Below are 324,897 nucleotides of genomic sequence, written 5' to 3' on the forward strand. Positions count from 1 at the left end.
TCGTAGTAATCGGCTCCCATCACCAGGGTGTTTTCGATGATGGTGTTGGCCTCCAAGCGGCTGCGAATGCCGATGATGGAGTTGCGAATTTGGGCGTTTTTGATGATGCAGCCATCGGCGATCATGGAGTTGACAATCTGGGAGTCGAGGATTTTGTTGGGGGGCAAAAAGCGCGGGCGGGTGTAGATGGGCATTTCGCTGTCGAAGAAGCTGAAGGGCGGGTTGGGCTGCTGCACCAGTGCTAGGTTGGCCCGGTAAAAAGCCTCGATGGTGCCGATGTCTTCCCAGTAACCCTTGAAGAGGTAGGCTTGCAGATGGTACTTGCCGATGGCTGCCGGCAGCACCTCTTTGCCAAAGTCGGTGTGCTCCTTGACTTTGAGCATCTCGATCAGAGCTTCTCGCTTGAATACATAGATGCCCATGGAGGCGATGTAGGGCTTGGCTTTGGCTTCTTCCGGGCTGAGGCCGAGGGCTTGGGTGTCCACCTGACAGGCTTTCAGCAGATCTCCTGTTGGCTTTTCCTTGAAATCCACAATGCGACCGTTCTCGCCAAGCTTGAGCAAGCCAAAACCCGAGGCCACTTTTTCTTCACAGGGGAGCACCGCCAGCGTCACATCGGCCCCAACCTGCCGGTGATGCTGGATGAAGGGGCGGTAGTCCATGCGGTAGAGGTGATCCCCAGATAGGATGAGGAAGTCCCGCGGCTTCCAGGAGTCCATCAGCCAGAGGTATTGGCGGACAGCATCGGCGGTGCCTTGGAACCAATCGGGATTGTCAGGGGTTTGTTGGGCCGCCAAAACGTCCACAAAGCCGCCTGTAAAGGGAGACAAGCGGTAGGTGTTGACGATGTGGCGGTTTAGAGAGGCCGAGTTGAACTGGGTGAGGACGTAGATTTTTTCGATGTCGGAGTTGATGCAGTTGCTGACCGGGATGTCGATGAGGCGGTATTTGCCGGCCAGGGGCACAGCGGGTTTGGCGCGGCGCTTGGTCAGGGGATAAAGTCGGGTGCCACGCCCACCTCCCAAGATGATCGCCAGTACATCGCGCATGGTTGTCCTCCACCAGGCTACACCCAATAGCATAGACTGCTGCGGGGCCACCTCAACGACTGTCCTGTCGGATCTGGCCGGGCTGCTCGGAAAGGGGAACAAGTTGGCAAGACAGAATGCAGGGAGAGCTGATGGCGCGTATCCTGGCCTTTACCAACAACAAAGGGGGCACCGGCAAGTCCACCCTCTGCGTCCACGCGGCTCAGTTGACGGCCCAGCGGGGATACCGAGTTTTGCTCATCGATCTCACGTCCCAGGCCACCGCCAGCAACCTTTACCTGGAAGGGGCCGGATCCTTGCCGGCACCGGAAACGGCTTGGGCCAGCTTACACCCGCAACACCAACGTCCTCTGGAAGAGGTGATCTACTGCACGGACAAGGGAGTGGATGTGGCGCCCTCCCACAGCACCATGGCGGAAGTGGCGGCCCAACTGGCTGCTGCCGGAGAGATGGGGCAGAATCTATTGCAGCGCCAACTGGATCCCTTGCTGCCGGACTACGACTTCATCTTTCTCGATACGCCGGGAGAACTGAATGCCCTCACCGCCAATGCCCTGCGGGTGGCCCAGCGGGTGTTGATCCCGACACGGCTCAACCGCGCCGATTTCTCCTGCACGGAAGTAACCTTGCGCTACATTGAGGCCCTGAAAGGCCAGCTAAGCCAAGCCCGCGCCATTTTGACAATGCTGGATGACCGCTATCTGCCGGGGGGCATTTGGTCGGGATCCCACACCGGGCAATTGTACGTGCAAGCGCAACAGATTTTTGCGGATGTGCTTTCACCCGTTACCATTCCAGATAGCAGCGATTTGCGCATCGCCTTTGACTACGGCTTGACGGTGATGGACTATCGGCCTGGGTCGGCGGTGTGTCAGCGGCTGCTGCAGTTTGTTGAACGCGAGGTGCTCTTGTGACTGGATCTGACCGCAGCCTCTTTCCTTCGTCGGGGGAAACTTCCCGCCGCTCCGGCGGAATTCGGCGCAAGGCCGGTGCTAAAACCAGTTCAGAGCCCACCTCCGCAGAGTCTACTCCCACAGGCGAGGAGCCGACAACGATGTCTTCTCAGTCTCCCCCAGAACCAACCCCAGAATTGCCGGAAATTGCAGCCCTCAAAAGCCAACTGGCCGAAGCTCAACAACTCTTGCAGGACTACCAAAACAAAGTCTCTGCCCTGCAAGCTCAATTGCAGCAGGTTACTGCCCATCGGGACGAATTGCAAAAGGCGCTGGCGCAGTTGCAAGCGGTTGCGGACGAGCGGGCCAAAACCATCCAGGAGTTACGGAAACCCAAAGAGCAAGCCCCCATTCAGCCCAAACCCCAATCCTCGCCTCTGCACGCGCAAAAGAAGATCATGAATCGGCCCATCTTCGACAATGTATCAGCCACCGATGAAAGCATGCCCCCCTATTTGTTGGATTGACCGGGATGGAGGGGATCCCTAAGGGCGTGATTTGGATGGGGTCTCCACCTGTTCTGCTCCCTCCTGTTTTCAGCCCGACCTGTGCTTTTTTCCCTGCTTCCTGGAGATCCGGGATCCGATAGTTGGATATTGGATTGGATAACCTTTGTTCTCAGTGCCCTTCTCATGAGCCAATCTCCATCGACTCTCCCTGCTGGTGATGCCATTCCGCCCCACGGGGGCACCCTGATCAACCGCATTGCCCCGCCTGAGCAGGCGCAGGAGCTGCGTTCCAAAGCCGAACATTGCCCCATCCTCTATCTCGACGAGCGGGCCCAATCGGATCTGGAGATGATCGCTATCGGGGGCTTCAGCCCGCTAACGGGGTTTATGGGGCGGGAAGATTACCAGGCCGTTCTGGAAACGATGCACCTGGCCAATGGCTTGGCTTGGTCGCTGCCGGTCACCCTGCCGGTCTCCTCAGAAGTGGCAGCGGGTCTGAAAGAGGGGCAAATGATTGCCTTGGCCAGTGCCGAGGGCAAGATCCTGGGCTTACTGGAGCTGACCGAGAAGTTCACCTACGATAAAACATACGAAGCCCGGCAAGTTTATCGCACCACCGATGAGCAACATCCAGGGGTAAAGGTGCTCTACGAGCAGGGATCCGTCTATTTGGCCGGCCCCGTCACCCTCCTGCAGCGGGATCCCCACCCTCTTTTTCCGGCCTACCAGATTGACCCGGCCCAATCGCGGCAACTGTTTCGGGAAAGAGGCTGGAGAACCATTGTAGGCTTCCAAACCCGCAACCCCATCCACCGCGCCCATGAATACATCCAAAAATGTGCCTTGGAGATTGTGGACGGGCTATTTTTGCACCCGCTGGTGGGGGCTACCAAAAGCGACGACATTCCCGCCGATGTGCGTATGCGCTGCTACGAGGTGTTGATCGAAAAGTACTACCCCAAGGAGCGGGTGATCTTGGCCATCAACCCTGCGTCGATGCGCTACGCCGGCCCCCGCGAGGCTATTTTCCATGCTCTCATTCGCAAAAACTATGGCTGTACCCATTTCATTGTGGGGCGGGATCACGCCGGGGTGGGGAACTACTACGGTACCTACGATGCCCAACACATTTTCGATGAGTTCCAGCCGGGGGAGCTGGGCATCATTCCCTTGAAGTTTGAACATGCTTTCTATTGCACCGTCACCGGCACCATGGCCACGGCCAAGACCAGCCCCAGCCAGCCTCACCAGCGCATTCACCTCTCAGGTACCAAGGTGCGGGAAATGCTGCGCCGCGGTGAAGTGCCCCCGCCGGAGTTTTCTCGACCAGAAGTGGCCCGGCTGCTGGCCGAAGCCATGCGAGAGCGGGGTTAACCCTGGGAATCTCCCTAAGTGGCAGTCAAAAAGGGCCTGGGACAGACCAGACCCTCTGTATTGAAAGTTGTATTGAAAGTTGAACTTGAACCAGATTCCAGTCGAGTATCAGGCCAGCTCCGCTAGATTGATTGTCGGGTTGCGGTCGAAGAAGCCCCAAGGTACCAGCCTAAAGCCCGTTCTGTGCACAGGCATGACGGGCCAATCCTCATCCTATGAAAAAACCCCTGCCCAACGGCATGGGGAGAATGTATGATGGGGAGCCCGCGTTTCTACAGAACTCCCTCGAAGTCAAGCAGCCCTGAATAGGCAGCAACAGTTCTCATCCCGCCTCAAACCAGAGTTGTTCGGGATCCACATAATAGCAGCGGGCATTGTCCGCACAGATCAGCGCCCAGCCGTTTTGGTCGGCCTCGACCAAAGTATACTCACACTGGGGAATGAAATAGCCTTGGTGGTTTCGGGTATCGCTCTTAACCCAAACGGTCTGACGGTTCATCTTAAAGTTCCTCCCATCTGCAGTCAAAGGGGTCAAAAAAGTGAGGTTGGAAAACGGGACTCGATTCAGTGGCTATGGAAGCGGCGGCAGTGCAACACCACTGCAATATAATGAAGTGCAGCCACCGCCGAGCTAAGCATCTCGCGCCAGCCCGGAGTTCAATCTCATCAATCAACTGAGGCCGGGGAAGAGAAGCGACGAGAGCTAACCCCTATCGATAAATGGATCCCATATTGCTATTGGGTACAAGAAGTTTAGCACCAACTCCATGAGAACATCGCTAAGAGTTGTAGATTAAAATAAAAAGCTCTAGATTTTCCTAAAGTCTTGTTGCAAAACAAGGAATAGGGTCACTTAATCTTCTTCAAAAAGCCAGTTGTAAATCTTGCTCAAGTGGGGCCAAGCAGGACGGCGGTTCCCTCCCTCTTGCAGGTTGGATTTGACACCCTCAATCTGCTCGGGATCCCGTGCCAAGATTTGCTTAATGGCCTCCACCTGCTGGCGTACCCCGGTTTTTTTCAGCTCCAGCATGGCTAGGGTCAGATTCACACGGGGCTGGGCATCCACCGGATCCAACTTCACAGCAGTCTGGGCGGCCTTCAGGGCTTTTTCCGCCTGCCCCTCCAGAAGGTAGAGCCAGGACAAGCACGTCCAAGCCGCCGCCGCCTTTGGGGATCCCTTACAGATTGACTCAAAAGAGGGAATTAACGTCTTGGCTGCTTCCCCGGATTCATAGCGCCGAATCCCTTCCTGAAATAATTCTTCAATTTTTTGGCTCATCTCCCCCAACCCAGCACATCAACCTATTGACAAAATCGACAAGCTACCCGTGTAGGGTCGCTCTTGCCTGCTCGCTCATCTGTTGTAGCGCACTGCCGCTGGGGAGAGGGATCCCTTCTCCTTCAGCCAGCCAGAGCCAATACTCGATATTGCCGGCAGGGCCAGTGATGGGCGACCACGTGTAGCCTTGCACCTGCCAGCCCTGGGCCACGGCCGAGCGCATCACCGTCTCCAGCACGCGGGCATGGACAACCGGATCCCGTACCACCCCCTTTTTGCCCACCTGATCCCGGCCCGCCTCAAACTGAGGCTTCACCAGCAACAGCGCCTCCCGTGGGAAACGCAACAGGTTCCACAGCGGAGCTAGCACCTTAGTCAGGGAAATAAAAGACAGGTCTACCACCGCCAAATCCGGCCAGCTCTGGGGAGGTGCCTCGCTTCCGTACAGATCCTCCGGCTGCAGATGGCGCAAGTTGGCCCGCTCCTTTAGGATCACCCGCGCATCCGTTCGCAAAGACCAGGCCAGTTGCCCATAGCCCACATCCACTCCGTAGACCCGCTGGGCTCCCCGTTTCAACAAGCAGTCTGTAAAACCTCCTGTGGAAATGCCCGCATCCAAACAAATACGACCCTGCACCTGAACAGGAAAAGTTTGCAGCGCCCCCTGTAGCTTTTCTCCCCCCCGTGAGACAAAAGCAGGCCCAGACTGGACTTGCACCGCTGGATCCCCGCTCACCCAGGTTCCAGGCTTTTCCGCCCGCACCCCATTTAGAAAGACTTCTCCTGCCAAAATGGAGCGTTGCGCTTGCTGGCGTGAGGAAAAATATCCGCGCTCCACCAACCAGCTATCCAGACGCACCCGCTTGGCCATCTCGCCGGTGCCTCACCTTGCATAGATCTTCCCGCCCATTAGAATAGGCGAGCGGGATCCCAACTGACCAGAATTGAGGGATCGCCAACAGCAGATTAGCCGAACCGTCCGCTCACGTACTCTTCCGTTTCCCGATGGGCGGGAGAGTTAAAGATTTTCTCAGTGCGGTTAAACTCTACCAGCCGTCCGTAGCGAAACCCCTCTTCGTCGACTTCAGTGTTGAAGAAGGCGGTAAAGTCGGAGACCCGCGCTGCCTGCTGCATGTTGTGGGTAACGATAATGATCGTGTAGCGACGGCCCAGTTCCTTGAGCAACTCCTCAATGCGCAACGTGGAGATTGGATCCAACGAGGCACAGGGCTCGTCCATCAGGATCACCTCCGGTTGGATGGCCAAGGTGCGGGCAATGCAAAGACGCTGCTGCTGTCCCCCCGAAAGGGAGAGGCCGCTCGTCTTCAACTTGTCTTTAACCTCGTCCCAGAGGACGGCCTGACGCAATGTGCGCTCTACCAGCTCATCCAAGTCTCCTTGGTAGCCGTTGACCCGTGGCCCAAAGGCAATGTTGTCGTAGATGGACTTCGGGAAGGGGTTGGGCTTTTGGAACACCAGGCCAACTCGCCGCCGCACTTCAGCAGGATCTACATCGGGATCGTAGATGTTTTTCCCGTGAAAAATTACGGATCCCTCTACTCTCGCCCCCGGGATCAGATCGTTCATGCGGTTAAAGCAGCGCAGCAAAGTACTCTTGCCGCAGCCGGAAGGGCCAATAAAAGCAGTGATGTGATTCTTGGGAATCTTCAGAGAAACCTGCTTCACCGCCAAATGAGAGCCGTAGTAAACACTGACTGCTTGCGTTTCCAGCTCAACAGTTAAGTTGGCAGACTTCTTAGAGGAATCAGGAGTGCCGGGAAATGGAGGGCGCATAGGAATACCAGAGGTAGACGTTGCTTCAGAACCCAAACTCAAAATCGAAGAATAGTGAGGCAAAAATCTCAGAAGAACCAGATCAGATAGTAATGATTTCCTGACGACGACTCAGCAGCAGCCGGAAACTGGTCGTGGTGATCAAAACCAGAATCACCAAAGCCAAGGCTCCTCCCCAAGCAATTTTCTGCTGGTTCTCGAAGGGAACAATGGCAAAGTTGTAGATCAGCACCGCCAGCGAAGCTACTGGCTTCAGCAAACCATCGGGCCATAGGAAACTGAACAGAGCGGTGAAGATTAGAGGCGCTGTTTCCCCAGCTGCTCGGGCAATGGCCAAAGTCACCCCCGTTAGGATCACCGGCAAGGCAGCCGGCAAGACAACTCGAAACACGGTCTGCACCCGGGAAGCGCCCAGAGCATAGGCAGCAGCCCGAGTGTCCGCCGGCACCAAGCGCAGAGCCTCCTCGCAGGAGAGGATGATGATCGGCAAAGTCAATACCGATAGAGCTACTCCGCCAGAAAGGGCAGAAAAGGTCTTGGTGGAAAGCACCAGCACCCCATAGGCGAACACGCCAGCGATGATGGAAGGAACCCCCGTCAGCACTTTGATAATGAAACGCAGAGATGATGCTGTAGAACTGTTCTGGCCGAACTCCGAGAGATAGATCGCAGCAAATAGACCAATAGGGAAAGTGATTGTAATGGCAATCGATACCACAATGATCGTTCCCAGCACAGCGTTGCCAAAGCCGCCTACCTGATCGCCAGGAGGAGGAGGAAGCTGGGTTAAGGTCTGCCAATTGAAGCGCTCAATGCCATTGACGAAAACATAGTAAAGGATGGAAGCGAGCACAACAATCGCAAAAATGCTGGAAGCAAAGGTCAGGCCTGTCATCACCCAGTCCAGCACGACGCGCTTGGATCTGACTTTGCGTTTGAACAAATTGGCCTGTGCTGCCACTTGTGTCGCCATGTTCCTCTACTCCCGAGAAGCCGTCAAAGCAAACTTGACCCGACGAACCATCAGCTCAGCGATGATGTTGACCACCAGCGTAATGACCAGCAAGATCAAAGCCGCATACATCAGAGCCGAGATCTGCTCGTCGGCTGCTTCTGCAAACTCGCTGGCCAGCAATGCAGGGATGTTGCTGGCAGGGGCCAAAAGCGAGACTCTAATCCCCCGCGCATTGCCAATCAGCATTGCCACCGCCATGGTCTCGCCCAGGGCGCGTCCCAAACCCAGCACCACAGCCCCCAACATACCCCCAATCGCAGCCGGTAGTACCACTCCAAAAATGGCTTCCCATCGCGTAGCCCCCATCGCATAGGCAGCCGCGCGCAGCTCAGGAGGAACAGCCACCAAAACCTCTCTGGCGATGGCCGTGATGATGGGGATGATCATGATCCCCAAGACAACCCCTGCCGTCAGCATCCCCGGCCCAATCGGTGGTGTGCTGAAAATGGGAAGCCAATTGAAGTTCTCGTACAGGAACATCTGAACGGGGCGGAAGAAGGGGATGAAGACAAACAATCCCCAAATGCCGAACACCACACTGGGAATAGCCGCCAACAGCTCAACCACAATGATCAGAGCCAGACGCAAGGACTTCGGAAGAAAATCCTCGCTCAGAAAAATAGAGATGCCAAAGCTAAAAGGAACCCCCACAATCAGAGCGATGAGAGAAGTCACTAGCGTGCCGTAGATCTGTGGCCAGGCCCCATAGATATCCTCGACCGGATCCCAGGTGGTGTTCCAGAAAAAGCTTAGTCCAAACCTGTCTATAGCAGGTAAAGACTGAATGCCGATCTCCAGAGCAATCCAGAGCAGCAGGAAGGCCGAGAAAAACACGGCAATCCGCGTAGCCCAGATAAAAACCTGGTCGCGCCGGCGCTGGAAAACCGGCCGAGGCCGAAACATAGAACTGCTGTCAGAAAAAAAGGTATTCATCCGCCTGAAGCCAGAAGTGGTTGGTAAGAGTTTTTACGGGGTAATGCCTTCCAGCGCAGCCAGAGCTTTTTGCCGCGTTTCTTCCGGCAGAGGGACATATCCCAACTGCTCAGCGAAAGCCTGCCCCTCAGTGAGGCCGTAGCGGAGAAACTCTCTAACGGCCTTGGAAGTCTCGGCTTTGGGGTAAACCTTGTAGGCAAGGATCCAGGTGTAGCCCGCAATAGGGTAAGAGTCTTCCCCACTAGGATCCGGATCGACCCCCAGCAAACGCTCGTCGAGCTGAATTCTGGCCAGCGCCGCTTTCTCCGTCTCGACGTTGGGAGTTACAAACTTGCCTGCCCGGTTTTCCAGACGGGCAATGTTCAGGTTGTTGAGCTTGGCAAAGCCGAATTCCACGTAGCCAATCGAGCCAGGAATTTGCTTGATCTGCTCGGAAACCCCTTCGTTCCCACGCGCCCCTACGCCGGTTGGCCAGTTTACCGAAGAGCCGCGACCCACCTTTTGCTTCCACTCTGGGCTAATAGCGTTGAGGTGAGTGGTGAAGATATCGGTGGTACCACTTCCATCAGAGCGATGCACGACGGTAATCGGCAAATTCGGGAAAGTCACCTGTGGGTTAAGGCCAGCCAGCAGGGGATCGTTCCAGTTCTTGATCTTGCCCAGGAAGATATTCGCCAGTGCCAGGCGGGAAAGGCGGATTTCGGGGCCCACCCCAGGAATGTTGTACGCTGCAACTAACGCTCCGCCCACCATGGGTACAGAAACCATCCCTTTGGGAGGGTTAGCCTCATTATCAATTTGGTTGATCTCTTCAGGACGGGGCACGCTGTCACTGGCACCGAAATCGACCGTGCGGGCTACAAACTGCCGACGACCCGCACCGCTTCCTACAGACTGATAGTTGACCTGGATGTTAGGGTTTTTCTTGCCAAACTCTTGGGCCCAAGTTTGATAGATGGGGGCCGGGAAGGTCGCCCCAGCGCCATTGATGGTGATGGTCTGCCGAGCAAACACTCGCTGCCAATTCGTCTGACTGGCCGCAAAGCCGGCAACAGTGGCAGATAGAAACTTCAGGAAAGAACGACGCTCCAAGGGGTGCAACGTCACCATACAGATCTCCTCTCCCAGATGAAGATAAAATCCTAGCCCAGATCTAAAAAAGGCTACTTCACTCGAGAACCTTACCCAACCCAATCAAAACTCGTCGGGCTGGGTATGCCACTACCGCCTGGAAGCTTGGAGGCAACCCTCAAGCTAACCCTGCGATCCTCAACAAGCCTTCAACCGATCGCAGCGCCCCAAGGCTCCCTCCGAGCACGCAAGGTTTCCCACGGAACGCTCCATCGAAGACTTCACTAATTCGCCCAGCTACTATAACGTAAAGGTCAGTTGTTTTTGGTTAAATCGAGGTTAAGCCCAGGTTATCCTTGGGGATATCCGCCAAATGTTGCAAACCCCTCAAGGGATCCCCTTTGGTGTCAGCCACTCTATACCCTCTGCTAAGTATTTCCTGAAACAAATAACCTTCCGCATTTTTGGTTTAGAAACAAGGTGGCTTCTTGTCTTCCTACCGGGGTTGCGAGCGGCAAGAGAGCTTCATCGGCAATGAGCTCCGAGAAGGGATCCCTCATGCCAAAGGGCTGAGGCGTAGGGGGCAGCTTGCTTTGGAGTTTATAGTCGTTTCAGGCTAGGGTGAGACGCCTGGGCTATTGAGAAAAGCCTTCTTCCCCCGTACATTATTGCTCCGTAACGCTGACGCGACGGCGCGACCAACGTTCTAGGTGGGGGTGCAGTGTCCTGGTTTGAATCGAAATGACCATAAGCTGACAATGGCTCTACTGAGCCTCTAGAATGGAGGGCTGTCGAGAAAAGAAGTGTCTTCCCAATGTCGAAACGTAACATGCAGGTTGTGCTGCGCCAGGCGATCCCAGGGCTGGGCAAGCCCGGAGAGATTGTCAACGTCAAGCCCGGCTATGCTCGCAACTACCTCTTCCCACGGCAGATGGCGGTGCGGGTTACCCCTGGCATATTGAAAGAGCAGCAGATGCGTCTGGAGCAGGAAGCGGCTCGTAAACTGGCAGAAAAACAACGGGCGGAAAACTACAAGACCGCTCTGGAGACCATCGGTCGCTTCGTCATCCGTAAGAAAGTGGGAGAACACGACCTCCTATTTGGGCAGGTTACCACCAGCGATATTGCCGAGGTGGTGCTGGCTACCAGCGGCCTGGATATCGACCGCCGCAACATTCTCCTCAATGAGGAGATCAAGAAAACCGGGGTTTATCCTGTGCAGGTAAAGTTACACCCCGAAGTTACCGCTACGCTGCGCATTCAGGTTACTCCCGAATGAGGACTCACCTTCGAGGATCCCTGAATTCCTGTGAGGGATCCCGGGGTGAGTAGGGTTTTTGCCTTAGGCAACAAGCGGGTATGCTCAGCCTAGAGCTTGACCCGCCTGACGATTGGAGCTGACTGGCTGAGAGGCCGGTTGCCCTAGGGCTGGGTTGATTTTCCTATCCTGGCTTGTGGTGATCAGCGATTACGACTTAACGGGTGGGGATCGGCTTCCTCCTCAAAACATTGAAGCCGAGGAGGAAATCCTGGGGGGCATCCTCCTCGATCCGGATGCATTGATGCGGGTCGCGGAGTTTCTGCGACCAGAGATGTTTTACATCTCTGCCCACCAAGAGATTTACCGGGCTGCTCTCCAACTGCACAGCCAAGGGCAGCCCACCGACCTGATGACTGTGTCTGCTTGGTTGGCGGATCATCATCTTCTGGAGCGGGTGGGGGGAACAGGGGCGATCCGTCGTCTGCTGGAGCAAACCGTCAGCAGCGTCAACATCGACCAGTATGCTCGCCTGGTGATGGATAAATACATGCGCCGCCAGTTGATCCAGGTGAGCAATACCTTGGCTCGTTTGGCCTACGATACCAGCCAACCCCTATCTCAGGTAATGGATCAAGCCGAGCAGCAAGTGTTTGGCCTCACCCAAGAGCGGGTGCAGCGCAGTCTTATCCCGGCCTCCGAGGTTTTGGTCAATATCTTCTCGGATTTGGAAGAGAAGTTCCAAAGCGGGGCACAGCTTCCGGGGATCCCGACCAAATTCATCGACCTGGATAACTTGACCCAGGGCTTGCAGCGATCCGACTTGTTGATCCTGGCCGGTCGTCCCTCGATGGGGAAAACCAGTCTTGCCCTCAACATTGCCCAAAATGTGGCTGCCTACGCCAAGCAGCCGGTCGCCATCTTTAGCTTGGAAATGTCACGAGAGCAACTGGTGCAGCGGCTTTTGGCCAGCGAAGCCCGCATCGACAGCAGCCGTCTGCGTTCTGGGCGCATCAGCGAACACGAGTGGCAGCGCCTGGGACAAGCCATTGGTTTTTTGTCGCAATTGCCCCTGTTCATCGACGATACCCCCGACTGTACCGTTACCGAAATTCGCTCCAAAGCGCGGCGTTTGCAGGCGGAACAGGGGGGAACGTTGGGGATGGTGTTGATCGATTACCTACAACTGATGCAGGGATCCGCTGCTGACAACCGGGTGCAGGAGCTGTCGCGCATTACTCGTGGCCTCAAGGCCATGGCCAAGGAGCTGATGGTGCCGGTGCTGGTGCTGTCTCAGCTCAGTCGGGCTGTCGAGTCTCGCTCCGACAAACGTCCACAGCTGGCGGATCTGCGGGAATCGGGCTGTCTGGCCGGGGATACGCAGGTGATGGATGCGGATCGCGGCAAGATCTGGCGGCTGGATCAACTGGCGGCCCTGCCGGCTGCGGCGGAACTGCCCCGCCTGCTCAGCTTGAACGGGCGCGGGCGCTTGGTGCCCCAACAGCCTGTGAAAGTGTTTTGCAGTGGTCGGCAGCCCACCTGTGTTCTGAAGACCCGCCTCAACTTTTCCATTCGCGCCACCGGCAACCATCCCTTCTTGACCCCAGACGGCTGGAAAACCCTCGACGAGCTGCAATTGGAGGAAGAGGTGGCGGTGGTAGTGCAGGAGGGGCTGATCTGGGATCCGGTGGTGCTCATCAGCGAGCCGGGGGAGCCTCAGCCGGTTTACGACGTCGAGATGCCCCGCCACCACAACTTCGTGGCCAACGGTCTGCTGGTTCACAACAGCATCGAGCAGGATGCCGATCTCGTGATGATGATCTATCGCCCGGAGTACTACGATCCCAACACCAGCGATCGCGGCATTGCCGAGGTCATCATCGCCAAACATCGCAACGGCCCCACCGGTACCGTGCGCCTGCTGTTCGAAAGCCAGTACACCCAGTTTCGCAACCTGGCCGATCCCAACCGCTGAGCAACCGATGCCGAAGAGGGATCCGGAGCTGCTGCCTTGGGAACAACCCCGCAAGGTGTTAGCTTAGGATCGCTGCGGGCCAAAGCAATGCTCTTGAGCCGGCTACCCTCTCTCCTAATGCTCAAAACGATATGTTTAAAAACGTGTTAATTGCCACCGACCGCCGAGATGGCCTGCAGCGTTTTGGCAAGTGTTTGGAAGATCTGCACAGCAACGGCATTGAGCGCGTCACCTTCGTCCGCAGCGTAGATTGGCAAGAGGACGACATCGGCATTCCCGACGACATTACCCCCGAAGTCCAGGCGGAGCAGGCCCAGTTGCAGAAGCTGCTGAACCCGATCCCAGCAGGGTTGGAAGTCAAGGCTCTGGTGCAGGTGGGCAGGCCAGCCGATCTAATCCTAAAAGGCATCCAAACCTATGGCTCCGATCTGCTGATTACAGGCATGGGTACCCACAACCTGCTCGCCGAAAAATTGTTCGGCAGCACCACCATGACGCTGTTGCCGAAGCTGAAAATCCCCCTACTGGTGATGCGCCCCCAGCTGCTGGCTACCTTTACCCTGGAAGAATTGCGCTTGCGCAGCCGCCACCTGTTTCGCTGCCTCTTGGTGCCCTTTGACTTTGAGCAGCCGCGTCAGCAGTTGCTCAACCATCTCGGCCACCTGCTGCCCGGTACTTCCCAGTGCCAGACGGTTACCCTGCTCTACGTGGTGGATCCCAGCGCCCGCCGCAACCAAGGAACTCCGGTGGAGGTGCTCCAACGCAAAGCCGAGGCTGACCTGGCCCAGGTGCTTGAACCCCTGAGCGAGCAGGTGAAGCCCGTACAGCTGCGCACCCTGGTGCGGGTGGGATCCCCTCTCAAAGAGATCCTGGCTACTGCTGCCGATGAAGACATGACGGCCATCGCCACTGCCTCCCCCCACGTGGGCAGCTTCTGGGAGTGGTCGGTTCGCAGCCTCACCGGCGAGATTTTGCGGCAAAGTTGGCATCCGGTGTTGTTTTTCCCGCGCGGGTCTTTGGCCCAGTAGATCCAGGCAAGATCCAAGCCGAGTGTTGCAGATTAACTCACCTTCCATGAACCCCCCTTCCACGACAGCGCTGCAGGATCTGTTTCGGGCGGTGGCCCAAGGGGAGCTCACCCCAGAGCAAGCCCTGCAAGCCTATCGCTTTCTGCCCTTCGAGCCGGTGGGAGATTTCGCCCATGTGGATCACCACCGTCCCTTGCGCACGGGCTTTCCCGAAGCCGTGTGGGGGCCGGGCAAGACCCCAGATCAGATTGCCCAGATCCTGGAGCAACTCCACCAGCGGGGATCCCTGGCCTTGGCCACCCGCATCGAAGCCCAGGTGTATGCCGAGATCCGCAGCCGCTTACCCCAGGTGCAGTATTCCCAGGTGGCCCGCTTGTGTTGGATCCCGCCCCGGCAGGTGGTCAGCCATCCTGGACAGGTCAGCGTGATCTCCGCCGGCACTGCCGACTTACCGGTGGCAGAAGAAGCCGCCCTCACGCTGGAGCTTTCCGGATTTCAGGTGAAGCGCCTCTGGGATGTGGGGGTGGCCGGGATCCATCGGCTGCTGCACAACCGGGCGGCCCTGCAAGCGGACGTGCTGATCGTGGTGGCGGGCATGGAGGGGGCCTTGGCCAGCGTGGTGGCGGGTCTGGCGGATTGTCCGGTGATCGCTGTGCCCACCAGCATTGGCTACGGGGCCAGCTTCCAGGGCTTGGCTGCCCTGCTCACTATGCTCAACTCCTGCGCAGCGGGGGTGGGAGTGCTGAACATTGATAACGGTTTTGGGGCGGCGATTCTGGCAGGCCAGATCCTGCGTTGCGGACAACGGCTGGCAGCTCGATTGAGTTCATGCGGCCCCACTGGAGATCCAACAGGGAATCGACAGATTTCGGAAGGTTAAGAATTGTAAATAGATCCTGAGCCAAACAGGCTATACTCAGGCCATAGTTTAGGCTTGGGCTTTCTCTTTCCCATCCTTCGGGAGTTTGAGGGTGTTGCCTCTGGTCACCTAACTGGGTTCATGCCTTTTTCTGGGGTACCTTTATCCGAAGATGGGGAGGGTTCCTACGCTGGTTAACTGCTGTGTTGGACTGACTGGGGCGGACAAAACGCGCGAATATGCTAATTGATGCAACACTTGTCAAAAATGCAACAGATGCGATGGGAGCGACCTTGATCCTGGCGCAAGGGATGACTCAGTCCTTCACCTGGACAGATATTTTCTTGGTGGTGGCTTTGGTGTTTTTGGAGGCCGCCCTCTCTGCGGACAACGCCGTTGCCCTAGCAGCTCTGGTGAAGCATCTGCCCACCCCTCAGCAACAAAATCGGGCCTTGCGCTGGGGCATCATCGGCGCTTACAGCTTTCGCATTGCCATTGTCTTCGCGGCAGTTTGGTTGGTGGAGTATCCACCCGCTCAGTTTTTCGGGGCCTGTTATCTGCTCTGGCTGGCCTGGCAGCATTTTCGGGGCGGGGAAGAAGGCCCAGAACAGGACATCACCCGCCACGCCAATTTTTGGCAGACCCTGGTGATGGTGGAACTGACGGATCTGGTCTTTTCTTTCGACAGCATCGCCGCTTCGGTGGGCGTCTCCCGCAAGGCTTGGGTCATTATCCTCGGCGGCATTCTCGGCATTACCCTGATGCGCTACATGGCTTCTCTGTTTTTGCGTTGGTTGGACGAGTTCTCTCACCTGGAAGACGCCGCTTTTGCCATCATCGCCTTGGTGGGGAGCACCATGTTGTTGGAGGTGTTTTTCCCCCAAATCGAGATCCCGGAGTGGGGGATGGTGGTGGCTGTGATCCCCTTATTTGTCTGGGGCTTCTCGCGGCGCGTGAAACTCCATTCAGAACAGGATAAGCAGCCGGAGCTGGCCGACGGAGAGCAGAGAGAAGAGAGAAGGGCAGCGCCTACAGATAAAACAGATAAAAAAGTAGAGATCATCCCCTCTGGGTGGGCGGCTGCCCTCGAGGAAGACCTCGCCCCTGAGCTGCAGAGCAAGGAGGATGGGGAAGAGAGGTACGGCTTGGGCTTATCGCCAGGGATCCCTGATCTGCCTTGATAGGGCTGTTGGCTGCTTCATTGCCTTGGCCCCCACCGACTCCTAAACTAGCAGTGAAGCCGACTCAAGGAGGGAAGCATCCTGAGCCCCCAGTTTTGCTTGAAATCATTGGTCAAGTGCTTCAGAAGCAGCATAGACAGCCCAAAGGAGCAGCAGGCCGCGGAAAATAGGCTCCAGCCTTTGGCGAGGGCGGAGGTTCTGAGCATGCCAGCAGTGCAGAGCACTGCCCCCTTGGTGGAGCTGCGCCAAGTTTCCAAGCGCTTCGGCTCGACGGTGGTGCTTGACCACGTGGATCTGAAGGTGTACCGGGGTGAGGCCCTGGGCCTGGTGGGGCCTTCGGGCACCGGGAAATCGACGCTGCTGCGCATCATCGCCGGCCTAACGGAGCCAGACGCTGGAGAAGTGCTCTGGTGCGGGATCCCGCTCTCGGAGATTCAAGCCCATCATGCAACTCCCCCTTTGCGAGTAGGGATGGTGTTTCAGCAGGCCGCCCTCTTCGACTCCCTGACGGTGGAAGAAAACGTGGGGTTTTTGCTCTACGAGCACTCGCAGTTGCCCCGCTCCCGCATTCGGGAATTGGTGGCCGCCAAGCTGGAGGCGGTGGGGCTGGCGGGCAAAGAGCACAACCTGCCAGAAGAACTCTCGGGGGGGATGCGCAAACGGGCCAGCTTCGCCCGCGCCATTATGGAGGATCCTTCTCTGCCCCAGGATGAGCCCCAATTGCTGCTGTACGACGAGCCCACTGCGGGTTTAGATCCCATTGCTTCGACGGTGATTGAAGATCTCATTCGGGAGCTGCAGCAGGTGAAAAAAGCCTGTGAGAGCTACATTGTGGTGACCCACCAGCACAGCACCATTTACCGCGCCACCGACCGCATTGTCCTGTTGGCTCAGGGGCGGGTGCAGTGGGAGGGATCCGTGCAGCAGATTGAAACGTGCGATAACCCCTTTGTGCGGCAGTTTTTCAGCGGTAGCGTAGAAGGGCCAATTCAAGTGGCGGGGCAGGTGTGATGCGTTCGCGAGCAGTGCGAGAAGGGGCAGTGGGCCTGTTGATCCTGGCGGGGGCGCTGGGCTTTGCCGGCCTGTTTTTGTGGATCTACAACCTGCGCTTTGGCAGTCGCGGCTTTCAATTTACCGTCACCTATACCAACGTGGTCGGCCTGACAGAGGGATCCAGCGTGCGGCTGCGGGGGGTAACCGTAGGTCGGGTGGAGCGTATCACGCCTCAACCCAATCAAGTGGAGGTGCAGGTGGCCATTGACCAGCCTTTGGCTATTCCCCGCAACGCCCTGTTTGTAACCAAACAGACGGGGTTGGTGGGGGAAACGGTGATGGATATCCTGCCCCGACTGAACGTCCAGTTGACAGGATCCCCCCTGGCGCCAGACTGCGACAGCAGCCAAATGGTTTGCAATGGAGATGTGGTGGAGGGAACCCCTGGAGTGGATTTTGGCCAGCTATTGATTAGGCTGGATCGATTGCTCACACGGGTCAACGAGGACGAGCTCTTCGATACCCTTAACACCACTCTGGAGGGGATCACCCGCGTCGCCAATAGCGTAGCCAGTCTTTCAGAAACCGTGGAAGAGCGAGTAGCTGCCCTGCGCACCGAAGATCTGGACTTGTTGCAATTCACGACCGCTGCCACAGCCATCCAAGACGCGGCTGGGGCTGTGAGGGGAACTGCCCGCAGTTTGCAAGCGGCTGCCGATCAATTCACCGCCCTGGTGGATCAAAACCGCACTTCCCTTAACGCCGCCCTGGAGAACATTCAGCAGGTGAGCGCCGATCTACAGGCCATGTCGAGCGCGGTGCGCCCGCTGGTTACCGATCCACAACTCCAGGCCGATGTGCGCCAGATCCTGGCCGAGGTGCGAGCGGCTGCGGAGAACGTGGCCCAAGCTACCGAAGATCTGCAGCAGATTGCCGCCAGCCTCAACGATCCGGGCACTTTAGCTACTCTGCGCCAAACCCTCGATTCCGCCCGCATCACCTTTCAGAATATGCAAAAAATTACCGCCGACATCGACGAGCTGACCGGGGATCCCCAGTTTCGCCGCGGCATTCGAGAGTTGGTATTGGGGCTGAGCAACTTGGTCTCCAGCGTCCCTGGGGAAGATGGGATCCAGCCCGCGGTGGCCGAAGGGTATCACTTTCGTTTTGCGCCCGTCTCTTTTGCCCAGGGGATTGTCTCTGGATCCCAAGGATGGCAGCCGCAGACTTCCCCATAAGTTGGCTGCCTTTCCCCTCTCTCTAGCGGGAGTCTGGGATCCCTGAGATGACCCGCTGAGGTAACAACGGCGGCCAAAGCCGTTGAAGGGATCCCCAACCTGGGGTAGGCTTTGCGGATAAGGTGTTGCCTGTATTGCTACGCAACGCTGGCGCGACTGAGGTTGAGGTGTGAGGAATGTGTGGCATTGTCGGCTACGTGGGTTTTCAGTGGGCTGCCCCCATCCTGTTGGAGGGCCTGCGCACCTTGGAGTATCGGGGCTATGATTCTGCCGGCATCGCCACGGTGGATCCCGAAGAGGGATTGAGGATTGTTCGCGCCACCGGCAAGCTGCACAACCTGCTGGTGAAGCTCACCGCCAACATGCCCACCGCCAAGGTAGGGATCGGACATACCCGCTGGGCCACCCACGGCGGCGTGACCGAAGAAAATGCCCACCCCCAGTGCGACGAGCGCGGGCGCATTGTGGTGATCCAAAACGGCATTGTGGAAAACTACCTGGAGCTGAAGGAGCGCCTCTTGGAGCGGGGGATCCCATTTCGCTCCCAAACCGATACGGAAGTGATCGCCCAACTGCTGGGCCTCTATACAGAAGAGCTGGGCTCCTTTGAGGCGGCCTTTGGCCAGGTCATGGGGCAACTGCGGGGAGGAAACGCCGTAGTGGCTCTGGATCGGGAGGCGCCGGATCGGCTGATCGCAGCCCGTTTGGGCAATGCCGGAGCCGTGGTGGTGGGAGAGGGAGAAGGAGAAAACTTCGTCGCCTCCGATCTGCCTGCCATTGTCCGCCATACCCGCAAGGTGGTGTTCTTAGAAGATGGGGAAATGGCGGTTCTCACGGAGTCTCAAGTGCGCTACTTGCGCATTACCGGCGAGGAGCTGCGCAAATCCAGCATCACCGTGGCCTGGGATCCCGTCTCAGCCGCCAAGGGAGGCTACAAGCACTTCATGCAGAAGGAGATCTTTGAGCAGCCCCGCACCACCACCGATACGCTGCGGGGGCGGGTGGATCTGGAACAGGGCCGGGTGACGCTGGAGGGGCTAGCGCTTTCTGAGGGGCAACTGGCCCACATCGAGCACATCCACGCTGTAGCCTGTGGTACTGCCTGGCACGCCTGCTGGGTGCTCAAGTACTTCATCGAGAGCTTGGCCCGTACCCCTGTAGAGGTGGACTATGCCTCTGAGTTTCGCTACCGCCAGCCGGTGTTGCGCCCCAACCACCTGTTGCTGGCCTTAACCCAGTCGGGAGAAACCGTCGATACGCTGGCAGCCATGAGCGAGGCCCGCACCCAAGGGATCCCGACCCTGGCGATTGTCAACACCATCGGATCCCAGGCCAGCCGCCTGGCGGATGCTGGAGTCCTCTACATCCATGCCGGGCCGGAGATTGCCGTGGCTTCCACCAAAGTGTTTACTGGCATGTTGGTGGCGGGGTATTTGCTGGCCCTGCAACTGGCCCAAGCCAAAGGGATCCTCAGCCCGGCCCAGATCCAAGCCCACCTGCAAGCCTTGATTGAGCTGCCGGGCAAGATCAGCCTGATGCTGAAGGACGCCGCCCTCTACGACCAACTGGCGGAGCAGTACCATCATGTTGCCAACATGCTCTATCTGGGCCGCTGGGTTAACGCCCCAATTGCCCTGGAAGGAGCTTTGAAGATGAAAGAGGTGAGCTACATCCACGCCGAAGGCTACCCGGCAGGGGAGATGAAGCATGGCCCTATCGCCCTCATCGACGAGCGGGTGCCGGTGGTGTGCATTGCCACCCGGGATCCCGTCTACGAAAAAATGCTCTCCAACATCGAACAGGTGCGGGCGCGGGGGGGACGGGTGATCGCCCTCATCAACCCCGAAGACACCCAGGTGCGGGAGAAAGCCGACCACATCATCGAGGTGCCCAGCACGACACCCCTGTTGTCGGCGGTTCTGAACGTGATCCCCCTGCAGTTGTTCGCCTACGCCATGGCTTTGCGCCGCGGAGCCGATGTGGATCAGCCGCGCAACTTGGCCAAGTCGGTAACGGTGGAGTAACGGCTGTTGCCCTTGCCGCCCCTGGCCTCTGGTTTTTGCAAAATCGGGCAGATCACCTCTTTTTCATCAGCAGCCGCAGGGGTGATCTGCCAATCGGAGAGCAGACCTTGAATTTGGCTTTTCAGAGCTTGCAGTTCGGCAATTCGCCGTTCGATCTCTTGCAGCTTGTCTTGCAGGTGCTGGCGAATTTCTGGGCAAGGCTGCTCCCCTCGGTCGTGGATGTCCAGGATGTGGCGAATTTCCTCCAAGCTCAGGCCCAGGCTCTGGCAGCGGCGGATAAAGGCCAGACGAACCAAAACCGAAGGGTCGAACAGCCGATAGCTGGACTCCGCCCGTTCCACCGTTGGCTTCAGCAGGCCTATCGATTCGTAGTAACGCACCGTGCGCACGGACAAGCCGGCTGCTAGAGCCACCTGGCCGATCTTCAGGCTGGCAGACAAGTCTCGGACAGCAGCAGGATTCGACATGTCCCCAACTGGATCCCTGTAGATTTCTTCAGCGTGACATACTCCCACACTCATGCTGACGCAAAGCGCTCCGCGCCGCCAAAGCGAGAGAGTGCGGGCTTCAAGGACTCCGTCCCGCTGACGCGAACAGTGACTCCGGTTAGCGCTCCGCGCCGCTAACGCGAAAAGGACATTTCCTGCGCTTGAGGACTACGTCCCGCTGACGCGAAAAGAACGGGATGCCCCACCGCCCTGTGCTTGATGTTGATGGCCGCATGGTGGTCGCGCTCTAGTTCTAGCCCACAATGGGAACAAGAATGCCACCTGTCTTGAATCGCTTTCGGTACTCTTTGACCACACCGAGAGCAGTTTTGACTGCTGCCGTTGGGAGTCACTGCAATCGCCCTCAGCCCAGCTCTTTCAGCCTTGACTGCCAGAATTCGCAGAAATTGTCCCCAACCAGCATCATAGGTAGATTTTGCTAGTCGGGTTCTAGCAACACCTTTGATATTCAGGGCTTCGTACCCAATATGCTTGCCCTTGCTTACCAGCCAGTTCGCTGTTTTGTCATGAAAATCTTTGCGCTGAGATAGTGGTTAGTGGATAGTCACTATTCACTATCCACTGGTCACTATCCACTAGTCACTAGCCATAGGCGGTTTGACCCTTTCTTCTTGCGAGACACTGCCTGCTGCAGTCTCTTTAACCGCTTTTGGGCTCTGCGGTAATACTGGGGAACTGGGACAGACTCCCCCGCATCGGTCACCAAAAAGGAGTCCAGTCCCATGTCGATCCCCATCGTGTTCTCCAGTGTTGGCAGGTCAGGGGTAAATACGGGGACAGATGAATCTTGCAGGCTCAAGGTCACATACCACCCGTCTGCCTTGCGGGTGATGGTAGCAGTCTTGATGACAAAACCGTCAGGCAAAGGACGGTGCTGAATTATGCGAACAGCACCGATTTTGGGCAGATGGATAAACTGCCCGCAAATGCAGTCCTGTTGCATCGGGGGGAAACTGAAGGAGCGATACCGCCCAACTCCCTTGAATCTGGGTTTCCCTGCCCGCTTGCCGTTACCGTCCCCCTTCAGCCAGCGGTCGAATGCTTTGTGCACTCGCTCTATGCAGTTCTGGAGGACTTGCGAATGGATGGCTCTGTACTGCGGAAACAGGGCTTTCGTCTTCACCAAGTCCCGTTTCTGGGAGTAGAAATCGGGCTTGTCTTTCAGCTCAGGCAAGTGACAGATTAAGGGACAAGCATTGATATCACAGCGATTGTGTTCCCACCACGCAAAGCGCTCTGCCAAGCGGTAGTTGTACTGCTTCCGTAACAAGTCTAGCCACTCGCTCATCAAAGCAATCTGGCTGGGCGTAGGTCGCAAACGGTACTGGTAAGCAGTTCTCATTGAGGCAAGGGTAATCTACTGGAATGAATCCTACCCTATTGCTTCATGCGGTGGGGTTACCGTCTTGGTTTTAGGCCAGTCCATTGAAAACCAAAGTGTCCCCGCCTCTCATCCCGACCTTCACCCTGGATAGTGGTGAGTGGATAGTGACTAGCCACTAGTCACTAACAGAGGGCAGGGCTTCCCGGCGGTCTAGCTAACGCTACGCATCGCCAACAGGAGCGATGAGCAGGGGAAACGCTACAAAAAACAAACCGTGAAAAATCCCCCGGCCTCAAGGGTGAGGAGAACGTCAAACTGCCCAAAATTCCCCTGCAATTTGCAATGGCCACAAAAGGGGATCCCTAGAGCTTGCGGGAATAGAACTCAACCACCAAAAGCTCGTTGACCGGGGCGCAAATTTGCTCGCGGGGGGGCAATTCCTTGATGCGTCCGCGCAGCTTTTCTTTGTCAAACTCCAGGTAGTCCGGCAAAAACAACCCCGGATACTCCGCGTAGGCGGCCACCAGCTTGCGGGAAGATTCCTTGTTTTTTACTGTAATCACATCCCCCACTTTGCAGCCATAGCTGGGAATGGTTACCTTTTGGCCGTTAACCTCTATGTGGCCGTGGCTCACGAGCTGCCGAGCTGCCGGAATGGTTGGAGCCATGCCCAGACGAAACACGATGCAATCCAACCGCATTTCCAGCATTTGCAGCAAGGCCAAACCGGTGGATCCCTTGGAGCGCCGTGCCTTGCGCATGTAGCGGATCATCTGCCGCTCGCTCAGCCCGTAGTTGAAGCGCACCTTCTGCTTTTCTTCTAAGCGAATGGCATATTCGGATTTTTTCTTGCGCTCGGCGCCATGCATACCGGGCGGGTTGGTATTTTTGGGGCGCTTGCGCGTCAAGCCGGGCAGATCAAGTCCCCCGAAGCGACGAATAATTTTTAGGCGGGGGCCTGTGTAGCGGGACATGCGGGCATTTCTCCGAAATCAGCAAACAAAGTCAGCAAGAGATGGTCAGCTGGGGAGCAAGAGTACAAACCACCAAAAGAATCGGCGATCTACTATATTAAGCGTTTGATCCCTACTTTGGGCAAGGGGGCAAGGCTGTCTTTTGGGATCCCGTCTCCACCGTTGTATTCACCCTGTCAGTCGTAGTGAACCCCCAGCTGGGTGCGGATGAAAGCGCGATCTTCGCTGAGCAGGCCGTTGAGGGTGCGCCGTTCCCCCAAGATGGGATCCGGATCCAGGCCGATGGCTTCCAAGTCGGCCAGCACCATCAGCTCCACCAACTGCGGGAAGCTCACCTTGGGCTCCCATCCTAGGACTCGCTTGGCTTTTGAAGCATCCCCCAACAGCAGATCCACCTCGGTTGGGCGGTAGTAGCGGGGATCGATCTCGATCAACACTTGGTCTTTGTACAACCCCTGTTCGGCTTGGCCGGAGCCTTTCCAGGTAATCGGCAGGCCCACCAGCGCGAAGGCCCGTTCCACAAACTCGCGCACAGTGTGGGTTTCCCCGGTAGCCAGCACATAGTCATCCGGCTGGGGTTGTTGGAGCATCATCCACATCCCCTCGACGTAGTCTTTGGCGTAGCCCCAGTCCCGCTTGGCATCCAGGTTGCCCAGGTAGAGCTTGTCCTGTTTGCCGGCCACAATGCGGCTGACGGCGCGGGTGATCTTGCGGGTTACAAAGGTTTCCCCTCGCCGTGGGCTTTCGTGGTTGAACAAGATACCGTTGCAGGCGAAGAGGTTGTAGGCTTCGCGGTAGTTGACCGTCTGCCAGTAGCCGTACACCTTGGCACAGGCATAGGGGCTGCGCGGGTAGAAGGGGGTGGTTTCCTTTTGCGGGATCTCTTGCACTAGGCCGAACATCTCCGAGGAGCCTGCCTGGTAAAACTTCACCCGGATCCCGGTGCGCTGCTGATAGTCGCGGATGGCCTCTAGGAGACGCAGGGTACCCATGGCCACTGCATCGACGGTGTATTCCGGCGCATCAAAGCTCACCCGCACGTGGGATTGGGCCCCCAGGTTGTACACTTCCGTCGGCTGCACCTGTTCCAGGATCCTGCGCAGGGTGGTGCCATCCGTGAGATCCCCGTAGTGAAGGAATAGCCTAGCCTGGGGGTCATGGGCATCCACGTAGATGTGGTCGATGCGGTCGGTGTTGAAGGTGCTGGCGCGGCGGATGATGCCGTGAACTTCGTAGTTTTTCTTCAACAACAGCTCGGCCAGATAGGAGCCATCCTGTCCGGTGATGCCGGTAATTAGGGCACGTTGGGTCATAGAGCTGGGGGCAAAGACTAGGAAAACACCAAAAATCAAAATGGCCTGAGGCTCAAGTCCAATGGCAAAACTCAAACCTCAAAGCGGAGACCTTGAAGCTAGAACATTATAGTGCAGCGGGACTCCTTCTCCTCAGGCAGGGCCCGCCGAGGCACATTCCTGGCCAAGGGTGTGGTCTTTCAACCGTTGCAAAGCGGCAGTCAGGGCTGTGGGCCAGGGATCCGGCTGGCGCAGTTGTCGCACTCCCTGGGGCAGGCACAGCACAGAGGCGCGGCTGGTGCGGGCAATGGCTTCCAGATCCGGCAAGGGATCCAGCAGCAGCCCTTTTTCCATAACTTTGCGCAAGAGCGGTTCGTAGCCAGGAGGCGGGGGCTCGTCAGCATGGCCCAACAAGTCTCCTTCAGGGCCGCGAAAGATCTGCTTGCGACCGGGAAGGGTGGCTTTGGCAAAGGAAGCTTTGGCCACCGGGATCCCATTGATTTCCACCAATTTGTACACCCCGTTTACGCCTTCTCCAGTTACCAGGCGGGTGCCCACCCCATAACCGCTGATGGGGGCTTGGGAGCGATGCAGGCGCTCGATCTCGTATTCGTCCAAATCCCCACTGACGAACACCGGGGCGCCTTGAGGCAAAATTTGTTTCACCCGGCGAGAGAGATCTTCCAAATCTCCTGAGTCGATGCGCACCCCGCCGATTTCCCCGCGGGATCCCAGTTGATCTGGGCTTCTGGCCGCAAAGAGCTGGGCTGCTGTGCGCGCCCCTTGGATGGGATCGTAGGTATCGATTAGAAGCGCAGCTTGGGGAAAGTAGCGCCGAAAGGATTGAAAGGCGCGGGTTTCGTCTCCCGAGAGAGCAGCAATGGCCATCACTAGGGAATGGGCCATGGTTCCTGCCGGCTTGCGCCCCAATTTCAGGGCTGCCAAGACGTTGGAGGTGGCATTGAACCCTGCCGCCAGAGCCGCCCGGGCTGCCCACAGCCCCGCCTGGGGACCAAAAGCTCGCCGGGTGCCGAACTCCAACAAAATGGCCTCATCCCCTGCTGCATCTCGCATACGGGCCGCCTTGGTGGCGATCAGGGTCTGGTAGTTAAAGGTGGACAGCAAGTAAGTTTCCACCAGTTGGGCTTGCCAGAGGGGGGCTTCCACCCGCAACAGGGGCTGGTTGGCGAAAATGGCGGTTCCTTCCGGCACCGCCCACACATCCCCCTCAAACCGGCAGCGGGCCAGCAGATCCCAAAAGCGCTCCGGCGCATCGGCGAAAATGCCCGTTTCCCGCAGCGCTCGCAAAGCCTCGGGGGCGAAGCTCAGTTGCTGCAGATAGTCCACTGCCTGGGTGAGCCCCATGGCGATTAGGTAGCCATAGTCGGTGGGCAGCCGCCGCACAAACAGCTCAAAGGCAGCGGGCTGAGACTCTAGCCCTTCCCCCACGTAGCAGGCGGCCATGGTGAACTGGTACAGGTCGGTTAGCAGGCCATAGTCTTGGGGCCGCAACGACGAGAAATCAGGGCTCAACATGAAAAACCTCGGGGCAGAAGCCAGTGGGGAACGGCGGGATCGAGCAGAGGGCTGTTGCGAAGGTTATAGTGAAACTTACCATAAGTAAGGCTGCTTGTAGGGATCCACCAGAAGCATCACAACCCCAAAAAACCCTAAAAATCGGCCTCGACAAGACACCAAACCCAAACTCAGCCAGAAATACAGGCGGCCATCTGGACAAAATCTTGCCCCCAACTTATAGTGAAACCAACCATAAGTGTTACCCGTCCAACTCTATCGAGCGGGTGCAAGCCTGGTCAATCCAGCCCCCACCGGAAGAACGCCATGAATACCACTCTACAGGAGCTAACTGTTAAGGCTCCAGCGGGCCTTCCCCCCCACTTTGATCCGGAGCGGGTGGGAGAGATTTGGCGCGTGCCCTACCAACAGCGGGCAGCAGAAGCCGAGCTCTGGGCCAAGGAGCAAGGGATCCCGCCGGCAGAGGCGGATCGGGTGCGGGTGGGCTTGCTGCTCATTGATGTGCAGAACACCTTTTGCATTCCCGGCTTTGAGCTGTTTGTGGCCGGTTCCGGCGGATTGGGAGCGGTGGAAGACAATCGACGGCTTTGTCAGTTCATCTACCGCAATTTGGCCTGCATCACCCAGATTGTTGCCACCCTCGACACCCACACGGCCATGCAGATCTTCCACCCCGTCTTTTGGGTGGACGCGCAGGGAGCCCATCCTGAGCCGGCCACGGCCATTTCGGCAGCCGATATCCGCTGCGGGCGGTGGCGGGTGAACCCGGCTGTAGCCGCCAGCCTGACCCAAGGGGATCTAACCCGGTTGCAGGTCTACGCTCTGCACTACGCCGAGCAGTTGGAGCAGGGGGGGAAATATCCCCTCATCGTCTGGCCCTACCACTCCATGCTGGGGGGGATCGGCCATGCCTTGGTGCCGGCGGTGGAGGAGGCGATTTTCTTTCACGGCATGGCCCGCCTTAGCCAGCCCAGCCTGCAGCTCAAGGGAGCCAATCCCTTGACGGAAAATTATTCCGTGCTTAGCCCGGAGGTTTTGACTGGGCCGGAAGGGGATCCCATCGACGAGAAAAATGAGCTCCTCATCCGCCACCTGCTGCAGTTTGACGCCCTGATCGTGGCTGGCCAAGCCAAAAGCCACTGCGTGGCCTGGACGGTGAGCGACCTGCTGCAAGAGATCCAGGCCACGGATCCCAGCTTGGCCAAGAAAGTCTACCTTCTGGAGGACTGCACCTCGGCGGTGGTGATCCCCGGCGTTGTGGATTTCAGCGAACAGGCGGAGGCCGCCTTCGCCCGCTTTGCGGAAGCAGGAATGCACCGAGTGCGCTCCACGGATCCCATCTGGGAGTGGCCTGAGTTTCCCCGGGATCCCAGCTGACCTCCAACATCCGGTATGATGCAGCAGGATCCTCTGCTGGAGCAGCCCTGTGTACGGTCGCGGTAGCGGTGCGGAGCACTCTCGCGGTAGCGGTGCGGAGCACTTTTGGGATCCCCGCCCTGAGGCCAGTTCCACCGTCTCCAGCAGTCTGCGCCCCCCCAGCGGTGCCCGGGATCTCCTGCCGCGGGAAGTACAACGGCGGGAGAAGCTGGAGGCTCAGCTGACCCGGGTTTTCCGGCGCCATGGCTACCAGCGCATCATCACTCCCACCCTAGAGCGGCTGGAAACGCTGCTGGCGGGCGGATCCATCCGCGCTGAGTCGGTGCTGCAACTGCGGGATGGCGAAGGGACGATGCTGGGGCTGCGCCCCGAGTTCACTGCTTCCATTGTGCGGGCGGCAGCCACCCGTCTAGCCGGTGGGCCTTTGCCGTTGCGGCTCTACTACCACGGCAGCGTTTTTCGCAACAGCCGGCGGGAGGAGGGATCCTACAGTAGCCAGGAGTTTTTTCAGTCCGGAGTGGAGCTGATCGGGGCAGGGGGATGGCTGGCAGATGCCGAGATTCTGCTGCTGCTGGCCGATTGCATTCGCTCGATCGGCATCTCTTCTTGTGTAAACGGGACGGAGGCCGCCTGGACGCTGCTGCTGGGAGATGTCAGCCTCACCGAGAGTTTGCTCAGCGCCGTTGCCCCCACGGCTCAAGCGGCAGTGCGCCGTGCCATTGCCCAGCTCGACTACGTTTACCTGGAATCGGCCCCTCTGCCGGAAGCCGCCCGCCAGATTGGCTTGCAGATTCTGGGGCTGCGGGGCCAGCCCGGCTCAGTTCTTTCTGACCTGGCTCAGTTGCCTGTGCCGCCTGAGCGGCTGCGGGATCTGCGGCAGCTCTGCCAGGTGCTGGAGGAACACGGGGTGCGGGTGGTGCTGGATCTGAGCTTGTTGCAAACCCTGGCCTACTACACCGGCATCGTTTTTCAGGCAGTGGCAGGCGGGGAGATCATTGCTCTGGGGGGACGCTACGACCGGCTGTACGCCCTCTACAGCCCTCAGCAGGTCGAACAGCCGGGGATCGGCTTTACCCTTCTGCCGGATACGCTGCTGCGGCTCTTGCCCCCCGATCCCCAAACCGAGGAGATGGGCTGCAAACGGTTGGTGGTGCCCCTGGTGCCGGCAGGGATCCCGGCGGCGCTGGCCTTGGCCGCCCGCTGGCGAGAAGAGTGCTCAACCGCACCGCTGACGCGAACGGAGGCGGTGGAGCTGGAATTGCTGGATCGGGCCCCTGAAGAGATCGAAGCCTATGCCCGCCAATGTCGGATCCCGGAGATCGCCTGGGTACAAGCCGACGGCAGCTACCACATCACCCACCCGGGCTAATGCTGGCAAGGTTGACCTCCCAACAGAGACGGGGCTGCACCAGTTGCAACAGGTGTTGGCGAATGCGTTCCAACTGCCGGATGGCGCTCTGCACCCCTGGCGCAAACGGCTGACGGGATCCCTGCGCCCAAAAATGCTGCTGCAAATAATCGATCAGCCACAGTTGTGCCGGCAGCTCCAAACTGGCCACCGCTCTGCCCAATTCCAATGCCTGCTGGAGAGAAGAGTGCCAGGGCCAACGTTTGAGTTCCTCAAGGAGCGACGGCGGGATCTGCTGCAGGTGCTGGTGGGCCAGCAAGGCCAAGCCGGGGCTGCCCTGGGCCAAGGCAATCAGCTCGGATCGAGGGATCCCTGCCAGATCTGGGCAACCCAACCCACTCAGCACCCGGTCGACCTCTTCTGGGCTGAGGCGGCGAAAAGGCACCATCTGGCAGCGGGACAACAGCGTCGGCAACAGCGAGGCCGCCTGGGGGGCGATGAGTATAATATGGGCTGGGCCTGGCTCCTCCAGGGTTTTCAACAAAGCATTGGCAGCGCTTTCCGCCAAGGTTTCGGCTCCCTCCAGCACCACCACCGCTCCCGATCGCGTAAGCGGGACGGAGTCCTTTCGCGTAAGCGGGACGGAGTCCTTTAGCGGGGCGGAGCCCTTTCGCTGGGCTCGAATCGGCTTGCGGGCACAGAAGCGGGATACCCCCTGCACCTGCTCCAGGCGAATTTGGGGCGGCGAGCGCCGTTGCAAGGTTTGCGCCTCCGGGGAGTCTGCCGCAATTAGGCGGCCTTGGTGCAGGTAGGTGGGGCTGACCCAGTGGAGATTGGGATGGTTGCCCGCCAGCAGCCAACGGCAGTGGGAGCACTTGCCGCAAGGGATCCCGGAGCTGGATTCGCACAAGAGGGCCTGGGCAAACCAACGGGCCATCAGCTTCCGCCCCACCCCTTGGGGGCCCAAGAAGCAGTAGCTGGAAGTCACCCGCCCCTTCTCCAGGGCCGCCACAAGCAGTCGTGCCGCCATCTCCTGCCCGACAATGTGCTGTGGAGGCAAGACCTTCATCCGCTTGACGGTCTCGGCGCTCGGACGGAGTTCTGGCATATCTCAGCATCCGCTGGCAGAAGCTGGCAGGAAATGTTTGCGAAAATACTGCAGCGTCTCCGGTCGCAATAACCCCCGCTCCACCAAGGGATCCCCCCAGTGGGGCGAAGATTCATCCATCGGCGGCAAGGACTCCAGCACTTCAGCAGCCAACAAGTCGGCAGCCTTGAGGAACTCTCCCACCGTGCGGCACCCCGACAAACGGGCAGAATACCCCCCATCCGCAAAGAACTTGAAAGTGCTCCGCACCGCTACCGCGACCGTGGTTGCCTTCAGGCCGGTACACTCGCCAATGACCGCAGTCAGCTTGCCCCCCGACTGTTGCCAGCGGCTGAGGATGTCTTGGATCTGGGGCCGATCCAGCAAGCCCGCTGCCTGCAAGTTTTGGAACAGATGCCTGGCCCAGGGGGTGAGTTCCGCCAGCAAAGGATCCGTCGGCGTGTCCTCAGGATTGGCGGGAAGCTCCCCGGCATCGGTCGCAGGTTCCTCCAGTCTCCTCGTAAGGACTGTGTTTCGCTCACGCGAACGTGCTGGCTCATCTTTGGCGGTTGAGCCAGAGAAGTTGGCTGCTCTCAACTGAGCCTGCGCTGCCTCGGCGATCAGCTTTTGCTGTTCGTAACTCACCTGCAGCAGACGGTTGCGATTCTGCTCAATCTTGAGGTTCTCCTGTAAAGTCTCCAAGCTCTGTCGGTAGGCCGCTAGCAGCTCTCGCGCATCTCGCAGTTCCACCGTCAAGTTGGCCTGCTGCTGTTGAAGGGCGCTGAGGCGGGATCCCGTGGTTTTCAGTTGTTGTTGAGCTTGCTCCAAGGCTTCTTGGCGGGCTTGCAGGGATCCCTCCAGTTGGACAATGCGCTGGTCGGCCTCGGCCCGTTCTGCCCTGAGCTGGTGGATCAGGGCTTGGCTCTGCTGCAGTTGCTCCTCCAGTTGGGCAAGGTGCGCTTCGTAGTCACGGTTGGCTGCCATCAGCTGTGCTATTTCCGCTTGCAGTTGTTGTAGCTGCGCCTGTAAGCTTTCCACCTGCTCTGGGGGAACATAGCCGGAAAGCCGCGCCATTTGGGCCTCGTGCTCTTGCTGTAGCTGGGCGTAGCGCTCTTGCCACATCTGCAAAGCGGCCCTCAGCTCCGCAATCTGTTGCTCCAAGGCGGCAACCTGCTCTGGCCAGAAGGAATCCAGATGCCGGGATGGGGCAGCTTCTGGCTCTGCAGCTTGCTGGGCAAGTTGGGCCTGCAGCTGATCCCGCCCCGACCGGAGCTGCTGGAGCTGCTGGAGCGCCGCTTCCAATTGAGCGCGTAGGTCAGCCACAACGCTGCTGGGCACCGAGTCCAACTGGCGTTTCTGCAGAATCTGGATTTGCTCTTGCAACTGCTCCAATTCCGACTGATAGCAATCTTGCTGGGTTTGCAACTGCCGCTGCGCCCTTTGCTCAGCAGCGCGGGCAAGAGCCAGCTCCGTTTCCAGCCTTTGCAGTTGTTCCCGCCAAACCCGCAAATCCTGCTGCAACGTTGCCTGGTGCTGGAGCTCTGCTTGTTGGAGACGGATGGTGGCTTCCAGTTTTTGAATGCGCTGCTGATACTGGTTTTGAAAATCGGCAATCTGCTGGTTCATGTTGGCCAGGATCCGATCCCATTCCTGTTCCTGGAGCTCGATTTGTAGCTGCAAGGCTTCCACTTGCTTGCGGTAGTCGGCCAAGGTGGCCGGTTGAGGCTCATCGGCAAAGGGATCCGAGGCCGCCGCAGCCAATGTTCCAGGGATGGGATCTCCCCCAACTGCGGATTCGAGACTCGATGGCTGAATTGTTCCCTCGCAAGGGATCTTGGCCTCTTCGGGTACAGCCAAATCCTGGGCCAGAGCTTCTCGGCCAGGAGTTGCCGCTCTTTGGGGGGTAAGCTGAACCTCGGGTTTGGGATCCTTAGCCAAAAAAGGCTGCAGTGCTTCCCACGCATTGGGGGAAGCCATCCGTTGCAGTTGCACCTGAACATCCAAGGCGCGATCCAAAATGGCTGGCTGTACCCAGCCTTTCCAGGTGAGAATCTCCCCCAATTTCCGCCCGTAGCGACGCTGTTGGGCCAGAGCAACCCGCAACTGCTCAAAATCCAAGTGGCCCAGTGCCACCAAAATCTCTTCCAGAGAAAGAGACTGGCTGGGCAGGAAGCGGTAGAGAGCGGCTGGGGTGAGCCAGCCGTGCTCGAGACACACTTCTCCCAACTTGAGGTGGTTTTGCTGTTGCTCTCGCAGGGCCTGAGCCAACTGGGATTGGGAAATTAGCCCTGCCCGCAGCAGACGCTGTCCCAGCGGCAAGCTCGACTCAGCCTCACCGTCAGCAGCACCCCGCCCCTCCAGAAAGGGGAATGGGGTAGAGCCACTCTGGGAGGAAGAGGAGCGCGGAGGCATCAATAAAGTTCCCAGTTTAGGACTGTGTTGTTGCTGTACTTTAGCTTATCGCCCCTCAGGATAAAGCACAAAGAGATGCCAACGCCACATTGACCAGAAAACTGGGTTACAAGCCCCGCCCTTTATGACGGCTTCTTGATACAGTAACTGCGAACTCCGCCAGCTTGTTCGCCTGCGGCGGCACTGAGTGCTTCGTGGTGCAGTACCTCTTACTAGAGGGACATTAGAGGGACAAAGTATCTGGGAGTCTCTTCCCAGTAATTAGGGCGGCGGCATCCCTCTTCGTGCATAGGGATGGAGCAGTACAGCCTGTTAAGGAATCAAGGGGCACAGTAGCAACACCTAGCAAACCAACTTCGGAAGCAGAATGGATTGATGAGTAGTCAAGAGGTCTCTGCTATCTGCTCCATCCCATACTTCCCGGCTCTGGAAAACTGCCGGATAAAAGGCTTCAATACCGACCACATCCTCTCAATCGGATTCAACTCTGGTGCATACACAGGCAGGTCTATGATCCGCGCACCTGTTCCTTGAATCAAACCCTCCACTTCCGAACTCTAATCACCACCTTCCGCGCATCCAGTTCCGGACATGAGTCACTTTGCAAAAACTCCAGAAAATTGCTCTTCCGCATTCCACCCTTGATAACACAACAGCCTACTGCCTCTCTCCAGGAAATAGATTCAATAATCTTATGTTTTTTCCCCTTGCATCTCTGACGGTAACTGTAAGCTCTTTGACTGCGTAAACTCCGAGATACCCCTCCGTTCCATTGCCTCTCACACCCTTGTCTGGTCTAGAATAGCTATATCTTCCACTGGTATATTCTTGACTTCTTAACTACAGGCTAATTGTTGCCTTTGCACCTCCTCTTCTCTGATTTTTACACTGCGGTAATTCTTTTTTAGCGTCATTCCTCGCTTTTTTAAAAAGTTGTCTATCGTAACAGCACTCACATCAGTATCCAGTTGCTCTCGTAGCAGTTCTTGATACTACCACGGATAATAGTTCAGGCGCCTTTCAATGACCGTCATAACTTCTTGCCGGTGTTGTTCCAGAATACCTACTCGCTTTGTGCCGACTTTCTTGGGGGATAAATCCTGAGTTTGTTGATACTGATGCACCCAGTGGTGCAGTGTTCTTTGGGTTACCATGAACTGTTCCGCTACCTGGCGAGTGGAGGTCTTGCCTGCCTGATAAGCTGCCACAACTCTTTGGGATAAATCTAACAAATAGATTGGTATATATCTCTCTTTTCTCTTGGATACTTGTATCCTAATTCATAGGCTGTAATCGGTGAAGTGCCAAAAATGATTCTGATTCTTGTTTCAGCATCGTTGCCGAGTAACCGCTAGGGTGTAGAGACGCGGATCTTCGACAAGAGGATCCCTAGGAAAAAACGAGAAAGAAGGAGAGAAAATCATGTCTGCCAGCACCCTTGTCCGTTGCGCCTGTGAACACTGCAACTGCAGCTTCGAGAGCAGCCAAGGCTATCGCTACGAAGGTCAACTCTACTGCAGCGAAGCCTGTGCCACCCACAATCACGAGCACCCCTCCGCCTGCTGTGTGGCTTCTCACTGCTGCCAGTAGGGTTCAAGGTAGCCCATCATCCCCAGCCCTTTCCTCTGGGATCCATTTCCCCCCTGGGCCGTTTTTGATAGGCTCCTGAGAAGTTCTACTCTTGTCGGCCAAGGGGTCGGCCTAGCTTGCATGGATTACGGCTGGCGCGAAGATACTCCGCACCGCTGGGATCTGCTGCCCACCCCGCCTCAATTTGATCCGGAGCTGAGCCGAGAGTACGGCAAGTATGCGGCCAAGGTGCTGGCTCTGCGGGGGTTGCACAGCCGAGAACAGGCGCGGGCTTTTGTCGATCCTAATCAGTATTCTCCCACGCCAGCGGGATCCCTGCCGGATCTGGAGCGGGCGGTGGCGCGGCTGTTGCAGGCAAGAAAAAGAGGAGAAACCCTCTGCATTTGGGGAGACTTCGACTGCGATGGCGTTACCGCCACCAGCCTCTTGCTCTCGGCGCTACAAACCTTGGGCTTCCGAGTCCAGTTCACTCTACCGCTGCGCAGCACCGAAGGGCATGGCTTGAACCCTCAGCGGCTGCAGCAGGTGCTGGATCAAGGCTGCCAAGTGATCCTGACGGTGGATTGCGGGGTGGGCAATGCTGCCGAAATTGCCATGGCCCAAGCCCAAGGGATGGACGTGATCGTGACGGATCACCACGCCCTGCCGGATCCCTTGCCCCCTGCCTATGCGGTGGTCAACCCGCTGCGCCTGCCAGAGGAACACCCGCTGCGCTTTCTGCCGGGGGTGGGGGTGGCCTACAAGCTGGCGGAGGCCCTCTACCAAGCGCTGGGGATCCCTGGTGTAGAAGAGTACCTGGATCTGGTGGCGGTGGGGATCGTGGCCGATGTGGCGGTGTTGCAGCGGGAGTGCCGCTACCTGGTGCAGCGGGGCCTGCCCGTGCTGGCCAACACCCAGCGTCCGGGGCTGCGGGCTCTTTTGGATTGGGTGAGCAACAGCCAATCCTCAGGAACGCCGACAGCCCAGGACATCGCCTTTCGCCTTGCCCCCAAGCTGAACGCCATTGGTCGCTGGGACGATGCCAGCCTAGCGGTGGAGCTGTTGACCACCTCGGATCCGCAGCGGGCCCAGACGCTGGTGGAGCATTTCGTTGCCCTCAATGAGGAGTGTCGGCAACTCACCCAACAGGTTCTGCAAGAGGCCAGCCAACAGGTGGAGAGCTTGGATCTGGCGCGGGAGCGGGCAATTGTTTTGGCCGGAAGCGGCTGGAATCCGGGGGTTTTGGGGATCGCCGCGGCGCGCTTGGCGGAGCAGTACGGTTGCCCGACGGTGTTGATTGCCAAAGACGAGAGGACGGGACGGGGCTATGGTTCGGGCCGCTCGATTCCGGGGGTGAACCTGGTGGAGGCCATCGAGGCTGTGCGTCCCCTCTTGCTGGGGGGAGGCGGCCACCCCATGGCCGCTGGGATCCAAGTGGATCTGTCCTGCCTGGCCGCCGTACAACTGGCTTTGCGGCGGGAGCTGGCCGCGCGGGTCGGCCCGGATCGCCAAGCTCGCGCCTTGGCGGTGGAGATTGTTATCGATTGGGAGCGGTTGGCCTCTCAGGGCCGGGATGGGGTGGCAGAGCTGGTCGAGGTGTATCGGCAGTTGCAGCTTCTGCAGCCCTTTGGCCACGGCAACCCCAACCCTGTCGTAGCCTTGATGAACGTTCGCCGCGGCAGCGTCAGGCTGAGGGCTTCCCAGAATGGCCGCCACCTGAAGTTTGAGCTGGGATCCCGTGCCCTCTGGTTTTGGGAAGCCGGCGAAGAGCTGGAGCGGTGGCAAGCATGCCAAGCTTTGGACATCGCCCTCCAGTTGGAAGCGGATGACCGGGGCAAACAGCCTTGGCAGGGCAAAGTGCTGGCGGTGCGCCCTGCGGGAGAGTGGCAGGCACCCACCATTTCCGCCCCTCGCCTACAGATCCAAGATTTTCGGCAGAAACCCCTGCCGGATTCGCTGAAAGGGGCCATCTGTTACGACGGGCAGGAGGCCGAGAACTTTGTTCCACCACCAAAAGGGGCAAAGCTGGTGCTGGCCCGCTGGCCCTGGCTACCGGCGGACTTGGCACAACTGCTGCAACAGGTACAGCCCCGAACCCTGATCCTGGCCGCTTCTGCCTCCCCCTGGGAGCAGATCCCCCAGCAGATTGCCCAACTGCAAGCGCTGTGGCAAGCAGGCCGACGGGATCCCGAGGATCTGGCTGCGGCAACCGGCTTTCCCCGGCAATGGCTGGCGGAACTGGACGGCCCGGAGCAGATCCCCACCTTGCTGATGGGCCGCCTTCAGGAATCCCAAGCCTTTCACCGCTGGCTGGACGAGGCCAGCCCCACCCAGATTGCCCAACTGTGTCAGCGGCTAATGCAATCGGATCCCCTCTCAAGAGAGACAAGAGAGAAAAGAGAAAAGAACGGAGAGTAGTGAGAAGGGAGCATGCCTCTAACCCCCAAAACCCTGAACTTTGCTGAATTTACTGAGCTTTAGGCGATTTGGCAAAAGTCATTGAGAGGGATATAGTAGACCAAGTTTCCCCCTGATCCTTGAGTCCACCGCAACGGTTGCCGGGAAGTGAAGGGGGAAAGCGCTCGGGGGGTATTCCTCAGGGCTTTGCGGGATACCGCCTTCCTGCTCAGAGATAGGCAGGATGCGATCGCTTCTTTCCTGAACCATGTTCAGGAGAGTTCAGCGTGAATGTATCAGTATCCTCACTCCTCTCCCCTCACTTCTCACTCCTCATTGTTGCTCCCCACCGCTGACGCGATACTCTGGATCAAATGGCTCAACCTCATTTTTTCCAGCAACCAGAGCCCCTCAGAGTTTTCCGTGATCCCGGTTCGCCTAACCTTGCACAATTTTCTCTGTTACGCTCACGCCGTTTTGGATCTGCGCGGGATCCACACCGCCTGTATCTGTGGCCCCAATGGGGCAGGCAAGTCCGCCCTGCTCGATGCCCTCACCTGGGGCCTTTGGGGGCAAAGCCGGGCCAGCAACGATAGCGATCTCATCCGCAAGGGGGCCAGCGAAGCCTGGGTAGAGGTGATCTACCGCTCCCGAGGACAAACCTACCGTGTCCTGCGCAGCCGTCATCTATCGGGCGAGGGATCCCTGGAGTGGCAAATTCAAACCGGAGAAACCGACGGCCAACCTCGCTGGCGCAGCCTAACCCGCCGCGGCATGCGCGCCACCCAACAGGCCATTCAAAGTCAGCTCAGCCTCGACTACGAGACCTTTATTCACTCTGCCTATCTGCGACAAGGACAAGCGGATGCCTTCACCCTGAAGCGTCCTGGCGAGCGCAAGCAAATTTTGGCCGACATGCTCAAGCTGGGGCAGTACGATCTGCTGGCCGAGCGCTGTCGGGAACGGGCACGCAGCGCCAAGCTCAAAGCCGATCTGCTCCAAGAGCGCCTGCAGCAGCTTGACCAACAACAGGCCCACCTTGGCCAAATTCAAGCCGAACTGGAGCAACTCCAACAACGGCAAACCCATCTGCAGCAGCTCCTAGCCCAGCAACAGCAGGAATTGCAAGCCCTAGAGCGCCTCTACGAACATCACCGCACCTTGCAGGAACGCCATCACCACCTCACCCAACACTTACGGAAGCTCGGCGCCGACCTACAGCACACCGAGCAACAGTGGCGTGCCCAGCGACAGCACCTGCTCCAGTTGGAAGAGCTGATTGCCCAGAGTGAGGAGGTCCTGGCGGGCTACGAACGTTACCAAGCCCTGATGACCCAAGATCGCCATCTCCACCATCTCTTCGAGCAGCAGCAACACCTGCTCCAAGAACACCAAAAGCTCCAGGCCCAGCAAGCCGAGCAGCAACAGCAGCAACTGCGCAAGATGCAACGGCTGCAACAGGAGTTGGCCACCTGCCAAGCCCAGGCCCAAGCCGATGCCCAATTGCTGGCAGAACAGGAACGCATCGAAACCGGCCTGCGCCACTACCAGCAAGCTCAAGAGCGTCTCCAGGCCCTGAACCAAGCCCAAGCTCAAGCCGCCGTCCTTCTCCAGCAGCAACAGCATTGGCAAGAGCAAATCCGCCGCGAGCGGGAACGTCTGCAAGCCCGCCTCCAGCTTCTCAGCCAGCAACTGCAAAGCCAGGAAACTCTAGCCCAGCAGCAGCAGCACCTGGAGCAGAGAATTGCCGAAGGAGAGGCCGCCTTGGCAGAGCTGGAGCGACGGCGTCTCTACCAGCAGCGGGTGTTGGAAAAAGTCCAAGAACGACGGCTGTTCGTGCAAAAGCTCCAGGAACGCCAGCGGGTTCTCCAGCAACAGTGGCAACAGGAGGAAGAACGCTGCCGCCTGTTGGTGACCACCTGGGATGAAGGTCAAGAGGCGTTTTCCGCTCAAAGCGCTCCGCGAGGCGAACAAGATCAGGGAGAGCGCCGCCCCATCCCCACTTTGGCGAGAGTGACGGCCCTTGTCGAGGAGACAGCCGAACAAGAGAAGGGATCCCTGGCCCTATCTTCCGCCGGTCAACCTGCCGAGTCATCCCCCGCAACGCCAACACCAGAGCCGCAGGGATCCAGCCTTATGGCTCCGCAGCGCCGTCGCCACTGGACTTGCCCCCTCTGTAGCCGTCCCCTCAGCCTGCGCCTGCGGGATGTGGTGCTGAAAAAACACCGCGAGCGTCAAGAAGAAATTGCCGGCCAACTGTTTGTTATCCGCGAACAACTGGCGGTGGCCGACCGGGAGATTGAACTCTTGCAAGCAGAATACCGCCGTCTCAGCCAAGAACTGGCCACCTGGGATGAGCGCCTGCATCTGCAAGGGCGATTGCAACAGCAGTGGGAAGCCGAGCAGGAACGCCGCCGGCAAATCCAGCTCTGGCAAGCAGAAGCGGCAGAGTTGAGGGAAATCCTCGACCGGGAAGCTTACGCTCAAGAAGCTCGGCAACAGCTCCAGCAGATCCAGCAGGCCCTGCAACAACTGGGCTATGACGAGCGCGAGCACGCCTTACAACGAGGAGAACTGGAGCGCTGGCGCTGGGCACTGGGCCGCTCTCAGGAACTCCGCAAGGCCCAGGAGCGCCGCTCTCACCTATGGGAGCAAATCGCCTCCCTACAGGCACAACTGGAAACCCTGCAACAGGTGGGATCCAAGGACTCCGTCCCGCCAGTGGGATCGGATTCTCCCCTGGCGGAGCGGTTGGCTCAGGTGGAACAGGCGTTAAACCACCTGGGCTACGATGGATCCCTGCACCAGCAGGTGAAAGCCGAACTGGCCCAAGCGCAACTCTGGCCGGTGCGCCTGCAAGCCCTACAGGTGGCCCGCCAGGAACTGCCGGAGGTGGCAGCCCGCACCCAAGCCTTATCCCAACGCCTACAGGAAAGCCGCCAGCACTTTGCCCAGGCCACCCAAGAGTTGGAACGGCTTCAGCAACAACTGGCGGAGCATCCCGAGGTTTTGCCTGCTCAGCTGGAAGGGATCCGCCAAACCCTGCGGGAGCACCGCCGGCGGCTGGATGAGGTGCTGTCTCAGATAGGGGCCGCCCAACAACGGCTACAACAGGCGGTTCAACAGCAAGCGGAACAGGCCGAGCTGGAACAGCAACTGCAACAGGCCCGCCGCCAGCAGCAGGTGTACCAAGAGCTGGCCAATGCCTACGGCCGCAACGGCATCCCCGCCCTGATCGTCGAAAATGTCCTGCCCGAGCTGGAAGCCCAGGCCAACCAGATCCTGGCCCGCCTTACCCAACACCGCCTGCACCTGCAATTGGTTACCCAGCGCTCCGGGCGACGCTATTGCTCACCGGCCAAGCTGTCCTCCGTAGCGGGACGGAGTCCCTATGACACCCTCGACATTCTCATTGCCGATCCCCACGGCACCCGCCCCTACGAGACTTACTCCGGTGGAGAAGCCTTCCGCATCAACTTCGCCATTCGCCTGGCCTTGTCCCGCCTGCTCACCCAGCGCTCGGGATCCGACCTGCAAACCTTAATCATCGACGAGGGGTTTGGATCCCAGGATGCCACCGGGCGCGCCCAACTGCTGGCTGCCATCAACGCCATCGCCCCGGACTTTGCCTGCATCTTGGTGATTACCCACATCCCCAGCCTGCAGGATGCTTTCCCCCGCCGCATTGAGGTACAACCCTCTCCCCAGGGATCCCGCCTCTCCATTCGCGGCTAGTCCCTTCAGGAGTTGCCGGCACGATTTTGCAGCCACTGCTGCAACAGGGGCACCAGAGTCTCGCTGAGTTGGTTCCACTGGTCGGGCTTCTGGACGGTGGTCAGCAGCTCCACTCGCTCGCCTCGGATCACCAGAAAGCCAACTGGCTCGATGCGCACCCCACCCCCCGCTCCCCCGAACAGACTGGCCGGATCCCCGCCGTTGCCGCGACAGCCAGGAGCAGTCTTTCCAAAGTTACCCCCTCCCCCACCCAAGCCAAAATGCAAGGACATGTAAGGGACAATAATCGTCTCACCAATAGTGATCGGCTGACCAAAGGTTTGTCCCGTTTCCGCCAAAACCTTCAGCTTGCCGAGCACCGCCTCCAGCACCGATTCCACGTTGAAGTCGGATCCCATCTCCGTTGACTCGCCCACCAGACGCTCGGGCAAATGGCGCGCAGTACCTTCCCAGGCTAGTGCAGCCACGCCCAAGAGAGAAAGCCCAAGAAACTCCCCTAATCTTCGTCCGGCGAGCCGGAATAGAGATCTTCCAAACGGCTGCGAGCTTCTTCCAAGCTGGCCGAGCGAATCACCAGTAGAGGCTCCTCGGTGAGGTTGCCATCTTCATCCAGCAGCTCTGGGTGAGGGATCCGCTTGCGGGCACGACGAGGAGAGGCCTTGCGCTCTTCCACGCCCAGTGTGATGACATTGGTAACCAAGTTGCGCAGGGCCAAAAAGGCAATGGCCACAAAAGCGATGAGGTAGAGAATCTGCAGCATTACAGGTCGGGGGAGGGGTGAATCTGGCGAAATTGACGGCCCAATTCGGCACATTTCATCAGCAGGCGATGCCATTTTGCCATCAGCCCAGGGTCGATGCCAACCTCTTGATCAGAGGCCTGATAAAGCGCTTTGGCTACCTGTAGCTCCGCCTGGGCAGCCAAAACCTCTTCCAGCAAGGACTGCTGCTCTTCTGGGCTGATCAATTCCAGGGTCTCTTCCTGCAAAAAGCGGCGAGAACGCTCAAACCAGTAGCGGTAGTCCTCCAACAGTGGCCCCAGAATCTCTCGCAACAGCTCAGATTTGCTCATGGCCTGGGATCCCTCCACAACTGGTTTGGATGAAAAAATCTTAGCAGAACTTAACCTTCTCTCGCCACGGGAGAGCGGGATTCCAGGTAGGCTTCCATCTCCAGCATCAGGGCTTCGATCTGAGGCAGCAATTCCAGGGCCTGCTCTTGCCAGTAGCCCCGCTGGTGGGCTTCCAGCAGCCGCTCGCTCATGTCCCGCAGCGCCCAGGGGTTGCGGGATCGCAGGAACTGCTGGACTTGGGGATCCAATAGGTAGGCGCGGGCCAGGCCGGCGTACATGAAATCCGGCACAGCATGGGTGGTGACGTCGTAGGCAAAGAGGTAGTCCAGGGTGGCAGCCATCTCGAAGGCGCCCTTGTAGCCGTGGCGCATCACGCCGGCAATCCACTTGGGGTTGATCACGCGGGCGCGATAGACGCGGTCAATTTCTTCGGCCAGGGTGCGGATCTTAGGGTTGTGGGGACGGGCGTGATCCCCGAAGTAAATCCGCGGGTTGCGGCCCTGGAGCGTTCGCACTGCCGCCACCATCCCCCCTTGAAACTGGTAGTAGTCATCGGAGTCCAGCAGGTCGTGCTCGCGGTTGTCTTGGTTGTGGAGCACAATTTGCAGGTGGGCCAATTGCCGCCGCAGGGCTTCGGGGGCCGGCTCTCCCTCGCCATCGGCCCGGTAGGCGTAGCTGCTCCAGTTGAGGTAGGCGCGGGCCAGATCCGCTTCTGTTTCCCAGTTTTGCGCCTCGATCAGCCCCTGTAGGCCGGCCCCGTAGGCCCCTGGCTTGGAACCGAAGATGCGCAGCCGCGCCCGCTCCGCCGCTGCTTGCGTTGGGATCCCTTGCTCCTGCCAGTACTGGGTATCGGCCAGCACGTGGGCCCGCAGGGGATTGTCGGCTTCTGGCTCCTCCAGGTCAGCCACGGCCTGCACGGCCCGGTCAAACAGGGCAATCAGATTGGGAAAGGCATCGCGAAAGAAGCCAGAAATGCGCAAGGTTACATCCACACGGGGGCGGCCCAAAACCGCTACAGGCAGGATCTCGATGTCCACCACCCGTCCTCCATCCCAGCGGGGTTTGACCCCCAAGAGCGCCAGGGCCTCGGCCCAATCGTCGCCGCCAGTTCTTAGAGTTGAAGTGCCCCAAACGGATAGGCCCAGGCGACGGGGATATTCCCCCTGCTCTTGCACGTAGCGCTCCACCAGCCGCTCGGCGGCCAGTGAGCCGACCTGCCAGGCGGTGGGGGTGGGGATGGCGCGAATGTCCACCGAGTAAAAGTTGCGCCCCGTGGGCAACACGTCCACTCGGCCTCGGGTGGGGGCGCCGGAAGGGCCGCTGGGCACATAGCCGCCCCCTAGCCCATGCAGCAGGTTCTCCAGCTCCTGGGGGGTTTGCTGCAGGCGCGGCAGCAGATCCGTCTCGATCCAATGCAGCACCTGCCTGGCTGCTGGCCCCGGCGGCGGATCGTAAGGGATCCCTTGCAGCCGCTGGGCAATCCAGCGGCGGGCTTGCGCTTCCAGGGCGGCCACCCCGTCTCCGATGTGGCGAAAGTTCTCGCCCATAGACCTTGAGGTTTTCCCAGGCCGGCTGCCAGCGGCTAATTCTTCAGATAGACCGCCGCCCCTAGGCCGACCAACATTTCCTCAGGGGTAATTTTGCCATCTTGGTTGGTATCCAGGGCATCGAAAACGCGATCTGCCCCCATCCACTCCTCGCGGGTGATGAAGCCATCCCCATCCAGGTCGTAGAGGCGGAAGACATCCTGGGCGGCGTGGGTAATGGTTTCCTTGGCACCCTCCAGCTTCTGCAGCCGCTCGGTGAGCAGTTTTTCCAGCACCTCCAGCGCTTTGGAGAAGCCCTGGATCCCTTCTTCCAGCTTTTCTGAGGCCATGCGGTTTTCCCGGTGCATCTGGTCGAAGGTAGCTCGATCCATCACCAGGCGCGGGATGTCCATTTTCTTGGCTTTTTCCGGATCCAGTTTGCGCTCCAGGTAACCCTCGGTGTTCTGCAGCTCCGCCAGCAAGGCGGGCGAGATGGTCAGGAGATCACAGCCGGCCAACTCGATGATCTCCCCGATGTTGCGGAAGCTGGCCCCCATCACCTCGGTCGGATAGTCGTATTTGCGTAGATAGTTGTAAATCTGGGTTACCGATTGCACCCCCGGATCTTCGGCAGGGGGATAGCTCTCCCGGCCCGTGTGTTTCTTATACCAATCCAAGATGCGGCCCACAAAGGGCGAGATCAGCTTCACCCCCGCTTCGGCGCAGGCTATGGCTTGGTGCAAGCCAAACAACAGGGTAAGGTTGCAGTGGATCCCTTCTTTTTCCAGGATCTCGGCAGCCCGGATCCCTTCCCAAGTCGAGGCAATTTTAATCAGCACCCGCTTGGGATCCGCTCCTGCCGCCTTGTAGAGCTCGATCAAATGGCGGGCTTTGGCAACTGTGGCTTCTGTGTCGTAAGAGAGGCGGGCATCCACCTCCGTCGAGACCCGGCCAGGAATGATGGACAAAATGCGCACGCCAAAGGCCACGGCCAGTTGATCGATGGCGTGGGCCACCACGGTTTTGATGTCGGCTTTGGATCCCAGTTCTTGGCGGGCCTTGAGCAAGGTTTCATCGACAATGCCCTGGTACTGGGGCATTTGGGCAGCCGCTGTGATCAAAGAGGGATTGGTGGTGGCATCCTGCGGCTTAAAGCTCTCGATGGCGTTGATATCCCCCGTATCGGCGACCACGACAGTCATCTGTCGCAATTGCTCCAGCAAGCTCTTGCTCATGTTCGGCTCCTTGAGATTGCGCTACGCGCCGCTTCTGCGACCTAGTTTCAGTGTTACCCATCCCATTCAGGGATCCCGGTAGACATGAGATTGTCTTAATTCTCTTCTCTGGCCGGGTTCACCCCCACGGGTGTGGGGACAACTGGGCATACTCGTTTCAAACAAGATGAAGACCCTTCGCCGCTGACCCTCACCCCTTGCGGGCGAGGGGAGCTGGGGATCAACCAACCAGCTGTTCCACAGCCGTTTGCAATGACCAGGCAAAGCAAGGGGGAAACCCCAGAGGCTGCCTAGCCCGCCTGGCTGCGCAACTGCCGCAAGAGCCGCTCAAACTCCTCCGGCAGGGGAGCGGTAAACTGCAGCGGCTGGCCTGTGCGCGGGTGAACAAAGGAGAGCTTCCAGGCATGGAGAGCTTGGCCGCCCAGCTTAACAGGGCTGGTTTTGCTCTGGGTGTAGAGGGGATCCCCGACAATGGGTAGGCGCATGTGGGCAGCATGCACCCGAATTTGATGGGTGCGCCCGGTCTCCAGCTCAAACTGCATCAGGGTGTAGTTGCCCAGCCGCTCCAACACTTGCCAGTGGGTTACCGCCACTCGCCCTTGGCCAGGGGTCAGGACGGCCATTTTCTGCCGATCCACCGGGTGCCTCCCAATGGGGGCAGAGACGGTGCCTTGGCTTTGGGCCGGCCGGCCAAACACCACCCCCAAGTAGATGCGCCGGGCGGTTTTGGCCTGGATCTGGGCTTGTAGGTGCTGGTGGGCCTGATCGTGTTTGGCAATCACCAGGGCACCAGTGGTGTCTTTGTCAAGGCGATGGACAATACCTGGACGCAGCTCGCCGTTGATGCCTGAAAGATGGGGGCAGTGGGCCAGCAGGGCGTGCACCAGGGTGCCACTGGCGTGGCCGGGGGCGGGGTGCACCACCAAACCGCGGGGCTTGTTGATCACAAGCAAATCGTCATCTTCGTAAAGAATGTCCAAGGGGATCGGCTCCGGCTGCAGGGCAGTCGGGGTGGCTGGCGGGATCCGCACCTCGACTTCATCCCCAGCTTGCAGGGGGCGATCCTTATCCCGGCAGGGCTGCCCATTGAGCCAAACCTGGCCCTGGCGGATAAGCTGCTGCAGGCGCGACCGCGACAGCTCCGGCAGTTGCTCTGCCAATCCTCGATCCAGCCGCAAGCCCTGCTGTTTTTCCGTCACCCTGATCTGGCGAATGTCTGCTGCAGCCTCCTTGTGGCCCTCCATGCCGTTGTTGCCCAAATTGCCTTCTTTGACCATTGTGGCAGCCCGGCTACTTTTGCACTGAGTAAAAAAGGTCGAAGATTTGCAGCAACTTCCGCAGGCAGGTGGTGGGGGGATCTGCCTTGTCTCATCGCCTTCTAAGCCTTCTTGGGGGGATCCCTGGGCAATTTTAAGGGGCAGAAAATCCTGACTAGAGTGAGGCTATGGCCCACCAAGAATGAGTTGGGCCGAGTGTTGGCATAGGAGAGCCGGGAGCGATCCCAAGCCGACAACACAGCACACCCCAGCAATTGGCGTTGGCTCAATGGATCGCTCAATGGATCTAAGAAGGAGGTAAGGCATGTCGGATGGAGCAACCAGGGGATCCCAGCTTCAGCAACCCTCTCAACCCCAGCTTGGCTCAGAGCCGCCTTTGGTCTTGCCCCTGACGGAGGTGGGGCTGCGGGACGTTGCCCAGGTGGGCGGGAAAAACGCCTCCTTGGGAGAAATGCTGCAGCAGCTCACCTCAAAGGGGATCCAGGTGCCGACAGGATTTGCCACCACCGCCCATGCGTATCGCCAGTTCATCGCCTCTGCGGGCCTAGAGGAGAAGTTGCAGGAGATTTTCAAAGACTTAGACATTGAGAATGTCCAAAATTTGCGCGAGCGGGGCAAGGCTGCCCGCACCTTGATCTTGCAAACTCCCTTCCCCCCTCAGCTAGAGCAGGCCATCGCCGAAGCCTACCAAAAGCTGTGCGAGCGCTACGGCCCCGACACCGATGTGGCGGTGCGCTCCAGTGCCACGGCAGAAGACTTGCCGGATGCCAGCTTTGCCGGCCAGCAGGAGACCTACCTGAACGTGCGTGGAGTGCGGGCAGTGCTCAATGCCTGTCACCACTGTTTTGCCAGCTTGTTTACCGACCGGGCCATCTCCTACCGCCAGATCAAGGGCTTTGACCATTTTCAAGTAGCCCTCTCGGTGGGGGTGCAGAAGATGGTGCGCTCGGATCTGGCTTGCTCGGGGGTGATGTTCTCCATCGACCCAGAAACCGGCTTTAAAGATGCGGTGCTGATCACCGCCGCCTACGGCCTGGGGGAAAACGTGGTGCAAGGGATCGTCAACCCCGACGAATACGTGGTGTTCAAACCTACCCTCAAGCAGGGACTGCGCCCCATCCTCTCCCGCAAGCTGGGCAGCAAGGCCCTGAAGCTGGTCTACGACGAGGGGGGATCCCGTTCCACCAAAAACGTGGCCGTCCCCGAAAGCCTGCGCCGGCAATATGCCCTCAAGGACGAGGAAGTCCTGGAGCTGGCTCGCTGGGCCTGCCTGATCGAAGAGCACTACTCGGCGCTGCGGGGCCGCTTCACCCCCATGGACATCGAGTGGGCCAAAGATGGGATCACCGGCGAGCTGTTTATCGTCCAGGCCCGCCCCGAAACGGTGCAGTCGCAAAAAGGGGCCAACCAGCTGACCACCTATCGCTTCACCCAGCCTGGGGCGCAGCCCGAGCCTCTAGTGCGGGGACGGGCCGTAGGCGAGGCCATTGGCCAGGGCACAGCCCGCGTCATTTTGGATGTGCGCCGCTCGGATCAGTTTCAGGCCGGCGAGGTGCTGGTGACCGAAAAAACGGATCCCGACTGGGAGCCAATCATGAAAAAGGCCAGCGCCATCGTCACCAACCAGGGGGGCAGAACTTGCCATGCGGCCATCATCGCCCGCGAGCTGGGGATCCCGGCCATTGTGGGCTGCGGCAACGCCACGCAGGTGCTCCGTTCCGGCGAGCCCATCACCGTCTCCTGCGCCGAAGGGGAAGAAGGGCGGGTCTACCCGGGCCTGTTGCCCTATGAGGTGACGGAGATCCCGCTGGAGGAGCTGCCCCGTCCCCGCACCCAGCTGATGATGAATGTGGGCAACCCAGAAAAAGCCTTCGGCCTCAGCGGGATCCCTTGCGATGGCGTGGGGCTGGCGCGGCTGGAGTTCATCATTGCCAACCACATTCAGGTCCACCCGCTGGCTTTGCTCAACTACGAGCAGGCGGTGAAAGAGGAGCCGCGCCTGGCAGAGCTCACCGCCCAGTATGCCGACAAGCCGGAGTACTTTGTGGACAAGCTGGCCCAGGGGGTGGCCACCATTGCTGCCGCCTTTTACCCCAAGCCGGTGATCGTGCGGCTGTCGGATTTCAAGAGCAACGAGTATGCCCACCTGTTGGGGGGATCCCGCTACGAGCCCCACGAGGAAAACCCGATGATCGGCTGGCGGGGGGCTTCCCGCTACACGGATCCCCGCTACCGTGAGGGCTTTGCCTTGGAGTGTCGGGCCATGAAACGGGTGCGGGATGAGATGGGCCTGACCAACGTGATCTTGATGATCCCCTTCTGCCGCACGCCGGAAGAGGGGCACAAGGTGCTGGAAGAGATGGCCCGCCACGGCCTGGTGCGGGAAGAAAACGGCCTGCAGGTGTACGTGATGTGCGAATTGCCCAGCAATGTTATCCTGGCCGACGAGTTCTGCCAGATCTTCGACGGCTTCTCCATCGGCTCCAACGACCTCACCCAGCTCACCCTGGGGTTAGACCGCGACTCAGCCCTGGTGGCCCATCTTTTTGACGAGCGCCACGAGGCCGTCAGGCGGATGATCGCCCAGGTAATCCAGACGGTGAAAAGCCACGGGCGCAAGATCGGCATCTGCGGGCAGGCTCCCAGCGACTACCCCGACTTCGCCCGCTTCCTGGTGCAGGCGGGGATCGATTCCATCAGCCTCAACCCCGATTCCCTGCTGAAAACCCTGCTGGTGGTGGCCGAAGCAGAAGCGGCTGGCGCCCGGTGAGCCCAAAGCCGGCCCAGGGACGTGCGCGGGGATCCCGTCTCCTGAGTTACAATCTCTTCTGCTGTGTTCCCATCCCCATCGATGATCCACGAACTCTCCATGCCGGCCCTCAGCTCCACCATGGAAACGGGCAAGATCGTCGCCTGGCTGAAAAACCCCGGCGACCGGGTGGAGAAGGGAGAAAACATCCTGGTGGTGGAGTCGGACAAAGCGGACATGGATGTGGAGTCCTTCCACAGCGGCATCCTGGCCAGCATCCTCATTCCGGCAGGAGCATCGGCCCCGGTGGGCGCGCCCATCGCCCTGATTGCCGAAAGCGAAGCGGAAGTGGCCCAAGCTCAGGAAAAAGCCAAGGCCCTCTCTGCCGGAGCTGCCCCTGTGGCTCCACCTAGCGCAGACCGCGCCTCTGCAGCTCAGCCGACAAGTCCTGCCCCTGCGGCAACCCCCACCTCTACACTGCCAAATGGATCGGATGGCGCCGGATCCCAGCGGATCGTGGCTTCCCCGCGGGCGAAAAAATTGGCGGAAAGCCTGGGGATCGATCTGCGCACCGTGCGCGGCTCCGGCCCCAATGGTCGCATCGTCGCTGAAGACGTGGAGCGAGCTGCGGCCCTTTCCGCTCCTGCAGTGGCTGCCCCCTCTGCTCCAGCCCCCGCGCCTCCAACTCCTGTGGCTGTCCCCTTGGGAGAGACAGTTCCCCTCAGCACCCTACAAGCGGCGGTGGTGCGCAACATGAACGCCAGCCTTGGCGTGCCGGTGTTCCACGTCGGCTACACCATCACCACCGACAACTTGGATCAGCTGTACCAACAGGTAAAGCCTAAGGGGGTGACCCTGACGGCCCTTTTGGTCAAAGCGGTGGCCCTGACCCTGGAGAAGCATCCCCTTTTGAATGCCAGCTACACAGAAAACGGCATCCATTACAAATCGGATATCAACATCGCCGTGGCCGTGGCCATGGAGGATGGCGGGCTGATCACCCCTGTCCTAAAGCAAGCCAATCGGATTGATCTCTACGAGATCTCCCGCCGCTGGAAGGATCTGGTGGAGCGGGCGCGGCGTAAGCAACTGCAGCCAGAGGAGTACACCAGCGGCACCTTCACCCTCTCCAACCTGGGCATGTTCGGGGTGGATCGCTTCGATGCCATTTTGCCGCCTGGCCAAGGGGCCATTTTGGCCGTTGGCGCTTCTCGCCCCACGGTAGTAGCGACACCGGAAAAAGCGATTGCCATCCGCTCCCAGATGCAAGTGAACCTTACCTGTGATCACCGCGTCATCTACGGGGCTCATGCGGCGGCTTTCCTGCAGGATCTGGCCCAGTTGTTAGAACAAAATGTGGGATCCCTGACGTTGTAGCAAGCCCACCCGGCGATTCAGTAGGGGGGAATAATCCCCCTCGGTCGTGGGGAAAGAGTTGCCTCTGTAGGGTTAACCTCGGGATCCGACTCAGGCTCTTCTGGGGCAGGCATTTCTCGGCGCACCTCTTGGTCTTGTACCACCCGAAAAATCAGGGTAAAGGGGCGACCTACCTCCGCCGCCACAAATTCCTCCAGCAAAGTCACCTGCCTGGGGGTAATCGGCTCGTCTGCTCGTACCGACAGCACTACTTCTGGGGGATTGACCAACCAGTTAAACTCGCTGCGCAATAGGGTTACCCGTTGGAAGGTGATGGTTCTGTTTAGCAAGGCGGTTCGTAGCGCCCGTTCCAACCGAGATTGATACAGCAGTTGAGTCGTACTGGCTGCCAGCGGCACCAGCAACACCATCACCAAACCGAACATCCACACCAATCCAGAACGGGCCTTGTGCAAGGGGGCGTAGCCCATCAGCAAAAACGTAACCATGCAAGCCAGGGCAATCCCCAACAGGTTGGTGGAATAGAGCAGGGTTGCTCCTAGGCTGATCTCCCAGTCGGCACGGGCCAGTCCCAAACCAATCACACACACCGGCGGCATTAAGGCCACAGCAATCGCAACCCCTGCCAAACTGTCGGCGATCTCTTTACGCACCCTAGCAAAAGCGCCAATTCCCCCTGCTGCTAGCGCCACTCCCAAATCCAACAGGTTGGGTTGAGTGCGGGCCAAAATTTCGCTGCCCCAATTGGGAAGACCTACCCACCACCCCAGCAGGAAAGACACCCCCACCCCAATACCAGTTCCCACGGTCAAAGACAGGATGCCTGTACGAAACAAGACCACATTCCCATCTAAAGCCCCCATGGCCATGCCGCGAATCGGCAGCATCAAAGGAGCCACGATCATCGCCCCAATGATCACGGCCGGGCTATTGGCCAGTAACCCCAACGTGGCAATCACACAGGAGCCGAGCACCAACATCAAGTAGTTCAGGCTGAGGCGAGACTCCCGCATCAATCCCACCATCAACTCGGCATATTCTTCTGGAGTGACCAGTGGTGGCCGCCAGCGGAGAGGCTGTGGCCAACCCTGGGGTGAGGGAACCAAGCCGGTTTCTGAGCTGCTGCTAGTAGAAGGAGGGATCCTGTTCATATCCATGATTGGGTTCCCGGTCTTGGGTCTCCTTGGCGGTGTCAGGAACACACCAGCCTCGGGCTTTCAGCAGTCTAACTTGGTGGAGAGCCGCTACTCAGGATCCCCCTTTGGGAGAGTGGCGCATCAAATCTTGTACGGCCTCGGCATGGTAAGAGCTGCGGGTGAGAGGGGAGGACACCACCTGCAAAAAGCCCAGCTCTTCCCCCACCCGTCGCCAATGGTCGAACTCTTCGGGGGGAACGTAGCGCTCCACCGGCAGGTGTTTGGGGCTGGGCGCCAGGTATTGGCCGAGCGTGAGGATGTCACAACCCACCCGGCGCAGATCCCGCATCACCTGCAAGATCTCCTCGGCTGTCTCTCCCAGACCCAACATCACCCCTGACTTGGTGTACAGGCCGGGATCCCATTGCCGTGCCAACTCCAACAGTTTGAGGGAGCGCTCGTAGTTCCCTTGCGGGCGTACACGGCGATAGAGGCGGGGCACCGTTTCGGTATTGTGGTTGAGCACCGTCGGTCGGGCGGCCAAGATCTGCTGCAGCGCCTGCCAGTTACCACATAGGTCTGGGATCAAGACCTCGATGGTGGTCTGGGGCATGCGGCGGCGGATTTCCGCAATGCAGGCCACAAACTGGCTGGCTCCCCCATCGGGCAGGTCGTCCCGATTCACCGACGTAATCACCGCATGGCGCAATCCCAAGCGCTCCACTGCTTCCGCCACCCGCAGGGGTTCAGTGGCATCCAGGGGCAGAGGGCGTTTGGTGAAGTCGATATCGCAGTAGGGGCAGGCGCGGGTACAGGCCGGGCCCATGATCAAAAAGGTGGCGGTGCCGTTGGCAAAACACTCCCCCAGGTTGGGACAGGAAGCCTCTTCGCAAACCGTGTTTAGGCCCAAGTCCCGCAGCAGTTGTTTGACGGATCCCACCCGTTGAGGGGCCTTGGCCCGCAGCCAGGAGGGTTTGCTACCAGAAGAAACAACAGTCAAAGAAGCGCTCCAGCACGAAACAGCAGCGACGGTATCACTCAGCTTAGCCTGCCATTTGGCCCCGTTGGAATTTGGACAAAGCCAATTTCCCGGCCCAATTGATCCCTAGCGCCTCGGAAGCAAGACCCAAAACACGGCATACTGGAAAGCAAATGTCGAGCGATAGGGATCCCACATGGTTGTTGCTGCTCCTCCCTCTCTGGAACAACTTGCCATCAACACGATTCGCTTTTTGGCGGTGGATGCTGTTCAGAAGGCCAACTCCGGCCACCCTGGCCTGCCGATGGGAGCAGCACCCATGGCCTATGTGCTGTGGCAGCAGTTCATGAAGTTCAACCCCCGCAACCCCAAGTGGGTGGATCGGGATCGCTTTGTGCTCTCGGCGGGGCATGGCTGCATGCTGCAGTACGCGCTGCTGCACCTAACCGGCTTCGATGTAAGCCTGGAGGACATTAAGCAGTTCCGCCAGTGGGGCTCCAAAACCCCCGGCCACCCGGAAAACTTTGAAACTCCGGGGGTGGAGGTGACCACCGGCCCGCTGGGGCAAGGGGTGGGCAATGCGGTAGGGTTGGCCATTGCCGAGGCCCATCTGGCCGCCCGCTTCAACAAGCCCGGCCACACCATTGTGGATCACTACACTTACGTGATCTTGGGGGATGGCTGCAACATGGAAGGGGTGGCTTCTGAAGCAGCTTCTCTGGCCGGCCACCTGCAACTGGGCAAGCTGATCATGCTTTACGACAGCAACCACATCTCCATCGACGGCAGAACGGAAATCGCCTTTACGGAAGATGTGGGCAAACGCTATGAAGCCTACGGCTGGCATGTGCAAAAAGTAGAGGATGGCAACCACGACTTGAAAGGGATCGCCGAGGCCATCCAAAAAGCCAAGGAAGTCACCAACAAGCCGTCCTTGATTATTGTCGAGACCACCATCGGCTACGGATCCCCCAACAAGGCCGGCAGCGAGAGCGTCCATGGGGCACCCCTGGGGCCGGAAGAGGTGAAGCTCACCAAACAAAACCTGGGTTGGCCTCTGGAGCCGGAGTTTTACATCCCCGACGAGGTGCTGGCCCACTTCCGCCAGGCCATCGAAAAAGGGGCCAAGGCCGAGGCGGAGTGGAACGAGCGCTTCGCCGCCTACGAGAAGGCTTACCCCGAAGAGGCCGCCGAGTTCAAGCGCATCATGGCCGGGGAGCTGCCGGTGGGCTGGAAAGAAGCGCTGGCCCCCATTGCCGAAACCGGCAGAGAATCCACCCGCAACCTCTCCAAGTTTTGTCTGAATGCCTTGGCCAAAGCGGTGCCGGAACTGCTGGGGGGATCCGCAGATCTCGCCCACTCCAACATGACTTATCTAAAGGGGATCCCAGAGTTTCAGGCTGGATCTTACGAGGGGCGTAACTTCCGCTTTGGGGTGCGGGAACACGGCATGGGAGCCATTGCCAACGGCATGGCGCTTCATGGAGGTCTCATCCCTTACGACGCCACCTTTTTGATCTTCACCGACTACATGCGGCCTGCCATCCGCCTGTCCGCCCTCTCGCAGGTGCGAGTGCTGCACGTCATGACCCACGACTCCGTCGCCTTGGGGGAAGATGGCCCCACTCACCAGCCGGTGGAAACTTTGGCCTCCCTGCGGGCCATTCCCAATCTCTATGTGCTGCGCCCGGCAGATGCCCGCGAAACGGTGGGATCTTACCAGGTGGCCCTAGAAGCCAAGACCACCCCTTCTGTGCTGGTGTTCACCCGGCAGGCGGTCAACCCGGTGGAAGGCACCTCTGTTGAAGGCGTAGCCAAAGGGGCCTATGTGGTGGTGGATGCCCCCAATCCAGAGCTGATCTTGATCGCCACCGGCTCTGAACTGGAGCTGGCAGTGAAAGCTGCCGCCCAACTAAAGCAGGAAGGCCGGGCGGTGCGGGTGGTCTCTATGCCCTGCATGGAGCTGTTTGAGGCCCAGCCCCAGAGCTACCGAGACTCGGTTCTGCCCCCCAACGTCACCAAGCGCGTCTCCGTCGAGGCAGGCTGCACCTTCGGCTGGCACAAGTACCTGGGGTTTGAGGGGGTGGCCATTGGCATCGATCGCTTTGGCGCTTCCGCCCCCGGCCCGGTGTGTATGGAGAAGTTCGGCTTCACGGTGGAGAACGTGCTCAACACTGCCCGCCGGTTGCTGGGCTGAGGGCACTTTACCCCTTCCTCGGCGCTTTCAAGGGGCTCAGCAGGGATCCCTTCTCTGCTGGGCTTTTTTCCCTGTTGAGCCTGCTGCCCAGCGGCGTGACCCGGACAGGCGTAGCGAACCTCGCATCAACCAATCAGCAGGACTTCCAAAGCATCCGGATCTGCTTCTTTCTGTAGGGCAGCCATGGCGGAGAACGCAGTCGAGGGCGGCTTCCTGCCCCGCAGACAACACCTTTGCCTTGAGGACATCTTCAACCATGGCGGGGATGATCCTTGAAGGCAAGTTGGAAGTCGAGCAGGCTGCCACCATCGCCTTGAAATCGCCTTGAAGAAGAAACTTTGGCTTCCGCCGCCGTGCTGAGGTGCTTGTGCCGGCTGCAGACACAAACAGCTTTGCCTACTGTTTGCCTACTGTAGGAACCCCGCCAGTAAAATCACCGCGGCTCCCACGACAGCCAAAATCGTCAGCGCCCGGCCCGCGTCGGCACTGCCCTTCCACGAGAAGTTTTTCTCCGACTTTTTCGGTTCTGCTGGCATGGCCATGCCTCCCTTTGCATTGCCAACTCTAACTTAACTTCCCCCCCACGGGATCTTAGCTGGTTGGGGCATACCCTGGAAAAAACAGCAGCCATCTGGCCCGGCCAGCCGTTTTTGGGAACAATACAAGCAGGCAAGGGATCCAACTCCCACCAGTCTGGAAGCACATCCTGAGGCGAAAGCCATGAGCTATGCAGAACGGAGCAAAAGAATGGTTTTGACGTTGGCGACTCTGCTGGGCGGCTGGGTTGGCGGAGGGTTGTTGCAGGGATCCCTCTGGGTTGCCGCTCAGCCTACCTTTCAGACAGTGCCGTTGCCGCGCCTGCCTGTGGGTGTCGATCAATCGGTCTTCGATCGCCCAGTGGCCCGCTTCAACCCCGACCTGCCGGCAGAGCTGGTGATCCGCAATCGCACCGGTCTGCCTTTGGAATACGGCTTTACCGATCCCCGCCAGAAAGTCTCGGAACTGCCTGCAGGCGAAACGTTGCGCCTGAGCAACCTGTTGATCCCCAATTGCATGGCCATCAACACGCCGATGTTGGCTCCTGTGGGCTACCAGGTGAGCGTGGATCCCTTGAATGTGATCACCGTAGAGGTGCGGCTGGTCAACGATGTCTCCGGCGATCATTGCCTCGATCTGCAAGAGACAGGGGCTATTTTTGTGAATTGATATCAATAAACTGACATAAATCGATCGGCGATCGGCGGTCACGACACAAGTTAGTTGATCAAAGGGATCCCTTACATCCTCACCTACAGTCATCTTCTGGATTTTGCCAGGATGGACGTGGGATCCGGCACGGCAGATGGCAGTTGACTTTGCCCGGTTTTGACGCTGGGATTGAGTCTATTGGAGAGCCAATCAGAGGTTTAGGCGTATCGACAGGGGCCATCCCCTGTGACAGGATTCGAACAGGATATCGAGGCCGATGTTCTGCCGGACTCTGTTTAGCCTTTCTCTGGGCTTGTTGCCTGTGTAGTCTGTCTGTACTCTATCTTTTTCTTGGATGGTCTCATGAGCGATAACTTGTATTCCTGGTTTCCCCGGGCCTTGGTGATTGGCGCTGCGGTTGTGGGGTTGTCGAGCTTGCCTGCAAGGGCTCAGCAAATTACGGATCCCAGCCCAGCTCAAGCGGCCACCAATGTTGAACCTACCTCCCCAATCTCGGCTTCTTTCCGCAGCCAAGATGGCGTCAGCGTGCGCCCGGAAACGGTGAGGGTTTTCCTGGATGGCCAAGACGTCACTTCCCAGTCGGTGATTACCCGCGATTTCTTCACCTATCGCCCTGCCCAACCCCTGCCGCCGGGGCGCCGGGAAGTTCTACTGGAGTTCACCAATACCCAGGGGGTGACCCGCCGCGTGACTTGGAGCTTCACTGTGGGCAGCCCTGTCCGCGCTTCCATCGACTTAGTGGATCACAATGCCGGCAGTCGCCCTTTGGCAGCGGGAGAAATCCTGTTGGTCACCGTCAAAGGCACTCCTTCCAGCCGGGTAACGGTTTACCTCATCCAAGATGGACGGCAAGTGCAAACCCTGCCGGCTCAGGAAGTCTCCAGCGGCACCTATGTGGTGAATGCCCTAATCGAGGCGAAGGATACCACCCGTGAGGGGATCGTCGTCGCCCGCTTGGAAAATGGCGGCCAAGTGCGCTTCATGACCGCCGAACAACCGGCCCGCCTGATCGAAGGGGCCACCGGGGGCATCCAGCGGCTGACCACCCAAGAGGTTTCCGCCACGGTCAGCGCCCCTGGCCCACTCTTGCCTCAGATCACCAACCTGCAGGATGGGGATCGGGTTTCCGGCTCTTCGTTTACGCTGCAGGGCACTACAGCTCCCAATGCTTCGGTGCGGGTGAATGTAACGGCTTCGACCTCTCTGGGGGGCATCATCAGCGCCCAACAGACCGTGACCAACCAAACGGTGCAGGCAGATGCCCAGGGCCGTTTCACCATCACCGTTCGGCCTCCCATTCCGGCCTCTGGCACGGTGTATCAGGTGAATCTCACGGCCACTTCCGGCAACCAAACCAGCCCAACGGTAACCCTGCGCCTTACCCAGCAGTAGGGGTTCAAGGGATCCCAGCCCATCCCGATAGACTTCCCCCCACCCATCAGGGGATCTGGAAATCCTGGCATGTCCAGCAGTTCAAACTTCCCTCTCTTCTCCGGGAGAGGGGCTGGGGGTGAGGGCCTTATCGTTTTCCATTGCCAGGGATCCCTTGCCGGCTGGCAGGGGAGTTTTTGAGAGAGGAGACTGTAGTTGCCAGCGCCACAGGATCCCGGCCATGATCAAGGTGGGCAAAACGATCATCCCGATCACCACTGGCATTTGCTCCGGCAAGGCCAAGTAAGGGCCACCATACTTGATGGCTGTGCTGATCCCGGCAGCAGCCAGCATCAATTTTAGGGCAAACCAGACTGTTTTTCGATCCATGACTTACTTTTAATTCACGCTTTTAATTCACGATTGGCTAGGGTTGCTGACCATGGCAGTGAGAATGCCGGCAATGGTTTCCAGCTCCTCAGGTACTCGATACAGCGTTAAGTCTTGTTTGATCATCTGCTGATGGACAAGAATTTGTCCGAACTGCCAGATAGACCCCATCGTCACTGCACCGTAGATCTGAGCCTGCTGCTCCACCTGCGCCAGGGCAATCATTTCTACAGCCATTTGCACAAAGGCCCGCGTTAGATCGTCCTTTTTGGCTTCAACCACCAGCAGGATGTTCTTCCCTCGCAACAGATAATCGAGGCTGCCCTTCAACCAATTGTTGACCATCAGGGGATACTCCAGCCGCAAAGGAACTCGACAATGGAGAGCCACTTCGGTCAGCACAGGAGCCACCAGCAATTCCCGCCGCGCTGTTTCGCTGGTGAGGCTAACCAAAGGTAACAATTGTCGGATCCGATCTTTCAGAACTGGGGTTTGAGGTGGAGCAGGGGCAACAGGCCATGTCCACTCCCCAATTTCCAGTTGATAGCCGAACTGAGCCAAGATTTCATCCGGCTCGTAGGGCATCTCAAAATAAGAGCGAAAAGTATAGGATTCGTCTTCTTTAAGAATGGAGATGTTCAGCATCGGGTTCAGGAGAAGCCACGCTCAGTCTGGCACAGCTAGGGCTGCTTCAATCCGCTCTTTCAGGGTAGTCACCACTTCTTCAATGGGAATTTCCGTGGCTTGGCCGCTGGCCCGCTCGGTGAGTTCCACCTTGCCCTGTTTGAGGCTGCGCCCTGTGGTGATGCGGTAAGGGATCCCGATCAGATCCGCATCTTTGAATTTCACCCCGGCCCGCTCGTCCCGGTCATCCCAGAGGGTCTCGATGCCGGCAGTAGCGAGATCCTGCACCAGTTTCTCTGCCACGCTCATCTGCTCGGCGTCGGAGATGTTGGGCACTACCACCACCACATGATAGGGGGCAATGGCCACCGGCCAGATGATCCCGTTGGCATCGTGGGACTGTTCCACCGCCGCCTGGGCCAAGCGGGATACCCCAATGCCATAACAGCCCATCCAGAGGGGCTGCTCGGATCCCTGCTCGTCGGTAAAAGTGGCCCGCATTGGCAGCGAGAACTTGAGGCCTAGCTGAAAGATATGGCCGATCTCGATGCCACGGGCCGTTTCCAGGATCTGGTCGGGGTTGAGCAAACACCGATCCCCCGCCTGTGCCTTGCGCACATCCACCACTTCCGGCAGGGGATATTGCTCGCCCCAGTTGGCCCCCACCACGTGCTGCCCCACCTGGTTGCCGCCGGTTACGAAGTTCTGCAGCAGAGCTGCCGTCTGGTCGGCCAAGCGCAGGATCTGGGGGGCAAGGTTTTTTTGCCGGCCCAGACAGCTATCCGGCAAGTCGGGGGCAATGTAGCCCACCGGGATGGGATCCCCCTGCCAACTGTTTTGGATCTCGGCATCGGCCAAGGCGAGCTTGAGCAATTTGCTGGCTTGGTAGCGCTCTGCCAGGCGGCTGAGGTGGTTGGCCAGTTTGACCTCATTGACTTCTTGATCCCCACGGATGCTCAGTAGCACTGCCACCCGCAGGCCGTTGTCGTAGAGGGCTTGGTAGAGGACGTTTTTAACGATCAGGGTAGAGGAGATTTTTAGGAAAGCGGCCAGCTTCTCGATGGTTTCGGTTCCCGGCGTATCCAGAACCTGGAAGGCGGTGTAGGGAGACTCTGCCGCTGGCGGCGGGATGGAGACGGCCTTTTCCACATTGGCAGCATAGGAGCCATCGGGCGTGTAGAGAATCTCATCTTCTCCGGCAGAGGCCAGCACCATAAACTCCTGCGAGGCCGCCGATGGCCCCCCGATCGCCCCGGCATCAGCATCCACCACGCGAAACTCCAGCCCACAGCGCCTGAGGATGCGGCTATAGGCTCGGTACATATCCTGGTAGGTCTGGCGCAGGCTTTCCTCGTTGGCATGGAAGGAGTAGGCGTCTTTCATGATGAACTCCCGCCCTCGCATCAGGCCAAAGCGGGGTCGAATCTCATCCCGGAACTTGGTCTGGATCTGGTAGAGCGTCTGCGGCAACTGGCGATAGGAGCGGATGAGATCCCGGGCCAGCAAGGTGATCACCTCCTCATGGGTGGGGCCTAGGGCCTGCTCACGTCCCTGGCGATCCTTAAGGGCAAACATGATCCCTTCCGCCTGGGTGTACACCTCCCAGCGGCCCGACTCCCGCCAGATCTCTGCCGGCTGCAGCTGGGGCAAAAGACACTCCTGAGCGCCGATGGCGTTCATCTCCTCCCGGACAATCTCCGAGATCTTTTGCAGCACCCGCCAGAGGAGCGGCAGATAGGTGTAGATCCCTGGGGAGAGCCGCCGGATAAAGCAGCCCCGCAGCAGCAATTTGTGGCTGGGCAGCTCGGCCTCAACGGGATCCTCCCGCAGCGTTACAAACAGCATCTGGCTCAGTCTCTGGCTCTGTTGCATCCATTCCCCCCTCTGAGGACTCCTCCCGCTCGCACGATCAGCTCAAACTTTCCCGCCCTGTCTGGGATCCTCTGCCCGAGAACACAGGCCTGACCGGCAGGCCAACCTGAAGTGCCTTGATGAAGCTAGACAGAGGCCAGCGTCCGCCGCTTGGTGACCATCTGGTACACCTCGATGATGTCGCCTTCCTGCCAGGATTGGAACTTGTCGATGCCGATCCCACACTCGAAGCCCGCAGCCACTTCCCGCACATCGTCCTTGAAGCGCTTCAGGGAGTCTAGACGTCCCTCGTAAACTACCTCCCCTCTGCGGCGAACTCGCACCAGAGCATTGCGCTGCACCTTGCCCGAGAGCACATAGCTGCCGGCAACCGCACCGCGCCCGATGGGGATCACCATGCGCACCTCCGCCTGACCCAGCGGCTCCTCCACTTCTTCCGGCTCCAGCAGGCCCTCCATGGCCGCCCGCAGATCGTCCAGCAGGTTGTAGATGATGTCGTACTCCCGCACATCCACGCCCTTGTCATCGGCAGCCTGGCGGGCGCCGGGGGCCAGGGTGGTGTTGAAACCGAGGATGATGGCGTCGCTGGCCGCAGCCAAATCCACATCGGTTTCCGTGATCTCGCCAGGGGCCGCCAGCAGAACCCGCAACTGGACTTCCTCTTGGGGCAAATCCCGCAGCGCTGTCTGAATGGCCTCGGCGGATCCCTGGACATCCGTCTTGATGATCAAGTTCAACTCCTTGAGCTGGCCTTCTTGGGCTTTGGCGGAAACGCTACCCAAGCTCACGCGACGAGACAGCAGCGCCTGTTGCAGACGGGTTTGCCGCAGCGCTTCTGCCCGCTCTTGGGCAATGCGACGGGCTTCTTTTTCGTCAGTGTAAACCTGGAACTCATCGCCGGCTGCCGGGACTTCATCCAGGCCTAGCAGTTGTACCGCCGAAGAGGGCCCGGCTTCTTGCAACCGCTGGCCGCGGTCGTCCATCATCGCTTTGACCCGGCCCAGCACTGCGCCGGCCACCAGGGTATCCCCCACCCGCAGGGTGCCGTTTTGCACCAACAAAGTAGCCACCGGCCCGCGAGCTTTGTCCAGGTGGGCCTCGATCACCGTGCCACGGGCGGGACGGTTGGGATTGGCCTGCAGCTCGGCCACATCGGCCACCAACAGGATCATCTCCAGCAGAGCATCCAGGTTACGGCGGGTGAGAGCGCTCACCTCCACCATCGGGGTATCCCCACCCCACTCTTCTGGCAATAGGCCATGCTCCGCCAACTGCTGCTTGATGCGCTCCGGCTGGCTGCCGGGTTTGTCGATCTTGTTAATGGCCACGATGATCGGCACCTGAGCCGCCCGCGCATGGCTAATGGCTTCCAGAGTTTGCGGTTGTACCCCATCGTCGGCGGCCACCACCAGAACCGCGATGTCGGTAACGCGGGCTCCTCGGGCACGCATGGCGGTAAAAGCCTGGTGGCCGGGAGTATCCAGGAAAACGATGCGCCGCTTCTGGCCTTCAAAGTTCACATCCACATGGTAGGCACCGATGCGCTGGGTGATCCCGCCAGCCTCTCCCTGGGCCACTTTGGTGTCGCGGATGGCATCGAGGAGGGTGGTTTTGCCGTGATCCACGTGGCCCATGATGGTCACCACCGGCGGACGCGAGACCAGATGGTCGATGTCCTCCACATCCAGCATTTCGGTTTTTTTGGCCTCGGGTTCTGCCTCGGGTCGGCGAATCTCATAGCCCAACTCTTTGGCCACCGACTCGGCCAGCGATTCATCCAGGACTTGGTTGATGGTCACCATCACCCCTTTGAAAAAGAGGGTTTTGATGATCTCAGTTTCGGCCACGCGCAGGCGATGGGCCAATTCCTGAACGGTGAGGCTGCCATCCAAGAGCAACACCTTCTCTTCGGGCAAGGGCTCTGTCCCGCTAGCGCGATCGGCAGCACCAGCCTCAGCGGAGGTAGGTTGCTGCTGCAAACGGGCAGCAGGGCGGGGGCGGGCAGGGGGAGCAGCCGTTGCCGCGGGTGGGCGATAGGAAGGAGGCTTGGCGGTGGGGCGAGCCAAGGGCTTGAGGGCGTTTAGCTCAGCCTGCTTGACCGCTGAAATGATGGTCATGGGATCCAAATCCAAACCATCTCCATCTCCTTCCCCCCGTCTCCGACTGCGTTTGCGTTTGGCTTGGACGCGGGCAGCCCGCCGACTGAGAGCTTGTAGCTCGTCGTCCTCTTCTTCTTCCGTTTTGCGCTTGACCTTGGGTGGGGTAGGTCTTACGGGAGCCTCCGCCAACACTGGGCTGGGACGTTCCCCAGGGATTCTTTCTGGCAAGGGAGAGGCAGCATCTGGGTCAGGGGGAGCCGGCTTGGCCACAGGACGGGTAGGGGGCCCCACCAATTCCATCCGCCGCTGCGGACGAGGAGCTTCACCGACTTTGCTGCTGCTGACACTGTCTTCTTTGGTTGCCGGGGAGCGCGTGCCAGGGCGAACGGGTGCGCTCACCAGTTGTGGACGGGGGCGCTGCGCAGGTGGAGGAGAAGGAGCTTTTTCTTCCGCAGGCTGAGGAACGCGGGCGTGGCTGGGGGATGGTGCTTCTGAGGGGCTGGGGCGACTGGGCTCGGGAGCTTTTTGCGGCGGTTCAGGCCGCTCTGCCGGCGGTTTTGTCCCGGAGGTAGCTCGTTGAGGGGGCGAGAGTACGATTGGGCGCTTGGTCACAGGACTGGGCTCCGAGCCGCTGGCTTTGGCCGCGGCAGACTCAGAGGGAGTGGGAGGGGTTGCCGGTTGAGAAACAGTCTCCGGCTTTTGGGTGGCCTCAGACGAGCGGACAAGAGGGGTAACCTGCCGCCGCGGTGGGCCTATGAGCTGAGCACCACCAGCCGATCCCTTTTCGGGGGAGACTCGCTCAGGTCGAGACAGCGAGGGCTTGGCAGCCGGCAGAGTTTCAGCAGTCTTGGCTTCGCCAACTGGAGCTGGCTGCTGAGCAGGCGCGGGCCGACGAATGCCGACGATCGCGCTGGCGGTGCCGGGCGCTTTCTGCTGAGGGCGCTCACCGGCTTTAGCTTCAGCAGGAGGCTCCGGCGGCAGGCTTTCAGATGGGGGTTTGGGCCGGGGTCGAGGAGGCTTCACAATGCGGGAGGCGCCCAGCTTGCTGCGCACCAACTCAGCCTGCTCCGGAGAAATGGTGCTGCTGTGGGTTTTGAAAGGGATCCCCAGTTGCTCACAAACCTCCAGCACATCCCGACTGTCACGCCCCATCTCACGGGCAATATCATAAATTCGAACTTTATCGGTCATTCGTCTGCTAGCCTCTGCTCCTTTCTCCTCGTCAGTTTTACTATCCAAACTCAATGGGAACCAAGTTATTGGGTTGAGCCGAACCTTTCGGGCTTGCGGGGGCTTCCTCCGGCGCATCGAGAACAGCTCGGCAATCCTCCGGGGATCCGGCCTGAAGGGAACCCAGGTCTGAAGCTGCTCTGGCAACATCCACAGGGGACATCCAGTAAAGCAACCGAGGAAGAACGAGCAAATGTCAACAGCGCCTCCAGAATAACCTCTCTGCAGTTCATCCCACTTGGCCTCAGTTTTCCAGCCAACTCCCATTCTGACAGTTGAGAGGGGCTGCCGTGTGGTTCGCAACTTAGCGAACCTGAAGAGGCGCTTTGAATATCTTACCTACATTGGGAATACCTCTAAGGCTCAGGCTTTTGGAGAAGATGTCCCTGGGAATCTTGCTCAAGAGAATCCAGCAGCCGTTGGAACAACGAGTCAGGCACAGGTGCCTTGAGGGCTCGGTTTATCTGTTGCTTGCGCCGGGCTGCTTGCAGACATTCCAGCCGCCGACAGACATAGGCAGAGCGCCCCATACCCCCGCCCAAAAGCACTTGGTGGGAATCAAATTGTCTGACCAGCCGCCACAGTTGTGAGCGAGGAAACAACTGGCGACACCCTACACAACGGCGCAGCGGATCGGCACCCGGCAAGAGACTCTATCCTGCTGATACACTACAAGCAAGCCCTATCTAGCCTACTCCAAATCTGGCGCCCGCGATCGCAGAAACTCAAAGAAATACTCCACCAACTGGGGATCCCGCCAACCCCTGTCTGTTTCTTCCCGCAAGATGCTTATGGCCTCTTGAACGGTGAACGCTCGCTTGTAAGGTCGCTCTGAGGTGAGGGCGTCGTAGATGTCGATGATCTGAAAGATGCGGGCCACCAGGGGGATCTCTTCCCCCTTGAGGCCGTCGGGATAACCGCTGCCATCCCAACGCTCGTGGTGGTGACGGATGAGGGGCAACACCTCTTTCATGGTGCGTAGTGGGCGGCAGATTTGCTCCCCGATCAAGACATGGGATTTCATCACCTCCCACTCTTCCGGGGTATGTTTGCCTGTTTTACCCAAGATGGCATCGGGTATGCCCACTTTGCCGATGTCGTGCAGGTAACCTCCCCACATCAGCACCTTGATCAGGGGACGGGGCAGATGCAAAAACTCGCCGAAGCTCTTGGCCATTTGTGCCAGGCGCTCACAGTGATCCCCGGTGGTGGGATCCCGGCTTTCCACACTGCGGGCAATGGCGAACAAAACCTGGGCAGCATGATCCAAGTCTTCATTGAGGTGCTTTTGGCGAACGAGGGAACGCACCCGCGCCAACAATTCCGACTCGTCAAAGGGCTTGCTCAAGAAATCATCTGCCCCAGCTTCAATACCGCGCACGCGATTTTTGCGATCGCTGGCCGCTGTAACCAATACCACCGGGATCAAGCGTGTCTCATCATTCGCTTTGATGCGTCGACAGACCTCGAACCCATCCAACCCCGGCATCATCACATCCAGCAAGATCAGATCCGGCTGGAAGGTTTTCAACATCTGCAGGGCTTGATTGCCGCTTTCGGCCTCGCTGACCCGATAGCCAATGCTCTGCAGCAGATCCCCCAGCAGCAGGCGGCTGTTGGGCTGATCATCGACGATCAAAAGATGACCGATCTCTGTCTCATCCGCCTCATCCGCAGAAGGTGTGACAGGGATCCCAACTGTCACGGGCATCTTGGGCATCTCGAGTTTGGCGAGTTGGGCACAGGAAAAGCTGGTCACTGCAGGATCCCAGTAGCAACACCTCTACGGTAATCCCATCAGAGAAAAAAGAGCATCAGGCTTTACACTGAGCTGCTCCGGGAAAGGGAAGGGTTTTCTGATACATTTACGCTGAACACTGCTGAACATCACTGTTCAACTATGCAGCGATAGCATTCTGTTTGTTTCCAACCAGAATGGCGGTATCCCGCAAAGCTTTGAGTAGAATACCCAAAGCGCAGTTTCCGTGTCGTCTTACTACCAATTTTCTGCTTTGCTTTGGCTACCATGTTGGCAGACTCGAAAGTAAACAGAAAGATCAACTGGTAGTAATCCGTACTGAACATATTATACATTATTTTCAGTATAGTTGAGCTTATTATTGACTAGAGTCATGCTCCCATCAACCCAGGGCTTTGTGAGCAATTGTACAAAGCCTAGATATCCTGGCAGCCTCCTTCTGTTTAGTCTGATACAGATGCTCCGGAGAGTGGATGCCCCAGTCAACTCCCCAGGCTCCTACGTCAGCTTGCCAGTTGAGTGTCGGGCCCGGTATTTGGCCCCCGGAGTACCGGAGAGTGCTGGGTTCTCTATGAATGCAAAATGAATGCAAAGGCCGAGAATTACGGCCCATCAAGAAATTAAGGGGCACAGCAGCAACACTTCTCTGGGAGAGGGGCTGGGGCTGATGGTCTGTTGAGAACGGGCTTGGAGTGGATGCACCTGAACTGGATGGATCCAATCCTAACTTGGGACTCTCGAATCGATTACTTGTTGAGAAAGTCCCCCAGATTGAGGATGGTGTTTTGCTCGCTGACGATGGCTTGGATGTCGTCGGGCAAGTTGCGGACATACTCGAGCTGGATGACGTTCGGGTTGCTGCGCAGCGCTTCCCCTTTGAGGGCGATGGCTTGGGCCTCACCGCTGGCTTTGACAATCATTCGTTGTTTGATGAGTTGAGCCTGCTCTACGCGAAACACTTCTCTTTGCTTCTCTTGCTCGGCAATTTGTTTGGCTTCGATGGCCGACTGAAACTCTTTGGAAAATTCCACATTGCGCAAGAGCAAGCTCTGCAGCACCAGCCCTTCTGGCTGCATTAGGCGAGAGAGCTCAGCGGCAATTTGTTCTTGGATTTCAGCTCGTTGCTCAGAATAAACGCCAATGGCCGAATAGCGGGCGATAACATTGCGCACCACGGCTTGGGAGGCGGGGCGAATAATTTTGTTCAGGTAATCGGGGCCTACATTGCGATGGATTTCGGGAACCCGATCCGGATCCAGGCGATAGCGCACCGAAACATCCAGATCCACCCGTTGCCCATCGGCAGTGAGAGCGGTGAGGGTATCGTCGGCTTTGACGCTGCGCTCTTCACTTCGGCTGGTCATGTTGTAGGTTTGGGTGCGCACATCGTAAAGGGTGGGGAACTGCAGCACCGGAATCAGCAGATGGATCCCCTCGCGGCGGGGAGTCATTTCCACTCCCGTGAGGCGGTTGAAGATGACGGCTTCGTAGCCGGGTTGGACAACCAGCAGACAACGGGGCAGGAGGGTCAGCAGCGCCAAAAGCAGGCCCAGCAGAGGCAGAAAGCGCGAAGTCTTGCGGTCAAGACTAAATGGTCTAGGGCGTCGCATGCGCATGGGCAAGGGCTCCGGGATCCAAGAGCTTTTTTATCTTAAGGGGTGTGCTGGCTAGCTCAGCACCCAGCGCTGCAGGGCAATGCCCAGCAGCAGGCCAAGGCCGCCGAAGCGTACCACCTGCCAAAAGGTAGCGGGGACAGGATTAAACACCTCTAGCACATAAGCCTGCAGGCGTTGCTCCAGTTGACTGGCTTCAGCTTGGATTTCGGCCCATTGTTCAGGGGAAAGCTGGGCTATGCGCTCCAATTCTCTGAGGTCGGCAAGACGAGCCTGGAGACTCTGGAGTTTTTCCTGCAGAGCCTCGAGAGGATCAAAGGGATCGGGATTGGCCGTCACGGCTGGGCCTTTGTAGGGGGGTAGGCTTGGGGAGAACGGGATCCGGCAAATCCGGTTTGGATCTCGTTGAAGGGTTTGGCTTTGATCAGCCCTGGGGGAACGGGATCCAACTTGAAGAGGGCGCGAATAGCGTTTTCCACCTCGGTGATGGGGCGGTTGCCGACGGATTGATAGACGATATTTCCCTCTGGGTCGAAGAGGAGGGTTTGAGGCACTTGTCCGGTGTAGTATTGGCCGCGCTCGTCGCCGGGCAGGAGGGAATCGACGGAATAGGGGATGAAATAGACCCCCAGCCCGTAGCGAACCTGCAGGTTGGCAACGGTGGCGGCGTATTTTTTGCAATCGCTACTGTCATCGATGTAATACACGAGGAGGGCCGGGATCCCTTGCTCTTTCGCCTGCTTCAAGGAAACGCGGGGGGGGATCATGCCGCCATTGGCCCCGTAGAGGGCAAAGATGTTGCCATCGTAACGGTCGTCGTTGAGCAGGGCGCTGGCGGGAGGGGAAAACCAACCTGTCAAAGCGATGAGCAGAGCCACCAGGAAGATACGAAGCAACAGCATGATCTCATCCTCTTCTGAGAAGGGATCCTCGGCGATCCATCTTTAGAAGTAGGGAACACCCTCATTGTGCCATCTGGCGCTGACGCTGCCCCGTTGCCGTTCAACACTGACGCAACCAAGAGCAGCTACAGCCTCAAGCAGCAAAATGAATGCGCAGGTAGTCTTCTTCCATCTTGGCGCGGGCCGGGGTCATGGCCGCTAAAGTCTGGGGCAGAACCAAGTTGCGGCGGTGGTTGCCGATGCGGATGTTCAGCTCATCCCCGGTTTTGGTCAATTCCACCTGCTCTTTCGGGATCCCGGGCAAGTAAAGATCCAGCCGGTACTGGCCGTTGTCGGTTACCACATTCAGGGTTTGCTCGGCATAGAGCACGTCCGCCGGGTTGCGATCCCCCCAGAGGTCTTTTTTCAGGCGGGCTAGGGCGTCCCATCCCACCAACTCCTCGGAGTACAGCGGGATCTCGAAGACCGGCAGGGGGGCAAAGTTTTCGTGGATTTCCTGGCGATATTTCTGTTGGGCTGCCTTCCAGGCGGCAAAGTAGGGATCCACCACTCCATCGGGCAAGATGCGGTTGGCAATCACCAAATCGGTGGCCACCCCGTAAAGGCTGAGGTAGGCGTGGGCCCGCAGCGATTCTTTGATCACCATCTTTTCGGGGTTAGTGACCAGCCGCACTGAGGTGATGCGGTTGTTGGTGAGGATGCGCTCCAGCCGCTCAATCTTCTGATAGAACTCATAAGGAGCATCCAGCACCTGGTCATTCGGCAGCGGGATCCCGGTCAGCCCCTTCACAATCGGCTCGGCAATAGGACGCAGCATTTGCGCCAGCCCCTGCAGGGGTTTGTAGAACCTGCGCATGTACCAGCCCGAAACATCCGGCAGGCTCAAGAGGCGCAGGGCCGTGCCTGTAGGGGCCGAGTCGATGATCAACACATCGAACTTGCCTTCGTCGTAATGGCGATTCACCCGCACTAGGGCAAAGATCTCATCCATCCCTGGCAAAATCGCCAGCTCCTGTGCCTGCACCCCATCTAGCCCTCGCGCCTGCAACACCTGGGTAATGTAGGTTTTGACGGATCCCCAATTCAGCTCCAGTTCGTTGAGGGCGTCCAGCTCCGCCCCCCAAAGGTTAGGTTTGACCTCGACCGGCTCATGGCCCAAGGGCTGATCGAAGCTATCGGCCAAAGAGTGGGCCGGATCTGTGCTCAGCACCAAAGTTTTCAGGCCGATCTCGGCACAACGCCAGCCGGTCGCCGCCGCCATCGAGGTTTTGCCGACTCCACCCTTGCCGGTCATGAGGATGATGCGTTGCATGAGAGTGCCATTTACATTCTTTTACATCCCTAGCCTAACCGATTTGCTGTGCTCTTCGAGAGGCAGCCAAGGGGCTGAGGTGCAGCCAGCGGGTAAACTATTCATTTGATTACCAAATGATTGCCAAAAAGCTGATGGCAATCATGGCCAAGAAGTCAAGCCTGTTGCAGGCATGTGGGAGGTATATGATGATCTGTCGCTGGCGGAGTGTGTTGCTGGTTGCCATCCTGACATTGGGGCTGTGGCTGGGATCCCTTTCTGTGCAAGCGGCTGCTGGCCTGCCCCGAGAGCTGCAACAACTGGAGCAACAGGTAGAGCGGCTGCAAAGCCTGGTGGAGGCGGAGGACTGGTTGGAGATCCGCTCCTACATCCACGGGCCGATGGGACTCACTCGTAAGACCTTGACCGGCCTGGCGGCTACCCTGCCAGATAAACAAAAGCGGGAAGTGCTGCGCCTGGCTAAGGAGATGGGCCGCAGCTTAGAACAACTAGACTTTGCCGCCAAAGCCTATGACCAACCCGAGGTGGAGGCAGCCCAGGCCAAGGTGAAAAAGACCTTGCAGGCGCTGGAGGCTGTGTTTTCCTAGTGAGGATCCCTTCTCTCTTTGGCGACTTTGGCGATATGGTGGTTTCAAGTTAGGGTGAGACGCCTAGGCCACTGATCGCGCCAGCGGGACGGAGTCCTTGAAAAGCCTTCTGGCCCTGCGCATTCAAGGTTTTGGGTGCGGATGCAGGGCCCTAGTTTGAATCGAAAACGCAGTCATTTCAAGTAGTGTAGTCATTTTTTAAACAGGTAATGAAACATTTCTGTCGCATTGGTCTCTAACTCCCCTCTCCCTCTGGGAGAGGAGCTGGGGGTGGTCGCGGCAGCGGCGCGGAGCGTTTGGGGAGTGTCTCAATCTAGTTTGAAATGACTGTAATTTACAAACAGGCCGTAACGGCTGCTACTTACAGCGGATGTTGCATCAGCCAGAAGCCGGCGAAAGACTGGGCCCTGAGATCGGTTTGAATGGCAAGAAAGTGGAGCCCCTGGGCCTGCTGCTGGCGCTGGGCAAAGACTTCTGCCTCTGTTCGCAGTGTTTCATCTCTCAATTGTGCAAACAGATAACAATCGTTGAGGCCCGCCTCGAGCAGTAGCCGTCCGTCTGCCACACTCAAGTAGGCGGGCTCCATACCGCTCATCCAGGCTGCCATCGGCAAAGCCCGCTGCGAGGTAATCACCAAGCCGGGAATGAGGGTGCTCCGCACCACTGGTGCCAATGGGTCGGGCGTCAAAGTGTCCCAGGCAACCGGAAAAAGCTCGCCAAATTCTATCGGCCAGGCGTCGGCTTCCCGCAGATCCTCAGCTCGCAAGGTCACGAAGGCCCAGCGTTCTCCCTGCAACTTGTCCGGCAGACGGATGGGATCCGGCGGATCCGGATCCACAGGAGGTTCGGGGCTGTAGGTAAACTGAGTCTCTTGAGGGTAAACCTGCTCTGCCCGTTCTCGCATCCAAGCTTTGAGGGTGTAAACGCGACGACTGGGCAGCATCGGGATCCCAACCGCATCGCAGGCCCGTTGCAGGATGGAACTCATGCGGGCTCGAAACACACGAATGGCCGAGGGAGGCTGGGGAGCCGCTTCGAGGTAGCTCCGCAACTGTCGTGCCACCCAGGTGCTATTCACCTCTTGGTTACTGCAATACTGCGCTTGGCGAAACCGGCCGGTGGGATCGCATACCAACAGCTCCCAAACCCTTCGGTTCTGCTCATCCCGCAGGGGGACGGCGTTGAAATCCATCTGCCAGATAGGGCCGCGCGCAGGGCCAGAACGCAGGGGTTGAGTGGCCAAAGGTTCCTCCTGTTTGCACTACATGCCACTTGAGCGGGCCGGGGATCGTTCGCGCGAGCGGTGGGAAGCACTGTCCCCGACCAAGGCCAATTCCCGCTCCCCGAAAATGGCGGAAGCGTTGCGGTAGTACTTAAACTCCAGCAGGTTATGGAAGGGATCCTGCAAAAAGAAGGTGCCGTGTTCCAAGGGGGTGTCAACAAAGCGCCAACGCGGCTCCTGATAAAAGGGCAAGGCTCGCTCCAGGGCACGGTCGGCCAGCGCCTGCCAATCCCCTTGGGTGGGGAAGATCAGGCCAAAATGACGAGGGTAGATGCCCCGCTGGGGCGTCAGCTCTTCGTGGGTGAGGTGGGCCACCAGTTGATGGCCGTACAGGTTAAAAATAACGGCAGCAGAGGTTTCTCGACCGATCTCACAGCCCAAGCCATCGCCGTAGTAGGCCTTGGCCAAGGCAATATCGGCAACTGGAAAGGCCAGATGAAAGCGGATGGGTTCCATAACGTCGCTCCTAAAAAGCCACCAAAAGTGCCCCACCAGCCAACATCAGAGCCAGCACCCCGAGCTGTGGGGCTTTTCCCCGGCTAATGGGATCCCCGCTCTTTTCAAGGTAGGCGATCTTAGAGCTGCTGCAAGGTGGGATCCCTTCCCGAGCCCGAGATAGACTATACGCCTTTGCGCAGGAGTGCCAACTGCTCGGATGCTATAACACTAGCTGGGGTGTTACCCCCGTGGCCCAGTCTGCAACAGACAACTCGGTGTGTTGAGAGCGTTGAAGAAAGGAAAGGGCAATCTTGGCTATGACCAGCATCTGGATTGAGCAGCGCCGCCGCGAGGATGAATCTCGCAACTTTTTTTGGATGGTGGCGCTGTCGCTGCTGCTGCACGTGCTGGTGCTGCTGGGATTGCTCCACTTGGGGCGGCTTTGGCTCACTCGCGAGCCAGAACAAGAAGCCATTGAGTTTATCCTTCTGGATCCAGAAGATCTGCAGCCCCCAGAGGAAGCAGATCTGGTTTCAGAAGTTGATTCCCGCGATGGGGGTGAGCGGGTAGAAGCCCCTCCGTCTCAAGGCAGTCCACCTCAATCTCAGGCCGCCCCTCCCCAGGAGGCCCCTCCGCCGCCGCCGCCAAGACCCCAACCACCGCCACCGCCTGCCCCTGTTCCACCACCACCTGCCCCGGCTGCAGTTGCCCTGGCAACCCCAACTCCAACCCCTCCACCCAAGCCCACGCCTACCCCAACCCCCGCTCCCCCTCAGCCCACCGCGACCCCGACTGCGGCACCGCCCCCTCCCACGCCTGTCCCCAGACCTACTCCGACCCAAACTCCACCGCCTGTGGCGGCTGCTCCCTCCCCAAGGCCCACTCCCCCGCCGACTGCGGAGCCCTTGCCCATACAGCCAAGCGAGCGGGTTTCGGATCCCAGCCAATTGGCTCCCGTTCCGCCCGCTCCGCAACCGGTGACAGAGGTTCTTCCCGCCCAGCGGCCCTCTGACTCTTCCCAGTTGGGGCCTCCGGTCAGTGCCTCTGCTCCCAGCAATGGAGCCGGGATCCAGGGCAGTGGAGCCAGTGGATTGGCCAACCCCACCCAATCCGCTCCCAATCCCCCCAGTGTGGCAGCGCGGGCCGATGTGGATTGGGGCCCCTGGCTGGCCGCTTTGCAACGGAAAGTGGAGCAAAATTGGATACCTGGGCAGACCGGTACCTCGCGCCGCACAGTGGTGATCTTTACAGTGGGTCGAGCTGGCGATCTGCAGAGCATTCGCCTGGGGCGCACGTCCGGCAGCCAACAAACAGACGATGCAGCGCTGACGGCTATCCAGAGGGCAGCTCCCTTCCTGCCGCTGCCTGAGGCTTACGAGGGCAACTCGGTGACAATTAATTTCACCTTTGATATCAACGTGCTGGGCCAGTTGACTGTAGGGGGATCCGCCAACTGAGGTTGGGGATCCCAAGTTGGCCGGGTCTAGGCAGTGGCGGCAGCCGTTTTCTCGAGAGCGGCCTCTTCTTCCTGCAGAGATCCCATCTGGATCAGCTCAATTTTGTAGCCATCGGGATCTTCCACAAAGGCGATTACCGTGCTGCCGTGCTTCATAGGGCCGGGCTCGCGCACCACCTTGCCGCCCCGCGCCTTGATGACCTCGCAGGTGCTGTAGATATCCTCAACCCCAATGGCGATACATCCCTGCCCTCAAGGGCAGGGCTTTACGGCGTTTTTTCGGTAAAACCGCAGGGAGCGCTCCAGGTTGCCGACGCGGATCATGGTGTGGAGAAGGCGCATGGCACAAGCTCCGAGAAATGGGCGATGCTGCACTTATTTTAGTCTTTGACCTTTTAGTCTTTAGACCGTTGAGGATCCCTTGATGAGCCAAACGCCTCTGCAACGCACCCCCTTGTTCTCCCTTCATCAAGCTTTGGGGGCGCGATTTGTCTCTTTTGCCGGCTGGGAAATGCCGCTGCAGTATCGGGGAGTGATAGCAGAACATCGGGCAGTGCGGGAGAGGGTGGGGACATTCGACATTTCCCACATGGGCAAGTTCACCCTCTGGGGGCCGGAGCTGGGATCCCACCTCAGCCGTCTGGTTCCCAGCGATCTGAGCGCCGTTCCTGTGGGATCCGGTCGCTACACCGTCCTGCTCAATCCACTGGGGGGCATTTTGGATGATGTCATCTTCTACCGGCATCCACCGGAGGGTGAGCTGGAGCACTGGAGCGTGATCGTCAATGCAGCTACCCGGCAGAAGGATTGGGATTGGCTCAACCACCACTTCCAAGGGATCCCCGGAGTCAACCTTCAGGATCACTCCGACACTCGGGTCTTGTTGGCGGTGCAGGGGCCGGCAGCCGAACAGGTTCTCCAGCCCTTTTTGGAGGGATCCCTGAAGGCTTTGCGCCGGTTTCAGCACGGTCAGTTTGCCGGAGCGGCGGGAGCCTTGGGAGAGTCTATCTTCGTGGCCCGCACTGGCTACACCGGAGAAGATGGCTTTGAAGTCATGCTCAGCCCCGAAGACGGCATCCGCCTTTGGGAGCAACTGATTCAGGCCGGCGTACAACCCTGTGGGCTGGGCTGCCGCGATACCCTGCGCCTGGAGGCTGCCTTCCATCTTTACGGGCAGGACATGGACGAGAGCACCACTCCCTTAGAAGCCGGCTTGGGCTGGTTGGTGAACAACCCAGGGGACTACATCGGCAAGCCCGCCATCGAAAGCCAACGGCAGCAAGGGATCCCTCGCCACCTGGTGGGGTTTCGCATGCTGCATCCGGCCATCCCCCGCAGCGGCTATGCCATCTACGCTCCCAACTCCCCTGAGCCGATCGGACGGGTAACCAGCGGCACCCATTCTCCCAGTTTGGGCTACGGCATCGGCTTGGGCTATGTCGCTCCGGCTTGGGCCAAGGTGGGATCCCGGCTGGAAATTGAAATTCGGGGGCAGCGCCAGCCTGCCGAAGTGGTGAAAAAACCTTTCTACAGTGCTGCGCACCGCTGACGCAAACGGTTACAGGTTCCCGTTAACCCAGGGTTTGGCAGCTTTGGGCGTGGAGTATTCCTGTTGCAGCCGCCGCAATTTCCGCAAGGCCCGCCGCTCAATTTGTCGGACTCGCTCTCGCGAAAGGCCGATGTGCTCCCCAATTTCCCGCAGCGTTAGGCCCCTCGATCCATCCAGCCCATAGCGAGCCACGATCACCTGTCGTTCTCGTTCACTCAGTTGGCCCACCAGCGCGCGGACTTCCTCTCGACGGGCAAGCTGGGTTAGGTGTTCAACAGGGTCGTTGTCTTCATCTGGGATGAAGTGCTGCAGCTCGGTGCCGTCTTCATCCCCTACCCCCACATTCAAGGAACGCATCTCTGCCATGTGGCGGGTGATCAGCTCCCGGTAGTTATCGCCAATATCCAGAGAATCAAAAACTTCTTCCGCTTGGGGACGGGATCCCCTTTCGGCAGATAACTCGCGGTAGCGCCGCTTCACCTGGGAGACCTTTTCGTACATGTGGGCCGGCAGACGGATCATCCGCCCCTTGTTTTGGATGCCCCGGTTCACGCTTTGCCGGATCCACCAAGTGGCATAGGTGGAGAACTTGTAGCCACGGGTGGGATCGAACTTTTCCACGGCGCGGGTGAGGCCGATGGTGCCTTCCTGAATCAGATCCAGAAACGGCAAGCCTCGATTGCGATAGCGCTTGGCAATCGACACCACCAAGCGGAGGTTACACTCCACCATTCGTTTCTTGGCTGCTTCCCCCTGCCGCAGGATCTGCTGCAGCTCTGCTAAAGGGATCCCCAGCCGCTGGCTCCAACCTTCCACAGACTCATGGGGCTGCCGTTGCTCCAAGAGCGTCACCATCCGCTGCACCTGGTGAGCCAGGCGGAGCTCTTCTTCAGCGGTGAGCAACGAGTAGCGGCCAATCGTCTTTAAGAAACGCCCCACCGCATCTTGCAAGTCAAGACTTTCTGACATATCAAACCCCACACCATAAATTCATGTCCTGTCAGAATCTCTACTTCTCCTGCTGCATCGGGCCCTCTTCCTACACACGAAGCTGACCTTTCTGCAAACAGCACCTTATTCATACCAGCACAAAAGCCTTTTCGTAAAGGCTTTGACTTCGAAAAATCTAATCCAGAACTCGGTGTTTGACTCACTAAATTTATTGAGGCTGCTTCACTAGACACTACCGGCAGTGCTTTAAGTCCTTTTTTATTGAGTAGTAACTCTACCTTAAGTAGGAGGGAAGAGATCAACTATTTTATAAACTCAATCTTAAGTTCTAGATAGATTGAAAAAATTATTCCACTTGCTTGACCAGTTTTTGGTACCAAATCAGATCTTCAAGAGATCTTCAAGAGACAAAAAAGCAATTTTTTCATCCAATTTGTGGGACTAGAGATGAGTATTTTTGTTCGCAGAGCCATCGGAAAAGCTTACTTGGCAAGGCACAGCAAGGGTCATCGGCGGGTTTTTGGAACGGCTTGGGGCTGGTTTGGTACCTCATCGCCGGCAATTCCAGCCGGAGACAGACGAGAACAGATCCCTGTGGGACAGATTTTTGCTGCTGCCTCCAAACATAGTGGAGACTATCGTCAATTCTTGACTTTAGACGCTAGATGTAGATCCAAGATTTCTGTGTTACCGAACACGCCAGGCGCGGATGCCTCAGCCTTGGTGCTCCGTACCGCTATCGCGAATGCCGCAGCGCGCGCCTACATAAGAAGGCAGGTCAGGCCAGCCCAGCGACCCTCCAGGCCCAGGTGTGTTGCACTCCTGCGGGAGAAAGGGGGAGCTGCGTTCCGCTCGCTCGACCCACCGCAGGATGGTTTACATTTCTTCCACCACCCCAAGGGCGCTTTATAGTGAGGATCCGGTCTCCATCGGTCAAAGGATTGGAAGGGCCATGTCTCACTTCACCACCCTGCAAGTGCAAATCAAAGACGCCGATCTCCTGGAAGAGACTCTGAAGGAATTGGGCTACGCTGTGCAGCGGAATGCCAGCCTGCGGGGCTATCTCTGGAACCGCACCCGCGCCGATCTGGTGATCCGGCAAAAGAATGGCTTCGACATCGGGTTTCGTCGCAACGGGGATCACTACGAGCTGGTGGCCGATCTGTGGGGGGCGGGCATCGATCCCAAGACCTTCCTGGAGCCGATTTTGCAGCGCTACGCCCACAAAAGTTTGCTGCGCTCAGCCCGTGAGCAGGGCTATACCATCGAGGCCGAAGAAGTGCTGGAGGATGGCACCATCCGCGTGGTGGTGGGGCGTTGGGTATAGCTAGGCCCATCGGCATCCGCCCATGGTAGGTAAGCCTCAGCCGGCTGTCAGGACTGGCCAGGGATCCCGGCCCCAACCTTGGGATCTGGTGTTGGGGGGGCAAATGGCAACCGGGAGCGCCCCGGCCCATGCCTTAGTGCTGGGAGGTCTCGAGGGGGCGCGGCGACGACTCGCCCATAGCGATGAAGCCGTGCGCTTGGCCACCCTGCCCCAGTTGCTGCAGTACGGGTCGGCGGGCCTGGCCGAACTCATTGAAGCCCTCGCCGGCAATAGCTCTTGGGCAGTCCGCTTGGCAGCTTGGCGGCTGTTGTCTCAGCTTGGCCAGCCGGAGGCAGAACGGGCCTGTCGCACCTACAGCCCTTTTCGCCCGGTGGGGGGAGCGCAAGGGGTGATCGTGGCCTATCGGCGTGGGGAGCGGAACTTTGCCTATGCAGACCTGGAGGGAGCCGACCTTCAAGAAGCACGGCTGGGGGGGATCAACCTGTGGGAGGCCAACCTGAGGCGGGCCAACTTGCGCTTTTGCAACTTCAACGGCGCCCGGCTGCGGCAAACGGATTTGCGCCAAGCGGATTTGCAAGGGGCCAAGCTGAGCGGAGCCGACTTACAGGGAGCCGACCTGCGGGGATCCGACCTGAGGGGGGTAAAAGTTAGCGGCACCAGCCTGCGGGGATCCCGGCTTTCGGAAGAGACCCACCTGGAAGAACGGGTGCGCCACATTTGGCAGTTGCAAAACTGGGGGGGACAGGGGCAAGATTTCTCCGGCCAAGACCTGAGCAAAGCCGATCTGCGAGAACTGGTGCTCTGTCAGATCCGGCTGAGGGGAGCGGATCTGAACCGGGCCGATCTGCGCGGATCCAACCTGGAGGGAGCGGACTTGGGGGGAGCCAACCTACAGCGGGCGGACTTGCGGGGGGCCAACTTGCAAAATGCCGACCTGGAAGGGGCCAATCTCAGCGGCGCCGAGCTGCGTCAGGCCCAGTTTCAGGGGGCTAACCTGCGGCGGGCCGATGTCAGCGGGGCCAACCTAACCCAAGCCAACCTGGAAGGAGCTCAGATCGAAGGGTTAAAGCACAGCGGATCCCGGATTGCCGGCCTGATCTTTCCCGACGGCACCCCGATCAAGCCCTGGTGGTGGTAACAGGTGCCTACCGCTCACCCAATGAGCCAAATCCAAAGGAATCCCAAGATCCCCCGGCAATTGGGCAAACCCGGATCACCATAGGAGTAGAGATACCTATGGGGTACAGCTATGGTTCTGGCAGAACAGCTCTCGACAAAACCGCTCACCGCCGACGAGCTTCGCAAAATGGATGCCTACTGGCGGGCCGCCAACTATCTGTCGGTCGGGCAAATCTATTTGATGGACAACCCGCTGCTGCGAGAACCCCTAAAACTGGAACATGTGAAGCCACGCCTGCTGGGGCACTGGGGCACCACACCCGGGTTGAACTTCATCTACGTGCATCTCAACCGCATCATCAAACGGGAAAACCTCAACATCCTCTACATCACCGGCCCCGGCCACGGTGGCCCTGCTCTGGTGGCCAACACCTACTTGGAAGGCACCTACAGCGAGGTGTATCCCAACATCGGCCAAGACGCCGAAGGCATGCGCAAGCTCTTCAAGCAATTCTCCTTCCCCGGCGGCGTGCCCAGCCACGTGGCTCCGGAAACCCCTGGCTCCATCCACGAGGGGGGAGAACTGGGCTATGCCCTGGCCCACGCCTTTGGGGCTGCCTTTGATAACCCCGATCTGCTGGTGGCCTGTGTGGTGGGGGATGGAGAGGCGGAAACTGGGCCCTTGGCCGCTTCCTGGCATTCCAACAAGTTCCTCAACCCCATCCACGACGGGGCGGTGCTGCCGATTCTGCACCTGAACGGCTACAAGATCGCCAATCCCACTGTTTTGGCCCGCCTCAGCCGTGAAGAGCTGCAAAATCTGTTTGTGGGCTACGGCTACAAGCCCTACTTTGTGGAAGGCTCCGAGCCGGCAGAGATGCACCAGTTGATGGCCGCCACTTTGGACACGGTGATCCACGAGATCCAAGAAATCCAGCAGCATGCCCGCAGCAAAGGGGATCCCACTCGTCCCCAATGGCCGATGATCATCCTGCGCACCCCCAAAGGCTGGACCGGCCCCAAAGAGGTGGACGGCAAAAAGGTGGAAGATTTCTGGCGCTCCCACCAAGTGCCCCTGGCGGATCTGGCCAAAAAACCGGAGCACCTCAAGGCTCTGGAGGACTGGATGCGCAGCTACAAGCCGGAAGAACTCTTCGATGAAAATGGCCGTCTGCTGCCGGAGCTGCAAGAGCTGGCCCCCAAAGGGGAAAAACGCATGGGGGCTTTGCCCCACGCCAACGGCGGCCTGCTGACGCGGGAGCTGAAAATGCCGGATTTCCGTCGCTACGCCGTGCCTGTCCCCCGCCCCGGCACCACCGAAGCCGAAGCCACCCGAGTGCTGGGGCAATTTTTGCGGGATGTGATGAAGCTCAACCCCCACAACTTCCGCCTCTTTGGCCCCGATGAAACCGCTTCCAACCGCTTGGATGCTGTGTTTGAGGCCAGCGACCGCACCTGGGTAGCTCCCATCTACGATTGCGACGAGCACCTCTCCCCCGATGGACGGGTGATGGAGATCCTCAGCGAGCACGTCTGTCAGGGCTGGCTAGAAGGCTATCTGCTAACCGGGCGACACGGGTTCTTCTCCTGTTACGAAGCCTTTATCCACCTGGTGGACTCCATGTTCAACCAACACGCCAAGTGGCTGAAAACCACCCGTCACATTCCTTGGCGGCGGCCCATTCCTTCCCTCAACTACCTGCTGACTTCCCATGTGTGGCGGCAGGATCACAACGGCTTCAGCCACCAGGATCCCGGCTTTTTGGATCACGTGGTCAACAAAAAGGCCGAAATCATCCGCGTCTACCTGCCCCCGGATACCAATACTTTGCTCTCGGTGGCCGACCACTGTCTGCGCAGTCGCCACTACGTGAACGTGATCGTGGCAGGCAAACAGCCGGCCCTGCAGTACCTGGACATGGATGCGGCCATCAAACACTGCACCCAGGGCTTGGGCATCTGGGAATGGGCCAGCAATGATCAGGGTTCAGAGCCGGATGTGGTCATGGCCTGCTGTGGCGATGTGCCCACCATGGAAACCCTGGCGGCGGTGGACTTTTTGCGGCAGCACCTGCCGGAGATCAAGATCCGGGTGGTGAACGTGGTGAACCTAATGAAGCTGCAGCCGCCCAGCGAACACCCCCACGGCATTAGCGACAAGGAGTTTGTCAGTATCTTCACCCCCGACAAGCCCATCGTGTTTGCCTTCCACGGCTATCCTTGGCTCATCCACCGCCTCACCTACCGTCGCCCCAACCACCACAACTTGCACGTGCGCGGCTACAAGGAGGAAGGCACCACCACCACCCCCTTCGACATGTGCGTTCTCAACCAGGTGGATCGCTTTAACTTGGCCAACGACGTCTTGGAGCGGGTGGATCGCTTCAAGTACCGGCGGGATCACGTCCAGCAGCTTATCCGGGACAAGCTGGTGGAGCACAAACACTACATCCGCGAGCATGGAGAAGATCTGCCGGAGGTGCGCAACTGGAAGTGGCCCTATTGAAGGGATCCCCACTCAACTAACTTTCGCCTCTGAGCTCTGGCAGGATAGAGTTTTTGAGGGTTTGGAGGTTGAGGGTGTGAGGGGTTCAGAAAGAGTGGATGCGGATACACTTCCCGATCTGGAGGTGGAAGAGACGGAGTGGGGCGGGATGGCGCTCTCGCTGGGGCTGGGTTTGGCCCTCTCGACCCTTGTGATTGGGATCCGCCCCCAGGTGGTCGTTCCTTTTGGATTGAGCGCGTTGGGTTCGGCCCTGCTGGGATCCCTGCTCATCCCCGGGTTGCGGCGCTGGAAGGCGGGGCAAGTGATCCGCCAGGAGGGGCCCCAATCCCACCAGAAAAAAGCAGGCACACCCACCATGGGCGGGATCAGCTTTTTGCCCGTGGGGCTGCTGGTGGCGGGGATCTGGAGCGGCTGGGATCCCCATTGGCTGGCCGTCGCGCTGCTCACGCTGGCCTACAGCTTTGTCGGCTGGCTGGACGATTGGCTGGTGATCCGACAGCAATCCAACAAGGGGCTGTCTCCCAAACACAAGCTGTTGCTCCAGGTGGGAGTTGCCCTTGGGTTTTGTGTCTACCTGGCCTGGCAGGGGATCCCGACCAGTCTGACCTTGCCGGGGATAGGCACCCTCTCTCTGGGCTGGCTGTTCTGGCCCTTGGCCCTGTTTGTGTTGGTGGGCACCAATAATGCCGTAAACCTCACCGATGGTATGGACGGCTTGGCGGCAGGGGTGGTGGCCATCCTGCTGATTGGGCTGGGGCTCCTTCACAGGGATCCAGAGCTATCGGTGTTGGCTTTCACCCTGAGCGGTGCCTGCTTGGGGTTCCTGGTTCACAACCACCACCGGGCGCGGCTGTTCATGGGCGATACCGGATCCCTGGGGTTGGGGGGCGCTCTGGCCGGGTTGGCGCTGCTGGGGGATCAGCTCTGGGCCTTGGCCCTGATGGGGGGAGTGCTGGTGGCCGAGGCGCTGTCGGTGATGCTGCAGGTGGGCTACTTCCAATACACCAAACGCAAAACCGGCACAGGCAGACGGCTGTTGCGCATGTCGCCCTTGCACCACCATCTGGAGCTGGGGGGCTGGTCGGAGGTGCAGGTGGTGGGATCCCTCTATGGGATAACGGCGCTGCTGGTGGGGCTGGGCTGGGCCTGGTGGCACTGGACCGGAATGTGAGTTCGAGCTGGGGATCCACCGGGATTCCAATGGGGGCCTGACCTCAAACGGGTTGTTCGGCGTGGGAAATGGCCACCGGCAGATCGGCCCCCACCCGCTAAGTCCCGGGATCCCTTCTGTTGTGAGGAAAACGCAAAGATTACTGACCGATGTTTGTTCCCTGTCAAATTTCCAACTGAATCTTTTACATTCACCGTTGCAGATCGGGGATCGCTGTAACGTATGGATATGAACTTAAGTTAACATTGCCTTCCCCTGTAACCCAGTTGGAGGCCTCTAAAAGGAGTGTAATCTCATGATGCCGAGTGGCTCCAAAAATTCCGATAGGCCAGCGGCACAGTCAGGGCACAGCGATTTGGTCTCCGACCCGCCGATGCAAGCGGCTCCTTCTCCGGCAGGTGCTGCTGAGCTTTCCTCTGCGCGGCCGTACGTGGTGTTGCACGGCCATTTCTATCAGCCGCCCCGAGAGGATCCCTGCCTCAACCGCATTCAGCGACAGCCGAGCGCCAGCCCCTTTCACGACTGGAACGAGCGCATTTGGGCGGAATGTTACCGCCCCAACGCCTTTGCCCGCGTTCTGGACGACCAAGGACGGGTGGTGCGCATTGTCAACAACTATGAATTCTTGAGCTTTAACTTCGGCCCTACTCTCCTCTCTTGGCTAGAGGAGCATGACATTGAAGTTTACCAACGCATTTTGGCCGGCGACCGTCTCAGCGCCGAGCGGCTGGAGGGTCATGGCAATGCCATCGCCCAAGTCTACAACCACGTCATCCTGCCCCTGGCCAACGAGCGAGACAAGTACACCCAGATCCGCTGGGGAATTGCCGATTTTCAACACCGCTTTGGGCGCCATCCCCAGGGGATGTGGCTGGCCGAAACCGCCATTGATGCAGCAACGGTCACGGCCTTGGTCGAATGTGGGATCCGCTTCGTCATTTTGGCCCCCAGCCAAGCGCAGCGCATTCGCCCCTTGGGACAAACGGAGTGGATCGACGTTAGCCAAGGCCAGATCGATCCCCGTCGGCCCTACCGCTGCTTTACCCCCGATCGGGAGGGGTACTTGGATATTTTCTTTTTCGATGGCCCCATTTCCCGTGACTTGGGCTTTGGGGATATCGTCTACAGCACCCACTCTCTGGCGGAGCGGATCCGTTCCGCTCTGCGCCCGGACAAAGAGGGGGAAGCCTATCTGATCAACTGTGCCACCGATGGCGAGACTTTTGGCCACCACAAGCGGGGTGTAGAACGCACGCTGGCCTATGCCTTTTGCGAGGAATTTCCCCGCCGGGGCTGGCAGGTGGGCAACTACAGCCATTTTCTCAGCCAACATCCCCCCACTTGGGAGGTGCAACTGAAACCGGTCACCGCCTGGAGCTGCGCCCACGGGGTAGGACGGTGGTCGCGAGACTGTGGCTGCGGAGCGGTGGGAGGGTGGCACCAACGCTGGCGGCAACCGCTACGGGAGGCCCTCAACTGGCTGCGGGATCAGCTAGCCGAGATCTACGAGACGGAGGCCAGAGCCTACCTGCGGGATCCCTGGCTGGCGCGGGATCGTTACATCGAGGTGATTTTGGATCGGGAGCGCTGTGATGCCTTTTTGCAGGAGCACCAAAGCCACCGCCTCACCGCCGAAGATCGGGTGCAGGTCTTGCGTCTGTTGGAGATGCAGCGCTACAGCCAGTTGATGTTCACCAGTTGTGGCTGGTTTTTCGAGGAGCTATCCCGTCCTGAAGGGGTGCAGATCCTGCGTTACGCGGCACGGGCTATCCAGTTGGCAGCAGCAGTGGCGGATGTCAACCTAGAAGAGGAGTTTTTGCAGCGCCTGAGCAAGGCCCCCAGCAACCTCGACCTCTACAGAGACGGCAAGGGGGTCTATTGCGCCTTGGTGCGCCCCAGCTTGATCAGCCCGCAACGGCTGGTGGCTCAGCACGCCATGTTTTCCCTGTTTAACGGGATCCCCCGTTCCCAAGGATATGTGCTGGATCAAGTGGATCAAGAGCGCCTGACGATAGGCGGGTCGACACTGGCTATCGGGCGGGTGAAGCTCACTTTTCCCACCACCCGCGAAGAGCACGATCTAATCTACGCCGTGCTCCACCTCGGCGGCTGGGACTTTCAATGTGGCGTCAAGCCGTTTGCTGGGCGGCGCATCTACGAGCAGATAAAAGCGCGGCTGCTGGCCGGATCCCACAGTCGGATCCAGATGATCCTGATCCTGCAAGATCTGTTTGGGCCGGAAACCTTCGACCTGAACGCCCTGAACGACGAAGACCGGCAGCAGATGATGCGCTGGCTCACTCAAGATACCCTAGACCGCCTGGCCCAGCTCTACCGCCAAACCTACCTGGACAATTACGGGGTCTTGATGGCCTTTCGGGCCGACGGCCTGCCGATCCCGGAAGAGTTGTTGGCTGCCGCTCAGATCACCCTCAACCAACGCCTGTTGACCAGTTTGCGGGCGATGGAAATGGAAGAGGGCAAGCGGGATCACCTGCTGGAATTGCGGGCAATTGTGCGCGAGGCCGAGCAGTTGGGGTGTCAGTTGCGGCGGGAAGAGGCAGCCCGGGTTCTGGATCGGCTCCTACAGCGGGGGATGTGGCACCTTGCCCACGCTTTTGAGCCGGAGACCTTCGGCGAACAGCTCTACAACCTGGAAGAATGGCTGCAATTGGCTGCAGACCTGCGCCTGCCCATCAACTTGGATCGCCTGCAAGAGCTCTATCTGACAGCGCTGGAGCGTCAAATTGGCCCGCGTTGCCCAGCTTGGCCCCAAGAAGACTGCCGAGACATTTCTGCCGAAAACCTGCACCGCCTCTTACAGGTTGGGCAGCGAATTCGGGTTAACGTCAACGCCTGGCTGCGTCACTTACAACTCCAAGATTAGGGTCATTTCAATTCATCAAAATAGGACACTGCACCTACACCCAAAACGTTGGTCGCGTCGTCGCATCTTCGCGTCAGCATTGCGGAGCAATAATGCACAGGCTTGTAGGGCTTTTCTCAGCAGCCCAGGCGTCTCACCCTGACCCGAAAAACTACCAGTTGACAGCTAAGTGAACTTCAAGCCTATCGGGATGACAGGATTCGAACCTGCGACCCCTTCGTCCCGAACGAAGTGCGCTACCAAGCTGCGCTACATCCCGACTGACAGGCCCCTTTAACCGCCCGCCGAAGCTCAACAAGTATAGCACGCCGGCTACGAACAATGATGACAAGGGATCCCCGGCAGAGAAGGGGATCCGATCTGCGCTAAGCTGCAAAAATCCCCCCTCTCGTCAGCCCAAGTATGAGTCAGTCTAAGGGTTTCCGCAAATCCAAGCCTGAGAAAAAACCGGCCAGCTCCAACACTGCCAAGCGTAAGGAAGCCGCCCAACGGTACGACGAGCTGAAAGCCAAGGGGATGCCGGAGTTCAACATCTTTGCCCGCCGTCGCCAGCCCGCGCCTGGCCAGCCCAACCCTTGGCTGCCGGTGGGATCCCTGGCAGTGGGGCGTTCCAGCGCCATTCACCAGGCCATTTTCCAAAACGAGGAAGAACTCAAAAAAGCAGCCGTCAGGCTGTTTCCCCGTCTCGGCAAGGTGAAAGATGACCTGGAGTTTGGGTTTCGCCTTAAGGACAAGGACTTCCAAGACGAGCCGATCCAGGTGGCGATCCGTCCCCAGCCTTCACCCCTTCAAGTCTGGATGGCCAAAATCCGAGGTTGGTTGGGCCTCTCCGGCAAAGGAACCTCTAAAAAAGGCTAGACTGCCGCAAAGGCTCTGGGCAGCCAGCTCAAAATCAGAGGGTTGACCACCTCTGGGCGCTCGTCGTGGGGGCAATGGCCTGTATTGGGAATGGGCAAGAACTGGTAGTCGATCCCTTGCACGTGGTTTTGAAAGCCGCGGCCCCGTTGAATGGGTGTCCAGGGATCCCCTTCTCCCCAGAGCACCAACAGCGGACAGCGCACCTGAGGCAATAGGGCTTCAGGAGTTGGGCCAGGGGGAGCGGTGAGAATCGAGGCAAACACCTGCTGAGCGCCCACATCACAGGAAGGGGCATAGAGAATCTCCACCAGCTCATCCGTAATGGCGGCGGGGTTGCGGTACACCTGCTCCAGAGTTGCGCGAATACGCTGCCGCTGCCGCACCCGATCGAACAAAAACGGCCCCGTCACCGGAGAAGCCGCCAGAGCGGTGAAAACACTCATGAAAAGGCGGAAAATCGGGCTGAGCTCATGGGAGCGATGGTTCAACCCCCCGGCGCAGTTGAGCAACACTGCTCCTGCCGTTAACTGGGGATGCCGGGCAGCCATGATCAAGCTGAGCAAGGCACCGATGGAATTGCCGATAAATACAGCAGGCTGCTGAATGTGCTGCTGCCAAAAATCCACCAGCAACTCCGCCCAGAGATCCAGGGTGTAGGGGAGGGCAGGCTTGGCCGAGCCGCCAAACCCGAGCAAATCCAGGGCATAGACCCGGTATCCTGCCGCAGCCAGCACGGGGATGTTGTGCCGCCAATGGCCGATGGAAGCCCCGAATCCATGCACCAAAACCAGGGGGGATCCGGATCCCTGCACCACATAGCGAATGGCATGTCCGCGCCAGCTCCAGACTTGGGGAGCAAAAGGAGCAATGGCATCAACCGCAGAACCGGCAGAAGAAGCAGTCAGCACAGCCTGAAAACAGACCCAGTTAAAGATGTAGGTAGAAACTCAGAGCCATCCCTGTTCATCATAGCTTCGGAATGCCTTTGTCTCCCGTCTCTACTGCCCTGCCTGCTGCTGCAGTTGCGGGTTCAGGTGCCGCCGAGGTGGGGTTGGGCCGGTCAACATGGGACGAAAGCATGCTGGACTTCTTGGGATCCCCGCCCTTGGCTGGATGGCATAGCACCCGGGGATCAGCTTTCGACCTCATTTCGACCTCACTACTTTGTAGATTTTGTAGCTCGGCTGGGTTGAGCAGAAAGAGCGCTGGGAAGCGCAACCCGTCCAAGGAGGTCGGAGCCGGAAGCCAGTTGGACAGGTTAAGGTGAAGAGACTGTTAAGATTCTTATGGTTTTGCTGTTGCCAAGGCAACACCGCACCAACTAACATCTCGCTACACTGCGACCGCTCATGATTCATCCTCTGCTGCAACGGCTGCACCAATCCACCCTGACCCCGCTGCGGGATATCCACTGGACGCCGGAATTGTTCGGAATCCTCTTGGTGTACTTTGTGCAGGGGGCGGTGGGGCTGGCACGGCTGGCCACCAGCTTTTACCTGAAGGATAGCTTGGGCCTCAGCCCGTCTCAGGTGGCGGCGTTGATGGGCGTTGCCATGAGCCCCTGGATCCTCAAGCCCCTCTACGGCCTGCTGTCGGATACCGTACCGGTGGCGGGCTATCGGCGTCGTCCCTACCTCTTGTTGTCAGGGCTTCTGGGGTGTGGGGCTTGGCTGGGGATGGCCCTGTGGGCACCGACGGCTGGTCTGGCCACCCTGTGGATGGTTTTGGGATCCCTGGCGGTGGCGGTAGGGGATGTAATCGTAGATTCGCTGGTGGTGGAGCGGGTACACGGCAGTGACTGGGCGGGGACGGGCACGCTGCAATCTTTAACTTGGGGAGCAACGGCCTTGGGATCCCTGCTCACCGCCTATTTGGGAGGAGCGCTCTTAGCCCATTATCCGCCGCAGGTGGTGTTTGGGCTGACGGCCTTTTTGCCGTTGTTCATCGCTCTGGCAGCTTGGGTTATCGCCGATCAACCGGTGGTGTTGTCTCAGGGCTGGGATCCCTTGCAACAACAGGTGGGGCAGGTGTGGCGGACGCTGCGGCAACCCAGCATTTTGCTGCCGGTGCTGTTTGTGTTCGTTTGGCAGGCCACTCCCAGCGCCGATGCGGCTCTTTTTTACTTTGTCACCAACGATCTCGGCTTTGGGCCGGAATTTTTGGGTCAGGTGCGCTTGGTAACCAGCATCGCCAGTTTGCTGGGGGTAGGGATCTTCCAGGTGTATCTGCGGCGGATCCCACTGCGGCCCCTGTTCGGCTGGATGACCGTGATCTCGGCAGGGTTGGGCCTGACCAGCCTTATCTTGGTCTATCACCTCAACCGGGATTGGGGCATCGACGATCATTGGTTTAGCTTGGGGGACAGCCTGGTGCTAACGGTGGCAGGACAAATTGCCTTTATGCCAGTGCTGGTCTTGGCCGCCCGCCTCTGCCCCCCTGGGATCGAGGCCACCCTCTTTGCTCTGCTGATGTCGGCCTTTAATTTGGCGGGGTTTCTCTCCCAAGAGCTGGGATCCCTGCTGATGCATGGGCTGGGGGTAACGGAGACCGATTTCAGCCGGCTGGGGCTGCTGCTGATCCTGACCAACCTTTCTACCCTCTTGCCCCTGCCGTTTTTGGGCTGGCTGCCGGAAGAGAGCATAACCCTTGGCGGAGCAGAACTTGAGGCGGAAGCCCATGCCTCTCTGGAATCCTTTCTGCGGGATGTGCAGGCAGAAGAAGCGGAGACAGCCTTGGCGATGGAAGGGGTCTCTCTGGCCGAAACCGACCCAACCTAAAGAGACTCTGTCTGGCCTCGGGAAAGGCATACAGCCTCGGTGTCCAGCCGCTAAGATGGAGGGATGAGCTGGGTAGCCCCCACAACTCACTCGGATCTTTCACTTCAGGAGGGGACCGTGCTTCATCGTAGGATCTATCAACTCAGCCGCGAAGGCAAGGATGTGTGGATCTATCTGCGGGATCAGGGACGCTGGCTGGAACGGGCCAAGATCCTCGATATCGAAGGGGACACCATCCTAGTTCGCTACGAGACAGAAGATGAGGAGGAGATCTGCTCCTGGGAGGAGATGATTCGCCTGGAAAGCATTGGAGCTGTTGCTCAGCGCCTTTCCACCATTCCCAAGGGGATGCTCAGCACGTCAGATTTGCTCACCTCAGAAGACTGCCCTCCGGCTGAATTGCTGCATCCGCCACTGTTGCCTACCGAAGGAGAAGATCATCCCAGCAGCGAGCGCCTCGTGGAGGATTACTACCTGGATCGGGAGGCTCCTGCCGAGCTGCCGGTGCGCTCCAGTGGGGAAGATCTCAAACGGGCGGATCGTGCCCGGCACGATGCTGAAGGCACGGATTGAGTTCTCCGTTTGCCAGAGCGGCGCAGAAGAGCGCTTGACATCCTCAGCTAGAAATCGCAGGAGCCCCGCACTGTACCCGTAGGGTCAGTGCCGGGAGGAATGCGGAAGTCACAATAGAACCATGACCCAAGTCCTGACCGTATCCTGCAAGCTCAAGGTGTCCCAGTCGCAAGCCGCCAAATTGGACGCGACTTTGGAGGCTTTTGGCCAAGCCTTGAACTGGGTCAACCAAAACACACCCGAGAAAGTCGCCAACGCCGTTAAGCTCCAGTCTCTGTGCTACCGCGAAATCCGTGCCCGGTTCGGCTTGTCCAGTAACTTGGCTCAGCAGGTCTGCAGGCGGCTGGCCGGCGCCCGTAAAGTTGCCCAACAGAAAAACCGCCCCGTCAAAGCGTTCAAAGGGGGCTTCGCTACCTACGACGCTCGTATCTTTTCGTTCCGCGAGAAAGACTGGACGGTGTCGCTGACCACGGTGGAGGGTCGGGAGCGCTTTGAGCTGGCGATTGGCCGCTACCAGAGAGAACGGCTGGCTGGTTCCAACCCCAAATCTGCCACCCTGGTCAAGCGTAAAGACGGCTCCTACTCCATTCAAATCTGTGTGGAAGCGGAGCCATCCCCACCGCAACGCACGGGCAGAGTGCTGGGGGTGGACTTGGGGAGGACGGATATTGCCCATACGTCAGAGGGGGACAACTGGAATGGACAGCAGTTGAACAGAGTCCGCGACCACTACTCTCGATTGAGGGCGGCACTCCAACGCAAAGCCAGTAAGGGCACACGCAGTTCGCGGCGCAGATGCCGTCAACTGCTGCAACGGCTGTCTGGCAAGGAGAGACGTTTTCAGGCGTGGGTCAATCATCGCATCTCCAAAGCTATTGTCTCTAGGGCAAAAGCTACCAACAGCGCTATCGCCCTGGAAGACCTGACAGGGATCCGGAAAAGAGTCAATCAACAGCCGCGCAGCAAAACCGAAAGGCGCAGTGCCAACAGTTGGGCGTTCTACCAACTACGTCAATTTCTGGAATACAAGGCGAGGGTTGCAGGGGTTTCTCTGATTCTTGTGCCGCCCGCCTACACGTCGCAGACCTGTTACAAGTGTTTACACATCCACCCTGAGCAGGGCAAGTCCTACCGCAGTGGCAAGTCGTTCAAGTGTGGGCACTGTGGATGGGAAGGAGATGCGGATTTGAATGGTGCGAATGTGATTGCGCTCTTGGGGGCTGCCGTAAACCAGCCTAGAGGTTCGGGCCTGTTTTGTTCTCTGGTAGGGCAGAGCAGGCTCAGGGCTACTGAAAGCCCGCTCCGTACCGCTTAGCGGTCGGAGCCGGGTAGTTTACTTGTGCAGGGTCGGATGGTCAGTGGGCCGTAGAACTCCTCTTGGCACAGCTCCACCTGAGAGCGGGCAGCCATTAGCAGCAATGACCAGAAGACTTGAATGGGGTGAATGGTCCCGCTGCTGCCGTTTTGATAGCTTTTTTGGCAAAAGTGTTGCTGGAGATCGACAAAGCTGATCTGGGTCAGACCCTGCTGCCAAAGCTGAGCCAGCAGAGATTCTAGCTCGGCGGTGGTTTCCAAAAGGTTTTCCGGGTGGGCTAGCTGAGTGATGGCCGACAGCGCTTGCTGGCGAGAAATCCGTTGGGCCAGCGGCTTTGGGGCAGCTTCGGGCTGGTGTTCCAGCAGGGTTTCCAGCTCTTGCAGGTGGGCGATGAGTTCTTTGAGGGTGATGGGCCGGGTACGTTGGAGACGTGGCGCTGCCCTGGGTTGCAACACGCGATCCAAGTGCGCCAAAGACCAGCTTGGCCAGGGATCCACTTCTACCTCCACCGGGCTGGGCTCACTTTCTTCTGCTTCTGGTTCTGCCAAAGCCATCGCCTTAAGATAGACCAACATGGCAGCGTGGAGCAGGGCTTGTCCCGACTCAGACAGGTCATGGCTGCTGCTGGTGGGAGCCATACGGGCCAGAAAGCGATCGATAACCTCGATGACCTGCACATCCCAGGGATCGATCTCGCCTCGTTCTGCCAAATCAATGAGCAGAGCAATTGCCTCTTCGGTCGGTGAGTAGGCCATAGCACCCCACAGCTCCCTGACCCTTACTGTAGCCCTCAGGCCGGATCCCGGCTATCTCTAGCCATCTCCCATGCCGATCCGAATCCTCTGGCTCAATCGCTGACGTGGTAATATAGAGATCCTGCTCTAGTCGATAGCTGCTAGAGTGGTATCTACGGGCGGTTAGCACAGTGGTAGCGCACTTCCTTCACACGGAAGGGGTCACAAGTTCGAATCTTGTACCGCCCATACCCGCAAACCTGCTCCTGCAGCGAGCTTCAACAGTCCAAGTCCTTCTCCTGGAGGAGAGATACAGGCGGCTAGAAACGACTTTTTCCGCCCCGGGGTCTCCCTGGAGCGCGCCTTAGGGAGAGGGCTAATGGCTGTTGAGAACAACTCCGCTTGAGCTTCCAGCGTCTTTGCTGCCAGGCCAGTGGAGAAAGGGAAGAATGGTAGCCTAATAAAGGGTAGGGTTGAGGCCATGCAAGAATTTCGTCCCGCTAACGCGATCAGAAACCTTCGCTTCATACTCCTGGGCTTGTGGATCTTGAGCCTGCTCGTTCTCCTCATCCAAAACTGGGGATCCCCGGCAAGGGTTGTGGTGGGTGGGCAATCGGGATCCCCGCTTCCTCTATCGTTGGTGCTATTGGCCTCTTATGGGGCAGGGATGGGGCTGGGATTTTTGTATGTAGGCTCCTGGCGATTGCACGACCGGGTGTTCCAGCGACAGGCAATCCGTAAGTTAACTCAGTTGAGCGACCGAGTTCGCTTTTTGGAAGCCCAGCTGATTCCCCCCGACCACTATTTGCCCCAAGATCTGCCGGAGTACGAGCCGGATCCCCAAGCAAGCCGCTATTCCTATTCCAATATCCCGCCGGAACGCATTCGCGATCCCGCTCCTGAGGACGACGATGCGGCAGCAGCTCCCAACTGGCGGATTGTCCAGCGGCCCTACGCCGACGAGGAGGAGGAAGGATGGGATTCCTAAACTGGTGGAAATCGTCTGCCGCTCCTGCGTCTGAGCCCGACCCCCGCCCTGAACCGCGGGGACAGAACAACTATCTGCTCATCGTCCTAGACAGTTGCCGCTTCGACAGCCTGCTGGCGGCCAACCCCAAGCACTTGCTGAAGTTGGGCCCTCTGGAAAAGCGCTGGAGCTACGCTTCCTGGACGGCCCCTGCCCATTACAACCTGCTCATGGGCCTGCTGCCCCACACCAGCCCCATCCACGTTTTTGCGTCCGAGCACTACAAGCAAGATTATCTGCGCTACAACGAGCGGCTCGGCACCCGGCAACCCATTGAGTTCAAGCATCTGCTGCCCCATCTCTACTTGCCGACGCTGCTGAAGCACCAACTGGGCTACACCACCCACGCCATGGTCTCCATGCCGGTGCTCAACCCCAGCACGCTGCTGAATCGGGATTTCGATTCCTACCGCCTCATGCCCCAGCACAACGATATGGCGGCCATGGTGGAACAGTTGCGCTTCGAGCCGGATCGCCCCAGCTTTTACCTGTTAAACGTGGGCGAAACTCACTATCCCTACGCGCTGCCCGATGAGGATCCCAGCTTGTGGCCCCGCATCTCGGGGGTGAATGGGGTGTTGAAGCGGCTGGATGAAGGAGAAGAGGACGGGATCCCCTTTTTCGATTCGGCCCAGTTGGAAGAGCTACGGCAGCGACAGATCCAGGCGGTGCGCTACCTGGATGGGATCTTTGAACAGCTGTTCGACCTGGTTCCCAAAAACACCTACATCACGGTTACAGCCGATCACGGCGAACTGTTTGGGGAGGGAGGCTACTTCGGCCACGGCCCTATCCACCACGAAAAAGTGCTGGAGGTGCCTTTTATCGAGGGCAAGATTCGCTAGGATGAGGCCCTCACCCCCAGCCCCTCTCCCTGAGGACAAGGGTGGCCATCGATAGCCCAGCAACTGGGCTTACCAGGATTGAGCCTCTGTTTGCCTGCCGGTTAACGCGATCGCCTGAATCGCATGGGCAGAGCCTCTTCCCTTTTGGAGCAGCTAGATCTGCTGGGTCTCCGGCTTGGGCAGGGTAGGATCCCGGCGGGGTTCGCCGTTGGCGCTACTCGGACGGAGCCCTTGCGGGGATCCTTTTACACCGGAACCCAACCCATCTTCGGCGGCCAGGTCGGCAGAGCGGGCGATCTCGTAAAGGCTTTTCACCACACTGCTGAGGGGAATGGCGACGATCACGCCCAGGATGCCCCCCAGTTGCGCCCCCACCAACAGGGCAATCAAGATCCACACTGGATTTAGCCCGATCAGCTCTCCCATCAGGCGGGGGGCGATGACCCGATCCTTCACCTGCTGCACGATCAGGGAAACCAGCACCACTTTAAGGCTGAGCCAAATGTCCTGAAAGGCCAGCAACACCGCCGCCGCCCCAATGCCAATCACCCCCCCCACCAGGGGGATGACCTCCAGCAGGCCGATCAGCAGGCCAAACAGGAGCCCGAAAGGTACCCGCAAAAACCCAAAAACCGGCACCAGCATCAGGGCCATGATGAACCCCAACACCAACTGGCTGATGAGGAAGTTCTGAAAGCTGAGGGCTAGGGCTTCGCCAATGCGCGGCCCCCAAGGTTTGGGGAAGAGGCTGAGCAACCCCTGCCAGAACTGGCCCCCGTAGAGCAGCATGTAGAGGGCCAACACCAGCACCAGCACCAAGTCGATCACCTGGTTGAACGTACCCAGAAGGAGATCCAGGGATTGGCCGGCAATTTTCTCGGCGCTGGCCTGCAGGCGGTTGAGAAGGGTATTGACCAGCTCCGTCTGGCCAAGGTTGATGTTGCGCTCGGCGGCCCAAAGGCTAATCTGGTCGAGCCAATTTTGTAAGGTGTCCACCCACTCTGGGATCCGCGCCCCCAGCTGCACCACTTGCTTGGCCAAGACCGGCACCACGGCGATCCCCACCAAGACCAGCAGCACCACCGAGAGAGCAAAAACCAGGGTGACCGCCAAACCTCGACTGACCCGATAGCGCCGCAGCACCTGCACCGGGTAGTTGAGCAAAAAGGCCAGCACCGCCGCTGTCAGGATGGTGGTGAGCAAATGCCCAAACAGCCGACCCACCTGTATGGCCAGCCAGCCGCTGATGACGATCAAGATCCAGGTGAGCAGCAACCGCTGCAAGGGTGAGAAGCGATTCATGCCGGAGCCATCCCCAAGGGATCCCAAAGCGCTTAAAAACCCAGGATGCTATACCCACTATCCACGTAGATCACCTGGCCGGTAATGCCGCTGGCCAGGTCGCTGGCCAGAAAAGCCGCCACATTGCCCACCTCTATTTGAGTGACATTGCGCCGTAGGGGAGCTTTCTCCTCCACAGCATGCAGCATGGCATGAAAATCGGAAATGGCCGATGAGGCCAAGGTGCGGATTGGGCCGGCAGAAATGGCGTTCACCCGGATCCCGGCAGGGCCCAGCTCGGCAGCCAGGTAGCGGACACAGGTTTCCAGGCCCGCTTTGGTGACGGCAGCCATGTTGTAGTTGGGCACCACTCGCACTCCTCCCAAGTAGGTCAAGGTGAGGACACTGCTGCCGGATCTCAGTAGGGGCTTGGCAGCCCGGCAGAGGGCAATCAGGGAGTAGGTGCTCACATCCATGGCCAGGGCAAACCCCTCCCGCGAGATATCGCTGAAGTTGCCGCTCAGCTCCTCTTTTTTGACATAGGCCAGGCAGTGAACCAGAATATCGACCTGACCCCATTTTTCGGTTACCCCCTGAAACAGATCGCTGATCTGCTGATCGCTTTGCACGTCGCAGGGGAGGAGAAAATCTGGCTGCAAGGGATCCGTGAGTTGCTGAACTTTGGTTTTGAAGCGATCCCGCTCGTCCGGCAGATAGGTAACCCCTAGGCTGGCCCCCGCTTTGTGCAGTTGCTGAGCAATGCCCCAGGCAATGGAGCGCTCGTTGGCAATGCCGGTTACCAAGGCTTTCTTTCCCGTCAGCTGTAGCATGGCAAAAAAAGTAGGGGTGTATTCCTTTCTATCCTCCCACAGGTGGGAGCTGGGGCTGGGAGAAGGGATCCCAGGCACTCCTGAACTCCCGTTAAAAAGGCCCGGCTTTCACAATGAAAGTCCTTTTGGTTGAAAAGGAATATTGTCTGCTGGATCTCCGCAGCCCTGTTACCCGTGCCGAAATCATCGAGCACCCGTGGTCGTTGGAAGATACCTCCCTCAACCGGGCTGATAGGTGGAAGCCACGTGCAGTTCCTTGAGCTGCTTCGCCTCAACGCTGGAAGGAGCGCCGGTGAGCAAACATCGCGCCTGCTGGGTTTTGGGAAAGGCGATGACATCCCGGATGGAATCTTCCCCGGCCAGCAACATCACCAGCCGATCCAGGCCGTAGGCAATGCCGCCGTGGGGCGGGGTGCCATACTCAAAGGCTTCCAACAAAAAGCCAAACTTGTCCCGCGCCTGTTCGGGGGTGAGGCCAATCGCTTGAAAAACCTGCTCCTGAATTTCCCGCTGGTAAATCCGCAGGGATCCCCCTCCTACTTCCACGCCGTTCCACACCAGGTCATAAGCCTGGGCCCGCGCCGTTTTCAGGTCGGCCAAGTCGTCGGGGTGGGGGGCGGTAAAGGGGTGGTGCAGGGCTTCCAGGCGATTTTCTTCGGCGTTGAACTCAAACATGGGAAAGTCGGTGATCCAGAGGAGATTCAAGGCGTTCTCTGGGATCAAACCCAGCTCCTGGCCCAGGTGCAGCCGCAGCCGGCCCAAAGACTCGTTCACCACTGCCGCCGGCCCTGCCCCAAACAGCAACAGATCCCCTGGCTTGGCCTGGGTGAGATCCAGCAACCGCTTCTCCTGCTCGGGGCTCAAGCTCTCTTTCAGGGCGCCGATGGTATCGAGGCTGTCGGGCCGCACCCGGATAAAGGCCAAGCCGCCCGCCCCATACTGGGTGACCAGCTTGAACAGATCCCCGCCTGGTTTGATGCGGGTGTTGGAGATCTTTTCATCGCCGCCGGGCACTGGCAGGATTTTGATCAAACCGCCCTCAGCCAGCACTTTGGCGAAGACTTTGAATCGGGATCCCTGAAACACCTCCGAAACATCCACCAACTCCATCCCAAAGCGGGTGTCAGGCTTGTCGGAGCCGTAGCGGGCCATGGCCTCGGCATAGGTCAGGCGCGGGAAGGGACGGGGCAGGTGGATCCCTTTGACAGTTTTGAAGATATGGCAGATCAGTCGCTCGTTGAGCTCCAGGATCCCTTCTTGATCCATGAAGCTCATCTCCATGTCCAACTGGGTGAACTCCGGCTGCCGATCCGCCCGCAGATCCTCATCCCGAAAGCAGCGGGCGATCTGGTAGTAGCGATCCACGCCAGCCACCATCAGCAGCTGCTTAAAGAGCTGGGGCGACTGCGGCAGGGCAAACCACTCGCCGGGGTTGACGCGGCTGGGCACCAGGTAGTCTCTGGCCCCTTCTGGGGTGGAGCGGGTGAGAATGGGAGTCTCCACCTCGACAAAGCCCTCCTCGTCTTCTAGGAAACGGCGGATGGCCTGGATGACCCGGTGGCGCAGTTGCAGGTTACGGGACATGCGCTCCCGCCGCAAATCCAGGTAGCGATAGCGCAGGCGGATCTCTTCTCGCACTTCCTCTGCTTCTTCTCCCGAGACGCTGAAGGGGAGCTGCTTGCCGACTGGACTGAGCACTTCCAACTGTTCGGCGTAGATCTCGACCTCGCCGGTGGCCAGGCGAGGGTTGAAGGAGTCGGGGGGCCGTTGCTGGACAGTTCCCGTTACCCGCACCACATATTCGTTGCGCACTTCCCCCGCCAGTGGATATGACTGCGGAGTTTTCTGCGGATCCGCCACCAGTTGCACAATGCCAGAGCGATCCCGCAAATCCAGAAAGATCACCCCCCCGTGGTCGCGGCGGCGGTCGATCCAGCCGTAGAGGGTGACGGTCTGGCCAATGTGGGCCGGGCGGACTTCGCCACAGTAGAGGGTGCGGGCCGGGCGATGGATGGCAGCAGGCATGGAAGAGGTGAGAGAACAAGGGTCTGAGCCCCTATCATACAAAACTCAGACCTCCTGCCTCGACTCAGCTTCTCAAGAGCAGTCAGGGGATCCGCCCAGGGCTACCACAATCGTGCAGGTGTTGTGGCGCATCATGGCAACGTAAGTTTCGGCGCCGCTGCCTGGCTCCCCCAAAGAATCGGAGTACAGCTCCTGTTCCGCTACCTTGACTCCCGCTTCAGCGGCCACCGTTTGGATCAGGGCCGGGTTGAGGGTGGTCTCGGCAAAGACAGCCGGCACCTGTAGAGCGCGGATCTCCTCCACTAAGCGGGCCACTGTCTGGGCGCTGGGCTGTTCTTCGGTGCTGATCCCCAGCAGGGATCCCCCCATTTTCAGGCCGTAGGCTTGGGTGTAGTAGGCAAAGGCATCGTGAGTGGTCACCAAAACCCGGTTGGGAGGGGGGATGGTCTGAATTTGCTCCCCAATCCAGGCATGAAGCTCCTCCAGCTCTGCTCGATGGGCAGCAGCATTGGTTTGGAAGAAGGTCGCCTCGCCAGGCACCTGTTCCGCCAGCTCTTGGGCGATGCGCTCCACCATGAGGATGACGTTTTCCACATTGCCCCACACGTGGGGGTCGGGAGTGGGGATCCCATCCTCCTCATTAGTGACGATGGGATCGAGGATCTCGGCCAAGGCAACCCGCCGCGCCTGTTGGGCTGTGGCCTCGATGAGGCGCATCAACCCCGGCTCCAGGTTGTAGCCGTTGTAAAACACCAAGTCTGCCCGCTCTAGGGCCATCCCATCCGCCGGTGCCGGCTCGTAGATGTGGGGATCCATCCCCGGCTGCAGCAGGCTGGTGAGCTGGATGCGATCTTGGCCCACCTGCTCCACCCAATCGGCGATCAGTGTGGTGGTGGCCACAACGCGGGGACGCGCCCATCCCGAACCGGCCAAGGCCAGAAAACTGCTGATCGCCAAGCCGAAGGCCGCTACCCAACGGCGCCGCCCCCAAAGGAAGACAGGACTTTTCATTATCGTTTCATGATTTAGGTACCCCTTTAGGGTACACTGGACTTACTCGAAAATGAAAGCAAAATGAAAAAGCAATCTGCTCCTCTCCCTCTTCGCCCGGCCAGGGGATCCCTGGTGGTGCGGGATCTGACGGTGCGTTACGGCAGCCTGCAGGTGCTGCAAGGGATCCAAGCTGAAATCGCGCCGGGGCGCATCACGGGCATCCTCGGGCCCAACGGGGCCGGCAAAAGCACCTTTCTCAAGGGGCTGTTGGGGTTGGTGCCGCTGGAACGGGGGGAAGTGCGCTACGGCGGACAAGCGCTGCGGGGAGAGCAAGTGGCCTATGTACCCCAGCGCTCGGCCATCGACTGGTCGTTTCCCGCCACGGTGTGGGATGTGGTGTTGATGGGGCAGGTGAGAGCTGCTGGCTGGTTTCGCCGCATCGGGAAAAAGGGGCAGCAGCGGGCTGCTCAAGCCCTGGAGCGGGTGGGGATGGGGGCCTACCGGGATCGCCCCATTGGAAAGCTGTCGGGGGGACAACAGCAGCGGGTGTTCCTGGCGCGGGCCTTGGCGCAAGAAGCGGAGATCTACGCCCTTGACGAACCCTTTGCCGGGATCGACCAGCCCAGCGAAGCTATTTTGTTCCAGGTGTTGCGGGAGCTGGCAGATGCCGGCCACATCGTGATGGTGGTGCACCACGATTTGGGGCAGGCCCGGGCCTACTTCGACGAAGTGCTCCTCCTCAACCGTGTCTTAATTGCCCAGGGATCCCCGCGGGAGGTGTTGCAGCCAGCGGTGTTGCAGCGGGCCTATGGCCGAGCCCTGCTGCTGGACTCAGCTGCCTAGGGAGAGTTTGAGGTCAACAACGTTATGGAATGGCTCTGGCACAGCCTGGCGGATCCCTTGAGTTTTGCCTTCATGCAACGGGCTCTGCTGGTGGCGGTGGCCGTCGGCATTCTCTGTGCCGTGGTGGGCAGCTATCTGCTGGTGCAAAGCTTGGCCCTCCTGGGGGATGCCATCAGCCATTCGCTGCTGCCGGGCCTGGCCATTGCCTACATGCTGGGCCTCAACCTGTTTGTGGGAGCCTTTGTGGCCGGTCTCCTCAGCGCCCTCTTAATTCAATGGATCCGCTCCGCCAGCCCCCTCAAGCCGGATGCAGCCATGGGGATCGTCTTTTCGGCCTTTTTTGCCTTGGGGATCCTGTTGATCACTTTGATCCAACGGCGGGCTCGCATCGATCTCAACCACTTCCTCTTCGGCAACCTCCTGGGGGTGAATGCTGTCGATGTGCTGACAGTGGTGGGCATCACCCTTTTGGTGTTGGGGTTAGTGGCCCTCTTCTTCAAGGAATTGACCTTTTACAGCTTCGATCCCTTAGGGGCCAAAGCAGCCGGCCTGCCCACCGAGCGGCTGGGGTGGGGGCTGATGGTGCTCACTTCCCTGACGTTGGTGGCCAGCATGAAGGCAGTGGGCGTGCTCTTAGTGTTGGCCATGCTGATCACGCCAGCGGCAACCGCCTATCTGGTGGTGCCTCGATTGCACCAGGTGATGCTGTTGGGATCCCTATTTGGGGTGAGCGCCAGCCTGCTGGGGATGTACGCCAGCTACTACCTCAATGTGGCCTCCGGCCCGGCCATCGTCCTGGTGGCCTCCGCCTGGTTTAGCCTGGCCTTTCTGGGCAGAGTGTTCTCAGGAACGCGCTAGAAACCAGGGATCGCAGGTCGGGATCCCTGGTTCGAACCTCATCTGAGAGAGGGTAGAAAGCGGTAGGTAGTCAACTCAGAAGCGGGAAGAGCGGCCATCCCGACCGCCTGCGCTGGTCTGCCGAGGCAACGCCTTGTTGACCCTCAGATCCCGGCCCATCCAAGTAGCACCGTCCAGCTCGTCGATGGCCTTTTGCTCATCGGCTTCGTTTTCCAGTTCCACAAAGGCAAAACCTCGCTTACGGCCAGTCTCCCGATCCACCGGCAGCTTAATTTGCTTAACGGTGCCGTATTCGGCAAACACAAGCCGCAGATCTTCTTCGCTGGCCTTGAAGGACAAATTACCCACAAAAATGGTCATGGCGTAGCATACTCCGAACCTTACCCTTTAGCGTTCAGTTCGGAGGCTCACCTGGTTAAACCATTCGCTCAATCCGAACCTCATGCCAACCACATCTTAGTCTTCCCAATGGCATTTGCAAAGCCATCCTTCCAGCTTTTTGTCCGAGAATTGGGAGAACTTTTGTAGCAAGATGGAAACTCAGGATCCTAACCTTCATGGGCGATTGCTTTGGCCCAACGGTTGGCGTTTGGGAGTGCCGGGAGAGCGGGGATAAGGAGGCGGCGTGGGGGCTACTTTCTCCAGCAGTAGGCAGTGGCGCACCCCACGGCTGCGGGGTGTGGTGAAGGCTTCTACATGGATCAGTTTTCCGCCCAGGATCTTGAGGGCCCGCTCCAGCGTTTGGGCTTCTGCCTCCGTCCAATGGCCGCGATAGAGGATGGCGCGTCCCCCCACCTTGAGCAGTGGCAGACAATACTCGGCGCAGATCTCCGCCGAGGCCAAAGCCCTGGCCAGAGCGACATCATAGCTGCCCCGTTCCTGCCGGATTTGTCCCCAAATTTCGGCCCGTTGAGCCACCGCCCGCGCTTGGGTGAGAGAGAGCCTTTGCAAGATGTCCTGCACAAAGGCAATCTTGCGTTGGGTGCTGTCCAGCAAGGTAAAGCTGGCCTGAGGCAGGGCAATTTGGGCCGGGATCCCTGGAAACCCTGCCCCGGTGCCGATGTCGATCCCCCGCCAGGGCTGAGCTTGGATTGCCTCCCAGGATCCCAGCAGGCGTAGGCCCCGCAGCGAATCCCACAGGTGTTTCTCCCAAAAGTCGATGGGATCGGTGATGCGGGTCAGGTTCTGGGTTCGGTTTCCGGCCATCACCAGCGGATAGAGCTGTTGCAGTTGTTGCTGCTGCTGTTCAGAAGGCTGCCAACCCAGCTCCGCCAGCCAGCTTTCCCACAGCGTCTTGAGCTGTGGGGGCTCAGAGGAAGAAGCGTCAGCCTTCTTCATCCCAGGGATCCCAGTTTCAATCCAGCGGGGATGGCTCTGTCGGCCCAGCCTTTCAGCTCTTGGGTCAAGCCCTGCAAAGAGCGGTCGGTGCCCAGCAGCTCTTGGTTTAAGCAAACCAACTCCTGCAAATCCAGCTCCTGACAGTTGGCCCAGTCTTCCGCCAGCAAGTTAATCGGCTGCGGCTGAGCCTGAAGCAACTGATGAGAGGCCAACTCCAGCTCTACATTCAAAAGCACCTGCTCCAACCGCTCTACCCGCTCCTGCATTTGCGCCAGCAGGGCTGCCAACTGCTGACAGCAATGGTGAACCCGCTGAGCATAGACCTTGAGCGGCAGGGTCAGCGGCAGCAACGACTCAGACAACAGTTGAATCAGGTGCTGGGCCTCCAGTTCTTCCAGTTGCAGGTCTTGCCAAATGGCGTGGTAAAGATGGAGCGAAAGACGACAGGTTTCCAGGCGCTGGTAGCAGGGCTGTAATACAGAACCGCGCAGCTCCTGCAGATAGTCGGCCCACAGTTGCCCAGCCTCTACTACCCAACCTGTCTGGAAAAAACTCCACCCCTGGGCCAACAGCCAACTGATCAACAGGCCCGCCAACAATTGGTTTTTTTGTCGCAACAGGAAAGGCGAAAGGTGCTCTCCCCAAACGGCTAACCCCAGCCAGATCAGGGCAGCCAAAGTCAAATGGGGCAAGCTGATCATCTCGGCCAACAGCTGGGCAGACCAGCGCTGGCGCAGCATCCAGATCACCCCGGCGCCCAAGCTGTACAGCCCTCCCCCCAACAGCGGGATCAACACCAGCCACAGGGGTTGTCCCCTCCACAGGTGCGATAGTGACCCATCTTCGCCCAGCGCATCCCAACTGAGCAAGTACAAAGCCAGCAGAGCCAAAACCACGACCCAGCCCTGCTGTCGCTTGAGACGGCGGGCTAGAAGACGACGGCGGCGGCGCAGATAGGTTTGAAAGGACTCGGCAACAATCGACATAAAAAAATGGCACTGCGGATCCCTACCAATACCCCCACCGGCCTGGAGCGCTCCTTCACGATCATAAGTCTTAACTTTGCTAGGCCATCTGGCTTCTGTATTGCGTTGTTGGCGGGAGTCATGCCCAGCCGGTGGCCAGCTTTTTCAGGGGCTCATCAGGCGGTTTTTCGGCGAGACTCCTCCGAGAAGCGCTGTTTTCTCGGCAAGCCTGACAGAGGCTTTTTAGAGCAGGCAGCCGCGTGCAAGCTCTCCACCCCTGTTACCATGGAAGAGCCCTTAATGTTTCTTTCGTATCCATCGTATCCATAGCCAAGCTAGTCTCTTGGACCGGCTTTTTTATTGTGCACTGTGCCAGGTTTTGTGATCCCTTCTGCATCTCCTCCCAGTTCCGGCCTTTCCCCCCTCGAAGTGCAGCGCCAGATGATCGTCATTCTCGATTTTGGATCCCAGTACTCTGAGCTGATTGCCCGCCGCATCCGCGAAACCCACGTCTATTCGGAAATCCTTTCCTATCGCACCACTGCTGAGCAACTGCGGCAACTGCAACCGCAGGGCATTATCCTCTCCGGGGGCCCTAACTCGGTGTATGAGCCAGGCGCTCCGGTGTGTGACTCTGAGATTTGGAACCTGGGGATCCCGGTTCTGGGGGTGTGCTACGGCATGCAACTCATGGTGCAGCAGTTGGGGGGCAAGGTGGAAGCAGCCCAGAAGGGGGAATATGGCCGTGCCGCTCTGCACATTTTGGATCCCACCGACCTGCTCACCAACCTGCCGGAAAACAGCATCATGTGGATGAGCCACGGGGATTCGGTTACCGAACTGCCGCCGGGCTTTCACACCTTGGCCTCTACCGACAACACCCCCTGTGCCGCCATTGCCGATCCAAGGCGTCGTCTCTACGGGGTGCAATTTCATCCGGAGGTGGCCCACTCAGAGGCTGGCGCCTTTCTCATCCGCAACTTTGTCTATCACATCTGCGGTTGCGAGCCCACCTGGACAACGGCAGCTTTTCTGGAGGAAGCCATTCGAGAGGTACGTGCCCGTGTGGGCAATAAGAAGGTGCTGTTGGCCCTCTCGGGGGGGGTAGACAGCTCTACTTTGGCTTTTCTGCTGCACAAGGCCATCGGCGACCAGCTCACCTGCGTGTTCATCGACCAAGGGTTTATGCGCAAGGAAGAGCCCCAGCGGCTGCTGCGCCTTTTCCAAGAGCAATTTCACATTCCCGTCCACTACGTGGATGGCCAGGAGCGGTTTCTCCGGCAGTTGCAGGGGGTTACCGATCCCGAAGAAAAACGCAAACGAATTGGGGCAGAGTTTATTCGCGTGTTTGAGGAAGAATCCCAGCGGCTGGGTCCTTTTGAGTACTTAGCCCAAGGCACTCTCTACCCAGACGTGATCGAGTCTGCCAATACCCATGTGGATCCGGTTACTGGAGAACGCATTGCCGTCAAGATCAAAAGCCATCACAATGTCGGCGGCCTGCCCGAAAATCTGCGCTTTAAGCTGGTAGAGCCTTTGCGCAAGCTCTTCAAAGACGAGGTGCGGCAACTGGCCCGCTCTTTGGGTCTGCCGGAAGAGATTGTGGGCCGCCATCCTTTTCCGGGGCCGGGGCTGGCCATCCGCATTGTAGGCGAGGTTACCAAAGAACGGCTGGAAACCCTGCGAGAAGCGGACATGATCGTGCGGCAGGAGATCAACCGCTCCGGCTACTATCCCAAACTTTGGCAAGCCTTTGCCGTGCTGCTGCCAGAGGTGCGGTCGGTGGGGGTGATGGGGGATAAGCGCACCTATGCCTGCCCGGTGGTGGTGCGGCTGGTTACCAGCGAAGACGGTATGACCGCCGATTGGGCGCGAGTTCCCTACGACCTCTTGGCCACCATTTCCAACCGCATCGTCAACGAGGTGCCCGGCATCAACCGCGTGGTTTACGACATCACCTCCAAGCCCCCTGGCACCATCGAGTGGGAGTAGGCGGGATCCCTTGCGTCTGGCCTCGATTCCCGGCTGGATCGATGGCTACCTATGGCCAGCTTCCGGCAGGGAATAGGAAGGGCTTGAGCTGAAGGGCTGAGCGGCTTGGACTTCCATTCGGGCCAAAGTCGTAGCGGCATCCGCCAGTTGCAGAGCAAGGTTGGCACGGCTAATCGGATCCCGGGCATTCCAGAGATCCTGTCCCAAACAAAACACCCGATAGCGAAAGGCTTTGATCGAGCGCGATGGGATGACCTTGACAGTCATGGCTACAACCTCTTCTCCACAGAGACGTGAATAGTCAGCAGAACCCGCTCGGGCTCAAGGTAAACAAATGTTACCAAAACAACCTCGTCCTCAGAGGCAATACTGACCGGGCAGGTGGCTTTCGGGGGCTCCACCCGTTCATGCCGTACCCCCACAGTGTATTCTCCAATCGGCAGGTCATCAAATCCAGCGTCTGCATAGATCAACTCAATGGTTTCTTCTGCAATCAACTGCCCCTCTCGCTCCAGGAAACTGAGAAAAGGGATCCCATCGATAGAGGTGAGCGCGTTGTTGGCCTGGTTGCGGATCATCACGAAGATGTCAGACATGGAGGGTGCGCCATCACCTCAGGGCTTCATGATCGAGGCTGCTGGAACATTGCCCGACTGTTTTGAGCCTGGACTGCCGCCAATCCCTGATTCAGCGACCAAACCCTTGACCCCGCGTGGCCGGGCGGGCAAGACAGGCTTGGAGTTTTTTCCGCAGCTGGGCTGTATCGAGCCGCTGACCGATGAGCACCAACTGGTTTTTGGGCTGGCGAGGCCAATCATCGCTGCTGAGGGTATAGCGCCGACCGCTGAGGTGAAAGATATGTCGCTCTGGGCTTTCCTCAAACCACAACACCCCTTTGGCACGAAAGACTGCATCGGGCAACTCGTTGAGAAAATTTTGGAAAGCATCCAAAGAGAAGGGCTGATCGCTCTCAAAGGCTAGGGAGTTAAAGCCGTCGGCCTCGATGTGGCTGGGATGGGAGTGGTGATGGTCAGGGTGCTCGCAGTGGTCATGATCGTGCTCATGGTCATGGTGGTCGTGACTGTCGTGATCATGGGCTTCTTCTTGGGGCAAGGAACTGGCCTGAAACAAATCGGTATCCAAGATTAGCTCCAGGGGAACTGCGCTGTTGACGGTGCGCAAAATGCGGGCATCTTCTTTGATCTCGCGGATGCGTTTTTCCAGACGCTCGATCTCGGCTTCCTCGACCAAATCGATTTTGTTGAGGAGAATCACATCCCCATAGGCAATTTGGCTGTAGGCCACGTTGCTGTTGAACAGATCGGGGGCAAAGTTGGTGGCATCTACCAGGGTGATAATCGAGTCTAGCCGCGTCAGATCTCGCAATTCTGGCCCCAAAAAGGTGAGGGCCACCGGCAAGGGATCCGCCAATCCCGTAGTCTCCACCACCAGGTAGTCGATCTTGTCGGAACGTTCCATCAACCGCAACACGCTTTCGGCGATGTCGTCCCGGATGGTGCAGCAGATGCAGCCGTTGTTCAGCTCCACCAAGTCTTCTTCGCTGGAGACGATCAGCTCCGCATCGATGCTGATCTCGCCGAATTCGTTGACCAGCACCGCTGTGCGCATCCCTTTCTGGTTGTTGAGGATGTGGTTGAGAAGGGTGGTTTTCCCACTGCCCAAAAAACCTGTGATGATGGTGACAGGTAAGCCTCGCTTAGGCACTTCGATGGTTGCGGTCATAGAGTGGCAGCGATCCGATATAGAGGGAACTCTTCCACTTTACCCTCATTGCCCTTGTCCCCTGAGGCCGGGTGAACCTCTCAGATGCGATCAGTAGAGCCTTTGCGCCTCGGCATTGGCGGCGTCGCCAGTGTGGCCCTGGCTCTCCCAACTCGGCGGCCTCTCTCTTTCTGGCTTACTCTTCAGGGTCAGATTGCTTCCTCTAATCCCCTGGCCCTGAAAGTAGGGTTATTTCGATTCAAACTGGGACAATGCACCCAACACCTAAAACGTTGAACGCAGGGGGCCAGAGAGCTGTTCTCAGTGGCCCACGGGTCTCACCCTAACCTGAAGTGACTATCGATAACATCCCTAGGTAGACTATAGTGCTGACCCACCCCAGCTTGGCCTGTCGGGATGCCTACCTGTCCTGGGTTACTTCCACCTGGTTGCCCGGCTCTAGGCTGACGCGGAACTGTTGGGCGCCTGCCGGCAAGGGATCCGGTGTCAGATCGGGCAGGTTGGCAAAGGGGGTTTCGGCGCGACGCTCCCGGGCCAGCGCATCCTCCGGCTCGGCGGCCAGCAGGGATCCCGTCCTATCCACCGTTACCCGGTAGACCAAGCTCTCTGGCCAATCGGGGGGAGACTGCCACTGCTCTGCCAAAATGTCTCGCAGACGGGAAAGGGGATCCGCCCCTGCTGCCTCTCTTCCCGCTGTTGGGTCAGATTCTTGGAGGGATGTGGCCAAAGGCTGCGATTGACCCGTCAAGGCAGGGATGGTGAGCTGCTCTTGCGGGGAAGGGGAACCTGTGGGATCCCTAGGGGGGCGACTGGCCCAGATCCCAACACCGGCCACAACTGCGATCCCTCCCACCAGCAGGGCCGCGATCCCAGTGGGCTGTCGATACCAAGCCCGCGTCACCGGAGTTCCCAGATTGGCCAGTTGGGGAATGTCATCCGCCACCTGGGAGAGGTTCTCCAGCAGGTCGTACAACTGCGTCATCGACAAATCCACCTGCGCGATGCGATCTTCCCCTTGGCGCACCGTGAGACGATGAAAAATAAAATCAAGCGGACGGATGGCAACGGTACCGCTGAAGGTTCCCTTGGGTTCCCCACTCAAGTGGGATCCCACGTAGCGGTCGATTACGGTGATCAAATCGTTGAGCCAAACGTTATCGCCGTGTAAAGTTTTGACTGTCTCCCCCTGGCGGATTTCCAACTGACACTCGAAGCTGCGCTGGATGGCTTGCAGCGGCGGCGTTGCAGAGGAGTCTGAAGAATTGGAATCGGCAGGGGCTTCTCCCCGTACAGTCAGCGTAGAAGTGGGTTGTTGATAGGTGTGGCTAATCAGGGTGAGGCTGGGCATGGCAACTGCGGGCGAACAACACGGGTAGAGGGCTACAGAGGCGATAATTGACAAAACTGCCTCAAGAAGAGGGTGAGGTATCGGGGCCGGAGCTGTGGGCTACCCCCTCTTCTTCCAGATCGCTGCCGGCAGGCAAATCCATCTCAGGACGGCTGAGCAAGGCTTTCCACAGGCGCTGAGCGCCTTTCGGGCTACTGTAGAACATCAGCTCAATCAAGATGCGCAGGGCCAGCTCGGTGAGGCTATTCTCATCGCGCACGTCCCCATCCACCATGCGGCTGCGGTAGTGAGAGAGGAATTCATCCAAGTAATCTCCCACCAGCGGCTGACGGAAGGGGCTGAGCTCTTGATCGACAGCGGCTTCCAGTTGCTCCAAGGTGCTGCGGATACGGGCTTGTTGCTGAGCAGCCAGATAGGCAATCACCATCACCAGGGCGCGGGCCTCTTCGATATCGACCTTTTTGCGCCCACCGCTGCTGCGGCGCAAGGGGTTAGCATTGCGCAGTCGCCAGAGGGTCACCCGGTCGCCAATCTGCTCTTCCAAGTTGAGGGCTTTGGCTGCGGCCAGAACCGCTTCGGAACTTTCTCCGCTCAGGGACTCCAACCCCAGCAGTAGCAAGTCCAACTGGGCTTTGATGGTACCGGTGGCTGTGTTCAGGCCAACGGGCCGACTGTCTAACTGAATGTGCTTGTGTTCCACCGTCACGCTGTCAATGGGAGCTTTGGGTTTCGACGAAACTCTATGATCTCCTGTCCAAGCCAAACCTGCAACCTACCTCCCTGCGCTCTAGTCTAAAAGACTTTGGGCATGCTAGACTGCTCGCCAGCCTGCCGAGAGTTGAGCTCTCAGGGTTCTTCCCCAAAACGGGGTAACTCTGGATGCATCTTAGACCAATAAGAATGGGTTTTCTGGGCCGGTTTCTGTTTCGGCAACACCCCTACTCCTAGCTGAACTTGGGCTTTTGGACTCAGGGGGATGGCTACTTATAATGGGGAAAGCAGCTGCTGCTTTGGCCTTTAAGAGCTAAGTGACTACCCACCTTCATTGAGTTTCCCTTTTGTTGACACCAGCGACTCTAGGTGCAGCTTGATTCATCATGGCCTCTTCTGCTCGCTGCAGTACTCAGCCTGTCCCTGTTCACTGGGTCTTGATCTTCAGGGATCGATTGGGGCAGAGGGGGGTTGTTCTGGATAGTATCTATTACTCAGTGGGACGGTCTAAAGACAATCATATTCGCCTTTACGATCCCTGCGTCTCTCGGAAACACGCTTCCCTCATCCGCATCCCAGGTTCAGGGCCAACTGCACAGGGATCCCTGCAGTACAGCTACATGGTATTCGATGGCAGTCCGGGATCCAGGCCCAGCACCAATGGCCTATTCGTCAACGGAAAACGGGTTTTGTCCCATCGCCTTCAGCTCCTAGATAAGATAAGGTTTGGGCCGAACGTAACAGCAATTGTGGAGACAACGGATCGACTCAGCCCGGAAACCCTAGCCAAGTTATTGCAGCCTCTGGATGCTGCTAGCTCTACATCCCCATCCACCTTTGATTTTAATAAAGACACGGAGCCGAACCCGGAAAACCTGGCTCAGCCAGAGGAAGAGGATTTCACTGTTGCCTAAGCCAACCCAACCAGTCTTCTGAATCCTCCTGTGCCCCCCATCCCACCTGCTCTGAGCGGCTACTGGCAAAATGCCTTTGACCTAGAAGCCCATCTGGGATCCTTCCTGGGCCTTGGGGCTGCCGATCTGCGGGAGAAACTGCGGGCAGGGCAGCAGCAATTGGCGGAGTTGGGCCGGCGAGACTTTGGCTGGGATCGGGCAGATGCGTTTTATCGGGATCAGGTGAGATCCGCCTATCTGCTGGATTTGGCGGCTTGGCACCTGAGCAGCACCGACTACATCGGCGATACCTTACGCCTGGTGGCGGATCATGCCCGCGGGTTGGTGTTGGATTTTGGCGGCGGCATCGGCACCCATGCTATCGGGGCGGCCCTCTGCGCAGCGGTGGATCAGGTGATCTTCTGGGATATCAACCCCATCCATCGGCAGTTTGTGCAATGGCGGGCGGAAAAGCTGGGCTTAACCGAGCGCATCCACTGTCCAGAAAACTTCCCAGAAGAGATCTTTTTTGACACGGTCATCTGCTTCGATGTGGTGGAACATCTGGCGGATCCGGCAGCGCAGTTGCGGCAGTTTTACGACTGGCTCAAGCCGTCAGGTAAGCTTTTGATCAACTGGTACTTTTTCAAGGGGTTTAACGGCGAGTTTCCTTTTCACCTGGACGACCCGCAAAAGGTAGAGCAATTCTTTCAGGTGCTGCAAAGCCGTTTTTTGGAGGTGTTTCACCCCTATTTCATTACCGCCCGCTGTTACCGCAAGTGGGATAAAAGCTGAGATTGATTGGAGAAAACCAAGGTGCTGCGCTATTTGCGGATACTGTGGCTGTTTTGGAGCACCTCAATCGCGGCAGAAATGGAGTACCGTGCCAATTTTTTCTTTGCCAGCCTCAGCAGTTTGGGTGGCTTGGGATCCGCTCTGTTTGGGCTGTCGTTGTTTTACCAGCAGGGGCACCGGCTGGGCGGTTGGAGTTGGCCGGAAGCCCTCATCGTGTTGGGGGTGTTCACCATTCTGCAGGGGGTGTCGGCCAGTCTCTTTAACGTCAACCTCAATCGCATTGTGCAGCAGGTGCAGGAAGGCACCTTGGATTTTGTTTTGCTAAAGCCAATAAGCAGCCAGTTTTGGCTGTCGGCCAGGGTGTTTTCCCCCTGGGGCCTGGTGGATATCGGCTTTGGCCTGTTGCTGATTCTCTACGCCGGGATCCAGCTCCATTTGCCTGCTTGGGCCTATGCTCTGGGGCTGCTGCCTCTGCTGCTGGGGCTGATCATCCTCTACAGCCTCTGGTTTATGTTGGGAGCCACCAGCATTTGGTTTGTGAAAATCTACAACGTGACCGAGGTGTTACGGGGCTTGGTAGAGGCAGGACGATTTCCGATAGTGGCCTATCCGGTGGCCTACCGCGTGTTTTTCACCTTCGTCGTGCCGGTGGCTTTCTTGACAACGATCCCGGCGGAGACCCTGCTGGGGCGAGCCCAATGGCCGTGGCTGCTGGGATCCGCTCTGCTGGCGGCAGGGCTGTTGTGGGGATCCCATCTTTTCTGGCGCTTTGCCCTGCGCTTCTACACCAGCGCTTCCAGTTAAAGTCTGGGCCAAAAAGCTTGGATCCCAGGCATCCGAGTTCTGGGGAGTTGAGTAATTTCTACAGACGCGCCCCATGCGCTGACATCGCGGAGAACAACTGCCTTCAGTACAAGGCAGAGGGAATCGCAGAGTTCTCTGGGTTGAGGGCAAAAAAGTTTTCACTGCAGCGCTTTGCAGCCACAGGCTCTGTGGTTTAGGGGGGCTTGTCTGTCAGTGGTTTTGATGGTTTGTCGATCTTTTGAGGAGCCTGTTCAATGCACAAACACACAAGCTTTGTAGCAGCATCTGTGATAGCCGGCAGTTTTGCTCTCTTGGGCTGTGGCAGCAGCACTTCGTCTTCGATGATGCCTTCCCAAGCGGATTTGGTGGCTTTGAGCAGCGGCAACCGCCTCACCTTTATCCGCTCCGCCGATGCCTTTGTGCAAGGATCCCTGACGGTAACAGGAGTGAACGGCAACCTCATTGGTATCGATGTGCGTCCTGCCAACCGGCTGCTTTACGGGCTGACCGACACCAGCATCCTTTACACCATCAACTTGCAGACCGGTGTCGCTACCGTGGCCAGCACTCTGTCGGTTCCCTTCACCGCGGGCACGCTTTCTGGCATGGATTTCAACCCTGTTCCGGATCGGCTGCGCTTGGTGGGAGCCAATGGCCAGAACTTCCGCATCAATGTGGATACGGGCGAAGTGATCCAAGATAGACCTTTGGCCTTTGGCCCAATGGAACTACAGGGATCCCAGCCGGCCATCACCGCCGCCGCCTACACCAACAATGTGGCGGGTGCCCAATCCACGCGGCTGCTGAACATCGACGGGCAACGGAACCTGCTGGTGTTGCAGAATCCCCCCAACGATGGGGTTCAGGTGCCCATTGGCCCCCTGGGGGTGAACTTCGGCCCTGTGGGCGGGTTTGACATCCGTACTGCTGATGGGGTGGATACCGGCTTTGCCATCGGCGGCTCCACCTTGTATCGAATTGACCTAAACACCGGTCGGGCCACATCCCTGGGCACCCTGCCGGGTGGGCCGTTCTTTGGCTTGGCTGCCCTCTAGGAAGGCCGATTCCTATTTGCCTATCTAAATCAAGATTCATCAGCGTTAATCAACATTTTGAATTCATGGGTTTGGATCAACTTTTTGAAATCATTGCCGCAGTTGATCCCTTGCGTGGCCCGATCCCAGCTCAGGATTGGGCCTTCTATCTCCCCTTAGCTCGGGGTTGACCTCCGCCTATGCAGACGATAAATTATGAGAGCCGCTGCCCTGCTTGGATTACTCTGGGCGATGCTTGTGCCTCTGCAGTTTCTCTCTCTCTTCCATCCCGTTTCCTCTTCCCGCTCATGAAGATCGAGGGCGACAAAGCTGAGGGATCCCTGCAGGAAAAAACCGATGCAGAGGTGTTTGCGGCTCTAAAAGCAGGCCGGTCACAAGCTCTGGCCATTCTCTACGACCGACATGCCGGCTTGGTGTACGGAATTGCCTGCAAAATGCTGGGCAACACTGCCGAAGCCGAAGATCTCACCCAAGATATTTTTTTGAACTTGGCCCGTTCTGCCTTCGATCCCAGGCGGGGATCCCTGCGCACCTACCTGAGCATCTTGGCCCGCTCTCGCTGTTTGGATCGGCTGCGCTCTTGGCGGAGTCGACAGCGTTCCTTGGAACGGGGCAGAGTGGAATTACAGGGCAACCCTGCTGCGGATCCCGCCTTGGAGCAGTTGGCTCAAGCAGAGCAGGTGGTTGAGGTGCAAACGGCTTTGGCCGAGTTGTCCGAAAGTCAGCGGCAAGTCTTGAAGATGGCCTATTACGAAGGCATGAGCCAAACGGAAATTGCCAAGCAACTGGATCTGCCTTTGGGAACGGTCAAAGCCAGAGCTCGGCGGGCTCTGCTGCGGCTGCGCGAGTTGTTGGGAGGCCCCTCATGAAAGCCGAATCTGTGTCTCCCGAAGAACTGCAACTGTGGCTGGCAGGCTATGTGCTGGGGGATCTCTCCCCGGAAGAGGCCGACCGGCTGGAGGCATTGCTCAAGCTGCGCCCGGAGCTGCACCGAGAACTGCAAGCATTGCAACAGGCATTGGAGACAGCCTACGGCGTGGAGGAAAAGCAACCTCCCCCCGCCCTGCGGGCTTCTCTGTTGCAAGCACATGCGGAGCAGGCAGCCCAACCGATGCGCACCCCCGCCTGGATTGCCAAGGGATCCCGTCTCTGGCAACGGGGCTTGGGGGCGGTGGCCGCAGGCTTGATCGTCGCTTTGGGGCTGGGGAACCTCTACCTGTGGCGCAGGCTGCAGCTAGCCCAGACGCAAGGGATCCCTGCCGAGGTGTTGACTTATGAGTTGCAGCCGACTGCGGAGAACCTAACCGGCTCGGTCAGGCTTGAGGTGGATCCCCAGCGCTTGCAAGGGCGATTGGTGGCCCAAGGTTTGCCACCTCTGCCGGAAGGCCGGGTCTATGCCCTGTGGGTGGTGGTGGATCCTGAGGCGCCCTTCACCACCGATAGTGCGGGGGCCATCCTCATGGCAGCTTTTCCGGTGGATGAAACAGGAAACCGCCAACAGGAGCTGCGCCTACCGCCGGTGTTTGAATCTGCAGAATGGGTGCGGGCTGTGGCCATTAGCGAAGAGGACAGCGAGCGTCCCCAAGAGCACGAAGGATCCCCTTTGTGGATTTCCGGCTAGGGATGGATTGGCGTGGCCCGATGGCACAAGTAGGCGATTGTGATGCAGATGGATGTCAACCCAGTCTTGTGACCAAGGCAGAAGGCCTTAAGATAAAAGTCGCCACCCCAGCGAAGAACTTGGAGGCCACCCCATGGGCGAAGCGAAGCGCCGTAAAACCCGCATCAGCCAAGATCCCGACCAAGAGCTGGTGTTTCCCAACCTCAAGGATATTCCCCTCACCAAAGGGCAGGCTCGCGCCATCTACAATTGGACAACCCGTGGCGCTTGGGCAGGCATCATTCTCCTGGCCATCATTTGGGTGGTGATCCGATTTGTAGGGCCTGCCTTCGGCTGGTGGCATCTGGTCGGCTAGCCGGCCGGATCCCCTTTAGCATCCTTTGGAGTTTCCGTCTATGCGCTCTTATCTGGCAGCCGCCATTCAAATGACCAGCATTCCCGATCTGGCCAGCAACTTGCAGCAGGCGGAAGAGTGGATCGACTTTGCGGCGCGCCAGGGGTGCGAGCTGGTGACGCTACCAGAAAACTTTGCCTTCATGGGGCCGGAAGCCGAGAAAGCCCGCCTTGCTCCTGAGATTGCGGAGCGGGCGGAGGAGTTTTTGGCCAAGATGGCCCAGCGTTACCAGGTATTTATTTTGGGAGGAGGGTATCCTGTGCCGGACGGGCAGGGCAAAGTTTACAATACCGCTGCCCTCTACAGCCCTGACGGCAAAGAGCTGGCCCGCTATCGCAAAATCCACCTGTTCGATGTCAATCTGCCCGACGGCAATACCTACCGCGAGTCGAACACGGTGGTCAGCGGAGATGAGGTGGTCACCTGCGAGCAAGAGCAACTGGGGAACCTCGGTTTGTCGGTCTGCTACGACGTACGCTTTCCAGAGCTGTACCGATCCCTGGTGGATCGCGGAGCCCAGATTTTGCTCATCCCTGCCGCCTTCACGGCCTACACGGGTCGGGATCACTGGCAGGTTTTGCTGCAATGCCGGGCCATTGAGAACACCTGTTACGTGATAGCCCCCGCCCAGGTGGGCACCCACTACGAGCGGCGACAGTGTCACGGCCATGCCATGATCGTGGACCCCTGGGGGACTATCTTGGCGGATGCGGGTGGCGAAAAACCGGGGGTGGCCATTGCTGAAATTAACCCAGAGCGTTTCCAGTTGGTCAGGCGACAGATGCCTTCCCTACAACACCGTCGGCTGGCCTGCACCGTCACCCGCTAGGGATCCGCTGTGCCTTGGCCCCCCCTGATTCTCTACAGCAAACCCGGCTGCCACCTCTGCGAGAGCTTGGTGGAGAAGTTGCGGCAGATCCCCGAAATCCGTGATCTGGAAGTCCGCGACATCACCTCCAACCCGAGTTGGTGGGAGCAATACCAACTGGAAGTTCCCGTGCTCACCCTGGCAGGGGATCCCGAGCGACCTTTGCCACGTCCTTCCCCTCGGCTGACGGTGAGCCAGTTGCGGGCTTGGCTTGAGAAACAGCTCCGTTGAATTTCTCCTGCTGCTGCCGGAGCTTTCTCTGCCATGCCTATGGAGAGAGCAGCGATTCGCTGCGGGCGGTGTAGCCGGCTTGACGCAGGGCTTCAACGGCGGCTTGGGCATTGTTAACCCAAAATTGGGATCCCATTCTCACCCAAAGGGTATGGGGATGGGCGGTGATGGCAGCCACGACAGGAATGCGATTTTCTTCTTTAATTTCCGAGCGTTGGCGAGCGATTAGCGTCTGTAAACGGTATCGATCCTCCAGTGTCCCAGCAGAGTCGAGAGGGATCTCCACCGTTACCCAACTAACAGATTCAATCGGTTGTAAATCTTCCACAATCAGTTGCACCTGTTCATCCCGCTGATCCACTTTGGCCCAAACCAATAGCCGTTGATCCACCTCCAGGCAACCGCGCAAACGTTCATAGGTTTTGGGGAAGATCACTGCTTCACAACTGCCGGTGAGATCTTCCAGTTGCAAAATGGCCATGCGATCCCCTTTCTTGGTTGTGACATTTTTAATGGCAGTCACCAGGGCGAGAACGCCCACAGAGGCATCGGCTGCGCAGCCGCCCAAGTCAGCTAGGTTTACAGGGGCCAGCAGCCGCGCTTGCTCCTGAATGCGCCGCAGCGGATGATCCGAGACATAAAACCCCAGCAGCTCCCGTTCTAGCCTCAACTTTTCCTGAGGTGGAAAATCTTCAGTAGCCGGCCCACGCGGAGCCTCCACAAATCCATTGCCGGCGCTGCTATTGCTCCCCAATAGATCGAACAAGCTGGCTTGGCCGATGGCTTTGGACTTGGCTCGCTGCGCTGCCCAACCGAGGATGGGATCCAAATCGGCAATTAGTTGTTTACGATTTCCAGAAATACAATCAAAAGCGCCCGCACAAATCAGGGCCTCCAGGGCACGACGGTTAACAATGCGCAGATCCACCCGCTGGCAAAAATCCGCCAGAGAGGTGAAGGGGCCATCAGCTTGACGGGCAGCCAAAATGTTTTGAATGGCCCCCTCCCCTACATTCTTCACTGCCCCCAGACCAAACAAAATGCTGGATCCCTGGGGAGTAAAGTCCATTCCAGAACGGTTGATATCCGGCGGCTGAATTTGGATCCCAATTGACAAGCAATAGGTAATGTAGCGCTGTACCTTGTCCTGATCTCCCCCCACAGAAGAGAGCAAGGCTGCCATATATTCCGTTGGGTAATTGGCCTTGAGGTAAGCTGTTTGAAAAGTAATCAACCCATAGGCAGTAGAATGCGATTTATTGAAGCAATACTCGGCAAAAGCAACCATTTGATCAAACAATTCTGTGGCAACTTCTTGGCTTACACCCCGCTTGGCTGCCCCCTGTACAAATTGCTCGCGGTGTTTCTCCATCTCGGAGACTTTCTTTTTCCCCATCGCTCGCCGCAGCAGATCGGCTTGGCCTAAGGTGTATCCGGCCATGTCTTGGGCAATGCGCATGATCTGTTCCTGGTAGAGGATGGCTCCGTAGGTATCCTGAAGAATGGGCTTGAGGAGTTCGTGGGCATAGGTTACCGGTTTGCGACCGTGCTTGCGATCGATAAAGTCGGGGATCATTCCCGTATCCAATGGGCCTGGCCGGTACAAGGCCAATACTGAAGAAATATCTTCCAGGTTGGAAGGTTTGAGCTCCCGCACCACCTGCTTCATGCCAGAAGATTCCAGTTGGAAGATCCCTTCCAGCTCTCCCTTTTCCAAAAGCTGGTAGGTTTTCTTGTCGTCTAGGGGTAGGTTATCCAGATCTATATTGACGCCATTGTGTTCTCGGATCAGTTCCACTGCCCGCTGAATCATCGTCAGGTTGCGCAGACCCAAAAAGTCCATCTTCAGCAAGCCCAAAGACTCGATATCTTCCATCGAGTACTGGGTGATAATTTGGCCTTCATTGTTGTACTGCAGAGGCACGATCTCATCTAAGGGATCCTTAGCAATCACCACACCGGCAGCGTGAACCCCGAAGGTTTTGTTGGTGCCCTCCAACAAACGTGCCAGCTCGATCCAGCGGTGGGTGGTTGGGTCTTTCTCGTATTTTTCTTTAAACTCTGGAGCGGGAGTATCCTCGCCAATCATCTCTTCCAATTTTGCGGGCTTGCCTCGGGATACCGGGATCAATTTCGCCATTTTGTCGGCTTCTGAGTAGGGAATGTCTAAGACTCGACCGACATCTTTGAGAATGGCTTTAGAGGTCATGCGGTTAAAGGTGATGATCTGGGCGACTCGCTCTTGGCCGTATTTGCGGGTCACATAGTCGATCAGCTCTCCCCGCCGCTCGATGCAAAAATCCGTATCGATATCCGGCATCGATTGACGTTCTGGATTGAGAAATCGCTCAAACAGTAGGCCGTATTTAACCGGGTCAATGTTGGTAATTTGTAGGGCATAGGCCACCAGGGATCCTGCTGCCGAGCCTCGCCCCGGCCCCACCGGGATCCCCTGCTCGCGGGCATAGCGAACGTAGTCCCAGACCACCAGGAAATAGCTGGAGAAGCCCTTTTGTTGGATGATGTTCAGCTCAAAGCGCAGGCGCTCCTGGTAGTTTTGGGGGATCTGATCCGGCTGAGCAACACCGCAGCGCTTCGCCAGCCCCTGCCAGGCCAATTCTGTGAGATAGCTATCGGCAGAATGGCCCGCTGGAACCGGGTAGTCGGGCATGCGCATTTCCCCAAATAGGTCATAGCCCTCGATCTTTTCCAGCACCTTCAGGGTGTTGGCGATGGCCTCGTCAATCACCTCCTGTTCCAAATGGTCACGGCAGAGACGGCGCATCTCTTCTGGGCTTTTCAGGTATTCGGTTCCGGTGTAGCGAAGGCGATTTTTTTCAGTAAGGGATTTGCCTGTTTGAATGCAGAGCAGCGCATCGTGGGCCTCTACATCCCAGCAGGAAATAAAATGGCTATCGTTGGTGAGGATGATCGGGATCCCCAATTCGCGGGCGATGCGCACCAACTGCACATTGACAAAGCGATCTTCTTGATAACCGTGATCCTGAATCTCGATGTAATAATCATCCCCAAACTGCTCTTGGTACCAAGCGGCAACTTCACGGGCAATTTCTGGCCGCCGCTGCAAAATAGCTTGAGGCACTTCTCCTGCCAAGCAGCCGCTGGTGACGATCAGCCCTTCTTTGTATTGCACCAAATACTCTTTGTTAATGCAGGGGCGAGAGAAAATCCCTTTCCCTTGAATGCCATGTAGATGGGAAATGGTGGTTAGCTTCACTAAGTTTTTGTAGCCCTGGGTATTTTTGGCCAGAACCACTTGGTGATACTTGGGGTACTTGCGGCTTTTGTCGCGGATATCGCCGTTGATCACGTACATTTCATTGCCGATGATTGGAGTAATCCCTTTGCTTTTACACAGTTTCACCAGCTCCAATGCCCCATACATGACACCGTGATCCGTCAGGGCCAGCCCCGGCAAACCCATAGCCACCACCTGCTCGATCAGACGCGGCAATTGGCTGGCGCCATCCAAGAGGCTGTATTCGCTGTGGAGATGCAAAGGAACAAAAGACATGGCAACGCTATGGATAGTGGGATCCCTTTAACCTTAACTCAGCGTGTCCATTTCTCGACTGCCTGCAGATGCCGCTACAGTAAAGTCAGCTGATGTTTTTTCCCTTTTCTTGAATCTATGGATGCTCCCATTCGCCTCACCCAGTACTCCCACGGCGGTGGCTGCGGCTGTAAAATTGCCCCGGCCCTGCTGCAACAAATTCTTAAGGATGTGCCCCTGCTATCCCCAAATCCGGCTTTGTTGGTGGGAGCTGAAACCAGCGATGATGCGGCTGTCTATCAACTAAACGACCACCAAGCCCTAATTTTGACCACCGACTTCTTCATGCCGATTGTGGATGAGCCGGTGGATTTTGGTCGGATCGCGGCGACCAATGCCCTTTCCGATGTCTACGCGATGGGGGGCACTCCCATTCTGGCTTTGGCGGTTTTGGGCATGCCGGTCAATACCCTGCCGATGCAGGCCATCCAAGGGATCATGGCCGGAGGGATCCAGGTTTGCCAAGAAGCCGGGATCCCTTTGGCAGGGGGGCACTCCATCGATTCGCCGGAGCCCATCTTCGGCTTGGTGGCAGCAGGTTTGGCCCATCCACACCACATTCGCCGCAATGCCACGGCCCAAGCCGGGGACGATCTGATCCTGACCAAGCCGCTGGGGATCGGGGTGATGACCACCGCTCTGAAAAAGGGTCAGCTCAGTGCGGCAGGCTACGCGGAAGTTTTGCAGGTGATGACCCAGCTGAATCGCATCGGCTCGCAACTGGCTCGGCGACCGCAAGTTCACGCCATGACGGATGTAACAGGGTTTGGCCTGGTGGGACACTTGCTGGAAGTCTGTCGCGGCTCGGGGGTGGGGGCCAGTTTGGATCTGGCTTCCATTCCGTTTTTGGCAGAAGCGCTCTCGCTGGCAGAGGCGGGGATCTTCCCAGGGGCGGCTCGTCGCAATTGGCAGGGCTATGAGGGGGTACAGGCAGAATCCCTGCCCGAGTGGCAGCAACTGCTGCTGGCAGATCCCCAAACCAGCGGGGGCTTGCTGGTGGCGGTGGATCCCGGCTACACCTCAGACCTCTTGCAAGAGCTGCACAGTGCCGGCTACCCCTACGCCCGTCGCATTGGCCGATGCCAAGCTGGAGACACCAGAATCCATGTTACCGGCAAGATCAGCCTCAGCCCAGCGGCAGCCTGAAGAAGACCCTCTGGCAATACTCACCATGCAAAGTCTCATGCAAAGTCTCGATAGAGGGCTCAGTATGAAGATTGCGTCAAGCAGCTCTGAGAAAGTTAAAGATACCATGTGAGGCAAGGGAAGGTTGAGATATCCTGAGAGCTATGAGCGAGCTTCCCCCCAGCCGTAGTCTGGTTCAGCGAGTTGAGCCTGGCCAGCTGATTCGAACCCTCAGCAGTGGGCAATTGCTGATGGTGGATCCCCAGCGGCACAACGCCCTGATCATCTGCAAGACGTTTCATGCTGAGTTTGCCGGGCCGGGTGCTGCTGTTGGGGGGCCATTGGATGTGGAGTCCGGCGGCGTTGTCCCCATTGGGGATGTGGTTTTGCTGCATCCGCAAGACTACCAAGAGCGGCAAAGTGCCTATGCCAAGCGGCTGCACTGGATGCGTTGGCTGCAGCAAATCACCGACAATCCTTTGCCGGCCCAGCGGGCGCGGGTTTTGCTCTTTAGCTTAGAGGAATTTTTCTCTGCGGATTTGGTTAGCCAATTGCCCGATGACATTTTGGCACGGCTGGTGGGGGTGCTGCCCCAGACGATTGCTGCGGTGCGGATGGAGATGACGGCCCTCTACAGCCCCAGCTATTCCTTGGCAGGCTGAGCTTGTCTTGGACTGGGGAAGGGACTCGTCCTGCCAGCATGAATCGGTGACACCTTGCAGCCCTCTCTGCAACTGGAACAAGACACGATCAGCTACACTGCTGGCATTTGGTTCAACTGGACTCGACTGGAATCTCTGCCTTATGCAGTGGTGGAAACGGCTTCGCCGCAATCGATGGGCCCAAGCAGGAGCCTACATTCTTCTTGTTTTCTACGCCTGCGCCATTTTTGCCGAGTTTGTTGCCCCCTACAGCCCGCTGGAATCGCAGCCGGGGGGATCCCTTCTGCCGCCCACCGCCATTCACTTTTGGGATGAATCGGGCGCTTGGATTGGGCCCCACGTTTATCCAACCCGCCAGGGGCCAGTGGATCTGGAAACGGGAGAACGCCCGCTCTTGGTGGATACCAGCCGTCCAGCCGGGATCCGCTTGTTTGTGGCCGGTACTCCCTACCGTTGGTTGGGGTTGATCCCCTGGGATCGGCATCTGTTTGGCACCGTCCCGCTGCGGCCTGTTGCAGAAGAGGGACAGGTGGGATCCCCAATCGGCGAAGAGCCCTCTGTGGCACGGCTACACCTGCTGGGCACCGATGATCAAGGTCGGGACTATTTCAGTCGCTTGGTCTATGGCGGGCGCGTCAGCCTGTTTATCGGCTTGGTGGGCATTGGCATCTCTTTCCCCATTGGCCTGCTGGTGGGGGCCATATCCGGCTACCTTGGGGGCTGGGTGGATACGCTCCTGATGCGCTTGGCAGAGGTGTTGATGTCGATTCCGACGCTGTATCTGCTGGTGTCGCTGGCAGCGGTGTTGCAGGTGAATCCGCTGACCGGGGTGCCCTTCAGCAATGCCGAGCGCTTCTTGGTGATTGTGGTGATCCTCTCTTTTGTGGGTTGGGCGGGCCTAGCCAGGGTGATTCGTGGGCAGGTGCTGTCCTTGCGAGAGCGGGACTTTGTGCAGGCAGCGCGGGTAGCCGGGGCGGGATCCCTGTATCTGCTGGTGCGGCATATTTTGCCCCAGACAGCTACTTATGTGGTGATCTCGGCAACCTTGGCGGTGCCCGGCTACATTGCGGCAGAGTCGGTGCTGAGCCTCATCGGGTTGGGGATCCAACAGCCGGATGCCTCTTGGGGCAACATGCTCTCGCTGGCCACCAACGCTTCGGTGATCATCCTACAACCCTGGCTGGTGCTGGCCCCCACTTTGATGGTGGTGCTGACCTCTCTATCCTTTAACCTGCTGGGGGATGGTTTGCGGGACGCCCTCGATCCTCGGGAAGGGTGAGCTGCTTCCCCATTGCGCCGAGTGAGGGGAATGGAGTGGCCTGCAAATCACCGCTTTCCGTCGGGATAGAGCCGGTTTAGACCCTTGCGAGCCTTAGCATGGACATCCAGGGTGGCATCCATTTTCAGGATCTGCCGGTAAACTTGCTCGGCACGAGCCACTTCCCCTTCCCGTTCCAACTTTTCTCCTAGCTTGAGCAAGTTTTGGGCTGAGAGATCTGCCCAAGGATTCTGTTCGGCTGTTGGCTCCTGCAGTTGCCGCAGCTCTTCTAGGCGCTCTTGCACCATCGGTCGTAACAGCCAAGAGTCATCCAGATCCAAAACCTCTCGGTAGTAGCGCTGGGCCTCTTTAAAGTTCTTTTGCTCGTCGTAGGCTTCCGCCAGTTGTAGCGCCAGTTCCGCTGTGGGCTGATCCTTAAACTGGCGATGCAGTTGGTTCAGTCGCCGCACAAAGGGGGATCCCTGCTGCGGGTTTTTCAAATCCGGGGCGTGCTGAACCGGCAGATAGTCGTCCCTCTCCGCCGATGGTTGAGGGGAAGGGGCAGGCTCTGCAGCTTGAGGTCGAAGGGGCGCTTGGCGGCTGATGCTTTTGGGATCGATGGGGGTGGGCTTGTAAACCCAAATTGGCTGATCCGGAGGAGATGCGGGTGGGGTTGGGCGTGGGATCGGCTGCGGCAAGGGAATGGTCTTGCGATCCGGCGGTTCAGGAGATGGCTGCTTCAGCTCCTCAAGGGTGCTGGGAGGTTTGGGGGCCTGAAATTGAATCGCTTTGGGAGTCTCCCTGCCCTCTTGGGCCAATTCTCGGTACAGAGCGGCCAATTGAAGGTAACCCGCCTCCTCGTAGGCAGTGGCCAGCCAACGGGCATTCTCTGGGCTGGGATCCGCACGATAAGCTCGCCGGAGCAACTGCAAAGCAGTGCCGTAGTTGCGCTCTCGAATGGCTGCCCGTCCCAAACTCGCTGAGCTGACCCCGATGGTATCGCTGGCCATAGTCCCCCATCTGTCTTGGCGCCGACAATAGAGCTAAGAGTCAAGGCTGAGCTGCTGATAATTCAGGTTTTCCAAGCCAGCCACGTGGGTTGACGCTTGCTTAATATAACTGGATTCCTTGGCCATAGCATACCCTCACCAGCCGGGATGTTATCTGCTCGGACAGCTCCCTCTTGTTGAGATCTCTCGCTTTATATCAATTCAATGTCGATATTGAGGGTGGGATTGGATTGAGATCTGGATGCCAAGTTAACTTTCGGGCTAGCTTGTAGTCAGAGCTTCAGCAGCAACAGGTTCTGACGCCAACATGATCCAAGACTTTCGAGAGCGGTACCCCATGGGCAGCTTGCTCACCGATCTGTTGCGGGTGGAAGAAGGGATCTACATCGTCAGAGCCCAGGTGGTGGTGAACAACACGGTTTTGGGCAGTGGCATGGCTGGCTCGAACACCGTCGAAGAGGCGGAAGATGCTGCCTTGAAGCGCGCCCTCCACCACGCAGGATTTGGTCGCCCCACTTCCTCTTTGAGTTTGGGCATGGATTCTGCTGCCGCCAGGGTGCCTTATCTGCCAACTCCTGAGTTGGCCAACGGACACGCTCAGTCTTCCCCTGCTTCTCCAGCCCCCGAGTCGATAGGGATCCCTGCAAAGCCAAGTTCCCCAGAGCTGCCCGGTCTAAGTGAGCCGGCGGCCTATGGGGATGACCTATCGGACATCATTGCCCAAACGGATGTGGAGATGCAGCGCATTGGCTGGGGCCGCAAGGAAGGACAAGAGTTTTTGGAACGTCGCTTTCAGAAGAAATCTCGCCACCAACTAAGCGACGCCGAGCTGCGGGAGTTTTTGCGTTATCTCAAACAGCAGCCCTCCCGCCTCAGCAGCGAACCCCGCTTTTGAAGTCTTCTCGGCCTTGCCGCCAAGATCTCGGGATCTGGAGATCTGGCAACTCCTATCTTCCAACTAGGGTTGTTCCGAGCCCGTTCAAGTAGCCTCTGACCCTTGCCCCCGGCCCCTCTGGAAGGGGGAGTTGGGAATCAAGCCAGCCAACTGTTTTACTGCTAGTTGGCTGCTACTTGGAATAAGCCCGTTCTACCGTCGGTGTCTTGCTGCTGCTGAAGCTAGGGCGCACCTACAATCACGCTGGTGTCTTCCATTTGCTTCACGACCGTTTCTCCCCCTTCCGAGAGCACAACCCGTCGCTCTGGCACCGATACTCCGGCCACCTTGGCGGTTTGGTAGTTTTGCCCGGCCTGCACCACAGCGGGAATGACACCTGGGCCAGAAACCAGAGCAAAGGACTCGCCGCCAATCTGTATCATCCCGGAAACCTGTACACTGCGGGCAAACGCAGCTGGGTCAGGGGTAGGCGTTGGGATCGGGGTAGCCACGGCTACAGGGGCGCCATTGCCGCTGCCAGGAGGGGGCAAAACCGGAGGTGGAGGCAGGGGCGGCAGGACAATCTGCGGTTCAGGAGCACGCACGTTTTGAGGCACAAAGGGATCCACACGGCCAGCCCCACTCAAGGCCCGCTGGGTTTCCTGCTCTCGATCCACTGGCGGGATCAGGCTAGAGGCAGCTTGGGTAGCCTGCAGAAGGGAGGGCACCGGCGGCGGGGGTTGATCGGGGGCGGTCTGGCCAAAGCCGGCAGGCAAGTTCACCGTTTGTTGGCGGGCGAGAGCTTGCATCTGGCTGGCTCCGCGGGCCAAGGTGGCGCTCATATCCTGTTCCCAAGTCCCTGCAGCATTCAGCCGCATGATCACAGGGCTGGTTCCCCCCCGAGACTCCACCCAAATTTCCGCTTCTGTGTCGCTCAATCGCCGCGAGCTGAGGATCCGGGATCCCGGAGGCAAGAGGGGCCGAAGCGCCAGTTCGGCCTCAGGAACAGCCTGTTCGTTGGCCAGAGCCGGGAACCAACGGGGGGCCAAAAACGCAACGCCCCCTGCCAACAGCAGGCCGGCTACAAGAAAGCAGGACAATGGGCGAGCAGGCAGCGATTTCAGCATAGAGACCACCGGGAGAGAGCCTCGTATCCTCTCCACCAAAATATCCAAAATCTTCGTGATGGGGCCAAGTCAACCTGCTTTTCTCGACAACAGTGCTAGGATTTGTCGATCGAAACAGTGGCACCATGTCCCCAGAGATCCCGACCGGGCCAGACAAAGACGGCCTCTGTCCAAGCGCAGCCTCGTTTGCCATACTGAAGAAAGATTGTAAATATTTGTTAACGCCATGACTGTCTCTGCTTTGGATCCCGCCAACCCCGCCCGTTTACAGGAGATCGCTCAACGCTTGCGCAGCCCGCGTTCTGCGGACCGGATGGTGGCCTTGGCCCAGTTGCGGGATGTGCCGGCAGAGCAGGCGGTGCCGCTGATTTTGCAGGTCATCGACGATGAGAACCTGCAGGTGCGCTCTTTTGCCGTCTTTGCCCTGGGGATCAAGCAAACGGACGCCTGTCTGCCCAAATTGCTGGAAATCCTCACCCAAGACCCGGATTATGGCATTCGCGCCGACGCGGCAGGTGCCCTGGGCTACTTGGAAGATCCGCGGGCTTTTGAAGCTTTAGTGCGTGCTTTCTACGAGGATGTAGAATGGCTGGTGCGCTTCAGTGCCGCGGTGGCCTTGGGGAACTTGAAGGATCCGCGGGCTTACGACGTGCTGCTGCGGGCGTTGGAGGGGCCGGAGGTGTTGCTGCAGCAAGCGGCCATTGCGGCTTTGGGGGAATTGGGGGATCTGCGGGCCCTGGATCACATCCTGCGGTTTGCCCAATCGGAAGACTGGCTGGTGCGGCAGCGGCTGGCCCAAGCGCTGGGCAATTTGCCTTCCCCCAAGAGCGTTTCTGCTCTCAACTACCTGGCCAGGGATCCCCACGATAGCGTTGCGGCGGCGGCTCTGGATTCGCTGCGGCGCTTGCGGCAAAGGGGCATCTCAGAAACCACCCCTGAGAAGGGATCCGGGCCAGCCAATTCTGAGGAAGGCTAAAGTAAAGATCCCGGCTCAGCTTGTTCCGGGTTCCCCAGTCCCCAGAGAGAGGCCTCCTCTGTTTCCGGCTGAGCCTTTCTTTTCCTAGGATCCCTTGCCTTGATGGTTACTAGCCCCCACTCATCGGCTTCACCCGTTGCATCCCCGTCGCGGCCCCGCATTGTGGCGGCCCTTTCTGGGGGTGTGGATAGCTCTACGGTGGCGGCCCTTTTGCAGGAACAGGGCTACGCCGTGGAGGGGGTCACCCTCTGGCTCATGAGGGGGAAGGGGCAGTGCTGTACCGAAGGCTTGGTGGATGCGGCAGCCATTTGTGAGCAGCTGGGGATCCCGCACCATGTGGTGGATAGCCGCGAGCTGTTTCAGGCCAACATTGTGGACTATCTGGTGGCCGGCTACGCGGAGGGCATTACTCCCCTGCCCTGCTCCCAATGCAACAAGCTGGTGAAATTCGGCCCGTTGCTGGCCTATGCCCGCGAAAAGCTGGGCATCTCGCAGATGGCCACCGGCCACTACGCACGGGTGCGCTTTAACGCCGGGCTAGGACGTTACCAACTCCTGCGGGCGGTAGATCGGCAGAAGGATCAGTCCTATTTTCTCTACGACCTCAGCCAAGAGCACCTAGCCCATAGCCTCTTCCCCTTGGGCGAGTACACCAAGGCCCAAACCCGTCAGTTGGCTGCCCGCTACGGGCTGGTTACAGCCGACAAGCCCGAAAGCCAGGATCTCTGCTTGATTGAAACCTATGGCTCGATGCGGAGCTTTTTGGATCAGTACCTTGGGCAAAGGCCAGGGGAAATCGTCGATACCCAGGGGCGAGTGCTGGGATCCCATGAGGGCATCCACCACTACACGGTGGGCCAGCGCAAGGGGTTGGGGATTGCCTCTTCCCGTCCGCTTTACGTGGTGCGCATCGATGCGGCCATGAACCGCGTTGTCGTGGGGGAACGGGAGGAGGCTACCCAGGCTGAAGCGTGGGTAAGCCAAGTCAACTGGGTCTCTATCCCGGCGCCGACGGCATCCTTGGCTGTTGAGGTTCAGGTGCGCTACCGTACCCCCCCAGTGCCCGCCATGGTGATCCCGGAATCGCCAGAGCGGGTAAAGCTGCAGTTTGCCGAGCCGCAGTTTGGGGTCACTCCTGGCCAAGCCGCCGTCTGGTACCACGGGGATCTCCTGCTGGGGGGAGGGATCCTGGAGCGCCCTTCCCCCTAGGCCAACTGCAACTTCCCTCTCGCCAGGGGGGAAGGATTGGGGGTGAGGGCAAGCCAAACTACGCTGCTTGCGCTTGCAGCTGCTGCAGGGATCGGAACAGGAGCACTGTATAGATATCGAGGATAGGCGCAACTGCCGTGGCGGCAGCATTCCCAACCACAGCCGCACCTAGGGTATCTCCCAGGATCCCCCCAACAGAAAACGAAATCAGGATCGCGATGCCGAAGATCAAACCCACAGCCAGAAATGCCCAAAACACCCCCCACCAACGGCCCCTGACGAGGTTCCAACTGTAGCCCAACCCTTCTGTGGCCCCTTTGTCTTCCAGGACAATCGCGCAGAGCGTGAAAGCCAGCCTTATCCCCCAGTAGATGCCGGGAAGTACAAGCAGCAGCATCCCCAGCGAGACAATCAGCACCAGCAGGATGCTGCCGAATACCAGAGGCACTGCCTTGGAGACAGCTTGAACCAGACTGTTGCCCAGGGGAGGAGTGCGCTGCTTCAAGTGCTGATCCACCAGCCAAAAGGCTGCCCCTGCCAGGATGGGCAGGCCGATCAGGCCATAGGCCAAGTTGAGGATCCCCCCGGCAAGCGGGATCAGCTCCGCGACGATGGGAATGATAAAGCCAGGAGAGGCCAGGATCAGCAGCGGCCCATAGATAGGGCCTACCAGTTCCAGCGAGCGCTGCAAAAGGGAGAAGGGGTTGAGGGTAACATTCTGCATAACAGAGGGATCCTCGTGGGCGACCAAGTTCACCCCCTTCATACCACGGGATCCCGGCTTTGGTTCTGGGAGCAGGCTTAAGAAAGTCTGTATTGCTTTGTACAGATCTAGGCGGATTTTTGGAGGATCCACGCCGCTGCCTGTTCGCCGCTGCGCAGGGATCCCTCGAGGCTGCTCTGGTGGGTGTATTCCCCGGCCCAAAGGAGGCCCGGCAGGCCGCTAAAGGTGGGAACCAGATGCTGCTGAAAGCCGGGGGGTTGTACAAACTGGGCAAAAGGGATCCGGTATACCCGCAACAGGCGCAGTTGCTCCAAGGGGGCTTTATCGCTACGCGACGCTGCCGCGACGGGGAAGTAAGTTTGCAGCTCGGCCCGGCAGGCTTGGGCCAGTTCCTCGTCCCTCAAGGGGGGATCCCCTAGCACCACCACCGAATACAGGTGTTGGCCAGGAGGAGCCAGCGCCGGGCTGATGCGGGTAAGTTGGACCCAATGGTTGATCCAGCCCTGGCCGGTGGCGTTGAGGTACAAGTAGGCGCCGCGGCTGAGGGAAAAGGGGGCGCAGAAGTAGAGACAGGTCACCGCTCGCCCCTGGGTGGGAATGGGGGTGGGGGCTTGAGGGCACAGCTCCGCCTGCCAGGCCCGTGCCTGAGGGGCATCAGTAGCACAAACTACCCACTCGGCAGGGATCTCTTCACCCTTGGCGGTGCGGATCCCGCGCACTTTCCCGTCTTCTGCCAGGATGCGCTCCACCGGGGTTTGGTAGCGAATCTGTTCGGGGGACAGGTGACCGGCCAGTTGTCGGGCCAGTTCTCCCATGCCCAAGGCCGGGGTGACAATGGATCCCTCGGCCATCATCTTGAAATAAAAGGCAAAGAGGCGGGCGCTACTGCCCAGATCCGGATCTAGAAGGATCCCGCGGAAAAAGGGGTAGAAAAAGTGCTGGCAGATCTGTTGGGAAAAGCCGTACTGCTCCAGAAACTCCCGCAGCGAGCAATCGGATCCCCCTAGCCCTTCTTGAAAAACCTGCTCCGGGCTGCGGCGCGCCAGCTCGGATCGCAATTGCAGCACCTTGAGCTTGTCCCCAAAGCTGGCCAAGGGGTTGAGCAAAGAGGGGAGAAGGCTGGACAGATCCCGTAGAGGATCCCCCAACAGCCAGCAGCGACCGGGTTGAGCCAAAATAGCGCCGGGCCGGTAGGGACGGGGATCGAGCTTGCCCAGATCCAAATGCTGTCGCACTTTGGGATAGGCGGTGAACAGCACCTGAAAACCGCGATCCAGGCGAAAGCCATCCACCTTGTCGGTACGCACCCGCCCCCCAGGGCCGTCGCTTTTTTCCAGAACCAGGACATCCCTCCACCCCGCCTGGCTCAGCACTTTGGCGCAAGCCAAGCCGGCCAGCCCCGCCCCAATGATGACAACTTTGCCCATGCTCTGCCGGGATCCCTTCTTCGTCGAGTATTTTATCTGCTTGGATCCCACTAGGGCTGAGCTGGGTCGGCTGGCCCCCAAATGCGAATTGAGCCATCGGCGCCACCACTGAGAAGGGTCTGCCCATATCGCTGCGCGACGCTTCCGCGACCGGGGCCAAACAGCAAGACGCTCACCATCCAAGTCTGGCCGCCCAGGGTGCGCAACTGTTCTCCGCTGCGCAGATCCCAGAGCTTGATCTGGTGAGCGCGGTAATCGGTGCCGCTGGCGAGCAAGCGGCCATCAGGGCTGAGGGCAAGGGCGGCCAAGCCGGACAAAGTCTGGGGCAAGGTGCGCTCCAAGGATCCCGTGCCCAAGTTCCAGACCAAGATGCCACCGGTACTGCCAGCGAGCAAATAGCGGCCATCTGGGCTCAGAAGCACCTGCTCGATGGGGTAGTCGGCCTTTAGGGTTTCCAGCAAGGCCCCGCTGCCAGGATCCCAAAGGTGAACGGTGGGATCTCCATTGGCGGCCACCAAGATCCAAGGGGGGATCCCTTCAGATTGGTGGGAAGTATTCATACGGGTAGGTCTTGGGCCAAAGGCCACTGCTGTAATGCCAGCCCTCTGAGGGGTCTCCTGGGCGGCAGCAGTGGGAGGCGCCAGGGTGCGGATCAACTGGCCGTTGTCGGCCTGCCAAAGGCGGATGGTGCGGTCGGCGCTGCCACTGGCAATCCAACGACCATCGGGGCTAATGGCGACACTGTTGATCAGCTCCGTGTGTCCCTGCAACTGCAGCCGCGCCAGCACATCCCCAGGCGAGAGAGCCGGATCCCCCAGGGTCGCCAGATCCCAGACCCGTACCGTCTTGTCTGCCCCCCCACTCACCAAAAAGGTACCATCTGGGCTGATGGCCAGTGCCTCAACGGATCCCTCGTGGCCTGCCCAGCTCTGGAGCAGTTGGCCAGCCTGGGGATCCCAAAGCCGGATCACGCCGTCGTCTCCCCCGGCAGCAAGGAGATTTCCATCCGGGCTGATGGCCAGAGCAGTGACGGCGACAGGGCCTTCCAGCGTAGCCTTGAGCTGCAAAGACTTGGCCCAGTCTGCCGGGTCGTTATCGCTACGCGACGCTTCCGCGACCGTGACGGCGGTGGGGACGGAGGCATGAGAACCGTTCTCGCGAGTAGGACGGAGTCCCAGGCCGTTGCGCTTTGCCGGGCCAGAGGATCCCGTTCTCGTGAGCGGGACAGAATCCTTGGGCTCCCCCCGCAGGCCAAAGTTCGCCCTCATCTGCCATACCCCTGCCACCGTCAACGCCAGCAAAGCCGCCAAGCTGCCTCCTGCCCAAACCGGTGGGATCCGGGGACGCGCCCGCAGCGATACCGGAGAACGCGGTGGGGTGGTTGGCTCCTGTAAGGGCTCGGCGGCGACAGGGCTGGGCTGGGACAGGAGTTCGGCGGCAGGGGGGCTCTCGGCGGGGGGCAAAGCCTGCAAAGCGGCCAGAGCTGCTGTTGCTGAAGGAAAGCACTGTTGTGGGTTGCAGCTCACCAAACGATCCAGAAAAGCAGCAAAAGGAGCGCTAGTAGAGGCCAGATCGTGCCAGCGCAACTCCCCCGTCAACGGGTCGCGAAACAGCTTCTGGGGCGGGATCCCGCAGAGGGCCTGCAGGGCAATCAGCCCAAGAGCATAGAGGTCGCTGCAATGCCTGGGGCCATAGGGGTTCCCGAAGCCAGAGCCGGAAAAAGCCAGACCCTGTTCCTCACCCCCCCACTTCAACAACACCCATCGGCCATCCGCCTGACGGTAGATCAAGCGAGAGGGCTGCAGGTTGCAGCAGCTCACCCCTTCCCCATTCAGGAAGGCCAAGGTTTGCAGCACATCCTGCAACAAGGCTCGTACCTCAGCCTCTGTCCAGTCGTGCCCCCAATGGCAGTGCATTTGGCGGGACGGAGTCGTTAGCTGGCCCCTCTCGGTTGCGTTACCTAGCAATAGAGCTTGTTCCAGGGTGGGCCCTTCAACCCATTCTTCCACCCAATAAAACTCCCCCTCTTGCTCAAAGCAGGCCAACAGGCGGGGGATACCCTCGTGGGATCCCAGGTGCTCCCGCAGCGCCACTTCTTGCTGAAAGAGATGCCGTAGCGAGGCGGAGTCCTCACTGTGTTCGCGGTGCGGAGCATTTTGGCCGGCCTGCCAGCGTTTGAGCACCACCCGAAGCCGCTCAGGATGATGGCTATCCTGTGCCAAGTAGGTTTGTCCGCTGGATCCCAGTGCTTCCAAGATCTGATAGCGGCCACCCAGGGTCTGCCCTACCATGGGGAGAGTGCGAACCTTTTCCTTCCGACCCATCATGCCATAGCGACGTGAGACTCAGGCTAACCGTTCGCGGTGCGGAGCACTTTGGGCCGCTTTCGGTCAACTTTCTCCCTGGAGCAGGCTGAGTTGCTCAGCGACCTGGGGGATGTTGTTGCAAAACCTGCTTCAAATAGCGCCCCGTATGGGATCCGGGCTGCTCAGCCACCTGTTCTGGAGTGCCAACGGCGATGATCTGGCCGCCGCGGTCGCCGCCTTCTGGCCCCAGGTCGATGATCCAATCGGCACAGCGGAGAATGTCCAGGTTGTGCTCGATCACCAGCACGGTGTTGCCCGTATCCACCAGCCGTTGCAGGACGTTCAAGAGCTTGTGGACATCGTAAAAAGACAAGCCGGTGGAGGGCTCATCCAGCAGATAGAGGGTTTTGCCGGTGGAGCGGCGGGCCAGTTCTGCGGCCAGCTTGACCCGTTGCGCTTCCCCACCGGAGAGGGTAGGAGCTGGCTGGCCCAGCTTGATGTAATCGAGGCCCACATCGGCCAAGGTCTGCAGGATCTTGGCGGCAGGAGGCAGGGCAGCGAAAAACTCCAGCGCCTCCCCCACCGTCATATCCAGGACTTCGGCGATGTTCTTGCCCTTGTACCTGACCTGCAGGGTTTCGCGGCTGTAACGGCTGCCCCCGCAGACTTCACAGGTGACGTACACATCGGGCAGAAAGTTCATTTCAATCACGTTCACCCCCTGCCCTTTGCAGGCTTCACAGCGCCCCCCCTTGACATTGAAGGAAAAGTGGCCGGATGGGTAGCCTCTGGCCTTGGCATCCAAGGTTTGGGCAAAGGCTTGGCGGATGGGATCAAACAAACCCGTGTAGGTGGCAGGGTTGGAGCGGGGGGTACGGCCAATGGGAGATTGGTCGATGACGATCACCTTGTCGATGTGTTCGATGCCCTCAAGTGCTCCCATCTCCGCGGGTTGGGGCACCTTGTGTCCAAGATGGTGCTGCAGGGCAGGGTAGAGCAATTCGTTGACCAAGGTGGATTTGCCGGAGCCGGAGACGCCTGTAACACAGACCAACTTGCCCAGAGGGATCTCCACATCGATGTGCTTGAGGTTGTTTTTGTGGGCATTGGTGAGCTTGAGGGCAACCGCTTTCCCAGCCCGCCGCTGCGCAGGGGTAGGGATCCGCAGCCGCCCCGAAAGATAAGCTCCGGTGATGGAGCGCTCGCAGGCCATGATGTCCGCCAGGGATCCCTGGGCCACCACTTCCCCCCCGTGGATGCCGGCCCCAGGGCCGATATCGACGATGTGGTCGGCGGCACGGATGGTTTCTTCGTCGTGTTCCACCACGATCAGGGTGTTGCCCAGATCTCGCAGGCGAAACAGGGTTTGCAACAGGCGCTCGTTGTCCCGCTGGTGGAGGCCAATCGAGGGTTCGTCCAACACGTAGAGCACCCCCGTCAAGCCGGAGCCCATCTGGCTGGCCAGCCGGATCCGCTGCGCCTCGCCCCCGGAGAGGGTCATGGCCGGGCGGGCCAGCGTTAGGTAGTCCAGGCCCACATCCACCAAAAACTGCAGCCGGGTTTTGATCTCCCGCAGCACCAGCTCGCCGATCTGCACTTGTCGCGGGGTAAGTTTCAACTGCTCCAGGCGGTGCAGGCAGTCGCGGATGGAGATCTCGGTGAGATCGGTAATGCGGTAGCCGCCGATGCGCACGGCCAGAGCTTCCGGCTTGAGACGGGATCCCCCACAGGCGGAACAGGGACGGTAGGTGAGGTAGGCTTCCAGCTTTTGCCGATAGATTTCGGAAGTGGTTTCCTGGTAGTGCCGCTGCAATTGGGGAATCACCCCCTCATAGCGGCGATAGTACCCCCGGCCTCGGTACTGAGATTCTACCTCGGCGATGTAGACCTCCTGGTCGGCGCCGTAGAGGATGATCTGCTGTTGCTGGGGGGTGAGATCACACCAGCGGCTGCTGAGGTCAAAGCCAAAAGCCTTGGCGGCTCCCGCCAACAAAGCCAGATAGTAGGGGTTCTCCCGCTCTGCCCAAGGGGCGATGGCCGCGTACAAGGGGAGCTTGGGATCGGGCACGATCCGCTCGGGGTCGAAGATGGGCTCAAAACCCAGCCCGTGGCAGACAGGACAGGCCCCAATCGGCGAGTTGAAGGAAAACAGGCGCGGCGACAGCTCGCCCATCACCGAACCGTGCTCCGGGCAGGCAAATTGCTCAGAAAAAATCAGCTCCGTTGGCTTGCTGTTCAGGTATTGCCCCGCCGACTCGGCCACTTTCTGCAGCAGGAATTCTTGTTCGCCCTCGCGAGGCATCACTTCCACCACCGCGATCCCCTGCGACTGCCGCAGACAGGTAACCAGAGAGTCGGTGAGTCGCTCTGCCAAATCCGGGCCTTTCACCAGCCGATCCACTACGATCTCGATGTCGTGGGCTTTGTTTTTGGCCAAGGTGATCTCCTCACTCAGCTCCCGCACCTGGCCATCGACACGCACGCGCACAAACCCTTGCTGGCGCAAGCTTTGCAACAGGTTGGCATGGGTGCCCTTTTTCCCCTTCACCACCGGCGAGAGCAACTGAAACCGCGTCCGATCCGGCAGGGCCAGGATCTGATCCACAATTTGATCCACCGTCTGGGGGGCGATCACCCGGTTGCAATGGGGGCAGTGCGGGATCCCAGCTCTTCCGTACAGAAGCCGCAGGTAGTCGTAGATTTCGGTAACGGTGCCGACGGTGGAACGGGGGTTGTGGCTGGTGGACTTTTGATCGATGGAGATGGCCGGACTCAGCCCTTCGATGCGATCCACATCCGGCTTGTCCAGTTGCCCCAAAAACTGCCGCGCATAGGCACTGAGGGATTCCACATAGCGCCGCTGCCCTTCGGCAAAAATGGTGTCGAAAGCCAAGGAGGACTTGCCCGATCCGGAGACGCCCGTGAATACCACCAGGCGATCCCGCGGGATCCGCAGGTTGACATTTTTGAGGTTGTGCTGCCGCGCCCCCACCACGTGAATTTCGTTTTGGCTGGACATCTCACCACCTTTTCGCGCAGCGTGTCACAGGTATCCCGTCGAGACCGGCGAGTAACAAAATCTTAACGATTCTTAGCTAACGATTCTAATGCCCTTCGCTTTGTCCAGAAGGGGATCCCAGCCGACCAGGGGACGACAAATCGGTAGCAAAAAAGACTTGGCTATGCTGGAAAGGATTGAATCCCAAGGGCCATGACCTGGACACTGCCATCCGTTCAAAAGGTGTTTGTTTACCTGTTGGTGGGGATCGCCTTCACGGCCCTTTGTCTGGGGGATCAGGCTCTGTCGCCACCGGTCATTGCCGTTTGCTTGGCCGCAGGGGCCTGCAGTTGGTTTTGGGAGCCGCCAAGGATTGCTTTTGCCTGCTATGCCCCCCTGTGGATGCCCCTGACGGTGGCGGTGTTGCTCAGCCTGCTGGCTTTGGTTATCTTTGGGATCCTTCCCTTTTCCGATGGGGCCATTGGCTTGGTGCTTTACCTAACGGGGGCCAAGCTGTTTCAGCGGGAACGGGCAGCCGATCACATCCAGTTGGCGGTGCTGTCTCTGCTGCTGATGGCCATTGCCACCCTGTTCAACGAAGACATCAGCTTTGGGCTGCTGTTTTTGCTGTACGTGGGGGTAGGGCTAATCAACCTCACCCTTTACCACCTGCGCCTGCAAGCAGAGCAGCACCCGCAAGCAGCCAGCCAAACCCGTGGCATCAACCTCAACTTTTTGGGCTTTCTCGGATCCCTGGCTTTGCTGGCGGTGATCCTGTCCGTGGCTTTGTTTTTCTTGTTCCCGCGGGTCAGTTTAGGAATTCTGGGTCGCCAGGCCCGCTCGCCGGTGATGACCACTGGCTTTGCCGAGGAAGTCAGCCTGGGAGCATTCGGCACCCTCAAAACCGATAACACCGTTGTCATGCGGGTGGAATTTCCGGCAGGGGTGCCGCCCCGTGTGGAGTCCCTCTACTGGCGCGGGATCAGCTTCGATCGCTACGATGGACGGGCCTGGTCGCGAACGCTAGACCGCTTCATCCCCATTTTCCCCAACGCAGCAGGGGTATTTGATCTCTCTGCCTCCAGCTTGATCCCCACTGCTCCCGACCTGCTGCTTCTCCCCTTGGAGCAGCTCATCTATCTGGAGCCGCTGGCCACCAACACCGTTTTTGGGGTGGCCCCACTGGTGGAGATGGAATGGCTGGAGCGGGGCGGAGCAGCGACGGTGCAACAAGCTTGGCAACGGCAGAATCGCCGCCTCATCCTGAGCGAGACCGGAGATATCGGCCATTCTCTGCCTCGGCAGGTGCCCCATCTCTACCGTGCCCGGAGCCGGATCCCAAGGGAGTTGGGCCCGCGCTTGCGCCGGCTGAGCCACGCAGAGCTGCTCAATGCCCTCGATGCGGTTCAACGGGAAGCCTATCTGCAACTACCGCAAGATTTGGATCCGCGCGTTCCGGCTTTGGCGGAGCAGATCACCGCTGGGATCCCCGATGTCTTTGGCAAGGTGACGGCTTTGCAGAACTACCTGCTGGAGAACTACGCCTATACCACCGATCTGCCGGATCCCGGCCCTGAACCGCCTTTGGAAGCCTTTCTGTTCACCCATCGGCGGGGCCACTGCGAATATTTCGCCACAGCCCTGACGATACTGGCCCGCAGCATTGGCATCCCGGCCCGGATGGTGAATGGCTTTTTGGGCGGGCGCTGGGTGGCGCAGGAAAATTATCTGGCAGTACGCAATGCCGACGCCCATTCCTGGACGGAGATCCCCTTTGGCCCCTACGGCTGGGTCATCTTTGACGCTACGCCGGCAGAGGCCAATGTTAGTCAGCGGCAGAGCTGGTGGGATCCCCTTCAAGATTTCTACGACAGCTTGCGCTTCCGCTGGTTTAAGTACGTCATCCAGTACGACCTATCCACCCAGCGGCAGATCTGGCGGCAGATCCAGGAGCTGGCCAGCGCTGTAGCCGCCTCTCCGGATCGAGAGGATGTCGGTGCTGGCTTCCGTCGCAGCCTGGTTGCCTTGGGGCAAACGTTGCAGCAGAATGGCCTGCCGGTGTTGGGGGTGGTTTTGATCACCGGATCCATGGCCTATTGGGGTCGCCGCCGCCGCTATCGGGCTTTGCGCTGGCAGGATGGGGGGTGGATTCTGTTGGCCACTGCCGGCAATGGGGTTTTGCTGGGATCCCTGTGGCAGCCTCCGCCCCCCTGGCCCACCTGGATGGTTGGCCTCTTGCTACCGAGTCTGGCCTTTGCTGGGATGCGCTGGATCCCGGCGGCTCTACCCAAGTCGCAGCAGCGCCGCCAGCTTATCTCAAGGCTTTATCTGCAACTGCGGGATCTGGCGACGGCGGTGGGGATCCCGGAGCACTTGGGGCCAGCGCAACGGGTTGAGCACCTGCGCCACTCCGATTTGCCACAAGCCCAGTTGGCCATCCGGTTCTTGGAGCGCTACATGGAGGTGCGCTTCGGTGGGATCCCGTTGGAGGCGGGCGAATTGCAGCGCTGGCAGCAGCAACTCAGACAGCTTAGGCAAGCATGGCAGCCACTGGCCAAAAACCCCGCCATCACCTCCAGAAGAGCCACTTGACGAGAGGGACGGCTGCGCCTTAGAACAGGTACCCCAAAAGCCCTGCGAGAAGCCTTGACAGTTATGAGACAGTTAAGAGATAGTTAACGTTAGTTATAGACCCCGTAAGCTGCACTGTCAGACGGGGAAATCGCTCAGTGGCGCACTCGCTTCAGGCACGTTTCGCGCTGCTGCATTGCTATGCCCTTGCAAACTCATCTGAAGCTGTGTTACGTTTCTAACGTTCAGCTTCGAACGAGCAAGGGCGTGTTAGCTATGCGTAGCTACTCTTTGAGGGCGGCTTTGGCTGCAACTTTGTGTCTGCTGTCCTCGTCAGTTTTTTCCTCTAGTGTGGCTCAAGCGGCGCCTAAGCCAACCGGCAACGGTGCAATCTTCTTTCACCCAGATGGAACCTCAGCTTCCCACTGGGACATCACGCGCATTCTCTACTACGGCCCCGATGGCTTTCTGAACTGGGATCGTCTTCCCGTGATTACCACCTATCGCGGGCACCATTTCGACCAGCTTGGGGGAACTTCCAACGCCGGAGCGGTGACCCATGCCACAGGAACTCGTGTCCACGCCAAGAGCTTTGGGTTGGATCCGGACGGCAAAGAGTACCCCTCTGCCAACGGCACCCTGAACACGATCATGGAAGAGGCTGTGGCGGCAGGCTTGGGTACGGCTCTGGTGCAAACGGGATCCATCATTGAGCCGGGGACGGCTGCCTTCGTTGCCAAAGCTGCCAAGCGCAGCGACTATGAGGAGATTGCCCTGCAGGTGGTGGAGTCAGGGGTAGACATCATCCTCGGCGCTGGCGAGGAATGGCTGCTGCCGGAAGGTGTCCAGGGCCGCTTTGGCAAAGGGAAGCGCAAGGATGGCCGCAACCTGATTGAGGAGGCCAAGAAAAAGGGGTACGCCGTTGTCTACACCCGCGACGAGCTGCTCAAGCTGCCGGCAGATGTCTCCAAGGTTTTGGGGGTGTTCAACGTCGAGGACACCTTCTACGACAAGCCTGAAGAAGAGTTGCGGAAAGAAAACTTGCCCAACTACATCGCCAGCGCCCCCACCATTGCCGAGATGACCGAATTTGCCCTGGCGCGGATCTCCCGCAATCCTAAGGGCTTCTTCGCCGTCATCGAAGAAGAGGGCACTGATAACATGTGCAACAACCTCAATGCCTCTGGCTGCCTGGAGGCCATGAAGCGGGCCGACGATGCCATCGGGGTGATTCTCAACTTTATCGAGAAGAATCCCAAGACCTTCATGATCACCACCAGCGACAGCAACGCCGGCGGGATGCAGTTGGTGGATGTCGAGTCCGCCGAGGAGCCGCTGCCCCCTACTGACCCCGAAGGCAGTGGTGCCCCCATTGACGGAGTTGACGGCACCGGTAGCAAGCCGTTCATTTCCGCTCCCGACAAAAATGGCAAGCGCTTTCCCTTTGCCGTGGCTTGGGCTAGCGGAGATGACGTCGGCAGTGGAGTCATTGCTCGCGCTGCGGGCCTGAACGCTCGAGAGCTAGTGCCGGTCACTGGAATCCTGAACACAGACATCTACCGCATTCTCTACTTCGTGCTCTTCGGGGAGCGCATCCCCAGCGAGCTGAAGCCCTAGTGTCTGCTGTGGTCACCTGCCTTGGGCGGGTGTTTGCCCCACAAGCTCTGTCCGTCACGGGGGATCCATCCAGTGGATCCCCTTTTTTTATGAGAACCACATAACGGCGAAGGGGCTAGCTCAGCAAAGCAGATAGACGTAGTTCATTTTGCGTTAGAACTGTACTACAGTGGGCTATCATGGAGCCGAGACTGTCCTTTGGGTTTGAGTTTGTTCCACCAACGCGAACTGCGATCTTCAACCATGCCCACTCCCGCTGACTCCTCTCCATCCCCCCTTCTCCAAAGCGACGAGGTTCTCAAGCCTGAGGACTCTGTTCCGCTGAGGGGGACGGTATTGGCGGCCCGTGAGCCTTTTTTGGGGCTGTTGCGGGATCTGGCGCGGGCCTACCAAGCTTTTGAAAATTACGCCGGGGTTCACATTCGGCAAATGGGGCTGACGGCCCCCCAATTCGATGTGTTGGTTACCCTTGGCAATACCCCTGGGATGACCATGAATGTCTTGGCCCAAAAAACGCTGGTGACCAAAGGGACACTGACCGGCATTGTGGATCGCCTGGAACAAAAAGGGCTGGTGCGCCGGGAAGTGCCCCCGGAAAACCGACGCTGCTTTAAGGTCGTGCTGACAGAAGCGGGGGAAAAACTGTTTGAGGAAATTTTCCCGGCCCACGTCGCCTACTTGAAAGAGCGCTTCCAAAAGCTGGATCCCTCGGAGATGGCGCAGATCCAGGCTTGCCTTAAAAAACTGCAGGCTATTTTCTAGCGCTTTCAGATTCCCCTCTCCGATCTGGCTGATCAGCGACCCCCAAGCCGCAGTGCCGGAAGCAACCTCTAGCCCGGTTCAAACGGCTGCCCCAGAGCTGCCGGCGGCGTGGCCTTCACCGCCTGCTGGATCCAGCGCCGCAGCCGAGGTGGGATCCCGCGCAAGCAGCACTCCCACCATTCCCCAGAAGTGAGCACCAACACCAAAATCATCAACACAAAGGGGGCCACCGTGAAAACTTGGGTGGGCACGGCGCGGATGGTAGTCTGGGCAACCCCAGCGAAGGACTGCAAAATGCCGAACAGGTAGGCCCCCAGGGCTACCCGCAAGGGGTTCCAGCCACCGAAGATGACGATGGCCAAGGCAATCCAGCCATACCCTGCTGTATGTCGGTGGCTCCAGCCGGCCTTGAAATCCAGAGAAAAGGCAGCCCCCGCCAAGCCCAATAGGGATCCCCCCACAAGGGTGTAAACATAGCGCCAGAAAATGACATCGGTGCCGCGGGCAAAAGCCGCCGCCGGCTGTTCTCCCATAGCCCGCAACATCAGGCCAGGCTGAGTGCGATACAAAAAGAACCAAGTTCCCCCGATGAGCGCGTAGCTGGCGTACAGCAACAGATCCCCTTGGAACAGGAGTGGCCCCAGCAGCGGCACCTCTCTCAGGAAGGGGATGGGCAGGCTGGGCACCGTTGGCCCTGGGATCCGCACGAACGGATTGCCCAAAAAGGAAGACAAATCCGCCCCCAATAGGGTCAAGACGAAACCAATGGCAATTTGGGATCCCTTCAGGGTCAGCGAGCCAAAGGCCACGATCCCAGCAAACAGCGCTCCCACCGCGGCGGCAGCCAAAAAGCCCAATACCAAGCTTCCCGTCAGCTTGGCCACGGCGAACCCAACCATGGCCGCCAGCATGATCGTCCCCTCTGCGGAGAGGTTGATCACCCCTGCCCGCTCGGTAATGGTTTCCCCCACACAGGCGAAGACCACCGGTGTGGCGGTGGCAATGGCAGTGGAGAGAATAGCAATCAGTTGGGCAGCGGTCATTATGAGCCTGTCGAGAACTCGGGTTGGGTTAACGCATTTGCAGTTGCTGCGGGAATGCGCCTGTCGATCTGGTCATCGCCTCACCCCAACACCCAGAGCATGAAAGCCACCCCTAGGGTGACGGCACCAAACAGAGCATAGCTGATCCGGCGCAGCGGCCTCAGTTGCAGGGCATGCAGATCCTTAAGCCAGCCCAGCCCCAAGGATTCGACAAAGCGATCCAGCACCGCCTGCATAGGGTAGGCGTAAACCGATCCTTGCTCCTTAAAGTTCACCAGCACAACCAGCAGTGTAGCGTAGCCCCAGAGGAGGCCCCAGAGCACAGCGCTCAACCCGATTAAAATTGGCTCAAACATCGACTTTCCCTTGCCTTCTATAGGCATGTCCACTGCTTGCGTGAGCGGGAGACGGAGTTCTTTGAGCCTGGGGGACTTGGATCTCATTATTCCGGTTGTTTTCCCGTTGAGGCTGCCCTCCCTCAGACAAGAGCGTAGAAGGGATCCCAGCTTGCTTGCAGAGATCACGCCGGTTCTCTTCTGCCCGTCCAGACCAGAAGATGACAAACTGGAAGTACCCGCTCGGAGTTATCTCGTCAAATCCCCATGAGTTCTCGCTACCTGCTGCCCCCCGCTGAACCCAAGTCTGTCGGTACTGCCTATATCCTCTGGGCGTTGGGCATCTTCGGGATCTGTGGCGTCCATCGCTTCTACCTGGGCAAGACTGGAACAGGCATCCTCTGGCTGTTCACCTTTGGCCTGCTGGGCTTTGGCCAGTTAATTGACCTGTTTTTGATCCCAGGCATGGTGGAGAACTACAACTTCAAGCTGGCCGTCCTGCAGGGATCCCGACCCTCCCCATCCCCAGCTTCCTCAAAAACCACCTCAGCACCTCCTCAGCCCCTCAAAGGTCAAGCTCTGATGCGGGAGATCCTGCGGCTAGCCCAACAGCGGCAAGGGATCCTCACCCTTGCGGAGATAGCTATCGACTTACCTGCCGACTTTGACGAAATTGAAAAGGCGCTGCAAGAGCTGAGCCGGCGGAGCATGGCTTTCCCCGAAAACAACCCGGTCACTGGAGCGGTAGAATACCACTTCCCTCACCTGCTGCACCGCTCCCCCGACCAACGTTCGCTCTAGATGCCCTCCTGCAGACCTCTACTGGGATCCCAGGATCCCTTGACGTTTGGCTAGCCGCATTGCCCAGCGAAAGGCCAGCAGACCCAGGCCGAAGTAGAAAATGCCGCTGGCTAGAGCCATGATCAGCCGCACGGGATCCAAGCCCGCCTCCCGCACCATCACGTCTCGCAGCAGCCCAGCCCCCGCCGTCATGGGCAGACTTTGCCCTAGCCACCTCAGGGATCCCGGCCATTCTTCCGTGGGAGCAGCCAACAGGAAAAGCAGGCCGAATTGGCTGATGATCAAAAGCTGCTGAATTCGCTTCCAAATTAGAGCAGCGGATCCCAGCAAAAACGAAAAACCGTAGGCCCCCAGCACCACGCTCACCAAAGGCAACACCAGAGCAGGGGGAAACCGCAACCGGCTGCCCGTCAGCAATAAGATGACGCCCAGAATGACGACGACAATGGAAAAGCGCAACACCAAGCTGGCACAAGCCCGTGCCAAGAAGAGAGTGGCTGCCGAAAATGGCGAGAGCAACACCTGCTCCAAGGTGCCTGTCTGGGCTTCCACCTGCAGGTTGAGGGCGATGTCGTTCACCACAAAAATGACCAGCGTCCAGAGCACATAGCCGATCACCACCGCATCCAACCGTTCGCCAAATTGGGAGGCAGGCCCTGCCACATATTGGGCGCCGGCAAAGAGGGCATAGAAGAAGAACGTGGTGATCAGGATCCCGCCCAGGGCCTCCGCCGGATAGCGAATGTACTGGATCCAGGCCCGCTTTAGTTCGGCCCAAAACAGGTGGATCACTGGCATTGTCTATCCCCTCTTTTCAACAACTTGAGGAAGATGTGGGTGAGATCGGCTTCCTCTCGTTTGAGGCTGAGCAAGGGCAAAGGCCTCAAGATCTCTAGCACCTGATAAAGCCTCTCTGGCGGGCCGCTGAAGCGCATCTGATGGGATCCGAGAATCTCCACCCCTTGGCGGGCCAGTTGTTCAACCCTCCAGGGATCCAGCCCCTGTTCCAGCTCGATCCGATAAGTGCTGACGGCGCCGGCAAAGTTCCGGATGAACTCGCGCGTGGGGGCTTGGGCAACGATCACCCCCTGCTGAATGACAGCCACCTGATCCGCCAGCACCTCCGCCATCTCCAGTTGATGGGTAGTTAGCAGAATGGCCTGCCCGGAGGCAGCAATCTGGCGGATGAGGGATTTCACCGCTTGGGCGGCTTCCACGTCCAGCCCTAGGGTGGGCTCATCCAGCAACAACAGGGCCGGCTGGTGCAGGAGGGCAACGGCAATGGCCACCTTCTGCTGCATACCCCGCGAAAGGGTTTGCACGGCAACATCCCGCTTTTCCCACAGGCCAAAGGTCTCCAGGAGCTCTAGCCCCCGTTGCCAGGCGGTTCTGGGGGGTAGCCCCCGCAGCACGCCAAAGTACTCCAAGTTCTGGAGGGGGGTCAGCCGCCAGTAGAGGTTGCGGTTGCCTTCCAGCACCGCCCCTACTTGGGCCAATGTGCCAGGATCCCTGTGGGGATCCCGTCCGAGAACGCACACTGTGCCCGCGTCCGGTTGGATCAGCCCGGCAATCATCTTAATGGTGGTGGTCTTGCCGGCCCCGTTGGGCCCCAAAAAAGCCAGGATCTCCCCTGCTGCCAGCGTCAGGGATACATCCACCACCGCCCGCACCTCCCTGCCTCCTTGCCGGTAGGTTTTTTGGAGGTGGTGAGCTTCTAGAACTTTCATGACGCGAACCCGATGCAAACGCGAAGCCGATGCAAAAAGGAGCGCTGAAGAGAGGAGGGCCGGCCATTCCACTCTCTCACACCAGAGCATGGGCCCGCCTCGAGAGGGATCCGGCAAGATCTAGGGGGTCATTGGGATCCCAGCCTCCATCCGGCTCAGGGCCAGGCTCATCTTGTCCAGCCACTGCAAAAGGCTCTCCAGTTGCTGCGCTGCCGGTACCATCCCCAGCCCTCGCACCGTCACCTTGCCCGGTTGGTAGACAAAGCGAGGCTGCAGGTGAGTGGGCAGGGCCTCTTTCAGGCGATTCCAAGCGGGCTCCTCCATGGGGGTTTCCAAAAGCACATGCTCTTTGGCCGGTTTGATGCGGGAAAAGCCCAGGGCTCGGGCCAGCACCTTCAGCTCCATTACCCGCAGCAGCTCCTGGGTAGGCTTGGGCAGGGGGCCAAAGCGGTCTTGCCATTCTTGGGCAATTTGCAACAGCTCGACCCGAGAGCCAGCAGCGGCCAGTTGTCGATAAGCCTGCATCTTTTGATCTTCGTCGGGAATATAGCTTTGCGGGATCATAGCGGTTACATTGAGGTCAATTTGTGTGTCCTCCACCTGTGGGATCTCCTGGCCGCGAATTTCTCGAATGGCTTCTTGCAGCATTTCCAGGTAAAGATCGAAGCCCACCGCATTGACTTGCCCGGATTGTTCCGTTCCCAGCAGGTTGCCAATGCCACGAATTTCCATATCCCGCATTGCCAACTGATAGCCGGATCCCAGTTGGGTAAATTCCTGAATGGCCTGTAGGCGTTTGCGGGCCTCCTCGGTGAGGATCCCGTCTTCTCGGTAAAACAGCCAAGCATGGGCTTGGATCCCAGCCCGGCCCACCCGCCCCCGCAGCTGGTATAGCTGAGCCAATCCAAACTCCTGAGCATTTTCAATCAAAATGGTGTTGACGCGGGGAATATCCAAACCGGATTCGATAATCGTCGTGCAGACCAGGATATCGATTTCCCCATTGTTAAAAGCCAGCATCGTTGCCTCTAGCTCCCCTTCCGGCATCTGCCCGTGGGCAATGGCAATGCGAGCACCGGGCACCCACTCCCGCAATTTGGCACTGGTTTCTTCGATGCCTTCAATGCGGTTGACGACATAGAAGACTTGACCGCCGCGATCCAACTCTTGGCGGATAGCCGTGCGGATGACTTCGGGGTTGTAGGGAGAAAGGTGAGTTTTGATAGGCCGGCGGGAAGGAGGCGGAGTTTGGATCAAGCTCATTTCCCGCAAACCCGACAAGGCCATATACAGAGTGCGGGGAATAGGGGTGGCGGTGAGGGTGAGTACATCCACCTGGGTTTTGAGAAGTTTGATTTTCTCTTTTTGGTTGACGCCAAAGCGCTGCTCTTCGTCAATAACCAAAAGGCCTAAATCCCGAAATTGCACATCCTTGCCCAAAAGCTGGTGGGTGCCCACCACAACATCCAGTTCGCCACTCTTGAGACGGGATAGGATTTCTTTTTTCTCCTCCGAGGTGCGGAAGCGGTTGAGCAAGCCCACTTGAATAGGATAGGGAGCAAAGCGCTCTTTGAGGGTGTGGTAGTGCTGCTGGGTAAGAATGGTGGTTGGCGCCAGGAGAGCTACTTGCTTGCCGGCGGTTACGGCTTTGAAAATGGCACGGATTGCCACCTCTGTTTTGCCAAAGCCCACGTCCCCACACAGCAGCCGATCCATAGGGCGTGGAGATTCCATATCCCGCTTGATCTCCTGGACAGCTCGGAGTTGATCCGGCGTCAGGGGATAGGGGAAAGAATCTTCCAGCTCCTGTTGCCAAGGAGAATCGGGCGGGAAGGCATAGCCCTCCTGTTCGGCGCGTTTGGCATAGAGCTGCAGCAGGTCAAAGGCCACTTTTCGCAGGCTCTTTTTCACCTTCTGTTTGGTCTTTTCCCAGGTGCTGCCGGACATCTTGTGCAGGGCAGGTGGTCCATCCCCGCTGGCGCGGTAGCGGGAAAGGGAGTTGACCTGGTCGGCAGCCACCCGCAACAGGCCATCGCTGTATTGAATAACCAGGTACTCGCGGGTTTCGCCCCCAATGGTGAGGCTTTCTAAGCGCAGAAACTGGCCAATGCCATGGGCCTTGTGAACGACAAAATCCCCTGGCTTGAGCAGGTTGGGATCCACCTGGCGAGAGCTGGCCTGGCGGCGCTTGCGCACATAAGTAGGGGTGGCCAGGCTGTGCTGGCCGAAAAACTCGCGGTCGGTGAGCACCACCCACCCCAAGGTGGGCAGGAGAACCCCCTCCAGCTCGGCCAGGCCGGAATACTTGAGGGCCACTGGGGTGTAGGACTGCAGCTGGCGCTCGATGGCCGGGAAGTCTTTGGGATTGGGCACGTACTGGGCGGGGCAGTCGTGTTCCTGCAGCAGAGCTACGGTGCGGGAGGGCTGGGCAGAGAGGATCCACACCTGCAACTGCTGCTTGCGGTACTCGCGCAGGGTTTTAGCCAGGGATCCAAACTGGTGGGGAGCAGTAGGCACAGGCCGGCTTTTTAGGTCAAGGGCAGCTTCGGCTTCGCCAGCAGGGGCAAAGGTGCGGGCCAACAGGCAGGGGAAGGGATCCCAGTCGGGAGCATGGAGATCGAAGGGGCGGTGAAAGGGCTGCAGAGCCGGCTCGCTGGCCCGGGCCAGCTGCCACTGCTCCTGGGCGTGGCTTAGCCACTGCCGGCTGTGGGCTTGGCACTGCTCCGGCTCGTCGATCAGGATGAGGGTGGTGGGATCCAGATAGCTGAGCAGATTGGCGGGAGGGGTGTAGAGCAGGCCGAGAAAACGGCGCAAGCCTTCCGGGGGGGTGGGCGACTGCTCCAACTGCTGCCGTAGGCCCTGGGAGAGCTGATCGGCTTTTTCCTGCAGAGCGGGCCAGAGGATAGGCCCATAGCCGGTGGGAGTAAGCCAAACGTGGGGGATCCCATCTTGGGAGCGCTGGCTGACTGGGTCAAACTCCCGCAGCCGCTCCAGCTCGTTGCCAAACCACTCTAGGCGCACCGGCCACTCGCAGGCCACCGGGAAAACGTCGAGAATGTCGCCCCTTTGGCTCCACTGCCCCTCGCTTTCCACCAGACTCACCCGCTGGTAGCCCAGACGGGTCAACTGCTGCCCCAACTGCTGCGGCGACATCTCCAGGCCGGGTTCCAGCTGGAGGCAAAAGGCCCGCAACACCTCTGGGGGAGGGAGGTGGGGTTGGAGGGCCCGCTCTGTCGCCACAATGGCCATGCCCTTCTTCCCCTGGAGGCAATCGGCCAGCACCTGAAACTGGCCCCACACCAGCTCCGGTTCCAGGTCAAAAGGTTCGTAGGGGGAAGCCTCTGAAGTGGGGTAAAGCTGCACGCTCTCCCAGCCCATGCCCTCCAATTGCGCTGTCCAGCGGCCTGCCTCCTCCAAGGTGGCGGTGACCACCAGCAGAGATCTTCCCTCCTGCTGGGCCAAAGCCGAGGCGATCAACCCCTTGGCAATCCGCCCTGCCCCCTGCAGATTTGCCCGTCGCTGCGATCTCAAGCAGGCGGCCAGCTCTTGAATCAAGCCGGACTGGCCTAGAAAGCGCACCAGCGGAATAAACGACATCTTCCACCCCACCCTGCAAACTGGGATCCCAATTCTGGCAGGCTCCGGGGACAATCAGCAGCCGTCTGCTGGCGCTGTAGACGGGAAGTCGCCTCTTGCTGGGAATTGCTCCTCGATCTATTGGGACAACAGTTTTGTTGTTTAAAGACGAAGAAAACCAGAACCCTATGTCAATGGCCTGCCAGTCTTCGGCCGCTGGGTTCACAGTGCACTTTTTGCCTTGTAGTCTAAATCACAAAAAAGCCTATACTTCACAGAATCCTAAAATTAACCTTTAGAGTCGGACAGCTTGTCGATTGTCTTGGCCAAGATTCGATGTTAGAAGGAACAACGAACTACGGCTTTCCCGACCTCATCTAATGTCTGCTAGTGAGCAAGATATTTTTCATGCCGGAGATGTAGCTGCATCAACTGCAGCAGATGTTGTCGGAAAAAGCTGCATGAATCAATCCACCTAAACTTGGTACAAATTATGTTTCTAGACACCGTCGCGCTTTCTCGGCTACAATTTGCCCTCACGGCTATTTTTCACATGTTGTGGCCGGTCTTAACAACAGGAATGGCCATTTATCTTGTTGTGATTGAGGGGCTTTGGCTAAAAACCCGCAACCTAGATTACTACCGTCACGCCCGTTTCTGGTCAAAACTCTATGTGTTGAACTTTGGTATTGGCGTGGCCTCAGGCTTGCCGATGGCCTTTCAGTTTGGCATGAACTGGGCGCCCTTCTCCGAAGCAGTGGGAGATTTTTTCGGCACCATCCTGGGGTTTGAAGGCACGATGGCCTTTATGCTGGAGGCCAGCTTTCTGGGGATCATGCTGTTCGGCTGGGAGCGCGTCCCGCCGGTGATTCACTGGATCTCGACGATCCTGGTGGCCTTTGGCGCCAACTTATCCACCTTTTGGATCCTGACGGCCAACTCTTGGCTGCAGACGCCGGCAGGTGGCGTGTTCGTCGATGGGAAATTTGTGGTGCGGGACTACCTGCAAGCTATTGTCAACCCCTTCATGGTCAACAGCTTTCTGCACATGTTTTTTGCCACCTTGGAAACCTCTTTGTTTGTTATCGGTGGCATCAGTGCCTGGTACATTCTCAAGCGGCGGCACAGCGAGTTCTTCTCCCGCTCCCTCAAAGTGGTCTTGGCAATGACCCTAGTGGTCGCCCCTTTGCAGGTGTTCGTCGGCCATCTGAGCGCGGAGCAAGTCTATCGCTATCAGCCGGCCAAGCTGGCGGCCATGGAGGCCCAGTGGGAGACGATCCCTGCCGGCGAGCGGGCAGACTGGAGCCTGTTGGCTGTGCCCAACGACCGCGAAGAGCGCAACGAGTGGGAGGTGAAGATCCCTGGCGCGCTGGGCTATCTGCTGGAGTTCAAACCCAGGCTGGATCGACCCATTCAAGGGCTCAAAAGCTGGGATCCCCAAAATCGTCCCCACATGGTCGGCCTGATCTACTACTCCTTCAGAACGATGGTGGCCATTGGTCTTTTTCTGGCCGGGCTTGTCGGAGTTACCCTTGTGCAATGGCTGAGGGGCAAGCTCTCAGTGGAGGCCCTTTCTCAGCAAAAGTGGCTGATGAGAGCTTGGATCTTCGCAGCACCCCTGGGATACATCGCCGTTGAAACCGGTTGGATCGTCCGCTGTGTGGGTCGGCAGCCCTGGATTGTGTATGGACAACTGCGCACGGTGGAATCGGTTTCGCCCCTGCCGGCAGGAGAAGTGCTGTTTTCTCTGGTTGGCCTGACCGCGTTGTACACTGTGTTCTTCGTTGCCGCTCTCTACTTTGGCAGCCGCATCATCCGCGAAGGGCCAAACCTGGAGTTGCCCGCCCCTGTCCCGGCAACGCAGCCGGTGATCGTGGTCGAGCCTGCCCGCCACGAACCGGATCGCCGTCCTGCAGAAGCTCGGTAGCAGCAGTTTGGTAGCCATCTAACTGGTGACTCCAAGTAGCAACAGGGCAACGTAGCAGGCCCATTCCCCACAGCAGTGAAACCCTTCGCTACGTCAACTCCCAACTTCCCTTCCCTAGAGGGAGAGGGACTGGGGATCGCCATCGGGAACTGTCTCGCACTGGTCAGAAATACTCAAAGCAGAGGGAACAGCGATGGAATCTTTTGAGCCTTTACAGCGGTTTCTGCCCCAGGTTTGGTTTTTTATCCTGGGCCTATTCCTATTTCTCTACGTTCTGCTGGACGGGTTTGATCTGGGAGTTGGTATCCTCTCCCTGACGGCCTCCAGCGAGACGCGGCGCAGCATTCTCATGACCAGCTTGGGCAATGTTTGGGATGCCAACGAGACGTGGCTGGTGTTGATGGGGGGATCCCTATTTGGATCTTTTCCTCTCGCCTACGCCACCATTCTCAATGCCCTCTACATACCCTTGGTGATCATGGTGGTGGGCCTGATCTTGCGGGCCGTTTCCTTCGAGTTTCGGGAAAACGCCGACAACAAGTTGGTGTGGAACCTGGCCTTTGGAGTGGGCAGCTTTTTGGCAGCCTTGGGCCAGGGATTTGCCTTGGGCAGCGTCTTCGAAGGGATCCGCGTGGACGAAGCCGGCCACTTTGCCGGCAGCCCCTGGGATTGGCTGACCTGGCGCACGCTGTTGGTGGCTCTTACTTTGATCCAGGGCTATGTGTTAATCGGCTCAGCCTACCTAATCGTTAAGACCACCGGCGAGCTTCAGGAAACCTACTACAAGACGGCAACCATCGCCACCTGGACAACTTTACTGGGGGCAGTGTTTATCACCATCAGCACTCCTATCATGTCCGAGCAGGCGCGTGCTCAGCTTTTCTCGCCCCCTCTTTTCTACATCTTTGCTGCCATCCCAGTTCTGGGACTTTTGTTGGTGGCGTTGTTGCTGCGCAGCCTGCGCCGGCGGGAAGAAAATAGCGTTTTGGTTTACACCTTTTTGATTTTTGCACTTTCTTTTGTCGGCTTGGGGTTCATGGTCTTCCCCAACATCATCCCCCCCAGCGTCACCATCTACGAAGCGGCAGCCTCCCCCAGCTCGCTGGTGTTTATGCTCACCTTTATCGGCTTCCTGATCCCGGTTATCTTGTCCTACAACATCTACAACTACGTGGTGTTCCGGGGCAAGATCGTGGTGCAGGAAGTGGCGGCGGAAGAGGCCAAAGTTCCAGAGGCAGTTTAAGCTGGCCTGAGGATGCAGCAATAACCCCGCCCGGTGATGGGCGGGGCAATTTTTTAGGTGCAATCGAACGTCTACAGAGAAAGGCTGATACATTTACGCTGAACACTGCTGAGCACTACTGCTCAACGGTGAAGCGATAGCATTCTGTCCGTTTCCGAACAGAAAGGCGGTATCCCGCAAAGCCCTGAGCATGACGCCCAGAGCGCCTTGCCAGTCTCGTGGTAGCCTATGGTTGCACTTTTGGCATCTAAACACCTTTGCGCCACCTAATTTAGTGTGGATGTGCCCACACTTGGTACAGGTTTTGCTGGTGTACGCTTCCGATACTTCCACGACGACCACGTTTTTCTTTTTGGCTTGAAATTTCAGGAACTGCTTGAACCGATAGTGCGCCCAGGTGAGCATCGCCCTTGCTGTCTTGCCACCAAACTTCCTCCCTGCCTTGGCAACCATCTTGGCTGACTCGAAAGTGGGGAGGAATATCAATCGGTAGTTATCCGTTAGGAACGCCGCTACCTTGCGATGGCACTCGTCCACCAAGTTCCTGATTCTCTCCCGCAGACGAAACGCCGCTTGCCGCATTCGCCTACGCTTGGGCCTCGGCGCTTTGCTCAGCCTAGATTGCAGATCGTCTAGGTGGTAGCACAGCCGAGTGATTCTACCAAAGTCCCCCTTGGCGATATCTACAAAACCTGCTCTCACTCTCTCTTGAGCCATTGCCGGATCTGCTCGGCAGCTACATCGCGACCTCCCAACCCAAAAGCCAACGCCACCGCCACGGCAATCGCCCCCAGAACCAGACCAAAAGCCAACACCACAATGTCGGTGGCCACGCCCATCTGCTGCAGGGCCATGGCGCCAACAAAAACCAAGATAGCCACCCGCGCCGCCTGGGCCAGTACCCCTGAGGAAGGGCTACCCAAGCTCTTGATCATAGAGTGGGCCAAATTGGCCAAATAAAGACCGATCCCAAACACCAGGGCGCCGATGAGCACCCGACCGGAAATCAGCAACAGCCCCTGCACAATGTCGGTTAGGGCGGCAAACTGCAGCAACTCCACTGCCGGCACCGCCCCAAACAAGACCACGCCTACCCAGACCACCAAGCCGGCGATCTCGGAGGGAGTGCGACGTTTGGCAGCGGGATCCCCTTCAGGCTCAGGAGCAGCGGCCAGGGGCAAGCCCAGCCCCGCGACCAGACGGTCAAAACCCACCGCCTGCAGCAACTGGGTTACCAAGCTGGCCAAAAATTGCCCCAGCAAGTAAAAGACGGCCAGGATCAAAGCGGATCCCGCGATCAAGGGAATGGCCCGCAACACCTGCTCCAGCATCGCCACCGCCGGATCGGAGATGGCCCGAATTTCCAAGGCATTCAGCGCCGCAATCACCGCCGGGATCAACACCAAGACATACACCACCGTCCCGACGATCTGGGCCAACTGGGGAACGCCAAAGCGTGCCCCCAACCGATTTGCCCCTGCTGCCACCAACAAATTGGAGACGATCCCACGCACGATGCGGGCCAAAAACCAGCCCACTGCACCGATGATCAGCGCTCCCAAAATCCGCGGCACCATCGACAGCAACTGATCCAGCAGGTTTTGCACCGGCTGCAGCGGCCCCTGCAGGTTCAGGGTATCCAGGATGATCGGCAAAAAGAACAGCAGAATCAGCCAGTAAAGGGCATTGCCCAAAGTTTCATTCAGCAGGAAAGGGGTGACCTCTGTACCTCCCTCTTGGCCGGTTGGGGTTCCTTCTGCACCTGCCTCACCGGCAGTGCTTTCCTGTTGCAGAGGCCGGGCCAACTGCTCATCGAGGTTGAAACGCCGCAGCCCCTGGATGACCGCCAGCCGAGCAACAGTGGCCACCACCCAGCCCACAGCCAGCAGCACCAGCGCCCCACCCACCCGTGGCAGATAAACGAAGATTTCCCCCAAAAACCTGTTGAGCGGATCGGAGACAGCTTGAAGCTGCAGGGCATTCAGTACCGCCACCAACACAAAAGCAAGAATCACCCAGTAGACGGCAGCGGCCACCCAGCGCTCCGTTTGGGGCAGCTTCTCGCCGGGCTTTTGGCCCAAAACCCAAGCAGCCAAGCGATTGTCCAGTTGCGTCCTTTTGAGCAGTCCTCTAACGCCGAAGGCTACTGCCATGGCCACTATCCAACCCAGAATTAAGATGACAATCGCCGCAAGGAGATTGGGCATAAAATCGATAAGCCTAGACCAAAGACTGACGACAAAAGAGATGGCCTCATCTCCAATGGTGTTTCCAGAGGTGTCCATAATGATCCTCACAGCTTGAAAATGCTCAGGATGGACAGATAACAAGTGTAGGCTAACCTGAAGTGTTTTTTCAGGCAAGCTGGCCAGAGGGGGGATACGATATGAAAAATATATATTGAAGCAGAAATGTCGGATCTCGAAATAAAACTTCACATTCTATTAACCCAAGGGCTCCAGCCATCAGTCAAAGCTCCGATGGGCCATCGAACAGCAAGGATCGAATTCAAGTTGTTGATACCGCAGATTATAGCTTTTCCCCACCGAGCAGGAGCTTTGTAGATTAAGTCAGGATCTCTGTTGTGCGATGGATGCGGCTGCATTGGCTAGAGTCAGTGTTGCTGGGAGGAACTGTAGCGGGCAGTTTGCATCCACAGAATGAGAGCATTTTGATGACCTATATAAAGAATCAAACGGGCAATCGACACTCGGTCAATGGGTTGGATCCCCTGTAGCCTTGATATGCTTAGCCTATTGGCTTGCTCACTGTCTGACCTAAGGTGTATCCCGAAATACGTTTGCAGTTCTTCAATTTACAATTGATAGCCTTCTAAATCGGTTTCTTCCAATACACCAGCGCATCTTCTCCGTTGTAATACCCCTTGCGACGTCCCAGCCGTTGAAACCCTGCCGATTCGTACAGGCGGATTGCCGCTTGATTGGAAGCCTTTACCTCCAGAGTGGCCCAGCGGCAGCCTGCTGCTCTCGCTTGGTTCAGCAGTTCTTCCAGAATCCGCCGGCCCAAGCCCTGTTGCCGGTGCTCGGGATCCACCGCCAAGGAGATGATATGCGCTTCTTCTTCAATGCGCCAGAGAATGCCGAAGCCCACCAGCTCTTTTGTCACCTGCGTCGGCGAGGTGGGGCCTGGAGAGGGAAGGGGGAACTCCGTTTGGCCCAAGCCACACGGGGCGCCAACGGCAGCGGGTTCCGCCACTACCCCAATCACCGTGCTTGTGGGTCGTTCCAGCTCCGCTCGATATCCCTGTTCTCCCCAGTATCCCCCATAGCACCGCTGATCCAGCTCCAGCAGTTGGGGCAGGGCAGTGATGTCCAACAGCTGCAGCCGATAACTCGTACCGCTCATGGTGGCCTAGTCTCGCAATTCGCAGAATTCCGCCAACAACAACTGCCCCAAGGGATCGTCATCGGGAGCCGCGTAGGGCAAGGCTCTGCGGCTGATGCTCAAGATGTTGCCCCCCGATTGGGGATGGTGCTCCGCACCGCTTTCGCGAACAGGCTTGAGTTCGTAGTCGATCCCTTCGGTGAAGCCGGCTTCCTGTAGGTAGTCTTGGGCGGCTTTGAGGATCCCTTCTCGCAGTTGCGCTTTGACCGCAGGGGCCATGAGGTGGCGAACAAACCACTGGGCGCTGGCGGGATCCACCTCGGCCAGGTATTGGAGGGCAGGGGTCAACACAGCAGGGCGCTCTTGAGGGGACAAGCCGTTCACCTGCTGAGCTACCGCGGGCACATCCCGCCGTTGCATCGCCTGGATCAGGGCTTGTGTGGCTGGAGAAAATGAGGGATCCTGCGCTTGGCTCATGGCTGGGGGTACCAGAGGGATTCGAGGGTGCGGACAAGGGCTGCTGCTTCGAAAGGAGAGGGAGCAGTCGGCAGACAGACGGTTACATGGCCCAGTTTTCGCCCTGGGCGGGCAGGGGTTTTGTGGTACCAATGCACCGTGGCATTGGGGAGCTGGGCCAAGCGCTGCCGCTTTTCTGGGTAATCGCCGGTGGCATGCTCATAGCCCAAGAGATTGACCATCACTGCCCCCCCACACTTGAGGGAGGGATCCCCCAAAGGCAGGCCGAGGATGGCCCGCAGGTGTTGCTCGAATTGTGAGGTGCGGCAGGCTTCTAGGGTGTAGTGGCCGGAATTGTGGACCCGCGGCGAGATTTCGTTGATCCAGATCCCGGCCTTGGGGTGGGGCGGCGGCACCCAGAACAGCTCGATGCCAAACACGCCAACTGCACCCAATTTTTCCATCAGATCGGCTGCCAAGCGCCGGATCTCGGCCTCGGTGGTTGGGGGGATGCGGGCAGGCACCAGGACATGGCGGCAGATTTGCTCAATCTGCACAGTTTCCACCACCGGATAAACCCGGATCTCTCCCTTCAGCCCCCGCGCTACCATCACCGCCAGCTCCCGCTCGAACGGGATCCATTCCTCCAGCAATAGCGGGATCCCCTCAGATTGGCTAAGGGCCTGCTGCAAAGCCGCTCGCTCGTGCAAGATGCGGGTGCCCTGCCCATCGTAGCCCTGCCGCCGTCGCTTGAGCACCACCGGAAAGCCCAGTCCAGCCAGGTCTGCCGAATCCAACACCGCCTCCAGCGGAAAAAAAGTCGGCACCGGCAACCCCAACCGCGCCAGGAACTGCCGTTGGTGCAACTTGTCCAGCAGCGGCTCTAGCGTGCTGAGGCTGGGACGAAAGCGGGATCCCTCCGGATCCAGTTTTTTCAGCTCCGGCAGAGGGATAAACTCGTTTTCAAAAGTAACCACCGGGCAGCGCTCCAACAACTGGGCCGTGGCCTGGCTGTCGGCTGTGGATCCCCAAACCACCCCATCGGCCACTGCCACCGCCGGATCGGTGGGAGCAGCAGCCTGCACCACCAGCGGGATCCCCATCTGGCGAGCTGCCAAGGCCAACATCTGCGCCAACTGCCCGCCGCCAATCACCCCCACAGGTTGGGATCTCTGGTCTTTTGAGGATACCTGGGTTTCCACAGCCGTACCGTTATACTGGGTGGTGGGCCGCTGTCCATTGCTTCTTGGATCCAGAACCCCATTATGGGACCCCTTGCCCTCCAGCGCTAGGAGAAAAACGGTGGAACCCTCTCAACCCTCTGAGCTGAGAGCTCTAATCAACCGAGCTTTGGCGGACAAAGTCTTGACTCGCGCCGAGCAACAGCAGATTCTCAGTGCCGTCATGGCCGATCAAGAAATTTCCCCAGAAGAGCACGAACTGCTGGAATCGATTGTGGAGCGCCTAAACAGTGGCGAGATCCGCGCTGTCGATTGAGCCCTGCCTTAAGACTGAGAGTGTCCCTAGGATTTTGGAGAATTGGATCCCAGTCTGTCCTTCGGCGCTGGGTATTCAGTCTGCAATGCTTGGGTCAATCCCGGTGGGTGGATCGCCTAGAATAATCCACAACCCACCTCTTTCTGCTGCCATGAGTTCTCACTCTTCAGATTGGTTCACGCGGGCTCGCCACATTTTTTACGGCACGGCCACCGCTCTGGTGGAGATCCTGCAAGACCCGGAAAAGCGCACCGAAAACCTCAACCGCCTTTCGATGGACTTGGGACAACTGGCGGCGGAGCTGGAGCAAAAGGGAGAGTTGATCGAGCAGGAGGCAGTTCGTTACGTTGAGAGTCTCAGGGATCCAGCCGCCAACGCCCCCTCGGCAAGTCCTGACTCTGAAGCGCCTGTCGAGAATGCTCCCCCGACACCAGCTTCCTCCCCCAACAAGCCGGCTATCTCCAGAGAAGAGATGGCTGAGTTGATGGAGCTGATCCATCAGATTGAGTCCTTGCGCCTGGATTTGGAGCGGTTGCGCACCTCGTCCTGAGTCCTGTGCGGTTCGATATCCTTACCCTTTTCCCCGAATTTTTTGAAACGCCGCTGCGCATTGGGCTGGTGGGCAAAGCCCTACAGCAGGGGATCGCCGAAGTCCACTGCACCAATCCACGCGACTTCGCCACCGATAAGCACCGCCGTGTCGATGATGAGCCCTACGGGGGTGGGGTGGGCATGGTGCTCAAGCCAGAGCCTTTCTTCGCTGCTGTCGCCTCCCTGCCCCGGTTGGATCCCTGCGAGATCATTCTGCTGACGCCCCAGGGGCAACCGCTAAACCAGGCGCTGCTGCAGGAGCTGGCCCAGAAGGCGCAACTGATCCTGCTGTGTGGCCAGTATGAGGGCTTTGACGAGCGCATCCGGGAACACTTGGCTACCCGTGAAGTGTCGCTGGGGGATTTTGTCCTGACCGGGGGGGAAATTCCGGCGCTGGCCCTGATCAACGGCGTGGTGCGGCTCTTGCCGGGCACCGTGGGCAAGGTAGACTCGTTAAAGAGGGAAAGCTTCGAGGCGGGGCTGCTGGACTATCCTCAGTACACCCGCCCGCCAGAGTTTCAGGGGTACAAGGTGCCGCCGGTACTCCTCTCAGGCGACCATCAAGCCATTGCCCGTTGGCGTCTGCAGCAGCAGCTGGTTCGAACCTGGCAAAGGCGGCCAGACCTGTTGGCCAAGCGCCCCTTGACCGCCGAAGAGCAGCAGTTGTTGGTAGAGGGGCTGGCGGAGCAGCACCCTCGTGTAAACGAAGCGGAGAAATAAATCATGCTCGGCAAGCTTCTCAACCGTCTCCTGAATCCATCGCCCGTCTGCTGGCGTGGGATCCCCTCGCCCCCAGTGCTGCTTCTGGTGGGAATGGCCTTGAGCTCGGTTCTGAGCGGTTCTGGGGTGGCCCTGGCCCAAAGCGGAAGTGTCAACGATGCCATTCGCCGCGACAGCAATCCCTCTCTGTTCGATGGCACCAGCATTAACGTCAACGATCTCTTCCGGGCTGCCGACTTCCTCTCTCGCCAGAATGCTGCTTCCCGCTGGGACGGCAAGGCCAGCGTTGATGCTGCTGTGGAGCAATTCAACCAATCCCGCCGCCGCTCCCTGCTGCTTTCTCCCGCTTCCTTGGCACCTGAGCCCACCCCCACTCCCTAAGGTTGGATCCCATTCCCGGTAAATCTGTTAGGATCGCAAAGCCGATCCCGTGCCTGCTGAAATGCGGTACACCGTTTTCGGGATCCATTAGGAGAACACCGCCGTGGTTAAGAGCACCCCCTCCAGCAAAGCCGATACGGAACAGCGTTTGGATCCCGCCAGCCGGGGTCACTCCAAAGACAGTTCCACCGAACTCAAAGGGATCCCGGGTTTTATTCAAGAGACCCGCACAGAATTAAGCAAGATTGTTTGGCCGAGCCGCCGGCAATTGATCGGCGAGTCGGTAGGGGTCTTACTGATTGTGTTGGCTTTTGCTTCCTTCATCTACCTGGTCGATCAAGTGTTTGCTTGGGTAGCCACTCAGCTGTTCTTGTGATGTTCTGTCCTGAGGGGCAAGAGAGTCATGTTCAAGGATGGCTACAGGGAGGATGTGAGGTGATGAGGCCAGAGCAGCAGCGAAAACGTCGTGGGGGCCGTGTGGAGCACTTTGAGCCTGCAGACGCGATCCCGGAACCAGACGAGGGGGAAGGTCAAGAGCGTCGCAACCTGCGCTGGTACGCCGTGCAGGTGGCCTCAGGCTGCGAGAACAAAGTGAAGAGCACCCTGATGCAACGGGCGGCTGCTTTGGATGTGGCGGATCAAATTGTCGAGGTGGTGATCCCGAAGCGGACGGGCTTCAAGCTGGATCGATCCGGCAAGCGCCAGGAGCAAGAGGAGAAGATTTTTCCCGGCTATGTCCTGGTGCGCATGGACATGAACGACGACACTTGGATGGTGGTGAAAACAACCCCCAACGTGATCAACTTTGTTGGCACGGAAGAAAAGCGGGCCTACGGTCGCGGTCGGGGGCATGTTACACCGCGTCCCCTCAGCCAAAGCGAAGTCCAGCGCATCTTCAGCAGCGTCGAGGTGGAGGAAGTGCCCCTCAAAATCGACATGGCCCCTGGGGATCGCATCGAGGTGCTATCCGGCCCCTTCCAGGGTTTCTACGGCGAGGTGGTGGAGGTCAGCCCAGAACGGGGCAAGCTCAAGGCGTTGATCTCGATTTTCGGGCGCGATACCCCGGTAGAATTAGAGTTTGGTCAAGTGCGAAAAGAGGTGTAACTGCGTTTCATGGCTAAGAAGTTGGTGGCCGTGGTCAAGTTGGCCATTCAGGCGGGCAAGGCCACCCCCGCTCCCCCCATTGGCCCAGCCTTGGGTCAACACGGGGTCAACATCATGGCCTTTTGTAAGGAGTACAACGCCAAGACGGCGGATCAGGCCGGGATGGTGGTGCCTGTTGAAATCTCCATCTTCGAGGATCGCAGCTTTACCTTCGTCCTCAAGACGCCGCCGGCTTCGGTGTTGATCAAGAAGGCTCTGGGCATTGAGTCTGGCTCCAGCGAGCCCCACAAAACCAAGGTGGGATCCCTGACCCGAGCTCAACTGCGCCAGATCGCCGAGCAGAAGCTGCCGGATTTGAATGCCCACGATGTGGAGGCGGCCATGAAAATTATTGCCGGAACTGCTCGCAGCATGGGGGTGACGGTGGTGGATTGATGGAGGGATCCCTTGCCCGGTCTGAGGTGTTCACGGTCTTGAAAAAGTTGTTCTAGCAAACCACTGTGGGGGAGAGAAGTTCTCGCCAGTACCCCGAGGAGAAACGATGGCTCGAAAGCTTTCCAAACGTATGCAGGCTTTGCGGGAGAAGGTGAAGCCCATTGCCTATGCTCCCGAAGCGGCTTTGGCCCTGATGAAAGAGACGGCCACCGCCAAATTTGAAGAGGCGGCAGAGGTTCACATCCGCCTGGGGATCGACCCCAAGTACGCCGACCAACAACTGCGCACCACTGTAGTCTTGCCCAGGGGCACCGGCCAAGAAATCCGAGTGGCGGTGATTGCCCGCGGCGAGAAAGTGGTGGAGGCCCAAAATGCAGGGGCGGATCGGGTTGGCTATGAAGACCTGATCGAGGAAATCGGCAAGGGAGTTATAGATTTTGACCTTCTGATCGCCACCCCCGATGTGATGCCCCAAGTGGCCAAGCTGGGGCGGCTGTTGGGGCCGCGCGGCCTCATGCCCTCTCCCAAGGGGGGAACGGTAACCATGGATCTGGCCCAGGCGATCAAAGAGTTTAAAGCCGGCAAGCTGGAGTACCGGGCGGATCGCACCGGCATTGTGCATTTGATCTTCGGCAAGTGCAAGTTCCCCGTCGAAGCTCTGCTGGAGAACCTAAAGGCAGTGCAGGAGTCCATCGATCGCAACCGTCCCTCTGGAGCCAAGGGCAAGTATTGGCGAACCCTACATGTTTCTGCTACAATGGGCCCCTCGATTGAGGTTGATATCAATGCCCTGCGGGAGCTGAAGTTGGCGACCTAAGCCTGGCTTCGGCGCTGCGATGGGTTGAAAAGGGTTTGAGTGAGTGAATTTGGAGGAGGATCCCGGCAGAACATCTTTCCCCAGTCGAATAGCAAGCCGAAGACAGCAGGTGCCCGCGGGCTTAATGTCCTGCCGAGGTTTGAGCGAAGTTCAAAGGGATCCCTTCTTGGATCGCTTTTGATGGTGCGCTTATCTCCATGCGTCTCGGCCACGGCTGGGACGCATTCTGTTTGGCAGAACCCAGATTCACCACCCGTTAACCCTGGGTGACCATTGACAACAAAGGAGGTGAGCGCATGGGCAAGCAACCTTTAGCGAAGAAAGCGGAGATCGTCGATAAAGTCCGATCCCTGCTGCAGGCCAGCCAAATGGTGCTGGTGATCGACTACAAGGGGCTGACCGTTGCGGAGATGGACCAACTGCGGGCAGAGCTGCGCAAGTCGGATTCGGTTTGCATGGTTGTTAAGAATACCCTGATGCGGCGAGCCATCGCCGACCAAAAAGCTTGGGCAGGGATCATTCCCTTTTTGGCGGGGCCGACGGCCTTTATCTTGATTCGGGGCGATATTTCAGCCGCCCTGAAGGCGTATCAAGATTTTGCCAAGCAAACCAAGAAAACCGAGTTCCGCGGTGCTGGCATTGAAGGGCTATCCCTGACCTTGGAGCAGGCCAAGGCCATCGCCGAGCTACCGCCCAAGGAAGTGCTCATGGCCCAAGTGGCGGGCAGCCTCAAGTCGGTGGCCACCGGCCTGGCGGTCGGGCTCAATGCTGTGCCCACGCAAGTGGCGCGCGGTATCCACGAGATCCCAGCCTCTCTGGGGCGGGCCATCCGGGCCATTGCCGACAAGGAGGCCGCATAAAGGGCTTCAGTTCATCAGCCCAAACCTGTGTATCGATTCTGTTACCCCCAAGGAGAAACCATCATGTCTTCAGAGCGCGTTGCAAAGATTTTGGAAGAGTTGAAAGCCTTGAGCTTGCTGGAAGCTTCCGAGCTGGTGAAAGCCATCGAGGAAACCTTTGGCGTCAGTGCAGCAGCCCCAGCCGGCGGCATGGTCATGGCAGCTCCTGTGGCAGCGGCGGCGGCAGCTCCGGCGGCAGCCCCTGAGCCGGTGGAAGAGCAAACTGCCTTTGATGTCATCCTCGAGGCTGTGCCAGCCGACAAGAAGATCGCCATCCTCAAGGTGGTGCGCGAGTTGACCGGCTTGGGCCTGAAGGATGCCAAAGATCTCGTCGAGGCGGCTCCCAAGCCTGTCAAAGAAGGAGTTCCCAAGGAGGAAGCCAACGACATCAAGAAAAAGCTGGAAGAAGCCGGCGCCACCGTCAAGATCAAGTAGTTCCAGTTACGAGGAGAGCGCCTCTCCCTGCTCTGACGAGGAATCTAATCAAGACTCTCAAACCCAAGGGGGGCTGCTCCGGCCCCTCTTTTGGGTCTGCCCGACCATTGGCGTGGGTTCGGGATCCCTGCTCCGCCGCGCTTCCACCTCTCCGTGAGCTTTCAAGAGGGCAGCCAGCTTGCGACGCATGACGATGCTGGGTTTATCGGTAAACATGTGCTGCTCCGCCTTGATATCGAGGGGAACGTCATAGTCGGTGCTTTCCAGAACCCGTTGATCCTCAAGGGTCACCTGCCGATCGAAGGCGATGATACTCTCAGCACTCACCTCTGCTTCCGAATCGTTGCGTAAACAGAATTGCACCACCTGCGAGGTTTGGTCGTCGATGGGGGTAGCCGCTGTGAAAATGATGTGGATGAGGCCGTTGGGGTAGGTGATTTTGAGCTTGCGACCAAAAGGCATAAACCAGGTGCCCTCCAGGATACGCACTGTGCGATCCTCTGACATCCGCAAGTTTTGCTTCTGCAAGTCACTGTTGAACACCGGCAAAACAGAGGTGGCCCGAAGGCCATATTCCAGTTCTTCAAGGCTGTCCAGATCGGGGGGTACAGGCTCGGAGATCACCCCAAAGCTCTGGTGATGGACGAAGTGGGGATGGGCATTGTCAAAGGAGTTTTCCATCAGGCGCAGGCCGGCGCATTTCCAGACCTCATAGAACTGATGAATTTGGCGAAACCGGGAATCCGCCACCTCTGGGATCTCGGGAATATCGGTCAAGGGATCCGCCAATGCCACCCAAACATAGCCGTAGCGCTCTTGGCAGCGAAACCCCTCCACCTTGTAGGTAGGGGGGATGAAGTTGTCTGTAAGTTGGGGCACCTTCACACAGGTGCCAGAGCCGTCAAATTCCCAGCCGTGATAGGGACAGCGGATGTGGCCATTGCAGACGACCCCCTTGGAGAGTTGAGCGGAGCGATGGCAACAGCGATCCAAAACGGCGCAGGGCTGCCCCAACTCATTGAGCCAAAGCACCAAAGGGGTCTTCAGCAGCGTGAAAGCTTGTGGGCCGGCTTCCAGAGCTGATACTGGGATCACAGGGTACCAAAACCGCCTCAGGACAGGTTGCTGGGTAACAAGCATAAACCCGCTCCACAAGCTCTAGTTCGGAGAATCATGAGCTGGCTTTTCGTGAGCCTAGGTGGCTCAAAGCACCGCCCCCCGTGAAAAAGATAGGCGTTGAAATGGCAGAAGTCCGTATAAGCCAACACAGCTTTGCCCTGCCACAGCGGTCGCGTTTGGACATCGACAACTCCCCCTCTATCCAGAGATGGGCTATTGATTGAGGGAAGTAGAAAAGTGTCAGTGGGCTTCTGTTGGCATGTGGCTGTGGGGAGAGGTGGAAAGGTGCAAAACGAATTGAACCCCAACCGAGATCTCCGTAACACAGGGATCCCGGCCCAACCTACTGCAGAGTCCACCTCCCCCAAACCAGAACCGGCTGCTGAGAGCCAGGCAAATTGCTTGACAGACGGAGAGGTGGATCCAGAGCCCCGCCTCAGCCGTTCTCAACAAGAACGACAGCAGGAACGCCGCTCCTTACCTTGGCGCCTGGGGCTGGCCAACGTGCTCTCGGCAGGGTTGCATTTCATCGCGTTGCATTTCATGGCGATGAGCTGGATGGGTTGGCGGCCTGGGATCCCGGAGGAGGAGATAATCTCCTTTCAGTGGGTGGAGATGGCGGATGAGCCGCCCCCAGAGCCGCAGTGGATTGCGCCCGTCTCCGCCCGTGAGTTCGGTGTCTCTGAACCCTGGGACGATGTATCGGTGCGGCAGTCGCAAGTGCCCAGCCCAAGTGAAGAGGCCACTTCTGCGGCGGCACAGCCTTTGGTTGCCTCAGCCGCAGGGAGTCCTGTCCCTGGGATCCTTTCTCCGCCGACAAGGGAGCTTGAGATGCCCCAACCCAACCGCGACTCTGCCTCTCCTCAGCAGCAGCCAGAGGCCAGGTTAGAAAATCTGTCAGCGGGTTTAGCAGCTCTGGAGCAGGCAGTTGCCGATCACAATTGGGCGGAGGCGCTACATCTGACGGAAGAATGGCTGGATCACTGGCCTCTGTCCTCTCCACAGCGCCAGCAACTGCAGGACTATCGTCAGCATCTGCAAAGCCTACTGGCTACCTCCTCGGCAGCAGCAGTGGAGACCAAATCGGCTCAGATCTCTCCTGCTCAATCCCTCAAGCCTCAACCCGAAAGAGCAGCAAGTTCTCCTGAGGTTTTGCCACAACCCTACCTGTCGGCTCCAGCGGATCCGCATCCAACTTTGCCCTCTCCAGAGCCGATCGCAGCCCCGTTGGAAGAGCCTTCTCCCACCTTGCCCCCGACTTTTCCTACCGGATCCCACAACTCCGACTTCGGTCGCACCAGTGGGATCGAGTCCTCTCAGGCAGGCCCACCCAGCCTAAATGCCGTCGCCGATCCAGATTGGGGAGACTACTTGGCTCAATTCCAAGAAAGGGTTCGCCAACACTGGATGGTACGGCGAGCATCCGGCTCCTACGTAACAGTGGTGCAGGTGCGTCTGGATCGACAGGGATCCCTGCGGGAACTGCGCCTGCAAACCCCCTCAGAAGATCCCCTGTTGGATGCAGCCGTGCTCAGTGCCATCCAGCGCTCAGCCCCCTTTGCTCCTTTGCCCGAGAGCTATGTTGGCGAAGAACTGATGCTGGAAATCGACGTGTTGAGCGGATCCCTGCAGGCTGGCCCAACCCAGATTCCGAGAAACTAACGTCAGAACCTCAGGCAAGGCCACAAGCCCTGTTCAGAGGGGTTCAGATTTCCGAGTGTCGGCAGTAGCCTAGGCCATGGACTTGCGGCGGTTGCGCCGGACGGCCACCGCTTTGCGCTTGCGCTTTTCTAGGTTGGTTTCAAAGTGCCGATGGTTGCGCAAGTCCCGTAAAATGCCCGCCTTAGAAACCTGACGCTTGAAGCGACGCAGCGCAGATTCGATCCCTTCGTTTTCGCCAATCGTCACTTGGGTCATAAGCAAGACATCTCCTCCGTCAATCAATGGGATGGACTCGGTTACAACAGGGATCCCTATCGTGACATACTCCCGACTCCGACTGCTGGCGGTACGGAGCGGGCTTCTCGCTTCATTGGGGAGCTAGTGCAAGAACCCTCCACGAGCAGACACGGGATGCCCCACCGCGTAGCTGTACCAGATTCCGGCAATGCCGTTTTGCACAGCCAGGTTGATTATAGAACAGGGGATGTCCGCCTTTCATTCCGACCCTCGTCCTACGGACAGAGGGCGGGGCTTCAAGGACTCCGTCCCGCTAGCGCGAACGGCGGCCTAGCTAAACGATCGCCACACCACTGCTTGCTGCCACAGTTCGTGTTCACTGCGCCCGGCTGCCAAAGTTGAGCCCCGCAACCACCTCACCTTCCCTCAAATTGACAACGAATGAAGCAGTTGTCCCGGTGGGGGGTGGAGGGGAGGGTGGTGCTGGAGTTGGGCTGGGGGCACTGCCGATTACCGATTGCACAAAACCGGTGAAGCTAGACACCCGCGTATACACCCCATAGAAATTGGGCTGGGCGCAGCCGATGCCAAAACTGGTGATTCCGGCCAGGGCAAAACCCGTGCCACTGGACACAATCAAAGGCCCACCGCTATCAGCCTGACACGTATCGACTCCCCCCTGAGGAAAGCCGGCGCAGAGCATAGTATCTAAAATGGTGCCATTGTAGGATTGGGGCGCGTTGCACACCGCATTGGAGACGATGGGAACGGTGGCCTGCTGCAAATCTCGGGGAAAGCCGCTGGGTTCTTGATCCAGGGCGCGGGGGAAGGTGGCTCCCCAGCCGAGGATGGTGGCGGCAGTGCCGGGGGCTGTCAGGTTGGTTTGGTTGGGCTGCACCAGCGGCAGGGTGGCCAAAGCTACTGGCCGAGAAAGGCGCACCAGGGCAATGTCGTTCCCCCCAAGTTTCCCCACCTGGGGGTTGTAGCCGGGGTTGAGGACAATTTGCGCGGCGCGAATGCGTTGACCGGCGCCGATTTGTAGGCGGTTGGTACCCAACAGCAGATCCAGATTTTGGGGATTTACCACCTGCCGGCCTTGATCGTCGAAAAAGCAGTGGGCAGCGGTGAGCACCCACTCCGGCGCGATCAGGGATCCGCCGCAAAACTGCGCTTGAAAAGGATCTGGCTCAGCCGCGTTCAGCAAGGCCACCATCCAGGGAAAGGCCCCTTCGGGAGCAGGTCTGCCGCCCACAATCCGCTCCAGCCCCAAGCCTGAGCGCGGCGTGGTGAAGATTCGCCCTGGGGGCAAAAGGGCGGTGACGCGGTAGGTGCCAGGGGGCAAGTTGGAGAAGCGAAAGTTACCGCTGGCATCGCTGACGGTGCTGGGCTCCCCCGGGTCGAGGCGGCCATTGCCGTTTAAGTCCAAAAAGGTGGCGATGCCCGGCAGCCCCGGCTCCCCCGGATCCCGCAGCCCATTGCCGTTGAGATCGTCGAAATGGGATCCCTCAATTCGTCCTGTGGGAGGGGCCGAGACTGGGGGAAGCAGGCGACTGGAACCGCCACCGCCACAGGCGCTCACACTCAAGGCCAGACTCAACCCCAGCAGAACAGACCAGGAGCGAGCCAAGCCAAGGGGGGAATGGGATCGCGAGAGATGAGGCATGGTCAGATTCTCCAAAGCCAGCCGGTTGTGCTAGCCAAGGATATCCTACCGGCGAAGCCTAAGGATTGCGCAACCGGGAGAACTTCTCCCCGCGGCCGGCTCTCCCGAGTTGCCCCAAGACCCCAATGCCCACTTTTGCCTCTTGCCGCCCGTGCACCTGGGCAGTAAAACCAGGGTGGGAGGGTGTGTGGCAGATGAATATCGCGGTCTTGGGGTTCAAAGGGGGCGTGGGCAAAACCACTACAGCGGTGCATTTGGCCCTCTACCTTCAGCAAAAACAAGGGGCAGCTCCTGCGGGTGGGTCGGGGATGGCCCTGTTGATCGACGCCGATCCCAATCGCTCGGCCTCTCGCTGGGCAGAACGGGGATCATCCTTTGCTATCAAGGTATTGGCCGGGGATCCCACCACTCCCACGCCCACGGGCTTTCAGCACACGGTGATTGACACCCCTGCCCGTCCCACCTCGGAACAGTTACCAAAAAACTGGGTCTAAAGCCCCGCCCTAAGGCCTACGGCCCGCTGACGCGGCCAGGGCGGCTTTTATCTTGCTAACCTGCGCTAGAGTGGGCCCATGCGCGTCCTCGAAGCCAAGCTCCTCAACGGCACAGCCCAGCAGTACCAAGCCCTGGATGAGGCCATCCGGACTGCCCAGTTCGTGCGCAACAAGTGCCTGCGCCACTGGATGGATCATCAAGGGGTGAACAGGGCCACGTTGTACTCCCTCTGCAAGGACTTAGCCAGAGAGTTCCCGTTCGCCCAGAAGCTGAACTCTCAAGCCCGGCAAGCCAGTGCGGAGCGAGCTTGGTCTGCCATCTCCAACTTCTACCGCCGCTGTAAGGAGAAGGAAGCCCGGAAGGGCTATCCAAAGTTCCAGAAACACTGTCGGTCGGTGGAGTACAAGCTGTCCGGCTGGAAGCTGTCTCCTGACGGCATGTCCATCACCTTCACGGACGGCTTTCAGGCGGGCACCTTTGCCCTCTACTGCAACGGCGAGGCACGGCGGGATATCCTCACCCTGAAAATCAACCGGGTGCGGGTCATACGCAGGGCCGATGGCTACTACGCCCAGTTTTGTCTGGACGTGGAGCGTCGTGAGCAGGTGGAGTACACCGGCCAGGTGGTGGGGCTGGATGTGGGCTTGATGCACTTCTACACCGACAGCCACGGCCACAAGGTAGAGTGCCCCAAATTCTTGCGTCGTGCCGAAAGGAGGTTGAAGCGAGAGCAACGCAGGCTAAGTCGGAAGTTTCGGAGAGGGGCCAAACCTCAATCCAAGAACTACCACAAGCAGAGGAAGCGACTGGGCAAGGTACACCTGAAGGTTCAACGCCAGCGTAGAGACTGGGCCGTGAAGCTGGCCCGGTGCGTGGTGGCGTCTCACGACGTCGTGGCGTATGAGGACTTGCAGGTGCGCAATCTGGTGCGGAATCACCACTTGGCCAAGTCGATTCACGATGCGAGCTGGAGTTTATTCACCGGATGGCTCGATTACTACGGGAAGGTCTTCAACAAGGTAGTGGTGGCCGTGCCGCCCCAGTACACCAGTCAGGACTGTTCTCAATGTGGCCACCGTGTGAAGAAGACGCTGTCCACTCGTACCCACCGCTGTCCGCAGTGTGGGGCGGTGATCGACAGGGACGAGAACGCGGCCATCAACATCCTGCGCAAAGGGCTGGAGTTGCTGGGTGAGGAGTGGAACAACGGTACCTTTGGGCAAAAGGGAACCGCCCCGAAAGGGGGAACGCCTGGGGAGACGAGCGCCGCTGCCGTGGAAGGGCAACCTGACACGGTAAGCGCTGTCGCAGAACTAGGAACCAGAATCCCCTGTCTTTAGGCAGGGGAGTATGTCAAATCCCCAAAGAGACCCACCGAGCCGTGAAGCGCCTTCTGTTGGAGTCGGATCAAGATCTCTCAGAGTTAGTCGAGACGCTGCTCAGCCAGTGGCTGCGTTCTCAGTCGGGAAAGGTTTGAAACCAAAATCTGGGGAAGGGGGGCATCGCGGACCCCACAGCCGCATAGGATCCCGCTGTCGGGGATCGGAGGGAGCACACAGATTCCAGATCAGAACCAGATAAGAATAAGATGAAGGGGCGTGAGGCAGGGATCCCCGAACGCGAGGTGGGGCCGTTCGCAATAGCGGGACGGAGTCCTTGGGCAAGTTGCGCGAGGGGAAGTCTGCGTTGGGAGGACGTTACGCTCTTTCAGGTGCAAAGGGATCCTTTATGCAAGCCATCACCTTGCTCGGCTCCACCGGCTCGATTGGCACCCAAACTCTGGACTTGGTGGCCCAGTATCCGGAGCGTTTTCAGGTTGTTGGCCTGACCAGCTACAGCAACGTTGCCCTCTTGGCCGAGCAGGTACGGCGGTTTCGGCCCCAGATGGTTGCCATTGGCCGGGAAGAACTGCTGCCGGAGCTGCGGTCGCTGCTGACGGGGATCCGACCGCTGCCGGAGTTGGTGGCCGGAACGGAGGGGCTGTGTCAGGTGGCGGCTCACCCGGCGGCCCAGCGGGTGGTGACGGGGATCGTCGGCTGCGCTGGTTTGTTGCCAACCCTGGCGGCCATCCGTGCCGGCAAAGACATTGCCCTGGCCAACAAAGAAACCCTGGTGGCAGGGGGGCCGGTGGTGCTGCCCTTGGTGCGGCAGTACGGGGTGAACCTGATCCCCGTCGACTCTGAGCATTCGGCCATTTTCCAGTGTTTACAGGGGGTGCCCGCGGGATCCCTGCGAAGAATCCTGTTGACTGCCTCGGGTGGCGCCTTTCGGGATTGGCCTGCCGAAAAATTGGATCAGGTCACCCTGGCCGATGCCCTCAAGCATCCCAATTGGGTGATGGGGCGCAAAATCACCATCGACTCGGCTACCCTAATGAACAAGGGCCTGGAGGTGATCGAGGCCCACTGGCTCTTCGGCCTGGACTACGACCACATCGACATCCTCATCCACCCGCAGAGCATTGTCCACTCCCTGATCGAGCTGGCCGATACCTCGGTTCTGGCCCAGTTGGGCTGGCCGGACATGCACCTGCCCATCCTCTACGGCCTCAGTTGGCCGGAACGCCTGGCCACCCCCTGGGATCCCCTCGATTTGGTCAAGCTGGGATCCCTCACCTTTAAGGCTCCGGATCACCGCAAGTACCCCTGCATGGAGTTGGCCTATGCCGCTGGACGGAGGGGGGGAACGCTGCCGGCAGTGTTGAATGCGGCCAATGAAGTGGCGGTAGCCCTGTTCTTGCAGGAGCGCATCCGTTTTTTGGATATTCCCCGTCTCTTGGAGCGGGTTTGTGAGCGGCATCAAGTCATTGCCGATCCCAGCCTGGAGGACATTTTGCAGGCAGATGCCTGGGCACGGCGGGAAACGGCGCAACTGGCCCAGCAAGCCCCGGCTCAGGTTCTGGTCTGATCCCTACCGGGGGGATCCGGCTGAGCGCTAGAGTGGGAGAGGATGCAGGGAGCAAGTGAGTGACCGGATCGGGATCCCATCTCCGACAGTTGGCCCATTATCTGCGCCCCTATCGACGACAGGTGGGGTTGGGCATTGGATCCCTGCTCCTGGTCAATGGCCTGGGGGTGTTCCTGCCCTGGTACGTCAAGCTGGTCATCGATGACCTGAGCCAGAACCTGGCCACTTTGTCGGCCCGGCGCATTGCCCTTTACGCCTTGACGGTGCTGGTCGTCTCCAGCCTGATGATGGGCATTCGCATTGCCTCGCGGGTGTGGATGTTTGGGGTGGGACGGCAGGTGGAGTTTCACCTCAAGCAAGCCATCTTCGAGCATTTGCTCACCCTGCAGCCTTCCTACTTTGCCCAGCAGACCATCGGGGACATTCTCACCTGCATCACCAGCGATGTGGAAAACATCCGCCGCCTGTTGGGGTTCGCCCTACTCAATTTGGCCAACACGATCTTTGCCTATGCCACCACCTTGCCCGCCATGTTTGGCATCGAGCCCCGTCTGAGCACCTTGGCGCTGTCGGTGTTTCCGGTGATGTTGGTGCTGGTGAAGTTGAGCAGCAACCGCCTGCAGCAGGAGCAGCTCCAGGTGCAGCAGGAGTTGGCGGATCTGAGCGATCTCATTCAAGAGGACCTGAACGGCATTGCCCTGATCAAGGTGTACAGCCAGGAACAGCACGAGCAGCGGGAGTTTCGCCGCCAGAACCAGCGGCTGCTGCAGGCCAATTTGCGCTTGGCCCTCACTCGCAACTTGCTTTTCCCTTCTTTGGTGGCGCTGGTCAGCCTCAGTTTGTTGCTACTGCTGGCGGTGGGGGGGCCGCAGATTGCGGCAGGGACGCTGACCATCGGGGATTTTTCGGCCCTCACCCTCTACGTGGAACGGTTGGTATTTCCCACCGCCCTGCTGGGCTTCACCATCACGGCCTACCAGCGGGGGCAGGTCAGCTTGGAGCGGATCGATGCTCTGTTGGGGGTAGAACCCACCATCCGAGACGCCCCAGGCGCTTTGCCGTTGCCTCTGGAGAGGGTGCAGGGCCGCATCGAGGCCAGAGGTCTCGCGTTTGCCTTCGCCGGCCCTGCGGCAGCTCCGGCTCTAGAGGATTTGCACTTTTGCATAGAACCGGGCCAGATGGTGGCGGTGGTGGGGCCGATTGGGGCGGGCAAGTCCACTCTGGCCAATGCCCTTCCTCGGCTGCTGGAGATCCAGCCGGGGCAACTGTTTTTGGATGGGCAGGATATCACCCAGATTCAACTGGGATCCCTGCGCCGGGCCATCGCCTATGTGCCCCAGGAGAGCTTCCTGTTCAGCGCCACGGTTCGGGACAACATCCGCTACGGCAAGCCGGATGCCGAAGATTGGGAGGTGGAATGGGTGGCCAAAGCCGCCCACATCCACGCCGAGATCCTCAACTTTCCCAAGGGCTACGACACTCTGGTGGGAGAGCGGGGCATCACCCTCTCCGGTGGCCAGCGACAGCGGGTGGCCTTGGCCCGGGCTTTGCTGGTGGATGCTCCCATCTTGATCCTGGATGACTCTCTCTCCAGCGTGGATAACCAGACGGCCCAAGCCATCCTCCGCCATCTGCGTCGGGTCACGGCCCAGAAAACGGTGATCTTCATCACCCATCGCCTCACGGCTGCGGTGGAGGCCGATCAGATTTGGGTGATGGACCAGGGCCGCCTTGTGCAGAAGGGATCCCATGCCGAATTGCTGGCGGACGAGAAGGGCCTCTACGCTTCTCTGTGGGCCAAGCAAAAGCTGGAGGAAGCCCTGGCCTAATTTGACGGCGGCAATCCCTGGCCGCTACCCTAACCGGCAAAGCTGTGGGGAGTGGCAACGATGGAAACTGCTGGGATCACTTTGTCCAAATTGCTCCACCAAGCTGGGATCCAGCCCCGATTGGCCCAGGGATCCCTGGAGGGGGTGCAGGTCTGGGGCCTCTGTGCCGACTCTCGCCAGGTACAGCCGGGGGATCTCTTCTTGGGGATGCCGGGATCCCGCGTGGATGGAGGTAGCTTCGTGGCCCAAGCCCTGGCGGCAGGGGCAGTGGCGGCCCTCATTTCCCAAGAGGCGTGGGAGAGCGTCAGCGGAGAGGCTGGATGGGGAAGTCAGCCCGTCCTGGTTTTGCCTCGCGCCAGCCTGAACAGGGCCGTGGCCCAGGTGGCGGCAGCTTTCTATGGGTTTCCCGCCCGCCAACTGACCTTGGTGGGGGTGACGGGCACCAATGGCAAAACCACCACCACCCATCTCATTGAACATTTGGTGCAGGCTGCCGGTCGCTCCGCGGCTTTGCTGGGCACTCTGTACAACCGCTGGCCGGGCCACAGCGAAGTTGCTCCCCACACCACCCTTTTTCCGCCTGAACTGCAGCGCAGCCTCAGGGAAGCCCAGAGAGCCGGGGCGGAGGTGGCGGTGATGGAGGTGAGCTCCCATGCTCTCGCTCAAGATCGAGTGTGGGGATGTTCCTTTGCCGCTGCCGTCTGGACCAACCTCACCCAGGATCACCTGGACTTTCACCAGACGCTGGAGAACTACTGGCAGGCCAAGGCCACCCTCTTCCGACAGGAATATCTCCAAGGGCGGGCGGTGATCAACGCCGACGATGCCGGGGGGCGGCGGCTTTTGCAGGCCATCCAACCCTCTTTGGATCCCTGGGCCTATTCTCTGCAGCCCCTGCAGGGGATCCCCGGCCTCTGGCCCAGCAACGTTCAATTGCACCCCAACGGCTTACAGGCGACGCTCCACACCCCCTCTGGCGCCTTTGCCGTGGCAGCCCCCCTGGTGGGATCCTTCAACCTGGCCAACCTGCTGGCGGCGGTGGGGGTAGCCCTGCACTTGGGGATCCCTGTCGAGATCATCCAGTCGGCCCTGCCCCACTTTCCGGGCGTACCGGGGCGGATGGAGCGGGTGACCCTGCCGGGGCAGGATATCGCGGTAGTTGTGGACTACGCCCACACCCCCGACGGCCTGGAAAACCTGCTCAAGGCCCTGCGATCCCAGGTGCAAGGGCAACTTATCTGCGTCTTTGGCTGTGGCGGGGATCGGGATCGGGGCAAACGACCGCAGATGGGCCGCATTGCCGCCACCTGGGCCGATCAGGTGATCGTTACCTCCGACAACCCCCGCACCGAAGATCCCCAGCAGATCCTACGGGATATTTTGGCCGGGATCCCTGGATCCCCCAGGGCGGTGGAGGTGGATCGGCGGCAGGCCATTCGCCTGGCCATCCTCGCAGCCCAGCCAGGGGATACGGTGGTCATTGCCGGTAAAGGCCACGAAGACTACCAGATCCTAGGCACTGAGAAGATTCACTTTGACGACCGGGAAGAAGCGCGCGAGGCCCTTGCTCTGCGTCTAGCCCATCTATCCCGCTAAACGGCGGTGCTGCAGCATCAGCTCCACAAACTCGCGGAAGAGGTGATCGGCATCGTGAGGGCCGGGGCTGGCCTCTGGGTGGTACTGCACCGAAAAGAGGGGCAACTGGCGGTGGCGGATCCCGGCCACAGTGCAGTCATTTAAGTTGAGGTAGGTGATCTCCACGTCCTCAGCCGGGATCGAAGCAGCGTCTACTGCAAACCCATGGTTTTGGCTGGTGATTTCCACTTGCCGCTCTAGCCCACAGGGATGGTTGAGGCCCCGATGGCCAAACTTGAGCTTGTAGGTGGATCCCCCCAGGGCCAAGCTGAGGATCTGATGGCCCAGGCAGATCCCAAATAGGGGCTTCCCGGTTTGCAGCAGAGCTTGGGTGGTGCGGATGGCCGTGGTCTCTGCCGCCGGATCCCCTGGCCCATTGGAGAGGAAGATCCCATCGGGGTTGTAACTCAAAATCTGCTCCGGGCTGGCATTGGCCGGCAACACCATCACCCGACAGCCATAGCGGGTAAGGCGGCGCAGAATGTTGCGCTTAACGCCGAAATCCAAGGCCACCACCCGCAGGGGCGGCTCCGGGATCGGGATCCCTTGGCTGCGCCCATAGTCCCAATCGGCAGGCGTAGGCTCCAGCCACTCGTAGGGTTGGGGAGTAGTAACTTCCGCCACCAAGCTCAACCCCTGCATGGAAGGAGCCTGGCGCACCCGCTCCAACAAAACCTGGGGATCCAAAGTCTCCGTGGAAAGGGCCCCGTTCATCACCCCCTGAGAGCGCAGCCGCCGTGCCAAAGCCCGCGTATCTACCCCAGCAATGGCCGGGATCCCATATCGTTGCAGGTATTCGGGGAGGGTGGAAGTAGCCCGCCAGGAGCTGGCCAAGCGCGATACATTGCGGGCAATCACCCCTGCTACTTGGGGCCGAGCCGATTCTTCATCCAGCTCATTCACTCCGGTATTTCCCAGCTCAGGGCAGGTGAAGGTAACCATCTGCCCCCGGTAGCTAGGGTCGGTGATCACCTCCTGGTAGCCGGTCATGCCCGTGTTGAACACCACCTCGCCCACTGCCGTGCCCGGCGCCCCAAAAGACCAACCGGCAAAGGAAGCACCATCCGCCAGCATCAGCAGGGCAGGCTGACGAGATTGCCAAGGAAAGGTTTTTTCCTGAGGGATCAGGGAAGGAGAAGCCATGCTCCACCCAAAAACATCGGCCTGACCATCCTACCCCCTTTCAAGGAGGTTGCAAGGCTGGCTAGTCTTCCGCATATGCTCCGCCCGCACAAGCCGGGTCGTTGTCCTTGCGGATAGTGCCTATCAAGGTGCTCACCACCACGCAGCGGTTTTCTCCCTGAGAGTAGGTGCTGCTGACCACAAAGCGACCCAGTTGACGGGCCCGGCCATCGGATTCAAAAACCGCCCTTCCGTCATTGAAGGTGTTGGCTACAGTTACAAAATTGTTCAGGCGTAGCCGCTGACAGGGGGTAGGTTCATCGCAGAGGCCCTCCTCATCCTGGATAACCAGAGTCGGCACGTTTGGCTCTGAATTGTCCACCCCCACCACCCAAGCTCGGCCCAGGAGAGAAGCCCTGGCGTTAGTGCGGGCAGTGCGCAAGGCTCGCTCCAGCCTGTTCTGCGCATCCTCAAGCTGGATCCGCGCCCAGATGTTGATCCCAGAGGGAACGGACAGCACAGCCAAGATGCCGATGATGACAATAACCGCCAAGACTTCTATCAGCGTAAAGCCCCTTGTCTGGGCAGGTGCAATCCGTCTAAATCGGCTCACTGAGGCCAGCATAGGCAGGGATCCCCCCTCCGAATAAGTCACATAGGCTTGACTAGGCTTGACGATTAAACACACCACGGGCCAACACCCGAGTTTGCATTGTCGTCAGATACCGCGACACCTGCTCCGCATCAACGCTGGTGGCATCTTGGATGTAGCGCCGGAACAGGCCGGGATTGGCTCGCTCCATGGCAGTTGCCGTGATGGTAACAATCACATCTTGGGGAAGGCTGGCGTCGGTACTGCGCCGAACGCAAACATGGAAGCCCACGTCGTTTTGATTGACCTCTAGGCCTGAGAAAGTGACTCCGTCGGGCCTGCCCCCTCCAAAGGCATAGCCCTGTGGGCAATTCGGGGCAACCTGCGGGCTGCCCTGCCGGCTGCTGAAGATGTTGGAGACCAGAGTTACCAGTCGATTACCTTGATTGCCTGCCCCAGCAATGGGAGTTTGGCGAGCCCTAGCTTGCTCAGAGGGCCAAACCAGAAAGCCTTCCCGGAAGGGATCCGGATCCTCGACAAAAAATCGGCTGCGCTCAGTGCATGTGTCATTAAGAGGTTGCAACTCAAACCTAGCAATGCGCGCGTTGCCCTCCCAAGGGGTGTTGCCGTCTGGGTTACCGGCGTTGTTGTAGTTACGTTGCAAGTAGTACACAACCAAGGTGTAAATGTTACGGCGGCTGCGGATGTTATCCCAGTCAGCTTCGGAAATACCCGTAGGTCTCTCCTTCAAAGTTACTCGGCCTTCTCGAATTTGTTGCAACGTCGGAGGGCCTTGATAGCAATCGCGTGGGATCGGATTCAGCTTCCAAAAGGCGACCACTGGAATGGCCCCATCGGGGCGGCGAATCCAGCCGGGGGTGTAAAGCCTTTGAATGAGATCTGGCGTTCCGTCTCCGTTGGGCTGTTCCGCATCGTTGTAGATGTAAAGCGCTTCTGCCAGATCCTGCTGGATATGCTGCATGGCCTGGGTCAGCTCTGCCTGCACCTGGGTGCGCCCTGTCTCTTCCCGATCCAGCCGCATCGTCTCGATGACAATCATCGCGGTGGCCAGGAGAAAGATGGAGGCAACCAGCAGTGAGACCAACAGCTCAATGAGGGTAAACCCTCTGCTGGCTTGGCGGCGAAAGATCAACACAGGCCAACACCTCCGTCTTTCAACAGGTTTTGCAGGAAGGAACTTAGGCTCTACCTCAGGGTACAGCAGGTCAGTTAGGCAAGGGGAAAGCCCGGCACCTCTGGTTGGGATCCTCGCCTCTGGCAATGGCTATCTGCCGGCAAACATCTCCCAAGTTGGCAGCAGGGTTAACTTCTACAAAGGAGGTGGCTAGTGGAAAGAGCCAGACATTGGCATTGGCCAAGTTCTGGTTAGCCGAAACCACCTCCGCCCTCAAGCCAGGCAGCGCTTGGCGAGTGTTTGGATCAAAAGAAAAGCGGTGGTAAACCCTCACACCCATGCGAAAGCTGCAGGGCACCCCCTGAATGACCCTGCTTTCACGGCGGTCGATGCAAGGTGCCCCTGCGTCGCGGAAGGTTTGGATGACGTATTCTTCGGGGTTACGCCCCGGCACTTGAACCCGAGCCACGCGAATGGAATAGTTGTTCCCCTCTCTGTCCATGTTGGTGGGAGGTGAGGTATTTGCCAGCGGGTTGGCTCCCACCTTGGGCAGACGGGCCAGTTGATCCTGAAAAGCGCGAGGGTTGGCAGCCAGCTCGATATCCACCAGAGTGCGGATGCGGTCTACCTCTTCCTGGGCTAGGCGGTTGGCCAGCTCCACCCGCTCGCTCATGGCGCGCCGGTAAGCAATTACCGTGAGGGTAGGGGCCAGGGCGGCCATGGCCAGGGCCACGAGGACGACCGAAGCCAAGACTTCAATGAGGGTGAAACCCTCCGCTTGGTGTTGCTGCCAAAGCCGCCACTTGTTCATGGATCCCTCCCTCTTCTGCCCCTACCCTAAATCTGCCCCTGACCGGCCAGGTCAATATCAGTTAAACTCCTCGCAGCCACCAATCCGGGCAGACGGATCCAACTGCACACCCGGCTGATTCTGGAGTGCGCAGCGCAGCCGCCGCACATACGGATCCTGAGGATCCAACTCCCGCAAGAACTCAGTGCGGGCATTGGAGGGGAATTGGAAGCGAGCCGACACCGCGCTGGGACGACGGGCAATTTGCAGACCCACGTCGTAGCCGAAGCGGCGGTTGGGTGGGTAGTAGTAGTCGTAACCGCGCACGAAGGTTGGATCGGCTACCAGATCGGGTGGCTCAAAGCTGTGCTGCAGGAAGGGGCCGGTAGCATAGGTGCTGTAGTTGAGCTGGATCATCGAGCCGCTGAAGAAGAGGTCGGTATTTCTCCACAGCTCGTTGAGGCGCAGGAAGTTGTGCATGCCCCCGCCCGTCTGATTCAGCCGAGACGGGATCACACCGCTGATGGCAATGGCATTTACCCGCGTTTCCCTGGCCGGCTGGAGCTGCCGGTTTTGGGTGCCGTTGTCGTTGCGGCGGCGCTGGTTCACATCGGTTGAAGCCAGCTCCTGGAAGCTCGGGATGGGAATGGGCCGACGGGTCACCTCATCCAGGATTACCCCCAGCACAGGGTTGTTGCCGGCAAAGCCGGTGGTGGGCTTGTTCAGATCCAGGGTGAAGGGCTCTACGTCCACCCACTCCGGTTTATTGCCACTGCCGCCATCCCGATCAACCTGCACCTGGATGGTGTTGCCGTTGGGCTTGACGTAGAAGCACAGGCCATTGCGGATATCTTCGGAACCTTTCTGGTCGATGTAGTAGCCATCTTCGTACTTGGATGTGGCGCTATAGGCTTGAGCCGTGGCGCTTTTGTTGACTCGGGCATAGGGGTTGAGCACCATCTGCGGCTGAATTTCTAGCTGAATGGAGTTGCCGGGAGGCTCAGGAACCAGATCCAACCCAAACAGCGGATCCCGATCCAAAACATCCCAAGGCTCGTTGGAGTCGCGAACGCCGTCGCCGTCCTTGTCCCAGAAGTTCAGTTGGCCGTCTCCGTTCCAGTCTTTGATGCGCAACGTGCTGGGGCGGCTGTCACCGGTGTAGGCGGTGTACTTGAAGCGGTCGTTGAAGTTGGGGCGAAATACCCCCGGCACCCAGAAGCCACCGTCGGTGGGAGTGACCTTTTCTTCTGAGTCACAGCGAACAGTTCCATTGGGATTGAGCAATCGCCGCCGCAGTTGCCGCGCCCAGTCGTCGGTGCCTAGGCTAAGAGTTCCGGAAATCGGAGAAGCACCACTCTCGGCAGGGCGAATGCCGGGTTCTTTGCTGGGGTTGGCGATCTGGCTGGAGAGCAAATTGCCTCTCAGTCCGGCGCGGGCAGCATAGGCGGGCTCACCAAACATCCAATTGAAGGCCGCTTGCAAAGCTTCGGCAGGGCTGGGCCACTTGGGCAGCTTGGGCACCCCTGCTTTCACTTCCAGCACCGGGGAAAGCTCCGGCTGCAGAGCGATCGTCACGCCTTCGGCAGGAGCCGCGGCCACCGTATTCACGCTGATGGTCTCCGGCTCCGGATCGGCCTCGACTGCCTGAATGGGGCGCAGCTCCACCGTGTTGGGCTTGGCTGCCATCCACTCGCCCAAGGGGCTCTTGCCGGGAGCCTCAGGGGCAAAGCTCTGTGACCCACAGGGCTTGCCGGTACAGGTAATCGTCTGGCTCTCGGTTTTGGTGGCCGGACAGGTGGGGCTGTTATTGGGGCCTTTGGTGCCAGTACGGGTTTGGTTGAGCGGCTGGCTAGTGCCGCAGGCAATGGTAAGACTGCTACAGTCAGGAGTCCAAGGCCCAAAGGTGTAGTCATTGCAAATGGCCGGGCAGGTGACCGTTTGGGTTTCTATAGTAGTGGTGGTTCCGCAGCTCGACGTGCAGGTCTTGGTGCGGGTTTGGGTCACTTGCAGGCCGCCGTTGGCCACCGTGCACGCAGGAGTCCAGTCTGTATAGGTGCAGGTAGCCCCCGGAGGTTGGCAAGTGATGGTTTGGTTTTGGGTTTCAGTAAAGGGGCTTTGGCTGGTACAGAGCGGCGTTACCGTGCGGGTGCGGGTTTGGGTGATCCTGGTGCCGCTACACTGCTGCTGCTGGGTACACTGAGGCGTCCAATCTGACCAAGTCCCGTAGTTGTACTGAGGGTAGCAGGTGATCGTCCGAGTTCTCGGCGTTGGCGGAGTGCCAGGGCAACCGGCAGGCAAGGTGGCTGTTTTGGTCTGGGTGATGGTGGTGGGTTGACAAATATCGGTTCTACAAGCGGGCGTCCAGTCAGTCCACCTGGGATCACAATTGAGGCTGACCGCGCAGGAGCGCTGAACAGGATTTTGATCTTGATCTAGCTGGCTACCCTTGATCGGATCTGGCTCGCAAGGTTTATTCACCCCCGGCAGCGGCTTCAGGTAGCGCAGGTCGTAGTCTTCCAGCTCGCTGTCATCGCGGGTGGCAAAGCGCACGCGAGCGTTGCCGCTATTTTCATAGGTCTGGATCTCCACGAGGTAAGGAGAAGGCCCTTCTGCAGGCGCGCACTCCAGCTCCAAGCGCAGGGTGACCATGTTGCTGCCGCTATCCTGCCAGGCTTCGGCCCCTGCCGCGTCCGGCCCTAGGTTGAGGGGAGTGCCGTTCCAAACTCCGCGGTTGATGAAGGTGGCTGGCTCCGCGGGGTTGGGAGGGGTGTAGCCGGGGTTGCGCCGGATGATCAACCGCACGCCATCATCGGCATCGAGGATGCGGTAGCTCTGCAGGCCCGGCCAGCGCGGATAGATCTCCCCTACCCAGCGAACGACGAAGAAGTCGTTGCCGTTGTTGTTGCCGCTGCCGGATCCACCGCTTCTGCGCCGCCAGCAGGAGCGCAGGAAGTTGAACTGGTTGGGGTTGTTGAATACGAGCTCGCTAGTTCCTTCTCCGTTGGGGAGGAGCCTGTATCCAATGCGAGGGTTGCCGACAGGCTTATAGGAATAGCCGATATCATCCGCATCGATGGGCGCGTTCGGCAGGCGGTTGTTGCCGTCCGGCTCTCCGCAACTGGGCATCCAGAACCAGTCGCCGCGATCCCGCCGATCAGGACTGGGATCAGGCGGGTTGAAAGGTGGCCGAGGCTCCCAAAGATTCGGCGGCGAGAGAATCGGCACCGACAGGCGGCAAAGGGGCTGCAGGATGGTGAGGGGTGGCTGAAAAATAGTATCAATCAGCGTGGCGTTGCAAGCAGGGGTGCTATTATACAGCCGCCGCTTAAAGGGAGAGTTGGAATTCAGATCGTTGCTCCCGCCGAACCGGTACTGGAAGCCGCCCCACCAGGGGAAACCAGGGCCGCTGCGGGCAAAGCTGCTCGGATTGACGGTGCCATCCGCATTACTGATAGCATCGCGCACGCAGGCCCAGCGCTGCCCACCGCTCCCATTTGGATTACACGTGGGCGCACTGCTGGTGTAGCCGTTGTTGTACTGGCCGATGGTGTCCGGCATCGGTTCCCAGTCGACGGGGAATATCGGATCCGGCCAGCGCACCGCCCGCAGGTAGGGCAGGTTGCGGTTTTGGGCAGTTTGGAGCAGACCTACAGGACCTAGAGGATTATTGGGGTCGGCAAACCCTGTGTTGCGGTCGTACTGGTTCTGCGGGCTGGTTATCCAGCCGTTGTAGTACTCGGCCAGCAACCCAGAGCCACCAGGGCTCGGGCAAGGCCCAGGTGGAGCTACCATCACCCAGCGGGAGGTATCCAGCACCGGGTTGCCCAAAGCCGAGATGCGCACCCCAAAGTTGGCATAGCCCGTATCGGGTGCCCGCAAGAGCCGCACTTCGGGCACGCCCAGCCCTGCGGTTCGGTCAGCTTGACCGGAGCTGGCATCGGTACTGTTGCGGCGGGCAAAGATGGTGTCGCGGGCAAACACATCCGGCCAACCCGGCTGGTTGAGGTTGTCGCCCAAATTCTGCGCCCCGTTCGTGTTGTCAAAGCGCAGAACGCCAGCACCAGCGCTGTTGGGATCCGGAGCCGGCCAGTTGTTGCCTCGGATCACCAGCGCTTGGTTGAGGAAGGAGGTGTTGAATCCCAGGTTATCCCTGCCGTTCTCACCCCTGAGACAGCCGTAGTAATCCCACCGCCGAGGGGCTGATGCCCGCCCACCGTTGTAGTCCTGCCCGGGGTTGTAGTTAACGCCGCCGCCATTGAGGGTGCCATCCTGGACAAAGGCATCATCAATGCTGCCATCGCAGAAGTCGGCAGAGAGAATGTTCACCGAGTCGCCCAACACGTCGCTAGGCCGCCAGAGATCCTGGGCTGCCCGGGCAAAGCTCCGATCTTCATTGGCCCGCCGCCGCCCGTAGAAGTTGCTGTAGAGGCCACCTTCTCCGAATTCAAGAAGAGTTGTGAACTCCTCCAGCCGCTGGCCTCCCGTCGTCTGGTGCAGGTTAAAGTCTCCTTGGATGTAGACGGGGTTATCAGAAACAAAGGAGAGACCAAAGACAGCCTCATCGAGGTTAAACCCGCCGCGAGCCAGCCTTGCCCCATTGCGCAGCCGGAAGCCATAGGGCCGCCGATCCGGATCGGCATAGTAGTCCACCGGCTTGGGGCTGAGGTTTTGATCAGAAACAGGGGGATCCCAGACCGTTTGGCCATTGGCCGTGCCTCGATTCGGCTGACCGGCGTTCATAATACCGGCGCTGCCCAAGTCACCGCGGGCATTTGCCGCTCGCCAAGCTTGTTGATAGGCAGCAAAGGTGCCCAAGGGCGGGCGGGCAATGGCATCTTCCCGCACGGCATCTTCCCGGAAGGCGTAGAAAATGCCACCCTCGCGGCCTTCTTGCACACCGGCAGGCAGCCAAGTATCTCTGTAAGTATCTCTGTTGATCAACCCGTTGGCCTGTCCGTTGACGTTGTTGGTCAGCAGGGCCAGGTCGATGTTGAGGGCCCGCACCGCCATTGCCTCGCGGCCATCGTAAAAGACGGAATCTTTGAAGGGCACGCGGTAGCACTGGTTGCCAATCCGAATGAGATCAAATTGGTTGCTATTGGGGCCAGCATCAGTGCAATTGGCTGGGGCATAGGGCAAAGCCCAGTTGCCAATTCCAGAACGGGGCTCCAGAGCAACCTCGTTTAAGTTGGTTACAGCCTGATAGCTGACTGTGCTCGGAAGGAAGGAGTAAGCGCTGCGCCGCTCCGTTTCCAGGGTATCCGTCTGGTTGAAACTGGTGGTCGGGAAGATGTAGCGCAGCGGCAGATAAAACCGATTGGCCGCCTCTCGATTCCCGGCACGGCTGGCTTGAATGTCGTTCCAGAGGGTTTGAGCCGCTGGATCCCCGGCATTGGCAGCCGCCTCAATGCGCAGGATGTTGTCGGCCAGCATGCCCAACATGCAGCCTGCCGTTTGCAGTGTCGATTGATCCGCCAAGCTGAGGTTTGTCGGGTTTTCAATGATTCGCCGCAGCTCCGAGAAGTTGCCAAAAGCCGTAATAAACGGATCCGGGTGAATGCGGCCCGCCTCTTGACGCGGCGGATAGGCCCCATCGGGATCGCCGGCAAAATTGGCCAGGTTGGTGAGCGCTGTCCACAAAGGAGTGCCAGGCCGCAGTTGCTCCCGCATCGGCCCGGGGTCATACTCCCAAACGTTGGTGCCCTCTCCAGTAAAGAAGTTGATCCCCAGTTGAGTGCGCTGGTCGCCGGTAGGGAAGGTGGAAGCCCGCTGCAAGCTCCAGGGAGAGCCGGGGTGAGCCACCGTGGCCAGGCAGGCTATCGGAAAGCGGCCATCTCTGTGGCTGTAGTGGTAAACGGCTGTAGCCTGCACCGCCGCTGGGTTATCTCGCAGGGTTAGCCGTTGCCGCGCCTCGTTGCTGATGAAAATGGGCTGCAACTTGGTGGGATCGTTGGGATCCCCGGTGGGCACCAAAGGCAAAGGCAAAGAATCTGTGCGAGTCAGCTCCAGCCGCTGGCCCACGATCACCCGCAGCCCTTCCACGCGGGCCCGCCGCTCCCAATAGCCATCCAAGCCCACCTCGGAAAGGGCGCCTGGGGGTGGGTTGTCTTGCGTTAGAGATTCCCTCTGGTTGTTCTGAGCATCCCCAGGGATCGGAGCACCAGCACTGACACCAAACGTTTGAGTAAAGGTGTCCACATCGCAGCCCCTTGCCGGATCAGGGCTGACCGGTGGGCGGTCATAGCTGGCCTTGGGGCCAAAGCGGTTGTCGGCCCGGTAAACATCGTCCACGTAGGGGGGGCAGACTTGGTCTTCCGTTGACTGAAAGCCGCCTGCTTGAACTCGTCCTGGTGGGCCACTCTCTGAATTCCGCCTGACATTAATTGGAGAGACTGACCATCCCGCTGGATCCTGGGCGTAGGTTCCGCGGGTGCGAATGCGGCCAAAAAGCTGTAGCTCCAGCGGATCCAGAGCTACCATCTCAGGAGCTGCGGTGTTTTGAACCGAATCGAAATTGAGGTTATTCAGGCGGGGAAGCGGCGTACTTGGCGGCACTTTCGCCACCCTAGGGTGGGCATCAAAGATCAATGTATCGCTCGCCTCCTGTCCGGCGTAGCCAATGGCCCCTGCCACCAACTCTCCGAAGGCGGTAATCTCGGAGTTTTCCGGCGGCATGTAGAAGCAAGACTGCTCCGAGCTGATGGTGAAAGCTCGGAACAAATTGTTGCTGGCGTAACGGAAAAAGAGGCTGCCCCCCGCGTAGATGGCACCGTTCCAGTTGTAGCCAGGAGTGAAGAAATACTCTAGGTCGCCGCGGCTGAAGGCTCCCCATTTGTTAAGCAGATCCCTCCGCCGATCCTGCTGAAATTGCAAAGCCGAAATGGCACGGGTGGTGGAGTCGGCACCCGCAATAGGCAAGGTGACGGCATAGACTTGAAAGGGCTTGTACAACGCAGAGCCAACCTGGAACCAATCCCCCACGTTGGGGTTGACCGTCTGTTCAGCCGGAGAATCGGTACACCCCGCCAAGGCCGAACCCTGCAGTGGCCCACTGCGGATCAGCAGCCGCCGCGCCCGCTCGGTATCCGTCAGGTTAGCCTCAAAGTCGCCGCCGGCAGCCCGACGGGTGTTCAGAATAGTATAAACCGTTACGGAGTCATTGATGCCATTGTTGTCGGTATCCGCCAAGAACCACCAAGCGGGCGCCTGAACCCGGACGTTCAAGTTTTGTCCCGGATTTTGCGGATCCTCCACCTGAATGTTGGTGGCGATCACGAACTGAGTTTCGTCGGGGAGGATGTAGGGCTCATCGGGATCCCGAGGAAGCAGACCCCCTGCCCCATCGTTGATGAGGGCTGCGGCAAATTGCGCATCCGTCGGGGCGCTGTTGGGCAGGCGGGGATCCCGAACTAGGTACTCGATCTTAGCTCTAGCCCGGTCAATGGCCGTATTCAGTTGTCGGCTAATGGTTTGCCCCGCTCGTTCCACCTGGGTTTGGATGCTGCGCTGAGTGGAGCGGGTCAGCAGCCCCACCGTCACCAAGCTCAAGACCAGCACGATCAAAATGGCAACCGGCAGGACGAAGCCCCGCTCGCGAATCTTGCGCCGATCCACCCGTGCTTTCAAAGAGGCGAGCAAGCGCAGGGTGAGCTTGAGCAGCAGCGTGGAAGGAGCAGACATACCGTATCTCGGACAACGTGAAGGGGAAGGCGGCACCCCAGGGATCCCTTGTCAAGATGCCAAGCTAGCAACAGTATGGCGGTGATCATGGCCGCCGCAAATCCCCACCTCTGGGGGGAATCCCCAAGCCCTTTCTCCAATTCACAAGATCCCCAGTTGCTGCGCCTTGAGCAGGGCGGTGACGCGGTCGCTAGCATCCAGCTTGCGGTAGGCGGTGCTGGCATATTCTTTGACGGTTTCGATGCTGAGGCCCAAGCGGCGGGCAATCTGTTTGTTGGCCAAGCCCTCGCTCATCAGTTGCAGCACACACAGCTCGCGGGGGGTGAGCTTGGGCAGCTCCTGTCGGGCAGGCAGCCAGTCTCGTTCGGGGTTGGACAAAATCTGACGGATGACGCGGGCCAATTCCGCCGGGTCGGTTTCTTTGGAAAGGTAGCCTTTGGCCCCGGCGCGGCGGGCTGCCTCAATCAGACCCGGCTCCTGAAAGGTGGTCATCATCACCACCACCACCGGCAGGCCCAGCTCGGTGATTTGCTGGCAGGCGGCGATCCCATCCCCATCCGGCATGCGCACATCCAAAATGGCTACGTCGATGGGGCAACTGCGACAATGGTGGACGGCCTGGGATCCCGTCTCGGCTTCGGCCACCACCTCAAATCCTTGGGCTTGCAGGGCAAACTTCAGCCCCAGCCGGAAGAGGGGATGATCATCGGCAATGAGAACGCGGACAGGGGAAGTCATGGCAGGGGATCCCAGCCGAGGGGGTGCTGGTTTTAATCTGCCCAAGGGGGGATCCCAAATAAAGCGCCCTCACCCCCAGCCCCTCTCCCTTGGGGAGAGGGGGGTTATGGCTTCACCAAGACCATGCCGCGGGCCTGGGGGTCAAAGGTGGGATCCAGCCGGGTTTGGGCATTGTACAGGGCGCCGGTCAGATCCGCCCCCTCCAGAAAAGCGCCTCGCAGGTCGGCCCCCCGCAGATCGGCATTGTGTAACTTGGCCCCTGTGAGGTCGGCGCCGGTGAGGATGGCTCGACGCAAGTCGGCCCCGCTTAAGTTGGCCACCTGCAGATTGGCACCCGTCAGATCTGTCTGCTGCAGGTTGGCCTGCGCCAGATCGGCTTCCCACAAGAAAGCCCCTGCCTGAGCTGAGCCACTCAGATTGGCCCCTCTCAAATCGGCCAGATTGAGGATTGCTTGGGAGAGGTCGGCAGCTTGGAGATTGGCCTGTCTGAGGATCGCTTCTTTCAGGTTGGCCCCACTGAGGTCAGCTCCCGGCAGTTCTGCCCCCGTTAGGTTGCAGGCGGGGCAATCTTTGCTGGGAAAAACAATTTGGGAGCGGCCCAGTTGGGCATCCAACTCCAGTTGGGCAAAGGCCGAAGCCGTCGGGATCCCCAGCGCCAACAGCGCTCCCGACCAGAGGCGACTTCCCCTCATCAAGGGCTTTACAGGTTGGAGCCGTGCCCATCCCATGGTTTTCACCGGGATCCCCTCCTACTGCTGATGGTAGCCGCTCTGGCCCATTTCTCCAGGGATCCCCCATATCTTGAGGAGCGCCACTAGCTCTGTTGCGGCTGGCAGCGGGGGCAAAAGTGGGCCGACCGACCTGCCAGCTTCATCCGCTGAATTGGGGTGCCACAGAGGCGACAGGGATCCCCTTCCCGACCGTACACCCACGCTTGCCCTTGATAGTTGCCGTTGAGCCCACGCAGATCCCGGTAATCCCGCAAGGTGGTGCCCCGCTGCTCCAGCCCGGCCCGTAACACCTCGATCAAAGCTTCTCGCAGGCGTGCCTTGGCCACATCCGAAAGCTGAACTGCTGGCGTCAAAGGGTGAATGCCGCTCAGAAACAGGGCTTCGTCGGCGTAAATGTTGCCCACCCCGGCTACCAGCGATTGATCCAGCAGCGCGGTTTTAATAAGACGGCGGCTCTTCTGCAGGGCAGCCTGGAAATAGGCCTCAGAAAAAGCTGGCGAAAAGGGCTCCGGCCCCAAGGTCTGCAGGGTGGGGATCACCGCCTCCAGCTCAACACCGGCAGGCACCAGCCACATCTGGCCAAAGGTGCGCTGATCCACAAAGCGCAAGTCCCACCCTTCCTCGAAGGCCAAACGAACACGAGTGTGAGCTGATAAAGGGGTGGATCCCTGCACCCAGAGCAACTGCCCGGTCATGCGCAGATGCACGCCCAGAACAGCTCTCGAATCCAGGGATCCCAGGAGATACTTTCCTCGCCGCTGCCACTGGGTGAAACGGGTGCCAATCAAGCTCCGCCCAAACATCTCCCCTGCAGGGTAGGCAATGGTGCGGGCCAGGAGCACCTCCACCGCAAGTATCCGCGGCCCCAGGGTGAGGCGTTGCAAATCTTGCCGAACTGTTTCAACTTCCGGCAGTTCAGGCACAGAACGACTTGCTCAAGAACACAGTCCCCGGCATCAGAACCCTTGTTGGTTTAGCTGGCCGGAGCGGCTTTGGCCTTGGCCTTGGGAGCTTCCAACACTTCCAGCTCATCTTCGCGGAAGTTGTTGGTGTTGATGTTGTAGTAGTTGATCTTGTCGAAACGAACGATCACCGGATAGAGAATGCCGCTGGTATCCACCGCCGCAACCGTTCCCACATCCCGGTACCAGTAGGATTCTTTCCGCAGCACACGGACTTTGGCACCACGCTGAATTGCCATGAGGGTTATCTCCATTGACCTGAACTCAGATTACCCTAGTCCGTGAGAAGGCTGCGATTTCCGAATTTTTGTAACAGGGATCCGCCCGTGTCTTCCTGGGTTTTCGGGGCCGACAGCAGATGAACCGTCGCACCTGTGGAGCCTGGCTATTGGGTTCTGCTTTGACCTGGGGCTTGCAGGGGAAATCTGCAGGGCTGCCCCATCCGCGCGATTTTGCCGCCGTCCTCAACCTGAACACCGGTCGTTTAACAAGGGTTTGGCAGCCGGAGCAGGCTTCCAGAATCAGGGCCAGCCCTGGCTCAACCGTCAAATGCGCCGTTGCCGCCGCTGCTCTGCAGACCGGGATCAGCTCTGGGGAGCGCTTGATCCACTGTCCGGGTTGGTGGGATCCGCCGCCGCAACTGGGGTTGGGCCGCCTACCCTGCTGGGATCCCCGCGGCCATGGGGCTTTGAACTTGCGCCAGGCCCTGGCCCACTCTTGCAACGTGCATTTTTACCAGTTGGGCTGGGAGCTGGGGGCCGATACCCTGGTGGAGTGGCTGCGGCGCTTCGGCCTAGGGAGTGTGCAGAATACAACTCCGGCTCCGCTCTTGGCGACTGGTCTGGCTGGGCCGGTGGATCCCTGGGAGCTGTTGGTTTATGGGGGCGTGATTGCCCGCCGCGGTGTTCCCCTTTCTGGCGAGGTCTCTCTGCCCGCTTTCTCTTTACCGGCTTGGATTTGGGAGGCTCTCCATGCTGGCATGAGCCTGGCGGCAACAGCGGGCACCTGTCGCGGCATTGCCCCGGAAGGGATCCCAGTGGCAGCCAAGTCTGGCACCATCCTCAATCCTCAACGACGAGGACGACCAATTCTCTGGGCAGAAGATTTTCAAGCCTGGTTGCTGGCCTTTTGGCCCCTGCCGGATCCCAACTGGACGCTGGTGCTGCACCTGCATCAGGGCAAAGCCTATGAGGCGGCCATTCCCCTGGCGCGGCAGATCATCGCCGCCATCGGCAGCGGGTGACCACCTTGCTTGCGATCATGAAGAAATGCAAACTATACTGAAGGTCAAGTGCCGTTCTCGTTTTCGTTCTTTACGGATCCCACTCCCTGTCGTTCCCATTTACCCTGGAGGTTCTCATGTCTAATCCCAATTTGTCTGAGCCCAAGTTTGGCTTTAACGAGTATGCCGAGCGCCTCAACGGTCGGGCTGCCATGATTGGCTTTGTGTTGGCCATTGTCATCGAAGCGGTGACGGGCCAAGGCGTTGCTTCCTGGCTGGGCCTGATCTAAGAGACCTCAACTTACCGCCTTTTGGCTTTTCCTTGGGTCTGCTGGCTTGCAGGCCCTTTATTGTATTGAGCAGGGTATTGAGCAGGAAGCGTGACTGCACCAGTTGTAGCCGTTCTGAATGGCAACAAGGCTTGAGCGGGCACCAACTACTCCAAGCAATTCCGACAGCGCCGAATCTTTCCCTTTCTCCCTCTGACGGAGGAGCTGGTGTGAGGGTATCCCACTAGTTTCATTAGATGATCCCTTCTTGACGCTTGGCGATTGGCATCCGCCAGCCGGTGCCGAAGGCGCGATCGGTGATGCGCAGCCCAGGGGGAGCTTGGTGTCGCTTGAACTCGGCATTCTGAACCAGCCGCAGCACCTGCTGCACCGTGTCGGGATCGAACCCTTGAGCCACCAACTCCGGGCCGGATTGATGCTGCTCGATGTGCCGCTGCAGGATCTTGTCCAGCAGGTCGTAGGGGGGCAAGCTGTCGCTATCTTGTTGGCCGGGTCGCAATTCCGCTGAGGGGGGCTTGGTCAGAGTAGCAAGCGGGATCCGCTCCTGCTGTCGGTTGATCCAGCGAGCCAAGCGGTACACCCAGGTCTTGGGCACATCGGAAATCACCGCCAGGCCGCCGGACATATCCCCGTAAATGGTGCAGTAGCCCACTGCTAGCTCTGATTTGTTGCCTGTGGTCAGCAGCAGCCGCCCGAACTTGTTGGAAAGGGCCATGAGGAGGGTGCCGCGAATGCGCGATTGCAGGTTTTCTTCCGTGATGTCGGGGGGGAGGCCGGCAAAGGGCTCTGCCAAAAGCTGGTGGTAGCTCTCCATGATGGACTGAATCGGCAGCTTCAGGGTCGGGATCCCCAGGTTTTGCGCCAGTTGGTAGGCGTCGGTCAGGCTGCCAGGGCTGGAATAGGGAGAGGGCATGAGCACCCCCAGCACCCGCTCCGGCCCCAAGGCATCGGCGGCGATCACAGCAGTTACGGCAGAGTCGATCCCCCCCGACAGGCCCAATAGCACCTCGCGAAAGCCACATTTGCTGACGTAATCGCGGGTGCCCAAAACCAAGGCTTCGTACAGCTCGGCTTCTGGTTCGGTCGGCCAGCGGGATCCCGCGGTCGGTGGGCTCTGGTCTGGGTTGGGAGACTGCGTCAACTCGTCCACATCCAGGATGAGGTGATCCGGCTGAAAGGCAGCCGCTTGGGCCACAACCCGACCCCAGCGATCCAGGGCGCAACTGGCCCCATCGAAGATGAGATCGTCGTTGCCCCCCACTTGATTGACATAGAGAATGGGCAGGGCGTGCTTGCGGGCCAGGGATCCCAGCATCTCCACCCGCAACTTCTGTTTGCCTAGGCTGAAGGGGGAAGCCGAGAGGTTAATCAGCAGGTCGGCACCGCAGCGGGCCATCTCTTCCACCGGATCCCAGTGGTAGCGGCGGTGCTGCCAAAAGTCGCGGTCGTTCCAAATGTCTTCACAAATGGTAAAGCCCAGGCGGCGGCCACGGTACTCGATGGGTTGGGGCTGGGATCCCGGCTCAAAATAGCGATCCTCATCGAATACATCGTAGGTGGGCAAGAGCGACTTCTGGAACCAATGGCGGATCTGGCCCCCCTCCAGCCAGGCAGCAGCATTGTAAAGGGGCCGACCCTCAGGCAGAGGATTGGGCTGCACGGATCCCACGACTACCGGAATGCTGGCCTGTAACCGGCTGGCCAAGTGCTGCAAAACCTGGCTTGCCCTCTCGACCAGGGCCGGGTAGAGCAACAAATCGCGAGGTGGATACCCCAGCAACGCCAGCTCCGAGGTGATGGCCAACTCTGCTCCCGCCGCCGCCACTGCCTCGACTGCCGAACGGATGCGCTCAGCATTTCCGCTTAGATCGCCGACGATGTAGTTCAGTTGCAACAGCGCTACCTTCACCCTGCCCCCCATATGGTAAATCTCACCATAAGTGGCCCAAACCGAATCGTCAACAAGATTCTGCTGCGGGCAAGCGAAGAATAAACGTGGTTTGGTGGGCAGTGCTTTCCACCTGCAAAGAGCCGCCCAAGTGGTTGGCAATGGCTTGGGCCAGAGCCAATCCCAAGCCTGTTCCCCCCTGCTGCCAGGGATCCGAGTGGGGGATGCGATAAAACCGCTCGAAAATGCGTTCTTGTTCTTCGAGGGGAATGGTGGTGCCCGTGTTGGTCAAGCGCAGCTCCCAACGGTCGGAACCCAAAGCAACAACCTCTAGGACAATGTGTTTGCCGGCGGGCGTAAATTTGTGGGCATTGGTCAAAAGCTCACAGACCAAGCGTTCCAACAGGCGAGGATGGGTGTGCAAATAGGGCAAGTGGGGATCCCAGTGAACTTCTAGGGTTTGCTGCCGCTTGCGCATCCGGTCTTGGAACCGATTGATGAGAGGTGCCAAAAGGAAAGGCAAGTTAACCTTCTCAGAGGGCAGCTTGAGCGTATTGCCCGACAAATTTTGTAGATCCAGAAGATCGTTAAGAAGATCGTTAATTAGGGAGATCTCTCGCTCGCACGCCTGCTCCAGAACCTCAAGATACTGGATTTGCTTGGGGGTGAGAGGAGAAACTTGATGGCTCAGTTTCAGCAGGTGAACCGAGAGGCTAATGCTGGTAAGGGGAGTGCGCAGCTCATGGGAGACGGCGGCCAGGAAGTTATCCCTAATTTGGCTGAGTTTTTTCAATTCCGTCACCTGAGCCTGGCTGCTGAGGTAGAGCCTGGCCTGTCGCAGGGCAATCGCACACTGGGCCGCCATTTGCTGAGCCAAATCAATTTCCCAATCGCTAAAACTCTCCTCAGGGGGCCGGGCCAGCCACAGATCCCCAAGAATGCCCTGATCGTCGGCAATGGGGCAGGCCAGCTTGGTCAAATAAGGGGGCAAAGTGTCGGGATCCCGTTGACGATCCCGAGCGCACAGTTGAAAGCACCAGCCTCGCCATAGCTGTTCGTAGAAGAGGGGAAAATCTCTCATCCAAACCCGAGCCCCGACCCCAGAGGTCGAAAGCGTCGTGTATTCATAGCTGATCAGGGAGTAGGTTCGGCGGCTATCGTAAAGGCCGACATTGCAAAAAAGAACGCCCAAAAATTTCCCCAGCTCGTTCACAACCGTCTGCAAGATCTGCTTTTCGTCCAGAGTTGCCCGTATCTGATGGATGAGGCGGCGCAGAATCGATTCAAACTGCAGACTGCGTTCCAGTTGCTGGGTTCGCTGTTGCACCAGGGCTGTTAATTCAGCTTCTCGTGTTTGCTGGGCCAGCTCCAGGCGCTTGCGCAGGGTGATATCGCGCACCAAAACAATGGCCTCATCCGGCCCAAAGGGCAACAGACAGGCCTCGCGATATTCCGGCAATGCTTCCGCCGCGTCTTGAGAAATTTGAGGAAGCGGATATTCAATAACCTGAATTTCTCCCGTTTGAAAGGCTTTCTCTAGCAAAGGGGCAAAGTAGGTTTTCCAATGCTCTGGAAACAGATCTTGAATGTATTGGTTGAGATAGCGGTCATCGGGATAGGCGGATGCAAATCCTCTGGGGGGCTTATAGGACAAGACTAGCCCTTGCCGATCCACTTGCAAAAGCATATCTGGGATCGCTTCGTAAAGAGCGCGGTAACGTGCTTCGCTGCGGGCCAGATCGGCCAAACTTTCTCGCAGGTGAGTTTCGGCCCTTTTTCGCTCGGAAATATCTTCTAGAAATTGGATGGCAAACAGAGGCTCGTTTTGAGCGTTTCGCACCGCGAAGAGTTGTAAGCGAACCCAGATCTCTCTGCCATCTTTACGGCAAATCACCTTTTCATATTCATAGTTGTTGGTGTACCCGGAAAGCAGTTCATTCCAGAGTATCTCGCCCCGTTCTCGGTCTTCGGGATAGGGAGTGTAATCTTCCGCTTTCAGAGCCGACCAATCTTCCTCGCTGTACCCTGTAATCTCTGCCATTGCCGGGTTGAGGCTGAGATACCGGGGATCAGGATCCAAGCTCATCAGAGCAATCCCTTGGCTACAGAAGTTGAAGATCCCTTGTAGCTGGTTTTGGATTTTCTCAAGGGCGAATTTGACAGATCGGTGCTCGCTGATATCATCCAGGAAGTGAACGGCAAATAGAGGCTTTTGTTCTTCATCTCTAACAACATAAACCTGGGACTTTGTCCAGATGATTTGGCCATTCTTTCGGGTGTAGCGATGTTCCCATTCATAATGACTGCGCCGACCCTCGATCATCTCCTGCCAGAGGTTTTTTAGGGTTTCAACATCAGCCAAATCTGGGATATAGGCCTCCAGAGGCAAAGCTTTCAGTTCCTCTGCAGAATATCCTGTTATATCCTTGAGGGCTGAGTTCATACCATGCGGACTAGCTTCTGGCTCAAGAGGCAGCAGAGAAATGCCCAAATTGCAGGACTCTACAATACCCCAGAATCGCTGTTGAATCTCCAACAAAGCCAGCTCTAGACGCTTACGCTCGGTGATATCTTGAATGCAGCCAAGCACGCAATCTGCTCCGTAGGGAACTATGCAAATTTCTTGGTAACGGAGCTCTCCCGCTGAGTTGGTTAGGGGATATTCCAAGGTTTGCCGGGATCCGCTGCTCAAGCAACGGTCAATCAGCCTCCGGAGTTGGTCGCTAACCTCAGAGCCGAACAGCTCTTGCACTGCTTTTCCCTGAAGGTGCTCTGCTGGGAGTGAGGCAACACAAGCATTCTCCGGGGAAGAAATCAGCTCCAGGCATTTGCCTTCTTGGCTAAAGATCATTAAGGCTTGTGGGATAGCACAAACCAACCTTTTGTAGCGGAGTTGGCTCTCTGCAAGCGCTTGTTCAGCCTGCTTCCGCGCCGTGATATCTTCCACATACCCCTCAAAACAGAGGGGATCCCCTGCTGGATTGCGGACGACTTGAATTTGTTCTCGCACCCACAAGTCCAAGCCCTTGCGACTGTGGATCAAAAACTCTTGCGCCACTCTCCCGTCGCCGACTTTGCCTGCAAGCAAATCCTGGAAAAACTGGCGACGACCGGCAGCGTCAGCATAGAGATGATGGCCAAAATCCGACAGATGGCGCATCAGATGAGCGGAGGAGGCATAGCCGTATATCTCGGCAAGCTTGGCATTGGCAAACCGGTATCGTCCCTGCAGATCCACACGAAAGATCCCAATGGGGGCATTTTCCAGGAGCACATCAAGTTCGGCCAGCATCAGGATCCCCTATTGGCAAGCAGTACCAGGGCACTGAGAACACCTGTCCTTGGGATTATGTATCATTTCTGCCTTAAGCGATGTTTCCCGCACTACAAGTTCCCCCCTAACCCCGTAAAATCACGGGCGAGGAAGGGCGCTTAGGTTTCTGTGGATGTTACCCCGTGGGCTGCCGGTAGGGCAGGGATCCCTGCGCGGATTCTCAACTACTCCACCTGCGCTGTCTCCGGGGATTCCGCCTGAGTTTCCGGGTGAAAGTAGCGGTAAATCTGTCGGGCAATCTTCGGGCCAATGCCGGGCACTTGAGCCAACTGGTCTTCTGAGGCCACCTGAATGCGGGCAATCGACCGAAATTCTTCCATCAGCAGCTTTTGCCGATACTTGCCTAGGCCGGGGATCTCGTCCAGCGTAGAGGCATGCTGACGCGCTTTCCGTTGCTGGCGATGAAAGGCGAGAGCAAATCGGTGGGCTTCATCTCGCAGGCGTTGCAACAACAAGCGAGCCGGATCTTGGGCCGGCAACCGCAAGGGCACGGGATCCCCCGGCAGAAAGATCTCTTCTTCTCGTTTGGCCAAGGCAATTACCGGCAGGTGATCCAGCCCCAAATCCGCCAAGACGGCCATGACTGCCGACAACTGCCCCTTGCCCCCGTCGATGAGCACCAAATCCGGCTGATCCTCAGGGGTCATTTTGCTGAAGCGACGCCGGGCCACTTCTGCATGGCTGGCAAAATCATCGGAGTGACCGGGGCGCACCTCAGGGTTGCGAATCTTGTAGCGGCGGTAGTGCTGTTTGGCAGGCAGGCCATCGATAAACACCACCTGACTGGCCACAGCATCGGATCCCTGAATGTGGGAAATATCGTAGGCTTCTAGGCGACGGGGCACATCCGGCAAATCCAAGACCTCTGCCAAGCGCTCCAAGGCCGCGGCATCCCGATCCGCCAAGCGCTGAGTGCGGGTTAGCTCCAGTTGGGCATTCCGCTCAACCAACTCGATCAGCTCGGCTTTGCTCTGCCGTTGGGGGGCAACAAGGCTGACCTTGCGGCCTTTTTTCTGACTCAGCCAAGACTCCAGAAAATCGTGATCGGGCAATTCATACTGGGTCAAAATCTCAGAGGGAATTTCCACCGGATCGCAGTATTGATAATGCTCTTGTAAAGCCCGCTGCAAGATAAGGCCTGGGTCGTCACCGCGGTTTTCGGCCACAAACCCCAGCCGCCCCACCAACTTGCCTGCCCGCACCTGAAACAATTGAATGCAGGCTCGTGAATCATTCATGGCCAAGGCCAGAGCATCACGGCTGACGGTAGAGTTAGGCAAAGAGACCTTCTGGGATTCTCCCAATTGTTCCAAACCGCGAATTTGATCCCGATATCGTGCGGCTGCCTCATAATTTTCCTGTTCGGCGGCCTGGATCATCTTCTCCTGCAGCTCTCGGATCAGCTCATCTGTCTGGCCTTGGAAGATCATGGCCACTTGAGTCAGCGTTTTGCGATACTCTTCTGGGCTGATCAAGCCTTGGCATACCCCGGGGCAGCGCCCAATGTCGTAGTTCAAACAGGCGCGATCTTTGTACAGAGGTTTGGGCCGTTGGCGCAAGGGAAAAATTCGTTTGACCAACCCAAGGGTATGGCGCAACAGGCCAACATCGGTGTAGGGGCCATAGTATTTGTCTTGATTCCGATCAAGGCGACGATGGCGGGTGATGTAAAGCTGGGGATAAGGCTCCGACCAGGTAATACACAAATAGGGATACTTTTTATCGTCCTTAAGGAGAACATTATAAGGGGGCTGATAGGTCTTAATCAGATTGTCTTCTAGGGCTAGGGCTTCACTTTCATTATCGGTAACGATAAACTCGATCTCGCAAACCTGAGCTACCATGCGCTGAATGCGAGGAGGCAGGTCGCCGGTAAAGCGGAAATAAGATCGCACGCGAGAGCGCAACTTCTTGGACTTGCCTACATAGAGGATCTGATCCGTGGCATCTCGCATTAAATATACGCCGGGTTCAGCAGGAATCTCCTTGAGACGGCTCTCTAGAACGTCACGGCTGTGAATCAGAGGGACGGTCATAAAGTTCAGTTCTACCGGGTAGAGTCAGGGATCCCATGACTTCAATCTAGCAAGGATATGGCTTTTCTCGGCAACACTGACTCCAACCCATGTGGAGACACAGTCATTCTGAACAATCATTCTGAACAAGTTTGGGAAGCTCGTCCTGCTTTCAAGCTCCAACCTGCTAGCACAAATGGCAATAGCTCGTCGCATTGCAGGATCAAAGTACCTCTTTTGACGGGTAGACCTCCATGATTTGGGAAGGATAAGTTGATTTGTGATTAACATAATTTTGTCCAGAGTTCTGGTAGTTCATTTACATAAGATATAGCAGCAATGGAAAGTCGCTTAAGTTTATTAACTAGGGATATATTGACTTCTGAGACAATCTTTTGAGTAGATTCAGGTATAAATTGCCTGTGACAATCCTGGCATCGATAATGCTGCTTTCCATTATGGATCTTGTCGTATCTAAGTTAAAAGAATGACGGCTTGGGCAAGTCAGCATGAGCTTACTCAGAAACACGAAAAATCTAGGGTAATAGTATCATTGCTCCCAGAGCACCACCAGTATAGTCAATAGGGCAAGGGCTCCGTCCCGCTGGCGCGACCCGAATCTCTGAGCTCTATCCTTACAATTGAGCTCCTGGATCCTGGCCTATGTCTTGCTGCAGGGCGGCCAAGTCTATCTTTGGCTTCTGGGTCTTGACTTTTGTCGGCCTGAGGTCTTCTAGGTTCAGCCAGCGATAGACCGTTGCACGCCTGACTTTGTACATCTGTTGTACATCTGTGGGGTTGCCCTCTTCCTGGACATACCCTACGGCTGTCTCCCTACCGCAGTTCTCCACAGGGCCAGTTGCCAGCGAGCGGAGCCGGTGTGAGCTGGCGCATTCGCCCTAGCTTTCTCAGATCGTCCGCAGTCCGTCGGGGAAAGCTGCAGAAGAAACTCGAAAAATCTGTTCATGGCGAGCTTTTTTGTCTTTACTTCGCTGATCCGATTGCCCCAACGGTTGCCCTGTTGGCAAGAGCCAGCCGTGACTTGAGACTGCCCCCCTTTTCCTGTCGGATTGGAGTGCGATATGCTGGTTTTCCACCTCTGAAAGCGTGATTTATTCCAAACTGTTTTTACTCCTATGAATCCCCATCCCTCTCAGGTCTCGGCCCCTATCCTGCAGGAAAACTGGCACTTTCAAGAGCGGGATGCTTGCGGGGTCGGCTTTTTGGTGAATCAGCAGGGGAGAGCCAGCCACGACCTCTTGCAGAAAACCCTTCAGGCCCTCACCTGTATGGAACATCGGGGTGGCTGTGGCGGCGACGGCCAGAGCGGTGATGGGGCGGGCATTGCAACGGCAATCCCCTGGTCGCTGTTGCAGGCAGAGAGGGAAGAAATTCGAGCTTGGGATCCCACTCACAGCGCGGTGGGGATGGTCTTTTTGCCTCAGGATCCTGCTGAGTGTCAGGCGGTGCAGCAGGTGATCGATGAGTACTTGACCACCACCGACTGGCAGCGGGTGGTTTGGCGGCAGGTACCGGTCAATCCCAATTGCCTGGGGCCGATGGCGCGGCAGACCATGCCCTCCATTTGGCAGATGCTCCTCACCCATCCCACGCTGGAAGGAGACGAGCTAGAGCAGCAGCTCTATCTGTTGCGGCGGCGCATTCGGCGGCGGGTAGAGGCTCGGTTTGGCTTTTATGCTCTGTATTTTGCCTCTTTGTCCTGCCGGGTTGTCGTTTACAAAGGCATGGTGCAATCGTCGGTTCTGGGCCAGTTTTATCGAGATCTGCAAAACCCCCTCTACACCACCACCTACGCCACCTACCACCGCCGCTTCAGCACCAATACCCTGCCGCGTTGGTCGCTGGCTCAGCCTTTCCGCTACCTCTGCCACAACGGCGAGATCAACACCTACCTGGGCAATGTCAACTGGATGGCCGCCCGCGAACAAACCCTTTCCCATCCCCGCTGGGGTACAGCGGTCGAGGATCTGAAGCCGATTATTGACCCGGGCACCAGCGACTCAGCAGGCCTGGACGCTGTGTTTGAGCTGTTGATTCAGTCGGGCTACTCCACTCAGCAGGCGATGATGGTGCTGATCCCGGAAGCCTATCGCAACCAGCCAGAACTGCAGAATCACCCGGAAGTGGTGGATTTCTACGAGTTCTTCGGCGGCCTGCAGGAGCCTTGGGATGGCCCGGCGATGGTGGTTTTCTGCGACGGCAAAACCATCGGGGCCACGTTGGATCGCAATGGCCTGCGCCCAGCCCGCTACGCTCGCAGCCGCGATGGTCTGCTGGTGGTGGCCTCGGAAGCTGGCGTGGTTCCTCTGCCGGAGACCGACATTTTGGAAAAAGGGCGGCTAGGCCCGGGGCAGATGCTGACGGTGGATCTGCAGAGCGGGCAAATCTGCAAAAACTGGGAGATCAAAACCCAGGTGGCAGCCCAGCACCCCTACGGCGAATGGCTCAAAGCCCATCGCGTTCAGCTCAGCACCCAAGGCTTTGAAAATACCCCTCACCTCTCGGAAGAACAACTGTTACAAGCCCAAACCGCCTTCGGGTACTCCTCAGAAGATGTGGAGATGATCATCGAGGAGATGGCGGCTACGGGCAAGGAGCCCACCTTCAGCATGGGGGACGATGCGCCGCTGGCTGTGCTGTCCACCCAGCCTCATCCCCTCTACGACTATTTCAAGCAGCGCTTTGCCCAGGTCACCAACCCTGCCATCGATCCCCTGCGGGAGAGCCTGGTGATGTCTTTGGATGTGTATCTGGGATCCAAGGGCAACCTGCTGGAGATCCGCCCTGAGCATGCCCGCCTGTTGCAGTTGCGCAGCCCGGTGCTCAACGAAGCGGAGCTGGCCGCTCTGCAGCACACTCCTTTCCCCTGCCACACGCTCCCGATTCTCTATCCGGTGGCTGCCGGCCCAGAAGGACTGGAGGTCCAGGTACGGGCCCTCTGCCAGCAGGCGGCTCAGGCAGTGCGGGGGGGAGCTGAGATTTTAATCCTCTCGGATCGCGGCCTTGATGCCGAGCAGGCTCTGATCCCACCTCTGTTGGCGGTGGGCGCCATCCACCATCACCTCATCCAGGAGGGGCTGCGCCTACGCGCTTCCCTGGTGGTGGAGACTGCCCAATGCTGGAGCACTCATCACTTTGCCTGCTTGATCGGCTACGGGGCCAGCGCCGTTTGTCCTTATCTGGCCTATGAAGCTGTGCGGCAGTGGTGGCACAAGCCCAAGACGCAAACCCAGATGGCTGCCGGCAAGTTGCCCCAGCTTTCCCTGGCCGAGGTGCAACTGAAGTACCGCGCCGCCATTGAGGCAGGGCTGCTCAAGATTCTTTCCAAAATGGGCATTTCTCTGCTCTCCAGCTACCACGGAGCGCAGATTTTCGAGGCCATTGGCCTGAGCCAAGAGGTGATCGATCTGGCCTTCCGCGGCACGGTGTCGCGGGTGGGAGGCATGACGCTGGCGGATCTGGCCCGCGAGGGCATGGTGAATCACCAGCGGGCCTTTCCCGAACTCACCTCGAAAAAGCTGGAGAACTTTGGCTTTATCCAGGCGCGGCCCAAAGGCGAATACCACATCAACAGTCCAGAAATGGCCAAACTGCTGCACAAGGCCATCGAATCGGGTCAGCCTGCCCACTATGAGATCTACAGGGCGCACCTGCGCAGCCGCACCCCCACCGCGTTGCGAGACCTGCTGGATTTCCGCAGCGACCGGGATCCCATTCCCTTGGAGGAAGTGGAACCGGTGTCGGAGATTTTCAAACGCTTTGCCACAGGTGGGATGTCCTTGGGGGCCCTCAGCCGCGAGGCCCACGAGACCCTGGCCATTGCCATGAACCGCATCGGCGGCAAGTCCAACTCCGGTGAAGGCGGGGAAGATCCGGAACGATACCTCCCCATCACCGATGTAGGCCCAGATGGCACCTCGGCCCGCTTTCCCCACCTGAAGGGGCTGCGCATGGGGGACAACGCCAGCTCAGCCGTCAAACAGGTGGCCTCGGGGCGTTTTGGCGTGACACCAGAGTATTTGCTCAACGCCCAGCAAATCGAGATCAAGATAGCCCAGGGGGCCAAGCCGGGCGAGGGGGGGCAACTGCCGGGCAAAAAGGTGAGTCCCTACATTGCCAAGCTGCGCCGCTCCAAGCCGGGGGTGACCTTGATCTCGCCGCCGCCCCACCACGACATCTACTCCATCGAGGATCTGGCGCAGTTGATCTTCGACTTGCACCAGGTCAACCCCCAGGCCCAGGTGTCGGTGAAGCTGGTCTCGGAAGTGGGCATCGGCACGGTGGCGGCGGGGGTGGCCAAGGCCAACGCCGACATCATTCAAATCTCAGGGCATGAAGGGGGCACCGGGGCTTCCCCCCTGAGCTCCATCAAACATGCCGGGGCACCTTGGGAGCTGGGCCTGGTGGAGGTGCATCATGCCCTGCTGGAAAACGGCCTGCGGCAGCGCTCCATCCTGCGGGTGGATGGCGGCATTCGCACGGGTTGGGAAGTGGTGATGGCGGCCATGCTGGGGGCAGAAGAGTTTGGCTTTGGCACGGTGGCCATGATTGCGGAGGGGTGCATCATGGCGCGGGTATGCCATACCAACAATTGCCCGGTGGGGGTGACCAGCCAGAAGGAGGAGTTGCGCAAGCGCTTCCCCGGCACGCCAGATCACGTGGTGACCTTCTTCACGTTTGTGGCGGAGGAGGTGCGCCAAGTCTTAGCCCAACTGGGCTACCGCTCTCTGAAGGAGGTGATCGGGCGGGTGGATCTGCTCTGTCCGCGGGCCGATGCCGTTCTGCAGAAGACCCAATCCTTGAACTTGGAGTGTCTGCTGCGAACTCCCCCCGGTTTTGATCCCAACACCCTGCCCGACTGGTTGGAGCATGAGCCGGTGCATTCCAACGGCCCGGTGCTGGATGAGCAGATCCTGGCTCAGCCGGAGGTGCAGAAGGCGGTGGAAACCTGCGGCACGGCCACGGTGGAGATCCCTATCGCCAACACCGACCGCTGTGTGGGCGGGCGCATTGCCGGAACCTTGGCCCGCTTGTACGGAGATACCGGCTTCGCCCAACAGGGGGGGCAGTTGGATCTGCGCTTTGTCGGCAGCGCCGGCCAGAGCTTTGGCGCTTTTACGCTGGCGGGGATGCGCCTGACCCTGACAGGAGAAGCCAATGACTACGTGGGCAAAAGCATGTGCGGCGGCGAGATCGTCATCCTGGCTCCCCCTGAGGCGCCCCGCGATCCGGCGGAAAATGTAATCCTGGGCAACACCTGCTTGTACGGGGCCACGGGCGGATCCCTGTTTGCCAACGGCCAGGCGGGGGAACGCTTTGCGGTGCGCAACTCGGGAGCGCAGGCGGTGATCGAGGGATCCGGCGACCACTGCTGCGAGTACATGACCGGTGGGGTGGTGGTGGTGCTGGGGCGGGTGGGCCGCAACCTGGGAGCGGGGATGACCGGCGGCCTGGCCTATGTGCTGGATGAGGAGGGCAACTTCCCCGCCAAGGTCAACGGGGAGATCGTGCGCATTCAGCGGGTGCAGACAGCAGCAGCAGAGGCACAACTGAAGAGCCTGATCCAAGAGCACTATCGCCGCACCCATTCCCCCAAAGCGGAGCGCATTCTGCAAAATTGGGAATCCTATTTGCCTCTGTTTTGGCAGGTGATCCCGCCTTCGGAGGAGGGCAGCGAGCTGACGGATCCCTTGCGATCCCAGCCGCTGGCAGTGGAGTCTTAAGGATCTCTCAGAGCCTGCCGGTAACACTTCTTATCCCCACGACGGCCAGAGAGGCTGGTAAACTGCGAGAGTATACCTGGCCTTTTCATCCGCTTTAAATCACTATGAGTCCCAGTTTGCAAGCTGCTCAAACTCAAGCGCGAGTGCCCACCGAGACCATCCTGACGCCGCGCTTCTACACCACCGATTTCGAGGCCATCGGCAAAATGGGCTTAGGGGATCGAGAGGCCGATTTCCGGGCCATCCTGCAGGAGTTTCGCGCCGACTACAACCGCCATCACTTCGTCCGGGGTGAGGAGTTCAACCAAGACTGGGAAAGCCGCCTGGATCCGCAGGCGCGCCGGTTGTTTGTGGAGTTCTTGGAGCGCTCCTGTACAGCCGAGTTCTCCGGTTTTCTCCTCTACAAGGAGCTGTCGCGCAAGCTAAAAGAGACCAACCCCGTTTTGGCCGAGTGCTTTGCCCTGATGAGCCGCGATGAGGCCCGCCATGCCGGCTTTCTGAACCGCGCTATGGGCGACTTCAACATGGCCTTCGACCTGAGCTTTCTCACTAAGCACAAGTCTTACACCTATTTCGCGCCGCGTTTCATCTTCTATGCCACCTATCTCTCGGAGAAGATTGGCTACTGGCGCTACATTCTCATCTACCGCCACCTGGAGGCCCACCCCGAGGATCGCGTTTACCCGATCTTCAACTTCTTCAAGAACTGGTGCCAGGACGAGAACCGCCACGGCGATTTCTTTGCGCTCATGCTCCTAAGCCAGCCGCGGCTGCTCAAGGGATGGGTGGCCAAGCTGTGGTGCCGTTTCTTCTTGCTGTCGGTGTTCGCCACTATGTACCTCAACGATGTGGGAGAGCGCCCGGATTTCTACCGCCTCATCGGGCTGGATCCCCATACTTATGACATGGAGGTAATCTACAAGACCAACCGCGAGGCGGCCAAGGTGTTCCCGGTGGTGTTGGATGTGGAAAACCCTGAGTTTGTGCGGCGGCTGCAAAAGTGCGTGGCCAACAACGCTAAGCTGAGGGAGATTGCCCGGGGATCCGGCCCCTTCAAGGGTTTGCGCAAGCTGCCCCTCTACCTGAATAACTTCTATCAGTTTTTGCGGCTGTTCCTCCTGAAACCTCGGAAAGCTGGCTTCTACCTGTGGGAGCAGCCGGAGCCCCGTTTTGAAGGAACGGCTGTTTCTGCTTGAGCCGTCTTGCCCTCAGCTTGGTACCCGTACAGCCTCATAGGTCAGCCATGAACATTGCCGCTGAGATTACGCCGCTCTTTTTGCTGGGAACGCTGGCCTTTTTGGGTTGGGGCTTCTGGAGAGCCCGTCGGCGGGGATCCTTAGCCGTTTGGGTGTGGTTACAGGGATCCCTGCTCCTGTTGCCGTGGGTGGTTTTCCTGGGGCTGCTGCTGCTGGGGATCTACCTCAATTTTGCAGGCTTCCTGGTGTTGCTGTTGGTCTTTACAGGGCTTTACATTGCTGTGGGGCGCAAGACCCGCCAGTTGGCCCAGCAGGAGCTGCAGGCCCGTCGCGAGCAGTTGGCTCGTCTGGAAGAGCAGGGGGAAGCCCCTTCGGCAGGGGAGGCGCCTTTGGAAGCGTCTGCGGTTCTGCAGCGGATCTCGGCTGAGGATCTGCAGGCCATTCAGTCTATTTTCGGCCTCGATACCTTTTTCGTCACCGAGACCGTCCCCTATGGGGAAGGGGCGATTTTTAAGGGCAACCTGCGCCAGGAGGCGGAGGTGGTGGTACCCCTGCTGGTGGAGAAGCTCAAAGAGCAGGTGGGCAGTCGCTACCAGCTCTTTTTGGTGGAGGATCCGGCGGAAAAGCCGGCGGTGGTGGTCTTGCCGGATCCCATCGTCAATTACCGCGCTTCCGTGGGGGCGCAGATCCTGGCGGGGGCGTTGCTGGTCTTCAGCTTCGTCGCCACGTTGGAGGTGGGGGCCAATCTCTTGGGCTTCCGGCTGTTGGATGCGCCGGGGCGCTGGGTGGAAGCCCTGCCGGTGGCAGCCGGGATCTTCGCCATCTTGCTGGTGCACGAGACCGGACACCGCTGGATGGCGGGCAAGTACGGCGTGCGCCTCAGCCCTGCTTTTGTTATCCCCAGCTTGGGGATCGGCACGCTGGGATCCCTGAACCGCATCCAATCGCCGGTGCCCAGCCGCAAGGCCCTCTTCGACATTGCCTTTGCCGGCCCGGCAGCGAGCGGGATCCTGTCGCTGCTGGTGCTCTTGGCTGGCCTGAAGCTCTCCGGCTCCGAGGGTCTGTATGTGCCCACGGAGATCTTCCGCAGCTCCATCCTGGTAGGCACCCTAGCGCGGCTGGTGCTGGGATCCCAGTTGCAGGCGGAGCTGGTTCCCATTCATCCTTTTGTTGCCGTGGGCTGGATTGGCCTGGCAATCACCGCCTTGAGCCTGCTGCCGGCAGGGCAGCTGGACGGGGGTCGCATTGTGCAGGCGGTGTACGGGCGGAAGACGGCGGCCCGCGCCACCTTCATCACCCTGATTGCCTTGGCGGTGGCGGCCATCAGCAACGTCTTGGCCCTCTACTGGGCGCTGCTGATCCTGTTCATCGCCCGCGAGCCAGAGCGTCCACCGCAGGATGAGATTACTGAAACCGACGGTCAGCGGGATGCTTTGGCATTGCTGGCCCTCTTTTTGATGGTCATGACCCTGTTGCCGATTGCTCCGGCCTTGGCGGGCTTTCTCAATTTCCCCAACGGCTGATGGGGTAGAGGCCCAGGATCCGCCGGCGAGAGGAGCTCACTGTGTCTGGACCGGGGAAAGGCTTTGGCCTAGGCAGAGCTGGAAAGGACAGAGGAGAGCACCTGCAGCGTCTGTTGGCCCAAGCCGTTCGCCATCACCAGGCAGGGCAATGGCCACAGGCTGTCTCACTTTACCAGCAGGTGCTGCAAGCCCAGCCCACCCACCCCGAGGCACTGCACCTCTTGGGGGTCTGTCGGCAGCAACAGGGATCCCTGGACGACGCGATTGCCCTGATCCGGCAGGCCCTTGCCCACCAGCCCTGGTTTCCCGACGCCCACTTTAATTTGGGAATTGTTCTCAAGCAGGCGGGGCAGCTGGCGGAGGCGAAAACTCACCTGCAACTGGCCCTAGAGCAGGGGGGGCCGGACGCGGAAGTTTTGTACCAGCTGGGGCTGGTGCTGCGGCAGCAGGGGGATTTGGAGGCGGCCCTTGTCCCCTTGGGACAGGCCCTGGAGCTGCAGCCGGACTTTGCCGATGCCGCCTACACCCTGGCCATCCTGCTGCGGGATTGTGGCCGAGAGGAGGAAGCGGCGGAGCTGTTCTACCAACTCTGGCAAGCGGATCCCGCCGACTTGGCCGCGGCCCTGGGCTGGTGTGTTAGCCAGTTGCCCTTGCTGTACGCCTCGGCAGACCAAGTTTCCGTGGCTCGGGAGCGCTACTGCCAAGCCCTACAACAGGTGAAGGGCCGCTGGGAACACCTGCCGCGGGATCCCGAAACCCTGGAGCGAGCAGCTGCCGGGATCGGCTCCGTCCAGCCCTTCTTTTTGCCCTACCAAGGCCAGAACGACCGCGATCTGCAGCAGCTCTACGGATCCTTGGTGAGGGACGTGATGGCGGCCCGCTATCCCCAGCCCTCCGTCCTCTGGCAGCGACATCCTGGCCGAGTGCGGGTGGGCATTGTCTCCGGCCTGTTTCGGGATCACTCCGTTTGGAAGATCCTGACTCGCGGCTGGGTAGAAGCCCTGGATCGTGCTCAAGTGGCCCTCTACGGCTTCCACACCTCGGTCATCCAAGATGAGGTCACGTGCTCCCTGCCCCCTCGTTTTGAGCACTTTGTGGCCGGATCCCGCAGCATAGAAGAATGGCAAGCGGCTATTCGAGAGGCACAGCTGGATGTGCTCCTCTACCCGGAAGTGGGCATTGACCCGGTCTGTGCCCAACTGGCCGCCCTCCGCTTGGCGCCGGTACAGGCGATGGCCTGGGGCCACCCGCAAACTTCTGGCCTGCCGACAATAGACGTTTTCCTCAGCAGCGAGCTGATGGAGCCGCCGGACGGGGCCGGCCATTACACCGAGCAGCTCCTGCCCCTGCCTGGCATCGGCACCTACTATGTTCCCCTAGAAGTTGACCCCGCCCCTGTGGACTGGCAAGCTTGGGGGGTGGATCCCGACAGGGTGCTTTACCTCTGCGCCCAATCCCTATTCAAGTACTTACCTCAGTACGACGAGGTGTTCCCCCGCATCGCCCGGGAAGTGGGGAAGTGTCAATTTCTATTTTTGCGGGGCCGCCTCTCCCAAGGGATCCGCGAGCGCTTTTGGCAGCGGCTGCGACGAGCCTTTCAGGCCTATGACCTGGCCGCTGAAGAGTATGTGGTGCTCTTACCAGAACTCTCCCCCGCAGAATATGCGGCCTACAATGCCCTGGGGGATATTTACCTGGATAGCCTCGGCTGGTCAGGGGGCAACACCACCCTGGAAGCCCTGCCCCACGGCCTGCCCATCGTCACCTTGCCCGGATCCCTGCTGCGGGGCCGCCACACCTACGCCATCCTGCAGCAGATGGGGATCCTGGATACCATCGCCCACACCCTCGATGAATACGTCCAGATTGCCAGTCAGTTGGGCTTGGATCCAGAGTGGCGAGAGCAAATGGGCCAGCAGGTGAAAGCACGTCAAGATCGCGTCTACCGGGATCCCGCGCCGATCCGCGCTCTGGAAGAGTGGTTGCGAAGCCTGAAGACCTGAGGGGGCAGTTTGGGTGAAAGGATAAACGGGCGAGTGTTGTCCTCTTGAAGGGATCCCGGACAGATGGCAGGATAGGCGGGGTTGTCTTGCCGGGCTTTGCCCATGTCTTCTGAGTCTGCTCCCGGTCAGTTCCCCAGGCCGGAAAACGCCCCCGACAACTTGCCCTCCCTTTCAACGCGCCTGAAAGAGATTGCCGTGGTATTCCTGCGGCTGGGATCCCTGGGTTTCGGCGGCCCCCAAGCCCACATCGCCATGCAACACGATGAGGCGGTGATCCGGCGGGGCTGGATGAGCCAGGAACAATTTACCGAAGGGGTGGGCCTATGTGAAATGTTGCCAGGGCCAGCTTCTACCCAGATGGGGATCTATGTCGGCTATATGCGGGCAGGCTGGTTGGGGGCGGTGCTGGCGGGGATTTGCTTCATTGCCCCTGCTTTTGTGATCGAGGTGATTTTTTCTTGGCTTTACTTTCGCTTTCAGGGGGTGCCGCAGCTAGAGGGGATGTTTTTTGGGGTGGCCCCGGTGGTGATCGCCATTATCCTGGCCTTTTGCTGGAAACTGGGCCGTAAAGCTGTGAAGGATTGGAGCCGGGGGCTGATCGCGGTGGCGGCCTTTGCCCTGCTGCTGATTGGGGGGGTGAATATCCTGTTGCTGTTCGGGCTGGCGGCTCTGGTGGGGCTGCTGCTGTATGGGCCCAAAAAAGGCCCACTATCGGGGATCCCGATTTTACTCCCTTGGCCAGTATTGACGTTGGCCCAGACGGTAGTGGCCACGGTTCCACCGGAAACCCTTATCCTGAGCAGCTTTTGGGGTCTGGAGCGGATTGGTGCCTATTTCTGGCCTTTGACCTTGTTTTTCCTGAAAGTAGGCGGCACCATCTTCGGGGGAGGGCTGGTGATCATCCCCTTCATCGCCGACGAGGTGGTGGATCAGTTGGGCTGGTTGACGCCGACAGAGTTCTTGGATGGGGTGGCCATTGGGCAATTTACTCCTGGCCCGGTGGTGCTGACGGCAGCCTTTATCGGCTACAAGGTGGCAGGGGTGCTGGGGGCCCTGACGGCAACAGTGGCCATCTTTGCCCCTTCTTTTGCCTTTATTTTGCTGGCAGCTCCGGTTCTGTTGCGCATACGGCACAATGCTTGGGTGAAGGGATCCCTGCAGGCAATTACCCCAACGGCCCTGGGGGCTGTTGCTGCGGCTACAGTGCCCTTGGCCCAAAATGCGCTGCTACAACAAACAACTCCCGCTTCGCTGGTGGCTTTGGGGATCGGGGTAGCGGCCTTCATTGCCTTGATGCGCTTTCGCCAGCCCACTTGGCTGTTGGTGTTGATGGGAGGGGGGGCGGGTTTGCTGGCCCGAGGTCTGCTGGCCTAAAGGTTTTGCTCCCTGGCCCTGCTTTCTCCTTGGGGGTGAGGGAATGACCCTGATTCAGCCTGATGGCCACGGCACTAACTGGCTTGGGCCAGCCCTTCCTCAGAGGGATCCCTGCCTTCCAGGCGACAAAACAGTTGCCGCATGAGCAGCTCCCGTTGGCCAAGAGACAGGTGAGGGGCAAGGGTGCCGGGAAAGTGGGGCATGGCGAGGGTGACACGATCCAACAGGTCGGCGCGGCGATGTCTCTGTTGAATAGCCCAAGCCCGTTCCAGAAGGTTTTGGGCTGCTTCTGGCGCTAATCCCGCTTGCTCCGATAACCACGCTGCCAGTTGTTCCAAATCGGGGTCGAAGCGCAGCCGGTACATGTAGATCAACATGCCGATCCCGATCACCAAGCCCAAGCCACTGGCTACATAGGCGGCTTTGATGGAAGTTCCCGGCAGATAGGCCACCGCCGACACGCGCAAGATTTCGTAGGGGATGCGGATCAGGCTATAGCCGACAACATAGGTCCAAACCCAAGTGCCATCTTTGAGTTTGGGAAAGCGCCAGAACATTCCCATCAAGAGGGCAAATAGAAGCAGGTTGAGGACGCTTTCGTAAAAAAAGATGGGGTGAAAAAACTCAAATTGGCTGTATTCCGGCTCGCGGGCTTGGGGAGGAATGTACACCCGCAGCGGCCAAGGGCTGTCGGGAGGAATAGGGGCACCGTAGGCCTCAGAGTTGAAAAAGTTGCCCCAGCGCCCGATGGCTTGGCCCAAAATCAACCCCGGCGTGAGCACATCGGCGTACTTCCAGCCGTTGATCCCGGTGGTGCGGCAATAGAGGTAAAGGGCAAGCGCGCCGGCCAACACCCCACCGTGGATGATGAGACCCCCCTGCCAAATGGCAAAGGCCGAGAGGGGGTTGTCTTGGAACTCTGACCAGTGGGTGAGGACGTAGTAGAGGCGGGCGCCCAGAAACCCAGATATTACCAACCACAGGGCCAGTAGCTCCACTCGTTCACTGGCTTTGCCAGGCTCTTTCTCTAGATGACGAGATTCTGCCAACGCTTTGGTCAAGATCAAGCCGACCAACACGGCCACTGCCATCAATAGGCCATACCAGCGCAGGCCCAGCCCTCCCACCAGCGGGGTGCCGGGGGGAAAGCGGAAGACAAATTCTCCAGGTGAGCTGAAGGTAAGGCCCAACAGCCCTGCACTCCATAGGTTCATCGACAACACGCTCTGCACCCCAAAATTGCTCAACTCAGTTCCACCAGTCGGCTTTATCAACCTCACCCGCTTGGGTTAGCGGGACGGAGTCCCTTCCGGGCTCTTCTCCCCTATCCCCGGCAGCCATTCACAGGCTCCAACAGGGATCCATTCTCCCCGATCCTGAAGCAGCGCCAGTCCTCGTTCCCGGTTGACCCGATCCTACAGGCCCGTCACGGACAAGATTCCACCCTAGAGCCCATACCTTTACCAAAAAGCCAGGTCCAAAGCCCCGCCCTTCCAGGACGGCTTTTGCCCTGTTAGACCTGCGATAAGATACACCCACGCTGGTCGGAGATGCCAAACTCCTCAAGGCCACTCCAGCGCAGTACCAAGCCTTGGATGACGGAGTACACCGGCCAAGTGGTGGGGCTAGATGGGGGCGACAGCAGTGGGCAAGCTGTGCCGTGTCTCCAGTCTTTGCGTTGTACCGAAAGGAGATGGAGGATGTCAACTGGACAGGGGTGTGGATCCCGGATGGGTTGCAGTTGGTATCCATTGCTCCTGAGGCCAAGGCGGTGATGCAACACTGTTATGGCGGCTACACCACCAACCTGACTCTGGAGGAGTTCATCCGCCCCGAAAACTACCTGGTTCATACCCTGGAAGGACAACCGCTCCCGGTAGGGCCGGTGCGCACTTTGATCCCTCACCCATATGCCTGGAGTTTCCCCCCTAAGATCAGCTGGGCTTTTGGGGGAGCAACGGCTACTACATGGGCGGTGAACCCTGGGCCGAAGAACGCTACAGCAATCTATAGAGGCTCTGAAATTTTGCGCTCCTTTAGCAGGGATCCCTCGAAGTTCTTTGCCGCTATCTGCCGTTTTGGCCGCAAACTGAAGAGAGCACCTTGGTTGCCGTTGCTGCGAACGCCTGAGGTGCCTGTGTCTTTAGATCTCAAAGAAAGCTTAAATAGCAAAGCTCAAAAGATCCATTGGACTCCATTCCGCTTACGCAAACACTAGAAATCATGGGATCCCGTTCACCGCGTCCAGCCCGGCCCATCCGTTCCGGCCGCTATCCGGCCAAAGAGCTGTGCAGCCAGTGCGGCCTCTGCGATACCCGCTACGTGGCCCACGTCAAAGAAGCCTGTGCCTTCTTGGACCAGCAACTGACCCAGTTGGAAGAACAGACCCACGGGCGATCCCGGGAATCGCTGCGCTCAGGATCCCTCGCCGTCACCGATACCGATTACTTCGGTGTCTACGAGGCAATGTTTACGGCCCGCAAACGGGATCCGATCCCGGGGGCCCAGTGGACGGGCATTGTCAGCAGCATTGGCATGAAGGCCCTCACCACTGGCTTGGTGGAAGGGGTGGTGTGCGTGCAGGCGGATGAGCGGGATCGCTTTCAGCCACGGCCCATCCTGGCCCGTACCCCCGAAGCGGTCTGGGCGGCGCGAGTTAACAAGCCAACTCTTTCTCCCAACTTGTCTGTGTTGGAGCAGGTGGAGCAAAGCGGCCTCAAGCGCCTATTGGTAATCGGGGTGGGCTGCCAAATTCAGGCTTTGCGGGCGGTGGAAAAAAAACTGGGCCTGGAGAAGCTGTACGTGTTGGGCACGCCCTGTGTGGACAATGTCAGCCGTGCCGGGCTGCAAAAGTTTCTAGAAACCACCAGCCGCTCCCCACAGACGGTGGTGCACTACGAGTTTATGCAAGACTTCCACATCCACTTCAAACACGAAGATGGCTCGGTGGAAAAGGTGCCCTTCTTCGGCCTCAAGACCAAAGAACTCAAGGACGTGTTTGCCCCCTCCTGCCTCAGTTGTTTTGACTATGTGAATGCTCTGGCAGATCTGGTGGTGGGCTACATGGGATCCCCCTTGGGCTGGCAGTGGCTGCTGGTGCGCAATCAGCGGGGGCAAGAGCTGTTGGACTTAGTCTGGGAGGAGCTGGAAACCCAACCGGTGATCTCGCAGGGATCCCGGAGGGCGGCAGTGCAGCAGGGGATCCCTGCCTACGACCAAGCCCTGAGTTTGCCAATGTGGCTGGCTCGCCTCTTGGGGGCGGCAATCCAGCGCTTTGGGCCGCGCGGCCTGGAATATGCCCGCTTCTCCATCGATTCCCACTTCACCCGCAACTACCTCTACGTGCGCCGCCACTATCCCCAGAAGTTGGAGCAGCACGTGCCCCCCTTTGCCCGGCGGATTGTGGAGCAGTACCAACTCCCGCAAGACTGAGGCTCAGCAGTAGCGGATCCCGGCTTCCGCCCAGCGATCGATAGCCTGACCTATGCGCTCGCAATCGGCAATTAGGCTAATCCGCACGTAGCCCTCTCCTCCCTCTCCAAAAGCGCTGCCGGGGGTTACGACCACGCCTGTAGATTCCAGCACCCGCAGGGCAAACTCCGTCGATCCCTCAGGGGTGCCGTCGGCAGCGCGGGGGGTAGGGATCCAGAGATACATCGTCGCCCGTGGCGGCTCGATCCGCCAGCCCAACTCCGCTAGGCGGCCGATCAGATAGTCGCGCCGGCGGCGGTAGCGCTCTTGTACCTGCTCCAGGTAGCTATCCGGCAGGCGCAGGGCAGTTTCGGCGGCCTTTTGGATGGCGGCAAAAATGCCGTAGTCGAGATTGGTTTTCAGGGTGCGCAAGCTCTGGATGATCTGGCGATTGCCCACCACAAATCCCACCCGCCAGCCGGCCATGTTGTAGGTTTTGGAGAGGGTGTGGAACTCCACTGCCAAGTCCTTGGCGCCTGGGATCTGCAGCAGGCTGGTGGGCCGGTAGCCGTCAAAAGCCAACTCGGCATAGCACAGGTCGTGCACCAGGATGAGATCGTAGCGGCGGGCAAACTCCACCACTTCCTCAAAAAAAGAGCGGGGCGCCACCGCAGCCGTTGGGTTGTTGGGGTAGTTAAAGTAGAGCACCCGCGCTTGCTGAGCCACTTCCGGCGGTATTTCTTGCAGATCGATCAACCACCCCTTCTGCGGGCGCAGCATCATCGGGTAGATCTGCCCGCCGGCAATCATGGGGCCGCGAAAATGGGCTGGATAGGCAGGGCTGGGCACCAACACCAGATCTCCGGGATCCACATAGGCCAGAGCCAGGTGGGTCAGCCCCTCTTTGGATCCCAGCAAAGGCAGCGCCTCTCCATTGGGATCCAGCTCCACCCCGTAGCGGCGCCAGTACCAATCCGTGATCGCCTGGCGGAAGCTGGCCGTGCCCTCAAAGGGCGGGTAGCCGTGGTGGGCGGGATCCGCAATGGCCGCCTGCGCCGCCTCCACCACCGGCTGTGGGGTGGGACCATCGGGGTTGCCCATGCCCAGATCGATCAAATCCAACCCCTGCTGGCGGGCGCGGGCCTTCAGCTCATCCAAGCGGGCGAAGACATAGGCGGGCAGCTTGTTCAGCCGCTGGGCGGGAACGAGAGCGCGGTTCATGGCAAGAATGGGGAAGGGGCACAGCCGGTGCCTGATGGGAGGATAGGTACCTAACTTACCGCCAGACCTGCATCCAAAGCAATGATCGAGATTGGCGGCTTTGGGCATCCGGGATCCCGAACAGCTAGGATAGATATCCCAAGTTATCGACGAGCCAACAGTGCCCCTACCTCTTGTGGCCATTGTGGGCCGCCCCAACGTGGGCAAATCCACCCTCGTCAACCGCATGGCGGGGGTGCGTTCGGCCATTGTGCACGATGAGCCCGGCGTGACCCGGGATCGCCTGTACCAGGAGGTGGAGTGGAACGGGCGCCGCTTGCGGGTGGTGGACACCGGCGGCCTGGTTTTTGGCGACGACAGCGAATTTCTGCCCCACATTCGCCAGCAAGCGATGGCAGCCATGGCCGAGGCGCAGGCCGTGATCTTCGTGGTGGATGGCCGAGAGGGACTGACACCCGCCGATGTAGAAGTGGCCGATTGGCTGCGCAAACAACCCCTGCCGGTGGTGGTGGCCGTAAACAAGTGCGAGTCGGGGCAGATGGGCCTGGCTCAGGCAGCAGCCTTTTGGGAGCTGGGGCTGGGGGATCCGATCCCCTGTTCCGGCATCCATGGCAATGGGGTAGCCGAGCTGTTGGAGGCGGTCCTGGCTCACTTGCCCGAAGTGACCGAAGAAACGGTGGGTGAGCCGGATCCCATCGCCGTCTCGATTGTGGGACGGCCCAACGTCGGCAAATCCAGCCTGCTCAACCGCCTGGTAGGATCCGAGCGGGCCATCGTCAGCCCCATTTCCGGCACCACCCGCGATGCCATCGACACCGTGGTCACCTGGGAAGGGCAGCCCTATCGCCTCATCGATACCGCCGGCATCCGCAAAAAAAACCGCGTGCAGTACGGCATTGAGTTCTTCAGCATCAACCGGGCCTTCAAGGCCATCCAGCGCTCGGATGCAGTGCTGCTGGTGATCGATGCTTTGGAGGGGGTTACCGAACAGGATCAGAGGCTGGCCGGGCGCATCGAAGAAGAGGGCCGCGCCTGCGTTGTCGTCGTCAACAAGTGGGATGCAGTAGAAAACAAAGATACCCACACCATCAACGAGTTCACCCGCGAGATTCGCGACAGGCTTTACTTTATTGAATGGGCGCCGCTCCTGTTTGTCAGCGCCCTCACCGGGCAACGCACCCACAAAATCTTTGAGCAGGTGAATACCGTGGTGGCCGCCCACCGCAAACGGGTTCCCACCGCTGTGGTCAACGAAGTGCTCCAGGATGCTCTTGCCTGGCAATCGCCCCCCACCAACCGCCAGGGCAAGCAGGGCAGAATTTACTACGGCACCCAGGTGGCGGATCGGCCCCCCACCTTTGTTCTGTTTGTCAACGATCCCGATTTGTTTAAGGATAACTACCGCCGCTTCCTGGAAAAGCACTTCCGGCAAAACCTGGACTTTACCGGTACCCCCATTCGCTTTCTCTGGCGCGGCAAATCCGAGCGCTTGGTTGGGCGGGCGGTGCGAAAATTGGAGAGATCCCTGACCTCTCGTTAGGCCCTCTGGTCTACTGAAAGCCTATGGCTGTGGATCCCAACGTCAAAACCCTGGTTGACAACCGTCGCGCCCGCTTCGAGTACGACATCTTGGAGACCTATGAGGCCGGGATCCAACTGACCGGCACAGAGGTGAAATCGATACGAGCGGGCAAAGCCAACCTGCAAGACGCTTTTGCCCTCTTTCGGGATGGGGAAGCATGGCTGCACAATCTGCACATCTCCCCCCATGACACCGCCAGCAAAGTGTTTAACCACGACCCTACCCGCCGCCGCAAGTTGCTGCTGCACCGCCGCGAGATCGACCGCCTACGGGGCTTGGTGGAACAAAAGGGCCTGACCGTGGTTCCCCTCAAGCTGGTGCTCAACCGCGGCTGGATCAAAGCCCATCTGGGCGTGGCCCGCGGCAAAAAGCTCCACGACAAGCGGCAGGCAATCAAAGAGCGGCAAACCCAGCGGGAGATTCAGCGGGAACTGAAGGAACGATAAATTTCTCCCTGAGCCCCTGCTGGCTTCCACGTCGTTTGCCAAGCGCCTTTTTGTATTCTCAGATACAGCGATCTGCAGCGGGATCCCGATGATGGATGTAGTTCTTTGGCTTTGGATCCCTGTTCTGTTGGAGCTGCCTGTGAACTGGAATCTTACCCGCGCTTTTTCTCCCTTGAAAGGCTTGGCTGTTGGCCTATCGGTCGCCGCTTTACTGGGATCCACCCCCACAACAGCGCAAGAGACCTTCAAAGTGGGCATGGTGCTGGTGGGGCCGATGCAGGATGGCGGCTGGAGCCAGGCCCATGTGGAGGGCAGCGAATACGTCAAGGCCAAGTTGCCCGGTGTCGAGTTTGATTACCTGGATAAGGTGAACCCGGCGGATCGGCCCAATGTGCGCGCCTCCCAGGTGGCGGATGACATGATCGCCCGAGGGGCCAAGGTTATCATCTTTACTTCTGATGACCACAAAGACGATGCGATTGAAACGGCCCGCAAGCATCCCGAGATTGCGGTTATCCATGCTTCTGGGGACATGGCCTGGAAGGAGGGGAAAAATTACATCGATCTGCCCAACTTGGCCAACATCATGCCCCAGATGGAAGCGATGCGCATGGTGGCCGGATGTGCTGCAGCCCTGGGCTCCGAAACCGGCAAAATTGGCCTATTGGGACCTCTGATCAACGATGAAACCCGCCGTTACGCTGCTGCTGCTTACTTGGGGGCCAAATACTGCTGGGAAACTTACCGAGATCGTCCTGAAGAGTTGCAGTTCCGGGTGACCTGGATTGGCTTCTGGTTCAACATTCCAGGGGTTACTTTGGATCCAAGCAAGGTTGCCGATGACTTTTACAACAGCGGCTTTGATGTGGTGATGTCGGGGTTGGATACGCCGGAGGCGGCGGTACAAGGCAAGCGGGCTGCTGAGGCCGGAAAGCGAGTGCGCTACACCCACTACGGCCTGGCCAGCGGTTGTAACTTCGCGCCCGAAATTTGCCTGGGGGTTTCCTACTACAACTGGGGGCCAGGATACAAGCAATTGATCGAGGCAGCTCGCGCGGGCACCTTCGAGAGCCAATTCCTGCGTCCGCCCATCGACTGGTCGGATATCAACAACCCGGACACGTCTTCGGCAGGGTTCATCATGGGAGAAGCCCTGGAGCCAGAAGATAGGGCTAAGTTGGAGGAGTTCATCGCCGGCTTGGGGAATGGCAGCATTCAGCTCTTCAAGGGGCCGCTCAACTTTCAAGATGGCACGCCCTTCTTGGCTGAGGGAGATGTGGCCAGCGAGGTCGAGATTTGGTATCTGGGCCAGTTGCTAGAGGGCATGGAGGGAGCCAGCAACTAGCGGAAGGCGTTCTAGGCTCCGGGGAGGGGGAAGAAGCGGTCGGTGGCTTTCACCCGCTGACACCAGGCTCGGATCTGAGGAAAGGGCTTGAGGTCAAACCCGCCCTGCTCCGCCACATGGGTGTAGGTGAAAAGGGCGAGATCGGCGATGGTGTAGCGGTTGCCCACAAAAAATGCTTTCCCCTGCAGGTGGCCTTCCATGATCTCCAAGGCCTCTGTTCCAGATTTCAAGTTCTGGGCGATCATGTCAGCATGGGCCTCTGCTTGGCCGGCCCGCACCCAGAAGCGAGTGGTGGCGATGTAGCGGGCAATGCGGGTTTGTTCAAAAAGCAACCACTTCAAAATCTCGGCCCGTTCCAACTTGTTTTGGCCGTAGAGGGGGGTGTCTTCTGCCAGGTAGACCAAGATCGCGGCGGACTCGGCCAAGACCGTTCCATCTTCCAGTTCCAAAGCCGGGATCTGGCCCAGGGGGTTTTTGGCCAGGTACTCGGGGCGGCGGTTTTCTCCGGCCCTGGAGTTGACTTCAACCGTCTCATAGGGGATCCCCAATTGCTTGAGGAGCAATTCCACTTTGTAGCAATTTCCGGAGGTTGGGATCCCGTACAGTCGCAACATTGTGGTTAACCTCAGCCCAAAGCACCTTACAAAGAACTTCGTCCTAACAACGCCAACGGCAACCCAATCAACAAAAACCCTCTGTCCCTAACACTTTTTTAGCAGCTTTGTTCTTCCAACTCCTGCATCTGCCGGCGGTATTCCCGCCCAAAGGCTTGCAGCAACCCTTCTGCATGGGAAAGAGGCCCTGCTTCATAGGCACGGGATCCCACCCCTTGCTGGGTGAGCTCGCACAGGTGCCAATCCTGTCGATTGGTGCGATCCCACAATTCCACCACCTCGCTGGGATCAAAACCATCCAGCGCCAAGGTCTCCGGCTCAAACAGCCAATCGCAGACAACCCGCGTCCGGTCGGATCCCTGGGGCCACAGAGTGTGGGTCATGACATAGTCCGGCTGCAGGCTCAAGAATAGATTGGGCATAAGGGTGTAGTAGTAGGCCCGCCGTTGGTTCTCGCCTCGCACGGTGGAGATCAGGGGCAAGCTGCGTTGGCCACTCATGTTTAGGCTGGTCACATCTGGATTGAGCAACATGTAGCCGCCCAAAAAGGGGCCTTCCATCAAGTCGTTGCGACCACTGCGAGCCGGCGAAAGGCGGGCCAATTCTGGGTGAATGAGCGGGCAGTGGTAGCACTCAGAGTAGTTTTCAAACAGCAATTTCCAATTGGCTTGAACGTGGTATTCAATACGATGGCCTCGCCGCAGAGCGGACAGGTTCCACTCTCGGAAACGACCTTGCAATGGGGCAAAAACCTCATCGAAGGGCTGAGGATTGCGGCTGAGGTTGACCCAGACGAAGCCTTCCCATTCTGCCAAGGCAGCGGAGTGGAGGGGATAATCTTCACGGCGAAAGTCTTCCACCTCGTGCATCTGGGGAGCCGCCAACAATTGTCCATCCAGCCCATAGCGCCAGGCGTGGTAGGGGCAAGGGATCCCATCGGCAAAATGGCCTTGGAGCTCGCTGCAGAGTCGGGTTCCTCGATGGCGACAGTGGTTGAAGAAGGCATGGGCTTGCCCCTTGGGATCCCGTACCAGGATCAGGCTTTCTCTGAGCACCTGCACCTGCAAAAAGTCTCCGGGTTGGGCCAGATCGGCACTGCGCCCCACGCAGAACCACTGCCGATAAAAAATCCGCTCGATCTCCGCCTCAAAACGGCTGGAGGAGACGTAGTAGTGGCCCGGCAGGGTGCGGGCGCCGGGTTGAACCGTAGCGGGATAGAAAGCGGTCATAGCGCGGGGCAGCAAAGCAAGATGGGAAAAACTGCCGTTGAACTCCAAAGGCTTTGCTATCCAAGCTAACGCAGGGATCCCATCCGGCATCTATTCCAAGCAGATCCAAGGCATTTTTAAGGCATTTTTGAAGCATTCCCCCCAAGCACGCTGTGCTGCTCGCGCAAATACCCCAGTCTCCTACCCACAAGGGGAGAGGGGGGCATAAGAACTCCGTCCTGCTGACGCAAATGGCTTATTCCCGCTAGGGGGACGTAGCGCTGTAGCCCAAGTCGCGCAGAAGGTGCTCAGAGCGCCGCCAGTGGGGCCGCACCTTGACAAACAGCTCCAGGTACACCTTGCCCAGGATCAGCTTTTGAATCTGCAGGCGGGCTGCCTGGCCGATCCGCTTGAGCCTTTCCCCCCCTTTGCCGATGAGGATCCCCTTTTGCGAGTCCCGCTCTACATAGAGGGTGGCCAAGATGCGGGTGACGTTGGGGGTTTCTTCCACCTGGTCGATGGTCACGGCCACGGAATGGGGCACTTCCTCGCGGGTCTGCAGCAGCACCTGTTCTCGGATCAGCTCCGCCATGATGAACCGCTCCGGCTGATCCGTCACCAGATCCGGCGGGTAGTAGTAGGGGCCGGTGGGCAGCAGATCGATGGTGGCTTGGATCAGGGGTGTCAAACTGCTGGGATCCAAGGCAGACACCCAAACGACAGGAGCGCCGGGGCGCAGGGCTTGGTAGCTCTCTTGGTGAGCTTGGCGCACGGCAGCATCCCGAGGAAGCAGATCCGCTTTGTTGCAGACGATCAGGCAGGGGGAAGCAGCAGGGATCCGCTCGGCAATAAAAGCATCCCCGCGTCCTGCCGGCACCGATCCATCCACCACGAAGAGGATCACGTCCACAGCGGCAATGGCTGCCTGGGCGTTGTGTACCAAGATTTCCCCCAGGCGGTGGTGGGGTTTGTGGATGCCAGGGGTATCCACCCAGATGATCTGGGCTTGGGGTAGGGAGAGGATCCCCTGCAGGCGGTTGCGGGTGGTCTGGGCCACGGGAGAGGTGATGGCAATCTTTTGTCCCACCAGGGCGTTGAGTAGGGTGGACTTGCCCACATTGGGCCGCCCGATCAGCCCCACAAACCCCGACTTAAACCCTGGCGGGGCAGCCGGGATCGCAGACAGTTCCCCACTGCTGACACGACCGGGCGCCGATTCCCCTTCTGCTGCAGCAGCGGAGGACTCTGTCCCGCCGTCGCCAATGGATCTGTGTCCCTCAGGGGAGGGATCCCTCCCGTCTGAAGGAGAATGGGGATGTCCGGCGCTCTGCTCTCGTAGCTCTTCTAAAGGCTCTGTCCCGCTGTCGCGAACGGCCATAACTTTCACCCAACCTCTAGCGGATAGAGTAGGCTGCTGAGGCGGCAGGCAACTGCAAGGATAGGGATCCCAGCGGGGCCAAGGTGGTGCCGGGGTAGTAGAAAGCGAGGATTTGTGCCGCGTTAAACCCCTGCCGAGCCAGGGTATAGGAGCCATACTGGCTCAGGCCCACCCCATGGCCAAAGCCGCCACCGATGAAGCGATAGCCTGCCAATCGCTCCCCTTGTTTCAGAGGCTCTATCCGAAACAGGGTGCTGTACAGGCGAGGAAAAGCCAAGCGTACCTGATCCTTGCGCAAAAGAATCGAGCGGATCCCTTCTGCCGTCTGCAAGTCCAATTGCATCACCTGCACCCGGCCACTGGCGGAGCGCTCCAGGATCTGCATCCCCGCGATGCTGCTCCAGGTGGGCATCGGGATCCCTAGGTAGTCTTGGCCGGCCCGCAACTGGGTGTTCAGCTCCTCCAAAGATAGGGAGAACTCCCAGCGGAATAGGCGGGATACTCCTGCTTCGTTGAAGCCCTCTCGCTGGGCCAAAAACGCCTGGAAGCTGCTCTCCTGCCGCAAATCCAGGGGCTTACCCGGTTGATGGCGCTCCTCGCCCTGCGGAGCACGATGGGCAATATCCGCTTGCGGGCGTAGGTAGGGGCGCGGATCCCCGTCCCAAACGTCTTCAAAGGCCGCCGAGATGCCGCCATTGGTAGAGGAATAGACAGCATCCACCAGCTCGCCATTGTAGGTGAGCACCAGGCCACTGGTTTGGCGAATGGCCTCGTCTGCCCGCGGGTGGGTTCCGGTCAATCCCTTGTAAACCTGGCAGTGGGTATTGGCACAGAGCTGATAATCGTCAACCTGAAAGCGGTGGAGGTTCTTGAGGGCGTAGGTGCGCGCCAAAATCGCCTGGGCGGCCATCACGGCAAAAGGGGCCCCTGGCCCCACCTCGTGGGGAACTACCCCCCGCAAATAGGTTTCCAGAGGCACGGCATTGACCACAGTGTAGCTGCCGTAGGCATTGGGCTGAAAGGTGATGGATCCGGCATAGTAGTGGTCGTTCACCCGTAGATAGCCGGCATCAGAGGTCACCCTGAGGCGGGTGCGGTGGTAGCGAAAGTGTTCATGGATCCAGCTCAGCTCCGCCCGTTCGCGTCGCTCCTGCACCTCGAGCCGCACATGGGGGATCCCTTCCTTCTGGGCATACTGCTGAATCTGGATCAGTTGTTGCGGGGTGTAGGCGCGGTTGGCCCACACCTGCCATTCTTGCGGCTGGGCGATCTCGGTGCTGATGCCCAGAGACTGCCAATGGTTGGCGTTGGCCTCGGCACTCTCAAAACTTTTGTGGCTGCTGAGGATTAGACGGTATACGGTTTCCGGGGTGGTCAGGGCGCGATTGACAATGCCGATGCTGACCCGAGGCGTTCGCTGGGTCTGGGTGCTGCCGTCTGCTTGAGGGAATTCCAGGGTGAGAAGGGATCCCGTCGGCGCCGCCAGCTCCACTTGATCCGTCTCAGAACGGCCAAAGCGTTGCACAATGCCTATATGCAGGATTGGGTTTTCGGGGGTGGCTGCCGTGGCCAAGGTCTCTTCACGAACTCCGGTTGCGTCGGCGGCATGGAGCGCTAAGGCCGCCAGCAACAGGCCCAAGCCGGAAATGAGGGTGCTCTGTTTGCGCCAGCGGGACGGAGCCCCTAAAAACCGACGGGGTTTGGCAGTGAGAGCCTGACAACTGGCCATGGCCGCTTTATCCTAAAACACACCCTGTCGATTTTACCCCCATCTTTTTTGGCCTACCTGCAGCGGCTGCGTCAGCGGTGCGGAGCACCATGGATGCTTTTCCTCGCATGTCTGTTCCCGACGACGGGTTCCCAATCGCCACGGCGGGACGCCGCCCCTCTTTGCACAAGGGATCCGGCTGGAGGCTGGGCTGGGATCCCACCCGTTCCCCTTTTGTTGCGCTGGTGGGGGGAGAAGCCTGGGCGCTGGAGCTCACTCAGGAGGAGTGGCAAGCGTTTGTGCAGGGGGTGCAGCGCCTGCAGCAGGATATGGAGGCCATCGCCTCCCAACTGATGGCGGAGGAGGGCATTACGCTGGAGCAGACTTGCCCTGCTTTGACGTTGATTGCCAGCGGCAGCGCCACCGCCTGGGGCCTCTACGTGCAATTGCATCAAGGCCGGCGCGGAGAAGGTTTTTGGCCTGCTGATGTTGTCCCTGAGCTATGCCAGGCCCTCGCCCAATGCTTTCAGGAAGCTCTCTAGCCCCCTGAAGCCTGCAGTCTGGATCCCTGCCTGAGAGAACCCATGGATCTGCACCATCTGCACACCTACATTCGTCCCCGACAGCTTGAGGACTTGACCGCCTGGGATCCCGGCTGGAACTGGCTGGCCGGGGGGACTTGGCTCTTCTCCCAGCCGCAACCCCACCTGCGGGGACTGATCGATTTGCATCCTCTGGACTGGAACGAGCTGGAAATCAGTGCAGAAGGGTTAAAACTGGGGGCAACCTGTACCTTCCAGCAACTGTTGCAATACGATTGGCCACCCCATTGGCCAGGGATCCGCGCCCTGTGCGAGGGAATGGCATCTTTGGCCTCTTTCAAAGTGGCCCACCTGGCAACGATAGGGGGAAATCTCTGTCTGGCCCTGAGTGTCGGTGTCGTAGCACCCGTGTTGATCGCTCTTGAGGCCACCTACACGCTGATCGATCTGCAGGGATCCCTGCGCCACATCCCCGCCAGGACTTTCAAACCGGCCCCCAACAAACTCTGCAGCAGCTGGGCGAAGCCTTGCGATCCATCTGGATCCCGGCCCAACGGCTGCGCGGCCCCAGCACCTTTCAGCGGCTCGGCATCACCCAAACGGATCCCGCCCTGGTGATCGTTGCCGGATCGCGCGATCCCGACTCAGGCGATTATCGCTTCGGACTCAATGCCGCCCTTTCACCCCCACAACTGGTGCGGCTGGGATCCCGGCCCGATCCAGAACATCTTCCCCAACTTTTGGCAGAGCAAGCCCACGGCTGGATCGCGGATTTTCGGGCCAGCGCCCTCTACCGCCAACGCATGAGTGAGGTATTGATTCGCCGCTGTATAGACATCTTGGGCTAATCGGGGTATTGCCCCATCCCAACAGGGGGCTGAGAACGACGTACTCATCCTGCCAAAGCTCCCGCCGCTCTGAAAGTAAAGGTTTTAGGCGTGGGTCAGTGCCCCAGTTTGAATCGAAATGACCATAAGTCTGACATTCCCGTCCATAGGATTGAGATAGCCACAGGCAAAAATTCATCTGTTGCTGTTCCAAAAATGGGTAACACATAAAAGTTTGGGGCAGTAGCAACTGGCAGTGCCACCCCACAGACAACCGCGAAAATAGTTCACAGTGAACCCAGCTTTATCTGAGCTTAAAACTTGAGGCCAGTTTATAAAAAACTTACCCACAGTTGATAGCCAGTGAGGTTTTGGATTCAGGAGTTCGCGTGATTTGACAGGGAAAGTTTTGGATCCGCAAAGGGTAACCTGAAACCAAGGAAAGGCTGGAATACTGGGGCAAGCTCCTTTGGGTTTAGCTAAGTGCCTGATTTCTCCCGAAGCGGGACTGGAACTGCTATGAGTCGGTTTTCCCCTCATGAAGTGTATCTCCGGAGAATCCTCTTTCGTCTGGCCACTGCGGCTCCTCGTGGCATGACATTGATCGAGTTGCTGGTGGTCATCGTGATTGTCGGTACTCTCTGCGCGGTGGCCATTCCCAACCTGCTCAACCACATTCGCCGCTCCAGAGTTGCTGAAGCCCAAACAGCTTTGGCGACCATTGGCCGCGCTTCGGAAATCTTCCGCATGGACTTTACGGTTTATCCCTCCGGCTACGCCGATATTCAATTCGGAGGGATCCACGGGGATCGTTATCTGCAAGATCCCTGGCAAGCCCCCAACTATCGTCTCCCCGAAGTTGTTCCTCCCACTCCTGGCCCAGCTGGCATGCGTTGGATGACGGAGTCTCACACCTACACAGCTGCTGGTGGGGATCCCCTGCGCTGTGACATCGGCCTTGGGGATCGCCAGCAAGAGGTTTTGGTCTCCGGCTACAACCTACACAACTCCTGCAACCTCTATCGTTGACCTGCCCAGGCAGGAGTCTGGCGGCTTGAGGAAGCGGGACTGGGCGGACTTGAACCGCCGACCTAGCGCTTAGGAGGCGCTTGCTCTATCCATCTGAGCTACAGCCCCTTGTCGAACATCCTACTGCTCTTAGCCCCCATCTCAGATTACAGCCCTTTTGCAGATGAGGTGATACCCGACCAGTTCTCATCATGCCCCAACTGGGTCTGGCGTTATCGGTTGTGTTGTTGACATTGACCTGCTAGACATCTTCTGTGATGCTAAGAAGTGTTAAGCTAAGGACTTGGATCCCAAACCGAGGTCAGCCCTATGGAATCCCTTTCTGATCCCTTCGTCAATCCCCCCATTTACTCTGCCATCGCCTTATTCAGCTTTTTTGCTGTTATCTTTGGCATCATTTTCAAGGACAATTTGGAATACCAGGTGGCCCTTTGGCAGCTCAACCGGGATAGCCAAGCGCAAATTCGCTACCGCACTCCTGGGGTGATCCTCACCTACAGTCTCTGCTGCCTGTTTACCTCTGGGTTTGTGGCCGCGTGTCTGAACGTGTTTGGCCTGTCTATGGCCTTGGCCGCCTGCGTCGGTGGGATCCTAGTGTTGAGCACGGCAGGCTTGGTGTGGTGGCAGTTGGGATCCCTGATGGCTCTGTTGGCTGCCGGTGGATCCCAGGCCATCGATATTGACTCTTACGGAGCAGGGGCCATTTTGGATTCTGAGGCGGCAGCACCCCCCGAGGGAGAATAGGATCTTGGAGTAGTCTTACCCCATGCCCTGGTCTAGCTGGATCAGCTGGATCCAGAAGAGCGTGCCTACAGAGTAGAGAAAGCTTAAGAAGTTTCTGGCCAACTTGTTAAAACGAGAGAACAAGTGCCAGCTCAGCTTTTGAAAAACGCCTCTTTCTGTAAAAAATTACAAATTATAGTCATTCCAAACTAGACTGGGACACTCCCCAAGCGTTCCGCCTCGCCTCCGTGACCGCTCCCAGAGGAGAGGGGAGCTAGAAAGCAATACAACGGAAATGTTTCATCCCTGTTTAAAATGACTATACTGGTTACAATCTCTCGCCACCCTCCTATTTTTCCCAGAAAAAATTACCACTTGGCCCCTCTATCCTTTTCCTTTACTTAGGCATTCTGGCTTCACTTGACTTCAGCTTGCTAGCCTTGCCTTGATGCAAAATAAGCAACGGAAAAAGGCTACCACTTAAGCAAGTTGAAGCTCTCCATATCGATAGTGGCGCGGTTGCGGTAGATCCCCAGCACGATGGCCAAGCCCACTGCGGCCTCGGCAGCCGCCACAGTGATGACAAACACCGAGAACACCTGGCCGCGAATCATCGCTGAATCGACAAAGTTGGAGAAAGCCATGAAGTTCAGGTTCACCGCATTGAGCATCAGCTCAATCGACATCAGGACGCGAATCGCATTGCGGCTCACAATCAATCCGTAAATACCAATGCAGAAAAGAATCGCTGCCACCACCAAGAAAAACTGCAGTTGTAACATCGCGATGAGCTCCATGTAGATACACAATGACAGGGGCCTCGGGAAAGCTCCAGGTTTTATGGCCAAGAGCAGTCAGCTTTAGCGGGTGCTCACCAGCTCTGCCGGTCGTTCTGACTCTGATTCCAGCTGGGGTCGGGCCCGCTCCAGCAAGCTCAGATCCCCTTCTCCGGCTTGGGGAAGAACAAACTCCCGCCGCGCCAAGACAATGGCCCCAATCAACGCCATCAGCAGCAAAACAGAAGCCAGCTCAAAAGGCAGAAGATAATCGCTGAAGAAGTGGCCGCCGATCACCAACACACTGCTCAAAGGTTGGATCGGCTGCAGCGGCCAAGGGGTGTTCAAAGCCATCGCGGCTAGAAGGGCAAACAGACCCAAACAGACCACCACCGTCACTCCGTTGCGCAGCCAGCCCAGCTTCAGAGGAGCAAAGTTGTAGCGCCGATTCACCAACATGATGGCAAACAGGATCAACACATTAACCGCGCCGACGTAGATCAGAACTTGGGCTGCGGCCACAAAATCGGCATTCAAGAGGAGATACAACCCGGCCATACTCAAGAAAACGCCCCCGAGCAGAAAACCGGAGTAGACAATGCTGGGGGCCCAAACCACACCTAGCGCGAAGCCAATGGCCATCGCCGATAGCACCACAAACGTAACCAGTTGTACGCCTTCTCCGAGGGTCATGAGAGATCCGTCCTTAGCCAGTTTCTATTGCTGCTCCCTTACCACTGTACTGTCCTGGCGGATTTAAGAGAAGCCCGACTCCTTTTTCAGATCGATAGAGAAATCTCTAGAGTTGGGTCTCACCAACTGCCGCCCGCTCCGCCACCTCCGCTGCTACCGCCACCGAAGTCTGAATCTCCACCTGAATCTCCACCGAAGTCTGAATCTGTGTCTGTGTCGCTGAGCTCGGGGATGACCACCTCTCGCTCGCTGCGGTACCCGCAGATAGGACAGCTCAGGATTTCCAGCTTCAAGCCGCTAGAGGAATAGGTGGCTTCCCTGAGAACCTGTGTGGTGAGGTCGAGGGTGAGGGCTTGGCACCGAGGGCAGTAAAGGTGTCGGGAGAGCGTGCCTTCGCGCACAACCACAGCTATTCCTTGACAGGTAGGACAAAACCAGCCGTAGTAGCGAGCTCTGCCGCGGCTCCTGGCCAGGCGATGCTCTTGGGGAAGGTACTTATCCAGAAGCTGGGGCTGGATGAGTCGCATGGGTCGACCACAGGCTTGACAGACCACTGGCTGAAAAGGGATCCCACGCTTCCGGCCCAAGGTGCCGTCAGTGGCCATAGCAGCCACAACCGGCAGAGCGAACCCCAGCCAGTTGCCGCTGGACAATCCTAGGAACACGCCAAGGCAGAGGGATCCCGAATAGAGGAAGAGACGAATGGGGTCGCTCTGAACCGAAGAGAGCACAGCACCTATTCTTGGATCTCTGCGTGTCAGGGAGAGGACTTGTCTTCCCCCTCGCTCAGCCCTTAGAGAGACGGGCATGCGAGAGCGCTGCCACCCCAGTCCCAAAATGATGATCCCCAGCAGCAGCAGGATCCCTTCCACCAGGGAAGAATCAATGCCCTGGGCCACTGCCCCAGAAGAAGTTGCAATCGTTGAGGTGGTAACTCCAGAAGCTGCCGCAGGAACATTTGCAACGGGCTGGCCCTGCAACACCGAGGTCAATTGCTGCACCCCCGCCAGAGTGCCGCCATCAAAATCCCCATTGCGAAACCGAGGCAGGATCTGCTGGTCGATAATCTGCTGGACTCGGCTGTCGGGGAGGATAGCGACCAGGCCCCTGCCCGTTTCGATTTCCACCCGCCGATCCCCTACCGAGATGAGAAACAAAACCCCGTTGTTTTGGCCTGCCTTGCCGATCCCCCAGTAGTTAAATAGCTGCGTGGTGAAGTCTTTTGGTGTTGCATATCCCTGAGTATTCGGCACGGTAACCACTGCCATCTCGGCACTGGTGCGCTGCTCAAGCTGAGTGATAAGACGGTTGAGCTCGTTTTCGGTGCTGCTGCTGAGGATGTTGGCGGTATCGGAAACCCACCCTCCATACTGACGGCGGGGGTTGGGCACTTGTTCAAGGGTAATGGCCCAAGCGGGCTGCGGCAGCAGGGATACAACTAGCAAAACTGCCGCCCAAACTTTCGGCATGGCTTACCTGGCTGAGCGCTGCCTAGGTTCTAGCACAGCTGTCTCGGCTAGACTGGCAGTCCTTTTCCCAGGGAGAGAGGGGAGTTGGGGAACGGTTGAGACAAGCCGCTTCTTGTTGCTAGTAATTGTTAACAGCAACCGGCCCTCAGTCCGGCCAAGGGAGCCAGGCTTCTTCTTGCCATTCCACTTCAAAGCACTCCCGGGCGGCCTGGAGAAAATGTTCGATCAAAGCAGGGATCCCTGGCGCCGTGGGGCAAATGTCGTAGATACCAATCACCTGCGAGCCGGGCAGATACCGTTCCCACAGCTCTAGATTGGGTTGCAATAGGAGGGATCCCTGTTGCAGGATCCCCCAAGGTTGCCATAGTTGGGCGTTGCCCATCAGCTTTTTGCCTCGCCAGCTTAGATCGGCGCGGGTACGGGAGGCAAAGCAACTGGTCTTGTTGCGGTAGCCGGGATCCCGGTGGCTTCGGCCGTGAGCAAAAGCGGGCTCATCTATGGCAATGCCCAGCTCCGCCAACCCCTGCACCCAAAAGCGGCAACAGAAGTCGTACACCCAGGCCCGCTGCAAACTGGGCAACCTGGCTTGCAAGTAAGAAAGGGGCAACACCAAGCTGTAGGTCAGCTCTGCTGCATCCTCAGCCGCCTGATGGAGCACCGCCCTTCCCCCCGTGGGTCGGCGCACAATCGGGATCCCTGGCAGGGGATCTGGCCAAACCTGGTGCCGTCCCAGCGAGAGGGTAAGCTGATCCCAGCCATAAAAGCGCAGGCAGGGGTGAGGGTCATGGCGCAGCCGCTGCAGAAGCCAGGCATCCTGCTCCATTTGCCGGGCCCCAGAGGCCACGCGGTAGGGGAGCCAGTATCCCTGGGATCCCATCCTGGCAAAGCCAGACCTTAAACTTTGGGGAACTCCGCCTGGAGGGGCTCATCATATTCATCGGCCAAGCTGGCCACAATGGTGATGGCCCGGGAAATTTCGCCCGCTGTGATCCCTTCCAAGGTGCGGTAGTGGTTCAGCACCACCTGGTTGTTCCAAATGCAAAAACGCGCCTCTAGGGTGTCGCTCCAATTCTTCTCCAGGAGCTTCTGCATCAGCTTGGCCGGTTCTGCCACCGGCAGAGAGAGAACGGGAGACCATACCAAAAGAGTGTCTTCTGGGGATTCGCCGCTCAGATGGACGAACACTTCTGCCGTGCCGTAGGTGAACTTCCAGGTGTGTCCCTGCTCATGGTTTTCGTAGGCCGCATCCTCTTTGAGGCTGGAAACCACCGCCGAGACAACCTCAACGCAGCGAAGGGGCTCTGGAAAAACCTCTGGCGAAGGGTTAAAGGTGCTCATGAGCGGCTCACTGTAAACCATGATCTTTCCCCTATTCCCTATCCAACCACCTCAACTATACCGCTATACCGCCTAAGACTCCGACCTATCCGGTCATCGCTTTGGGATCCTCAACTCAGGCGAGAATGAAACCGTTGGCAATGGTTCACTAAGTGGCCGGACAGGTGAGGGCAAGCGATCCCCCCCGCCAACTGGAGAGAGAGCCTGTTCAAAAGTCTTTCGAAGAACCTGAGGGAAGCTCTATGGAATCTCCATCTCATCTCCCCCAGAAAGCCATTGGTATTCTTGGAGCCCTGCCCGAGGAAGTGGCCATGCTCACCGCAGCGATGGAAACCTGCTCCATCCATACCCATCTGGGGCGACAGTTCTACCGGGGATCCCTGCTCGGGCAATCGGTGGTGGTGGTACAAGGCGGAGTGGGCAAGGTGCGGGCGGCAACCACGGCGGCTCTGTTGGTGGCCCATTTCCCTTTGCAGGGGATCATTTTTACCGGTGTGGCCGGGGCCTTGGCCGATCACCTGCACATGGGAGATGTGGTGCTGGCCCATGCGGCGATTGAGCACGACTTTGGCACCGGACGACCCGAGGGCTTTGTCTTGGGGATCGACTTTATCCCAGAGCTGCGCCACCCACTGGCCGAGGCCGATAGCGCCCTCTACGACCTGATTGTGGCCCATCCCGAGCGGATCCCTCTCCACCCCCTACAAGGCCGGGATCCCGTCATTCATCAAGGCTTGGTGGCCACCGGCGATGTGTTTGTGGCCGACGCAGACCTACGCCGACAAATCCGAGAACGCACCGGCGCTTTGGTTGTGGAGATGGAGGGGGCAGCCGTGGTGCGAGTAGCGCAAGAAGCCGGGATCCCTTGTTTGCTGGTGCGCTCGGTTAGCGATGCAGGGGACGATACGGATTTCTTGAGCTTTTTTCAAACAGCAGCGCTCAACTCAGCAGCAGTTGTCCGCACCATCCTGCAAAACCTGCCCCCCTCCTTGCCTTAGCCCAAGTGCGCAGATCCCCTCCTCTAGCGCAAAAGACGCAAAAGAGGAGTTGGGCATGGTTGCGTTCGCGTCAGTTGTTCATCTCCCGCTCCAGCTTGGCCATCGAGATCTGGCTTTCCAGGCGGGAAATGCCTTCGCGAAGGGTTGCCACCTGTGCTTCAACTTCATCCAAAGATTTGCGAACCGCTTCTGCCGCGCTCATGTGCTGGTTGCGCCGGACCAAAGCCTCGCGGGCAAGGTCATCTTGGTTCTGTTGGCTGGCTTTCTCAGCTCTGACAAACCAATCTTCGGCCTTTTGCAAAATTTCGTCGTACCGCCGTTCCAGTTGCTTGCGACTGGCCAGGGTTGTGGTGAGGCTGCGCTGCAATTGTTTCAGATCCCGCTCCATCTGCCGGATGCTCACCCTTTGTCGGCTGGGCTTTCTCCACAGCACTTTGCTCAGACCCACCACCACCACTGCGGTAGCAATCCCCACACCCGCAGCCGCCGCCGGATTTTCACGAATCAAAGAACCATCCAAAACATTGACCCCCGCAAAGGCCGAGGTTTGCGTGGCCGTCTCCCGAAACTCCCAAGGCATCACCGGATTGCGTTGCTGCCAGAAGCCTAACCGCGCCGCTTGGGCCGCCTCTTGGGCTTCTAGGTAGCGTTGCCGATTGGCCCCGTGCAAAAAGCGCTCGTAAACCACCGCCTGACCCTGGCGCAACATCTCCAAATTCACCAAACCATCGGCGTTGTACACCTGGGCAATGTGAAGCCCTTCCGGTGTGACATAGAGGGTATCCACCTGCACCAGGGATCCCGTCGGGAGCAAGTTTTGCAAAGCCTCTTGGGATAGCTTCCCCCAGCGCCCTTGGGTCAGCTCCGGCGCATCCACATAGGCCAGACGGAAACGGGTTGGCCTGCCGTTCAAGTCCGCCCAGAAGGTATCCCCATCCACCACCGACCGCACCCGGGCCGTCCCGGAAGATTGTGCTGCCGCCGGAAGAACAAGCCAACTGCCCGAAAGGACAGCCACAGTCATCAGAAGGGAAGTTCTTGAGGTCATGGGGGTCACTCCTATTGTGCAGAACAAGAACAAAAGTTAAGAAATAATAAGATAGGGAAGTTTCGGGAACCAACCGGAACCCCAGACCGTCTCCAGGACTTGCTACGGGGCTGGCCACTGTTTTCGCATTGCAATTTCTCATTGCAAAGTCAGCAGGGCCAGCTACCCTCCACGTGAGAGAGGCAAACTTTTCCAGCGGATTCCAGCGGAAAGCTGCGGCTCTTGAAGAGTCGGCCCGTTGGGTTGGCTTAATTTGGGTTAGAGTTTAGCTCACCTTTTGGGGCAACGTCACAGCCCTAAGGCGCAATCTTTGTCCCCCGGATCAAATCACAGGCGCAAGCGATAGGGTTCTTCGTCGGGGAAGTCGGGCAGAGGAGGGGGCAGGATCTCGATCTCCCCCGTAGGCAGCGTTTGCAGCACGGTACCCAACTGGACCAGTTGTTCCAAGACAAACAGGCGGGTATCCCGGTCGGTGGTGGAGTTATACACGCTCAGCCAAACATCGAATTGGGAACGGCGGCTGAGAGGACTGCGGGCGATGTTATCCCCCAACTGGCGAAATTCATCTCCAGGCAGGCCCACCTGCTCTCGCCAGGCAGCAGCTTGGTAGTAATCGGTGCGGCCCGCTTCCGCGTCCCCCAGAAACATAAAGTTAAGTAGGGCGCGATCCACATAAAGTCGCCAGGCGTCAGGGTTGTTTTGGGGGTTGAACTGCTGCAAGCCGCGATCCAAAATCTCGACGGCTTTTTCCGGCTGGCCGGCCCGATAGGCCAACACCAAACTAGAGAGCCGGTAGCCCAAGAGGAAATGGGGATCCAGCCGCAGCATGTGATCGAAGTAGTCGTAGGCCAGGCCATAGCCAGTCAGGGTGCGAGCCGGTGCATCCCCGTAGTACTGGATCAGCTCCAGCCACAGCCAGGAAGCCCCCAAGTTGCGGTAGCCCAGCCACCCCAGCGTATTGGCCAGGGCAATGTTGCGGTTTTTGCGGGCCTCGGCATTTTCCAATTCTCCCAGATTGATCCGCTCCAGCATCGGCAACTGCAGCCGCACCACCAGGATCCCACACAGAAACGCCCCCCCAACGGCGGCCAGAGTGCCTGCCAGGGAGAAGCGAGAGCGACGACGGGGCAAGGAAGCAGTAGCCATGGCAAGTTTTTTGCGGATCCCTGAGGCTGTCGCGACCAGGGCTACACTCAATCATAAATTGAACCGTTGAGCCTTTCCCCTGCCTATGGCCAGCTCTGCCCTCTCCGCTTCGGAACGAGCCTTGAGCCTTTACGAGGCTCTGCCCTACCCTAATGTGCCCCTCTCGCAGACGGCCCGCAACGCCCTGCCGGAGATGTTCAAGATGAGCTATACCACGGCTCAGTACCTGCGCACCCATGCTATCGTCCCGCCAGAGGGCAAGGTGTTGTTGAATGCCGGCTGTGGCTCCGGCTGGGAAACGTTGATGATGGCCGAGGCCAATCCAGGGGCCCAGATCGTTGCCTGTGATCTGTCTCCTGCTTCGGTGAAGCTCACCCAAGAACGCCTGCGCCACCACGGCTTCGCAGATGCCGAGTTTTATGTCCTCAATCTGCTGGAGCTGGATCGCCTGGGGATCCAGTTTGATTTCATTAGCCTCAATGATGTTTTGTATTTGCTGGAGGATCCCACCGAGGGCCTGCGGGCCATGAAAAATGTCCTCAAGCCCGATGGCATCATCCGGGCCAATCTCCACAGCCGCCGCCAACGGCAGGTGTTTTTCCGCTTGCAGGAAGCCTTTCAAAAAGTGGGCCAATTTGACGTTCCACCGGCTGTAGGGGCGCAAAATGTGCGGGAGTTTATGGGATCCCTGCGAGAAGAAGTGGCCCAGGCGGTGCTCTGGAACCCGGCCAACTATGCCGAAGATGCGGCCATTATGAATAATTACCTACTCTCCAACGACAAGGGGTTCACGATCCCCGACCTGTTTCGCATGTTGCAGCAGGCGGGGTTGAGCTTTTTGAGTTTGGTGGATAGGCCCGACTGGTCGGTGGAGTCTTTGTTTAAAGAGGTGCCTGAGTTTGTGCGGCAGCGGTTGGCAACCCTCAGCATCATGGAGCGGCTGCATCTGTATGAACTCCTTCGCCCTGTCCATCGCCTCATCGACTTTTGGGCGGAGCATGCCGGCTCTTCGCCAGTGCTGCCCTGGAGCGACGAAGATTGGCTGTCGGGATCCGTACAATTCAATCCCCTGTTGATGGACAACCCCCGCTTTCGCCAGGAGTACAGCAAAGCCCTGCAAGAGAAGCGGCCCTACGAAATGCAGTGGACAGGGGCCACCCACGGGCGGATCAGCATCCCTGCCGAGAAAGTGAGCTGGTTGGCGCCACTGCTTCAAGGACCAACGCCGGTTCGAGAGCTGATTCAACAGGCCGTCCAGTTGGGATCCCCAGATGAAGAACGAACAACCGCTGAGGTGCTGACCTTCCTAACCAACCTAGAAGACTTTCTTTTTTTGATGCTGCAATAGGCAGCTCCCCAAGTTCTGGCTGCCCATACCTGTCTGTTGTTTGTAACCTATGAGTCAGATGTCTGCCCGGTCGGGATCTTACTGGCGCGCAACCCTGACGCGGTGGTTCCCACAGCCTCTGGATCGCTGGGTTGCCCGGATTACCCTCTGCAACCTGGCCATCGGGGTGATCCTGGTGGTGTTGGGCAACCACACAGCTCCTTACGTGCGGGACTTTAACTGGCAACAGCAACGGGTGGGGGCGCAAGAAGTGCAGATGGTGCTCACCTTCAACCGCCCGATGGATCCCGTCAGTGTTGAAGAGCATTTGGAGATCCAGCCCCCTCTGCCAGGCCGAATGCGCAAGCTGGGTCGCCGCTTTTTTTGGACGCTGACAGAACCAGCCCCTTACGGCCAGACCTACCGGGTGCGCCTGCAGGCAGCGGTAGATGAACGGGGCCAGCCCATGGCCCAGCCCTTTGAGGGGGAATTCCGCACGCCGGATCGGCAGTTGCTGGGGATCAGCACCGAACCTGCCCAGCGAGGGCGAATGTTTCTGTTCAACCTGGAGACGGGAGCCGCTACTCTGCTGACTCCAGCTGGGGTCAAGGTAACCCAAATGCAGCCCAGTGCTGATGGCCGCTTCGTGTACTATTTCGCCACGGCCACCAACCTACAGCACCAGGATCTGTACCGGCTGGATCTGGAGGATCTGTCTTCGCGGTTGCTGCTGGATCATCAGGGTTACCAAAACCTGCGCTTCCAAGTCTCGCCGACGGGGGAACTGGTGGTGGCAGAGCGGATCCCGCTGCAACGGGATCCCATGGCCGCCGTCCAGACGGAGCTGTGGATCCAGAAAACGAGCCGGGATCCCTTTGAACGTCTAGAGCTGGATACAGCGGTGGGGGGAGATTTTTTCATTAGCCCCGATGAGAGCAGCCTGCTCATCTCGCAGGGACAGGGGGTGGGGATCGTACCCTTGCATCCACGGGCGGCAGCGGAGAGCTTTCTAGCCCAGTTCGGCCAAACCTTAGCCATCCGCCCCGATGGGGCTTTCGGGGCTTTGCTGCGCTTCAATCCCGACTACACCCGCAGCCTCTCCATCGTCAGCAATACCGGCAACAGCGAGGAGATTTTGAGAACCCAGGGATCCATCCTGAAAGGGGCTTTTTCCCCGCGGGCGCCCATCTTCTACGCCTTGGTCAGTGAGGTCTCTCACGTTAGCGGTGCGGAGCATTATTCTGTTGGCGAGGTCGCGATGGACTCCCCCAGCTACACCGAGTCGCCCCGCCTGCTGGCGATAACGCTCGGCACTGAAGCAGGCAACGCCATAGAGGTGGTTCGAGCCACCTATCCCGTCGATCTGGACTTCAGCATTTCCCCGGATGGACGCATGCTGGCCTACACGCTCTTGGAACCGTTCCCAGGGATCCCGGATCCCTCGGCTCCCCTTAGCCGTAGCGGGCAAGCCATCATGGCCTCGCAAGTGTGGTTGGTGGATTTGCAGGACGGGCTGCCCATTCCTGATGGACAAAGTGGTTCGCACCGCTGGCGGGAACGCCGCCTACCGCTGGGCAGCAGCGCCCTAGCCTGGATCCCTTAGGGCGAGAAAGCCACTTGGAGAACAAACCTGCCTAGAATCAAGACAGGGTGTGCGAGGAGAGGTGATATGCGGCTCATTGACGAGCAGGGGCGGCTTTTGGGAAAGGTCAGCCTCTTGGATCTGGGAGCTCTGGCAATTGTGGTGGTGGCCATTGTTGCCGTCTTGTTCTTTCCGGGTCGGCAGGCGGGCAGTGTCGTCCAGGTGGGAGGTGGCCCCACGCTGCCGGTGGAAGTGGACATGATTGTGCGCGGGGTCAGCAGCCGCTCTATGGAACCTTTTCAGGCGGGGCAGAAGGCTGACCTGATCATCCGCAACCAGCCCTACGGCCAGGTGGAGGTGGTGCGAGTGGAAAATGTCAGCCGTACCGTGCCGGTGGTTTTCCCCGATGGGCGGGTGCAGAACTTGCCCGATCCCGAAGCCTATCGCCTCGACCTGGTATTTACGTTGCGGGGGCGGGGCCAGCGCACCGAGAATGGCATCGTCCTGGGCAACAATCGCGTCAAAATCGGTGTTCCCCTAGAGCTAGAGACCTTTGACTACAACTTGCGCGGCACCGTGATGGACGTGCGGCTGCCGCAATCGTAGAGGATGTCAACCCCAATGCAGCTACAGGAAATTGCCCAAAAATTGGGGTGTGCCTACGAGGGGGATCCCACCCTGGAAATTCACAGCGTGGCCAGCCTGGCGGAGGCTCGCCCAGGGGAGCTGAGCTTTCTCAGCGAGGCCCGCTACCTACCTCTCTTGGAGCAAACCCAGGCCAGCGCCGTCATCGTGGAGGAAGGGCTGGCTTTGCCCTGTTCCATTGCCTGCTTGCGGGGCAGGGATCCCCGTCTGCTCTTTGCCCAGGCCATTGAGCTGTTCTACCAACCCTACCGCCTGCCCGTTGGCATCCACCCCACCGCTGTGATCGATCCCAGCGTCGAGCTGGGGGAGGGGGTGGCCATCGGGCCGCACGCAGTGGTGATGGAGGGAGTGAAAATTGGCGACCACACCCAAATTCACCCCAATGTCACCATCTATCCCCACGTGCGGATTGGATCCCGGTGTCAGCTTTTCGCCAACTGCGTTATTCACGAGCGCACGGAGATTGGGGATGATTGCCTCATCCACAGCGGCGCTGTCATTGGCGACGACGGCTTTGGCCACATTCCTCTGGCAGATGGCTCCTGGCGGCGCATGCTCCAAGCGGGCCGAGTGGTGCTGGAAGACAACGTGGAGGTAGGCAGCAACACCACCATCGACCGGGCCGCCGTTGGCGAGACCCGTATTGGCCGCGGCACCAAGATCGACAATCTGGTGCAAATTGGCCACGGCGTGCGCACCGGATCCCACTGCCTGATCGTGGCTCAGGTGGGCATTGCCGGCAGCACCCAGTTGGGCCACCACGTCATCTTGGCCGGGCAATGTGGCTTGGCCGGGCACCTGCACATTGGCGATGGCGTGCGTGTAGCCGCCCAAACAGGCGTTACCAGCGATATCCCTGCTGGTCAAACGGTGGCCGGCTACCCCCACCAACCCATTGCCGAATGGCGCAAGAGCATGGCTGTCCAGCGGCACTTGCCTGAGCTGCAACGCACCTTGCGCAAGCTGGAAGCTCGTGTGGCCAAGCTGGAACAGACCAGGGAATCATGAGAGACGGCAAAAGATGCGGATCCCCATAAGTCCCCCGCCTTGTCCTGTCGGCCCTAGCTCTGCTCCAGCAACGACCGCAAAGTGTTCAGGTACTCGTTGATGTTGCGCCGGTTGCCGCCGAAATCATATTCCCCAACACGGCCTTCGGAAGTAATGTGTAGACGAGTATGGCCAGGATCCCCTTCTATTGGCGACAGCGAAACCGTTAGATCGTCCACGAACTTAAAAAAGTTGGTGCGGGAGATCCCCTTCACTTCCATCGCCTCAGCATCCACAGAGACCAGTTCCCCCCGCTTCCAAACTTGAAAGGCTTGCTCAGCCGCTTTTAACACCTGGTCTGGGCTAGCTGCAATCACAACTTCCTGTTGGGCGCGATTGTAGGGGGATCCACCCAGGGTGGCCGCTTGTGCGGTGGGGATCCCGCTTGCCAAGCCGAAAAGCAGCACCGCTATCACCACCAAAAGTTTCCAGAAAGACATGCGGACAAAAGGAGAAGTTTACATCTCTTATTATGCCTTTCAGTTAGTAGAACGCTCCTGTTATCACCCTGTCAGCCTGAAGCAGAGCACCTGCCGGTGGTTCTATCGATGGGTTAGCCTACAGCTAATTCACTTGCCCCGAGTGCAAAAATGCTGGCCCAAGAAAAACTCCAAGAGAAAGCCGAGGAAAAGATTACTCCCCTCACCCGCCAGCAACTGGCGGAGCTCATGCCCTCGGCCCAGGGGCTGCTCAGCGATGAACCCGAAATGGAACACTCCCTGCATGCCCTGCAGCTTTTGATTCTGGTCAGCTGCCTCGCCCGCCTCTGGCAAGACCGCAACGACTACTTCCTCGCCTGGAACCTCACCGTCTACTACAGCCGAGAGCAACTCAAAAATAAAGACTTCCGCGGGCCAGATCTGTTTTTGGTCAAAGGGGTAGAAAACCGCCCCCGCCCTTCTTGGGTGGTGTGGGAAGAAGGTGGCAAATACCCGGACTTGATCATCGAGCTGCTTTCGGAATCGACTGCCAAAGTGGATCGGGGTGAGAAGCGGGAGCTTTACGAAAGGATTTTCAGGACACCGGAGTACTTTTACTATTCTCCGGAGACGCAGGAGTTTATGGGTTTGCGACTGAGGGGGGAGAAGTACGAGGAGATTGAGCCAACGGAGCAGGGCTGGCGCTGGAGCGAGATGCTGGAGCTGTATCTGGGGATCCATAACCAACAACTGCGCTACTTTTTCCCCAATGGGGAGCTGGTGCCTACTCCTGAAGAAGCTGAGAGAATCGAGCGCCAACGTGCTGAGCAAGAGCGACAGCGAGCAGAGCGCCTGGCCCAGAAGCTGCGGGAGCTGGGGGTGGATCCCGATACCTTGTAAGGGTAAAGAGAGGAGAACTGGCAATGACTAACCCGAACCCAATTACTGAGGTGCTGGATCCGGTTTATCTACCCGAGTTGCCCCCCACCCAAGACGAGCTCCCCTACGACGACAGCGAACCTATGGAAAGCTGGCGGCACAGGTGCCAGATGGACTTGCTCATCTCCACTACCCAAACCTGGTTGCAGCAGCGCCCTGATGGCTTTGTCGGTGGCAATATGTTTCTCTACTACAGCTTGGAGCAGACCCGCGGCCGCAATTTCAAAGGGCCGGATTATTTTGTGGTGTTGGGCGTGCCTAAAGGCGAGCGCAAAAGCTGGGTGATTTGGGAGCAGGGCAAAGGGCCGGACGTGGTGATTGAGCTTCTTTCTCCCAGCACTGCCCAGGAAGATAAAACAAGCAAAAAGCAACTTTATGAGCAGATTATCCGGGTGCCGGAGTACTTTTGGTTTGACCCGTTTGATCCAGAAGACTGGGCGGGGTTTCGGCTAAGGGGCGGCCGCTATGAGCCAATTCAAGAGGATGCCGAGGGTTGCTTGCCGAGCGAGGTTTTGGGATTGTGCCTAGTGAAGTGGGAGGGCAGGTTTCGGGACATCGAGGCCACCTGGATTCGCTGGGCCACTGCTGCTGGGGAACTGGTACCCACCGAGGCCGAACTGGAGCGGCAAAGGGCTGAGCAGGCCGAACAACGGGCAGGGCGCCTGGCCCGGAAGCTACAAGAGCTAGGGGTAGATCCAGACGCCCTGTAGACAGCCAAGTAACTCAAGACAACAGATGGATCCCTAGGAGGCCAACAGCAACACAGGTAGCTTTTGAATAGCAGGCCGTAATCCCTTGGGAAAGCGCTCCCGCTTCAAGAGATAGCGATAGTTGAGTTGGGGAATAAGTCTCTCCCATTGATAGGGGTTCAAGCCAGCTACCACTGAACAGAACGGCTCTCTACTGAGCTCTAACCCCTCTTCCATGAGCCTGAGAGCTATGTTGCCTGCAGCTATCTCCAGAGTTTGATTGGCCAGTTGCGGATCCGGATCCCCTAGGAAGATCAGAGCATAGTCTTCTGGCTGAGGACTGCGCAGAATTGGCTCCAGCAAGCCCTCCAGTTCTTGGATAAGCTGCTCTGTCTCCATTTCCCAGTAGGGGAAAAGGCCCACGTTGATCTTGCTCAGGCGGATCCTTTCTGATTTAGAGATTTCTGTTAGGCCATCTCTAACCACTAGCCAGTTCTCAGAAGGACTCAGCCAAACTCCTGTGTAATCGACACTATGGAGCTGAAAAAAGGCTCTGATTTCCTGCTCGAAGTCATGAACAGCTTTCCAACATCCTTGCCAGTGTCCGTAATCATCGATTTGGATGAATCCTTGGGAATGAACCTGATCATAGAAATGATGAAAAATATCCATCGTTGATTGATACCAGTCAGCATCTGCATGCAGCAGAGCAATCTCACCCACTTGCTCTCGATAGGCAGGCAAGGTGTCAGCAAACAGCCCTGGCACGGGGACAATGAGATCCCAAACTCCCAGTTCCTTGGCAACCACCTCTAAGTTCTCCGAAATGGGTGCTGCTAAGGCACCGGATCCAAAACCCGTATCGTTGGCACCAACTCCTCGATAATCTCGATCCACCTCTGTTGGATCAGGCATACCTGAGAAGGTATCGAAAGCATATAGCCTGCGAGGTCGACGGCTGTAGTTCTTAATCACCCAGGCCAGCAAAGCTGAGCTTCCACCCCTGCAAACACCACATTCTACAAAGTTCCCAGGAATGTCTTCTTCACAAACCTGCTTAGCCAGTGAATAAAGGCTCCAAAGACGCTCAAAGCCCAGCGAGGTAAAAGATTTAACTTTCTCTAGCACCCTAGACAACTCAAGGTTACAGACCGGATAGTCCTTGAGGTGCTCTGGCAATGTCCAATTCACAGCAGGGTCTGGAATATGCTCAACGGGCTTGACATTGCCTCGCCAGGCCACTCCCATAATTTGCATGGTCTGGTAAATCATCGTGTTCCAGCCCCTGTCTCTCAAGTAATTCAAACCTTCAGCCACATCCGGCGAGGCTAGATCATGAAACAGAATCAAGGCATCCTCAGCAGCATAGCGCTCTGCCACTTGAGCATCCTGCAAGGGGGCTGGTGAGTCATGATTCCCATCGATGAAAATCAGAGACCAGCGACGATCCTCTTGCTGGGCAATTTCCTCTACCTTTTCCGGACTGTAGCCAGGGTAGAGATTGACATTAGAGCGAACTCCAGCCGAGCAGAGAGACTGGTTCACGCTCTCATAAGCCAGTGGATTTTCCAAAATTGGATCGACAACATCGAGAATAACACCTCCTGCTGACAGGTGAGCAGTTGACCAGCCCAACCAACAGCCGATCTCCAGAGCAGATTTTCCTCGAAACTTTAGCGCAGTATTGTACAGAATGTGTGCCTCGTCCCGACTAACAAAGCCGATGGTAGGTTGACGTAGATCCGTATGCCAAAGGTGAGGAACTTCTTTCCGTAGATAAGGCCAGGGGTGAGAGCTTGGCTCGGCCGCAATCATTGAAGGAAAGCTATGGTCAAGATGTATTCTAATCTGGTTAGGCGATACGTAGTCGTATCTCTTGACCGGAGTGGAGATGATGCCTGCATACCGCAAGCTAGCTTCAATCTTAAAACCTTCAGTTGTAAGCGCAATATGAGTTGGTCTCACCTTAACGTCGGCTGTAAGATGTATGATTCCTACTGGATTGTGAGGTGGAAAAGGATCCACCCAAATCTTCCTTTGCAAATCCCATTGGGGCATCTCATAATGGGCTAGCCAGTTGCAATTTAATGGCAAAAGTTCAACTCTATCCAGACCTATATCTCTATAAATAGCCACGTTTAGAGCAAACTGGTCTGTCCACAAATCAAGGCACCTAGAAATAGCTTGACCTAATCTTTTGCCCCATATTGACCAATGAATAGACTGTCTGGCACCAGAAAACACACCAGCATTTAGCAGAGGCTCTATATCTAAACGATCAAATTCCGTGTGGTAGAAGTAAAGGTGGTAGTGCCAAGATATCCAAGTTTGCATCCAGGGTCTATTCTTATGTTTAGCTACTAACTCTGGAACTATTGAGAAGCTCTTTCTTTTTGCTCCTAAGACAAGAAGATCAATCGCAGACCAGTCTTGCACCCAAGCATCTGCATCAATCCAAATGTAAACTTCATAACCTGGGAAATATTCAGGCAAAAAAGGTCTAGAGACCAGCGCTTTGAGGTACCTAGGTTGTTTATCGACATCAGGAACGTTGTAATTCCAATCTGGCTCTACGATATAGTCAACGTACTGACCTATCCATTGCAACTGCTCTGGCGTGCACCCTACATCAAAAAATCCAATATCTACAGAGTTGCCCTGTGGCTTTTCTCGAATAGAGAGAATGGTCCCCTGAACCAATTCAAAAAACTTGCTGTCAGCAGCCGTAACGATAATGGTTGAGTTCATAACCTTAAGTCTCTCCTCCAAGGCTTGAATTGTTGTCGACAAAGCAAGCCCTGCTTAGATAGCAAAGGACTCCTCTTTGACCTGCTACAACTTCTCCCTGCCAGAGGAGATGGGTAGGGTCCAACATCTGGTCAATCTGTTTGCGGTCTTGTTCTGAGCAAAACTCCACATAGATGACCTTGATATCTTCGAGCTGCTCTTGCAAGCTGGTCAACACCTCCACCTCATTCCCGCCTGTAGCCACCCTGAGCACATCGATGAACTCCAGACCCAGCTCCTTGAGAGCTGCCCTGGCTTCCCGGAAAGGGAGCAGCTGCTCCACTCCCCACTTCGCTTGAGGATCCTCCGGCCAGAGCCGACAAGTTCTGCAGCTATTCTGCCCCGCCAGCCCCACCGGATGCACAAAGCAGTTGCCCAGGCCAAGAGCATTCTGCCGCAGCAGGTGCAAGGCCAAGGGATCCACCTCAAAACAATGAATGGCCGCCTCAGGGCAGAAACCCCGAAAACAAACGCTACCAAGGCCTACCCCAGCTCCGATGTCGATAACCGTCTGCACCTGACTAGACAGAAACACAGGAAAGTTAAGATACGTCCTCTCGTAAAAAACGGTGTCTGGGTAGAGCTTTACCGAAAACCTGAGTTTGCCAAAGTCAAAGCCAGTCAACACTGCTTCCATTAACTTACTGGCATTGGCCAAAAGAAGTTGGTGGTCCTCTGCCAAGACAAAAGCAAAGTTAGCCCTCACAGACCGCCCCAGCCGCTGCAAGTCCTCAGCTGTGCACACCACCGCATCAAAGCTGGGCCAACTGCTCGGCTCCCCCCTCACCTCATGAACTCGCTCGGGCACTCCCTTCTGCTGCAGCAGGGCACAGGGATCCCCAAACCCCTCTTCCACATACAGCTCCAGCCGCGGCAGGTCCAGCAAGTCCGCGGCTATCACCCCAGGACAGCCTCGGCCAACAAATACCCTCAGTCGCTCCTGCACGCGATGCAGCTCTTGAATGGGCTCGTAGATTCCTAGTCGTGTGTCTATCCAGGCAGAGCTGGCCGTGCTGACAAAGTAGCGCACATCAGAGCGGGGCGAGTAACGAAAGGGCTCCGGCAGTTCTCCTCCAAACACCCACTCCAGGAGATTTTGGATGCGGTGGCGGGGATGCCACTTTTCATCAAAGGTGTGGTAAGCGCGGCGGGCAATTTGAATGGCCTCCTGGGGATGGTCTAGGTAGTAGCGGATTTTCTCCAGGAGCTGGGCTTCGGAGTTGTAGGTGTCGCAGTAGGTGCCGGGCGCCAAAAGTTCGTCCAATCCTGAGGCGAAGGAGAGCTGGTCGGTGAGCAGAAAGCCCCCTGCAGAAATCACTTCCAAGTTCCTTAAGTTCAGATCCCCGTTCAGGCTGCAGTTGAAAGAGATTAACGAGCCACCAAATATTAGTTGAGGATTGTGGACTCGAGTCTTTATAAATTGCCTTCTAAAGATTACCACTGCTTTCGTAGAATATGCATCTATTCAGATAACATAAGCACCCGTAGTTACCCTGAGAAACTTCCTCCTGCCAGAGGAGATGAGAGGGATCCAACATCTGGTCAATCTGTTTGCGGTCTTGTTCTGAGCAAAACTCCACATAGATGACCTTGATGTCTTCGAGCTGCTCTTGCAGGCTGGTCAACACCTCCACCTCCTCTCCACCTGTAGCCACCCTGAGCACATCGATGAACTCCAGACCCAGCTCCTTGAGAGCTGCCCTGGCTTCCCGGAAAGGGAGCGGCTGCTCCACTCCCCACTTCGCTTGAGGATCCTACGGCCAGAGCCGACAAGTTCTGCAGCTATTCTGCCCCGCTAGCCCCACCGGATGCACAAAGCAGTTGCCCAGGCCAAGAGCATTCTGCTGCAGCAGGTGCAAGGCCAAGGGATCCACCTCAAAACAATGAATGGCCACCTCAGGGCAGAAACCCCGAAAACAAACACTGCCAAGGCCCACCCCAGATCCAATATCAACAAGCGTCCTCACCTCAGAAACAAACAGAGGAAAGTTCAGATAAGTGTTGACGAGAAAAAGGGTATCCTCATACAGTTTTGCTGAATACCAAAGTTCGCCCATACGGAACACGCGCGCCATCGGTTCCATCAATTTACCCGCATTGGCAAAGAGGAGCTGGGTATCTTGTCCCAGAATGAAAGCAAAGTTAGCCCTCACAGGCCGCCCCAGCCGCTGCAAGTCCTCAGCTGTGCACACCACAGCATCAAAACTAGGCCAACTGGCTGGCTCCCCTCTCACCTCGTGAATTCGCTCCGGCACTCCCTTCTGCTGCAGCAGACCACAGGGATCCCCAAACCCCTCTTCCACATACAGCTCCAGCCGCGGCAGGTCCAGCAAGTCTGCTGCTATCACTTCCGGACAGCCGCAACTATAGCCAATAAGGATTTGAGGGGTGGCTGGAGAGATACTGAATACCGAGTTTGAAGAGGACATCTGTGTTGATTCTGGACAATGTCCTGATTCAAAGGCCTACAGCCTGCTTTCGGGAACGGACGCTATCTCACTGGCTAGCGTCTCATTGTTGTTTGAATTGACCATCAACTGCCTCCCAAACCCTCTGCGCCGCTCAACCCTCATCCCCTGCCCCTCTCCCAGAGGGAGAAGGGAGTAGCAAGGATAAGGGCAACCTAAACCAAATCCGCTGCCACCCGGTGGGCGCAGGCAAAGCCGGAGAAGGCAACGGCATTGAGCCCTTGGCCGGGGAATGTGCTATCCCCCACGCAGTATAGGTTGGGGATGGCGGTGCGATTGAAAGGCATGCCCAGCAAGCCCCAGGGATCCCGGCTGGGGATAGGCCCATAGGTGCCGTTGCTGCGGCTCAAAAAGCGGCGGTGGGTGCGGGGGGTGCCTATCTCCTTCAGTTCAATGTGGGATCCCAGTTGGGGCCAAAGGGCCTCCAGGCGGCGGATGAGGCGGTCGGCGGCTTGCTGTTTTTGGATCTGGTACTGGCTTGGGTTCAACCCTTGCCAGGTGGACATCCAACTGGGGGTAAAGGCATGAACAATGTGGCGGCCCGGGGGAGCCAGGTCGGGATCCAACAGGGTGGGGACGGAGACGAAAAGGGTGCCCTGCTCAGCCTCCATCTGATCCCAGTCTTCCAGGAGAATGTAGTGACAATGGCATTCGCCGGCCAGGGCCTCGGCCCGCACCCCCAGGTGCAAGCTTAAAAAGCTAGGGGATTGCTGGTAGCGTTTTTGCCACTGCCGCTCCGCCCTGGGCAGGGATCCCGGCCATAGGCGCTCAAAGGTGTCCCAGCGGGTGGCATTGGAGATGATTGTGCGGGCAAAGAGCTTTTCCCCGCTGGCCAGTTCTACGCCCACCGCCCGACCTCTTTCTTCCAGGATCCGCCGCACGGGTGCTTTGTAGCGGATCTGCCCGCCATGGGCCTCTAGCCCCTGGGCCAACTTTTGGGCGATCTGCCCCACCCCCCCTTTGGGATAGTTAATACCGCCGTAGTGTCGGTCACAAAACACCATCCCGGCATTGATGATGGGCGTGCGATCCGCCGGCACCACCGACCAGCAGTAGCACTCCATGTCCACAAAGCGCAGCAAATCCGGATCCCGCAGACAGCGCCGCGCCACCTGGCCCACATTCACCGGCAAATAGCGCGCCAAGGTCAGGCAGCCGAGGGGATTGCTCACAAAAGAACGAAATAGATAGCCCCACTCCTCCAACGAGAGCAGCTCCATGGCGTTGAGGCTGTTGAAGATGGGCCACAGGCTATCGTAGAACCGGCGAATGCCGGCGGCTTCCCGGGGAAAGTAGCCGGATAGCTCCTGCAAAAACTGCTCGTAATCCCGGTGTACTCGGGGATTCAGCCCCTTGGGCAAGTGGTAGGCAATCTGCACCGGATCGGGGATGGACTCCAGGGATTGGCCCACGGCTGCCAAGGCGCGGGTCAGCAAGTTGGTGGTACCCTGGGTGCCCAACCCAAAGATCATGGAAGCGCCCACGTCAAAGCGGTAGATCCCGTTGCCTAAGGGATCCGGACGCTCAAAGTAGCCGGCGCTGCCCCCTGGAATGAGGTATTTCTCCAGCACCAGCACACGGTATCCTTTGGCGGCCAACTGGCTGGCCGCGACCAATCCCCCGATCCCAGCACCGATGACGATGGCATCCCAAGCAGGGGAAGGGGTGTACAGAGCCTGCAAGAGGGTCTGAGAAGGCAAAGTTGAGGTCAAGGGATCCCTCTGGAAACTCAAACGCAAGATCAGTATCTTTACCGTACCAGAGGTTCTAGGGTTTCCCCATGAGTTGAGCTCCCCTGGGAATGAGTTTGCCCAGATCTGCAAGATCCCCAAATAGAGATTGTGGCGCGGGCTACGGAACCGAATTCACGAATTTGCTATACAGAATCCGGCCATACGATAAAGATGGTTTTGCCATGTTGGTGACCCAGCATCCTGTCTTTCGGCGCTTCTGGTATCCGGTGATGCCCCTCAGCCGATTGGAGCAGGGATCCCCGCAACCTTTCGAGCTGCTGGGAGAGAGGATCGTCCTTTGGCTGGACAAAGCCGGACAGCCCCAGGCAGCCGCAGATCGCTGCTGTCATCGGTCGGCGCAATTGTCCAAGGGAATCGTCTGTGATGACCATATCCGCTGCCCCTACCATGGGTGGGAGTTCGATGGCACGGGAGCCTGTGTCAAGGTGCCGCAACTGCCGGATCAGGCCCGCATCCCAGAGAGCTACCGCATTCCTGCCTATCTCTGCCAGGCCCGCTATGGCTATGCTTGGGTGTGCTTGCATCCCCAGCCTCTACGGGGGATCCCGGTCATCCCAGAAGCCGAGGATCCCAGTTACCGGCTCATCCACGAGTTCTACGAACGCTGGGAATGTGCCAGCTTGCGCATCTGCGAGAACGAGTTCGATGCCGCCCACATCAGCTTTGTACACCAGAACACCTTTGGCAGTATGGAAGACTTGGTACCCAGCCACTTCGAGGTCGAGGAGCTGGACTACGGGATCCGCACCCGCACAGTGCTCGGTGTAGCCAACCCAGAGCTGCAACAAAAAAACCTGGGCATTGCTGCCGCCAAAACCGAGCGCACCACCACTTCAACCTGGCATTTGCCCTTCACCAACCACCTTCACATCCGCTACCCCAATGGCCGCAGCCATGTCATCGTCAACATCCCCACCCCCATCAACGACCGAGCCTCCCAAGTGGTGCAGTTTTGTTTGCGCAACGACACCGAAGCCGATACCCCAGCCGCCGAGGTTATTCGCTTCGACCGGGCTGTAACTCTGGAAGATAAAGCCATTTTGGAGACCACGGATCCCGACGTTCCTCTCACCCTCAGCGCCGAGCAGCACATGCTCACCGATAAGCCCGGGATCCTGATGCGCAAGCAATTGGCGGCTCTGCTCAAAGCCCACAGCAGCTCCTCAAACCAGATTTTCTAGGCTGCGGGTGCCGGCGTAGCGGCTGTAGGCGTAGATCAACCCCAGGGTGAGGCCGGTGACCAAAAAGCTGAGGGCCGCCCCGAAAGGATAGTCCAGGCTGGAGCCAAACTGCAACTGAATCACATTCCCGATCAACAGCGTTTTGCTGCCCCCCAACAGATCCGGCACTACGAACATGCCGAAAGCCGGGATCCCCACCAGAATGAGGCCCGCCACCAGTCCAGGCAAGGTCTGGGGCAGAAGCACCCACCAAAAGACCTGCCAACCCTTGGCATAGAGATCCCGTGCCGCTTCCGCCAGCCGCCAATCGATGCGCTCCACCGCCGTGTACAGGGGCAAGACCATGTAGGGCAAAAACGTGTAGACCATGCCCAGATAAACCGCCAGCCAACTGGGATACAGAGCCGTTTGCGGTGGGATCCAGCCCAGCCAGGCCGCCAAGCGAGCCGGCCACCCTTCCGGGGCCAGCACCACCATCCAGGCATAGGTGCGGATCACCAGGTTCGTCCAAAAGGGCACCACCACCAAGGTGAGCAACAGATCCCGTTGTCGGGGTGGGTGGGCGGCAATGAAGAAAGCCAATGGGTAGGCCAGCAGCACGCAAAAAAAGGTGGTCACCCCCGCCACCAGCAGGCTGCGGCCCAAGATCTGCCAGTAGATGGGCGTCCATCCCAAGGGGCCAAAGCCGAGAATGCGCAGATAGTTCTCCAGGGTCAGGGGCAGTTGAATCTGGCCAAACTCCCCGCGGCTGAGAAAGCTGCACACCAACAGCAACAGCCCCGGCAGCACCAGAAAAACCATCACCCACAGCACCCCTGGCCCAGCAAAAATTAGGCTGCGCCCCAACTCCTGCCAAGGGGTGAGCAGCTCCCCAAATCGCACCTGGGCTTGGCCAGGGATCCACTTGCCCACAGGAGATGGCAGCTTCAACATCCAGTCTCCTCCTGACGGGGATCCGGTCGCAAACGGATTAGGCTTTTCGGGGGTAGGTGGGCCACCAGCGCTGCGCCGATCTCAAACCCTGCATCCTCAATATCGGTGTTGAGGGCCGTGGCCTTGAGCTGCTGACCTTGGCTTGTCCGCAACAGGTATTGGTTCTCAGCCCCAGTGTAGATGAGGTTTTCCACCCGCACCGGCACCTGGTTGGGCAGCAGATCCCAGCCGCTGCGAGAGAGCTGGATCTTTTCCGGGCGAATAGCCAATTGCACCGGTTCCGAGCTGGCCGGGATCCCCAAGACCTTCAGCTTTCCCAAGGGCGTATCCACACAGTCCGTCCCACAGGCGATCCCCTCGATCAGGTTGCTGGCCCCTAAAAAATCGGCTACGAAGGCCGTCGCCGGGCGCTCGTACACCTCATCGATAAGGCCCACTTGCTCAATGCGCCCCGCCCGCATCACCGCCACCCGGTCGCTGGTCACCAAAGCCTCTTCTTGGTCGTGGGTAACGAAAATAAAGGTCATGCCCAGGCGGCGCTGCAACTCGCACAACTGCACTTGAAGCTGCTTGCGCAACTTGGCATCCAAGGCCGACAGCGGCTCATCCAACAAGAGCACCTCCGGCTCATTCACCAAAGCCCGAGCTAAGGCCACCCGCTGCTGCTGTCCCCCCGACAGCTCATGGGGCTTCCGCTTGGCCAGAGCTGCAATCTCCACCAATTCCATAGCAGCCGCTACCCGCTTGCGCAGAGCTTCTCCCCGCACACCCCGCATGCGCAGGCCGAAGGCGATGTTGTCCTCCACCGTCATAAAAGGGAAAAGGGCATAGCTCTGAAACACCGTGTTGACGTTGCGCTTGTGGGCGGGCAGGTGGCCCACCGGGCGACCTCGAATCACCACTTCCCCAGCATCGGCCATCTCCAGGCCGGCCAGGATGCGCAGCAGGGTGGTCTTGCCACAGCCGGAAGGGCCCAGCAGGCCGAAAAACTCCCCCCGCCGAATGTTCAGCTCAATGCCATTGAGGGCCACAAAATCGCCAAAACGCTTGTAGAGGCCCGCCACTTCTACATCCCAGTCGGGATCCCGGACGGTGGAAGTACTGGAGATGACACTCGCGATCACAGTTGACAGCGCTGATAAAACCATCTAACCCAGTATGCAAGTCTCCGAGAAAATTGCAGTTATCCTCCACACCAGGGGCACCAGTTCCACGCTCAGCCCTGCAAACGGGGATCCCTGGCCGTAGCCTTTCCAGATGGGAAACGTTGGGAACAAAGGACTCCGTCTCGCTATCGCGAACGGCCCCATAATAGGGTATGCATGGGTTGCTGCCAAAACAGCTCCTGCCCCGGCCCTCAATAGGTATCAGGGATGGGATCCGCAGGTGTCGCGGGCTCCTGCATTGGCCAGACCCAATCCGTGAGGTCTTGAGAGGGGATCCCTTCCGGTAGCAGCCCATGGCAGCGGGAGCGAAACAGACAACTGTTGCAGCGCTCAGTGTGGGGGGTCATGGGAAAGTCTTGCGCCTCCAGTTGCCGCAGGTGGTTCAGAGTGGCTCTTAGGTGGGCCAGGTCTTGCTCATAGGCGGCGGCGCTGTAATACCGGTGGAAGGGCTGCTGCGGATGTTGCACATACCAAAAGGTCAGTTGCACCTGCTCCGGCTCAAAAGGGCCTTCCAGGGGCAGCTGCTGGGCCACCTCGCAGAGCAGCAGAGGGTAAAGGCGCACCTGCCAGTCTTGGGCCAACTGTTCATCGCGAGGACGTTGACGCTCAGTTTTCCAGTCCAGGATGTGCAGGGATCCGGGGATAATCACCAGCCGATCCAAACGGGCTATCAACTTAAAGCCCTCAATCCGTTGCCACAGGGGCAACTCCGCCAACACCCGTCCCTGGGGATGGGCATGGGAGCTGGCCAAGAACACCTGCCACCACTGCTGCACCCCTTCATCCAGGCCGGACAAACGCGGCTCCACCTGCCGCCCGCGGCTGTGCCACTCCACCAAACGGTGAAACTGCCGTCCGCGCCTCTGCTCCAGCTCGTGCTCAAAAACACTGGCAGCGGGCCAGATCAACCGCTCCAGGTACACATAGCGAAACAGGCGGGGGCAATGGTCCAGCAGGGCCAGTGAAGAGGCGGAGAGGTTGACCTGCTCAAAACTCAACTTCTCCAGAGAAGGGGCAGCAGGGATCCCAGACAAAGTGCTCTGCACCGCTGTCGCGAAGGGGAAGAGCTGGCAAGAGGGGGCTAAGTTCCACTGCTCTTAGGATACCCCCACCGCCACCAGGGGTCGCCCAGCGGAGGAGCTCATTTCCAACCTGCTCCAAATTTCCATCCTGCTGCTCCGCAACGCTTGCGCAGAAGGGCGTGGGCGGGATCTGGACTGCAACCGCCCGCTGGAGCTGGGATCCCTGTCGGGATGGCTAGACCCGGAACCGTCTGTGGTTGCGCTAGGTTCCCACCGGACTTGCCCAGACCCAGATGGCGACCATCCCATCCCAGAGCAACAGAAGCAGAGCAAAACATCCTAGGAGCCCGTACATCCAAGGCTGAACGTAGGGGCGCAGCCCGCCAATCTCCAGTTGAGCGTGCCGTCGAATCTCAGCCAACAGCTGCTTGAACCTGGTCACCCGCATCGGCAAAAGTACGCGATCCCCCCCTCGGCTGACCAAGTAATACACCATACCACCCTGGCTGGTGGAGCGGGGCTCAATGCGCTCGATATCGGCCCACCGGATCTGCCACTCCTGCCGCACAAAAGGCGGCACCCAACTGGGGTAGGTGGCCTGCATGCCCTCTTCGTCCAACTGAATCTGCTGGCTCAGGGATCCCAGGACTACCCCCCATCCCAGCAGCAGAGCAATCCAAAGGGATCCCAGCTCAAGAGGTGTTGCCTGTTGCCGAGCCAGCAGGATGGGTAGGGGCAGAACCAGTCCCCAGTACAGAGCCTGCACAGCGCAGCGAATTAAGGGAGAGATGGGGAAGGTCATCGTCGGCAAGATGAGGCTGGCTTTATCAAACTTAAGATAGCGCTAGATAGCGCTTAAAAAGGCACCTCCTCCTCCAAGGACTCCGTCCCGCTGAGGCGAACGGCAAGCTGAGAAGACTGCTCACGCCGGTAGGACGGATTCCTTACTGCATTGGGAAAGTCTACGGGATGAGGACTCCGCCCCGCTGACGCGGACGGCTCTGCTCCTGTTGGCGAGCCGTAGGTCTCACCGGAGAGCAGGTCAGGGGATCCCTCGGCTTCTATAGCCTCTATTGAGGAGAGCTCTTCCGTGGATCCCGTCACGTCAGACCCCAACACCCCTTCCAAATCCACCAAGCTGCCGTTGAAGTGGTCGGCAAAACGGCGGGCAATCTCCGCCAGCTCATGGGTTAGCTCGAAGGACTGCCCACCGTGCAGGGTGTCGCGGCGCTCTGCACGACTTGGAGAATCGGTCGCGACAGCGGTGCGGAGCACTTTGTTCGCACCGGCGGGAGAAAGTCCTTGGGTTGCCAAGCCGGCCACCTTGGGGCCACCCATAGGATTGTCCCGCTCAGGCTCTGGCGAAGGTGGGTTGGAGTCAGAAGGGGAATGTTGCTGTCGCCGGGCAAGGCCGTGGCTCTGCGGTTCTGCTCTGGGCTCCCTTGAGGAAGCACGACTGTTGGTGCTATCGCTCTGCAACCCCGGCGTGGTGACAGGATCTGGGGGGGCGGGGGGCAGGTCTGTTTCTCGGCTGAGCAGTGCCGAGGACTCCGCACCGCTGACGCGAATGGAAACATGCGGCCCGCTGGAGCGCTGCACAATCAAGTTGAGCTGCACAGGGCGCTGCAGCAGGTTGTGGAGCACCGACCGCAGTTCGGCTTCTTTGCTGCGCACTTTTTCCACCAGACCCTTGCTGGGAAAGGCGAGGGTAATTGCTTCAGGAGTCTCTTGGTGCAGGTGGCCGGATCCCATCAGAGCCTTGGTGAGGGGAGAGAGGCGCTTGAGGAACTCGTCCCAGTGGGGGCGCAGCAGCTTGACTGTGGCGGCGTCCCTTGCCGGTTCTCTGGGCTGCTCCGAGGACTCCGTCCGAGTAGCGCGATCTGCCTTCTGGCTCGACGCAACAGCAGGGGAGGCTGAAGGCCCAACAGTTAATTCATCTATCTCACCAACAGTTGATGGGCTTGATGGGCTGATGGTCGCAGCAGGGGCCGGAGGGGCTGTCCCGTCCGGGGGAGTTCTCTGGGGTGCAGGAGATAGGTCAAGGGCTGGGAAACGACTCCGTTCCGCTGAATCCTCAGCCACCATGCTTGGGCGCAGCTGGCCCAGCAGATCCACTAGGGCAATTTCCAACCACAGTTGGGGCTGTCCGCTTTGACGAATTTGCGGCTCACACTGGCGCAGATGGCTCTGGGCTGCCAGCAGTATCTCCACCGAGTAGCGAGGGGCCCGTTGCTGCAGGGCTGCCCAGGTGGAGTCCGTTACAGCCACCAACTCCCGTTGCTGGGGGGCTGTCTTGACCAGCAGCAGATCCCGGTAAAGGGCCACCAAGTTCTGCAACAGGGCTAAGGGCTCTTTGCCCCGCTCCAACAATTGCCGAGTTTGGCTGAGCACCGCCTGCACATCCTGAGCCAGCAGCGCATCCATCAGAGCCAAAAGCTGCTGTTCCGGGATCCCGCCCACCAAGTCCCAAACCGCCTCCGGGGTGATGGATCCTTCCAAGAGGCTGAGCTGGTCCAGCAGGCGTTCGGCGTCCCTCAGGCCCCCTTGGGAAAGTTGGGCCACCAGTTGCAGCGCCTCCGGCGTGATAGGGATCCCTTCTTGGGCGGCGATCTTGCCCAGGTGGGCCACCATGTCGTCGAGGGGGATGCGGCGGAAGTCAAACCGCTGACAGCGGGAAACAATGGTGGGCAAAACCCGCTGCGGGTCAGTGGTGGCCAGGACAAATACCACGCGGGGGGGCGGCTCTTCAAGAGTTTTCAGCAAGGCGTTGAAGGCCGCATTGCTGAGCATGTGGCACTCGTCGATGACATAGACTTTGTAGCGGCTGTTCACCGGGGCAAACTGGGCCCGCTCGATCAGCTCGCGGATGTTGTCTACGCCGGTGTTGCTGGCCGCGTCAATCTCGAGAACATCCAGGGAGGCTCCCGCAGTGATGGCGCGGCATTGGCTGCACGCCTGGCAGGGATCCGGCGTCGGCCCCTGTTCACAATTCAAAGACTTGGCCAAGATGCGGGCGCTGGAGGTTTTTCCCGTGCCCCGCGGCCCGCAGAACAAATAGGCAGGCGCCACCCGCCCCAGCCGGATGGCATTGGCCAGCGTTTGCACCACCGCTCCTTGGCCGACCACATCGGCAAAGCGCTGCGGGCGGTATTTTAAATGCAGGGGTTCATAGTTGCCAGCGGTGGCCATTTCCGGGATCTCCAAGCAAGCAGCGCCCCAACCGGAACCGCGCAAGAGCTCTGCTCTGCTGACGCGATCCCACCGGGGCTCTCCTATTCTGGCTTCTCGATGGCGGGATCCCTCCCTGCCCATCAAGAGCAGGGCTGGACACCAGGGGGGGAGACCGGCAGAGCTTTTGTGCTCCGCTCCGCTGAGGACTTGGGATCCCGGCGACGCAGAGAGGGAAGCTGGGGCAGTTGCACTCTCCAGCCGGGCGAGTCAAGCTGATCCATGTGCTGCACGCGGTAGCTGAGCTGGTACAACTCCTTCCTAAGCTGGCGATTCTCGGCCTGGATGGCGGCGATGCGCTCGCGAATGGGCTGAAGGCGGGCCTGCAGCTTGCGCCGGTAGAGCTCTGGCAACTCTTGAATCATCTGCTCCAGCAACTGCTTCTCTTGGTAAAGCTGCTCAATCTCCGCCTCATAGCTGCGAATTTGCCGGTGTTGCTTTTCTTGGCGCAGCTCCAGAAGGTCTACCTGGCCCTGCAAGATGCGATTGCGCTCTCGCAAAAGCTGGATTTCCTGCTCCCGCGCAGCCAGAGCTTGGGCAAACTCCGTCTCGCCAACGCAGCCTGCTTCCTGCATCGTTTCTCCCTCAACCCACCCGTACATGGCTACCCTCCGTCCCACCGGGGCGTAGGGGATCCCCTATCCGTCACTGTATCCGGCCTGCCGAGGTGAGGCAAATGGCCTCTCTAACGCCAAAGCCTGCTTCACCTGGGCTTCCAGCTCGGCCAGGGATCCGGAGTTGTCCAGCACCACATCGGCACGGCGCACTTTTTCCGCCAAAGGCCACTGGCTGGCGATGCGAGCTTCGATTTCTGCCGGTGTAAGAAGATCCCGGCGAGCAAGGCGTTGCCGCTGCTGCTCTGGGGTGCAAGTCACCACCCAAATCTCGCTGGCCCAATTTTCCATGTGGGCTTCAAACAGCAACGGGATCATCAGACAAACGGTTTGAGATCCCTGGGCAGAGGAAAACCCTGGCCCGCTGTTCTTTTGGGAACCAGGCCCTTCCTCAAGCAACACGCCATGCGCCTCAGAGCTCTGCTCCGCTAACCCGAACAGAAAATCTTGCAGTTGAGCTTTAACAAAAGGGTGGATCTGGGCCTCTAGCCAAGCCCGCTCGGCAGCATCGGCAAACACGATCTGGCCCAACTGCCGGCGATCCAGATCTCCAGAGGGCGTTTGGATGGCCTTTCCATAGCGTTCCAGCACCCTGTCTCGAATAGGGGATCCCAATGCCAAAGCCTGGCGGGCCATTTGATCGGCATCGGCCACCGGGATCCCGTGCTGCTCCAAGATGCGGGCGACCGTGGATTTGCCCGTGCCCACTCCGCCTGTCAGGCCGATGATTCGCATAGCTGTCGTGGTTACGGTTTAGCTTGCTGGGGTAGAGGGGCGCTGCCAGGGTAAAGCCAGTTGAAGGTTTTTCTTCAAGGGGAGGCCGTTTTTGCAGCCAGCGGAGAAGAACGGTGCTCTGCCGCAGCCGGCAAAGGAGAGCTGGGCGGCAGCAGGCTATACTCAAAGCCCTCCACCAAGGCCCGACAGGAGGCTTCGATGATGTTGGTGGAAACCCCCACCGTGGTCCAGCGGCGGTGACCGTCGCTAAACTCCACCAGCACGCGCGTTTTGGCCGAGGTGCCGGCTCGCCCATCCAAAATGCGCACCTTGTAATCAGACAGGTGAATCGCCTCCAGTTGGGGATAGAACTCCAGCAGCGCCTTGCGCAACGCCCCATCCAGAGCGGCCACCGGCCCATTGCCTTCCGCCGCCGTCACCCGAGTCTGCCCCTGCACCGCGATTTTCACCGCTGCCAACGATTGCACATCCGTTGCCTCGCCACTGGGATCCCGGTCTTTGCTGTTCCAATCGGAGCGTGTGGTGGTCGTCACGTTGAAGCTGAGCACTTCAAACGGATGCGAGCGCTGACCCAACAACCCCCTCACCAACAGCTCAAAGCTGGCCTCAGCAGCCTCAAACTGATAGCCCTGCAGCTCCAAAGTTTTCAGCCGCTCCAAAATCAAGCGCGCCTGTGGATCCGACTTCTCCAGCCGGATCCCGAATCCGGCCATTTTGTGGAGGATGTTGCTCAGCCCCGCCTGTTCCGAGACCACAATGCGGCGACAGTTGCCCACTTGCTCCGGGGCGATGTGCTCGTAGGTGAGGGGGTTTTTCTGAACGGCGCTGACGTGGATCCCGCCCTTGTGGGCAAAGGCCGATAGGCCCACAAACGGAGCATGGTCATCCGGGGCCAAATTGACCACCTCGCTGATGGAGCGGGAGATCTCCGTCAGGTGTTGCAGCTTCTCTTGCGGCAGACAGCGATAGCCCAGCTTCAGTTGCAAGTTGGGAATGACGCTGCACAGGTCGGCATTGCCGCAGCGTTCCCCATAGCCGTTGATGGTGCCCTGCACCATGCGCGCCCCTGCCTGCACCGCCGCCAGGGCATTGGCCACAGCAGTGCCGGAGTCGTTGTGGGTGTGGATCCCTAGGGGCAAGTGCTGCAGGTGATGGGATTCTGCCAAGACAGCTGCCGTGATCGCCGCAATCTCGTGGGGCAGGGATCCGCCATTGGTATCGCAGAGAACCAGCCACTCTGCCCCTGCCTCGGCAGCCGCCACCAGGGTTTGCAGGGCATAGTCGGGGTTGTGGCGGTAGGCGTCGAACCAGTGCTCGGCATCGTAGATGACCCGCCGCCCCTGGGATCCCAAGTAGGCAATGGTATCCCGGATCATAGCCAGGTTTTCCTGCAGCGTGGTGCCCAGGCCCTCGGTGACGTGGAGATCCCAAGACTTGCCGAAGACGGTTATATAGCGGGTGCCCGCCGCCAAAATGGCCTGCAGCATGGGATCGTCTGCCGCCCGCCGCCCCGGCTTGCGGGTAGAACAAAAAGCCACCAGCTCGGCTTGCTCTAGGGGCTCTTCCCGCATCTGCCAGAAAAACTGCACATCTTTGGGATTGGCTCCCGGCCAACCCCCTTCAATGAACGGGATCCCCAGGCGATCCAACAGCTTGGCAATCTGTAACTTGTCTTGCACCGACAGCGATAGCCCCTCTCGCTGGGCCCCATCCCGCAGTGTGGTGTCGTAGAGAGTGATGGTGGCTGAGCAACCCAGATCAATCTTCATATCGCATCAGTTTCTTGTAAAAGGCGGTGGAGAAATCCGGCGGTTGTCCGCGCTGCACCAAAGCGACCACATCGATTAGATGATCCACAAACTCGTAGTTGGCAATGGAGAGCTGATAGGTGAGATCTGCATCCTGAGCAAAGATCACCTGAACCACCGTCAGATCCGAGGGCAACGGGGACATGTGCCAACTGGCCAAGAAGCGGACAGGCCCCTCTCCCTCGATGGCCCTCTGCCCTTCCAGGCTGGCTTTTTTGTAGAGGCCCACCGCGAGGGCTAGGTACTGTCGGCGGGCAACGGCGTAATAGGGCTGATAAACGGCCACTTCTGGCGGGCTGGCGGGTTCAAGTTGCAAAGCCATGGTGCGCTAGGAGAGGGGTACCGCTTTTTCTAAGTTTCATGAAGTTCTGCAAGATAGGTGGGATCCCTATAACCAAGTAGATATCTCTGCATTGGCTGTAGCAAGTGTCGCCGGAAAAAGCTGTGAGGTCAATTGTGGCAGAGAACCCAGAAAAAATTATAAGGGGCCACTGCAACCCATTTCATTCAGCGTATCGCGAAGCGGTGCGGTTCCCGGTAGGGTGCCGGAGGCATAGCACCATCGCGACAGCAGGTCAGCGGACTACGGATAGATTGCCCAATTGTCTACTTTTCCTTGAGGGATCCCGCATCCCATGCTGGGGAGAAGCGTTGGAAAGTCGGGGATCTCTGGGAAAGAATAGAAAGAGGGGGGATCCCTGCCCCTGATAGCAACCGGCTTTTCTCCTGCCGGCGGTGGCGAGACGGTGCCCTTGCTTGGTTCTCCAAACGTTTGGCATCTCCTGGCTTCATGAACACAACCCAAGACCCAACCGCTTCTCGTCTCGACCTTCTCCCCCCGGGAGAGGGAGGAACAACGGCCAACCTCCTGCTGGAGTGGGATCCCGTCCTGCAGCGCAAGTTCCAGCAGCTTGTCCAGATCTTCGCCGAGATGGAGCAGGTCTTGGTGGCCTACTCTGGGGGGGTTGATAGCAGCCTGGTGGCCAAGTTGGCCTGCGATCAGCTGGGGGAGCGGGCCCTGGCTGTCACCGCTGCTTCTCCTTCGCTGCTGCCCGAAGATTTGGAAGAAGCAATTCAGCAGGCTCGGCAAATCGGGATCCGCCATCAGATCGTCGAAACCCACGAGCTGGAGGATCCGAGCTACGCTGCCAACCCTGTTAACCGGTGTTACTTCTGCAAAAGTCACTTGCACGATACCTTGCGCCTGTTGGCCCAAGCCCAGGGATATAACCATGTGGTGGATGGTCTCAATGCCGACGATCTGGCCGATTACCGACCGGGGACACAGGCAGCTCGGGAGCGCGGCGTGCGTTCCCCTTTGGCGGAGGTGGGGATGAGCAAGCTGGAGGTGCGGCAATTGTCTCGCCACCTGGGGCTGTCTTGGTGGGATAAACCGGCCCAACCCTGCCTCAGCTCTCGCTTTCCCTACGGGGAGGCAATCACCCCTGAGAAGCTGCGTCGGGTGGGAGCGGCAGAGCGCTATTTGCGCAGCTTGGGTTGGCGGCAGGTCAGGGTGCGCTCGGAGAAGGACACCGCCCGCATCGAACTTCCTCCGGATCAGATCGTGGAGTTTGTGCAGAAAACCAATCTGGAAGCGCTGGTCAAGGCCCTGCAATCCTTCGGCTATCTCTATGTCAGTCTCGATTTGGAGGGCTACCGCAGCGGCAAGCTCAACCGAGTCCTCAACCTTTCCCAGTTGGCCACAAGCTAGCGGGCTGGGGAAGCCGTAGGGGATCTGTGTTGAAGTTTTGCGCCGGGTGATTATGAGAGGGTTGCGGTTGCTCTGGCTCTGCTTGGGGGTGCTGGGGTTGGCAGTTGCCGGCCCTACTGCGGCTCAGGTGGAACCACAGAAGAAGGGGGTCGCCCAGCCCATAAGTACGACTGACCTCAGCGCCGTTGCCGACCGAACGTTACGGCTGCGTTCTGACCGGCAAACCTTCGATCAACGGGCGGAAGTCTTCCAAGCAGAAGGCAATGTGGAGATGCGGCTGGGCCGCTCTGTGTTGCGGGCGGATCGCCTGCGCATTGAACTGCGACAGCGGCGGGCTGTGGCCGAGGGCAATGTTTCTATTCAACTGGATCGGCAGCGCATTCAGGGATCCCGCCTAGAATACGACTTTGAGCAGGAGCGGGGGTTTTTGGAAGAGGCCTTCGGGCAGGTGGATATTGGCCAGTTGCAGGCCAGTGGATCCCCGGCAGCCGCCCTCTCTCCGCAGCGGCTGGTGCGCTTTCGTGCCGTTCGCATCCGCTTCGATGCCACCACCTGGGAAGGAGAACAGGTGCGGCTGACCAACGACCCGCTGGATCCGCCGGAGTTGGAGATTCGTAGCCCACGGGTGACCTCCACCCTGCAAGCCGATGGCTCCAGCCTTTTGATTGCCGAGGCCGGCCAACTGGCCTTCGACCAGGTCTTGTTTCTGCCTCTGCCCATTCGGTTGCGCTTCGACTCATTAAACCGTCAGCCTCCGGTCAGCATCTTCTACGATGATTTCGACAGGGAAGAATTGCGGCGCGGCTTGATCCTCCAGTCCAACATCGAGCTGCTGCGGGATCCCAACGTGAGCTTGGTGCTCTCCCCGCAACTGTATCCACAACGTCTTTGGGGCAGTGAGCAGGGCCTTTTGGATGGGATCGGGCTGCGGGCCGATTTGCGTTGGCGGCAACCGGAAGCCAACGCTCAAACCTCGCTGTTTGCCGAGCTGCGGGGGATCGTCTTCCAGGAGTTTGCTCAGCGCTTGCGAGCCCAGGTCGAACACCGCATCACCACCGGCGATGGCGGAGAAGTCGCCTACACCTACGCCTATCGGGAACGCTTCTTCAGCGGTCGCCTGAGGTTTCAAATTGTGGAAAACCGCCTCGGTGCCAGCTACCGCTCACCCACCCTGCGCCTAGGGAATACCGGCTTGGATCTCAGCTACCGCATAGCCGTCGACTACATTGATGCCTTGGGGCAGCCGGATGAAATCGACACGGATCCGGAGTTGGCCTTAGCCAACACCACCGACCGCATTCAGCTCTCCCGCTTGCAACTGGGGGCAACCTTGAATCGCTCCTTTCCCCTCTGGAGCCCTCCCAAGACAGCAGCGGATCCCCCACCCCGCTTTTCCGCTCTGCCCATCGAGCAAGGGATCTGGCTCAGCACCGGTGTGAGCAGCAGCCAGTCTTTTTACTCCAATGGCCGAGCCCAGAGCTATACTGCCGGCAGTATTGGCATTGATGCGGTGATTGGGGCTTTTGTGGCCGATACCTTCGACTACACCAACCTGAGGGTGACCTACTCCAACGGTTTTTTGGCCGGAGCCTCGCCATTTTTGTTTGACCGCATCACCACGCGGGAACAGCTCGTCCTGGGCTTTTTGCAACAACTGTACGGCCCGCTGCGGGTGGGGGCAGAGACGACGGTAGATTTGCAGTCAGGCCAGCAGGTGGATGTCGTCTATCGCCTGGGCTACGACCGCCGCACCCATGGCTTTAGCCTGCAGTACAATCCGGTGCGCCAGTCGGGGGCTCTGGAGCTGCGGGTGGAGGGCCTGAACTGGGATCCCGGCCAATCCTCGCCGCAGCCGACGACGGGATCGAGGATCCAAGAGCCTTGATCCCCAAACTCCAAGGGAACGGAAAAATGTAATCCTGACTACTACTCTGTGGAGATTTTCTATGAGAAATTGTCCCATATTGGGGAAAAATCCTAATTCAAATCTTCCTCGAATTGCAGAACCCTCTTGGAAATCGAAACAGTAAGGTAAAATACAGAAGTTATTTTTTCCAGGATTGATTTCTGCCAGTTGGGATCGCCGTATCGCAGACTACCGCAGTGATCCCCAGACGGTGTTAGGGTAGATGATAGGCTGAGCAAAGTGGGCTGGTGATCTGAATTATGCAAACACTCGATGCAATCCCCGATAAAAAACGAGCAGAGCGAATAACCTGTAGCTACATCAATGCGACCAGCTCCATTCAGGTGGTTCGCATCACGAATATCGAAAACTGGTACTTTGAGCGGGTGGTCTTTCCAGGCCAGCGGCTGCTGTTTGAGGCGGTGCCCGGAGCCAAACTGGAGATTCACACGGGTATGATGGCCAGCTCTATTCTGGCGGATACCATCCCCTGTGAAAAGCTGCGCGTTCGAGAAACGGAGCCGGCGACCGTAGGCGCCTAAATCCCCAGAGGCCAGGGGTGCGGACTAGGTTTCGCGGCCTTGCTGCTTTCTCTCTTCTCTTTCCGAACTGGGGGAAGGCTGAGGTGAGGGGCTGGCGGAGCGGCGGGGCTTGGGAGGTAGGGGGATCTCCAGGAAACGGGCGCTCAATCTCACCAGGCTGGTCTCTTGGGGCGGCCAAGGGATCCCCAACCAACGGGCTGTGAGCTCCAGCAAGCTGGGGGGTGGTGTCGGGGTAGGAGTTGGTGTTGGTGATGGGGTGGGATAGAGATCCAGGCGCGGTGGCCGTGGGGTGCTAACCCGAAAAGCATCGGGGGGCGGTTGGGTCAGAGGTACATTCGGATCCCCGCATCCCAGCAAGCCCAGCCCGCCGGCAAGCAACAGGCCGTACAATTTTCGAGTGCCTCTACTGCCCATGAGTACGCTGCTGGACACCTCCAACAGGGTATCATCGGGATCCCAAGGCTCTGAGCTGGGCTTGCAAATCTTCCTCCAGCACAGATAGCTGGCGAGCCAAGGTCACGTAGCGGTTGGCGGTCAGGTTTTTGGCGGTAAACTGCTCCAGCAGTTGCTGATCCCGGGCAACCATTTGGTTGAGATACTGAGCCACAGAGGCTTGTGGATCCTCGACTAAAGCTCGGCACACCTGTAGGGCCATCACCAGTTGGGCCCGCACCTGCAAAAACAGCGACTGGATGTACTTTTGCTCAGCCTCACTGAGTTGCCGAAAATCCCGCCAATGCTGCCCCCCCTGCAGGGATTGTTGGAGCTCGTTGACCCAGTGGTTGTAGTCTTTTACTTTGCGGGCCAGATCGGTGGCAAACTTCATCATCTCAGGGGTGCTGTTGAGCAGGTGGGCCTCCTGCCAACGCTGGCGGATGCGATGCAGGCTTTTTCCCAAGCGCAAGTTGGCTCTCAGGATCCCCAGCACGAGCAGCAGCAGGATCCCGGTAGCTGCGGCATAGGACACCCAAGAGCCGGGATCCCGCATCCCCAAGAAGATGACCAAGGCTATTGCCACCCAACCAAAGGCCAGCATGCCCCAGAAGCGTAGCCGCTGTTGCTGCAAACGCAGGTACTCTGCCCGCAGATCAAAGGCCTCGCAGCAAGCGTCCAGATCGGCGGCCATGAGCTGGCGAAACTCGTCCACAGAGATCGGTTCCACACTAATCATCGAGGGCACCCTTAACGCAAGTGGATCGAGGCCGAACGGCATCAAGACCTGCCCTGCCAATCACGGGCAGCTTCCGTGCTTTCTTGTAGGGGCTCCAGCGTTTCGCTGGCCGGAACCACCATCAACCCATACCCTCCGCTGCGGCAAAAATCGACGATCTCCTGCGTGTCAAAGCGTTCTGCCACGGGCTTGGGCAGTCCCTGTTGAGCCAACCGCTGCGCATATTTTCTTGCCGCAAACGAGCTCTCGAAAGCAATGACGATATCTTGACCCCCAACCTGGCGCGTGCAGATTCCCTCCTGCCCATTGGCTTGGTAAAGCAGCACAATCACCTGGGGGGGCAAGTCCTCTGGGCTGACCCAAGACAAACCCTTCTCAGCCTGGGATCCCCCGCTAAGCAATACATCCCGCGCCTCATTCAGCCGCGCCAGTTGCGCCTCTAGCAAGGGTCTTTGTCGCTCGTCCTCCAGTTCTGCGAGGGCAGTACTGAGGGTTTGGTATTCCTGAAACAGTCGCCCCCGGATCTGCCGCTCGGTTGCGTCCGGCGGAAGGTTGAGAATCTGAAGGGCTTCGGCGGTGTTCATCATGGGCTCTGATTTTATTCAAAATCATTGCCTAGACTAGCTGTTCTGAGAGTCCCTGGAGAGAAGTTCTGCGATGATCGTGGCTGCCCGTTTTCTCGGCCAGACGAGAGGGTGGGCTCACCAAATGCGGCGATGATTACTTCCATCTTTTGGCTGCTCGGCAGGGGAATCGGCTTTGGGTTGGTCGGATAAAGAGGGAAGGGGAAAGCCCAACTCAAAAGCCTCTCGTGCCAGCAAAGCCAGCAGAGATGGATTCGACTGGGCGCGTTTCACCCGCTCTTTGAGACGATTCCACAGGTGTGCTCGGTGGATGCGTTCCAAGTCCTCTCTCTGTTCACGTATCATGCTGTTCTCGCCTCTCCTGTATCAATCCTAACTAAGCAACAGGGGAGCCGGTGTCAGGGAACTTTGATGGATTTTAGCTAGGCCGCCGAGAAGCCTGCACTCTTTCGCTTTAGCGGCGCGGAGCGCTTTGCATCAGCATGAGTGTGGGAGTATGTCACAGGTCTTCTGCACAGGGAACCGCGGCTTTGAGGGGGCCAGCTTGTCCTAGCCTATCCAAAAAACGCTGCAAGAGCTGAAAACCGGGTGGGTTGAGGCTGTAGTAAATCCAGCGGCCCTGCTGGCGAGCATTGACCAATTTCGCATCGCGCAGGGTTTTGAGGTGAAACGAGAGCTTGGATTGGCTCACCTTCAGCTCCTCGCAGAGATCACAAACGCACAACTCACGCCCCTGCAGCAGTTGCAGCACACGCAGGCGAATCGGGTCGGAGAGAGCGTGGAACCCCGCCCGCACCTGCTCATCCATCCAATCCCCTTCTACCTCGACCAGCAACGAAACCATCATTCAACCAGGGTAGCAGGAGTTTTGCGCTCCAGTTGTCGATCAGTTGGACGGCAGGGAAAAGGCGCAACAGTCAACCGGCTCAGCGACGGTAGGTCAACCGCGCTTGAAGATAACACTGCCAACATTCCGTTGCCAACTTTGTGTTCTCTTTAACGTTTCTTGTTGCTGCCTTCACAAGCTCTCTACAGTTTCGCTGGAATCAATCACCGGCATCCGTTATGCAAGAGACACGGCTGCAGCGGCTATAGTTAGTGTTGCTGGAAAAAGCTGCTTTGAATCATCTGTTGAAAAGCCTGGGCTGCGCGCGAAGTGTGGCGTTGGCGGTGCTTAAGCAGCAGGAAGGGACGCTGCAGAGCATCCGATCCATCAGCTAGGGGCACTGCCTTCAAATCTCCCAAGCGGACTTCGTTGCGGATCATCAATTCCGAGATGGCGCCGGCTGCGGATCCCTGGCTGACTAGGGCTTTGATCATTTCGCCACTTTGCAGCCGCAAGATCACCGATAACTGCTCGATCGAAATCCCCCAACGGGCCAAGGCTGCTTCAAAATGCTGCTGGGTGCCGGATCCGGCTTCTCTCATGATCCAGTCGGTTTCTACCAGCTCCGGGATCCTTATTTCTGATCTGGGGTACCAAGGATGTTCCCTGCCGACGATGATGCAAAGTCGATCCCAGTCAAGGATGTGCTGCTCCAGGTGAGGCAGATCCTCCGGTCGGATGGCACCCTCCACCAAGCCTAAGTCGAAATCACCCCGCAATAAGCCTTCAGCAATAGCTTCGGTGTTGGCCAAGGTGCAATGGATTTGAATGCCTGGGTAGCGCTGCTTGTAGAGGCTGAGGCGGTAGGGTAGCCAGTAGTTGCCGATGGTGAGGCTGGAGCCGAGGTGGAGATCTCCCATCTGCAAGTTGTTCAGCTCTTTCAGGCCCTGTTCTGTCTGTTCCACTCGCCGGAGAATCTCTTGGGCCTGTCCTTTCAGCCAACGTCCGGCTTCTGTCAACTCTACCCGACGGCCAATTCGGTGAAACAAGGGGATCCCGTAGCTCCGCTCTAGCGCCTGAATGGCAGCGCTGACAGCCGGCTGGGTGATGTGGAGGGCAGCGGCAGCTCGAGTGAAATGCAGGTGCTCGGCCACCGCCAAAAAAATACGCAATTGCTCTAAGGTCATCTTCTCATCAGGGATCCGAAAGGCCACGACTGAAGCATAACTAGAGTCTATTTTTTTTAGAGCTAAAAACATTTGATTTTATGATTTGTCTCTTTTACTGTCAGAGCAGAGCTTTGTCGTGGAGATCCAGATGAGTTGGTGGGTGACGCTTTTGGTAGGGTGTGGCATTGGCTTTTGCGCGGGGCTGTTTGGGTTGGGTGGTAGTTCGTTGGGCACGCCATTGCTGCGCTTGTTGGGCATGCCTGCTGCCTTGGCTTTGGCCAGTCCCCTGCCCCTCACCTTGTTCAGCGCTTTGGGAGGGGTGGTCACCTTTCAAAAACGGGGGATGATCCACTGGCGAGTGGTGGGCCACACAGTGTTTTGGGGGATCCCGGCGGTGGCTCTTGGAGCATGGACGACGAAGTTCCTGCCGGGCATGGCGCTAATGCTGCTGACGGCAATGTTTATTTTGGGGATCGGGCTCTACGGCCTAAACGGTTTACGAGGTTTTCTTCCCGGCGAGGGGGAAAAGGAATTGCACCTGGAGCGGATCCCGGTGGGTTCTGTCCTGTTGGGCTTCTTCAATGGGTTGTTGGCCAATGGCGGTGGACTGGTGTTGGTACCCTTTTATCAACTGGTGGTGGGGCTGGATCTGCGGGGCGCTCTGGCCAGTTCTCTGGCTTCGGTGGCGCTGTTGGCTGTTCCGGCCATTCTGGTGCACAGCAGCCTGGGGCATATCGCCTGGGATATCACCTTCTGGCTGGCGCTGGGAGTGTTCCCCTGTACGGTGCTGGGTGGCAGGTTGGCGTTGCGACTTTCCACGCCCCTGTTGACCCGTTTGTACGGGGGGTTTCTGGTAGCAATGGCTCTCTACTTCGGTATCCGGGAGATCTCGCAGTCGTCGGTATAAACCACGCGGATCGCGGTCGATCCCCTCATCCAGCAGCCGTGGTGACGGCAGAAGTAGAACCCTCGCGAGAGCATCTGCAAACGGCCTATCAATCTTTTGCTGAAATGGAACGTTCTTGAACGAGATGGAAACGCTAATCCCGACACAGGGATCCAATACGAGCTTGGCAGGTGGCGATTTCTTCAGGGGTGAGGTTGTCCCAATTGACGTCGCGGCGCAGCACCAAGCCATTGTGCCCGGTGATGAAGCGGGGCAGCTCTGCTTGGTCGATCACGCTCAGATCCCGCATGTGATAAGTGGTGTAATAGGTAACATCTGGGGTCTCGAAATCCACGTCAATAAGAGTGAGGGTCTTGCGTGGGGGCAGAGGGCTGCCCAGGAGAGGACGAGGGCCGGAGCCGAGAATGCCGCAATGAAGCAGTTGCAGTTGCCCTTTGTGGCCGGGGTAGTAGCCGTGATGGTGGCCGCTGATGTAGGTGTGGACGCGGTACTTCTCCAGCAGGGCTCGCTTGGCATCGGCATCCAGCAATACTTCTCCCGGATCGTCGCGCCCAACGGTAATGGCATAGAGGGGTAGGTGGCCGATGACGATGCGCAACTTGGCCTTCTGAGCCCGTTCGCTGGCCAGAGCCGCTTCCGCCCAAGCCATTTGTTCCGGTGGGATGTAGTTGCAGGTGGCATCCCAGGCTAGGTAAAACACATCGTCTTTTTCAAAGGTGTAGTAGAAGGGAAAGTCCCCCCGATCCACAAAGTTCAAACCTGGGTCGTGGGCCGGATCGTTCCAAAACTCGCGGGCCAGATCCCGTTCTTTTTGAAAGAGAAAGCCGCCCCGCGTGGTGCGGGCACAGGAAGCATCGTGATTGCCCAAGGTAAAGCCGTAGGGAAGTTTGGCCGCACGGATTGGGCCAGCCACATGCCGGTCGAAGGCTGCCCACATGGCGCGAATGCGCTCCTCCGACAGGCGGGGATCCTGACCGGCCACCATATCTCCTCCTCCCAAAACAATATCCGGCTGAAGATAGGGGATGAGGCCGATGCCCCGATCCACCTCTGGGTCGTATTCCACCGAGCCGTAGATGCCGTTCATGTCACTGATGACCAAGAGGCGCAGATCTCGGCGGGGGGGGATGTAGAGGCCATGGGGGGCATCTGGATGGGGGACGACGGTGGGGGTGGGCTGGGGGGTAGGAGAGGGGAGAGCGGCTCTAGGGGATCCCATCCCTGGGGCTAGATGAGAGGGCTGCTGCCGACTGGCCCAATAGGCTCCTGCCAATCCACTGCTGCTGGCCAACCCCAACAAACCCAGAATTACCTTGCGCCGCTGCATGATCTTTGCCCCCAACACTCCAGCGGTATTGTAGAAAATCAAAAGGCTGATGTTGGGCTCTTCCATTTGCGCACGGCCTGGACTCGGCTCGAAGATGGCTATGCGCGGCAGCTCTTGTAGAGTTCGGGGTGTTTTTTGAACAACTGTTGACGCACAAATGCTACCTTGGTAGAGACGAGCAACTACCTATCTCAGACTCGGTATGACTTGAGGTTTTCCATGCCTCGCCCCTTGGATTCTTTGGAAGCTGCTTTGGAACGGTGCCGGGAGTGCAATCTGCGTTTGAGCCGACAGCGCCGTTATATCCTGGAGCTGCTGTGGCAGTGTGGCGAGCACCTCTCCGCCCGCGAGATTTACGATCGCCTAAATCAGCAGGGCAAACCGATTGGCCACACGTCCGTTTATCAAAACCTGGAAGCTTTGGCCAGCCACAACATTGTCGAGTGCTTGGATCGTGCCGATGGGCGCCGCTACGGCAACCGCACCCATCCCCACAGCCACGTGAACTGTCTGGATAGCAACCGCATCTTGGATGTGGACGTGGAGCTGCCGCCTGAACTGCTGGCCCAAGTGGAGCAACAAACGGGCACCCGCATCCAAAGTTACCGCATTGAGTTTTTTGGGGTGGAAAAGCCTGCGGAGCCCCAGCGGTAACCTTGGCAAAGGGATCCCTGCTGCCCTGAGCAAAAGTTGGGCAAAGGTCAGTAAGCTCGATTTTGGCCTTTGCCGATTTGCGACTGGATTTGCTCGAGAGAACTGGCAGGGGCCAGGCATTTGTTGCCCCAGCACACCAGCCCTAGAGCTCCTTCCGGCAGAGGTTCGGCTTCGGTGGGGAGAGCAAAGACGGTGGTGGGCCAAGATCGTTGCTGAAAGGCGGGAATGGAATCGGCCTCCAGGGTGACTTTCACCCAATTGCTGTACCAATCCAGTCCGGCAAAAAGGCTGGGGCAGGTGCGCGGCTGGGTGCTCATGATGTGGGCAAAGGTTTTCAAGGCCTGCTCTGCCCGCTCCAGGTAGTCCAGATCTCCAGTGAGGGCGGCAAGGCGCACCAGGTTGGCAATGGCCACCCCATTGGCTGCAGGGGTAGCGTTGTCCTGGAACTCCTTCTCTCGCACCAACAGCTCAGGGGCACTCTGGGCATCGCTGACAAAGTATCCCCCCCTGGCCGGATCCCACAGTTGCGCATCCATCTCCTGCTGGAGCTGGAGGGCAGCCTGCAACCAGTCTTGAGGGGTGGGATCCCCCACCAGGGGCAGGCAGGCTTGCTGCAAGTCCAACAGGGCCTTGATCAGCAGGGCGTAATCTTCCGATTTGGCGGGCACCTGAGCTGTGCCATCGTAGTTCAGGCGCAACAGGGATCCGGTCTCAGGGTGGCGCTGCTGGCTGAGGATGAATTGGGCAGCCCGCAGAGCGAATTGCAGATAGTCTGCGTTGCCGAACACTTGATAGGCCCGCGCCAGGCCGGAGATCATCAAGGCGTTCCAAGAGACGATCATCTTGGTGTCGGTGACAGGTGGGATTCGCCCCGGCCAGGATTGCAGACGGGCCGATTGGGCATCCACTGCCGGAGGGAAGGGAACTCGTCGATCCGCAGAGCCATAGCGTGCCTGAAACAGATGGGTGGTCAAGGCGGCTTCAACTTCTGGCGGCAACGCTCCTCCCTGTTGGCGCTGCAAGACGATGCAGCCGGGCCGATCGGGGAAGTTGCCCCCCGGCGATAGGTCAAACGCCTGCTGCAAGGCGCGGAAGGTTTCTTCCCCCAAGAGATCCTGCAGCTCCTGCCAGCGCCAGACGTAGAACTCTCCCTCTTCCGGCTCTCGATCCTCTGCCCGGGCAAAGCTGTCGGCATCTTGAGCGGCGTAGAAATACCCGGCAGGGGCGGTCATCTCTCGCGCCACCCACTCCACCGTCAGCCGCACCGCCCGCTCGATGGCCGGATCTTGGATACCGTGCGCCCACAGATCGGAGAGAAACTCTAGGATCTGCCCGTTATCGTAGAGCATCTTTTCAAAGTGGGGCACCGTCCAGGTGGGATCCACGGTGTAGCGGTGAAATCCTCCGGCCACATGGTCGAAGATCCCTCCCAGCACCAAGGCCATGCCTCGCTCTTTGGCCCGTTCCAGAGCGCTCTGCGAGCCGGGGATCCCTTCTGGTGGGTCGAAGCGGGCCGAACGCAATACCAACTGAGCGTAGGGCATCATGGGAAATTGCTGCACCGCCCCGGCATTGGAGAGCAAAGGCTGGATCTTGGGGATCCCAGAGCGCAGCAGGTCGGCGGGAATGTGGTCTTCCGGCACTAAGTCGCTGAGGGTGGTCAGAGCCGTCAAAATCTGGCCTTTCATCTCCTCTATTTTTTCCTTTTCCTGCCGGTAAAACTGCAGGATGCGCTGCAGCAAGGCCAGAAACCCCGGGCGGCCAAAGCGGGGCTCTACGGGAAAATAGGTGCCGGCGTAAAAGGGCACCAGGTCATCGGGCGTGAGGAAAACATTGAGGGGCCACCCCCCCTGCCCGCTCATGAGCTGCAACGCCTGCATGTAGATGCTGTCGAGATCGGGCCGCTCCTCGCGATCCACCTTGATGGGCAAAAAATGGGCATTGAGGAAAGCGGCGATCTCCGGGTTGGAAAAAGCCTCGCCCTCCATGACCGTACACCAGTGGCAACTGGAATAGCCGATGGACAGAAAAATCGGCCTATCCTCGGCCCGGGCTTTCTCCAGAGCTTCTGGGATCCAAGGCCACCAGTCCACCGGGTTCTCGGCGTGCTTGCGCAAGTAAAGGCTGGAACTTGTGGCGAGGCGATTGGCCATGAGTACACCCTCTCACCCTTTTTGCTTTTCAGGCTAGCGCGTCCTCCTCCCAAGGCAGAGCCAACCCACTGTTGTTCAAGATACACTCACCCAGGATCCCTGTCGGTCAAGCCTGCTCCTGCTCGGCAGCCGGGACTAAAAACTCCAGAGGGCGCCCGTGTAAAACCAAGGCGGTGCTGGGATTTTCCACAAAGCCGATTCGCTCGTAAAAGCCACGCTGATGGGTTGTGAACAGGTAGATGCGCTCCACCGACTGCAGGTGGGGATGGCTGATCAGGGTTTCCACCAACTTGCGGCCAATGCCCTGACGTCGGTAATCGTGATCAACCACGATATCCCAGAGGACGGCTCGGTAAACCCCATCGGAAGTGGCGCGGCCAAAGCCAATCAGGCGCTCCCCATCCCAGGCGCTGACCACCGGATGGCTGTGGGCAACGGCCCGCTCCATCTCCTGCCGCTGGCGATTCTGCGCCCAAAAGGCATTGCGGTTCAACAGCAGGAGAAGTTGATCCAGATCCAGCTCGCCCCGCTCCAGAGAGAAGCGAATGTTGCGGTTGTCCACCGGCTGATGAGAGGGCGCGATAACAGGCTCAGGAGAGGGATCTGACATGAAGCGGCCTTTGCAGTGGCGAGGGTTGACAATGGGGAAGGTCGGCGAAACACTTGGGCCTGACGAACGGAGACTAGCTGGCCGAGGCATTGTCGGCGGCTGGCCCCGCCTGCTCTAGGGCATAGGCTTTGAAGCGCTCCAGATCTGCCTGGATGGTGCTCTCCACCACTTTGCCCACAAACAGGCCATCCAAGATTTTGCCGAGGATCCCCGGGAGCTTGTAGGCCACCGACAGCTTCACAATGGTACTGCCTTTGCGGTCGTAAAAGCGCAGCGCGCCCCGATTGGGCAGCCCCTCCACCGAACTCCAGCCGATGTGTTGGTGTTTCACCACCGTGTGGGTGCGGGAGATCCAACTGAAGGTGAGGCCGCGGGTATCCAGTGTCCACCGGGATAGCTCCTGATCCAGCAATTCCACCGAGCGGATCCACTTCATCCAGCGGGGCATGAGGGTGAGGTTGGCCCACAAATCCCATACCTGCTCGATGGGAACAGGTACCTCCACCTGACAGGTATGCTCTAGCCAATCTGACTCTGACATAGGGCCTCCCACGCAACACCCAGCAGAAACACAAACCATCCAGGGGCTTGGCCACAACGCCTCGGGACGGGATCCCTGCCTTTACAAAATTTTATATCGACCTAAGATAGCATTATCGGCCTCGTGAAAGTTTGGGGCTCTGCGCTTTTTGGCAGCCCGGTTTCTTTTTCGAGCAAGTTGCGGCTGCCCCCCATGAGGGCAATGCAGAAGGCAGGTATCATGATTGCCATCTGCAAGCTCCACTTGCAAAGGTTCGGTGCATCCACTCGGTTGACTTGACGGGACGACCTCACCATGGTTTCTCAATGGAAACAGCATCTTAAGAACTACTTCGTGGCGGGGTTGCTGGTGGTGATCCCTCTGGCAACTACCATTTGGCTGACGGTGGAGGTGGCCACCTGGAGCATTGGCTTTCTGACCAGCATTCCGAAGCAGTTCAATCCCATCCAGGGTTTGCACCCGATCTTGATCAACCTCATCGATCTGGCGGTGGGCCTGTTGACGCCGATTGTGCTCATCCTGTTGATTGGCTTCATGGCCCGCAACATTGTCGGCCAGTGGCTGCTCAATCTCAGCGAACAGTTGCTCCATGCGATTCCGGTGGCGGGGCTGGTGTACAAGACCTTGAAGCAATTGGTCAGTGTTCTGTTTGCCCCCAACAATCAGCGCTTTCGGCGGGTGGTGCTGGTGGAATATCCCCGACCAGGAGCTTGGGCGCTGGCCTTTGTGACGGGCACCATTCAAACTCCCATTCGGCCCGATGGGCCGCAGCGCTCCCTTGGCCTGTTTGTGCCCACCACCCCCAATCCAACGACGGGCTGGTACGCCATTGTGCCGGAAGACCAGGTGGTGGAAGTGTTCATGCCGGTGGAAGATGCTTTTAAGATGCTCATTTCCGGCGGCATTGTCACCCCTGAGAGTTTTGAAGCGGGGCTGCAGCGGCGAGAAGGAGCTTTGGCCGTGACCATGCCCAGTTTGCGGGAGCTGGTGGAGCAGGAGCGGGTGGCAGGATCCCCCAGGGCTGACTCGGTGGGCTCTGAGGTAGGTTTTGAGACTGAAGGGATCCCTTAATCCTGCTTTCCTGTCCCTGCAGAAGGGCCGGGCTGCCAGAGCTGGTATTCTTTGGCCTGTTCCAAGCGCACATAAAAAGGCCGCATTTGCCGATCCAATGCCTCCACTTGCTCGGAGGGAAAGGCCTTCCAGTCAGCACGGCTGGCCCAGCGGAGGATGAGGTGGACAAGTTCGGGATCCTCTTGATCCAGCCAAACTTCTTTGCCCAGAAAACCCGGATGCCGGCGCAGGGCGGATCCCCAAACCCGCTCGTCTTGCTCAAGAAAGGCTGCTTGCCCACCGGGAGGAACCCGGAAGCAGAGATGTTCGATGGCGATAGGGCCGGGCGGGCTGGGGCAGGTCGACATAGGAGCAGAGGCGGCAAAGTTAAAGATGGGCCCTCTCAAGACTCCAGGGGGGAAGCAGTCAATCGTTGCAGGGTGGGAATGAAGTCGGGGTAGGAGATGCGGGCACAGTCGGCTCCCCTGAGGAGGGTGGATCCCTGCGCTCCTAGAGCTGCCACCATCAGGCTCATGGCAATGCGGTGATCCTCGTGGCTGTCGACCTCGGCCCCGTGAAGAGGGATCCCTCCCTTGATTTCCAGGCCATCAGGATATTCAGTGACCTGGGCTCCCATGCGGCTCAACTCTTGGGCCATGGCTGACAGGCGGTCGCTTTCTTTCACCCGCAGCTCTGCGGCATCGCGAATCACGGTGATCCCCTCGGCAAAGGCCGCCGCCACCGCCAAAACCGGGATCTCGTCGATCAGGGTGGGGATGAGATCGCCGGCGATGGTGCAGCCGCGCAAGCGGGCCGAACGCACCCGCAGATCTCCCAGGGGCTCGCCGGCCATTTCCCGGCAGTTTTCAATTTGAATATCGGCCCCCATCTCCTGCAACACCTGCAGCGCACCGGTACGGGTGGGGTTGAGGCCCACATCCCTTAGCAGCAATTCGCTCTCGGGCACAATGGAGGCGGCCACCAGCCAAAAGGCTGCCGAGCTGATATCCCCCGGCACCTGAACTCTCTGGCCCACCAGGCGGGATCCCCCCACCACGGCCACGGTTTTCGCCTCTGGATCCACGTGAATGTCGGCTCCGAAGGCCCGCAACATCCGTTCCGAGTGATCCCGAGAGAGAGCCGGCTCGGTGACTTGGGTGGTGCCTTCTGCCAGCAGGCCCGCCAGCAAGAGGCAGGATTTCACCTGCGCCGAAGCCACCGGGGAGCGGTAGTGAATGCCCTTGAGGGATCCCCCTTGTACGGCCAAAGGTGCCAACGTCCCACCGGCCCGTCCCCAAATGCTGGCCCCCATCTGCCGCAGCGGTTCTACCACCCGCCCCATGGGCCGCGAGCGCAGGGAGCGATCGCCGGTGACGGCAAAAAAGCGCCCGGCCTGGCCCGCCAGGATCCCCAGCATCAGGCGCAAGGTGGTGCCGGAGTTACCGGCATCCAACACGTCTGCCGGTTCTTGCAGCCGGCCCAGGCCAACTCCCCGAATGCGAACACACTCGCTGTTAAGCTCCGAAATATCTGCCCCCAGCGCCCGAAAGCAGGCTGCCGTACTGCGGGGATCCTCTCCCAGCAACAGCCCTTGGATGGTGGTTTCTCCTTCGGCCAGGGATCCCAGCATCAGGGCGCGGTGGGAAATGGACTTGTCACCGGGGATGCTCACTTGGCCGCGCAGGCCCTTGGCCGGCGAGAGGGTCAAGATATCAGTAGCAGAAGAGTGAGTCAACACAGCAACCCTGACGGCAGACTGGGCAAAAGCGGGAGCAGTCTCATCATACTCAGAGCGGGACTCGCGCCCCAGAGATTTTGCCGGGGATCCCAAGACAGCCTGTCTTTTGACGGCAACCCCTCTTTTCCCAGAGGATCACCTTAACAACATGGATTCCTCGGTCGGGGCCTGGCCTCGGCCTTTTTTTTGCAGATACTGAACTTTGTAGCAGCAGAAATAGAACCCCCGCAGACCGTGCTTGGCAAGGTGTATCAACACGACTCTGTTTTGACCGAGGAGGTGATGGCCTACCTGCAACCCCAGGGGGGCGGCACTTTTCTGGATGTGACGTTGGGAGGGGGTGGGCACAGCTTGGCGCTGCTGCGGGGGGGAGCTGCTCGAGTGGTGGGGTTGGATCGGGATCCGGCGGCTCTGCAGGCGGCGCAAGCGCGTTTTGCAGCAGAAGGGATCCCCAGTAGTCGCATCCAACTGTGGCACCTCAATTTTGCCGATTTCGATCTGCAGCAGCATGGCTTTCGGGATGAGCAGGGGCAGGGGATCCCCTTCGATGGCATCGTGGCCGACTTGGGGGTGAGTTCGCCGCAACTGGACTGCCCTGAGCGGGGATTTAGCTTTCGCGGAGAGGGGCCGCTGGATATGCGCATGGATCCCAGTGCCGCTCAGGAAACCGCTGCCGATTGGGTTAATCATCGCCCGGTCGAAGAGTTGATCGAGATTTTCACCCGTTACGGCGAAGAGCGATTTGCCCGCCGCATTGCCCATCACATCGAGCAGGCTCGTCCCCTCGCCACAACTACCCAGTTGGCCCAGGTGGTTTGGCAGGCGGTACCTCCGGCAGCTCGGCGAGGCCGCATCCACCCGGCCACCCGCGTCTTTCAGGCGTTGCGCATTGCCGTGAACCGAGAACTGGAGGCTTTAGAAACCTTGCTGGCCCAAGCCCCCACTTGGCTGAAACCCGGCGGCAGGTTGGCCGTGATCAGCTTCCATAGCCTTGAAGATCGCTTGGTGAAATGGGCCTTCCGCAGGGATCCCCGTTGGCAGGTGCTCACCCCCAGGCCCTTGTCCCCTTCCGAACTGGAACGGCAACGTAATCCACGGGCCCGCTCTGCCAAACTGCGAGTGGCTGCCCGCAGCAGTCAGATGTAGGTTTAGGTTGGTTCTCCCGCTCTCAAGAGATCGGCTACCGTGAAGCGGACAGCTGTCCTGCTGAGGCCGGGAATCGGGAGAAGGGGGTTGCTGTTGGGGGATGCGGGGAACTAGGGTGAAGCGGAACCGGCAGTCCTGCACCGTCGGATCCCTTGGTGTGTGTGAGGTTAAGCCCTATGGTTAGCCAGCCTTTGAACGCAGGTCTTGATCGTCCCAAGAGCCCTCGTCGCCACAGACAGCCTTCTGCTCTGAGCCGACCCCTCTCCGGTACAGTTCAGGCCAGCCGCACCCAGCCTTTGAATTTGAAGTTGAAATCAGCCCATCCTCGCAGCCAGCATCTTGCTTGGGCAGAACACCTAGCCTGGTGGAAGCAAATCTCCACAGGGATGGCTATCCTCTCCGGCGTTTCAGTGTTGAGCCTTTACAGTTGGACTGTGCATACCCAAAGCCGGTGGAGCCAGCGTTACCAGGTGTGGCAGCAGATGCAGCGCAACGAACGACAGTTTCTGCTGACTCAGGAATCCATCGCCAATTCTCTGCGGGAAATTGCCGACCGCTCCGAAATGGTGCCGCTGGTACCGGATCGGATGATTGAGGTGCCAATTGCCTCTCCCAGCCAAGTTAAACCGGATCCAGCCCACCAGGCAACGGCTTTGCCAGAAAGAGCGCTCCGCGCCGCTCACGCGACCGAAAAAGCCCCTCTTTTCTATCCGGTTGGGTACTAATTCATACGGATCCTGCCCATGACGGCTAGGCCAGCGTCCCCATCTTGCTTTCCCAAAAGCTGTGGGTCTTGTGAAGTCTCAGCGTATCTCTGTTCTCTAAAAGGCTAAGGGATCCCTGGGCCTCGCGATCTGGAGTAGCAGCGGGCTATCCTTCAACTGCTTACAAAGCAGTGAAGAAATCTGGCCTAAATGGGATGTGGCCCATCCGAAGCCCTGGGATTGCCGTTGGGATCCCGTTCACCCCTGGGGATGACATCCCCCCTGGCAGGATAGGAACTCCAGAGCAGGGGATGTATGATGCCTAGCACGGCTTTTTCGGAGCAATCGCAGAGAAAGCTGTACCGACAGGTTGTCCTGGGGATCAGCCAGGGCATGTAAAGGGGAAAGTCCGGTGCAAATCCGGCGCTGTGCCGCAACTGTGATGGGCTTGGGCTAGACCCATGCCCTCAGTCAGGATGCCCGCCTGCGGTTCTGGCTCGTCTTTCTTCCGCGTCGCACGGAATCAGGAGCTTCAAGAAAGAAAATGAATCCCATTCTAGGTCTCAGCCTGGCGCTGGGGGGTCTTGTTTTGGGGATCCCAGCGTGGGCGCAGCCGGCAGCTTCCCCGCCCTCAGCTCAAGAGGTTTTGGAAACCGGCGTTAGCGCCGAGATTTTAAATCAACCCGTCACCACGCCTTTTCGTCGCCCCGGCTTGCTGCGGGATTCTTCCCGCCCGGTTTACGTCGTTACCCGCCAGCAAATTCGAGAGCAAGGGGCAAGAACCGTTCAGGAGGCCCTGCGCTACCTGCCCGGGATCCTCAGCGACGGCACGGCAGGAACCCAGTTGGGAGCCCTTAGCTCCCAGTTTATGCGGGGAGGACGAACGGCCCAGGTTTTGGTGCTCTTGGATGGCCGCCCCATTAACGACCTGGGCTTTTTTGGCGGGTTCGATCTGTCTCAGATCACTACAGATGTGGTCGAGCGTATTGAGATCTCTCCAGGTGGGGGCTCCACCTTATACGGCTCCGATGCCGTTGGCGGGGTCATCAACATCGTGACGCTGGATCCAAAGCCGAGATCCGAGACTGTGCTGGAAGCGGCTATCGGCAGCTACGGTCTCAATGAGCAAGGGATCCAGAACCGCGGCCAGGTGCAGGATCTGGGCTGGGTGGTCAGCTATCGCCGTCTGCAGAGCAACAACGACTTTCCTTTTGAAATTAGGCGTTTGGGCAAAGCAGGCAGGCGGGAGAACTCGGCAGTGGAGTACCACAACCTACAAGCCAAACTCACCTGGCAACTGGCAGAAGGCCAGGTCCTAACAGGAAATGCCCTTTATCTCAATAAAGCGTTTCAGGTGCCTGGCAGCACCGAGTTTCCCTCCCCCGATGCAGTGCAAAACACCAACGACCTGCTGTTAGATCTCAGTTGGCTGTGGGATCAAGAGAGGGGATCCCTGCAAGCTAGGGTATTTTTTGACGACCTCAACTATCGCTTCAGCGCCCCACAAAGCCAGGGATCCCGGGATGAGATCCTGCGAACGGGGTGGGGATCCCAACTGCAATACACCTGGAAGGCTGCTGAAAACCTGGAGCTTACTCTAGGAGCGGATTACCGATCCGTTTCAGCTCGCAACACCACCTTCTCCTTTGCCAGGGGATCCACCAATGTCAACTACGACAATACCGTGAACCAAGGGGCCCTCTTTGCCCGCCTGGATTACAAGCCACAGCCCAACTTTTATCTCAACTTAGGTGTTCGCCAAGATTCGAGCAATCTGGTCAACGGTTCGGCCACCTCTCCTGCCGCAGGGATCCGCTGGGTTTTGGCAGAAGGCACCACCCTGAGGGCCAATTATGCCGGCAGCTTTCGCACTCCCTTGATCTCAAACCTGTTCTTTCGGCTGCGCGGCTTTTTTGAAGTCGACGGCAACCCCAATTTGCGCCCGGAGCGGGGAGAGAGTTTTGACATTGGCCTGGATCAGGCTTTGGGAGATTTTGGCCTACTGCGCTTGACCTTTGCCCATAACCGCATCCGCGATGGCATCACCTTTGTCAGCGCCGGCCCGCGCAGGGGAACCTACGAAAACATTGAGCTCGTGGAATACACAGGCATAGAAGCAGCCCTGGATTTGCGGCTGGGGGAAAACTGGACTCTTTTTGCCAACTACACCCTGAACGATCCCATCATCCGCTCGGCGCTGGATCCCAAAGCGGTTGGCAAACAGCTAGCCTTCGTGGGAGCAGACAGCTTCAACCTGGGCCTGAGCTACCGCGATGCAGAGGATCGGTATGCCTCAGTTTTCCTGCATCACATTGGCACTTTCTTTACCAACAACGCCAATACCCAATCTCTGCCCGGCTACACCAACCTGGCTCTGCGGGGAGGGATCCCGGTTGCAGAAAATCTCGCTCTCGAGGTGGGAGTCGATAACCTGCTGGATGAGCAATATGAGGTTTTCCCCGGCTACCCAGGAGTGGGTCGCACCGTTCGGCTTAATTTAAGGGGCCAATTTTAGAGCGACTTGAGGCTGACTTTTAGCTGTCTAACTCACTGCTGAATCCTTGGCCAAGACATTGAGATCGTCTTTGCCTCTTCTCACACCCTTTGCTTGGACAGAAACCTATGACTATATCAAGGAGCACCATGTCTCGATCAACTTCCCAGTTGCCCATCCAAGCTGGCAGCGCTGCCCAGCAACCCAGCAGCCATTGTCTTTGGGTTTGTGTCACTTGCGGATCTCGGTGGGTTAACGGCCAAAAAGAAGGGATTAGCAAGGGAGAAATGCTGCTGTCTGCCCTGCAATCCCAAACCCTCCACCCCCAACTAACTCTAAAACCAGTTGCCTGTATGAGCGCCTGCAGCCATGCTTGTGTCGTTGCGTTGGCAGCACCTCAAAAGATGACCTATGTTTTTGGAGATCTCGATCCAAAAGATGTGGATCTCATTCTGCAGACAGCAGAGCTCTACCTCACCAAGCCAGATGGGATCCTACCCTGGGCCGAGCGCCCTCTCAAAAAAGGGGTGATTGCTCGTATTCCACCACTGCACTGAGGAGCTTTCTCATGGCCACTTTTACCCCCTGGATAACCCCCCTCCATCAAGCTTGGCAGGAAGTTTCTTTGACGGGTTGGACAACCCTTTATGAAGGGATCCCTGCCCACATCGACTGCTTGGGGCCGTTGCTCTACGAGCTGTTTCAAGAGCACTGGGCCGAGATCCAGGTGGGCCATGTGGCGGAAGGCGGGGTGCTGGAGCTGGCTTTCAAGAAACCTCCAGCTTTGTGCGTGCTCTACGATGGCTATCTAACCGTTGCCACCGAAACTTGGCACCTGCATTTGTGTCTGGAGGAGCACCAAGGCGGCCCCCACCGCAAGACCCCACCCGAGCTGCGCCGCAAAAGATTGGTTAGCCGTGCTGCCCTCTACCGGCGTCTCAATCCCCAAGGCCAGCCCCGCATGTGGGGAATCCAATTCTGGAATGGAGCAGAAGAGCCTTTGCTGCAGATTTTTCTGCCCAGCCCCTTTTTGGGGCTAGAGGAAGACTACCTGCCGGAAGGCAAAGCAGATTACCAAAAGCTTTCTCTTTACGAGCGCATCCGCGCCATCTATGTGCAGGGGAAAGAGCGGATCCCCTATGAGGATAACCCTCTTAAACGTCCCTACCTTGCCGTCTGTCGTTCCAGCCGTTGTTATCCTTCCCGCAACTACCAACCGGTTGTGGAAGCTCTGGAATCGGCTCTTCGAGAAGCCAACCTGGACGTACAGGTTATCACCTCAGGCTGCTTGGAAGTTTGCCAACAGGGGCCCGTGGTTTTTTACTCCGGAGATTGCACCTGGTACAAGCGGGTTACTCCCCAAGTAGCTCGACAAATTGTTTTTGAGCATTTGCTTAATGGCTGTCCTCTGAAAGACCACCTTTTTCCAGGAGATTAAAGCATGATTGGCCTGCAATCGAGTGCTCAACCTATCCCCAGATCTTGCCGCTTGATCTCAGCCCCACTTTGGATACAAGCTGCTCAAGATTTGGCCCGAGGCTGGTTCTGGCCCAGCTTGTTTACCACCGTCGGCTGTCTCAGCAATATTGCTTATACATGTACCCTTCCTTTTGTAACTGTTGGTATTGTTGCAGGCACAACTTTAACCCGCCAAAGGGCAATCATTAGTGCTTTGATGATTTGGCTGGCCAACCAAATCTTTGGCTACACCTGGCACAACTATCCCCGCACTCCCGATTCGTTTGCCTGGGGGTTGGTGCTGGGGATCGGCACGGTGGGGGTTGCTCTTGCTGCCAGCTATCGCCCTTTGTTTTTCCAGTCCAAGACCCTTCGACCAAGGCAACTGCTGATGAACTATCTCTGGATCCCGGCCATGCTCATCTTGGGGTTTCTGGCTTTTGAAGGGCTGATTTTGGCCGCCGGCCTGGTTTTGGGGGGAACGGAGGGCCTGACCCTGCCCATTCTGGGCAAAATCTGGCTGCACAACTGGCTGTGGACAGGACTTTGGATCGGGATCCACACCCTGCTGGTGTGGGACAGAGGACGTCGCCGGGTGTGGCTTGGAGAGGAGAAACTTCGGTAAGCTGCTCCCGTACAAGCTCTTCCCATCCCGTCAGCGGTGCGGAGCACTTTTGCAGTGATCTAGAGCATCCCCAAGAGGGATCCAGGCCAAAATAGGGGCGACCTATGTGGGAGGGGATCCCTTTGCAACTCAGTCGCGTTAACAGTGAGGAGCATTCCTGCCATCCTCTGCTCTTGGCTTCCCAACGCCTCTTGCTGTTCAGCGGCAAGGGAGGAGTGGGCAAAACAACCTTGACCTGCGCGCTGGCTCGCCAACTGGCCCAGGTGGATCCCCAGCGCCGTCTGCTCCTGATGTCCACGGATCCCGCCCACTCGCTGGGGGACGTGCTGCAAATCTCGGTTACGGATGTGGCCCAACCCCTGCCGGATCGCCCCAATTTGCAGGTGCGGGCTTTGCAAGCGGAGATTTTGTTGCAATCTTTTCGGCAAACCTATGGGCCGGCCCTGGAGCTAATTGCCGAGCGGGGCAGTTGGTTTGGCCGAGAGGATCTGCTGCCGATCTGGGATTTAGCCTGGCCGGGGGTGGATGAGCTGATGGCCATTCTGGAGGTCAACCGGCTGCTGGCTGGGGAGGAGGTGGATACCGTTATCTTGGACACGGCCCCCACCGGGCACACCCTGCGGCTGTTGGAGCTGCCCGACTTTTTAGATAATCTTCTGGCTGTGTTTGCCACCTTTCAGGCCAAGCATCGGGAGATCGCCCAAGCCCTGACGGGCACCTATCGACCGGATGAGGCGGATGCATTTTTAGCCCAGTTGCAGAGGGAACTGGAGGGGGGCAAAGCCCGCTTGACCAATCCGGAGAGCACCTCTGCTTGGCTGGTGATGATCCCGGAGCAGTTGAGCGTGGCGGAAACCCGCCGCTTTTGTCAGCAACTGCAAAGCCGCCGCGTGCCCATCGGCGGTCTTCTGGTCAATCAGGTGCTGTTTCTAGGAGAAAATACCAGTCAATCCTCACTGCCCACCGCTCTCCCCTCTTCCCTCTACTTGGCGCGGCAGCAAGAACAGGGGCGCGTGCTCAAAGCCCTGCAGGAGGAGCTGCCCGGATATCCTATCTGGATCTGTCCCTATCAACTGCAGGAGCCGGTTGGGTTGGCGGCCCTGGATGAGCTGGTTCAGCAGCTTCGCCCCTTGCCAGAGGTGCTGCTGGAGTTGGAAGGGATCCCAGAGCAAAAAGCAGAGAGCCAAGAGAAGAGAAAGTCTCTCTTCTCCACCCTCTTCCCTTCCTTCAAGGGGATCCCGGCTCTACCGGATTTTTTGACCCAAGGGATCCGACTGGTGTTGGTGGGGGGCAAAGGGGGTGTGGGCAAGACGACGGTGGCCGGGGCCCTGGCTTGGACCTTGGCCAAGCGCCATCCCGACAAGCAGCTCTTGCTGGTCTCCATCGATCCGGCCCACTCGTTGGGGGATCTGTTTCAGACGAAACTGGGTCAGGATCCCATCCCCCTGCTGCCCAACCTGCTGGGGCAGGAGGTCGATGCGGCGGCGGTGCTGGAGCAATTCCGGCAGGATTACCTGGAGGAGGTGGCGGACATCTTGGCGGGGGAGGGGACGGCAGGGGTGGAAGTCCAATACGACCCACAGGCGTGGCGGCAACTGCTGCAGATGCCCCCACCCGGCCTGGATGAGGTGATGGCCCTGTTGAGTGTTCTCCGACAGGAGACGAGCGGGCAGTTCGACCTGGTGGTGCTGGACACGGCTCCCACAGGCCATCTCTTGCGGTTTCTGCAGATGCCCCAGGCTCTGGAGGGCTGGGTAAGCTTGGCCCTGAAGCTGTGGCTGAAATATCGGGATGTGGTGGGCAGGCCGGAATGGGCGCAGCGGATGCGGGAGCTTTTGGCCCAGGTGCGGCAGCTTCGGCAGCAGCTCCAGGATCCCCAGTTTGTTACCTTTATCCCCGTCTTTAACCCCGAGCAAGCAGTTCTGGCGGAAACCGAGCGTCTCTTGGCGGAATTGGATGCTTTGGGGATCCCTCATCCCTACGCCGTTCTCAATCGGGTGTGGTTGGAGGATTCTACCCCCTTTGGAGAGGCCCTCCGCCGTCGTCACCAGACTCTTCTGGCCCAGCTCCCCCAGCCATTTTCCCAGCAGGCCATCTTGACCATCCCCTTCCTACATCCTCCCAGCTTGGAGAATATCGGCTCCTACTTATTGGCTCCTCAGGAGCCCTAACCTAGGGGTAGACCTTGCTCACCCAAGGAGTTATGGATCCCCATCTGGAAGAACGCGCCCGCGAGCTGCGCACCCTGCTGCAGAAGGCCAGCATTGCCTACTATGTCCACGATGCGCCCATCCTGGAAGACAGCGTTTACGACCGCCTTTACCGCGAGCTGCAAGAGCTGGAGCGGGCTTACCCTGAACTGGTCACCCCCGATAGCCCTACTCAGCGGGTGGGAGAAAAACCTGCAGAGCATTTTCCCACCGTCTTCCACCGCATCCCCCTCTACAGTTTGGAAAACGCTTTCAACCCAGAAGAACTGGAGGAGTGGCAAGAGCGCCTGCTGCGAGTTTTGGGCCGTGCCCCTGTTCCCGACAGCAGGACAGAGGGAGAGCTGGAATATGTATGTGAGCTGAAGATTGATGGCGCCGCCTTGGCCCTAACCTACATCGAGGGTCTTTTGGAGCGGGGTGCTACTCGGGGGGACGGACAGGCCGGAGAGGACATCACCCCCAACGTGCGCGCCATTCGTTCGATTCCCCTGCGGCTGGCGACAGCAGATCCGCCTCCCGTTTTGGAGGTGCGGGGGGAAGTCTATCTGGCCCTAGCCGAGTTTGAACGGATCAACCAAGAGCGTCGTTCCGCTGGGGATCCCCCCTTTGCCAACCCGCGCAACTGTGCTGCCGGTACCCTGCGGCAGTTGGATAGCCGCGTTGTGGCCGCCCGCAAGCTCAGCTTCTTCGCCTACGCCCTCCACTGGCCGGAGGGATGGCCTGCCGGGGATCCCCCGCAAACCCAGTGGCAGTGTCTGCAGCAGCTCAAGGAATTGGGATTTCCAGTCAACCCCCTTTCCCAGGTCTGTCGGGGCTTGGGAGAAGTGATCCAATTTTATGAGCGATGGCGGGGTGCCCAGCTCCCCTACGCCAGCGACGGGGTGGTGGTGAAATTGAACTCCTTGCGGCTGCAGGAGGAGGCCGGCTTTACGCAAAAATTTCCCCGCTGGGCCATTGCCCTCAAATACCCTGCCCAGGAAGTCCCCACCCGCATCCGCGCCATCGTGGCCAGCGTGGGCCGTACCGGCGCCGTCACTCCAGTGGCAGAGCTGGAGCCGGTTCCTTTGGCCGGCACCCTTGTCAGCCGCGCCAGCCTGCACAATGCCGATCGCCTGCGGGAGCTGGATGTGCACATCGGCGATACTGCCATCGTGCGCAAAGCCGGGGAGATCATCCCGGAGGTGGTCGGGATCCTGAAGGAATTGCGCCCTGCCGACGCTGTTCCCTACAGCCTGCCCAGCCAGTGCCCCGAATGCCACGCCCCTTTGGTTCGTCCCCCCGGCGAAGCCGTGACCCGCTGCCCCAACCCCGAGTGCCCGGCTAAGTTGCGGGGCCAATTGCAGCACTGGGCCAGCCGCGATGCTTTGGATATCGAAGGCTTAGGGGAAAAGCGGGCAGCCCAATTGGTGGAGAACTTGGGAGTGCGCACCGTAGCCGATCTCTACCGCCTCACCCCAGAGCAGTTGCAGGGCTTGGAGGGGATGGGATCCCGCTCCAGCCAAAAGCTGGTGCAAGCCATTCAGCGCTCTCGTCAACAGCCCTGGGAACGGGTGCTCTACGGGCTGGGGATCCCCCATGTGGGGGTGGTCACTGCCCAGATTTTGGCCGGCCATTTTCCCACCCCTGAGCTTTTGGCCCAAGCCAGCGCAGAAACCATCGCCCAGATCTATGGGATAGGCGCGGAAGTGGCGGAAGCGGTGGTGGCCTGGTTTGCCGAGCCGGCCCATCGTCGCCTGTTGCAGGAGTTGCAGGCGCTAGGGATCCCCGCTCTTCCTCAGCAGGAGAGCCCTGCCGTTTCCCAGATCCTGGCCGGGAAAAAATTCGTAATCACCGGCACCTTGCCCACCCTCTCCCGCCAGCAGGCCAAGGCTTGGATTGAGAGTCGGGGGGGCAAAGTCACCGCCAGCGTCAGCCGCCAAACCGACTACGTGGTGGTGGGCTCTGACCCCGGCTCCAAGCTGGAGCAAGCCCAACAACTGGGGATCCCCCTGCTGACCGAAGCGGAGCTGTTGGCGCTGGATCCCACCGTGGAATCCGGTGATCTGCATCCTTGACAGGGTGGATCCCCGAAAAACTTGGGTAGGGTGGGTTGTCTTAGCGGCAGGGATAATTTATGATTCACCTCTAGTGAGGAGTGGACGCCAATAGGGGGAAGCGAACGAAACACGGACAGTTCCTTCCCCTTTTTGGTTACAAAAAGGCGCGGCCACACCTCCAAAAAGTATCCAACTTAACTGAAGGATTCCTTTGCCAGTGCCAGATAAGTTCAACTATGATGGGATCAGCGGAGACGCATGTTTCCGTTCACTCCTCACACCATCTTCCGCTCGGCGTCAAGTCGGGCGGTTTTTCTATAAATCCGTCCAAAGGATGTATGACCATTCCCGATAGCAGCGAAACGGCTCACCCCTTCCATTTCCAGTTTTCCTCCTTGTGAGACACTTGGGGAGAACCGAGGCTGTGGCGTTTGCACGGGTAGCGCAGAGCGCTGGAGAAGCTTATGGTCACTTTGAAGCAAGAATGAAACACCTCCGTTGCATTGCTTCCCAGCTCCCTTTTGAAGAGTGGGTGGTCGCGGAAGCGGCACGGAGCGCTTGGAAAGTGTCTCAATCCAGTTTGAAATGACTATATCTCCAGTCTTTCCAGTTGATCCCCATGGGAATCTCTTGGCACCCTGCCCCCTTGGGGATCCGGAAACAAGCCCTACGAGCCCAGTGGAGATGCTAGACTAGTAGGTCAGTGAGATTCCACCAACTTCGGCCTCCTTACGCTTTCGCAGCCAATTTGCGACTGGATTGGAAGGTTTAGTTTTCTTCTGGCTTTTGCCGGATTAGGATAGCCAAGAGCAAGCAGCAACGAGGATCCCATGGCCAAATATGACTCCCATCTAAAGTGCTCCTTCTGCAACAAGTCACAGGATCAGGTGCGTAAGTTGATTGCGGGGCCGGGGGTCTACATCTGTGACGAGTGCGTGGAGCTCTGCAACGAGATTTTGGATGAGGAACTCTACGACGGCAACACTCCTCCTGCTGCCGCCCCTGCCGGCGGCCGGCGTGAAGCTCCTAAAAAATCCTCCCGCAGCCTGCCTTCTTTGGCGCAGTTGCCCAAGCCGCAGGAGATCATGCGCTATCTCGACCAATATGTGATTGGCCAAGAAAAAGCTAAGAAGGTTTTGTCGGTGGCGGTTTACAACCACTACAAGCGTCTGGCTGCCAAGGCCAACCCCGGTAGCGTCGGAGTTTCGGAACTGGATGAGGTGGAGCTACAGAAGTCCAATGTCTTGATCATTGGCCCCACTGGCTCCGGCAAAACCCTGCTGGCGGAAACCCTGGCTCGCATGTTGGATGTGCCTTTTGCGGTTGCAGATGCTACCACCCTTACGGAAGCTGGCTATGTGGGCGAGGATGTGGAAAACATCCTGTTGCGCCTGCTGCAGGTGGCGGACATGGACGTAGAAGAGGCCCAGCGCGGCATCATCTACATCGACGAAATCGACAAAATTGCCCGCAAAAGCGAGAACCCCTCCATTACCCGCGATGTCTCCGGCGAGGGGGTGCAGCAGGCTTTGTTGAAGATGCTGGAAGGGACAATAGCCAACGTGCCTCCCCAGGGAGGACGCAAGCACCCCTATCAAGACTGCATTCAAATCGACACTTCCAACATCCTCTTCATTTGCGGGGGGGCTTTTGTTGGCCTGGAAAAAGTAATCGAGCAGCGCATTGGCAAGAAATCGATGGGCTTTATCAAGCCAGGGGAGCAATTGTCGGTTAGCCGCGAGCAACGTATGGCCAATGCCCTCAAGGCTTTGGAGCCTGAAGACTTGATCAAGTACGGCATGATTCCCGAATTCACGGGGCGGCTCCCGGTAGTGGCGACTTTGGATCCGCTGGATGAGAAGGCGCTGGAGGCGATCCTGACGCAGCCCAAAAATGCCATTCTCAAGCAGGCGCAGAAGCTGTTGCGCATGGACGGGGTGGAACTGGAGTTTGAACCTGCCGCCATTGCTGCCATTGCCAAAGAGGCTTATCGCCGCAAGACCGGGGCTCGCGCCCTGCGGGCCATTGTGGAAGAGCTAATGCTGGATGTGATGTACGAGGCACCCTCCCGCCGCGACCTAAAGCACATCCGCATCACCGCAGAGATGGTGGAGCGCCGTTCCACCCGCGAGCTGATTCCTCACCCCTCTACGCTGCCCAAGCCTGAGTCGGCCTAGAGTCGCGGCCCTTCCGATCCCTGCTGGATGAACTTATGATCTGTTCTTGAAAGAGGGGGCAGGAGATCCTATGGCAGGGACTGCGTTCCGCTGGCGCGAACGACAGCGGGTGGATCGTGAATATGCGGTAATTGGTCTGGGGCGCTTTGGTTCTAGCTTGGCTCTCACCTTGATGGAGCGAGGGCACAATGTCTTGGGGATCGACCGCAGCCGTGAGATCGTGCAGCGCCTGGCGGATCAGCTGACGCAGGTGGTGGCACTCGATTCCAGCGATGAAGATGCGCTGCGAGCGGTGGATATCCTCTCCTTCGACACGGTGGTGGTGGCCATTGGCAGCGATTTTGAGAGCAATTTGCTGACGACGGTGGCCCTGAAAAGTCTGGGGGTGCGCAATGTGGTCTGTAAGGCGTCGACCGAGCGGCAACGCTCTATTCTCCTGCGAGTGGGGGCAGATCGGGTGGTGTTGCCGGAGCAAGAGGCAGGGCGCCGTTTGGCTCAGGTGTTGACAGCACCGGGGATCCTAGATCAGCTAGAGCTGGAGCCGGGCTACAGCATTACGGAATTACAGGTGCCGGAGGCGTTGGTGGGCCATACGCTGGCGGAGTCGGATCTGCGTCGCCGCTTCGGCATCACGGTGCTGGTGGTGAAGCGAAAGCAATCGCTGGTGGTCTCTCCCCCCGCAGACTACCTGCTGGAAAAGGGGGATTTGCTGGTGGTTCTGGGGGCCAATACCAACATCTCGCGGCTGAATGAAATGTAGGGAGGGATCCGATGAGAGAGGACTCCGCCCCGCTTCCGCGAGAGGAGGGGCCTGAGCGCTTGGTTCCACCGGTGCCATCCCGCGCCCGCTACCTGCCGACACCGGGCTCGGCATTGTCTCAGTCCTCTAGGGCCTTTGGGAATCGTCTGCAGTGGTTTTTTGGGGGGGACAGGCGTCGCCCGCTGCCGCCGCCATTGCGGCTGGTCACAGGGTTGGGGCTCTTGGCAGTGGTGGGAACTTTGGTGCTCATGTTGCCGGGGATCGGGCGCGGGGATCCCTTGAGCTGGAATGAGGCACTGTTTACGGCCATGTCGGCCCTGAGCGTGACGGGGCTCTCGACGATTGTGGCGGCGGAGGATCTCACCCTGTTGGGCCAGATTGTGCTGCTGATCCTGATTCAGATTGGCGGGGTGGGCTTCATGGTGTTGGCGGTGGTGGTGTTTCAACTGATCGGGCGGCGCATTTCCCTCCTCAATCGCTTGGCGCTGTGCAATTCGCTGGGTCTAATCGATCCGGGGGCGATCCTGGAATTGACTCGGCGGGTGCTGCTGGGGGTCACTCTCATTGAGTTGGGGGGGGCTCTGCTGCTCTGGGTGCACTGGCGGGATCTCTATGGGCCGGGGCGGGCAGTTTTTCTGGCTATTTTTCACGCGGTGTCGGCCTTTTGTAATGCGGGATTCGACCTGTTTGGCCGGGAAGGGATCCCTACAGACGGTCTGTCGCTGGCGATTTTGGCCGGTCTGATTTTTATCGGCGGTTTGGGCATCCCGGTTTTGTCGGATTTGTTAACCTGGCCACGGGGCCACCGCCCCTCTCTGCACACCCGGATTACCCTGGGCGTGGTGGTGGTTTTGCTCTGCACGGGCGGCATTGGTTTGTTTTTGGGAGAGAGCTTGCCCGGTGGATCCCTGCTGGAGGTGAGCTGGCCCCACCGCTTGGGCCTGACGTTTTTTCAGTCGGTTTCTGCCCGAACGGCTGGGTTTGCCGGGATCCCCATTGAGGATTTGACCCCGGCAAGCCAGTTGCTGCTGATGGCTCTCATGTTTATTGGGGCAGCCCCAGCTTCTATGGGGGGCGGCATGACCACCGGCACCTTGGCGGTGTTGGTGTTGGCCCTCTGGGGCTATGCCCGCGGTTTGCCCAGCGCTCAGATTGCCGGGCGCAGCTTGGATCCCTCCATGGTGCGCAAGGCGGCAGCGGTGTTGACGGTTTCTCTGTTTGTGGTATTGTTGGCGGCTTGGTTGATTTTGCTGACCCACAGTAACAGTAGGTTGGATCCGGTGTTGTTTGAGGTGATCTCCGCCTTTGCCACCTGCGGCCTCTCGACGGGCTTTACCGGGGAGCTCAACTGGTTTGGCCAACTGATCATTGTGCTGGTGATGTTCTGGGGCCGGTTGGGGGCATTGACGATTGTCTTGGCCTTGGCTCAACAACAGCCCCGCCCGTTGGTAACCTACCCTGAAGAGTCGATCCTAATCGGTTAGTCCAGAACTGAGGAGAGAGCAGCCTCCGTTAGACTGAGTAAGGGATCCCTTCGTCCCTCTCGTTACCGGGAGCCATCTGTGTCCAAGTTTCTTTTGATCGGTTCTACCGAGCCCTTCAGTGGTAAGTCGGCTGCCATCTTGGGTTTGGCCAAACACCTGCAGCAGCAAGGGATGAAAGTCACCTATGGGAAGCCCATCGGTTCTTGCGAGCGGGAAGATTGCTCGCTGGAAGGGGGCGATCCGGATATGCGCTTTGTGGCGGAGTCTCTGCGGCTGACGATGGATCAAATGCCGCCGATGCTGCTCCGGCTCAACGAAGAGGCTTTGCTGGCTCAAATGAAGCGAGCTCCCGGGGATCCAGCTCCAGAGTGCCCGGTTGCCCCTCTGTTGGAGTTTGTCCAGCGCTCCCCTGCCGATTTGGTGCTGCTGGAAGGCCCAGCCGATCTTTACGAGGGGGAATTGTTTGGCCTGTCGCTGGCCAAGATGGCCCAAGCCCTGGATGCTCCGGTACTGCTGATCAGTCGCTACCATTCCTCCTTGGCTGTTGATTCTCTTCTCTTTGTCCATCGTCAACTGGGATCCCGCTTGGCAGGCGTGCTGCTGAACGATGTGCCACCTGACCAAATGCAACCGGCAAAAACGATCATTCGGCCTTTTTTGGAGGGACACGGGATCCCAGTGCTGGGGATTTTGCCCTCCCATCGCATTTTGCGCAGCATCAGCGTTGGGGAGTTGGTGCGGCAACTGGATGCCGAGGTGCTCTGCTGTCCGGATCGGATGGACCTGATGGTTGAAGACATTGCGGTAGGGGCGATGAACGTCAACTCGGCCTTGAAGTACTTCCGTAAGCTGGATCACAAGGCGGTGATCACCGGCGGAGACCGCACCGATATTCAACTGGCCGCCCTAGAAACTTCCACCCTCTGCCTGATCTTGACCGGCAAGCTCCCTCTGGATCCCCGCATTCAGTCTCGAGCAGAAGAGCTGGAAGTGCCGATCCTCTCGGTGGATCTGGACACCTTCACCACCATCAACCGCATCGAACGGGTTTTTGGGCAGATTCGCCTGCACGAGGAGGTGAAAGTCCGCTGCATCCAAGAGCTAATGTCAGCGAATTTTGACTTTTCCCGTCTCTATGCTCATTTGGGCTTGACACAACCCCTAGTGTCAGCGGTAGGTGCATAAGAAAAGTTATTACTGGCTTCTCTATATTTGGTGTCTAAATAGATATTTCTTCGAGATTGAGCACTATATCTGATCAAGACGAAATAAGCTCAGTTTTGACGCGCTGGTCTCTAGTGTCTGATGCTTTCCAGTATCTGCAATGATTTCTGCAAAAAAACGCAGGGATCTCTCGCCGGTTTGGCCTACTCACCGAATTCGAGAGATATCATGCGAGTATTCATCACCTCAACACACCACTCCTCCCCCAGATTTTCTGGGGGTTTTTGTTCGCGCCGTTTTGGCAGAATTTCCCTGTCTCTCTAACCTTACGTCACGTGAGCTGGTGTTGACGAGGTTTATACTACTGATAGTGTAAAGTAAAACTTTCCCGGAACTAGATACACTAAATAGTGGTGCTGGCACGCCCTTGTGCGGTAAGATGCAGTGTCTGTTGTCGAGCCGGGATCCCAAATGTTGCCGTTAGCGCCGGATGAGCACCATGGCCAAGGTTTCACGGATGCACAGCCGCAAAGGAGCGGGCCCCAGCCGTCTGGTTGCCTGCCCCCACAGTGGCATCTTCACCGACGGGGGATGTTCTCCCAATCCGGGGCCAGGGGGATGGGCCGTGGTGGTGGTTCAAGATGATCGGGTTGTGGAAGAGTTTTGGGGAGGGGATCCCGATAGCACCAACAACCGCATGGAGTTGACCGGCCTCATCCGGGCCTTGCAATATTGCCGCCACACCCAGGGCAACGGCGTAGATACCATCTACAGCGACTCCCACCTTTGCGTACAGACCTACAACGACTGGATGGATCGCTGGGCAGCGCAGGGGTGGCGGCGGCGCACCAGGCCGGTGGAAAACTTGGATCTGGTTCAGGAACTGTATCAACTAAAGCAGCAGTGCCCTCAGGTGCAGGTGGTTTGGATCCAGGCTCACGAAGGGTTGCGCTGGAACGAGTACGTGGATGAGTTGGTCGCTCGCGCCCGGCCAAAGTAACAATTTCTACATATTCCGATGTATGAGGCTGCGATCACAGACAGGCTCTGAGTCCATCGCCTATCCTCAAGAGGACGGCTCGTCGCAGGTGTGATATGAAGACCCAACTTCAGTGCCGGTTTCGTCCTCTCTCCCTTACGTTGATGGCGGTGGGGGGCTCTTGGCTTCTGGGATCCTGCCAACTCAGAGGGCCACAAGTGCAGTTGCCCGGCGATGTTATGCCGGAAACCGTGCTGGTTCCTCAGTCGGCACCCTTGGTGCTGACTTTTTCTACCCAACCGGAAGAATCTTTTCGCACTCACCCTGACCTTTTGGCCCAGTGGGAGAGCTGGACGGCAGAAGCTTTGGCTGAAACCGGCAAGGAGTTCTCTCGGGAAGAGATGCAAGCCTGGGCCGGCGAGCAATTCACGATGGCAGTGGTGATTCCCAATCTGGTGCCCGGAGCTGCCGAGCCGGTGCCTGGGATCCTGTTTGGAGCCAGCACCCGCAACGCTGATTTGTCTGGGCAATTCTTGGCCCAGGTGCGGCAACAGGCAGCAGCAGAAGGGGCGAACTTCGAGCAGCGCCAGGAGCAAGGGGTCACCTTGTATGTGCAAACCAACGGAGAGCCGGGCGAGCGGTGGGTGACTGCTGAGTTTGGCAACCGCTTTGTGGCGGTGGCCAACGACCCGAGGGTGATGCAGCAGGCGATTGCTGTGTATCGCGGCGAAGCAGAGCCGATTGGCCGCTCCGAAAGTTTCCGCACCGCCGTTGGCAATCTCTACAAGAAGAGCGGCACGCTGGCCTTTGCCTACTTCAACTTCCAGGCTTTGCAGGAGGATCCCGAGTCTTTCCAAGACTGGATGCAGGATTTGGATCCGGCGACGCTGGGATCCCTGCAACCCCTGCGCTCTTTGGCCATGGCTGCCCACTGGCAGGAGCAGGGCCTGCGGCTGCGCATGTTGACCCAGACCGATCCGAAAACCCAGGTGCAGGGGGGGTGGCAAACGGCTCGCGGCGAACTCATTCAGCGGCTGCCCGGCAATGCCTTGGCGGTGCTGACCACCCAACAGATCGCCCAGCGCTGGCAAGCCGTTATGCCTGAGCTGGAAAAAGATCCGCCGGTCAAGGAGTCGTTAGAGGAGCTGCGGGCTGAGTTTCGCGCCAATACCCGTTTGGACTTGGAAAAAGATCTGCTGGCTTGGATGGATGGGGAGATGGCCCTGCTGGTGGCACCTGATGCCCAGGCCCATCCCCTGTTGCAGGGCATGGGAGCAGCCCTGGTGATCGAGACCAGCCAAAAAGACAAGGCCAACGCGGCCCTGACTCAGTTGGATCGGCTGGCCCAAGAATCCGGAGCACGGGTAACGGAAGCCGGTGGGCAGGTGATCTGGGCGGATCCCTTGTTTAACCGCCCGCTTTTGACCCGCGCCTGGGAAGGCAACTATTTGATCGTGACCAGCAGCACGGCGGCGCTGCAAACCCTCGCCCAACGCCAGGGCAATTTGCTTCCCCAAACCGAGCCGCTGAAGACCCTCTACGATCAGTTGCCCAAGCCCAACTACGGCTACTTTTTGCTGAATTGGCAAGGGATCCGAACAGTGCTGGAGGCCACACTACCGGGTGGTTTGGCAGGCTTGGAGCCGGAGGCCCGTGAGCTGCTGACCCGCATCGATGGGCTGGGGATTACCAGCTACCCTGCCGGGGATCACGCCTTTGGGGTGGAGCTGCTGGTCACCGTGCCGCCCAAGCCACAGCCGTAAGCTCTTTCCCCCCTCTCCCTTGGGGAGAGGGGCTGGGGGTGAGAGCTACAGCCGAATCAAGCCATAGGTGAGAGCATAGCGCACCAGCTCGGTGCGGCTGCTGGTGCCTGTCTTGTTCAGCAGGCGGGTGACGTATTTTTCCACGTTGCGCACGCTGGTTTGCAGCTGCTTGGCAATCTCCTTGTTCATCAGCCCTTCTGCCACCTTCTCCAACACCTGTTGTTCCCGCGGCGTCAGCTCTACCTTGATGGGTGGGGGCAGGGGGGTGGGGGCAGAGGTCTGGGCAGGCGTGGCTGTGGCAAGGGTGCGCTCCGACAGCAGGGCGCGAATCGAGGCCAGCTCGCGGGCCACCACCTCCGAAGGGCTGGCAGCGCGGGATCGCTCAATGAGATTGGAGACGATGGCCACCAGCTCCTCCGGATCGAAGGGCTTGGGCAAATAGGCATCGACACCGGCCCGGTAACCCTGGATGCGGTCGGCGGTCATCCCCTTGGCGGTGAGGAACACCACCGGCAGATGGCTGTAGGGCTCGAGTTTTCGCAGTTGGGCCAAAAATTGATAGCCATCCATGCCCGGCATCATGATGTCGGAGATGATCAACTGAGGCTGGGCCGTGCTGAGCAGTTGCAGAGCCTGCTGGGCGTTGGCCGCCGGGATCACCTCAAAGCCGCTGTCCTCGAGGTAGGCTTGCACCGCTTCCCGTAAGCCGGGTTCATCATCTACTAGCAGAATGCGGGCTGCTGGACTGGCAGCAGGGGGTTCGGGTTTGGCTGGGGGAGAAGAGGCCATCTGCAGCTCCTGGGTAGCGTTCAAGCGTTTGGCGGCACCTGCCATCCCATATCTCTACAATCTTCCTACTAACCTGTGGGCAATCTCAGGCGAAAACAGGAGCCTTGGGGGGAGCTTTCCACCTGGAGATCTCCGCCCATCCGGGTGGCCAGGTCGCGGCTAATGGCCAACCCCAGCCCCTGCCCTGGCTTAGAAAGATCTGCCCGAAAAAAGGGATCGAAGATCCGCTCCAGGTTCTCAGGGTGGATGCCGGGGCCGTTGTCGCAGACGGCAACGAACACTTCCCGTTGCGAAGCAGTTGAGGGATCTTCACCCAGCTCCACCTTCAGCCGGATCTCACCTGGGGGCGGGGTGTACTTGCAGGCGTTGTCGATCAAGTTATCAAGCACCTGCCGCAGGGCACGCGGATCGGCTTGTACAGGGGGTAGGGAAGGGGGCAGAACGGCTTGAAAGTGGTGTCCCTGGGTTTCGGCCAAGGCTTGATAGATGGGGATCCACTCCCGCAGCAGGTCGGCCAAGGAGAGGGGCTGAAGCTGGAGGGGGGCCGGGATCCCGTCCAAACGCTCGAACTCCGCCAGCAGCTCCTGCAAATGCTTGCACTCCTGTTCAATGCTCAGGCCAATCCAGTGGTTGCGATCCTCGGGGGGCAAGCGTTTTTGCAATAACTTGGCCAGCGTGCTTAGGGCGGTGAGAGGATTGCGCATTTCGTGAAGCAAAGTGGAAAGCTGCTGGGCAGAAAGAGTGACCCCCTTAACCTTGGGTTCTCCGGCTCCGCAGACGGGTTCAGGCTCTGGATGGTGTTCAGCAACTTTTCTGGCTCTCGGCATGGATCCAATCTCTAGACTCTCCCGGCGCTGGCAGATCGATCCTAGCCCTACCTCCCCTGCAATCCGCCATATCAATCCTGAGACGCTATCGGGATCCCAACTGGGTGGCTTATAGCTGGCGGGGCAGGTAGATGTTGAGAATTTCCCCCCGACGGGCGCGATGGCGCACGGTGAGGTAGCCCCCCAAGGCGCGGAACAGAGTTTGGGTGACGGGAAGGCTGAGGCTCACTGCACCGGTATCCGGCTGCACGACCAACAACTGCCCAATCGCCTGAGGGGATTTGGGCTCTGAGGCAACAGTGGCGTCGCTGCCCTCAGGTGTGTTGACCTGAAACTGAAGTTTGACCAGCTCCCCTGCGCTGACCAACTGGGCGCGAATGTGGCTGCCAGCCGGCGTGCTGCGGGCAATGCGGTCGACCATGCCAAACAGCACCGCTTCCAGCGCCTTGGGATCGCTGACCACATCCGGCAGCTCATCGGGAATCTCCAACTCCAGTTGGGATCCCCGCCGTTCCACCTGCTCCTGCCAGCGAGGCAGGTTTTGCCGCACCAAGTCCACCAGCGCAATGGGCTCTAGCTGAAGCCGACGCCCCTCCTGTGGGGTAGCAGCGGGCATCACCGTTTCTGTAGCCTGGAAAAACAGCCCGAAGCGGTTGATTTGCTCGGTACATTCGCGGTCAATTTTCTCCACGTATTCCCGTACCCGCGGCGGCAGATCGCACCGCTTCAGGATGAGACTAACCAAGGTGCGGATGGTGCTGAGGGGCGTCTGGATCTCGTGGATGAGAGCCCGCAACAGTTCTGCCTCCGAAAGGCTGTTCTGTTGGCCTTGACCGGCAGGCTGGCCATGGGAAGGAGGAGACCGCCGCTTCTGCCAATCTTCTGGCCGGGTTGTGGGCGCAGGGGAGTTCTCGGCTCTGGCGGGGGGTAAGCGAGCGGGCGGGGATCCCGACTCGGCCAGGTTTCCCAGCAGAAGAAGGCTGCTGAAGCGGGCCAGCACCCGCACATGAGGCTCCATGAGGGGATGGTGCTTGATCAGCTCCTGCCAGAAGGGCAAGCGATCCGGCCTACCCTGTTGAACCCGCTGCTCTAGGATCTGCCAAGCCCGATGCACCACTTCCGGCTCAAAAGACACCATCATCCCCCTCTGCCGCGTGTGGGGGTGATGCCCTTGGGCGGCCACCGCCGAAAAAACAGGGGTGAGCACCAGCAAAAAAGGCTCCTCCACCAGGGGATCCTGCGGCAGGAGAGGGATCACCGTCTGGCCAGGGGTCAGAATCGACTCGGGGGACAAGTCGGGGGTAAACAGCCAGGGATCTTCACGGGCCAGCTCCCGCAGCTTCAGGTTCGGTTCTGGAGCGTCAATGGGCGACGGCAGTTGAGGCAGCGGATCCCGAACCACCCAGGGGGGCCACCAAGACACCGGCCCACCGATCACCACCCCAAACTGTCCAACTTCTTGCCATAGCTGGAGCAGGGCTGCCACCGTCTGCTGCCAGGAGCGCTCTCCTGCCCCCGGCAACCATTCCGGCAAGGGCAGATCGGCCCACAAAGCTTCCATCAAGGACAGAAATCGGCGGCTGTTCACGGATCTCTTTGACCCATCCTTCCCTTGTAGGGTAGCGGTTATGGCCCCTCTGGGGCAGGGGAAAACCTCACCTTTTCCGGGGCGGATCCCCGTCTCACTCAGGGACAAGAATCCTCGTCCTCATACGGTAGCGAGTCTGTCCAATCAGCCTACCCGTCCATCCGGCAGAGTTGCCCCGCGCAAATTGGCCCCGCTGAGGTTGGCTGTGCTCAGATCGGCTCGGGTTAGGATTGCCTCGCCGAGATCGGCATTTTCCAGGTTGGTGCGGCCCAAATAGGCATCCACCAGGTTGGCACACCGCAAATCGGCCCCGGCCAGATTGGCCCGACTGAGATCCGTCCGCGCCAGTTTGGCCGAGCACAGACAACTGGCGGAAAGATCGGCTGCGGCCAGATCCGCCTCGCTCAAGTTGGCCTCTGTCAGATTCACCTGGCGAAGTATCGCCTCCTTCAAGTTGGCCCGCGCCATCTGCACCCCTTGCAGGTCTGCCCCCAAAAAAGAAACCCCCCTCAGGTCGGTCTCGCTCAGGATGGCTCCCTGCAAACGGGCTTGCTGCAGGCTGGCCCCTTGCAAGTTGGCCTTGCTCAAACTGGCCTCTTTTAGGTTGGCCCCGCTCAGGTCGGCCCGTGTCAAATCCGCTCCCGACAGGTTGGCTCCGCTGAGATCGGCGCGGCTGAGGTTGGCGTTGCGCAGTACCGCTCCCCGGCGGCTATCGAAACGGAGATTGGCCCCCCGCAGGCAAGCCCCTCCCAAGTTGGCACTGGTGAGGTTGGCCCAACGCAAATCCGCATCCAGCAGGTTGGCATCGATCAACAGAGCCAGTGTCAGGTTGGCCCCATGCAAATCTGCTCCTTGTAGGGTGGCGCCGTGCAACTGGGCATCTCTGAGATCCGCCTCGCTCAAGTCCGCCTGGCTGAGGTTGGCCCCACCAAGGTTAGCCCCGACGAGGTTGGCCTTCTGCAGCTTGGCCCGCCCCAAGAAGGCGAAGATCAAATTGGCACTGTGCAGGTTTGCTTGGGAGAGATCCACCCCGATCAAATCGGCCCGGCTCAGGTCAAGGGCGGCCAGGTTCTCGCCGGCAAAGTTGATCCGTCCTGCCCGGTAAAGCCGAAGCAGATCCTTGGCATCCATAGAAGAGAGGGGAGAGCTCAGAGAAGTGAGAGAGGAGCTGCACTGGTGGTTATTCTAGATAAGGATCCGGGCGTTTCCCCAGCACTCTGCGCAGCTGATCGCCAGTGTTGAACGGGATCCCCAAACAGCGGGTTTGAGCTTCAAACCAGCCCGAACAGACGGCGCTCTGCCTCCTCCATGCGATCCAAGAAAGCAGCAAATTTGGTGGAGATCTCCCCCACTTCCTGCAAAAAGGCGCGTAGTGTTTGGTACTTGAGAACCAAGGCTTCCTCTAGGGTGCAGGTTTGGAACTGCTCATCCAACGCCTTGCCCAACTCGCTCAGGGCCTGTTCGATAGCAGTTTTGACAGAGCCGACGCTGCGCCGCACCAAACGCATCACCTCCTGCTCCAACTGCGGCTTTTGCCGGGCCAGCTCGCTGCTGGCCAACACCTGTCTTAGGGAAGCATAGGGATCCGCCAGCTCAGCGGGCATTTCGGTAACCGCCTCCGGCAGAGCCTGTTTTGCATTGCTGACGCGCAGGGGCTGCACCAGGCGCCACTCCGATTGTTCTAGCTTTTTCAAGATCCCCATGAACATTGCGGCGGATCCCTCGACATCCCTCAAGAAGCCGCGCAGCACCTGGTGTTTGAGGGTCAGATATTGGGCGGGATCCTCATCCTGCAGACCTTCGTCCAGGGCGTTGCCCAACTCGCTTAGGGTGTTCTCGATGGCAACCATCAAGGATCCGGCGCTGCGATGGAGCAGTTGGCGGCAGGACTCTGGGATCTCCTGTCGCAGGTCAGAAGAGGGGCCGGGTGGTGTTGTCCAGGTTGCAAAAGCCAGAGGATCTGCAGGTTCTTCCTCATCTTCTGGGATCCCAGCGTCAATCCAAGTCATGGGGCTGGCCAGGGACTCTGCCTCGCCCGCGCGATCGGCATCTTCGGTATTCAGCCAATCCAGATTGGCGGAGAGAGGCTCAGCAGCCAATCCTCCGCCGGGGAGGGTCGCTGGGGGCACGTCAACGTAAAGAGGCTTCAGCATCTGCAGCACAGCATTGGCGGCTTGGCCATCCTGATCCGGCTCCTGCAACTGCTGCACCGCCTCCTTCAGCCGGGCTTCCAGTTCTTGGGGGGAGGCGCAGGCATCGTAGAGGGCTCTGAGCAGCTCGTCCAGGCTGTAGCGCCGCAGGGCCGCCAACCCCTGCAGAGTAGGCTCTACTTTGTGGTACAAAGCCGTGAACAGAACCAGCTTGGCCCGCAAAGGGCTGGTTTGCCGCATCACCCCTGCCCGCAGCTCGAAGGGATCGTAGTCTTGCTTTTGCAGTCGTGGGCTTCCATACTCCAAGGACAAGATAGGCGAGGGTGCGGCCCAAGCTGATGGCTCCTTGGGCGAGGGCATGAGTGGGCTAGAGGGATCCGCTTGGGGCTGTTGATACAGGGGCTGTAGCTTGCTTAGCAGCATCTTGGCGATGCGAGCATACTCGGCTTTTTTGTTGATGCGGCTGATGGCCTCTCGAAAGCGTTGGCCCAAAGCATCAAGGGTAGCGTGCTCACGGCAAAGCTGCTCCAGCAGGGCTTTCAGATCTATCTGGCTCAACTTGCTGACATCGCTTTCCCAAGTGCTGGTGCAGGCAAAGTAAACCAGCTTTTTCACTCGGTCTGCGTACCCGCCCTGCTGCACTTCTTGCACAACAAGGCCAAAGGGATCCGAGACAACCATAGGGAGCTGCCAAGCAGGAGTAGGTGGATCTAAGCTTACGAGGATCTTTGCGGTTTTTGAACAAGGACGGGTACCTTGCTGGGCAGAATAACACACTTCCCAGACCTGATGTTTGCCCAGGGATCCCCCAGCCATCAAGTGGGATTTGGCGGATTTTGCGCCTTTCTTGATCCGGATTGAAGAGTAAGTGGGCTCGCCTTCACCCAAAAGATAGGTCTGTGTTGGCTGCAGTCGGTGTTGCCGGAAAAAGGCAGAGAGGTTGGAAGATCAGCAGCCTATTTTCTGCAGGGCTTTTTCCACCTGTACTACATGGCGGTTCAGTCCCAAGTTTTCCGCCGGGATCCCCAGGGCCAGGCCCACCAATTGTGGCAAATGCAGGATCGGGATCCCCAGCTTGCGCCCGATCACCTCTTCCACCTCCGGCTGCCGAGAGTCCAAGTTGAGGTGACACAGGGGACAGGGGGTAACCAAACAATCGGCTCCCGCCTCTATTGCCTCTACGAGATGCCGGCCTGCCATCGAGAAAGACTGCTGCGGGGCGTAGCTGGAAATGGGCCAACCGCAACACTGGGTGCGCCCGCGATACCAAACGGGGGTGGCCCCCAAACGCTCGAAGAGATCCTCCATCAAATGGGGATCCCGCGCCACATCAAAGCGGGAGATGTCGTAGGCCCGCAACAGATAACACCCGTAGAAGGCAGCGCAGCGCAGTCCCAGGAGAGGCCGTTTGACCTGTTGGGCCAATCGCTCCAGGCCGTAGTCATGAACCAGCACCCACAGCAAATGGCGCACATCGCCTGTGCCCTGGTAGCAGCTCTCACAGCCCCCTTTCTGGCACAGGGCTTGCACCTGGTGAAAGTACTCTGGATTCGCGGTTTTCGCAGCTTTTAACTTTTCATTCACGCGGCCCAACACCCCCTGACAGGTGCTGCAGTGGGTGAGCATCGGCAACCCCAGCGCCTCGGCCAAAGCCAGGTTGCGGGCATTTACCGTATCTTCCAGCAGCTCCGATTCTTCTTTGAAGGTGCCCGAACCACAGCAAGAAGCAGCCTCCAGCTCCACCAGTTCAATGCCCAGATGCCGCGCAATCTGGTCGGTGGAGTCATACAGCTCACGACAGGCCCCCTGGGCCACACAGCCGGGGTAGTAGGCGTAGCGCAAAGGTGAAGGAACAACCGCGGTCATGAGAAGACGTGAGAAGAAGAAGAGAATTGGGTTTGCGATCTCAACGGTAATAACAATCCATGGATCCATTGCCCACACAGCAGAGCACTGGCCTGCCTGCAGAGCGGGAACCCAGAGCCTAAGATCCTACACCCATGCGCTGCCACAGCACATCCGTTGCTGCCCAGGACAGGGAGTTTGTCAAAGCTTCCCTATTTATCTTATCTGCCCCTATTTTGAAACCATTCGGAGCCGATACCCTATTTTTCTCCCTGCCTAGTGCCTCCCTAGCCGATGTCGGGTAGATTTGGCGGTAGCCATCGCTGAGGAATCGGTCAACGCCTTATGAACAGCCCGATCCAGGATCGCGATTTCCCCTTTTCACCCCGCTCTAAGCAGGGCAGTCTGGGTTGGAGCCTTCCTCTAAAAGGTTGGGGATTTGGCTTGTTTTTCGGATCCCTAGTTTGGGCAGGATGGGCAAGTCAACTCCAACTGTGGGCCCAGCCGGTCGAACAGCAACCTCAGGAAGAAGTCCTTGTGCCGGGGCGCAATCTCGATCCTGGGGCGCAAATCCGGGTGCGTAACGAGCTGGTCAAGATCTGTGGGGACTATCGTTGCGAAGGCTATCGCTTTTCGGTACGGGTACCGATCAGCCCTGAAGACACCCTGGAAACTCTGCTGGGGCGGCTGGATACGGAGATGCTGCGGGAGGTGGATCGGGTGTTTCAAACTCGGCCCGATCTGAATCGGGTCATTGTCGATGGCTACGTCTTTTCGGGTACTCCCGCTTTTGTCAGCCGGGAAGTGCTGCTGCAAACAATGTTTGTGCCCCGTCACCGTTGGGAAGTGGGGCGCTTTGGGCCAGAGCAAGATGCGATTTTCTATGCCGAGCTGTTGGGACAGGTGACGCCCTTTCTAACTCCATCCCCAACCCCCACGCCTACACCTGGGCCTGTGCCTGGAGAAGGTGTGCCCCCTCTGCCCCCGCCTCCTGGGGAAACTCCTCCCATAGAGGCAACACCTACTCCTCAAGAAACCCCAGCCCCTCCGCCTCCGCCCCAAGGGGATGTGATCCAGCGGCAGCCGATTCAGCCCTGATGGGTTTGTTGGGTAGCTGAGTCTGGGTTGTGAAGGATCCCTCGTTATAGTCATTTCAAACCAGATTGAGATACTCCCCAAGCGCTCCGCGCCGCTGCCCTTACCCCCAGTTTCTCTCTGGGAGAGGGAGTTAGGAATCGACATAACGAACCGTTTCACTGCTGTTTGAAATAACTAACTATAATTTGTGACCAGGCCGGTACCCTCCCAGTTGTCGCGGGGTTGAGTCCTGAGCCGAGGTGATCTAGGCTTCAAAAGTGGAGGGATCCCTCTAATCATTGCTTGACTGGTGTGTGGCGGCATGGCAGGACACAGCAAGTGGGCCAACATTAAACGGCAAAAGGCCCGTGTAGATGCCAAAAAGGGCAGCCTCTTTACCAAACTCTCGCGGGCCATCATCGTGGCAGCTCGCAACGGCTTGCCAGATCCGGATGGGAATTTTCAGTTGCGGGCGGCAGTGGAGAAAGCCAAAGCAGCGGGGATGCCCAGCGAAAACATTGAACGAGCCATTGCCAAGGGAGCCGGCAACTGGAGCGACGACAGCCCCCTGGAAGAAGTTCGCTACGAGGGCTACGGCCCCGGTGGGGTGGCTGTGTTGATCGAGGCCATGACCGACAACCGCAACCGCACGGCTGCCGAGGTGCGAGAAGCCTTCAGCAAAACCGGCGGCAGCTTGGGAGAAGCCGGCTGCGTGAGCTGGCTGTTCCGGCAAAAAGGGGTGATCAGCCTGGAGGAGGTGTTGGATCCCGAAGCCCTGTTGCTGGCGGTGGCGGAAGCGGGAGGAGACGACTTCAAGGTGGAAGGCACAGGAGCAGAGGTGTACTGCGACTACTCTTTGCTGGAGCAGGTGGCCACCTACCTGAAAAAAGAGGGCTACCCAGTGCAAGATGCGGCCATCCGCTGGATCCCATCCACTGAGGTGCATGTGGAGGATCCCGATACGGCCAAGTCAGTGCTTGCCCTGATGGAGCGTCTCGACAACCTAGACGATGTGCAGAATGTCTACGCCAATTTCGAGATCGACGAGGCGGTGATGGAAAGCCTGGCCTGAGAACAGGCTGCCATCATCTTCCGAGAAAGGGAAACCTTCAACAGAAGCATCCGTCAGCGGAGCTTAACGGCGGTGCCGGTGGCGGTAACGAGGATCATTGTCGTGCTCATGTTGGTATGAATGCTAACGCCTAGGATGCCATTTGCTCCCAAACGTTTGGCTCGCTGCTCCAACTCTTCCAAAACCTTTTTCTGGGCATTCTCGAAAACTTCTTCATAGGTTCTTGTGCGTCCCCCGATGATGTTGCGGAGGGTAGCAAGGAAGTCCCGTAGAACATTGGTGCCATAAACTACCTCGGCGGTAACAATGCCCAAGTAACGCTCAACCTCTCTACCTTGGAGCACGTCTGTAGTGGTCAGCAACATCAGCTTGCTTCCTGGGTCAACACCCACCAAGATAGTCGGGATCCTCAACCTTTGGAATCGGGTTCTTGCCCTGTGTTTTCAGCAGAGTGGCGATATGTCGAAGGGCGACCAATCCCTACAGATAACCGTTCCACAACGCATAGTCATTTATCTCACCGTTGAGGTGAAACAAACGACCGGTTGCTTCCTGCTAAGGCCTCCGGCCCGCTAGCGCGATCAGTTGAAATAGATGGTAATAAAAACCACGACTGCTATCAGCCCTTGCCGCGTGGTAGGGCGCTCAAGGGGATCCCTGGCCAAGACCGGCGGCTGATACAATAGCTGCCCAGGGATCCAAACCAAAGATCTCTAGATCTCTGCTTCTCCAACAGGATTTCCCCACAAGCCCGATGGCAGGCCCGATCCGAGTGGTGGGTAGCTTGAACATGGATTTGGTGGTGCAGGTGCCCCATCATCCCGGCCCTGGGGAAACGGTGCTGGGATCCGGCTACGCCACCTACCCTGGCGGCAAAGGAGCCAATCAAGCGGTGGCAGCGGCGCGGGCGGGAGCCCAGGTGGAAATGTGGGGAGCGGTGGGATCCGATGAGTTTGGGCGTCTGCTCCAAGAGAACCTGGAGCACAACGGCGTGGATACCCGCCACCTGAGGCAGTTGGAGGGGCCCAGCGGCCTAGCTTTGATCACAGTGGATCCCGGCGGGCAAAACAGAATTGTGGTCAGCCCTGGGGCCAATGGTCGCTATATGCCGGAGCATTTGCCTCCCTTTACCCCGGCGGCCCTGCTCCTGCTGCAACTGGAAATCCCCCTGCCCACCGTGCAAGCTGCAGCAGAACAAGCCTTTGCCCAAGGGATCCCGATTTTGCTCAATCCCGCCCCCATCGCGCCATTGCCGGGATCCCTGTTGCGCCAGGTTCGCTACTTGGTGCTCAACGAAACCGAAGCGGCTGCCCTTGCCCAATCCCCTGTGGAGACGCCGGAACAAGCCCAAAAGGTGGCTCAAGAACTGCAGAAACACGGGATCCCAGCCGTTATCCTTACCTTGGGAGGGGCAGGGCTGGTCTGGGCAGATGGGGAAGAAAGTGGCCATTGGCCAGCTCATCCTGTGGAAGTGGTGGATACCACCGCTGCCGGAGATGGGTTTTGTGGGGCCTTAGCTGCTTGTTTGGCTGCCGGGGGATCCCTGAGGGAAGCCCTGCGTTTTGCCAATGCCGCCGCTGCTTTGGCCGTAACCCGTGCGGGAGCCCAACCTAGCTTGCCCCAGCGCTCTGAGATTGAGGCATTTTTGGCCTCTGCCGTAGAAACAGTTTAGACTGCCGCTTGTCAAAAGTTTTCGACGTCTGCGGTGGAGAAGTTCATTGGCCGTTTGCGTGAGCGCTATGGGGAAACCGCAACCTCCACAGGACAGAGCGGGACGAACTCCTTTTCCTGAGCCGCTACTCATCGCCGGTGGAGGGGATCCCTTGCTCCATTGAGTACTGCTCAATAGTGCCTTGTCTTCCCTTGTGGGTGTCTTTAGAGTTAGGTAATGAAAAGAAAGTATTCGGTAATTCTGATAAAGGCCCGTGAGTACCCTCCTTGCTGAAGATGACGCTCTTTACCGTCAGCATGTCCATAGCCTACTGACGCAACACTTGCCTGAGTTCGGCCCGGTGTATATAGCCTCGAATGGTAGAGAGGCGTTGGAACTTTACCGTCAGCACCACCCCAACTTTGTGTTGATGGACATTCGCATGCCCGAGATGGCCGGGATCGAGGTAGCACGACAGGTTTGGTCAGAGTGCCCCAGCACGCGCATCATTTTTTGGTCGCATTTTGCCGATGAAGTCTATGTGCGGGAACTGCACAAGATCGTGCCTCCGCAAACCGTCTATGGCTACCTTTTGAAAAATTGCACCGATGAAAAATTGGTCAGCGCCATCCAAGCGGTGGTGCAGGATGAGCAATGCGTGATCGACCGAGAGGTGCGCGGAGTCGATTCCCGTTCACAAAACAAAATTACCGGTCTCAGCGATGCCGAGTACGAAGTGCTGATCGACATTGCCCTCGGCCTCACCGACCAAGCCATTGCTGCACGGCGCTTTTTGTCCCGCCGAGGGGTAACCAACCGTCTGCGCAACCTCTACGACAAGTTAGAAGTCAGCAACGACCAAATTGAGAGCGACGAGTGGGGAACCACCTTCAGCTTGCGGGCGCGAGCCATCCGTCTTGCCTTCAAACGGGGGTTGATTAACGCCCAACTGCTGGACGAGGAGGAAGTGCATTTGGATCACTGGCTCAGCCGCTACCGACTGGATCCGCTGGACTAGAGAGGGGGTGTTCGAGCCGTCATCGCTCTTGGCAAGCACTTGTAGTCAATTCCCTTGCCAACGACCAAGGAGACTTGGGCTCAATGGCTGGCCACCCCGCCAAAGAACTGGGATCAAAGCTCCCTCGTACCGCTATGGAGAAGCAAGCCGGCAGTGTGGGGGGTCGCTAGCGGAAAATCATCTCGGCAACCGCCTCAAAGCCGGCATCCAACAGCCGATCCAAGACCGACTGGGCCTGGCTGCGACTGTCGTACAGGCCCGCCTGCAACACTGTTCTGCCGTTGAAAACCGTTTCCACCGCCTCGGGGATGAGCTGCCGCAATCGGTTCAAGTCATCGCTGCTCTTGGGGGTCACCAACACGCGAAATTGGGTTGCCGAGCCCACAGCAGCCACAGGGGGGGCAACTGGAGTTGTAGTGGGAGCAGAGGGAGTGGCCGGGATCCCTGCCGATGAGCGACGGGCCGGCGGAGGCAGGAGGGTGGTGATATCCGTGAGGGGAGCCGACGGTGGCCTGGGAACAGGGTCAGCCGGCTGGGCAGGTGTGGTAGAGCCATCGGGGGTGAAGGGGACAGCCACAAACTGCTCCCCCGGAGGTTGGGGCTGGGGAGTTGCCTGAGGGCTGGAGGGATCTGGCAAGATGCGCCCTCCGGATCCTTGGGGCGGAGAGGGGGGAACCGGGGCAGTAGACTGGGGCACCGTTAAAACCGGCAAGGTGGAGGGGGTCTCAGCCGCTGGCCGGGGATCCCTGGGAGTAGCCGGCTGGGCCGGAGCGCTGGGCAGAGCCAAAGTGCCAGGAGCAATGGGGCGGGGAGCGCTGTCGGGAAGGGCGGCAACGGTGGTTTGACCGGACAGATCCAGATCCCCTTTGACCTGGCCCCGCAGTTGGTTGCCGTTGGCATTGAGGCGCAGGCCGCGGGTGGCGTTGTTGATATCGTATTGGCCGTTGCCCTCAAAGATGTTGTTGCCGGGATCCGTGGCCGTGCCCAGATCCGGCTGGGCGTTGGTGATGGCAGTGAGGCCGGTCTCCAAGTTCTGGGCGATGAGATTGTTGCGCAGGATGGGCCTGGAGCTGCCCCCGACAACCACGCCGGTACGGTTCTGCAGGATGCGGTTGTTGCGCACAATAGGCGCCGAGCGCTGGTCGATGGTGATGCCAAAGCCGGTCTCCTGGAACAGGTTATTGATGATGGTGGGCTGGGAGGTGCCCAAGACGGAAATGCCGTTGGCCCCGTTTTTATAGAAGCGGTTGCCCTCCACCCAGGGATTGGAAGCGCCGGCAATGAAGATCCCATCGTGGATGCTGCCCACAAAGCTGTTGTTGAGAATGCGCGGGGAGGCCGATTCGACCCAGAGGGCATAGCCGCGCCGCCCCTGGTTGCGCAGGGTAATTCCTCGCACTTCTGCGCTGGTCTCTGCCAGCAGAGCAACATTTTGTCGGCCTAGGGTCGGGCTCATGTAGGTACCGCCGCCGGTGATGAGATAGCCCTCTCCCAAGGTGGACTCGTCCCCACGTAAGGTGAGGCCCGCTTTCAGGCGAATGGGGAAGGTTTCGCCGCTCTCCTCGCTATACACCCCAGGAAAAAGCTGAATGACGCTGCCAGCTTGAGCCCGCTGAATGGCATAAGTAATCGTCTTGAAGGGGTTATTGCGGGATCCATCCCCACGGGTATCGCTGCCGTTGGCTGCATCCACGAAAATGGCCGGGCGATTGTCCGGGAGCGGGGGAGCTTGAGGCAGGGTCTGCTCGCCGGTAATACCAGTGTCCAGGGAAGTTTGCGCCCAGCCAGGATCCAACTTTGCTGTCAGCAGTAAGGTGGTGCCAAGCATCAGAGAGGTTGCCAGCCGCGTCAGCATTGCAGAACGATGGCGCTGCGCCCGCAGGCCGGGCAGGACTGCTGTAGATTGGTGTTCGCCGGATTTCTGCAGACCAATAGGCAGTAAGGACAATAAGGAAGAGATCATGGTGGTTATCCTCACACCAGGCTGGGCTAGAGAAGAAAGGCCGAGGTTATCCTACCAAACTGAGTAGGCGGGATCCTGCCCTATCCGCCAACTCCAAATACGGACTAACGCAGGCTTTTTTTGCAAGTCTAACACTAGCCCTAGAGTAACCTCCCTGCTTGCGCCATGACCTACAAAACCCTTGTCCCCGAACATCTGCCCCAAGAGCCGTCGCTGCTTGAATCCGAGATCCTGCTGTCTCCGGTCTCACCGTGGCAACCCCTGATTCATCTGCTGCTGTTGGGGATCCCGGCCTTCTTGCTGCTCTTGGGAAAGCTGATGGCTCAGCCGGTCTTGAGCTGGGGGGCGGTGCTGGCTTGGCTGGGCCTGGCGGGCTGGTGGGGGCGACCGCTTTGGGCTCAGATCGGACGCCGTCTTTGGCAGTGGCTGACCACCTGGCCTCAATTGGCCTGGGCGGGAGTGGCCCTCAGCTTGGCCGTGATGGGAGGGGTTGCTGGGAGCGGGGTGTTTTCCGCTTTGGGATCCCTGAGTTGGGAGGCGATTGGGGCTTTGGGAGAAGTGTTTGGGGCCACAGGCCAGATCTTGATCGCCATCCTGGCCGCCTACATCGCCTGGCGGCAGTACATCATCTCCCGCGATCTCACCATTCAGCAGAATATCATCACCCAGCAGCAGACCATCGACGCCTACTTTGAAGGCATTTCCAACCTGGTCTTGTCTCCCGATGGGCAGTTGGACGATTGGCCCCTGGAGCGGGCCATTGCTGCCGGGCGCACGGCTGCTCTGTTGAATGGGGTGGATCGCTTCGGCAAAGCCAAGATCCTGCGCTTTCTCTCCACTGCCAATCTGCTCAGCCCTCTGCGGCGAGACGAACACCTGGGCCGACCTATCCTGGATGGCAAGGGGGGCTACCAGCGGGATCGCCTGCACGGGATCCGGGTGGTCAGCCTGGGCACGATGCTGGAGGGAGCCGACCTGCATGGCACCCTGTTGCGAGCGGTGGATTTCAGCGAAGCCAGCCTGGAGCGGGCCAACCTGAGCGGCTGCGATCTCAGCCACACCAATCTGTGCGGAGCTAACTTGCGGAATGCCGACCTGCGCGGGGCCGATCTCTACCGCGCTTTGCTGTTTGTGGGATCCCCTCAGACAGCTTCCCCCGCTCAGCTGGGGCAAAAGCCGGATTTTAAGACCGGAGCCTACACCGGAGCTATCGTGGCAGGAGCAGATTTCCGCCAGGCTCGCCGCCTTTCCCCCGAACAACGGGCCTACCTGGTCACCTGGGGTGCCAAGCTGGATCCCGAGTCCGAACCTCCCCTCAACTCTCCTCAGCCGCGTTTGGATCCTGCCGACAAAACGGAGTCGTTTCCCCCCCCTGCTTCCCCAAGCCCTTGAGCGAGAATGCATTGATAAGCCTGGTTCAGGGCTTTTGCTGCCGATTTTTCGGCCATTGCAACCCGTCTCTTCCATGGGGATGAGGGCGATCCCTTTCAATTCTCAAACATGGCACGGTTGCTCACCAAGTTCTGGCTGCTGGAGCGCTATCTGTTTGGGGAGATGCTCACCCCGGTGCTGGCCGGTATTGCGGGGGGAACCCTGCTGCTGCTGGTGGGCCGACTGTTTACCCTGGCCGAGCGGCTGGTCGAGGGATCCGTCCCGCCTCTAACGGTGTTGCGTCTTTTGGTTTTGGATCTGCCGGAGATGGTGGTGCTGGGCATGCCCATTGCCGCCTTCTTTGCCACCATGCTCACCTTGGGCAAGCTGAGCGGCAACAGTGAGATCACCGCTATGCGGGCAGCCGGGATCCCGTTTAGCCGGATTTTCCGGCCCCTGCTGCTGGTGGGGTTGGCCATGAGCTTGAGCGCTTTTTTCATTAGCAACGTGCTGCTGCCAGCCAGTAAACAGCAAATCCGCCAGATCGATCAGCAAGCTTTGCTGGCCCAGGCCACCACCCCGGTGCAATACGATGTCTTTTTCAAAACCGAAGACAACCTCTGGTTCTTCATCCGCCAAGTGGATCCCCGGTTAAATACGATGCAAGATGTTACGATTTTGCGGGTGGATCCCTTGCCGGGGGGCAAATACCAGTTGGCGGAAGTGACCTTGGCCGCTCAGGCAGTGTGGAACGGACTGGAGTGGAGCCTCAGCGAAGGGGCAACCCACCTTTACGGCCCCACGGGTCTCAGCATTGCCGAGCAAACGTTTCATCGCAAGCCGCTGCAAGTTTCCCAGGATCTGGCTACCCTAATGCAGCCGCCGGTTCCCCCCAGCGAGTTGAGCTTACCGGAGCTGGCAGAGCGGATTTCCCGTTTGGCCCGCTCCAATCTCAATACTCAGGCTCTGCGCACCGAGTTCCACATGCGCTTCTCCCTGCCCTTGGCCAGCTTTTTTGCCGTGCTGATTTCGCTCCCCCTGGGATCCACCACCGCGCGGCGGGTGGGACGCTACGGGGGCGTCGTCTTCGGGATCCTGTTGGTGTTTGGCTACTACGTGGTGCTCAGCGTGTCTCGCAGCCTGGGAGAAGCCGGCGCCCTTCCCCCTTGGGCGGCAGCCTGGAGCTTCAACATCTTGTTCGGCGGCATCGGACTGGTGCTGCTGGCCCGTTTCCTGCGCTAGGGATCCACCCTAGAATCCGCCAGTCTCAGTTCTCAAGGATGTCTCGAAGAAGGCAGGGATCAACTTTCCTTTCTCTCTCCTCTCGCCTCGCGTAGCTCAGGTTTCCGTCCCCTTGCGGGGAAAAGGTAGGGATCAACGCCTTTTTTATTTTAGAAGGCAGGTTTTGTCATTCACGTTTCCGTCCCCTTGCGGGGAAAAGGTAGGGATCAACGTGTTCTTTCTCTACCCGAAAGGGAGGTAGTTATGCAGTTTCCGTCCCCTTGCGGGGAAAAGGTAGGGATCAACGTAGCGCTGGGGATGTAGCATCGGCTGTACGTAAGTACTTGCCGTTTCCGTCCCCTTGCGGGGAAAAGGTAGGGATCAACGCCAAATACCGCTACAGTCGTGAAACCGATAGCCGTATGTTTCCGTCCCCTTGCGGGGAAAAGGTAGGGATCAACGTTTTGGTTACTTCTCGGTAGATTAGCGGCATCTTAGCCAGTGTTTCCGTCCCCTTGCGGGGAAAAGGTAGGGATCAACATCATCCACGGTTTGGTAACAAACCTGTTGGACCAAGCGTGTTTCCGTCCCCTTGCGGGGAAAAGGTAGGGATCAACCCATTTCAAAGCCTGCTGAACCAAAACCGGTACCTGAGTTTCCGTCCCCTTGCGGGGAAAAGGTAGGGATCAACCGAGCCACCCAAGTTGGTGGTTAAGCAGATTAACGGGTTTCCGTCCCCTTGCGGGGAAAAGGTAGGGATCAACTTCTTGCAAGACTCCAAGTGTGAGCATCTGCGTACTATGTTTCCGTCCCCTTGCGGGGAAAAGGTAGGGATCAACGAGGAAGACATCTTCGAGGGGGTTCCGTGTCCACAGTTTCCGTCCCCTTGCGGGGAAAAGGTAGGGATCAACGCAAATCTTGAAAGCGGAGCGTTGCGCCTACATCCGGTTTCCGTCCCCTTGCGGGGAAAAGGTAGGGATCAACGCGTTTTCAAAACCTGGTCCCAGTAACATCGAAGCCTTCGGATGGTTTCCGTCCCCTTGCGGGGAAAAGGTAGGGATCAACTTGCGTACTCTGGGAATCAAATAACTCTCTCCCCCAGTTTCCGTCCCCTTGCGGGGAAAAGGTAGGGATCAACGATTTGAGTGACCCCGAATTGGCTGCAAAGCTTACGGTTTCCGTCCCCTTGCGGGGAAAAGGTAGGGATCAACAAACAGGCTTGGGTCAGAATGACCCGCCGGTGCCCGTTTCCGTCCCCTTGCGGGGAAAAGGTAGGGATCAACAGCAACTCCAGCAAACCGAACAATCGTAAACCGAAGGTGTCGTTTCCGTCCCCTTGCGGGGAAAAGGTAGGGATCAACGTACACTTCGCACCCCCATTACTACGTGATGGGAGCGTTTCCGTCCCCTTGCGGGGAAAAGGTAGGGATCAACGCGGGCCTTGTCATTGGGATAGGAAAACTTGTCCCACGTTTCCGTCCCCTTGCGGGGAAAAGGTAGGGATCAACGCGGGTCTGCATGATGGGGTGGGCCGTCGAAGCTGCGCGTTTCCGTCCCCTTGCGGGGAAAAGGTAGGGATCAACGCAGCGAAAGAGCGGATCCGTAAGGCGAAAGCCCGCGGATGTTTCCGTCCCCTTGCGGGGAAAAGGTAGGGATCAACTTGGGGGAGGTTAGATGTCACACGTTAGGTAAAAGCTCGTTTCCGTCCCCTTGCGGGGAAAAGGTAGGGATCAACTCGTTTGTTGGACAGATTACTATTAAGCTAATCAGCAGTTTCCGTCCCCTTGCGGGGAAAAGGTAGGGATCAACAACTTTCAACAACAGCGTTGGGTTAGAATGACCCGGCGTTTCCGTCCCCTTGCGGGGAAAAGGTAGGGATCAACACCATACCCAAAACCACCCCCTCCACAAGGGTGGTTTTTCTATCTGTTTCCGTCCCCTTGCGGGGAAAAGGTAGGGATCAACCCAGGTATACCCGGGGTAGTATTGGTACCTAATGATGTTTCCGTCCCCTTGCGGGGAAAAGGTAGGGATCAACCTCATGTGAGCCCCTCGGTCGCCCAATTCTGGCCACGTTTCCGTCCCCTTGCGGGGAAAAGGTAGGGATCAACATTTTGAGTAGGCAGGTTTGTCGTTCACCTGCCTTAGTTTCCGTCCCCTTGCGGGGAAAAGGTAGGGATCAACTGGCGTTCTGCTTGTCGCTCTGCGCGTAGCCACGCGACGTTTCCGTCCCCTTGCGGGGAAAAGGTAGGGATCAACCCTACCCCCGGAAAAGCTTGAATCCATGCAGTTTTCAAGGTGCGTTCGCGAGGGAGTACGGAGACTTCGTGACATAGATATTAACATTGCTCTTGGGGATAAGCGCAAGCAAGAAAATTGGGCTTTCTGAGGCTGTTATGTCTTGTTTTCGTGCCAATCATGGCAAGAGATCTAGGTTTGCCCTTGAAATCTTGAGCTAACAAAATTAGCCTGGCGATTGCTTGCCCCGACAGATCGCGCACAAAACTTTACAATTTTCGCTCTCCTGCTCAGGCCAGGGATCCCATCGGGGAGAGAGTCTGTCTAGACTGGAAAGCAGCCCTACGGGGATCCCTATGCGAATTGGCGTGCCCAAAGAGATCAAAGAGCAAGAGTTCCGTGTCGGGCTGACACCGGCGGCGGTGCGGGCCTTAACCGAACAGGGGCATCAGGTGTGGGTGGAGACCCAAGCGGGCCAGGGGGCGGGCTTCACGGATGAGGACTACCAAAAAGCGGGGGCCAAGCTGGCTGTCACTCCTGAGGAGATCTACCGGCAGGAGCTGGTGGTGAAGGTAAAGGAGCCCTTGCCTGCCGAGTATTCTCTGCTCCATCCCGACCTCATCCTGTTTACCTATTTGCACTTGGCCGCCAGCCGCGAGCTGACCCAGGCGCTGTTGCAATCGGGGGCCACCTGCCTTGCCTATGAAACGGTGGAATTGGCAGATGGATCCCTGCCCTTGTTGATGCCCATGAGCATGATTGCCGGGCGGCTCTCGGTGCAGTTTGGCGCCCATTACCTCACCCGACAACAGGGGGGGCGAGGCGTGTTGCTGGGTGGGATCCCAGGGGTATCGCCGGGACGGGTGGTGATCTTGGGCGGAGGCACGGTGGGCACCGAGGCGGCCAAAATGGCCGTAGGCTTGGGGGCGCGGGTGCAGATTTTGGACATCAACCTGCAGCGGCTGAACGAGCTGGAGCTGCTCTTTGGATCCCGTGTGGAGCTGCTCTACAGCACGGCCCAAAGCGTGGAAGAGTGTGTTCGCGAGGCCGACCTGCTGGTGGGGGCAGTGTTGGTGCCGGGAAGGCGGGCGCCGGTCTTGGTGGGAGAAGAGCTGGTGGCCCAAATGCGTCCTCGCTCCCTCATTGTGGATGTGGCGGTGGATCAGGGGGGGTGCATTGCTACCACACGGGTTACCACCCATGCCCAGCCGGTTTACGAAGCCTACGGGGTGCTACACTACGGCGTTCCCAACATGCCGGGGGCTGTCCCCTGGACTTCGACCCAAGCGCTGGTCAACGCCACTCTCCCCTACATTCTCAAGCTGGCCAACCTTGGCCTGGCCGCTGCTTTGGAACAAGACTCGGCCTTGGCCAAAGGGCTCAACATCAGGGCAGGAAAGATCGTCCACCCGGCAGTGCGGGCCACTTTTCCAGATTTGGGCTAGCTTGTTCAGGCATCGGTGGGATCCCCTGGAGCAGATGCTACTGTCGCCAGGACAGGACATAGCGCTCCAAAGCCGCAAAAAAGGTGTAGAGCAAAATGCCCATAATGCCGAGGGCAACCAAACCCGCAAAGGCCAAAGGCACATCAAAAGAAGAGCTGGCCGACACGATCAGGTAGCCCAGCCCCTGGTTGGAAGCCACCGTCTCCGAGATCACCGAGCCGACAAAAGCAAAGGAGATGGCCACCTTCAACGAGGCAAACAGGTAGGGCATGCTGTGGGGTAGCCCCACCTTGGTGAAGATCTCCCAAGAGCTGGCCCCCAACGAGCGCAGCACATCCCGCATTTCGGCTTCCACCGTCTCCAGCCCCACCGCCACATTGACCGCAATGGGGAAAAAAGCCAGCAAAAAGGCCGTGATCACCGCCGGGATCGTGCCCAAGCCAAACCAAATCGCCAGCAGTGGCACCAAAGCCACCTTTGGGATGGTGTTAAACCCCACCAGCAGCGGGTACAAACACAGATGGGCCAGGCGAGAGCTGCCGATGATCGCTCCAAGCACTATCCCCCCCACCAAAGCCAGCACAAAGGCCAGCAGCGTCGAAGTGAGGGTGGTTAGGGAGTGGCGCATAATCACCGGGCTCCATTGGTTCATGGCTGCCAGGATCTCGGTGGGCGCCGGCAGAATGAAGCGAGGAACATTGAACAGCCCCACCCCCACCTGCCAGAGCACAATGGTCAAAACGATGGTGGCAGCAGGTAAAACAACAGAAGCCGCTTTGGTCTGCAAAAATCGGTCAAATGATTTTTTCATCGGGATCCCTCGGCAGAGTTGGGCAGTAGTCTATCCAGGCTTGACTAGGCCAATGGCTGTTTAGCCTAATAGCTGCGCCGAATGTGCTTGCGCACTTCCGAGACCAAGTGGTGAAACTCGTCCGTCAGGCAGATCTCCAGCGGGCGTGGACGGGGCAGATCCACTTTGAGGGAAAAGATGATCTCGCTCGGTCGTGGCCCCATCACATAAATGGTATCGGAGAGGAAAACTGCTTCCCGCAAGTCGTGGGTGATCAGAATAGCAGTGCAGCCGGTGCGCATCCACAGCCGTTGCAACATTTCCCACATATCCTCGCGGGTAAAGGCATCCAGAGCAGCAAAAGGTTCGTCCAACAGCAGCAGCTCCGGCTGATGGATCAAAGCGCGGCACAAGGAAGCCCGCTGCCGCATTCCCCCGGAAAGCTGCCAAGGATAGGCTTTCTGAAAACCCTCCAAGCCCACGGTGGCCAGCAGCTCCAGCGCCGACTTTTCATGCTGGGCCAGGTTTTGCTTGAAGGTACGCTTGTAAGGCTCCACCACCTCCAACGGCAGCAACACGTTCTGTAAGGTCGTGCGCCAGGGTAGCAGCACCGGGTTTTGGAAAGCCATGCCCACACTCTTCAGGGGGCCGGTGATGGGCTGCGACTGGAAGTAGAGGGTGCCGCTGTAGTTGGTGTTCAGGCCGGAGACCATCTTCAGCAGCGAGGTTTTGCCACAGCCGCTCGGCCCAACAATGGAGACAAACTCCGAGTGGGCAACAGAAAAGCTGACGTCGCGGATGATCGTGACTGGGGATCCCTTGGTGGGGTACTGCAGCGAGACGTGGCGCAACTCCAGAACGGGCTTGCCCGAAACAGCGGGGGAAGATAACCCACTTTGAACCACCCTCTGCGACTCCAACATTGACTCAACTCCAATGATTTTCATAGTGGCCCAAGTGAGGGCTGATCCCCCTGATCCAGACAGACGATGGCGGGAGCAATGAGGGTTGCAGGCCGGTTTATCTCGATTGGTATGGCCAACCCCATCCCCACTACATCAGAGAGAGGGGCAGCCAGCTGTGTTGCCAGATACTTTGTGGGCCGGTGACGTCCCCCCATTTTCCGCTTCAGGAGATGTGGGATCCCCGAGGGCCCGGTCATCGAAGACAGTGACTGTCTATCAAGTAAAGCCCCGCCTACTGATGTTCGAAGACGTTACTGAAGCCCAACAGATCCAGCTCTACCAAAGTAGGCAAATGTTGGAAACACTGCTGCGCCAACTCCCAGCGTTCTTCCCGCCGTAACATCTCCGCCAACTTGTGGCGCACCGGGATCAAATAGCGAACATCGTTGGCGGCATATTCCAGCTGTTCGGCGGATAGCGCGTGGACGGCCCCCCAGTCGGAGCTTTGGGCAGCTTTGTTGAGTTCGACCCCGCACAGCTCGCTCACCACATCTTTGAGGCTGTGTTTGCTGGTGTAGGTGCGGGCCAGTTTGCTGGCAATTTTGGTGCAAAAGACGGGCCACGCCCGGATCCCCAGGTGATAGCGCAGCATCGCCAGGTCAAAGCGGGCGTAGTGGAAAATCTTTTCAATGTTGGGATCCGTCAGCAGCCCCGCCAGAAGGGGGGCCTGCTTTACCCCGCGGCTCAGCCGCAACAGCACCACCTCACCGGCGGAGTTGGCGATTTGCACCACGCAAAGCCTGTCCCGCTGCGGGATCAACCCCATCGTCTCCGTATCCACGGCCAAGTGGGGTTCCCCGGCCAGGGCCTTTGCCACTGCAGGGGTGAGATCTTCGTCACAGAGCTGAAAAGGTTGCAGGCCCACTCAGGATCTCTCAAAAGGGTGTTTTGGCTGCATAACCAAGCAGCGAAGGCCAGGCAACTACCAGCTAGACTTGACCACACCTGGCAATAAGCCTCTGTGGGCCATTTCCCGCAGGCTGTTGCGGCACAGGCCGAAATCGCGGAAGTAACCCCGGGGACGCCCGGTTTTCCAGCAGCGGTTGCGCAGGCGTGTGGGCGAGCTGGCCCGAGGGAGTTTTTGCAGTTGGGCGTGCAGCTCCATGCGGGTGGCCTGGTCGATGTTGGGATCGGCCATGGCCGCTTTCAGTTGTTGGCGCTTCTCCCGATACTTCTCGACCAAGCGTTGGCGCTTTTTCTCCCGCTCGATCATGCTCTTTTTAGCCACGGCTCACTGCTTCCCCAGATTTTTCAGCTTTACTAGAATAACGGGGAGCAGCGGCCCCAAGCAAGGGGATCCCAGGCCCGCCCACGGCCATCCTCGCCAATGTTCATCCCTCTTTTCCGCTCTCCGTGGGATCCCTGAAGTCAGCCCTTCGGCTTCGGGGCAATCTACTTTTATAGGCGAGGTTGGTGTTGGGTGATGGCCATTTCCAAAGTGATCTCGTTTATCGCCGCCAAGTTTAGGGTTTCCCCAGAGCAGATTGAGGCCACGCGCGTGATTCTCCACAAGCCGCCGGCTCTGTTGGCAGTGCTGAAGTCGGCCTCTCCACTGCCCAAAGAGGTTTTGCAGGATCCCAGTTTGGCCTATATCTATCCTGCCGCCTTCATTCAATGGTCGAAGTGCATGCATGGCTTGGCGGATTGGGACACTGGGCCGGCACTGAGCTACGCCGATTATGTGGCGCAACTGAAGCTGGCCTTCATGCCGACGGATATTGCCCTGAGCGGCCATTAGGGATCCCTTGGGTTGGCCATCCCATTTCGGAAGATGCGCCGGGAAGCCTCGCGGACAAACTCTTTGAGCCAACCGGATTTTTGGGTATTTTGCACCTGGGCTTTGACCACCGCCTGCATCCCCCCTTCGCCCCAGCTTTGGTTGTGCTGGAAATACTCAATGAAGCTCTTGCCGGCAATGCGGGTGAGATAGCCAGCACTGGCTGCCTGAATGGGGGCTGTCGCCAGAAAACCGACGACGCTTACCTCGGCAACGGTGGCCAAGATCCCCGTGGTCAGTTGGATCGCCCCTTCCACCAAGCCCAAGCCCGCTAGGGTTTTGGCCAGAGACAAGGCCAGCTCCCGCCCCTGCTGCAGGTTCATTTTGCAGCCGTAAAGGGATCCCAGTTCCACCACCATCTGGGCGTTGATGGCGGCAATGGCCAGCAGATCCACCGCCGGGATGGGGTTGGCGAACACCACTCCTGTAACAATCCACTGAAAGCGATCGATCACCTCCTCCGCCTGCCGGCGCAGTTGGGCTTGGAGAATCCGTTTGGCCTCTTCCCCCAACTGTTGCGATTGCAGCAGGGCATTGTCCAAGGCCAGGGATCCCCCCTCGGCATAGAGCACCGCCTGCACGCGATCCCGCACCGCCGCCACCTCCGGCTCCGGTCGCCAGGTTTGGGATCCCACCCGCACAGGGGCTGGAGCAGCGGCAGCTATCAACACATCCTGAGGTGGAATCAGGGGGTAGACCCGCTCCCGCAGGCGTTGCAAGAGGATCTGTCGTTCTTCTGAGGTGTAGCGATCCGCTTTGTTCAGGATCAGCAAGGCCCGCTTGCCCAGGGCGATCAACCGGCGCAAGGGATCCACCTCTGACTGGCGCAGATCCCCATCCACCACCACCAGCAGCAGATCGGCAGCTTGGGCTTGGGCTTGCGCCTCCTGTTCCCGCATCACCCCTGCCGGGCCGATCTCCAAAATGCCGGGGCAATCCAGGATCTGCACCGGCTGCGGGATCCCAGGCAAGTTCCAATCGTAACAAGCCACCGCCTGGGTGGTGCCCAGAGTGGCCCCCACCGCCCCCGCCCGCCGCCCCAGCAGCGCGTTGACCAAAGAAGTCTTGCCCGCCGACCCAGTGCCGAAGACCACCACCTTCAGCTGGGGCTGGGCCAACTGTTGGGCCAGCAGAGCCGACCGCTCCGCCAGCGCTGCCCGCGCCACTTCATCCTGGATTTGCGCTAGCTGCGCCTCCAGTTGAGCCAAGTTCTGTTGCGCCGCTTTCCGCTTGTCCAAGGCCGTCTCCGGCAAGGCAAGGGGTTGGGTAATTTCCCTCCTGCTGGGGGCGGGTTGGCGAAACAGAAACAAGTAGTAGATGGCAGCGGCCAAAAACACCAGCAGCAGCAGCAGCAGCACCCCAATCAACAGCCCCCCCAAAATCGGGTGGTAGCGGGTGGCGTAGTACAGATCGAGAAACGATTGGATCAGCCAGACGATCAGCCCGGTGAACGAGGCCAACAGCGCCAACAGCAGCAGCAAGCGCAGGTAAGGGAGCGACCGCATAGGGATCCAACAAGGCCACAACCGTTCGCGTCAGCGGGACGGAGTCCTTTTGACTCTACCCGCGGCTGAGCATATCCGGCTACCTAGATGTCGCCTTCTGGCTGCAGGGGCAGGGCTTCTCTATCCGACTCTTCCTTTTCACACCGAGATTCCCCCTCGATGACCTGAATGGCCTGCGGATCCCCGTCAACTTTCACTTGCAGATGGCGCAACTGCCATGCCGAGCCGGCCATGCCCCGCTCCGATTCCACCACCACATCGCCGGTGCGCTGGGCCCCTGTAATCAAAAAGAACAGACACACCCAACCGGCTTCCTCATCTTCCTGAAAACGCAGCCGCGAGGGCCATCCCGGCCTCAGGGGCTCTCCCAAACGTTCCACCACCACGGCATTTTGTTCGAGCTGCTCCACCGCCAACTGGTAGGTGCGATAGGCTCCTGAGGCACGGATCCCATTCCAGACTAGGATCCCTGCCCCCGCCAGCCCCAGGCCCAACACCGCCAGCAGGCCCAAACAGCCGCAGCCACAGCAGCCCAGAGGGACAGCACAGCCGACTTTTTGTGGAGTTTCTGACACAGCCCATTGCCACCCTAAAATGCCCCCACCCTAACACAAGGCTGTTGCTCATCCTCTATGCCTGCGTTGCCGACAAGGTACAGACAAAAAGCCAAGCAACCCTACGCCATTTGTCGGTGACGAACATCGCTTCTCAGTTCCGTATTGCCACAGATATCTGTTACGGCCTCAAGCAACAGCTCGAAAAATCATGGGATCAGCACCTCTTTGGCCAGTTCAAGCAACTCACTGTTGAGTCTAATTTTGTACTGCGGTGAGGATGGGATCCCTACGTATCCAATTGTTGGCTCTGCTCCCACTTCGATTAGAAAGGCTTGTGACACAAAGATTTCAAGCTTTTCGCCTACACGGAATCCGGATGGCTCAGAAGGTCAATAGGTATCTGGAAAGCCCTATTTCCGAGCACCGAGAAAGAAGACAAAGTGCGCGCATACCGAATCCGCTATTTGGCGGAGTCAATATCAGAGGGATTTGTCGAGAATAAGAGCAGCAAAAGGTCTCCATCCAATCGCCTAAACCTATGGATGAAGCGACAACCATAACCGTGCAGCAGATCATTCAAACCGCCATGATGACCGGTTTGCTCACCGCTGCTCAGGAACACGAACTTAACGTAAGGCTATTTCGAGAGGAGTGCTCCGAAGCCGACCTCTTCCTGCTGCGCCGTCTACACCGCTGCCTACGCCAGGGATCCATCCGCCAGATCCCGGCCCTGAACAACACTGTAGCGGTTGGCCGCTTTGGCCCGCCCCTGCGCCTGGTACCGGACAGAGCCGAGACAACTCAGTCTCAGCCGACTGGGTTAAGCCTGGCGAGGGATCCCAAGATCGGGTAGTCAAGCAATTACAAGCAATTAGTGACGAGGGGGCAGAGGTAAGGCCGAGGGTTGGGCAACGGTCAAATCAGGGAAAGGGGGAGCTGAGGTTTTGCTTTCCCCGTCGTGCAGCAACACATATAAAGCAAACACATATAAAGCAAGGGATCACCAACGACGTCAACGGCAAGGCAATCTCGAATGAGCTACGGACTTCTACAGCACTTCCCTTTGCCTCTCTTCATCGCTGGAGCCCTTCCGAGTTCAGCCGCCTAGCTAAGCTTTTGAATAGGAGCGATACGGGGATCCAAGATTTTCTGTTGACCGATAGCGGGAAACCTCACCGCAATCGTGACCCGTTCACCACTGCCGAACACATGGGTAATCTGGCCTTGTCCGAATTGGGGATGTTGCAAACGATCTCCAATCGCCCACTGTTCTGAACGGCTTTGGCGGCGATTGGGCCTGGCCTTGGGTGCATCTGAAAGGGACAGTCCACTGCCGTGGGAGAGCTGTCGAGAAACGGCTCCGCGTCTGTCGAATTCGATTAACTCTTGGGGCAGTTCACTTAAAAATACCGAAGGAATAGCTGGTTCGCGGTTGCCGTAGAGCATCCTTTCCCTGGCGTGGCTGATATACAACTGCTCACGGGCACGGGTAATGCCCACGTAGCAAAGGCGTCGCTCTTCTTCCAAAGCAGCGGGATCCTCCAAAGCCCGGAAATTGGGAAATAGACCCTGTTCCACCCCCACCAAGAACACAACAGGAAACTCCAAACCTTTGGAAGAGTGCAACGTCATTAGCGAAACTTTCTCAGCGCCTTCCTGAAGGTTGTCCAAGTCGGAAGCCAAAGACACATTGCTCAAAAAAGCCTCAAGGCTGGGATCCTCCTGTTCTTCCTCGAATTGGCGGGCGGCATTGTAAAGTTCCATCACGTTGGCCGCTCTTTCTTCGGCTTCGTCTGTACCCTGTGCCTTGAGATCCTCCAAATAGCCGGAATCCCTTAGCAACCCTTCGATAAGGGTGGCGGCTGAAGTCTGAGAAGCCTGTCGATGCCAGTGCTGAATCAACTGAGCAAACTGAATGACAGGCTTAGCCGAACGGCCCGCCAAGCTACTTACAGAGGTTTCATCGCTGAGAATTTCCCACAAAGGCACGTTGAGAGCCGCCGCCGCTTCGGTCAGCTTGTCCAGAGTAGATTTGCCGATGCCACGGCGCGGCACGTTAATAATTCGCAGCAGGCTAAAGGAGTCGGCAGGGTTAGCCACAACCCGTAAATAGGCTAGGACATCCTTAATTTCTTTGCGGTCGTAAAATCGCAGTCCGCCCACCACGGTGTAAGGGATCCCCCACCGCAGCAAGACCTCTTCAAAAGGACGGGATTGAGCGTTGATGCGGTAGAGAATGGCAAAATCTCCCCAGGAAAAAGCATTGGCATTTTGGCCGTGTAATCGTCGGATGGTATTGACGACAAACTCCGCCTCTGCAATCTCGTCATCCGCCTGATGAAGAAAAATCGGATTTCCTTGCTGACGGGTTGGCCTGAGAACTTTATCAATGCGCTCTGTATTTTTCTCGATGAGAGCGTTAGCTGCCTGCAGAATGGTAGCTGTAGAGCGATAGTTCTCCTCCAGCTTGATCAGGGTGCGGGTATCGTCATCGGGGAGACCATCGCCAAAGGTCTCTTGAAACTCCAGCAAGATGGTAAAATCTGCCCCGCGAAAGCGATAGATGCTTTGATCCGCATCTCCCACCACAAAGATGGATCGGTTTCTCCAGTCCAACTGAGATCTGCGGGTCTCGCCGTTGGTAGCCAGCAGACGGATTAGCTCATATTGAGTGCGGTTGGTGTCTTGGTATTCATCCACCAAAATGTGTCGAAATCGTTGGTGCCAGTAAGCCAACACCTGCTCGTTTTGTCGAAAGAGCTGCACCGGTATCCAAATTAAGTTATCAAAGTCCAGAGCATTGTTAGCGGCCAGTTGGTCTTCATAGATTTCATAGACTTGGGCGATGGTACGGCCACGGAAGTTGGGCTGATTGCGCTCCAGATCGGCAGGAGTCCAACCTTGGTTTTTGGCATTGCTAATGGCGTAGCGTACCGACCTTGGGTCGAACTTGCGCTCATCTAAGTTCAGTTGCTTGGTTACAATCTCCTTCACCAGAGATTGGGCATCTGATTCATCGAAAATTGAGAAATGTCGAGTCCACTTTCGCCCCTTGGGATCCTGATATTTTTCAATGTCCATGCGCAAGATCTGGGCAAATAAGCTGTGGAAAGTGCCGATCCAAAGGGGTTTAATCAGCCGATGGTAAACGCTGGATTTCAGCCGGGTGGCCTGGGCTGGCTCCAATTGCTCCAGCGGGATCCCAAAGTGTTCTTGAGCCTCTTGCTCGGCAAAGAGCTGCTCGATGCGCTCTTTCATTTCGCGGGCGGCCTTGTTGGTGAAGGTCACGGCCAAAATTTCTCCTGGATCCACCCGATAGTGGCGAACCAGGTAGGCGATGCGGTGGGTGAGGGCGCGTGTCTTGCCGGAACCTGCCCCAGCAACCACCAGCAACGGGCCACAAAAATGTTGCACCGCTTGCCGTTGAGAAGGGTTGAGGGCATCCAGCAAAGAGGCGTGAGTCATGGCCAGCAAACCAGAAACTGCCTTCCATTATGGTCACCAACCCAATGGGGATGAGAAGCCGAGAGGGCATTTTGGAGCACCAAAGATGAAGATCGGTTAAGATTTGGCCGGCCCGCTCCAGAGCTCCCCGCCATGAACCGAGTGCTGTCCTGCTGCTGTGCCCCGGCTAACCGCTGCTGGCTTTGCGTTCAAAAGAGACTTGTGGCTTTGGGGTTTGCCACCCTTGCCCTGCTTTCTCAAGGTGCGTTCGATCCCGCCCAAGCTGGCAACTGCCCCAGCAACGGCAACCCCAAAACATCTCTTGACCTCAAGGTGGAAAGCGTTTCTGGGGATCGGCTTGACCTAAGTCGGTATGAGGGCATTCAAGCGTTGATCTTGACCAACAGCCAAACCCGCTCGCAATCGGAAGCCCTCTCCAAAAGTTTGGCCCTGGAGTTTGGGCAAAACCCTCGGCTGCGCCAGATCGTGCTGGTGGATGGCAGGGGGCTGCTGCTGGTGCGCCACTTGGTTTTGCAGGCCATCCGGGAGAGTGTACCGACGGATCCCCGCCTGGTTTCTCCGTTTGTGTATGTCTCGGTCGATTTTGAGGGAGCAACCATCCAGAAGCTGCAAGAAATAGCCGCTGCAACCTTGCCTGGGATCAATTTTCGCCAACAGGCCGCTTTGCTGCTTTTGGACGGCCAGGGAACTCTTCTGAGCGGATTTGCCGACTTGGAGCGATCCAACCTCAGCATTCGCCGGTGCATTCGCACCCTCATCGGATAGTCCCACCTCCTTTTCACACCGGGAACGTCTCTTTTCTGCCGCTCTGGCCCAACCGTTAGACTGGTCATACCGGTCATGTTAAAGCTTTGAGTCAACCGGTCGAACGACGGCTCTCTGTTCGCGGGATCCCATGCGCCGCCAGCTCAAAATCTTGAACCAAATCCTCGATTACAAGCTTGCCGACTTGCGGCTGTTTGGCCGAGCCGAGCTGAAGGGGCCTGTTCTCAACGTGCTGCTGGAACGGCTGCCGGGCGATGTGGTGGATACCCTGCAGGTGATGGAGGTGGTGCGCAGTGCGGTGGAAGCCTCTCTGCTGCAGGGGTTGCGCAAGGTCAACGTTTACCTTTGGTGCCGCGGACAAACCGAAGAAGCGCCGGAGTGGAGCGAAAGTTTTGCCGTAGAGCCATTGGTCTTGGCCCACCCCAAAGAGCCCCGGAATCTGGCTTCCAGCTACCGACAAGACTATCCCGGTATGCGGGTGCTGTTTTTCTGCTTGGGCATCTGTCTGGGCGGCCTTTACCTGTTGGGGGAGTGGGATCAGGCAGATTGGATCCCAGTTGCTGTGGCTTTCGTCTTAGGGGTGGTGTTCCCTTGGCTCAAACGATTCCTCAACCGATGGATTCACCCCCTGTTCCTGCGCCTCGGCCTGGGGTTGGGCTTGGTCTTGTTGGGCCTGGCGTTGGCGCTGATCTGGCGGCAGGGCTGGAGCGTTGCCTATGGGATCCTCGGCCTGCTGGCCATCCTCCTGTTGGGTCTGGGAGCCTAGTTCTCAACCGGCAGTGGTGCCGCTGAAGACGTGTAGGGCAGGGCCGGTCATCCACACGTGCTGTGTGCTCGGATCCCAGCGAATTTCCAGATTTCCTCCCGGCAGTTCTACTGTAGCTTGCGATTCTGCGCGCTCCTCCAAAACAGCAGCCACCAAAACAGCACAGGCACCCGTCCCACAAGCCAGCGTTGCCCCTGCTCCCCGCTCCCAAACCCGTAGGCGCAGACGAGTCGGGCTGAGCACCTGCACAAATTCGGTGTTGGTGCGCTCAGGAAAGGCCGGATGATGCTCAAACAGGGGGCCCACAGCTGCCAAGTCCAGCTCCTCCAGGGATCCCTCTTCTTCCAGGAAGACCACACAATGGGGGTTGCCCATGCTCACCGCCGTCACCCGCCACTCTCGCCCGGCCACTGCAAGCGGCTGCCGAATGACCTTCTCATCCGGTTCGACCAAGGTGGTGGGGATCTGCTTGGCCAAAAGGCGAGGGATCCCCATGTCCACTGTGACCAGCCCATCTGCCCGCACCTGCGGCACGATTCGCCCCGCCAAGGTGTGGATCTGGTAGACGCCATCCCGACCTGGGATCCCCAAGTCCTGCAGAAAGCGGGCCAAACAGCGGATCCCATTGCCGCACATCTCCGCCTCGGAACCGTCGCTGTTGAAGAGGCGCATGCTGAAATCTGCCCCCTCCTGCCCCGGCAGCAGGAAGATAACCCCATCGGCTCCTACCCCAAAGCGGCGATTGCAAAGGGCGACGGCCTCTTCCGGGCTCAAGCAGGGTTGAGACTGCCGGCGGTTGTCCACCAAGATAAAATCGTTCCCCAACCCCTGGTACTTGTGAAAGGAGAGACGGGGGGTCAACCGAGCAGACATTTACCCAGATATCCCAACGACAGGCCTTAATCCTCGTGCATCTCGTAGGGATCCTGCAAGTCCTTGGAAGGGGGGCCAAAGGCTGTGTAGATGGCAAACGCAGTGATGCAGATGGTAACTGCCGCAATCGCCACAATCAGGGAAAAGGTGGGCTCCATATCGTTGTCTTTGATCCTGAGAGTATTCGACTACAGTATTACACAAGTTTACAATTCATTGCTCAAGGCAAAAGGGGTTGGCCAGATTCTGATAGCGTGATTTTAATGGGGTGGCTGTCTGGGCGGTGCCGAGCACCAAGGATCCACCGCCCGGGTTGGTCATCTTCGACTTCATCAATGTGTTCTGTTCCTAACTTACTGCGAGAACCTATGGCCATTCGTACCAGACTGGGCGATCTGCTGCGTCCCCTCAACTCGGAATACGGTAAAGTGGCTCCCGGCTGGGGCACCACGCCCCTGATGGCGGTCTTCATGGCCCTATTCGCCGTCTTTTTGTTGATTATCCTGCAGATCTACAACAAGTCGCTGCTTTTGGAAGACATTAACGTCTCCTGGGAGAGCCTCAGCTTTTGAGTTCCCAGGCCCTACTCTGGAGAAAATCCCCGTCCCGCCAGACGGTTGCAAGCGGGATCAAGGCAGCTCCTCTTCTCCTCCGAGCCGATGCCTTCAGGGTGCTGGCTCCAGGCGCAGCAGGGATCCATTCGGGGCGTCCGTCAACAGGTAGAGCAAGCCATCCGGCCCCTGCCGCACATCGCGAATGCGGCCCACCGCCCCTTCCAGCAGGCGCTCTTCCGCCACCACCCGCTCTCCATCCAGTACCAAGCGCGCCAGGTGTTGCCCGGCCAGCGCCCCCACAAATAGGTTGCCCCGCCATTCGGGGAAAGCCTCCCCTGTGTAGAAAGTCATGCCAGAAGGAGCGATAGAGGGCGTCCAGTGCAGCAGAGGGGAAGCCAAGCCGGGAGCTGCCGCCAGTCCTTGGCCGACGGGTTCTCCCGTATATTCTCGACCGTGGGTGATTAGGGGCCAGCCGTAGTTGACGCCGGGGGCCAAGATGTTGATCTCGTCCCCACCCTGCGGCCCATGTTCATGGGACCAAATCGCTCCCGTCTCGGGGTGGCGGGCCATTCCCTGAATGTTGCGGTGGCCATAGGTAAAAGTTTCCGGCAAAGCCCCTGCTTGGCCGACAAATGGGTTGTCCGCCGGGATCCCGCCCGCATCCGTAATGCGCAACACTTTACCGGCAGAATCCCCCAAATCTTGGGCTCGATCCCGTTCTCCCCGGTCTCCGGTGCTGATGTAGAGGAATCCTTCTTCGTCAAAGACCAAACGGGAGCCAAAGTGCTGCCGGGCAGGGGTTTTGCGCTCCATATCAAAAATCACTTCCAGATCCTGTAGGCCCCCTTCCCCCAGACGGGCTCGCGCCACCCGCGTGCCTCCCCCACCGGGCCCAGGCGCTGCATAAGACAGATAAATCCAGCCGTTCTCTGCATGGTTGGGGTGCAAGGCGATGTCCAGCAGGCCCCCCTGCCCCTGGGCAAACACCTCGGGCACACCGGCTATTGGCTGGGGATCCAACCCCTGGTCGGTAACCCGGCGCAGCCGGCCTGGTCGTTCGGTTACCACGATTGTCCCATCTGGCAGAAAGGCCATCCCCCAAGGGTGCTCCAAACCCTGGGCCAAAGTAACCACCCGAAACGCTTGCTCCGTTCTGGCCCTGGGCAAGGCTTGGGTATGATCCCCCTGTTGCAGGGTCATCACCATCTCCGGGCTGACCGGGTAGGCCGCCACGACAGCGGGGACGGACACCCCCCCAAAAAGCAGCAGTGAGGAGAGAAGCTTGATCGCCGGGATCCTCATGGCCATTGCCGCCTCGTTTTCGCGATGGATTCTGGGATCTGAGCTAACCGATTATTGCCGCTGCTCTTCTGGAGATGGGTACCGATGAGGGTAAAACCCACTGCGGACCAGAGTGGGCAACCCCCTGTCCCCTCCCGGCCATAGGCTAGCCTTGAGAGCAGCAATCTGTCTCCAAAGCATGCTGGAACCTGGCGAGATCTTGGGACTCGATCCCGCGGGCGCGAACGGCCAATCCCCCGCCCGCCCGCCCCAAAGGCCAACCTGCGGATCCCTGCAGCAGCTCCAGCCCCACTCCAGAGGGATCCACCTCATCTGTGCCCAGGGCCGCTGGTCTATGCAGGTGCTCACCCCCCGTCTGTTTCGGCTGCGCTTTAGCCCCAGCGGAGCGTTTTTGCCCTGTCGTTCCTGGGATGTGGCTCCAGCCGATGAAGAGTGGCCGCCGGCTCCCTTTGAACTGCAGGAAAGCTCCACCCAAATCCACCTGTCCACCTCCCAGGTGCAAGTTCAGATCGATCGGGATCCCCTCCGGTTCAGTTTTCAAGACTCTCAAGGGCAAGAGTTTTGCGCCGATGTCTCCTCTGGGCTTACCTGGGGATCCGATAGCATCCGCCTGGTCAAACACCTCCACCCTGCCGAGCACATCTATGGCCTAGGGGAACGGGCGGGGCTACTCAACAAACGGGGTCGGCGCTACAGCCACTGGACTCGCGACTGCTGGAACTACGACGCCCACAGCGACAATCTCTACCAGGCCATTCCCTTCGCCCTGTTTCTTCGCCCCAACCTCTGCTACGGGCTCTTCCTGCACTGCACCCACTGGAGCCAGTTCGACCTGGGCCAGATCGATCCCGAGCAGTGGGCCATCGAGGTGCGCGCCCCCGAGCTGGATTACTACCTGATCTACGGCCCCACCCCGGCCTTGGTGCTCGAGACCTACACCCAACTCACTGGGCGGCCTCCCCTTCCTCCCCTCTGGGCCTTGGGCTACCAACAGTGCCGCTGGAGCTACGCCAGCGCCGCCCAGGTTCAAACCGTTGCGCAGCAATTTCGCCAGCGGCAGATCCCCTGCGACGTCATTTACTTGGATATCGACTACATGCGCGGCTACCGCGTCTTCACCTGGGATCCCCGCCGCTTCCCCGAACCGGCCCGGCTCATGGCCCAACTCCACGAGGCTGGCTTCCGGGTGGTAGCCATTGTGGATCCCGGCGTCAAGTTCGAGCCCGAAGCCGACTACGCCGTCTTCGACGAGGGCTTGGCCCAGGATTTCTTTATCCGCCGCGCCGACGGCCACCTCTTCCATGGCTACGTTTGGCCAGGCAAAGTCCTCTTCCCCGACTTCTTGCGCCCCGGAGTGCGGCAGTGGTGGGGATCCTGGCAACGGGTTCTCACCCAAGCCGGTGTGGATGGCATCTGGAACGACATGAACGAGCCGGCCCTCAACGACCGCCCCTTTGGAGACGGCGGCCAGATCGTCGATATCTCCCTCGATGCCCCCCAAGGCCCACCCGACGAACCCACCACCCACGCCGAAGTTCACAACCTGTACGGCCTGCTGATGACACGCGCTTCCCGTGAAGGCTTGGAACAGCTCAACCCCAACCGGCGCCCCTTCGTGCTGACTCGCTCCGGCTTTGCTGGGATCCAGCGCTGGGCTGCCGTCTGGACAGGCGACAACCAATCCTCCTGGGAACACCTGGAGATGTCCCTGCCCATGCTCCTAAACCTGGGCCTGTCGGGAGTTAGCTTTGTCGGCGCGGACATCGGCGGCTTCGGTGGCAATGCCACTCCCGAGCTGTTTGCCCGTTGGATGCAAATGGGAATTCTTTACCCCCTCATGCGCGGCCACAGCGCCCTGGGCACCCGCCCCCACGAGCCCTGGAGCTTTGGCATCGAAGTGGAAACCATCTGCCGGCAGGCCATTCAGTTGCGTTACCAGCTGCTGCCCTACCTCTACAGCCTCTTTTGGGAGTCCAGCCAAACCGGATCCCCCATCTTGCGCCCCCTTCTCTACGAGTTTCCCGACGATCCGCAAACCTACGAGATCTCAGATCAAGCCATGCTGGGATCCGCCCTCCTAGCTGCCCCTGTGGTTCGGCCTGGCGTGCGGTGCCGCGCTGTTTACCTACCCCAGGGCACTTGGTTTGATTGGTGGACAGGTCAGGCCCACACCGGCCCCCGCTACATTCTCGTCCCTGCCCCTCTCGAACAACTGCCGCTGTTTGTGCGGGGTGGCTCCGTTCTGCCTTTAGCTCCCCCCTGCCCGTCCACCGCCCACCTGCGCCGTGACCAACCGCACCTCAAACTCTACCCCGGCAACGGCAGCTTCACCCTCTACGAAGACGACGGGGAAACCCTCGCCCATCGAGCAGGAGCCTGGGCCACCACCCTCTTCCGCTTGCGACAGCAAAATGGCCAGCTCATTCTGGAGATCGAGGCCCGCCAGGGCAACTGGAGCCCGCCCCAGCGTAGCTGGCTTCTGGAGCCCCTTGGCCACACTCCCCTCTCCCTGCCGGACACCGGACAGCCGCAACGGGTTCTCTGGCCCACCCCAGAGGATCCCCCGTTTAGCTAATCGCCCTCACGGCCTCCAGCAGCTCCCGGTTGTCTCGCTTGAACAAGGGCAGCCACTCCACATGCTGGTAGCGTAGGATCCCTTGGCTATCCACCAAAAAATAGGCCCGCCGCGTCCCCAGCAGGCTGTCCACCCCGTACTGCTGGCTCACGGTTCTGTCCACATCGCTCAGCAAAGGAAACTCCAGCTTAAGCTGCTCGGCAAAGGCTTGGTGCCTGGAGAGGGGATCGCTGCTGATCCCCAAGATCTCGCAGCCCGCGGCCCGGAAAGCTTCCCAATCCTCCCGAAAGCAACGCATCTCGCTCGTGCATACCGGGGAAAAATCCGCCGGGTAAAAGGCCAGCAACACCTTGCTCTTGCCCCGGTAGGCCGCCAGTGAAATCTGGGCTCCCTTTTGGATCCCTTTCCCCACCGCAGGCAAGCTAAAGTCAGGAGCAACAGCCCCAATCACAATCCCCATAGACCCGTCTAACCCAATCTGAGCTCACTTCAACAGTCTAACGGTGGATCCGGATCCCTTCTGGCTTCAAAAAATTTTGGGTTGGATATCTTGACGGGGTGGTGGGGGTGGGGATAGGGTAGTAAAGCGCCACAAGGCCACCCAGCCCCGGCGCCCCAGAACCT

Annotated in this window: 273 protein-coding genes, 3 tRNA genes, 9 pseudogenes, 1 CRISPR repeat array, 1 riboswitch and 1 other annotated feature (1 of these 288 only partly in view); of the genes and pseudogenes, 135 read left to right on the top strand and 150 right to left on the bottom strand. The window is 58.7% G+C overall.

Going from position 1 to position 324,897, the window contains the following annotated elements:
• Nucleotides 1–1,049: the 5' portion of a glucose-1-phosphate adenylyltransferase gene (locus tag ACVWY8_RS01085; protein WP_457392343.1), read on the bottom strand. It extends 238 nt beyond the left edge of the window; only the first 1,049 of its 1,287 coding nucleotides appear in the window; the start codon lies at nucleotides 1,047–1,049; its stop codon lies beyond the left edge, outside the window.
• 131 nt (nucleotides 1,050–1,180) lie between these two features.
• Here ACVWY8_RS01085 and ACVWY8_RS01090 point away from each other — a divergent pair, with 131 nt between their 5' ends.
• The 3 genes from ACVWY8_RS01090 (at nucleotide 1,181) to sat (ending at nucleotide 3,825) form a co-directional block, all read left to right on the top strand.
• The gene (locus ACVWY8_RS01090) at nucleotides 1,181–1,963 is read left to right on the top strand and encodes a ParA family protein (protein ID WP_457392341.1); all 783 of its coding nucleotides are present in this window, start codon (nucleotides 1,181–1,183) and stop codon (nucleotides 1,961–1,963) included.
• Between the two features lie 140 nt (nucleotides 1,964–2,103).
• Nucleotides 2,104–2,469: a hypothetical protein gene (locus tag ACVWY8_RS01095; protein ID WP_457392338.1), complete on the top strand. Its 366-nt coding sequence runs from the start codon at nucleotides 2,104–2,106 to the stop codon at nucleotides 2,467–2,469.
• A gap of 165 nt (nucleotides 2,470–2,634) precedes the next feature.
• Entirely contained in the window at nucleotides 2,635–3,825 is a 1,191-nt protein-coding gene (sat, locus tag ACVWY8_RS01100) for a sulfate adenylyltransferase (protein ID WP_414419111.1), read from the top strand.
• A gap of 108 nt (nucleotides 3,826–3,933) precedes the next feature.
• On the opposite strand, the pseudogene ACVWY8_RS01105 reads toward sat, so the two are convergent.
• From ACVWY8_RS01105 to pstS, 8 genes and pseudogenes are all read right to left on the bottom strand, one after another.
• Nucleotides 3,934–4,035, bottom strand: a pseudogene (locus ACVWY8_RS01105) (copper amine oxidase); the annotation flags it as partial.
• A 112-nt stretch (nucleotides 4,036–4,147) separates the two neighbouring features.
• Nucleotides 4,148–4,324 (bottom strand): hypothetical protein, encoded by a 177-nt coding sequence (locus ACVWY8_RS01110; protein WP_414332524.1) that lies wholly within the window; start codon nucleotides 4,322–4,324, stop codon nucleotides 4,148–4,150.
• 354 nt (nucleotides 4,325–4,678) lie between these two features.
• Nucleotides 4,679–5,104 carry a hypothetical protein gene (locus ACVWY8_RS01115; RefSeq protein WP_011432703.1) on the bottom strand — a complete coding sequence of 142 codons (426 nt, stop codon included), beginning with the start codon at nucleotides 5,102–5,104 and terminating at the stop codon, nucleotides 4,679–4,681.
• A gap of 43 nt (nucleotides 5,105–5,147) precedes the next feature.
• Complete coding sequence (locus ACVWY8_RS01120; protein ID WP_414388054.1) at nucleotides 5,148–5,975, bottom strand: TlyA family RNA methyltransferase; 828 nt, start codon at nucleotides 5,973–5,975, stop codon at nucleotides 5,148–5,150.
• Nucleotides 5,976–6,070: 95 nt separating this feature from the next.
• A complete protein-coding gene (gene pstB, locus ACVWY8_RS01125) occupies nucleotides 6,071–6,898 on the bottom strand; it encodes a phosphate ABC transporter ATP-binding protein PstB (protein WP_457392336.1) in 828 nt (275 codons plus the stop codon).
• A gap of 82 nt (nucleotides 6,899–6,980) precedes the next feature.
• Entirely contained in the window at nucleotides 6,981–7,871 is an 891-nt protein-coding gene (gene pstA / locus ACVWY8_RS01130; protein ID WP_457392334.1) for a phosphate ABC transporter permease PstA, read from the bottom strand.
• 6 nt (nucleotides 7,872–7,877) lie between these two features.
• Entirely contained in the window at nucleotides 7,878–8,846 is a 969-nt protein-coding gene (gene pstC, locus ACVWY8_RS01135; RefSeq protein ID WP_414423986.1) for a phosphate ABC transporter permease subunit PstC, read from the bottom strand.
• 33 nt (nucleotides 8,847–8,879) lie between these two features.
• Complete coding sequence (gene pstS / locus ACVWY8_RS01140; RefSeq protein ID WP_457392331.1) at nucleotides 8,880–9,956, bottom strand: phosphate ABC transporter substrate-binding protein PstS; 1,077 nt, start codon at nucleotides 9,954–9,956, stop codon at nucleotides 8,880–8,882.
• Between the two features lie 775 nt (nucleotides 9,957–10,731).
• Here pstS and rplI point away from each other — a divergent pair.
• The 8 genes from rplI (at nucleotide 10,732) to glmS (ending at nucleotide 20,473) form a co-directional block, all read left to right on the top strand.
• On the top strand, nucleotides 10,732–11,196 hold the full coding sequence (rplI, locus tag ACVWY8_RS01145) for a 50S ribosomal protein L9 (protein ID WP_414329820.1): 465 nt from the start codon (nucleotides 10,732–10,734) through the stop codon (nucleotides 11,194–11,196).
• A gap of 178 nt (nucleotides 11,197–11,374) precedes the next feature.
• Nucleotides 11,375–13,150, top strand: a complete 1,776-nt coding sequence (gene dnaB, locus ACVWY8_RS01150; protein WP_457392689.1) for a replicative DNA helicase — start codon at nucleotides 11,375–11,377, stop codon at nucleotides 13,148–13,150.
• A 131-nt stretch (nucleotides 13,151–13,281) separates the two neighbouring features.
• Nucleotides 13,282–14,178 (top strand): universal stress protein, encoded by an 897-nt coding sequence (locus ACVWY8_RS01155; RefSeq protein ID WP_457392329.1) that lies wholly within the window; start codon nucleotides 13,282–13,284, stop codon nucleotides 14,176–14,178.
• A 46-nt stretch (nucleotides 14,179–14,224) separates the two neighbouring features.
• Entirely contained in the window at nucleotides 14,225–15,058 is an 834-nt protein-coding gene (gene larB / locus ACVWY8_RS01160) for a nickel pincer cofactor biosynthesis protein LarB (RefSeq protein WP_457392326.1), read from the top strand.
• A gap of 260 nt (nucleotides 15,059–15,318) precedes the next feature.
• Nucleotides 15,319–16,218 (top strand): TerC family protein, encoded by a 900-nt coding sequence (locus tag ACVWY8_RS01165; protein ID WP_457392323.1) that lies wholly within the window; start codon nucleotides 15,319–15,321, stop codon nucleotides 16,216–16,218.
• 204 nt (nucleotides 16,219–16,422) lie between these two features.
• Nucleotides 16,423–17,229 (top strand): ABC transporter ATP-binding protein, encoded by an 807-nt coding sequence (locus ACVWY8_RS01170; RefSeq protein ID WP_414351846.1) that lies wholly within the window; start codon nucleotides 16,423–16,425, stop codon nucleotides 17,227–17,229.
• Nucleotides 17,229–18,449: an MlaD family protein gene (locus ACVWY8_RS01175; RefSeq protein ID WP_457392321.1), complete on the top strand. Its 1,221-nt coding sequence runs from the start codon at nucleotides 17,229–17,231 to the stop codon at nucleotides 18,447–18,449. Before ACVWY8_RS01170 ends, ACVWY8_RS01175 begins: the two co-directional genes overlap by 1 nt.
• Nucleotides 18,450–18,625: 176 nt before the next feature.
• Entirely contained in the window at nucleotides 18,626–20,473 is a 1,848-nt protein-coding gene (glmS, locus tag ACVWY8_RS01180; RefSeq protein ID WP_457392319.1) for a glutamine--fructose-6-phosphate transaminase (isomerizing), read from the top strand.
• Here the strand turns inward: glmS and ACVWY8_RS01185 are convergent.
• Both ACVWY8_RS01185 and ACVWY8_RS01190 read right to left on the bottom strand, forming a co-directional pair.
• A complete protein-coding gene (locus ACVWY8_RS01185) occupies nucleotides 20,434–20,940 on the bottom strand; it encodes a heavy metal-responsive transcriptional regulator (RefSeq protein ID WP_457392316.1) in 507 nt (168 codons plus the stop codon). The two genes, glmS and ACVWY8_RS01185, sit on opposite strands and share 40 nt — an antisense overlap.
• Nucleotides 20,941–21,095: 155 nt before the next feature.
• A pseudogene (locus ACVWY8_RS01190) lies at nucleotides 21,096–22,324 on the bottom strand (RNA-guided endonuclease InsQ/TnpB family protein).
• Between the two features lie 13 nt (nucleotides 22,325–22,337).
• Between ACVWY8_RS01190 and ACVWY8_RS01195 the strand changes: the two are divergent.
• Nucleotides 22,338–22,457, top strand: a pseudogene (locus ACVWY8_RS01195) (IS200/IS605 family transposase); the annotation flags it as partial.
• A 211-nt stretch (nucleotides 22,458–22,668) separates the two neighbouring features.
• On the opposite strand, the gene rpsD reads toward ACVWY8_RS01195, so the two are convergent.
• The 3 genes from rpsD to ACVWY8_RS01210 all read right to left on the bottom strand — a co-directional run bounded on the left by rpsD (nucleotide 22,669) and on the right by ACVWY8_RS01210 (nucleotide 26,108).
• The gene (rpsD, locus tag ACVWY8_RS01200; protein ID WP_011432724.1) at nucleotides 22,669–23,280 is read right to left on the bottom strand and encodes a 30S ribosomal protein S4; all 612 of its coding nucleotides are present in this window, start codon (nucleotides 23,278–23,280) and stop codon (nucleotides 22,669–22,671) included.
• A gap of 176 nt (nucleotides 23,281–23,456) precedes the next feature.
• The gene (gene gmd / locus ACVWY8_RS01205; protein ID WP_011432725.1) at nucleotides 23,457–24,593 is read right to left on the bottom strand and encodes a GDP-mannose 4,6-dehydratase; all 1,137 of its coding nucleotides are present in this window, start codon (nucleotides 24,591–24,593) and stop codon (nucleotides 23,457–23,459) included.
• 132 nt (nucleotides 24,594–24,725) lie between these two features.
• Nucleotides 24,726–26,108, bottom strand: coding sequence for a nicotinate phosphoribosyltransferase (locus ACVWY8_RS01210; protein ID WP_457392314.1), 1,383 nt, complete (start codon nucleotides 26,106–26,108; stop codon nucleotides 24,726–24,728).
• A 306-nt stretch (nucleotides 26,109–26,414) separates the two neighbouring features.
• On the opposite strand from ACVWY8_RS01210, the gene ACVWY8_RS01215 reads away from it, so the two are divergent.
• Entirely contained in the window at nucleotides 26,415–27,485 is a 1,071-nt protein-coding gene (locus ACVWY8_RS01215; RefSeq protein ID WP_457392311.1) for an isochorismatase, read from the top strand.
• Nucleotides 27,486–27,534: 49 nt separating this feature from the next.
• Nucleotides 27,535–28,854: an ATP phosphoribosyltransferase regulatory subunit gene (locus ACVWY8_RS01220; RefSeq protein WP_457392309.1), complete on the top strand. Its 1,320-nt coding sequence runs from the start codon at nucleotides 27,535–27,537 to the stop codon at nucleotides 28,852–28,854.
• On the opposite strand, the gene ACVWY8_RS01225 is transcribed toward ACVWY8_RS01220, so the two are convergent.
• The 3 genes and pseudogenes from ACVWY8_RS01225 to ACVWY8_RS01235 all read right to left on the bottom strand — a co-directional run bounded on the left by ACVWY8_RS01225 (nucleotide 28,838) and on the right by ACVWY8_RS01235 (nucleotide 33,576).
• Nucleotides 28,838–29,941, bottom strand: a complete 1,104-nt coding sequence (locus ACVWY8_RS01225; RefSeq protein ID WP_457392307.1) for a DNA polymerase III subunit delta' — start codon at nucleotides 29,939–29,941, stop codon at nucleotides 28,838–28,840. The two genes, ACVWY8_RS01220 and ACVWY8_RS01225, sit on opposite strands and share 17 nt — an antisense overlap.
• Nucleotides 29,942–29,944: 3 nt before the next feature.
• The gene (locus tag ACVWY8_RS01230) at nucleotides 29,945–32,332 is read right to left on the bottom strand and encodes a hypothetical protein (protein WP_457392304.1); all 2,388 of its coding nucleotides are present in this window, start codon (nucleotides 32,330–32,332) and stop codon (nucleotides 29,945–29,947) included.
• A 320-nt stretch (nucleotides 32,333–32,652) separates the two neighbouring features.
• A pseudogene (locus tag ACVWY8_RS01235) lies at nucleotides 32,653–33,576 on the bottom strand (transposase).
• A 178-nt stretch (nucleotides 33,577–33,754) separates the two neighbouring features.
• Between ACVWY8_RS01235 and ACVWY8_RS01240 the strand changes: the two are divergent.
• The 3 genes from ACVWY8_RS01240 (at nucleotide 33,755) to ACVWY8_RS01250 (ending at nucleotide 40,033) form a co-directional block, all read left to right on the top strand.
• Nucleotides 33,755–33,922 (top strand): hypothetical protein, encoded by a 168-nt coding sequence (locus tag ACVWY8_RS01240; protein ID WP_083757636.1) that lies wholly within the window; start codon nucleotides 33,755–33,757, stop codon nucleotides 33,920–33,922.
• Nucleotides 33,923–34,042: 120 nt separating this feature from the next.
• Complete coding sequence (recJ, locus tag ACVWY8_RS01245; protein ID WP_457392302.1) at nucleotides 34,043–36,319, top strand: single-stranded-DNA-specific exonuclease RecJ; 2,277 nt, start codon at nucleotides 34,043–34,045, stop codon at nucleotides 36,317–36,319.
• 270 nt (nucleotides 36,320–36,589) lie between these two features.
• Nucleotides 36,590–40,033: an AAA family ATPase gene (locus tag ACVWY8_RS01250; RefSeq protein ID WP_457392299.1), complete on the top strand. Its 3,444-nt coding sequence runs from the start codon at nucleotides 36,590–36,592 to the stop codon at nucleotides 40,031–40,033.
• A 5-nt stretch (nucleotides 40,034–40,038) separates the two neighbouring features.
• Here ACVWY8_RS01250 and ACVWY8_RS01255 read toward each other — a convergent pair whose 3' ends face one another.
• The 6 genes and pseudogenes from ACVWY8_RS01255 to ACVWY8_RS01280 form a co-directional block, all read right to left on the bottom strand.
• Nucleotides 40,039–40,500 carry a GerW family sporulation protein gene (locus tag ACVWY8_RS01255; protein ID WP_457392296.1) on the bottom strand — a complete coding sequence of 154 codons (462 nt, stop codon included), beginning with the start codon at nucleotides 40,498–40,500 and terminating at the stop codon, nucleotides 40,039–40,041.
• 29 nt (nucleotides 40,501–40,529) lie between these two features.
• Nucleotides 40,530–40,793 carry a DUF2973 domain-containing protein gene (locus ACVWY8_RS01260; protein WP_414344596.1) on the bottom strand — a complete coding sequence of 88 codons (264 nt, stop codon included), beginning with the start codon at nucleotides 40,791–40,793 and terminating at the stop codon, nucleotides 40,530–40,532.
• Entirely contained in the window at nucleotides 40,793–41,104 is a 312-nt protein-coding gene (locus ACVWY8_RS01265) for a DUF2605 domain-containing protein (protein WP_041436371.1), read from the bottom strand. Before ACVWY8_RS01265 ends, ACVWY8_RS01260 begins: the two co-directional genes overlap by 1 nt.
• Nucleotides 41,105–41,154: 50 nt before the next feature.
• Nucleotides 41,155–42,639 (bottom strand): annotated as a pseudogene (locus tag ACVWY8_RS01270) (cobaltochelatase subunit CobN); the annotation flags it as partial.
• A 47-nt stretch (nucleotides 42,640–42,686) separates the two neighbouring features.
• Nucleotides 42,687–43,865 carry a transaldolase gene (locus ACVWY8_RS01275; protein WP_457392293.1) on the bottom strand — a complete coding sequence of 393 codons (1,179 nt, stop codon included), beginning with the start codon at nucleotides 43,863–43,865 and terminating at the stop codon, nucleotides 42,687–42,689.
• A gap of 290 nt (nucleotides 43,866–44,155) precedes the next feature.
• The gene (locus ACVWY8_RS01280) at nucleotides 44,156–45,109 is read right to left on the bottom strand and encodes an RluA family pseudouridine synthase (RefSeq protein ID WP_414331111.1); all 954 of its coding nucleotides are present in this window, start codon (nucleotides 45,107–45,109) and stop codon (nucleotides 44,156–44,158) included.
• 337 nt (nucleotides 45,110–45,446) lie between these two features.
• On the opposite strand from ACVWY8_RS01280, the gene ppsA reads away from it, so the two are divergent.
• The gene (ppsA, locus tag ACVWY8_RS01285; RefSeq protein ID WP_457392290.1) at nucleotides 45,447–47,912 is read left to right on the top strand and encodes a phosphoenolpyruvate synthase; all 2,466 of its coding nucleotides are present in this window, start codon (nucleotides 45,447–45,449) and stop codon (nucleotides 47,910–47,912) included.
• An 81-nt stretch (nucleotides 47,913–47,993) separates the two neighbouring features.
• Nucleotides 47,994–49,268 (top strand): dihydrolipoamide acetyltransferase family protein, encoded by a 1,275-nt coding sequence (locus ACVWY8_RS01290; RefSeq protein ID WP_457392287.1) that lies wholly within the window; start codon nucleotides 47,994–47,996, stop codon nucleotides 49,266–49,268.
• A gap of 17 nt (nucleotides 49,269–49,285) precedes the next feature.
• On the opposite strand, the gene ACVWY8_RS01295 is transcribed toward ACVWY8_RS01290, so the two are convergent.
• The gene (locus ACVWY8_RS01295) at nucleotides 49,286–50,425 is read right to left on the bottom strand and encodes a DUF389 domain-containing protein (RefSeq protein ID WP_457392284.1); all 1,140 of its coding nucleotides are present in this window, start codon (nucleotides 50,423–50,425) and stop codon (nucleotides 49,286–49,288) included.
• A 91-nt stretch (nucleotides 50,426–50,516) separates the two neighbouring features.
• Complete coding sequence (gene lipA / locus ACVWY8_RS01300; RefSeq protein WP_457392281.1) at nucleotides 50,517–51,404, bottom strand: lipoyl synthase; 888 nt, start codon at nucleotides 51,402–51,404, stop codon at nucleotides 50,517–50,519.
• Between the two features lie 175 nt (nucleotides 51,405–51,579).
• On the opposite strand from lipA, the gene tkt reads away from it, so the two are divergent.
• Nucleotides 51,580–53,580 carry a transketolase gene (tkt, locus tag ACVWY8_RS01305; RefSeq protein ID WP_414421850.1) on the top strand — a complete coding sequence of 667 codons (2,001 nt, stop codon included), beginning with the start codon at nucleotides 51,580–51,582 and terminating at the stop codon, nucleotides 53,578–53,580.
• A gap of 407 nt (nucleotides 53,581–53,987) precedes the next feature.
• On the opposite strand, the gene ACVWY8_RS01310 is transcribed toward tkt, so the two are convergent.
• Nucleotides 53,988–54,122, bottom strand: coding sequence for a hypothetical protein (locus ACVWY8_RS01310; protein WP_414416439.1), 135 nt, complete (start codon nucleotides 54,120–54,122; stop codon nucleotides 53,988–53,990).
• 178 nt (nucleotides 54,123–54,300) lie between these two features.
• On the opposite strand from ACVWY8_RS01310, the gene ACVWY8_RS01315 reads away from it, so the two are divergent.
• Both ACVWY8_RS01315 and ACVWY8_RS01320 read left to right on the top strand, forming a co-directional pair.
• Nucleotides 54,301–54,786, top strand: a complete 486-nt coding sequence (locus tag ACVWY8_RS01315) for a hypothetical protein (protein WP_457392279.1) — start codon at nucleotides 54,301–54,303, stop codon at nucleotides 54,784–54,786.
• A 345-nt stretch (nucleotides 54,787–55,131) separates the two neighbouring features.
• Complete coding sequence (locus ACVWY8_RS01320) at nucleotides 55,132–56,181, top strand: hypothetical protein (protein ID WP_457392277.1); 1,050 nt, start codon at nucleotides 55,132–55,134, stop codon at nucleotides 56,179–56,181.
• An 81-nt stretch (nucleotides 56,182–56,262) separates the two neighbouring features.
• On the opposite strand, the gene ACVWY8_RS01325 is transcribed toward ACVWY8_RS01320, so the two are convergent.
• From ACVWY8_RS01325 to ACVWY8_RS01375, 11 genes and pseudogenes are all read right to left on the bottom strand, one after another.
• On the bottom strand, nucleotides 56,263–56,550 hold the full coding sequence (locus ACVWY8_RS01325; protein ID WP_457392276.1) for a hypothetical protein: 288 nt from the start codon (nucleotides 56,548–56,550) through the stop codon (nucleotides 56,263–56,265).
• Nucleotides 56,551–56,577: 27 nt separating this feature from the next.
• Nucleotides 56,578–57,195 (bottom strand): hypothetical protein, encoded by a 618-nt coding sequence (locus ACVWY8_RS01330; protein ID WP_457392273.1) that lies wholly within the window; start codon nucleotides 57,193–57,195, stop codon nucleotides 56,578–56,580.
• A 21-nt stretch (nucleotides 57,196–57,216) separates the two neighbouring features.
• Nucleotides 57,217–59,046, bottom strand: a complete 1,830-nt coding sequence (locus ACVWY8_RS01335) for a proline--tRNA ligase (RefSeq protein ID WP_457392271.1) — start codon at nucleotides 59,044–59,046, stop codon at nucleotides 57,217–57,219.
• Between the two features lie 125 nt (nucleotides 59,047–59,171).
• Entirely contained in the window at nucleotides 59,172–62,336 is a 3,165-nt protein-coding gene (gene infB / locus ACVWY8_RS01340) for a translation initiation factor IF-2 (protein ID WP_457392268.1), read from the bottom strand.
• Between the two features lie 395 nt (nucleotides 62,337–62,731).
• Nucleotides 62,732–63,022 (bottom strand): YlxR family protein, encoded by a 291-nt coding sequence (locus ACVWY8_RS01345; RefSeq protein WP_011432759.1) that lies wholly within the window; start codon nucleotides 63,020–63,022, stop codon nucleotides 62,732–62,734.
• 44 nt (nucleotides 63,023–63,066) lie between these two features.
• Complete coding sequence (locus ACVWY8_RS01350) at nucleotides 63,067–64,086, bottom strand: HD domain-containing phosphohydrolase (RefSeq protein WP_457392265.1); 1,020 nt, start codon at nucleotides 64,084–64,086, stop codon at nucleotides 63,067–63,069.
• A gap of 187 nt (nucleotides 64,087–64,273) precedes the next feature.
• Nucleotides 64,274–64,457, bottom strand: a pseudogene (locus tag ACVWY8_RS01355) (hypothetical protein); the annotation flags it as partial.
• 423 nt (nucleotides 64,458–64,880) lie between these two features.
• Nucleotides 64,881–65,750 (bottom strand): prohibitin family protein, encoded by an 870-nt coding sequence (locus ACVWY8_RS01360; protein ID WP_148202707.1) that lies wholly within the window; start codon nucleotides 65,748–65,750, stop codon nucleotides 64,881–64,883.
• Between the two features lie 51 nt (nucleotides 65,751–65,801).
• Nucleotides 65,802–66,086 (bottom strand): hypothetical protein, encoded by a 285-nt coding sequence (locus ACVWY8_RS01365; RefSeq protein ID WP_041436379.1) that lies wholly within the window; start codon nucleotides 66,084–66,086, stop codon nucleotides 65,802–65,804.
• Nucleotides 66,083–66,649: a thylakoid membrane photosystem I accumulation factor gene (locus ACVWY8_RS01370; protein ID WP_457392262.1), complete on the bottom strand. Its 567-nt coding sequence runs from the start codon at nucleotides 66,647–66,649 to the stop codon at nucleotides 66,083–66,085. Before ACVWY8_RS01370 ends, ACVWY8_RS01365 begins: the two co-directional genes overlap by 4 nt.
• 133 nt (nucleotides 66,650–66,782) lie before the next feature.
• Nucleotides 66,783–67,961, bottom strand: coding sequence for a TRC40/GET3/ArsA family transport-energizing ATPase (locus tag ACVWY8_RS01375; RefSeq protein WP_414332153.1), 1,179 nt, complete (start codon nucleotides 67,959–67,961; stop codon nucleotides 66,783–66,785).
• A gap of 185 nt (nucleotides 67,962–68,146) precedes the next feature.
• Between ACVWY8_RS01375 and psbQ the strand changes: the two genes are divergently transcribed.
• A complete protein-coding gene (gene psbQ, locus ACVWY8_RS01380; RefSeq protein WP_414332154.1) occupies nucleotides 68,147–68,548 on the top strand; it encodes a photosystem II protein PsbQ in 402 nt (133 codons plus the stop codon).
• Between the two features lie 361 nt (nucleotides 68,549–68,909).
• On the opposite strand, the gene ACVWY8_RS01385 is transcribed toward psbQ, so the two are convergent.
• Nucleotides 68,910–69,791: a Tab2 family RNA-binding protein gene (locus tag ACVWY8_RS01385; protein WP_457392259.1), complete on the bottom strand. Its 882-nt coding sequence runs from the start codon at nucleotides 69,789–69,791 to the stop codon at nucleotides 68,910–68,912.
• 18 nt (nucleotides 69,792–69,809) lie between these two features.
• Nucleotides 69,810–70,286, bottom strand: coding sequence for a VOC family protein (locus tag ACVWY8_RS01390; protein ID WP_414388801.1), 477 nt, complete (start codon nucleotides 70,284–70,286; stop codon nucleotides 69,810–69,812).
• Nucleotides 70,287–70,585: 299 nt separating this feature from the next.
• On the opposite strand from ACVWY8_RS01390, the gene ACVWY8_RS01395 reads away from it, so the two are divergent.
• Nucleotides 70,586–71,725, top strand: coding sequence for an energy transducer TonB (locus tag ACVWY8_RS01395; protein ID WP_457392256.1), 1,140 nt, complete (start codon nucleotides 70,586–70,588; stop codon nucleotides 71,723–71,725).
• A gap of 26 nt (nucleotides 71,726–71,751) precedes the next feature.
• On the opposite strand, the pseudogene ACVWY8_RS01400 reads toward ACVWY8_RS01395, so the two are convergent.
• A pseudogene (locus ACVWY8_RS01400) lies at nucleotides 71,752–71,976 on the bottom strand (VOC family protein); the annotation flags it as partial.
• Nucleotides 71,977–72,148: 172 nt separating this feature from the next.
• Here ACVWY8_RS01400 and gcvT point away from each other — a divergent pair.
• Entirely contained in the window at nucleotides 72,149–73,273 is a 1,125-nt protein-coding gene (gcvT, locus tag ACVWY8_RS01405; RefSeq protein ID WP_414413391.1) for a glycine cleavage system aminomethyltransferase GcvT, read from the top strand.
• Between the two features lie 9 nt (nucleotides 73,274–73,282).
• Here the strand turns inward: gcvT and ACVWY8_RS01410 are convergent, their stop codons facing one another.
• Nucleotides 73,283–74,242 (bottom strand): sigma-70 family RNA polymerase sigma factor, encoded by a 960-nt coding sequence (locus ACVWY8_RS01410; RefSeq protein WP_011432772.1) that lies wholly within the window; start codon nucleotides 74,240–74,242, stop codon nucleotides 73,283–73,285.
• 934 nt (nucleotides 74,243–75,176) lie between these two features.
• Here ACVWY8_RS01410 and ACVWY8_RS01415 point away from each other — a divergent pair.
• The 5 genes from ACVWY8_RS01415 (at nucleotide 75,177) to ACVWY8_RS01435 (ending at nucleotide 83,234) form a co-directional block, all read left to right on the top strand.
• Nucleotides 75,177–75,551 carry a DUF1257 domain-containing protein gene (locus ACVWY8_RS01415; protein ID WP_457384385.1) on the top strand — a complete coding sequence of 125 codons (375 nt, stop codon included), beginning with the start codon at nucleotides 75,177–75,179 and terminating at the stop codon, nucleotides 75,549–75,551.
• A gap of 22 nt (nucleotides 75,552–75,573) precedes the next feature.
• The gene (locus tag ACVWY8_RS01420; protein WP_457392252.1) at nucleotides 75,574–76,689 is read left to right on the top strand and encodes a pentapeptide repeat-containing protein; all 1,116 of its coding nucleotides are present in this window, start codon (nucleotides 75,574–75,576) and stop codon (nucleotides 76,687–76,689) included.
• Nucleotides 76,690–76,800: 111 nt separating this feature from the next.
• Nucleotides 76,801–79,176, top strand: coding sequence for a phosphoketolase family protein (locus tag ACVWY8_RS01425; RefSeq protein WP_457392249.1), 2,376 nt, complete (start codon nucleotides 76,801–76,803; stop codon nucleotides 79,174–79,176).
• Between the two features lie 148 nt (nucleotides 79,177–79,324).
• The gene (mraY, locus tag ACVWY8_RS01430; RefSeq protein WP_414406790.1) at nucleotides 79,325–80,347 is read left to right on the top strand and encodes a phospho-N-acetylmuramoyl-pentapeptide-transferase; all 1,023 of its coding nucleotides are present in this window, start codon (nucleotides 79,325–79,327) and stop codon (nucleotides 80,345–80,347) included.
• A gap of 295 nt (nucleotides 80,348–80,642) precedes the next feature.
• A complete protein-coding gene (locus ACVWY8_RS01435; protein WP_457392246.1) occupies nucleotides 80,643–83,234 on the top strand; it encodes a DUF3536 domain-containing protein in 2,592 nt (863 codons plus the stop codon).
• Nucleotides 83,235–83,419: 185 nt separating this feature from the next.
• Here ACVWY8_RS01435 and ACVWY8_RS01440 read toward each other — a convergent pair.
• Nucleotides 83,420–83,493: transfer RNA gene (locus ACVWY8_RS01440), tRNA-Pro, on the bottom strand.
• 143 nt (nucleotides 83,494–83,636) lie between these two features.
• Here ACVWY8_RS01440 and ACVWY8_RS01445 point away from each other — a divergent pair.
• Nucleotides 83,637–84,092, top strand: coding sequence for an HHL1-like protein (locus tag ACVWY8_RS01445; RefSeq protein ID WP_457387989.1), 456 nt, complete (start codon nucleotides 83,637–83,639; stop codon nucleotides 84,090–84,092).
• Here the strand turns inward: ACVWY8_RS01445 and ACVWY8_RS01450 are convergent.
• Nucleotides 84,089–85,000: an alpha/beta fold hydrolase gene (locus tag ACVWY8_RS01450; protein WP_457392242.1), complete on the bottom strand. Its 912-nt coding sequence runs from the start codon at nucleotides 84,998–85,000 to the stop codon at nucleotides 84,089–84,091. The two genes, ACVWY8_RS01445 and ACVWY8_RS01450, sit on opposite strands and share 4 nt — an antisense overlap.
• A gap of 441 nt (nucleotides 85,001–85,441) precedes the next feature.
• Here ACVWY8_RS01450 and ACVWY8_RS01455 point away from each other — a divergent pair, with 441 nt between their 5' ends.
• The 3 genes from ACVWY8_RS01455 (at nucleotide 85,442) to ACVWY8_RS01465 (ending at nucleotide 88,757) form a co-directional block, all read left to right on the top strand.
• Nucleotides 85,442–86,869, top strand: coding sequence for a folate/biopterin family MFS transporter (locus ACVWY8_RS01455; protein ID WP_457392240.1), 1,428 nt, complete (start codon nucleotides 85,442–85,444; stop codon nucleotides 86,867–86,869).
• 117 nt (nucleotides 86,870–86,986) lie between these two features.
• The gene (locus tag ACVWY8_RS01460) at nucleotides 86,987–87,442 is read left to right on the top strand and encodes a DUF6679 family protein (RefSeq protein ID WP_011432782.1); all 456 of its coding nucleotides are present in this window, start codon (nucleotides 86,987–86,989) and stop codon (nucleotides 87,440–87,442) included.
• Between the two features lie 121 nt (nucleotides 87,443–87,563).
• The gene (locus ACVWY8_RS01465; RefSeq protein WP_457392237.1) at nucleotides 87,564–88,757 is read left to right on the top strand and encodes an RNA-guided endonuclease InsQ/TnpB family protein; all 1,194 of its coding nucleotides are present in this window, start codon (nucleotides 87,564–87,566) and stop codon (nucleotides 88,755–88,757) included.
• Here the strand turns inward: ACVWY8_RS01465 and ACVWY8_RS01470 are convergent.
• Nucleotides 88,754–89,512: a segregation/condensation protein A gene (locus tag ACVWY8_RS01470; protein WP_457392234.1), complete on the bottom strand. Its 759-nt coding sequence runs from the start codon at nucleotides 89,510–89,512 to the stop codon at nucleotides 88,754–88,756. The genes ACVWY8_RS01465 and ACVWY8_RS01470 overlap by 4 nt on opposite strands.
• 156 nt (nucleotides 89,513–89,668) lie before the next feature.
• Between ACVWY8_RS01470 and ACVWY8_RS01475 the strand changes: the two genes are divergently transcribed.
• The 3 genes from ACVWY8_RS01475 to ACVWY8_RS01485 all read left to right on the top strand — a co-directional run bounded on the left by ACVWY8_RS01475 (nucleotide 89,669) and on the right by ACVWY8_RS01485 (nucleotide 91,363).
• Nucleotides 89,669–89,740: transfer RNA gene (locus ACVWY8_RS01475), tRNA-Val, on the top strand.
• A 298-nt stretch (nucleotides 89,741–90,038) separates the two neighbouring features.
• Nucleotides 90,039–90,479, top strand: coding sequence for a hypothetical protein (locus tag ACVWY8_RS01480; protein WP_457392231.1), 441 nt, complete (start codon nucleotides 90,039–90,041; stop codon nucleotides 90,477–90,479).
• Entirely contained in the window at nucleotides 90,467–91,363 is an 897-nt protein-coding gene (locus ACVWY8_RS01485; protein ID WP_011432786.1) for a sulfatase-like hydrolase/transferase, read from the top strand. The genes ACVWY8_RS01480 and ACVWY8_RS01485 overlap by 13 nt, the downstream gene beginning before the upstream one ends.
• A gap of 153 nt (nucleotides 91,364–91,516) precedes the next feature.
• Here ACVWY8_RS01485 and ACVWY8_RS01490 read toward each other — a convergent pair whose 3' ends face one another.
• From ACVWY8_RS01490 to ACVWY8_RS01505, 4 genes are all read right to left on the bottom strand, one after another.
• A complete protein-coding gene (locus ACVWY8_RS01490) occupies nucleotides 91,517–92,665 on the bottom strand; it encodes an AI-2E family transporter (RefSeq protein ID WP_414341734.1) in 1,149 nt (382 codons plus the stop codon).
• 32 nt (nucleotides 92,666–92,697) lie between these two features.
• A complete protein-coding gene (fabI, locus tag ACVWY8_RS01495; protein WP_011432788.1) occupies nucleotides 92,698–93,474 on the bottom strand; it encodes an enoyl-ACP reductase FabI in 777 nt (258 codons plus the stop codon).
• A gap of 219 nt (nucleotides 93,475–93,693) precedes the next feature.
• Nucleotides 93,694–95,499 carry an aspartate--tRNA ligase gene (gene aspS / locus ACVWY8_RS01500; RefSeq protein ID WP_011432789.1) on the bottom strand — a complete coding sequence of 602 codons (1,806 nt, stop codon included), beginning with the start codon at nucleotides 95,497–95,499 and terminating at the stop codon, nucleotides 93,694–93,696.
• Between the two features lie 72 nt (nucleotides 95,500–95,571).
• Nucleotides 95,572–96,510 carry a metal ABC transporter solute-binding protein, Zn/Mn family gene (locus ACVWY8_RS01505; RefSeq protein ID WP_457392229.1) on the bottom strand — a complete coding sequence of 313 codons (939 nt, stop codon included), beginning with the start codon at nucleotides 96,508–96,510 and terminating at the stop codon, nucleotides 95,572–95,574.
• Nucleotides 96,511–96,573: 63 nt separating this feature from the next.
• On the opposite strand from ACVWY8_RS01505, the gene ACVWY8_RS01510 reads away from it, so the two are divergent.
• Together ACVWY8_RS01510 and ACVWY8_RS01515 are read left to right on the top strand one after the other, a co-directional pair.
• On the top strand, nucleotides 96,574–97,335 hold the full coding sequence (locus ACVWY8_RS01510) for a metal ABC transporter ATP-binding protein (RefSeq protein WP_414381929.1): 762 nt from the start codon (nucleotides 96,574–96,576) through the stop codon (nucleotides 97,333–97,335).
• A gap of 24 nt (nucleotides 97,336–97,359) precedes the next feature.
• Nucleotides 97,360–98,193 (top strand): metal ABC transporter permease, encoded by an 834-nt coding sequence (locus tag ACVWY8_RS01515; protein ID WP_011432792.1) that lies wholly within the window; start codon nucleotides 97,360–97,362, stop codon nucleotides 98,191–98,193.
• Between the two features lie 75 nt (nucleotides 98,194–98,268).
• On the opposite strand, the gene ACVWY8_RS01520 is transcribed toward ACVWY8_RS01515, so the two are convergent.
• The 3 genes from ACVWY8_RS01520 to ACVWY8_RS01530 all read right to left on the bottom strand — a co-directional run bounded on the left by ACVWY8_RS01520 (nucleotide 98,269) and on the right by ACVWY8_RS01530 (nucleotide 100,517).
• Nucleotides 98,269–98,553: an RNA recognition motif domain-containing protein gene (locus tag ACVWY8_RS01520; protein WP_011432793.1), complete on the bottom strand. Its 285-nt coding sequence runs from the start codon at nucleotides 98,551–98,553 to the stop codon at nucleotides 98,269–98,271.
• A gap of 195 nt (nucleotides 98,554–98,748) precedes the next feature.
• Nucleotides 98,749–99,531, bottom strand: coding sequence for a 16S rRNA (guanine(527)-N(7))-methyltransferase RsmG (gene rsmG, locus ACVWY8_RS01525; RefSeq protein ID WP_457392227.1), 783 nt, complete (start codon nucleotides 99,529–99,531; stop codon nucleotides 98,749–98,751).
• Nucleotides 99,528–100,517 (bottom strand): hypothetical protein, encoded by a 990-nt coding sequence (locus tag ACVWY8_RS01530; protein WP_457392224.1) that lies wholly within the window; start codon nucleotides 100,515–100,517, stop codon nucleotides 99,528–99,530. Before ACVWY8_RS01530 ends, rsmG begins: the two co-directional genes overlap by 4 nt.
• A 420-nt stretch (nucleotides 100,518–100,937) precedes the next feature.
• On the opposite strand from ACVWY8_RS01530, the gene guaA reads away from it, so the two are divergent.
• Complete coding sequence (guaA, locus tag ACVWY8_RS01535) at nucleotides 100,938–102,488, top strand: glutamine-hydrolyzing GMP synthase (RefSeq protein ID WP_414357339.1); 1,551 nt, start codon at nucleotides 100,938–100,940, stop codon at nucleotides 102,486–102,488.
• Nucleotides 102,489–102,533: 45 nt separating this feature from the next.
• On the opposite strand, the gene ACVWY8_RS01540 is transcribed toward guaA, so the two are convergent.
• From ACVWY8_RS01540 to ACVWY8_RS01560, 5 genes are all read right to left on the bottom strand, one after another.
• Nucleotides 102,534–102,755 carry a hypothetical protein gene (locus ACVWY8_RS01540; RefSeq protein WP_011432797.1) on the bottom strand — a complete coding sequence of 74 codons (222 nt, stop codon included), beginning with the start codon at nucleotides 102,753–102,755 and terminating at the stop codon, nucleotides 102,534–102,536.
• A 2-nt stretch (nucleotides 102,756–102,757) separates the two neighbouring features.
• Nucleotides 102,758–103,084 carry a hypothetical protein gene (locus ACVWY8_RS01545; protein ID WP_238376924.1) on the bottom strand — a complete coding sequence of 109 codons (327 nt, stop codon included), beginning with the start codon at nucleotides 103,082–103,084 and terminating at the stop codon, nucleotides 102,758–102,760.
• A gap of 91 nt (nucleotides 103,085–103,175) precedes the next feature.
• Nucleotides 103,176–104,231: a CobW family GTP-binding protein gene (locus ACVWY8_RS01550; protein ID WP_457392222.1), complete on the bottom strand. Its 1,056-nt coding sequence runs from the start codon at nucleotides 104,229–104,231 to the stop codon at nucleotides 103,176–103,178.
• 400 nt (nucleotides 104,232–104,631) lie between these two features.
• Complete coding sequence (locus ACVWY8_RS01555) at nucleotides 104,632–105,579, bottom strand: DUF4335 domain-containing protein (RefSeq protein WP_457392220.1); 948 nt, start codon at nucleotides 105,577–105,579, stop codon at nucleotides 104,632–104,634.
• Between the two features lie 61 nt (nucleotides 105,580–105,640).
• A complete protein-coding gene (locus tag ACVWY8_RS01560; protein ID WP_414341745.1) occupies nucleotides 105,641–106,285 on the bottom strand; it encodes a DUF3038 domain-containing protein in 645 nt (214 codons plus the stop codon).
• A 391-nt stretch (nucleotides 106,286–106,676) separates the two neighbouring features.
• On the opposite strand from ACVWY8_RS01560, the gene ACVWY8_RS01565 reads away from it, so the two are divergent.
• The 9 genes from ACVWY8_RS01565 (at nucleotide 106,677) to ACVWY8_RS01605 (ending at nucleotide 112,951) form a co-directional block, all read left to right on the top strand.
• On the top strand, nucleotides 106,677–107,204 hold the full coding sequence (locus tag ACVWY8_RS01565) for an FHA domain-containing protein (RefSeq protein ID WP_011432802.1): 528 nt from the start codon (nucleotides 106,677–106,679) through the stop codon (nucleotides 107,202–107,204).
• Between the two features lie 30 nt (nucleotides 107,205–107,234).
• A complete protein-coding gene (locus ACVWY8_RS01570) occupies nucleotides 107,235–107,978 on the top strand; it encodes a class I SAM-dependent methyltransferase (protein WP_414329240.1) in 744 nt (247 codons plus the stop codon).
• A gap of 21 nt (nucleotides 107,979–107,999) precedes the next feature.
• Complete coding sequence (locus ACVWY8_RS01575; protein ID WP_414349888.1) at nucleotides 108,000–108,782, top strand: ABC transporter permease; 783 nt, start codon at nucleotides 108,000–108,002, stop codon at nucleotides 108,780–108,782.
• Nucleotides 108,783–109,123: 341 nt separating this feature from the next.
• Nucleotides 109,124–109,837 (top strand): DUF4394 domain-containing protein, encoded by a 714-nt coding sequence (locus ACVWY8_RS01580; RefSeq protein ID WP_457392217.1) that lies wholly within the window; start codon nucleotides 109,124–109,126, stop codon nucleotides 109,835–109,837.
• Between the two features lie 287 nt (nucleotides 109,838–110,124).
• Nucleotides 110,125–110,706, top strand: a complete 582-nt coding sequence (locus ACVWY8_RS01585; protein WP_457392215.1) for a sigma-70 family RNA polymerase sigma factor — start codon at nucleotides 110,125–110,127, stop codon at nucleotides 110,704–110,706.
• Nucleotides 110,703–111,458 carry an anti-sigma factor domain-containing protein gene (locus ACVWY8_RS01590; RefSeq protein ID WP_457392212.1) on the top strand — a complete coding sequence of 252 codons (756 nt, stop codon included), beginning with the start codon at nucleotides 110,703–110,705 and terminating at the stop codon, nucleotides 111,456–111,458. The genes ACVWY8_RS01585 and ACVWY8_RS01590 overlap by 4 nt, the downstream gene beginning before the upstream one ends.
• Before the next feature lie 133 nt (nucleotides 111,459–111,591).
• Entirely contained in the window at nucleotides 111,592–111,813 is a 222-nt protein-coding gene (locus ACVWY8_RS01595; RefSeq protein WP_414329235.1) for a DUF2839 domain-containing protein, read from the top strand.
• 40 nt (nucleotides 111,814–111,853) lie between these two features.
• The gene (locus tag ACVWY8_RS01600; RefSeq protein ID WP_457392686.1) at nucleotides 111,854–112,681 is read left to right on the top strand and encodes a carbon-nitrogen hydrolase family protein; all 828 of its coding nucleotides are present in this window, start codon (nucleotides 111,854–111,856) and stop codon (nucleotides 112,679–112,681) included.
• A gap of 9 nt (nucleotides 112,682–112,690) precedes the next feature.
• A complete protein-coding gene (locus ACVWY8_RS01605) occupies nucleotides 112,691–112,951 on the top strand; it encodes a glutaredoxin family protein (RefSeq protein WP_011432810.1) in 261 nt (86 codons plus the stop codon).
• A gap of 37 nt (nucleotides 112,952–112,988) precedes the next feature.
• On the opposite strand, the gene ACVWY8_RS01610 is transcribed toward ACVWY8_RS01605, so the two are convergent.
• Entirely contained in the window at nucleotides 112,989–116,486 is a 3,498-nt protein-coding gene (locus ACVWY8_RS01610; RefSeq protein WP_457392209.1) for a DNA polymerase III subunit alpha, read from the bottom strand.
• A 117-nt stretch (nucleotides 116,487–116,603) separates the two neighbouring features.
• On the opposite strand from ACVWY8_RS01610, the gene selD reads away from it, so the two are divergent.
• From selD to ACVWY8_RS01625, 3 genes are all read left to right on the top strand, one after another.
• Complete coding sequence (gene selD, locus ACVWY8_RS01615; RefSeq protein WP_414406871.1) at nucleotides 116,604–117,671, top strand: selenide, water dikinase SelD; 1,068 nt, start codon at nucleotides 116,604–116,606, stop codon at nucleotides 117,669–117,671.
• Nucleotides 117,672–117,814: 143 nt separating this feature from the next.
• On the top strand, nucleotides 117,815–118,312 hold the full coding sequence (locus ACVWY8_RS01620) for a hypothetical protein (RefSeq protein WP_457392207.1): 498 nt from the start codon (nucleotides 117,815–117,817) through the stop codon (nucleotides 118,310–118,312).
• Between the two features lie 142 nt (nucleotides 118,313–118,454).
• A complete protein-coding gene (locus ACVWY8_RS01625; protein ID WP_457392204.1) occupies nucleotides 118,455–119,591 on the top strand; it encodes an ABC transporter permease in 1,137 nt (378 codons plus the stop codon).
• A 47-nt stretch (nucleotides 119,592–119,638) separates the two neighbouring features.
• On the opposite strand, the gene ACVWY8_RS01630 is transcribed toward ACVWY8_RS01625, so the two are convergent.
• Nucleotides 119,639–120,580 (bottom strand): hypothetical protein, encoded by a 942-nt coding sequence (locus ACVWY8_RS01630; protein ID WP_414424613.1) that lies wholly within the window; start codon nucleotides 120,578–120,580, stop codon nucleotides 119,639–119,641.
• Nucleotides 120,581–120,887: 307 nt separating this feature from the next.
• Between ACVWY8_RS01630 and ACVWY8_RS01635 the strand changes: the two genes are divergently transcribed.
• Complete coding sequence (locus ACVWY8_RS01635; RefSeq protein WP_414329849.1) at nucleotides 120,888–121,475, top strand: hypothetical protein; 588 nt, start codon at nucleotides 120,888–120,890, stop codon at nucleotides 121,473–121,475.
• A 221-nt stretch (nucleotides 121,476–121,696) separates the two neighbouring features.
• Here the strand turns inward: ACVWY8_RS01635 and ACVWY8_RS01640 are convergent, their stop codons facing one another.
• Nucleotides 121,697–122,581: a hypothetical protein gene (locus ACVWY8_RS01640; protein WP_414421811.1), complete on the bottom strand. Its 885-nt coding sequence runs from the start codon at nucleotides 122,579–122,581 to the stop codon at nucleotides 121,697–121,699.
• Nucleotides 122,582–122,807: 226 nt separating this feature from the next.
• Between ACVWY8_RS01640 and ACVWY8_RS01645 the strand changes: the two genes are divergently transcribed.
• Both ACVWY8_RS01645 and mnmA read left to right on the top strand, forming a co-directional pair.
• Nucleotides 122,808–123,557 carry a HEAT repeat domain-containing protein gene (locus tag ACVWY8_RS01645; RefSeq protein ID WP_457392202.1) on the top strand — a complete coding sequence of 250 codons (750 nt, stop codon included), beginning with the start codon at nucleotides 122,808–122,810 and terminating at the stop codon, nucleotides 123,555–123,557.
• Between the two features lie 102 nt (nucleotides 123,558–123,659).
• A complete protein-coding gene (mnmA, locus tag ACVWY8_RS01650) occupies nucleotides 123,660–124,766 on the top strand; it encodes a tRNA 2-thiouridine(34) synthase MnmA (RefSeq protein WP_457392200.1) in 1,107 nt (368 codons plus the stop codon).
• A 58-nt stretch (nucleotides 124,767–124,824) separates the two neighbouring features.
• Here mnmA and ACVWY8_RS01655 read toward each other — a convergent pair whose 3' ends face one another.
• From ACVWY8_RS01655 to uvrA, 4 genes are all read right to left on the bottom strand, one after another.
• Complete coding sequence (locus ACVWY8_RS01655; RefSeq protein WP_457392197.1) at nucleotides 124,825–125,532, bottom strand: glycerophosphoryl diester phosphodiesterase membrane domain-containing protein; 708 nt, start codon at nucleotides 125,530–125,532, stop codon at nucleotides 124,825–124,827.
• Between the two features lie 65 nt (nucleotides 125,533–125,597).
• On the bottom strand, nucleotides 125,598–126,917 hold the full coding sequence (locus ACVWY8_RS01660; RefSeq protein ID WP_414421807.1) for an NAD(P)/FAD-dependent oxidoreductase: 1,320 nt from the start codon (nucleotides 126,915–126,917) through the stop codon (nucleotides 125,598–125,600).
• Nucleotides 126,918–126,967: 50 nt separating this feature from the next.
• A complete protein-coding gene (locus ACVWY8_RS01665) occupies nucleotides 126,968–129,208 on the bottom strand; it encodes a WD40 repeat domain-containing serine/threonine-protein kinase (protein ID WP_457392195.1) in 2,241 nt (746 codons plus the stop codon).
• Nucleotides 129,209–129,338: 130 nt separating this feature from the next.
• On the bottom strand, nucleotides 129,339–132,242 hold the full coding sequence (gene uvrA / locus ACVWY8_RS01670) for an excinuclease ABC subunit UvrA (RefSeq protein ID WP_457392192.1): 2,904 nt from the start codon (nucleotides 132,240–132,242) through the stop codon (nucleotides 129,339–129,341).
• Nucleotides 132,243–132,434: 192 nt separating this feature from the next.
• Here uvrA and ACVWY8_RS01675 point away from each other — a divergent pair, with 192 nt between their 5' ends.
• The 3 genes from ACVWY8_RS01675 (at nucleotide 132,435) to ACVWY8_RS01685 (ending at nucleotide 137,171) form a co-directional block, all read left to right on the top strand.
• Complete coding sequence (locus ACVWY8_RS01675; protein WP_457392189.1) at nucleotides 132,435–134,813, top strand: DUF3488 and transglutaminase-like domain-containing protein; 2,379 nt, start codon at nucleotides 132,435–132,437, stop codon at nucleotides 134,811–134,813.
• A gap of 246 nt (nucleotides 134,814–135,059) precedes the next feature.
• Nucleotides 135,060–136,409, top strand: a complete 1,350-nt coding sequence (locus ACVWY8_RS01680; protein WP_457392187.1) for an alkaline phosphatase — start codon at nucleotides 135,060–135,062, stop codon at nucleotides 136,407–136,409.
• Nucleotides 136,410–136,745: 336 nt separating this feature from the next.
• Entirely contained in the window at nucleotides 136,746–137,171 is a 426-nt protein-coding gene (locus ACVWY8_RS01685) for a MarR family winged helix-turn-helix transcriptional regulator (RefSeq protein WP_011432828.1), read from the top strand.
• A gap of 68 nt (nucleotides 137,172–137,239) precedes the next feature.
• Here ACVWY8_RS01685 and ACVWY8_RS01690 read toward each other — a convergent pair whose 3' ends face one another.
• Together ACVWY8_RS01690 and ACVWY8_RS01695 are read right to left on the bottom strand one after the other, a co-directional pair.
• Nucleotides 137,240–138,214 carry an ABC transporter permease gene (locus ACVWY8_RS01690; RefSeq protein WP_457392184.1) on the bottom strand — a complete coding sequence of 325 codons (975 nt, stop codon included), beginning with the start codon at nucleotides 138,212–138,214 and terminating at the stop codon, nucleotides 137,240–137,242.
• 80 nt (nucleotides 138,215–138,294) lie between these two features.
• Nucleotides 138,295–138,570, bottom strand: a complete 276-nt coding sequence (locus ACVWY8_RS01695; protein ID WP_041436392.1) for a hypothetical protein — start codon at nucleotides 138,568–138,570, stop codon at nucleotides 138,295–138,297.
• Nucleotides 138,571–138,816: 246 nt separating this feature from the next.
• Between ACVWY8_RS01695 and ACVWY8_RS01700 the strand changes: the two genes are divergently transcribed.
• On the top strand, nucleotides 138,817–139,350 hold the full coding sequence (locus tag ACVWY8_RS01700; RefSeq protein ID WP_414342801.1) for a TM2 domain-containing protein: 534 nt from the start codon (nucleotides 138,817–138,819) through the stop codon (nucleotides 139,348–139,350).
• An 18-nt stretch (nucleotides 139,351–139,368) separates the two neighbouring features.
• Here ACVWY8_RS01700 and ACVWY8_RS01705 read toward each other — a convergent pair whose 3' ends face one another.
• From ACVWY8_RS01705 to mfd, 3 genes are all read right to left on the bottom strand, one after another.
• Complete coding sequence (locus ACVWY8_RS01705) at nucleotides 139,369–140,148, bottom strand: ABC transporter permease (RefSeq protein ID WP_457392181.1); 780 nt, start codon at nucleotides 140,146–140,148, stop codon at nucleotides 139,369–139,371.
• On the bottom strand, nucleotides 140,139–141,077 hold the full coding sequence (locus ACVWY8_RS01710) for an ABC transporter ATP-binding protein (protein ID WP_457392179.1): 939 nt from the start codon (nucleotides 141,075–141,077) through the stop codon (nucleotides 140,139–140,141). The genes ACVWY8_RS01705 and ACVWY8_RS01710 overlap by 10 nt, the downstream gene beginning before the upstream one ends.
• 120 nt (nucleotides 141,078–141,197) lie before the next feature.
• Nucleotides 141,198–144,674 (bottom strand): transcription-repair coupling factor, encoded by a 3,477-nt coding sequence (gene mfd / locus ACVWY8_RS01715; RefSeq protein ID WP_457392177.1) that lies wholly within the window; start codon nucleotides 144,672–144,674, stop codon nucleotides 141,198–141,200.
• Between the two features lie 472 nt (nucleotides 144,675–145,146).
• On the opposite strand from mfd, the gene ACVWY8_RS01720 reads away from it, so the two are divergent.
• Nucleotides 145,147–146,580, top strand: a complete 1,434-nt coding sequence (locus tag ACVWY8_RS01720; RefSeq protein ID WP_414423506.1) for a cytochrome ubiquinol oxidase subunit I — start codon at nucleotides 145,147–145,149, stop codon at nucleotides 146,578–146,580.
• A gap of 193 nt (nucleotides 146,581–146,773) precedes the next feature.
• Nucleotides 146,774–147,823: a cytochrome d ubiquinol oxidase subunit II gene (gene cydB, locus ACVWY8_RS01725; protein ID WP_414414009.1), complete on the top strand. Its 1,050-nt coding sequence runs from the start codon at nucleotides 146,774–146,776 to the stop codon at nucleotides 147,821–147,823.
• Between the two features lie 93 nt (nucleotides 147,824–147,916).
• On the opposite strand, the pseudogene ACVWY8_RS01730 reads toward cydB, so the two are convergent.
• The 5 genes and pseudogenes from ACVWY8_RS01730 to ACVWY8_RS01750 all read right to left on the bottom strand — a co-directional run.
• Nucleotides 147,917–148,519, bottom strand: a pseudogene (locus ACVWY8_RS01730) (zinc ribbon domain-containing protein); the annotation flags it as partial.
• Nucleotides 148,520–148,521: 2 nt separating this feature from the next.
• Nucleotides 148,522–150,108 (bottom strand): mechanosensitive ion channel, encoded by a 1,587-nt coding sequence (locus ACVWY8_RS01735; protein WP_457392174.1) that lies wholly within the window; start codon nucleotides 150,106–150,108, stop codon nucleotides 148,522–148,524.
• Nucleotides 150,109–150,655: 547 nt separating this feature from the next.
• The gene (gene rimI, locus ACVWY8_RS01740; protein ID WP_457392171.1) at nucleotides 150,656–151,189 is read right to left on the bottom strand and encodes a ribosomal protein S18-alanine N-acetyltransferase; all 534 of its coding nucleotides are present in this window, start codon (nucleotides 151,187–151,189) and stop codon (nucleotides 150,656–150,658) included.
• A 6-nt stretch (nucleotides 151,190–151,195) separates the two neighbouring features.
• On the bottom strand, nucleotides 151,196–151,645 hold the full coding sequence (locus ACVWY8_RS01745) for a hypothetical protein (protein WP_414329467.1): 450 nt from the start codon (nucleotides 151,643–151,645) through the stop codon (nucleotides 151,196–151,198).
• Nucleotides 151,642–152,784, bottom strand: a complete 1,143-nt coding sequence (locus tag ACVWY8_RS01750) for a 5-(carboxyamino)imidazole ribonucleotide synthase (RefSeq protein ID WP_414417006.1) — start codon at nucleotides 152,782–152,784, stop codon at nucleotides 151,642–151,644. The genes ACVWY8_RS01745 and ACVWY8_RS01750 overlap by 4 nt, the downstream gene beginning before the upstream one ends.
• Before the next feature lie 142 nt (nucleotides 152,785–152,926).
• On the opposite strand from ACVWY8_RS01750, the gene ACVWY8_RS01755 reads away from it, so the two are divergent.
• The 10 genes from ACVWY8_RS01755 (at nucleotide 152,927) to rplL (ending at nucleotide 158,503) form a co-directional block, all read left to right on the top strand.
• Complete coding sequence (locus tag ACVWY8_RS01755) at nucleotides 152,927–153,121, top strand: hypothetical protein (protein WP_414329471.1); 195 nt, start codon at nucleotides 152,927–152,929, stop codon at nucleotides 153,119–153,121.
• A gap of 151 nt (nucleotides 153,122–153,272) precedes the next feature.
• Entirely contained in the window at nucleotides 153,273–153,671 is a 399-nt protein-coding gene (locus ACVWY8_RS01760; RefSeq protein ID WP_414329472.1) for a hypothetical protein, read from the top strand.
• 5 nt (nucleotides 153,672–153,676) lie between these two features.
• On the top strand, nucleotides 153,677–154,432 hold the full coding sequence (gene trmD, locus ACVWY8_RS01765; protein ID WP_457392169.1) for a tRNA (guanosine(37)-N1)-methyltransferase TrmD: 756 nt from the start codon (nucleotides 153,677–153,679) through the stop codon (nucleotides 154,430–154,432).
• 3 nt (nucleotides 154,433–154,435) lie between these two features.
• Nucleotides 154,436–154,813 (top strand): hypothetical protein, encoded by a 378-nt coding sequence (locus ACVWY8_RS01770; RefSeq protein WP_457392167.1) that lies wholly within the window; start codon nucleotides 154,436–154,438, stop codon nucleotides 154,811–154,813.
• 103 nt (nucleotides 154,814–154,916) lie between these two features.
• Nucleotides 154,917–155,189, top strand: coding sequence for a preprotein translocase subunit SecE (gene secE, locus ACVWY8_RS01775; protein WP_457392164.1), 273 nt, complete (start codon nucleotides 154,917–154,919; stop codon nucleotides 155,187–155,189).
• A 62-nt stretch (nucleotides 155,190–155,251) separates the two neighbouring features.
• Nucleotides 155,252–155,917: a transcription termination/antitermination protein NusG gene (gene nusG, locus ACVWY8_RS01780; RefSeq protein WP_011432848.1), complete on the top strand. Its 666-nt coding sequence runs from the start codon at nucleotides 155,252–155,254 to the stop codon at nucleotides 155,915–155,917.
• A 9-nt stretch (nucleotides 155,918–155,926) separates the two neighbouring features.
• A complete protein-coding gene (gene rplK / locus ACVWY8_RS01785; RefSeq protein ID WP_011432849.1) occupies nucleotides 155,927–156,352 on the top strand; it encodes a 50S ribosomal protein L11 in 426 nt (141 codons plus the stop codon).
• 106 nt (nucleotides 156,353–156,458) lie between these two features.
• A complete protein-coding gene (gene rplA, locus ACVWY8_RS01790) occupies nucleotides 156,459–157,169 on the top strand; it encodes a 50S ribosomal protein L1 (RefSeq protein WP_414351001.1) in 711 nt (236 codons plus the stop codon).
• 78 nt (nucleotides 157,170–157,247) lie between these two features.
• Nucleotides 157,248–157,407: a sequence feature (ribosomal protein L10 leader region), on the top strand.
• A gap of 58 nt (nucleotides 157,408–157,465) precedes the next feature.
• Nucleotides 157,466–158,029 carry a 50S ribosomal protein L10 gene (gene rplJ / locus ACVWY8_RS01795; protein ID WP_011432851.1) on the top strand — a complete coding sequence of 188 codons (564 nt, stop codon included), beginning with the start codon at nucleotides 157,466–157,468 and terminating at the stop codon, nucleotides 158,027–158,029.
• 63 nt (nucleotides 158,030–158,092) lie between these two features.
• Complete coding sequence (gene rplL, locus ACVWY8_RS01800; protein WP_414350999.1) at nucleotides 158,093–158,503, top strand: 50S ribosomal protein L7/L12; 411 nt, start codon at nucleotides 158,093–158,095, stop codon at nucleotides 158,501–158,503.
• A 57-nt stretch (nucleotides 158,504–158,560) separates the two neighbouring features.
• Here rplL and ACVWY8_RS01805 read toward each other — a convergent pair whose 3' ends face one another.
• Nucleotides 158,561–159,643 carry an aromatic ring-hydroxylating dioxygenase subunit alpha gene (locus ACVWY8_RS01805; protein ID WP_457396751.1) on the bottom strand — a complete coding sequence of 361 codons (1,083 nt, stop codon included), beginning with the start codon at nucleotides 159,641–159,643 and terminating at the stop codon, nucleotides 158,561–158,563.
• A gap of 264 nt (nucleotides 159,644–159,907) precedes the next feature.
• On the opposite strand from ACVWY8_RS01805, the gene ACVWY8_RS01810 reads away from it, so the two are divergent.
• Nucleotides 159,908–161,284, top strand: a complete 1,377-nt coding sequence (locus tag ACVWY8_RS01810) for a TonB family protein (RefSeq protein ID WP_457392158.1) — start codon at nucleotides 159,908–159,910, stop codon at nucleotides 161,282–161,284.
• A gap of 69 nt (nucleotides 161,285–161,353) precedes the next feature.
• On the opposite strand, the gene rpsU is transcribed toward ACVWY8_RS01810, so the two are convergent.
• Nucleotides 161,354–161,539 (bottom strand): 30S ribosomal protein S21, encoded by a 186-nt coding sequence (rpsU, locus tag ACVWY8_RS01815; RefSeq protein WP_011432857.1) that lies wholly within the window; start codon nucleotides 161,537–161,539, stop codon nucleotides 161,354–161,356.
• 358 nt (nucleotides 161,540–161,897) lie between these two features.
• Nucleotides 161,898–163,184: a trypsin-like serine protease gene (locus ACVWY8_RS01820; protein WP_457392155.1), complete on the bottom strand. Its 1,287-nt coding sequence runs from the start codon at nucleotides 163,182–163,184 to the stop codon at nucleotides 161,898–161,900.
• 194 nt (nucleotides 163,185–163,378) lie between these two features.
• On the opposite strand from ACVWY8_RS01820, the gene ACVWY8_RS01825 reads away from it, so the two are divergent.
• The 5 genes from ACVWY8_RS01825 to ACVWY8_RS01845 all read left to right on the top strand — a co-directional run bounded on the left by ACVWY8_RS01825 (nucleotide 163,379) and on the right by ACVWY8_RS01845 (nucleotide 170,011).
• A complete protein-coding gene (locus ACVWY8_RS01825) occupies nucleotides 163,379–163,678 on the top strand; it encodes a nucleotide-binding protein (protein ID WP_457392152.1) in 300 nt (99 codons plus the stop codon).
• Nucleotides 163,679–163,756: 78 nt separating this feature from the next.
• Nucleotides 163,757–165,019 carry an RNA-guided endonuclease InsQ/TnpB family protein gene (locus ACVWY8_RS01830; RefSeq protein ID WP_457392150.1) on the top strand — a complete coding sequence of 421 codons (1,263 nt, stop codon included), beginning with the start codon at nucleotides 163,757–163,759 and terminating at the stop codon, nucleotides 165,017–165,019.
• A gap of 388 nt (nucleotides 165,020–165,407) precedes the next feature.
• On the top strand, nucleotides 165,408–166,586 hold the full coding sequence (locus ACVWY8_RS01835; RefSeq protein WP_457392148.1) for a 1-deoxy-D-xylulose-5-phosphate reductoisomerase: 1,179 nt from the start codon (nucleotides 165,408–165,410) through the stop codon (nucleotides 166,584–166,586).
• A gap of 59 nt (nucleotides 166,587–166,645) precedes the next feature.
• Nucleotides 166,646–168,415 (top strand): ABC transporter ATP-binding protein, encoded by a 1,770-nt coding sequence (locus ACVWY8_RS01840; RefSeq protein ID WP_457392146.1) that lies wholly within the window; start codon nucleotides 166,646–166,648, stop codon nucleotides 168,413–168,415.
• 60 nt (nucleotides 168,416–168,475) lie between these two features.
• Nucleotides 168,476–170,011, top strand: a complete 1,536-nt coding sequence (locus ACVWY8_RS01845; RefSeq protein WP_457392144.1) for a UDP-N-acetylmuramoyl-L-alanyl-D-glutamate--2,6-diaminopimelate ligase — start codon at nucleotides 168,476–168,478, stop codon at nucleotides 170,009–170,011.
• Here ACVWY8_RS01845 and carA read toward each other — a convergent pair.
• The 9 genes from carA to ACVWY8_RS01890 all read right to left on the bottom strand — a co-directional run bounded on the left by carA (nucleotide 170,000) and on the right by ACVWY8_RS01890 (nucleotide 184,039).
• Nucleotides 170,000–171,193, bottom strand: coding sequence for a glutamine-hydrolyzing carbamoyl-phosphate synthase small subunit (gene carA / locus ACVWY8_RS01850; RefSeq protein ID WP_457392142.1), 1,194 nt, complete (start codon nucleotides 171,191–171,193; stop codon nucleotides 170,000–170,002). The genes ACVWY8_RS01845 and carA overlap by 12 nt on opposite strands.
• A gap of 61 nt (nucleotides 171,194–171,254) precedes the next feature.
• A complete protein-coding gene (locus ACVWY8_RS01855; protein WP_457392140.1) occupies nucleotides 171,255–171,797 on the bottom strand; it encodes a pilus assembly FimT family protein in 543 nt (180 codons plus the stop codon).
• Nucleotides 171,798–171,837: 40 nt separating this feature from the next.
• Nucleotides 171,838–172,920, bottom strand: coding sequence for a PulJ/GspJ family protein (locus ACVWY8_RS01860; RefSeq protein WP_457392136.1), 1,083 nt, complete (start codon nucleotides 172,918–172,920; stop codon nucleotides 171,838–171,840).
• A 70-nt stretch (nucleotides 172,921–172,990) separates the two neighbouring features.
• Nucleotides 172,991–173,710 (bottom strand): prepilin-type N-terminal cleavage/methylation domain-containing protein, encoded by a 720-nt coding sequence (locus ACVWY8_RS01865; RefSeq protein WP_457392133.1) that lies wholly within the window; start codon nucleotides 173,708–173,710, stop codon nucleotides 172,991–172,993.
• Nucleotides 173,711–173,767: 57 nt separating this feature from the next.
• Nucleotides 173,768–181,369 (bottom strand): hormogonium polysaccharide biosynthesis protein HpsA, encoded by a 7,602-nt coding sequence (hpsA, locus tag ACVWY8_RS01870; protein WP_457392130.1) that lies wholly within the window; start codon nucleotides 181,367–181,369, stop codon nucleotides 173,768–173,770.
• 141 nt (nucleotides 181,370–181,510) lie between these two features.
• Nucleotides 181,511–182,107: a response regulator gene (locus ACVWY8_RS01875; RefSeq protein WP_414350377.1), complete on the bottom strand. Its 597-nt coding sequence runs from the start codon at nucleotides 182,105–182,107 to the stop codon at nucleotides 181,511–181,513.
• 104 nt (nucleotides 182,108–182,211) lie between these two features.
• Nucleotides 182,212–182,835, bottom strand: a complete 624-nt coding sequence (locus tag ACVWY8_RS01880; protein ID WP_457392128.1) for a pentapeptide repeat-containing protein — start codon at nucleotides 182,833–182,835, stop codon at nucleotides 182,212–182,214.
• Nucleotides 182,836–182,921: 86 nt separating this feature from the next.
• Nucleotides 182,922–183,761 carry a DNA-formamidopyrimidine glycosylase gene (locus ACVWY8_RS01885; protein WP_457392125.1) on the bottom strand — a complete coding sequence of 280 codons (840 nt, stop codon included), beginning with the start codon at nucleotides 183,759–183,761 and terminating at the stop codon, nucleotides 182,922–182,924.
• 50 nt (nucleotides 183,762–183,811) lie between these two features.
• Entirely contained in the window at nucleotides 183,812–184,039 is a 228-nt protein-coding gene (locus ACVWY8_RS01890; protein WP_414329200.1) for a photosystem I reaction center subunit IV, read from the bottom strand.
• Nucleotides 184,040–184,158: 119 nt separating this feature from the next.
• Here ACVWY8_RS01890 and ACVWY8_RS01895 point away from each other — a divergent pair, with 119 nt between their 5' ends.
• Nucleotides 184,159–185,043 (top strand): penicillin-binding transpeptidase domain-containing protein, encoded by an 885-nt coding sequence (locus ACVWY8_RS01895; protein ID WP_414350373.1) that lies wholly within the window; start codon nucleotides 184,159–184,161, stop codon nucleotides 185,041–185,043.
• 116 nt (nucleotides 185,044–185,159) lie between these two features.
• Complete coding sequence (locus ACVWY8_RS01900; RefSeq protein WP_011429120.1) at nucleotides 185,160–185,312, top strand: chlorophyll a/b-binding protein; 153 nt, start codon at nucleotides 185,160–185,162, stop codon at nucleotides 185,310–185,312.
• Between the two features lie 232 nt (nucleotides 185,313–185,544).
• Here ACVWY8_RS01900 and ACVWY8_RS01905 read toward each other — a convergent pair whose 3' ends face one another.
• The 5 genes and pseudogenes from ACVWY8_RS01905 to ACVWY8_RS01925 all read right to left on the bottom strand — a co-directional run bounded on the left by ACVWY8_RS01905 (nucleotide 185,545) and on the right by ACVWY8_RS01925 (nucleotide 193,400).
• Nucleotides 185,545–187,221: an NAD+ synthase gene (locus ACVWY8_RS01905; protein WP_457392683.1), complete on the bottom strand. Its 1,677-nt coding sequence runs from the start codon at nucleotides 187,219–187,221 to the stop codon at nucleotides 185,545–185,547.
• Nucleotides 187,222–187,270: 49 nt separating this feature from the next.
• On the bottom strand, nucleotides 187,271–190,492 hold the full coding sequence (locus ACVWY8_RS01910) for a PAS domain S-box protein (protein WP_457392122.1): 3,222 nt from the start codon (nucleotides 190,490–190,492) through the stop codon (nucleotides 187,271–187,273).
• Between the two features lie 206 nt (nucleotides 190,493–190,698).
• Nucleotides 190,699–192,570, bottom strand: a complete 1,872-nt coding sequence (gene uvrC / locus ACVWY8_RS01915) for an excinuclease ABC subunit UvrC (protein WP_457392119.1) — start codon at nucleotides 192,568–192,570, stop codon at nucleotides 190,699–190,701.
• 263 nt (nucleotides 192,571–192,833) lie between these two features.
• Nucleotides 192,834–193,016, bottom strand: a pseudogene (locus ACVWY8_RS01920) (IS1/IS1595 family N-terminal zinc-binding domain-containing protein); the annotation flags it as partial.
• A gap of 168 nt (nucleotides 193,017–193,184) precedes the next feature.
• A complete protein-coding gene (locus ACVWY8_RS01925; RefSeq protein ID WP_414329292.1) occupies nucleotides 193,185–193,400 on the bottom strand; it encodes an IS630 transposase-related protein in 216 nt (71 codons plus the stop codon).
• A 285-nt stretch (nucleotides 193,401–193,685) separates the two neighbouring features.
• Between ACVWY8_RS01925 and ACVWY8_RS01930 the strand changes: the two genes are divergently transcribed.
• From ACVWY8_RS01930 to chrA, 5 genes are all read left to right on the top strand, one after another.
• A complete protein-coding gene (locus tag ACVWY8_RS01930; RefSeq protein WP_457392117.1) occupies nucleotides 193,686–198,293 on the top strand; it encodes a glutamate synthase-related protein in 4,608 nt (1,535 codons plus the stop codon).
• 104 nt (nucleotides 198,294–198,397) lie between these two features.
• Nucleotides 198,398–199,489: a magnesium-protoporphyrin IX monomethyl ester (oxidative) cyclase gene (gene acsF / locus ACVWY8_RS01935; RefSeq protein WP_457392115.1), complete on the top strand. Its 1,092-nt coding sequence runs from the start codon at nucleotides 198,398–198,400 to the stop codon at nucleotides 199,487–199,489.
• Between the two features lie 47 nt (nucleotides 199,490–199,536).
• Nucleotides 199,537–201,012, top strand: coding sequence for a site-2 protease family protein (locus ACVWY8_RS01940; protein ID WP_414350362.1), 1,476 nt, complete (start codon nucleotides 199,537–199,539; stop codon nucleotides 201,010–201,012).
• A gap of 41 nt (nucleotides 201,013–201,053) precedes the next feature.
• Nucleotides 201,054–203,015 (top strand): O-linked N-acetylglucosamine transferase, SPINDLY family protein, encoded by a 1,962-nt coding sequence (locus ACVWY8_RS01945; protein WP_457392112.1) that lies wholly within the window; start codon nucleotides 201,054–201,056, stop codon nucleotides 203,013–203,015.
• A 102-nt stretch (nucleotides 203,016–203,117) separates the two neighbouring features.
• Nucleotides 203,118–204,389, top strand: a complete 1,272-nt coding sequence (gene chrA, locus ACVWY8_RS01950) for a chromate efflux transporter (protein ID WP_457392109.1) — start codon at nucleotides 203,118–203,120, stop codon at nucleotides 204,387–204,389.
• A gap of 74 nt (nucleotides 204,390–204,463) precedes the next feature.
• Here chrA and lgt read toward each other — a convergent pair whose 3' ends face one another.
• Entirely contained in the window at nucleotides 204,464–205,603 is a 1,140-nt protein-coding gene (lgt, locus tag ACVWY8_RS01955; protein ID WP_414350359.1) for a prolipoprotein diacylglyceryl transferase, read from the bottom strand.
• Nucleotides 205,604–206,049: 446 nt separating this feature from the next.
• Between lgt and ACVWY8_RS01960 the strand changes: the two genes are divergently transcribed.
• Together ACVWY8_RS01960 and ACVWY8_RS01965 are read left to right on the top strand one after the other, a co-directional pair.
• Nucleotides 206,050–206,607, top strand: coding sequence for a molybdopterin-dependent oxidoreductase (locus ACVWY8_RS01960; protein WP_414406991.1), 558 nt, complete (start codon nucleotides 206,050–206,052; stop codon nucleotides 206,605–206,607).
• Nucleotides 206,608–206,612: 5 nt separating this feature from the next.
• Nucleotides 206,613–207,821, top strand: coding sequence for a Coenzyme F420 hydrogenase/dehydrogenase, beta subunit C-terminal domain (locus ACVWY8_RS01965; RefSeq protein WP_457392103.1), 1,209 nt, complete (start codon nucleotides 206,613–206,615; stop codon nucleotides 207,819–207,821).
• 3 nt (nucleotides 207,822–207,824) lie between these two features.
• Here ACVWY8_RS01965 and ACVWY8_RS01970 read toward each other — a convergent pair whose 3' ends face one another.
• Entirely contained in the window at nucleotides 207,825–209,021 is a 1,197-nt protein-coding gene (locus tag ACVWY8_RS01970) for an aspartate aminotransferase (RefSeq protein ID WP_414415961.1), read from the bottom strand.
• Between the two features lie 160 nt (nucleotides 209,022–209,181).
• Here ACVWY8_RS01970 and der point away from each other — a divergent pair, with 160 nt between their 5' ends.
• The 3 genes from der to ACVWY8_RS01985 all read left to right on the top strand — a co-directional run bounded on the left by der (nucleotide 209,182) and on the right by ACVWY8_RS01985 (nucleotide 212,394).
• Entirely contained in the window at nucleotides 209,182–210,561 is a 1,380-nt protein-coding gene (gene der / locus ACVWY8_RS01975; protein WP_414356313.1) for a ribosome biogenesis GTPase Der, read from the top strand.
• A gap of 23 nt (nucleotides 210,562–210,584) precedes the next feature.
• Nucleotides 210,585–211,049: an SsrA-binding protein SmpB gene (smpB, locus tag ACVWY8_RS01980; RefSeq protein WP_011432891.1), complete on the top strand. Its 465-nt coding sequence runs from the start codon at nucleotides 210,585–210,587 to the stop codon at nucleotides 211,047–211,049.
• Nucleotides 211,050–211,137: 88 nt separating this feature from the next.
• Nucleotides 211,138–212,394: a BMP family lipoprotein gene (locus tag ACVWY8_RS01985; RefSeq protein ID WP_457392100.1), complete on the top strand. Its 1,257-nt coding sequence runs from the start codon at nucleotides 211,138–211,140 to the stop codon at nucleotides 212,392–212,394.
• 11 nt (nucleotides 212,395–212,405) lie between these two features.
• Here ACVWY8_RS01985 and ACVWY8_RS01990 read toward each other — a convergent pair whose 3' ends face one another.
• The 4 genes from ACVWY8_RS01990 to ACVWY8_RS02005 all read right to left on the bottom strand — a co-directional run bounded on the left by ACVWY8_RS01990 (nucleotide 212,406) and on the right by ACVWY8_RS02005 (nucleotide 217,323).
• The gene (locus tag ACVWY8_RS01990) at nucleotides 212,406–213,008 is read right to left on the bottom strand and encodes a glutathione S-transferase family protein (protein ID WP_414418774.1); all 603 of its coding nucleotides are present in this window, start codon (nucleotides 213,006–213,008) and stop codon (nucleotides 212,406–212,408) included.
• 98 nt (nucleotides 213,009–213,106) lie between these two features.
• Nucleotides 213,107–214,237, bottom strand: coding sequence for an aromatic ring-hydroxylating oxygenase subunit alpha (locus ACVWY8_RS01995; protein WP_414409420.1), 1,131 nt, complete (start codon nucleotides 214,235–214,237; stop codon nucleotides 213,107–213,109).
• 244 nt (nucleotides 214,238–214,481) lie between these two features.
• Entirely contained in the window at nucleotides 214,482–215,594 is a 1,113-nt protein-coding gene (gene era / locus ACVWY8_RS02000; protein WP_457392094.1) for a GTPase Era, read from the bottom strand.
• Nucleotides 215,595–215,610: 16 nt separating this feature from the next.
• Nucleotides 215,611–217,323: a SpoIID/LytB domain-containing protein gene (locus ACVWY8_RS02005; protein ID WP_457392091.1), complete on the bottom strand. Its 1,713-nt coding sequence runs from the start codon at nucleotides 217,321–217,323 to the stop codon at nucleotides 215,611–215,613.
• A gap of 89 nt (nucleotides 217,324–217,412) precedes the next feature.
• On the opposite strand from ACVWY8_RS02005, the gene ACVWY8_RS02010 reads away from it, so the two are divergent.
• From ACVWY8_RS02010 to ACVWY8_RS02025, 4 genes are all read left to right on the top strand, one after another.
• The gene (locus ACVWY8_RS02010) at nucleotides 217,413–217,844 is read left to right on the top strand and encodes a DUF1818 family protein (RefSeq protein ID WP_414382812.1); all 432 of its coding nucleotides are present in this window, start codon (nucleotides 217,413–217,415) and stop codon (nucleotides 217,842–217,844) included.
• Nucleotides 217,845–217,886: 42 nt separating this feature from the next.
• On the top strand, nucleotides 217,887–218,462 hold the full coding sequence (locus tag ACVWY8_RS02015; protein ID WP_457392088.1) for an FAD binding domain-containing protein: 576 nt from the start codon (nucleotides 217,887–217,889) through the stop codon (nucleotides 218,460–218,462).
• Entirely contained in the window at nucleotides 218,459–218,692 is a 234-nt protein-coding gene (locus ACVWY8_RS02020; RefSeq protein ID WP_457396760.1) for a hypothetical protein, read from the top strand. Before ACVWY8_RS02015 ends, ACVWY8_RS02020 begins: the two co-directional genes overlap by 4 nt.
• Before the next feature lie 573 nt (nucleotides 218,693–219,265).
• Complete coding sequence (locus ACVWY8_RS02025) at nucleotides 219,266–219,700, top strand: type IV pilin protein (RefSeq protein WP_457392082.1); 435 nt, start codon at nucleotides 219,266–219,268, stop codon at nucleotides 219,698–219,700.
• A gap of 34 nt (nucleotides 219,701–219,734) precedes the next feature.
• Here the strand turns inward: ACVWY8_RS02025 and ACVWY8_RS02030 are convergent.
• A tRNA-Arg gene (locus ACVWY8_RS02030) sits at nucleotides 219,735–219,808 on the bottom strand.
• Between the two features lie 201 nt (nucleotides 219,809–220,009).
• Between ACVWY8_RS02030 and ACVWY8_RS02035 the strand changes: the two genes are divergently transcribed.
• Nucleotides 220,010–220,444, top strand: a complete 435-nt coding sequence (locus tag ACVWY8_RS02035) for a hypothetical protein (RefSeq protein WP_011432900.1) — start codon at nucleotides 220,010–220,012, stop codon at nucleotides 220,442–220,444.
• 452 nt (nucleotides 220,445–220,896) lie between these two features.
• Here the strand turns inward: ACVWY8_RS02035 and nuoK are convergent, their stop codons facing one another.
• The 5 genes from nuoK to ACVWY8_RS02060 form a co-directional block, all read right to left on the bottom strand.
• The gene (nuoK, locus tag ACVWY8_RS02040; protein ID WP_457392680.1) at nucleotides 220,897–221,205 is read right to left on the bottom strand and encodes an NADH-quinone oxidoreductase subunit NuoK; all 309 of its coding nucleotides are present in this window, start codon (nucleotides 221,203–221,205) and stop codon (nucleotides 220,897–220,899) included.
• Between the two features lie 78 nt (nucleotides 221,206–221,283).
• The gene (locus ACVWY8_RS02045; protein ID WP_457392079.1) at nucleotides 221,284–221,892 is read right to left on the bottom strand and encodes an NADH-quinone oxidoreductase subunit J; all 609 of its coding nucleotides are present in this window, start codon (nucleotides 221,890–221,892) and stop codon (nucleotides 221,284–221,286) included.
• A 119-nt stretch (nucleotides 221,893–222,011) separates the two neighbouring features.
• Nucleotides 222,012–223,361, bottom strand: a complete 1,350-nt coding sequence (locus ACVWY8_RS02050; protein ID WP_457392076.1) for a TPM domain-containing protein — start codon at nucleotides 223,359–223,361, stop codon at nucleotides 222,012–222,014.
• A 145-nt stretch (nucleotides 223,362–223,506) separates the two neighbouring features.
• Nucleotides 223,507–224,238: a lipoyl protein ligase domain-containing protein gene (locus ACVWY8_RS02055; RefSeq protein ID WP_457392073.1), complete on the bottom strand. Its 732-nt coding sequence runs from the start codon at nucleotides 224,236–224,238 to the stop codon at nucleotides 223,507–223,509.
• A 17-nt stretch (nucleotides 224,239–224,255) separates the two neighbouring features.
• Nucleotides 224,256–224,720 (bottom strand): YbjN domain-containing protein, encoded by a 465-nt coding sequence (locus ACVWY8_RS02060; RefSeq protein WP_414328810.1) that lies wholly within the window; start codon nucleotides 224,718–224,720, stop codon nucleotides 224,256–224,258.
• A 221-nt stretch (nucleotides 224,721–224,941) separates the two neighbouring features.
• Between ACVWY8_RS02060 and ACVWY8_RS02065 the strand changes: the two genes are divergently transcribed.
• Nucleotides 224,942–225,697 carry a 5'-methylthioadenosine/adenosylhomocysteine nucleosidase gene (locus tag ACVWY8_RS02065; RefSeq protein ID WP_457392070.1) on the top strand — a complete coding sequence of 252 codons (756 nt, stop codon included), beginning with the start codon at nucleotides 224,942–224,944 and terminating at the stop codon, nucleotides 225,695–225,697.
• Between the two features lie 70 nt (nucleotides 225,698–225,767).
• Here ACVWY8_RS02065 and ACVWY8_RS02070 read toward each other — a convergent pair whose 3' ends face one another.
• Both ACVWY8_RS02070 and ACVWY8_RS02075 read right to left on the bottom strand, forming a co-directional pair.
• Nucleotides 225,768–226,721 carry a PspA/IM30 family protein gene (locus ACVWY8_RS02070; RefSeq protein WP_457392067.1) on the bottom strand — a complete coding sequence of 318 codons (954 nt, stop codon included), beginning with the start codon at nucleotides 226,719–226,721 and terminating at the stop codon, nucleotides 225,768–225,770.
• A gap of 351 nt (nucleotides 226,722–227,072) precedes the next feature.
• Nucleotides 227,073–227,891: a hypothetical protein gene (locus tag ACVWY8_RS02075; protein ID WP_414416993.1), complete on the bottom strand. Its 819-nt coding sequence runs from the start codon at nucleotides 227,889–227,891 to the stop codon at nucleotides 227,073–227,075.
• Between the two features lie 85 nt (nucleotides 227,892–227,976).
• Here ACVWY8_RS02075 and ACVWY8_RS02080 point away from each other — a divergent pair, with 85 nt between their 5' ends.
• The 4 genes from ACVWY8_RS02080 (at nucleotide 227,977) to lpxD (ending at nucleotide 232,453) form a co-directional block, all read left to right on the top strand.
• Complete coding sequence (locus ACVWY8_RS02080) at nucleotides 227,977–229,239, top strand: class I SAM-dependent methyltransferase (RefSeq protein WP_457392064.1); 1,263 nt, start codon at nucleotides 227,977–227,979, stop codon at nucleotides 229,237–229,239.
• A 58-nt stretch (nucleotides 229,240–229,297) separates the two neighbouring features.
• Nucleotides 229,298–230,821 (top strand): hypothetical protein, encoded by a 1,524-nt coding sequence (locus ACVWY8_RS02085; RefSeq protein WP_457396763.1) that lies wholly within the window; start codon nucleotides 229,298–229,300, stop codon nucleotides 230,819–230,821.
• Between the two features lie 66 nt (nucleotides 230,822–230,887).
• Complete coding sequence (locus ACVWY8_RS02090) at nucleotides 230,888–231,406, top strand: DUF4330 domain-containing protein (RefSeq protein WP_414329249.1); 519 nt, start codon at nucleotides 230,888–230,890, stop codon at nucleotides 231,404–231,406.
• 15 nt (nucleotides 231,407–231,421) lie between these two features.
• Complete coding sequence (gene lpxD, locus ACVWY8_RS02095) at nucleotides 231,422–232,453, top strand: UDP-3-O-(3-hydroxymyristoyl)glucosamine N-acyltransferase (RefSeq protein WP_457392060.1); 1,032 nt, start codon at nucleotides 231,422–231,424, stop codon at nucleotides 232,451–232,453.
• Between the two features lie 53 nt (nucleotides 232,454–232,506).
• On the opposite strand, the gene ACVWY8_RS02100 is transcribed toward lpxD, so the two are convergent.
• Nucleotides 232,507–232,932, bottom strand: coding sequence for a DUF1499 domain-containing protein (locus ACVWY8_RS02100; RefSeq protein WP_457384495.1), 426 nt, complete (start codon nucleotides 232,930–232,932; stop codon nucleotides 232,507–232,509).
• A gap of 150 nt (nucleotides 232,933–233,082) precedes the next feature.
• On the opposite strand from ACVWY8_RS02100, the gene ACVWY8_RS02105 reads away from it, so the two are divergent.
• Together ACVWY8_RS02105 and ACVWY8_RS02110 are read left to right on the top strand one after the other, a co-directional pair.
• Nucleotides 233,083–233,811, top strand: coding sequence for a Uma2 family endonuclease (locus ACVWY8_RS02105; RefSeq protein WP_457384496.1), 729 nt, complete (start codon nucleotides 233,083–233,085; stop codon nucleotides 233,809–233,811).
• A gap of 23 nt (nucleotides 233,812–233,834) precedes the next feature.
• A complete protein-coding gene (locus tag ACVWY8_RS02110) occupies nucleotides 233,835–234,560 on the top strand; it encodes a Uma2 family endonuclease (protein WP_457392058.1) in 726 nt (241 codons plus the stop codon).
• Nucleotides 234,561–234,593: 33 nt separating this feature from the next.
• Here ACVWY8_RS02110 and ACVWY8_RS02115 read toward each other — a convergent pair whose 3' ends face one another.
• The 5 genes from ACVWY8_RS02115 to crtH all read right to left on the bottom strand — a co-directional run bounded on the left by ACVWY8_RS02115 (nucleotide 234,594) and on the right by crtH (nucleotide 241,506).
• On the bottom strand, nucleotides 234,594–237,287 hold the full coding sequence (locus ACVWY8_RS02115; RefSeq protein ID WP_457392055.1) for a class I SAM-dependent methyltransferase: 2,694 nt from the start codon (nucleotides 237,285–237,287) through the stop codon (nucleotides 234,594–234,596).
• A 4-nt stretch (nucleotides 237,288–237,291) separates the two neighbouring features.
• On the bottom strand, nucleotides 237,292–238,767 hold the full coding sequence (locus ACVWY8_RS02120) for a glycosyltransferase family protein (RefSeq protein WP_457392052.1): 1,476 nt from the start codon (nucleotides 238,765–238,767) through the stop codon (nucleotides 237,292–237,294).
• Nucleotides 238,754–239,059, bottom strand: coding sequence for a hypothetical protein (locus tag ACVWY8_RS02125; RefSeq protein WP_457392051.1), 306 nt, complete (start codon nucleotides 239,057–239,059; stop codon nucleotides 238,754–238,756). The genes ACVWY8_RS02120 and ACVWY8_RS02125 overlap by 14 nt, the downstream gene beginning before the upstream one ends.
• A 21-nt stretch (nucleotides 239,060–239,080) precedes the next feature.
• The gene (locus ACVWY8_RS02130; RefSeq protein WP_457392048.1) at nucleotides 239,081–239,659 is read right to left on the bottom strand and encodes a hypothetical protein; all 579 of its coding nucleotides are present in this window, start codon (nucleotides 239,657–239,659) and stop codon (nucleotides 239,081–239,083) included.
• Between the two features lie 290 nt (nucleotides 239,660–239,949).
• A complete protein-coding gene (crtH, locus tag ACVWY8_RS02135) occupies nucleotides 239,950–241,506 on the bottom strand; it encodes a carotenoid isomerase (protein WP_457392046.1) in 1,557 nt (518 codons plus the stop codon).
• Nucleotides 241,507–241,709: 203 nt separating this feature from the next.
• On the opposite strand from crtH, the gene ACVWY8_RS02140 reads away from it, so the two are divergent.
• A complete protein-coding gene (locus tag ACVWY8_RS02140; RefSeq protein WP_414374929.1) occupies nucleotides 241,710–242,729 on the top strand; it encodes an aromatic ring-hydroxylating dioxygenase subunit alpha in 1,020 nt (339 codons plus the stop codon).
• On the opposite strand, the gene ACVWY8_RS02145 is transcribed toward ACVWY8_RS02140, so the two are convergent.
• The 9 genes from ACVWY8_RS02145 to ebsA form a co-directional block, all read right to left on the bottom strand.
• On the bottom strand, nucleotides 242,712–243,662 hold the full coding sequence (locus tag ACVWY8_RS02145) for an ABC transporter permease (protein ID WP_457392044.1): 951 nt from the start codon (nucleotides 243,660–243,662) through the stop codon (nucleotides 242,712–242,714). The two genes, ACVWY8_RS02140 and ACVWY8_RS02145, sit on opposite strands and share 18 nt — an antisense overlap.
• The gene (locus ACVWY8_RS02150; protein ID WP_457392041.1) at nucleotides 243,656–244,810 is read right to left on the bottom strand and encodes an ABC transporter ATP-binding protein; all 1,155 of its coding nucleotides are present in this window, start codon (nucleotides 244,808–244,810) and stop codon (nucleotides 243,656–243,658) included. Before ACVWY8_RS02150 ends, ACVWY8_RS02145 begins: the two co-directional genes overlap by 7 nt.
• 209 nt (nucleotides 244,811–245,019) lie before the next feature.
• Complete coding sequence (locus ACVWY8_RS02155; protein ID WP_457392039.1) at nucleotides 245,020–245,874, bottom strand: PD-(D/E)XK nuclease family protein; 855 nt, start codon at nucleotides 245,872–245,874, stop codon at nucleotides 245,020–245,022.
• A 238-nt stretch (nucleotides 245,875–246,112) separates the two neighbouring features.
• A complete protein-coding gene (locus ACVWY8_RS02160) occupies nucleotides 246,113–246,652 on the bottom strand; it encodes a hypothetical protein (RefSeq protein ID WP_414331790.1) in 540 nt (179 codons plus the stop codon).
• A gap of 53 nt (nucleotides 246,653–246,705) precedes the next feature.
• Complete coding sequence (locus tag ACVWY8_RS02165) at nucleotides 246,706–249,039, bottom strand: DNA polymerase III subunit gamma/tau (protein ID WP_457392677.1); 2,334 nt, start codon at nucleotides 249,037–249,039, stop codon at nucleotides 246,706–246,708.
• Between the two features lie 122 nt (nucleotides 249,040–249,161).
• Nucleotides 249,162–249,680, bottom strand: a complete 519-nt coding sequence (locus ACVWY8_RS02170) for a hypothetical protein (RefSeq protein ID WP_457392037.1) — start codon at nucleotides 249,678–249,680, stop codon at nucleotides 249,162–249,164.
• Between the two features lie 36 nt (nucleotides 249,681–249,716).
• The gene (gene coaE, locus ACVWY8_RS02175) at nucleotides 249,717–250,427 is read right to left on the bottom strand and encodes a dephospho-CoA kinase (RefSeq protein WP_457392034.1); all 711 of its coding nucleotides are present in this window, start codon (nucleotides 250,425–250,427) and stop codon (nucleotides 249,717–249,719) included.
• 74 nt (nucleotides 250,428–250,501) lie between these two features.
• A complete protein-coding gene (cimA, locus tag ACVWY8_RS02180; RefSeq protein ID WP_457392031.1) occupies nucleotides 250,502–252,196 on the bottom strand; it encodes a citramalate synthase in 1,695 nt (564 codons plus the stop codon).
• On the bottom strand, nucleotides 252,186–252,557 hold the full coding sequence (ebsA, locus tag ACVWY8_RS02185) for a type IV pilus biogenesis protein EbsA (RefSeq protein WP_414408956.1): 372 nt from the start codon (nucleotides 252,555–252,557) through the stop codon (nucleotides 252,186–252,188). Before ebsA ends, cimA begins: the two co-directional genes overlap by 11 nt.
• A 468-nt stretch (nucleotides 252,558–253,025) precedes the next feature.
• Here ebsA and larE point away from each other — a divergent pair, with 468 nt between their 5' ends.
• The 3 genes from larE (at nucleotide 253,026) to ACVWY8_RS02200 (ending at nucleotide 256,394) form a co-directional block, all read left to right on the top strand.
• Nucleotides 253,026–253,946 carry an ATP-dependent sacrificial sulfur transferase LarE gene (gene larE, locus ACVWY8_RS02190; RefSeq protein ID WP_011432933.1) on the top strand — a complete coding sequence of 307 codons (921 nt, stop codon included), beginning with the start codon at nucleotides 253,026–253,028 and terminating at the stop codon, nucleotides 253,944–253,946.
• A 52-nt stretch (nucleotides 253,947–253,998) separates the two neighbouring features.
• On the top strand, nucleotides 253,999–255,831 hold the full coding sequence (locus ACVWY8_RS02195; protein WP_457392029.1) for a DUF3769 domain-containing protein: 1,833 nt from the start codon (nucleotides 253,999–254,001) through the stop codon (nucleotides 255,829–255,831).
• 278 nt (nucleotides 255,832–256,109) lie between these two features.
• Nucleotides 256,110–256,394 (top strand): DUF1830 domain-containing protein, encoded by a 285-nt coding sequence (locus ACVWY8_RS02200; RefSeq protein WP_457392674.1) that lies wholly within the window; start codon nucleotides 256,110–256,112, stop codon nucleotides 256,392–256,394.
• A gap of 24 nt (nucleotides 256,395–256,418) precedes the next feature.
• On the opposite strand, the gene ACVWY8_RS02205 is transcribed toward ACVWY8_RS02200, so the two are convergent.
• The 6 genes from ACVWY8_RS02205 to ACVWY8_RS02230 all read right to left on the bottom strand — a co-directional run bounded on the left by ACVWY8_RS02205 (nucleotide 256,419) and on the right by ACVWY8_RS02230 (nucleotide 260,162).
• Nucleotides 256,419–256,808 (bottom strand): hypothetical protein, encoded by a 390-nt coding sequence (locus tag ACVWY8_RS02205; protein ID WP_414399573.1) that lies wholly within the window; start codon nucleotides 256,806–256,808, stop codon nucleotides 256,419–256,421.
• Nucleotides 256,809–256,839: 31 nt separating this feature from the next.
• Nucleotides 256,840–257,565, bottom strand: a complete 726-nt coding sequence (locus ACVWY8_RS02210; RefSeq protein WP_457392026.1) for a hypothetical protein — start codon at nucleotides 257,563–257,565, stop codon at nucleotides 256,840–256,842.
• A 41-nt stretch (nucleotides 257,566–257,606) separates the two neighbouring features.
• Nucleotides 257,607–258,152, bottom strand: coding sequence for a DUF3110 domain-containing protein (locus ACVWY8_RS02215; protein WP_414374936.1), 546 nt, complete (start codon nucleotides 258,150–258,152; stop codon nucleotides 257,607–257,609).
• A gap of 114 nt (nucleotides 258,153–258,266) precedes the next feature.
• Nucleotides 258,267–258,494, bottom strand: coding sequence for a hypothetical protein (locus ACVWY8_RS02220; protein WP_414357060.1), 228 nt, complete (start codon nucleotides 258,492–258,494; stop codon nucleotides 258,267–258,269).
• 154 nt (nucleotides 258,495–258,648) lie between these two features.
• On the bottom strand, nucleotides 258,649–258,993 hold the full coding sequence (locus ACVWY8_RS02225; RefSeq protein WP_414357075.1) for an ArsR/SmtB family transcription factor: 345 nt from the start codon (nucleotides 258,991–258,993) through the stop codon (nucleotides 258,649–258,651).
• A gap of 251 nt (nucleotides 258,994–259,244) precedes the next feature.
• Nucleotides 259,245–260,162, bottom strand: a complete 918-nt coding sequence (locus ACVWY8_RS02230) for a LysR substrate-binding domain-containing protein (RefSeq protein WP_414357059.1) — start codon at nucleotides 260,160–260,162, stop codon at nucleotides 259,245–259,247.
• 130 nt (nucleotides 260,163–260,292) lie between these two features.
• Here ACVWY8_RS02230 and ACVWY8_RS02235 point away from each other — a divergent pair, with 130 nt between their 5' ends.
• Nucleotides 260,293–261,051, top strand: coding sequence for a sulfite exporter TauE/SafE family protein (locus ACVWY8_RS02235; protein WP_414357058.1), 759 nt, complete (start codon nucleotides 260,293–260,295; stop codon nucleotides 261,049–261,051).
• A gap of 133 nt (nucleotides 261,052–261,184) precedes the next feature.
• Here ACVWY8_RS02235 and ACVWY8_RS02240 read toward each other — a convergent pair whose 3' ends face one another.
• Nucleotides 261,185–262,378, bottom strand: coding sequence for a metallophosphoesterase family protein (locus tag ACVWY8_RS02240; protein WP_457392671.1), 1,194 nt, complete (start codon nucleotides 262,376–262,378; stop codon nucleotides 261,185–261,187).
• Between the two features lie 219 nt (nucleotides 262,379–262,597).
• Between ACVWY8_RS02240 and ACVWY8_RS02245 the strand changes: the two genes are divergently transcribed.
• Nucleotides 262,598–263,032 carry a Fur family transcriptional regulator gene (locus tag ACVWY8_RS02245; protein WP_011432942.1) on the top strand — a complete coding sequence of 145 codons (435 nt, stop codon included), beginning with the start codon at nucleotides 262,598–262,600 and terminating at the stop codon, nucleotides 263,030–263,032.
• Nucleotides 263,033–263,079: 47 nt separating this feature from the next.
• Here ACVWY8_RS02245 and ACVWY8_RS02250 read toward each other — a convergent pair whose 3' ends face one another.
• From ACVWY8_RS02250 to ACVWY8_RS02260, 3 genes are all read right to left on the bottom strand, one after another.
• The gene (locus tag ACVWY8_RS02250; RefSeq protein ID WP_457392023.1) at nucleotides 263,080–265,185 is read right to left on the bottom strand and encodes a thioredoxin domain-containing protein; all 2,106 of its coding nucleotides are present in this window, start codon (nucleotides 265,183–265,185) and stop codon (nucleotides 263,080–263,082) included.
• 106 nt (nucleotides 265,186–265,291) lie between these two features.
• Entirely contained in the window at nucleotides 265,292–265,795 is a 504-nt protein-coding gene (locus tag ACVWY8_RS02255) for a GNAT family N-acetyltransferase (protein WP_457392021.1), read from the bottom strand.
• Between the two features lie 73 nt (nucleotides 265,796–265,868).
• Nucleotides 265,869–266,336, bottom strand: a complete 468-nt coding sequence (locus tag ACVWY8_RS02260) for an SRPBCC family protein (protein WP_414329520.1) — start codon at nucleotides 266,334–266,336, stop codon at nucleotides 265,869–265,871.
• Nucleotides 266,337–266,630: 294 nt separating this feature from the next.
• Here ACVWY8_RS02260 and ACVWY8_RS02265 point away from each other — a divergent pair, with 294 nt between their 5' ends.
• Nucleotides 266,631–267,407: a DUF502 domain-containing protein gene (locus ACVWY8_RS02265; RefSeq protein WP_238376947.1), complete on the top strand. Its 777-nt coding sequence runs from the start codon at nucleotides 266,631–266,633 to the stop codon at nucleotides 267,405–267,407.
• Here ACVWY8_RS02265 and ACVWY8_RS02270 read toward each other — a convergent pair.
• Entirely contained in the window at nucleotides 267,404–267,793 is a 390-nt protein-coding gene (locus ACVWY8_RS02270) for a TIGR03792 family protein (protein ID WP_238376948.1), read from the bottom strand. The genes ACVWY8_RS02265 and ACVWY8_RS02270 overlap by 4 nt on opposite strands.
• A complete protein-coding gene (aroA, locus tag ACVWY8_RS02275) occupies nucleotides 267,790–269,124 on the bottom strand; it encodes a 3-phosphoshikimate 1-carboxyvinyltransferase (RefSeq protein ID WP_457392018.1) in 1,335 nt (444 codons plus the stop codon). The genes ACVWY8_RS02270 and aroA overlap by 4 nt, the downstream gene beginning before the upstream one ends.
• 234 nt (nucleotides 269,125–269,358) lie before the next feature.
• On the opposite strand from aroA, the gene rsmH reads away from it, so the two are divergent.
• The 14 genes from rsmH to ACVWY8_RS02345 all read left to right on the top strand — a co-directional run bounded on the left by rsmH (nucleotide 269,359) and on the right by ACVWY8_RS02345 (nucleotide 288,124).
• Nucleotides 269,359–270,270 carry a 16S rRNA (cytosine(1402)-N(4))-methyltransferase RsmH gene (gene rsmH, locus ACVWY8_RS02280; protein WP_457392016.1) on the top strand — a complete coding sequence of 304 codons (912 nt, stop codon included), beginning with the start codon at nucleotides 269,359–269,361 and terminating at the stop codon, nucleotides 270,268–270,270.
• Between the two features lie 176 nt (nucleotides 270,271–270,446).
• Nucleotides 270,447–270,995, top strand: a complete 549-nt coding sequence (locus ACVWY8_RS02285) for a hypothetical protein (protein WP_457392013.1) — start codon at nucleotides 270,447–270,449, stop codon at nucleotides 270,993–270,995.
• A gap of 328 nt (nucleotides 270,996–271,323) precedes the next feature.
• A riboswitch (cobalamin riboswitch) is annotated at nucleotides 271,324–271,476 on the top strand.
• Between the two features lie 42 nt (nucleotides 271,477–271,518).
• Nucleotides 271,519–273,489, top strand: a complete 1,971-nt coding sequence (locus tag ACVWY8_RS02290; RefSeq protein WP_457392010.1) for a TonB-dependent receptor plug domain-containing protein — start codon at nucleotides 271,519–271,521, stop codon at nucleotides 273,487–273,489.
• A 128-nt stretch (nucleotides 273,490–273,617) separates the two neighbouring features.
• Nucleotides 273,618–274,025: a DUF1636 domain-containing protein gene (locus ACVWY8_RS02295; protein WP_457392007.1), complete on the top strand. Its 408-nt coding sequence runs from the start codon at nucleotides 273,618–273,620 to the stop codon at nucleotides 274,023–274,025.
• 11 nt (nucleotides 274,026–274,036) lie between these two features.
• Complete coding sequence (locus ACVWY8_RS02300) at nucleotides 274,037–274,906, top strand: (2Fe-2S) ferredoxin domain-containing protein (protein WP_457392004.1); 870 nt, start codon at nucleotides 274,037–274,039, stop codon at nucleotides 274,904–274,906.
• Nucleotides 274,907–275,143: 237 nt separating this feature from the next.
• Nucleotides 275,144–275,551, top strand: a complete 408-nt coding sequence (locus tag ACVWY8_RS02305) for a hypothetical protein (protein ID WP_457392001.1) — start codon at nucleotides 275,144–275,146, stop codon at nucleotides 275,549–275,551.
• A gap of 122 nt (nucleotides 275,552–275,673) precedes the next feature.
• Nucleotides 275,674–277,722, top strand: a complete 2,049-nt coding sequence (locus tag ACVWY8_RS02310) for an ArsA family ATPase (RefSeq protein WP_457396772.1) — start codon at nucleotides 275,674–275,676, stop codon at nucleotides 277,720–277,722.
• 32 nt (nucleotides 277,723–277,754) lie between these two features.
• Nucleotides 277,755–279,815 carry an NAD-dependent DNA ligase LigA gene (gene ligA / locus ACVWY8_RS02315; protein WP_457391996.1) on the top strand — a complete coding sequence of 687 codons (2,061 nt, stop codon included), beginning with the start codon at nucleotides 277,755–277,757 and terminating at the stop codon, nucleotides 279,813–279,815.
• A gap of 812 nt (nucleotides 279,816–280,627) precedes the next feature.
• On the top strand, nucleotides 280,628–281,974 hold the full coding sequence (gene clpX / locus ACVWY8_RS02320; RefSeq protein WP_457391994.1) for an ATP-dependent protease ATP-binding subunit ClpX: 1,347 nt from the start codon (nucleotides 280,628–280,630) through the stop codon (nucleotides 281,972–281,974).
• Nucleotides 281,975–282,044: 70 nt separating this feature from the next.
• Entirely contained in the window at nucleotides 282,045–282,734 is a 690-nt protein-coding gene (locus ACVWY8_RS02325) for a potassium channel family protein (protein ID WP_414329043.1), read from the top strand.
• A gap of 11 nt (nucleotides 282,735–282,745) precedes the next feature.
• Nucleotides 282,746–284,218 carry a TrkH family potassium uptake protein gene (locus tag ACVWY8_RS02330; RefSeq protein WP_457391991.1) on the top strand — a complete coding sequence of 491 codons (1,473 nt, stop codon included), beginning with the start codon at nucleotides 282,746–282,748 and terminating at the stop codon, nucleotides 284,216–284,218.
• Nucleotides 284,219–284,296: 78 nt separating this feature from the next.
• A complete protein-coding gene (locus ACVWY8_RS02335; RefSeq protein ID WP_457391988.1) occupies nucleotides 284,297–285,403 on the top strand; it encodes a phosphotransacetylase family protein in 1,107 nt (368 codons plus the stop codon).
• A gap of 478 nt (nucleotides 285,404–285,881) precedes the next feature.
• On the top strand, nucleotides 285,882–286,382 hold the full coding sequence (locus ACVWY8_RS02340; RefSeq protein ID WP_457391986.1) for a ribonuclease H family protein: 501 nt from the start codon (nucleotides 285,882–285,884) through the stop codon (nucleotides 286,380–286,382).
• A gap of 95 nt (nucleotides 286,383–286,477) precedes the next feature.
• Nucleotides 286,478–288,124, top strand: coding sequence for a DUF3352 domain-containing protein (locus ACVWY8_RS02345; RefSeq protein ID WP_457391983.1), 1,647 nt, complete (start codon nucleotides 286,478–286,480; stop codon nucleotides 288,122–288,124).
• A gap of 45 nt (nucleotides 288,125–288,169) precedes the next feature.
• On the opposite strand, the gene ACVWY8_RS02350 is transcribed toward ACVWY8_RS02345, so the two are convergent.
• The 6 genes from ACVWY8_RS02350 to ACVWY8_RS02375 all read right to left on the bottom strand — a co-directional run bounded on the left by ACVWY8_RS02350 (nucleotide 288,170) and on the right by ACVWY8_RS02375 (nucleotide 295,344).
• Entirely contained in the window at nucleotides 288,170–288,913 is a 744-nt protein-coding gene (locus tag ACVWY8_RS02350) for a response regulator transcription factor (protein ID WP_011432966.1), read from the bottom strand.
• A gap of 68 nt (nucleotides 288,914–288,981) precedes the next feature.
• The gene (locus ACVWY8_RS02355; RefSeq protein WP_011432967.1) at nucleotides 288,982–289,740 is read right to left on the bottom strand and encodes a sensor histidine kinase; all 759 of its coding nucleotides are present in this window, start codon (nucleotides 289,738–289,740) and stop codon (nucleotides 288,982–288,984) included.
• Between the two features lie 109 nt (nucleotides 289,741–289,849).
• Nucleotides 289,850–291,328: a sensor histidine kinase gene (locus tag ACVWY8_RS02360; protein WP_414343701.1), complete on the bottom strand. Its 1,479-nt coding sequence runs from the start codon at nucleotides 291,326–291,328 to the stop codon at nucleotides 289,850–289,852.
• Between the two features lie 144 nt (nucleotides 291,329–291,472).
• Nucleotides 291,473–292,459, bottom strand: a complete 987-nt coding sequence (locus ACVWY8_RS02365; RefSeq protein WP_457391977.1) for a pentapeptide repeat-containing protein — start codon at nucleotides 292,457–292,459, stop codon at nucleotides 291,473–291,475.
• 140 nt (nucleotides 292,460–292,599) lie between these two features.
• Entirely contained in the window at nucleotides 292,600–294,159 is a 1,560-nt protein-coding gene (locus tag ACVWY8_RS02370) for a hypothetical protein (RefSeq protein ID WP_457391974.1), read from the bottom strand.
• Nucleotides 294,160–294,426: 267 nt separating this feature from the next.
• Nucleotides 294,427–295,344, bottom strand: a complete 918-nt coding sequence (locus ACVWY8_RS02375; RefSeq protein WP_457391971.1) for a CoB--CoM heterodisulfide reductase iron-sulfur subunit B family protein — start codon at nucleotides 295,342–295,344, stop codon at nucleotides 294,427–294,429.
• A 324-nt stretch (nucleotides 295,345–295,668) separates the two neighbouring features.
• Between ACVWY8_RS02375 and ACVWY8_RS02380 the strand changes: the two genes are divergently transcribed.
• On the top strand, nucleotides 295,669–296,421 hold the full coding sequence (locus tag ACVWY8_RS02380) for a hypothetical protein (protein WP_414350784.1): 753 nt from the start codon (nucleotides 295,669–295,671) through the stop codon (nucleotides 296,419–296,421).
• 301 nt (nucleotides 296,422–296,722) lie between these two features.
• Entirely contained in the window at nucleotides 296,723–297,472 is a 750-nt protein-coding gene (locus ACVWY8_RS02385) for a YebC/PmpR family DNA-binding transcriptional regulator (RefSeq protein WP_011432973.1), read from the top strand.
• Between the two features lie 53 nt (nucleotides 297,473–297,525).
• On the opposite strand, the gene ACVWY8_RS02390 is transcribed toward ACVWY8_RS02385, so the two are convergent.
• Entirely contained in the window at nucleotides 297,526–297,837 is a 312-nt protein-coding gene (locus ACVWY8_RS02390; RefSeq protein WP_414388900.1) for a YbjQ family protein, read from the bottom strand.
• A gap of 389 nt (nucleotides 297,838–298,226) precedes the next feature.
• Between ACVWY8_RS02390 and rbsK the strand changes: the two genes are divergently transcribed.
• On the top strand, nucleotides 298,227–299,144 hold the full coding sequence (rbsK, locus tag ACVWY8_RS02395; RefSeq protein WP_457391968.1) for a ribokinase: 918 nt from the start codon (nucleotides 298,227–298,229) through the stop codon (nucleotides 299,142–299,144).
• Between the two features lie 253 nt (nucleotides 299,145–299,397).
• Nucleotides 299,398–300,141, top strand: coding sequence for a response regulator (locus ACVWY8_RS02400; RefSeq protein ID WP_457391965.1), 744 nt, complete (start codon nucleotides 299,398–299,400; stop codon nucleotides 300,139–300,141).
• A 166-nt stretch (nucleotides 300,142–300,307) separates the two neighbouring features.
• Here ACVWY8_RS02400 and ACVWY8_RS02405 read toward each other — a convergent pair whose 3' ends face one another.
• The gene (locus ACVWY8_RS02405) at nucleotides 300,308–302,104 is read right to left on the bottom strand and encodes a DUF1565 domain-containing protein (RefSeq protein ID WP_457391962.1); all 1,797 of its coding nucleotides are present in this window, start codon (nucleotides 302,102–302,104) and stop codon (nucleotides 300,308–300,310) included.
• A 165-nt stretch (nucleotides 302,105–302,269) separates the two neighbouring features.
• On the opposite strand from ACVWY8_RS02405, the gene ACVWY8_RS02410 reads away from it, so the two are divergent.
• From ACVWY8_RS02410 to ald, 3 genes are all read left to right on the top strand, one after another.
• Nucleotides 302,270–303,496 (top strand): pentapeptide repeat-containing protein, encoded by a 1,227-nt coding sequence (locus ACVWY8_RS02410; protein WP_457391960.1) that lies wholly within the window; start codon nucleotides 302,270–302,272, stop codon nucleotides 303,494–303,496.
• Nucleotides 303,497–303,604: 108 nt separating this feature from the next.
• Nucleotides 303,605–304,717 (top strand): LptF/LptG family permease, encoded by a 1,113-nt coding sequence (locus tag ACVWY8_RS02415; RefSeq protein ID WP_457391958.1) that lies wholly within the window; start codon nucleotides 303,605–303,607, stop codon nucleotides 304,715–304,717.
• Nucleotides 304,718–304,817: 100 nt separating this feature from the next.
• A CRISPR array of direct repeats spans nucleotides 304,818–306,955; the repeat unit is 37 nt; unit sequence GTTTCCGTCCCCTTGCGGGGAAAAGGTAGGGATCAAC.
• 335 nt (nucleotides 306,956–307,290) lie between these two features.
• Nucleotides 307,291–308,379, top strand: a complete 1,089-nt coding sequence (gene ald / locus ACVWY8_RS02420; protein WP_457391955.1) for an alanine dehydrogenase — start codon at nucleotides 307,291–307,293, stop codon at nucleotides 308,377–308,379.
• A 37-nt stretch (nucleotides 308,380–308,416) separates the two neighbouring features.
• On the opposite strand, the gene ACVWY8_RS02425 is transcribed toward ald, so the two are convergent.
• The 4 genes from ACVWY8_RS02425 to rpsN form a co-directional block, all read right to left on the bottom strand.
• Nucleotides 308,417–309,190 (bottom strand): ABC transporter permease, encoded by a 774-nt coding sequence (locus ACVWY8_RS02425; protein WP_414409221.1) that lies wholly within the window; start codon nucleotides 309,188–309,190, stop codon nucleotides 308,417–308,419.
• A 65-nt stretch (nucleotides 309,191–309,255) separates the two neighbouring features.
• The gene (locus ACVWY8_RS02430) at nucleotides 309,256–310,092 is read right to left on the bottom strand and encodes an ABC transporter ATP-binding protein (protein ID WP_414426232.1); all 837 of its coding nucleotides are present in this window, start codon (nucleotides 310,090–310,092) and stop codon (nucleotides 309,256–309,258) included.
• A 274-nt stretch (nucleotides 310,093–310,366) separates the two neighbouring features.
• Nucleotides 310,367–310,999: a ribonuclease D gene (locus ACVWY8_RS02435; protein ID WP_457391953.1), complete on the bottom strand. Its 633-nt coding sequence runs from the start codon at nucleotides 310,997–310,999 to the stop codon at nucleotides 310,367–310,369.
• A 57-nt stretch (nucleotides 311,000–311,056) separates the two neighbouring features.
• Nucleotides 311,057–311,362, bottom strand: a complete 306-nt coding sequence (gene rpsN / locus ACVWY8_RS02440; protein WP_011432985.1) for a 30S ribosomal protein S14 — start codon at nucleotides 311,360–311,362, stop codon at nucleotides 311,057–311,059.
• A gap of 195 nt (nucleotides 311,363–311,557) precedes the next feature.
• On the opposite strand from rpsN, the gene ACVWY8_RS02445 reads away from it, so the two are divergent.
• Nucleotides 311,558–311,872, top strand: coding sequence for a hypothetical protein (locus ACVWY8_RS02445; protein WP_414424618.1), 315 nt, complete (start codon nucleotides 311,558–311,560; stop codon nucleotides 311,870–311,872).
• Here ACVWY8_RS02445 and ACVWY8_RS02450 read toward each other — a convergent pair.
• The gene (locus ACVWY8_RS02450; RefSeq protein WP_457391950.1) at nucleotides 311,869–313,416 is read right to left on the bottom strand and encodes a YcjF family protein; all 1,548 of its coding nucleotides are present in this window, start codon (nucleotides 313,414–313,416) and stop codon (nucleotides 311,869–311,871) included. The two genes, ACVWY8_RS02445 and ACVWY8_RS02450, sit on opposite strands and share 4 nt — an antisense overlap.
• 83 nt (nucleotides 313,417–313,499) lie before the next feature.
• Entirely contained in the window at nucleotides 313,500–313,991 is a 492-nt protein-coding gene (locus ACVWY8_RS02455) for a cytochrome c oxidase assembly factor Coa1 family protein (protein ID WP_457391947.1), read from the bottom strand.
• A 520-nt stretch (nucleotides 313,992–314,511) separates the two neighbouring features.
• Here ACVWY8_RS02455 and ACVWY8_RS02460 point away from each other — a divergent pair.
• Complete coding sequence (locus ACVWY8_RS02460; RefSeq protein WP_011432990.1) at nucleotides 314,512–314,826, top strand: hypothetical protein; 315 nt, start codon at nucleotides 314,512–314,514, stop codon at nucleotides 314,824–314,826.
• A gap of 251 nt (nucleotides 314,827–315,077) precedes the next feature.
• Here ACVWY8_RS02460 and pcrA read toward each other — a convergent pair whose 3' ends face one another.
• Complete coding sequence (gene pcrA / locus ACVWY8_RS02465; RefSeq protein WP_457391944.1) at nucleotides 315,078–317,438, bottom strand: DNA helicase PcrA; 2,361 nt, start codon at nucleotides 317,436–317,438, stop codon at nucleotides 315,078–315,080.
• Nucleotides 317,439–317,570: 132 nt separating this feature from the next.
• On the opposite strand from pcrA, the gene ACVWY8_RS02470 reads away from it, so the two are divergent.
• Nucleotides 317,571–318,203 carry a hypothetical protein gene (locus tag ACVWY8_RS02470; RefSeq protein WP_457391941.1) on the top strand — a complete coding sequence of 211 codons (633 nt, stop codon included), beginning with the start codon at nucleotides 317,571–317,573 and terminating at the stop codon, nucleotides 318,201–318,203.
• 130 nt (nucleotides 318,204–318,333) lie between these two features.
• The gene (locus tag ACVWY8_RS02475; RefSeq protein WP_457391939.1) at nucleotides 318,334–318,969 is read left to right on the top strand and encodes a hypothetical protein; all 636 of its coding nucleotides are present in this window, start codon (nucleotides 318,334–318,336) and stop codon (nucleotides 318,967–318,969) included.
• A gap of 3 nt (nucleotides 318,970–318,972) precedes the next feature.
• On the opposite strand, the gene dapF is transcribed toward ACVWY8_RS02475, so the two are convergent.
• Both dapF and psbN read right to left on the bottom strand, forming a co-directional pair.
• Complete coding sequence (dapF, locus tag ACVWY8_RS02480; protein ID WP_457391936.1) at nucleotides 318,973–319,842, bottom strand: diaminopimelate epimerase; 870 nt, start codon at nucleotides 319,840–319,842, stop codon at nucleotides 318,973–318,975.
• A 26-nt stretch (nucleotides 319,843–319,868) separates the two neighbouring features.
• Nucleotides 319,869–320,000 carry a photosystem II reaction center protein PsbN gene (gene psbN, locus ACVWY8_RS02485; protein ID WP_011432995.1) on the bottom strand — a complete coding sequence of 44 codons (132 nt, stop codon included), beginning with the start codon at nucleotides 319,998–320,000 and terminating at the stop codon, nucleotides 319,869–319,871.
• A gap of 210 nt (nucleotides 320,001–320,210) precedes the next feature.
• On the opposite strand from psbN, the gene psbH reads away from it, so the two are divergent.
• Nucleotides 320,211–320,414: a photosystem II reaction center phosphoprotein PsbH gene (gene psbH / locus ACVWY8_RS02490; RefSeq protein WP_011432996.1), complete on the top strand. Its 204-nt coding sequence runs from the start codon at nucleotides 320,211–320,213 to the stop codon at nucleotides 320,412–320,414.
• Nucleotides 320,415–320,507: 93 nt separating this feature from the next.
• Here psbH and ACVWY8_RS02495 read toward each other — a convergent pair whose 3' ends face one another.
• Nucleotides 320,508–321,596, bottom strand: coding sequence for a PQQ-dependent sugar dehydrogenase (locus tag ACVWY8_RS02495; RefSeq protein WP_457392668.1), 1,089 nt, complete (start codon nucleotides 321,594–321,596; stop codon nucleotides 320,508–320,510).
• 214 nt (nucleotides 321,597–321,810) lie between these two features.
• On the opposite strand from ACVWY8_RS02495, the gene ACVWY8_RS02500 reads away from it, so the two are divergent.
• Nucleotides 321,811–324,273 carry a glycoside hydrolase family 31 protein gene (locus ACVWY8_RS02500; protein WP_457391934.1) on the top strand — a complete coding sequence of 821 codons (2,463 nt, stop codon included), beginning with the start codon at nucleotides 321,811–321,813 and terminating at the stop codon, nucleotides 324,271–324,273.
• Here the strand turns inward: ACVWY8_RS02500 and ACVWY8_RS02505 are convergent.
• On the bottom strand, nucleotides 324,266–324,733 hold the full coding sequence (locus ACVWY8_RS02505; protein WP_011432999.1) for a peroxiredoxin family protein: 468 nt from the start codon (nucleotides 324,731–324,733) through the stop codon (nucleotides 324,266–324,268). The genes ACVWY8_RS02500 and ACVWY8_RS02505 overlap by 8 nt on opposite strands.
• Nucleotides 324,734–324,897 lie beyond the last annotated feature (164 nt).

The sequence above is a fragment of the Thermostichus sp. OS-CIW-32 genome, assembly GCF_054060415.1.

Bases quoted from the DNA above. Each gene is read 5' to 3' on its own strand.
- ACVWY8_RS01090 (WP_457392341.1), top strand. From the start codon at position 1,181: ATGGCGCGTATCCTGGCCTTTACCAACAACAAAGGGGGCACCGGCAAG.
- ACVWY8_RS01095 (WP_457392338.1), top strand. From the start codon at position 2,104: ATGTCTTCTCAGTCTCCCCCAGAACCAACCCCAGAATTGCCGGAAATT.
- sat (WP_414419111.1), top strand. From the start codon at position 2,635: ATGAGCCAATCTCCATCGACTCTCCCTGCTGGTGATGCCATTCCGCCC.
- ACVWY8_RS01110 (WP_414332524.1), bottom strand. From the start codon at position 4,324: ATGAACCGTCAGACCGTTTGGGTTAAGAGCGATACCCGAAACCACCAA.
- ACVWY8_RS01115 (WP_011432703.1), bottom strand. From the start codon at position 5,104: ATGAGCCAAAAAATTGAAGAATTATTTCAGGAAGGGATTCGGCGCTAT.
- ACVWY8_RS01120 (WP_414388054.1), bottom strand. From the start codon at position 5,975: ATGGCCAAGCGGGTGCGTCTGGATAGCTGGTTGGTGGAGCGCGGATAT.
- pstB (WP_457392336.1), bottom strand. From the start codon at position 6,898: ATGCGCCCTCCATTTCCCGGCACTCCTGATTCCTCTAAGAAGTCTGCC.
- pstA (WP_457392334.1), bottom strand. From the start codon at position 7,871: ATGGCGACACAAGTGGCAGCACAGGCCAATTTGTTCAAACGCAAAGTC.
- pstC (WP_414423986.1), bottom strand. From the start codon at position 8,846: ATGAATACCTTTTTTTCTGACAGCAGTTCTATGTTTCGGCCTCGGCCG.
- pstS (WP_457392331.1), bottom strand. From the start codon at position 9,956: ATGGTGACGTTGCACCCCTTGGAGCGTCGTTCTTTCCTGAAGTTTCTA.
- rplI (WP_414329820.1), top strand. From the start codon at position 10,732: ATGTCGAAACGTAACATGCAGGTTGTGCTGCGCCAGGCGATCCCAGGG.
- ACVWY8_RS01155 (WP_457392329.1), top strand. From the start codon at position 13,282: ATGTTTAAAAACGTGTTAATTGCCACCGACCGCCGAGATGGCCTGCAG.
- larB (WP_457392326.1), top strand. From the start codon at position 14,225: ATGAACCCCCCTTCCACGACAGCGCTGCAGGATCTGTTTCGGGCGGTG.
- ACVWY8_RS01165 (WP_457392323.1), top strand. From the start codon at position 15,319: ATGGGAGCGACCTTGATCCTGGCGCAAGGGATGACTCAGTCCTTCACC.
- ACVWY8_RS01170 (WP_414351846.1), top strand. From the start codon at position 16,423: ATGCCAGCAGTGCAGAGCACTGCCCCCTTGGTGGAGCTGCGCCAAGTT.
- ACVWY8_RS01175 (WP_457392321.1), top strand. From the start codon at position 17,229: ATGCGTTCGCGAGCAGTGCGAGAAGGGGCAGTGGGCCTGTTGATCCTG.
- glmS (WP_457392319.1), top strand. From the start codon at position 18,626: ATGTGTGGCATTGTCGGCTACGTGGGTTTTCAGTGGGCTGCCCCCATC.
- ACVWY8_RS01185 (WP_457392316.1), bottom strand. From the start codon at position 20,940: ATGTCGAATCCTGCTGCTGTCCGAGACTTGTCTGCCAGCCTGAAGATC.
- rpsD (WP_011432724.1), bottom strand. From the start codon at position 23,280: ATGTCCCGCTACACAGGCCCCCGCCTAAAAATTATTCGTCGCTTCGGG.
- gmd (WP_011432725.1), bottom strand. From the start codon at position 24,593: ATGACCCAACGTGCCCTAATTACCGGCATCACCGGACAGGATGGCTCC.
- ACVWY8_RS01210 (WP_457392314.1), bottom strand. From the start codon at position 26,108: ATGTTGAGCCCTGATTTCTCGTCGTTGCGGCCCCAAGACTATGGCCTG.
- ACVWY8_RS01215 (WP_457392311.1), top strand. From the start codon at position 26,415: ATGAATACCACTCTACAGGAGCTAACTGTTAAGGCTCCAGCGGGCCTT.
- ACVWY8_RS01225 (WP_457392307.1), bottom strand. From the start codon at position 29,941: ATGCCAGAACTCCGTCCGAGCGCCGAGACCGTCAAGCGGATGAAGGTC.
- ACVWY8_RS01230 (WP_457392304.1), bottom strand. From the start codon at position 32,332: ATGCCTCCGCGCTCCTCTTCCTCCCAGAGTGGCTCTACCCCATTCCCC.
- ACVWY8_RS01240 (WP_083757636.1), top strand. From the start codon at position 33,755: ATGTCTGCCAGCACCCTTGTCCGTTGCGCCTGTGAACACTGCAACTGC.
- recJ (WP_457392302.1), top strand. From the start codon at position 34,043: ATGGATTACGGCTGGCGCGAAGATACTCCGCACCGCTGGGATCTGCTG.
- ACVWY8_RS01250 (WP_457392299.1), top strand. From the start codon at position 36,590: ATGTATCAGTATCCTCACTCCTCTCCCCTCACTTCTCACTCCTCATTG.
- ACVWY8_RS01260 (WP_414344596.1), bottom strand. From the start codon at position 40,793: ATGCTGCAGATTCTCTACCTCATCGCTTTTGTGGCCATTGCCTTTTTG.
- ACVWY8_RS01265 (WP_041436371.1), bottom strand. From the start codon at position 41,104: ATGAGCAAATCTGAGCTGTTGCGAGAGATTCTGGGGCCACTGTTGGAG.
- ACVWY8_RS01275 (WP_457392293.1), bottom strand. From the start codon at position 43,865: ATGAGCAAGAGCTTGCTGGAGCAATTGCGACAGATGACTGTCGTGGTC.
- ACVWY8_RS01280 (WP_414331111.1), bottom strand. From the start codon at position 45,109: ATGGAGGGCCACAAGGAGGCTGCAGCAGACATTCGCCAGATCAGGGTG.
- ppsA (WP_457392290.1), top strand. From the start codon at position 45,447: ATGTCGGATGGAGCAACCAGGGGATCCCAGCTTCAGCAACCCTCTCAA.
- ACVWY8_RS01290 (WP_457392287.1), top strand. From the start codon at position 47,994: ATGATCCACGAACTCTCCATGCCGGCCCTCAGCTCCACCATGGAAACG.
- ACVWY8_RS01295 (WP_457392284.1), bottom strand. From the start codon at position 50,425: ATGGATATGAACAGGATCCCTCCTTCTACTAGCAGCAGCTCAGAAACC.
- tkt (WP_414421850.1), top strand. From the start codon at position 51,580: ATGGTTGTTGCTGCTCCTCCCTCTCTGGAACAACTTGCCATCAACACG.
- ACVWY8_RS01310 (WP_414416439.1), bottom strand. From the start codon at position 54,122: ATGGCCATGCCAGCAGAACCGAAAAAGTCGGAGAAAAACTTCTCGTGG.
- ACVWY8_RS01315 (WP_457392279.1), top strand. From the start codon at position 54,301: ATGAGCTATGCAGAACGGAGCAAAAGAATGGTTTTGACGTTGGCGACT.
- ACVWY8_RS01320 (WP_457392277.1), top strand. From the start codon at position 55,132: ATGAGCGATAACTTGTATTCCTGGTTTCCCCGGGCCTTGGTGATTGGC.
- ACVWY8_RS01325 (WP_457392276.1), bottom strand. From the start codon at position 56,550: ATGGATCGAAAAACAGTCTGGTTTGCCCTAAAATTGATGCTGGCTGCT.
- ACVWY8_RS01330 (WP_457392273.1), bottom strand. From the start codon at position 57,195: ATGCTGAACATCTCCATTCTTAAAGAAGACGAATCCTATACTTTTCGC.
- ACVWY8_RS01335 (WP_457392271.1), bottom strand. From the start codon at position 59,046: ATGCAACAGAGCCAGAGACTGAGCCAGATGCTGTTTGTAACGCTGCGG.
- infB (WP_457392268.1), bottom strand. From the start codon at position 62,336: ATGACCGATAAAGTTCGAATTTATGATATTGCCCGTGAGATGGGGCGT.
- ACVWY8_RS01350 (WP_457392265.1), bottom strand. From the start codon at position 64,086: ATGCCCGTGACAGTTGGGATCCCTGTCACACCTTCTGCGGATGAGGCG.
- ACVWY8_RS01360 (WP_148202707.1), bottom strand. From the start codon at position 65,750: ATGCGCATGCGACGCCCTAGACCATTTAGTCTTGACCGCAAGACTTCG.
- ACVWY8_RS01370 (WP_457392262.1), bottom strand. From the start codon at position 66,649: ATGCTGTTGCTTCGTATCTTCCTGGTGGCTCTGCTCATCGCTTTGACA.
- ACVWY8_RS01375 (WP_414332153.1), bottom strand. From the start codon at position 67,961: ATGCAACGCATCATCCTCATGACCGGCAAGGGTGGAGTCGGCAAAACC.
- psbQ (WP_414332154.1), top strand. From the start codon at position 68,147: ATGATGATCTGTCGCTGGCGGAGTGTGTTGCTGGTTGCCATCCTGACA.
- ACVWY8_RS01390 (WP_414388801.1), bottom strand. From the start codon at position 70,286: ATGGAACCCATCCGCTTTCATCTGGCCTTTCCAGTTGCCGATATTGCC.
- ACVWY8_RS01395 (WP_457392256.1), top strand. From the start codon at position 70,586: ATGACCAGCATCTGGATTGAGCAGCGCCGCCGCGAGGATGAATCTCGC.
- gcvT (WP_414413391.1), top strand. From the start codon at position 72,149: ATGAGCCAAACGCCTCTGCAACGCACCCCCTTGTTCTCCCTTCATCAA.
- ACVWY8_RS01410 (WP_011432772.1), bottom strand. From the start codon at position 74,242: ATGTCAGAAAGTCTTGACTTGCAAGATGCGGTGGGGCGTTTCTTAAAG.
- ACVWY8_RS01415 (WP_457384385.1), top strand. From the start codon at position 75,177: ATGTCTCACTTCACCACCCTGCAAGTGCAAATCAAAGACGCCGATCTC.
- ACVWY8_RS01420 (WP_457392252.1), top strand. From the start codon at position 75,574: ATGGTAGGTAAGCCTCAGCCGGCTGTCAGGACTGGCCAGGGATCCCGG.
- ACVWY8_RS01425 (WP_457392249.1), top strand. From the start codon at position 76,801: ATGGTTCTGGCAGAACAGCTCTCGACAAAACCGCTCACCGCCGACGAG.
- mraY (WP_414406790.1), top strand. From the start codon at position 79,325: ATGGCGCTCTCGCTGGGGCTGGGTTTGGCCCTCTCGACCCTTGTGATT.
- ACVWY8_RS01435 (WP_457392246.1), top strand. From the start codon at position 80,643: ATGATGCCGAGTGGCTCCAAAAATTCCGATAGGCCAGCGGCACAGTCA.
- ACVWY8_RS01445 (WP_457387989.1), top strand. From the start codon at position 83,637: ATGAGTCAGTCTAAGGGTTTCCGCAAATCCAAGCCTGAGAAAAAACCG.
- ACVWY8_RS01455 (WP_457392240.1), top strand. From the start codon at position 85,442: ATGATTCATCCTCTGCTGCAACGGCTGCACCAATCCACCCTGACCCCG.
- ACVWY8_RS01465 (WP_457392237.1), top strand. From the start codon at position 87,564: ATGACCCAAGTCCTGACCGTATCCTGCAAGCTCAAGGTGTCCCAGTCG.
- ACVWY8_RS01470 (WP_457392234.1), bottom strand. From the start codon at position 89,512: ATGGCCTACTCACCGACCGAAGAGGCAATTGCTCTGCTCATTGATTTG.
- ACVWY8_RS01485 (WP_011432786.1), top strand. From the start codon at position 90,467: ATGGGATTCCTAAACTGGTGGAAATCGTCTGCCGCTCCTGCGTCTGAG.
- ACVWY8_RS01490 (WP_414341734.1), bottom strand. From the start codon at position 92,665: ATGAATCGCTTCTCACCCTTGCAGCGGTTGCTGCTCACCTGGATCTTG.
- fabI (WP_011432788.1), bottom strand. From the start codon at position 93,474: ATGCTACAGCTGACGGGAAAGAAAGCCTTGGTAACCGGCATTGCCAAC.
- aspS (WP_011432789.1), bottom strand. From the start codon at position 95,499: ATGCCTGCTGCCATCCATCGCCCGGCCCGCACCCTCTACTGTGGCGAA.
- ACVWY8_RS01505 (WP_457392229.1), bottom strand. From the start codon at position 96,510: ATGAAAAGTCCTGTCTTCCTTTGGGGGCGGCGCCGTTGGGTAGCGGCC.
- ACVWY8_RS01510 (WP_414381929.1), top strand. From the start codon at position 96,574: ATGAAAAAGCAATCTGCTCCTCTCCCTCTTCGCCCGGCCAGGGGATCC.
- ACVWY8_RS01515 (WP_011432792.1), top strand. From the start codon at position 97,360: ATGGAATGGCTCTGGCACAGCCTGGCGGATCCCTTGAGTTTTGCCTTC.
- ACVWY8_RS01520 (WP_011432793.1), bottom strand. From the start codon at position 98,553: ATGACCATTTTTGTGGGTAATTTGTCCTTCAAGGCCAGCGAAGAAGAT.
- rsmG (WP_457392227.1), bottom strand. From the start codon at position 99,531: ATGAAGAAGGCTGACGCTTCTTCCTCTGAGCCCCCACAGCTCAAGACG.
- ACVWY8_RS01530 (WP_457392224.1), bottom strand. From the start codon at position 100,517: ATGTCGATTGTTGCCGAGTCCTTTCAAACCTATCTGCGCCGCCGCCGT.
- guaA (WP_414357339.1), top strand. From the start codon at position 100,938: ATGATCGTCATTCTCGATTTTGGATCCCAGTACTCTGAGCTGATTGCC.
- ACVWY8_RS01540 (WP_011432797.1), bottom strand. From the start codon at position 102,755: ATGACTGTCAAGGTCATCCCATCGCGCTCGATCAAAGCCTTTCGCTAT.
- ACVWY8_RS01545 (WP_238376924.1), bottom strand. From the start codon at position 103,084: ATGTCTGACATCTTCGTGATGATCCGCAACCAGGCCAACAACGCGCTC.
- ACVWY8_RS01550 (WP_457392222.1), bottom strand. From the start codon at position 104,231: ATGACCGCAACCATCGAAGTGCCTAAGCGAGGCTTACCTGTCACCATC.
- ACVWY8_RS01555 (WP_457392220.1), bottom strand. From the start codon at position 105,579: ATGCCCAGCCTCACCCTGATTAGCCACACCTATCAACAACCCACTTCT.
- ACVWY8_RS01565 (WP_011432802.1), top strand. From the start codon at position 106,677: ATGGCCTCTTCTGCTCGCTGCAGTACTCAGCCTGTCCCTGTTCACTGG.
- ACVWY8_RS01580 (WP_457392217.1), top strand. From the start codon at position 109,124: ATGATGCCTTCCCAAGCGGATTTGGTGGCTTTGAGCAGCGGCAACCGC.
- ACVWY8_RS01585 (WP_457392215.1), top strand. From the start codon at position 110,125: ATGAAGATCGAGGGCGACAAAGCTGAGGGATCCCTGCAGGAAAAAACC.
- ACVWY8_RS01590 (WP_457392212.1), top strand. From the start codon at position 110,703: ATGAAAGCCGAATCTGTGTCTCCCGAAGAACTGCAACTGTGGCTGGCA.
- ACVWY8_RS01595 (WP_414329235.1), top strand. From the start codon at position 111,592: ATGGGCGAAGCGAAGCGCCGTAAAACCCGCATCAGCCAAGATCCCGAC.
- ACVWY8_RS01600 (WP_457392686.1), top strand. From the start codon at position 111,854: ATGCGCTCTTATCTGGCAGCCGCCATTCAAATGACCAGCATTCCCGAT.
- ACVWY8_RS01610 (WP_457392209.1), bottom strand. From the start codon at position 116,486: ATGTCTTTTGTTCCTTTGCATCTCCACAGCGAATACAGCCTCTTGGAT.
- selD (WP_414406871.1), top strand. From the start codon at position 116,604: ATGGATGCTCCCATTCGCCTCACCCAGTACTCCCACGGCGGTGGCTGC.
- ACVWY8_RS01620 (WP_457392207.1), top strand. From the start codon at position 117,815: ATGAGCGAGCTTCCCCCCAGCCGTAGTCTGGTTCAGCGAGTTGAGCCT.
- ACVWY8_RS01625 (WP_457392204.1), top strand. From the start codon at position 118,455: ATGCAGTGGTGGAAACGGCTTCGCCGCAATCGATGGGCCCAAGCAGGA.
- ACVWY8_RS01630 (WP_414424613.1), bottom strand. From the start codon at position 120,580: ATGGCCAGCGATACCATCGGGGTCAGCTCAGCGAGTTTGGGACGGGCA.
- ACVWY8_RS01635 (WP_414329849.1), top strand. From the start codon at position 120,888: ATGATCCAAGACTTTCGAGAGCGGTACCCCATGGGCAGCTTGCTCACC.
- ACVWY8_RS01640 (WP_414421811.1), bottom strand. From the start codon at position 122,581: ATGCTGAAATCGCTGCCTGCTCGCCCATTGTCCTGCTTTCTTGTAGCC.
- ACVWY8_RS01645 (WP_457392202.1), top strand. From the start codon at position 122,808: ATGACTGTCTCTGCTTTGGATCCCGCCAACCCCGCCCGTTTACAGGAG.
- mnmA (WP_457392200.1), top strand. From the start codon at position 123,660: ATGGTTACTAGCCCCCACTCATCGGCTTCACCCGTTGCATCCCCGTCG.
- ACVWY8_RS01655 (WP_457392197.1), bottom strand. From the start codon at position 125,532: ATGAAGGGGGTGAACTTGGTCGCCCACGAGGATCCCTCTGTTATGCAG.
- ACVWY8_RS01660 (WP_414421807.1), bottom strand. From the start codon at position 126,917: ATGGGCAAAGTTGTCATCATTGGGGCGGGGCTGGCCGGCTTGGCTTGC.
- ACVWY8_RS01665 (WP_457392195.1), bottom strand. From the start codon at position 129,208: ATGGTAGGGCAGACCCTGGGTGGCCGCTATCAGATCTTGGAAGCACTG.
- uvrA (WP_457392192.1), bottom strand. From the start codon at position 132,242: ATGTCCAGCCAAAACGAAATTCACGTGGTGGGGGCGCGGCAGCACAAC.
- ACVWY8_RS01675 (WP_457392189.1), top strand. From the start codon at position 132,435: ATGACCTGGACACTGCCATCCGTTCAAAAGGTGTTTGTTTACCTGTTG.
- ACVWY8_RS01690 (WP_457392184.1), bottom strand. From the start codon at position 138,214: ATGACCGCTGCCCAACTGATTGCTATTCTCTCCACTGCCATTGCCACC.
- ACVWY8_RS01695 (WP_041436392.1), bottom strand. From the start codon at position 138,570: ATGTTTGAGCCAATTTTAATCGGGTTGAGCGCTGTGCTCTGGGGCCTC.
- ACVWY8_RS01700 (WP_414342801.1), top strand. From the start codon at position 138,817: ATGAGTTCTCGCTACCTGCTGCCCCCCGCTGAACCCAAGTCTGTCGGT.
- ACVWY8_RS01705 (WP_457392181.1), bottom strand. From the start codon at position 140,148: ATGCCAGTGATCCACCTGTTTTGGGCCGAACTAAAGCGGGCCTGGATC.
- ACVWY8_RS01710 (WP_457392179.1), bottom strand. From the start codon at position 141,077: ATGAAAGTTCTAGAAGCTCACCACCTCCAAAAAACCTACCGGCAAGGA.
- mfd (WP_457392177.1), bottom strand. From the start codon at position 144,674: ATGTCGTTTATTCCGCTGGTGCGCTTTCTAGGCCAGTCCGGCTTGATT.
- ACVWY8_RS01720 (WP_414423506.1), top strand. From the start codon at position 145,147: ATGTTTCTAGACACCGTCGCGCTTTCTCGGCTACAATTTGCCCTCACG.
- cydB (WP_414414009.1), top strand. From the start codon at position 146,774: ATGGAATCTTTTGAGCCTTTACAGCGGTTTCTGCCCCAGGTTTGGTTT.
- ACVWY8_RS01735 (WP_457392174.1), bottom strand. From the start codon at position 150,108: ATGGACACCTCTGGAAACACCATTGGAGATGAGGCCATCTCTTTTGTC.
- rimI (WP_457392171.1), bottom strand. From the start codon at position 151,189: ATGAGCGGTACGAGTTATCGGCTGCAGCTGTTGGACATCACTGCCCTG.
- ACVWY8_RS01745 (WP_414329467.1), bottom strand. From the start codon at position 151,645: ATGAGCCAAGCGCAGGATCCCTCATTTTCTCCAGCCACACAAGCCCTG.
- ACVWY8_RS01760 (WP_414329472.1), top strand. From the start codon at position 153,273: ATGAGTTCTCACTCTTCAGATTGGTTCACGCGGGCTCGCCACATTTTT.
- ACVWY8_RS01770 (WP_457392167.1), top strand. From the start codon at position 154,436: ATGCTCGGCAAGCTTCTCAACCGTCTCCTGAATCCATCGCCCGTCTGC.
- nusG (WP_011432848.1), top strand. From the start codon at position 155,252: ATGAGGCCAGAGCAGCAGCGAAAACGTCGTGGGGGCCGTGTGGAGCAC.
- rplK (WP_011432849.1), top strand. From the start codon at position 155,927: ATGGCTAAGAAGTTGGTGGCCGTGGTCAAGTTGGCCATTCAGGCGGGC.
- rplA (WP_414351001.1), top strand. From the start codon at position 156,459: ATGGCTCGAAAGCTTTCCAAACGTATGCAGGCTTTGCGGGAGAAGGTG.
- rplJ (WP_011432851.1), top strand. From the start codon at position 157,466: ATGGGCAAGCAACCTTTAGCGAAGAAAGCGGAGATCGTCGATAAAGTC.
- rplL (WP_414350999.1), top strand. From the start codon at position 158,093: ATGTCTTCAGAGCGCGTTGCAAAGATTTTGGAAGAGTTGAAAGCCTTG.
- ACVWY8_RS01805 (WP_457396751.1), bottom strand. From the start codon at position 159,643: ATGCTTGTTACCCAGCAACCTGTCCTGAGGCGGTTTTGGTACCCTGTG.
- rpsU (WP_011432857.1), bottom strand. From the start codon at position 161,539: ATGACCCAAGTGACGATTGGCGAAAACGAAGGGATCGAATCTGCGCTG.
- ACVWY8_RS01820 (WP_457392155.1), bottom strand. From the start codon at position 163,184: ATGCCTCATCTCTCGCGATCCCATTCCCCCCTTGGCTTGGCTCGCTCC.
- ACVWY8_RS01825 (WP_457392152.1), top strand. From the start codon at position 163,379: ATGAATATCGCGGTCTTGGGGTTCAAAGGGGGCGTGGGCAAAACCACT.
- ACVWY8_RS01830 (WP_457392150.1), top strand. From the start codon at position 163,757: ATGCGCGTCCTCGAAGCCAAGCTCCTCAACGGCACAGCCCAGCAGTAC.
- ACVWY8_RS01835 (WP_457392148.1), top strand. From the start codon at position 165,408: ATGCAAGCCATCACCTTGCTCGGCTCCACCGGCTCGATTGGCACCCAA.
- ACVWY8_RS01845 (WP_457392144.1), top strand. From the start codon at position 168,476: ATGGAAACTGCTGGGATCACTTTGTCCAAATTGCTCCACCAAGCTGGG.
- carA (WP_457392142.1), bottom strand. From the start codon at position 171,193: ATGGCTTCTCCTTCCCTGATCCCTCAGGAAAAAACCTTTCCTTGGCAA.
- ACVWY8_RS01855 (WP_457392140.1), bottom strand. From the start codon at position 171,797: ATGCTGGCCTCAGTGAGCCGATTTAGACGGATTGCACCTGCCCAGACA.
- ACVWY8_RS01865 (WP_457392133.1), bottom strand. From the start codon at position 173,710: ATGAACAAGTGGCGGCTTTGGCAGCAACACCAAGCGGAGGGTTTCACC.
- hpsA (WP_457392130.1), bottom strand. From the start codon at position 181,369: ATGTCTGCTCCTTCCACGCTGCTGCTCAAGCTCACCCTGCGCTTGCTC.
- ACVWY8_RS01875 (WP_414350377.1), bottom strand. From the start codon at position 182,107: ATGACTTCCCCTGTCCGCGTTCTCATTGCCGATGATCATCCCCTCTTC.
- ACVWY8_RS01880 (WP_457392128.1), bottom strand. From the start codon at position 182,835: ATGGGATGGGCACGGCTCCAACCTGTAAAGCCCTTGATGAGGGGAAGT.
- ACVWY8_RS01890 (WP_414329200.1), bottom strand. From the start codon at position 184,039: ATGGCAATTCAGCGTGGTGCCAAAGTCCGTGTGCTGCGGAAAGAATCC.
- ACVWY8_RS01895 (WP_414350373.1), top strand. From the start codon at position 184,159: ATGAACCGTCGCACCTGTGGAGCCTGGCTATTGGGTTCTGCTTTGACC.
- ACVWY8_RS01900 (WP_011429120.1), top strand. From the start codon at position 185,160: ATGTCTAATCCCAATTTGTCTGAGCCCAAGTTTGGCTTTAACGAGTAT.
- ACVWY8_RS01910 (WP_457392122.1), bottom strand. From the start codon at position 190,492: ATGCTGGCCGAACTTGATGTGCTCCTGGAAAATGCCCCCATTGGGATC.
- uvrC (WP_457392119.1), bottom strand. From the start codon at position 192,570: ATGACCGTCCCTCTGATTCACAGCCGTGACGTTCTAGAGAGCCGTCTC.
- ACVWY8_RS01930 (WP_457392117.1), top strand. From the start codon at position 193,686: ATGAATCCCCATCCCTCTCAGGTCTCGGCCCCTATCCTGCAGGAAAAC.
- acsF (WP_457392115.1), top strand. From the start codon at position 198,398: ATGAGTCCCAGTTTGCAAGCTGCTCAAACTCAAGCGCGAGTGCCCACC.
- ACVWY8_RS01940 (WP_414350362.1), top strand. From the start codon at position 199,537: ATGAACATTGCCGCTGAGATTACGCCGCTCTTTTTGCTGGGAACGCTG.
- chrA (WP_457392109.1), top strand. From the start codon at position 203,118: ATGTCTTCTGAGTCTGCTCCCGGTCAGTTCCCCAGGCCGGAAAACGCC.
- lgt (WP_414350359.1), bottom strand. From the start codon at position 205,603: ATGAACCTATGGAGTGCAGGGCTGTTGGGCCTTACCTTCAGCTCACCT.
- ACVWY8_RS01965 (WP_457392103.1), top strand. From the start codon at position 206,613: ATGGGATCCCGTTCACCGCGTCCAGCCCGGCCCATCCGTTCCGGCCGC.
- ACVWY8_RS01970 (WP_414415961.1), bottom strand. From the start codon at position 209,021: ATGAACCGCGCTCTCGTTCCCGCCCAGCGGCTGAACAAGCTGCCCGCC.
- smpB (WP_011432891.1), top strand. From the start codon at position 210,585: ATGGCTGTGGATCCCAACGTCAAAACCCTGGTTGACAACCGTCGCGCC.
- ACVWY8_RS01985 (WP_457392100.1), top strand. From the start codon at position 211,138: ATGATGGATGTAGTTCTTTGGCTTTGGATCCCTGTTCTGTTGGAGCTG.
- ACVWY8_RS01990 (WP_414418774.1), bottom strand. From the start codon at position 213,008: ATGTTGCGACTGTACGGGATCCCAACCTCCGGAAATTGCTACAAAGTG.
- ACVWY8_RS01995 (WP_414409420.1), bottom strand. From the start codon at position 214,237: ATGACCGCTTTCTATCCCGCTACGGTTCAACCCGGCGCCCGCACCCTG.
- era (WP_457392094.1), bottom strand. From the start codon at position 215,594: ATGGCCGTTCGCGACAGCGGGACAGAGCCTTTAGAAGAGCTACGAGAG.
- ACVWY8_RS02005 (WP_457392091.1), bottom strand. From the start codon at position 217,323: ATGGCCAGTTGTCAGGCTCTCACTGCCAAACCCCGTCGGTTTTTAGGG.
- ACVWY8_RS02010 (WP_414382812.1), top strand. From the start codon at position 217,413: ATGGATGCTTTTCCTCGCATGTCTGTTCCCGACGACGGGTTCCCAATC.
- ACVWY8_RS02015 (WP_457392088.1), top strand. From the start codon at position 217,887: ATGGATCTGCACCATCTGCACACCTACATTCGTCCCCGACAGCTTGAG.
- ACVWY8_RS02025 (WP_457392082.1), top strand. From the start codon at position 219,266: ATGACATTGATCGAGTTGCTGGTGGTCATCGTGATTGTCGGTACTCTC.
- ACVWY8_RS02035 (WP_011432900.1), top strand. From the start codon at position 220,010: ATGGAATCCCTTTCTGATCCCTTCGTCAATCCCCCCATTTACTCTGCC.
- nuoK (WP_457392680.1), bottom strand. From the start codon at position 221,205: ATGTTACAACTGCAGTTTTTCTTGGTGGTGGCAGCGATTCTTTTCTGC.
- ACVWY8_RS02045 (WP_457392079.1), bottom strand. From the start codon at position 221,892: ATGACCCTCGGAGAAGGCGTACAACTGGTTACGTTTGTGGTGCTATCG.
- ACVWY8_RS02050 (WP_457392076.1), bottom strand. From the start codon at position 223,361: ATGCCGAAAGTTTGGGCGGCAGTTTTGCTAGTTGTATCCCTGCTGCCG.
- ACVWY8_RS02055 (WP_457392073.1), bottom strand. From the start codon at position 224,238: ATGGGATCCCAGGGATACTGGCTCCCCTACCGCGTGGCCTCTGGGGCC.
- ACVWY8_RS02060 (WP_414328810.1), bottom strand. From the start codon at position 224,720: ATGGTTTACAGTGAGCCGCTCATGAGCACCTTTAACCCTTCGCCAGAG.
- ACVWY8_RS02065 (WP_457392070.1), top strand. From the start codon at position 224,942: ATGGAATCTCCATCTCATCTCCCCCAGAAAGCCATTGGTATTCTTGGA.
- ACVWY8_RS02070 (WP_457392067.1), bottom strand. From the start codon at position 226,721: ATGACTGTGGCTGTCCTTTCGGGCAGTTGGCTTGTTCTTCCGGCGGCA.
- ACVWY8_RS02075 (WP_414416993.1), bottom strand. From the start codon at position 227,891: ATGGCTACTGCTTCCTTGCCCCGTCGTCGCTCTCGCTTCTCCCTGGCA.
- ACVWY8_RS02080 (WP_457392064.1), top strand. From the start codon at position 227,977: ATGGCCAGCTCTGCCCTCTCCGCTTCGGAACGAGCCTTGAGCCTTTAC.
- ACVWY8_RS02085 (WP_457396763.1), top strand. From the start codon at position 229,298: ATGTCTGCCCGGTCGGGATCTTACTGGCGCGCAACCCTGACGCGGTGG.
- ACVWY8_RS02090 (WP_414329249.1), top strand. From the start codon at position 230,888: ATGCGGCTCATTGACGAGCAGGGGCGGCTTTTGGGAAAGGTCAGCCTC.
- lpxD (WP_457392060.1), top strand. From the start codon at position 231,422: ATGCAGCTACAGGAAATTGCCCAAAAATTGGGGTGTGCCTACGAGGGG.
- ACVWY8_RS02100 (WP_457384495.1), bottom strand. From the start codon at position 232,932: ATGTCTTTCTGGAAACTTTTGGTGGTGATAGCGGTGCTGCTTTTCGGC.
- ACVWY8_RS02105 (WP_457384496.1), top strand. From the start codon at position 233,083: ATGCTGGCCCAAGAAAAACTCCAAGAGAAAGCCGAGGAAAAGATTACT.
- ACVWY8_RS02110 (WP_457392058.1), top strand. From the start codon at position 233,835: ATGACTAACCCGAACCCAATTACTGAGGTGCTGGATCCGGTTTATCTA.
- ACVWY8_RS02115 (WP_457392055.1), bottom strand. From the start codon at position 237,287: ATGAACTCAACCATTATCGTTACGGCTGCTGACAGCAAGTTTTTTGAA.
- ACVWY8_RS02140 (WP_414374929.1), top strand. From the start codon at position 241,710: ATGTTGGTGACCCAGCATCCTGTCTTTCGGCGCTTCTGGTATCCGGTG.
- ACVWY8_RS02145 (WP_457392044.1), bottom strand. From the start codon at position 243,662: ATGTTGAAGCTGCCATCTCCTGTGGGCAAGTGGATCCCTGGCCAAGCC.
- ACVWY8_RS02150 (WP_457392041.1), bottom strand. From the start codon at position 244,810: ATGGTTTTATCAGCGCTGTCAACTGTGATCGCGAGTGTCATCTCCAGT.
- ACVWY8_RS02160 (WP_414331790.1), bottom strand. From the start codon at position 246,652: ATGACCTTCCCCATCTCTCCCTTAATTCGCTGCGCTGTGCAGGCTCTG.
- ACVWY8_RS02165 (WP_457392677.1), bottom strand. From the start codon at position 249,039: ATGGCCACCGCTGGCAACTATGAACCCCTGCATTTAAAATACCGCCCG.
- ACVWY8_RS02170 (WP_457392037.1), bottom strand. From the start codon at position 249,680: ATGTACGGGTGGGTTGAGGGAGAAACGATGCAGGAAGCAGGCTGCGTT.
- coaE (WP_457392034.1), bottom strand. From the start codon at position 250,427: ATGCGAATCATCGGCCTGACAGGCGGAGTGGGCACGGGCAAATCCACG.
- cimA (WP_457392031.1), bottom strand. From the start codon at position 252,196: ATGAAGATTGATCTGGGTTGCTCAGCCACCATCACTCTCTACGACACC.
- ebsA (WP_414408956.1), bottom strand. From the start codon at position 252,557: ATGGCTTTGCAACTTGAACCCGCCAGCCCGCCAGAAGTGGCCGTTTAT.
- larE (WP_011432933.1), top strand. From the start codon at position 253,026: ATGAACACAACCCAAGACCCAACCGCTTCTCGTCTCGACCTTCTCCCC.
- ACVWY8_RS02195 (WP_457392029.1), top strand. From the start codon at position 253,999: ATGAGAGGGTTGCGGTTGCTCTGGCTCTGCTTGGGGGTGCTGGGGTTG.
- ACVWY8_RS02205 (WP_414399573.1), bottom strand. From the start codon at position 256,808: ATGGGCAGTAGAGGCACTCGAAAATTGTACGGCCTGTTGCTTGCCGGC.
- ACVWY8_RS02210 (WP_457392026.1), bottom strand. From the start codon at position 257,565: ATGATTAGTGTGGAACCGATCTCTGTGGACGAGTTTCGCCAGCTCATG.
- ACVWY8_RS02215 (WP_414374936.1), bottom strand. From the start codon at position 258,152: ATGATGAACACCGCCGAAGCCCTTCAGATTCTCAACCTTCCGCCGGAC.
- ACVWY8_RS02220 (WP_414357060.1), bottom strand. From the start codon at position 258,494: ATGATACGTGAACAGAGAGAGGACTTGGAACGCATCCACCGAGCACAC.
- ACVWY8_RS02225 (WP_414357075.1), bottom strand. From the start codon at position 258,993: ATGGTTTCGTTGCTGGTCGAGGTAGAAGGGGATTGGATGGATGAGCAG.
- ACVWY8_RS02230 (WP_414357059.1), bottom strand. From the start codon at position 260,162: ATGACCTTAGAGCAATTGCGTATTTTTTTGGCGGTGGCCGAGCACCTG.
- ACVWY8_RS02235 (WP_414357058.1), top strand. From the start codon at position 260,293: ATGAGTTGGTGGGTGACGCTTTTGGTAGGGTGTGGCATTGGCTTTTGC.
- ACVWY8_RS02240 (WP_457392671.1), bottom strand. From the start codon at position 262,378: ATGCAGCGGCGCAAGGTAATTCTGGGTTTGTTGGGGTTGGCCAGCAGC.
- ACVWY8_RS02245 (WP_011432942.1), top strand. From the start codon at position 262,598: ATGCCTCGCCCCTTGGATTCTTTGGAAGCTGCTTTGGAACGGTGCCGG.
- ACVWY8_RS02250 (WP_457392023.1), bottom strand. From the start codon at position 265,185: ATGGCCAATCGCCTCGCCACAAGTTCCAGCCTTTACTTGCGCAAGCAC.
- ACVWY8_RS02255 (WP_457392021.1), bottom strand. From the start codon at position 265,795: ATGTCAGATCCCTCTCCTGAGCCTGTTATCGCGCCCTCTCATCAGCCG.
- ACVWY8_RS02260 (WP_414329520.1), bottom strand. From the start codon at position 266,336: ATGTCAGAGTCAGATTGGCTAGAGCATACCTGTCAGGTGGAGGTACCT.
- ACVWY8_RS02265 (WP_238376947.1), top strand. From the start codon at position 266,631: ATGGTTTCTCAATGGAAACAGCATCTTAAGAACTACTTCGTGGCGGGG.
- ACVWY8_RS02285 (WP_457392013.1), top strand. From the start codon at position 270,447: ATGGTTAGCCAGCCTTTGAACGCAGGTCTTGATCGTCCCAAGAGCCCT.
- ACVWY8_RS02290 (WP_457392010.1), top strand. From the start codon at position 271,519: ATGAATCCCATTCTAGGTCTCAGCCTGGCGCTGGGGGGTCTTGTTTTG.
- ACVWY8_RS02295 (WP_457392007.1), top strand. From the start codon at position 273,618: ATGTCTCGATCAACTTCCCAGTTGCCCATCCAAGCTGGCAGCGCTGCC.
- ACVWY8_RS02300 (WP_457392004.1), top strand. From the start codon at position 274,037: ATGGCCACTTTTACCCCCTGGATAACCCCCCTCCATCAAGCTTGGCAG.
- ACVWY8_RS02305 (WP_457392001.1), top strand. From the start codon at position 275,144: ATGATTTGGCTGGCCAACCAAATCTTTGGCTACACCTGGCACAACTAT.
- ligA (WP_457391996.1), top strand. From the start codon at position 277,755: ATGGATCCCCATCTGGAAGAACGCGCCCGCGAGCTGCGCACCCTGCTG.
- clpX (WP_457391994.1), top strand. From the start codon at position 280,628: ATGGCCAAATATGACTCCCATCTAAAGTGCTCCTTCTGCAACAAGTCA.
- ACVWY8_RS02325 (WP_414329043.1), top strand. From the start codon at position 282,045: ATGGCAGGGACTGCGTTCCGCTGGCGCGAACGACAGCGGGTGGATCGT.
- ACVWY8_RS02330 (WP_457391991.1), top strand. From the start codon at position 282,746: ATGAGAGAGGACTCCGCCCCGCTTCCGCGAGAGGAGGGGCCTGAGCGC.
- ACVWY8_RS02340 (WP_457391986.1), top strand. From the start codon at position 285,882: ATGGCCAAGGTTTCACGGATGCACAGCCGCAAAGGAGCGGGCCCCAGC.
- ACVWY8_RS02345 (WP_457391983.1), top strand. From the start codon at position 286,478: ATGAAGACCCAACTTCAGTGCCGGTTTCGTCCTCTCTCCCTTACGTTG.
- ACVWY8_RS02350 (WP_011432966.1), bottom strand. From the start codon at position 288,913: ATGGCCTCTTCTCCCCCAGCCAAACCCGAACCCCCTGCTGCCAGTCCA.
- ACVWY8_RS02355 (WP_011432967.1), bottom strand. From the start codon at position 289,740: ATGCCGAGAGCCAGAAAAGTTGCTGAACACCATCCAGAGCCTGAACCC.
- ACVWY8_RS02365 (WP_457391977.1), bottom strand. From the start codon at position 292,459: ATGGATGCCAAGGATCTGCTTCGGCTTTACCGGGCAGGACGGATCAAC.
- ACVWY8_RS02370 (WP_457391974.1), bottom strand. From the start codon at position 294,159: ATGGTTGTCTCGGATCCCTTTGGCCTTGTTGTGCAAGAAGTGCAGCAG.
- ACVWY8_RS02375 (WP_457391971.1), bottom strand. From the start codon at position 295,344: ATGACCGCGGTTGTTCCTTCACCTTTGCGCTACGCCTACTACCCCGGC.
- ACVWY8_RS02380 (WP_414350784.1), top strand. From the start codon at position 295,669: ATGAACAGCCCGATCCAGGATCGCGATTTCCCCTTTTCACCCCGCTCT.
- ACVWY8_RS02385 (WP_011432973.1), top strand. From the start codon at position 296,723: ATGGCAGGACACAGCAAGTGGGCCAACATTAAACGGCAAAAGGCCCGT.
- ACVWY8_RS02390 (WP_414388900.1), bottom strand. From the start codon at position 297,837: ATGTTGCTGACCACTACAGACGTGCTCCAAGGTAGAGAGGTTGAGCGT.
- rbsK (WP_457391968.1), top strand. From the start codon at position 298,227: ATGGCAGGCCCGATCCGAGTGGTGGGTAGCTTGAACATGGATTTGGTG.
- ACVWY8_RS02405 (WP_457391962.1), bottom strand. From the start codon at position 302,104: ATGATCTCTTCCTTATTGTCCTTACTGCCTATTGGTCTGCAGAAATCC.
- ACVWY8_RS02410 (WP_457391960.1), top strand. From the start codon at position 302,270: ATGACCTACAAAACCCTTGTCCCCGAACATCTGCCCCAAGAGCCGTCG.
- ACVWY8_RS02415 (WP_457391958.1), top strand. From the start codon at position 303,605: ATGGCACGGTTGCTCACCAAGTTCTGGCTGCTGGAGCGCTATCTGTTT.
- ald (WP_457391955.1), top strand. From the start codon at position 307,291: ATGCGAATTGGCGTGCCCAAAGAGATCAAAGAGCAAGAGTTCCGTGTC.
- ACVWY8_RS02425 (WP_414409221.1), bottom strand. From the start codon at position 309,190: ATGAAAAAATCATTTGACCGATTTTTGCAGACCAAAGCGGCTTCTGTT.
- ACVWY8_RS02430 (WP_414426232.1), bottom strand. From the start codon at position 310,092: ATGTTGGAGTCGCAGAGGGTGGTTCAAAGTGGGTTATCTTCCCCCGCT.
- ACVWY8_RS02445 (WP_414424618.1), top strand. From the start codon at position 311,558: ATGGCCATTTCCAAAGTGATCTCGTTTATCGCCGCCAAGTTTAGGGTT.
- ACVWY8_RS02450 (WP_457391950.1), bottom strand. From the start codon at position 313,416: ATGCGGTCGCTCCCTTACCTGCGCTTGCTGCTGCTGTTGGCGCTGTTG.
- ACVWY8_RS02460 (WP_011432990.1), top strand. From the start codon at position 314,512: ATGGATGAAGCGACAACCATAACCGTGCAGCAGATCATTCAAACCGCC.
- pcrA (WP_457391944.1), bottom strand. From the start codon at position 317,438: ATGACTCACGCCTCTTTGCTGGATGCCCTCAACCCTTCTCAACGGCAA.
- ACVWY8_RS02470 (WP_457391941.1), top strand. From the start codon at position 317,571: ATGAACCGAGTGCTGTCCTGCTGCTGTGCCCCGGCTAACCGCTGCTGG.
- ACVWY8_RS02475 (WP_457391939.1), top strand. From the start codon at position 318,334: ATGCGCCGCCAGCTCAAAATCTTGAACCAAATCCTCGATTACAAGCTT.
- dapF (WP_457391936.1), bottom strand. From the start codon at position 319,842: ATGTCTGCTCGGTTGACCCCCCGTCTCTCCTTTCACAAGTACCAGGGG.
- psbN (WP_011432995.1), bottom strand. From the start codon at position 320,000: ATGGAGCCCACCTTTTCCCTGATTGTGGCGATTGCGGCAGTTACCATC.
- psbH (WP_011432996.1), top strand. From the start codon at position 320,211: ATGGCCATTCGTACCAGACTGGGCGATCTGCTGCGTCCCCTCAACTCG.
- ACVWY8_RS02495 (WP_457392668.1), bottom strand. From the start codon at position 321,596: ATGACCCTGCAACAGGGGGATCATACCCAAGCCTTGCCCAGGGCCAGA.
- ACVWY8_RS02505 (WP_011432999.1), bottom strand. From the start codon at position 324,733: ATGGGGATTGTGATTGGGGCTGTTGCTCCTGACTTTAGCTTGCCTGCG.